Source organism: Sphingobacterium sp. UME9 (genome assembly GCF_014170215.1).
Taxonomy (GTDB): domain Bacteria; phylum Bacteroidota; class Bacteroidia; order Sphingobacteriales; family Sphingobacteriaceae; genus Sphingobacterium; species Sphingobacterium paramultivorum.
In genome coordinates this window covers 634,388-1,095,760 of record NZ_LZZP01000013.1, presented here as the reverse complement: position 1 = coordinate 1,095,760, position 461,373 = coordinate 634,388, and the positions used below count along the sequence as shown (strand labels likewise).

The 461,373-nt window shown below is 40.2% G+C and carries 365 protein-coding genes, 1 tRNA gene, 3 pseudogenes and 1 riboswitch (2 of these 370 only partly in view); of the genes and pseudogenes, 145 read left to right on the top strand and 224 right to left on the bottom strand.

Translation table 11 applies throughout. The features are described from left to right. The 3 genes from A9970_RS23620 to A9970_RS23610 all read left to right on the top strand — a co-directional run. Nucleotides 1–154, top strand: partial view of an SDR family NAD(P)-dependent oxidoreductase gene (locus tag A9970_RS23620; RefSeq protein ID WP_182983963.1) — the 3' portion only. It extends 689 nt beyond the left edge of the window; the window shows 154 of its 843 coding nt (coding positions 690–843); the start codon falls outside the window, past its left edge; its stop codon occupies nt 152–154. 70 nt (nt 155–224) lie between these two features. Continuing rightward, entirely contained in the window at nt 225–1,160 is a 936-nt protein-coding gene (locus tag A9970_RS23615) for an AraC family transcriptional regulator (protein WP_182983962.1), read from the top strand. Nucleotides 1,161–1,255: 95 nt separating this feature from the next. Beyond that, on the top strand, nt 1,256–2,095 hold the full coding sequence (locus A9970_RS23610) for a cold-shock protein (protein ID WP_182983961.1): 840 nt from the start codon (nt 1,256–1,258) through the stop codon (nt 2,093–2,095). 167 nt (nt 2,096–2,262) lie between these two features. Here A9970_RS23610 and A9970_RS23605 read toward each other — a convergent pair whose 3' ends face one another. Next, nucleotides 2,263–3,012: an SDR family oxidoreductase gene (locus tag A9970_RS23605; RefSeq protein WP_182983960.1), complete on the bottom strand. Its 750-nt coding sequence runs from the start codon at nt 3,010–3,012 to the stop codon at nt 2,263–2,265. A gap of 77 nt (nt 3,013–3,089) precedes the next feature. Between A9970_RS23605 and A9970_RS23600 the strand changes: the two genes are divergently transcribed. Beyond that, nucleotides 3,090–3,431, top strand: coding sequence for a helix-turn-helix domain-containing protein (locus tag A9970_RS23600; RefSeq protein WP_182983959.1), 342 nt, complete (start codon nt 3,090–3,092; stop codon nt 3,429–3,431). Nucleotides 3,432–3,442: 11 nt separating this feature from the next. On the opposite strand, the gene A9970_RS23595 is transcribed toward A9970_RS23600, so the two are convergent. Both A9970_RS23595 and A9970_RS23590 read right to left on the bottom strand, forming a co-directional pair. After that, nucleotides 3,443–5,218, bottom strand: coding sequence for an alpha-L-fucosidase (locus A9970_RS23595; RefSeq protein ID WP_220801686.1), 1,776 nt, complete (start codon nt 5,216–5,218; stop codon nt 3,443–3,445). A 1-nt stretch (nt 5,219) separates the two neighbouring features. Beyond that, entirely contained in the window at nt 5,220–6,503 is a 1,284-nt protein-coding gene (locus A9970_RS23590; RefSeq protein ID WP_182983958.1) for a Gfo/Idh/MocA family protein, read from the bottom strand. Nucleotides 6,504–6,850: 347 nt separating this feature from the next. Between A9970_RS23590 and A9970_RS23585 the strand changes: the two genes are divergently transcribed. Further along, on the top strand, nt 6,851–7,720 hold the full coding sequence (locus tag A9970_RS23585) for a DMT family transporter (protein WP_153845773.1): 870 nt from the start codon (nt 6,851–6,853) through the stop codon (nt 7,718–7,720). A 91-nt stretch (nt 7,721–7,811) separates the two neighbouring features. Here A9970_RS23585 and A9970_RS23580 read toward each other — a convergent pair whose 3' ends face one another. Continuing rightward, on the bottom strand, nt 7,812–9,494 hold the full coding sequence (locus tag A9970_RS23580; RefSeq protein ID WP_182983957.1) for an FAD-binding dehydrogenase: 1,683 nt from the start codon (nt 9,492–9,494) through the stop codon (nt 7,812–7,814). A gap of 339 nt (nt 9,495–9,833) precedes the next feature. On the opposite strand from A9970_RS23580, the gene A9970_RS23575 reads away from it, so the two are divergent. Further along, nucleotides 9,834–10,817, top strand: a complete 984-nt coding sequence (locus A9970_RS23575) for an aldo/keto reductase (protein ID WP_182983956.1) — start codon at nt 9,834–9,836, stop codon at nt 10,815–10,817. A gap of 401 nt (nt 10,818–11,218) precedes the next feature. Here A9970_RS23575 and A9970_RS23570 read toward each other — a convergent pair whose 3' ends face one another. From A9970_RS23570 to A9970_RS23560, 3 genes are all read right to left on the bottom strand, one after another. After that, nucleotides 11,219–11,977: a Gfo/Idh/MocA family protein gene (locus A9970_RS23570; RefSeq protein WP_259655464.1), complete on the bottom strand. Its 759-nt coding sequence runs from the start codon at nt 11,975–11,977 to the stop codon at nt 11,219–11,221. Between the two features lie 92 nt (nt 11,978–12,069). After that, nucleotides 12,070–12,552, bottom strand: coding sequence for a YdeI/OmpD-associated family protein (locus A9970_RS23565; RefSeq protein WP_182983955.1), 483 nt, complete (start codon nt 12,550–12,552; stop codon nt 12,070–12,072). Between the two features lie 19 nt (nt 12,553–12,571). Then, the gene (locus A9970_RS23560; RefSeq protein ID WP_182984322.1) at nt 12,572–13,528 is read right to left on the bottom strand and encodes an aldo/keto reductase; all 957 of its coding nucleotides are present in this window, start codon (nt 13,526–13,528) and stop codon (nt 12,572–12,574) included. A 309-nt stretch (nt 13,529–13,837) separates the two neighbouring features. Between A9970_RS23560 and A9970_RS23555 the strand changes: the two genes are divergently transcribed. The 3 genes from A9970_RS23555 to A9970_RS23545 all read left to right on the top strand — a co-directional run bounded on the left by A9970_RS23555 (nt 13,838) and on the right by A9970_RS23545 (nt 18,237). Beyond that, nucleotides 13,838–14,878 (top strand): sensor histidine kinase, encoded by a 1,041-nt coding sequence (locus tag A9970_RS23555; protein ID WP_182331166.1) that lies wholly within the window; start codon nt 13,838–13,840, stop codon nt 14,876–14,878. Further along, nucleotides 14,868–15,557 carry a LytTR family DNA-binding domain-containing protein gene (locus A9970_RS23550; protein ID WP_182983954.1) on the top strand — a complete coding sequence of 230 codons (690 nt, stop codon included), beginning with the start codon at nt 14,868–14,870 and terminating at the stop codon, nt 15,555–15,557. Before A9970_RS23555 ends, A9970_RS23550 begins: the two co-directional genes overlap by 11 nt. A gap of 148 nt (nt 15,558–15,705) precedes the next feature. Continuing rightward, the gene (locus A9970_RS23545) at nt 15,706–18,237 is read left to right on the top strand and encodes an outer membrane beta-barrel family protein (RefSeq protein WP_182983953.1); all 2,532 of its coding nucleotides are present in this window, start codon (nt 15,706–15,708) and stop codon (nt 18,235–18,237) included. 77 nt (nt 18,238–18,314) lie between these two features. Here the strand turns inward: A9970_RS23545 and A9970_RS23540 are convergent, their stop codons facing one another. The 3 genes from A9970_RS23540 to A9970_RS23530 all read right to left on the bottom strand — a co-directional run bounded on the left by A9970_RS23540 (nt 18,315) and on the right by A9970_RS23530 (nt 20,196). Next, nucleotides 18,315–19,025: an HAD family hydrolase gene (locus A9970_RS23540; protein WP_153845765.1), complete on the bottom strand. Its 711-nt coding sequence runs from the start codon at nt 19,023–19,025 to the stop codon at nt 18,315–18,317. Nucleotides 19,026–19,124: 99 nt separating this feature from the next. Then, nucleotides 19,125–19,574 carry a hypothetical protein gene (locus A9970_RS23535; protein WP_182983952.1) on the bottom strand — a complete coding sequence of 150 codons (450 nt, stop codon included), beginning with the start codon at nt 19,572–19,574 and terminating at the stop codon, nt 19,125–19,127. 52 nt (nt 19,575–19,626) lie between these two features. Then, nucleotides 19,627–20,196 carry a Crp/Fnr family transcriptional regulator gene (locus tag A9970_RS23530; RefSeq protein WP_259655463.1) on the bottom strand — a complete coding sequence of 190 codons (570 nt, stop codon included), beginning with the start codon at nt 20,194–20,196 and terminating at the stop codon, nt 19,627–19,629. 141 nt (nt 20,197–20,337) lie between these two features. Here A9970_RS23530 and A9970_RS23525 point away from each other — a divergent pair, with 141 nt between their 5' ends. Together A9970_RS23525 and A9970_RS23520 are read left to right on the top strand one after the other, a co-directional pair. Then, nucleotides 20,338–21,594: a hypothetical protein gene (locus A9970_RS23525; RefSeq protein ID WP_182983951.1), complete on the top strand. Its 1,257-nt coding sequence runs from the start codon at nt 20,338–20,340 to the stop codon at nt 21,592–21,594. A 65-nt stretch (nt 21,595–21,659) separates the two neighbouring features. After that, complete coding sequence (locus tag A9970_RS23520; protein ID WP_182983950.1) at nt 21,660–22,511, top strand: AraC family transcriptional regulator; 852 nt, start codon at nt 21,660–21,662, stop codon at nt 22,509–22,511. Between the two features lie 52 nt (nt 22,512–22,563). On the opposite strand, the gene A9970_RS23515 is transcribed toward A9970_RS23520, so the two are convergent. The 3 genes from A9970_RS23515 to A9970_RS23505 form a co-directional block, all read right to left on the bottom strand. Continuing rightward, the gene (locus A9970_RS23515; protein ID WP_220801685.1) at nt 22,564–24,156 is read right to left on the bottom strand and encodes a glycoside hydrolase family 16 protein; all 1,593 of its coding nucleotides are present in this window, start codon (nt 24,154–24,156) and stop codon (nt 22,564–22,566) included. Between the two features lie 278 nt (nt 24,157–24,434). Continuing rightward, nucleotides 24,435–25,268, bottom strand: coding sequence for a universal stress protein (locus tag A9970_RS23510; protein ID WP_153845756.1), 834 nt, complete (start codon nt 25,266–25,268; stop codon nt 24,435–24,437). 81 nt (nt 25,269–25,349) lie between these two features. Continuing rightward, complete coding sequence (locus A9970_RS23505; RefSeq protein WP_182331158.1) at nt 25,350–26,750, bottom strand: inorganic phosphate transporter; 1,401 nt, start codon at nt 26,748–26,750, stop codon at nt 25,350–25,352. 473 nt (nt 26,751–27,223) lie between these two features. On the opposite strand from A9970_RS23505, the gene A9970_RS23500 reads away from it, so the two are divergent. Then, entirely contained in the window at nt 27,224–28,336 is a 1,113-nt protein-coding gene (locus A9970_RS23500; RefSeq protein ID WP_220801684.1) for a S9 family peptidase, read from the top strand. Nucleotides 28,337–28,444: 108 nt separating this feature from the next. Here A9970_RS23500 and A9970_RS23495 read toward each other — a convergent pair whose 3' ends face one another. The 5 genes from A9970_RS23495 to A9970_RS23475 form a co-directional block, all read right to left on the bottom strand. Next, a complete protein-coding gene (locus A9970_RS23495; protein ID WP_182983949.1) occupies nt 28,445–29,110 on the bottom strand; it encodes a hypothetical protein in 666 nt (221 codons plus the stop codon). 168 nt (nt 29,111–29,278) lie between these two features. Then, nucleotides 29,279–30,274 (bottom strand): hypothetical protein, encoded by a 996-nt coding sequence (locus tag A9970_RS23490; protein ID WP_182983948.1) that lies wholly within the window; start codon nt 30,272–30,274, stop codon nt 29,279–29,281. An 18-nt stretch (nt 30,275–30,292) separates the two neighbouring features. After that, nucleotides 30,293–30,967, bottom strand: a complete 675-nt coding sequence (locus A9970_RS23485) for a hypothetical protein (protein ID WP_182983947.1) — start codon at nt 30,965–30,967, stop codon at nt 30,293–30,295. Next, nucleotides 30,964–31,302, bottom strand: a complete 339-nt coding sequence (locus A9970_RS23480; protein ID WP_120332513.1) for a PadR family transcriptional regulator — start codon at nt 31,300–31,302, stop codon at nt 30,964–30,966. The genes A9970_RS23485 and A9970_RS23480 overlap by 4 nt, the downstream gene beginning before the upstream one ends. A gap of 366 nt (nt 31,303–31,668) precedes the next feature. Then, complete coding sequence (locus A9970_RS23475; protein WP_153847111.1) at nt 31,669–32,436, bottom strand: pentapeptide repeat-containing protein; 768 nt, start codon at nt 32,434–32,436, stop codon at nt 31,669–31,671. 600 nt (nt 32,437–33,036) lie between these two features. Here A9970_RS23475 and A9970_RS23470 point away from each other — a divergent pair. After that, nucleotides 33,037–34,083: a hypothetical protein gene (locus tag A9970_RS23470; protein WP_182983946.1), complete on the top strand. Its 1,047-nt coding sequence runs from the start codon at nt 33,037–33,039 to the stop codon at nt 34,081–34,083. 341 nt (nt 34,084–34,424) lie between these two features. Here the strand turns inward: A9970_RS23470 and A9970_RS23465 are convergent, their stop codons facing one another. The 6 genes from A9970_RS23465 to A9970_RS23440 form a co-directional block, all read right to left on the bottom strand. Beyond that, nucleotides 34,425–37,268, bottom strand: a complete 2,844-nt coding sequence (locus tag A9970_RS23465; protein WP_182983945.1) for a hypothetical protein — start codon at nt 37,266–37,268, stop codon at nt 34,425–34,427. A gap of 4 nt (nt 37,269–37,272) precedes the next feature. Further along, nucleotides 37,273–39,789, bottom strand: coding sequence for a beta-galactosidase GalB (gene galB / locus A9970_RS23460; protein WP_182983944.1), 2,517 nt, complete (start codon nt 39,787–39,789; stop codon nt 37,273–37,275). A 64-nt stretch (nt 39,790–39,853) separates the two neighbouring features. Continuing rightward, on the bottom strand, nt 39,854–42,013 hold the full coding sequence (locus A9970_RS23455) for a glycoside hydrolase family 3 C-terminal domain-containing protein (RefSeq protein ID WP_182984319.1): 2,160 nt from the start codon (nt 42,011–42,013) through the stop codon (nt 39,854–39,856). A gap of 139 nt (nt 42,014–42,152) precedes the next feature. After that, nucleotides 42,153–44,444 (bottom strand): glycosyl hydrolase family 95 catalytic domain-containing protein, encoded by a 2,292-nt coding sequence (locus A9970_RS23450; RefSeq protein ID WP_182983943.1) that lies wholly within the window; start codon nt 44,442–44,444, stop codon nt 42,153–42,155. Between the two features lie 48 nt (nt 44,445–44,492). After that, nucleotides 44,493–46,808: a GH92 family glycosyl hydrolase gene (locus tag A9970_RS23445; protein WP_182983942.1), complete on the bottom strand. Its 2,316-nt coding sequence runs from the start codon at nt 46,806–46,808 to the stop codon at nt 44,493–44,495. Nucleotides 46,809–46,935: 127 nt separating this feature from the next. Then, the gene (locus tag A9970_RS23440; protein WP_145327884.1) at nt 46,936–48,288 is read right to left on the bottom strand and encodes a MutS-related protein; all 1,353 of its coding nucleotides are present in this window, start codon (nt 48,286–48,288) and stop codon (nt 46,936–46,938) included. Between the two features lie 678 nt (nt 48,289–48,966). Here A9970_RS23440 and A9970_RS23435 point away from each other — a divergent pair. Together A9970_RS23435 and A9970_RS23430 are read left to right on the top strand one after the other, a co-directional pair. Continuing rightward, on the top strand, nt 48,967–49,542 hold the full coding sequence (locus A9970_RS23435) for a Crp/Fnr family transcriptional regulator (protein ID WP_088162307.1): 576 nt from the start codon (nt 48,967–48,969) through the stop codon (nt 49,540–49,542). 132 nt (nt 49,543–49,674) lie between these two features. Continuing rightward, nucleotides 49,675–50,373 (top strand): type 1 glutamine amidotransferase domain-containing protein, encoded by a 699-nt coding sequence (locus A9970_RS23430; RefSeq protein ID WP_145327885.1) that lies wholly within the window; start codon nt 49,675–49,677, stop codon nt 50,371–50,373. Nucleotides 50,374–50,617: 244 nt separating this feature from the next. On the opposite strand, the gene A9970_RS23425 is transcribed toward A9970_RS23430, so the two are convergent. From A9970_RS23425 to A9970_RS23400, 7 genes are all read right to left on the bottom strand, one after another. Next, complete coding sequence (locus tag A9970_RS23425; RefSeq protein WP_208734201.1) at nt 50,618–53,116, bottom strand: sugar-binding domain-containing protein; 2,499 nt, start codon at nt 53,114–53,116, stop codon at nt 50,618–50,620. A 27-nt stretch (nt 53,117–53,143) separates the two neighbouring features. Then, the gene (locus tag A9970_RS28785) at nt 53,144–53,869 is read right to left on the bottom strand and encodes a family 43 glycosylhydrolase (protein ID WP_259655462.1); all 726 of its coding nucleotides are present in this window, start codon (nt 53,867–53,869) and stop codon (nt 53,144–53,146) included. Next, nucleotides 53,860–55,056, bottom strand: a complete 1,197-nt coding sequence (locus A9970_RS28780; RefSeq protein ID WP_259655461.1) for a glycoside hydrolase family 43 protein — start codon at nt 55,054–55,056, stop codon at nt 53,860–53,862. The genes A9970_RS28785 and A9970_RS28780 overlap by 10 nt, the downstream gene beginning before the upstream one ends. A 112-nt stretch (nt 55,057–55,168) precedes the next feature. Further along, complete coding sequence (locus tag A9970_RS23415) at nt 55,169–55,846, bottom strand: DUF3823 domain-containing protein (protein ID WP_145327887.1); 678 nt, start codon at nt 55,844–55,846, stop codon at nt 55,169–55,171. Between the two features lie 12 nt (nt 55,847–55,858). After that, the gene (locus A9970_RS23410; RefSeq protein ID WP_145327888.1) at nt 55,859–57,709 is read right to left on the bottom strand and encodes a RagB/SusD family nutrient uptake outer membrane protein; all 1,851 of its coding nucleotides are present in this window, start codon (nt 57,707–57,709) and stop codon (nt 55,859–55,861) included. Nucleotide 57,710: 1 nt separating this feature from the next. Continuing rightward, nucleotides 57,711–60,833, bottom strand: coding sequence for a TonB-dependent receptor (locus A9970_RS23405; protein ID WP_182983941.1), 3,123 nt, complete (start codon nt 60,831–60,833; stop codon nt 57,711–57,713). 327 nt (nt 60,834–61,160) lie between these two features. After that, nucleotides 61,161–65,267 (bottom strand): two-component regulator propeller domain-containing protein, encoded by a 4,107-nt coding sequence (locus A9970_RS23400; protein ID WP_182983940.1) that lies wholly within the window; start codon nt 65,265–65,267, stop codon nt 61,161–61,163. Nucleotides 65,268–65,529: 262 nt separating this feature from the next. On the opposite strand from A9970_RS23400, the gene A9970_RS23395 reads away from it, so the two are divergent. Next, nucleotides 65,530–67,821, top strand: a complete 2,292-nt coding sequence (locus A9970_RS23395; protein ID WP_182983939.1) for a family 20 glycosylhydrolase — start codon at nt 65,530–65,532, stop codon at nt 67,819–67,821. Nucleotides 67,822–67,907: 86 nt separating this feature from the next. On the opposite strand, the gene A9970_RS23390 is transcribed toward A9970_RS23395, so the two are convergent. After that, nucleotides 67,908–70,352, bottom strand: a complete 2,445-nt coding sequence (locus A9970_RS23390; RefSeq protein WP_182983938.1) for a PIG-L family deacetylase — start codon at nt 70,350–70,352, stop codon at nt 67,908–67,910. A 151-nt stretch (nt 70,353–70,503) separates the two neighbouring features. Further along, nucleotides 70,504–71,535: a sulfite exporter TauE/SafE family protein gene (locus A9970_RS23385; protein ID WP_075993526.1), complete on the bottom strand. Its 1,032-nt coding sequence runs from the start codon at nt 71,533–71,535 to the stop codon at nt 70,504–70,506. A gap of 261 nt (nt 71,536–71,796) precedes the next feature. Here A9970_RS23385 and A9970_RS23380 point away from each other — a divergent pair, with 261 nt between their 5' ends. Next, entirely contained in the window at nt 71,797–72,036 is a 240-nt protein-coding gene (locus tag A9970_RS23380; RefSeq protein WP_182983937.1) for a hypothetical protein, read from the top strand. Nucleotides 72,037–72,049: 13 nt separating this feature from the next. On the opposite strand, the gene A9970_RS23375 is transcribed toward A9970_RS23380, so the two are convergent. Then, the gene (locus tag A9970_RS23375; RefSeq protein WP_088162316.1) at nt 72,050–72,763 is read right to left on the bottom strand and encodes a LytTR family DNA-binding domain-containing protein; all 714 of its coding nucleotides are present in this window, start codon (nt 72,761–72,763) and stop codon (nt 72,050–72,052) included. After that, nucleotides 72,760–73,821, bottom strand: coding sequence for a sensor histidine kinase (locus tag A9970_RS23370; protein ID WP_182983936.1), 1,062 nt, complete (start codon nt 73,819–73,821; stop codon nt 72,760–72,762). Before A9970_RS23370 ends, A9970_RS23375 begins: the two co-directional genes overlap by 4 nt. A gap of 233 nt (nt 73,822–74,054) precedes the next feature. On the opposite strand from A9970_RS23370, the gene A9970_RS23365 reads away from it, so the two are divergent. Further along, nucleotides 74,055–75,032 carry a hypothetical protein gene (locus tag A9970_RS23365; RefSeq protein WP_182983935.1) on the top strand — a complete coding sequence of 326 codons (978 nt, stop codon included), beginning with the start codon at nt 74,055–74,057 and terminating at the stop codon, nt 75,030–75,032. Here the strand turns inward: A9970_RS23365 and A9970_RS23360 are convergent. From A9970_RS23360 to A9970_RS23320, 9 genes are all read right to left on the bottom strand, one after another. Next, a complete protein-coding gene (locus A9970_RS23360; protein WP_120332463.1) occupies nt 75,016–75,702 on the bottom strand; it encodes a class I SAM-dependent methyltransferase in 687 nt (228 codons plus the stop codon). The genes A9970_RS23365 and A9970_RS23360 overlap by 17 nt on opposite strands. 194 nt (nt 75,703–75,896) lie before the next feature. After that, nucleotides 75,897–78,635: a DNA ligase D gene (ligD, locus tag A9970_RS23355; protein WP_182983934.1), complete on the bottom strand. Its 2,739-nt coding sequence runs from the start codon at nt 78,633–78,635 to the stop codon at nt 75,897–75,899. 225 nt (nt 78,636–78,860) lie between these two features. Next, a complete protein-coding gene (locus tag A9970_RS23350) occupies nt 78,861–80,072 on the bottom strand; it encodes a GTP-binding protein (RefSeq protein WP_182983933.1) in 1,212 nt (403 codons plus the stop codon). Between the two features lie 127 nt (nt 80,073–80,199). Beyond that, the gene (locus tag A9970_RS23345) at nt 80,200–80,778 is read right to left on the bottom strand and encodes an RbsD/FucU domain-containing protein (RefSeq protein WP_182983932.1); all 579 of its coding nucleotides are present in this window, start codon (nt 80,776–80,778) and stop codon (nt 80,200–80,202) included. Next, nucleotides 80,775–83,144 (bottom strand): GH116 family glycosyl hydrolase, encoded by a 2,370-nt coding sequence (locus A9970_RS23340; RefSeq protein WP_182983931.1) that lies wholly within the window; start codon nt 83,142–83,144, stop codon nt 80,775–80,777. The genes A9970_RS23345 and A9970_RS23340 overlap by 4 nt, the downstream gene beginning before the upstream one ends. Further along, entirely contained in the window at nt 83,075–83,488 is a 414-nt protein-coding gene (locus A9970_RS23335; protein WP_182983930.1) for a hypothetical protein, read from the bottom strand. Before A9970_RS23335 ends, A9970_RS23340 begins: the two co-directional genes overlap by 70 nt. A 217-nt stretch (nt 83,489–83,705) precedes the next feature. Then, complete coding sequence (locus A9970_RS23330; protein WP_172840716.1) at nt 83,706–84,302, bottom strand: outer membrane beta-barrel protein; 597 nt, start codon at nt 84,300–84,302, stop codon at nt 83,706–83,708. A gap of 25 nt (nt 84,303–84,327) precedes the next feature. Next, the gene (locus A9970_RS23325; protein WP_075993534.1) at nt 84,328–84,945 is read right to left on the bottom strand and encodes a hypothetical protein; all 618 of its coding nucleotides are present in this window, start codon (nt 84,943–84,945) and stop codon (nt 84,328–84,330) included. A gap of 194 nt (nt 84,946–85,139) precedes the next feature. Beyond that, a complete protein-coding gene (locus tag A9970_RS23320) occupies nt 85,140–85,589 on the bottom strand; it encodes a protein-disulfide reductase DsbD N-terminal domain-containing protein (RefSeq protein WP_075993535.1) in 450 nt (149 codons plus the stop codon). 347 nt (nt 85,590–85,936) lie between these two features. Here A9970_RS23320 and A9970_RS23315 point away from each other — a divergent pair, with 347 nt between their 5' ends. Together A9970_RS23315 and A9970_RS23310 are read left to right on the top strand one after the other, a co-directional pair. Beyond that, nucleotides 85,937–86,461: a ClbS/DfsB family four-helix bundle protein gene (locus A9970_RS23315; RefSeq protein ID WP_286734704.1), complete on the top strand. Its 525-nt coding sequence runs from the start codon at nt 85,937–85,939 to the stop codon at nt 86,459–86,461. A gap of 53 nt (nt 86,462–86,514) precedes the next feature. Then, the gene (locus tag A9970_RS23310; RefSeq protein ID WP_112376008.1) at nt 86,515–86,667 is read left to right on the top strand and encodes a lmo0937 family membrane protein; all 153 of its coding nucleotides are present in this window, start codon (nt 86,515–86,517) and stop codon (nt 86,665–86,667) included. A 91-nt stretch (nt 86,668–86,758) separates the two neighbouring features. Here the strand turns inward: A9970_RS23310 and A9970_RS23305 are convergent, their stop codons facing one another. Next, nucleotides 86,759–87,265, bottom strand: coding sequence for a pyridoxamine 5'-phosphate oxidase family protein (locus A9970_RS23305; protein WP_182983929.1), 507 nt, complete (start codon nt 87,263–87,265; stop codon nt 86,759–86,761). A gap of 182 nt (nt 87,266–87,447) precedes the next feature. Here A9970_RS23305 and A9970_RS23300 point away from each other — a divergent pair, with 182 nt between their 5' ends. Together A9970_RS23300 and A9970_RS23295 are read left to right on the top strand one after the other, a co-directional pair. Beyond that, nucleotides 87,448–88,701 (top strand): putative DNA modification/repair radical SAM protein, encoded by a 1,254-nt coding sequence (locus A9970_RS23300; protein WP_182983928.1) that lies wholly within the window; start codon nt 87,448–87,450, stop codon nt 88,699–88,701. Continuing rightward, nucleotides 88,701–89,459 carry a TIGR03915 family putative DNA repair protein gene (locus A9970_RS23295; protein ID WP_145327900.1) on the top strand — a complete coding sequence of 253 codons (759 nt, stop codon included), beginning with the start codon at nt 88,701–88,703 and terminating at the stop codon, nt 89,457–89,459. Before A9970_RS23300 ends, A9970_RS23295 begins: the two co-directional genes overlap by 1 nt. 33 nt (nt 89,460–89,492) lie before the next feature. Here the strand turns inward: A9970_RS23295 and A9970_RS23290 are convergent, their stop codons facing one another. The 10 genes from A9970_RS23290 to A9970_RS23245 all read right to left on the bottom strand — a co-directional run bounded on the left by A9970_RS23290 (nt 89,493) and on the right by A9970_RS23245 (nt 100,664). Further along, the gene (locus A9970_RS23290) at nt 89,493–89,666 is read right to left on the bottom strand and encodes a hypothetical protein (RefSeq protein ID WP_167512259.1); all 174 of its coding nucleotides are present in this window, start codon (nt 89,664–89,666) and stop codon (nt 89,493–89,495) included. A gap of 507 nt (nt 89,667–90,173) precedes the next feature. After that, nucleotides 90,174–91,925, bottom strand: a complete 1,752-nt coding sequence (locus tag A9970_RS23285; RefSeq protein WP_182983927.1) for a RagB/SusD family nutrient uptake outer membrane protein — start codon at nt 91,923–91,925, stop codon at nt 90,174–90,176. 2 nt (nt 91,926–91,927) lie between these two features. Next, the gene (locus tag A9970_RS23280; protein WP_182983926.1) at nt 91,928–95,161 is read right to left on the bottom strand and encodes a SusC/RagA family TonB-linked outer membrane protein; all 3,234 of its coding nucleotides are present in this window, start codon (nt 95,159–95,161) and stop codon (nt 91,928–91,930) included. A 178-nt stretch (nt 95,162–95,339) separates the two neighbouring features. Further along, a complete protein-coding gene (locus A9970_RS23275; protein WP_182983925.1) occupies nt 95,340–96,545 on the bottom strand; it encodes a FecR family protein in 1,206 nt (401 codons plus the stop codon). A gap of 143 nt (nt 96,546–96,688) precedes the next feature. Beyond that, nucleotides 96,689–97,255 carry an RNA polymerase sigma factor gene (locus A9970_RS23270; protein ID WP_159727858.1) on the bottom strand — a complete coding sequence of 189 codons (567 nt, stop codon included), beginning with the start codon at nt 97,253–97,255 and terminating at the stop codon, nt 96,689–96,691. Nucleotides 97,256–97,504: 249 nt separating this feature from the next. Continuing rightward, nucleotides 97,505–98,371 (bottom strand): helix-turn-helix domain-containing protein, encoded by an 867-nt coding sequence (locus tag A9970_RS23265; RefSeq protein WP_182983924.1) that lies wholly within the window; start codon nt 98,369–98,371, stop codon nt 97,505–97,507. A 40-nt stretch (nt 98,372–98,411) separates the two neighbouring features. Continuing rightward, nucleotides 98,412–98,798, bottom strand: a complete 387-nt coding sequence (locus A9970_RS23260; protein WP_153846218.1) for a hypothetical protein — start codon at nt 98,796–98,798, stop codon at nt 98,412–98,414. 9 nt (nt 98,799–98,807) lie between these two features. Beyond that, entirely contained in the window at nt 98,808–99,299 is a 492-nt protein-coding gene (locus A9970_RS23255) for a cytochrome c family protein (RefSeq protein ID WP_182983923.1), read from the bottom strand. 49 nt (nt 99,300–99,348) lie between these two features. Next, nucleotides 99,349–100,203, bottom strand: coding sequence for a FixH family protein (locus tag A9970_RS23250; RefSeq protein WP_182983922.1), 855 nt, complete (start codon nt 100,201–100,203; stop codon nt 99,349–99,351). An 83-nt stretch (nt 100,204–100,286) separates the two neighbouring features. Further along, nucleotides 100,287–100,664 carry a hypothetical protein gene (locus A9970_RS23245; RefSeq protein WP_182983921.1) on the bottom strand — a complete coding sequence of 126 codons (378 nt, stop codon included), beginning with the start codon at nt 100,662–100,664 and terminating at the stop codon, nt 100,287–100,289. A gap of 134 nt (nt 100,665–100,798) precedes the next feature. Between A9970_RS23245 and A9970_RS23240 the strand changes: the two genes are divergently transcribed. Together A9970_RS23240 and A9970_RS23235 are read left to right on the top strand one after the other, a co-directional pair. Then, nucleotides 100,799–101,503: a hypothetical protein gene (locus A9970_RS23240; protein ID WP_182983920.1), complete on the top strand. Its 705-nt coding sequence runs from the start codon at nt 100,799–100,801 to the stop codon at nt 101,501–101,503. Nucleotides 101,504–101,724: 221 nt separating this feature from the next. Next, entirely contained in the window at nt 101,725–102,411 is a 687-nt protein-coding gene (locus A9970_RS23235; RefSeq protein ID WP_182983919.1) for a class I SAM-dependent methyltransferase, read from the top strand. 167 nt (nt 102,412–102,578) lie between these two features. Here A9970_RS23235 and A9970_RS28965 read toward each other — a convergent pair whose 3' ends face one another. The 3 genes from A9970_RS28965 to A9970_RS23220 all read right to left on the bottom strand — a co-directional run bounded on the left by A9970_RS28965 (nt 102,579) and on the right by A9970_RS23220 (nt 104,625). Further along, complete coding sequence (locus tag A9970_RS28965) at nt 102,579–103,472, bottom strand: sensor histidine kinase KdpD (RefSeq protein ID WP_182983918.1); 894 nt, start codon at nt 103,470–103,472, stop codon at nt 102,579–102,581. Between the two features lie 365 nt (nt 103,473–103,837). After that, nucleotides 103,838–104,227, bottom strand: a complete 390-nt coding sequence (locus tag A9970_RS23225; protein WP_259655460.1) for a hypothetical protein — start codon at nt 104,225–104,227, stop codon at nt 103,838–103,840. Between the two features lie 41 nt (nt 104,228–104,268). Beyond that, nucleotides 104,269–104,625, bottom strand: a complete 357-nt coding sequence (locus A9970_RS23220; RefSeq protein WP_182983917.1) for a PKD domain-containing protein — start codon at nt 104,623–104,625, stop codon at nt 104,269–104,271. A gap of 181 nt (nt 104,626–104,806) precedes the next feature. Between A9970_RS23220 and A9970_RS23215 the strand changes: the two genes are divergently transcribed. The 3 genes from A9970_RS23215 to A9970_RS23205 are packed head-to-tail and all read left to right on the top strand — an operon-like array spanning nt 104,807 to nt 108,194. After that, a complete protein-coding gene (locus A9970_RS23215) occupies nt 104,807–105,901 on the top strand; it encodes a zinc-binding dehydrogenase (protein WP_153846226.1) in 1,095 nt (364 codons plus the stop codon). Continuing rightward, nucleotides 105,901–107,184, top strand: coding sequence for an MFS transporter (locus A9970_RS23210; protein ID WP_259655459.1), 1,284 nt, complete (start codon nt 105,901–105,903; stop codon nt 107,182–107,184). Before A9970_RS23215 ends, A9970_RS23210 begins: the two co-directional genes overlap by 1 nt. After that, on the top strand, nt 107,181–108,194 hold the full coding sequence (locus A9970_RS23205; RefSeq protein WP_182983916.1) for a metallophosphoesterase: 1,014 nt from the start codon (nt 107,181–107,183) through the stop codon (nt 108,192–108,194). Before A9970_RS23210 ends, A9970_RS23205 begins: the two co-directional genes overlap by 4 nt. A 121-nt stretch (nt 108,195–108,315) precedes the next feature. Here A9970_RS23205 and A9970_RS23200 read toward each other — a convergent pair whose 3' ends face one another. Together A9970_RS23200 and A9970_RS23195 are read right to left on the bottom strand one after the other, a co-directional pair. Continuing rightward, a complete protein-coding gene (locus A9970_RS23200) occupies nt 108,316–110,754 on the bottom strand; it encodes a mechanosensitive ion channel family protein (protein WP_182983915.1) in 2,439 nt (812 codons plus the stop codon). Nucleotides 110,755–110,921: 167 nt separating this feature from the next. Further along, nucleotides 110,922–111,938, bottom strand: coding sequence for a zinc-binding alcohol dehydrogenase family protein (locus A9970_RS23195; protein ID WP_182983914.1), 1,017 nt, complete (start codon nt 111,936–111,938; stop codon nt 110,922–110,924). A gap of 510 nt (nt 111,939–112,448) precedes the next feature. Between A9970_RS23195 and A9970_RS23190 the strand changes: the two genes are divergently transcribed. Continuing rightward, nucleotides 112,449–113,312, top strand: coding sequence for an AraC family transcriptional regulator (locus tag A9970_RS23190; RefSeq protein ID WP_182983913.1), 864 nt, complete (start codon nt 112,449–112,451; stop codon nt 113,310–113,312). Nucleotides 113,313–113,323: 11 nt separating this feature from the next. Here the strand turns inward: A9970_RS23190 and A9970_RS23185 are convergent, their stop codons facing one another. Continuing rightward, on the bottom strand, nt 113,324–114,958 hold the full coding sequence (locus A9970_RS23185; protein ID WP_182983912.1) for an alpha-L-fucosidase: 1,635 nt from the start codon (nt 114,956–114,958) through the stop codon (nt 113,324–113,326). 428 nt (nt 114,959–115,386) lie between these two features. On the opposite strand from A9970_RS23185, the gene A9970_RS23180 reads away from it, so the two are divergent. Continuing rightward, nucleotides 115,387–115,599 (top strand): hypothetical protein, encoded by a 213-nt coding sequence (locus A9970_RS23180; RefSeq protein ID WP_182983911.1) that lies wholly within the window; start codon nt 115,387–115,389, stop codon nt 115,597–115,599. A 276-nt stretch (nt 115,600–115,875) separates the two neighbouring features. Continuing rightward, nucleotides 115,876–116,403, top strand: coding sequence for a hypothetical protein (locus A9970_RS23175; RefSeq protein ID WP_182983910.1), 528 nt, complete (start codon nt 115,876–115,878; stop codon nt 116,401–116,403). 160 nt (nt 116,404–116,563) lie between these two features. On the opposite strand, the gene A9970_RS23170 is transcribed toward A9970_RS23175, so the two are convergent. Then, nucleotides 116,564–117,487 carry a hypothetical protein gene (locus tag A9970_RS23170; RefSeq protein WP_182983909.1) on the bottom strand — a complete coding sequence of 308 codons (924 nt, stop codon included), beginning with the start codon at nt 117,485–117,487 and terminating at the stop codon, nt 116,564–116,566. A 235-nt stretch (nt 117,488–117,722) separates the two neighbouring features. On the opposite strand from A9970_RS23170, the gene A9970_RS23165 reads away from it, so the two are divergent. After that, complete coding sequence (locus A9970_RS23165) at nt 117,723–118,202, top strand: hypothetical protein (protein ID WP_182983908.1); 480 nt, start codon at nt 117,723–117,725, stop codon at nt 118,200–118,202. Between the two features lie 75 nt (nt 118,203–118,277). Here A9970_RS23165 and A9970_RS23160 read toward each other — a convergent pair whose 3' ends face one another. Further along, on the bottom strand, nt 118,278–121,679 hold the full coding sequence (locus A9970_RS23160; RefSeq protein WP_182983907.1) for a family 43 glycosylhydrolase: 3,402 nt from the start codon (nt 121,677–121,679) through the stop codon (nt 118,278–118,280). A 254-nt stretch (nt 121,680–121,933) separates the two neighbouring features. Between A9970_RS23160 and A9970_RS23155 the strand changes: the two genes are divergently transcribed. From A9970_RS23155 to A9970_RS23145, 3 genes are all read left to right on the top strand, one after another. Further along, nucleotides 121,934–124,663 carry a DUF5695 domain-containing protein gene (locus A9970_RS23155; protein ID WP_220801683.1) on the top strand — a complete coding sequence of 910 codons (2,730 nt, stop codon included), beginning with the start codon at nt 121,934–121,936 and terminating at the stop codon, nt 124,661–124,663. A gap of 405 nt (nt 124,664–125,068) precedes the next feature. Further along, on the top strand, nt 125,069–128,113 hold the full coding sequence (locus A9970_RS23150) for a SusC/RagA family TonB-linked outer membrane protein (RefSeq protein ID WP_182983906.1): 3,045 nt from the start codon (nt 125,069–125,071) through the stop codon (nt 128,111–128,113). A 21-nt stretch (nt 128,114–128,134) separates the two neighbouring features. Next, entirely contained in the window at nt 128,135–129,676 is a 1,542-nt protein-coding gene (locus tag A9970_RS23145; RefSeq protein WP_182983905.1) for a hypothetical protein, read from the top strand. Nucleotides 129,677–129,783: 107 nt separating this feature from the next. Here the strand turns inward: A9970_RS23145 and A9970_RS23140 are convergent, their stop codons facing one another. From A9970_RS23140 to A9970_RS23120, 5 genes are all read right to left on the bottom strand, one after another. Continuing rightward, entirely contained in the window at nt 129,784–130,440 is a 657-nt protein-coding gene (locus A9970_RS23140) for a response regulator transcription factor (protein ID WP_182983904.1), read from the bottom strand. A gap of 84 nt (nt 130,441–130,524) precedes the next feature. Then, entirely contained in the window at nt 130,525–131,352 is an 828-nt protein-coding gene (locus A9970_RS23135) for a protein-glutamate O-methyltransferase CheR (protein WP_075993579.1), read from the bottom strand. Further along, nucleotides 131,349–131,723 carry a response regulator gene (locus tag A9970_RS23130; RefSeq protein ID WP_088162353.1) on the bottom strand — a complete coding sequence of 125 codons (375 nt, stop codon included), beginning with the start codon at nt 131,721–131,723 and terminating at the stop codon, nt 131,349–131,351. Before A9970_RS23130 ends, A9970_RS23135 begins: the two co-directional genes overlap by 4 nt. A 20-nt stretch (nt 131,724–131,743) precedes the next feature. Further along, complete coding sequence (locus A9970_RS23125; protein WP_182983903.1) at nt 131,744–135,364, bottom strand: response regulator; 3,621 nt, start codon at nt 135,362–135,364, stop codon at nt 131,744–131,746. A gap of 137 nt (nt 135,365–135,501) precedes the next feature. Continuing rightward, nucleotides 135,502–137,217 (bottom strand): FAD/NAD(P)-binding protein, encoded by a 1,716-nt coding sequence (locus A9970_RS23120; protein WP_182983902.1) that lies wholly within the window; start codon nt 137,215–137,217, stop codon nt 135,502–135,504. A gap of 207 nt (nt 137,218–137,424) precedes the next feature. On the opposite strand from A9970_RS23120, the gene A9970_RS23115 reads away from it, so the two are divergent. Continuing rightward, nucleotides 137,425–137,892, top strand: a complete 468-nt coding sequence (locus tag A9970_RS23115) for a PA2169 family four-helix-bundle protein (protein ID WP_182983901.1) — start codon at nt 137,425–137,427, stop codon at nt 137,890–137,892. An 89-nt stretch (nt 137,893–137,981) separates the two neighbouring features. Here A9970_RS23115 and A9970_RS23110 read toward each other — a convergent pair whose 3' ends face one another. Continuing rightward, nucleotides 137,982–138,230, bottom strand: coding sequence for a hypothetical protein (locus tag A9970_RS23110; RefSeq protein WP_182983900.1), 249 nt, complete (start codon nt 138,228–138,230; stop codon nt 137,982–137,984). Nucleotides 138,231–138,565: 335 nt separating this feature from the next. Between A9970_RS23110 and A9970_RS23105 the strand changes: the two genes are divergently transcribed. After that, on the top strand, nt 138,566–139,438 hold the full coding sequence (locus tag A9970_RS23105; protein ID WP_182983899.1) for an AraC family transcriptional regulator: 873 nt from the start codon (nt 138,566–138,568) through the stop codon (nt 139,436–139,438). Nucleotides 139,439–139,487: 49 nt separating this feature from the next. Here the strand turns inward: A9970_RS23105 and A9970_RS23100 are convergent, their stop codons facing one another. The 11 genes from A9970_RS23100 to A9970_RS23050 all read right to left on the bottom strand — a co-directional run bounded on the left by A9970_RS23100 (nt 139,488) and on the right by A9970_RS23050 (nt 155,766). Beyond that, nucleotides 139,488–140,978 carry a tetratricopeptide repeat protein gene (locus A9970_RS23100; protein ID WP_182983898.1) on the bottom strand — a complete coding sequence of 497 codons (1,491 nt, stop codon included), beginning with the start codon at nt 140,976–140,978 and terminating at the stop codon, nt 139,488–139,490. 443 nt (nt 140,979–141,421) lie between these two features. Then, a complete protein-coding gene (locus A9970_RS23095) occupies nt 141,422–141,769 on the bottom strand; it encodes a hypothetical protein (RefSeq protein WP_182983897.1) in 348 nt (115 codons plus the stop codon). Nucleotides 141,770–142,355: 586 nt separating this feature from the next. Then, nucleotides 142,356–142,523: a hypothetical protein gene (locus A9970_RS23090; RefSeq protein ID WP_159727922.1), complete on the bottom strand. Its 168-nt coding sequence runs from the start codon at nt 142,521–142,523 to the stop codon at nt 142,356–142,358. A gap of 50 nt (nt 142,524–142,573) precedes the next feature. Further along, the gene (locus tag A9970_RS23085) at nt 142,574–144,139 is read right to left on the bottom strand and encodes a fimbrillin family protein (RefSeq protein WP_182983896.1); all 1,566 of its coding nucleotides are present in this window, start codon (nt 144,137–144,139) and stop codon (nt 142,574–142,576) included. A gap of 445 nt (nt 144,140–144,584) precedes the next feature. After that, complete coding sequence (locus tag A9970_RS23080) at nt 144,585–145,463, bottom strand: SMP-30/gluconolactonase/LRE family protein (protein ID WP_182983895.1); 879 nt, start codon at nt 145,461–145,463, stop codon at nt 144,585–144,587. Nucleotides 145,464–145,548: 85 nt separating this feature from the next. Continuing rightward, nucleotides 145,549–146,340: an SDR family NAD(P)-dependent oxidoreductase gene (locus tag A9970_RS23075; RefSeq protein WP_182983894.1), complete on the bottom strand. Its 792-nt coding sequence runs from the start codon at nt 146,338–146,340 to the stop codon at nt 145,549–145,551. A gap of 12 nt (nt 146,341–146,352) precedes the next feature. Next, entirely contained in the window at nt 146,353–147,519 is a 1,167-nt protein-coding gene (locus A9970_RS23070; protein WP_182983893.1) for a mandelate racemase/muconate lactonizing enzyme family protein, read from the bottom strand. A 12-nt stretch (nt 147,520–147,531) separates the two neighbouring features. Then, a complete protein-coding gene (locus A9970_RS23065; protein WP_182983892.1) occupies nt 147,532–150,438 on the bottom strand; it encodes a glycoside hydrolase family 2 TIM barrel-domain containing protein in 2,907 nt (968 codons plus the stop codon). Next, the gene (locus A9970_RS23060) at nt 150,425–151,132 is read right to left on the bottom strand and encodes an RraA family protein (RefSeq protein WP_200845572.1); all 708 of its coding nucleotides are present in this window, start codon (nt 151,130–151,132) and stop codon (nt 150,425–150,427) included. The genes A9970_RS23065 and A9970_RS23060 overlap by 14 nt, the downstream gene beginning before the upstream one ends. A gap of 22 nt (nt 151,133–151,154) precedes the next feature. Next, nucleotides 151,155–152,786, bottom strand: a complete 1,632-nt coding sequence (locus tag A9970_RS23055; RefSeq protein WP_182983891.1) for a sodium:solute symporter family transporter — start codon at nt 152,784–152,786, stop codon at nt 151,155–151,157. A 10-nt stretch (nt 152,787–152,796) separates the two neighbouring features. After that, on the bottom strand, nt 152,797–155,766 hold the full coding sequence (locus A9970_RS23050) for a glycoside hydrolase family 2 TIM barrel-domain containing protein (protein WP_182983890.1): 2,970 nt from the start codon (nt 155,764–155,766) through the stop codon (nt 152,797–152,799). Nucleotides 155,767–155,982: 216 nt separating this feature from the next. Between A9970_RS23050 and A9970_RS23045 the strand changes: the two genes are divergently transcribed. Next, the gene (locus A9970_RS23045) at nt 155,983–156,861 is read left to right on the top strand and encodes an AraC family transcriptional regulator (RefSeq protein ID WP_182983889.1); all 879 of its coding nucleotides are present in this window, start codon (nt 155,983–155,985) and stop codon (nt 156,859–156,861) included. Nucleotides 156,862–156,968: 107 nt separating this feature from the next. On the opposite strand, the gene A9970_RS23040 is transcribed toward A9970_RS23045, so the two are convergent. The 5 genes from A9970_RS23040 to A9970_RS23020 form a co-directional block, all read right to left on the bottom strand. Next, nucleotides 156,969–157,520, bottom strand: coding sequence for a DUF5018-related domain-containing protein (locus tag A9970_RS23040; protein ID WP_182983888.1), 552 nt, complete (start codon nt 157,518–157,520; stop codon nt 156,969–156,971). Nucleotides 157,521–157,552: 32 nt separating this feature from the next. After that, nucleotides 157,553–159,421, bottom strand: a complete 1,869-nt coding sequence (locus tag A9970_RS23035; RefSeq protein WP_182983887.1) for a RagB/SusD family nutrient uptake outer membrane protein — start codon at nt 159,419–159,421, stop codon at nt 157,553–157,555. A gap of 15 nt (nt 159,422–159,436) precedes the next feature. Next, nucleotides 159,437–162,622, bottom strand: coding sequence for a SusC/RagA family TonB-linked outer membrane protein (locus A9970_RS23030; protein WP_220801682.1), 3,186 nt, complete (start codon nt 162,620–162,622; stop codon nt 159,437–159,439). A 252-nt stretch (nt 162,623–162,874) separates the two neighbouring features. Further along, complete coding sequence (locus A9970_RS23025; protein WP_259655457.1) at nt 162,875–163,786, bottom strand: S9 family peptidase; 912 nt, start codon at nt 163,784–163,786, stop codon at nt 162,875–162,877. A 47-nt stretch (nt 163,787–163,833) separates the two neighbouring features. Continuing rightward, nucleotides 163,834–166,740, bottom strand: a complete 2,907-nt coding sequence (locus A9970_RS23020) for a glycoside hydrolase family 2 TIM barrel-domain containing protein (protein WP_220801681.1) — start codon at nt 166,738–166,740, stop codon at nt 163,834–163,836. 294 nt (nt 166,741–167,034) lie between these two features. Here A9970_RS23020 and A9970_RS23015 point away from each other — a divergent pair, with 294 nt between their 5' ends. Continuing rightward, nucleotides 167,035–167,400, top strand: a complete 366-nt coding sequence (locus tag A9970_RS23015; RefSeq protein ID WP_182983886.1) for a lipocalin family protein — start codon at nt 167,035–167,037, stop codon at nt 167,398–167,400. Between the two features lie 186 nt (nt 167,401–167,586). Here the strand turns inward: A9970_RS23015 and A9970_RS23010 are convergent, their stop codons facing one another. The 3 genes from A9970_RS23010 to A9970_RS23000 form a co-directional block, all read right to left on the bottom strand. Next, entirely contained in the window at nt 167,587–169,836 is a 2,250-nt protein-coding gene (locus tag A9970_RS23010; protein ID WP_182983885.1) for an alpha-L-fucosidase, read from the bottom strand. Nucleotides 169,837–170,165: 329 nt separating this feature from the next. Continuing rightward, nucleotides 170,166–170,852 carry a hypothetical protein gene (locus tag A9970_RS23005; protein WP_182983884.1) on the bottom strand — a complete coding sequence of 229 codons (687 nt, stop codon included), beginning with the start codon at nt 170,850–170,852 and terminating at the stop codon, nt 170,166–170,168. Between the two features lie 199 nt (nt 170,853–171,051). Next, nucleotides 171,052–171,936 carry an NAD(P)-dependent oxidoreductase gene (locus A9970_RS23000; protein ID WP_182983883.1) on the bottom strand — a complete coding sequence of 295 codons (885 nt, stop codon included), beginning with the start codon at nt 171,934–171,936 and terminating at the stop codon, nt 171,052–171,054. Nucleotides 171,937–172,080: 144 nt separating this feature from the next. Between A9970_RS23000 and A9970_RS22995 the strand changes: the two genes are divergently transcribed. The 6 genes from A9970_RS22995 (at nt 172,081) to A9970_RS22970 (ending at nt 180,676) form a co-directional block, all read left to right on the top strand. After that, entirely contained in the window at nt 172,081–172,443 is a 363-nt protein-coding gene (locus A9970_RS22995) for a helix-turn-helix domain-containing protein (protein ID WP_182983882.1), read from the top strand. Between the two features lie 307 nt (nt 172,444–172,750). Continuing rightward, nucleotides 172,751–173,314, top strand: a complete 564-nt coding sequence (locus A9970_RS22990) for an RNA polymerase sigma factor (RefSeq protein ID WP_182983881.1) — start codon at nt 172,751–172,753, stop codon at nt 173,312–173,314. 71 nt (nt 173,315–173,385) lie between these two features. Beyond that, complete coding sequence (locus A9970_RS22985; protein ID WP_182983880.1) at nt 173,386–174,720, top strand: FecR family protein; 1,335 nt, start codon at nt 173,386–173,388, stop codon at nt 174,718–174,720. A gap of 26 nt (nt 174,721–174,746) precedes the next feature. Next, complete coding sequence (locus A9970_RS22980; protein ID WP_182983879.1) at nt 174,747–177,728, top strand: SusC/RagA family TonB-linked outer membrane protein; 2,982 nt, start codon at nt 174,747–174,749, stop codon at nt 177,726–177,728. A 54-nt stretch (nt 177,729–177,782) separates the two neighbouring features. Then, nucleotides 177,783–179,426: a RagB/SusD family nutrient uptake outer membrane protein gene (locus A9970_RS22975; protein ID WP_182983878.1), complete on the top strand. Its 1,644-nt coding sequence runs from the start codon at nt 177,783–177,785 to the stop codon at nt 179,424–179,426. A gap of 41 nt (nt 179,427–179,467) precedes the next feature. Next, nucleotides 179,468–180,676 carry an FN3 domain-containing metallophosphoesterase family protein gene (locus A9970_RS22970; RefSeq protein WP_182983877.1) on the top strand — a complete coding sequence of 403 codons (1,209 nt, stop codon included), beginning with the start codon at nt 179,468–179,470 and terminating at the stop codon, nt 180,674–180,676. Here the strand turns inward: A9970_RS22970 and A9970_RS22965 are convergent. From A9970_RS22965 to A9970_RS22945, 5 genes are all read right to left on the bottom strand, one after another. Further along, nucleotides 180,666–180,878: a hypothetical protein gene (locus A9970_RS22965; protein WP_182983876.1), complete on the bottom strand. Its 213-nt coding sequence runs from the start codon at nt 180,876–180,878 to the stop codon at nt 180,666–180,668. The two genes, A9970_RS22970 and A9970_RS22965, sit on opposite strands and share 11 nt — an antisense overlap. 119 nt (nt 180,879–180,997) lie before the next feature. Then, a complete protein-coding gene (locus A9970_RS22960) occupies nt 180,998–182,485 on the bottom strand; it encodes a tetratricopeptide repeat protein (protein ID WP_182983875.1) in 1,488 nt (495 codons plus the stop codon). A 236-nt stretch (nt 182,486–182,721) separates the two neighbouring features. Continuing rightward, the gene (locus tag A9970_RS22955; protein WP_182983874.1) at nt 182,722–184,275 is read right to left on the bottom strand and encodes a hypothetical protein; all 1,554 of its coding nucleotides are present in this window, start codon (nt 184,273–184,275) and stop codon (nt 182,722–182,724) included. Nucleotides 184,276–184,308: 33 nt separating this feature from the next. Next, nucleotides 184,309–184,497 (bottom strand): hypothetical protein, encoded by a 189-nt coding sequence (locus tag A9970_RS22950; RefSeq protein ID WP_182983873.1) that lies wholly within the window; start codon nt 184,495–184,497, stop codon nt 184,309–184,311. A gap of 373 nt (nt 184,498–184,870) precedes the next feature. Then, on the bottom strand, nt 184,871–187,282 hold the full coding sequence (locus A9970_RS22945) for a TonB-dependent receptor (RefSeq protein WP_182983872.1): 2,412 nt from the start codon (nt 187,280–187,282) through the stop codon (nt 184,871–184,873). 602 nt (nt 187,283–187,884) lie between these two features. Here A9970_RS22945 and A9970_RS22940 point away from each other — a divergent pair. The 6 genes from A9970_RS22940 (at nt 187,885) to A9970_RS22915 (ending at nt 197,234) form a co-directional block, all read left to right on the top strand. Beyond that, the gene (locus tag A9970_RS22940; RefSeq protein ID WP_153847832.1) at nt 187,885–188,067 is read left to right on the top strand and encodes a hypothetical protein; all 183 of its coding nucleotides are present in this window, start codon (nt 187,885–187,887) and stop codon (nt 188,065–188,067) included. Between the two features lie 45 nt (nt 188,068–188,112). Next, a complete protein-coding gene (locus tag A9970_RS22935; RefSeq protein WP_182983871.1) occupies nt 188,113–188,844 on the top strand; it encodes a PRC-barrel domain-containing protein in 732 nt (243 codons plus the stop codon). 228 nt (nt 188,845–189,072) lie between these two features. After that, on the top strand, nt 189,073–189,231 hold the full coding sequence (locus tag A9970_RS22930) for a hypothetical protein (RefSeq protein WP_182983870.1): 159 nt from the start codon (nt 189,073–189,075) through the stop codon (nt 189,229–189,231). A 93-nt stretch (nt 189,232–189,324) separates the two neighbouring features. Further along, nucleotides 189,325–194,631: a translocation/assembly module TamB gene (locus A9970_RS22925; RefSeq protein ID WP_182983869.1), complete on the top strand. Its 5,307-nt coding sequence runs from the start codon at nt 189,325–189,327 to the stop codon at nt 194,629–194,631. Further along, a complete protein-coding gene (locus tag A9970_RS22920) occupies nt 194,597–196,927 on the top strand; it encodes a BamA/TamA family outer membrane protein (RefSeq protein WP_182983868.1) in 2,331 nt (776 codons plus the stop codon). The genes A9970_RS22925 and A9970_RS22920 overlap by 35 nt, the downstream gene beginning before the upstream one ends. Before the next feature lie 43 nt (nt 196,928–196,970). Next, on the top strand, nt 196,971–197,234 hold the full coding sequence (locus tag A9970_RS22915; RefSeq protein ID WP_220801680.1) for a SemiSWEET transporter: 264 nt from the start codon (nt 196,971–196,973) through the stop codon (nt 197,232–197,234). 52 nt (nt 197,235–197,286) lie between these two features. Here the strand turns inward: A9970_RS22915 and A9970_RS22910 are convergent, their stop codons facing one another. After that, entirely contained in the window at nt 197,287–197,472 is a 186-nt protein-coding gene (locus A9970_RS22910) for a CsbD family protein (RefSeq protein ID WP_046675215.1), read from the bottom strand. A gap of 98 nt (nt 197,473–197,570) precedes the next feature. Next, the gene (locus A9970_RS22905) at nt 197,571–198,554 is read right to left on the bottom strand and encodes a YihY/virulence factor BrkB family protein (RefSeq protein ID WP_182983867.1); all 984 of its coding nucleotides are present in this window, start codon (nt 198,552–198,554) and stop codon (nt 197,571–197,573) included. A 239-nt stretch (nt 198,555–198,793) separates the two neighbouring features. Between A9970_RS22905 and A9970_RS22900 the strand changes: the two genes are divergently transcribed. After that, nucleotides 198,794–199,249, top strand: a complete 456-nt coding sequence (locus A9970_RS22900) for a PA2169 family four-helix-bundle protein (RefSeq protein ID WP_182983866.1) — start codon at nt 198,794–198,796, stop codon at nt 199,247–199,249. 567 nt (nt 199,250–199,816) lie between these two features. On the opposite strand, the gene A9970_RS22895 is transcribed toward A9970_RS22900, so the two are convergent. The 8 genes from A9970_RS22895 to A9970_RS22860 all read right to left on the bottom strand — a co-directional run bounded on the left by A9970_RS22895 (nt 199,817) and on the right by A9970_RS22860 (nt 205,324). Then, the gene (locus tag A9970_RS22895) at nt 199,817–200,449 is read right to left on the bottom strand and encodes a CHAP domain-containing protein (RefSeq protein ID WP_248932135.1); all 633 of its coding nucleotides are present in this window, start codon (nt 200,447–200,449) and stop codon (nt 199,817–199,819) included. Further along, nucleotides 200,368–200,754 carry a hypothetical protein gene (locus A9970_RS22890; protein WP_182983865.1) on the bottom strand — a complete coding sequence of 129 codons (387 nt, stop codon included), beginning with the start codon at nt 200,752–200,754 and terminating at the stop codon, nt 200,368–200,370. The genes A9970_RS22895 and A9970_RS22890 overlap by 82 nt, the downstream gene beginning before the upstream one ends. 88 nt (nt 200,755–200,842) lie before the next feature. Next, nucleotides 200,843–201,484, bottom strand: a complete 642-nt coding sequence (locus A9970_RS22885) for a DUF6266 family protein (RefSeq protein ID WP_075993616.1) — start codon at nt 201,482–201,484, stop codon at nt 200,843–200,845. Nucleotides 201,485–202,076: 592 nt separating this feature from the next. Beyond that, nucleotides 202,077–202,370, bottom strand: a complete 294-nt coding sequence (locus A9970_RS22880; RefSeq protein ID WP_220801679.1) for a helix-turn-helix domain-containing protein — start codon at nt 202,368–202,370, stop codon at nt 202,077–202,079. 34 nt (nt 202,371–202,404) lie between these two features. Then, nucleotides 202,405–203,148 carry a LytTR family DNA-binding domain-containing protein gene (locus A9970_RS22875; protein WP_153847823.1) on the bottom strand — a complete coding sequence of 248 codons (744 nt, stop codon included), beginning with the start codon at nt 203,146–203,148 and terminating at the stop codon, nt 202,405–202,407. Then, nucleotides 203,145–204,176 carry a hypothetical protein gene (locus A9970_RS22870; protein WP_182983863.1) on the bottom strand — a complete coding sequence of 344 codons (1,032 nt, stop codon included), beginning with the start codon at nt 204,174–204,176 and terminating at the stop codon, nt 203,145–203,147. The genes A9970_RS22875 and A9970_RS22870 overlap by 4 nt, the downstream gene beginning before the upstream one ends. A gap of 46 nt (nt 204,177–204,222) precedes the next feature. Continuing rightward, nucleotides 204,223–205,107: a hypothetical protein gene (locus tag A9970_RS22865; protein WP_182983862.1), complete on the bottom strand. Its 885-nt coding sequence runs from the start codon at nt 205,105–205,107 to the stop codon at nt 204,223–204,225. A 76-nt stretch (nt 205,108–205,183) separates the two neighbouring features. Continuing rightward, complete coding sequence (locus tag A9970_RS22860; protein ID WP_157626165.1) at nt 205,184–205,324, bottom strand: hypothetical protein; 141 nt, start codon at nt 205,322–205,324, stop codon at nt 205,184–205,186. 316 nt (nt 205,325–205,640) lie between these two features. Here A9970_RS22860 and A9970_RS22855 point away from each other — a divergent pair, with 316 nt between their 5' ends. The 4 genes from A9970_RS22855 to A9970_RS22840 all read left to right on the top strand — a co-directional run bounded on the left by A9970_RS22855 (nt 205,641) and on the right by A9970_RS22840 (nt 208,763). Further along, nucleotides 205,641–206,633 carry an AraC family transcriptional regulator gene (locus A9970_RS22855; protein WP_182983861.1) on the top strand — a complete coding sequence of 331 codons (993 nt, stop codon included), beginning with the start codon at nt 205,641–205,643 and terminating at the stop codon, nt 206,631–206,633. 21 nt (nt 206,634–206,654) lie between these two features. Further along, the gene (locus A9970_RS22850; RefSeq protein ID WP_182983860.1) at nt 206,655–207,527 is read left to right on the top strand and encodes a hypothetical protein; all 873 of its coding nucleotides are present in this window, start codon (nt 206,655–206,657) and stop codon (nt 207,525–207,527) included. Between the two features lie 95 nt (nt 207,528–207,622). After that, nucleotides 207,623–208,294 carry a DoxX family protein gene (locus A9970_RS22845; protein WP_182983859.1) on the top strand — a complete coding sequence of 224 codons (672 nt, stop codon included), beginning with the start codon at nt 207,623–207,625 and terminating at the stop codon, nt 208,292–208,294. 163 nt (nt 208,295–208,457) lie between these two features. After that, entirely contained in the window at nt 208,458–208,763 is a 306-nt protein-coding gene (locus A9970_RS22840) for a hypothetical protein (RefSeq protein WP_075993625.1), read from the top strand. A gap of 57 nt (nt 208,764–208,820) precedes the next feature. Here A9970_RS22840 and A9970_RS22835 read toward each other — a convergent pair whose 3' ends face one another. The 4 genes from A9970_RS22835 to A9970_RS22820 form a co-directional block, all read right to left on the bottom strand. After that, entirely contained in the window at nt 208,821–210,194 is a 1,374-nt protein-coding gene (locus tag A9970_RS22835) for a RagB/SusD family nutrient uptake outer membrane protein (protein ID WP_182983858.1), read from the bottom strand. Between the two features lie 10 nt (nt 210,195–210,204). Further along, nucleotides 210,205–213,429, bottom strand: coding sequence for a SusC/RagA family TonB-linked outer membrane protein (locus A9970_RS22830; RefSeq protein WP_182983857.1), 3,225 nt, complete (start codon nt 213,427–213,429; stop codon nt 210,205–210,207). Between the two features lie 6 nt (nt 213,430–213,435). After that, nucleotides 213,436–214,665: a TlpA disulfide reductase family protein gene (locus A9970_RS22825; protein ID WP_182983856.1), complete on the bottom strand. Its 1,230-nt coding sequence runs from the start codon at nt 214,663–214,665 to the stop codon at nt 213,436–213,438. Nucleotides 214,666–214,765: 100 nt separating this feature from the next. Then, the gene (locus A9970_RS22820) at nt 214,766–215,119 is read right to left on the bottom strand and encodes a hypothetical protein (protein ID WP_182983855.1); all 354 of its coding nucleotides are present in this window, start codon (nt 215,117–215,119) and stop codon (nt 214,766–214,768) included. A 552-nt stretch (nt 215,120–215,671) separates the two neighbouring features. On the opposite strand from A9970_RS22820, the gene A9970_RS22815 reads away from it, so the two are divergent. Beyond that, a complete protein-coding gene (locus A9970_RS22815; RefSeq protein WP_182983854.1) occupies nt 215,672–215,899 on the top strand; it encodes a helix-turn-helix domain-containing protein in 228 nt (75 codons plus the stop codon). Nucleotides 215,900–215,901: 2 nt separating this feature from the next. On the opposite strand, the gene A9970_RS22810 is transcribed toward A9970_RS22815, so the two are convergent. Next, nucleotides 215,902–216,771: a HEPN domain-containing protein gene (locus A9970_RS22810; protein ID WP_182983853.1), complete on the bottom strand. Its 870-nt coding sequence runs from the start codon at nt 216,769–216,771 to the stop codon at nt 215,902–215,904. Between the two features lie 202 nt (nt 216,772–216,973). On the opposite strand from A9970_RS22810, the gene A9970_RS22805 reads away from it, so the two are divergent. The 5 genes from A9970_RS22805 to A9970_RS22785 all read left to right on the top strand — a co-directional run bounded on the left by A9970_RS22805 (nt 216,974) and on the right by A9970_RS22785 (nt 221,936). After that, entirely contained in the window at nt 216,974–218,986 is a 2,013-nt protein-coding gene (locus tag A9970_RS22805) for a PHP domain-containing protein (RefSeq protein ID WP_182983852.1), read from the top strand. Continuing rightward, a complete protein-coding gene (locus A9970_RS22800) occupies nt 218,967–219,269 on the top strand; it encodes a hypothetical protein (protein WP_182983851.1) in 303 nt (100 codons plus the stop codon). The genes A9970_RS22805 and A9970_RS22800 overlap by 20 nt, the downstream gene beginning before the upstream one ends. Nucleotides 219,270–219,377: 108 nt before the next feature. Next, nucleotides 219,378–219,707 (top strand): type II toxin-antitoxin system RelE/ParE family toxin, encoded by a 330-nt coding sequence (locus A9970_RS22795; protein ID WP_182983850.1) that lies wholly within the window; start codon nt 219,378–219,380, stop codon nt 219,705–219,707. A 19-nt stretch (nt 219,708–219,726) separates the two neighbouring features. Continuing rightward, a complete protein-coding gene (locus A9970_RS22790; RefSeq protein WP_182983849.1) occupies nt 219,727–220,824 on the top strand; it encodes an ImmA/IrrE family metallo-endopeptidase in 1,098 nt (365 codons plus the stop codon). 11 nt (nt 220,825–220,835) lie between these two features. Next, on the top strand, nt 220,836–221,936 hold the full coding sequence (locus tag A9970_RS22785; RefSeq protein ID WP_182983848.1) for a beta family protein: 1,101 nt from the start codon (nt 220,836–220,838) through the stop codon (nt 221,934–221,936). Here the strand turns inward: A9970_RS22785 and A9970_RS22780 are convergent. Beyond that, nucleotides 221,933–222,703: a sce7726 family protein gene (locus tag A9970_RS22780; protein ID WP_182983847.1), complete on the bottom strand. Its 771-nt coding sequence runs from the start codon at nt 222,701–222,703 to the stop codon at nt 221,933–221,935. The two genes, A9970_RS22785 and A9970_RS22780, sit on opposite strands and share 4 nt — an antisense overlap. Nucleotides 222,704–223,014: 311 nt before the next feature. Between A9970_RS22780 and A9970_RS22775 the strand changes: the two genes are divergently transcribed. The 3 genes from A9970_RS22775 (at nt 223,015) to A9970_RS22765 (ending at nt 225,069) form a co-directional block, all read left to right on the top strand. After that, a complete protein-coding gene (locus A9970_RS22775) occupies nt 223,015–224,019 on the top strand; it encodes a YaaC family protein (protein ID WP_182983846.1) in 1,005 nt (334 codons plus the stop codon). Nucleotides 224,020–224,103: 84 nt separating this feature from the next. After that, complete coding sequence (locus A9970_RS22770; protein ID WP_182983845.1) at nt 224,104–224,808, top strand: hypothetical protein; 705 nt, start codon at nt 224,104–224,106, stop codon at nt 224,806–224,808. Between the two features lie 114 nt (nt 224,809–224,922). Further along, nucleotides 224,923–225,069 carry a hypothetical protein gene (locus A9970_RS22765; protein WP_182983844.1) on the top strand — a complete coding sequence of 49 codons (147 nt, stop codon included), beginning with the start codon at nt 224,923–224,925 and terminating at the stop codon, nt 225,067–225,069. 149 nt (nt 225,070–225,218) lie between these two features. Here A9970_RS22765 and A9970_RS22760 read toward each other — a convergent pair whose 3' ends face one another. From A9970_RS22760 to A9970_RS22735, 6 genes are all read right to left on the bottom strand, one after another. Beyond that, on the bottom strand, nt 225,219–226,292 hold the full coding sequence (locus A9970_RS22760; RefSeq protein ID WP_182983843.1) for an SGNH/GDSL hydrolase family protein: 1,074 nt from the start codon (nt 226,290–226,292) through the stop codon (nt 225,219–225,221). A 65-nt stretch (nt 226,293–226,357) separates the two neighbouring features. Continuing rightward, a complete protein-coding gene (locus A9970_RS22755) occupies nt 226,358–227,239 on the bottom strand; it encodes an endonuclease/exonuclease/phosphatase family protein (protein WP_159728084.1) in 882 nt (293 codons plus the stop codon). Nucleotides 227,240–227,250: 11 nt separating this feature from the next. Continuing rightward, complete coding sequence (locus A9970_RS22750) at nt 227,251–229,002, bottom strand: RagB/SusD family nutrient uptake outer membrane protein (protein ID WP_182983842.1); 1,752 nt, start codon at nt 229,000–229,002, stop codon at nt 227,251–227,253. A 34-nt stretch (nt 229,003–229,036) separates the two neighbouring features. Next, nucleotides 229,037–232,576, bottom strand: coding sequence for a TonB-dependent receptor (locus A9970_RS22745; RefSeq protein ID WP_182983841.1), 3,540 nt, complete (start codon nt 232,574–232,576; stop codon nt 229,037–229,039). A 177-nt stretch (nt 232,577–232,753) separates the two neighbouring features. Then, the gene (locus A9970_RS22740) at nt 232,754–233,962 is read right to left on the bottom strand and encodes a FecR family protein (RefSeq protein WP_182983840.1); all 1,209 of its coding nucleotides are present in this window, start codon (nt 233,960–233,962) and stop codon (nt 232,754–232,756) included. A 54-nt stretch (nt 233,963–234,016) separates the two neighbouring features. Continuing rightward, nucleotides 234,017–234,601, bottom strand: coding sequence for an RNA polymerase sigma factor (locus A9970_RS22735; protein WP_182983839.1), 585 nt, complete (start codon nt 234,599–234,601; stop codon nt 234,017–234,019). A gap of 303 nt (nt 234,602–234,904) precedes the next feature. On the opposite strand from A9970_RS22735, the gene A9970_RS22730 reads away from it, so the two are divergent. Continuing rightward, the gene (locus tag A9970_RS22730; RefSeq protein WP_182983838.1) at nt 234,905–235,291 is read left to right on the top strand and encodes a hypothetical protein; all 387 of its coding nucleotides are present in this window, start codon (nt 234,905–234,907) and stop codon (nt 235,289–235,291) included. 115 nt (nt 235,292–235,406) lie between these two features. On the opposite strand, the gene A9970_RS22725 is transcribed toward A9970_RS22730, so the two are convergent. Further along, a complete protein-coding gene (locus tag A9970_RS22725) occupies nt 235,407–235,937 on the bottom strand; it encodes a cysteine hydrolase family protein (protein ID WP_182983837.1) in 531 nt (176 codons plus the stop codon). A gap of 257 nt (nt 235,938–236,194) precedes the next feature. Next, a complete protein-coding gene (locus tag A9970_RS22720; protein ID WP_182983836.1) occupies nt 236,195–237,976 on the bottom strand; it encodes a right-handed parallel beta-helix repeat-containing protein in 1,782 nt (593 codons plus the stop codon). Nucleotides 237,977–238,185: 209 nt separating this feature from the next. Between A9970_RS22720 and A9970_RS22715 the strand changes: the two genes are divergently transcribed. Further along, nucleotides 238,186–238,734 carry a hypothetical protein gene (locus A9970_RS22715; protein ID WP_182983835.1) on the top strand — a complete coding sequence of 183 codons (549 nt, stop codon included), beginning with the start codon at nt 238,186–238,188 and terminating at the stop codon, nt 238,732–238,734. A 173-nt stretch (nt 238,735–238,907) separates the two neighbouring features. On the opposite strand, the gene A9970_RS22710 is transcribed toward A9970_RS22715, so the two are convergent. The 10 genes and pseudogenes from A9970_RS22710 to A9970_RS22665 all read right to left on the bottom strand — a co-directional run bounded on the left by A9970_RS22710 (nt 238,908) and on the right by A9970_RS22665 (nt 258,956). Further along, a complete protein-coding gene (locus A9970_RS22710) occupies nt 238,908–239,417 on the bottom strand; it encodes a hypothetical protein (RefSeq protein WP_182983834.1) in 510 nt (169 codons plus the stop codon). Between the two features lie 4 nt (nt 239,418–239,421). Then, on the bottom strand, nt 239,422–242,892 hold the full coding sequence (locus A9970_RS22705) for a DUF6443 domain-containing protein (RefSeq protein ID WP_182983833.1): 3,471 nt from the start codon (nt 242,890–242,892) through the stop codon (nt 239,422–239,424). Nucleotides 242,893–242,927: 35 nt separating this feature from the next. Further along, entirely contained in the window at nt 242,928–246,809 is a 3,882-nt protein-coding gene (locus A9970_RS22700) for a DUF5977 domain-containing protein (protein ID WP_182983832.1), read from the bottom strand. Nucleotides 246,810–247,011: 202 nt separating this feature from the next. Next, nucleotides 247,012–248,085: a hypothetical protein gene (locus A9970_RS22695; protein WP_182983831.1), complete on the bottom strand. Its 1,074-nt coding sequence runs from the start codon at nt 248,083–248,085 to the stop codon at nt 247,012–247,014. Nucleotides 248,086–248,374: 289 nt separating this feature from the next. After that, a pseudogene (locus A9970_RS22690) lies at nt 248,375–249,556 on the bottom strand (IS256 family transposase); the annotation flags it as partial. A 275-nt stretch (nt 249,557–249,831) separates the two neighbouring features. After that, the gene (locus tag A9970_RS22685; protein ID WP_182983829.1) at nt 249,832–250,257 is read right to left on the bottom strand and encodes a hypothetical protein; all 426 of its coding nucleotides are present in this window, start codon (nt 250,255–250,257) and stop codon (nt 249,832–249,834) included. Nucleotides 250,258–250,260: 3 nt separating this feature from the next. Then, complete coding sequence (locus A9970_RS22680; protein WP_182983828.1) at nt 250,261–253,815, bottom strand: DUF6443 domain-containing protein; 3,555 nt, start codon at nt 253,813–253,815, stop codon at nt 250,261–250,263. Between the two features lie 180 nt (nt 253,816–253,995). Then, nucleotides 253,996–257,247 (bottom strand): DUF5977 domain-containing protein, encoded by a 3,252-nt coding sequence (locus A9970_RS22675; RefSeq protein WP_182983827.1) that lies wholly within the window; start codon nt 257,245–257,247, stop codon nt 253,996–253,998. Between the two features lie 167 nt (nt 257,248–257,414). Further along, entirely contained in the window at nt 257,415–257,828 is a 414-nt protein-coding gene (locus A9970_RS22670; RefSeq protein WP_182983826.1) for a hypothetical protein, read from the bottom strand. Nucleotides 257,829–257,912: 84 nt separating this feature from the next. Next, nucleotides 257,913–258,956 carry a tail fiber protein gene (locus A9970_RS22665; RefSeq protein ID WP_182983825.1) on the bottom strand — a complete coding sequence of 348 codons (1,044 nt, stop codon included), beginning with the start codon at nt 258,954–258,956 and terminating at the stop codon, nt 257,913–257,915. A 620-nt stretch (nt 258,957–259,576) separates the two neighbouring features. Between A9970_RS22665 and A9970_RS22660 the strand changes: the two genes are divergently transcribed. The 6 genes and pseudogenes from A9970_RS22660 to A9970_RS22635 form a co-directional block, all read left to right on the top strand. Next, entirely contained in the window at nt 259,577–261,010 is a 1,434-nt protein-coding gene (locus tag A9970_RS22660) for a redoxin family protein (protein WP_182983824.1), read from the top strand. A gap of 1,025 nt (nt 261,011–262,035) precedes the next feature. Continuing rightward, nucleotides 262,036–262,602 carry a fasciclin domain-containing protein gene (locus tag A9970_RS22655; protein WP_075993667.1) on the top strand — a complete coding sequence of 189 codons (567 nt, stop codon included), beginning with the start codon at nt 262,036–262,038 and terminating at the stop codon, nt 262,600–262,602. A gap of 297 nt (nt 262,603–262,899) precedes the next feature. Further along, the gene (locus tag A9970_RS22650) at nt 262,900–263,241 is read left to right on the top strand and encodes a cupin domain-containing protein (protein ID WP_182983823.1); all 342 of its coding nucleotides are present in this window, start codon (nt 262,900–262,902) and stop codon (nt 263,239–263,241) included. Then, nucleotides 263,219–263,755 carry a hypothetical protein gene (locus tag A9970_RS22645; RefSeq protein WP_182983822.1) on the top strand — a complete coding sequence of 179 codons (537 nt, stop codon included), beginning with the start codon at nt 263,219–263,221 and terminating at the stop codon, nt 263,753–263,755. The genes A9970_RS22650 and A9970_RS22645 overlap by 23 nt, the downstream gene beginning before the upstream one ends. A gap of 43 nt (nt 263,756–263,798) precedes the next feature. After that, nucleotides 263,799–264,176: a hypothetical protein gene (locus A9970_RS22640; RefSeq protein WP_182983821.1), complete on the top strand. Its 378-nt coding sequence runs from the start codon at nt 263,799–263,801 to the stop codon at nt 264,174–264,176. 170 nt (nt 264,177–264,346) lie between these two features. Further along, nucleotides 264,347–264,934, top strand: a pseudogene (locus A9970_RS22635) (KilA-N domain-containing protein); the annotation flags it as partial. A gap of 64 nt (nt 264,935–264,998) precedes the next feature. Here the strand turns inward: A9970_RS22635 and A9970_RS22630 are convergent. Continuing rightward, nucleotides 264,999–265,646, bottom strand: coding sequence for an Imm19 family immunity protein (locus tag A9970_RS22630; RefSeq protein WP_182983820.1), 648 nt, complete (start codon nt 265,644–265,646; stop codon nt 264,999–265,001). Between the two features lie 393 nt (nt 265,647–266,039). Here A9970_RS22630 and A9970_RS22625 point away from each other — a divergent pair, with 393 nt between their 5' ends. The 9 genes from A9970_RS22625 (at nt 266,040) to A9970_RS22585 (ending at nt 278,965) form a co-directional block, all read left to right on the top strand. Then, a complete protein-coding gene (locus A9970_RS22625; RefSeq protein ID WP_182983819.1) occupies nt 266,040–266,501 on the top strand; it encodes a VOC family protein in 462 nt (153 codons plus the stop codon). Nucleotides 266,502–266,699: 198 nt separating this feature from the next. Further along, on the top strand, nt 266,700–267,749 hold the full coding sequence (locus tag A9970_RS22620) for a hypothetical protein (protein ID WP_182983818.1): 1,050 nt from the start codon (nt 266,700–266,702) through the stop codon (nt 267,747–267,749). 699 nt (nt 267,750–268,448) lie between these two features. Then, entirely contained in the window at nt 268,449–268,988 is a 540-nt protein-coding gene (locus A9970_RS22615) for a sigma-70 family RNA polymerase sigma factor (protein ID WP_182983817.1), read from the top strand. Nucleotides 268,989–269,059: 71 nt separating this feature from the next. Continuing rightward, nucleotides 269,060–270,247 (top strand): FecR family protein, encoded by a 1,188-nt coding sequence (locus A9970_RS22610; protein ID WP_182983816.1) that lies wholly within the window; start codon nt 269,060–269,062, stop codon nt 270,245–270,247. A 198-nt stretch (nt 270,248–270,445) separates the two neighbouring features. Further along, on the top strand, nt 270,446–273,763 hold the full coding sequence (locus A9970_RS22605) for a TonB-dependent receptor (protein WP_182983815.1): 3,318 nt from the start codon (nt 270,446–270,448) through the stop codon (nt 273,761–273,763). Between the two features lie 31 nt (nt 273,764–273,794). After that, nucleotides 273,795–275,267, top strand: a complete 1,473-nt coding sequence (locus tag A9970_RS22600) for a RagB/SusD family nutrient uptake outer membrane protein (RefSeq protein WP_182983814.1) — start codon at nt 273,795–273,797, stop codon at nt 275,265–275,267. Nucleotides 275,268–275,293: 26 nt separating this feature from the next. Next, nucleotides 275,294–276,793 carry a DUF4832 domain-containing protein gene (locus A9970_RS22595; protein WP_182983813.1) on the top strand — a complete coding sequence of 500 codons (1,500 nt, stop codon included), beginning with the start codon at nt 275,294–275,296 and terminating at the stop codon, nt 276,791–276,793. A gap of 34 nt (nt 276,794–276,827) precedes the next feature. Further along, nucleotides 276,828–278,468, top strand: coding sequence for a DUF4832 domain-containing protein (locus tag A9970_RS22590; RefSeq protein ID WP_182983812.1), 1,641 nt, complete (start codon nt 276,828–276,830; stop codon nt 278,466–278,468). Nucleotides 278,469–278,725: 257 nt separating this feature from the next. Further along, nucleotides 278,726–278,965: a VOC family protein gene (locus tag A9970_RS22585; RefSeq protein ID WP_310889304.1), complete on the top strand. Its 240-nt coding sequence runs from the start codon at nt 278,726–278,728 to the stop codon at nt 278,963–278,965. Here A9970_RS22585 and A9970_RS22580 read toward each other — a convergent pair. The 4 genes from A9970_RS22580 to A9970_RS22565 are packed head-to-tail and all read right to left on the bottom strand — an operon-like array spanning nt 278,916 to nt 282,871. Beyond that, the gene (locus A9970_RS22580; RefSeq protein WP_182983810.1) at nt 278,916–279,950 is read right to left on the bottom strand and encodes a PQQ-binding-like beta-propeller repeat protein; all 1,035 of its coding nucleotides are present in this window, start codon (nt 279,948–279,950) and stop codon (nt 278,916–278,918) included. The genes A9970_RS22585 and A9970_RS22580 overlap by 50 nt on opposite strands. 5 nt (nt 279,951–279,955) lie before the next feature. Continuing rightward, on the bottom strand, nt 279,956–281,035 hold the full coding sequence (locus tag A9970_RS22575; RefSeq protein ID WP_182983809.1) for an alpha/beta fold hydrolase: 1,080 nt from the start codon (nt 281,033–281,035) through the stop codon (nt 279,956–279,958). A gap of 15 nt (nt 281,036–281,050) precedes the next feature. Further along, nucleotides 281,051–282,136, bottom strand: coding sequence for an alpha/beta hydrolase (locus A9970_RS22570; protein ID WP_182983808.1), 1,086 nt, complete (start codon nt 282,134–282,136; stop codon nt 281,051–281,053). A gap of 12 nt (nt 282,137–282,148) precedes the next feature. Beyond that, nucleotides 282,149–282,871 carry a carboxymuconolactone decarboxylase family protein gene (locus A9970_RS22565; RefSeq protein WP_259655456.1) on the bottom strand — a complete coding sequence of 241 codons (723 nt, stop codon included), beginning with the start codon at nt 282,869–282,871 and terminating at the stop codon, nt 282,149–282,151. Between the two features lie 374 nt (nt 282,872–283,245). On the opposite strand from A9970_RS22565, the gene A9970_RS22560 reads away from it, so the two are divergent. After that, nucleotides 283,246–283,587 carry a cupin domain-containing protein gene (locus A9970_RS22560; RefSeq protein WP_182983806.1) on the top strand — a complete coding sequence of 114 codons (342 nt, stop codon included), beginning with the start codon at nt 283,246–283,248 and terminating at the stop codon, nt 283,585–283,587. 748 nt (nt 283,588–284,335) lie between these two features. Here the strand turns inward: A9970_RS22560 and epsC are convergent. From epsC to A9970_RS22530, 6 genes are all read right to left on the bottom strand, one after another. Continuing rightward, nucleotides 284,336–285,145: a serine O-acetyltransferase EpsC gene (gene epsC / locus A9970_RS22555; RefSeq protein WP_182983805.1), complete on the bottom strand. Its 810-nt coding sequence runs from the start codon at nt 285,143–285,145 to the stop codon at nt 284,336–284,338. A 78-nt stretch (nt 285,146–285,223) separates the two neighbouring features. Then, complete coding sequence (locus A9970_RS22550; protein WP_182983804.1) at nt 285,224–286,942, bottom strand: family 2A encapsulin nanocompartment cargo protein cysteine desulfurase; 1,719 nt, start codon at nt 286,940–286,942, stop codon at nt 285,224–285,226. Nucleotides 286,943–286,965: 23 nt separating this feature from the next. Next, nucleotides 286,966–287,889, bottom strand: coding sequence for a family 2A encapsulin nanocompartment shell protein (locus A9970_RS22545; protein WP_182983803.1), 924 nt, complete (start codon nt 287,887–287,889; stop codon nt 286,966–286,968). 188 nt (nt 287,890–288,077) lie between these two features. Continuing rightward, the gene (locus A9970_RS22540; protein ID WP_182983802.1) at nt 288,078–288,341 is read right to left on the bottom strand and encodes a 5-oxoprolinase; all 264 of its coding nucleotides are present in this window, start codon (nt 288,339–288,341) and stop codon (nt 288,078–288,080) included. 32 nt (nt 288,342–288,373) lie between these two features. Beyond that, nucleotides 288,374–288,467: riboswitch (SAM-I-IV-variant riboswitch) on the bottom strand. A gap of 447 nt (nt 288,468–288,914) precedes the next feature. After that, entirely contained in the window at nt 288,915–290,147 is a 1,233-nt protein-coding gene (locus A9970_RS22535) for a DUF4374 domain-containing protein (protein WP_182983801.1), read from the bottom strand. Nucleotides 290,148–290,200: 53 nt separating this feature from the next. Continuing rightward, nucleotides 290,201–292,630 carry a TonB-dependent receptor gene (locus A9970_RS22530; protein ID WP_182983800.1) on the bottom strand — a complete coding sequence of 810 codons (2,430 nt, stop codon included), beginning with the start codon at nt 292,628–292,630 and terminating at the stop codon, nt 290,201–290,203. Between the two features lie 140 nt (nt 292,631–292,770). Here A9970_RS22530 and A9970_RS22525 point away from each other — a divergent pair, with 140 nt between their 5' ends. Both A9970_RS22525 and A9970_RS22520 read left to right on the top strand, forming a co-directional pair. Then, nucleotides 292,771–293,781, top strand: a complete 1,011-nt coding sequence (locus A9970_RS22525; RefSeq protein WP_182983799.1) for an AraC family transcriptional regulator — start codon at nt 292,771–292,773, stop codon at nt 293,779–293,781. Between the two features lie 57 nt (nt 293,782–293,838). Then, nucleotides 293,839–296,151 (top strand): TonB-dependent receptor, encoded by a 2,313-nt coding sequence (locus tag A9970_RS22520; RefSeq protein WP_182983798.1) that lies wholly within the window; start codon nt 293,839–293,841, stop codon nt 296,149–296,151. A gap of 83 nt (nt 296,152–296,234) precedes the next feature. Here the strand turns inward: A9970_RS22520 and A9970_RS22515 are convergent, their stop codons facing one another. The 6 genes from A9970_RS22515 to A9970_RS22490 all read right to left on the bottom strand — a co-directional run bounded on the left by A9970_RS22515 (nt 296,235) and on the right by A9970_RS22490 (nt 302,195). Next, the gene (locus A9970_RS22515) at nt 296,235–297,179 is read right to left on the bottom strand and encodes a siderophore ABC transporter substrate-binding protein (protein ID WP_182983797.1); all 945 of its coding nucleotides are present in this window, start codon (nt 297,177–297,179) and stop codon (nt 296,235–296,237) included. A 6-nt stretch (nt 297,180–297,185) separates the two neighbouring features. Continuing rightward, the gene (locus tag A9970_RS22510; RefSeq protein ID WP_182983796.1) at nt 297,186–297,968 is read right to left on the bottom strand and encodes an ABC transporter ATP-binding protein; all 783 of its coding nucleotides are present in this window, start codon (nt 297,966–297,968) and stop codon (nt 297,186–297,188) included. Further along, complete coding sequence (locus A9970_RS22505; protein WP_182983795.1) at nt 297,941–298,894, bottom strand: iron chelate uptake ABC transporter family permease subunit; 954 nt, start codon at nt 298,892–298,894, stop codon at nt 297,941–297,943. Before A9970_RS22505 ends, A9970_RS22510 begins: the two co-directional genes overlap by 28 nt. Continuing rightward, nucleotides 298,891–299,871 carry an ABC transporter permease gene (locus A9970_RS22500; RefSeq protein WP_259655455.1) on the bottom strand — a complete coding sequence of 327 codons (981 nt, stop codon included), beginning with the start codon at nt 299,869–299,871 and terminating at the stop codon, nt 298,891–298,893. The genes A9970_RS22505 and A9970_RS22500 overlap by 4 nt, the downstream gene beginning before the upstream one ends. A 94-nt stretch (nt 299,872–299,965) precedes the next feature. Continuing rightward, nucleotides 299,966–301,015, bottom strand: coding sequence for a YncE family protein (locus tag A9970_RS22495; RefSeq protein WP_182983794.1), 1,050 nt, complete (start codon nt 301,013–301,015; stop codon nt 299,966–299,968). A 28-nt stretch (nt 301,016–301,043) separates the two neighbouring features. Continuing rightward, entirely contained in the window at nt 301,044–302,195 is a 1,152-nt protein-coding gene (locus A9970_RS22490; RefSeq protein ID WP_182983793.1) for an alpha/beta hydrolase, read from the bottom strand. A gap of 154 nt (nt 302,196–302,349) precedes the next feature. On the opposite strand from A9970_RS22490, the gene A9970_RS22485 reads away from it, so the two are divergent. The 3 genes from A9970_RS22485 to A9970_RS22475 all read left to right on the top strand — a co-directional run bounded on the left by A9970_RS22485 (nt 302,350) and on the right by A9970_RS22475 (nt 307,142). Then, nucleotides 302,350–304,743 carry a TonB-dependent receptor gene (locus A9970_RS22485; protein WP_182983792.1) on the top strand — a complete coding sequence of 798 codons (2,394 nt, stop codon included), beginning with the start codon at nt 302,350–302,352 and terminating at the stop codon, nt 304,741–304,743. 5 nt (nt 304,744–304,748) lie between these two features. Continuing rightward, nucleotides 304,749–306,014: a hypothetical protein gene (locus A9970_RS22480; protein WP_182983791.1), complete on the top strand. Its 1,266-nt coding sequence runs from the start codon at nt 304,749–304,751 to the stop codon at nt 306,012–306,014. Between the two features lie 78 nt (nt 306,015–306,092). Then, a complete protein-coding gene (locus A9970_RS22475) occupies nt 306,093–307,142 on the top strand; it encodes a YncE family protein (RefSeq protein WP_182983790.1) in 1,050 nt (349 codons plus the stop codon). Between the two features lie 112 nt (nt 307,143–307,254). Here A9970_RS22475 and A9970_RS22470 read toward each other — a convergent pair whose 3' ends face one another. The 4 genes from A9970_RS22470 to A9970_RS22455 form a co-directional block, all read right to left on the bottom strand. Next, entirely contained in the window at nt 307,255–308,817 is a 1,563-nt protein-coding gene (locus tag A9970_RS22470) for a serine hydrolase (protein WP_182983789.1), read from the bottom strand. 71 nt (nt 308,818–308,888) lie between these two features. Then, on the bottom strand, nt 308,889–309,695 hold the full coding sequence (locus A9970_RS22465) for an AraC family transcriptional regulator (protein WP_182983788.1): 807 nt from the start codon (nt 309,693–309,695) through the stop codon (nt 308,889–308,891). Nucleotides 309,696–309,799: 104 nt separating this feature from the next. Next, nucleotides 309,800–310,291, bottom strand: a complete 492-nt coding sequence (locus A9970_RS22460) for a DinB family protein (RefSeq protein WP_182983787.1) — start codon at nt 310,289–310,291, stop codon at nt 309,800–309,802. 10 nt (nt 310,292–310,301) lie between these two features. Continuing rightward, the gene (locus A9970_RS22455; protein WP_182983786.1) at nt 310,302–310,667 is read right to left on the bottom strand and encodes a hypothetical protein; all 366 of its coding nucleotides are present in this window, start codon (nt 310,665–310,667) and stop codon (nt 310,302–310,304) included. 432 nt (nt 310,668–311,099) lie between these two features. Between A9970_RS22455 and A9970_RS22450 the strand changes: the two genes are divergently transcribed. Both A9970_RS22450 and A9970_RS22445 read left to right on the top strand, forming a co-directional pair. Further along, nucleotides 311,100–311,666 (top strand): GNAT family N-acetyltransferase, encoded by a 567-nt coding sequence (locus A9970_RS22450; RefSeq protein ID WP_182983785.1) that lies wholly within the window; start codon nt 311,100–311,102, stop codon nt 311,664–311,666. A 43-nt stretch (nt 311,667–311,709) separates the two neighbouring features. After that, nucleotides 311,710–312,516 carry a DUF6896 domain-containing protein gene (locus tag A9970_RS22445; protein ID WP_182983784.1) on the top strand — a complete coding sequence of 269 codons (807 nt, stop codon included), beginning with the start codon at nt 311,710–311,712 and terminating at the stop codon, nt 312,514–312,516. Nucleotides 312,517–312,912: 396 nt separating this feature from the next. Here the strand turns inward: A9970_RS22445 and A9970_RS22440 are convergent, their stop codons facing one another. From A9970_RS22440 to A9970_RS22430, 3 genes are all read right to left on the bottom strand, one after another. Next, nucleotides 312,913–313,350 carry a membrane lipoprotein lipid attachment site-containing protein gene (locus A9970_RS22440; protein WP_182983783.1) on the bottom strand — a complete coding sequence of 146 codons (438 nt, stop codon included), beginning with the start codon at nt 313,348–313,350 and terminating at the stop codon, nt 312,913–312,915. 216 nt (nt 313,351–313,566) lie between these two features. Next, nucleotides 313,567–313,929, bottom strand: coding sequence for a hypothetical protein (locus A9970_RS22435; protein ID WP_182983782.1), 363 nt, complete (start codon nt 313,927–313,929; stop codon nt 313,567–313,569). Nucleotides 313,930–314,285: 356 nt separating this feature from the next. Next, a complete protein-coding gene (locus A9970_RS22430) occupies nt 314,286–314,735 on the bottom strand; it encodes a hypothetical protein (protein ID WP_182983781.1) in 450 nt (149 codons plus the stop codon). 142 nt (nt 314,736–314,877) lie between these two features. Here A9970_RS22430 and A9970_RS22425 point away from each other — a divergent pair. The 7 genes and pseudogenes from A9970_RS22425 to A9970_RS22395 form a co-directional block, all read left to right on the top strand. Further along, a pseudogene (locus tag A9970_RS22425) lies at nt 314,878–314,973 on the top strand (transposase); the annotation flags it as partial. Nucleotides 314,974–315,096: 123 nt separating this feature from the next. Continuing rightward, complete coding sequence (locus A9970_RS22420; protein ID WP_182983780.1) at nt 315,097–315,639, top strand: sigma-70 family RNA polymerase sigma factor; 543 nt, start codon at nt 315,097–315,099, stop codon at nt 315,637–315,639. Between the two features lie 58 nt (nt 315,640–315,697). Further along, on the top strand, nt 315,698–316,822 hold the full coding sequence (locus A9970_RS22415) for a FecR family protein (RefSeq protein ID WP_182983779.1): 1,125 nt from the start codon (nt 315,698–315,700) through the stop codon (nt 316,820–316,822). Nucleotides 316,823–317,032: 210 nt separating this feature from the next. Beyond that, nucleotides 317,033–320,359, top strand: a complete 3,327-nt coding sequence (locus tag A9970_RS22410) for a SusC/RagA family TonB-linked outer membrane protein (RefSeq protein ID WP_220801678.1) — start codon at nt 317,033–317,035, stop codon at nt 320,357–320,359. Nucleotides 320,360–320,366: 7 nt separating this feature from the next. After that, on the top strand, nt 320,367–322,223 hold the full coding sequence (locus A9970_RS22405) for a RagB/SusD family nutrient uptake outer membrane protein (RefSeq protein ID WP_182983777.1): 1,857 nt from the start codon (nt 320,367–320,369) through the stop codon (nt 322,221–322,223). A 171-nt stretch (nt 322,224–322,394) separates the two neighbouring features. Next, nucleotides 322,395–323,861: a discoidin domain-containing protein gene (locus A9970_RS28960; RefSeq protein ID WP_182983776.1), complete on the top strand. Its 1,467-nt coding sequence runs from the start codon at nt 322,395–322,397 to the stop codon at nt 323,859–323,861. A gap of 39 nt (nt 323,862–323,900) precedes the next feature. Then, the gene (locus tag A9970_RS22395; RefSeq protein ID WP_182983775.1) at nt 323,901–324,227 is read left to right on the top strand and encodes a hypothetical protein; all 327 of its coding nucleotides are present in this window, start codon (nt 323,901–323,903) and stop codon (nt 324,225–324,227) included. A 28-nt stretch (nt 324,228–324,255) separates the two neighbouring features. Here the strand turns inward: A9970_RS22395 and A9970_RS22390 are convergent, their stop codons facing one another. Continuing rightward, a complete protein-coding gene (locus A9970_RS22390; RefSeq protein WP_182983774.1) occupies nt 324,256–324,819 on the bottom strand; it encodes a hypothetical protein in 564 nt (187 codons plus the stop codon). A 178-nt stretch (nt 324,820–324,997) separates the two neighbouring features. Between A9970_RS22390 and A9970_RS22385 the strand changes: the two genes are divergently transcribed. Beyond that, complete coding sequence (locus A9970_RS22385; protein ID WP_182983773.1) at nt 324,998–325,693, top strand: hypothetical protein; 696 nt, start codon at nt 324,998–325,000, stop codon at nt 325,691–325,693. 304 nt (nt 325,694–325,997) lie between these two features. Here A9970_RS22385 and A9970_RS29095 read toward each other — a convergent pair whose 3' ends face one another. The 4 genes from A9970_RS29095 to A9970_RS22360 all read right to left on the bottom strand — a co-directional run bounded on the left by A9970_RS29095 (nt 325,998) and on the right by A9970_RS22360 (nt 328,021). Then, nucleotides 325,998–326,258, bottom strand: a complete 261-nt coding sequence (locus tag A9970_RS29095) for a sigma factor (RefSeq protein WP_182983772.1) — start codon at nt 326,256–326,258, stop codon at nt 325,998–326,000. A gap of 136 nt (nt 326,259–326,394) precedes the next feature. After that, nucleotides 326,395–326,760 carry a hypothetical protein gene (locus A9970_RS22375; RefSeq protein WP_182983771.1) on the bottom strand — a complete coding sequence of 122 codons (366 nt, stop codon included), beginning with the start codon at nt 326,758–326,760 and terminating at the stop codon, nt 326,395–326,397. 151 nt (nt 326,761–326,911) lie between these two features. Further along, nucleotides 326,912–327,418, bottom strand: coding sequence for a DUF4304 domain-containing protein (locus A9970_RS22370; RefSeq protein ID WP_182983770.1), 507 nt, complete (start codon nt 327,416–327,418; stop codon nt 326,912–326,914). 123 nt (nt 327,419–327,541) lie between these two features. After that, nucleotides 327,542–328,021: a hypothetical protein gene (locus A9970_RS22360; RefSeq protein WP_182983769.1), complete on the bottom strand. Its 480-nt coding sequence runs from the start codon at nt 328,019–328,021 to the stop codon at nt 327,542–327,544. A gap of 166 nt (nt 328,022–328,187) precedes the next feature. Between A9970_RS22360 and A9970_RS22355 the strand changes: the two genes are divergently transcribed. Beyond that, a complete protein-coding gene (locus A9970_RS22355; protein WP_182983768.1) occupies nt 328,188–328,907 on the top strand; it encodes a hypothetical protein in 720 nt (239 codons plus the stop codon). 410 nt (nt 328,908–329,317) lie between these two features. After that, on the top strand, nt 329,318–330,007 hold the full coding sequence (locus A9970_RS22350) for a GNAT family N-acetyltransferase (RefSeq protein WP_182983767.1): 690 nt from the start codon (nt 329,318–329,320) through the stop codon (nt 330,005–330,007). A gap of 273 nt (nt 330,008–330,280) precedes the next feature. On the opposite strand, the gene A9970_RS22345 is transcribed toward A9970_RS22350, so the two are convergent. From A9970_RS22345 to A9970_RS22310, 8 genes are all read right to left on the bottom strand, one after another. Continuing rightward, on the bottom strand, nt 330,281–331,180 hold the full coding sequence (locus A9970_RS22345) for a helix-turn-helix domain-containing protein (protein ID WP_182983766.1): 900 nt from the start codon (nt 331,178–331,180) through the stop codon (nt 330,281–330,283). 1 nt (nt 331,181) lies between these two features. Continuing rightward, entirely contained in the window at nt 331,182–331,643 is a 462-nt protein-coding gene (locus tag A9970_RS22340; protein WP_182983765.1) for a TetR/AcrR family transcriptional regulator, read from the bottom strand. Between the two features lie 31 nt (nt 331,644–331,674). Beyond that, nucleotides 331,675–333,108 carry an efflux transporter outer membrane subunit gene (locus tag A9970_RS22335; RefSeq protein WP_182983764.1) on the bottom strand — a complete coding sequence of 478 codons (1,434 nt, stop codon included), beginning with the start codon at nt 333,106–333,108 and terminating at the stop codon, nt 331,675–331,677. A 32-nt stretch (nt 333,109–333,140) separates the two neighbouring features. After that, nucleotides 333,141–336,308, bottom strand: coding sequence for an efflux RND transporter permease subunit (locus A9970_RS22330; protein ID WP_182983763.1), 3,168 nt, complete (start codon nt 336,306–336,308; stop codon nt 333,141–333,143). Between the two features lie 50 nt (nt 336,309–336,358). Continuing rightward, nucleotides 336,359–337,462 carry an efflux RND transporter periplasmic adaptor subunit gene (locus tag A9970_RS22325; RefSeq protein ID WP_182983762.1) on the bottom strand — a complete coding sequence of 368 codons (1,104 nt, stop codon included), beginning with the start codon at nt 337,460–337,462 and terminating at the stop codon, nt 336,359–336,361. Nucleotides 337,463–337,744: 282 nt separating this feature from the next. Beyond that, on the bottom strand, nt 337,745–338,368 hold the full coding sequence (locus tag A9970_RS22320; protein WP_182983761.1) for a TetR/AcrR family transcriptional regulator: 624 nt from the start codon (nt 338,366–338,368) through the stop codon (nt 337,745–337,747). A 522-nt stretch (nt 338,369–338,890) separates the two neighbouring features. Beyond that, nucleotides 338,891–340,627 (bottom strand): IPT/TIG domain-containing protein, encoded by a 1,737-nt coding sequence (locus A9970_RS22315; protein WP_182983760.1) that lies wholly within the window; start codon nt 340,625–340,627, stop codon nt 338,891–338,893. Nucleotides 340,628–340,643: 16 nt separating this feature from the next. Next, nucleotides 340,644–342,383: an IPT/TIG domain-containing protein gene (locus A9970_RS22310; RefSeq protein WP_182983759.1), complete on the bottom strand. Its 1,740-nt coding sequence runs from the start codon at nt 342,381–342,383 to the stop codon at nt 340,644–340,646. Nucleotides 342,384–342,780: 397 nt separating this feature from the next. Here A9970_RS22310 and A9970_RS22305 point away from each other — a divergent pair, with 397 nt between their 5' ends. Further along, nucleotides 342,781–343,218 carry a hypothetical protein gene (locus tag A9970_RS22305; RefSeq protein WP_182983758.1) on the top strand — a complete coding sequence of 146 codons (438 nt, stop codon included), beginning with the start codon at nt 342,781–342,783 and terminating at the stop codon, nt 343,216–343,218. 173 nt (nt 343,219–343,391) lie between these two features. On the opposite strand, the gene A9970_RS22300 is transcribed toward A9970_RS22305, so the two are convergent. Both A9970_RS22300 and A9970_RS22295 read right to left on the bottom strand, forming a co-directional pair. After that, nucleotides 343,392–343,961, bottom strand: a complete 570-nt coding sequence (locus A9970_RS22300) for a Crp/Fnr family transcriptional regulator (protein ID WP_182983757.1) — start codon at nt 343,959–343,961, stop codon at nt 343,392–343,394. Continuing rightward, nucleotides 343,961–344,986: an aldehyde reductase gene (locus A9970_RS22295; protein WP_182983756.1), complete on the bottom strand. Its 1,026-nt coding sequence runs from the start codon at nt 344,984–344,986 to the stop codon at nt 343,961–343,963. Before A9970_RS22295 ends, A9970_RS22300 begins: the two co-directional genes overlap by 1 nt. Nucleotides 344,987–345,128: 142 nt before the next feature. Here A9970_RS22295 and A9970_RS22290 point away from each other — a divergent pair, with 142 nt between their 5' ends. The 3 genes from A9970_RS22290 (at nt 345,129) to A9970_RS22280 (ending at nt 348,809) form a co-directional block, all read left to right on the top strand. Further along, nucleotides 345,129–345,503: a hypothetical protein gene (locus A9970_RS22290; protein WP_182983755.1), complete on the top strand. Its 375-nt coding sequence runs from the start codon at nt 345,129–345,131 to the stop codon at nt 345,501–345,503. A 73-nt stretch (nt 345,504–345,576) separates the two neighbouring features. Then, nucleotides 345,577–347,718 (top strand): TonB-dependent siderophore receptor, encoded by a 2,142-nt coding sequence (locus tag A9970_RS22285; protein WP_182983754.1) that lies wholly within the window; start codon nt 345,577–345,579, stop codon nt 347,716–347,718. 2 nt (nt 347,719–347,720) lie between these two features. Further along, nucleotides 347,721–348,809, top strand: a complete 1,089-nt coding sequence (locus A9970_RS22280) for a PepSY domain-containing protein (protein ID WP_182983753.1) — start codon at nt 347,721–347,723, stop codon at nt 348,807–348,809. A gap of 283 nt (nt 348,810–349,092) precedes the next feature. Here A9970_RS22280 and A9970_RS22275 read toward each other — a convergent pair whose 3' ends face one another. The 6 genes from A9970_RS22275 to A9970_RS22250 form a co-directional block, all read right to left on the bottom strand. Beyond that, nucleotides 349,093–349,404: a hypothetical protein gene (locus A9970_RS22275; protein WP_159728153.1), complete on the bottom strand. Its 312-nt coding sequence runs from the start codon at nt 349,402–349,404 to the stop codon at nt 349,093–349,095. A 188-nt stretch (nt 349,405–349,592) separates the two neighbouring features. Then, on the bottom strand, nt 349,593–350,705 hold the full coding sequence (locus A9970_RS22270) for a glycoside hydrolase 100 family protein (protein ID WP_153846426.1): 1,113 nt from the start codon (nt 350,703–350,705) through the stop codon (nt 349,593–349,595). Between the two features lie 11 nt (nt 350,706–350,716). Beyond that, nucleotides 350,717–351,859 carry a glycosyltransferase family 4 protein gene (locus A9970_RS22265; RefSeq protein WP_182983752.1) on the bottom strand — a complete coding sequence of 381 codons (1,143 nt, stop codon included), beginning with the start codon at nt 351,857–351,859 and terminating at the stop codon, nt 350,717–350,719. Beyond that, a complete protein-coding gene (locus A9970_RS22260; RefSeq protein ID WP_182983751.1) occupies nt 351,856–352,530 on the bottom strand; it encodes a PIG-L deacetylase family protein in 675 nt (224 codons plus the stop codon). The genes A9970_RS22265 and A9970_RS22260 overlap by 4 nt, the downstream gene beginning before the upstream one ends. Before the next feature lie 703 nt (nt 352,531–353,233). Further along, entirely contained in the window at nt 353,234–353,605 is a 372-nt protein-coding gene (locus A9970_RS22255) for a response regulator (RefSeq protein WP_075993718.1), read from the bottom strand. 110 nt (nt 353,606–353,715) lie between these two features. After that, entirely contained in the window at nt 353,716–354,300 is a 585-nt protein-coding gene (locus A9970_RS22250) for a ferritin-like domain-containing protein (protein WP_153846429.1), read from the bottom strand. Between the two features lie 378 nt (nt 354,301–354,678). On the opposite strand from A9970_RS22250, the gene A9970_RS22245 reads away from it, so the two are divergent. Continuing rightward, a complete protein-coding gene (locus A9970_RS22245) occupies nt 354,679–355,854 on the top strand; it encodes a GAF domain-containing sensor histidine kinase (RefSeq protein WP_182983750.1) in 1,176 nt (391 codons plus the stop codon). A 198-nt stretch (nt 355,855–356,052) separates the two neighbouring features. Here A9970_RS22245 and A9970_RS28765 read toward each other — a convergent pair whose 3' ends face one another. From A9970_RS28765 to A9970_RS22235, 3 genes are all read right to left on the bottom strand, one after another. Beyond that, nucleotides 356,053–356,175 (bottom strand): hypothetical protein, encoded by a 123-nt coding sequence (locus A9970_RS28765; protein ID WP_259655454.1) that lies wholly within the window; start codon nt 356,173–356,175, stop codon nt 356,053–356,055. Between the two features lie 281 nt (nt 356,176–356,456). After that, nucleotides 356,457–358,679, bottom strand: a complete 2,223-nt coding sequence (locus A9970_RS22240) for a glycosyltransferase (RefSeq protein ID WP_182983749.1) — start codon at nt 358,677–358,679, stop codon at nt 356,457–356,459. 307 nt (nt 358,680–358,986) lie between these two features. Then, nucleotides 358,987–359,295, bottom strand: a complete 309-nt coding sequence (locus tag A9970_RS22235) for a hypothetical protein (protein ID WP_182983748.1) — start codon at nt 359,293–359,295, stop codon at nt 358,987–358,989. A 28-nt stretch (nt 359,296–359,323) separates the two neighbouring features. Here A9970_RS22235 and A9970_RS22230 point away from each other — a divergent pair, with 28 nt between their 5' ends. Next, nucleotides 359,324–360,010, top strand: coding sequence for a hypothetical protein (locus A9970_RS22230; RefSeq protein WP_182983747.1), 687 nt, complete (start codon nt 359,324–359,326; stop codon nt 360,008–360,010). A 1-nt stretch (nt 360,011) separates the two neighbouring features. On the opposite strand, the gene A9970_RS22225 is transcribed toward A9970_RS22230, so the two are convergent. The 3 genes from A9970_RS22225 to A9970_RS22215 all read right to left on the bottom strand — a co-directional run bounded on the left by A9970_RS22225 (nt 360,012) and on the right by A9970_RS22215 (nt 362,532). Further along, complete coding sequence (locus A9970_RS22225) at nt 360,012–361,043, bottom strand: hypothetical protein (protein WP_182983746.1); 1,032 nt, start codon at nt 361,041–361,043, stop codon at nt 360,012–360,014. A gap of 226 nt (nt 361,044–361,269) precedes the next feature. After that, nucleotides 361,270–361,875: an N-acetyltransferase gene (locus A9970_RS22220; RefSeq protein ID WP_182983745.1), complete on the bottom strand. Its 606-nt coding sequence runs from the start codon at nt 361,873–361,875 to the stop codon at nt 361,270–361,272. A gap of 90 nt (nt 361,876–361,965) precedes the next feature. Further along, nucleotides 361,966–362,532 (bottom strand): Crp/Fnr family transcriptional regulator, encoded by a 567-nt coding sequence (locus A9970_RS22215; RefSeq protein ID WP_182330967.1) that lies wholly within the window; start codon nt 362,530–362,532, stop codon nt 361,966–361,968. Between the two features lie 470 nt (nt 362,533–363,002). Here A9970_RS22215 and A9970_RS22210 point away from each other — a divergent pair, with 470 nt between their 5' ends. After that, a complete protein-coding gene (locus A9970_RS22210) occupies nt 363,003–363,410 on the top strand; it encodes a DUF5367 domain-containing protein (protein WP_182983744.1) in 408 nt (135 codons plus the stop codon). A gap of 145 nt (nt 363,411–363,555) precedes the next feature. Here A9970_RS22210 and A9970_RS22205 read toward each other — a convergent pair whose 3' ends face one another. After that, on the bottom strand, nt 363,556–364,449 hold the full coding sequence (locus A9970_RS22205; protein ID WP_182983743.1) for an AraC family transcriptional regulator: 894 nt from the start codon (nt 364,447–364,449) through the stop codon (nt 363,556–363,558). A gap of 149 nt (nt 364,450–364,598) precedes the next feature. On the opposite strand from A9970_RS22205, the gene A9970_RS22200 reads away from it, so the two are divergent. Both A9970_RS22200 and A9970_RS22195 read left to right on the top strand, forming a co-directional pair. After that, nucleotides 364,599–367,652: a SusC/RagA family TonB-linked outer membrane protein gene (locus A9970_RS22200; protein WP_182983742.1), complete on the top strand. Its 3,054-nt coding sequence runs from the start codon at nt 364,599–364,601 to the stop codon at nt 367,650–367,652. A gap of 10 nt (nt 367,653–367,662) precedes the next feature. After that, the gene (locus A9970_RS22195) at nt 367,663–369,174 is read left to right on the top strand and encodes a SusD/RagB family nutrient-binding outer membrane lipoprotein (protein ID WP_182983741.1); all 1,512 of its coding nucleotides are present in this window, start codon (nt 367,663–367,665) and stop codon (nt 369,172–369,174) included. Between the two features lie 443 nt (nt 369,175–369,617). On the opposite strand, the gene A9970_RS22190 is transcribed toward A9970_RS22195, so the two are convergent. The 5 genes from A9970_RS22190 to A9970_RS22170 all read right to left on the bottom strand — a co-directional run bounded on the left by A9970_RS22190 (nt 369,618) and on the right by A9970_RS22170 (nt 373,858). Next, complete coding sequence (locus tag A9970_RS22190) at nt 369,618–370,319, bottom strand: lycopene cyclase domain-containing protein (RefSeq protein WP_182983740.1); 702 nt, start codon at nt 370,317–370,319, stop codon at nt 369,618–369,620. Beyond that, nucleotides 370,316–370,774: a sterol desaturase family protein gene (locus A9970_RS22185; RefSeq protein ID WP_182983739.1), complete on the bottom strand. Its 459-nt coding sequence runs from the start codon at nt 370,772–370,774 to the stop codon at nt 370,316–370,318. The genes A9970_RS22190 and A9970_RS22185 overlap by 4 nt, the downstream gene beginning before the upstream one ends. Nucleotides 370,775–370,783: 9 nt before the next feature. Beyond that, nucleotides 370,784–371,620 (bottom strand): phytoene/squalene synthase family protein, encoded by an 837-nt coding sequence (locus tag A9970_RS22180; RefSeq protein WP_182983738.1) that lies wholly within the window; start codon nt 371,618–371,620, stop codon nt 370,784–370,786. A 4-nt stretch (nt 371,621–371,624) separates the two neighbouring features. Continuing rightward, complete coding sequence (locus A9970_RS22175; protein ID WP_182983737.1) at nt 371,625–373,103, bottom strand: NAD(P)/FAD-dependent oxidoreductase; 1,479 nt, start codon at nt 373,101–373,103, stop codon at nt 371,625–371,627. Nucleotides 373,104–373,216: 113 nt separating this feature from the next. Continuing rightward, nucleotides 373,217–373,858: a MarR family winged helix-turn-helix transcriptional regulator gene (locus tag A9970_RS22170; protein ID WP_182330958.1), complete on the bottom strand. Its 642-nt coding sequence runs from the start codon at nt 373,856–373,858 to the stop codon at nt 373,217–373,219. Nucleotides 373,859–374,139: 281 nt separating this feature from the next. Here A9970_RS22170 and A9970_RS22165 point away from each other — a divergent pair, with 281 nt between their 5' ends. Beyond that, entirely contained in the window at nt 374,140–376,602 is a 2,463-nt protein-coding gene (locus A9970_RS22165; protein WP_182983736.1) for an outer membrane beta-barrel protein, read from the top strand. Nucleotides 376,603–376,803: 201 nt separating this feature from the next. After that, entirely contained in the window at nt 376,804–377,313 is a 510-nt protein-coding gene (locus A9970_RS22160) for an STM3941 family protein (protein ID WP_182983735.1), read from the top strand. 51 nt (nt 377,314–377,364) lie between these two features. On the opposite strand, the gene A9970_RS22155 is transcribed toward A9970_RS22160, so the two are convergent. Next, nucleotides 377,365–377,820: a hypothetical protein gene (locus tag A9970_RS22155; RefSeq protein ID WP_182983734.1), complete on the bottom strand. Its 456-nt coding sequence runs from the start codon at nt 377,818–377,820 to the stop codon at nt 377,365–377,367. A gap of 225 nt (nt 377,821–378,045) precedes the next feature. Beyond that, the gene (locus tag A9970_RS22150; protein WP_182983733.1) at nt 378,046–380,394 is read right to left on the bottom strand and encodes a TonB-dependent receptor; all 2,349 of its coding nucleotides are present in this window, start codon (nt 380,392–380,394) and stop codon (nt 378,046–378,048) included. 414 nt (nt 380,395–380,808) lie between these two features. Between A9970_RS22150 and A9970_RS22145 the strand changes: the two genes are divergently transcribed. After that, on the top strand, nt 380,809–381,447 hold the full coding sequence (locus tag A9970_RS22145; RefSeq protein WP_182983732.1) for an isochorismatase family protein: 639 nt from the start codon (nt 380,809–380,811) through the stop codon (nt 381,445–381,447). Between the two features lie 169 nt (nt 381,448–381,616). On the opposite strand, the gene A9970_RS22140 is transcribed toward A9970_RS22145, so the two are convergent. Next, nucleotides 381,617–382,837, bottom strand: a complete 1,221-nt coding sequence (locus A9970_RS22140; protein WP_182983731.1) for a TCR/Tet family MFS transporter — start codon at nt 382,835–382,837, stop codon at nt 381,617–381,619. Between the two features lie 124 nt (nt 382,838–382,961). Next, nucleotides 382,962–383,834: an AraC family transcriptional regulator gene (locus A9970_RS22135; RefSeq protein WP_182983730.1), complete on the bottom strand. Its 873-nt coding sequence runs from the start codon at nt 383,832–383,834 to the stop codon at nt 382,962–382,964. A gap of 209 nt (nt 383,835–384,043) precedes the next feature. Here A9970_RS22135 and A9970_RS22130 point away from each other — a divergent pair, with 209 nt between their 5' ends. Next, nucleotides 384,044–384,223 (top strand): lmo0937 family membrane protein, encoded by a 180-nt coding sequence (locus A9970_RS22130; RefSeq protein WP_075993737.1) that lies wholly within the window; start codon nt 384,044–384,046, stop codon nt 384,221–384,223. 38 nt (nt 384,224–384,261) lie between these two features. Continuing rightward, nucleotides 384,262–385,458 (top strand): GAF domain-containing sensor histidine kinase, encoded by a 1,197-nt coding sequence (locus A9970_RS22125; RefSeq protein ID WP_182983729.1) that lies wholly within the window; start codon nt 384,262–384,264, stop codon nt 385,456–385,458. A 93-nt stretch (nt 385,459–385,551) separates the two neighbouring features. On the opposite strand, the gene A9970_RS22120 is transcribed toward A9970_RS22125, so the two are convergent. Together A9970_RS22120 and surE are read right to left on the bottom strand one after the other, a co-directional pair. Continuing rightward, a complete protein-coding gene (locus tag A9970_RS22120; RefSeq protein WP_182983728.1) occupies nt 385,552–386,580 on the bottom strand; it encodes an aldo/keto reductase in 1,029 nt (342 codons plus the stop codon). Nucleotides 386,581–386,604: 24 nt separating this feature from the next. Further along, complete coding sequence (gene surE, locus A9970_RS22115; RefSeq protein WP_182983727.1) at nt 386,605–387,339, bottom strand: 5'/3'-nucleotidase SurE; 735 nt, start codon at nt 387,337–387,339, stop codon at nt 386,605–386,607. 51 nt (nt 387,340–387,390) lie between these two features. On the opposite strand from surE, the gene A9970_RS22110 reads away from it, so the two are divergent. Together A9970_RS22110 and A9970_RS22105 are read left to right on the top strand one after the other, a co-directional pair. Next, complete coding sequence (locus tag A9970_RS22110) at nt 387,391–388,299, top strand: diacylglycerol kinase family protein (protein WP_182983726.1); 909 nt, start codon at nt 387,391–387,393, stop codon at nt 388,297–388,299. Between the two features lie 97 nt (nt 388,300–388,396). After that, nucleotides 388,397–388,627 carry a hypothetical protein gene (locus A9970_RS22105; RefSeq protein ID WP_182983725.1) on the top strand — a complete coding sequence of 77 codons (231 nt, stop codon included), beginning with the start codon at nt 388,397–388,399 and terminating at the stop codon, nt 388,625–388,627. 117 nt (nt 388,628–388,744) lie between these two features. On the opposite strand, the gene A9970_RS22100 is transcribed toward A9970_RS22105, so the two are convergent. Continuing rightward, complete coding sequence (locus A9970_RS22100) at nt 388,745–390,763, bottom strand: recombinase (protein WP_182983724.1); 2,019 nt, start codon at nt 390,761–390,763, stop codon at nt 388,745–388,747. A gap of 195 nt (nt 390,764–390,958) precedes the next feature. Here A9970_RS22100 and A9970_RS22095 point away from each other — a divergent pair, with 195 nt between their 5' ends. The 3 genes from A9970_RS22095 (at nt 390,959) to A9970_RS22085 (ending at nt 392,475) form a co-directional block, all read left to right on the top strand. Then, nucleotides 390,959–391,162: an ArsR family transcriptional regulator gene (locus A9970_RS22095; protein ID WP_182983723.1), complete on the top strand. Its 204-nt coding sequence runs from the start codon at nt 390,959–390,961 to the stop codon at nt 391,160–391,162. A 5-nt stretch (nt 391,163–391,167) separates the two neighbouring features. After that, complete coding sequence (locus tag A9970_RS22090) at nt 391,168–391,530, top strand: VOC family protein (protein WP_182983722.1); 363 nt, start codon at nt 391,168–391,170, stop codon at nt 391,528–391,530. A 144-nt stretch (nt 391,531–391,674) separates the two neighbouring features. Further along, the gene (locus tag A9970_RS22085; RefSeq protein ID WP_182983721.1) at nt 391,675–392,475 is read left to right on the top strand and encodes a DUF1080 domain-containing protein; all 801 of its coding nucleotides are present in this window, start codon (nt 391,675–391,677) and stop codon (nt 392,473–392,475) included. Here the strand turns inward: A9970_RS22085 and A9970_RS22080 are convergent, their stop codons facing one another. The 4 genes from A9970_RS22080 to A9970_RS22065 all read right to left on the bottom strand — a co-directional run bounded on the left by A9970_RS22080 (nt 392,476) and on the right by A9970_RS22065 (nt 396,008). Beyond that, nucleotides 392,476–392,646: a hypothetical protein gene (locus A9970_RS22080; RefSeq protein ID WP_182983720.1), complete on the bottom strand. Its 171-nt coding sequence runs from the start codon at nt 392,644–392,646 to the stop codon at nt 392,476–392,478. A 258-nt stretch (nt 392,647–392,904) separates the two neighbouring features. Further along, on the bottom strand, nt 392,905–394,569 hold the full coding sequence (locus A9970_RS22075) for a hypothetical protein (RefSeq protein WP_182983719.1): 1,665 nt from the start codon (nt 394,567–394,569) through the stop codon (nt 392,905–392,907). Nucleotides 394,570–394,601: 32 nt separating this feature from the next. Then, nucleotides 394,602–394,763 (bottom strand): hypothetical protein, encoded by a 162-nt coding sequence (locus A9970_RS22070; protein WP_182983718.1) that lies wholly within the window; start codon nt 394,761–394,763, stop codon nt 394,602–394,604. Nucleotides 394,764–395,165: 402 nt separating this feature from the next. After that, complete coding sequence (locus tag A9970_RS22065) at nt 395,166–396,008, bottom strand: hypothetical protein (protein ID WP_182983717.1); 843 nt, start codon at nt 396,006–396,008, stop codon at nt 395,166–395,168. An 845-nt stretch (nt 396,009–396,853) separates the two neighbouring features. Between A9970_RS22065 and A9970_RS22060 the strand changes: the two genes are divergently transcribed. Together A9970_RS22060 and A9970_RS22055 are read left to right on the top strand one after the other, a co-directional pair. Continuing rightward, nucleotides 396,854–397,228, top strand: coding sequence for a nuclear transport factor 2 family protein (locus A9970_RS22060; protein ID WP_182983716.1), 375 nt, complete (start codon nt 396,854–396,856; stop codon nt 397,226–397,228). Nucleotides 397,229–397,332: 104 nt separating this feature from the next. Next, nucleotides 397,333–398,382: a DKNYY domain-containing protein gene (locus A9970_RS22055; RefSeq protein WP_182983715.1), complete on the top strand. Its 1,050-nt coding sequence runs from the start codon at nt 397,333–397,335 to the stop codon at nt 398,380–398,382. Between the two features lie 105 nt (nt 398,383–398,487). Here A9970_RS22055 and A9970_RS22050 read toward each other — a convergent pair whose 3' ends face one another. Continuing rightward, nucleotides 398,488–399,417 carry a ketopantoate reductase family protein gene (locus A9970_RS22050; protein ID WP_182983714.1) on the bottom strand — a complete coding sequence of 310 codons (930 nt, stop codon included), beginning with the start codon at nt 399,415–399,417 and terminating at the stop codon, nt 398,488–398,490. 248 nt (nt 399,418–399,665) lie between these two features. Between A9970_RS22050 and A9970_RS22045 the strand changes: the two genes are divergently transcribed. Then, the gene (locus tag A9970_RS22045; protein ID WP_182983713.1) at nt 399,666–400,847 is read left to right on the top strand and encodes an MFS transporter; all 1,182 of its coding nucleotides are present in this window, start codon (nt 399,666–399,668) and stop codon (nt 400,845–400,847) included. 98 nt (nt 400,848–400,945) lie between these two features. On the opposite strand, the gene A9970_RS22040 is transcribed toward A9970_RS22045, so the two are convergent. Together A9970_RS22040 and A9970_RS22035 are read right to left on the bottom strand one after the other, a co-directional pair. Continuing rightward, nucleotides 400,946–401,329, bottom strand: coding sequence for a YidH family protein (locus A9970_RS22040; protein ID WP_182983712.1), 384 nt, complete (start codon nt 401,327–401,329; stop codon nt 400,946–400,948). Nucleotides 401,330–401,539: 210 nt separating this feature from the next. Further along, entirely contained in the window at nt 401,540–402,751 is a 1,212-nt protein-coding gene (locus A9970_RS22035) for an enolase C-terminal domain-like protein (RefSeq protein ID WP_182983711.1), read from the bottom strand. A gap of 336 nt (nt 402,752–403,087) precedes the next feature. Here A9970_RS22035 and A9970_RS22030 point away from each other — a divergent pair, with 336 nt between their 5' ends. After that, nucleotides 403,088–403,936 carry an NAD(P)-dependent oxidoreductase gene (locus A9970_RS22030; protein WP_182983710.1) on the top strand — a complete coding sequence of 283 codons (849 nt, stop codon included), beginning with the start codon at nt 403,088–403,090 and terminating at the stop codon, nt 403,934–403,936. 29 nt (nt 403,937–403,965) lie between these two features. Here the strand turns inward: A9970_RS22030 and A9970_RS22025 are convergent, their stop codons facing one another. The 5 genes from A9970_RS22025 to A9970_RS22005 all read right to left on the bottom strand — a co-directional run bounded on the left by A9970_RS22025 (nt 403,966) and on the right by A9970_RS22005 (nt 408,603). Next, nucleotides 403,966–404,397 carry a hypothetical protein gene (locus A9970_RS22025; protein WP_182983709.1) on the bottom strand — a complete coding sequence of 144 codons (432 nt, stop codon included), beginning with the start codon at nt 404,395–404,397 and terminating at the stop codon, nt 403,966–403,968. Between the two features lie 215 nt (nt 404,398–404,612). Continuing rightward, a complete protein-coding gene (locus tag A9970_RS22020) occupies nt 404,613–405,269 on the bottom strand; it encodes a CPBP family intramembrane glutamic endopeptidase (RefSeq protein ID WP_182983708.1) in 657 nt (218 codons plus the stop codon). Nucleotides 405,270–405,305: 36 nt separating this feature from the next. Beyond that, nucleotides 405,306–406,001 (bottom strand): VIT family protein, encoded by a 696-nt coding sequence (locus A9970_RS22015; protein ID WP_182983707.1) that lies wholly within the window; start codon nt 405,999–406,001, stop codon nt 405,306–405,308. A 186-nt stretch (nt 406,002–406,187) separates the two neighbouring features. After that, entirely contained in the window at nt 406,188–407,285 is a 1,098-nt protein-coding gene (locus A9970_RS22010; protein ID WP_182983706.1) for an AhpC/TSA family protein, read from the bottom strand. Nucleotides 407,286–407,304: 19 nt separating this feature from the next. Further along, nucleotides 407,305–408,603 (bottom strand): hypothetical protein, encoded by a 1,299-nt coding sequence (locus A9970_RS22005; RefSeq protein ID WP_182983705.1) that lies wholly within the window; start codon nt 408,601–408,603, stop codon nt 407,305–407,307. A 125-nt stretch (nt 408,604–408,728) separates the two neighbouring features. Between A9970_RS22005 and A9970_RS22000 the strand changes: the two genes are divergently transcribed. Next, nucleotides 408,729–410,135, top strand: coding sequence for a hypothetical protein (locus A9970_RS22000; protein ID WP_182983704.1), 1,407 nt, complete (start codon nt 408,729–408,731; stop codon nt 410,133–410,135). Nucleotides 410,136–410,284: 149 nt separating this feature from the next. Here the strand turns inward: A9970_RS22000 and A9970_RS21995 are convergent, their stop codons facing one another. Further along, nucleotides 410,285–412,696 carry an outer membrane beta-barrel family protein gene (locus A9970_RS21995; protein WP_182983703.1) on the bottom strand — a complete coding sequence of 804 codons (2,412 nt, stop codon included), beginning with the start codon at nt 412,694–412,696 and terminating at the stop codon, nt 410,285–410,287. A gap of 3 nt (nt 412,697–412,699) precedes the next feature. Beyond that, on the bottom strand, nt 412,700–413,128 hold the full coding sequence (locus A9970_RS21990) for a PepSY-like domain-containing protein (protein WP_182983702.1): 429 nt from the start codon (nt 413,126–413,128) through the stop codon (nt 412,700–412,702). Nucleotides 413,129–413,544: 416 nt separating this feature from the next. Here A9970_RS21990 and A9970_RS21985 point away from each other — a divergent pair, with 416 nt between their 5' ends. From A9970_RS21985 to A9970_RS21945, 9 genes are all read left to right on the top strand, one after another. Further along, the gene (locus A9970_RS21985) at nt 413,545–414,576 is read left to right on the top strand and encodes a fatty acid desaturase (RefSeq protein ID WP_153846506.1); all 1,032 of its coding nucleotides are present in this window, start codon (nt 413,545–413,547) and stop codon (nt 414,574–414,576) included. 138 nt (nt 414,577–414,714) lie between these two features. Next, complete coding sequence (locus A9970_RS21980) at nt 414,715–415,278, top strand: RNA polymerase sigma-70 factor (RefSeq protein WP_228280135.1); 564 nt, start codon at nt 414,715–414,717, stop codon at nt 415,276–415,278. 21 nt (nt 415,279–415,299) lie between these two features. Continuing rightward, entirely contained in the window at nt 415,300–415,899 is a 600-nt protein-coding gene (locus A9970_RS21975) for a hypothetical protein (protein WP_153846481.1), read from the top strand. Nucleotides 415,900–415,908: 9 nt separating this feature from the next. Continuing rightward, nucleotides 415,909–417,111 (top strand): hypothetical protein, encoded by a 1,203-nt coding sequence (locus A9970_RS21970; RefSeq protein WP_153846482.1) that lies wholly within the window; start codon nt 415,909–415,911, stop codon nt 417,109–417,111. Nucleotides 417,112–417,243: 132 nt separating this feature from the next. Next, nucleotides 417,244–419,667 carry a TonB-dependent receptor gene (locus A9970_RS21965; protein ID WP_182983701.1) on the top strand — a complete coding sequence of 808 codons (2,424 nt, stop codon included), beginning with the start codon at nt 417,244–417,246 and terminating at the stop codon, nt 419,665–419,667. Nucleotides 419,668–419,690: 23 nt separating this feature from the next. Then, on the top strand, nt 419,691–420,914 hold the full coding sequence (locus tag A9970_RS21960; RefSeq protein WP_182330930.1) for a DUF4374 domain-containing protein: 1,224 nt from the start codon (nt 419,691–419,693) through the stop codon (nt 420,912–420,914). A gap of 120 nt (nt 420,915–421,034) precedes the next feature. Next, a complete protein-coding gene (locus tag A9970_RS21955; protein WP_182983700.1) occupies nt 421,035–421,733 on the top strand; it encodes a DUF4198 domain-containing protein in 699 nt (232 codons plus the stop codon). Nucleotides 421,734–421,740: 7 nt separating this feature from the next. After that, complete coding sequence (locus A9970_RS21950; RefSeq protein WP_182983699.1) at nt 421,741–423,096, top strand: PepSY domain-containing protein; 1,356 nt, start codon at nt 421,741–421,743, stop codon at nt 423,094–423,096. A 72-nt stretch (nt 423,097–423,168) separates the two neighbouring features. After that, on the top strand, nt 423,169–425,526 hold the full coding sequence (locus tag A9970_RS21945; protein WP_182983698.1) for an outer membrane beta-barrel family protein: 2,358 nt from the start codon (nt 423,169–423,171) through the stop codon (nt 425,524–425,526). Nucleotides 425,527–425,870: 344 nt separating this feature from the next. Here the strand turns inward: A9970_RS21945 and A9970_RS21940 are convergent, their stop codons facing one another. After that, nucleotides 425,871–426,218, bottom strand: a complete 348-nt coding sequence (locus A9970_RS21940; RefSeq protein WP_075993765.1) for a helix-turn-helix domain-containing protein — start codon at nt 426,216–426,218, stop codon at nt 425,871–425,873. Between the two features lie 103 nt (nt 426,219–426,321). Here A9970_RS21940 and A9970_RS21935 point away from each other — a divergent pair, with 103 nt between their 5' ends. Further along, on the top strand, nt 426,322–427,209 hold the full coding sequence (locus A9970_RS21935) for an NmrA family NAD(P)-binding protein (protein WP_182983697.1): 888 nt from the start codon (nt 426,322–426,324) through the stop codon (nt 427,207–427,209). A 196-nt stretch (nt 427,210–427,405) separates the two neighbouring features. Here A9970_RS21935 and A9970_RS21930 read toward each other — a convergent pair whose 3' ends face one another. Then, entirely contained in the window at nt 427,406–430,219 is a 2,814-nt protein-coding gene (locus A9970_RS21930) for a PAS domain S-box protein (RefSeq protein ID WP_182983696.1), read from the bottom strand. Nucleotides 430,220–430,645: 426 nt separating this feature from the next. Here A9970_RS21930 and A9970_RS21925 point away from each other — a divergent pair, with 426 nt between their 5' ends. Both A9970_RS21925 and A9970_RS21920 read left to right on the top strand, forming a co-directional pair. Further along, nucleotides 430,646–431,368 carry a ferritin-like domain-containing protein gene (locus tag A9970_RS21925; RefSeq protein WP_075993770.1) on the top strand — a complete coding sequence of 241 codons (723 nt, stop codon included), beginning with the start codon at nt 430,646–430,648 and terminating at the stop codon, nt 431,366–431,368. Nucleotides 431,369–431,389: 21 nt separating this feature from the next. Further along, nucleotides 431,390–432,223 carry a ferritin-like domain-containing protein gene (locus A9970_RS21920; protein ID WP_153846491.1) on the top strand — a complete coding sequence of 278 codons (834 nt, stop codon included), beginning with the start codon at nt 431,390–431,392 and terminating at the stop codon, nt 432,221–432,223. A 63-nt stretch (nt 432,224–432,286) separates the two neighbouring features. Here A9970_RS21920 and A9970_RS21915 read toward each other — a convergent pair whose 3' ends face one another. The 3 genes from A9970_RS21915 to A9970_RS21905 form a co-directional block, all read right to left on the bottom strand. Beyond that, nucleotides 432,287–433,123 (bottom strand): anti-sigma factor domain-containing protein, encoded by an 837-nt coding sequence (locus A9970_RS21915; RefSeq protein WP_182983695.1) that lies wholly within the window; start codon nt 433,121–433,123, stop codon nt 432,287–432,289. Nucleotides 433,124–433,125: 2 nt separating this feature from the next. Continuing rightward, complete coding sequence (locus A9970_RS21910; RefSeq protein WP_159728261.1) at nt 433,126–433,692, bottom strand: RNA polymerase sigma factor; 567 nt, start codon at nt 433,690–433,692, stop codon at nt 433,126–433,128. Between the two features lie 296 nt (nt 433,693–433,988). Continuing rightward, nucleotides 433,989–434,309, bottom strand: coding sequence for a hypothetical protein (locus A9970_RS21905; RefSeq protein WP_182983694.1), 321 nt, complete (start codon nt 434,307–434,309; stop codon nt 433,989–433,991). A 436-nt stretch (nt 434,310–434,745) separates the two neighbouring features. Between A9970_RS21905 and A9970_RS21900 the strand changes: the two genes are divergently transcribed. The 4 genes from A9970_RS21900 (at nt 434,746) to A9970_RS21885 (ending at nt 437,849) form a co-directional block, all read left to right on the top strand. Beyond that, a complete protein-coding gene (locus A9970_RS21900) occupies nt 434,746–435,735 on the top strand; it encodes a preprotein translocase subunit SecD (RefSeq protein WP_182983693.1) in 990 nt (329 codons plus the stop codon). A 162-nt stretch (nt 435,736–435,897) separates the two neighbouring features. Then, complete coding sequence (locus tag A9970_RS21895) at nt 435,898–436,341, top strand: hypothetical protein (protein ID WP_220801677.1); 444 nt, start codon at nt 435,898–435,900, stop codon at nt 436,339–436,341. A 173-nt stretch (nt 436,342–436,514) separates the two neighbouring features. Next, nucleotides 436,515–437,573 (top strand): hypothetical protein, encoded by a 1,059-nt coding sequence (locus A9970_RS21890; RefSeq protein WP_182983692.1) that lies wholly within the window; start codon nt 436,515–436,517, stop codon nt 437,571–437,573. Nucleotides 437,574–437,767: 194 nt separating this feature from the next. Further along, nucleotides 437,768–437,849, top strand: a tRNA-Leu gene (locus A9970_RS21885). A 64-nt stretch (nt 437,850–437,913) separates the two neighbouring features. Here the strand turns inward: A9970_RS21885 and A9970_RS21880 are convergent. Together A9970_RS21880 and A9970_RS21875 are read right to left on the bottom strand one after the other, a co-directional pair. Beyond that, nucleotides 437,914–438,297, bottom strand: a complete 384-nt coding sequence (locus A9970_RS21880; RefSeq protein ID WP_145330466.1) for a hypothetical protein — start codon at nt 438,295–438,297, stop codon at nt 437,914–437,916. 241 nt (nt 438,298–438,538) lie between these two features. Continuing rightward, on the bottom strand, nt 438,539–439,507 hold the full coding sequence (locus A9970_RS21875; protein ID WP_075993778.1) for an ROK family protein: 969 nt from the start codon (nt 439,505–439,507) through the stop codon (nt 438,539–438,541). 257 nt (nt 439,508–439,764) lie between these two features. Between A9970_RS21875 and A9970_RS21870 the strand changes: the two genes are divergently transcribed. Further along, nucleotides 439,765–441,057, top strand: a complete 1,293-nt coding sequence (locus A9970_RS21870; RefSeq protein WP_182983691.1) for a TIGR00341 family protein — start codon at nt 439,765–439,767, stop codon at nt 441,055–441,057. Nucleotides 441,058–441,153: 96 nt separating this feature from the next. Here A9970_RS21870 and A9970_RS21865 read toward each other — a convergent pair whose 3' ends face one another. The 8 genes from A9970_RS21865 to A9970_RS21830 all read right to left on the bottom strand — a co-directional run bounded on the left by A9970_RS21865 (nt 441,154) and on the right by A9970_RS21830 (nt 448,761). Next, complete coding sequence (locus A9970_RS21865) at nt 441,154–442,278, bottom strand: ABC transporter permease (RefSeq protein WP_182983690.1); 1,125 nt, start codon at nt 442,276–442,278, stop codon at nt 441,154–441,156. Further along, nucleotides 442,278–443,381, bottom strand: coding sequence for an ABC transporter permease (locus tag A9970_RS21860; protein WP_182983689.1), 1,104 nt, complete (start codon nt 443,379–443,381; stop codon nt 442,278–442,280). The genes A9970_RS21865 and A9970_RS21860 overlap by 1 nt, the downstream gene beginning before the upstream one ends. 1 nt (nt 443,382) lies before the next feature. Beyond that, the gene (locus A9970_RS21855) at nt 443,383–444,126 is read right to left on the bottom strand and encodes an ABC transporter ATP-binding protein (RefSeq protein WP_088163713.1); all 744 of its coding nucleotides are present in this window, start codon (nt 444,124–444,126) and stop codon (nt 443,383–443,385) included. After that, a complete protein-coding gene (locus tag A9970_RS21850; protein ID WP_182983688.1) occupies nt 444,116–445,066 on the bottom strand; it encodes an ABC transporter ATP-binding protein in 951 nt (316 codons plus the stop codon). The genes A9970_RS21855 and A9970_RS21850 overlap by 11 nt, the downstream gene beginning before the upstream one ends. 6 nt (nt 445,067–445,072) lie before the next feature. Continuing rightward, complete coding sequence (locus A9970_RS21845; protein ID WP_182983687.1) at nt 445,073–446,008, bottom strand: HlyD family secretion protein; 936 nt, start codon at nt 446,006–446,008, stop codon at nt 445,073–445,075. 16 nt (nt 446,009–446,024) lie between these two features. Next, a complete protein-coding gene (locus A9970_RS21840) occupies nt 446,025–447,323 on the bottom strand; it encodes a TolC family protein (protein WP_220801676.1) in 1,299 nt (432 codons plus the stop codon). Between the two features lie 64 nt (nt 447,324–447,387). Further along, nucleotides 447,388–448,008 (bottom strand): TetR/AcrR family transcriptional regulator, encoded by a 621-nt coding sequence (locus tag A9970_RS21835; RefSeq protein ID WP_182983686.1) that lies wholly within the window; start codon nt 448,006–448,008, stop codon nt 447,388–447,390. A gap of 261 nt (nt 448,009–448,269) precedes the next feature. Then, a complete protein-coding gene (locus A9970_RS21830; protein WP_153846500.1) occupies nt 448,270–448,761 on the bottom strand; it encodes a hypothetical protein in 492 nt (163 codons plus the stop codon). A gap of 168 nt (nt 448,762–448,929) precedes the next feature. Between A9970_RS21830 and folE the strand changes: the two genes are divergently transcribed. Together folE and A9970_RS21820 are read left to right on the top strand one after the other, a co-directional pair. Next, complete coding sequence (gene folE, locus A9970_RS21825; protein WP_182983685.1) at nt 448,930–449,601, top strand: GTP cyclohydrolase I FolE; 672 nt, start codon at nt 448,930–448,932, stop codon at nt 449,599–449,601. Between the two features lie 66 nt (nt 449,602–449,667). Next, nucleotides 449,668–450,678 (top strand): GTP-binding protein, encoded by a 1,011-nt coding sequence (locus tag A9970_RS21820; RefSeq protein ID WP_153846502.1) that lies wholly within the window; start codon nt 449,668–449,670, stop codon nt 450,676–450,678. 91 nt (nt 450,679–450,769) lie between these two features. Here A9970_RS21820 and A9970_RS21815 read toward each other — a convergent pair whose 3' ends face one another. Both A9970_RS21815 and A9970_RS21810 read right to left on the bottom strand, forming a co-directional pair. Next, entirely contained in the window at nt 450,770–452,257 is a 1,488-nt protein-coding gene (locus A9970_RS21815) for a SusD/RagB family nutrient-binding outer membrane lipoprotein (RefSeq protein ID WP_182983684.1), read from the bottom strand. Nucleotides 452,258–452,280: 23 nt separating this feature from the next. Further along, nucleotides 452,281–455,448 (bottom strand): SusC/RagA family TonB-linked outer membrane protein, encoded by a 3,168-nt coding sequence (locus A9970_RS21810; protein WP_182983683.1) that lies wholly within the window; start codon nt 455,446–455,448, stop codon nt 452,281–452,283. Nucleotides 455,449–455,905: 457 nt separating this feature from the next. Between A9970_RS21810 and A9970_RS21805 the strand changes: the two genes are divergently transcribed. The 3 genes from A9970_RS21805 (at nt 455,906) to A9970_RS21790 (ending at nt 460,258) form a co-directional block, all read left to right on the top strand. Then, complete coding sequence (locus A9970_RS21805) at nt 455,906–457,945, top strand: M13 family metallopeptidase (RefSeq protein ID WP_120336360.1); 2,040 nt, start codon at nt 455,906–455,908, stop codon at nt 457,943–457,945. A 217-nt stretch (nt 457,946–458,162) separates the two neighbouring features. Then, nucleotides 458,163–459,971 (top strand): glycoside hydrolase family 2 protein, encoded by a 1,809-nt coding sequence (locus A9970_RS21795; RefSeq protein WP_182983682.1) that lies wholly within the window; start codon nt 458,163–458,165, stop codon nt 459,969–459,971. Between the two features lie 110 nt (nt 459,972–460,081). After that, on the top strand, nt 460,082–460,258 hold the full coding sequence (locus A9970_RS21790; RefSeq protein WP_167450483.1) for a DUF6496 domain-containing protein: 177 nt from the start codon (nt 460,082–460,084) through the stop codon (nt 460,256–460,258). A 58-nt stretch (nt 460,259–460,316) separates the two neighbouring features. Here A9970_RS21790 and A9970_RS21785 read toward each other — a convergent pair whose 3' ends face one another. Both A9970_RS21785 and A9970_RS21780 read right to left on the bottom strand, forming a co-directional pair. Next, nucleotides 460,317–460,724: a hypothetical protein gene (locus tag A9970_RS21785; RefSeq protein ID WP_159731536.1), complete on the bottom strand. Its 408-nt coding sequence runs from the start codon at nt 460,722–460,724 to the stop codon at nt 460,317–460,319. A 135-nt stretch (nt 460,725–460,859) separates the two neighbouring features. Continuing rightward, nucleotides 460,860–461,373, bottom strand: partial view of a YoaK family protein gene (locus tag A9970_RS21780; RefSeq protein ID WP_182983681.1) — the 3' portion only. 221 nt of this gene lie beyond the right edge of the window; 514 of the gene's 735 nt are visible here — the last part of the coding sequence; the start codon falls outside the window, past its right edge — the gene reads right to left on this strand; it ends in the stop codon at nt 460,860–460,862.

Below are 461,373 nucleotides of genomic sequence, written 5' to 3'. Positions count from 1 at the left end.
AATCTTCAGTATTGTTGACACAGAAAATCCTCCCTTGCGGTTTAATCTAGGAAATGGGAACCTATCTTGGGTAAGTAGTGTATATGCCGAAAGGATTGCCACATGGAAAGAATGGGATACTGTTTCAGCCCAAGCTCAAGGCGTTTCCAAGTAATCCCTATGTCAATAATTCATTCTCGTTTACATTATCGACTATTGTAAACGAGAATTATGTAAATTCAAAAATGAAAAAAGAACAAAAAGCTCTCCCAAAGATGGAATCCCTATCGGATATTCACCGTGCTTTTGGCCTTCCAACACCGGCCCACCCCTTGGTCAGCATGGTGAATGGCAGCACTCATCAGGTTATGCTCAACAATATTCCTCAACCGCATGTATTGAATTTTTACAAAATATCCTACAAACCGAGTGTTAAAGGAAAACTCATCTATGGACAAGGTTACTATGACTTTGACGAAGGTGGACTTCTGTTTGCCGCTCCAAATCAAATTATAGGAAACCACGGCACAAATGAAGGCGAGGTATGCTCACAATATACCCTTTTGATACATCCTGATTTCTTTTGGGGATATCCCCTAGCAAAAAAAATAAAACAATACGGCTTTTTTTCTTATACCACAAATGAAGCCTTACATTTATCCGAAAAAGAAAAAGACCGAATTATTTCCATCTTCCGACACATCGATGAAGAATTAACTAGCCGAATCGATGACTTTAGTCAAGATGTGATTATTTCCCACATTGAATTACTTTTAAATTATGCCAACCGATTTTATAAAAGACAATTTATCACCCGAAAAGCGATTAACACGAACTTAATAGCCAAACTTGAGGAAATATTGGAAGCATATTTCTCTAACAATATTTCTACTAAACAAGGCATTCCAACGGTACAGTATCTTGCTGAACGCCTACACATTTCGGCCAGTTATTTAAGCGATATGCTCCGTTTGCAGACCGGTGAAAATACGCAACATTTCATCCATGATAAAATAATTGACAAAGCAAAAGAGAAATTATCCATCACAAACCTATCTGTAAGCGAAGTTGCTTACGACTTGGGCTTTGGTCATCCCCAATCATTTAACAAGTTATTCAAAGCGAAGACAAATATGTCTCCTTTGGCCTTCCGAAAATCTTTTCCCCAACCAAATAAGTAGGTAAATACGAGAAAAATAGGTGATATAGCACAAATAATTGCAAATATTTCATTTTCAATACCTAATAAAGGCATTTATTCCTTACCTTTATCCTATTGAAACAAAACTCAACCCCAGCCATGTTTATCGGCGCAGTCAAATGGTTCGACAATAACAAAGGATTTGGTACTCTTGCGTTACCTTCCGGAGAAGAACTCTTTGTGCATATACGCAGGTTTAAAGTTCCTCCAGAACATATTATTCAACCTGGAGAAGTTATTGTTGGCGACAAGAAACCCGACCCTAAAAGGAGCGGTTATCTCGCTCAGAACTGCAGGATTCTCAAAAGGCCCGAAGATTGGAAATTCGTCATCTCGCTCCTCGACAAAGAACACACCGTACTCCTCCCCGACAGCCACGGTCGAGAACAAAAGCATAACTTAACCTCATTAACAGCAAGACAACTTTTAAGAACCCAGCCCAGAGAACATATTGTGGTCATGCTGACCGCTAATTTTGATGTTCATTTTGATAGCTCAATTTTCATTTCCTATGCCGAATTGATCGATAAAAGCATTACTGGTGTTTTTGAGAAAGAAACCGCTTACGAGATACTTTCCAAAGTGTTCGAATACTTTGGGAAACATGTCTCGCATCAAATCCTATTTCGCGTATGGAAGGAAAGCATGTTTAAGTATCTTGGCTATCCGGCAGAAGGCGACTACGAAATTCCTGAGCTTGTATTTAATCTGAATGCCACAGAAATCAATTGTGAGGATCTTGCCAGAATTAGCACCTACAGTTATGGAAAATCCTTTTGTACTGATTTTGTAAATGCACTATTTGACGATCTAGAAACAATGGATAAGCAAGATATCGAGCCGCTGCTTCCATATATCGAGTTCTTAGAGAATGAGGCGTCTATCGAAAAAATACAGACGTTGCTGCAAGAATAGCTTAAACTATTTAATCTCGTAAAATTAGCATGCAATCCGCCCTAATATAAATAAGCGAGATCAGACAAAGAATCTGAACTATTGATTATCCTTCGTATGATAATAATTGAATATCTACGAAGGATAAGTTCTTCACCTAAAATTCTCTTAGTGCGCTATGCAGGTAATTAAGAATGATTGATACCCATTCCACCGTCCAAAACAAAATCAGCGCCAGTGATGTAAGATGCATGATCACCACTCAGATAAACAACCATTTTAGCGACATCCTCAGCTGTACCTATCTTTTTGAGTGGAGATTCTGCTGCCAACTTATTCCAAATATTTTCGACAGTCTGCTGGTCATAATTCTTGTTAAGAACATCCGTCCTAGTCGGACCCGGACTCACGGTGTTTACACGAATTTTACGGTCTGCAAGCTCCATTGCTGCTGTTTTGGCAAAGGAATTAACGGCCGCTTTACTCGCTTGATAAATCGAACTCGCTGGCATATTTAAGGTAGCTACATTAGAAGAAAGAATAACGACAGACGCACCATCGCGAAGAAGTGGAATAAACCTGCTCAATGTAAAATATGAGCCTTTTAAATTGATATCCATTACTGCATCAAAATTCGCTTCTGATGCTTCATCAATAAAACCTCCTTCACCTGTAATACCGGCGTTGATAAATAGTACATCTATATATCCAAACCGATCTTTTATTTCTTGAGCAAGTTTTTCAATATCCTGTAGTATAGCCTGATCCGCCACGTAGGCTGTTGCTCCTATCCGCTCAGCGGCTTGATCAATAGCTTGTTTTCTTCTTCCTGTAATAATAACTTGTGCCCCATTTTCCCTAAACTCCTTTGATGTTGCAAAACCAATTCCACTATTCCCTCCTGTAACTAAGACGACTTTGTTTTCTAAATTTTTCATTGTTCTATTTTTTGACAAATATATCGGGTATTTGATATACATTTGATACCAGTATAATGGAGTATACCAAAATTACCATGGAAAGAAATCAAGTAGAAGAACTAAGGGCATTACAAGACACCCTGTATTTTATAGGTGGAAAATGGCGTATTCCCATTATCAATTCATTATGCAACGGTAATAAACGGTTTCGAGAAATTGAACGAAGTATCCCTGGGATCACCACTCGTATGCTGTCCAAAGAATTGAAAGATATGGAACTCAACAAACTCGTTAATAGAAAAGTCTATCCGGAAAGCCCTGTGTTAATTGAATACCTACCGACTGCCTATTGCCGGACATTTGGTAATATCATCCAAGAAATGATTAACTGGGGCCGAGAGCACAGAAAGGTGATTATTGAAGAATCTGTAGAATAGACTTTTGAGCTCTATTCTACAGATTTAAATCGAAGTGCAGTAAGACTGAGTTTATCACCATCCCCCTCCACTAAAGAAACAGTAATTTTGTAGCGCCCCGGAGCCTTAAATTTCATCCATCCCCAAGGGTACCAATTATACACAGAAGAGGCCGCTTGCTGATTCTGCACGATCTCCCCAGCCGAGTTTTCGATCTTCCACACCACTCTCCCCTGCCCCGTATAATTGAGATCAATTTGATAATAGCCTGGCTTAACAATGTCTATAGCGTACGTTAGTTTACTTTCATCAGCCCATTGCCCTACTTGAACCACATGCTTCCATTCACCGAATTTTTCCATCCAGGATTTTCCAGTTTTATTACATCCTTCAACTTCAGCAAAATCAACAGGCACAATTGTCTCCATCGCCGGATCAACACCTAACATTTTATCAATAACGGGCATTCCCTGCATAACTACCTCAATCACGGAAACCAATGGATCGGGAGCTACACCTGGCGTATTGATTTTTAACCATTTTCCATCGAACGTGTAATTCAAGGACTTTTTGCCGTTGGAAGTTAAAAGGCTAATCGACTTTATCCCTTTTGTTAGGCCCGGAACAAACAACTTTCCATTGGCCGGCCAATGATAGACCAACAACGAAATCTTACGCCCCTGTACAGTAGCATCTCCCCAGGGTAAGGCATGCCCCCAAGGTGACGCTTGCGCCCCATAAACGGTTTCAGGATATTTCCGGATCCAGGCACCCGCACCGCGCAACGCTAAACTCGCTGGTTCTGGAATAGTCCCGTCTGGCTTGGGGCCAACATTTAACATATAAGTCCCACCTCGACCAACCGTCGACAATGTACGCAATAGGATCTCGCGAGCACTCTTCCAATTATTGTCGTACCAAGCATACCCCCAAGAATCGTTGGTTACATCCACTGCTTCCCAAAGACCTGGAACATTCTGCCGCGGTACTTCCATATCTCCTAAAGTAGAATAATCCCCGAGCCCATGCCCAACTCGCCCTGACACATACGCCCCAGGTTGATTTTTATGAACCAATTCGACAAGTTTTTGTGCGTATTTCTTATCCATCCCACCTGGAGTATCGAACCAGACCAGTTCTATCGGTCCATACTCAGTTGTAATCTGATTCACCTCAGGATAACATTTCTCCCAAAAATAATCATCAAATGTTTTCGGCTGACCAGCTGCATTCACCTTGGGGCCTCCATTTCCGCCAGGATAGGTCCAATCCTGATTTTGCGAATAATAGAACCCAAAACCAATTCCCCCCTCTTTACATGCTTTTGCGAGCTCAGTCATTGGATCACGCTTAAAATCAGTAGCCTCAACAATATTAAAAGAATTCACCTTAGAATGAAACATCGAAAATCCATCGTGATGTTTACTTGTAATCACGATGTAACGCATTCCAGCATCTTTTGCAAGCTGCACAATAGCTTTAGCATCAAAATGATCTGGACGGAAAGAACCCGCAGCGGCCATATAGTCCGCAACAGGGATATTGGCCATACTCTTGTTCATGAGCCACTCCCCTATGCCATAAAACGTTTTTCCCTTCCAGGTATTTGCTAGCTGCGAATAGATTCCCCAATGGATAAACATCGCATATTTGCCTTCACGGAACAGTTTCCCTCTATTTTGGGCGATCGGTTTATTTCCCCCCTCACCATTCCACATTTGTTCCATCTGTTGCGCTGAAACCTGGTTCACAACCAACCCCGCCAGTGCTAGACAAAACAATATCTTTTTAATACCTATTTTTAACATCTTAGACTTTGGGCAGGTTATAACCATTATGATAAATTTTCGCCAGGTACTGGTCGGCATCCTTATCATTGAAACTGCGCTTTTGTTTGTCCCAGAACAATTTCTTTTTGGCCCGATAAGCAATATTTCCCATTTGTGAGAATATCGCGATATGTGCCCCAGCTTCTATCGGAGCATGTAAACCCTCCACAGATTTCTTTCTAACTGCTTCTACAAAATTAACCATATGCTTGTCCAATCCATTATCCTGTGAACGTTGAAAAGAGACAGCATCCATTCGCCCTTTCTCCGGGATAACTTCCCAACCCTCACGATTGACGACCAAGGTACCATTATTGCCAATGAAAGCAACTCCGTGAGTCTTTTCGTAAGGCCCCAAATCTATCCCTGTTGCCTGCTCCCATTGAACATTAAATCCATCAAACTCATATACCGTTGTTAAACTATCTGGAGTTTCAGCGGCATCGTCAGGATAAGCAAATTTACCGCCAGCAGCCATAACCGAAACAGGATCTGATACTTTCATTCCAATTAGCGCATAATCCAACATATGTACACCCCAATCGGTCATCAAACCACCCGCATAATCCCAATACCATCTAAAATTGAAGTGAAAACGATTGGGATTAAACGCACGTTTTGGTGCTGGCCCCAACCATTTATCATAATGTACTCCCGCGGGAACAGGAGCGTCTGCCTGAACCGGAATACTCTTCATCCAACCTTGATAAGCCCAAGCCTTAACAAGACGTATTTTCCCCAATTTTCCGCTATGAACAAAATCCATCGCATCTCTGAAATGTTGTTGGCTACGTTGCCACTGCCCAACCTGTACAACGCGCTTATGCCTTTTAGCAGCTGCAACCATAATTTCGCATTCCCGAATGGAGTTTCCAATCGGTTTTTCGACATATACATCTTTTCCGGCCGCAACAGCATCAACCATTTGCATACAATGCCAATGATCAGGTGTAGCGACAATAACAACATCAACGTCATTTGCTTTTAGGAGGTCTTTATAATCGATGTAAGTCTTCACATTAATATTGCGTTTCTTTAATTCCTCAGCTCGATTCCCCAAAACATTTTCATCGACATCACATAATGCCGTACACTGCACTCCTGGTACCTTCAAGATGGCGTTCAGATTGGACCAGCCCATTCCGTTTGTACCGATCAGCCCTACACGAACCGTATCAGCTTGAAAACCGAATACTTTCGTCTGTGCAAAAAGTGCTGATGCAGCCAATAGACTCGTATTTCGTATAAATTCTTTTCTCTTCATTGTTTAGTTTGGTTTATATTGATATTGTGTATTCATTACTAGGAAGACGATTATCTTGGGATCCCCCCTAGCGAGATTACTAATATAACATTTAGTCTTTAGGATGAAGAATATTAATCCAAACAAAATAGCTGAAATATAACACTTTGAATGCTGTAGATAATTTCTATATTTGTTAAAAACAAGCATAAAACCATGGGCCGAAGAACTTGTCTTTCTCCTCCAGCAAAATAATATAGTGCAATGTCAAACGAATAATGGCGTCCGATTAGGAGCAAATTCGGATGATATAAGGATTAACTATTTATTTAGCTTTTAAATTTCCCTTTTGGGAAAGACATTTTTTTATGAAAAAATCATATTTAGTACTTCATACCGCAGTACTGCTCGCAGGCTTCACCGGTGTTTTCGGCAAGCTAATTACCCTCAATCAAATACCACTCGTCTGGTTTCGGGTTTTACTCTCAACAATCATCTTATTCCTCGTTCTCAAATTATTCAAAATTGAGCGTTTAAAATCCACTAAAGATGTGTTTAAAATTGCGAAGGTCGGCCTATTAATCACCATCCACTGGATATTTTTTTATGGTAGCATCAAGTTTTCCAACATTTCCATTGGCGTGGTTTGCTATTGCCTAACCAGTTTTTTTACCGCTGTATTAGAGCCAATCATCAACAAGAAAAGATTTAGCGCAGCGCAGCTCATGTTAAGTATGCTGACATTGATCGGAATCAGTTTAATCTTTCATTTTGATAGCTCTTATCAACTTGGGATTATTTTGGGTGTAATTTCAACTATTTTTGCGGCTTTATATACCATTTACAACGAGCGACTAGTCAAACAATATGATAGTAAATTGCTCAATTTTTATCAGATGCTTAGTGGCACCATTGTATTGGGACTCGGACTGCCCATTTTCTATTATCTATTTCCCACCGAACGTTTTATACCGAGCTTTTCTGATGGGGTCTATTTAATCTTGCTGGCTTTATTTTGTACGGTTGGCCTCTATGTTCTTTTTGCTGAATCACTCAAGAAGCTATCTGCATTTACGGTCAATTTGAGTTTCAATCTCGAGCCCATCTATTCGATTATCATTGCTTTTTTATTCTTCAACGAAGGCAAACAAGTCAATGCTTCCTTCTATGTTGGACTCGCTCTTGTGCTCGTTTCTGTTCTTCTCCAAACGATGCGCTCTATCAGAAAAAAAACTTAATAGTCCCTTATTCCATAGGCAAAAATCGCATTGATTGCCTATGGAACCTTTATTTTAACATTAAGAAAAGAATTAATTTTCATCACATTTCTTAGGCAGATGGTGCCTTTGGCAGACTCGCAATATGTTGTCCGGCTTTCATGCCGGAGAAAATACATCCCCCCAAAAATGTACCTTCCAGTGCCCGATAGCCGTGCATCCCGCCACCACCAAATCCAGCCACCTCACCCACAGCATACAAGCCCTTTATCACCTCGTCATCCTTTGTTAGCACTTGTGCTTGGAGATTCGTTTTAAGACCACCTAAGGTTTTCCGGGTCAGTACATGGAGACGTACCGCAATAAGCGGTCCATTTTCCTGCGCCAGGATTTTATGAAGGGCTGCCACTCGGCCTAATTTATCACCAAGGTAATTCCGTGTATTCCGGATGTAATTTACTTGCGTGTCCTTTGAAAACTTATTATCTACTTCCCGGTCACGCGCTTCAATTTGCGATTTAATTGCTTCATAATCCAATAGATCCTCCCCTGCCAAACGATTCATACGAGCTACCAGATCCTTTAGATTGTCCGAAACAATAAAATCAGATCCTTTTTCCTTAAAAGCCTCAACGGGCCCGGGCGCATTTTTCCCAAAAATGCGCTTCAAAAATAAGCTGTAATCCTTGTTGGTAATATCTGGATTCTGTTCTGAACCCGAAAGAGCAAACTCTTTTTTGATAATCTTCTGCGTCAAAATAAACCAGGAATAAGAAAAGCCTGTCTCTTGCAGGTGCTTGAGTGTACCCAAGGTATCAAATCCAGGCAAATAAGGAGCAGGAAGTCTGTTGCCGCGGGCATCAAACCACAATGAAGAGGGCCCAGGCAAGATACGGATGCCGTGGTTAGGCCATATTGGATTCCAATTTTCAATCCCTTCCGTATAATGCCACATGCGATCGCGGTTTATCATATGAGCCCCAACCTCTTCCGCAATTCCAATCATTTTTCCATCGACATAGGCGGGAACACCTGAAATCATTTGTGCCGGCGCTTTCCCTAATCGTTCAGGCCAATTTTCGCGTACCAATTGATGATTTGCACCGATTCCTCCCGAAGCAATAACGACCTGATCTGCATAATATTCAAACGCCGCAAGAATAGTTCTGTTGGTTGCAATACCCCTTGCTTTGTTATCATCTTCCAAAACATCGCCCGCAATTCCAATGACCGTGCCATCTTGCGTTAGCAATTTTGTCACGCGATGTCGAAAACGAAACTGCAGAAGACCTTTTTCCTGCGCAGCATAAGCTTTATCCACAAAAGGTTTCACAACTCCGGTTCCGGTCCCCCAACTGACATGAAATCTAGGCACAGAATTACCATGCCCCGAGGCCGAACCATCACCGCGCTCTGCCCAACCGACCATAAACATCAACTTTATGCCAAGCTTAGCAATGTAGGCCGACTTTTCTTCCGTTGCAAATTTCAAGTAGGCCTCAGCCCATTGTCGTGGCCAATAATCCTCCTCGCGGTCAAATCCGGCAGTCCCCATCCAATCCTGTCGGGCTAGTTCATAAGAATCCTTGATACCCATGAGACGTTGTTGCGGCGAATTGATAAGAAAAAGTCCCCCGAAGGACCAATAGGCCTGCCCCCCTAGATTTTCTTCCGTTTCCTGATCTACAAGAAGCACTTTCTTACCAGCATTGGTGACTTCCATTGCTGTCGTAAGTCCTGCCAAGCCAGCTCCAATGATAATCACGTCAGGTTTAAATTGTTCTACTTTTTGCATCGTTATCCTTTTGCTCAACTGCTTATTCCAATAAAAATGGTATTGATCGCCTTCGAAAAGACTTACTGCATGACATAAATTTACTAGTTTATACAGGAATGAGCAAGAAAAACTTAGCTATAACTGTTCAAGCTTTCCCTAAAAAAACACCTAATGATATATCATAAAAATAATAGAATAACCTAATTTAAATTATTTTAATAATAAAAATAAGGGTTATAACTTTGTGCTATCAATCATTAAAATAATAGTAAGCGCCATTTCGAACAGATTTATTTGGTAAAAAAGGCGCATTAGCGTAATAAATAATTTTAATAGGAAACATAAAAAAATAAAAAAATGGAATACAGAAAATTAGGAAAAACAGATTTAGAATTATCAGCAATTACTTATGGAGCTTTCGCCATTGGTGGCAACATGTGGGGCGGAAATGAAAAGAAAGATTCTATTGATTCTGTAAAAGCATCGATCGACAATGGTGTCACTACATTGGATACAGCCCCTTTTTATGGATTTGGTTTAAGTGAAGAAATGATCGGTGCGGCAATTCAAGGTTACGATCGGACCAAAATACAGCTATTGACGAAATTTGGTTTGGTATGGGACGGTAGTAACCAAGGAAAAGGTGAATTTTTCTTTGATGCAGAAGAAGCTGGTAAAACTATTCCAGTTTATAAATATTCGTCAAAAACTAGTGTAATTCATGAAGTAGAGAATAGCCTAAAACGCTTACGCACGGACTACATCGATCTACTTCAGATTCACTGGCCAGATAGCACGACCCCGATTTCGGAAACGATGGAAGCCTTGGATCTTCTTTTACAACAAGGTAAGATCCGTGCCGCCGGCGTCAGCAATTATAGTGTCGATCAAGTTTCAGAAGCACGGAAGAACCTCAACATTGCGAGTAATCAAGTTGGTTACAGTATGTTGAACCGAGGTATCGAACAGGACCTTGTTCCTTACGCAAAGGAAAATGATCTAGGGATCATTGTATATAGCCCTATGGAGCGCGGTTTATTAACCGGTAAATATTTTAACACAGGTAAATTAAAAGAAAGCGATCACCGCAATGGTTATTTCCAACAATTTGATCTGGCCAAGGTAAAGACCTTCTTGGATACCATCAGTCCAATTGCCACTAACAAAGGTGTAACGCTTTCTCAATTGGTATTACGCTGGACCAGTCTACAGCCTGCGATCACTGTGGTTTTAGCAGGTGCCCGAAATGCAGAGCAGGCCATAGCAAATGCTCAAGCCATCGATATCACGCTTACCGTCGAAGAACTATCATTTATCGATCTTGCATTGGCGAAAATTTAATATTCAGACCTGAAAATATTTATTCAATTGCCAGTACTTCCTACGGGCGTACTGGCATTAAGAACATTACAAGGGTATGTCCTCAAATAAAATACTGCACATAGGTTACCACAGTCATCACATGGTATGATCTAGCTTATGGTAAGAGCGACGAAAACATTATTGCCTTATTGTCGAAAAGTCATCGATAATCTTCATTAATACAACAGCCTCCTCAATCGGAGATGGATTAGGCCCGATGCCGCTGAAATAATCTACTGTGCGCGAAATCATTGGCAATTGAATATTTTCAGGATGATCAAATAGGAATTCCTTCTCGCCATCTCTTGTTTTGATAACAACTGAATTTCCAAAAATAGAAAAAGTAATATGCCCGAGGCTTCCTACAATTTCAACCTTATCTACTTGGTTTTCTTTGGCAACATTAAAACTCCAAGTTCCATTAAAGACAAGCTGATAAAGACAAGCTGATTTTCAAACAAAATGGTCCCTGTTGTCTGATCAGCTACAGCACTTTCTTTATCTTGAATCAAGCTAAAACCATGATATGAAACCGGCATTCCAAAAAAATAGATCATCAAATCCAATTGATGTGGGGCTAAATCAAAGAAATAACCTCCCCCCGAAACGGCAGGGTCAGTACGCCAATCTCCGGCACCTTTAGTCACCAAGTCGGGGGTTCTGCTTTGCCATAAACGCAATTGGACTGTCCTTAATTCGCCAATTTCACCACTTTCAACAAGTTCTTTAACTTTTAGAAACAAAGGCAATTGCCGCCTATAATGTGCAACAACCAACTTTCCGTCACTTTCTTTTACTTCCTGCAATAATGTTTCTGCTTCTATCGCATTTAACGTAACGGGCTTTTCAACATAAACAGATTTCCCCCTACGCAGGGCAGATACTGCATACGCGAGATGAGATGACGGTGGCGTTGCAACATAAATTGCATTGAGATCGATATTATCGAGCAAATCGTCCGCATCTGAATACCACAAGGGGACTTGATGTCGAGTAGCATAATCAGCAGCTTTCACCGCATCTCTTCGCATTACAGCCAATAGCTGACTATTATTTATCCGATTAAACGCTGGTCCGCTTTTTTTTTCCGTGACATCACCACAGCCGATGATACCCCATACAATTTTAGGATTATCCATAAGTATATTCAAATTATCGTTAAAATTCTGACCAATAATCCCGATATCTGGCCAGAATTACAGTACACACATCGAAGTACTGGTCTGATTTCTTAGGGCTTTTCACGGCCCACAAATCGGTTTTTACCCAAAAGAAAACCCATTGCTTTTTCAATATTTTTTCTTCGACTGTCCGCCGTTTTTAAGGAAGAAATATAGCGGATGATTTCCTTTTGCTTTGATGGAGACAATCCATCGAATACCTGCAGAGCTTCCTTATTTAGTGCAAATGCTGCTTCGAGTTCGGGGTGGGGTAAAATAGTCCGGTCTTCAGGATCAAAAGCGATTGTTACGGCTAAGGTCTCCCCGATTCGTTTCGGCGAATTCGACAATATAACCGTGTTAATGTACAGTCTCCACTCCCCCTTAAACCGCAGCAACGTCTGAACATAATCCTTTTCATTCACTTTTCCTTTCACAGGAATATATCCTTTGTTTGTTCCTGCATCCTTGAATAGGTTTTCCAGAATATCCGTAGGAACATAAACAAAAGGATTGATACCAATAATTTCCAATTGTGCTTCGAAGGCAAACATGATATGATCAATTAGGTGACTAATTATGCTTCAGAATAGTATCTATATCCGTCAATTCATCCGCCGTAAAGTCCAGCCTGTCCAGGGCCTTGAGCGAATCAACCAGCTGTTCACTATTTCTTGCCCCCACCAAAACTGAGCTTACGCGTTCATCTTTCAACAACCATGCAATTGCCATTTGCGCCAATGTTTGACCTCTTTGTATCGCAAGATTATTCAACCGGTCGATCTTCTCCATTAATTCTGCAGTGATCATTTCACTTTTCAAAAAATGCTCTTTCGAAGCGCGTGAATCTGCCGGAATACCCCCGAGGTATTTGTTGGTCAGCAGTCCCTGCGCCAAAGGAGAGAAAGCGATCGCTCCGATTCCTTCTGCCTGCAGCACATCCAAAAGTCCCTCCTCAGGTGTCCGCACCAGCATCGAATACTTAGGCTGATGAATAAGGCATGGTGTCCCCATTGCACGCAATAACGCTGCAGCTTTCTGAGCAAGATCAGGAGGATAATTGGACAAACCTACATAGCAGGCCTTTCCTTGATGAACAATATCTCGCAATGCTGCCATTGTCTCTTCCAACGGTGTATTCGGATCCGGTCGATGATGGTAAAATATATCCACATAATCGAGCTTCATCCGTTTTAAGCTCTGATGTAAGCTGGCCATCAAATATTTACGACTTCCCCAATCACCATAAGGACCTGGCCACATGGTATATCCTGCTTTGGTAGAAATAAGTAGTTCATCACGATAGCCCACAAAATCGGCATGCAATATATTCCCAAAGTTTTCTTCTGCACTTCCTGGGGGCGGTCCATAATTATTGGCAAGGTCAAAATGGGTAATCCCACGATCGAAAGCCGTAATTAAAGTGTTCCGAAATACAGCTTGAATATCAGTTTCACCAAAATTTTGCCAAAGCCCCAATGAGATGGCAGGTAAGAAAACACCGCTCTTCCCGCAGCGTCTATAGGGCATATGTTGATATCGATTTGGATTGAATGTCACGTTACAAAGTTTATACCTGCAAAATACAAAACTATTTCCAACAGTGCAGCGTATTTCCCGATTTCGCCTTCTTACACAAACCTCCTTTTAACATCATATCATTTAACAACAGGTCATGTTTTAACACCCTATCGATTAACAACAGATCATGTTAACCTTAGGAAAACAGGCTTCAATGAATAATTCTTTTTGCATAGAAACGTATTTATATTGCATATAAAAAGCAATTTATCTAAGTTTGATGATATCCAAAAATTAAGGCAATTAATTAGACATAACATGATCAGCAGGTTTTTCAGAAAATTTTATTTACATATTGTCATCTGGACTATACTACTGCTGTTACCCTTTATAACTTACCTCTACCAACCCGATAAAATCGCGGATTTCAAAGCATATTCAGCATTATCGCATTTAGTAAATATCGTATTCCTGGCTGCTAATTTTTACTTGCATTGCTATGTTGTTGCACCTACCTATTTTTTCGGTCGCAGAAAGATTTTTGTGCTATTAATCGCACTTGGATTTGCCACATACGTGGTGCTCAACTACATCATAGTCTATTTCAATCCAGATGGAGAACTTGCCCATTTGACCAAAGAGAATATTCTTTTTGTGCGCTTGGTGATTGGCCCCGGTATCATTTATTCCCTTTGTATGATTACTTCATCCATGATCTTTCTCTATGATGAACAAGCCCGACAAAAGGAGCTCAACAAACAGATCGCGCTTGAAAAAACAACGGCAGAACTAACGATGTTAAAACTTCAGATCAGCCCGCATTTCCTATTCAATACACTTAATAATATCCGTTGGCTCATTCGTAAACAATCACCAGATTCAGAAGACACTATTGTTAAGTTATCCGAAATGCTACGCTATATACTTTACGAAGTAGACGGCCCCAAAGTCGAACTTTTTAAAGAGATCGACCATATGCGCAATTTTATTGCCTTACAGACCCTTCGTCTTCCTATTAAAGGAAATGTAGCACTTGATATTGAAAATACGGTCAAAAACAGAATGATCCCCCCATTACTCTTCATACATTTTGTGGAAAATGCATTCAAGTATGGTGTGGATAGCAAAACAGCTCCACAGATACAGTTTCAATTTCAGGAAACTCCAGGTGGCATTATCTTTATATCCCGCAATAGAATCTTACAACATACAGAACCACGTCCAAACGAAGGGATAGGACTGACCAATGTACGCAGACGATTACAATTATTGTATCCCAATCGACATGACCTCAAAATCAGAAAAACCGACGTTGGAGATTTCGAAGTAACCCTCAAACTGATGACCGATGAAGATTAAATGTATACTTATTGATGATGAACCCTTCGCGCTCAATATCCTCGAAGACGACTTGTTAAATTTTGAGCAAATCGAAGTAACAGGTAAATTTAATGCGACGGCCGAAGCGGAAGAGTATTTAAGAGATCACGCTATCGATCTGATTTTTCTGGATATTGAAATGCCCGATCAATTGGGCACGCAGTTTATTCGCGAACTCGCTCCCCGCCCCCTAGTTATCTTCACCACGGCCTATCACCAATATGCTGTCGAAGGTTTCGAACTAAATGCCATTGATTATCTGCTTAAGCCCATTTCAAAAGAACGACTCGCTGCTGCAGTCCGGAAAGTGGAAGAGGGCATGCTGCTCCGTGCAAAGCAGCTCCCCGAACAGGATCATATTATCGTCAATGTCGAATACAAAAAGACGAAAATTTTTCTTCACGAAATCAGTTACATAGAAGGTTTGAAAGACTATGTTAAAATATACCTGGTAGACCGTGAATCACCGCTTCTTACACGTAGCAATTTACGTGGAATGGAAAAAATATTACCGATCGCAGACTTTTTACGTATACATAATTCCTTTATTGTCAATAAAAATCGTATTGGGCAGGTGTCTCAAAACAAACTTACTTTACCCGAAGCCGCCCTCCCTATTGGTAAAAAATATATCAAAAATATCGAACAGTTTATATAATGTACCGAATCGTATCGTTATAATTATCCATTCGTCTACACATTCGCCACTTCGGTCTACAGATGATTGCATAGCTAAAAAATCCTTTTCAAATTTGTGTACTATCATACAGCCTAATCCGCATAGACGATAGTATAGCAAAGAAACAATGAAAAGAATTATAGCAATAGCGCTAATGGCAACTGCGGTTGCTTCTGTACACGCTCAAGCCCCTGCAGGCGGCCGTCCTGCTTTCACCATGTCTGAAGGCCAGATATCGGGTCAGATTGTAGACGGTGAGGGGAAACCTATTTCGCAAGCTTCCGTGAATTTATTGAAGGTCGTCAAAGACCAAACTACAGGTAAAGAAAGGGAAATTCTCGTAAAAAGTACCAGTTCATCGGAAAATGGAAAATTCAATTTCCCTGGTATTTCACCAAAAGAAAAATGGAAGCTAAAAATTAGCTCTGTCGGGTATACGTCAATCGATCTTGCTGTAGACTATAGCGATAGCAAAACAGCAGCTAAAGATCTTGGTGCGATCAAACTGGACAATGACACGCGTAAACTCGATGAAGTCACTGTTACGGGCCGCAAAGCACTACTCGAAATGGACATCGACAAAAAAGTCTTCAATGTAGAGAAAAATATCGTTGCAGCTGGAGGTACCGCCATCGATGTACTCCGAAATATGCCTTCTGTACAAGTAGATATCGACGGAAACGTAAAACTGAGAAATGCAGCCCCTACAATTTTTGTCGATGGAAAACCTACAACACTCACCCCCGACCAGATTCCTGCCGATGTGATCGATAAAATCGAAATTATCACAAATCCTTCCGCCAAATATGATGCTTCGGGAAGTATGGCCGGTATCCTCAACATTATTCTGAAGAAAAATAAGAAAGCTGGATACAATGGTATGGTCACCTTAGGTGGAGACCGCTTTGGTGGAACCAACTTTATGGGTAGTTTAAATCTGCGTCAAAATAAATTCAACATCTCACTGACGGGAATGAATATGCGCATGCGGACCAACACCGAGGGCGACAGCCACCGTACCAGTACAATTAATGGCATAGAATCAACAGTAGATCAAGATATTGAAGGCAAAACAAAAGGTATGATTACCTTTGGCCGACTCGGCGTAGATTACGACTTAAGTCCCAAAACAACGCTATCTGTAGCCGGCGTATTGGTTCAGGGTAAATTTAAGCCGAATGAGAACTCGTCGATCTCAACCACCTCTGGCAATAGCAAATCACTCAGCGATCGGATTTCCGAATCTGAAAGAAGCTTTAAACCACGTGGGTTGCAGGCAGGTCTTGTTCAAAAATTCAAAACTGAAGGCGAAGAATTATCTGTCGATTTCAATTATTTTGGCGGTAACAACACATCCAATGGTTTATACACCACCAATTACCGCAATGCAAGCGGGGAAATCAGCGGAACTCAAATCCAAAAAAACATCGGTTCCGGTGACAATAAGTTCATGACTGTGCAGGCAGATTATGTCAAACCATTCAAAAATGGCATGAAACTCGAAACTGGTGTGCGTGCACAGATCAATAAACTCAAAAATCTCAACAATAATTCCTTAAAAGCAGTAGGCGAAGATGATTTTGAGAATATCACCGCAGCTTCAGCGAACTATAACAATAAAAACAGCGTCTATGCAGCCTATGCCTCACTTGGAGGAAACCTCAAGGACTGGGTATCCTATAAAGTTGGGCTGCGCGCAGAAAGCTCAACTTACGACGGTGAACTTTTGAATACAAACGAAAAGTTCCACAACAAGTATCCCTTGAGCTTATTTCCTTCTTTGTTCTTGAGCAAAAAGCTAACCGAAAAAGACCAAATACAGATGAGCGTAACCCGTCGCGTCAACCGCCCGAACTTCTTTCAGCTCATCCCATTTGTTGATTACACGGACAGCTTGAATATTACACGCGGTAACCCTGACCTTGTTCCTGAATTCACAACATCCGGCGAACTTTCCTACAGCCGTACACATGGAAAAGGTACATTTTTGGCAACGGTATACTATAAACGCACAAACAATCTAATTACACGTTACCTGACACAGGAAGTCAATCCAGTCACAAACAAAATGGATTTCATTAACACCTATATCAATGCCAATTCCAGCAAGAATTATGGGGCAGAATTCACTTATACCAATAATCTCAAAAAATGGTGGGATCTGACTGCAGACCTTAACTTCTATAATTCCAAAATTGAGGTGGATGAGAAAACGCCTTCGGAAGGTATGTGGACAGTATTTGGAAAATTGAACAATACATTCAACTTACAGAAAAACTGGAATCTACAGCTAGCGTTTGAATATCAAGGCAAAACAAATATGCCAGTTACGCAGGGACAAACATTCGGTCCACCAATGAACCAGGCGCAAAGCTCTTCACAAGGCTATATCAAACCATTCTATGGTATCGACTTTGCCATTAAGAAAAGCTTCTTGAAAAATCAGGCTGCCTCAGCAACATTGGCCATCAACGATATCTTCAGAACACGTGGCAATACCATTGTTTCATCGGGTGAAGGATTCTCTCAAACCTATTATCGACTGTCGAATCCACAATTGATCAAATTGAACCTTTCTTACCGTTTTGGAAAAATGGATATGAATATGTTTAAGAAAAACAAAAACCAGAATTCAATGGAAGGCATACAAATGCAATAACATGTGGATCATATCACAATCAAAAGCGGGTATTTCTTGTAGGAAATACCCGCTTTTTTATTAAACAGCGTCAAAGACTAGACGACTGTATTGGATATATTCTTCTTTTCAAGTATTTCAACAATTTCCAGTAGATCATCAATCACATAATCGGGATTTGCCGATCTGAGTTGAGCCGCATCATGTGCACCTGTTGTTATGCCAATACTCAAAGCGCAACCCGCTTGTTGCCCCTCCTGTATATCGATGATAGAATCACCAATTTTAACGACGAAACCCGGATCCGTAATTTCAAATTTTTGCATGGCCAGATGAATCATATCTGGATAAGGTCTGTTTCGAGGTACATCAGAAGCAGTAATTAATGCATCTACATCTTTGCCAACTTTCCAATTAAGCTTCTCCAAAAGTGACTCGGCTGTCTTACGATCATAGCCCGTATTGAGCACACGCAAGATACCCCGCTCTTTCAAGATCGCAAAAAGTTCTTCCGCATTCGCATTAGGGTAAATTTCCTCGACTTCATAAGCATGTTCCAAGTCTTTCAAAAACAAAGTAAACATCCGTTGAGCCAATTCATCATCATCAACATCCAAACTATTTTTGAGTACAGTCTTAATTGCCTGTAGCTTCTCCTTCCCTGCAGCATGGGCCAATACCTCTGTTAATGTCAGTTCGTATCCCCCAACCGTATTTATAGCATTTCTAAGTGTTTTATAAACAATATTATTTTCGTTTACTGTCGTACCTGCCATATCAAATACGACCATATTGATGGCTTCTTTCATTCTATTCAATCTAAAAGTTTAGCAAAAATAAAAAAATGTTAAATAAAACTAAACAAAACCATGTTAATTTATTGCTATGATTTGGTTAAGAAAACTACTTTAACACACCACAAAATAATAGGTCCAGGCGATCAGCAAGATTTGAAACGGAATACGAAACCACAAATAGTTTGGACCCGCGCCATCAAAAGTAGCCGTCTCATAATTGATACGCCTTAAGTTTGCCCGAATATTTGTAGGTAATACCAGTAGAAAAAAGACAATTAAAAGGATTCCTGTTATGCGACTCACCTGCGGGACAAATAACCCAATTGCAGCTATGAATTCCATTAAACCGGTTCCATAGATCATTTCTTTTTTACATGGAACAAAATCGGGCAGCATCAACATCATTCCTTGGGTATAAAGTAGGTGTCCCAATGCAGTGAACAACAGCATCACCGCCAATCCAACTTTACCCGCTAAAAGAATATCCATCTCCCCCTTCAACAGCAATAGGATGAGATTGGATATAATGCAAACGACAATTAAAACAAAAAATGGTTTCATCTTTTTTATAACAAAAATAGGTGCCCTTCCTTTTGTTATCAATGAACATTTGTTAATAAATTTCTTTCCTGATCCGGCTTAACGATTGCGGTCTAATACCAATATAAGAAGCCAGATATTTTAAGGGAATGTTCCGAATAAGTTCGGGTTGCTCACGCATCAAATTGATATACCTGGTTTTTGCCGAATCTTCAAGTAGCGTCAGTTCCCGTTTCATTTTTTTTAGAAAAATGTCCTCAACCGCTTTCCGACCAATGAGGTTACCAACCGTTGTTGTTTGATATACCGCATGGAGATCCTCAAACGATATCCGCCATAAAATACAATCTGTTATTGCCTCGAGATGATACGATGAAGGCTGCTGCGTCAAGAAGGAATCGTACCCACTTACAAAAGAGTTTTCGAAAGCAAATCCAAAAGTAAAATCATAGTCCAGTTTTGGGATATTGAAACGTACAATTCCTTTTTCAATAAAAGATAAATACTGTTCAGTTTTTCCGATTTCCAAAATCAATGACTTTTTTGGAAACTCCCTCTTAACAAGCTTAGCGGAAAATACTTCCCAGTCCGTATCATTCATGACAACGAGCGATTCAAAATATTCTTTGATCTTGTCCATCATTCCTATTTTTTAAGAGCAAGATAAAAACTTCTGTTCAAATACATCGTAATGATTATTTACTATTTAATCGATTATTTATTTCAATAAACATACGACCTATTTTATCAAAAAATATTAACTTAAATACTATAAACTTTAATCATGAATATTCTTAACGAAAACGGCCCAGAACGGTGGCCTGCCTTTAGAAAATTAGGTTTTCGATTTTCCTTTATTTTCATTTTGTCGTTTATTCTTGTTTTTAATAACGGCACTTATCCTTTATATGGATATATCAGCACCCCTCTTACCCATTTTATGCAAAGGTTGACTCCCTGGTTTGCAGAAAATATATTGGGCTATTCTTACGACCACAGCATCTTCATCAACGGAAGTGGAGATACCTCCTATGCCTGGGTATCCCTATTGATCCTACTCCTACTGGCATTAGTTGGGGCAGCTTTATGGTCCATATTGGATCGAAGAAGAGCCAGCTACACAATCCTTTTCTATTGGTTAACCACAGCAATACGTTATTATCTTGCTTTTATGCTTATTAACTATGGACTGTACAAAGTCTTCTATATGCAAATGCAACCGCCGAGGTTAACACAACTCCTACAGCCATTGGGCGAGTATTCTCCTATGGGGCTGGCATGGACCTATATCGGTTACTCTCAAGGCTACAATATACTTATTGGTTCAGTAGAAATATTATCGGGCTTATTGCTTTTCAGAAAAACGGTAGTTGCTGGTGCACTTATTACAGTTGCGACCAGTATCAATATTATGGCCGTCAACTATTTTTATGACGTCCCCGTTAAAATGGTCTCTACAGCACTCCTGCTACTTTCCATATTTCTACTGCTTCCCTACTTAAAAGCATTGTTCGCAATTTTTATTTCAGGAAAACCTGTACAGTTACTCCCGATCCAACAACCCCTATTCAACAAAAGCTGGAAAAGAAAAAGTTTGTTTATCGCCAAATTGGTGGTGTTACTGCTCTTTATGGTGCAACAGGGCATGGGCATATTAAGTACAAAAAAAATGATAGCTGAGTACCAAACGAAGTCACCACTATATGGAATCTACCGTATTGAACAAGCGGGAACACAAGGCAAATCAATCCCCGAAAATTGGCGACTTATTGTTTTCGAAATTGATAACAACAAGGTCTTAATACGCAACACAGACTATACCCCACAAAGGGAGAGCGTTGTTATTGATGCAGCGGGAAAAAAAATTACCCTAAACAATTATCAATTTGATTATCAGATCAACCCTGACGGAAATATTCTTCTGACAAAAACCTTTGATGACCATATAGCGCACATTAAACTTATTAAACAAGACGTGCAAGCCTTCGAATTAATACAGCGCAAGTTTCATTGGGTACAGGAATATCCCTATAATCGTTAAATAAGAATCGTAAAAATTCAATAAAACAAATCGTACACTTAATACCTCCCCAGACCAAAATAACTATGTTTAATGCTGCAAACATAACAACATGCGACAACGAGGTAGAGCATCTCGGTTTTTTATATCGCATGCGGAATATCAGGGTACACACCTACCATATGCTCAAAAGTAAAGAAGTGGTGACCCTTATCTTAATACATTCGAGCGGAGGTAGGCGTGAGATTGATCAGGGGCAACATAATATAATGGGTTATCAAATTCATCTAATGTTCCCCGGTCAGTCAAGTTCTTTCTATTTTTTCAAAGAAACCGCTGTTTATCATTTTAGAATTCCCTCGCAAAATTTTGAAAAATTATGTCATTCGCTTTCAATCAACATAAAACTCCTTAAAGATTATCCGATACTTCAGGTCACGCCATATGAATTTGAAACGCTCCGCTATGAATTCGATAAGATCCGTAATGAACTCTATCGCTATCAGCCACCATTATCACTCATTTTAGCACGTTTGGCAACTAGCTTACTAGAGATTAACCACTCCTTAATCAAACACATCGATAATTTAGCACCATACGCTTATCCAGCCATCCTGAATCGCTTTCTTGAATTAGTAGAACTTCATTATAAACAAGAACACCATGTCGCTTATTACGCAAATTTACTGAATATAACTACAAAAAATCTTTGGATGCAAACACAGCAATACATGGAGACTAGCCCCCTCAAACTGATTCATAATCGTTTATTAAAGGAAGCTATGCACCTGCTGAGTTTGGGGGCCAATCCAATCAAGACTACACTGATTGAATTGGGTTTTGAGGACTCCGCTACTTTCTCTCATTTCTTCAAAAAACAGACAAATATGTCACCTTCAGCCTATCAAAAGAAACATTTACCGCATAAAAAAACATAAAAAAGGCTCCTACGTGATATACATGGAGCCAATATTTATTAAGAAAACCGCATTATAACGATCTTTTCTTCAACGTGATATTATCCAAAGATGCGTTTCCCTGTCCTACATTGGTAAATCCGATCCGAACAATTTTTTTATTCGGATTGATCTCCTTGCCAGTAACAAAATCAAGCTCCTGCTTTCCCCCTTTTTTTCCTAAATCAGGTATTAACGTCTTTAAATTCGACAACTTTCCTGTTACGACAGCGACATCATCGACTTCCACTTGGACTTTGTCTCCTTTACTCCAATAAACAAGTTTGAAGTCTTGTTGGGGATCCAAATAAACATATTGCTCTATTTTTTGACCCGGTGCAAGTACCACCGCTTTGCTCCCCTTTTCGCCGCGCCCTTCTTCGATGACCGCTGCTCCTTCCCAAGGTGCAAGGCCTGACTTACTCTCAAAATCTGGATTAGGCAATTCATTACCATCTTTTAAAGGCCAGTTATACGCCCGAATATAATCGACCTCCATATTGACTCCGCCTTCAGATCCATAGGCTCCAAGAAATACGTTCAAAAAGTGGTTGGGTGAATAAATCTGATTTTTATTCGTATACGCTTTGATCAGGTCTCCATTGATATAATGTTTAATACTTGTAGGTGTCCACAATACCCCATGTGTTACCCATTGTCCAACATGTTCATACCCCTCTGCAATATGTGTAGCAAGATTACGTTGAAATACCCCTTTTTGATCAACATGTCCATGTATCACAAACTGAGCCGTAATATATTCGAAAACGTCGATTTCAAAAAGCTGTCCCTTGGGGCGAATGCCTTTAATTCCGTCGACTTCGGATCCTTCTTGAAGATAATAACGAATGTCTGGTCCAGGTGAATCAAACCAAAAAGCGGTATTTGTTCCCTTGGGATTCCCCTGTCTGTTGCGCCTTACCTTAACTTCAAAGTACCCACCTTTGCTGTTGTCCAGTAAATTTTCATTGGACTTCCAATCGTAGGTTTGGATGGATGAAATCTTCTGGTTGCCACCCGCTGTAAAAATCCGTTTGGGAATAGTATCGTTGACATACAGATTGATCGCTGATCCATTTAAAGTATAAGCGGGTTGTGGCAAACGATCATGCAACATTTCATCCTTGGATTTTGCATTCAGATAGTTCAAGGATGAAAAATAGTTGGTCGTCCATTTATTCCGATTAAGTAATTGATCGTTAAATTCATCCTGCCAATAGACTTCCATACCAACAGGAACTGCTCTTGAACTTGGATTCTTTTGCTCTTCATCGAGTTCAGTATCATCCAGCTGCCATCTCTTACTCGTATACACTTTTCCATTCGCCAAGGATTTTCCTGTAGCAGATTCTATCCAGATATAATAGGTCGTTTCAGGCTCTACCTCCTGAATATAATAACGTTTGACACCTTCTGCCAATACCGCATTGGCTGTCTGCGGTTTCTTATTCGTTTTTGCCCAAAAGACTTTCGCTCCGGACATGCTCGGCTGATTATCCTTCATGTCTACACGGATCCAACTCCGGGTACCCAATAGCTGTAATGGTACATTTGACCTTGTCGTTTGAGCCGATAGCCCTAGCGCTGACATTACCTGAATACCTGCAAGAAATAGATATTTTTTCACAATTTTCTTATTTTATAAACGAACAAACTATAGTCAATATGCTTACGAACAGACTATAACCTTACGATAATAACGAGAATTATCAGCATTGGCAACTCTGATCAAAACGCAACCGTTTGTTCAATTTAGCGATTCCGAAAATTGGGACTTAAATAATGGATCTCACAACTCGAACTTTCCGTGCTAACGCGTTCTGGAGCATTGGTAAAGTCAAGAAAAAAGCCGCTTGGAAAATCCAAAACGGCTTGATATATAGCGTAAAAAAGTTTCCATTCAGATTATTCATGCAAAACCAAAATCGCTTTAACTGATCGGTTCAAAACTTCATTCACCGTACTACTTGCAAATAAACGGTAAATCATATTATGGTTGCGTTTGACCAAACACAGAATATCGGTCTGATTGTTTTCAACAAAATCAACGATCGCATGTGATGGGCGTGTATCATCCTCATCCACATAATTAAAGTTGATATCTACGTTAGGAAGCAACTGACGCATTTTTTTCTCCCCATTGCGCACTAGCTTTTCGTCCAAATCCCTTTCTGAGACGTGTAGAATTTCCAACTTCTTGGGGTCCGAAAGTTTTAAAATACGATTGAGTGCCTTGACATCACGAACAGACAATTTTGTTGTTTTATAATCCGTTGCCAATGTAATGACCGGAATAGCGGACAGATTACTTTCAGGAGGTACAATCAAGGTCGGAATACGCAATTTTGTCACAGCCATACTCGCATTACTACCGACAATTTCTTTAATGCCTGTCGCCCCGGTAATTCCCATCACCAAAAAAGAAACATCTGTATATTCAACATACTTTGTGACTACATTACGCAGATAACCTACTTCAACAACGGTTCTCACTTTGAGGTCATTGTATTTATTTTCCTGGACCACCTGATCAGTCCATTCTTGCAAAGCAGCACGTTTTCTAGCGTAATAATCTTCTATAAAGATCGCGTTATAAGTACTGTTGTTGATCCCTTCTGTCGGGTGTATGGCATGTACAACAGCAACTTCCATATTCAAACGAGAAGCCAAAGACAAGGCGTAACGCAAAGCATGACTTGCATTGATTGAAAAATCGGAGGCAACAAGAATTTGTTTCATTTTTTAAGTTTTTAATATTAACCTGTCAATAGCCATGTGTACAAATGCAATGGATGACAAAAACATTTAGATAACAATCAACTAAATAAAAAGATGGAAGAATACAAATAGTAATAATGCCAAGCCAATTGACACGGGTAAAGTAAGTACCCAAGCAAGACCGATGCTTTTGAGTGTCCCTTTATTCAGATTGCTCTTTCCTCCGGAAGCGACCATTGAACCTGCAATACCACTTGAAAGCACATGCGTTGTACTAACAGGCAAACCCAATACGGTACTGATACCAATTGTCGAAGCGGCAACAATCTCGCTTGAGGCCCCTTGAGCATAACTCAAATGTTCATTTCCTATTTTTTCACCAATCGTTACTACAATACGTTTCCAACCGATCATTGTCCCAAGACCTAAGGCGATTGAAATAGTTAAGATCACCCAGATCGGTGCAAAGTCCGTAAGATGTTTCAACTCGCTCAACTTACGATTGAGCTCCAGTCGATTTTCAGTATTGATATCGATCTGTTTATTGCTCTCTAATGCAGCAATGGATTTGACTAAACCTTCAACCTCTTTTCTAAATTTAAAAGTCCCGGCTTTATCCGTTACACTTTTATCCATCAAATGCAGCTTGACTTGCTCAATCTCCTGATTGACTTGCACAAACATCGTTCCCTGAGCGACATTACTGGAAGCAATTGTCTGTAACACGATTTCCGTTTGATCGAGCGTTTTAATGACAGCCGCATCTGGTACGGAATGGTTTATTGCAAAACGAGCAGGCAGAAATGCAATTAAGATCAACATAAACAGTCCTACTCCTTTTTGTCCATCGTTGCTACCGTGAAAAAAACTGACCAATGTACAGGTCAGTATAAGAATACCGCGTACTAACAAGGGAGGTCTGTCATCTTCCCCTTGTGGGATGTGAAAAAGTGCTTTATAACGGACGACATGCTTTAAAAAGAGCATCAATAACACCGCTAGACCAAAACCAATCAAAGGTGAGAGAATCAAAGAAAGACCAATTTCCTCGGCCTTATGCCAATTGACACCACTGCCACCATAATACCAGGTGAAGCCTATACCCGCCCCGATAAGGGCACCAATCAAGGTATGTGAACTCGAACAAGGAATACCAAAATACCAAGTCCCCAAATTCCAGATAATAGCCGCTAATAATACAGAAAGGACCAAACAAGCGCCTACCGAAACCGGTAGTGCCATTAAAGTATCTAGAGGCACCAATTTAAGTATTCCCATAGCCACTGCGATCCCACCTGCAAAAACACCTAGAAAATTCCAAAAGCCAGACCAAGGAATGGCTACAATTGGTTTAAGTGCTTTGGTATAAATTACCGTTGCAACGGCATTCGCGGTATCATGAAATCCATTGACAAATTCAAAGGCCACAACGGCAAATAAACAAAGGGCAAAAACAATAAGAAGTCCAGTACTAAGATCGGTTTCCCCTAAGAGAGGAATCATGTTGCAGAAAATTTGCATATTATTCTTTCATAAGATTTATGGTTGTCCTTGCTGAGTTTTTCTAACTTGCTGAGTTTTCCTTAAGGAAAACTACCACAGGAACAATCGCTTCATTCAGCTCAAAAATAATTTTCAGATGTTAACTTTTGATAAAGGATATATTACGTTATACAACACGAAAGAAAAACTTAAAACACTGTTAACGAATCTTATTCCGTCGCTATTTTATTTCCGACAAAATCTTTTAATTTGCAGGGAGCTAACACGGACTTTATAGGGACCTCATTCGGACTTCATTCGGATGAAAGCGAATAAAGACCGAATAAGTTCCGTATAAATAACGTTTATAAAACGGATCAAAAGTAAATTTGATCGCTAGTTTTTACCCACAAAATATAGACAAACCAAAATCCCGTATAAGACCAACCGTAAAGTAAGAGCCATATTAGACCTTTTGTAAACTTTTTTCAGGAATGGACATAGCGTATCTGCGAAATACCACGCAGAGGATTCGAGAGAATTTTAGTCCGCCATTTACAGCGAAAACAGTACGATTTACCGATTCAAATCTACAGTCCACCGAAAAACACAAGCTTTTTAGAATTAAACCCATTACTTTAGACAAAAGTAAATTTAACACCGAATTAATTATGCCTAAAACTTATTCATTAAACTGTTCCTTGACGAACTATTCTCCCTTACAGAGGATTACATTTAGTACGCTACCTTTTCTCATCGCCATTTATTGCGTTCTTTTTGCACAGCATACAAAAGCGCAATCTTTAGACTGGTCTACAAAAGATATTGTATTTAAGAGTGAGGGTATTAACTTGGCAGGAACCATACTTCAGCCTAAGCGTGCCCATGCTGCCATTGTCCTCATACATGGTTCTGGACAAGAGAAAAGAATAATGGAGTTTGCCTCATATTTAGCCAAAAACGGTATTGCCGTATTTACTTATGACAAGCGCGGAGTAGGAAAATCTGAAGGGACCTATGCTGGCCCTGAGGTCGGTACCAATAATATCGATTCTGCCAACCTCAACCTCCTCGCTAAAGATGCACAAGCAGCAGTAAAAGTATTCCATCAACAATTAGGGAAAACGAACATTCCTGTGGGGCTATTGGGATTCAGTCAAGCGGGATGGATCATTCCCTTAGCGACTAACCAAAATCCTTTGGTCGACTTTTTTGTATTGTACAGTGGAGCAGTTATCCCTGCCCGTGAGCAGCTCCGCTTCCAGTTCTTTACAAATGGAAAAAAAGATTTTTGGGATAAACATACGGAAGCCGAGGCCCGACAACATGTAGCGAATGATCCAGATCGCTATCAATTTACAAATACCGATCCGATGACATCACTTAAAACGATAACAACTCCAGGACTCTGGCTTTTTGGATCCAAAGATATCCAAATACCTGTAGGCTTATCGATTGAACATATCAATGCACTGAAAGCACAAGGAAAGCCCTTCGAATATTGCTTATTTCCTTTATTAGATCACAATACAAGCCTTTCGGCATCGCGTGAACCAAGTGCTATTGCATTGAATTGGATTAAAAATCAACGTAAAAAAAAGTCATAAAAAACGTCTTTTGACAACGGCTCATTAGCATAAAATCAAGCATTAAAAAGGCCTAAGTTTTTTACTTAGGCCTTTTTAATGCTTGATTTAAATGTTTAACTCGCTAGATTAATGCAAATCCGTACGAAGTACTTTACTTTTGTTCAATGCTCGATTGGAATAGATGACATACACGGTGCCAACAATAGTTGGCATAATCCAAACCAGCGTTGAGCCAAGCTGAATCCCAGCAACTAAAAATGCTGTCACCGACGCAATCAATGCGCCTACCATACGGCCCAAATGACTGACCAGCCAGGCATTTTTCTTTTCTTTGAAACTTTTAAACAGCTGAAAATCCCGAATACTCATAAATGCACCAAAACCACCAAAAAAGACATATAAAACAGAATTTGCCACCTGTTGTACCAATCCAATTAAACCAAGACATAACATACCGACCGATACAAGTAGCATCGTGGCGGAAATCAGTTTGTCTTTCCAATCGGCCTGTTGTTTAATTTTACTGCGTAAAGTCAATGCGCGATTACCTGCTAGAATGAGATAGATGGTAAAGATACCGATCAAAAATAAAAATGTGTTTTCGTGGCCCGGCATCCTCGCAATAACGAGTGAAATTAAAGAACTAATCACCATCGCATAGGAAAATATAATCCCCATTTTCTTGTGCCCTGCTCCCCCCTTTTTTACAGCCACACTTATCAGGCCGGTAATCAATCCTATCCCACCAAAAAATGCGTGAACGTAGATCAATGTCTTAATTGTTTCTTCCATAGTTCTTCTTTAATAATTGTTTATAGCTAATAATGGTATTGAGGCAAAAAGGCTAATGGTTATACCCTGTTTAAAATAGATAGACAAAAAACAACGCTATAATGCCGTTTGCGACAATAGCCCAAATGTAAAAAATATCCTTTAATTATCTATATGTTTAAATAAAAATCACTCTTTTTCCTCACGGACGAGAAAATCATAAGAGTACCAGAATTTCAGGTGCCCATGGGAATTAAGGCTTCCTAGACTATAGCTAATGGGATAATCAAAGCTATTCTGTTGCAGTTCAAGTTCATTTTTATAATCAATGACAAGTTTTTTAATTTCATCCAGACCTGTCGCGCGTCTAATAAAACTTGTTTGACGTCCACCACGCAGATAAACCAATACGTCGGAACCTTTTAATACCGTTTCGTCAGTTTTCGTCAGAAATTGATTGTACAGCAATTTTTCCAATACATTTTTAAGATCACCACGCGGAAAATCACTTTCTCCCATCATGATCGAGTGTGTACCGTAGTTGACTGATGAAACATAGTAGGGATTATATCCTGTATTTTTTAACTTCCCAAGTGCATCCTTATTAAAAGCCTTTTCATAGTCTTTCAGATCCGCATGGAGACTAAATGTAATATGTTCTCGACGCAACAACAGGCTATTAGCTCTTTTTATCGTGGTGGAATCATGGTGACGGACCAATTTGAGTACACTATCTACGTCAGGGCTATTATTAAGATGGTAACGTATTGCCCTATAATCGAAAAATGCCCCTACCGACGATTGCTTCAAAACAGCCGGTTCCCCCTTGCTTTTCTTCGCGAAAGCTCGCACAGCATCAAATCCAGGAATGACATGAATAGGAGATAAAGTTGGCTGTGTAGAAGAAATTGTGCTTTTGAAAGGTTTATAATAATTACGAAAGGAAGTTAGTTTTAGTTGCGGTGTGGTATCTTTTAATCCCCAAACTGTCCCCAAATAGAAGTTTTTATCTGTGGTACCATCCACGTAAATCTGGCTAACCGAAAACCCGACGGAACGCCCTTCAAATTGATACCTTTTAGCCATTGTTCCACCACCGACCTCCGTAGAGTCAAAGTCAATATCTTCTTTGTCACAGCTGGACAAAAAACAAATGCTTAGTAACAACAGGAAAAGATATTTCATAATTTAAAAAATTAATCGTCAGCTCTGGTGCAGCACTTCGATCTCATCTACCCGTCGGACAATGGCCTTTAGATTCTTCTCAAAGATATACAAAATTCCTAATCCTACATACATAAAAATAAGAATAACAACACGATACAAAGTCAAAGGAACATAATTAACGATCCATTCCGAAGAAACCAACCCGATGATCAAAACCATAATCGGTATCATTAGACTAAGATAATTGCGATAAACGCAGTATTTACTCCCTCTAGGTCGATGCCGCAATAAGTATACTGGAATATAAAAAACAAGTGTACCGATCATCCCTAATTTTAATCCCGTCCAAAAAGCATCTGCATCGAGCGGCACAAAATAATAGAACAATGTGAAATAGACGATATAAATTGCACTATGCCAATGCTTGACGAATTGTAAAAAATCAGCAGGAAATTTATTGATCTGTTTATGTTGCAGATTCAATTCATAGCTAGCAGCAATGTTTCCAAAACCTGCCGCTCCAAAACTGGCATAAGCGAGATCAATGGCTCGATTGAAATATATACTGGCATCTGAAGACATGAGTTCTTCTACCTTACAAGCAAAGTGATCCAAAATTTCAAGTTGAACATCAACATAACGATATCCTTTAGAACGAATAAAATCCATCAGAATACCTAATTCCGCTTTGGTCAATTTCTTTTCTTTCATGATACAATTGGTTTAGTGTTCAAGATAACCTGTAACTTCTCCACAAAGGTCAACGCATCTTTCATTTTACTTACCTGAGCTTTTTTTCCCTTCACTGTCAGGGAGTAATATTTTCTTGCTCTTCCATCGACTACTTCTATTGCTGTATCCAGGAGTCCTTCCGCTTCTAGCTTATGTAATGCAGGATAGAGCGCTCCCTCAGTCAGGATAAACTCTCCTTCGGTTAAGAGTTTTACTTGTTGAGTCATTTCATAGCCATACATTCTTTTCGTTCCAGACAATAGCTTTAGAATAATCGTTTGTAAAGTGCCTTTTAATAACTTCGTATCTTTCATTCGTTCATCTTAAACAATTAATTAAATATACCTAATTTTCTTATATATACAAAAATATAAGAAAACTATGATACAGCAGGTTGCATTTTAACCGCCGCCATTAGATATGGCCCTTGCACTGCCTTTTGACTGGACTGCTTCTGCCCTACTTTTGCAATTAACCGATCAAATTCCTATGAATCGCCTAGTGTTTACCTCGTGAACCAGGTAGACACTAGGTCTCAGGTAGGTGTTTACTAGGAACAATAGCGAACAATGGCAATGACCGGAGCGAACAATGGCAACGACAGGGATAAAGCTAAAAAGCCGCTAGAGCTGGGAACTCTAAACGGCTTTGCATTAACAATTATATATAGAATGATATGATTATCCCGCTTTCAGGAGATCAATAATAAGGCGATCTCTATTTTCATTCAATGAGGGATAAAATTGATTTAAATCAACCAATATGATTGGCATCCCCTTATTTTCGGGTTTATACAATACATTATCTACCAAGTCCCGACAGAAAACTAACGATTCATTATCCGTGAATACTTCTCTTGACCTTTTGAGGAAACTATTAAAAAAACGTCTTGGATTATTGATAATTTTAAGATGTTCTTGATTTGGAAAAACCGTGCTGGAGAGATCTAGCCCTCGAGAAAATATAACGTCCTTCAATTCCGCATGACCAAAATTTACTAAGGGAGTCTTTAATGGTTTGGCTTTTTTGAGAATAAAAAGATTGGTAGAGTATAAATCTTCTGTAAAAGGAATTCCATAAAACCATGAAGAACTGATCTTTCCTTTAAAAACCACATGAACCAAATTCGTCCCGTCGAAAGTTGTTTTGTCAAATGTATTGTAAAGGAAGGAAGACTTTTCAATTTTTAAATTTCCAATAATTGCTTTCGAAAAATCATTCGCTTCGAATGTACTTTCCATCCAAAGCCCAGATTCCTGAAAAACAACAGACTGAAAGTTACAGTCTACAAAGGTACAGCGAATGAACTTACAATCACGAAACATGGAGTTCATGAAACTTTTCCCTTTTATCGTACAATCGATAAATGAACAATTTTTTAAAACTTTGTGATTGAATTCAAAACTTTCAATCTCACTTTGTTGGAATATTTTATTAGTCAGTGCCATGCTAAAAATGATTAATAGGCTAAAATTTCATAGTAGTTGCATTGCAAATGGATCTTTAACGGCCAAAATCTCCATTTATACAATGATGACAACGGGAAAGACAAAACGTCCTAAAGAAATTTTGACTTTTTTTATTTTTTTTATCCTAGCCTAAAAACAGCCAAGACCTATAAGATCTCATAGCAAACTGACTATGGGAATACGCTAGTCAGCGATTCTTATAACTGGCCAATAGACACAAAAAAAGCCGCAAGAACGGGGAGTCCTTTACGGCTTACTACCTATGAAAAACATTCACCTTAAGTATAAGGCACTATCTACTATGACAATTAAAATTAAAATGGCACACATAAATCTACTGCACAATGAATTAGCGAATTAAAATCGGTTCATTCTCTACTTCAAAAAAGCTCCAATCTATGTTCTTGGCATTTCTTGGAACCAAATATAAAGTGCTCGGTCAGAGATTCAACCCACCGTTTACAATCCGCCAAAAATGATTTACGATTCGTCTGTTGTACTATTTTAATCGGGCGGTTAATCAGCCCTTTACTGCTAAAAGAAAAAAAAGTATATTGGTGAACACAATTAAAACTGTTTATGAAATTGATAAAAAATATTTTGGTGGTGCTCGTACCGCTTACCTTATGCAGTGGCACAGCCTTTTCCCAAACCAAAAAGGAGCTTAAAAAAAAATATGAAAACAGCAGTATAGATGAAGAACTCAAGAAGAAGATGGCTACGGAATATGTCTTTCCCGATAGTCTCATCTTACCCCCTTTACACTATACCAATTCCTATTATGTATTGGACTCTGCCGTCAATGATTTCCATTCTATTTCCATTGATATTATTGTACAAGATGACATCCCAGACCACTATTCATTTTACATTTCACCCTTTAATATATCCCTAAACAATATGCCTTTATATTGTGGTATTCAATCTGCCGGTGGCGGTATCAGTGTTAAGACTGGTAAAGAAGAAGATATCAAATTTAATGGCATCTTTTCGCGTTGGTTTGAACGGACAAAAAAGGCTTTAAAAACTAGAGGATATTATGCTAGTTCAGATGCGGAGGGTGATTTTATCAGTGTGCGCAATACCGTAGGCTGGCACAAAGGTTCTTATCGCATCACACTAAAAAAAGAAGGCTATATCGCCGGCAAAGCCGTTCCAGATGCTATTAACCCCAAAGAAACCTATTTCAGCTGGGGCGATTATGAACATTCCTGGGTCACCATGTATGTCGAAGATTTAAGCACAAAAAAAGTGGTCAATGTAGGGTCCCTAGCCTTCCCGGGTAAAAAGATCCAGATGAAAAAGCACATCACATCGTTCTTGGAGCAATACAAGTATTTTATTGATTTCGCCCAAAGACCGCGGGACCTCGAAGGGTTGAATGTCATCCGATACGATAAATTGCCTAAAGTAACCGTTGTTCAAAAAAATCTACGCATCAATGGTAAATTGGTCAAGCTTGAAAAAGTGCCGACTTACCATAATCGTACACATAATCCCGAACAAAGTAAAGTAGCCGGTGAAATCCCTATTCTATCCAAGGATAGTTATAATGCTGCAACTGGTGAACTTACACTCGAAACGGGCGTGTTTGTAAAATGGCCGGAGAAAAAAGACGTTAAGTAAAAAGAACCTTTTTAATTAAGTCCAAAACTGACAATAAACGAGTTTTCTTCTTTTGCGATCCTATCTGACTTATTCTTAAAAGGCTCTCCAATGGAAGCGCCATTCTTCGCAACAGCACAAAAAATTGCTCCATATTGAATAACGTATAGCATGGCTTATCCCATTGCGTAAACGACGACAAACCTGATCCGAAAAGACACATGTGGTGAACTCTTGTCAATCAGATAAAGTCGCACACAAAATAACACGTAAGTCAAGTCAAAAAAAAAGTCTTCTCATCATCGTGATGAGAAGACTCTTTAAAAAATTGAAGTCTTGATCCGAAACGTTCGCCGAACGGCTTACTTAATGACGAACCAAGTTTGACTTTTTGCCGGTATATTGACCTCAAAGATCGCTTCCGAGGCTGCATTCAATGGCATTGTCCTACTGTTTTGATCTTGCTCAACCACTTGTACATTTCCTATCAGGCCGGTATAGTACAAGTTGACCTTAACTTTTCGTTTTATCGCTTCGTCCAATGGATTATAGATCATTAGTAATCCTTTTTCTTTTCCAGCCGGGTTCACGTGCAAAATAGCATCATAATCCATCCCGTCAGGACGTCTCACATGGATAATATCACTGTCCAAAACTTCGCGGTGTTTCTTGTAAAAATTCACCCATTTGGCCACTACGTTTTTCGTCTCTGGGGAGTCATAAAGCTGTGGTCCACGATAACAAGCCTGTACACCTGCACCAAACAAGTTGGCTAGCCGTTGCTCGTAATGTGGCAAGTGATCCTTCAAAGGCTCGATCGTTGCCTCTTTGCCCCCACCTTGATATTCTACTAAAGGAACAAACATCCAGCCCATAGACGGCGCCTTTGCCCAGGTACCATCAAAAATATTCTGTCTTTCCACAATCTCCTGTTGTGCCCTCGGTAAGGACCAGTTTGCCTCACGGTAGCCCATCCCGACTTTGTTGCCGCCATTCAAGAAATACATATCTGGAATATTAAGGTAGATTCCCTTTTCACGGCACCATTTGTAAAAATCAGTGATCCGTTTAAACTGATTCCATTGCGAGTCTTTTTCATTATGATGCCCGGGGTGATCGGTGGAATAGCACCAATCTCCAGGATAAGATCCATCGTGCTCAAATACGCCCAATCCCGAACTTTCATACAGGTTATACAGCTTTTTGAAGTAAGCCTGGCCCCATTCACTCTCTATACAAGGTGAACTTCCAAAGCGAGGATGCATGCCTTCAGGTAGCACAACGTCATTTTTAGCATCAATATGCCGACTGGCCAGGAGCGAATAACCTCCAAGTTCAATTCCTTTGCTATGCGCATAGTCAGCAAGCTCTTTCATACGCTTGAGATTTTCAGGAGAATCATCTTCGGCATTGAATCCAGACCAAAAGGTCATAATCACCATTTCAAAACCAACCTCCGCTGCTTGATCAATTGCCCTTTTTACCGACTCGTTGTCCGAACTCCGTACATGCATCAATATCGGATTTTCAGTTGCCCATGGCGCCATGGAGCGCAGCATTTTTCGATATCCAAGGCTCTTACGTTCGCGTTCCCAGCTATCGTTCAACAGCTCCCAAACCCGATAGCTTGCAAATTTCCCACCGGCAGCAACCTGTTGTTCAGGTCCCATTTTAGGAGCAACTTCCAACAGACAGGGTGTCTCCCGGTCGTAGTGGACCTGTGTCGTATATAGCGGGTCTTTTTTCCACTCCAGACTCGAGGAATAAACGACTTCCTCGCTCATACCGCCAAATGTATAATCTGTTTCCACCGTGATATTAGGGTATAACCAACGGCTTCTATGATCCACCGAACTTTCGGGCTCAAATACGGCCAATTGCTCACTCTTAAAGCTATTAACCACAATTTCCCGGTCCGACTGATTCTGCACGGTAATCCACTTACTAAAGATCGGCATGTCATCATAAAGATCATAATGAACCTGTACCGTAACGTTTTTCATATAAGCAAGTTTACTGGACAGATCGCCTGCAAATTGGGATGGAAAATCACCGTATGCCCAAAAGCCTTCTATTTTGGAGCGACCTTCCTTTGTTGAAGCCTTACCATCCTTATTCCCGCCGTTTGGATCCATTTTTCCGACACGGACCAGTTGTATCTTGTCACCCGACTTTAGTGGAAGATGACCAACAGTACGCCATTGCTGTCCGTCCAAAGAGGTTTGTGCTACTAATTCTTTATCTGCTATTTCATATCTAAACCATAGCTGATCTACTTTACCAACTTCGAAAGTTCCGTTATCGCGTTTGCCATCAAAAAAAACAACCTTGTCTTCGCTTGCTCTCCAATAAAGTCTGGGATTACTATTCGTTAGGCTTAGTCCAAAACCCAATCCCCAATCGTTGGATTGATCAGTACCTTTATTCATCTTGGCTACGAGTACCTTTACCTCTTGAGGAACTGTTCTTTCAGCGAACACAGCAGCATTTTCAAGTGCCATAATTTCGCCCACTTTTCCTTCATTGACAAAGGAATTACGCTCATGTGATTTTGAAACCATCAACTTCCATCCGGAATTTAGCTGCTGAAATTTATCTTCCAACAGCAATGCCCTGTTTTGGTCACTTTTGCTCTTTGCGGCAAGCGCATCGATCGCCTGCTGATCCAATGTATAGGTAAATGTCAGCTCTTTGCCCGGCACCGGCCAAGGCATATCTTTAGGCATCCAGTTTGGTCTCTTTTTCCAGCCAAAACGGGGTTTTGTATCTTCAATTTTATAGTCATGGAATTTAAAAGCCATGGGATCTGCCTTTAAACCCGGGATCCATTCTTTCAGTAAATAATTATGTACTTTCTGTCCTTCCAATCCGCCGACATCAAAGGTAAACCCATCGATTGTTACGCTGGCTTCAGGTCGAATCGACCGTAGAAATGCTGTATTTCCAGTCAATTCATCCAAACCAATACTGGCTACATTTGGAAAAGTCGTAAATGTACGGCTGACCAAACCATTAGAAAAGACCAAATGACCTTCTTTCGTCTTGAAAAGTCCTGCTTTCGCCTGGGGAGTTCCTATTAGCCAGTCTCCAGACAGGCTATTGCTTTCTTTGCTAAATAGCGGCAGCTGCTGACTATAGCTCTGCTTTGCCTGGCCCAATACGCCCAATAGACACAGGATATAGAGTTGTTTTTTAAAGTAATTCATCTTTTTATTTTGCCAATACCTGTACAGTAGCCACTTTCAAACCCTTACTCGATGCGTTGATTCGGATTGCACCCTGCGCTCCTCTTTTTGCTTTTACGATGACCAATGCCATTCCATTATACGCTTTACGCGAATGACTTTGGAACGAGGTAAAATCAATTGCATTTCCATTATCCGTGGATACAATTTCACCTGCACCTTCGACCGAAAAATCAATCAACGCCTCCGATTGAGGCACCAAGGTTCCCTTTTTATCAGTCACTTTTACCGACACAAAAACAAGTTCAGAGCGTCCGCCATCGATCGTCGCACGATCTGCTTCCATCTGAAGTTTTTCGGCCTTTCCTGCGGTTTGGATTTCTGCTTTGGACCATTCTTTGCCGTCTTTGTAAGCAATTACCTTAACCGTTCCCGGTTCGTAACGCACACTATCCCATTGCAATCGAAAATCCTGTCCCGGAACCTTCTTCTTACGTCCTTGACTTTTTCCATTGACAAAAAGTTCTGCTTCTGTACCGGAGGTATACACATGTACCGGTGTAATCTCCCCTTTTCTGCTTGTCCATGTCCAATGTGGTAGGATATGCGTCACTGGTAAGTCTGGTCGCCAATGGGATTGATAGAGGTAAAACCGATCTTTTGGAAAACCTGCAAGGTCTATAATACCGAAATAGCTGCTCCTTGAAGGTGGATTTTTCTTCTTCAATTCTTCCAATGCGGCTTCCAATTCAGCACGTTTCGCAGGATCCGTTCTAAAATTCAACAAATTGGTCTCCGCCGAATTATAAGGTGTCGGTTCGCCCAGATAATCAAAACCTGTCCAAACGTATTCTCCCAGCAAGTTTGGATACTGAGCCAATATCCGGAACTGTGCATCCGGTGAACAGCCCCATCCCGGAGCAGCACGATCGTAAGAGGTGACCTGCCAGCCATCGTAATCGGTTCCAAAAAAATATTCTCCGCGGGAGGAAACACAGGAAGAAGTTTCACTACCCAAAGTCGGCATATTCTGATAACGCGTATCTTTATCCCAACGCCCCTGTTGACTGAAGAAATAATTCACGCCCATGATATCCAAAGCGGTTGCAGCGCCCGATTCACGGCCGCCATCCGGGTCATTATAACCATTGGAAACTGGTCGTGTTGGATCTGCCCGACGAATAATATCGGCTAGATGCCTAGTCATGTTGACATCCTGTTGTTCAAGCACCTCATTACCAATGGACCATATAAATACCGACGGATGATTTCGGTCGCGGTGTACCATGGCCAGCAGATCGCGTTCATGCCACTCATCGTACAATTTATTATAATCTTTTGCGCGCTTACCTGTACGCCAAGCGTCAAAAGCTTCATCCCAAATTAAAATCCCCATTTTATCAGCCAACTCCAATAATTCTGGTGCTGGTGGGTTGTGCGAAGTGCGCAGGGAATTCATACCCATGGCCTGTAACATTTTGAGCTGACGCTCCAAGGCACTTTTATTAAAGGCAGCCCCTAATGATCCCAAATCATGATGGTTACACACCCCTTTTATATCTACACGACGGCCGTTTAGCTTGAAGCCTTCATTTGCTGTGAATGCGATAGTCCGTACACCAAAAGGACTGTAATACGTATCCCTTGTTTGGCCATCAACGATGACTTCGATCTTTTCTACATAACGATTTGGCGATAGAATATCCCATCGTTTCGGTTGATTGATACGCGTTTCAAGATTCAGTTTGCCACTTGCATTGGCATGAAGGTCTACAAATCCACTGGCGGTGGCCACCTGTTTTCCAGGTTTATCTTGTGCATCCAACTCGAAATAAGTCGCTTTGACCTCAGCATGTACTGGAAAAAAACGAAAGTTATCCAGTGTGACTTCATTCTTCACCGTTGCATATTGATCATTGACAACAGGTGTAGTAATAGCGGTTCCCCAATGTGCAACATGCACGGCCGAAGTACGTACCATCCATACGTGACGATAGATTCCAGCTCCGCTATACCACCTTGATTCCCAATTTTCGGTATCCAAACGTACTGCCAGAACATTCTCAGCATCTTTTTTTAGGTAAGGTGTCAAGTCCATACGAAAGGAACTATACCCATAAGGCCAAGTGCCCACATAGCGGCCATTTAACCAAATTTTAGCATTCGCCATCGCTCCATCAAAATCCAGATAAACACGCTCTGCAACTTGAAGGTTTTCGACTTTAAAATGTTTTCTGTACCAGCCTATTCCTTTATAAGGCAGCTTTCCGGATTCACTGGCCAACTCAATACGGAATGGCCCTTCGATAGCCCAATCATGCGGTAGATCCAAGCTACGCCAAGTATCATCATTACATTCGGTCTTATGCAAATCATTAGGTTCAGCCAATTGATTGCCATCAGCCTGCAAACCAAAGCGGGAAAACTTCCAGTCCCGATCAAAGAGCGCTACACGCGCATTTCCCATGCGTGTAATTTCCTGCTGTTGTCCAAATAAGGAGAAGGATAACATGGCGAGGAACATTCCGAAAATTACTTTCATTTATTCTTATTTATTCATTGATTATTTAACAGTAAGGTCCATACAAACCTTCTTCTATTTTGCCTTAATATGGTCGATACGCTGTTCCTTGCATTGTAATTTCGGTCTCGACACCTACAGATTTCCCCGGCTGACCACCACCAACATATATTTTGACTACGCCACCTTTTTGTATCAACTCGCCTTTTTCGCTCACCAAAGCCAGATCTTCTGGTGTCAAGGTGAAGGTTATTTTCTGCGACTGACCCTTTTTGAAAAATACGCGCTTAAAACCTTTTAAAGCACTATTAGGCACTTTATAGTTGCCTTCTTTTGGATGAACAACATATAATTGAACGACCTCATCACCGTCGCGCTGACCGTTATTTGTCACCTGTACAGTTACCTGAACGTCAGTACCCGTTTCGACGATTGTAGGGGTCTGCAATTGCTTATATTCAAAGTTCGTATAGCTTAGTCCATAACCAAATGGATAACGCACCTCCCCCCTAAAATAACGATAGGTGCGGTTTGCCATGGAGTAATCCTCAAAATCAGGCAAGTCTGCATCACTTTTATACGTTGTCAAAGGCATACGTCCTGCCGGATTATAGCGACCAAATAGCACATCCGTTATAGCATCGCCAGCCGCCTGTCCACCATACCATGCCTGCAATAGCGCATCTACATGCTGTGATTCCCAATCGAAGCTCATCACTGATCCCGACATATTGACCAATACAAGTGGTTTCCCTGTTTTTTTCAGTTCTTTTAAAAGTGCCGTCTGCACTTCAGGAGAAGCCATCGTCGATCGGTCTCCATTCACAAAGGCACCATACCCCGCTGCACCAGCGTCACCAGCTTCACCTTCGTAGTCTGCCGTTATACCGCCAACGAAAACAATAACATCTGCTACCGCAGCCTTTTTGACAATTTCTTCAAATGAAGGACCGCCATCAATTTTTTTCATGATTTCTGTTCCCGGAAGATAGTCTATAGCGATTTGCTTTCCATAACGCTTTTGTAAACTGCTCAGCGGTGTGACAATTTCCGAAGGCGTACCAAAATAATTTGCTAACTGCGCATGTCCATTATCGGCATTGGGGCCGATCAAAGCAATTCTTTTTATTTTATTGGGATCAAGGGGCAGCATGTTATGCTCATTTTTCAACAGTACCAAAGACTCCTGCGCCATTTTATAGGCATGTGCCTTATGCGATTTACTTTCAATAACTTCACGACCAATCTTTGCGTAAGGTACCAGTTCCTGTGGATCGAACATTCCCAATTGAAACCATATCTGCAAAAGTCGGGCTAGTGAAACATCAATTTCCTTTTCGGATAATGCCCCTTGTTTTACTCCCTGTTCCAACAATTGATAGAGATTACCACATTCGAGATCTGTTCCGGCCAAAACTGCAGCACTGACGGCCGCTGTATTATCCGGATGTGTGTTATGTCCGCTGGCAAAATCATTGATACCCCCACAATCCGAAGTTACATAGCCTTTAAAGCCCCATTGATGGCGTAAAATAGTATTGAGCAACACATTATTGCCGCAACAGGGCATTCCATCCAAGCGGTTGTAGGCACACATGATCCCATGTACCTTGGCCTTGGTCACCAATTGCCGAAATGCAGGGAGATAGGTATCCCAAAGGTCATAAGCTGAGACTTCTGCATTAAAAGAATGTCGATTATGCTCGGGTCCACTGTGCACAGCGTAATGCTTAGCTGCCGCAACTGCCTTCAAATACTGTGGATCATCACCTTCCAACCCGCGCACGATAGCTGTTCCGATCTGCCCTGTCAAATAAGGGTCTTCACCATACGTCTCCTGTCCTCTTCCCCAGCGTGGATCACGAAAAATATTGATATTGGGGGTCCAATAGGTCAGTCCACGATAGCGTTTACCTGTTTTTCCAGCTTTGAGATCTTCATTGAATAATGCGCGACCTTCTGTTGCCGTATAATCCCCCATCTGTTTGACCGCAGCCGTATTGAAAGTAGCCGCCATGCCTATAGCCTGCGGATACACAGTTACTTTTTCTTCTGTCCGTGCAACACCATGCAGCGCCTCATTCCACCAATCGTATGCAGGGATGCCCAATCGTGGAATGCCCTTAAACTCGTGCTTCATCATTTGCACTTTTTCCGATAGGCTCAGTCGCGCAATCAGATCCTGAATACGTTCCTCCCGACTTCTTTTTACATCAAGAAAAGCGTAACTTTTGCTTTGCGCCATTGTCACTTGCTTTCCCCCGGCAATAATTAACAAAAAAAGAACATTCAGTCTCAAAAAACAACGGTTAAATTTCATTTTATAGTTTTATTTTCTCAGGTATACCTTTCTAATTTCTCAAACAGCAACAGTTCACCACTGCTTACTGGACAGCAACTTGCAAGTAAATACGATCTCCTTTTTTCGTTGCTACACGCAGGCGATCGCCCTCAAAAGGCTGCATTATTTTTCCATTTTTGCGCCAGGAAATTTTATGTCCGGGCCAAGGATTGTCAAGAATCAAATTTCGTCCTTGTTCACTTAAGATCTCTACATAAGTAACAACCCCATTGTCGAGTTTTGATGACACGAGGAAGGCGCCGTCCACACGTAGGTTGCCAAATTGCCCATGCTGTTGTTTGGGCCATACAGGAAATAATTTTAGCACCTGCTGATGGACACCACACAACATCTGATTAATGGTTGTCGGTACAGTACTACAATTTTCTATACCATGCGGGTTGTTCCGTTGAAATCCATTGGGATAAGTATGTTGGCTATATCGATGCAAATGATATAGTATACTATCGGCACTGTAGCCTACACGAACCGCTGCAGGAAAAAAACTATTGGTGCCATTGTTATCTGTCCAACGTCCCATTTTTTCGATCGTGTTACGTGCAATAGTAATCCAACGCTGATCACTTTCCAGATCAATCTGCATGGCCGGGAAAATATGCTGTATGCCCAGTGTATTATCATTCCACCATGCGGGTCCCTTTTCGGTATAACGGAAGACTGATTGCCCCTCTTTTTCCTGAACCGGAAAAGTAGCGAGATTCGCCTTTACCTGTGTCCAATTCACCGCCAACTGACGGTCCACATCCAAATAGGCACTCAAATCGGCAGCCAGCTGCAATGTCTGCCTTACCAGTCCAAGACTTAGAATTGGATTACTATCCCCGACCGTCCCTTCGTGAATTGCATCGTTAAAAATCACATAACGACCATTTTCATCTTTCTTGACATAGTTGGTCCAAAACACAGCTGCACCACGCACATAAGGGTATATTTTCCGTGCATAATTGCGATCATAAGTCGTATAAAATGCTGTAGCCATATTGGTGACACCATAGGACACATTGCTTTTCTGACCAAAGAACAAACCTTTATGCTCCACCTGTCCACCTTGGATATATCCACCAAATACGCTTTCCATGATTGCATTTTGACGGGTTGTTTCCATCCCTTTCGGGCCTATTCCCACCGGATATAGCAATCCCTCTGAAATCCCTGTTATTTCTTTCGAATAGAACTTACCCCGTTCCATAAAGTCGAGTAAAGGTTGCTCATACGAACCTGCTGCAGCAAGATGATTGGAAGAATAAAGCCCATAGTAAGGTGCCATATAGTTATAATTCAAATGATAATCACCATTCCAATTGGGAATCTCCCGCGTAATCCATGTTCCAAAGATGGGTGGGGCAAATTGCGGATCGCGACTACAGGATCCCATCACATAGTGAGACAGGTAATATTGTTTTTCGATCACTTTATCAGGAATTTCAACATAAGACTCCGACCAAAAATCTGCCCACCACTTTTTATGTTCGCGTTCGAGCAGTTTTACATTTTTCAGATCTAAACCATCCACGGTCTTAAGCACCTTTTCCACACAATTCTTACTTTTGAAATTGGAAGATAAGGCACATACATAGGTTAGTGACTCGCCTGCATGTAAGTTGAAATCAGGTTGCTGCTGTGTGATTATTTTTCCAGCAGCAGCAGCCTTTGTCGGAATATCTACCAGCTCCTCAAAGCCTCTACTGATGAATATCGTTCCATTTCCTCTCGTCCCCTGCTGAGTGACAGCTGGGAACAGTGATTCCGCTGGTGGATTATTTTTAAATTGGTCTTCGGCTGGGAGAAGCAGATTAATCTGCCCGTTGATTTGTTGCTTTCCTTTGTTTTGAAATTGTAAAATCAAGCAGTCATCTTTCTCGGAAACAAATGATCTGATCTCCAGCAGCGTATCTCCTGCCTGAAAGGTTGAGGTTGCAATAGCTGTATAAAGATCCACATCAACCTGATAACTAGCTTTCTTTAACATTGGAATAGCCACTTCTACTTTACCTAATACGGCAGGATAAGACTCGTTAAATCCAGATTTTAACCGCCAAAAGTCATTTCTCGCCAGGTAATAGGTCTGCCTATCAGGTGTACCCGCAATTGCTACTCCTGTACTGCCATTACCCAATAAAGGGGCATCCACGGCTACTTGGGATGGTATCTGTGTTGCTAGTCGATCGAATTTGGCTACATATTGTGATACAATAGCTTTGCTCCTATCCAACATACCTGACGGTATCGGACTTCGTTGAGCCAGACTTTGCCCAAAGGAGCAAAAGCCAAGAAAACAGGTAAAAAAAACGAGCTTAAGATTTGGCGATTTCATGATCATGCTTTACTTAAAAGACGACTTAGGCTAACGAATCCCTAGTACTTATTTGCTTTCAACAATTTTACTGAGCCCCCACTGTTTATTCGGTTCGTGCCCCATAAACAATACCAAGGTTCCGCCTCGCATAATTTCATTGTGATCTATAAAACAGTTATTATAAGGGACGCCATTAAGTTCAGCTTTTTGGATGTAACGATTTTCAGGCGAGTTATTTTCTGTTTTGATTACAAACTGTGTCCTAGGATAATATTTGGGATCAAGTTTAAAGGTGATCGTATCAAACACAGGACTTGTAATCTCATAGCGTGTCTCGCCTGGGCAAATAGGATGTATTCCAGATGCTGCTAATACGTACCATGCTGACATTTGCCCAACATCTTCATTACCTATCAGACCATAAACTGAATTATGATACGCGCGTGAACAGATTTCACGCGTCCATTTTTGTGTGAGCCATGGCGCTCCTAAACGATTAAATAGAAATGGCAAATGGTGTACCGGTTCATTGGCATGGTTATAATAATTATTCCACATCATATCTTGCGGAGCGAGTTCAAAAAAACTATTGAGATCCGCGATGGTTTTTTGCTTACCACCCAAAAGGCCTGCAAGTCCATCCACATCATGAGGGACAAACCATCCCTGCTGATAAGGGTTGCTCTCAACACAGCCATAATTTTGGGTTAAGCGCCCCGTTTCTGGCCATTTACTCCATGTACCATCCTGTTCTTTCGGTCGAAACCAACCAACTGTCGGATCAAAGAGATTTCTATAGCTTTGCGCACGATGAGCATATAAATCCACATCAGCCGTTTTATTTAATCGTTTCGCTAATTGAGACATGCACCATTCTGTATAAGCATATTCCAATGTCGTCGAAATTTCTCCTGTAGTTCCTTTTTCTCCATTTCCAAATTTTTCAACCGTTTGTCGCACATATTTATAAGCCTTTTCTATATCAAAGTTGGATATCCCTTTCATATAGGCGTCCGTAATAACTGATACGGCAGGGTTTCCGATCATACAGCCACTATACGCGTTCAAAAATTCCCAACGTTCTAAATAATCCTGTTTACTTTCTTCGGCCAATGTCACCAAAGAATTGATCATATCATTTACGATAGTCGGATTAATAATCGTTTGCAAAGGAAACTGACTTCGAAAAACATCCCAGCCGCTAAATACTGTTCGCTTGGTAAAATCTTTCGTTTGGTGAATATGTCCGTCACCGCCAACGTATTTTCCATCTACATCCGAGAAATCTCGCGGATCGATCATCGAATGATACAAAGCCGTGTAAAAAACAGTTTTCTCGTCTTCTGTCCCACCGTGAACCTCGATTTTCCCTAATGCATCATCCCATCGTTTCTGCGTTTGCTCCAATACATTGTTAAAGTTCCAATCTTTGATTTCTGTTTCAAGGTTATTTTTGGCTCCCTCCATACTGACAAATGAAATTCCAGCTTTCATCAATACCTGCTCATTTGCTTGTGTAGGGAATTCGGTATAAAACCCCAAATGTTTACCTTCCATAATGCCGATATTTTTTGTGACGACAGATTTGAAAACCATCTCTTGATAACTGGCACTTGTAACATCTTCCAATTTCCGTTTTTGCCCCTCTGGAAGGGCACAACTCCATACCCCCGTATCGGTAAAAGGCTTACTAAATTGGGTATAAAAATAGACCGTATAATTTGCCTTTCCATCACCATTTCCCCAACCTCCACCTTCGGGCGTGCACTTCATCCATCCTTGGATGGTATGGTTGTCCACCACTTTCACATATTGTTCCGTAGATGTACCACCTACTCGCCGCGCTAAGTCGATCTGAATCCGCGACTTTTTATGTTTGGGAAAAGTAAACCGAAGCATACCGCTATGCGGTGTAGCGGTAATTTCAGCTTTTATATGATAATCTGAAAGCACCACGCCATAGTAACCGGCACCTGCTTTCTCATCTTTTTTGGAAAAACGAGAGCGGTAGCCTTTTTCCGGATGTTCGGCACTGCCTGCCGAAGTTTTCAGCTCTCCTGTGGTCGGCATGACTAAAAAATTACCTAGATCACCGTACCAGCCTATACCACTCATTTGTGTAAAGGCAAATCCTTCGATGGAGGTATGCTCGTAGTTATATCCAGAACCATTATCTCCACCGGTAATCGTGTTGGGGCTAATCTGTGTTAAGCCAAATGGAGTTGCTGCTCCTGGAAAAGTTTTACCGAATCCGTGTCCTCCCGTTTCGGCTTTTTCACCACTGGTAACCGCACCGATAAACGGATTGACATATTTAGATTGCGAGTAGCAGTTAAAATAGATAAAAAATAGAACAACACTAAATTGAATACGGGATATCATAAAAAATGGTTTAGATTACTTTGTCAAGTCTACGGAATCCGATAAGATACAGACAATTGGTTATGTTCGACCAAAAGTTTGCCAAAGACTATAAAACTGGAACAATATAATCAATATCACAATAATCTCATTCTTTTTGTCTTCCCAAATCAAATTTCCTTAAAATCTCAAATACCCGTTCTTTACGCAATAACCACATGCCTAACTTTTCTTCGGCAACACCATCCAAAAGTCGGTACGTAAAGACAATCCCCTCCTGTTCATCCAACTGAACCTCTAAATATTTCATCGCAATACCATCTTTATACAGTATGGGGCAAATTTCTGTAATATGTGAGGACAATAAGAATACACTGTTCTTATATCCTTTCAAACAGTTAACTAATTCCTGGGTTGCTTCACTAGCATCACTATGGTTTGTCCCCTTGAATAGCTCATCCATGAGAATAAACATTTGCTTACCGGATGCCAGTAACTCCGCCAAATGTTTAACCCGTAATACTTCGTTAAAAAAGTGACTTGCACCTGCATTTATATTATCACCTAAATTTATGGTCGCCGATATTCCATCAAAAAGCACTGTTTTCATCGCATCTGCTGGAACCGGAAAACCAAGATGTGCCAGATAAACACAGCTTCCAATTGTCTTCAACAAGGTAGATTTTCCTGTCATATTTGCTCCAGTCAAATACCAAAGGTTATTTTCTTTATTGATTTCGACATCATTTTTAATGGCATCTTCGATAAATAAATTATAAGCTCCACGTATGGTGATCATATCCTCTCCCCCTGTCTTTTCCTCAATCTGAGGAAATACAAGATTCTTTCCTTTGATACTTTTTGCTACACTGAACAAGGCATCCAAATGATACAAAACATCGAAAATCTCACGTATTGCATTTCGTTTTATATTTCTAAAAAGATAATCGTATTTGATCATCAGCTCTTTAGAAAATTTGTTATTCAGCAACTGTATAAATTCATCCCGATCGATATCTTCCAAAACATAATCTATGTGTTTACTATACTCTTTGAGAATAGCTAAAGTATGACCTTCTGATTTTACATATTCTAATAAAATAGCAAGACCATCCGTAATCTTTGCTATTTCGTGAATAGATCGCTTTACAAGTATCTCGCGTTTTTTAAAATCCAAAGAAAAAAAATTCGTTGACACCATTTCCAAGTAATAAGTAGTCCGAGAAGGTGAATAGGGTTCCTGTGGCAGAGACAAATATTGCTCAAGATCCTGCATCATATACTTATCCAATAGATCCGAAATCTCAACTTTTTGCATAAAAAGAATTAAATGCTGTCTGCTTTCTATTTCCAATTTAGAGGAAAGAGGTTTAAGAAAATAACTATACAACATATCCCGCCCACCTACCGTAACTGTACAATCGAAAAAATCAATCATATCCTTATACCTGTTGTTGGTAACATTTAAATCTGCTAAAGTCTGTTTGTCAACAATAGACATAATTTATTTCCTGTGGCTCTTTCCCTAAACTTACTCAAAGTCATTATAATTAGCAACACTGTAGCAGAATCGTTATACAGCGAAATAAATTTCCATAATCATGAGATTACTAGCGATTATTCTAGAATATTAAAACTGAAATATTTAACCAATGAGCCAATCAGGCAAGATATAGGTTCTTAAGCATTTAAATTTAGTTAAACATATCCAAGGAACAACGGAAGGGTAAAAAACAAAAAAAACACCCGAAAGCATGGGGTACTCCGGGTGTTTTAGCCATATTATTAACCTATTTTATGAAAAGTGCCCTTGAATGGGCAACACTAAAATAGAAAATAACTTTGTATAAACAAAATAAAATCAAAAAAAAATCATTTTTTCTAAATCACTAAACCGGTTAAACATGGAAATTTAGCAGCGCGGCTAAAGTATTTCAAGGTCCTTTTTTGTTTGGGCAAAAGTTAAAATCTAATTGATATTATCTTAATATATTACAGGGAGATTACAGGGAGTTAACAGGGGGGTAGCAGGGGTATATCCCTATTACCCCCCTGTTATACCCCTGTAAAAGTAGTGTTATTCCCTTCTTAATTTTGAATCTGAGGGGAACTTGATGCAGGCCTTCGCTATCATTGTGAGATTTTGTTTAATTTTAAATCGATCAAGTAACTGTTAGCTATGACCGAACGTGAAATTCTGAGACAACATATCGACAAGACCGTCCAGTTAAACGACGAACAATTCGACTACTTCTTTTCTTTTTTTAAACCGATCTCCTTTAAAAAGAAACAAATGATTATCCGTCAAGGAGACCTTGTGGAACAAGAGTATTTTGTGCTAAATGGCTGTCTAAAGACCTATTTCACCAATGATGAACAAAAGATGCATATCTTACAGTTCGCCACAAAAACCTGGTGGGCTTCCGATTATAATGCATTGCATAATCAAGGCCCGGCTACGGTCAATTTAGATTGTGTCAGCGATGCAGACACTCTTTGCTTATCGAACGAGGACCGTGAAAAAGTATGTAAGGAAATTCACGAAGTTGAAACCTTTTTTAGATGGCGTTCCAATAAAGGATATATTGGGCTACAAAAAAGAATAATGTCACTGCTGAACAACGATGCCCGAAGCCGCTACGAGGAACTCATGCAGCAATATCCAGAACTCTATAATCTCGTTCCCAAACATTTGATTGCAGCATATCTGGGTGTTTCCCGCGAAACACTGAGCAGGCTATACCAAGCAAAATAATGTGATCTATATCACAAAAGCAAAACCATTCGCTAAATTGTGATGTATATCACATAGGGCTCTGGCAATTTATCCCCTACTTTGTACTATCGTTTTAAACATATAATTTTTTAACAGACTTGGTTATTTAATATGAAAAAAGACAAATTAAAAGTATTGGTTGTATTGACATCACATGACCAATTGGGAGATACAGGAGAAAAAACAGGTTTTTGGATAGAAGAATTTGCTGCACCTTACTACGTTCTGCAAGATTCAGGAATCGATGTGACAATTGCATCGCCTAAAGGTGGTCAGCCACCGATAGACCCTAAAAGTGCACTCCCGGATTTTCAAACCGAAGCAACCAAACGTTTTGATGCCGATAAGGAGCTTCAAGTAAAATTGGCAAATAGCATTCCTTTGCATCATATCAATGAGCAGGATTATGATGCTGTTTTCTATCCTGGGGGCCATGGACCTTTGTGGGATTTAACCAACGATAAGACATCCATTGCATTGATCGAATCATTTTGGGCCCACAACAAACCTGTCGCTGCCGTATGCCATGCCCCAGCTGTATTTCGCTATGTCAAGGATAGTAATGGTCAGCCACTAGTCAAAGGCAAAAAAGTTACCGGATTTTCAAATAGCGAGGAAGAAGCGGTTCAACTAACGGATGTTGTTCCCTTTTTAGTGGAAGATGAACTCGTAAAATTGGGTGGTCAGTACAGCAAAGGGGAAGATTGGCATAGTTATGTAGTCAAAGATGGTCATCTCATTACCGGGCAAAACCCTGGGTCTTCGGAAGAAACTGCTAAAGCTTTGTTTACTCTATTGAGCAAGATATAATAAACAATTAGCTAAAAATCAACAAGGTTATTTCCTTTCAAGGAAATAACCTTGTTGATTTTTATATAGGTAGCAGCAAAGTACAAACTGGCTTTGGCCGATTTATATTTTTTGTGAGCAATATATAAAACCGTAATTTTTCCAATAGTGGAATGGACATCCTATAAGATTTTGGCATAAAAAAAGCACCGGAGTTTTCCGGTGCTTTTTTAGTTCAGAAGTTCAATAAAGACAAGTGTGTTAATTATTTTATGCTATAGGTTACGTTTGCCATTGTCAACCAAGGCGAGGTAAATCGTATATTAATTGTATCGCCCGATTTGCCCAAAGCCTGAACATACACGATCATTTTTCCATGATAAACGCGCTGTTTATTATCGGTATAGTCGCCCATATCTGCATTGTTCCCCGCTTCCATACCCAGTAATCGCGCATGTCCAGCAATATCACAGGTGATTTCATCTTCCGAAAGGACCACAGGAAGTCCCTTGTTATCCACCACTTGCAAGGCAACCTGCAAAATGCCACCGCCTTCAATCGCTTTCCCTCCTATCACCGTCGCCTGAATCGCCGCCGGACGTTCACTGGATTCGATAGTGTGCCGAACTACTTCTTTTTTATTCGTGTCCAGACCAACAACCTCTAGTTTACCAGCTGCATAGGGAATATCCCAAAAGATGATACCTGTCTTCTCATCGTAATTTTTCTCTTCGCCAACAACCTTACCATTGAGCTCCAATCGCGCCTGAGGGCTATTGGTGTAACAGACCACCCTGATTTGCTGTCCCTCCTGATAGTTCCAAATTGGCCAGGCATCCATGGAGGGCGCTTCATTTTTCCGTTGTCCTTGCTCGGATTCCAACGCAGACCAAACATCGGTAGTCGTTGCTGCGCCCTTCAATGGATAGGTTCCCAAATAAGCCATTGGTTTATCGGACCACAGCGATTGGCGGTAATAACCCCTCGGTTTAATAAAACCTGCGAAATCCAGCAGTCCCGAATAAAATCCACGTGAAGGCCAACGCCCCGACTCTCCGAGATAGTCAATACCCGTCCACAAGAACTGGCCAAATATATGCTTGTTGTCACGTACGGCAAGCCATGCCGGAAGATCGTGCCGATTCTCACTTCCGAAAATCACGCGTGCTGGATAGCGCTGATGATCCAGTTGATAACGACTTTCGGTATAATTGTACCCTGCAATGTCGAGTGCCCCCGGATAGGCCGTTTCGTTGGACATAGCCACACCTGCAAGCCCTGCTGTAACAGCTCTGCTTTTATCATATTTTTTCACAACCGCAACCAAGCGTTTCGCTATATCACCCAATCGCATCGCATCTGGTGCATCCTTTTTGTATCCGCCATACGAAGCCTGTGTAAAACCACCCTCCTTCTTCTCGCCGTTAAGGACAGGATGTGAATAAGGGTCATTTGGATAATCCACTTCATTCCCTATACTCCAGGCGAAAATCGAGAGGTGATTGCGATCCCGTTTGACCATATCTGCAAGATCTTGCTCTCCCCAGCTTTCAAAAAAGTCATACGATCCCTCAAAACCGGGCGTTCCGACATTCCAGCCCTGCAGCCATTTCCGTTTTGGAAATTCCCATTCATCAAATGCCTCATCCATAACCAACAGCCCCAACTCGTCACATAAGGTGTAAAGCGAGGATGCTTGCGGATTATGACTGGTTCGAATGGCATTGACACCCAAAGATTTTAATGTCTGCAGCCGCCGACGCCATACCTCGGTATACATTTCAGCACCCAGCACACCGGCATCGTGATGTAGGCACACGCCTTTGACTTTCATCCATTCGCCGTTTAAAGCAAAACCCTTGTTTGGATCAAATGTAAAAGTTCGGAAGCCCGTTTTGATTGCCGACTGATCAATTTGCTTTCCATTTTGCAATACGCTTGTCCGCAAGGTATATTGATTGGGTTGATCCAAGCTCCACAATTTAGGGTTTGCAACCGTCAATTGCTGCTGTATCGTCGCTTTAGCAGCAGCATCAACCTTCACTTTCTCCGATTTATTAGCGACAACTTTCCCTGCGGCGTCAATCAACTCCTGCACAACGGTAACCGCACTGCCGTTGGACGTACTATTGACAACGGTCACTTCGGTATTTAACATTCCTTTCCCTTGCTTTAGCTCGGGATAGGCATATACTCCCCATTGATCGATATGCAAGGGATTGGCCTTTACAAGCCAAACGTCACGATAAATGCCCGATCCCGTGTACCATCTTGAATCGGCACTTTTACTGTGGTCGACCTTAACAGCGATGGTATTTTCTTTTCCAAACTCAATATATGACGTGATATCATAAGAAAAGGATATATAGCCGTTGGGGCGTTTTCCAACAGATTTGCCATTGACAAACACCTCGCTTCGGTTGTATACGCCCTCAAAATAGATAAATATTTTTTTGCCCTGATCTTCCATAGGTATCAGGAGCTGTTTTTGATACCAGCCAATACCACCCGGTAAATAGCCTGTCGCGCTGGCTAAACTTGGACTGAGCGGGTATTTTACGCCCCAATCATGGGGCAAACGGACCTGCTGCCAGGCTCCACGCTTCGTTTCTGCGCTGACCTGCCCCTCGATATCACCCAAATGGAAACGCCAGTCTGAATTGATCGCTTCGGCTTCACCAAATCCAGCCTGTGCGTATAGGCCACTGATGCCCATACCAATAGAAACAGCTAAGACGGATAGTTTTTTTATGAGATTCTTCATTTTACTTTTTGCATTTGGTTCAAGTGATTAAAGCGTTGGAACAACAGGCAACACATGGCCCTGATCATCAAAATACAAACGATCCATGCATACCTCCCGGTTAAATCCTGCTGCGTCGCCCATATCAATACCTTTGGGATAATTGAATCGATGGTAAACAATATACCATTCGTCTTTACCGGGAATCTGCAAAATCGAATTATGCCCAGTGCCATAGATCCCTTTCGCAGGATCTTTTTGTAAGACTAAATTATTAGCCGGAACTGTGATCGGTCCATCTGGGGAAGTTGCAGTTCCATAGCGTACCCGATAATTTTCACTCCGGGTATCATCTTCTGACCAAAAGAAATAATAGCGTCCTTTACGGTAGACAACATAGGCACCTTCGCGGAATGTCTTATCCGGAGTGAGTACCTTTACTGTATTTTTTTTGATGGAAACCATATCTTTGTTGAGTTCAGCAACAGCCAGATAGCCATTTCCCCAATACAGATAGCTTTTTCCCGATTTCGGATCGTTAAACACCGCCGGATCAATCTCCTGCCCGCCATTGACACCCTCAGGCTTAAAATCGATCAGCGGTTTTCCCGCGTCCTTAAAAGGCCCGGTAGGTAAATCAGCCACCGCAACACCGATCTTTTGCGCTGCTGTAAAATAATAATAGTACTTATAATCGTTCTTGACTTTCTTTTCCGTTATTGTAGGTGCCCATGCATTGCGAGGTCCCCAGGCAACATCTTTTTTCAGGTCCAAAATCCCCCTTCATCTTTCCACTGATTGAGATCGGAAGACGAAAAGGTCTTGAAATAATAGCCCCCCCAGCCATCAAAACCATCACTCGTTGGATAGATATAGTATTTTTTTGTTTTATTGGAATAGAGTACATCTGGATCGGCATAAAAGCCATCCAAAACGGGATTCTTTCTGAATGCGAATTCTATATCTTTGGGTTTCCCCCATTTGGAGGTCAAGTCCAAAAGTTCTTGTCTTGAAATAGGAATAATGGTCCCATGACGTGGATGGAAATCCATGTCAATTTGATGGTCGATTACTTTAAAACGATCAAGGTCTTCGGAGGTGCAGAATTGGTATTTCCCTTTACCATAGACATCATACATAAGGATATATTTATCGGACTGATTGAGTTTAAAGACACTGGATCCTTCCACAGCATCATTGGTTTGCTGTTTATAACCCGGCTGTTCAATCCATTTTCCCGAAGTCAGAGAATCGGTTATCGCCAGCTTAATGCCATTTCCATGTCCTTCAGTTTTGTAAAAAAGGTAGAACAAGCCATTCTTTGCAATAATATCGCCATCGATACAGGATTTACCATTTTTTGGAAGAAACAGCACTTTAGGTTCGCTTTCAAAATCTGTAAACTCCTTATTAGCATAGGCATAGTAGATGATATCCGGACCATTTCCGTGCTGCATGGACCAGTACACCATGTATTTACCGACCGAAGGGTCATATATAGTTTGTGGTGCCCATACTCTTTTCAACGCTTCCTGACCTTTGAAACGCTGCTGGATATCGATTGCCTGATGAGACCAATGCACAAGGTCTTCGGATTTTAGCAGGATCAAACCCCGATTGGAATCCCAGCCTTTGGAGGAGGTCATGTCGGTGAGCACCATATAAAATGTTTTCCCATCTTCGCCACGGAGGATATGGGGATCCCGTACACCACCAGTCTTGCTGATCGCCTTCGAATCCAGGATAGGCTGGTTTTCATTTAAGGCTCTGTAGGTATAGCCATCTGTGCTGATCGCAAAACAAACCGCTTCATCTGCGACAGCATTACCTTTGAAATAGGCAAATAAATAACCTGCAAAATCTTTGTCCGTAGGTCCGTTGCGATAAGCCTGAGCAAAAACACCGCATGTAGCATGTATTAAAAATAAGGTAACTAAGATTGAAATTTTGTTTTTTTTCATGAAGGTTTAGTAGAATAAATAAGCATTAGACCATTTTTTTTTGCATCTTTAAAAAGCCACGGAATATGATCCCGTGGCTTCGTAATCCGGCAATTTTACTTGCCATCAGCACCTATTTTAAAGCTATTTTTTGAACTGCCGTATAGTAGTACTCTCCGGATACCGTAGCTTTCACCCCTATTCGGGCAAACACATAATCGAGGTTTTTCAGGTTGTCCGGCAATTCACCAACGATACTTGTCGGTTGACCAAAAGCAACATTAGCCAAATTGGCATCCACACGTAGCTCGCGTTGTACCTGATCTGTTAAAACAGATTTACCGAGGTAAAGTCGCACAAACTCCAAATTTGCCATACCTACTATTCTATTAACCGTAAAGTTAGCAGTAATACTGTTATTATTTTTTTGAAAAGACTCGTTTGTCACCGTGAAATAGGGTGTTACAGGCACATCAATTGTCGTATTGCCCTTTACTTGCACCAAAACCGTATCGGTTGCCTGTTGTAGCCATGGTGAATCTCCTTTCCGCACCAATTTGTATTCGCCATCAAAAAGACTAACAGAAAAAGAGCCGTCCTGATCAAAATATACGGGTATTGCTGAGCGAAGCGGATACCCATCCTGCCATAATTCCAATTGAGGCCCATTATTCCGAACGCCAATCGCCTTTCCTTCATAAACAACGCGTCCCGAAAGCGTTGATTTTGGGGCTTCAAAATTATCATATTTACAACCTACAACGAGTAAGCTTGCAAAAGCTACCAATAAGCTTAAAAATTTTATTTTCATCGTACAACTAGATTAATGGAATGGATTTCTAACTATTTTAGGATTTTTATTAATGACATCCTGACTAATGGACGCATAATAATTGGCCATACGGAAAAAGCGTGCCTTTCTGAAACGCGCAGGTCTTACCCGTTCATAGATATACTTACCGTCATCGGCATGCCCTGGACGCACGACACGATAAGCATATAGTCCATATACAACAGCGTTGGGATCATTTTCCGATCCGTCCCACACCAAATGTGCAATACGCCATCTTTTAAGATCATAGTAACGATGATCTTCGAAAGCAAGTTCGACACGACGTTCGTTCCGGATAATATCCATCGTTAGGTTACTAACGCTATTGGCCGGAAATCCTGCTCTTTCGCGTAATTTATTGACGTAAGTTCTTGCGTCCACGGTCTGTCCCAGCTCAAATGCAGCTTCTGACGCGTTGAGATAAATTTCACCAAGACGAAACCACGGCCACCAGTTAGCAGCTGATGTACCGCGAGTACTGGCTGCCGGCGCATCACTGACAAATTTACGGATATAGAAGCCGGTGTTGCTGACGTCCTGTGCGTCATAAAGCGGTCCATCAAAGCCGGTCCACAAACCACCACTCGCATAATTCTGTCCCAGTTGTGGCGCTGCTGTAAACTGGTAAGCTCCATTCGTCCCCCAAGTTGCCACTCCAGCTTGAATACTCACAGCACGTCCCCGAAAGGAAGTTCCCGGATAAATCACAGTCCCAAACAAACGAGCATCTTTATTCGCAAAAATATCGTTGATATTTTGGTAGGCTACGTAATTTCCTGCGCCGTTTTTATCATGTAGTGTGCCTTTGCTACCGTCTAGATAATCAAAACTTTCTACAAGACTCAATGAAGGAGAAATCGTCGATGATGACTCATTGTCTTCGGTCAGACTTCTGACGATATTGTCATAAGCAAAGCGGTGAACTTTTAAACTCGTTACAAAATCCTTGGCAAAGATGACTTCAGCACCAGTTTTCTTATTGAGCATATCATAAAAATTGGCACCCTTATCGGCATTCTCATTATAAAGTGCATAGGGGCCATTCATAATTTCCTTGGAAGCAGCTAGCGACTTGGTATAATACCCCGTCGCCATATTGGCGGGAATCCCCACTTCTCCTCCGGCAGTCGTTATCGGTGAGGCCATTAGATTATTATATTTCGCGATGGACGCCGCATAAAGCATTGCCCGACTTTCCAAAGCTAATGCTGTATACTTGTTGGCTCTAGTCTTACTGGCATTATAGACGGTAAGATCTTCCTTGATCTCTTCCAATTCTTTGTAAATAAAATCGTAGACTTCATACTCCTTGGCACGTGCCACCTGCAATGGTGTTGGATCACCGCTAAAGTCATAGATGAGCTGGGTTGTAACGATCGGAACCCCACCCATGCGTTTGACGAGCTCAAAATAAACGAAAGCGCGGATGAAGCGTATTTCGGCTTTGTACTGCTTGCGTTGTGCATCAGACAATTGTGTACTGAACTGATCGATATTTTCGAGGGAAAGATTCAGATCCCGAATCAATCCATAATCCCAATAGCGACCGTAATCGTCACCAAACTGATAATCATTACGCCAGTTTTGATCGCGATGTCCCGACCACATGGCATCATCCAATTCAGTCATTCCTCCTGTATTGAAAACACCATGTAGCGTTGGCATTCTATCGTAATAATTGGCGACGAGTGAAGTCAACAGTTTTGGGTCATTCCAAAGCTGTGCATCGGTAATCAATGATTTTGAATCCCGGTCAAACCAATCGTCGTGATTGCAGCTGCTCAACGAGGACAAGGTCAATAAAGCAACTCCTATATATGTAAGTTTAAATCGTAGTTTCATGTTAAAAAGTCATATTAAATCCAACCATAAATACCCTTTGCTGTGGATATACTACTGCTGCTCTCGCTTCGATCTCGGGATCAATCTGGTAGTCTTTGACATTGTCAAAAGAAATCAAGTTTGAGGCATTGATATAGAACCGTATTTTTTCGGCCTTTATCTTTTGAATCCATGCTTTTGGCAGATTGTATCCAACCTCCAGGTTGCGGACACGCAGGTAACGTACATTGGTCAACCAAAAATCACTATTTCGACTATTGGGACCCGAGTTGCCGTTACGAATCGCAGGGTAGCGTCCCGGAATCCATTCGCTGTTTGGATCATAAGGGTCTTTGCGATGCCATCTATCTTCAAGTAGATAAGCTGGAGAATTACCCCCACCATGGAAAGCATTACGTAATTCATAATCCTGAAACCAGGATTGCACCGCACCACCGGCCAGATCAATATTTAAGTTGATGCCTTTCCAGTCAAGTCCTATCCGACCACCGAAGCTCATCATCGGTGCCCAACCCGTCGGATAACCGATCGGACGCTGATCCATATCATTGATAACCCCATCGCCGTTTACATCTTTATAAATCAGATCACCAGGAAGTTGCGTCCTATTGTTCTGACCATCATTATTGATCGGATGGTTGCGGATCTCTTCTTCCGACTGAAATCGTCCAACTACTTGGTATCCCCACCATACTCCGCCCCAGCGGTCTTCAATCGAGTTACGGTATTCATTCCACGAATTACTGAAACGAGGCTTATAGGTTTCTAGGTCACGATAACGTGAAAAAGTCATATTCCCACTGACAACATAGTTAAGCTCACCGACCTTATCGGTATAGGTAATGATACCTTCGGCTCCATAATAGCCGTTCTTACCGAGGTTTTCATTGGGAAGATCATAACCGATTTCGGCTGGTAATAGGACATCGTAACGTTTGCCAGGATATCCAGTACGGATAATTTTAAAGATATCGGCCGTCAATGTCAGCTTATTTTTCAGCAGTGTCGCATCGATACCCATGTTATAATTGGTGTTTTTAACCCAGGAGAGGTTGCGAACTGGTAAACCTCTAGGCTGTACCCCGGGCACATAGGCTCCGTCTAAGACAGCACTTCCAGCCGCCCAATTATACCCGGCAAGGTAATCGTGCATTCCCACGCCCTCTTCAAGTCCTGTTTGTCCGATCGAACCACGGATTTTAAGGTCACTCACCACAGATTTTAAGGATTTAAAGAACCCTTCATCCGAAATACGCCAACCTACCGATGCTCCTGGAAACAATCCCCAGCGTTTACCTTCATAATATTTAAAGGAACCATCATAACGGCCCAGTACCTCCAGAAGATACTTGCCCTTGTAGTTGTAGTTGATACGGCCAATATATCCAGCCCGAGCCTCGTAAGCCCATTCATCGGCCAAACTATTGAGCTCCGACAGTCTTAACAACGGAATATAATTGTTTGAAGGATTTGCGCCCAATGCCTTATACGTCCGGTCCCAATCTGAACGCTCATAGCCTAACATTCCCGCGAAAGTATGATCGCCGATCTGCTTGTTATAATCGATCTGGAACTGTGCAAAGCGGGAAACAATCTCCCTCGTGGTATCGTAACGCCAGCCAGCATCACTTCCACCAGTACGCTTATAGGCATTATTTTCGTACCGATATACATCATAGGTATATTGGAAGCCTTCAAATTTATTGTTGGTATAGTTGTAAGAAACAGTTCCTTTTGCCGACAAACCAAAATTTGTCTTATAGGCCGCAAAGAGATTCACATTTCCAGCAAGGTATTTATTGTCTTTATAGCCGGCAATATCGCGACTAAAGAGAGCCGGGTTATAGGGAAAATCATTGGTATGATTGATATATTCCGGATTGTCATTTGCGTAGGGACCTACAGTCGGCCTATTTTTCATAATAGCCAAAATAGACGAGAAGTATCCATCCCCACCTGGTAAGCCAACATCCTGTGTGCCCTCATGTCTTCCTGAAATCTGCGTCCCGACAGTAAGTCCTTTGAGTACCTCAGCTTCCATATTGGCCTGGAAATTGGTTCGCTTATAATTGAAATCCTTGATCATTGCATCCTGATTGAGGTGGCCCAATGACAGGAAGTAATTGGATTTTTCATTTCCACCGGTAACATTGGCATTGATGTATCGCTGTGGAATATTCTTACGGATCACCATGTCATAATAATCATAGCCTTGGTAGCCGGGCTCTGTCCCTGCCTGCCATTTCGCCAACTCCTCGGGCGTATATACCGTCTTCGGGTCGCGGTTTTCATTCTGTGCGGCCTCAACCAATCCACGTGTGTATTGTTTAGCGTTTGCCATGGTCGGAAAACGTGTCAAATTTTGCCAGCCTTGGTAGCCATTAATATTGATTTTTGCACTTTCTCCTTTTGCGCCTTTTTTGGTGGTAATCAATACAACACCTCTGGAAGCACGGAATCCATATACTGCTGCGGCGGCATCTTTCAAAATAGAGATACTCTCAATATCTTCTAGATTCAGTGAATTAAAGATATCTGCGCCGGAGCCATTCTGTGTACCAACCCAATCAGTACCTTCCTGACCTCCATAAGCAACACCATCAATTACATATAAAGGCGAGCCCATATTCCGGATTTCGATCGCTGCACCACGACCGGGACGCGCGTCTTTGGCACGCACTGAGATCCCCTGCACCTTTCCTGCCAAAGCCCCAGCAGTCGTCGTCGATGACGACCGTACAATATCCTCTGATTTAATATTGCTTACCGCCCCTGTAATATTACGTTTGGACTGTTTACCATAACCAACAACGACGACATCCTCCAATACATTTTCATCTGCCTCGAGCTGGATTTTTAAATTTGTTGTTCCATCCAATGGAACTCGACGAGTCTTATACCCAACAAATGACACGACGAGCGTTCCTTTGTTAGCATTCAGCTCAAATTTCCCCGATTTGTCTGTTGAGGTTCCCTTCCCCCCTTCCAGGAGGAGTACACTCGCACCAACGATAGGCTCGTTTGCTTTGTTGAAAACTTGTCCCGTAACCTTCTCCTGCGCATACAGCAATGTTGGCATCACGCTCAACATGGTGTAAAAAGAAGCAATCTTTAAGTTTTTCATAAATTTCAATACGAATTAAACAGTAAATAATACAATCTAGCCGGACAAGACAATATGATGGTAAACTACGGTCTACTTTGGTTATTTCTTTTGCATCGTTGCCACCCCTACCTAGATTTATAATTGGATTAATACCTCAAACTTAGCCGATTTTGCAGCATTCTATCGTACACAAATCCGTCAAAAAACATATATTTTTTAGTCAAAAACAGTTTTTTAAATATATTTAAGGCATATTTTATGTTTTTTTTCAAACTGATCTACGAAAAAACTATGCCCCTAGCTATGTTTAAATAGTAGGGGCATACTTATCTGATGTGGATTGTTTTAATACACTACGCGAGCTTTATTGTCGGATCGTTGATATTCGGAAGGTAGCTGGCCAAACTCCTCTTTAAAACATTGCCGAAAATAAATCGCACTATTGATTCCGACCATAAATGACACTTCAGTCACGTTATACTTCCCGGTCCGAAGTAGATCTGCCGCCTTATGGATACGTATCTTACGTACGAGCTGATTGATATTTTTCCCTGTGATGCCTTTCAATTTCCGATAAAGGGTAGACTGACTCATATTCATGCGATCAGCGAGGGTAGCAGCATCCAATACCTCATCCTGCATATGCTGTTCGACGATCTGCATAAAATCCTGAACAAATTCATTTTCACGCCAGAGTTCCTCCGTAGGCTTTTGTTCTAGTTCTATATTGGTAGTTGAAAAAGATGATTTTGTATTTAAACTTTCCAAAATCAGTTCATTGATCTGTTTCTGTCGGCTCAATAGATTGTCAATACGTTTGAAAAGTAAAGCTGCTGTAACTGGTTTGATCAGGTAGGAGTCTATCCCCAGATCATAGCCCCGTTGTCGGTCTGCATCGGTGTTTTTTGCTGTCAATAGCAACAGTGGGATATGACTTGTGCTACGTTCCTGTTTCAATTGCTGTACAAGCTGAAAACCATCCATATCGGGCATCATAATATCACTGATCACCAAATCGGGCACTCTAGCCATCGCCATTTGATAGCCTACAGTTCCATTTTCGGCGAGCACTACATCATACTGTCTTTGCAAGGTACTTCCCAGATATTCACGAAGTTCCAGATCATCCTCAACCAATAGCACTAGCGGACGTTGCGAAGAAACAGGCAGCTCGCCATTCTCAACAGGTAATCGATCGGTTTTCAATTTTACTGTAAAGGTGGTACCAAGACCAAATGTACTATTCACATCAATCTTTCCATGATGGATCGCCACAAGTTCTTTCACCAAGGCCAGACCAATACCCGTACCCTGAGTACCTGTACCCGCAACCTGATAATACTTTTCAAAAATCCTACCGATATCTTCTTTGTCAATACCTACTCCTGTATCTTCTACGGACAACACCGCCCAATGGTCCAAATCCGATTCTTCGTAATGCAAGCTTAGTTTAATATAACCTGACTCGGTATATTTATAGGCATTCGACAATAAATTATCGACGATCAATTGTACGATTTCAGCATCAAATAGCGTACGTGAATCCCTCACAGGGAGTTCAGACAACACCCGAAGACCAGGTTTGTGATTCAATGTTTTATATTTATGGGCAAGATCTGCGAGCATTTCTCCCAAAGACCCAGCTTCGGGTACAAAGGGTTTAAACTGCGATTCTACCTTCCTAAATTCCAACAACTGGTTGACCAATGTGAAGAGTCTATTAGCGCTTTTCTGTACCGTCTGAACCAGTTCGCGATGTTTTTCAGTAAGCTGCTGCTCTTGGGACAGGTCGTCAAGGGGGCCTAGAATCAACGTCAAAGGTGTCCGTAGCTCGTGCGTTATATGCGTATAGAAATTTAGGCGCTCTGCATGTAACTGTTCGTCCTGCACATGTTGCCGCTCTTTCAGTTTTAGTTCGGATTCGGCTTTCATTTTTTTGAAATAGAAAGAAATGATAATATATCCAATTAGCAGCACAAGGAGCAGATACACGATCTTGGCGGATAAACTGAGATAAAAAGGTGGCGCAATGTTGATCAATAGATGCTGGTAGTCCTGCGACCATTGCCCATTTTTCATCCGGGTACGAATCAGCAACTCATGTTCACCGTAGGGTATATTACGAAAATCGAGGTTGGTCTCGTTTCCCAGAAAAATCCAGTCATTATTAAGCCCTTGCAATTTATAGCCAAACTCGACCAAACCGTCTAGAGCAAAGTCCATAACAGCAAGTTCGATACGAAAGCTATTTTCATCATAATTGAGTTCAATCGCCTTTGTCGGCGAGGGATATTTATCGACCTGCGTACCGGACTCTCCGGATCGAAAAACAATAAATCGGCTAATACTTAGGGGCGAGGTTGGTAAATTGGACGGGATTGTGGCTGGGTTGAAATAACACATTCCTTCCTGCATCCCAAAATACAGTCGACCTTCACTGTCTTTTCCTACACTTGCATTGATAAAACCTCCCAAAGGCAAACCGAAAGACTGGTCATATTGTAGAAAACGTCTTTCTTTCGGGACATAGCGTAACATCCCCGATTTGGTCGAACACCAAATATTTCCGGTCTGATCTTCTGCGAGTCCATTGACAAAAAGCCATGCATTCCCTCCCGGAGGCATCAATAGAGACAGATCACCAATCTTCTTACCCGCTTCCTGTACAGCCAGTCCTTGATTTGTAGCCACCCAGATATTGTTATTTCTATCCCGCAACAAATGATTAATCGTGTTATTTTGCAAGCCATTACCCTTGTCCATTTTTCGAAGCAGTTTATGCTGAGGATCGTAAACATAGAGTCCTTGCCCATAAGTTCCGACCCACATGTTGTGTTGGCCATCTTCCATCAACGTTCGGGGCGCATAATCGCCAAGCATTGGTTTGTTGATCAAAAGCTTCTGGACATGCCCCTTTCCTTCATCGTATATAAATACCCCTTGATGTGCTGCAAACCAGATCTGTCCCAAATGGTCCTCATAAATCGCGCGTACCTCCGTCACAGGCTCACCTAAATCAATGGTTTTCCAAACGGACGATCCAGCATATTGAACGGCAATTCCACCTTTACGTAATCCGAGCCAAACATGTTGATGCTGATCCTTAAAAGCTGTTAGCAGGAAATCGTCTGCCCCACCATTCTTTTTGGTAATCTGTCTCAATAAACGCCCTTCCGCATTCATTTCGACTAGACCTGAACCTTCAGTCGCCAAACGTATTGTCCGATTTTCACCCACCAATACATTGCTCACTGTTGCCAGTCGATCCGGCAGCATATTGTCTGATGGAAAGACACTAAAGAAGGGGGCAATATGACTCACAACTCCCAAGCCACCACCATATAACGCTAGCCAAACGTTTCCAAACCGATCGGGAGTAATATGCTGAACCATCGTATTATTGCCTTTCCCCAGATCAAAACGCTCTACATGCTGTACGGCTTCAATACGCTTATCATAACCATAGCTCGGCTGCAATAAAAAGAGTTGCGACGATTCGGCCCCTATCCACAACGTATGGCCAATTTCCTTAATCGCATATACAAAAGGTTCATTTCCATTTTTTGCCAATCCTGCCAAAGAAATCTGCTGTAGTTTACCGGAAGCTGGATGATACACAGCCAGCCCCTTTCGGGTCCCTATCCACATATTGCCGGCTTGATCACAAAACAAAACTTTAATTTCATTATCTGGTAATTGTCCGGAGGTATTGTGATTAGTTAGTCTTTTCAAAGAATGGCTAATGGGATCCATTATTGTTAAACCTTCGTTAACATGCCCGATGTAAAGCATTCTTTTTTGATCTTCGGCCAGAGACCAAATGCTATTTTCGGGAAGACCCGGAAAATTCTTTTTATTGAAATGACTAAATTCTCCCGTTACCGGATCAAAATGCTGCACCCCTTGATGGTAGGTCGCTAACCACAATTTCCCATCCTTGCCTTCAATCATATCCGTAATATCATTCGTGGCTATGGATTTTGGATTAGCTGCATCATGTGTATAATAACTGAATCTATTTGTGCCTAGGTCAAGCACATTCAGCCCATTGGACCTTGTTCCGATATACACTTTCCTGTCTGCATACAGCAACGTATTAATTTCATTGCTATTGATCGATTGACCGTCCTGCTTATCGGCGGCATAATACGATTTAAAAGACTTACCCGCATAACGGTTCAGCCCTAGCTCTGTGGCTACCCACATAAATCCTTCATCGTCATGCACGATATCCAGTACCTGCTGATTGCTTAAGCCATCTTGAAGGGAAAAAAAATGGGCATTGTTGGGCTGTCCATAAACATAGGCCAACTGCCAAAGAAAAACAATAATAATGAGAAAATTTTTCATAGCTCCGCCACCACCAAATAAGTTAACAACACCAACCTGTTCTCTTGAATGGGATCCTTTGCCGACTATCATTCGCCCCAATCCATTTGCAACTTTTTGCAAAATTATTGAGCACCACAACAACTATACAATGAAAATATTCAGGATATAAACACAACATAGGCCCATTCAAATAAAGGTTATTTTCAAGTTAAAGATAAGAATAAATATATAAATGTCAAACAAACATTTATAATAGTACCAAGAGGAATATTGCGCACAATCTCACGGAATATTGATCAACTAAAATTACCTGCCAATACCTGAAATATTGGTATATTGCAACAAAATCTAATAACACTTGTGAATCACAAAAAACACGTTCATGAATAAAATCTTCTCAACCTTACTCCTATCCTGTGCCCTGTACCTGCCGACACTAAATTTTGCGCAACAAAAAAATGCACTTCCTCAACTCATTCCATTTCCGCAGCAATTGGAGGCTAAGCCAGGCCTTTTTCAGCTAAAGGGTCAAGAATTGGGTTACTATATTGATCCAGCCCTATCTTCTAAATCATTATCGGGATGGATCGACCATTCCCTATTCGGGAAACTGAACAAAAAAAACGTAAAGAAAGCCAGCGCTACGTTGCAATTGATTAAAAATCAAGGGCTCTCAAATGAGGGGTATGAATTGATCATAGATCAAAAAGGTGTCCAGATCATCGCCGCATCTGAAAAGGGTGCATTTTATGGATTACAGACAATCCAGCAATTATATTTACTCTCAGGAACAACAGCTAAGCTTGCTCTTCCCTATGTAACGGTCAAAGACGAGCCAGCTTTCCAATGGCGAGGTGTCGAACTCGATGTAGCCCGTCATTTTTTTCCAAAAGATTATATTTATAAATTTATCGATCTACTTGCAACCTACAAGTTCAACAAATTTCATCTGCACCTGACAGACGATCAAGGTTGGCGCATAGAAATCAAAAAATACCCCAAACTAACCGAACAAGGGGCTTGGCGGACGTATAACAATCAGGATTCTGCCTGCTTTGTGAAAGCCAAGGAAAATCCCGATTTTAATCTGCCTAAGGAATTGATCCGCACAACAAACGGAAAGGAAGAATATGGCGGTTTTTATACACAACAGGATATCAGGGACATTGTAGCTTATGCGGGCAGCCGACAAATAGAAATCATTCCGGAAATAGATATGCCAGGGCATATGATGGTGGCTACAAAGGCCTATCCCGAACTCCTATTGGACAGTCAGTCCGCGAGCTGGGGAAAACAATTTTCTGTACCGATCAGCCCCTGGAAAGAAAGCAGTTATACTTTTGTTGAGAATGTACTAAGCGAAATCATTGAGCTATTCCCATCACACTATATTCACATTGGTGCCGACGAGGTGGAAAAAGACTCCTGGTCAAAATCAGCGGCTGCGCAGGCTTTTATGAAAGAAAAGCAAATACCTAACTTACATGATCTGCAAGGTTATTTCGTCAAAAGAGTGAACAATTTTATCCGTTCAAAAAATAAACAGAGTATCGGCTGGGATGAAATACTGGACGGCAGTTCCGATACCAGCATGATGGTCATGTACTGGCGTGGCTGGGTAAAAAACGCACCTATGGAAGCTGTTAACCGTGGTCACAGGGTCGTTATGACACCTACAAATCCGCTTTATTTTGATTACCTTCCAAATAGCAGCAGCCTAGATGCCGTGTACAATATGAGCGTGGTCCCTTCGGATGTATCCAGCCAAAAAGCACATTTGATCCAAGGTGCACAAGCCAATATCTGGACAGAAATGATCCCCTCAACCGCGCGGTTAGAGTTTATGATCCTCCCACGTTTAAGTGCTTTATCGGAACGCGTATGGACCAACAAATCCCTGTATGATAGCTATAGAAATCGAGTGATTGCACACTTTGGACTCTGGAACAAAATGGGTTTACGGTATCGTATGCCAGACCTCAACGGTTTCGCCGAAACACAGGTAATTGTCGACGGACAATCTACACTAAAAGTCTCGAATGAACTTCCCCAAAATCCAATACATTATACTACTGATGGTAGTCTTCCAACAAAGCAAAGCGCAGTGCTGAACGGCTCTCTTGTCGTTAAAAAAGAAGGCCCTATTCGTTTTGCGACAATCTCGCCTTCGGGTGCAAAAAGTGAGCTCTATCAGGTTGATTTTAAAAATGATACTTGGAAAAAGGGCATAAAAGTTGATGAAAGCACTGTGGTTCCGGGTCTTACGGCGACATTTTTCAATGGAACTTTTACCAATACTTCTGCCATTTCGGGTCCCGAAGTGCGTCAGGAAGTGATTAGCAATGTAGCGCTAAGCGATACCATCAAAATGCCTTCTTTTGGGGCAGAAATAAGAGGATACCTCTACGTCAAAGAAAAAGGAATCTATAATTTCTATTTTACTTGTGATGATGGTGGTGTCCTGCGGATACATGATCAGCTTGTCGTTGATAATGACGGACAGCATGCACCGATTATGAAAAGCGGACAGATTGCGCTAGAAGCAGGCTACCACCCAATTGCTGTAGATTTCCTTGAAGCTGGAGGAGGTTTCACTTTAAAACTTCAGTACAATGTCAATGATTCAAAAGTGATCGATATTCCCAAAGCGTCTTTTTTCCATAAAAAGGATTAGAAAAAATCGACATAAAATAGCAGTTATACCATCCCCAGTGCAGTCAATACGCACTGGGGATTTTTTTTACCCGACAAGATTCTGGTCTAACGCGAAGCTAGGGATAACATATTCGCAAAAAGCCGATATGCCCCTGCTACTCCTGCTGGCAGTTGTCTAAACAGCGACAGGCTGTTATAGATATAATAACCTTTTCCTTTTTTGTGCAGTAGCAATAACCCATCTTCCGTACGATTATCTCCATTTTGCCCACGCAGTATCGGTTCAAAATCCGAAGCCCATTTTTGAGGTAAAAAAAGTGCCCGGTCCTGCACCCAATTTTGAAAATCATACTGTCCGATTACATTAGGGTAGTTCAATATGCGATGGGAAGGGTTCAAAAATGATATATGGCTTTCCGTATCTGTAATTCTTTCCGGGGAAACCACTAAAGGATAAGCTCCAACCTCCGTCAAATGCAAATCATACGGCGTATTATACTGCCCTATAAATACACCGCCCTGCTCAACATAGTCACGAAAAAGCTGATGAAATCCCGTAATTAGCGGATGGCTATTGTATATTCGTATTCCCAAAACCACTGCATCAAAGCCTGAGAGATCCATTTCCCCAATTGACTCAAATGGAATAATCTCCAAATGACCAACAAGCTGGCGTAAGCTCCCTGCAAGTTCATCGTTCATCCCCGAAATATAAGCAACTTTCTGGGCCGTAATATTCACGGGTAAATTTAGCACCCGCAATATGCCCTTGGGAAAGTAAGTTACTTGATTAACATGTGGATAAACAATACTTCTGGATGTGAACGGATACCGCCCTGTAGCCGTCTCAATCTCAAAGCCGATCTCTTGAATATATTCTTGCTGCGCAGGCGAACTCAACTCAAAGCTAAGCTTCTCGGTTGCATTACCCGCTATATTGAGTTCAATTTCTTTCGGAAATACATCGAGCCCATCCGGTAGCGTAAGCTTAACCTTTATGGCTAAGGCTTCGGGGGTATTAGATTGCAGCTCTAAAGCAATTGAACGTTTGGTTGCATTAGAGAGCACCACGATATCCGACTCAAAAGTTGCTGTCACCGGAGGGGCAACTGCAACAGGACCAGCAGCATGTTTTACAGGTAGCTTAACCGCAATCGGTAAGCCAGCAAACTGCAGTTCCAAATGAACAGACAATTCAGTCCCAAATTGTGTCAATACAACATCAGCAGGCGACGCCGGCGCATAGTTATGTGCATCGCCCTCAGCACTAAGCCAAGTTGGAAAAGAAGGTAAAATCGTATCCAGAAGCTGACCATTTAAATGGATCGTCTTCGAAGGTGACAAAGTAAAGTCTTTTTGCTCTCCGTTACGAATAAATGGAACTTTCACCGTGGTCAGCTGTAGATTGGATTCCGATGGGATATGCGCATTCAGGACCATGTTAACCTCGGTCCCTGGTACCCACAGTTCCTCAATAGCCTGTACTTCCAAAGAAACACCAGCAAAGTCGAGCAGAAGACGCTCTACCTCAGCTCGCTTTTCATGGATAACATGACCATCGGGAACAATCCTCATCCAAAATAAAATCGTTCCAAGCTCCAAGACAAGTTCTGCTGTATCTGACTCACATTTTGCAATGAGGTCGTCCACCAAGCGATTAAATACGAGTGAATAAGAATCTTGAGCAGTATATTGTTTAAAAATAGCCTGCTGTTTCTCCGAACTGATCGGTGTACCTTTTAATAATTCAAAATATTCGGTGCTAGGCTGATGCCGAACCAGACTTCCCATGGCCTGAGAGCGATGTCTATTACGGCTTTCTGCAGCAATCTCACCATAATGAAAGTCCAAAGAGCCGTGTCTCACTGGAATATGCAGCGAAAAATACGCTGGCAAAGGCCTTACTTCTCCACCGATATCCTTAACACCACTGTCCTGATACACATTCCACAACAGCTGCCGAGCCTGCCAAGGCTCCAATTCGGATAGCTGTTCTATATAAGCTGATGGATCAGCGGCCAGATCAAAAGCCTTTGCCGCTAGAATTGCTGAGGCCTGATGATGTCCATGTGAGTCCGGGACATCCGGTGAAAAACGTGTTACAATTACAGTAGGTCGAAAATAACGGATGGTCCAAACCATATCGGCAAGTACACCATTTTCATCCCATCGTGCCAGCGTTTCATCGACAGATTTTGCAAATCCAAAATCCTTAGCACGTGTAAAGAACTGTTTTGTTCCCTCAATTGCACGAGCCGCAAGTGATTCCTGCACCCGAAGTACACCCAGATCCAGTCCCTTTTCTGTGCCTATAAAATTCTGTCCACCCTCACCACGCGTCACAGAAAGATAGGCCGTATCGACCAACTGGTGTTGAGCCAAAAAGGTCAACAATTTATTGTTCTCGTCGTCCGGATGAGCACCGATATATAAAACACGATCAGACATTTTAAGCCTACATAACGCACGCATCATCATTTGTTCTTTACGCGAAAAAGCCTGATCTAAATGTTGTTCGTGTGCCTGTTGTGCTAAATATTCCAATGCCATATCCTTCCTACTAAATATTTCTACGGCTCAAATATAGGAATATTTTTCAATAAACTACTAAATAGGTAGATTATATATTTTAATAAAGAATTAGTATTAATTATAATGGAGGATTAGGGTTAAAAACAAACATGTTGCTCGTAAAAAAACACTAATCTAATCGTGTCAATACACCTTCTTTATGGGCGTAAAATTCATAGCTGGCTCCTTTGCTAAACTGCATAACCTTTTCGATATGGATACTACTATGGTTTTTGCTGAGGGTAAAGTATTTTTGCCGGAGCTGAAGCGGCAGACCAGTCCAGTGAATAGATCGCTCGAATTCCAGACCGTGAGCTTTACTATATTCCAAGACAAGATTTGTTTCTCTCCAGTTCAAAGTAAGCTCGGTTTTATTTGGCGAATGAGCGAAGCTAATCAGCAAACTATCCTGATCGACAATCTTACGCGAACTACCAACCAGCAATACTGCTCCCGAAACCACCATAGCGCCATAACCGATTTTTTTAAAGAGCTGATCACTGACATAGGGCAATATAAATTTGACTGTCACTGAAGAGACTATTGTTGCTATGGCAATAGCCAAGCCCAGTCCCAAGGCTGCCTTAGAATACAAACCTAAAATAATATAAATAATAAGCTTTACGAGATGTAAAAACACTTCATTTGCGGCACGGGTGGCTATAATCTCTTCTTTGGAAAGGCCCATTCTCAGATAGAACCGGTTGAACAGCAGCCCAATCGCACCTGTAATTCCCGAAATAAAGCCGGAAAGAAAACCAATAATTGCCAAAAAAGATTTCGAATACTTATTTTCCGATGGCAAATCCGCATTTTTTGATCCAAATAATTGGGGGATATTTCCAATAAGGAAAAACGCGACAATCAACTGCAAATAAGAGGGTTCGATATATTTAATCAGATATCCCCCCAATAGTACAGCTGGAATGGAAAACGGTACAAACCATAAAAAGATTTTCCAGTTGATATGCCGTTTAAAAACGACTATTCTTGAGACTGAACTTGTAAATGTACCGATAGTCAACGAGAAAGGAATGACCGATGAAGGTAACATAAAATTCAAGAGAGGTATAAGGATAAGACTTGCCCCTCCTCCACAGATAGCGCTGATCCAAAAAGCGACTATCGTGCTTAAAAATAGGATAACTAAATTTGCAATCATATTTCAAAAACTAAAAAGCTACTTAACTGTAACACCTGACAAAGATGCCTCCCCTTTCTGTAGAAATTTAGAATTGATAGCCGCTGGTATTTATTTTTGATGTACATCATGCGTACACTGCCTGCTCAATCTTGTTTTGTATAAAAATTAAATGCTTTCGTATAATATCGATTTCCCGGTGTCACCAGGAACATAAATTTGTAAGGATACCTCAGGTGATTGGGGAATCAAATGATTTTGAACGCAAATAAATTAGTAGCGATGAAAGTTAGGCAAGTGATGATTTTTAAAAGTTCAGTGAAGACCAAAGACAAGAAAAATTTTTTGATGCAATTGGTCAAAACTCATCTTCCACAAGTACAAGATGCCACGGTTGATCTTGATGATGAGGATGCTATTTTCCGGTTCGAAACAGAAGAGTGTTGTGTCGACTATCTGACAAATTTCCTACGTAGTTATGGTATCCAAGTCGATTTTCTGGATCGCTTTGTGGTTGCCTAGGATAACTATTCGATCAAAGTAGCCCTCCTGTATATTGTTTAAAGAAAGATTCTCGATAAATCTCACCAATCGGGATTTCAAACTTATCGATGTAAACAGTATGGTTATCAAAAGAATCAATAAACGATAAATTAATCAGATAGGATTTGCTGGTACGCGCAAACAGGCTCACCGGAAGTTTCTGGTGAATTGTCTTCAAATTCATTGCAGTAATCAGTTTATTATTCCGGGTATAGATAACCACATAATCTTTGAGTGCTTCTATAAAGCGAATATCAGTAAATGCAATTTTATAGTATTTCCTATCCGATTTAATAAAAAGTGCATCCTCACTGGCCTTCTCAACCGTACTTTGGTTTTCTTTTAACGCTAGTAATTTTTTATAGGCCATTGCTTTATCGATCGCTTTGGCTAAGCGGTCTTTATTAATCGGTTTCAGCAGATAATCTATTGCATCCAATTCGTAACTTTTCAGTGCATATTGCGCATAGGCAGTCGTCAGGATAACCAGCTTGTCATTTGGAAGAGACTGTGCAAAATCGAGTCCATTGACCGTCGGCATCTCGATATCCAAAAAAAGCAAGTCCACCGGGTTTGTCTTAATACATTCCAATGCCGATATCGCATTGGAAAATGTACCGACTATCTGAATAGACGAAATTTCTTCGATTAAATTTTTCATTTCCTCCCTAGCCAGGGGTTCATCGTCTACAATAATGCAATTCATAAGGGAATAGTAAGTTTAACGCTATATAATGTCTCAGTTGTTGACACCGAAAGTTCATAATCATTTCTATACAGCAGATCCAGTCGTCTTTTGGCATTAGCCAATCCCAGTCCGCTATATTTGCTTCGGACGAATGAGTTGTCGGGATCTTTCGAATTTTCACATTCAAAACAAAGCTGCTGATCCGTCTCAGAAAAATGGATTGTGATGAAAGTATCAGCATCACCGGCGCTGAGACTATGTTTAATCGCGTTTTCAACAAAGGCCGTAAATAGATGCGGCGGTAGAAATACACCCTTTTTTTCCAATTCTATTGGGCAAGATATACATGTTTTTAGGTTATCGCGGCGTATTTCCTCCAATTTCAGGAAATTGCTTATAAAATTGATTTCGGACTTCAGAAGTGTCTTATCATCGTTATTTTCATACAGCTGATATCTTAGAAAATCTGATATCTTCATGATGACCTCGGTAGCCATAGTCGGATCTTTTCGAATTAAAGCTTTAACGTTGTTCAGCATGTTGAATAAAAAATGTGGCTGAATCTGATTTTTTAAGGAAACAAGCTCTGTGGTCAAAGCCAGGTTTTTCAGTTCAGAAATACGCTTATTGTCTTCCAACCAACGTTTAAAAAGCTTAAATGTCGTGGTGGTTAGAATAATCGGAATACAGATAAATAATGCGGCGATTAGCCCCATAGAGTCCGACTCCGGTTTTTTTATAGCGGGAATATGAATGGAATAGATGTAATTTGCAATGTACATGACTACCAGCAAACTGGCCGTTACCAGCAGTATCAATGCTAAGACATATAACTCATATTTGGCCTTAAAGAAAAACTTTGGGATCAGTACATACATATTGGCGTAAAACATGCAGACGAATACAAACCATAGGATAATAGAAAAATAAAACCGGTAACTCCCTTGAAAATGAGAACTCGAATTTGCATTTGCAAAGAGCAACAGTAAACCGATCAGAAAAACCACGTGTCGCAGTGGCCTGAATTTATTTTCTGTAAAATACCTTAAAACAATGCTATTATTGAAGTCTTGCATGCATTAGAATGATTTTAACCTAAATAACAAAAATAAAGCTTTTCTTGGCAAGAATCCGATCTCTTATACGAAGACCTGTTTTTTTTATACCAAAACTGGGAGATGATTTTTAACGTTCCTTTTCACTGTTCCCCTAAATTGGACTTTTGTATAAAAACAAGACCTGTTGGTCTAAAAAAAAAATACCACCTACAAATTTCGGCTATCCTTACAATGATTTTAATCATACATTTATGCAAAAAATACTTTTAGTGTCAGTACTATTGTTTCGTATATCCACTTCAATCGCACAGACTAAAGATAGCGTACAGCAAAAAGCGAGGGCTGTTGTTACTGACAAATTTCCCATAACACGGGTCCTCAATTTGACCTATGAATCCAATACAGGATACAGTTATTCATCAAAACTCCAAGGTCAGGATTTACCTAAAACAAAAGTAGAATCGATGTACCAAGCCGGAGGTAGTATCAACATTAATTTTTTAAAGAGCAGAACCTGGAACTTGGGTACCAATATTGGCTATCAGTTCACTTCTGTCAACTCCAATCGTCTAGACCCCATCGCACAATCCACCATACAGTCAACCCATCAATATCATTATCATTACGAATCACTTTATCTTACCCGTTATTCACGTTTATGGGGCAAAGTAGCATTTTATACCGCAACGGTTGCTGCCAATGGAAGTGAAAAAGCAATAGAACGCATTAATGGGATATTATCTGCTACTGTGGTACTAAAAGCTACGCGGGAGATTCAAATGGCGGTGGGCCTCATCGGCTTTATAGATCCGGCAGCAATTATTCCGGTTTTCCCAACCTTTGCCTACAAGCAACAATTTGCCAATGGGATGATACTTGATGTCATCTTACCTAAAGGAGCCTACCTTCGAAAAGAGGTCTTACGGAATGGCCGCGTTTCAATAGGTTCCGATTTAAATAGTACGATCTTCTACCTCTATAACTTTCAGGGCGCTGAAAAAGTATATACCTTCAGTCAGATGGAGATCAATTCGGGTCTGACTTATGAACATAACCTAGGCCGATCTTTTATTGCTACCCTTAAATCAGGACTAAAAACCATACCTCGTGCACGCGTATTTGAAAAAAACAAAACCCAGCGCGATTATGTATGGGAAGCAAGTCCCGATCCTTCGTTTTATATTAATGCAGGGCTTTCCTTCAATCCCTTTGCTAAGAAAAGGAAATAATATCTTTTTTTCGGGTTATCCACCCCATATAAATCGATGATTGAAAGAATCGAACAGGAGGTTCAAATCCGGCTTCCTCACAGAGCTCGGCTAATCGTTCTTCCGAGACATGCAACAATTCATGCTCGATTCTTCGCAATCTTTGAGCGACCTGTATTTCATCTATCCCCTTGGGCAGAAGAAGCCTCAACAACTGCAAGTTTTGTTGAATCTGCTCCTTATTGCCCGTAATATCTAATAATAACAAGGGTGCTTGCGACATCATTCTCTTAGAAATATCTTGGAGCAGAACTAATTTTTCGCCATTGTCTTCTAAAAAGTGTAATACAAGCAAAAGCGTCGCAGCACCATATTGTTTCTCTTCGTCCAAATCACTTACCACACCTTCGACAAGATGAACATTCTCGTCCGCTTCAAATTTTTCCAGGGCCTGACTAATCATCTCAGGCGACGGATCTACCCCGGTTATTGTCCAAGATTCTGCTGTGTCAACAAAACGTTCTATTTCATTTCCTGTGCCACATCCTACCACCAATAAATCCTTATTTTCAGTTTCTCGGAGGAGCTTTGGCAGCTGATCTAAAAAATAATGGTAATTAGGAATCCAGCTCTCAACAAATTGGTCATAGCCACTTGCGCGCTCATTTTCAAACAGTTCTACTTTATTCATCTAGCTAACAATAATCGTTCAATATAAAATCAGTATGCAGTTAAAAGGTATACCTTTTCTGCATTCCAAATATACATCCAAAGTCATCTATTTAAAACTATTCTAAATAGCTAATGATTATTCTTACAATCTCGTTACTTATATTTCACCGAATAGATCGGTCAATGAGTTTCTATATTCAGGTTATATCAATACTATTTTTTTGAGAGTGTATCAATTACTTTTTTCAGATCGATCCCTTTCCCCAATACAGGTTTAAAGATATCACCCAGCTCATGTATTCTTTCAATCGCATTAAACAAGGTGAAATCACTAATTTTCAACCCTTTTTTAACTTCATCCCAATGTAATGGCATGGACACTGTCGCTCCAGGCTTGGGACGTACTGAATATGCTGCAGCAATGGTAGCATGTGGTCTATTTTGAAGAAAATCAAGATACATTTTACCTTTCCGAGCACGAACAGTTCGCTCTAAGCTGGTATAGTTGGGTAGCTCCGCATGAATCAGGGTGACAATAATATGCGCAAACTCCTTGGACTGATCGTAATTATATTTATTTCCTAATGGTATATATATGTGAAGTCCCGTGGAACCACTTGTTTTACAATACGAAGGTACCCCCATATCATCTAAAAGTTGTTTGGTGAGCTGGGCGGTTTCAATAACCTGATCAAATGTATTTTTATCCGGATCCAGATCAATGATACAAAAGGTCGGATTATCCGGTTTTCTGACGGTACTACTCCAGGGATTCATTTCGATACAGCCAAGATTAGCCATATATAACAATGTAGCCTCGTCTTTTCCGACCAGATAATGCCGATCACGGCCATCGGCCTCACTTTGGTAAAGATAGGTTTCTGCCCATTCCGGTGCTGTATCGGTAACATCCTTGAAATAGAACCCTTCTTCTTTGATACCATTTGGGTATCGATTCATGCTTTGTGGTCGATCTTTAAGGTATGGTAAAATAAAAGGTGCAGCCTGCTCATAGTAATTAATTAAATCGCGCTTGGTGATTTTTTCGTCAGGCCAAAATAGTTTATCGAGGTTGGTAAATTTTAACTCATGTCCATTTACCTTCTGAACCTGGGTTTTGTCTTTGGGGTTTAGCATTGTTTTATAGTTTTTCTTATCCGAACTGCCTTCCTTACTATTCTTTCGCATCCCATCTCCCTCTTTTGATTGTTTGCCGATAATCTCATTAACGGCCTGCTCTTCTTCTAGAATCACTTTTTTGGCATTTTTATCGTTACGCATGCCGACAAATGAGGGATGTCGCATAACGCCGTCACCGGTCATTTCTGTAACGCTCACTTCGCAAACCAGGTTGGGATGTAGCCAGGTGACAGCAGCATGAGGAGGGCGGGGTCTAAATCGTGAGGATTTGTTGATATCGGGTTCGTCATCAAACGGGCTATTTTTTGTGACCAAGGGTTTGAACTGCGCCATCAGCTCTTGTTGTAATTTTGCACTGAATCCTGTTCCGACCTTTCCGGTATAAATAAGCTTTTTACCTTCATATAGGCCTACCAATAGGCTACTAAACAGTTTGCTGGAGCCTTCGTTCTTTGTAAAACCGCCAATAACAACCTCCTGACGCTTATTAGCCTTGATTTTCAACCAGTCAGCTGAACGCTCATGTATATGGTAAACGCTTTCCTTGCGTTTGGCCAAAATACCCTCAAGACCGAGTTTTTGGGCTTCATTCAAAAATCCAACGCCCGATGTATCGAAATGTTCACTCAATAAAATCAAATCGTTTTGCGGCATTACCTCCTTTAAAATCGCTTTTCTTTCCAATAGCGAAAGACCTTTTAGATCTTTTCCATCGTACCAAAGGATATCAAATACATAATATACCAAATCGCCATCCGCCTCACTTCTCCAGTTTTGTAGGGCCGCAAAATTGGCCGTTCCATTTTTTTCCAATACAACGATCTCACCATCGAGTATGGCATTGATCGCGATGCTTTTCAGGGTATCATATACTGGATAAAACTTTTCATTGAAGCTTTTGTCATTTCTGGATTTTAGTTCTATTTTGCCATTTTTCATAAAGGCCAAAGCACGATAACCGTCCCATTTCACCTCGTATACCCAGTTTTGATCATCAAAAGGCTTGTCGATCAGCGTCGCCAGCATGGGCTGCACCGTATTATAAAAGACCTGCTTCGGTAATTTCTTTAGCAAGTCGGTGATATTATACGCTTGTTTCTGCGTCTCAGCCTTTTTCTTTTTAGGCACTTCTTCCAACTGGTTGCTGATTATTTCAGCAGCATTCCTACTTTTTTTGCTTTTATTTTTTGATATGCTATTCTTTTTAACAACAGGCTGTCCATAGACTTTATCGGGCGATTTTTCCATTTCCGCTATCGTCTTTCCCGACAATACGGATTTATCCTTTGCTATGACATCCTTGCGTGTTGCATATTGATCTTCCAACTTCATCAGTAGCCATTCATTCCCCCCTCTTCCATATGCTTTTACCAAAGCAAATTCTCCCTTCAATTTTTCTCCAAACAATCTGAATTTGAGCTTTCCGCTATAAAGCTGATGTCGAAGATTCTTATCCATTTTTACAATATCATTTGTCTCAGGAGCTAAAGCTTCATAGCTCCCTTCATCCCACACGATCACTGTGCCACCCCCATACTGTCCTTTTGGTATGATACCTTCAAAATTCCGGTAATCGTAAGGATGATCTTCAACCATCATGGCCAAGCGTTTGATAGATGGGTCCATAGATGGCCCCTTGGGAACCGCCCAACTTTTGAGCACCCCGTTCATTTCCAGCCGAAAATCATAATGCAGATGCGAAGCATCATGCTTCTGCACGACGAAACGCAACTCCTTTCCGCTTGATCTTCCTCCAAAGGGTTCCGGTGTTTTTCCTGCGGAACGCTTTTCGCGATATTTTGACAAACCCATACGCCTGTTTTTAATCGTAGCTAACTTTCTATCTTAACACAACCATAACACAAAAAAAGTTTGTTTTTTTAGATGTTCGGATTGATAAAGGTTCAGTATAGTTTTCCGGGTAAGATCTGACAAATCAGCATAAAAAAGGCCAGGAAATCAACCCCTGACCTTCGAAAAATACAATATCTAACCTACATTACTTACTTTTTTAACCGATGCAGATCGCAAATAGTTTTAAATATTTTTAGGAAATTCGTCTTTCCACCAGGTAAAACGCCAGTCATAGCCTTCTTCTTCGGTCAACAGGCATTCTTCCAGCTCTGCCAGATATTTTTCTTTATCCAGATCCTGACCTATAAATACCAATTCATTTTTTCGATCTTCCCACTCCGGATGCCAACGTTTAAGAAGTTCAGCTCTGATTTCGGCATAACTGGGATACTGATAACGCTGCTCTTCGGGCATGCTACTCCACCATGAGCCTGCACTTTCCAACCTTACGCTACCGCCTGCCTGACTAAAGCTAATGGCCAAATGCGGGCGGGAGGCCAACCACAGTAGACCTTTGGCTCGTATGATATTGTGCGGGTAGCGCTCGTTGAGGTAGCGGTGCAGTCGTTGTGGATGGAAGGGCCGTTGCGATCGAAAAACAAAAGATGAAATACCGTACTCTGCTGTTTCGGGTGTATGTTCATTTTCAAGTTCCCTGATCCACCCTGCCGAAGATGAAGCTTCATCAAAATTAAAAGAGCCCGTACCCATAATTTCCCGGGGATCAACGCGTCCAAATTGTGTACGGATACGCTTTGCACCTGGATTGAGCCGCCCAATTGCAGCCTCCAAGGTACCCAAAGTTTCCTCAGATACCAGATCGGCCTTATTCAGGAGGATAACATTCGCAAACTCGATCTGATCAGTCAACAGATTTACGATCGCCCTATTATCATAATCGTCGTCCGTCAATTTCCGATCTAATAAGGTGTCGGCGCTTCCAAAATCTTTGGCAAAGTTGAAACAGTCCACAACTGTTACCATGGTGTCAATATAACTGAATGTAGACAGGTCAATCGCATTATCATTACCAACATAACTGAATGTTTGGGCAACAGGGATAGGCTCCGAAATACCAGTGCTTTCGATAAGAAGATAATCAAAACGGTTTTCTTTCGCTAGTCGCTCCACCTCCACCATCAAATCCTCTCTTAATGTACAACAAATACATCCGTTGCTCATCTCTACTAATTTTTCTTCCGTTCGTGAAAGTACATTTTCGCGCTCAACAGCCTGTGCATCGACGTTCACTTCGCTCATATCATTGACAATGACGGCCACTTTCTTACCCTCCTTATTGTGTAAAATATGATTCAATAGTGTTGTTTTTCCTGCGCCTAAAAATCCACTTAAAACGGTGACAGGCAATTTAGTTTTTTGGGAAATGCTGCTCATAGTAATTTCGTTTTCACAAATGTAAAAACAATAACAATTAAATGCAACATTGTTGCTTTATTATTGTGCGCACTAAACCAAAAGTCTTCCAAATGCCCTTAACACTTATCAATGATTAAGATAAGTTTCATTTCACCTGATCAGCAAGACGTTGCCTTAAGATACGTTCACGATCAGCATCCCAATACTTGCAGTCCAGTTCTATAAACAAGGAACTGTAGGGTAGAGTTGACTCGGTCTTCAGTACGACAACACCAAAAAGCTGTGCTACTTTATCCATTTTCGCAAATACTTCTTCGTGCATCAGCGGGGTTAATTTTATGTTCGGAAGTAATTTCTTTAGACTCTCCTGATATGCTTTTAAGCCTGGCGCGATGGTTTCATCTAAGTATCCAAGCTCCTTATCTTGGTAAAAAACAGGTCTTATATGTGTTTGCTTATCGAGTAGTCGCAATGCGGTATCCAATACCTCAGGCATCTTTCTTCCCGTATTAATAATCAGCATATTTTTGGTAGCAGGAGCGGGATAGGCCTTATCAACAATCAATATCCAATTGCGGTGACCTAACAAAGGTAATTGCTGCGAAAATAAATCCTTCCAGTCTGGTTTTAACGGCGGATCACCCAAATGACGTGGCGATGATTCACAAGCGACCATCACAGCAAACATCATGAAAAGAAGCAAATTATTTATCCATTTTTTCATAGCCATTGTATTGTTAGTGTATCTCCATTTTTTAGCATGACTTGCTTCTTAAAACTAAGGATCAGACGCCCATCGGTGCGTTTCAGCTCAACCAGTTCAATCGACCTTTCATTTTGCTTTACAATGAGTTGTTTTTTATTGAGCGATAGGTCATCCGCATCACCTAGATGAAATTCATTGAGCATCAATTGAGCATATTTCAAGGTCAGTGTACACTGACATACCCCTTTAGTTTTTCGCTTCTGGGCATATGTCCCCCATCCTTTTGCTGTTGTGAAAGGCGCCTTGAAATCTGCTTTTCCTAACTTAGGGGCAAATCCAATCTGCCCTTTCGGCCCATGATAACTAAAACCGCAGGCGCTGATAAAGGTTCCATAACTTGCCATGGCACGTGCATAATGATCGCTGCATTCAATCTCATTAAAAGGATTTCTCTTGGCAGCATGATGGCGATCGTGGATCACCCTTGTCAATGTTAAACTTTCGTCAACCATACCTTCAGCCATCATATGTGCTGCGACCTGATGTTCAAAGCCACTCATGCATTCATGGAAATAACCTAATTGCCAGGTCGTATTGTCCCCATAAGCCTTGTCTTCATTCTTTGGATTAGTGTTCATAACCATGCCCCCCTCCCCAGCCAAGGCATAAGGCCTTCCGCCAAGATGTGTTTTTATATAGGGACCAACATCCATAGTAAAGTTATATTTCCAGAGTGCTTTCAATGCAGACACAACATTCTCCTGACGATTGACCCCCGGCATGTCCACTTGTCTGCACCAGGCCTGACCATAAACCTGGTCAATATGACAGGTATTATAAGAGCCTAGCATCTTTCGCCCCTGCAGCATATCGGGACGATGAATATAATACTCTCCATTAAAGAGTTTGCTATCCATATTTTCAGATCCCTTCCTAACGTATTCCAAACACGATTTTTGAAAGGTTTTATCACCTACTTCCTTCGCCATCAATGCAGCAGCCTGTATTGCTGCGAGACATAACCCGACAATCCAGGCAATTTCACCTTCCCAGACCGCATCGAGTGTATTTTCCATTGGCGTATCGGTCATACCATCCTTGTTTTTATCCTGATCAAGAAAAAATTGAACTGCCTTCTTAAGTTTAGGCCAGTTTCGCTTAAGGAATTCGCTATCGCTGCTCATCTGATGATCGCGATAGAAGCGTAGAATAACACCAGCCTGCCCATCAATAGCTGGTCTTTTTTCATATTCAGCACGAAAGATGATGGCACCGGTATCAGACTGAAAGCCAACACCTAAATCCGTCACTTCACGTAAATTACGTTCAAGATCCGGAAATATCCTGCCCATGGACTGCCCATATTGCCAAACGTGCGTACAGGTACCGGCACATGCCCCTACTCCTTCCCAGCCCCAAAATCTTCCCGAAGCAAAACGCATGGTGTTTGCTGTGGCCAGTGTGCCTATATTGACAAAAGTGCGGTCCATAAACCAGTAAGGCAGTGTTGTATCATTCCAGGTTTGCTGCCATGCCATGGTTTCGCTCTCGAGTTTTTCACGATTGTTCAAATAATAATTGATTACTTCGGCCGCATTATTAAACCTGGCACCATACCAATAACCTGATTGCGCATCCTTGAGGTGAAGTTTCAGTTTAGGGTGTGGATTGTTAAAATACCAAGATATTGCATAAGAAATTTGGCTTGTCGCCTTCGCTTTTATTGTCCGTTTTACCGTAAAGGCACCTACTTGCAAATCCGAAAAATCGACGGTCGAATCCACCCTATCCGCCTTTACCTCCTGCGGTTTTACAGGCCATTCCTGTAACCTCGTCGTGGGTTGCGCTTCGATATCAATACAGGTAAAAGCCATTGATCCATGGTCGCCAGCTTCCATGGCTTGAGTAGGAACCTGATCGCAACTAAAAAGCAACACTTGAGTATCGGCATGTTCCGCGAGGAAAGAGCGTTTGTTTACAGTATCAAAATCTTTCCGCCCTTTATGTACACCATTTTCCATCCAGCCCGTAACCGTTACATCGACTGGCGCGCCGCCCTTGTTCTGCAATTCGATATGTATTGTGGTAAGTGGCAACGAAGAATTGTCCTGATCTAAAGGAATAAATGGCGAATAGGCGACCAACACCACATCCAATGGAAAATCGATACTGCTATAGGTTATTCGACATGTTGGATATGTTGCTTCAAATGTAACTTCATCCCAGTGGTTTTCCCTAAGCTCCTTGATAACCTGCTTTCCATCGACTAAGGTCGAAATCGCAAAGCCCTGTTCCATAGTCCGCAGGTTGTCTGCTATAGCAGGCTCAATATAAGCAGATCCATCCCTCGGCCGCACAGTGCCAATTCTTTTCCATTGTTCCATTGTACATTTTTGGGCTCTATCCCCTCACGCTCACCATCATAATCCGTATTAAATATCTGCCACAACCATAGCCGACCATCACCTCCTATATAGACCGTACCCGAATGTAAACCACCCACAGGCATTCCAATGTACCGAAGCTCATTTTTACTTTTTCGATAAGTAATTTTTTTACCCTTTTCATACAGCGAATCAAACCATTGCTCGCTGAGACTTTTTTCCTCTGGAATGTTGTGAACAGGTTTATCCCAGGCAAATACGGTATTTGACCATACAGGAAATTTGCTGACCAATACGCCCAGGCCAACTAAACTGGCTTTCTTAAAAAAACTTCTTCTATCCATTCGTTTATAATTTATTGCCGTCCCGAATTTAGCGGAAGGAACTATTGGTTTGTCTACACAAGATATTGAAATATCCTTGATATCCAGCAATAAACATCTTCACAACAAATGGTTAATCAATAAAAAAGTTAAAGCCGCCTGATGTAGCAAAATCAGAGCGGCTCAGCTTACAGCACAGGAAAGTCTGTAAAGGTTACCTACCAGTGGATCTATTCGCTTAAAACAAACGCACTTTAAATCCCAGTTGATACTGGTCAATATGCGCATCCCAGTTGTCTACAATTTTATTATTCTTTTTGAACTGTCGGTATCTAAAATACAGCGCGCCAAGGTCTATCCCTAATGCGTAACCTATCCGTGTACGACTGTTGAATGCTGGTGTTCCATCATTGAGCTTATAAGCGTCGTCATTGAGCAACATATTAAGGTCTAGACCGCCCAGGATGGAAAATTTTCTTGTAAAATTAACTTTAAGGTACACCGGAGTGTTGAGATATTTCAGCGAACGGGTCCCTTTAGACAAACCTCCGGAAAGGGAAGCTGTGTTGTCATTAACACGTATTCTGGTTAAATTATAACTAGGTTCAACTTGAATATCCATTTTGCTATTAAGCCCAAATATCAAATCTCCCCCCAATTGATATCCCATTCTATTGGCGCCAAATGCATTCCCACTTGCACGCGAAATATTACCACCAACCCGAAGTCCAAACCCCATTTGTCCGTAACATGCGGTCTTGAAACCGAACAATCCCACGATCAAAAAACAAACTAGTGTACAATGCTTCAACTTTAATCGATCTATCTTTATCATTTTTACCATAAAACACACCATTACATTAGACCAATAACTGTTTTCCTGTAATTTGCAACTTCACAAAATAGGCTATATTATTTTTCTTTATACTTTCCTTCAATATTCGCGCTTCCTTCGTAAAGTACCTGTGGGTTCGCAAGAAGGCAAGGGTCAGTGCACACCAGATACGTTCATCGACCACCTGATTTTTTCTATAATTTACTTCCAGATACATCCTTTGATTAAGGTCAACAAAACTTTTACTCCCCAAATGAAATGAGACCGCATCCACAACTATTTCCTCCAGCAGATTTTCTGGCTTTTTCGAGGGCCTTGTTGCAAAAATGCACATTTCAACTTTTTTGATTACGGACTCTCCAACCAAATGTTCCTGTAAAAAACACCTTGCTGCAGATACGCTCCTCTGACGGGTTCCTTTTACCCCTTCAAATAGATAACCTATATCCTGAAAATAAGCGGCACAATTTACGACGAATTTATCTTCGACCGTCAAGCTATACTTTTCACTCAGGATAACTACCGCATTTACAATATCACGAACCCTATCAATCGTGTGAAAACACAGTTGTGGATTGTGGTTCTCGCGGTAACTCTGCACTAAAAAAAGATCTGCCTGCTGAAGTAAGTTTGTGTAATCCATTTAAACAAAACTAAAATTCCGTAAAAAATAGATTTAACATATTATACCAAAGGGGCTATTTTTTATACCAAAGGGCTCTTAAACAAAAAAGGCCAGGTAATCATACCTCGCCTTTATCCTTAAATTTTCCTTTTTCTATCAATTATCCCAAGCACCAAATCGCTTTAGATGGTTAATTGCTGTTATTTATGACATTATTTGATCGTTACAGCAAAAGCATATTCATCGGGAGGAAGACATTGTGAAGCGTCACAAGCTTGCCATTCCACTGTACCTTTTACTGTTGCAGTTCCTTTGTTGAGCGAAACTTTTTGCTGAAAGATCACTTCATTTGTAAAGTATCCTACATCCATTTTGAAAACCTCTTCGTGTTTAATCTTTGGTTTTGGTTCAGCAGTCTTACCTACCAACGCATAGTCAGCGGCTTTACTGAAATTGAAAGATGTTGGAATTGGTCCTCCATCTTTTACATTTTGAGAGTAAATGTGCCAACCATCTTGAATGGTAGCCTTCACGTAAACCATAGCTTCCTTGTTGTTCAATTTTTTGCTGGCCACAGTCCATTTTACAGGTTTATGGATCTGAGCGAATGCGCCCGAAACGGCGAACATAACCACGGTCACTAACAATAAAATCTTTTTCATGTTTGTATCAATTTTTCAGTTTATTATTTCATCGGCAGCACATTTCATACAGTATTTTTTCTGTAAAACACCACTTAAATGCTTACAACAATATTCGCTATAAACAGAATAAAACACAATATGATCACAATAAAACAATAAATTTTATCAAAAAAAACTAATTAAACCATATTTTTTACACTTTTATAGGCTCAGTTTTTTCAATTCCAGTAATATATTCAAAAAAGGCTATCAGACTAAAACAAAGGGAATTGTCAAACATTGTCTGTTGTGAGCTTGTGAACGCGTTCTGCTCTACAACTCCATCCTGAGCGAATCAATTTTACATAATTATCTGTATCTTATGCATGATTCACATTTATGCCATGGCTATACCAACCACAAAAGACGAACTCCTTCAAGCTATCCGTACAAATTACAGTAATCTTGTCTGTGAACTTTCCGATATTCCAATCGGTCAAACTAATCTTCTTATACTCCAGGGTCATGCTAAAGGAACAGTAATGAGTATAAATAATCTAATTTCCTATTTAATTGGCTGGGGTGAGCTGGTTCTCAAATGGAATAAGAAAAGTGAAGATGACAAAGAGGTTGATTTTCCGGAGACTGGTTTTAAATGGAATGAACTAGGCAAACTGGCTCAAAAATTTTATCAGGATTATGCCGACCTCGATTTTACGACTTTGTGCGCAAAACTAGATCAAACTGTTTTAACAATTATGGAACTCCTCGAGCAAAAAACAAACATGCAGCTTTATGGTGTAACCTGGTATGGAAAATGGACCTTAGGCAGAATGATTCAATTTAACACCGCTTCACCTTATCAAAATGCAGTCGGGAGAATCCGTAAGTGGAAAAAAGAAAAAAAATAGTAAACCATAGCTGGATAAATATTGTTATTCAATAAACACATATAATCATTACTATGGGAAATCTATTATATACTATCGCTGTTATTTTGGTCCTGATATGGGCAATCAGTTTTTTTGGCGGATTTGTTGGCGGAGGGCTAATTCATATTCTTTTGGTTATCGCTATCATTGCAGTGCTTCTGCGTGTAATTAAAGGGAACGCGTGAAGACTGTAAGCAGTTTATTGATTACGATAAAAAGCTCCTCATTTTAACGCTGAGGAGCTTGTATTTGCTGTAAATTCTTCAGTTAATAAACTTAAATATTCAGATCTCCTTCTTTACCTATATCTTCCGTTTCACCTGTTAGTCTACCTTTTAGCATCTTAAACAGGTTGACAATCATATTGGAGTCTGAATCCCAATAATGAGCATCTTTAGGCGTAACACGCAACAATCGGATATTGGGATCCTCCTTACCTTTCTCAAACCATCCTTCCATCATTTTGTTCCAGTAACGATCTATCCTTTCCTGATCTCGCGAAAGACTCGCTTTACCATTTATACTTAGAAAGGTGTAGTGTTTTGGGTCCGCATAAAATAAGGAAGCTTTTGGGTTCTGTGCAATATTCTTAAAGGTATCGCTCTCAGCAGAACAAATAAACCAAATATCTCCATCTTCGTCTACTTCTTGTCTACTCATTGGAACCCCATGTGGGTACTCCGATTCAGCTGGGAATGAACAGACTGTTCCCACATCGATTTGATCTACAATTGCTTTAAGCTTATCTAAAGCTTCTTTGTTATTTAAATTATTCTCTGCCATAATATGTCGTTTATTAAGGAACAGTATCCTGTAGAAAATCGTTTATTTTTTCAGCAAATTCAGGCTATCTTGGGTAGTGAAAGGGGAAAAGTACGAATAAAAAAAGGCAAATCAAGTAATTTTACGCATCCTTAATACTAATAATATTAGTAATTTTACATCAAAATAGTAGAAAATAAATCATGTTTGGTTTTGATGATAAATTGCAAATATTAGCTGATGCCGCTAAGTATGACGTAAGTTGCAGCTCAAGCGGAAGTAAACGAAAAAATAGTGGTGGTATAGGTGATTCATCGACTAGTGGCATTTGTCATACCTACACCGAAGATGGTCGCTGCGTCTCCCTGCTAAAAATTTTAATGACCAATTATTGCATCTACGACTGTTCATTTTGTGTGAGCCGACGAAGCAATGACGTACAACGGGCAGCATTTTCGGTAAAGGAAATTGTCGAATTGACCATGAACTTCTACCGTCGTAATTATATTGAGGGTCTTTTTTTAAGTTCGGGTATTTTCAAATCTGCCGACTATACCATGGAACGCTTAATGTTGGTCGTCAAGAAACTTCGGACGGAAGAACGGTTTCATGGTTATATCCATCTAAAGGCCATTCCGGGTGCGAGTGAATCGTTACTAAAAGAAGCAGGTCTATATGTTGACCGGATGAGTGTGAACCTCGAAATTCCCACTGAGGAGGGACTCAAGCTGGTTGCTCCCGAAAAGGATCATCAATCCGTTCGCGAGCCTCTAGCGATTATTAAAAATGAAATCCTCAACCTTCGGCAGGATCGAAAAAAAGAGAAGAAAACACCCTTGTTTGTACCAGCAGGCCAAAGTACACAGCTGGTTATTGGAGCAACTCCAGAGAGCGACCTACAGATTATGCAGGCCGCCAATACATTCTATAAAGATTACGATCTCAAACGGGTTTATTATTCGGGCTATATTCCCATCAACGCGACCGATTCCAACCTTCCCCAAATTGGGACATCACCACCTCTTGTACGTGAAAACAGACTTTATCAGACGGATTGGCTACTTCGGTTTTATGGTTTTTCGCTTCATGAAATACTCAACAGCACGCATCAACATCTCGATCTAGAAATAGACCCTAAGCTTGCTTGGGCGCTACGCAACCCACAATTCTTTCCCATCGACATCAACAGCGCTACGTATGAGTGGATTATCCGAATCCCCGGTATTGGCAGGCAATCCGCAAACAAAATTGTACAGTCGCGCAAATATGGAAAATTAAAGGAATATCAACTTCGAAAAATAGGAATTGCCTATAATCGCGCCAAATATTTTATGGTTTGCCAAGATACATGCATAGCAGGAGGCTTCCATTATCCCGAAAAAATCAGAAAGTCTATTCTTGAAAGTAACCCGCGTACACTGGTCACGGCTTCCAATACACAGCTAACACTTTTCTAATGGACTATATTTTTGACGGAAGTTATTCCGGATACCTCTGTTGTGTATTTGAAGCCTTTGAACGGAAAGAATTTGATAGCATTCCCACAACAGAAAAGTCTATGGAAATTAATATTTTTTCGGAGAAGCGACAGGTTCATACTGATGTAAAAAAAGCCATGCGCATTTTAGTGGGAATGGAAAAGATACTCGGAGCACAAGAAACAAAAATTTTTTATCATAACTTTTTGTCCGATAATCAATCTGAATGGCTCAATGGATTTCGGTTGATCATCGAACTTTTTCGAAGGGGAAAATTGGATATACGCAATTATGGATACCCACCTGTACTCCGTATCCATCAGACGATCAAAAAGATCAGCCGCGAACGACACCGCATGAAAGCTTTTATCCGATTTGTCAAGTCTAACGATAATCTCTACACAGCCATCGTTGAACCCGATTTCAATGTGATTCCCCTGGTTGTAGACTTCTTTAAAAACCGATTTGCCGACCAGTGCTGGTTAATTTATGATATACGGCGAAACTATGGCTTCCATTATGATCGCAAAAATATCTTGGAGGTATCCAACAACAATACACATGAGGTTCAAGATCCATATCAGCTAGAAGTGGATCTCGATCCTCAAGAAAAAGATTATCAGCATCTCTGGAAGACTTATTTTAAGAATACCTCTATTGAATCACGCAAAAACCTGAAGCTTCACTTAAGACATGTTCCCAAACGTTACTGGAAATATCTCGTCGAAAAACAATAAGTCCCTAATTAGTGAAAATCCTATTTCATATCATTATTTTGATCCGCCAAACAGCTTGCTCACCAACCAAATGACAATAGCGACTACGACAACAACCAATAAGATGCCCGACCATACACCAGCTTTAAATATACCTTCAATTGCTGCACAGCTCGACACGAGCACCAATAAACTCGACATGAGCGCAAATGGAATTATCTTTTTCATAAATACCTGTTTTAATTATTAATTGGAAGTATGACAATACTGGCCTTGAAAATGTTTTACAGCAATGACGTTCATGTACTTTTTACATCTCACTGCGGATACGTCCGATACGTTCACTGCATTAAATACTTGAGCAGTCCGTATTTTTTTTCACAAAGTGAATGCGCTACGTTATTTACACCCTAAAAATACGGTTAACTGGCCAAGGGAAGCTTTTGGGTACAGCATTTGATTCTGTTTACCCAAATAGCAAAATAGAATTTAAACAATAATTGACTAAAGATATGGACACTATACACCAAAAAGCACAAAAAATAGGATTGGAAAAAGGTTATTATCTATTATTAATGGCTATATTGGATTTACCTGTTGATGGTAAGAAAAAATCAGAAAAGAAAAAATAAGGTTGGTTCACCAAGATATACAGCGGAAATCCAGCGCGGTCTCAATAGTATTTGATACTCCCCTATTAAGGAATAGGGGAGTATTTTATTAAGAACCCCGTTTTTAATACCCTTCGTTCTGTTTAAAATCCTTCGTCACATCCATGACACTTTGTGGAATCGGAAACAAACGCCTAAACGGTTGTGTTACCGGTTTGGCACTATAAGGCAGATCATACTTTCCGAAACGTATCATTTGTGGGCGGCGAAGCAGCTCCCAGTACGTTTCAAAAGCAATTTCACGGTAAAGATCGCCCGCATTTAAAGAGGAAATTGTCTTCCCAGGTTCACTTCCATAGAGTGACTCCCTCGTGCGTGATGAACGTAATTTATTAATATCATTGAGCGCCAAATTCACTTCTCCTTTTCTGAAATAAGCTTCAGCACGCATTGTGTAAATTGCACCAAGGCGCACCAATGGAATATCGACATTACTTGAGCCATTGCCGTCTCCGGGATCGTATTCATATTTAAAAACCCGAACACCACGATTGATTTGATCTTGCTTAAAGACAGCCTGTTTGGGATCGTCAAAATTGAGTTCTGGAGTAAATACCATCTTTGTACCAGCGCTTTTCTCCATAGACAATTGCGATACCTTAATACGTCCGTCTGCGGTCATTTCAAAAGCCCCATTTGCAGTCAGCTTTGGCCCATACTGTTGGCCTTCAATAATACCGCGGTTAAAATGAAACCACATCAGATTTGTACCCGGTACAATATCTGTCGATGGAACACTTTGCTCCCTATCATTATAAAACCAAGTACCGTCGCCATATTGATATTTTCTTGAGAAACGTGGATCATCATGATTTCCATTCCATGTGGCATAAAATTCAGGTGTGATACAGGCTGCATTGGTACCACGATTTACCGGAGTAGGCCGCTGGTTACGTTCAACGCAGACATAAGCAAAAGAATTGGATCCATTTCTGATCTTATCGATTTTCTGTGTAATTACCCAGATTAGCTCTGGGCCTTTCTCATTTTTAATGGAAAAGCTATTAAAATAGTTGCTTTCCAAACGGAATTTTGAAGAATTGATCAGCAGTGAAGAATAATAGATGACCCTATCCATATCTGTTCCATCACCAGAGGCAGCTTTCTCGGTAAATTCATAGGTATTTGCCATCCTGTTTTTAAAAACAGCGCGATTGAGATACATCTGTGTTAATAAACCATAGGCTGCTTCTTTGGTAAATCGACCATTGTGGGTGGATTGATCACCCAATGAAGCCAAATCAGGAAGTAAGCTCTCGACTTCTACAATCAGTTCATCAATAGTGGAGGCCGCCTTTTTTATTTCCAAGGGTGCCCGTTCATTCAAAGGGTCTCTATAAGGAACCTGACCATACAAATCCAGAACCGTATACATATAGAATGCCAGTAGTCCTTTGGATTCTGCAAGAAAGAGCTTTTTTTGTGGGATATTTGACTCAGTCACAGCTTTAACCGCCGTCATTGCTCGTGTGATTCCATTGGTTAACATATTCCAATTGTCGGTGACAATGGCATTATCTGGTGTCCAGGTAAATTCATGCATCGAACGCCATTTACCGCCATCCCCCCAATCGCTTCCACGGGTTGCCAAAATAGCTTCATCAGTGGTATATTGCTGGAGGGCAAAAACACCACCGTGATCAACAAAAGTTCCTTTTCCCAGACGATCATAAGCCGCGGCCAATGCGCCTTCGGGATTTGAAGCATCGTCACCAAGAACCTCATCGAGTACCTGCTCATCCAACTTTGTACAACTACCTAAAAGCAACATAAAGGATAGGCAGAGGATATATTTATTTAAAAAAATCTTTTTCATCACTAAAATTTAATCGTTGCACCAAATAAAAATGTCTTCGCCGAAGGATAGGCCGTATAATCAACCCCCAGCGACTGGTTGCCGTTACTTACACGCGGACTGTTGATTAACGGATCATATCCCGAATATTTTGTTACCGTCCATAGGTTCTGTCCCGTTACGTACAATCCAACGGATTGAACCCATTTCTTGCTGACCAAAGGTATCGTATAGCCTAAACGAACAGAATTAAGACGAATAAAATCAGACTTTTCGAGGTAAAGCGTTGAAATCTGTGGGTTATTGGAAGGACTGATATTGGGCGCATAATACTTATTGGACACGTTTCTATCCGATGCCAGATTATTAATATTCAAGGCATTCATCGCCATATTATTAAAATTATAACCGCCCAACTGTCCAATAAATGAAAAAGAAAAATCAAATGCCTTATAGTACATTTGGCTGTTCAGACCGTAGGTAAATTTAGGTAAAGCCCCTTCGATAATTCGACGCTGGTCACTATATTGGTAATTACCTTTATCATCTACTCCTTCATAATCCCATAAATAAAAGGAGCCAGCAGCATATCCGCTCTTATAAATATTGACGTTCACACCAGATTGCCCCGGTCCTGCAATAGCGCCAGAAAGAATTTCGGATACTGGCAAATCTTGGATCTTATTTTGCAGTGTAGCGCCATTGACATCCACTGTCCAGCTAAATCCTTCCTTATTGATCAACTTTGATCCGAGTAAAAACTCAAATCCTTTATTCACCAATTTACCATCGATATTGACCCAAATATCGGCCGTAGGGCTCAATACCTGCGAAGGGATATTTAATATTGCATCTGTGGTGGTTTTATTGTAGTATTCCAATGTTCCGTACATTTTACCTTTCCACAAATCAAAATCAACACCGAAGTTTGTTTGCGTGACAACCTCCCATTTTAAATTTGGATTGGGTGTACGATTGACAGATACGCCGTTGACCAGTGCAAGGTCGTCATTCATGTAATAGCCATTGCCAGCTGCCAAAGAATAGCTCGCTTTGGTGATTTTATTCTGCACTTCTTGATTACCCGTATTCCCCCAACTGGCCCTGAATTTCAAGTCATTCAGCCAATTGGTCTCTTTCAGAAAGTTTTCCTTAGCGATATTCCAGCCCAAGGCAAATGAAGGGAAATAGCCATATTTGTTATTCTTTCCGAATCGGGTCGATCCATCGGCACGCAAAGAAGCTGTCAACAGGTAACGATTGTCATAACTATAGTTTACACGTGTAAAATAGGACTGCAGTTCATTCACCTGAGAAAAACCTGTCGCTGTTGTTGGACGCCCAGCGTAGCCCGGATTATTTTCAGGAAGTACACCTTCCCCCTTATTTGCGATGCCATCAATGGTATAACCATTTCCTCCATTATCAAATTTCTGATAGGAAAATCCCGCTAAAGCTTCAATTTTATGTTTATCGATCAGTTTACTATAATTCAGGTAATGCTCAAGCAAGGTATTTTTCGAATTCTGATTATATTTCATGAATCTTCCTCGTGGATTGAGGTCGGTAATATTGGGGAAAATAGTGGTATTCCGTTCACCCATGGCGCGGTCAATTCCCAAATTGAACTTGTATAGCAGCCCATCGATAATGCGAAAAGAAATATCCAAATTACCCAATGCACGCAGTGTCCGCGTATTATCCCGATAGATATCCAACAGATACATCGGGTTGTAATGCGCATTCATATTAAAATTTGTAAAATTCCCTTTGTCATCAAATACCGAACGGGTGGGATTAGCCATCAAGGTATGTGTAATCAATTGGCCAAATGCCCCCGTATTGTCGCTTGTCGGTACACCAATATCTTTGGTTTCACTAGCCGTAAGGTTAAATCCAACCGTAAGCCTTTTATCATCCAAAAACGATTCGGAAGCATTAACACGAGCAGAAGTTCGTCTAAAATCACTGTTCTGTACAATCCCCTGCTGGTCCATTTGTGCGGCAGACACATAATAATTACCTGTACTACTTGCTTTTGAAAAGGAGAGGGAATTGTTCCTTGTTTTTGCCGTACGATAGACCACATCCTGCCAATCGGTGTTACTACCGTGATCAAAAGCCTTATCTTTTATTGCACTGCGGTATTGTTCGGCAGACATCACATCTACTTTATGAGCCACCGAAGAAAATCCCAGATACGAATCAGCCGTTAGATTAGCCTCCCCCTTCTTGCCTTTTTTTGTCGTAATAATCACCACGCCGTTAGAACCTCTCGCTCCGTAGATTGCCGCTGCTGAAGCATCTTTAAGTACCGTAATGGATTCGATATCGCTTGTATTCAGAAAATTCAGTGGATTTTTAGGTCTACTTGAACCAAAACCGATATCCTGGCCACCAGGGCTCACATTTTCATTGCTTAAGGGTACTCCATCAACAACAAATAGCGGTGTACTGCCACTGCGGATAGAACCTACCCCTCTAATCGTAACATCCACGCCACCACCTGGCTCGCCGCTGTTCCCTACTACACGCACGCCGGGAACTTTACCTTGAATTAGATTATCGGCCGAGATGACCGCACCTTGTCTGAAACTCTTTTCATCCAACTGATTGACAGAACCTGTTAGATCCTGCTTCGTCTGCTTTCCATATCCCACAACGACAACCTCATCCATTGCATTGATAACCGTATCCAATTGAACAGTCAATACATTGTTATTATTGACAGCGACATCTTTAGCCTGATAACCTACGATCGTAAACTGAAGAACAGGGTTTTGGCTTTGTACCTCAATTCGGAAGCTACCATCCGCTTGGGTACTGGTCTTATTGCCCATTCCTTTTTCTGTTACCGTTACAGCAGCAAGCCCCTTACCGTCTACTGATTTGACTATCCCTGTGATCTGCCGTTTCTGAATATTCATCCGAATGTCTTCTGTTTTCGACAAGGCAGCCGTGGTGCGATTCAATACAATATTATTATCTACGCGCTTGTAATCGATCTTGTATCGCTTACAGATGTCTTCCAATACATCGTTAAATGGTACATTTCTATAATTTACATTGACAAGCTTATCTTCCGAAAAGATGGACTCGTTAAAGAAAATATTAACACCACTTTTCTTCTGTAGATCTTTGAGAACTGTAGATAGTTTGGCATTTTTCATGGATAAACTTACCTTTTGCGCGTAAGTCATCGCTCCGACATGCATATTTGCGGCAAATAAGAGCGGCAAAGCAATAGACAATTTCATTGAAATTGGAATTTTAAAGCATACGTTTTCCTTCATCGGGAAAACGCGAGCCCGATTTTTTTTATAAATTTGCATTGGTTGATAAATTAATAATAAGCGACTTGATCTATCAATCTAGGATTTATCCAAAATCCATCAATTAGACAGGAGTGCTTCCAACACTCCTGTTTTTTTCCTGTTACATCACCTCTACCCTCCTTTCCTTCCGCTCAAAGCGGACACCCCCGGCTAGGGCGATTGTTTTCAACAGTTTATCGATATTTTCATATCGGGATATAGAACCCGAAAAGCGAACTTTTTCTAAATTGCCATGATAGCGGATTTCGACGTCATACCAGCGGCTAATTGCCTCCATCACCTCATAGATTGAAGCGTCGTCAAAGGCGAAATTCCCATTTTTCCACGCCATAAAGTAAAAAGGATCAACCACAGCTTTGGTAAATACAGCTTTCTTGATATCGTATCGTGACTGCTCATTGGGTATCAGGAACTTCTCGCCAACTTGGGCTCCCGCATAGGTCAATTTCACCTTTCCTTCAGTAAGGGTAGTAACCACCTGCTGATTATAACTGGAGATATTAAAAGCTGTCCCCAGCACCTCCAACGACTGTCCACCCGTTTTCACGATAAAAGGAACGCGTTTGCCTCCATTCATGACCTTTGTGACCTCAAAGTAAGCTTCACCTTCTAGATCAACCTCCCGAATCTGCGCCCGAAAATTGATGGGGTAGCGAATTTTCGTCATAGCATTGAGCCACACCTGTGTACCATCGGGAAGCACCAATTTGTACTCACCGCCTTTAGGCGTCACTATCGTATTATATACCAATTTATTTTCAGCTTGTCCCTGCGGAAAATGATAGGTAATTTTTCCGTCTTTGGTTTTACGAACAGTAAACGATGTGCGCACGATGGTGGTATCTCCAATGATTTTCTCAAGATCGACAGCAGTTCCATCATCAAATAGGATCTGTGCTGTCTGTCTCCCCGGTACCACAGCCGAATCTTGGCTGGCCAATCTTCTTTCGCCCGTCTGTTTGGAAGGTTGTTGTAAATAAAAATATAGTGAAGCTGCAAAAGCACATAAAAAAATAGAAGCGGCCACTTTAAGCCATAGGCGTCCCTGCCGTCCGACGTTACGGGTATCAGGAATCGCTTTAATTTTTTCACCCGCCTCTATACGGGATAAAATGTGCTGAAATTGTCGCTCTTTGTCGATAGCTGTCTCCTCGACAACATGCTCCCCCTTTTCCCACTGCTCTCCCAAAGCAGCAATAAACTTAGGGTCATTTACCAACTCCCGAATCCGTTTGATCTCCGCCGCATTACAAGAACCTCTTCTATATTTTTTGATCAGTTCGTTGTACTCCTTATTTTCATTCATGCTTTCTTTGCTCTTCTATACTAACTAATCGAACGAAAAAGAAAGATGTACCAATGGAATTGTAAAGTATTTAAAAAATAATAAAAGCGGCATCAACCCTTGGCTGTCCAGGTTACTATTACTTACGTTAAAGGTGCTTTATGTTACAAAAAAAACAGAAAAATCTTGTCCAGACGAAGACGGACAAATTTACTTGCCAGGGCCAGATGATTGCGCACCGTATTTTTGGATAGCCCCACCTGTTCGGCAATATCTTGATAACTATGATCTTCCAGCTTATTAAGACGATAGATACGCTGCTGCTGTTCAGGAAGTTCTCCGATGATTTTTTCCAATTCTTGTTGAAGCTCACGGTAGTCCAGTTGTTGTGCCAAGGCCTGTCCAGCTTCTTCCCAATCCGCATGTTGATCGAGTTCATATTGATCACGCAATACCTTTCGCCTAAATCCAGAAATAGCCATACGTTTGGCAACGCGATATAAAAAGGGATAAATTGATTCCGGAGTGTTTATTTTTTCACGATAACGATGTAACTGCACAAAGGCTTCCTGTGTAATTTCTTCTGCCTCTTCCAACTGACCCGAGAAATATAATGCGCGTGAAAAGATCTGTGGCTGATATTTTTCAAACACACGTCGAAAAGCCTGCTCATTTCCTTGCTGGAAAAGAGTGAACGTATTTATTTCAATAGGCATTTCCTTTAAACTCATCGGTTGTTTCTTATCGTAAAAAAATATGGATAAATAAACGATGTCCATTTAACTTTACTGTTAAGCGAACATAAATTTATCTCAATACTTTTTGGTAATAGAAGATAATTGGTTGAATCTTACTACTAAAATATAAAAAGGAAATGGAAAATACACTTTTATTCTTTTTGTGAAGATCCAGGAAGATGCTACAATGGAAAAATAAAGCCTTTTTCAACTACATGAAAAAGGCTTTTAGTCATATTTACATCAACAATTTTTCCTAAACTCCTCAGGACTCATTCCTTTATTTGCTTTAAAAAATGTACTGAAATATGGTACATTTTCAAAACCAAGTTCAAAGGCAATTTCTTTTACCGTTTTAAAAGTATGATAAAGCAATCGCTCGGCCTCCAATAGTATGCGTCCACGGATAATAGTACCGCAGCTCGTCGATCTTTTTTTTCGACAAATCCGATTAAGATAGTTGATCGATATATTCAATTGCGCTGCATAAAATGACGGATAACGCTGCTGCGCATAATGACTATCAACCAAAGATTCGAAACTTCGGATTTTATCGTCATCTTCCTCCTGCTTTACAGCCACATGATCGACCACGATTTGCCGTCCCAAAATCTGGAGCAGCATGGTTAAGTAGCGGCTCAATACACCGTGAGCACTCAACTTGACTGGATTATAAGCTGTTTCCATCAAACTTACTATATGTAGACAACTGATCATATCTTCTTTTGAGAGCACAAAAGCGTGCTTACATCTACTCCTTAAAAAATGAAAGAAGTTTCTTACGGCAGTGTTCTGCCTTTCCATGAAAAAAGATTCTGTAAATAAGACACTGTATCCTTCTACAGACGAACCTGCCTGAAAACTACACACACAATTTGAATTTATGCTGATTATATCATGGCCAGCTATAATCTGTACGCTGTGATCCGCTACCATAGACAGTTCACCACTCTTGATAAACAAAAGGGTATAAAAAGATCTTAGATGGAGCGTATTTTGATTTGCTTTAGCTTGTAAAAAAGCTGCTATAGGCATAATAACGATTCCCTTCGAAGCGGAATCAATATCTTCTAATTTTAGAAAATCTAGTTTCTCTTTTCGTATTACCATTTCTTCATGATTATTCTGTAAAAAAATATTTGTGGAATAATCAAATGATTGGCGGTCTAAAAATTTCAGGTAGTATACCTCCGAAGGTATCGGAGGCAAAGTCTTTCGGATAGACAGTCTTCACAGCAGGTACTATTGGAGAGCACAGCAAGATTTCCTTCACATACTGCACAAAGACCAATATTTCCATCCCCTTCATTTTGGCGAGCACATTGTTCACATCCTTTTGTTCAACCGTTTTTTCGCTAAGGAAACAGAAGCCTTTACAGCTCACTGCCGGTTCAAAACGATTGACACAGAGATTTTGCTCGATATAGGTGCGATTGCACTCAAATTCAATAAATGCCCACAACAGATTGGTTGCCTGCACACATATTGCCCAAGCCATTGTCATACAAAACCACCATCTACAGCGCTGAGACTTCATTGATCCGATCTATTTTGTTGTGCTATTACGTTCGCGCAAATATTCTAAAATGGCACGTGCATCTTCTTGCTTCAAACCCAAACTAATCATTGGCGAACCATATTCCTTACTAAGTACTTTCGCGTCGGCATCCTTCTCCAGCATGGTTGCCGGATCCAGCATCATGTTCATAATCCACTCCGGGGTACGGCGTTTGATGACAGCGTCCAGCGATGGGCCTACCAATGTGCGATCAAAACTATGGCACATTGCACATTTCGACACAAATAGTTCTACCCCCCTATTTGCAAGCTGCGCATCAAAGGGTTTGTGTTCAAAGGAGGTAATGGTTCCTACACCTTTGGATCCCTCTGTTTTATAATCGAGCATGGCCGCGGGCTCAGCTACGGAAGGTTGCTGGGCACCATCTTCTTTCTTGGCTTTTGTCCCCTCATTTCCGCTACACGCCAGTATAGCTACAAAACCGAAACAGCCCAGGGTTACGTTGATTCTCTTTTTCATTTTTATTGTTTAAGTATATTGGTAAAATAAATTCTGTTTGTATTTTGTATTAAGTGACCTGCACCAGATATTTTATATCATCCTGATTTGATTTTTTGCCCTCTTTCCATAGTTCGACAATGACCTCCCAACGACCAGGCATAGAAAAATTAACAGTGCCTTCATAGTACCCATTACCTGTACTTTCAGCAGCAAAATTTTCCGAAGACCCCGTTTCCGTAGTAGGCCTATTGGTCTTTAGTTTAATGACATAATGATCTAACACCGGAAAATGATGACCATCCATTTTATTCATTAAAAATCGGATCGGATGCTTTCCCTGCTTTACGCTATCAGGCAATAGGCAGGAAATAAATACGCGGCTATCGTCTCTGGTTCCTGAGCTCATTGTTCGCATGGTTGCTGCTGCGGTAACCGGAATCTTAATGGCAAGTGTGTCTTTTATGCGATTGTGACTACGTATAGCATGTAATTGCCAACCCTTTCCCATCTGCGGGATATCTGCCATTATAAAAACCATTGGGCCTCTATACCAGCCTTCGCCGAGCGCGACGGGATGCTCAAAGGGGCCACCATGCTTCATACGTCCCATACTCATTTCTGGATAGAAATCAAGGGATTTGTCATTGATCGGAATTCCCGAAGTATCTCTTAAACGAAGATAAATGGTATGATATTTATTGTTGAGTTTGGCATCCGCATATACGGTATAATTGGTAACATCCCAAACCGTATCCGCTATACGGACCAGATCGGACTCCTTAGGCAGGATAAAATCCGTAGCATTCTTACCGTTCTTTTCTGAATGATCGGCAGTACAGGATGAAGTTGAAAAAGCAACTGAAAACGCGAGTAGCAGTAAGATTACGCCCCCGACAGTCCCGACACGGGAATATAAATTCATATGTATTGATTTAAATCTTTTGAAAATAGACAGTACCTGCCATCAGTCAACATGCCGACAGCCCGTACAAAAAGCAAAATGATTTAAACCAAAGGTGGATGAAAAATAGTAAAGATTGGTCTATAGCTATAGTTTGCCTGATATGCTGGAAGTAAGGTCTCCGCAGCCGCTTCTTCAAAAAAAGCGATATCAAGGTTAAAACATTGCTGATTATTGATAAATACAACGTCGATTATACGAGATTCCAGGTTCTTTTGTTCCTTCTCCTCATGTTCACGCATTTTCTTCATCAAAATACATTGTCCTCTACAGGAAAGTGCTTTTTCGTTGAATCGATTGATACACTCATTCTTAGCGATATAATCTCTGTTAAATTCAAAAAAAGTCCATAGCCATACCGACGAGAAGCTCTGCAGGAGCATCAGCGGCAGTAGAATCCATATCAATTGTTTCGCTTTCATGTATCGCTAGTGCAGCAAATATACTAATTATTGACATACCAGCAACGAACTGCCTCTTTTCAAAACGCCCAAATGTTTTCTAAAACATCAAGAAGTTTTAGTACATTTAGCTCAAAATCACGTGCTTTGAGCAAATGAAGTTTAATCCTCTTTTAGTCATTAAATTATTACTGGGGCTGTTTATCTGCATCGGAATAGCTTTGACCATATTGATGATGGTTCATGACAGTAAAGTTGTGGGAGCTTATGTCGTTTCTGGACTTTTCATATTATTCCCCGGTATTATCCTGTACGGTATGACCGTTGGATTTCGAGTATCCGAGAAAACCATGACACGACAGATCGCCCAACAGGAAAGTGTAACATCTGATCATAAAGGCCTATCCTATCAAATCCCCTTGCTAAAAACAACCCAGTTTATCTCCTGGGAAATTATCGAGACCATTATCTACAGCAACTACCACAGCGACGACCAGGCGCAGTTCAGCTTTTATCTGACACAACCGGCATTTCAAATCGCGTCAGAAAAGCCAGGATGGATAGCGAAAGTTCTCTTACCCTTGATAAAAACAAGTAAAAAGGTCGTTATTTACGAAAATTGCATCAATTTTCGCGAAATCCCGAAAATGCTAGAAAAACATTTTTCCTCCATCAACCCTGTTGACATAAACGAAGTCCATGGAAAAGGAACACTACTGAGCTCAAAGACCACCTTAAGGGAAAATACGGTTCAGATCGAAGAATATTGGAAACCTAATCCAAATTTTGAGCCTGAAAAAGTCATTTATGATCGATACAACCGGACGATTGATGAACTGAAACAATCAAAAAACAGCTAAAATTTGTTTTCCTCGGCAAAATCACCCACGTCATCGTGTAATATTCAACAGGTATTGCTTATTATTTATTACTCCGTTGGTGCATTGGCTTGATGATATTTATGTTCGCAGCTGAGGCAAGCAGAATAAAAATCCAAAATAAGCTGATCGGAGATATGACATAAATTCCAGCAATTGTTGCTGATAAAATGGATAAATTTGTACCCGTTAACATTATTACGATGATTAAAAGAATAACAGCATATTGGAATGACCGTAGTAGCTCCTGGCGTAAGGAAAGGGATGAAGCTTGGTCCCGGCCGGAGACCGAACGCTGGCTTGCGTTTTTCAAGTCCATCCGTAGCCAAACTGCGGGCAATAAAGTACTTGAGGTTGGTACTGCTACCGGATATTTTGCCAACATTATGACTCTTGCGGGTTTTGAGGTTACCGCCGTTGACCTCTCCCCGCAGATGATTGAATATGCAAAACTCGTCAGCCAAGAGCTAGAACTTCGCGTAGACTATCGGGTCATGGATGCACAAGTACTACAATTTGAAGCCAACACCTTTGACTTCGTCTTCACCAGGTTGATGACGTGGACCATCCCCGATCTTGAAACATGCTACCGCGAGATGGAACGTGTACTCAAGCCGGGCGGAAAACTGATCAACCTGGATGCCGATTTTGGGAAAACGGTCTTTAGTACCGAAAGGCACGATGAATGCCCATCGGGCGCTATCGATCAGATCAATGACATCAAATCGGCATTGGACATCAGTGCACATCAACGTCCTGCCAAAGACGTCGAACTATTGGAAGCAGTTGGATTTGGTTCTATTGAAGTCGATATGGATGCCCAAAATCGTATTCTTGAACTCCCTTTCGAAACTGAAGGACTTTTTATGCTAGAGGCTATCAAAAAGTAAAATTTGTTCAACACCTTTGATGTGTTTTTCGTCTGGAAAAACCGCAAAATAATTGGTTTACGGATCTTTCATACCAACCAATCTTTCATAAAAAACTAAGTTTGTCATTTAAATTTTCATAAAAAAAGCCCGATCTATATCGGGCTTTTACAGTAGATTGATTGTTATCAAGAGACAGCCTGATAAGCCTTCCGCGGAAACGAGATCCGAACAGAAACGCCTGTACCATGCTGATTCTCGAACTGCATTTTTCCATCAATCCGTTTGATCAAATCCTTACAGAGGGAGATACCCAACCCTGCACCATTTTTGCTCTCAGATTTTTTACGGTCCCAGCTATTGACAAAATTTAGATTATGGAGGACTTCCGACGTAAGTTCTTCCCCTTCGTTGCTGACGATAAGTTCCCACCGATCGCTCGGATCATCTATCAGTTGCAGCACAATGCTACCGCCGACTCGTCCATATTTAATGGCGTTGCTAATCACATTTCTAAGCACAAAAGCGAGAATTCCTTTATGTGTATCCGCCCAAAAATCCGGATTTACCGAATTTATGATCTGTATATTGAAACGCTGGATTTCTAGCGCATAGATCCCCAATACCGCATCAATTTGATCGCGAATATTACAGTTCTCGGTATTTTCAAGTTTATCCCGGAGTTGTGACTCTGTCCATAGTAAGACCTCTTCCAACATCGTACGCGATCTGGCCACCTGTCCTTTTAGATTTAAAAAGATGAGTTTAAGCTCCTCCTTATCAACTAGAGAAATATCATCAATCGCCAACAAAATTTCGACCGATGCAAATGGTGCTCTGAGATCATGTGAGGCAATCGATAAAACTTTAGTCTTGAAACTCTCGGCAATTTTTAATTCCTCATTATAATGGTGAATACGAATTGCCTGTTCACTGAGGATACTGTTTGCGGTCGTCAATTTGAGCTGCTCGACCTTTAACAACCGATTTTTTCGGATTAAAAAGTAGATCAGTACGCCTATCAGCGTTTTACTGATGACTATTCCAACAATAAGTAAGGTAATAATAGTTTGGCTTTGCACAATTTTTAGGTAATAAATTAACAATAATGACTAATGGAATACCAAAGCTAAACAATCACATGCTAATTAAAAAATTTACCTTAAAAAAAATTACACTTACCTCGATTCTTTCTTAACTCATTCAAAAAAAGGCTAGATCAATATTGACCTAGCCTTTACAAAAAACTATCCTCTAATAGACGTATACCTTATATACCTTTGGTTTAATGAACAATAGCTCAGTAAAATAGTTTTAAGTATTTTATTTTTGTTTATTCGCCAAATAAACCTATCTATTTTTAAATCCATTTCGGCGATGCTGCACTTTCAGCAAAGATTTCCTAAATTTCCAAAGCCTGCCTAAAGTCTACTGAATATGCTCAAAATTATTTGCAATTGGGTATGGCTGTCATCACATCCAGTGACATATCCATCGCTTTCTTGGCCCACTTTTTCAGATTGTCCAAATCAGCTGCTTTTAACGCCTTATTTCCAAAAATTACCGCATTAAGTGAATAATTTTTGGCATTCGCACAATTGCAATCTGGAATTATACTGTAGGCAGAAGCTTCTTTTGCTTTGCCTACGGCGTCCTTAAGCAAAACTTTGGCATCATCCAGTGATCCAGCCTGATAGGCCTTTTTAAAGCTCATAAAGGCCATTTCGGCATAGGTAGATGCCATACCGCAGCCTGTATTTACCTTTTTGTTCTCCTGGGCTATTACCGAAAAAAACATACTCAGCAAGGTCATCGTAAAAAAATATTTCTTTTTCATAATAAGGGTATAATTATAGGGTTAAATCTAACTTAAAAACGCTATTTTATCGTTACTGTTTCTTTAATATCGAAAGAGCAATGTCCATTGTTCAATCCTACCTTAGCAATGGCTGTATACGTCCCCGCTTTTGTGTAGGTATGACTCGCATCTCGTCCTGTAAAATCTTGCACCGTGCCATCACCAAAGTCCCATCGAACCGCATTGTCCACTGTCTCCTTGCCTGCATACGTAATGTTAAAATCAATCTTTGATGCATTTGAGTCTGAAGCCTTGTGCTCGACATCAATTAGAATAGATTGACCGAAACAATCCACCACGCTCTTCTCAACTTTATCACCGCAGGAAGAGACTGCTATCAGCCCCAAAAACAGGAGGCTCTTTTTTACAAGTTCCATAGAATAATCTGATTACACTTTTTTTGACAAGATAACAAGATATCCGTCACAACGTTTTCACTTTGTCCATTTTTTTGCCTTGAAAAAAAATGATACATAATTCACAAAAACTTAATCATTTAAAAATACAGTATAAATAAACTTTGTTTAGTATTACAAAACTTATGTATTTTTATATAAAATGAAAAACCTAGCAACATATTACGTATTTGATCGCGCCAATACAGCGCTCTCCAAAGTGATTAAACCTATTCCACCTTTGCAGGATGGTGAAATTTTGGTCAACATACGTTATACCACACTCTGTGGCAGTGATCTTCATACCTATTGTGGGCTGCGCAACGAACCACGTCCTACAATTTTAGGTCATGAGATTGTAGGCGTTATCGCCGCGATTTCTCCTGATCATAGCGGACTTGATACACGAGGCAATCAGCTACATATTGGCGACCTGATTACCTGGACTGTTTTTTCCAGCGATCCGAATAGTGTCAACTATCAGCCGGATATTCCGCAGAAAAACGATAAGATCTACAAGTATGGTCACCGTCAGATAACCGAAGCGGATGACCTTCATGGTGGATTGGCCACACATATCATCTTACGGCCACATACCTGCATACGGGTACTTCCAAAAGATATCTCCCCCGCAGTAGCCGCCACCATCAACTGTGCTGTTGCCACTTCGGCCGGAGCCCTTCGCCTGGCAGGAACCATTACGAAAAAAAACATTCATGTCGCAGGCATTGGATTATTGGGTCTGGTTAGCATTGCCATGTGCAAGGAAATGGGTGCCAAAAGTATCATAGCTTCTGACATTAATCCTGCACGTTTAGAACTTGCCAAGAAATTTGGTGCGACTGCTACAATAGATCTGCGTGAAACCACATCCAGCACAGCATTACAAGCTACAGTAATAGATCGATTTATCGACATGAGCGGCTCGCCAGAGGCTATGGAACTCGGCATCGAAACTTTGGCGCTCCATGGAAATGCTGTTTTCGTAGGTGCTGTATTTAAGCAGCGCGCTACTGGGATAGACGCCGAAAAAGTGATTCGAAAGATGCTCACGATTAAGGGGCTGCACAATTACAACTATACCGATTTCTCCGCGGCTGTAGATTTTATCATCGAAAACTGGCAAAAGTATCCCTTCGAATCATTGATCGAACGCGACTTTCCACTGGCCGAAGTCAATGAAGCGATAAGCTATGCATTAACGCACAAACCAATACGAGCAGGTTTATTCATCAACCCCTCAACGGAGCAGCTTTAATGGAAAGAAAATTTAGAAAAGACCAGTGGAAAATGTTGTTTGTAACCATGTTTTGCTACTTATTCTTTTACACAGGGCGACACAATTTTGGATGGGCAGCAAGGGGTATTGCCAAAGAGCTAGACATCAGTTTTCAGCAAGTAGGCTGGATCAGTTTTGCAATGTTAATGGGCTATGCGATAGGCCAGCTCATCAATGGAAATCTCGCAGATCGATGGAGTCCCAAGATTATGATTGTCGCTGGCGGGGGGCTATCTATTCTCTGTAATCTCGCCATCAGTTTTGCTAGCTCCTATATTGCTATTTTGGTCCTTTGGACATTGAACGGTTATTTCCAGTCCATGGCCTGGGGCTCTGGAGGTAAGCTTATTTCCAACTGGTGGAACAGTTCCGAACGTGGCAAGGCCTTTGGCTTTTATACCATGGCTGCCGGAAGCTCTTCTGTTTTGACCTTTTTGATGGCCTTGTTACTCGTCCAACAGGAACAAAGCTGGCGTACACTATTTCGTTATCCCATCTTATTTCTTGCCGGGGCATTAATGGTCTTTCTATTTGTAGCATATAGCGATCCCAAACGAAAAGGATATACTTCTGCTGAAGAAAAAGAAGGAATAGCGAAGCAGGAAGACGCACAGGAAAAGGTTTCAGCATCGGAAAAACAAGACAACTGGAAGCAGTCCTATCTACACGTATTTCGGCATCGCAACTTTATGATCGCTTCGCTCGCCATTGGATTTCAAAGTATGGCACGCTACGGTTTAATCTTTTGGGTACCGATCCACTTTTTAGGGAACAACTATAAAGAATCCTCAGACAACATGTGGCTTACACTGCTCATCCCGATTGGAATGGCTCTCGGAGCCCTTTCTTTTGGGTACATTTCAGACCTCATCTTTAACAAAAACAGGGGTAAATCTATTGCCGCAGGTATGATGATCAGCTGCATTATTGCCCTTCTCATTTATTGGGTGCCTATTCACAATCACCTTCTGATGGGTATACTCATGTTTACCTCAGGTTTCTTTGTATACGGTCCACAAGCCAATTTCTGGACCTTGAGTCCAGACCTATTGGGAGCCCGGCTCGTCGGGACAGGCATTGGTGTAATGAATATGTTTGCGTATGTATTTGCTGCTGTCGGTGAACCTTTGTTTGGCAAGCTGATCGATTACACGGGCAATACTGCCAATATATTTCTTTTCGTTGCGCTAATATGTGCGATATGTGCAACAATCATTAGTTTTGTCCAAAGCCCAAAATCAATATCAATTAAAAAACCATGATAAACCGAAAAAAATTCCTAAAAATTGGCAGCCTGGGTATTTCGGGACTTTTAGTTCCCGCCGCATTCAGCTTTGCAAAAACACGTACAGACCTAGACTCTGCAGCATCTGAGAACTTGGAAGCGAGACAGCAAAACCTAAAATTCGGTATTATTGCCGACCTGCATTATGACCTTATGCATGATGGTGAACGTCGCGCTCAACTTTTTATCGATGCAATGAACCATGAACAACCCGACTTCATTATTTCCTTAGGCGATTTCTGTGTCCCAAAATCCGCCAACAAAAAACTGATGGCTATATGGGCACAGTTTAAGGGTAAAAAACACTACGTACTGGGCAACCACGATACCGACGGCGGATTTACCAAACAGCAGGCTTTGGCTTTCTGGGATGCAACATCCCCCTATTATTCTTTTGATGATAAAGGTTTCCACTTTGTAGTGCTGGACGGCAATGAAAAAGATCCCGAAAATAAGATTGAAGGCTATCCACGTACCATTGGAAAAGAACAGCTTAGTTGGTTAAAACAGGATCTCCAACAGACAAAACTTAGAACGATTATTTTTTGCCATCAAGGGCTCGATAATACCATGGGCGGCTTAGATAATGGCATGCAGGTACGCTATTTACTTGAACAAATCAACAAGGAAGCGGGTTTCAACAAAGTCATTCTCGTATTGACAGGACACCATCACCTCAATTATCACAATGAGATAAACGGCATCCACTACGTACAGATCAATAGCTCTTCGTACTATTGGGCCGGCGAAACCTTTGAGAGCAAAGCTTTTGATGAGACGTTCTATAAAAAACATGGCATCTTAAAACGCACGTTGGTTTATCAGGATCCCATTTGGGCAACGGTATCGATTGGTAAGAAAGATATTACGATTCAGGGAACGGAAACCGTTATGGCAGGCATTCCACTCAACCAAACCGGAATTGATGTTTACAAAGACGTTTATCCCATTACTTCGAAAGTCGACTCCCGTAAACTAATGTACTGATTCGACGATCAGCGAATACCGTGATAAAACAACCCTCTGATTGCAAAAAAAGAAGCCGATTTCTAAAAGAAACGCGGCTTCTTTGTAATTCTTTTATCCGACATCTTCGAAAAGAGCAATCTTAATGATTGGTTTCTACTTTTGTTACGCTATCGGTCTGATCGAGGACTACTTGTTGAATCGGCAAAGCCATATCGATACCTTCATCAGCAAAAGCTGTATAAATCTTTGTTAATAATCCGCTCTTGACGCCACCACTATCTTTGGATATTCGGATCCAAAAATAAAGTTCTACCACCACGGCCTGCGAGGTCACCTGTACAAACTGTACAGCAGTTCCGCTTGAAGAAAGAATCTGCCCGTCTTCTTCCAATATTTTTTTGAGCAGCTGAGTTACCCGTTCAAGATCTACCCCATATTTTACCTCAAGTCGAATACTGAGACGTTTTTTTGCACCACCCTGGCTCCAGTTCATCACATGTGCATTGAGCAGATCCCCATTCGGCATAATCAGATCGGCTCCTTCAGCTGTGGCAATGACGCTGCTGCGAAATCCGATAGACTTCACTTTGCCAGATTTTCCACCAATCTCGATAAGGTCATCCACATTCACTGGCTTTTCAAAAGCTATGATCAAACCACTCACAAGATTATTGACCAAAGTCTGCAAGCCGAAGCCTATCCCCACCCCCAATGCTCCGATGATAATACCGATCTGCTGGACGGGAATCCCTAGTGCCGAAAAGGCCAGAAAAAATCCGATCACAATAATCGTGATCCGAACAAGCAAAATCCAGCTTCCCAGTCTAAATTTGTTCTGAGCTACCCCTTCCTTTTTCTCCCATTGGGAATCCGCCGCAAAATAGGAAACGATCTTCGAAAGCACCGTTGCACAGACCATAATCAATAGAAATACCACAAGATTATATACGGAGAACTGGTAGCTTCCTAAGGGGTGTTCGGTTTCCAAAAAATCTTTCAGAGGATCTGCGAGAAATCTGAATTCGTAGAAATTTCGGCCAAAGAGCACAAACCATCCCACAATCAATACCGCATAGAAAAAAGCCGGAGCTCTTTTACCCACTCGATTATAATTGATAAAAAATAGTCTTCTTTCCTGTTTCTCGTAGACAGAAGAAGCCAATTGCAATCCATCATTTACCAAACGAATCACCCACAAAAACAAAATAAAGACCACAGCATTTGTCAATCCCGCTATCAAGAGCACTTTACTGAGGTTAAAACGCCCGAAAAGATTCATTATAATGGATGCAAATTCCAGGAAAACCATAAATGCGATCGGAAAAAGTATCCAGCGTTCTTTGATCTCATCACGACGTTTCTTATTCAAGAGTGCCAGCAGACCAACCAGGCAAGTAAGGATAGCAATGACAAGAATCAGCCAGCGCTCCGATCGCGAAGGCTGAAGCACAAGGTTATCCAATCCGGCTAAAATAAAAAGGGTCAAAATGGAAAGCCAAATCGCCATCCAATACCCCGTTATTGCTGGTCTAAAAACGAGGGATAAAAAGATCGAAGCAACAGTCAATATGGTGATCGTAAACACAAAAGGCGGCGCAGGAAATATAAATTGCATGACGCACAATCCGATGATTATCCCGCTCAGAAGCGGTCGGCGCAACAACAGACTTGACTGAACCAGATTTTTATCGTTGATCCGCCTTCGCAGTACATATACATAGGAAACTACCACCAAGGTTGCCAGAAAAAAGAAAAGCAGTTTTCCCAAATGCGCTCTTAAATAATAGAAATAGAGCCATTTTGCTTTCACGAATGAGAAGAACAGGATTTCATGCTGAGGGCGCTCAAAGTTACTCGGAATCCATATATTGACAAAATTACGTGCTATCGTTCGGTTTGAAAGCTGGTTCTGGTAGTATCGCACTTCCTCCATATCCGATTCCAGCCGTGCCAGCTCGATATTAATTTTATTCTGCAATTCGTGAACACTGTTGATCCGCTCTGCTAATTTCAACGTAATGGGTGAAATCTCCCTTGCGATCACCCGAATCCTGCCCATATAACGGGCAAGATTAGCAGAATCCTTAGAGATGACAAAAAGTGCGGGGTCATTGCTCAATGAGTCGAGATCTAACTGATAATTTGTGAGCCTGTCCTGATAACGGTCCATATCGCGTTTTAAGCTCCTTACCTCTATTGAAAGCGCGTTCAAAATGTTGAAGGTCACTGTAAGATTGCGCGATGATTGGGCAGACCCCTTGTTTTCAAAGACACCATCTTTTGCAATATCGTGTAAGACGATCAACTCCTTCAGCCCTTGGTCCACGCTCAACGAATCGAAACCTTTGTGCAGAAAGGAACGCGATTGGCTCGCCAATAACTTAATATCCTCCAATACCCGATTTTGGCGGATTGCAGCACGGTCCATTTCCAAATCCCGGATACTCCTTTTAGCCGATTCTTTAAAAAATCGTTCCGTCTTGGCGACAAATCCCTGTTGAAGAGAATCTTGCGGATTACCAAATAGCACCTTTGAAAACAGTATGATGAAGAAACACGCTAAAAATTTCCTACTCATTGCCATTGAAGTTTATTTTTTTCCTTTAGGTATTTAAATTGTACTATGAACACCTAAATGTACATATATTGCTTTAATATTGTTTCATTATCCTTCATTTAACAGCAAGATATTTTATAGTTATCTCCCCCTCAATTCGATCTTTCACAAAGCCATAGCCGTTTCGGTCAAAACGCTATCAGTAGCCTAAAAACACGTCCGGGATCATTTAACCATGATTCCAAGGCCAATTGCGCATCTTCCACCCGAAAAACACCCGTTATCAGTTCTTCGATCGGGCAGGTTTTCATTTTCAAGTAATTCATTACAGCAGCAAAATCCCTTGCCGTAGCATTGCGCGACCCTCTGATATCAAGCTCTTTTTTGACAAAAAATTGTGTATCAAAAGGAATCGCTTCCTTTGCATACCCGATATACAGCACTCTGCCTGTATATGCAGCGGCAGCAATGGCCGCCAGGTATGTTTCCTTTCGACCAACGGCTTCGATAACAACATCAGCTCCCATGGACTGAGTCAACACATCCAACCTCGCATGCAGATCTTCCGTAGCGCTATTAATCGTATACTTTGCACCTAATTTTTTCGCTAGTTCGAGCTTTTCAGTACTCACATCGACAGCAATGACTGTAGCTCCCTGTAATGCTGACCGAATGATTGCCCCCACCCCAATCATACCACATCCAAATACCAATACAATATCGCTGTCTGTTACCGATGCTCGGTCAACGGCGTGGAAGCCCACACTCATAGGTTCCACAAGAGCCAATTCTTTGGATGAAAGTTGTCCCCCAGCGATGATCTTTTCAACAGGTAAGACAAGATATTCGGTCATGGCGCCATCGCGCTGCACCCCCATGGTCTCGTTGTAACGGCAAGCGTTGGGCCTATTATTTTTACATGCGGTACAAACACCACAGTTGGAATACGGGTTTACTGTAACTTTTGTACCAACCTTAAGATCAGTTGTCACATTAGTCCCCAATTCCACGACCGTTGCCCCAATTTCATGCCCTGGTATGACCGGCAAATTGACCAATGGATTCAACCCCCGAAAGGTATTCAGATCCGAACCGCAGAATCCAACATAGTCTACCTTTACGAGGACATGTCCATCTTTAACAGTCGGCTGCGGAATATCCATGATTTCCGCACTTCCTTCTTTCACTATTTTTATTGCTTTCATTTATAAATGGCATCAAGATTTAAATAACAATTGCGTTGATTATTAATTGGATCAAAGCTCCTGTCGGAATCGATGAGATTTCCTGTTTTGGAATCTTTACTAGTATCGTATAGTCAAAAATAATTATATAGAATGGAGAAAGGAACTACATTAGCGATAAAAACTAACACGATATCGATCCATCCCCATTATATATCACAAAACCTCTCTTTCAAAAAACCAAATAAGGGAAGGTTATTAACGATCAGATAAATTGCTTTATGCTAAAAAAATATTGCTCAGATAAGTTCAGCTACTAGTAAGTTGTTATGAAACCATAGCCTTCACAAAAAACAAAACTCTCGGAATAATTCCACAAAAAAACATACAACGATCTCTTAGAGATGCGTTGCTTGCGCAAAAAAACACATTATCGACAACTGTAGGTAAAAAGTGCTATTTTTTTAGAGAAAACGAGTATTATTGTATCTGAGATTAATATAGTATCTAACTATTTTTCCGCTTCGCATAATGATAAATAACGAAAAGAATAAACTCGATTTTACACTATTGAATATTGGCTATGCGGAACATCTGGCAGATTGGAACTTTCAAGATATTAAGAGTCCTTTTGCCAGAATACATTATGTATGTGAAGGTGAAGCATCTATTATTTTAAAGGATGAAATCATTAAACTTCGTCCCGGCCATCTCTATCTTACACCAGCCTATATCCATCATAGCTATGCCTGTTCAGCTAAACTCTCGCTTTATTACATCCATATTTATGAAAATCCCGAAATAAGGTCAAGTATTTTTGATCGTTACACTTTTCCGAAGGAGATCAAATCTGATCAGCTATTGGAGACAGTCATCCAGCATCTCTATGCCTCGAATCCAGGTCGTGAGTTAAAAATTTACGATCCAAAGGGCTACGATAATTCATCAGAATTAATGAAAAACATGGCACTTCAGACGGCTTCGCCTTTCGCCAGAGCCTCCGAAAACCAAGCGATCATTCATTTGTTGATGAGCCGATTTCTAACGGAAGCGACCAACAAAATACCACAAGTAGAAAAACGACTTCTGCGTGTGCTCGATTACATAGACGAAAATATCAATCATACGATTTCAATCGAACAACTTGCCAATCTGATTTTTATCTCCAAAGATCATCTGATCCGACTTTTCAAAAAACACATGAATGCCACACCGGTACATTACATCAATCAAAAAAAAATAGAAAAAGCACAGTTGATGATGTTAATCGATGAAGACAATATCCAACAGCTGTGCTTTAAATTGGGCTTTGAAAATATATCTTATTTCAACAGACTCTTTAAAAAAATAACGGGCGAAACACCTACGATTTATAAACGTCGAATAAGCAGATAAAGATGAATACATTAGGTAATTTTTAGTACCATGGCGATATTGTTTTGAACGAAGCTATCCGGTATAGATACATGAAGGGCATTGTCGAATTGCTGAAAGGAAATCCGATCATCACTCCCGAGGAGCTGTATCCGGTTCACCATTCTCGAACGATTTGCCAAACGGCCCAATGACTTAATTTTAATTTGCTCTTCGGTAGGTATCCCCATAATAAAGGCATACAAGATATTTCCCTTTGTCGTAAAACGGATATCATCGCTGGTAAAAGCTTTTCCCTTTCCTTCGTTAAAGCCCTGTACACTTAATGAAGGAGCCTCCTCCTGTGCGGGTCCCTCGCCAAAGATAAACCATGGTCTCGTTCCAATAATAGCTTCATTATGTACAGCCATCCAATTTCCAATCCCCTGTACCACTTCCCTTGCTTTATAATCGATAGAGCCATCACCGCGCAAAGGCACGCTTAACAGTAAATTACCATTTTTACTGACCACATCGATCAGCATTTGAATGACAGTTTTGGCCGATTTATATTGATTATTATCATAAATCCGGCGGTCATAATGCCAGGAACCTATGCAAGTACAGGTCTGCCAGGGCTGTGGTTCAATCGTATTGCTTTGCCCCCGTTCTATATCCCATACTAAGCACTTCCGTTGTTGTTCATTCAGGATTTTGCCATTGATCACCACATCAACTTTACCCTTATTCGCCCGCATACTTTTATTATAAAAATCGGCCGCGATCTCCAGTCCAACATTACTTATTGGATAAAGTGGAAGCACAGTATCGTCAAAATAAACGATATCAGGACTATAATTATTGATCAATTCCAACGTGCGCGCTTTGAAATTTTCACAGTATGCTTTACGAGGTACACTCACGCCAGAGGCGACATCCCAATGCCACTGCCGATGAACCGTATGATCGTCTTTGCTATCCGAACTAGGCCCATGATCCTGAGCATAGAGTTCCTGAGGATCGTAATCCGCCCACCATTTTCCTCTCCCATCTTTTCTTGTTAGCTTGCCGTCATAGGGAACTCCGGCGAGCTTTCCCTTTTTATCGCTTCGTTGCGCCGTTTCGTACCATGTCCAGGCATGTGCTGCGTGAACACTCACCCCAAATTTAAGGCCTCGGTTTTTAGCAGCTCGCTCCCAGCCCCCGACAATATCTTTTTTAGGACCGAGATTTACACTATTCCATTTATGGTGACTGCTACGATAAAGGTCCAAATTATCGTGATGGTTGGCTAGGGCCATAAAATATTGGGCACCCGCATTTTTATAAAGCTCCATCAGCTCCTCTGGATTCCAATTTTCGGCTTTCCACTGATGAATGACATCCTTGAAACCAAAAACGGAAGGATGTCCATATTTTTCGACGTGATAGGTATACTGATCTGATCCCTCTTGGTACATGCCGCGCGCATACCAATCGCCCCTTTCGGGCTGACACTGCGGTCCCCAATGTGCCCATATACCAAATTTGGCATCCCTAAACCAATCAGGTACCTGATAGTTTTCAAGTGAGCGCCAATCGGGATGAAAAGGAGCTTTTCCCAGATAGGCATCCGCAGCGCTAAACTTGCCTAAGAAAAGAGTCGGAATAGTTGCCCCGAGAAACTTAATTGCTGTTCTTCTGTCCATTATACGATGATCTTCGTTCAGATTACCCTGCCACAAACGTGCTTGACAAAGGCTTCAGGTTTATAATTTGTTATCTTCTTGAATACCAAAAATACCTGTATTGGGCCAGTAAAGAAACTACATAATCGATAAATACTAATACAATATCGACACAAGGCCTCTTTTTGCGGAGCTAGGAGGATAAGCGACATAAATCTGTCATCAACGCCTGCAGGTCTATAAAATCTCTCCGGTCATATTAGATAAATAAACAGGGAATCTACGCGAAAACCGATTAACTCAGAAAATCAAAAAAAATATAATCTTTTGAAGAAATATTAAAAATATTTCACATCTTTGAATTGATTTATGCAATCGATTGAATTAGCCATTTAACGCATATTCGGATAGTTTATCCGACCTATTTTTTAAAGAAAAAACCAAACTTAATGGAATATTTTTCGCTCTTGAAACACCATTCCGATGACATCATCAAATTCATCGCTAATTGCGGTATATTTTCCTTACTTCTCAAAAATGGTAAGGTGATCCATTTTATACCGGACGACCCGGATCATTTTACCGAATGGCTCCATAGGAAAGGTATCAAAAATATTAAAAAATCACAATCCGTCGCTATTGAGGAGGAAATAGCCGTATAAGCGAATAACGAATATTCACAATTCTGGGCAAAAAGAAGGTTCTTATCGACTGATAATAGTACAATATCGACCAATAAAGCCTTCGAGGTTATTTTCATTTGTAAATAAAGTAGAGATCCGTTAGACTTGCACTTAAATAAATATGCACGCATCATAAGTAATTGCGTCATCGCTTTTGATTTTTAGATTCTAATCTTACCGCCACATGAAGCTGTCTAAAGAAAATCTAGTTAATATAGCTTTCATTTTGCAGCAATTGATCCTGCCGTTAAACTTGTGGCGAATATTGAACAGTACAAAGAGATCAAACTACGGTTATTAAACGTCCCCCATACCCTATGCTGCGGCATCGCGCTTTTGTCTTCTGTGGAATATGTGAAGGACTTTTTCCAGATTCCCGTCTTTGAGCGGTATATCCGCCATATTCTTTTCAACGAAATCGGCCCCACACTACAGCATTATGCCCATATTGAGCAAGCAGCATGGGAAGAGTTTGGTAAGGCAGTGATCGACCGCTTTAAAAATCCCTTTCTCGCCCACCGCTGGAATGCCATTGCTTTACAGTATACCACCAAGATGAAAATGCGTGTGTTTCCGCTACTCGCACCATGGTATTCTTTTCAGGGCAAACCACCAGTGGGTTTGGCCATTGGTGTTGCGGCTTATCTGCTGGTCATTCGTGAAGCCGCCAGTGGAAGGCTTGTTTTTCAGGACGACCTCCAACCGAAGCTGGGCCAGTATATCGAGGGTTTAAAGTCGACACACGCCTTACTCTCCGATAAGGATATATGGGGCCGTCATTAGTGGATTACCCCGAGTTTTCTAACCTGGTACAGGAATTAGTTGAATTTATCGAGGCCAACAGTATCGAGCAAGCGATTGAAAAATATCTAAAGATCAACTCACGCTAGGAACCAAAATTGGATATGTGACCAGTCATTTCAGTGATGGAAGCGGATCAATCTCATTCCAGTGTATGAATGGCCAGTATTAAACTTCGCATATCCTGCTGAATAGAACGTATGGTCGCCTGCAATTCATTGTGCATATTGGCCAGATCATGTAGTTCCTCGGCTGCAAAAGTTCCACCATTCTTAAAATAAAGCTGCTTCAGGGGACTATCCGGTTCATCGTCCAAACCATATTGCAGCCAGCGCTGCCGCATTGTTTCTATCAATGACGAGTTTTCAGCGTTACTAAATTTTTTCTCGGATAAAATCCCCCAAACTGAGCTTGGGTAGATCTGCGCCTTATTATTTTGATACCAAATACTTTCAAGCATATTACGTTGCAGCTGCATCTTGACCTTTTTGCCTTTTGGGTTCAGTGTCATAAATCCCAATACCGCCGTACCGACCCCGCCAGCGATGCTCAACCCATTGTTGAGACCATCATTTTTGACCGTGGTTGCAGTAACCGCTGTCACCGCTCCCAGAAGTATAGAAGCCACCGTCAAACGGGTCTGCGTTTTCGCATTCAGTTCGTCTATATATCCTGCGAGCTTATCGATACGCTCACCGTTACAGTCCAACTCTGCTGCAATGGCATTCAGTTCTGTCTCAAACAGCATGTACCTTTCGGTCATCTTTTGCCTTGCTGCCAATTTCAGCGTAGCATTACTCGCAGTCCCCAAATACTGGATAATGGGTTCTGCCAGATTGAGGTATTTGATCAGCACAAAATCATGGTAAGAAAAAATTTTCCTTATCTGAATACTGTCCGAGGCAGTGATTTCCTGTATTGGAATTGATGTATAGGCCACATTTGGCGCACAGTAGTTTGTTGTCAACGTATGTACCTGAACATTGTTTATCAAGGTCGAACAGGCTGTCAACAGCAATACGGACAAAAAGAGAAAGGATCTGATCGTTAGAAGAATTATTTTCATTACCTGAGGTTATGCCTTATTTTTTACAACAATAACCTTTTCAGAATGTTTTCCCTCCCCCTTATTTACTTTTTTGTTTTCCAAAAAGCAGGCTTTTTATTTTTTTGAAAATCGACACAACAGGTAGATCACTCCATATTTTTTTAATATATTTAAAATGAAAACAGGAACCCATTGTAGACAGATACAATGAGGGTGCAAAATATACGAGCCTAGCAACATCAAAAGACCATTTATGAACAAAACCCTTTTTCGGAACCTATTTATTGTATTATCCTTCGTTGTGATACTCTTGCCCATTTACCCATCTATTCGGTCGTATTTCAGCAAAACATGTATTACCGAAAAATATGGAGTCAATTACAACGGGCAACGCAAAAAGCTGGGGCTGTATCCCCTTCCAGCTAGCTGGGGCAGAAGGAATCTCGATTCTTGCATCATCTGGTATAATCCGAGCGGTAATATAGGGCATCGCTGGAAAAACATCTATTTTAAAGGCTGCAGTATCAAAAAAGAACTCGATCTTTTCTCTTTCGGATATAATGCCGAAAAAAGGCAATATACCAAGGTATTGGAAGTGACGACAGATTATGATTTACAGGAGAAAGTGTTGGATATCCGCTATAAAGTGCTGACCGCATCATACAGTAAACAGATCGAAAAAAAAGAAGCTGACTCATTGATCAGAACGCTGCCGCCAGCTGACTCCAAGTAATCCTTCATCAGTAGATTGTCGATAAAAGACGACATTGAACGATGTTCAATGCCGTCTTTTATCGACACATTATTTTTATCTCCAGATACGAAGTTTTTCAAATTCGCCATAACCTAACTGGTTGTTACCGGCAATCTGATAAAGTCCGACGCGGAGTCTTTTGCCGTTCAGATCGGGGCGTAGAAACGGTGTTCCGGGAAGATCCTTCCAGTCCATGCCATCTCCCGAGCAACGCAAAAAGAAATAATCACCGATCTTTTGAACCTGAAGGTAGGGCGAAAAATTTAGGCCCGTTCCTGTATTCTCTTCCTGAAAAATCTGTGAGCCGATGCTCCGCGAAACATTGCCTAGGTTCCATCCCGTCAAAATACAATTGGTGATGTAGGCATCCTTACTATCCATGCGTTGAATCATGATACCAGCTTCGTTTGATGTACGTGCCTTAAGGGACAGACCTACCACATCCCTTACCTTAACCTCTAGCGTGAAATCGCCGTCCAGCTCTTTATAAACAAAGGGAGCCAGAAGGTCCGCATCACCCCATTTTGTATTTTTGGACTGGATTTTCCAGGTTCCATTCAGGTAGGAAAGCGCTGTCTGTGTACTGTCGGCTCTTTCACTATATTGATAACCATCCCAGAAAGGAATTTTCTGATCCTTGGCCGAATAGCTTTCATCGTGTGCTGACTGTACCAATTGCGGCCTTTTCGCCGAAATCGCCTCCACTACCGGTTTACTGACATGGCCAAAGGCATCCTTTGCAAGAACTTCGATGGATTTTCCAGGTTCGAATGATTTAAAGAGATGGTAGGACTGTTGCTTCCAGCCTGAACTTTCGCCTTCAGAACGGAATAGATACCACATTCCTGGCTTTTTTTCGACCTGTACAAATACCTGATCGGCATTGATCCGGTGCGGCGGAGAAAGTACCTCCGGAACATACCCGTCCAGGCCGTTCGCCAAGCCCGCCTTCCACTGACTGAACTTCGCGGTTACCTCATCCGATGCTAAGGTGTCCGAATAGGCGCGAAAGAAATGAAATGGATAAGCCAGTTCGATGCTAGTCTCATTTACCCGCAGCAGTTTGTCAGAAAACACCCGCTTTTCAGCCTTCCCATTGCGATAAAACCGCTTTTTCCCTTTATCATATACAAACACAGCATGCTGCCAGGCAGTGCCGTCGTACCAGTCAAAACCCAGCGTATACTGCTGCTGCCGGAGAATGTCCGTTAGCGCCGCACTTTCAAAAGCATTACCTTTCAATGCCAGTCTATTTCCCGCTACCATGACCTCCGCATCGTCAACCGTCACTAAGGTATCCATTGCTGTTCCCTGGTTCCGCAGGGTGCTGAGCTTTCCGAGATTTAAATCGTCAGTTTGCAGCGCAAAGAAATCCGATTTCGGGACTTCATTGGCCAAACTGGCCACTTCCTGCTCATCCAAGCTCGTATTATATACCTGCAAACTGGATACATAGCCTGAAAAATGTTGATCCAGCACATCCGAAGCCCCTAGGACAAAAACATCTCCGGGCCTGACAAACAGCATCCTATTTTCCTTGCGTTGCAGCTTTCCGTCCACATAAATAGACTCCTGATAGCCGTCAAAAGAAAATACAATATGATGCCATACATTTGCGCCCGGAACCGATGCATACCCCAAATCAGGCCAGGAGCCATGCGTGATGGCCCCACGTCCGGGATCTGTACCATAACCAAAAATTGCTTTGCTGAGATCCTGCTGCCCCGACGACCAGGCAACCACCTGTTCAAACCTGGCGATGTCCGGATTATTGACCCATAGCGCAATACTATAAGAACTATTTGCAGCCAACGATAGCGGCACAGCGAAGGTCGAGCGCAATGCGGTAGCTCCATCAAAGAAGAATGCCTTTTTACCCTGATAATTTTTAACGGCCAAGGCATCTTCCGTACTGAACATCCCCCCGAGTAGCCCTTTATTCTGAATACCTTTTGCCTGTTGCCCCTCCTGGTAATTGGCCGCATCGATATGGATTAAATTACCCAATGCTATTTCCTTGACGGGCATCGTTTGTGCTGCAGACCACAGTGTTTGTTGTGGAAGCTGCTGTGCATACACTTTCATGTTCCAAACGCCACGAGGAAGTCCATTCACTTGCGTGTTCAATACATGTAATCTAACATATCTTGCCATAGCTTTGCCATGTTCAACAATAGGACTTGCCCAACGGTCATTATTCGAGCGATCTACAAAGCTTTTCCAGACAAGACCATCCACAGAGGTTTCGAGTCGGTATTGATAGGCATAAGTTGAGTATTCAAACTGAATGGATATGGTCTGTATATCCAGCTTCTTTCCCAGGTCAATAGCTACCCAGGCCGGTCCTTGATTATTTTTGGCCCGCCATAGCGTTCCATTGTTGTTGTCCACTAAGAACGAAGGCCTAAAATCTACATTGTAGTAAGAGGAGGTCTCCACCGTTTTCCCAAAAGCCAAATCGACTGGCTCTGCCGCTGGTGGCAGTAAATCCGGTACACCAGCATGCGTGGGCCGCACCTGCTCAATATCGCCGTCAGGCGTAAAGAATAGCTCGTCCATGGCAACCTGACGATGGAATCCGCCCCCAGCATGTGGATTGTTATGCCTGTGATAGACGATGAAATAACGATTATCCTGTTCAAGAATACTATGGTGTCCCGGACCGTGAATACTGCCATCCTCGTTTGTAATCAATATTGGATTGGTCGATGGGTATTCAAAAGGTCCCATAGAACCGATTTTACTTTTAACATATTGCACGCGATAAGTACCATCTTCACAATGCCCCGAGGAGTACATCAGGTAATAGATGCCCTTACGCTTAAACATATAGGGCGCCTCAAAAAAGTCCTTTGCCACCGTATTGGGGATCAATGCTGTCTTTTCGAACGTTTTCATATCCCTGTTGAGTATTCCCACCGCACATCCATGATCGGGGTAGATTCCCCAGGTTCCCCAAAATAGATAAATACGGCCATCATCATCCCGAAAGGTTTGCCCGTCCAGAGTAATTACGCCTGGAATCATATAATTAGGGATCATCGATTTGCCTTCGGCTACCAAAGGTTCCCAGGGTCCCGTTGGGCTGTCGGCCACTGCCCCAAAAATTTCTACAGGCTGACTATAATAGAGGTAATATCGCCCGTCGTATCCCTGCGTCATATCAGGAGCCCAGTACCAGTGTGTATTGGGCCAGTTCATGGGTTGAATGGTCCAGTTCTTAAAATCCTTGGATGTCCATACCTGTGACGGTCCAGCTCCCCAGCCATTACCATCGGTAGTCGCATAGATATAATACGTATCTGCAATTTTCTTGATGCTCGGGTCCGCAAAATACCCGGGCAGCAGTGGATTCAATACATTAGGCTGTTGGTACGGTTTCAACGGCTGGGCCACCAGCCCTGTAAGTGACATAACCAGTACAACCAAAATAGCGAAAGAAAAATGATGTTTCATGATAACACAAAGTTTACAGGTACATAAGAAACGATATCGCCATTCAACTGACTTTATAACAAATAAAATCCACGATAAATGTCTATTTAACATTAAATTTATAACTTCGATCATCGCATTACAAATTTTGAGGGCTAATAGGTTAAAAATGGGCTATTGAAGGTTAAAATCTACCCATAAATCGAGAATGCAATCCTTCATCTTTGTAAGAACAATGATCTTCGGCGTATTAAATGAGCAATAACATGTCTAAAATGAATCTTAAAAAAAGCTATTGGATCCTATTTGCGCTCGTATGCACACAGTTGCCAAGCAGCGTATATAGCCAACAGGACGAACACCCCGTATGGAAAGCAGTCAAAGCACAGCAAGCCACATTAGGCGTAGAAGAGGGCGCCAAAAGCTTTACCCTCAAAAACCTCCATGTAGCTATCCTCAATGCATCGCAGACGCTATCTTCTTTTCGCCCCAACGGTGGCGAAAAAGATTTTGACTATACACCTGTTGAGCTCCTGAGCAAAAGAGACCGCAATAAGTTTTTTCATATCGGTGATATCAATATCAGTTTGCGCCGTCAGGGTGATACCCCCTGGACTTCCTACTCTTCGGCGGCAGACCGTAAACATGTCATCCCAATAAATCCGGCAAAAAACGATCTTGCAAGCGCAGATATCAGCCCTACGCTCAACAATATTCCGTTGAAGGTTGTACGCAGCTGGCAAGAGGACGGAGGCGATCTGATCCTGAGTTTTGAGATTTCAAATCCCAACGGTTATCCCATCGAAATCGGCGCGCTGGGTATACCACTTCCCTTCAACAACAACATGGATTGGAAAAATCTCGATCAGGCACATGCACAGAATGTCTTTTTCGATCCTTATATCGGCCAAGATGCGGGTTATCTACAGGTCAACCGCCTACATGGAAATGGACCGAGCCTACTGGTATTACCCTATAAAAATGCAGGCTTTGAAGCCTACAATCCGCTCAATACAGACCCTACTCCCCGAAGTATTACCTTTGAGGGATTTCATGAATGGATGATCCACAGTAAGGCCTATGCCGAGACTGATTGGAAAGGTGTAGAACAATGGAATACACCGACTTCTACCCTCTTGAAGTCACATGAATCAAAGACCTTTGCCTTAAAATTTGTCCTCGCACCAAGTATCCGGCAAATTGAATCGGAGTTATTGAAAAACAATAGGCCTGTTGCTGTTGGACTTCCCGGATATGTTGTCCCCATGGACAATCCCGCCAAACTTTTTGTTAAGCACAACAAAGCGGTCAAAAGTGTCAGTGTCTATCCCGAAGGTGCATTGACCCTGACAAAAAAGGGAAGCACAGCTCAGCAATGGACCGAATACGAAGTGAAGGGCAACCGTTGGGGACGCGCGCGGCTTACCATCAACTACAGGGATGGCATTACACAGACGATCCACTATAAAGTAATCAAATCCGAAAAAGAAGTTGTACAGGATCTGGGCCATTTCCTCACCACCAAGCAGTGGTATGAAAATGACAAGGATCTCTTTGGCCGTTCGCCATCTGTCATATCCTATGACTATGAAGAACAGCAGCCCATCACCCAAAATAGGAGCGCCTGGTTTGCAGGCCTCAGCGATGAAGCCGGAGCAGCAAGCTGGCTTGCCGCCCTCATGAAACAAGTACTGCAGCCCGATCAACAGGAAATAGCCAAATTAAAACGTTTTGTCAATGAGACCCTCTATGGCCATATCCAGCATAAAGAAGGCGACAAGAAATATGGAGTTGTCAAAAGCCTTTTTTATTATGAACCAGACTCAATGCCGGCCGGTACCTACCGTTCGGATATCAACTGGAAAACCTGGTCTGCCTGGCCCAAAAAGGAAGCCGATGACATTGGACGATCCTACAATTATCCACATGTTGCGGCAGCACACTGGGTGATGTACAGGCTCGCCCGCAACTACAACAATCTGGTCAATGAGGAAACCTGGGACAAATACCTCGAACGGGCTTACCTGACCAGTATCGCCATGGTCGAAAAAGCACCTTACTACGCGCAGTTCGGTCAAATGGAAGGCAGTATTTTCCTTATCGTCCTCAATGATCTCCGTAAGGAAGGATTAACAACGATGGCCGACAAACTTGAAGCCGCCATGCGCAAGCGAGCAGAGCATTGGAAAACCCTCAATTATCCATTCGGGAGCGAGATGCCATGGGATTCTACCGGTCAGGAAGAGGTATACCTTTGGTCGCGCTTTTTCGGCTTCGACGAAAAGGCTCAAGTGACGCTCAATGCCATCATTGCTTACATGCCTACCGTGCCGCACTGGGGTTACAATGGCAGTGCACGCCGTTATTGGGATTTTGTCTACGGCGGCAAGCTCTCCCGTATCGAGCGTCAGCTGCATCATTATGGTTCGGCCCTCAATGCCATTCCCGTCCTTACAGCCTACCGCGACCATCCAGACGACTTCTACCTGCTCCGTATCGGACATGCAGGTATGATGGGTGCATTGGCCAATGTCACAGCCGATGGCTTTGGCCCGGGAGCATTCCACTCCTACCCATCCACACTGGCCAATGACGGCATCTCGGGCGATTATGGAACCGGCTTTTACGGGTATGCCGTCAATTCGGGGACCTATATTGTCGAACATCCCGAATTTGGCTGGCTGGCTTTCAGCGGTAATCTAAAAACCGAAAAACAACAGGTCAAGGTTGCCCTGACTACAGCTTCCAAAGGACGTGTCTTCCTGGCAAAAGAAAATCTTTGGTTGACCACAGATGCCGGAGAAATTGCCGAATTGCACTACGATCAAAAAGACCGCAGCGTCACCCTCATCTTTAATAATGAGGCAAAACAAAATAGCGCGAATATTCTGCTCAATGTAAATCCCGAAAGCCATTATGAGGTGGAAGGAATAAACAAAGATCCGTTGAATCGCTATGTAATACCCTTATCAACAAAAACGGTAAAATTGAAAAAGCTGAAGTAGAAAAGAATCCAGACAACGGCCTACTAAAACATGGGCTATATCTTCGCTAGCATCCATGCTAGAAACACAAGCGATCATAAGACGCCAAAAAGCGGGCTTTCATTTAGATGGAAGCCCGCTTTGGCTTCGTAGCAGCAGCGCAGTTCAATTAATTTAAAAAATAATCCACCAAACTGATAGACTTTATTTATTATTCCTTATATTTGCTTATCATATTCAATCAACTAAACTTTTTTAACATTTAAGATCCCTTATGAAAAATCAACAATTCCACATTGCATCCATGCGAATGTGTTGCTAACACAAAACTACAGTGCTCTGCTGTAGAAACATTCCCCTAGAAATCCTGCAAGTAATCAATTGGCGTTGGCACTTGTTTAATTTTTAACTATTAATCCAAATTTTATGAAAAACATTGGAGTACGGCTGTATTCTATCTATTTTCTATTGTTCTTTTTTTGGGTACAACCCACTTATTCACAGAACAAGCCCAAACCTATCGTAAACGCTACCCTTGAGGGCCATATCATTGACGCTTCTACAAAACAGCCTATAGAAGATGTCACTGTGCAATTGGATGCTGTTACCCACTCTGTGAAAACCGATCGGGAGGGTAGATTTCAATTTGTTACTGGACAGAAGCTCCCCTTTAAGGTTAGGCTGACGCATCTCAACTACAAGTCACTCTCCCTTGTTATCGACAAAAGTCCCATTGTTATTGAGCTTAGCCCAGCAAGCAAAGACCTGGAAGAAGTCGTGGTAACAGGTGTTGCACAAGGCACAAGCCGCAAAAAGCTATCCTTTGCATTGACCAAAGTAGACCAGGAGCTGATCGGTACCGTTCCTGCTCTCGATGCTTCCACGAGTTTACGCGGAAAAGTCGCCGGCCTTCGTATCGACCAGTCGGGTGGCAATGCCGGAGCATCGGTATATCTCCGTGGATCAAAGTCGGTAACTGGAGAAATCGAGCCTTTGATCGTGGTGGATGGCTTCGTCACAGCCCTCCGTCTTTCAGATCTTAATCCCAACGATATTGAGAGCATCGAAGTTGTCAAAGGAGCTGCAGCTTCGGCCTTATATGGAACCCGCGGCGAGGGCGGGGTCATTCAGGTGTTGACAAAAAACGGTAAAAAGGAAGGAAAACTGAATATCAGTATAGATAACGAACTTGGTTACTCGAGTCTGTTATTACTTCCACCCCTATCCTATCAGCATCATTTCAAGGTCAATCCAGACGGATCTTTCCTGTTGGTCAATGGAGCCCGGGTGATCGACTACAAGGAAAATGGTTTTTCGGTCAATCTGCATCCCTATAAAGACTATGTGGACAATACCAAAAATCTATTGGGCCGGACCAGCTATTTTACCAATTCCATCTCGGCCGCAGCAAGTGGTGAAAAATATAACATCTATTTATCCGCACAAAACCAACATAAAGGCGGTGTTTCACCAGTGGTCGATGCAGACAAAAGACAGAACATTCTGTTCAATCTTGGTTACCGCGTTTCACCCAAAATTACAGCCGATCTAACCACACAGTATAGCTTCTTCAATACACCTTCGAGTGCTGTATCCAGCCGTTCGGATGGACTGCTTTATTCGACTTTACTTGTCGAGCCTTTTATCGATCTCAGTGAAAAGAATGAATCGGGAAAATATGTCTACCTACCCAAAGGGAGCAATCTTTCCGGTCAGCAATGGACCAATCCTTTCTATCGACTGAGCAATGAGGAATACGCCTATCAGACCGAGAATCTGCTGCTGGGTGGAAAACTAAAATATGCAATTACCGAACACCTGAGTGCCGAAGGAGCCCTTTCCTTACAGACAAAACAATATAATACCGAAGAATACTACCCTAAAGGTTATCAGACCATTGTCCCGGATGTCAGTCTGAATAATGGGAACTATGCTTTAAGAACCTCCAAAAGCACCAGCAAAAATGGTCAGCTACAATTAAATTACAACCGCAGGACTGGCAATCTGGATTGGGGGCTTACCGCCAAATATGTGTATGAATTTGCATCGCAGACAGGTTTCAATGCTTCCGGTCGAAATCTTACGGCCCCAGTCAAAAGCCTGGATGTGACGGAACCGAGCACGAGGGTCATTTCATCCAATTGGGAAAAAACAGTTAACCATGGCTATTTCCTCAACGCCAAGTTTGCCTGGGCAGATAAACTATTTGTCGACGCCCTCGGCCGGCTCGATCAGAGTTCACGGTTTGGCCGCGATGTCGGTACAGCCTTTTTCCCCCGCATTTCCGCCGCCTACCGATTGACGCAGGATATCAAGCTCGATCCATTGACAGAGTTTAAGCTGCGGGTGGCATATGGAAAAGCGGGAAGCCTTCCTCCTTTTGGAGCCAAAGACAGCCGCGTCAGCATCACCAATACAGGGGGTGTCAGTTATACACAAAATGACAATACCGATCTGAAGCGGGCAGTTACCGCGGAAACGGAACTTGGTTTTGATGCCGTTTTATTTAAGCGACTGAATGTGCAGTTCAACTATGCTTTTTCAAATAGTACCAACGATTTTATTTCTGTCCCAGCCTTTACACCGATTTCGGGCTCAGCAAGCATCTACGACAATCTAGGCGCTGTAAAATCAAATTCTCTCGAACTGGAGGTCAATGGAAAAGTGGTCGAGCATAAAAAGTTTAGCTGGTCATCAGGCCTTACTTTCAGCCGCGTCCGTAGCCGAATTACCTCGCTGGGCGATGTTCCAGAGTTTACATACAACGGTTATCGAAAAGCTGTCGGCGCCAGTACCACCGCAATTTATGGGTACAGTATCCACTCGGATCTCGCGCAGTTGCAAACCAATGCCGACGGTTTTGTCATCAATGCCGGTAACGGTACCAAACGGGTTGAAGACTATGTGGTAAATGACTTTGGTGTTGTGGTCGAAAAAGCAGCTTTGGGTACGGCAAATGAAGCTCCCGTATTTTATGTCAATGCTGCAACTGGCAATGCCAAAATTATCGGCGATGCCAATCCAGATTTTTTACTGGGCTTTACCAACACCTTTAATTATGGGCGTTTTTCACTTTACAGCGTGCTGGATTGGCAACAAGGGGGACAGAAATTCAATGAAACCGCACAATATCTGACCTATGTCTACCGCTCGGAATTTTCTGACCGGAGTGCCGCCGCAGGCAAACCGCTAAACTTTACCACCCAGGTATTCAACGCCTCACAAGTGACAGATTATTGGATCGAAAAAACGACCTATTTGGCCCTTCGCGAGCTTTCGTTATCCTATAAACTCCCAACAGAAAAACTAGGTCTTTCCAAGGTTCTGAAAAATGCCAATCTATCCCTTATCGGCAGAAACCTCTTTATCTGGACAAACTATAAGGGAGTTAATGTTGATGGAATCGGACAGGATGGATTCAACTACCCTACCTACCGTATTATTTCAGGGAAACTCACCTTCAATTTTTAACCTAATCAGACAAAGTAAAACATGAAGAAGATATTTTTTGGTTTAGCCGTTCTTTTCTCACTAGGCTCATGCGAATCAATCGGATTCGATGACCCCTCGACATTGACGAATGCCGAAGCCATAGAAAAGATAAAAAGTTTGGGTTATGTACTCACAACAAGCAGTGTGCAAACCGCCTTTAATACCACGACCAATAACGCTGGTGGCTCCCATTTTAGTCTTTGGGCAGACCAGTCAACCAATACCAACGGCAGCCAGTCCTGGTGGGATTTTGCGAACGAACCGCGGTTACGTTTGAACAACAATTCCGCTTACCGCGGTAATGCAGCCGTTCGTGAAGTGTATTCCAATTTCTATCAGTCCAATCTGGATGCCACCAAAGTGATCGACCTGATCGAGAATCAAAAGTTGACCATCTATGATGACAAGGGTGCCGACCGGACCAAAGACTGTCTTATTGGTGCCTACTATGCAAAAGGTGTCTCCCAAGGTTACCTGGGCGCAATATTCGACCGCGGACTGATTGTCGATGATGTCAACCTTAAACTCAAGGAGTTTCCCAATTCCTATAAAGAGCTGATCGAGAATGGCATCAAACATCTTGATAAGACCTTGCAGCTTATTGCCGAAACACCCAACCTGAATTTCGATTTTTTAAAGGGTGTCACCATTTCCAAAGGCGATCTCGTATTGCTGATCAATTCGCTTTCTGCTCGGATCCTTTCCTCCGTAGCACGGGATAAGGCCGAAGCAGAAAATCTGGGTTCCCCTTATTGGAACAGAGTTCTTGCCTATGCCAACAAAGGCTTTACCACCGATTACACCATCACCACTACCGTGGGTGGCTACTACAATGCCTTGGTCGATGTACTCGAACGCCCGTACGGAACAGCCTCTTATGTTCCTGCAGATATCAAAATCGCTTATTTGGCGGATAAAACAAAAAAAACGCCCACAGCCTACCCCACAAACAACAGCGTTATCTTGGGTCCTATTGAATCTGACGACAAACGTTTCTACCAATATTTTACTTACACAAGTAACTTCGGTATTTTGCTTGAAGCCAGAGGAAGGGGGCTTTTCAGCAATTACATGCGTTCCCGGTGGATGTATCCCAAATTGTCTACCCTCAATGTTGCCGGCGCTGTCAATCCTTACTTTTTGGCCGAAGAAACACGTTTACTGCGGGCAGAAGCAAAATACTGGTTGAAAGATTACGATGGTGCTGCCGCTGAGCTGAATGCTTCGACAGCCTCCCGCAAACAAAAAGGTGGTCTTCCCGATGTGATCGCCAGTGCAAATGCCCTACGCGATGCTATTCATTATGAATATGCGATAGAGATAGATGGGGCAGGTGGTACTTTTGTACCCTTCACCTTTATGCGGAGAAATGATCTGCTACAGGGCGGCACGCCGACCCAGTTTCCGATACCACAGATCCAACTGGAACTCATCGGAGAACCTGTCTACACCTTCGGTGGGAATGAGTCTGCCGGTGAAAAAGGGAAATTTGGTGAGCTTGGTACAGCCCGCGACAATGGCTGGAAGCCAGCTTCAAAATAATCAAACAGAACAACCATTCTGTCGAACTAACCCCGTTTATATATAAGCCATTGTTTTCGCGCTGCTGTGTGCAGCGCGAAAACAATGGCTATTTTTTACGGCTCTATTTAGCTCAGCAGCTTTTGCTGAAACGCAAAACGGATCAGATCGGCCGTGTTTTTGCTTTTTGTCTTATCCATCAGATTCTGACGGTGCCCTTCGACAGTCCGTTTGCTCAAAAAGATTTTATCCGCAATTTCCACAGCAGTGAAACCCTGCGCAATGAGTTCTAGTACGGCAAATTCCCTTTCTGTGATTTCATACTGTGACAGTCGTGAAGTGGCATCAACAGAAACGCTGCTCTCGACATCAAAGTTTTCCATAAACCGTAGACCGAAATTGGTCATCAGATATTTATGCCCCTGAGATAAACGTAACAATCCAAATAAGATTTCATCATAGTCCCCTCCTTTAGATAGATACCCGTCTGCACCACTCCGAAAAGCTTCGGCTACATCAACCGGATCTTCAATCATGGAAAGCACAGCAAACCTAAGATCAGGATATATTTTTTTGGCCATTCGGATGAAACTTACACCATCCATGCCCTGCATATTCAGGTCCGTTAAAACCAGATCTGGCAATGCATTTTGTTCAAGATAGATTAATGCATCCTCTGCACTGTCTACTTCCCCTACCACCGAAAGCTTGTCGTGGGTATCAATGATCAAGCGTATCCCATTTCGCACAAGTCGATGGTCATCAACTAAAAGAATTTTAGTCATTTTTCCTCCAATCCTACCAAGATAATCTATTTTTTTAATTAAGTTATTTTTTAAAATTAGTTCACGTAAAAATCCCATCCAGTTCTACTTGACCTTTCGCCATATCTTTTCATTACCCACCTGATTATAGTGGGGTGCCAGCGCAGAAAAGCGCAGTGTCTCCTGACTGCCTAAGGCAAGGTAGCCGAATGTTTCGAGGCTTTCATCAAAAAGGGACAATACCCTGGCCTGCAGCTCTGTGTCAAAATAGATCAGCACATTGCGACATAAAATCAGCTGAAAAGCATTAAAAGAAGCATCACTCACCAAGTTGTGAGATGCAAAAACAATACGTTCCCGCAACGTGGAATTGAGTTTTACCCAGTTATAGTTCGCGGTATAGTACGATGAAAAATCAGCTTTACCGCCCGAAAGCTGATAATTTTCAACATAAGATTTTAGATTTGCCATCGGGATGACAGCCTTCTTTGCCTGCTCGAGCACCGAGGGGTTGATATCGGTGCCATAGATCAATGATTTGTGCAATAGATTTTCTTCTTGCAATAAAATTGCCAGCGAGTACGCTTCCTCGCCTGTTGCACAGCCCGCTATCCAGATGCGGATAAAGGGCGAAGTACGCAATTTTGGAAGGATTTCATGGCGAAGATTTGCGAAAAAGCTTGGATCACGAAACATTTCTGTTACGTTCACGGTCATCTTTTCGACAAATCGCTGCATGTATTCTGGATCGTGGACAACACGATAACGTAGCTCGGCGAAACTCGCAAAATTATCCAGCAGGCAAAGCTGGTTGATCCGCCGCGATAAGGATGCTTTCGTATAGTGGGTAAAGTCGTAACCATAGAGACGCTCCACATCCTCCATCAGGATCATGACCTGCTCTTGGCTGACAATTTTTTTCCCTGTGGTCATCCTGCTATTTCTCTTATCATCTGCACAAGCAGTTCAATGTCGATCGGTTTCGAGATATAGCCATTTGCCCCTGCAGACAGACATTTTTCACGATCGCCAGTCATAGCCTGTGCCGTCACGGCGATAATAGGCAATTCACTTGCATTCCATGAATCACGGATCAGCTTGGTGGCTTCATAGCCGTCTATCTCGGGCATCATCATATCCATGAGCACAACACCTATGCCGCCATGATCCCGTAACTGAGCAAGTCCTTCTTCTGCAGACAGACTGCCTATCGCCTGAAAACCTCTTGACTTCAAAGCCAATTTCAACGCAAATATATTGTTCTGATCATCGTCGATGATCAATATGGTTTTGTTTTTATCCATGCTCCTTATTTATTGCGTTATTATTCATACAGCCATACGCGCAAGAGAGACAATAGCTGATCGATATCCACCGGTTTGGATATATAATCAGACGCTCCTGCGGCAATACATTTTTCCCTATCCCCCATCATTGATTTGGCTGTAACAGCAATAATGGGCATGTTTTCGTATCGCTGATCTTTTCGTATCGAAGCAATCGTTTCGTAACCATCCATTTCGGGCATCATCATGTCCATCAGGATCACCGCCACATCCGGATTATCTTCCAGCTGTTTCAGCGCATCTTTTCCGTCCGTTGCCGGCACCACGGTCATCTGATATTTTTCGAGCGCTTTGGTTAGCGAGAAAATATTTCGGATGTCGTCATCTGCTACAAGTACCTTTTTTCCTTTCAGAACATCCTGCAAAAAGCCAAGTCCACCCGGCGATTTGGTAGAAGGACCATTATTTTCCTCTACGAGATGTAGAAATAAACCCACTTCGTCCAAAATACGCTGATAAGAATTAGCCGTTTTTACAATGATAGAATCCGCATACCGTTTTAATTTCATTTCCTCTACCTGCGAGAGGTTCTTACCGGTAAATACAATAATCGGCAAATTTTCAAGGCCTTGGTTTCGTTTCACAGCCTCCAATGTCTCGTAGCCAACACGGTCCGGAACCCCCATATCAAGGATCACACAGTCGGCAGTGTCTGAGCTCAGCGCCACAATGCTATCTTCTACATTGCTCTTGATCTCCGAGGCAATGTCAAAACTTTCAAGAAAGAGCGACAGCGCCGCTGCATGTTTGGGATTTTCTTCAACGATCAATACTTTTTTGGGATGCCGCGTGAGGGCATCTTCTATTTTACGAAACATATCGCCCATCTGCTCCAATGCCATCGGTTTATTGATAAAGTCTATGGCGCCCTGAAGCAGGCTTTCTCTTTTAACCTGTAAAGAAGACATAATATGCACAGGTATATGTCGAGTCTTGGGGTTTTCCTTGATCTCAGCCATAACCTGCCAGCCATCTTTGAGCGGAAGCTGAATATCCAATAGGACCGCCAGCGGCATATAACGTGCCACCATCTCCGCTGCGATATCACCACGGACGACCACGATACCTTTGTAGTTTTGCTGACGCGTATATTTGAGCAGGATCTTTGCGAACTCAATATCATCTTCAACAATCAAGATAAAGCGGTCGCCTGCGACGATGCTATCGCGATCATCCGGAATATCGGCTGGGATAGGAATCTCAGGCATCCTTTCCACGGCCTGCACTGCCACTTGTGAATCTTGTTCCACTACAGCGGGCTCCACCGTTTCAACGTCTGTTTCTCCGATCGTTGGTCGCTGCAAATCCGCAGCAAATACGGATGGCATGTTGCCCGAAATCTGCTCCGGAAGGATCAGCCGGAATACACTGCCTTTGTTTTCTTCACTATCCAACAAGATTTCGCCTCCGAGCAGACGCGCCAGTTCACGGCTGATCGAGAGCCCCAGTCCAGTGCCCCCAAATTTGCGGCGCGTCGAACCATCAGCCTGTTGAAAAGCTTCAAAAATCAGATGCTGCTTGTCTTTTGGTATTCCTATTCCCGTATCGCGCACTTCAAATACGATACGGTGTCTCTGCGACTGTTCGCGGTCAATATGCAAGGTAACTTTACCCGAAGCTGTAAATTTGATGGCATTCGACAATAGATTACGTAAAATCTGATCCAGGCGCTGCTTGTCTGTTTCGAGCTGAATCGGCAAACCCTTCGCGGCGCTCATTTCTAATCCGAGCTGTTTATCCGCGGCGATTGGTCCGAACATAGCCGTCAGTCCATTCAGTATATCGGTAAAATATACAGGCTGTACATCCAGATCCATTTTTCCGGACTCTATTTTGGAAAGATCCAGAATCTCATCTATCAAGGTCAGCAGGCTCTTTCCCGAACTTTGGATCACAGCTGCCGATTCCATCTGTTCTTCATTGAGGTTGCCGTCCGAATTTTCGGCCATCAAACGGGAAAGTAACAGAATTGAATTGAGCGGTGTACGCAGTTCATGCGACATATTGGCCAAAAACTCAGACTTATAGCGTGTACTTTGTTCCAGCTCCGCCGCCTTTTTCTGAATTTCCTGATTGCGTTCGGCGATTTCAACATTTTTATCTTCCAACAGTTTTGAGCGCTCCTCCAATTCACGGTTAGACTGCACCAGTTCTTCTTGCTGCACGCGGAGTTCCTCCTCCGATGCCTGCAATTTATGGGTATGCATTTCGAGGCTCGAATTGAGGGATTCCAATTCGGTATGCTGTGCCTGCAGCTCTTCAGTCTGCGCCTGGGTTTCTTCCAATAGATTCTGCACCACCAGTCTGGCCTGCGCCGCCGCAAGTGTAGTACCTACCTTTTGCACTGCATCCCTAAAAAATGCCAGCTGTATGGAAGAAAAAGGCTGTAATGCCCCCAGCTCCATCACACCGATACATTGGTTACCCTCAAAAATAGGCAAGATAAAAAGGTTGTTCACCTGCACCTTTCCGATAGCAAAACTGATAACATAGCTGCTATTTTCGAGGTTTTCGAATAACTTTTCTTTCCCGTCTTTAAAGACCTGACCGACCATGCCCGCTCCTGGAGCGAAACGTTTATGGTCGAGATCTTCGAGTCCATAGGATCCCCTTAAGACAAGTTCCTCCTGTTCCATCAGGTAAATGGCACCATTGACACAGTTGCCATATTTTGTCAGATGCCCCAGTGTAACGGCTGTGAGCTCTTCCCGCTGTTTATTACCCATCAAGAGGTTGCTCAGCTGGGTTAGTCCGGCTTGGTGCCAGTTGTTATTATTGAGTTCATCAAAAGATGTTTTGAGCGACCTAGCCATTTCATTGAGGGATCCCGTCAAGCTGCCCAAATCATCCTGTTCGCCATCCTGAATCTGCATCTCATAATTGCCGGCAGCAATCTCCCGTGCTATACGCTGGGTAATGCTCAATCTGCGTTGGATCTCTTCATCTTTGCGCTTTAGGTCATTCTGCAACTCCTCGCGCTTAAAGAAATCTGCCCGAAGGCGGAAGTAAAAAAACAGCGTAATCAGCAACGAAACTGCGGCAGCCAATAAAACAAATATGGATGTGTAGCCCGAAGACCGTGTAAGCTCATCCGAGCGTCGATTGAGCAACGATTCTTCTTTATCTATGATTTTGCTGATCAGCAAACGGCAACTGTCCATATAGGTTTTGCCTTCTTCGAGCTGGGCAACAGAGACCATACCACCTCGTTTTTTGATGTTCACCAAATTCTCTAATCGATCCAGTCGAGACTTAACAAGTGTTGACAGGGTATCAATCACCTGCTGCTGAGCTGGATTATCAGCCGTAAGATCATGCGCGCGGCTCAGCGATTGAGGCAAGGACTGAAGACCATTTTTGTAGGGATCGAGAAACTTTTCCATCCCCGTCAGCAAGTACCCACGCTGGCCCGTTTCTGCATTCTGCAGATCCTGCAGAATTTTATTGACACGGCTCATGACACGGCGGCTGTGATCAACCATCGTACTATTGTGGATCTGCTTACGGATACTGACATAAGAAGCCGTTGAACTCGCTAACAGGATCAACAGTGAAATTCCAAAACCTACCTGCAGGTTTCTTAAAATAGTTTTAGGCATGCTTTTCAACAATTGAGTTAAGACAATGCCAACTGATGGTCTAGATGGCCGCCAAATATAGCAATAGGGAGCCTAAATTAAATCCCGCGTCACCCGGCCCCAACCATCTTACCGTATTTTAACAAAAACTTACGTATTTATCCCCCCGAAGCAATTCTATTGGCGATGATTTCGGAGGTTGCTGCACAAAAATCGAGCCCCGAATAATCCGGATTATAGCCGCCCATATAAGGTACAGCCATCATGAAAAGACGTTGACTGGCGTTGCCGCTGTGGTCTACAAGCCGGAAGCTGTCGTCTATCTTTACACCGGGTACCTGCAAAAAAATGGCACCATCCGGAGCCACAAACATATGGTCGTTGCCTGCCAGCATTTGTTCTTTGGCCTGTTCCACTGAACGAAATCGCAGGTAAGCTGGACTGACATTGCCATTGTCGACTAAACTCTTGAAAGGAAATTCTTCAAAGTTCAAGGGTCGCTGTCCTACACAATCCACAAATGTCTTATAATGGGTTTTTACTTCTATCCCAGATTCATCGGTATAAAAATAGTTAGCGCCGCGGTCGCTCGCAGGTTCAATCCGACTGTCCGTACCAACATTGACCACTTCCAGCCGACCAGCATCGTGTAGTGCGAGGAGCTCACGACTGGAACTCTGCGGCACAAAAGCGATGACAATGGAAATCAACGGCATCAGTACTTTTTTTAACCGCAGCATATCTTCGGCAGACATATATTTGGCCGGGTAATTCAGGGTAAAGCTCAAGGCAAAAAGCACTTCTTTCCAATAGATAGACTGACGCCTTCTGATAGATTTCAGCGCTTGTTCGTGCTCCTGGCGAAATCCCTCGAAGGCATCTTTCTGTTCCCTTAAACTGAGTACTGCTTCTACAAAGTCTTCCAGGCTGAGCTTTTCCACGATCGCATAAAAATCGGGATCCTTTTCTTTAAACTGCGCTTTAAAATTACGATCGAACAGAAAATCCAACGACACGAAACCCTCATTTTCAAGTCTGTTAAGCATGAGTTCCTCTTCGGAGATCAAGAGCTTGTTGGCTAGGAAAGGTTCTTCCTGATGGAATCGGATCGCAGGCAGAAGACCACTGCGGGTATGCATCAATAACTTAAAATTTTCACTTCCCGGGTCGATCTGATACCTTAACTCACCTCTCTCCAGCGCCTCAAAAGACCCATTGTGGCGTGCCAGTGTACGGATAGCATCGATTGCCGTGAGCGAAGCGCCACGCAAGCCTACTGCATGATCTGTTTTTAAGGCGAGCTTTGACGGCGGATAGGGTGATTCAAAATAATGTTCTACATTGCCCTCATACCTGGTTGGCCATTTATGTCCGGTACAGATGATAACCTTGTCTACAATATAGGTATCAGTGCTGCCCACCATGATTTTAACCTGCGTCTGGCTTTCAAGATCAATGATATCACTGACCTGGCTGCCGAGATGAATCTGTGTTTCTATCCCCTTTTCATCCGCCATCCGTTTCAATAGCATAAACTGCTCCGAAAGGTAGCGGCCAAGGAGCAACCGTGGTACCACTTTGTAGCGATTAAAATCGTCAACATCGATTCCATAGCTTCGGAGCGTGGTCTCCGATAAGGATTGAACATAATCCTCAATCGTCGAAACCAGTGCGGGAATTTCATGATCCGAGACATTAGTTAGATGCTCAGGTGCAGCACCTTCGTAGCTATAAGGCATCCCTGCCCCCAATTGCTTGCGGGACTCGAAAATAGATACTTTGAGACCGGCTATATTCTTTTCGACCAATCTCTTGTACATAAACAGGCCACTGGGTCCACCCCCGATAATGGCTACATGAATGTTTTGTTGCATAGTTTTCGTTGCGCTGCCTAAAGGACAGTATTCGGTTCTAAGAACAAGGGTAAATTGCAGAAAGTTTTAGGCCTATTTATTTCAGGACAATAAAAAACGGGATAAATACGGGCCACGATTTAAATACCTGAATCTCGGATTCTGCAAACGATCATCTGGTACCTGCTGTTTTTTCAATAAACAAAAATGATTACAAATAATAATATTATGGAAAACAACATTAATAATCCAGAAATCATCAACGACATTATCAAGATCAACAACGACCGCATCGAGGGTTATAAAAAAGCAATTGATCTGGCGACAAGTCATGGTTTAGATAAACTTATACCAACATTTCAAAAATTCATTGGACAGTCAGAAGAGTTTATCGCCGAGTTGACTCCTTATGTTGAACTTGAAGGCAAAGAGGCAACGGACAGCACCATGCTGAGCGGCAAACTTTTCCGCGCCTGGATGGGCATAAAAGTGAATATTACGGGAGACGACGAAAGAAGCCTGCTCGAAACCTGTGAACAAGGGGAAGATGCATTCAAATCAACTTATCAAACAGCTTTGGCTGAAGGCTCTCAAGAACTTTCGCAAAATGTTCATAGCTTGATCAATACACAGCTTAGCAAACAGCTTGAAGCGCATAATATCATCAAAATGCTGCGCGATAGCAAAACCATCTAACATTGAAATAGTAGTTTTTCTTTTTCATGAAAAATACCGAAGTGTATATTGCTTCGGTATTTTTTTTATGTCTCGACTTCATCATCGACTCATCTTAGCCAAGAATGTAGCGCCGCTTTTGCTGATTGCTTCCATTTCTCCCGACCAGAGATTGTTGTCGTAACAATAAGCATGATCAAAAATATCATTTCACTTAAATACATCATCCTATGATCGCCATGCTTCCATACGGTAACCATAAGCGGAAAAAGGAAATCTGAAAAATCATATGGTATAGCAGAATTGACACCACCGAAAGTTACATATAAGAGTATAAAGACATAAAAAATAATTGCCATACACTGTATGAAAAATCGGTTCACCAGCTGAAAAAATATTAATAGCAGCTGAACCATTAGGATACCCCCTCGGAATGTATGGATTGTTAAAGTAGGCCCACATCGTAAACAATACACATACAATGAGCCCCATCAAGATCGTATTATTAAGAAATTTTGACATCGTACAATGCTCAATTCGGTAAACGGTTAAAAAAAGTAATATTTTACATGATTTTAAGTCTTTAATACATGGCTTTTTTGGTTAATAATGCGTCTTTTGAGATACAATTATAAATCAATCGGAAAGCTGGACATCGGTTGTCCTGTTTTTCAGTTAAATATGTAGCGCATTTATGAGACCGGCTTATACGAAAGCACTTTCGAATTTAGGGAACAGGATTTTTGAAATTCGACGAGAAAATTGCGACAAATACCTCTCCGAATATCATTTTCACAGTGAATGCCAACTCACCTACATCTTTAGGGGCAATGGCCAACGCTGCGTAGGAGATCATCTAGAAGACTTTGAAAGCGACGAGCTGACATTTACCGGCCCGGGCTTGCCACATGTTTGGTATAATGCGCATGGTGATACCAGCCACGAACCTAGCGCACAGTCTATCACCTTACATTTCGATCCAGAAGCCCTACTTTCTTTTTGCCCCTTATTAGTTGAAACGGCCCCGCTGCATGACTTCCTGGAAAGATCGCGACAGGGGATGTTATTTTATGGACAAACAAAAGATGCACTCAAAAAAATACTACGAAAAATGGTCAGCGCCTCCGATATGCAAAAAACAGCCTATCTATTTGAGTGCTTAGCTACCCTTCTTCACACAGAAGAATATGCTATACTATCCGATAAATCCTATAGCAATGGATCACCGCGAAAGGATGGAGAAATTATTTTTAGCATATACAATTATGTTTTTGAAAATTTCAACAATGAAATTTCCTTAGAAGAAGCAGCTAAATTGGCGAACTTGACCAAGCCATCCTTTTGTCGCTTTTTTAAAGCACATACACGAAAAACATTCTCAAAATTCGTCAATGAAGTGAGGATCAATGAAGCTTGCAGGCTGTTGGTTCAGGATGAAAACCAGATAACAAATATTGCCTATGCATGTGGATTCAACTCCCTTCCCAACTTCAACAAATTCTTTAAATCGATTAAAGGGATTACGCCTTCCGATTATAAAAGTAAGCTTTTGATGAATAAAGATTAGCGAGTAGTGGCCCCCTTGTAAAAAAAGAGCTGTTAACACAGCTCTTTTTTTAATCCTCAGGTGCCAATGGGATAGCCTGCGTTCCAGCGAGCTCACGCATCCAGTTATTGAAATCCACATCCGATGGTATGTCGAACTTTTTGCGTAGTCTATTTTTACGGACCTGCACCGCCCTGATCGTCACAAAGGTGTATTCCGAAATATTTTTTGTCGAGAAGTTGAGAAATGCCATGGCACAAAACTCTAATTCTGTACTTCGCAGATTAGCGTCAAATGATTTGAGCGCCTGGATAAACTGTGGATACAATTCAGTAAATAAGATCAAAAATTCAGGATTGTTGCTTTTGGCCAGGTCTATCAATGTATTGAATTTATTTTCCCCGATCTGTTCGGTCAGTTCCTTATTGATTGTTTCGGTTTCCTGCAATGCCTCTTCTTTCTGTACCAATATCTTCTTGTTGTGCTTCGACCGCCAAACAAAAAACGAAACAGCAACAAGCAACAACAATAAGGCGTTAAGTGCAATTGTTCCTGCCCTTGACACCTTGGTATTCGATTCCTCATCTTTGAGTTTCAAAATCTGGTTGAGCACTTGATCGATTACCTGTCTATTTTCGCTTTCCAGCGAATCATTGAGCCGGCTGAAGGCCATTTCATATTGATTGGCTTTAGCATTATCTAGGTTGGTTCTTCGATAAAAATCAGCTAAAGATCGATACGAGTTTTGCATGCCTATTCTGCTACCGGCTGCCCGCCTTCTTACCAAGCCCTCCTCATAAAAAGCTGCAGCCTTTTTTAAGTTTCCTCGATTTTCCTCCAAGATAGCTAAAGCATCATACGTATTCAGAACAACGGGAATTTTATATTTCTTTATGAGTTCAATTGATTTGTCGAGGTATAGTTGTGCTTTTGCCAAATCGCCTTTCTGCGCATATAATTTTCCGAGGTTTTCATAAACAATTTGATAACGCATGGACGCATCCTTTTCAGCAAATACCTTCAAGTTATCCAATTGTAGTTCCGTATATTTTTGCATCGAATCCAGTTGCTCTAGGCGCTGAAAAACGACACTTAAATTTTCGTAGTTATATTGACGGGATTTTACTTGCTTTTCACCGGTCAGCTTTTTGATGAGCTCTTGCTGCAAGTGAAACTCCCGAAGCGCCTGTTGATTGAGCAGAAGCCCACCATAAGCCCGGCCGCGTAATCGATGGACTTCGGATTGCATAAAAATTTCATTCTTATAATAGTCCGTAGTCTCAATACGATCCAGCTGTTTCAGTCCTTCCTTAAATAAGCCTGCAGTCACAAGTCCTTCTGCTACATAAGAGCCCGATTTTGCTTTTCCTTCGTCATAGTCAGCAGCATTAGCGATATTAAGGGCTTTTATTGCCGTTTCGATATAGGTTACCAAATTCCCTTTACTGGCAAATTCCATCGATTTTGCTAAAAGTGAATCCACCTCCTGCTTAACGCGATCCGCTGCAACTGTTTTGAACGTGAGTAAACATAAAATAAAAAGTAAAAATTGCTTCTTCATGGTAGTACTAGGTCATTATTTAGGCATCTCTCGATTGTCTCCCTTGTCAGGTTCTTTAGATCTTCCCATAGCGCGTGCAAAGCTAGCTATTTTGAGAAATTAAACCACGATTAAATCAATACAAAATCAATATAATTTCCAATACTCTTCCGTTCATATTCTTAAAAGAAAGACAGTTATCCTTCTGACCAAGGCACTATTGCCATCACATTTTATAAATAAGCTGTAATAAATGGCAAACTCATTGGTTGGAGAAATGCAATAAACAATCGTATTGAATTACAATAATTTATTAAAAACGAAGATAAACAATTGTCAAACAACTGGTGAAAACATAGCTATCACATAAGTATCACACATTTAATAAAAATACCGACCACCCGATTGTTTTTTGGATATACTCGAGTATATACATCGAGAGCAAAGTACAAAAGCAATTTATTTTAGATCGTTTCAACAGTATATTCTTGTTTAGCTAGAGGGCTTCGGTGAATCTGATCGCGCATCCAGTTGTTAAAATCTATATCGGAGGCAATGTTAAGCTTTTTGCGCAATCTATTTTTGCGTATCTGGACAGCCCGCACCGTTACAAAGGTATATTGAGCAATGTTTTTGGTCGAAAAATTCAGAAAGGTCATAGCACAGAATTCCAGTTCACTACTGCGGATTTTTGGGTTTATTGTCTTTAATGAGGCGATAAACCCGGGATAGATTTCATTAAAAAAAGCCAAAAACTCTGCATCATTGTTCTTCGCTAAAGCAATTAGATCAGTAAAGTTATTCCTTTCCATTGTATATCGTATTTCAGTAAGTTTTGTTCTTATATTCCGTCCCTGAACCAAATTAACTCCCTCCAAAACTGACAACTATTTTCGATCAGCTGAGGGAAGAGCAAATAAACTCGACGGGGCTCCATCTTCCCCATCGAGTAAATCCAAATATATTATCACAGACCTTCACGCAAATTGGTCCGAGCGATAATTCATTATTTTCATCATCAGGAAACATTTATCCAGCGTATTTTCAGCTATGAGTTTATCTGCCAATCTCTTTTCCGAAATACCCTTCCTGATTATGGCGACAAATATTTGGATTAAAAGAAAGAAACAAAAAAAACAGCCTTTCACATTGCTATCACACTTAACAATAAACTGAAAAACAACAAGTTAAAACAACAACATCTAAATAAATGGTCAATTTATCACGCAATTTAGTATGCACCCAACCGCTGGATTTTCCACCGTTGTAAGCCGAACGTTGGTTTCGCGCATCGTTGTGTACAACTCCCCCTCCAAAAAAAACTCGGCTGAGATCTTTTAAATCCCTGCCGAGTATATTTACTTCAAGTTAGCTTCTGTCATCTGAGACAGCACTACCTTACCAATTAATGGTTCGATTATCGTCACCCGCATTGTCCCATGACTCCTGCGGATCGGTACTATGGATCGTATCAGGAGCTGAACCCGCAGCGATACCTTGTTCCAACTCTACTGTCGTTGTTTCAACACGTGGACTTATATAAACCTTCTTTTCTATATTTTTCATGATTTGATCTTTTTTTATTGGTACTCCAATGAATATATTATACTGTCAGATTAGGGACAGGCAATCTTTTTTCTACCGCTACCGGCGCCAAGCATTGTTGTTTTTCCTTGTACTACCTGAGTAATTTTCACCGTATTTGAAGTCGAACTCCAAGGCACAATATTAAATGTACCAGCTGTTAAAACCAATGGATACAGTTCGCCACCATTACTTTTACTACCATACATACTTACCTGACCATCACGAGCAATGACAACACGAATAATTGGATGAGTTGCTGTACCAACCATGTTATAAATCTGAGGAATATTAGCCCCACCTTCGGCGTTCGCTCCATTATAAATACTTCCATCAGCAAATTGAACATTCCGCGGTGCGATGGCGATGCCAGCTTCAAACTGAATCTCCTGGGTCGCCAGTTTTATTCCATTGACCTCCATATTAAAGGAATTGTCCATCTGCTGAATATCAAATACAAAACCATAGTCAGCACCTGGAGCTGTCAACGTTTGCTCAACGGTATTACCACTTGGAACTACTACACCATTTACAATGGCACCATTTCCTGATGCCAGATAATTCCAGTTCAGATTGGCACCCCCCGTTACAACTTGTGTACAGGTTTTAAAGTTCAAATTGAGGTTATAACGTTGCCCCGGAACAATATTTAAACCTGCTACCGATACATTATTCTTCGTTTCACCATCGATTGTGATGGATCCAAAATTAAAAACACCATTTGTTGCACTTGGATGAATCAATACTGTTGGTGTACTGGACACAGTACGTAACCCGGCAGCTCCCAATCCCGGAAATACAACATTGGCTGTAGCTGTTGATCCATTGTAGGTAATTGTACCATCTGCCAATTTTAGATTGGCATTTGGATGTGTTGGGTTAATAGTTGTCGCCGCCAGGTTTGTAATGGCACCAGTCATTTCTGTCGCCATGCTCAGATTGGTCGTTACTTCGCTGTATTGATGCTTTAAGACAACATCAAGATTATTGTCACCAGCTTGAACAGTAAGATCCTTCTTAAAGTACATCAGGTCAGCACTGATATTATCCAGACTGGCTGTTGTCAAATCTGTTTGTGCCGTCACCGCAGGTACCGTAGAGGTACTGTTCACCGAATAGGCTACGAAAGTGTAGGCTTGTCCAGCATCCAGCGTGATGTCGCTCGTGTTGTCTACTGTGTTTGTATAGGTCTTTTCAGTCACATAATCACCGCTGCTATTGTAAACAACGATTTTGTATTTGACGTTATCGCCAAGTGGAGTACGCTCCTCGGTTGCCGCAGCGCGATTTCCGGACGAGGCCCGCAATAGGTTGCCACTTGTTGCGGACGACTCGTTCGTCAACGTTGCTTCAAAAGAACTTGTCTTTGTAAGCGGTACTACAATGGTCTGATTGGATGCTGTCGAGCTACTGCCGTTGCTCGCTTTCTTTGTTGTGACGACAGGATTTTCTACCCCGAGTAAATGAATGCTTACATTCGCTTTGCCACTCTGGGCTACACTGTCTTTACTTTCCTTACATGCGAATAAAGAACCGCAGATAAGTGCCGAAAAGGCTAAAGTTTTCCAACCGCTTGTTGTTCGAAATTGTGAAATCATTTTGGAAATGGTTAATTAAATATTAATGTATTTTTTATGATTTTAGAATGAAATACTTCGATTCGATTACATGTCAACAACGCCAGGTTCTTTCATGCTTCAAAACGTTGCCACAAAGATTAACATTCGAGCAAAAAAATAAAGAAAAAGCAGCTATCACATCGCTATCACACTTTGTTTTGCGAAACACAAATCACTAATTACCAATAACATAAATCAATATAAAGCAAGTTAACTTTAGGTTATATTGAACACGAGAAAAAATCAGATTATTAATAAGGAGGGTAAATATTATCCATTTATTACCGAAACCACAGCATTGTTTTTCTGATAGCATAAGATAAATGGGGTATAAAAACTAAAAGGCCAATCCTTTTGGACTGGCCTTTTCAAGCTGTTATTAAACTTATCGTCTTTTGAAGTTTTTCGTTCAGGTTGGTTCGGTTCAGCGCTGACCTGAAAGGTTCACGTGAAATACCTTTCCGCTATCGGGATAGCGCTGCAGTTCTGCCGCTGTGAGTCCTTCCCTAGCTGTACTAATAAACAGGTCGGCACCTGTAGCGCCGCCAAAACAACAGGAAGTCACATGCGGCGCATTCACCCTTATTTTATCCAACAATTCGCCTGTTTCAATATGCCATTTGCAAACGGCAAAACCACCCCAATGGGCTACCCAAAGATGCCCATCGGGTCCCATACACATACCATCAGGCATGCCCAGCTCATTGGGTACGCGTACCAATGTGCTGTAGTGCTGCCCCCCTGCTGTCATCGATTCACCTGTGTTATGCCTAGCATAACGACGGATTTCGCAGGTATAGGTATCGATAAAGTAAAAATAAGGACTATCGCTGGGCCACACAATACCGTTGGGAATCGTTACTGCCGGAATAATTGTATCCAAAACTCCGTTGCAGAAACGCATAAGTTTCCCCTGATCGGGCAAAGCTTGCATGTGCATCGTGCCGAACCAAAAATTACCCTCGGGATCTATTCCACCATCATTGGTACGGACTTGTCCACCCCTTGAATCTAACTCGGCTACGATCGTCAAATCTTGCGTTTCCTTTGTCCAAATGGCCAACCCTTGCTGCATGGCCACAAGAAATTTACCCGATCCATCTGGCCAGGGTACAATCTTGCTCACATAACCTGGCAATTCCCAGTAAGCCGACTTCTTGCTTTCCAACTGATAGGTATGAATACGCTTGTGCAAAATATCCACCCAATACAAACTGTTATCGCGCTGGCTCCATACCATGCCTTCCCCCAGCAGACATTCGGTATGCAATAACACTGCTGCTTCTTTTAAATTATTCTTCATCACCATTTTGCTTCGCCTGACCTGATCGGCAATTTCTTCTTGAGATTAATATTCTAGTATTAAATAGGCAAGCTCACGTTGGGGTTTAATCCTCTTGCATCAGTGCACTTCTTCCACCATCAATTAAATAGGTACTTCCACTTGCAAAGGAAGCGTAGGTACTGGAAAGAAAAACACACCAGCCACCGATCTCTTCAGTTGTACCTAATTTTTTGACTGGATGTCTATCGACCGTCTTTTGTCTTTCGGCATCGGCATCCGGAAAACTGTCAAACCATTTTTGATTGCCGGGTGTATCGATAAACCCAGGGGCAAGTCCGACCGTACGGACCGCTGGGCCCCATTCGATAGCCATGGCCCTCACGAGTGAAAGGAGCGCCCCTTTGGTTACATTATAAGGAAAGCAGCCAGGTATGGAGGCATAAGCATGGTTGGAGGCCATGACAATAATCACCCCCGGCGAAGCTTGGGCCAACAGTGGTTTTAATGCCCGTGCCAGCAACCAATGTGATGCCAGGTTTAAGCTATTATTGTGATTCCAATCTCCTAGCGTACACTCATCCAAGCCTTTGAACATATTCTGACCTGCATTCGAAAGCAGTACATCCAAACGGCCATGCTCCTGTTGAAGGAGCATGGCCAATTCCTGAATAGCAGCCTCATTGGACACATCAGCAGCATAATAAAATGTTCGCTGCCGATAAGGTTCCATTGCTGCAAAAAATGAAGCCACTGCCTCATCATCGACCGCCAATTCGGCACAGGCTATAACGGTCGCACCTGCTGATGCAAATTGCAGACTCGCTCCCAGCCCAATGCCCGAAATTCCACCTGTGATCAGGACAACCTTACCCGTTAAATCAATTGTAAATGCCATCTATTCCTAAAATTACACATAAAAACCTGGTCGTGGTTCCAATACTCCAGGATGTTTGAGCATTTCTTCTTCGATCAAATCCACACCCAATCCTGGTCTTTCGCTCAAGACCAAGTGCCCATTTTTCACCATATCCTTAATCGGATAGTCAATGACTTCATCGCGCCAGGGCACATCATTGAACATAAATTCCTGCCGAAAGAAATTGGGCACCGAAGCACAGACATGCGCACTGGCCAATGTGGAAAGTGGTCCGTTGGGGTTATGTGGTGCCAATAACACGTTGTATGCTTCCATCATCGTTGCCATACGCTTCATTTCGGAAGGCCCACCACAACGCGTAATATCAGGCATCATAATATCACAGATATTTTTTTCCAATACCGGTCGGATCCCATGACGGGTATAATGTCTTTCGCCCACGCAGATCGACACATTGGACGGAATGCGCTCCCGCATGGCACGCAGGTTGTCTGCATTTTCCGGTCCCGCAGGTTCCTCATACCAGGTAATATTCAGTTCAGAAAGACGTTGCGCCATCTGTACAGCGACACGATAATTGAGCATGGCATGTGTTTCGATCATGATATCAAAATTGGGTCCAACTCCATCACGAACCGCTTTACTCACCTCAAACGCCAGGTCCTGCTGTTCGGCAGTCAAAGTCAGGTTTGCGGCCAAATCTTCCCCATACAGATAGTTTGTATGGGCAAATGGGTCAAACTTTAAGCCTGTAAAACCGGCTTCTTTGACCGCTTGCGCTTGTCGGGCATAATCTTCGGGATTATGTCCACCACCGGTAAACCAATAATTGGCATACAACAGGATCTCTTTACGGAAAGCACCGCCCAACAATTCATAACAAGGTACACCAAGCACCTTGCCTTTCAAATCCAATAGTGCCATGTCAATACCTGAAATAGCACACATGCTTGCACCATAAGGTCCAATCCAATTGAGATCGCGGTAGAGTTTGGTCCAGATAAAATCTGTTTTCATCGGATCCAGACCAATGATGCGCTGCCCAACATGCTTAGCGGCCTCATATACAATGGGACTGCCGGGCCAGTTGGTTGCTTCACCCACACCTGTATGCCCCGTATCGGTATAAATCTTGACTAAAGTCCAATTATATTTTACGCCTTCAACCAGCCAGACTTTAACATCTATAATCTTCATTGTTCTACTATTTTAATTTATCTTAAGAATAATCTGTCCACTTAACTTATCGCCTTTTTTTAGCTTTTTGCGCCCATAACTGTGCGGCGATCCATAAAAAGGTTCCGAGCCATTATTCGAATAATCGGCTATCAACCATTGTATCTGCTGATCCTGTTTCCAGGCCCGTGCATGCTGCTTGCCATTCGACAGCACCTTTACCGTTGCCGCAGGGCTACGCAAGCTAGCCCAGTAAATATTTCCTTTGGTCGACCTAAAGTCGTTCGAGCCCAATATATTGGCATCGTCTTTCCAATCTTTTGCCTGTGGCTTACCATGCTCTTCTACTTCATACAGCGGCACGGCATGCAATACGGCCTCGCCCTCATTGCGTCCGATATGATTGGCGGGATAAGTGGAAAATGTACCCTTTCGCGACCAAGCCAATTTATCGTAGGATAAAGGCAATTCAAGCATCAGACCGGCCTGATAAAGATCCATTTCCTGACCCTGCTGATAGACCATTTCATACTCCACCCGCAAAAGACCATTTTTAAGGAAAACAAATTTTTGTTTTCCGGTACCATTCTGATACCGCAGGTCCATCCGAACACATATACTGTCGCCTGTCTGACTGGCTTCTGTAGCATCCGCAAATAAGGTATACTGCTCGTACTGCTTCAATGGCGCAATGTTATTTTGATACGTCTCTCCCGCAACATTTGGCTTACCACCATCTTCCGCATTTGCTTCGATGAGCGCTACGGCCGGCCCCTTCGTCAGAATCAGCTCACCATCTTTGCGCACAGTAAGCAATTTGCCATAGGTTCGGCTAAATGTATAATCCACATTTCCCTGCTTTACATAAATATACGCCGAATCTTGTTTGAGCTGTAGTTCCGTAGCCGAAAACTTTTCCTGATTTTTGGCAACTTTCTCAAAGAGTTCATTTTCAACCTCATTTTGCTGATTGTCCATGGCAATAATCCGCAATGAGCCATATTCAGCTTGGATCGGTAAAATGACCTCGCCACTCGTCCGCGGTCCAATCGCTGCCCTAAAAGGAACTTCCTTACCATCTACAATGGCGACGAGTTTGAGCTGGTCAAGGGAAAGAAAATCGTATCTGTTTTCAATAGAGACCACCACTTTACCTTTCTTCAATTGCGGTGTACCGATCCTGATCGGTGAATAAGCCTTTTTCATTCCAAAATACTCCGGTTTCGGTCTGCGCCATCCATCAATCGGCCCCCAAGGTCCATACCCCACAATACGTCCATCGGGCAGATGAAAGGTATCATCGATACCGCTCCATATTGCACCACCCAAATTGCCCGAATGCTTGTAGATGGAATCCACAAAAGTAACCAGAGGTGCATTGTAAGCCTCACGGATACCAGGGTCGGTCAGCAACTCACGCCTGTTATACGTCGACAAATGGGCGTATTCACCGAATAAAGTCGGTCTACTCATGGTATCAGTCGCCGCAGGACCATTGATACCCGGATAATGGTAATTGGCAATATCCGCTTTACTTCCGCCATTATTAAATCCACCCCAGGTCTGATCATGGAAACTGGTGGGCCGCGTTGGATCCAAGGCCTTCACACGTGTATTGACCTCGGCCCACAGCGGGCTCCAATGCGATTCATTGCCCAGAGACCAAAATAACACCGAAGGATGATTGCGGTTGCTCAATACATTATCGATGTTTGCGCCCAGCATAACGGGCAAGAAACGCTTATCCTTGTAATCCCATTTGCGCCAGATTGGTGAAGCATGGTGCTGAATCCAGCTCAAAGCCGCCTCACTCTCCACGTACATTCCCAACTCGTCTGCCGCATTCAAAAATTCTTCTGATGGCGGGTAGTGCGACGTACGGATATAATTGACATTGGCCTGTTTAAATAAAACAACGTCCTGCCGATCTATTGCCGGATCAGCAGCCCGGCCATTCAGCGGATGTACAGCATGCCTATTAACTCCTCTCAATTTGACGGGTTTACCGTTTACCATCAGCTGATTTTTGAGGACTTCAATTTCACGAAATCCGACTTTTTGTTTATTGGTCTGTATCGCCTTACCATCCACAATCAATGCCGTCTCCAACACATAGAGATAAGGCGTCTCGGCCGACCATTGCTTCGGTTTTTTTACCGCTAATAGACTTTCGATCTGTTTATGACTCCCTACTCCAAGCTGAATCTTGTCGGAGAATTTTTGAAGCACTGTTTTGCCCTCGGCATCTCGGAGCACATAGCGCAATTTGACCTGCTGCTGCTGATCCGAGCTATTTTGCACCAGCCCCGCAAGTTTAAGTGTTGCATGGACATATTTTGAATCGAAATCTGTTGCAATCGCTGCATCCGAAATATGTACTTTAGGCACTGTAAACAAAGTTGCTTTCCGCAAAATTCCACCCACGGTATGCACCGCATACTGAGACACACAAGATAATATATCACTGATGGTATTTGCCTGAACTTCTACAGTCAGTTTATTTTTTCCTTTGTTGACTTTCCCCGTTAAGTCGACCTGAAAAGCGACAAATCCACCTTCATGTTCACCGACTACCTGATCGTTTACTTTGACAAGCGCATGTGAACTGACCCCGTCAAAGCGAATGTATACTGGATTGCCCTCCCAATCGTCGGGCATATCAAATGAACGCTCATACACTGCCGTTTCCCCCGCAGCGACATGCTGGTCTTGCATTTCCCATTCTCCCGGTACCTGAATGGTCACGGGCTTCGTATTGGCCACTTTGAAGTTCCACTGTCCATTCAACAGAATCCGACTGGTTTTACTTGTGGCCAACTGATCGGGCAGGGGCGTCAAAAATGGTCCAGCCTGTTGTGCCGACAGATTTCCAAAGGACGAACAGGCCAAAAACAGCGCCAGCCAGCTGCCTTTGGACAATTTGAATTTACATAATTCCATATTTTTCAAATGCTTCTTTGGCACCCATGCCTTCCATAACCTTGTTCAATACTACTTTTTCAGCTCTGGCTTTTTCAAATGCTCGAGCGAAAACCTCCTGTTCATGTTCGCGCGGTACCACGCAGACACCATCAATATCGCCGATCAGCATATCGCCATCCTTGATCAGGACATTTCCAAAATGGATTGGCACACGCCAGTCAATAACCTTTCCTCTCGGCGCCTGATCCTGCGCATAACAGCCCATGGAGAAACAAGGAAACTCGAGTGCCAAAATCCCTACGGTATCTCTCGAGTAGCCATTGACAATCGCCCCATGTGCACCCAATGTTTTGGCCCGTGCACTCATAATCTCACCCCAAAGCGCATAGTCCGGCGAAGAGCCGCTGCAAATGTAAACCTCGCCCGGGCGCAGATCATCCAGGGCCTCAAGCATAAATCCAAATGATTTAGCCAATACAGGATTCTTCGACTGCTGTTCAGCATTTCCGCAAACATCGGCCTCCAATACCGTCATCGCCCTACCAATTAAAAACAAATCTGATTTTAACGGTCTTATACTCGGTGGCAGAAATTGATGGAACAATCCCATTTTGTCCATCACATCCCCAATGACAGCTGTAAAAAGTTCCTTACGGATCAGCTCAAAGAGCTCCTCATCATTTGCCCATTCCACCAGATAGTTTTCTTTCATTTTTTATATCAATTAAATCATGTTACCATAAAAAGACATACAGGGCTACCAATATCCCTAGGATGAATAAACTCACTAATTTGAAACCACTGGAGGTCACAAAAAGATTTCTATTCACGATTACTGTATCATTACGATAGTTTCGATTGCCCAGCAGGCTGACCGATATCATCGTTGCTACCGTACATATAAACACCACAAGAATGCGATTCATAAAGGGGCTTTGATCTAACCAGAAATTTTTAAAGAGCAAAGAATAGGCAAATGTAGAGATGGCACCAGCAAATGCTGCGTTAGGTGTTGTCCATGTTGTAAAGATACCCATCAGAAAAATCGCCAATACTCCTGGTGTGATAAAACCTGTAAATTCCTGAATAAACTGAAAGCCCTGATCCAGATGCTGCAATAGCGGAGCCAAGGAAGCACCAATGACCAACGCGATCAGTACAGTTACTTTGCCCAGCTTCACCAAGGCTGTATCGCTCACGGCATCGCTTTTTATATTCTTATAAATATCCAAAGACACGATGGTTGCTATACTATTGACCTTTCCAGCCAGTGAGGCCACGATAGCAGCCGTTAAAGCAGCAAAAGCCAATCCTTTGAAGCCCGTCGGTAAAATCGAGAGTAGCAGCGGATAAGCTTTATCGGGCTTCACGGTACTACCTTCAAGCATCCCTTGTGCAAAACTGAGATTCGAACCTTCTTTATATAAATAGTAAGCAGCAATGCCGGGCAACACCACAATCAAGGGCATAAACAGCTTCATAACGGCTGCAAACAACATCCCATTTTGGGCTGTTTTTAGATTTTTGGCTCCAAGTGCACGCTGGGTAATATATTGATTGCATCCCCAATACGATAGATTGATCACCCACATGCCGCCCAATAGAACCGACCATCCGGGCAGATCCATATAAGCATCGGTACCATCGGGTTTTATCAGCTGTCCTTTTTCGATAAAAAGATGAAAATGCTGTGGCACTTCCGTTTTCAAGATAAGGAGTCCATCTAGCCAATGTCCCATGCCCTTTGTATGCGCCACGAGATCGAGGGCGATATAAGTCGTCGTGAGCCCGCCTATAATCAACAAGACCACCTGGATTACGTCGGTGTAGCCAATCACTTTCATCCCCCCTAAGGCGATAATCAAGGCCAATGCCGCTAACAACCAAACCGCTACAACCATGGGAATCCCCGCAATCGACTGAATGGCCAAACCACCCAGATAAAGTATCGAGGTCAAATTGACAAACACATAGACCAAAACCCAGAATACCGCCATCACCATACTCACCCGCGGATCGAAACGCTTGCGCAGAAACCCAGGCATGGTAAAAATCTTATTCTTCAGATAAATGGGTAAAAACACCACCGCCACAATAATTAGTCCGATAGCAGCCATCCATTCATAGGATGCAATGGCCAGCCCCAGTGCAAAACCCGACCCCGACATCCCTATAAATTGCTCGGCAGAGATATTCGAAGCAATAATAGAAGCCCCAATGGCCCACCAGCTTAAGGAACCTTCCGCTAGAAAATAATCGTGCGTTAGTGAACCGGAACTGTGTTTGCGTCGATAAATGTAATAGCCATAACCACCGACAACAATAAAATACAGCAGATAAATGATTTGATCAATCCAAGCCAACATAGCGATATCATTAGAATTTTAATGTGATAGATCCCTGACAGGGTGAAGCTTCCAAGGTCTTACAATAATTGCCCCAGGCAATTTCAGGATAATCCCATTTGTTGTTTACATACAAAACCAGTTGCTCATTTTCCAGGCGATCCATACGGCAAGCATTGTCTGCTTGCTGCGAAACCACATGCATCAGATTCTTCGTGCCACTGCCCAAAGAGTAATAGTATATATTCTCTTTCATTCCCTTCGCCTGCTGTGTTAGTGGATGCTGACTCCGCGCTCCTTTATCGGCCCAATAGTAATAGTTGTGCGTGTCCATGTACCACGACTGTTTGGGCTCCTGACCGTACGACGTCTTATCGACATAAGACAAGCTTGCTGTTCCTTCATTACCCGCAAATGATTCTTGGGGATAATCGTTCCAATAACCATTTCTGCTCCAGGTAACACGATCAAGTTCATTGCTGAGATAATACTTTAGCCCAATTTCACGCAGGTAGCCATTGGGTTCACCCTGGGTATGATATAACGTTTTCATTTCTCCTTTACCATCGATAGTCAGATCAAACTGAATGGATAAACTGCCATTTTTTCCCACAATCGATACCAGGGCCAAATTGTCTTTGATGCGTACATCCAATTTGTTCAATTGCCAATTTTTATCTTCGAGCAGGTATTTGCTTGCACTTTTGCGTACTTCTGCACCGGTCAGGTGGTTGAGGTTGATGTCCATATTTAAGAAAGGACCTTTTTGGATCACCACTTTACCATCGATCAGCGCGTTTTCGATGAAGCCTGTTGTTTTTGAAATCGGAAAGGTGAAATTCCTTCCCGTGATCAGGTAACGATTAGGCTCTTCAACAAGCTGGATTCCTCCATTTTGAGTCGATTCAGGTATTCTGACCTTATGCTCACCCAAGAAATAACGATAGCTATCCAGCAGCATCCCTCTGTTATCCACAAAGCGCAAAGCCAGTTGCCCGCCCTGTTGCCAGGCTAAACCGGGTAGTTGAATATATCCTTTCTGATGCGGTGCGATATCGGGTAATCCTAAGGTATAGGTCTTCCCGTCATACGTGTATTGCAGTTTAATTTCCTGGAGCGAAGTATGATCAAATCGATTGTATACCGGGATCGTCAGCGGCTGAAAGCAGGCAAAATCAGGTATAATCTTTCCTTTCAACGTGACCAATACAGGAGACTGCGCTTTTTTTGTTGACCAAAATTCAGGTTTCTTGCGCCGCCAAACATCGACAATCCCCCATTCACCGTAGCCTACTGCCTGCCCCTGAAAATCTTCGGGTTTGGCTGTATGGGCAAATTCCTTCCAAAAAGCAGTTCCTTTCTTGAGCTGTTGTGGAATCATAAATACTTCGTCCACGTAGCCCCATATTGCACCGCCAAGCCCCCCCTGCTTCGGAAACAGGCCGCTCCACATCATGTCCATGGAGATCCCCCAAAATTCGCGAATATTCGGATCATCCTGTAAGGTTTTATACGTATAACAGGCTGGATGAGCCCATTCATCAAATAAAGCTGGGATGCCATGTCCCTCAAAGTTACGCGTGGTCTTGCCATACTGTGTCAAGTTACCATACACGTCCTGATAGTGCATGCTGAGGATTTCATAAATCTTAGGTTCGGTGGTTTGCGAGCCCGGATAACTCCAGATAATGGGTCTTGTCCGATCCATTCGCTTCACCAAATCGTGGCTCTGCTTAAAGTTGTCGCCATAGATCGACTCATTGCCGATTGACCAGAAAAGTACAGCTGGATGGCTTTTAAAGGTATTGACCATCTCACGCGATTGGCTCAGGTATTGGTCCGTTTTTTTCGGATCATTTTGTGAGGCGCCGGGCGCATAATTTTTTTGTCTGTAAGTATCCACAAAACAGATTGCGGTTTCCACCTCCACATAGATACCATATTTATTACAGTATTCGACAAAACGCTCCGTCGGTGGATAATGCGAAGTACGAATAAAATTGATATTTGCTTCTTTAAACAATTGAACGTCTAGGCTATCGTAATAGGCCGAAGCACTGCGTCCTAAGATCGGGTGCATATCGTGCCGATTGGCTCCACGTAGCTTGACCGGTTTGCCGTTTACCATAAGCTGGTCTTTAACCACTTTTACTTCGCGGAACCCGACCGATTTATGAAAGGCATACGTAGACCTCCCCTGCTCTTTCACTTCCACATCCAACCGATAAAGATTTGGATGTTCGGCATCCCATTTTATCGGTGCAGCTACACGGAACACATGGCTGTTGGCCCCCGCTAAAATTGGTTTTTCAGGATTATCCAGGACAATACTTTTGCCGTTCGGGTCAGTCAATGTATACTTAATCGTAGCCTCCTTGGCCACAAAACCACCAAAATCCAATTTTAGCTGCGCGTCCTTATAAGACGCATCAAAGGCTGTTTCGAGGTTAAAGTCGGTCACAGGATGTGTTGCAGTTGCAAATAGGGTGACATCCCGCAAGATTCCACCTATCGGATGGTGTGCATAGCCCGATGCATACGAAATATCATCCAGTTGATCCTGTACCTCCAGTTCGATTTCATTCTGCTTTCCGAAAATCACATAAGGTGTAATATCTACTTCCCAACGCGTAAATCCACCATGATGGCTCGTAACCGCTTTACCATTGATGCTAAGTTTGGCGAAGCTGTACACACCGTCAAAGCGGATGATTGTCTTTTTGCCTTTATAGGGGCTGGGTACCAAAAATTTACGGCTATAAAAAAACGAATTGTCGTGTTGAATACCATAGCCCTGCATGACAGCTTCCCCGGGAACCTGAATATTTTCCCAGGCCGAACTGCGATCAAATTTGAAGTTCCATTGGCCATTTAAGGATTGTACAGGAGCTTTCAGACCGGTCACTTTGGCCGGCAACTGATAAGCTGTCTGCTGCGCCATTGCCCAACTCCCCATTACCCCCCACAAGGCCAACAACACCAGTTTTTTTAGTTTTTTCATATCATAATAGGTTGTAATTCCACCCGATTAGAACGCAATACCACATTGTTACATTCTTTGTCAAAGATAGGTCCTCTCACACGGCAATACTACAACTGGTTATACAAAAACTAAAACTATTTACACCCTAATAACAAGCAATAAAATATTATTAAGTGAATATTGTTTGATATAACAGTAAATACCGTATTTTTGCATTAACCAATTTAGCTATGTATGAACAAATTATCCAAACCTCAATTTATTGAGCTTACTCCACCCAGCGAAAAGACAATCCATGTCAAATTGGTCGATCAGGAATTTTTGAGTAATCCGCTGCACTTTCACGAGCTCTGTGAATTGGTGCTGATCGTAGAAAGTTTCGGCAAGCGCATTGTGGGCAACAATGTAGCGACCTTTACAGAAGGAGACCTGGTCTTGATGGGCCCCAATATCCCACATATCTGGCGCAACGATGATTTATTTCTGCAGCAGGACAATGATTTGCGTGCCCGGGCCATCGTTGTCTATTTTCCGGCCGATTTCTTACTTCGCCTAACCGACGAACATCAAACCATCCAGGCCATGCAGCAATTTATCCGCAAGGCTCAACGTGGACTTCGTTTTTATGGCGAAACACTCGATAGGGCACAGCGCTTAATGGAAAAACTCAGTGATAAAGAAGGATTTCCAAAAATCATCGAATTCCTCAACCTTATTCAGTTGCTACAGGAAACCGATGAATTTGAAAGTTTGGCTTCCGACGGTTATCGCCCCACTTTCAGTGAGCAGGAGACCCAGCGCATCAATAAGGTTTACCTCTATGTGATGAGCAACTTTAAGGAGGAGGTTAATCTACAAGTTGCCAGCGACATGCTGAATATGACGCCCAACGCCTTCTGCCGTTTTTTTAAACGCCATACCCAAAAACCCTTTTCTCGCTTTGTCAATGAGATGCGTATCGGTCATGCCTGTAAACTGCTGATGGACCGGACACTTAGCATATCAGAAATTTGCTACGAATGTGGCTATCAGAACCTGACCAACTTCAATAAGTTTTTTAAATCCATTATGAACAAAACACCACGGGAGTTTCGTAAAGAGATGGATCTGTAAGCTGTGTCAAATTGATCAGAATGATGTGGGGCTATACCTCCTATCAAAAAGAAAGGCTGTACAAAAGTACAGCCCACTCCTACCAATTTACTGAAACTAACACCTATTTAAAAACCCTTTATTGTTTTCAACGTATAATCTTGAGCGTCGCCATTCGCTGCTGTCACCCGATACATTCTATCCTGTGAAAAATCGCCTGGTTTACCCAGTACTGGAGCTCCATTGAGCGGCGAAACCACCGAAACGTCCGACACAGTGATCGTAACCCACAGATTAGCAAGTTGATCTTTTTGAATTCGTTTTTTAAACTCGTCAAATAACATCTGCTTGGTGACGGATCCCGAAGGCCCCGCCTTCTTAACTGAGTTGATATCGTACGAAATCGTAGACGTATATCCTTTTTGTCCATTCGTATCAAAAGCTACCGCCGTATTCTTAAAAACGACCTCACAGACCCGGTCAAGCTCAATCTCCTGCATGGGAGTTCCTTTCTGTATGGTATCATTATAGAGAAAGCGGTATGAATAACTTACGGCAGTCAATTTGTTGTCTGGCGAGTTTGGCAGCTCCTCATAGCCCTTTTTTAAACAGCTTCCCATCGCAATGAGCGACAGCGCGCCGAGCAGAATACGCCCTATTTTGTGATTTATTCTATGCATAATCAATTTCATTATATCTGTATACCAAAGTTTTATTCCCATCCCGGATTTTGCTTCACGCCCGATTTCAAGCGGAATGTTTCGTTGATTGGCATCAAGTACCTTTTGGCAGAGAATCGAGCTTCCCCAACGACGTTATTGTCTTCAAAAAAAGAATAGGATTTACCATCTCTCGAAATTCGAATACCCCGTAAGGCGCCCTGTAATTCGGGAATAACAAATCCCGATCCTACATAAGCTCCATCACGCAGACCACCCGATGTGCGCATGCCCCAGCGTAACAGGGACCAATACCGATCGTTATTTTCGTAAACCATCTCCACATTGCGTTCTCTTTTATAGGCTTCAAAAAGTGAGTTCCCCCAATTGTTGCCCGAAAGTGTATTTAAATATTGATTGACGCTACTTTCAGAAAAACCACCATGACGTACCATGGTCGGCAGCATGTATTTTTTTGCATTAGCGAAGTCCCCTTTCATGAGATAAGCTTCAGCCATATTGAGATAAGCCTCACCATAACGGAGCACCGAAAACACATAGTCTAATTTTTGGTCAGATGGTGAAGGTAGGCTCACAATGTTATCGTAAAAATACTTCACCATGGCATAGCCCGTACTGGAATTATAATTTTCGGTATTTCCAGACTGGTATCCATATTCCTGTACCGAACCTTCATTAATCTTGCTATTGGCATTGCTCACATTTCCATCCCTTCTAAAAAACACACGTACCTGATTGTTGAAATACATACAGCTATCATAGAGTATCGTTGCATAAAAGCGTTGGTCTCTTTTCTTGGTGTTGGAGAAATACATTTTCTCGTCCACATTTTTACCTGTCGTGACATAACTGGCGTTATTCCATGATTTCAATTGTCCATCTACATCTGAGACCAGATAGTCATCGACCAGGTCCTGCGTTGGCCACGAACCGCCATCCATGCCCCAAAAGTTCATCGTGACATTGATTGGAAAGTTAGCTTTGGCATAAGCCGAAAACTTACCCGTGGACCAAAGCCCCTGATATTGCATAGGCACATCATAGAGGGAGGTATTTGTTTTGTTACGCTCACGGGTGAGGATAAACTCGGTGGCCGTAACTGCAGTTTCATAGGATCGAAACATGTTGTAGTAAGGACTGAGTTGCGTTCCACCATTACTGAGCCCCAATGCCTCACCCGACTGAATCACTTTATCATAATACCCGCTATTTGCAGCCCCTCCATCCACATACGCAGCAGCCTGCAACCCTATGCGCATGATCATAGCATTTGCAGCTTTGGCAGTAGCCCGTCCCCTTTCGGCAGTTGCCGGAAGAGCCGCTGCAGCTTTTTGAAGATCGGCCAGCATAAAATCGTAAGTTTCCTTGGCTGAACTTCTCGGAATCTGAAGATCATCATCCAGTGTCAACACTTTGTCAATCAGTTGCAGTCCACCATATAGTTTGGCATACACAAAGTAGTGCGCAGCCCTTAAAAAATATAACTCCCCTAAACTCCTGTTCTTAAATTCACTCGAAAAAGTCGTGCTTGTTTCAATATTGGCAATTGCCGAATTGATACGCCATAAAAGTGAATAATTTAACCAGCCATAATTATCTGATTTTAGCATGAGCTCGGCTCTTTCTTTTGTCCAAAAGGCACCGTTCAGCGTACCCACCATCACATTTTTAGTGGTCCCTTCCGATCTTGCCGAATAAGGATGCGCATATCCCGACATCCAGGCATCGGTACCCAATACATCGGCATATACCTGATAAATATAGGCTGTTGTCAAATTTTCACTATTCCAGGTCTGCTCACCAGTAATTTTATCGTATGGTGTTGTTTCCAAAAACTTTTTACAGGAAGAGAAGAACATCACCGTCAAGCCCAGCATCCCTATTATCAAACGTTTTTTCATAATTTTCTTAGTTAATTAAAATCCCAATAAAAATCCCGCGGAGTAGGTTCGCATCATTGGATATGCGTAACCATCAAAAGTGTTGGATTCGGGATCACCATATTTGACTGATGGACCAAATGCCAACAGGTTTACACCCGAGACAAAAAAGGTCAAGTTGTTCATCCATTGCTGCGACTTCATGATCGAATATTTAAAATCATACGATAGGGTTAAGGATTTCAATCGAACATAATAGGTATTGCGGGCCCAGAAGTCTGAGGACGAATAGTTATTGTTATTGTTCAAACTAGCGTTGCCGGGCCTTGGCATCGTCGCATTCGGATTGGATGGCGACCAATTGTCGTTCTGAAACTGAAAGTCCAGGCGTCGTTCGCCTTCGGAGCCCATGGCCACATTGGAGAAGTAATTTTGTTTCATCCCTGTTCCCTGAATGGTAGATTGTACACTGAAACCTTTGTAACTTGCGCCCAAATCTACCCCATAAACGAATGTCGGGCTCGAATTATGTCCATAACGCACCTGATCCTGCCCATCAATCTTACCGTCACCATTGACATCCTGGTACCAGAGATCTCCAAGTCTGAGGTCTGTTGAAGTTTCGCGTTTGGGATTATTCAGAATATCCTGTGGGTTCGTATAGAACTGTGCTCCCACATAACCAGTACCCACGTAACCATAGTAATTACCTTGCTGACGAATCCGCGGATTAGCCAAGGTGACACTGTCCTCGTTGGTTTTAAAGGCAAACGATTTATAATAGGTAAAGTTAAAACCGGCATTAAAATCGACATTGCCAATCCTGTCCTTGTATTTGATAAAACCATCAAGTCCTTCTTTCCGGTCTTCGGCATTGGTCACCACCAATGGAAGTGTATACCCGATGGGTTCTGTATAGCGATAGGAATTATCGGCGGCGAGATAGCCTTTGGTTTTTTCAAAGAAATAGTCCAACGCACCATCGACTTTATTTCCAAATAGTGCAAAATCGGCGCCTATATTGTATTTCGATCGGGTATACCAGGTCATGTTGATACTTGGCTGCGCACCAGGGGTAACCGTATTGACCAACTTCCCATCCACCACATACCCATTTGTATTGTAGTTGTACGTTGCGAGATAAGCATATGCCCAGTGATCCGCATCATTGAGACCAATTTGCCCGTAAGAGCCCCTAAGTTTCAAATAAGTCAAGACATTTTTAGCCTTTATATCTTTGAAAAAATTTTCCTCAGACAGCGCCCAACCAGCGGAGAATGAAGGAAAGAAGCCCCATCTTTTGGTTGATATAAAATTGTCTGAACCGTCATAACGTCCGGCAAAGTCAAAAATATAACGCTGTTTATAATCGTAATGAAACTTGCCCACATAACCCATCCATGCCTGTTTGCCTTCGGTATTGCTCGCTGTGATCAACTCTGCATCACCTTTTTGGATCTGTTTGATCGCGGTGGTGTAGAACCCACGGGAACCAGCATTTAAGGCATTGCTATAATACTGACGCATGTTTTGAACCAGGGTTGCTTCCACATTGTGGCCATCGCCAAATGTCCGCCGATAATCGGCTCTGAAATTGACGTCGAAGTTTTGGGTCATATACGAAGAGCGTCCGACACTAATGTTTGTAGGATCTTCTTTTGTTGCATTTCCCTGTTCATCGTAATAGGTAGCCGTCTCTACCCAGTCTACACGGTCCTGAGATTCAATGTTAAAATTCCCATTAAATCCGAGGCTCAACCCTTCAACCCATGGCACGTTCCAGTTGAGCGCACCCGATAGTTGATTATACACCGTCTTTAACTTGATATAACCAGGGCTCAGTAATGCCAATGCCGGGTTATCAAACTGATTGGATATTTGTCCGCTGGATGTAAAGGGTTTCTCAAATGGATTACGATCGCGCAGCCTACTATAGATCGTATAGGCACTTGCTGGTGGATAATCCTCATTTCGGATGTATCCATTGACATTAAAATCGAGTTTCAGTCCGATTTTATCGAAGTTGCTCGACACATTGCTCCGATAGGTATACCGGTGATAATTCAGTGATTTGGCTTTATAAATACCCTCTTGACTAAAGGCGTTGAGACTACCAAAGAAACGTAGCTTTTCGCTACCGCCATTCAGTGAAAGCGTATGGTCCTGTTGCGGCACAAACCTGCGGGTCAGTTCTTTTTCCCAGTTGGTGTAGTTACCGGGATTATTTTTAATATCCTCCATTTCTTCAGCGGTCTTGAACGAGTTGATTCCCATTCCCAAGGCCTGATTAAGGTTGTTTATCGCTGTAGCATATTGATAGGCATCCATGCGTTTGGTTTGGTATGAAGGCGTATTAAAGCCAAAGTTTGCCTGGTAGTTGACATTGAGTTTACCCGAATCACCCTGTTTGGTGGTAATCAGCACAACCCCATTTCCGGCATTCATGCCATACACCGCAGTTGAAGCCGCATCTTTCAAGATCGTCATCGATTTGATATCCGCCTTATTGAGGCTAAAAAATTGCTGCTGTGTAGAGATAAATCCATCAATTACATAAAGCGGTGTCCCATTGCCACGAATAGAAATGCTGGCGCCATTTTGACCCGGTTCGGCCGAGCCTTGCTGCACAATCACTCCCGGAATTCTTCCCTGCAAAGCTGAGCCCATGTCCCCAAAGGGCAAGTTTTCAATTGTTTTCGCATCAAAAGAAGCTATGGCAGTAGAGTTTTTCTTCACATTGGTCGTACCAAAACCAACCACAACGACCTGATCCAATGCGATATCATTATCGTCCAACACAATTTCTACGTTCTTTTGCGTGCCGTGAACAGGAATTTCCTGATTTCTATAATTTACATGGCGAACAATCAAGGTCGAACGGTCAGCCACACGAATGGAAAAATGGCCCTCATCGTCAGTTTTCGTTCCGATTTTACTATCCTCTTTAGACAATATCGTTACGCCAGTCAGTCGTTCACCTTTTTTATTCCGCACGGTTCCCTCGATCAGGACCGGTTCCGCCTTTTGTGCTTTGCTGTTCTGTCCGCCTTTGTAAGACCATTGGATGGTAAACATCTTTTCACTTTCGGGCCCTCCCTTGGCAAATGAATCCTGTCCATGGCAAATAGACATAACAAGTATCCCTACGCCCATTCCCGCCTTCAACAGGTCAAAATTGCCCATACGATCCCTAGGCTTTTTATTGGTCAACAGTTCTTTCATAAATAATAATAAGTTAGTTTATAATTCAGCATCGGTAAACGACGGCACCATGGATTCGCTTCGGTTTACAGCGCTATTATTAACCAAAATTATTACAGATAGAATGGAGAAACTAAAACTTGAAAATCAATTATTAAAACTATTTTACCCCACTTAAAATTCAGGTATTCAATAAAATAAAAAACAAAAAACCACATCAAGCCTTGTTGATGTGGTTTTTTGTTTAGCCAAAGATAGCAATGACTTTTGTCCCTATTTGCTGCTTGCTTTTAGTATAAAATCGATAATCGGACTAGGGTCTACCAGACAATGCGGATGATGGCCGACCTCGGGTTTATGGATGATCTCAATACGACCACCTGCGCGACGAATCTCCTCCGCAAATGGCAAGGTATTTTCGGCGATAGGCACCACATCGTCCTTATCGCCGACAACATGCAGCAATGGTATTTTGAAACCCGCAATGATTTTGGCTTTATCAATGGGTGCATCCGCAAATGCCCAAGCCTGTGTTTCGGTCAATCCATAGTCTTTCTTAAAAATCTCCCAATCCGGTTTACTTCCTTTTCCTGTAGTTTTGCCACCGGGCCAACTTTTAAAATCCAGTACGGGCGCATCGGCATAGATCGCATTTACCCGATCAGGATAACGTAGGCACCAATTGTAGATATAGACACCACCCCTGCTCATTCCCTCCATAGCCGATTTTTTGCTGAGCCCACCTTTCTGTAACTTTCGGTAAAATCCATCCCAGATTGTTAGCGCTTCCTCATTGCCAAAAAGCTCGGCGACATCACAGTATACCACATGGTAGCCGTGCTCGAGCAGACCAATGTCTACCTGCGGTTCGTGCCCCCAAAAGCGGGCCCGCCATACCCAGGGATGCCCTACCGCTGTCACTTTTGGACGGATAATCTTGGCCTCACGTCCCTGAAATAAAAAACTATAGCCCTCAAATTCGTGGAAATCTAAGTTTGAGGCACCCAATTTCATATTTTGGGCCAGGTTAAAATCGCCCATTCCATTTTTCCCTGAGGTGATCCCCTCGGTACTCGATTTGTGCTGCCCGATACTTGGCCCGGCGATAGTCGATAATAAGACAAATAAGCCGTACTGTAGGGTACGGCTTAGGTAAGAAATTTTATATTTCACTGCTTTTTTCATGCTTGTTTTAGGTTCCTAAAAAGTTCAATACCATTGATTTCCTAAATTTAATTAAAATTGAGCGTTATCGATCCACTCACTTGATCATTTCTTTTAAGCGGCCTATAATCCAATTCGGCATGCGAACTCAAAAAACCTTCTCTACCGGCATTAATATAATCAGCGACCAGGAGTTTATTGGCGTCGGTATGGACATCCCGCCAGGTCCGGAGATGTTGCTGCCCATTACTTAAAACATTGATTTTTCGTCCGTCGCCCGCAACTAAGCTTGCCGATCTGATATTCTGCTTGGTTGCCCTGAACAGATTTGTCCCGGCCGTGGTCTGATCTTCGGACCAGTCCCAAGTTGGTCTTTCGGAAGGTCCTGCCGAAACAGAAATCGGCCGCTGCGGATTGAAAGCCTTTGCCCTTCCTTGCAAGGCACCCAGATGCTGCTGCGGATAATAGCTCCAATAGCCCACACGATCCCAGCTAAGTTCATCCAATTCTTTTGGAATGTCAAAGACCAGTCCGATCTGTCTTGGATTGACATCCTGTAGCAATTTAAAATTATAGGTAACAGTGAAGGTACCATCATTGGAAACAGTATAGTTCAATTTCCCTTCGGCCTGGGCATAAGTGCCAGTCACTTCAATCACGACCTTATCTGCAGAAGATTCTTTCAGCAGAATGGATTGAGCTACCCAGTTTGAGCAAAGGGGATTGTAAGGCTCAAAATTCTGATCGTCACCCAACATCTGAATGCCACGACCTTCCGAGTTGAGTGGAAGCAACATCAAATTGGCCCCCGACTGGATAAGCGTTGTTCCCTTAGCATTTGACACCGTAACTTTACCGTTCGACTTATCAAAGACAAAGCTGTTTTGTTTGGTAGACACCGTAATATTAGCTGTAGATGCTTTGGTCACTAACGTAGTCTTTAGCGATTTGTGTGCCTGTAAGGCTTGAGGTTTTACGGTAAACAGATATTCATTGACCACAAAACCTAATGGCGAAATGACCTTCATATACAACTGACTATTTGGTTCGTCGATGCCATGGAGGTCGAGTTCGAAAGTACCCGTTTTACGCGGTTCGATTTGCGTCTGCGCAGTGCCCTCCCTATTACCCCATTTCCATACGATCTGACAGGCCGCTGTATTTGTAAAATTATACCTGTTTTCTAGCTCAAATTTCAGTTTCCCGTGGGCATCACGGTTTGCTACCTGGGTTATACGGACAGTGCTATAAGCCTTTTTCACATTCCAATATTCGGGTTTCTCGCGGCGCCAGCCATCCAATGGACCCCAGGTGCCATAGCCGACCACTTTATGGTCGGAAAGGAAAAACGTATCGTCTATCCCCGCCCATATCGCACCACCCAGCACTGCTTTACTGTTGTACATAGCGGTCCACATCCGATCCAAAAGCGGACCCCACATATCTCGGATGCCAGGGTCGGCAGAAAGCTCAAAGCGGTTGTAAGAATTGACATGGATATATTCATCAAAGGTAATTGGTCTTTTGAGATCCCGGTATTTATCGGGGCCTGTCGGTCCGGGATAATGGTGGTTGGTAATTTCCAGTTCACCATCATCCGCATCAGGTCCCCATTGGCTGAAAATACGTGGCCGCGTGGGATCCATCTGTTTGACCACCTGACCCGCCCGCTTAAAATACTCTTTGTATTTGAGCGATTCATTTCCGAGCGACCAGATAATCACCGAAGGATGGCTTTTATCCCGATTAACCATTTCAACATGCTGATTAACCAGCAGGGCTTCCATTTTATCGGCCGGCACATCGGTCTGATGGGCCCAGCAGAAAGGGGCTTCCACTTCGACAAACATACCCAGTTCATCGCAAGCATCCAAAAAACGCTCATCGGGCGGATAGTGTGAGGTACGGATATAATTAACATTTGCGGCACGGAATAATTCGACATCCTTTTTCCAGATATCGTCCGTCAACGACCGGCCACGGAGTGGCATCACCTCATGGCGGTTGACGCCATGCAATTTGACCGCTTTGCCATTGACCAAAAGCTGGTTACCCTCCACTTTCAATTCACGGAAACCGATTTTTCGGATCGTACGATGCAGCAACTTGTCGCCATCCATCAGTTCGGCCTGCAGGGTATACAGGTAAGGATCTTCGGACGTCCATTGCTTTGGCTGGTTGACCGGTATAGCAAATTTGAAACTTTTGCTTTCTTTGACCAACAAAGGGGCGATTGTTTGTATTTCATTTCCGATCGGTACGACCTGGGTATCTTTATTCCATAGCGTAAATTTTACGCGGAGATTTTGTTGTTTTTGATTCGACTGATTGGCTACTTCGAGTTCTGTATGCAGTATTGCATTACGAAAGGCCTCATCAAAATCAGTTGATGCATGAAAGGAAGATATATTGGTCGATGCCACTGCAAATACGAATATATCACGGCTGATTCCACCTAGATTATGGGCTGCATATTTGGATGCACTGGCCAAAGAATCCGCCAAAGTCTCGCTTCGTACCGCTATGGCGATATCATTGGCCCTATCCCAGCGGACAAGATCTGAGATATCAAATTCAAAAGGCGTAAAACCACCAAGATGATACCCCACCCGCTTTCCGTTCACATAAATCGTACTTTCGCTAAATACGCCATTGCATCTTATTTTGATACGTTTACAGCGATAGCTCTCCGGAAGCGTAAATGTACGCGCATAACCGGCCTGTTGCCCCGCTGGAACCTGCTTCCCCTGCATAATCCATTGTCCGGGGACCTGTATATTTTGCGTATTGCCACGGTTGAGGTTTGTCCAGAAGTCTGGTTTAGGGGATGCATCAAAATTCCAGCTTCCATTGAGATCAACTTTAGTCTGGATGATATCTTTGGGTAAAGCGGTCAGTGTCGGAATGCTGTAATCCTGCCCTCGCGATAGGAAGCAATTGAAGATCAAGACCAGCACGATAAATGGTAATTTCATCAGGTTAATTTTTGAAAATAAAATCATAAAAATCGAAGGTATAAGAAATACGTATCAAAAAATTAAACTATACACACCGTTTGCACAACTATTTATACCGAATCCCTCCCTTTTATACCCAATCCTTTCCCGTTTATACAGAATCCCTTCCCACATTATTTGCTATTGAAAAACGGAGGGGATTTATGACCCTAGATTTATCCTAAATTTAATTTTAATAAGACAAACAGTACTCCAACATGCGCTGATATTTCCTAAATTTAAGCTATACTTTACACCACAATCAAACACAACATGAAAACATTCGTAACACTTATTTTGGTCCTCTGTTCCTTTGCAGGTTATAGCCAGGCATCTAAAGACCTTATTGGTAAATGGCAGCTGGTCAAGATTACAAAAAACGGAGCTGAAAAATCCATTAAGGAGCAGTTCAAATCAGATCAGGTCTATCAGGTTTTTGAAGAAGACGGAAAATTTGAAGGTATTATTGCCGAAGAAAGCATTAACGGAAAATGGAAGCTTTCAAAGGACGATAAGATATTGACTGTGACAGTAAAACTGATCCCTGTCAAATTTAATTTAGAGTACATTGATGCGAGCAAACGTATCATTTATCATAAACAATTGGGCACCCTCGAATACAAAAAAGTGCAAGAATAACAGCCTAAAATAATTCCTATTGGAAGCAATGAATTTTAAAGCCCGGCATGGATCTCCATCGCCGGGCTTTTGTCTGCTTTATCCTGAGCAATCATCCATTCAGCTACAGCTGTCCGGGTATGATAGCTATTTTTTAGCGCCACAAATCAACGCATAACCCTAGTTCCAAGGTAATTGACTCAACTATTATGGCGTAAAAAAATCAAGCTCTGCTATGGCCAGTGACTGCGATTCCCCGGCAATTACTGTCGATTCTACCTTTACAAAACGTGCTTTTTTAGCATTTTTTAAGTGATAGGTGCGTGTCGAGGGATCATTAATTAAATTGCCAAACTCAAAGCTTCCTGCATCTTCCCAATGCGTGCCATCCAGGCTTACAGAAAGCTTACCTGACTGCATCATGCCTTCGGCATTTTTACGCTGTGGAGTGTAGCTGAATGCGGCAATTGAATACTCGGTTCCTAGATCGACAACCAGCTCCTGCACCGGGCCAGTTGCTTTCGATTGCCAGTATGAATCAACGCGCTCGTCAAAAGCTTCACGCCCATTCTTTCCATCTAAGGAGCTGCTTGCAGCAACTAGATTCCAGCGTTGTTTAGGAATTCCCATTTCTTTCTGTGTTATGGCACCTTTAGCGCCATCCTTGTCAATTGCGATCGCTTTAATGAGTTTACCTTTACTTTCAAATGCACCGCTGTACTTCAGAGAGGCAGCGGAAGGCGCTGTACCATCTTCGGTATAATAGATTTCAAAAGCATTATTGAGATTTTTGAGAATATCCTCATGGTGTGGTTTCCAACCAAATTCGCTTTTTGCGGGATAAATGCTGACTTTACCTTCTGTATCCCGAGCGATATCCAATTGCGGTGGTCGTGTTGGAACATAGTAGGCACCGAGACTAGCCAGCACCGGTGTTGCACGACTAGCCAACACGCGTAATCGAATGCGATCTGTTTCTTGTGCCGGGAAGCGCAAAATGCGTTTGTACCCTACATTGGTGGCTGTCGCAACCTGATGCCATTTTCCGTCTTGCCAGATGTCAAGCGCATGCTGTTCAATACGTTCACCACTGCTGTGCACCGCCTCCTGAATCACCAAGCGATTCAATTTAACTGGTTGTGGCAAAGAGACAATCAGCTCACCTGTCTCGGCAGGAAATGTCTTATTCGTTTTATCATTATTGTCCAACAAAGATTTGTCCAGATTACTTCCGGTCAGCAAATTGTTTTTATAGCCCAATTCAATACGTTCGCCTACAGCGTGTAGCACGTTTACATCTTCATCAGAGAAGCGCCCCTCTCGGTTAGGCGGAATATTTAAAAGGAATGTTGAATTACCACCAACAGCACGTTCGTAAATATCGAATACGTCGTCCGCCGATCGCACTTTTTGATACACATCATCGCGGTAAAACCAGCCCTCCCGTATAGAAGTATTGGTTTCGGCCTGCTGGTAATGGAGAAATTTTGCGCTATACAGCTTTTCCCTGCTGCCCAGATCCTCATCCGTCAGATCTTGAAAACCTTCCATCTGAACAGGATCTGCATCAAATGGGATCACATTCCATTCTGTGCTACGTGTCTTACCGGCCTCATTACCACACCAGCGAATATCTTCCTTACCGAAAATGACAGCTTTCGGCGCCAAATTTGAAATTAAATCCCGCCAGGCGGCATAGTTATATTTCTGTCCACCTTTTGTTTTTGGATGCGCGCCATCAAACCACACCTCATGGATCGGGCCATACTCTGTCAGTAATTCAAAAAGCTGATTCAGAAAATAGGCATTATAATCGTCTACTTTGTAGCGGAAAGTTCGCTTATCCTTAAAGGGCCTTCCCGACGCCTTTTCCGGTATAGTCCGCTCCGTATAAACACTTTGATTCCCATAGAGTCCTTTCTCATTTTCAATCTGATAAAGATCCGCCGGAGAAAGATAAACCCCCAATTTGAGTCCATATTTTTTACAGGATTGTGAAAGATCTCTTAAAATATCGCCCTGTCCCTGCTGAAATCCTGTCGACATTATACCGTGCTTTGTATAGCGACTTTGCCAAAGAACGAAGCCATCATGATGTTTGGCCGTAAAGATCACCTTCTTCATCCCGGCAGATTTCATCGCAGCACACCATTGGTCGGTATCGAGATCTTTTAGGTCAAATATTTTTGGATCTTCTGTTCCGCTGCCCCATTCCATTTTGGTAAATGTATTGGGACCAAAGTGAATAAATGCAATGAATTCATCCTTTAAGGCTTCATACTGCTTGTCCGTCGGTATAATATGGACTGCCTTGGCAATAATGTCTTTCTTACTATCCTTTGCTTCGATAGCGTAGGTATTTTTAAATACCAGTGCATCGGATTTCATTTGTTTCTGCGCATAGATGGGTGTAAAAAAACTACTTACACATAGCACAAACATCAATTTCCTTTTCATAATTCGTTATTTATTCTAAAAAGCTTGCTTTAAACTGGGCAAATATCTTTCGGAAACCAATAGATCAAAACAGACCAATTTCGCGAAAAATAGCGGATGTTTAATTTAAGTAAACTTTTGTTTACACACATACAGATTGGTGTAAAAATAGCATATTTTAAAAAGAGCAAAAAGAAGATTATCGACCAATCATTGCACATTATCGACTTGCTGAATACCGTCTTAGGCTTTATCCTAAAACAGTATTTTGCTATCAGAAAGATATTATAAACCCAAAACTTTCAAATACTATAGCAAAGAAACAGTCGGGCAAAATTTATAACGGATCCCTATTCAATGGCCATGGCAGTTTCAATCTCGTTGGAACGGCGCCAGTGTGCATCCTGAAATTTATACTCCATCGATTCTCTGTCGCTAAGCTCATAATTGTCCAATCGCTCTTCCAGATCAAAATAATAGATTATTCCCCCGTCATCTTTCACCAGCGCCATCTGCACCAGAGGATTCAACAATTGCTTACTTTTGAGCAGCCCCCACTTTACATCAGGTGCTGCCTTTGATTTGAGGTAATCGCCCATTACCGCAATATAATTCAGTTTATATTTTTCAAAATTCTTCCTGTCTGCTACAAAGGCATAAATCTTATCGATTTCAGCGGCTGTAACTATCTCGGATTCAATTCCAGCTGCTTGCAGGAGCTTTTTTTTCAGTACGGGGACAAAGGTATTTAAATGATCCATTTTTTCTCTGTTATTGAAATAGAAACGGTTCAGCGTGCCTTCTATGGGAAATATTTCCTTCTGGATCCAGCTTTCCATCAATACGCTATCTTTGGTTAAGATCGCTTTGCTGAATGGGTTGAGCGGCATGATAATAAAGGTCTCCTTATATTTATAGACCTGAGCATTGTTAAATGCTATCGATTTCAGGAACGATCCCCCCTCTTTTGAGGACATATCATTGGCCGTGGCCCAGTCGACCATCTTATAACTTGGCAATTGTGCAAATGATTTCATGGTCAGTAAACTGAAAATGCAGAAAAGAAGTCCAAACGCTTTCATAAAAAATAATACAATTTAAAATAGGGATTACTGAAATTTAATACTAAAAATAGTTTATTTCGAAGACTTTTATACGATCCTTTTCCGAAAATCATTGCAATGACAAAGGCCAGATCTACACGCCCCGGCCCTTAAAAAAATTGTATTATTGCCGCTATGCCTGTTGCCGTAAGGTTTTGATCACTGCTGCAAATTCTTCCTGTCCATAACCTGCAAGCTCGGCCCTTTTCAGCCAGTTTGCTGCAAACTCCGGGAACTCGGTGTTGATACCGCTTAATTTTGCTGTCGCCAGAATCCGCTCGGTCGCTTCTACTGAAATGGACAGTGGACTCTGCGAGATGCTAAAATCACCGCTAGCGATCACCTTCCCTTCATGTTTGAGAAATTCGCCCATTCCCGGAGCGATCTCCGCAATGATATTACCGTATTCCTTTACATCAAAATTCTCCGATTCGGCAATAAGTGCACCATGCAGAAAACCCGCTGCAGCACCATAGATGTACGAGAGCGTAGCGGTGTCCATGGCCGCAGCAGCCCCGATATTCTCCCCAAGGTATTTGAGATTGCCACCCAAAATCGTCAATCGAAGCAACAGTTCCTGATATTTATCGGTATTGCCAGCAAACAAGATGGTGGTATCGGGCTGCGCCATCTGTTCGGGAGCTACCTGTATGGCCCCATCGATATAGGCTGCATTTCTTTTCCGGAACCAAGTCTCGCTCAAACGCGCTTCCTGTGCGGTACCCGTGGTCAACTGCACAATGGTTTTGCCCGATAGTACATCATCATTTTCGAGCGAGGAAAAAAGCTCCTTCGATACGCTGTAATTATGGACGATCACGATACTCACAGGGCTTGCCGCAATGGTTTCGCGTACTGTTTCAGCACGTTTGGCGCCTAGCTTTACGAGCGGATCTGCTTTTGCCTGAGTCCGGTTGAATACTGTTACCTGAAAACCTTGCTGTATATAAAGCGTTGCTATTTTAATGCCCATAGGGCCCAATCCGATAATGCTGATTTGATTTTTTGATGTTTCCATGTATCTCATTGAATTTGTTTTACAAGACAAATATGGATACATCCGCGTATTGTCACAATAAGGGAAAAAGTATTCATCCAGGGAAAAATTATTCCCTACCAAAGGCTAAAATTCAGTAGATTTATTTCAAAAAAAAATAAGGTTATGTATAGCAGAAAGATTCCCGAAGACCTCGACTGTGGTATTGTGGTGACGATGAAAATACTGGGCGGAAAATGGAAAGCCTGTATCTTGGATGGTATCTATAAGGGGATAAAACGTCCGAGCGAGCTGCATCGCGCAATCGGCGATGCAAGCCCGAGGGTTATCAATATGCAGATCCGCGAACTGGAAATGATGGGTGTCATCAGCAAAAAGATTTACCCCGGGCTTCCGCTTAAGGTCGAATACAACCTGACCGAATTGGGCAACAGCATATTGCCTGTCATCGCCGTTATCGACCGATGGGGCATTGAGAACAATCATCTGATCGAAAATTTAGGCGAGCTTAGAATCCCTCTCCGATGATAAGTATTATTTAGATAACCATCCGATCCACCAAAAAACAGTTTTCCGGCTGCATAGCGGATACCCGATTCAACAGTACCTACTTTTTTTGCAGATCCGGAGTTGAGGTGACGAGAAGAAAAACCGAACGCGGAGCTGTTTTTTACATTCAGAAAACAAGCTTAACACCCTAAAAATTAAAACATTAATTATCGCCAAAAAAATAGGACAAACGTTTGCACATTCTTTTTTTTGAAAAAGCTCTGTAATTTCACATAGATTTGGTAAAACACTAAATTCCGTAAACCAATAAGTTGTTGAAAAGAAAATGCAGGCAAATGTTCTACATGCTTTATCCAATGGTGACCACGAAGTCTTCAGTGAAATATTTGAGGCTAACTGGGAGAAAGTGTTCCATTATTTTCTACGAAAAACAAAAGATATTGAAGAATCTAAAGATCTTACCCAACAGGTCTTTGTAAAATTGTGGCACTATCGAGAACAGATTTCATTTACCTATTCCTTAGATGAGCAACTTTTCAAAAAAGCGCGTCAACTCTTTATCGATTGGCTCAGAAAAGAAGCCATTAGACGTGCAGCCATTTCGAACGAGGACAATTTGGCTCAGGTAGCCGACCCCAGTACAGATAGCAATAAATTAGACCTCAAACATGACCTCAAACAGATCGTTTCGGCCCTCCCACCAAGACGAAGACTAATTTTCGAACTAAAATACATCCACGGCTATAGCTATCAGGAGATAGCCGACCAACTCCACATTTCAGTGAAAACTGTAGACAATCAACTCTCCAAGGCGAATGCACAGTTAAGAAAAAAGCTCCTCAGTGCGATCGTTTTCGCCATCAGCGTTCAAGTGATCTATGCCTCGTAATTTTTTTTTGAGGGGGATAGGGAATTTACAATTGCGGATCGTACATCACTTTAGTGAACAGCCTTTGAAGCATGGACAATTATAAACTGATCAAAAAATTTTTAGCAAACCAATGTGACTCCGAAGAAGCCCAACGCGCTATTGACCTTCTCGAAAAAGACGGCCAACTCTGCGATACCTTTCTGACAAAAGAGGAATGGGATCTCCCGGCTGAAGCCAAGCACGAAACTGCCCCGCTTAAACAGGAGATCTGGCGCAACATCCAGCATGAAACTGTCCCTGCTCAAAGGAAGATTACTGCCTGGCGCCCTTGGTTAATTGCAGCCTGTATTGCATTTATAGCTGTTATATCTGCGATTTTAATATTCCGGCTTGCAGAAAATGATCATCATCAGGGTCAACAAGTGGCCATGCTCGATCAGCGTATACTAACAAATTCAACAGATCACATTCAGAAATATAAATTCCCGGACAATAGTCTCATCAGCCTATATCCAGGAGCAACCCTTTCATTCTTTGCAAATTTTCAGCAAGAACGCTCAATTACGTTAACTGGTAAAGCCAATTTTAAAGTTGCAAAAGATGCAGCCCATCCCTTTAAGGTCATTTGTGGCACAATTTCAACCACTGCATTAGGAACCGAATTTTTGATAGATCAACAGGGGCAGAAAATCAACGTACGGTTATTTGAAGGCAAAGTCGTTATTAAAAGCATTCATAATTTGATGCCTTTACCAGACACCTATCTTAACGCAGGTGAACAATTCTGGGTTGACGCCTATACCGGAAAATTTTCAGTGCAAAGCAGCGCTAACGACGCCACCGGTTTTGGACCAGCCAAAACAACACATTTCACCGATGTAAAACCAGCCACGCTGCAATTCAGAAATCAGTCTTTAGCAGAAGTTGTAGACCAGCTATCCATACGATTTCATGCTCCAATAGACGTTGCACACAAGGATATGGCAAATAAATTCTTTACCGGCAACTTTTCTGAACAGGATCAACTGTATGATATCTTGAACCTTATTGCCCGGGCAACAAACATGAAATTGAAAAGGGACAAAAATCGTCTGTCTCTAAGCAGTATGCAGCAGGATGCTTTACAAGAAAACCCAAAAATCCTAGGTCCAGGTGCCAGTGAGGACAGTTCCAATCCTCGTACGGAAGGCTATCGCGAAAGTGTTTTTGCGCAAGTCCCATTACAGGAAGTCATCCAATCGTTGCAGCTGCTCTATCGTGTTCCTATTGATATTGTAGGCGTCAACCTGACGGACTATTACTTTACGGGAAGCGTATCTGCTAATGATTCAATAGAAGATATACTACTATACCTATGTAAAATGAACAACCTGAATCTCAAATCCGTACAGGAACGGTATCAGATCGGGCCAAATAAAAAGTAAAACCAATAATTATATAACATAAACGCATGAAAAATGGAGTAAAATTGCTTCTCTATTGGGGAGCCTATGTTTTGATCTGTCTCTTATTTATAGAAACAGGTTATGGACAGTCGCGATCATTAGTGACAGGAACCGTGGTCAATGAGGCCAATAAACCGCTGGCCGGTGTTACCGTAAACGCAGATGAAAACGGAAATCAAGCCCAACGGCAGACTACCGCAACAGATGCCAATGGTATGTTTCGGTTTACCGACCTCAAAGTCGGTATTCCCTACAACCTTTCGTTTACGTATTTAGGCTACCATCCACAGGAACTGCCCGAGTTTATCGTAAAATCAGGCGACAACAATTCGGTATTAATCCGGATAAAAATCTCCGAAGCCACCAACCTCAGTGAAGTAGTTGTAGTTGGCTATGGCACACAAAAGAAACAAAATATCACAGGTTCAATAGCCACCGTCAAGGCCGAAGATCTGACCGATGTTGCCTCGCCCAATGTCGGCAGCCTTTTGCAAGGCAAGGTTGCCGGTTTGGAAGTTTCCAACAGCAGCGGGCAACCTGGAGCCATGCCCAAGGTCAAAGTAAGGGGAATAAGTTCGATCAGTGCATCTCAAGTGCCTATATGGGTTGTTGATGGCGTCATTCAACATGATGTTCCCAACCTAAACCCGCAAGATATCGAATCAATTTCGGTCCTTAAAGATGCCGCATCCGCCGCATTATACGGATCCAGAGGAGCCAATGGTGTTATTGTTGTAACCACCAAAGCAGCCAAAGCCGGTATCACTACCGTCAATTTCTCTGGAAAAACGGGAATCTCGGTATTTAATACCGGGCAATTTAATGTCATGAACAGCCAGCAGCTCTATGATTTTTGGTCGGCCTTTCCAAATACCAAAGATATTCCAAGCTGGTTTAATAGCTCCCTTACTGGTGTCAATACCGACTGGATTGCCATGGGTACACAACATGGCGTTGTACAGGATTATAACCTATCCGTGTCTGGTGGCACCGACAAAACAAGAGTTTATGCAGCCGGAAACTATTTTCAGGAAAAAGGTACTGTAAAAGGCATGGTATACGATCGATTTACCGGCAGATTGAACCTCGACCAAAAACTGGGCGACAAAATCACCTTTAGCCCAAAGCTTTTTGCCAGTTATACGAAGACAGACAACCGTCAGCATGATATCAATGCATTATTTACCTATCTGCCCTGGGACAGACCATACGACGACAAAGGCAATGTGATCAATGCCCAAGCGGCAGGTTCGGGATGGCGAGGCCGCGATCTTTCCAATTACTATTACGACCTGCAATGGAATTATACGCAAGGAAACCGTTATAATGCCATGGTCAACCTTGATTTTAGTTATAAAATTTTGCCATTTCTGGAATTTAAATCCACCAATAATTTGACCTATCTCGTCGATAAAGGACTTATCTACACAGATCCCCAATCGATATCAGGCCTGGCCGATAATGGGCGTATCAAAAATAGCAATGCCTACCGGACCACACGATTCAGCAACCAAATGCTAACCTTCAATAAAACCTTTGGACTGCATAGCCTAAATGCCTTGGCTGCTTACGAGTACAATGACTATAAATACGACGATAATTCGGCTACAGGTATAGGCATTGTTTCGGGCATTACCGTGCTTTCTGGTGCCTCAAAAGCGTCGGGAGTAACCGGCACGGCCAATCATTATGCCTTTCAGTCTATGTTGATGAATGCCAATTATAGCTACGATGATCGATACGTCCTTCAGGCCTCATTTCGGAGAGATGGTTCATCGCGCTTCGGTTCCAATACAAAGTATGGTAATTTCTTTTCTTTTAGCGGGGCATGGAATATCCACCGCGAAGCATTTTTCGACTCATCGACAATCAACTTCCTGCGTTTAAAAGCCGCCTATGGCGGTGTCGGAAATACGCCCGAAACGCTGTATCCGCAATATGAACTATTTTCGGTCAATGCACAATACAACGGTACACCTACCGTATTCCCATCTGCTTTAGGCAATAAAAACCTCACCTGGGAAAAATCATACTCCACCAATATCGGTGTAGAGACTGGCCTTTTCGACCGATTGAACCTGACTTTAGAACTGTACCGCAAAAATACCTCAGACCTCTTGCATTTTGTACCACTACCCGATGTGTCGGGCTACAAAGGCTATTGGGACAATATCGGCCGCGTCATGAACAAAGGAGCCGAATTGACAATCGATGCGAAGCTTGTTCGCGGGGCAGCTTTCAGCTGGGACCTTGGCTTTAATTTAGGCATCAACCGCAACAAGGTGATGGAACTCTATGGCGGAAGCCGGCAGATCAATGGCAACCAGGTCATCGAAGAAGGCAACGATATCAATACCTGGTATATGCGCAAGTGGATGGGCGTCAATGCCGAAAACGGTACACCACAATGGGAAATTATAGACAATAAAACAGGCGAAAAATCATTGACCGGAAACTATGCCGCAGCATCACTACAGAAAGTTGGCCGGGCCACACCAGATTATTTCGGAGGTATCAGTACGAAGATGAACTATAACCATTTTTACCTAACCGCCAACATGGCATTTACCAAAGGAATTCAAGTCTACAATGCCGGACGCGAACTATTTGACAGTGATGGCGCCTATGCGACCTACAATCAAATGGACCTAAAATCAGGCTGGTCGCGCTGGACAGCAGACCATACAAATGCAACACATCCACAGGCACTTTTTGGTGGAAATAACCGTTCCAACGGAACTTCCTCCAGATACCTCGAAGATGGATCATACCTCCGTCTTAGAAACGTAACATTGGGCTACAAATGGACCGGAAAAATGCTCGAACGCCTTAAGGTTAAAGGAATCAACACTAATATTTCCATCGACAATATATTTACCATCACCAACTATTCGGGTATAGATCCCGAAGCAGCTGCAAGCGGTGGTACGACATCCCCCTATCCACTTCCAAAGAGAATAATGTTTGGTTTAGACATCCAATTTTAATCAAAAAATCAAAGTGTTCAATTTGTTTTCTCTATAACTAATAAAAATTTAAAGATGAAAAGAGTATTTCAATCCATAGCCATTTTACTCACGTTGGCAGCAGCGTCCTGTAATATCGACAAGAAACCCTATGATGCGCTCACACCCGAAGATATCGCAAAAAATCGTACCAGCCTTGAGGCCAACACCCAGGGAAATTATGCCACGCTTAAAACCATGGCCTTGGGCTGGCACCGTATTATGGAATTCCCGGGCGACAATGTTTCGCTCAGTGGTGTGACAACCTCCAATCTGATTTATCTATACAACTACCAACGTATACCCACAAACAGCTTTGCAGGCTCTTTCTGGCAAAACTCCTATTTTGTCATTGCATCAACCAATAGGCTGATTGAAAGTGTGAAAGAAGGCGAATCGCCAATCAGCGATCAATTGCTGGGTGAAAACTATTATTTGAGGGCTCTACTCCATTTCTCGCTTTGCAACGTATTTGGCAAGCCCTATAGCCATGGAGCCCAAAATTTAGGTATTCCGATCAAGATCGATTCCGACCCGTTTAACCATCCCACACGTGCTACCGTAGGTGAGGTCTACAAACAGGTAATCGCCGATCTGCAAAAAGGAGAAAGCCTGATGAGCACATATAAGTCCAATGCATATGCCTCCAAAGAAGCCGTATGGGCCTTATTGTCGCGAATCTATCTGTATATGGAGGACAATGAAAAAGCCATTACCTACGCCGATAAAGTCATTTCGTCCGGCCGGTACAGTTTGTTACCTACTGCAGATCTACCCAATTACCCGGTAACAAAACCCGAGAATAACAAAGAAACCATCTTTGCCATCAAATTTATACCCGATCGCGATTTGGCAGACAATGGCTGGAGCAATATCGGATCGATTTACTCGACCATCAGCGGTGTAGGCTATGGCGAAATGTACGCCTCAGACAGCTACCTTAAGTTGGTACAACGGTTTCCACAGGATGTCCGAAATAAGTTTATATCCCCACTCTATCTGAACAATAGCAAACAATGGGCCATCTATGCCAACAGTACCGGACAATATGTGAAGGTTGCCGTGCAACTTGAAAACGGAAACTATTACTATACAGACGCAAACAATCAAAAAAAGGAAGTGGAAAAAGAAGCGACTACCAGTGGATTTCCCGCCTATTTCCTTCGTTTATCCGATGGCAGCAAACAAAGTGTTCGCATCGAAGCCGAAGTTGATGTGCGCAATGGATACCCCAAGTATTTTATTGTTAAATGTTCAAGACAAGAAGGTCAGGCCCAATTATGGTCACCTATTATCTCACGTCTGGCCGAGATCTACTTAAATCGTGCCGAGGCGCATGCAAAACTCGGTCATAATGAAGCCGCTTTAAGTGACCTCAATCTAATCCGTAAACGTGCTGGAATACCTGATGCCGGATTATTTCGTTTAGACAATCTGCCCCAAGGCCAGAGTTTACTCGATGTCATCTTGGATGAACGCAGACTAGAGCTCGCCTGGGAAGGTCATCGCAAATTTGATATTTTCAGAAACAAGAAAAACTTGGATCATCATTATCCAGGTGTACATCTTTCTGGAAATAGCGCCATTGCTGAAGTTCCCTGGAATTCAAATCTAATTGTCGAATACATTCCCGAGTCGCAGATACTGATACAAAATGGCTTACAGCAAAACCCCAATTAGATATTGACTAGAATAACTCAAATAGCAAAAACATAAATCAAATGAAAAAACACAATTTAAATACAGACCGCAGAAACTTCCTAAAAGGAGGGCTTATGGTCGGTGGACTTGGGGTGTTAAATCCCCTCAGCCTATTTGCAAGTTCAAATAAAGAAAATAATGCCGCATTTGAATTGGTGGTGGGCCCCTATCTGCAGTCCGATTTTGGAAATAAAATGACCGTGCTCTGGATAACCAATAAAGACGCCGCGAGCTGGGTAGAATATGGTGTAGATGCCAATCAATTGACCGAAAAAGCATTTGAAGAAAGCTCCATGGGTTTTAAAACCGCTGGAAGGATAAACCGTGTTGTACTACACAACCTTATCCCCGGTCAAAAGTACTATTACAGAATTGTCTCCAAAGAAATCGAAGACTTTCAACCTTATAAGCTGACCTATGGTAAAGAAATAAAAGGGCAAACCGAGCAGTTTACAAACCTAGACAGTGCCCAGAAAGAGGTTTCATTTGTGATGCTTAACGATACCCACGATAGGCCAGAGAGCATTCCGCATCTCTTGGGTCTTGACAAGGGTAATCAGCGCGATTTTATTTTCTTTAACGGAGATGTTTTCAATTACCAGACCGATGAAGCTCAGATCGTTTCCAATATGTTGCAACCTGTGGTGAACCTCTTTGCCAAGAGCGTTCCGTTTGTTTACGTGAGGGGAAATCACGAAACCCGCGGCAAATTCGCGCGTGAGTTTCCACAATACTTCCATGAAGTCGGTTATGAAGCCTTTACTTTAGGACCTGCGCGTTTTGTAATTTTAGACACCGGCGAAGACAAAGAAGATGAACACCCTGTCTATGCAGGCATTGTGGACTTCGACCAATACCGCGTGCAACAGGCCGCCCTATTGGAGAAGGAAATCAATAGCCCAGCATTTAAAAAGGCTACTTTCCGTATCGTTATGATGCATATCCCCCCGCGGTATGCGGGCGATTGGCATGGCTCGGCCCATTGCCGGGATTTATTCGAGCCATTGATGAATAAAGGAAAAGTCGATCTTGTCCTGAGCGGGCATACCCACCAATATCGTGTCCATCCGCCAGCAAAAGGCTTGAATAGCTATCCGATCATTATCGGTGGCGGACCGAAAGATGGCAACCGTACCTTGACTAGAGTCCATGTAACTCAACGTCAGATACAAGTCAGCATGATTGACGATTCCGGCAAGGAGGTTGGCGCTTACACTGTTAACAAATAATAGTACCTTGAAAATCAAGAGCGCTTAACGTGTTAAGCGCTCTTGATTGATTATTGACACCAAAATGCACAAACATACCATAGCCACGTTTAATCATCAATTGCTGGGCTTTTGAAGGTTTGGTGGCCGGTAACAGTTCTTGAGCTGTACTTGAAAAACAGCCCATAACAACTAAAAGTGCCCATAGGGTATACGCTTTCATGATGCTAGATTAATTTTATAATAAATGATCAATTCGCTAAAAATAAAAGCTTCCACACACATTCAATACCTCATTTATCGCATTTATTGGATGTATATTAGCATTTGCCAATCTTACTCCTAATCGATCACCTCTGGCTGATCGATCTTATCCACCAGCTCACGCATCCAATTATTGAAATCCACCTCCGAAGGGATATCGAACTTCTTACGCAGCCTATTTTTACGGACCTGCACCGCCCGTATTGTCACAAAGGTATATTCCGAAATATTTTTTGTCGAAAAGTTGAGAAAGGCCATTGCGCAAAACTCCAATTCGGTGCTTCTAAGATTTGCGTCAATTGTTTTTAATGCTTGAATAAACTTGGGGTACAAATCGGAAAACAAGATCAAAAATTCGGGATTATTACTTTTGGCCAGGTCGACCAGGTTATTGAATTTATTCTCTCCAATCTGTTCGGTCAGCACTCTATTTGTATTCTCTGTTTCCTGTAAGGCCCCTTCTTTCTCGGCCAGGACCTTTCGGTTGTGTCTAGAGCGTCTTATAAAAAACGTAATTGCGATAACGAGCAACACGAAGGCCATGATTGAAAAGGCTACTGATTTTGAAACCTTTGTAGCAGACTCCACATCTTTTGATTTCAAGATCTGGTTGAGCACAATATCCAATACTTGTTTATTTTCGTTCTCTAGCGAATCATTGAGCTGATTATAATGAATATTATATTCGCTGGCTTTATTGGCGCCCAACTTGTAGTATTGATAATACTCCGCTAGAAACTTGTATTGGTTTCGCATGGCATTTCTATCGCCAACTGCCTGCATGTTGGCCAGGCTTTTATAAAAATAGGGCAATGCTTCTCTAATATTCCCCTTCTCTTGTTCCAAATTGCCCAAAAAGGTGAATGTATTGAAATATATGGGAATTTTATTCTGCTCAATCAATGCCAGCGACTTTTCGAGGTAAAATTTTGCTTTTACAAAATCCCCTTTCTTGGTATACAATGTCCCAAGATCATCATAAACGCCTAAACTGATCATCGCTGAATCCTTTCCATGAAATTTGGGCAATAGATCCAATTGAAATCGGCTATATTTCAATACAGAATCCGGCTGCCCCAGCCAATCATATGCTGTACTTAAATTCCCGTATGCATGCAAATATGATTTTGATTGTATTTCACCCTTCAAGCTACCGGTAGATGCTATTTGGAGATGAAATTCTCGAATCGCTTGGCGCAATAACCTTAGTCCCAAATACACCCGTCCTTTTAAGCGATGCGTTTCGGATTGTAAGGAATTCTCTTTCTTGTAATAATCTGTCGTTTGAATCTGTTGGAGGTGGTTAAATGCCTCCTTAAACAATCCAATATTCGAAAGTGCGTCTGCTGCCCAAAAATGAGCTTTTGCTTTCCCTTCATCATAGCCATATTCAAGGGCCAAATCAAGAGCTTTCATAGCTGATTCCAGTTGGGGAGCCATTTTTGCTGCCACATGAAGCTCTTTGGTTTGGTTTAAGATGGAATCAATCTCTTTTTCTTTGCTACCATTGGCGATTGTTTTCAGTGCAAATAACAATAAAATCAAAGAGAGAATTCGTTTTTTCATGGGATAGATTGTCTATTAAGATTTTTTTTTCATAAGTATCATCTGAGCCCAACTAAAGCCAGCATGACAGGTTATGCAAACATAAGAATTTTGACAGAAAGGTCTTTCTGCAGGAGACAAAAAAGACTAGTCTCACGACTAGTCTTTGATTTTACGAAACAACAAATTTTAAGTATGATCTAAAATTAAGTGTTATTTAGAATAATTCCAAATAAATTTTAAATAAATATGATACCCTACTTTTTAACGCATCGGATCTGTACCGCTTCAGTACTGCTCGCAACTCTCCATCCAATACCATAACCAATATCTTTTGCTGCTCCGGTCATGTGCAGTGTTTTGTAGCCTCCCGCTGTTGCTGTCACCAGATAAGCCCCTTCACTGCCGATCACCCTGCCAATATTATCGTTCGGGTAATAACCACGGTACGCAAAAAACAGATATTTATCGCGTTCAGATACAGGGAAATTGACCGGTTCATCGGTTTTTACGCCAAAGAACATACCGCGCGTAGTCGCTGAGGTACCGTTATAATAATCAACATACCTTGCTGGATTCCAGACAGCCACAAGATTGGGATTATCCTGTCCCTTTCCGGCCTGCTGTTTAGGAGCTGTGCGGTCTATGAGTGTCTGCACTTCCACCTCTGTTGGCAGTCGCCATGTTCCGGCAGGCAATACCAAAGCACAAGGATCGCCATTACCACCATTGGTGCCATCGGCATGTTGATTGGTTCCATCCAATCGTTTTGGCAATAAACGGTCTGGAAACCAATAATCGCCCTGACTATTCACTTCGCTTCCAAAACTGTATACCCCAGTAGACGGATTACGTTCAAGGTTACCACCTGACCAGATTTCATTACCGATATTAAACGTCGGAAGTTTCTTAGGACCCAGATTTAATTCCAGTGTATACTGTACGCCCTGTTTCAACGATAAGCCCGTTAATTCTACATTTCCCGCGATACTGTTGATGGTAACAGGATCCAGTCTAACTTTTCCTACTGTTGTGGTTCCAACGGCTATCATGGTGGGGTTGCTTGTCCACACCTGTGCACTGGCCAGGGTCGGAAAAGTTAACGATTTAGTGCTGGAAGCACCGGCGAAAGTAACCACACCGCTGACCTCATCAAAGGTGTAATTCGCAAAATTCGGTTCTATTGTTCCGCCGCCAATGGCCGATATTGTACGGCCACTACCCGCATCAAATTTGACGGTCACCTGCGTGAGCTTATGTTTAAGCACAATATCCAGGACATTGCTCCCCGAGGTTATCGTCTGATTTATTTCTTGCCATAAGGGGTCTTTGTCGGCACCTGTTGCGCTCGGATTTCCATAGGAAGACACGATAAATTTATAGGCGCCGGGCTCAAGCTCAAACTTATTGCTTGCGCCGCCCGTACAGTTTACCGTTGTAAGCAGTGTCGAATTTCCCTGTTTGTATACCCGTACAGTATAATCGCCATTAAAAGCGGTGATGGCACCGACGCCCGTTGCGGCCTTTGCCGAAGCGCGCAGTCCTGAGGCAGACAAATCGCTGACTTCGCTCAGGGTCGCCCGCACAACCAGATCATCGTTAAAAGGAACTGAAAAACTTTGTACTGAACTTGCCGCCGCCGTATTTGACGTGGAGGCCTTTGCAACTGTACTGCTGCCATCATCAAGGCCAATACCATTCATTTTTAAAGTAATAGATGCCTTGTCTGCTGCCGTATTATCTTCTTTGCCTTTCTGACAAGAAGTAACCAATAGGAACCCGATAACAGAAAAACACAGGAGTGTTTTCATAGAATACTTTTTCATAGCTAGATCATTTACGTGTTAGTCCCAATAATTGTTGTCTACGCTATGGGATTGCGTATCCGTTTCTTCCCATTGCTGTTTGGTTGCTGGATTGACAGAGCCCGCGGCTATACCATGTTCCAATTCAATTTTCCAGACGCTGAGGCGAGGTGCCACATAATCCGCACGACCTTTGTCGTTGGCCAATTTTTCTTTGTTAGTTTTCATTTTCTATTTTTTTTGAATGTTCCAAGCAATTTGAAATTTTACTATTGAGATGATTCGAAAAAAAAGGACACAAAGCACTAATAATTAAGAAATTAAATACGGCAAATACTCTTTTCAATTCAGTAGATACCCTAAAGTAGAGATTATTTGGAGACGGCGGTGGGTGTTGAGGTCAGCTTTCTTTTTTCTGTAGCGAAGCAACTACAAAACAGCTCAAAATAAACACTTTAGCACCTTACCCCAGTGAAATTGAAGTTAAACTGACAGGGTAAGCGGCATTCGGTTGCCCCTAAAATAGATAGGTCTCTGCTTTGTAAGCAGAGACCTATGCTGAAGTTCCGAAGGAGAACCCCTATTTTATCTATATTCCCGATTACAATCGGTAAGAAACCGTCGCCACAAAGTTTCTGCGCTGCTGTGGATTCACAGACCAGTAGCCGATGTAATACTGTTTGTTGTTTATGTTATTGAGGTTGAAATTGACCCTGAATTTGTTAAACGAGTAGTATATGCTGCCATTTAAAAGCGCATAGCTCGGGAGCTCAAATACACCGGTTACGCTATTGTCGATGACCTTGTATTTGCCAGCATAGTTACCACCAAGACCAAAGCCCAGATTTTTGAGTTTACCCTGCTGAATCTGGTACGATCCCCAGAGATTTCCCAGTGTACTCGGTCCTTGTCCTCCCGGAGCACGTCCTTTTTCGTTGTAGAAATCATTTCCGTTTCCGGCAATGATGGCAATATGGTTGTAACTGAATCCAGCTTTGACCGAAAAACCGGCGTATGGTATTGCTTCGACATCAAAATCAAATCCCTTACTCTCGACCTTTCCACCCTGTATGGAACCTGTGGGTGTGCTGTACACCCGATTGGCAACCCTAATATCATACAGGGCCAATGTTGTCCACAATCTATCCTTGATCAGGCTCGCCTTGGTGCCGAGCTCCCATTGGTTGGCCCGCTCCGGCCTGAAGGATTGTACCCCGGTCTTGACATTATTGGCATCGTATACGATACTTGGCGCAACATTGTAGAATGCATTCATGTAATTGGCAAAGAGCGAAACACGATCTTTTACTACCTGGTAAACCAAGCCCAATTTGGGCGAAAGTGCCCATTGGCTATAATTGTCGTCCGCATTGGAAACCTCCCCTTTTGAATCAAAGTAATCGGCACGCAAACTCGCCATCAGCGAAAGGCGGTCGGTCAGATCCAATAAGTCTGAGGCATATACACTGAACGAACTGTTTTTGATATGCGAAGGATCGCCAGCTTCGGTATTTGCCAGCAGCTGGTCGATCGCCTGACTGGTGAGCGGAACCGGCGTCAGCTCCTTGCCGTCGCCATCCAGTGGCCCCTTGATCAGTCCCTGCGGATTTACCCGCCTTCCCAGTCCCCAGCCCGAACCATGGTCCTTCACATCGCGGGCAAAATAGTCGACCCCGACCAAGAGCCTATTTCTCAGACCGGCCAGCTTAAAGTCGCCGTTAAAATTCTGCTGTATATCAAAGGTTCGGGTCTTCTGGTTTTCATTGTGAAAGTACTGATCAAAATAACTACCGCCAGGTTGATTTCCCCAGATATAGCTGTAGATCCCATCAGACTTCACATTGCCCATGGAGACCACAGTCTGTGAATTCCATTGCTCATTGATCTTGTACAGCACCTCGCCCTGTACATTGGACCGTGGATTTTTAATGGCCAGATCGTTGCTTGTAAAGGAAAGTTTGGGGTTGAGGTTGAGTTCGGCAATATTTTTAAAGGTCAGCGGAGCCACACGGTCAGAATGGAAGAAAACCGGTGCTACAGCCCGTTTCATATCGAGCAGCTCGGCCATCAGGTTGACCGTTAGCCTGTCATTGACCTTATAGGTCAGTGAAGGCGCAAAGTAGAACGAGTTTTTAAAACCCGCATCCTGAAAACTATGCTCGCGGTGGAAGGCCGAATTGATCCGGAGTGCTATCGTCTTATTTTTATTTAGCGGTGAGTTGAGATCTAAGGTTGCACGATGCAGGTCGTTGCTACCATAGTTGTAGGCCACTTCACCGCCGAAATCAAAATAAGGTTTTTTGGTGATGGTATTGATCACACCGCCATAACCGTAAAAACTAGCGCCAAAAAGCGTTCCCGAAGGCCCTTTAAGCACCTGTATTTCCTCTACACCGGCCGGATCCAGGATACCGCTCGACAAACCCGGAAGCCCGTTGACCAGGTTGCTTTGCGCCTCAAAGCCTCGCAGCGAAAAATAAGCACCACCATCGCCGCCCCGTCCTGTCGATTCCCAGGTACGGCTTATACCCGATACATTGCGCAGCAAAGCATCGTCAAAATTGGTAATGGCCTGCTGTTTCATTACTTCATGAGAGACTGTGCTGTACACCTGTGGGTTTTCGAGATTGCTCAGCGGCATTTTGGCGACAGAGCTTACCGTACGGTTGGATTTGAATGCAGATACGAGTACCTCCTGCAACTGCGCATAGTTTTCATTGAGGACAAAATCAAGCACGGTTGGCTTATTGCCTTCAACGGTTACTGTTTTTTCAATTGAGTTTAAACCCGTAAAACTGGTGACGAGCTGATAGCTGCCCGGTTTTAGGCGTTCAAATTTGTAGTGACCATTTTTATCTGTCTGTGTCTGTCTGTTCGTTCCCTTAATGGTTAGGTTGACAGATTCCGCTGGATTGCCATCCAAAGTCGTAATCTTTCCAAAGATACTGGATGTCTGTGCATTGGCGACACCGGTAAGCGATAACATCGCTACAGCAATATGTATAGATTTCATTCCATAAAAAATTTATGGAGCCGAATATAGGCTAATTTTAGATCTAACTGAAATTAATTAGACTAATTATAAATAATAATTTACTTAACTGCTAACCTGTAGGTTAAATAATACGATGCTCAACTCGCTTTACTGGCCTATTGATTGGCTATCGGAAAATTCCACGCTTAATCCACTATCCCAAGAAACGGCAACAAAAAGCATTTTTGCATGAAATAATTAACCATATAGGTATAAATTATTTTTAGCATACCGTAATGGTATATCACAGGATTTCGTCCCGCCAACTATGGCTCGATCGGTCGAGGTTCAAAAAGGTCAGCCCTTGTGGACCAACCTTTAGCACATATGATCAACTAAAGTTCTTTTTGAACCAATTACTGTAGGAATCTTTTTACAAACCACCTCAGTTTCCAGCATCCAAAAAGCAGTACTGCTATGAATCCGGTTAGCCAGAGCTGCGGGATGGATAAAGTGCTGCGACGATCTGATTTTGACTTTTGTACCGTTTTCCAGCTGATATTCTTTACCCGGCAATCCTGCCCAACACAAAATTTTTCAAACGAAGCCCTATAGCGGTTGTTCTTTTTAAAAAAGTATATATGGCACATTTAGAAGTAAAACCGAGAAACGGAGCCCCCTGGTGGCTATGGCTGCTGCTTTCACTTATCGCGCTGGGCTTGGTCCTGTATTTTATAAACCGTTACAACAGTGACGCTAGGTTAGATAAACCCACTCCCGATACAAGCATTAACACAACAGCGCCGCAAAGAGATACCCTTTAGACCTCCGTTACATATAAGAATTGATCACCAAAAAAAATTGAAGACATGGCATTAGAAGAAAAAAAATATAATCATTTAATTGAACTCGGTGGAAGCGAGTACGAAATTGTCGACGGCGAACCTGATATCCGGGGCTGGAAAGTAAAGAATGAGGCCGGTCAACTGCTCGGCAAGGTAGATGATCTGCTCTTTGACCCTGAAAGCCAACAGGTCCGTTACATTATAATCGATCTCCATGACTCCGAATTTGTTATTGACGAAGATAAGAAAGTATTGGCCCCCATTGGACTGGCGTCGCTTTACGATGGCACACAGATTCAGGCCAGCAATGAGGAAGCTTACGCCACTCCGCCTGTCGAACCGATCGACCATAGCGTGATCCTAACTATAGACGAAATCCCAACAGAGGAACCCGCAACGGATTATCTGTATAATCCCGCCGATGATGGCGAAGTTGTGGTCATAGCTGTCAGTGAAGATCAGTTAATCCGCTTACCTGCTTACCGACCAGATGAAGTCGATCCGCAAACTGAGCTATCCGTCCGTCATGTGTTTGAAGGTACCGGCGACGTTGGCTTTATCGTGAGCGACATCAGCTATCACCCGACTGAGTTCTATGATCATTATCACTTTAGTGAAGATACGTTCTACAGCGGCGGGAAAAAGACGGAAAGTCTTCCTACAGATCAGAGGCAGCGCACCCGTAGAGTGGCTGCCCGATATGAGCAAGGTACCGGACATGAGCCGGGTACGCTTGACAATAACAGTGAACTATAGGACAATCAGGTATAACTATTACATCAGGTATAGATAACAGCACTTATCTATACCTGATGTCTATTTATAGCTGTTTTATCGCGCCGTATTTCCTGAATTGACTCGTTAAAATACCCAAACCGCCAGTATTTTATAACCTATCTCACAAAATAACTACTGAAATCCCTTTAACGTCCTATAAACTGCATTAAAATTGCAGGATTTGTAGAAAATCAATACAAATCGGTTATGAAAGCAACATATAAAAACATCCACGCAAAGAATAGACAAACCATCAGGAGATATTATGAAAAATATAGCTGGTATAAACTTGACCGGGAAGAGCTGACACAGGAATTACTTATTCGCGGCGGTTTTCTAGCAATTCTTACCTGGCTGCTGTGGTAAGCTAAACATACATCGGCGGAGATATCAATTCACAATATCCAAACCATTTGCAGTTCTGTGTTGTCCTATCTGTAAACTTAAATCAACAACACATTGAACAGATTTGCCCGGATTGCTTTAAAAACAATATTGTGGATTATCGGAGGAATAATTACGCTTTTTATTCTTATCGTTTTCCTATTACGCCTACCCAAAATACAGAATTATATTGCTGGAAAAGTAACGCATTATGTCGAAGGAAAGATCGGCACCCCTGTCAAAATTGGTTATATCAATATCGATTTTCCTAAAAAATTGGTTCTGGAAGATATCTATCTCGAAGATCAAAGTAAGGATACCTTAGTTGCTGGTAAAAGCATTGCGGTCGATATCAATATGCTGAAACTATTAAAGAATACTGTTGAAATCCAAAGCCTGGAAGCCGATGGTATTACCACCAAAATACGTCGTTCTTTGCCCGACAGTGCCTTTAACTTTGATTATATTGTTAAGGCCTTTGCCTCTGAAAAGGAAAGCGAACCAACTGCCGACACAACTTCAGCCCTTCTTTTTAACCTCGATAAGGTTAAGTTTTCAAAAATACATGTGGTCTATGCCGATGAGGTTATCGGTACAAGTGCCGATGTGTATCTGGGCAGCATAAATACCAATATTAAAAAATTTGACTTGACCAAGAACATGGCCTTTGACTTACCAAAAATTAAAGTCGACGGGTTAAATGCAACGGTAAAACAATGGAAACCAACAACTGATGGATCCGGCCCTTCGGTTGAAGATTTTGGTATCACCGATAAAACTGCACAGAGCACATCCCTCCTTCCTGATGTAGGCATCCAGGTAGCCGAGCTCACTAATGTGCTGGTTCGTTATGAAGATGAATCGAGTGCACTTAAATCTCAATTTATCCTGAAAAACTTCTATGCCGCTATCAATAAGATCGATCTCAACAAAGAATTTGTCGACATCCAAAAGCTCGATCTCGATGGTTCGGATAATAATGTCCTGCTGGGAAAAATCCAAAAGTCTTCGGTCTCAGCAGCAAAAACTAGCGAAGTTGAAGCCGACAGCAGCAGCGCCACAAAGATGAACTGGGTCGTTTCGGCAAAAGACATTAACATCAATAATACCAGTATCCGATTTAAAGACGACAACCAGCCCCGCATCAAGGGATTCGACTATTTTAACATCCAAATGCCGGGTCTCAAAACCAGGTTGACTGATCTCTACTACAGCGCCGATTCCATCAGTGGATCATTGAAAGAGCTTATCGCTGCCGACCATTCCGGTTTTGTCATCAAGCAGCTGAAGGCTGATTTTAACTATAGCAATACCGGTGCGGAAATTAAAAATCTATATGCCGAAACTCCCCGCACCCTGATTCGAGATTACGTTAAGCTAAGTTATCCTTCTCTGGATATCATCGGCAAAAAGCCAGAACTGATCACGGTCAATGCCAACATCACAAAGAGTTATATTGATATGCGCGATATCCTATTTCTCGCGCCCTTCCTGGACACCATGCAGGTAATGAAGCCGCTGTTGGACAAGAAATTCTATATTGACACCCGCGTAACTGGCCGTGTCGATGATCTGCATATACCGAATATCGATTTTAGGACACTTTCTAATACCCGACTGATTGCTAGTCTTCATTTAAAAGGACTTCCCGACATGAATAAATTGTCGGTAGACCTCAACCTGAAAAAACTTACCACAGGCCGTTCGGATATCGAAAAGCTGGTTTCCAGGTCTATGCTGCCTCAAAATATTGAGCTGCCCAATGCCATCGGACTGAGCGGTACTTTTAAAGGTGGAATGGCATCTTTTAACACAAAACTGGCTTTAGTTACCGAAAAAGGGACCGCAAAATTAGATGGAAGGGTTGCTATGGCCAAGCGCGATACCAGCTATGAGGCATCGGTGAGTGTGCGCGATCTGGACATCGGCAAAATCATGAAGCTGGACAGTACGTTGGGGATTCTTTCTTTTGAAGGAAAAATCAAGGGCAGAGGCACAGATCCCAAAAAACTTATTGCCAGTTTTGATGGCAAAGTGAACCGCATGGACGCCATGGGCTACCGCTATCATGATATCGATATGGATCTCTCGGCAGACAAAGGCGCCATTAAAGCATCTGTCATCAGTCCCGACCCAAATATCAAGCTGAAATTGGATGCCACTGCGCAGATGGATGCGACCTATCCAAAAGTAGCCTTTGAAATGAACGTCGACAGCATCAACCTACAAAAGTTAAAGCTGATGCATGAAGCTGTCAGCTACCGCGGTAAGCTGAGCGGTAACTTCAGCACTGCAGATCCAGACTTTTTGAATGGCGAAGCACATATTACCAATTCGTTGATCCGATATAACACTGATCGTTATGCAATGGATACTGTCTCCCTCTTGGCCAAGGCCGATACAAGCAGTAATCAGTTGGTATTGCGGTCCGATTTTCTGAATGCCCACCTGGTCGGCAAGTACAAAATTTTAGAACTGCAAAGTGCCGTACAGGATCTCCTGCAGCTATATTATAAACCCGAGAAGCCGGTTAAGATTCCGCCCTACTCGCCGCAGGTCATCGAATTTTCAGCACAACTTACCCGCAATAAACTCATTCAGGACTTTCTTCCTGAGCTGACGGAAATGAAAGCCATTACCCTGGATGGTCTCTTTAACAGTACATCGAAAAACCTATCGGCCAAATTAGATGCACCACGCGTGGTCTATGGTGGTACCGAGATCAACAATGTTACCCTAGATATTAACAGCCTGGACAGTGCCCTTTACTATTCGGCCTTAATCAACAAAGTTAAAGTCAGCAGCATTGAACTCACCAACACCGTTTTTAGTGGAAAGGTCGCGCAAAATACGGTTAATATGGGGTTGTGGATCAAGGATAAGCATGATAAAGAACAATATCATCTGGGAGCCGATATGCAAGCCAAAGATGGTGTATTTGTATTCAGCTTACTACAGGACGGCTTAATGCTCAACTACGATAAGTGGGATGTGGCGCCCAACAACACCTTAAAATTTGGTAGCGCCGGCCTATTGGCTAATAATTTTGTCCTCAGCAACAAGGGACAGGAACTGCGCATCGCTTCTCAGGACAGCATCCTGAACTCACCAATTGATGTGGCTTTTAAAAACTTCCGCATCGAGACCCTGAGCAAGATGGTTATGAGTGATAGTCTGGATCTTGGCGGCGGCATAAACGGACAAACGACGCTATCTAGACTGGAAAGCAGTCCGGTTTTTATTGCAGATATGACCGTAGATAAGTTTTACTTCGGAAAAGATACCGTGGGCAACGTCAATATCAAAGTCAATAATGAACGCGAAAACACCTACAATGCCCATGTGAGCATTACCGAAAATGGTAACAACCTCGTCCTGAGCGGTGATTTTATCAATCCGCCGCAAGGCGACGCAACGCTCGACTTCACACTGGATATCGCGCCACTGACGATGAAGACGGTACAGGCATTCAGCATGGGAAATCTGAAGGATGCCAAGGGCAACCTGGAGGGCCAGCTAAAAATAGCAGGATCGCCTTCAAAACCACAGATTAGGGGTGACCTTAATTTCAGGGAAGCCGAGTTCAATGTGGCCATGCTCAATGCCCTATTCAAAGCAAAGGATGAACAGATCCGTTTTGATCAAAATGGAATATCGTTTCCCAAATTTGAACTCGAAGACAGCAGAGGCAATATTGCCCAGGTCAGCGGTTCTGTCAATACCCAAACCTATACCGATTTTGACTTTGACCTCAACATCGTCATGGACAATTTTGAAGTACTAAATTCTACTCAGGCAGACAATGATCTATTTTATGGAAAAATGTTTCTTGGCACCGATCTGCAGATCGGCGGAAATCTTAACAAACCCGTTGTAGACGGTACAATCAAGGTCCTAGACAATACCGATTTCACGATGGTGATGCCAAACAATGATCCCGGTATGGCCGATCGGAAGGGCGTGGTCGAATTTGTGGATAAACGGGATACGGCTACCGCAAATGCGCTTGCCAGATTAGATTCTATGACTGTAACAAAGCTTACAGGAATAGACGTCGATCTGAACCTGCAGACTGATAAGGACGCCAAATTTAAGATTCTGCTCGACGCAGGATCACAAGATGCCCTAAACATTCAAGGCGAGGCTGAATTAAATGCAGGTGTAGATGCCAGTGGTAAAATAACCATGTCAGGAACTTTTACTGTGGAGCAAGGGAGCTATTCATTCAGTTTTGGACCTGTGAGCAGAGACTTCAAATTTCAGAAAGGGAGTACAATTACCTGGAATGGCGATCCATTGGACGCGCAGCTCAATATTACGGCAGTGTACACCTTGAAAGCACCAACCCTGGAACTGGTTGCGCCACAGCTTGGTACGCAGAACGCAAACTTGTATAAGCAAAAGATACCTTTCGACGTGCTGCTTAAAATTTCAGACCAACTGTTTCAGCCACAGTTGAATTTTGATATCGACCTGAATGCTAATAATGCCATCGTATCACAGGACGTCATCAGTAAGGTAGACAATGCACTGACCACCTTACGTGATAATCCTTCCGATCTCAACAAGCAAGTCTTTTCACTGATTGTGTTGGGGCGGTTTATGTCGGCCAATCCATTTGAAAGCCTTTCCGGTGGCGGAGGTACAGAGGCACTGGTACGAAATAGTGTCAGTTCGTTTTTGAGTTCGCAGCTCAATCGCCTTGCCTCCGATTTAATTACGGGAGTTGAACTTGATTTCAACCTGACATCAGAAGACGATTACAGCACTGGAACGGCCCAGACGCGCACCGACCTGAATATCGGCGTCTCCAAAATGCTGCTCAACGACCGGCTGAAAGTCAATATCGGATCTAACTTTGAAGTAGAAGGAAATTCACGACCAGGAGAAACTGCCAATAATATTGCCGGCGATATACAACTGGATTATCAGCTTTCACAAGACGGACGGTACTTTGCCCGGTTCTACCGCAAAAACCAATATCAGGTCACTTTACAGGGGCAATTTGTTGAAACCGGAATCGGCTTTATCATCACGATGGACTACAACCGATTTAAGGAAATCTTTATGCGTTCCAAAAAGCTCAAGGAATATTATAATACCGGCAGCAAGAAGTTTAGAAAACGTTTTGATGTCGATCGTATGGAGCAGGATTCGGCTTATCGAGACAGTGTACGCACAGTGATCCGCGACAGCCTGATGCTCCATAGTCCCGAATACCGTAAACGGATAGAGGATCAGGAAAAAGAGCAGCAGCACCGCCAGCAGGTGGACAGCACAGCAAACAGCGCACGGAAAAATAGTGCGCCGAAGCACTTAGACACGATCAAAACCACAGCAATTAAAAATGAAGACGAGGAAAGGAATTACCATGCAAATTAAATTAAAATCGATTATTGGCCTGCTTGCCTTTAGCGGGCTGATTGCTTCCTGTTCGTCGACTAAAAACCTGCCCGAAGGTGAGAGCCTGTACGTGAAGGGGAATGTCAACATCGCATCCGATACCATTTCAAAGAAAAACAAAGAAAAGCTGGCGGCCTACCTAGCTGAATCGCTACGTCCGAAGCCCAACAAGCGCGTTTTGGGGTTGCCCTACAAGCTGTATTTTAACAATATGGCCGGCGACACCGCCAATAGCAATTTTCTGAAACGTTTTCTTAAAAAAATAGGTGAAGAACCCGTACTGCTGAGTGAGGTGAACAGGGAGTACAATGAGAATCTGCTGCGCAACCGGCTTGAGAATATCGGTTTTTTCAATGCGGAAGTTACTTCGGATACAATCGTCGAAAATAAAAAAGCTACGGTAGACTATACCGCCAAGCCCAATTTGATCTACCGGATCAGATCCGTCACTTTTGATGTCGACAGCAACTCGCAGCTGGGACGCGATATCCGCGCAACTTCTAACCGCAGCCTGTTGCAGGTGGGCAAAAATTATAGTCTTGACGTCGTTCTCAATGAACGCGACCGCATCGACAACGTCCTTAAAAATAAGGGCTATTATTATTTCAGCCCAGACTATATTCTGGTGCAGGTCGACAGCACCATCGGGGATCATAAAGTCAACCTCTATGTGACCGTAAAAAAGGAAACGCCCGAACAGGCAAGAACTGCGTCCAAAATCAATAAGATCTATATTTTCCCAAACTATACCGAAACCGGAGCTGGCTACCAGCAGTCACCGCGGCATGCCGAACTATTTGACAGCAGTTATTATTTTATTGACCCAAATCATACCTTCCGCAAACCAGTAATTGCCAATCACATATTTTTCAAGGAGGACGATCTGTATAACCGCGACGCCCACAACAGGACCATCAGCCACTTGGTGAATCTGAACAGCTGGAAATTTGTTAAAAATAACTTTGTGGACAGCAAGGAAGTGCCAAACGCACTCGATGTATACTATTACCTCACTCCCCTGCCGAAGAAATCTATCCGTGTAGAACTGCTGGGAAAAATGGCTTCCGTCTACAACGGTACGGAAGTGAATGTTAACTGGACCTTACGTAACGCTTTTAAAGGAGCCGAGAAGCTCAATATCAACGTATTTGGGGGCTACGAATTGCAGACGGGTGGCAATGCCGATCTGAACTCAAGCTATTTCCGCTACGGTACCGAGGCAACCTTGACATTTCCGAGGATACTGACACCATTTGGCACCATCAATCCTTCCCGTCAATATATTCCGAATACGTATATCAAGGCAAGGTACGAATTTCTGAACCGGCGCAAAGCCTATACGCTCAATTCGATGGCGCTGAGCTACGGTTATACCTGGCAAGAGAACGAGGAGAAACAGCATGATCTGGCGCTGATGGAAATCACCTATGTACAGCCGAGAGGTATTTCGGAAAGCTACAAGATGCAGATGGATACCATTCCGGCACTGCGGCATGTAATCGATCCCCAATTCACAATTGGGCCCAATTATAATTTCACCTTTCAGAACACCATGAAGAGGCACCTGCAGAATACCTTTTATTTTAAGGGCAATTTGGACCTGTCGGGCAATATTCTGGGATTGATCAAAGGGGCGGATTTTAACAAGGGAAAAACGTTTAAACTCTTTGACGCCTACTTCTCGCAGTATATCAAAGCCAGTGTGGATGGCAGGCATTATTTCAAGCTCAGCGAAAATTCACAGATCGCATCACGGGTGAGTATAGGGATGAGCTACTCGTATGGCAATTCGCGTTCCCTACCCTATCTTAAGCAATATTATGTGGGCGGACCAAATAGTATCCGTGCGTTTGGCGCACGTGCGATCGGACCCGGCACAGTAGCTCCGGAAAGGTTGGGCAATGGACTTTTCTATGCCGATCAGACAGGCGATATCAAGTTGGAGCTGAATACCGAATACCGGGCAAAAATTGCTGGTCCTGTCCATTGGGCCGCCTTTATCGATGCTGGGAATGTATGGCTGCAGCGGGACGATGAGACCAAACCCGGCGGTAAATTCAGCAAGGATTTCCTGCAGGAACTAGCCGTCGGCGGCGGCTTGGGATTACGGTTTGATTTTACCTTTCTGATCCTGCGTACCGATTTTTCCATCCCGTTCCGTATCCCCTATTTACCGAAGGGCGAGCGTTGGGTATTTAAGGATATCGACTTTGGAAGTTCAAGATGGCGAAAAGATAATCTGATGTTTAATCTAGCGATCGGCTATCCATTTTGATCTAGTCATGTCAACGTAATGATCACATAAAACCGAAGTCCTTATGATCAATGAAAACTTTCTGGGTATTATTGCAGGTATCCTTACATCTATTTCTATGCTGCCGCAGCTCATCAAAGTGCTAAAGGAAAAGAATGTGGATGACCTTTCTCCGGTTATGCTACTAACATTAATCATAGGACTTTCCCTATGGGTATGGTACGGCATAATGAAAACCGAATTACCGATTATCTATTCAAATAGCTTTGCTGTTCTCGTGAACCTTTGCCTGTTGATCAGTTATCTGATTTATAGAAAAAAGACCTAAAAAAAAGGCGGATAACATTGCTGCTATCCGCCTTTAACACGAAAACACTATTCTACAAACCGTTCAACCAACTATTCACCTCATCTTGTGTTTTACCTGTTTTCTTTTGAAGTTTACCTACCAACTCATCTTCCTTGCCTTCTGCATATAGTAAATCATCATCTGTAAGATCCGCATATTGCTGTTTTACCTTACCTTTAATTTCGTTCCAACGACCTTTCCATGTTAATTCGCTCATAATAATTTTCCTTTCGTTTTTTATTAATAGAACAGCCTGCAGCTGGAATCGTTTAAAAAAAAATGTTATCAAATGTTAAAAAAATATTCACGGTGATTTTACTCCGTTTTATCAATGGTAGTTTCCTCTGGATCGAGTGGTGCCGGTGGAATTTCATCCACATTCCGCTCTATTTCCTGCGTTTCCACATGTACCGCAAACTCAGAAGGTTCGATGGGTATCGCCATTTCCGTTGCGTACTCTCGGGTAAAAATAGCACCAAAATAAAGGATTGCAGCGGTATAGTATACCCAAAGCAAAATAAGCACAAAAGAACCTGCTGCTCCATAAGTATCCTGCGTTGCCGAACGTTCTAAATAGATTCCAATCAAGTAACGGCCAATCACAAAAAGAATGGCTGTAAATAGAGCTCCGGCTCGAACAGTCTTCCATTGAATATTGACGTCAGGCAAAGTTTTAAAAATGACGCTGAAGAGGATCACAATGACTACAAAGGAAATAACAAAATTGATCAGGTTCAACAGTACAACGGTAATATCCGGAAAGTAGCGCTGCAGCTGCCCTGTAAGTGCCAGAATGATACCGTTGATAATCAGGGTCACCACCAAGAGAAACCCCAGCCCAATAACAAGCGACGAGGAGAGCAGGCGGTCCTGGATCATCTTGAGCCAGCCTTTTTTGGGTTTGGGGCGCACATGCCATATTTTATTGATTGAATTCTGCATATCGCCAAACACCGTCGTTGCACCGATGATCAGGGTCCCCACACTGATCACCAATGCCATATTGGATTTGCCGGATAACTGGAGGTTTTGAATGACCTCTTCAATCTGTTTGGCGGCACTATTGCCTACCAGGCCGTTAAGCTCGGCAAAAACCTTTCCCTGAATAGCATCGGCACCATAAAATATACCTGCCAGCGCGATCATCAAAACCAATATTGGGCCGATCGAAAAAACGGTATAATACGATAATGAAGCACTATATTTCATGGAGTCTTCATTCATAAAACCTGATACGGTATTTTTCAGTATCGTCCAATACGTTTGCAGCTTGCTTTTATTTTCCTTTTTTACATTCATCGTCGTTATTGTTTTTAAGAAAGAAACTCCTTAAAAAGACATAAAGTTTGTTTTTTAAGAAAATTAGGCTTTTACGATGCGCTATAACCATAGGCTCCAAATGCGTCTTTAGCCCAATTAATCAAATCTAAATATCCTAGAAATCAAGTTGTAAGACAAAGATTATTATCATAAAAGAAATAAAGCTAAACTATTGATTAATCTAAGTTGTTCCTCCTAAAAACAACTATTTAGAGCATATGAAAAGTAATCAGAATGACCCCAATATTTTAAATGACCTCATTAAAATCAATAATGACCGCATCGAAGGATACGAGCTGGCTATTGATCTGGCCAACGAGCAGGGCGAAGGTGCCCGGGAAGCTGTGTTCAGAAAGATGATCGGGCAGTCTGAAAAGTTTATTGCCGAACTCAGTCCACTGGTTGAGCTTGCTGGCCAATACGCGACTGACCGGACAAAATTAAGCGGCGAGCTTTTTCGGCTGTGGATGGTGATCAAATCAAAATTATCGGGAGGTAATATGCAAGATTTATTGGAGCATTGTGAGCGCGGCGAGGCAGCGTTCCGAGAGGTTTACAACAAGGCGCTGGCAGAGGAAAATAAGCTCTCCATAGGAGCCAAAAACCTGATCCAGATTCAGCTGAGCCAGCAGCGTGAAGCCCACGAAAATATTAAAATTCTGTGCGGGATCTAGATTTTTTTTGCATCAATGAGTCAATGCAAAAATAGTAAGAAAAAAATAGGCTAGGGAACCAATACCTAGCCTATATAAATACAATAATCTAACTTGCCTAAGTTATCCAAAAAACCACTGTCAGCGCAAGAATGTTTTAAAAAAATTTCGAAACTTCCAAGCAATAGCAACAGTTACCAAAAAAAATCCGATGAGCCAAAGATCAAGGACTCCCCATGCGCTCCTTTTCTCTGTGTTAAGCTTATGCTGCGTCTGCAGGAAGCTATCGCTGCTGTTAATGGAAAGCTTATTTTTGGTACCTGTATTTACCTTTGATTCCAGCATCGCCAGTTGACCCCTATGTCCAATCAGACCACTATCGGGGTGAAAGCTGAAATTGCTGTCCGTCCAAAAAAGCCAATACCGCGATTGACTGTCTTTCAGTCTACTATACAGAACATCCGCTTGCTGATTATAATTTGACCGAATTCGTTCTTCGCGATGATCTTCCTTCTTCCCGCTTTGATAAAGTTTACAGGAAGAGAAAAATAAGAAGACTATAAAAAAAAGTAACCGCTTATATATACCTTACCATATCCCCTCCACGCAGTCCAGCCAATTTGAAAACGCATAAATTGTAGTCAAGGGACGCCGCTTGCACAACACACGATTATCCACATTTCCCTCCACAGTCAGGATCCAATTACCCTCCTTTTTGCGCACAATCCCTACATGGTTGATACGCTGGAGACTGGAGCTATAGATCGCAAAGAGATCTGCCTGGCGGACAGTCCCCTGGTTGATCTGCTGGGCCGTATAACGACGCGCCAACGGAAAAAGTGCCGGACTCCAGGCATTGCGCGGAACAGCAAGGCCCGCCTGGCCATAACACCAGGAGACAAAAGCCGCACACCAGGCATGGCCCTTTCCAAGACCAGTATACGCTAGGTATTCCTCGACCCGCTTGCCATCGTTATTGCCTGTGGCTTCCTGCACACCAATTTCTTGTACCGCAATATCGACAATGCGTTCGCGTACCCCCGAACTGCCGTAGCGTTTCACTGATGGGTCATCCACCTGCTCCAGCCCAGAGCTGGTATTTGGGAGCTCAGCATAACTGCCTGACTGCTCCTTATCGGCTATAGCAGCATTGCCAGTACGGCTAAGAAAGAGAACAGCGACAGAAAGAAAACCGAAAAATAAATAATGCATTGTTGCCATGATGTCAATTGATTAAAGTGAACACTAAATTGCTGACGAAAGAGCTTAAAAGGCTGCCAGAGGATCTCCTGTAACCAAAAGCAGCAGTAGATGATCAATAGTGCCGCCAGTACGGCAAAGAACAATACCGAAAGTATACCGATATCCAGTACCCCTGCCGTGGGCTCTATCGCTTGCAACAGAAAGCCTGCAGCAATAAAAAATACCATAAGACATAACAGACTGATGCCCAGTACCCATCTCCCTGTCAAAGGCCAATAGATATCCTCGATATCTGCGACCAATTGTTTTTGTACTATTTTCATTTTTTGTTTTTAAATTTTACCTAATCGAATCAATTCGTTTCAAAAAAAGAGCTGCTCCCGAAAGAGCAGTCTCCATAAATTCACACAGCTAGGTGAGCACAAATTCACCTAAATACTGGCTGCTTGATGTCATCACTCCGTCCCGATGGATGTTAAATGTCCAGCCGACTATTGTCTTACCGGTATAGCTGTCTGGCAGCGTAATATCCATTGCGGCATCAAGTCGTGTTGCACCTTCAAATGCAAAAAAGAGGTTTTCTATTACGTCGTACAGAATCACAAGGACCTGATCATCATCAAACGCATTGAAGCGGTTTCCGATCGGATCCCAGGTTAAAGACAATACCTTCGGAAAAGATTCAACTGTCTGCAACCCTACCAGAGCGGCCAAACCACCGCTTGCGATTTTCACGACACTATAGTCGATCGTAAAATTGGGATAAGCCCCTTTAAACGCATTATTGATAAATTGTTGGAAAGCTACATTGTAGCCCGTTTTGTTTCTTTGTTTGCTGTCCGAAAAACCCAGCATCAGGATATCTTTAATGGATTTGAGAAAACTGGTTGTCATCCCAAATTTCATGCGCTGTGCCAGCTGATCTTCCGATGCTGCCTTTGAACTTTTCTTTGGCAGTGACCGTACATAGTCTATACCCCGCCACGACGAACCTACGATGTTGCCGACCTTACCTTGGTAGGCCCCGTGAATTCCTTTTATAAATCTTGCCATACTATTATTTTTTTAAAATATTTAACCATCATGTGGCGCTGCAGGCAGCCACGATATCGATATCATGACACTAAGGTAAAGTGGTTTAGAGGCGCTGTTGGCCTTATGGCGCCATCTTGCGCCATTTGGCTGAAAATGCCATTTTTAGCGACATAAAAACCGAGCTATATGTTGGAAAATACTGTATTTTTCGAGTGGTTTCGATACAGACTCACCCGCTTCTGGATTAGTCATTCTTTGCCAGTTTGAGGCTATTTTTAGGCCGTTCAAAGGCCGCTGCATTGTCAATATGACAAGGTCTAAGCAGATAATCAGCAAAGAATCACCAAAGAATAAGCAGAGAAATGGCAAAGAAATACCAAAGAATAGGCAAATGAATAGCAAAGGATATGCAGAGAAAGACCAAAGGATAAGCAATGAAGTAGCCTAGTGTAGGTAAGCTATCAGTAAGGAAATAGCAGGTCGGTATACTAGCAATACCAAATCAATACGCCACAAAAAGTAAAGAATTGGCCATAAATCAGCAATGAAAAAAGAGAATAAAAAAAAGGCCAACCTTTTCATAAAAGATCAGCCTACTAAACACTAGGGCTCAAATTAGTCCCTTAGTGATACTCCGCTTGATCGCATCTTGCAGATCCTCTTCGCGGTAATAATGTTTGTTACCCAGGTAAATGGGCTTAAGGACACCCGATTTTACCCAGCGGTTGTAGGTTCGTTCGGAGATACCTAATCTTGACACCACGGCCATGCGGGTCATCAATTCATCAATGTTCCACTTTGTCATTTGTCCAGACTCCGAAGAGAGGTGGTGTGCTGATAGTTTTGCATTGATTTCTCGCAACAATTGTACGATTTCATCCAATTGTGACATAAAATATTCCATTGGTCGATACCATGAAATGAGGGCAGCCTACCCTTTACTTATTATTTTGTTTATATACTTCATATTGGTGTTTAAAATTCTCTTTATAAGATCTCGTCATTAAAATAGGAAAAGTATTTCTTGGTTTCATCAAGTATAATTCATCTGTGCGTACTAGATCAACCTTCGCTAAATTAACCAAGGTATTACGTCGTGGACGCGCAAACTTAGCGACCGGAAGCTCGGATTGTAATGCTCTAAGGTTTCCACCACATCGATAGGCCTCTTCTGCCATGAAAATATCTATTTTGTTATCGTCGACAAAAGCATAGTAAATTTGATCAACTTCTATTTCTATCATTTTGTTTTCGAGACTTTTCATCCTTAGGCTTTTTACATCACGCGTTTTCACATCCAATCTTTTGTCGACCATCTCGACTACATCTTCCATTTTCGCCTTTAAGGCGTTAAAACTAATCTTTTTACTGAAATAAGTATAGATACCGGCCTCATTGGCTTTAAAGACATAATCTGTATGCGCAGAACAAGCCACCATCAATGGCGGATTAGGGATCAATTTAGCCAGTTTGATTCCATCGATATCGGCATCGCCAAGGTCCATATCCAGTATCAAAATATCCACTTCATTTTCTTTCAAATATTCAATGGCTTGCACGGGTTTATTCACGATCGCGATATCCTCATTGATAAAAGGAAGCTCTTTTAAGGACATCAGCACATATACCAACGAACTGGGTTCATCGTCCACGATCAATACCCTATAATTTAGCTTATTCATTTGTTTTCAAAAAATTTTAGTTTAATATGTATAGAAAAGATCCCATTTTGTTGCTGTGTCTCCAGTGTGGTCTGATAATCTACTTGTTCCAGTTTCGCGCGCAATAATCCAAAGCCAGTTTCAGTACTGACTTTATCACTTTTTGGTGCCCAATGGTTTGTGCAACACAAAGACATTTCTACCCCGTTGCCAAGGAGCGTAAATACGATTGGATAATCTGCCGATATAAGGGCATGTTTTAGACAGTTTTCCAACGGGAAGAATAATATGCCTGTTGGTATTGCCGGGTAAGTAGGCTTTCCTATTGTAGGCTCATAGCGAACGGCTCTTTCTCCATAGTAATCCTGTAGTAGTCGAACGAAACAATTGAGCTCGTCAAGCTCTTCCTCAAAAGGTTTGAGTTCACCATTTTTCTCGATTTCCAGCAAATAAGCCAAAAACTGGATGATATCTCTTTTGGTACGTTTATCGGATGGTTCCTCATCCATCAACATCTTACCAAAGCTCGTCAGGAATATCGCTGTCAGGAAATGCGAGGTGTATCGAATGCCCAATGCCCTTTCCCTAAATTGTTCCAAGTCCTTATTCAGCTCATTTCTCTCCTTTTTTAACAGTGATGCTTTATAACGAAAGAAAACTCCTGCCGCCAATAAATTAGCGACCAGATATCCACTGATAATCCTAAAATAAAACTTTGGCAGGTTAGCGGACTGCACATGACGGGAGAAACGGATATTAACCTTCGGAAGTATTGTATAAATTAAGGTATGGATACAGGGAATAACAGTCAGGGAAATAAGGACATACAGCACAACGCTGACTATTCTTCGTTTATTCCCTTCTTTCCAGATATATAAGTATAGTACAGTAATTACATAACTGTATAACGTATACAAAGATGCGGCGATTACAATCTGGATGAAGGGAATAGCTTCTTCACTCCATAACAAATTTGCCAACCCTACTAAAGTCAACATAAAAGCAAAAACAAGCATATTCTGATACGCCAAATGAAGTATGTTTCGCATGGTAACCCGTCAGTTTACTTAACAAGTTTAAGTTAAAAAAATATTTTTATTCAAATTGGTAACAAAAATATTTTCTGTTAAATATTCCTTTCCTTTCTTCGAGTTGAATATGAATATTTTCTGCTAGTTTCAAACTAAAGTTAGGCGTTATATATGATTTGATTTTATAACAATTGAGAACATGTAGATATGCCCAGCATTCCCAACGCCAGGGTTCATCCTTGATTTGATTGGCTAAGAATTGAAACAGCAATTGCATACTGCGCAATAGATAATCTTCTCTACTTTCGTGGCTCAATCGAAAAATCTCTTCCCCCATAAAAAGGTAATAGCGGCCGTCTTTGACGGAATGGGCTAGTGGGACAATCGGCATTTGAAGTAAAAAACTCAGTACAGCAATACCTTTGCGTACATAGATAGAGCTTTCCAAAAAACTAACTTTCAGTTTTCTCTCCAGCGTATCTTTAGTTCCACTATTTCCATCGGCAAATATCAGCAAGTGTCTCCCCGCACGCATCGTCGTCCTGGCCTTCAATAGTACACTTGGATCGTCGCTCATCAAAAAGCGGTGTGATGTCCCCTTTTCATGACATAGATCACGAAGTGCTGACATTTCTTCCTGATGCTTTGCAAATACTTTTCTATCCATTAAAATATCGAACTGGATGTTATTTTCAGCTAGTATTTGGGGGATATAGGCATGCATCCCCAAGTGATATAGTACCAAAATGCTCGGTTCGGCTTCCGGGAGCGATTCTATAGCGTCAGTATTCCAAATCAGATTAGAATGCAAGGGTTTGGGCAAATGATAATTGCACCATTGTTGGTAAATAAATTGGTGTTGCTCCCATTTCAATCGGGGCATGTAGCGGTGCAGATGCGCCGAAAATAGCGCATAGCTCCAGCTGTGGTTGTCTTCTGAATATATCATTTAAGGCGATTTATTGAAGGGAGGAAGAAAACATCCCTGTTTTCGTTCCTCCCTCAAGGGTATTTGGCTGCGCGAATTAGAAAGTTAAGATGGGACAACTTTCCTCATCTTTGATCTCACCGGAAATAAAAGATTGCAGCTCATCCCATTGTAAAATAGGCTGCGCTTCCATTGCCTGATCTATGCCATTGAATACCTGATCTTTCAAGATTTTCATTTCATACTATCTTTGATTTACAATTGGTCCTTCAAAGGATTGTACCTTCCCTTTGTCGAACACTTGACTACTCCATATCGGATCCGACGGTGGCAAATATGTTAGAACAAATAAATCCTTTCAAAAAAAATTGTACATATACCGGTTAATGTCACTTACAATTCAAATACAGCTTAGATCTGTCATCCACAATCAAAAAATGTCATCTGAAATTTAATTCCGTCAACTGCATTAAAAAACAAGTCATGTACAATTATATTTGGCTCCCTCCAATTAAACTTCATAAAATCATCTTTTAACTATTTATATAATCGAGATGAAAAGAACTTACAAATTTTCTTTAGATGAGGGTTTTAGCGCAGTCAACCAACCTCAGCAAACATTGAGTTACCCCATCCGCAATGCAGAGCAAATGCATTGGCAATCTACCGACAACCAGATTAGCGAGCAGATCTTCGATGGGCGGTATGCTTACCTCTATTATTACGAGTATTGGACCAACGAGGCAATGGATCTCCAGGTGGAGATCACCATGAACGACCTGCATCTCATCTATCCCCAGTTAAGCACAGGGCATATTTACGGCAAACGTATGGATCAATCTTTTACCTTCGAACTATCAGAAGCAAAAGGTGCATATTTTTACCTCGCTAAAGGCATTTACAACCTACACCTGCCAGTAGGCCACCACATTTTGATTGGCTTTATTGTCGATGCGGGCATGTTCAGACCACCTGTCCTACAGCAATTCTCTTTTATCAGACATCTTATACAAGCCAAGAAGGAACAGTCTGCGGCAACACTTAAAAGTGCAGACTTTAGGGTCGGCCCGCTAACCATCAAATATCTGCGCATTCTATTTAGCAAGCTTAACCCCAATACGCTAAATAACGAGCATATCCTGCTCAGATACTTAATTTTCCTGGTTCATCTCAGCCGCTTTAAGCTCATCGAGGTAGAGGATCCGATCCTTCCTCTCCCACAGAAAGCGAAAGAACTACTCGAAGTGATCGTCTTTCATGAAGGCGCGAAGACGCGCATCCATGAAATTGCCCAGGTCCTAGGTGTCGATCCAGCGAGTCTAAGCCGCCAATACCATCAATTTTACGGTATCAGCATGCAGGACGAACGCAATATGCGCTTGCTGGCCTTCGTACAAGTTACCATCGTGGAGCATGATAAACTGGGGGCTACCGCAGATGAGACCGGATTTAGTGGTCCGAGTGAACTGAACCGCTTTATAAAGAAGTTGACCGGCAAAACTGCATTACAGTTTAAGGCCGAAATTGAAAAAAATCTCAAACGCTAAAAATAACCGATAAACTTAAACATGAAATTTAACAACAACAAAAAACTAGGCACTAAAATCACCCAAGCCATTCTTCAAGATACTTATGAGGCCGTACCGCAACTGATGACCTTGTTGGCTCCGGAAGGATGGCGAGAAAGTTCCTTCCATCAGGAGCTTATGGTCTGCCGCTATGAGTTCTACCATGAATTTCTCCATGTGGATGATTATCCGTCCACAGAGATCGACTGTAGGCGATCGGAAACGGATCAGGAAATCAGCTCCGAATCAGCGCTCAGTTTTGATGAATACCTCTACCTCACCTTTCCTCCAATTGGCAATGATCATCTGGAGCTCTTCTATATCCTATCCAGCATATTGATTGAAATTACCTTTACTTCTGCTCTCTACCGAGACCATGAGTTCGATGCTTACTATTTTGACGAAGTGCAATGTGAAGGCCTCATGATCCAGTTGGCTTATGTCAATAATCAGGTTGACAAAGAATGGGCTAATATCGCTTTCACGGCCATTCCGCCACCCTATCTAGATGAGATGGACGTACATCACTGTCTGGAACTTTTGTTCACAATTCTAAAAAAACATGGCTTTAAGCTGGATTATTGGCATGGTGAATTACTCTACATTGTAGAGTTGCAAGATATGTATTGGGCTATCCTGTATGGGGATCTAGACTACGAAGAAAAAAATAGTCGGCGCCAGCAGATTAAATCCGATATCAGCGAAATCCTTGAGCGTTATGATAGCACCTACATTGATCCGCTTAACCTGTCATCAATTGTAGACCTACTCAACCGGCGCTGGGTATGCCCTTTTGTATTGGCCTACCTCCATGTTTATCATGAGTTTCCTAAAGGCTACCCCTATCTGCTTACAGATTATGAAGGCTGCTAAGAAGCCGAACAAACTTGGCATATCGCTCGATCAAATTTGGCCTAACACTAGGGCGGTTTAAGAAGGTAATTTAGTGTTGTAAACTTAATAAACAGATGAACAATACAAATAGACAGATCAGCCATCAAGATTTTCAAATTGGAAAGATCCTTTCGTTGGTGAAAGCGGGAATCCAATTATTGTCGCTATTTACAATGCTCGTCGTTCGCTTTTGCTTAGTTCATTGGAAAGAAATCGCGGTGACTTTTTATGGCTCACTGATGATGGGCCTCTGGATTTTCGTCGCTTACAACAAGCTTACAGGTTTTGACCAAAATATGGAAGGCATGCTTCGTCAGCCATTCCCAAGACCTTTTGCCATGTTCTTGGCATACGCTATACCAGGTAGTGAGCTTATTGCCGCACTATTGATCGGCTATCATCGCACCCGGTTATTTGGGCTGGGATTATCAGCACTATTAATGATGGCGTTTACAGTCTATGTCGGATTGGCCATATTACATGTATGGAGTGACAAGCTACCCTGTAATTGCGGTCTGATCATTCAGATTGGCTGGAAAAAACATTTTGTATTCAACCTCTTTCTACTAATGATCAGCAGCTGGGCCTTTGTACTCCAATGGTGGATATTAAAATCTAAACTTCATATTGACAAGCAAAATAATATAGATCGTTATAAAATCACCAACTCGATCCCATTAATGAGAAATCGAAAAAGGGAAACCCTGCATAGGTTGAAATGTAAGCATAAGCATACGAAAGAATAGCACCAAAAGCCACAGCGGATCTCTGATGCAAGGCTATCGGAGAGAAGGGCACGTCTGCCAAAAGACATGGATTACCCTGTATTCCTGCTGAGGGCTACGGACAGAAAAAATTGGCAGCTACAGGCGGTTAAAAACAACTTATTTACCATTTAAAGTTAAGGTTATGAACCTCATTAAATTTATCAAAACAAATGTGATGCCTATTCTAGGATTAGCCATTGCAGCCGGATTATCAACTTGGTCGTTGACATCTGCAAACACCACTAAATATGCCGCTCCAATGGACTGGTATGAAAAACAACCTGATGGATCATACCAGTTACTTTCTGGGGGTCCTACAGATGAGCCATCCAATGGATGTCAGGAAGCTATTACTGATCTTTGTGCCAAGGGTTTTGCACCTGGTACAGCACCATCGGAAATAAATGATTCTACACCAGCTGTCGATCGTTATCATGTAGAGCCCTAATACTTTTGGTTAGCAATGAAGCCCCGTAAAAGAATTTTCTTTCACGGGGTTTTCTATTTATTTTGCGGTTACTTCCAACGGAAATGGCCATGTCCAGCGCGGATCATTGGGAGGCAAAACGTATTTCTTTCCATTTACCGTTCTTTCCAAAGTGATATTGGCACCTTCGATATTTAACCGTCGCAGATCTGACCAACGAATTCCACGAAAAATCAATTCTTTTCTACGCTCATCTAAAATCACTTTCAAGGCTTCTGCCTGAGAAAGATTTTCAACAGGCACATATTTCCCTTTTTCCCAGCGCTTCTCCATTAAATGATTTAAATCATCAAGTCCAGGTGTGACCTTGCCATTCCTCACGCGGCATTCTGCCCGATTTAAAAACACCTCATCCACAGCAAGGCCAGAGAAATAATTACTTCGGGTCGAGAAGTAATTATAGGTTCCCCTAAATCGATATCCAGTCGGCCTTTTTTCAAAAAACAATTTCTTGCGCAAATCACTCTCGGCATAACTGTTATAAAGCTGATCGGGAATTAAAGCACTTAAAAATGTCGTTGGATAATATTGAAAAGGAGCAGCAAGCATACCAGTCCAGTAGATCACCTCCGATTTGATGATGCCCGATTGATTTTTGCCTGTCAATGGTTCAGTTAGTGCCATATTGATCAGGTTATAATCCAAGAGGAAATCTGTAATAGCCAAGCAGGAGTCAGCATATTTTTCTGCTTCCATATAGTCCTGCATGGTTAAATACACTCGAGACAATAAAGCATAGCCTGCCTGTTTGGACGGTCTTGTCGGGAAATCATTATTTTCCTTCAGGTATTGCACACTTTCCTTCAGATCGCCTACGATTCGGCTGTAAGTTTCCGATACAGTAGACTTCACCAAATCTTCATTGATATCCTCTGTCATCCGCAGGGGAATTGATTTTTCATCATTAGCGGCCCCTTTACGATAAGGCGGTGCAAAAACCTGCGCTAACTGATAAAATAAATGGGCGCGATGGAATAAAGCCTGAGCTTTAAGATAATTTAAATCAGCTTGCGAAGCATTTATCTTATCTAAATGATTGAGTACCGAATTTGCCACCAATATCGCGCGGTAAGGGTATCTCCAATCTAATACCTCCACTCCCGCATAAGGCTGTATACTCCAGGTATAATAGTTTTGCATTTGAGGGCGTAGGTTTGCATTGAAATCTGCATCCAGCAAGAAAAAATTATCTGCGCCTGACTCCCCCAGTTGTGGAGTCACCCCCTGGCCGTCGGTGCCGTTAATATAGTCATCTCTGTCCAACAGAGCTTGGAAATGCTTCAATGTGGTCGGGATGATCAATGAATCTTTAGGTTTTTCATTTAGAAACTCTTCCTTGCTGCATCCACTGAACAGTAGGCTTATTATCAACAGTTTTATAATTGATTTCATGTGTTAAAAATTAAAGTGAAAGGTTTAGACCAAACGCGACCTGTCTCGCTTCTCTTGGATTATTGTTATAGTAAGGATCAATGCCGCGGTGATTCGCTTTCCATAGCATTCCCAGATTGCTGAAATATAGAAAGGCTCTTACGTTTTTCAATTTTCCGAGTTTAGGAATGGAATAGCCAATATTGATGTCATCAAAACGGATGTGATCGCCACGTTGCACGAGTGCTTCTGAGTATTTATAAAAATTGTCCCGATTCACATTAGCCGGATACACAAGAGAAGGAATAGCTGTGTACATTTCATCCCCAGTTTCTTGCCACCTAGCCGCATAGTCGGCATGCCCGTACCAATCACCGGCAAACATATTGGTATAATTGACCGAATTTGTCCTGAAATAATAACCGAATTTGAAGCTGATACTAAAAGAAAGATCAAATTGTTTATAGGTCAATCTATTCCTTACCGCGCCGAAATGTGTCGGCTGGGCAGTGCCAAAGAAAACAAGATCTTCCAAGGGCGTCTGGTTATACAAAGCATTGTAGTCCTTCGAAAGATTTCCTGCCAATAAACCCTGTGGATCGCCATTGGCCGGGTCAAGTCCCTCCCATTTCAAAGCGAACACACTGTATAGCGGTCTGCCCTCCAGCGGATTTGCTAAGGTGATCGGTAGGTATTGCTGGCTTGTGCTCGCTACCGGCAATAAGTACTTTGTTATTTTGGAACTTGTATGACTATACATCCATACGGTTTCCCAGCTCAGTGCGCCTTTAATATTCTGCGTGTTGATCTGAATATCAATGCCGCGTCCCTTCATATCAGCCACATTCATGTAGACACTTGACACACCGTAGGTAGGATCTACTGGAGTACTGGCAAGTAGATCGACCGCTTTTTTAGTGTACCAATCGATCGTTCCCTTAATACGCTTATTCAAAAACTCAAAATCAATCCCCGCATTCCACTGCTTCACTCTTTCCCAGGAGAGCTTACTATTGGCAATATTATTTAGATAAGCTGTTGGGAAAGGATGCGTAGTACCGCTTGTATTTAATGTAATGGTCGATATCGCATTGGCATTGCGTGCAATATTTCCGCTGACACCATAGGTACCTCTAAGTTTAAAGCGGGAAAACAGTTTGTCCAATCCGATATCTTCCTTTGCCATATCCCAGGCCGCACCTAATGACCATAATGGTGTCCCCTTGTCATTTGTATTGAGGCCGAAGAGATTCGCTTCATCCTTTCGTAAACTGGCGTATACATCATACCGATTTTTGTAGCGATAAGATAAATTGCCAAAGTAAGACAAGAAGTTGTCTACAGCGCCATCCTTATAATCATTAAATGCGATTCGCCTCGTTGCCGTTGTTGTCCGCCGTGGAAAATAAGTCAACAGATCCACTTGATTAGCTATGGCGCCATTTTCGGCATTATAGCCTATATTTTGGTAGTTTTCATTTTGAGTCCCAATTGTACGGATCTCAAATCCGGCCATCGCATCCAGTCGATGTTCCTGCTTCCAGTTTTTTGAATAATTGAGCTGCCCTCTCCCTTGATGGCTGCGGGTGCTGCTATAATTTTGCCAGATAATGCCACCCAATGGAAATGGATATGTGACCAGACCTGTGGTACGATTGATCTGCGCAAGATCATTGATATTGTTTCGCGCATAATACGATTCCTCGGAAAATAGATCCCGACCATTGCCGGACTGATGCTGATATTGGTATTGGAGCGAAGCCTGCAATCCATCGAGAACTTTATAGTCCGCCGAGACAGCGAAAAGTAAATCCTGCTTGTCTGTGGAATGCGTCTCGCGATTTATTTCGTCTAAGGGACGATATGTCCAGTCCAACAAGCGGCCATTACCGACAGTGTCCAAAAATCCTTTTCTATAATTCAGATACACGGGCAACGCATTCCCATTGTCATCAGCCAAGCGTGCATACGGTGATAAGGTATACGTACCAGAGGGTGCTGTTCCCATCCCATCATTATTTCCATTCTTGTTGTTTGTACGGATATAACTGATTGTCGTTTCAAATCCGAGCCGATCCGTTACTTTGAAGCGATTGTTGGAACGCAGTGTAAATCGCTGATTGGATGTACCAACCAATTGACTACGCCCTTGATCCAAACCAGTCGAAATGTAATACTGCATCCTATCATTTGCACCACTGACATTCACAGCATTCTGACTATTTAGTGTGCCCTGATAAAAATATTTCCGAAGATCTTCTTTCACATCCTGACCAGCCAGTTGTGCTAACTGCGCATCAAGATCAGGCGCGTTGGCAATCATCAGTTCCACCGCATCTGGCACTACAGCAATTCTATTGCCTAAGGTTGTCGGATTTTTATAAGCATCATATCGGCCATTGTCAAAAAGAAACTTTTCCAAAGCGATGCGATCTGCCGAAGACATTATTTTGCGGTGATCAAGGTCGGGCTTTCCCTTATAGGACAAGTTACTATTCCAGGAGACTGTGGTCGCTCCTATTTTTCCTTTTTTGCTGGTCAGTACAATGACACCGTTACCAGCACGTGCACCCCAAATGGAGGCTGCAGCTGCATCTTTAAGAACAGATACGGAGGCAATATCATTGGGATTGATATTTTCCAGATCACCTTCATACGGAAAGTTGTCCAGTACGATCAAAGGTTTGGCTTCGGCATTGATGGTGCTACGGCCACGGATCAGAAAAGCATCCTGCGCTGCCGCATCCCCATGATTGACCAATAATCCCGGAGAGAGGTTCTCGATACGTTCGATTATGTTTGCACCGACATTCCGATTGATCAGCTCTGTTCCGATCACATCGACACTGCCCACTGCCCTTTCTTTTGAAATACGCTGGTACCCCGTGTTGATCAGCACCTCCTGCAGCATATTGTCTGCTTTAGCTAATCCAATTTCTATCGTGCTGGATAAATGCAAGTCAAATGCTATTGTTTTAGGCAGGTACCCTATCCGCGATAAGGTCAGGCTTCCTTTCGGAACGTTTATTTTAATTTCGAATTTGCCCTTATTATCGGTAGACGCTTTTATCGATGATCCACCGACAAGTGTAACGGTAGCACCATCTATAGGTGTGTTTGTGGAGGAGTCACGCACTATTCCTTTCAATTGACCAAGATTATTTTGACTATAGCCAAAATTGACTGATAATAAGGATATGATGAGGAGAACAAAGTATACTTTGATCCCACTATGTAATTGTAGTATAGGGTTCATTATAGGTTATCTTATGTTAGGCTTAATTTCAGCTATATTGTTATCCGCAAGGATGAGCATGTCTATTTTTCTTTTCTTTTTCGAAGCAATAAGACCATAAGGTCTTAGGGCAAGATTGAGCTTATCAAGATTAAATTGGAGGTCTTTATAGTAAGGCAACGACACTTTACCAGTAAATCCCGACTCATCTATAAAAAGAGGCTGGTCAACCTTCCATCGTACTGAAAAATTGAGCAGCTTAACAAAGTCTTGAAAGTCCTGTGGATGGCCAGAATTGGTGATGCTCTCTTTAATATTACTTCCTTTCAATTTGCCAATAATAATACAGTCTTTGACTACTAACTTACGCTCCATTTTGACATCAAATTGAAGCGATAGATCATTTAAAACTTTTCTTACCCAGAATGATCTGGTGGTATCCTTGCTGATCAATTGGTAGCAGAACATGGCCTCCATACCGGGAAGTTTATCTATCTCCAATAGCTTTTTATTGATGACGATAGTTTTGTTGTTGGGTTGTTGCAAGGTCCGCATAAACATGGAAATCGGATCAGCATTGGTGTAATTGACAAAGATTTTGTTTTGTGAAATCACCTGGGAGATAATACTGCCGAGCCCTGTTTGTCCACTACTGAATGTTGAAACGGCGAAGCTATTAACCTTAGCGGTATCGATAAAATCTGCAAGATAGCGACTGGTAGAGAAATCGAGGCGATCATTTTTAGTCGCAAGCTTAAACGAATCGTCTTTCAAAGCGCGCCGAATATTTTCACCTGTTGCATTAGATCCTTCAGTAATAGCGATGATTTTGCCATTTTTGATCCATACCTGATGCGGGATCATTTTATGGGGAAAATATTGTTTCAGGTATTCTGTTTTTGTACCCGAGAATAGTTTAATTCCCTGTTTTTTCAGGAAAGCATTTACACGATTGCGATCTTCATAACTTGTCGCAAAAACAGCTAAATCATCTTTAAAAATTGGCTGTAGGCTATCCAGCTTGTGAATAGACTTGATACAGGGACTGCACCATGTTGCCCAAAAATCAATGATGATCAATTTCTTGTCTCGAAACTGATTAAGTTTAAATGGATCACTTTTAGATGGAGCATTAACAATGTCTATTGGCAAATCCCAAACTGACTCTGGGATACTATCTCCCACTTTCAGCGGTTTGATTAATTGCCCATCGGCCCCGCTTTCCTTGCGGGGCGTCTGAGCTGATAAACTAAACATAGAAACTAATGTGAATAGGATTACTAAAACAGTAATCTTTAGTATTTTAATTTGCAGCAATGTGCTACTATTGGGTTGTAGTTTTAATCTTTTCATCATTTTAGAAATTGGGGTTGGATGGGGATACCCGTTGAAAGAAATCAGAGATTTCCTTAGTTAACTGTAACTCTTCTTTGCTCACTTTTAAAAATTCCGAAACACCAATTTTCGATAAATCTACATTGCTCACATGTGCTATTAGATAAGCAGCAAGAGCTCTCAATAGGTCTAAGGAGAATCCAGAGAGCGCCTCTGAATTTACTTTTGGTTGAAGTTCAATGATATTGTTTGTAATCAGACCAATTGAATATTGCTTCCAAAAAGCTTCGATGTCTTTTAACGGGTCATAATCAGCTCCATGAACGTCATAAAGCGTCCTTTCTAAAGCGAGAATGTAATTGCATTTGGGTTTCATTTTTTAAGTTTTTAGGGCATAACTTTAAGCAAAATGATCCCATTACGTTAAATTAACGCATATGATGGTCCCTTTGAAAAAAGTTACGCGTGGTAAATAAAATGGTGTCTCAAATGCGGTTATAAAACAATTACGCGGAGATTAATAGAAACGATACCGCACCAGTTTAAGAAGTTCAGACCTTTTGTAGACTGATTTATTCCTTTCCAAATATGAATTCGACAAGGAATAATTACCTAACAACTATTCTGGAGGACATTTTTTAAGATCCAAAGGATTCTTAAATGCTATTGTCCCTATATACAAATAGAAGAGAAACCTCCCTTGCTCAAAGGTTGAGCGTGAGAAACTACGCGACCCTATTATCAAATTAATAAGGGAGGTCCTCTCTACGAATTTTTTGTATTTTTTAAAGTTTATAATTCTCATTCATCTTTGGTCTTCAGTTTCTCACGCTGGCACCAATGAATGACTAAACAAAGATAAAAAATAGATTAAAACCAAACAAATTTGTTTGGCAAAATATTTCTTATTATCCTTTGATTAGCTTATATGGATGATAAGGAAATAAAATTCAGAAGATTATTAGGGGCACGTATTCAAGAAGTGAGACAAGAAAAAGAGCTAACGCAGCCTCAACTGGCTGCATTGATTGGCTTTAAAGATTATCAAGCAATAGGTAGAATTGAAAATGGCCGAGTCACACCATCAATCTATATTATTCACCAAATCTCGAAAGCTCTGGAAGTGAAGATTGACGATCTATGTAATTTTAAATAACCTTATAAAGAATTGATTCTGCGTTCGCATAGATCAGTAACAACGGCTTCCAACTCTTCAACTTTACTAATCAAATTTTTTAGATCGCTGGGTGCAATATAATAATCGTCCTTATAACGAGCATCGATATAAGCATCGTTTAAGATTTTAAACAATCTATTTTCTTCACTGTCCGTGGGTGGATATCTAAAGACATGATAAAGGTTATCCGATATGTGCTTGGCATATTTACGATAAGCTTTGATACGGTGAGTTTTGGGTTTATATCCGGTATAAACTAACAAGACCCCTCCATAAAATTTTTCAGCAGTCTGGTTTAAGATGAACATGACCTCATTTAATGGGTCTTCACGTTCAATCGTATCGGCGAATGCATTCCGCGTTATTTCCAAAAACCTCGAGCCACTTTTAACCCATTTATTAAAGTCTTCAACAGCAAGTTCTTTTAGCTGTTCATTAGTCAAAGGCTTACTTTCGACAAAAGAATATTCTCCGCTATCATAGAGCGTTATCCCTTCTTTGACAATATCGCTAAAAAAGTATTGTCCCCTTTCTAAACCGCTATTGATATAGGATATCGAATGTACAATCGCACTTACCTCATTTTTAAACTTCCCTGTACGGTTATCAATCTTACTCGCAACCTCAACTTCTTCACCTTTTTCATTATCAGATAGAACCACCAAAATATCATAATCACTAATATAGGTATAGGTTGTTCCTTTATCGATATACTCATCCTCTACCCACTTGCCAGTGGCGTGACTTCCAAACAAAATTACCTTAGCCGGATTAGTTATATCACAGATAATCTCTACGATTTCAGCTAATTCGTCTTGTTTATGCTGGGGTAAATGAGACAGTTGGTTCATAGGGTAAATTTACGAAAATTATGACAGAATTATCATTTGAAGAGTATAAGATACTCTAAATACTCAATTAATTCCTAATAGGTTCTTTAAGTTAAAAGAACGCATCCAATTGGTTGAAATTACTTGCAACTGAAATTTTAAAATATAATATTATATGTTATATTTATAATTAGACAGCTATTTATTAACTAATATTTTTGAATTGAAAAAGATCGACCTACATATTCATACTGTAGCTTCTATTAGCGACTCGCCCTTTGACTTTTGCCTTGATACATTAAAAGAATATGTTACCAAACTTGAATTAGATTGTATTGCTATTACAAACCATAACCTTTTTGACCTTAAGCAATTTGAATTAATAACCCAAGAATTAGGAATTAAGGTTCTTCCAGGGATAGAAATTGATCTCGAAAAAGGACATTTACTCCTTATTTCAGAAAACAAAGAATTGACAGATTTTGCAACTAAATGTAATCAGGTAAAAGGCTTGATAAATACAAAAGAAGACTATATTGATGTTGAAACACTAAATAAAATTTTTCCTGACCTCACAAAGTACCTTCTAATTCCACATTATGACAAAAGTCCAAATATAACCGCAGACACTTTGGCCAAGCTTTCTCCTCATATATTGGCTGGCGAAGTGACTAGTGCAAAAAAATTTACGACTTGCATAAAAGATAATGAAAAACTTACACCTGTCATATTTAGTGATATTAGAATCAAAAGTGGACTAAAAACATATCCAACCCGACAAACATTCATTGATTTAGAAGAAATAACTTTGGGAGGAATAAAATATTGCCTAAGTGACAAATCCAAAGTGAGTATGACAAAAAGTGATGGTAATAAGTTTTTTCAAGTTACAGATGATGGTCTCTATCTATCGACTGGTCTCAATGTTGTTCTGGGGGAACGTTCTTCTGGTAAAACACATACATTAGGCCGCATTATGGAATCACAGGAAGAAGTGAAATACATAAAGCAGTTTGCCTTATTACAAAATGACGAGGAAAAGTTTGAAAAATTACTCACAACGAGACATAGTACTGTCAATGAGAAATTTTTCAAAGAATTCAAAGACGTGGTAGATGAGGTCAAAAATATTGACCTTAGATCGAACAAATTAGATATTGAAAAATATATATCAAGTTTATTAAAATTTGCATCTGAAAGCGATAAATTCGACACTTACTCTAAAACGATACTCTTTAGTGAATCACTATTTACGGAGATTGAACTGAAATCGTTAGAAAACCTTATCAAAGCAACGGAAACTTTGATAGAAAATACCGAGTATAAAGATATTATCAGTAAGCATTTGATTATCGAGAATCTTAAAAACCTATTAAGAGATCTTATTATTAAACACATAGAGCTCCATAAAGATAATCTAAAAAAAAGGTGGCTGAATGATGTTATACAAAAAATAAAAAGTGAACTACGGCTTAAATCAACTTCTACCCCCCCTGATGATATTGACCTTTATCAAATTCTTATTGAAAATGAAAAAGTAAGAAGATTTAATTCTATCGTCGAGGAATTAAAAAAAGAAAGAGAAATAGATAGAAAGGAAATCAGAGGTTTTAAAGTCATAGCTAAAACAAAAACTTATAGTGGTGCGCAAGAAATGAAAAATAAGAGTGGTAAGATGCTTGTATTTAGTGATGCATTTTCAAGATATGATAACCCGTACAGCTTTTTAAATTCATTGAAAACAACTGGACTTCCTGAAACGGAGTATCATAAATTTTTTATTGACATTTGTTATCAAACATTGAATAAGCATAATGTCCCTGTCTCAGGAGGGGAAAGATCTGAATTCAATCTTTTACATGAGATAAATGATGCCCTTCAATATGACATGCTTCTCATCGACGAACCGGAATCTTCATTTGACAATTTATTCCTTAAAAATGAGGTTAATGAACTTCTAAAGTCAATATCCCAGCATATTCCAGTTGTAGTCGTCACACACAACAATACCGTTGGCGCATCAATACAACCCGATTATATACTTTACACAAAGAAAACTATAGTAGATCAAGAAATAAGTTACCAAGTATTCAGTGGACATCCGTCTCAAAAGACATTAAAAGATCAAAACGGAAAAGAGATAGAAAACTATGATATTTTGCTAAAGTGCCTAGAAGCTGGTAATGATGCTTATGAAGAAAGAAGAATAAAAACTTATGAAACACTTAAAAATTAATGATAACAAAGGATTCTTTCTAAGAAAAACTGTAGGAGAAGAGCCTGAATGGATATTAATAGATCAAATTGGAAAAGATGACTTAATTCAACTTCTAAATAGTGCTATAACTGAAGATTTTATCATGGATGAATACAATGAAGACATCTTACAGAACAAAGCACATCAGATAATATATAAAAATATCAACGAGAAATTTAAGGAACTGATAGCAAATAAGACAAGATTTAAAGACGAGAGTGAAAATCTTTATAGAGACGCTTTAGAAAAGTATAGTAGTTAGTAACCTACAAATTATCAACCAATAACTACTTAACTTTTTGGAGTTTATAAAATCTTATTTATATTTGTAAAAATTATTACCTTTTTTAGGTAATAAAAATTTTAAAGAATGAAGATCACTTATTCTAATAAAATTAAAAAGAAGTTCTCATCAGCTGTTGAGATCAAGAAAGCATTTGGTATAATGGCAAAAAAGGTGCAATCAAGATTAGATGATATTGAGGCATCACCCAACCTCAATGTTCTCATGCAAATACCCGCTGCCAACTGTCATGCCCTTTCCGGAAATCGGGATGGTGAATGGGCGTTAAATATTTCTCCTAATCACCGGTTGATTTTTGAAATAGACAACGATCCAATTCCGCTAACACCAACAGGTGAGATAGATAGAATAAGAGTGACTGACATTCGAATTATTGATACGGCAGACTATCATTAATTCTAATTGAAATATAGATATGAACAAGAACTTAGAATTAGAAAGAGAATTATTATCAAAACCTGGTGACACAATTTTAGAAACATTGGAATTTCTAAAAATGACGCAAGCGGAATTCGCAGAGCGAATTGGCAAGACACCAGGAAAGGTAAATGATTTAATTTCGGGCAAGGCACCCATTACGGTGAACACCGCGCTTCAGCTTGAAAAAGTACTAGGTATTGATACACAGTTCTGGTTAAATAGAGAAGCTAATTATCGCGAGAAATTGGCCCGAATAGAGCTGGAGGAATTTTTGGAACAATGTATTGATTGGCTCAAAGAGCAACCTCTAAAGGAATTACATGAATTTGGATACCTTTCCTCAAAAAAGGCTAGTGTTGAATTAACAGAAGAATGTTTGAGATTTTATGGTGTTGCCTCCCCTATTCAATGGCAACAAGTATATATAAATAATTATGTGGGCACAAACTTTAGAAAGAGCGATAAGCTGAATGCACACTTAAGTAATATGGCTGCTTGGCTGAGGATAGGAGAATTGAAATTACGAAAATTAGAATTACCAGAGTACAATAAAAATGCTTTTAAAGCTGTTTTGACAGACATTAAAGTCCTCGTAGAACAGCAGCCAGAAGATTTCGCACAACAATTAGAAATAAAATGTCAAGAGGCTGGCGTTGCAGTTATCTACTCCAAAAGTCTTTCAAAAGCACCTATCAGTGGTGCGACGAGGTGGATTGCTGGTACACCATTGATCCAAATAACTGATCGCTATAAAACCAATGATCATTTTTGGTTTACATTCTATCATGAGGCTGGTCATATTTTGCTACATGGTAAAAAGGATATATTTATTGAAGATTTTGATGAGGTAGAGAATGATAAGGATAAAGAACAAGAAGCTAATGATTTTGCTCGTGACTGGCTTCTCCCTGATTCTTTTCTAGAAGCCATTGAAGATACAATAACAGAAGGTACAATAAGAAAAGTGGCGAGAGCATATAATACTCATCCCGCCATTGTATTAGGACGTCTTCAAAATTTAAACCGGGTACCGTTTCATTTTGGAGGAAATTTGAAGGTAAAAATCAATTTAGATTATTTTATAAAACATTAAACTCATTAGCCATGGGTACACCTATTTATACGCCAGTATTTAGATATCGTCAAGAAGAGAAAAAAGTTTTGTCAAGCTTCGATTTTGGGGATAGTATATATCCATATATCGAAATATTCAAGAAACTTGAACGGAAGCATACTTCAAAGAAAAAAGCTGAACCTGAATTTCATCAAGTGTATCTTCCAATCTTAAAAGCCATTAAAAGTGAAAAAGTATTCGTAGATCTACCTATTCAGATAAAGCCTTCTAGAAGAATGAAAACAGAGGTTCTTCAATTCCTAACGAAGGTTGTCGGTAATAGAATGGAAAGAACCAACCATTTATTGGACTTGCATCCTTTGAGCAAAAAAGTAATACCTGTAATAAGTACTTACGCGCAAAGAACAGGAGAACCAAATTCTATTCTGTTACAAGAAGAAGATTTGAGAATAGTATTTGATAATCTAGCATTTAGAACTTCTTCACTAACATTTACGAATGACATGCAACAGATTGCTAAAGTAATAACCGAAAAAGACTATCTTTTCATTGATCTCGAAGAGTACTCTCTCGCAAGTGAAGACGACTTATATTCTATTGATTTTATGCTGGATTATATATCAAGTTTCAAAACATGTCCTGTCATTATTTTAAACAGTCCGATTCATCATAGTACAACCAACTCTGGATTAGATCACGGTATGAGAATTGATAAAGCGGACAATTTATTACAATCCACTTTTAGATCTTATGGAGCTATAGGCTTTGGAGATTATGTGGGTATCAAAAAGGACTTGTTGGAAGACGGTGGTGGAATCAGCCCTGGATTTATCTTTTATGATGCTGTCGAGAACTCATTCTATGGTTATAAAGGTAGAAATGGTAAGGAGGCTGATTTAGACGATTTAAGAAGTATAATAATCAGAGACGTCTTAAAGTCTGACCAAGTAACAAGGATGAACGCCTCCCCTATTCAATATATTGACAACTTAAATCCGGGCTGGAAATTGATTAAAGATATGTGGGCTGAAATAGAACCGCATAAAAGTCAAGCAAAATTTAAGCGTATAGCCATGCTACATTACTTGTATTGTATTGATAAAAAAATAAAAGCGAATATAATAACCTAATTATATATAAGAGCTGGCTCTACGTTGGTTTTAAAAAAAAACTGGAGATCTATCGGAAGAATATCAGCAGAATTCTTGACGATAAAATTCCAACGTATCTTATAACGTTCTTTTAGCGTCACTTTGAAGATTTTATTAATTTCAATATTGTCAAGATTGCTCAAAATATCATCAGTATCTATCGTACCGAAATTCTTCAACAACTCTTTTTTTGTCAGCAGATTCAACTGTTCTGATGGATCAGTACTTTTATTGAAAGTTGGCTTACGAACAATTTCGTATCCGTCTTGGTCTACCGTAATAATTCCAAAACTTTTTGGCACAATTTCCAGGCACTTGGTCAAGTGTCGCTCATGAATGACAATATTATTAAAGTCAAACGCGCTTACGTAATCGCTTGATTGTTTTGAAAGCTTGGTTAAATTATCGAGGCTTGATTTGATCTCAAAACTCGTTGTAGCATCATCTACTGTAAGGAAATCTACTCGGCTATTCTTAACTTTGATCTCATAAGCCGCTACGACATCCCTATTAGCAAAAGCTTTAAACAACTTGTACTTCAAAATAGGTTCTCCTTCATAACTATTCAACAAAAGATTGTTAATCTCTTTATGCAAATCGAGTTTACAAAATTTGTTCGTTTTCTTTTCTGGATAAACAAGATTCAAAAGATTTCGCAACTTCGGCACATAGTCCAATGTACTATAAGCTTTTGCTATTTCTTTAACAATCTTGGAATCTATATTCAATTCGCAAACTTGATTCATCTAGAAAACTTTTAAAAATTAGTTTGACCTATTAACAAAATTTAAGCCTTCATGTTTTAATCTGAAACACAAAAATAGTTTGATTTTTTCTGATGACGACTATGGGCCTAGCCGGACAAACATACATAAAAAGTTGGGAAAATTACAGCAAAAGGAGAGGAAAATCTTTCAATTCAATATCTATAACTCTATTGCTTTTTCGGCAAAATTTCGATAATTTAGAAAGAACTATTAGCCAAAATAAAAGGGTTTCTGATTAAAGACTATAAAAATATATTTTAAGCTATTCACATTAAATCATTTAAACAATTATGAATGATATTTGGCATTTCTTAAGAGAGTTTGAAAGTAAGGATATCGTTAAAAGATTTTATAAAAGAAAATTCAATTACGAGCTTAATACAGCCAAAGCCGTAGAAATAAACTGTGCCTTTACGCAAGGAAGAGAATATTTCAATTCGAGTGTAACTGCCGATCTTTCAGTTAAACCTCTTCTTCAATATTATGGTGTAGTGGCTCTTAGTCGTGGACTGGTATTAATCTTAAATAAAAGCGCGAGAGAGAACAATATTGTTCCCTCCCATGGACTAAAAATTAAAAATTGGAGTGATATTGAGAACTCTGGAAAAATTGAGAAGATTATATTAAAGATTTCAAATGGGACATTTTTTGAATTAATAAAAGCATCGGAAAATAGATCATTTTTTCGAGTAGGAAGTAGCGAAATAAATTGGAATGTCGGTTTCCCATTCCCTTCATTAGAATCTGAATTTTGTTTTGGAGAATTGGCATATTGCTTCCCTGATCTTAAAGATTCCGTAGAAGCTTGGATAAATGAGACTGTTGCTTGTCGGATGCTTAAAAATTCCCATGTAAATGGGAACGAATGGAAATTAGAGATTCATGGAGAAAATGACCCGCTTATATTGTCAAAAATATTCCCGCGAGAAAAATTTCACGACCTCGAAATTATTGAGACAAATAAAGATTGTACTGTGAAATTCGATAAGCATACATGGCCTAATTTCTGTCAAAAATGGTCAAGTACATTCATAGTTATTGGCGATCCATATGTTGTTCCCCCATTATCAGGTGATATCTACTTAAATGAATTAGCAAAAATGTATGCGACTTCTTTTATCCTCGGAACGATTTCCAGATACCATCCCTCAACTTGGAATAACATAAATAAAGGTATTAGCAACGATGCCGTTCTACCATTTCTTCTAAATTTCATGGATTTTTTACAAGAAAAATTCCCTCAGTCTACACTCGAATTTCTACAATCACTGAAAGACTATAAAGAAAATAATTAGTTTTTACTGATACTGAAATTATGTCCTCAAAATAATACATTATTGTACCGGAAAATTAAGAAAACAGCTTAACATAAGCCGGCCATGGAAGATATAAATAAATGCAAAGAACTCATTGGAAAAATATATGTGTTATATATCAAAAGTAAAATTGGGTTAGCCCAAGCCCATATAACAAGAAGTCCGAAACTCTATTTTGAGAAGTTCAATATTCAAAATGACCCTAAAATTAATATCGAAATATTAGATTATCTCGTCACGAGTGAGTCGCCAGTCTACGCAGAGCTATCAAGAAAAAGCTGGGTACTCTTTGTCCTCGAAATAACAAAAATATTATCCAGATCAAAGGGAGAAAAATTTGGAATTTGGAAGCTTTACAATAAACTTTCAAACAAAGAATTCAAAGAAAACATTTCGCTAGATTGCTTCATTGAAATTCTAAAGGTGATCGAAGATAATGATCAAGATTCAACACTTAATAAGTTAAAATTACTACGTGATAAATTTTACGCTCATACAGACAGCGAAATCAATATTATGACCCAAGATCTGTTTCCTACCTATAATGAAGTGTGGGAATTAATGGATGTCATAGAACGATTTTTAGTAGCAATCTACTCAGAATACGATGCTGGTATAGATTTACGAATTGATAGATTTCTCAATAAGTATGCAAGAGAATTTGAAAAGACGTACAAATATTTTCAAACTACAATGGATATCGCAGATACCTACCGTTTAGAAAGGCATTTCAGTAAACTTGAAATTGAAAGTTTTAGAAAAAAATAGTATCGGTATATAAAAATTGTATATTTTCCGAATTAATTAACAAGTCTAATTGTTACGGGATACCATAAAAAATGCCCCTTATCTAACTGTATTTTAGATAAAAACATTTTCTATATGGAAACAATTAAAGCAATAAAACCGGGGCCTAAGCCAAAGAAACAAGATGGCACACCCGACAGAAGACAACGGGTAACACCCGACACTAAACCCAAACATCCGGATCTGAAACCACATAAGCACAAACCGGGGGATTCGAAGTAAAAGAATAAGGGCTTCAGCTATACTTTATAGCTGAAGCCCTTATTTGTACGTCGCAATTTTAATAAATTTCCAAACCGTACAATAGTGCAGATTCCTTTGACTATGGCATTAGAGGTTCTATTCCAAAGTAAAATCTATGATGCCATTATCTAATCATTAAGAATTGTCTCTACTTTAGCACCAATTATTTTTAGCATCCTTTCAAATCCCACATCTGTCGGATGAGTACCGTCCACGGTTCCTTCCGAATCATCGCCTATTAAATGATCGGTTGGCAAGTAGTACAAGTCTTTATATCCGGCTTGCAGCAGTTTTTCATATTGTAACCTAAAATTCTTATTCTGCTCATTCAATCTTGATTTCCACTTCAAATTGTAATTGCTTATCTGCCGTGTAATACTTTCTATTAACAATATAGGTACACCCGGATGAGATTTACGAAGCCGCGCTACAAAATTAAAGGTTCTTTCTTTCACCTCCTCGGGGCTACTATTTGGTACACAATCCAAAATGAACAAATCAACAGTACCGATATCACCGAGCATATCTGCGACAGCCGGCTCCATACGGGCATTTCCGCTCACTCCCATGTTAATCACATTAGCATTTAATCTGCGTCCTAATTGAGCCGGATAAGCTAAGCCTGGACGGCTTGCTGAGGCTCCATGGACAATACTTGACCCATAAACCACCACCGTTTTATTAAAAGATTGTCTAGTGGCTAAAAAGGAAGCTTTCTCATCAATAATCACCTCGAAATCCAATAATTCTTTGTACAAAGGAAAATAAAGAAGAAATTCTTTCTCGGTGTTAGCCATATCTTCGACCACTATAGCATTACTTTCTGCTTTCTTGAGATCGGGACGGGCCACCCCGGCAAAGCGCCAGCCGTTAGCTTCCTTCACATATGCATCAAATCCCCGTGACATAATTGGGGTCGAATTATTACCCAATTCCGCATCGACTGTTTTCCATCTCAAGGATAGTTTACCGGTATTGCTCTTAAAAGTGACATACATTCCAGTAGCGTGTGTATACAATTTTTTTACGGCAGCAGGAAGTCTTTTATACTTTAATGTGTCTACACGGTGATATCTAGGGGTATTTTCAAAAGGCCTACCTTGAATCTCAAATTTAGATGCAGGAATAACTTGTTGCGCGTAGCTAGAAAATGAACTACAAATAAGGATGATAAAGAGAAGCGTACTGATCTTTTTTTTCATTGCACTTTAAATTAATGATGAACAAAAATCGTAATAAAATTCGCCCCCTATGGGGACGAATTTTATTATTTACTGAGCTTAAGCTCTATAAATGTTGGGTAATGATCAGAAATATAATGTGTATATTCATTTTTGACAATACCGCTTTTGGTAACCCGTGAGGCTGCTACTGAATTGGCCCAAATAAAATCAATACGTTTAGGATGACCGGTATTCTTTTGTTTGATATTCCCATTACCATCCTTAAAAGTCGGAACAGAACTTTCAAACTCCTTATGTAACAAACGATAGGTATCTTTAAATCCTGCTTCATGCAGTTTCCCCAATACAGAATAATCGATTGCTCCATTGTGCAAGTTACGGATGTGATCATGTTTTTGCTCACTTTGCTTCATAGCGTCCAAAACTTCCTTTCCATATTTGTCCTTATCCGATATATCCAGAGAATTAAAGTCCCCCATAATGAGTATAGGTTCGTTACTCGGGATCTCATTGGCTTGCGCCAAGATATCGGTCACTTCCTTCAATCGCTTCTCATAACTGAATGGCGAAAAATGAATGACAAAAAAGTGTATGCCTTTTATTTTTGCATAGATGTAACTATGCCACATATTTTCAGTGACCTTCTTAAAATTGACCAAAGGATACTTGGAGGTAATGGCCACAGGAAATCCATCTTCCTTAGATTGTAAAACATAGTCGTGACCGATACGCTGTCCCAATTGTTCCAGCGTCTTTTGGGTATATCCATTCATTTCTTCCAGGGCAATCACATCCGGCTTCCAGTCCTCTGCAAAGTTTACAAACCGATCTATATTGACCGAATCTTTCTTTAATCCATAAAGGACATTATACGAGACAATCTTTAATGTTTCCTGCGCATTTGCAATACACGCATTCGCAGCCACAATGATGGCAATAACAAATAAGTTTTTATAATTTTTCATTTTCTTTTTCTTTAAGTACCTGATTTATCCCAACCTTTATTCTGTTCGAGCTTGGTATTTAACTGAAGCTCTTGTGTCGGAATTGGATAGTAGTAATCTTTTTCCTCTGTCCATTTTTTTAGAATGTCCGGCAAATTGACAATACGGCCACCATTTTTTCCATTTTGCAAAACCAGTTCACCCAGTTTCTGATATTGGACACCAGGTTTTTTGGTAGGCGCAGTGCCTTCGTAAATCACCAGGTCCAATTTTCCATCTTGATCCAAATCGTATTCGCCTGCTCCAGGAAAATACATTCCATAAAATGGTTTGGCAACTTTTGCTCCTTCTTTCCAGCGTAACAGGTCATTATAGCGTAGCCCTTCTTTTACAAGCTCGATACGGCGCTCTCGGCGAATTTCCAAGATTGCCCCTGTTTGGCCACTCTTACTAACATTGGGATAAGCAGCCAAAAGATAGGGATCAGCTTTGGAATTGGCATCGGCCAACACCAAATTGGGCATATTGACACGATCCCGAAGTAATTTAATGGATCTGTCAATATCATTCTGATTGATTGTACCCAATTCGGCCTTTGCTTCGGCATAGTTAAGTAATACTTCTGCATAACGGATAATGGGCATATCATTGGTGCTTTGCCCAGCATCAAAGCCCGGTGCAAGAATATACTTAATATATTGATAACCTGTTACTGATGTTGCGAAATCAGGAACTGATGTTGTATTCGCACCAATACGCTTGTAGCCAGGTGTGCGAACTGTCTGGGATAGCCGCGGATCGCGATTCTGCGTTTCTTCGTAAAACGATAGTTTATCAAAGTTAGGCTTGTCGGTAAATCGGCTTCCATCTTTCATCAAGTAATTATTCACAAGCTCTTTAACCATACCCGGACGGCCGTACGAAGCGGACAAAATATAGAAATTCGCAGAATGGACAAAAGGAACAGATGCGCTATACTGCCGCGCCAAGATCATTTCTGCAGGATTGGCATCTTCTGCAATAAACAGCTCCTGATAGGCTTTATTTGGGTCACTTTTGTAGATACTGTAGGTATTGGACTTCATCAACTCGTCGGCGGCAGACGCACTTTGCTGAAGTATGTCTTCCCAATCGCCCAAACCATGGTATTTGCGAAATGTACCCTCAAATAAACACATGCGGGATTTAAAAGCCAAAGCGGTCCATTTGCTGATCAATTGAGCGCTTTTGGCTGTACTGCAATTGGCGATAGCAAAATCAAGATCTTCAAGTAATTTAGCAAAAACAACTTTACGTGAATCTCTAGGTTTGAACATCGCAGGATCATCCAGCTGATTTACTTTGTCATACCATGGTACGTCACCAAAGCGAACGATCTTGTCGTAATAAAAATATGCACGAAAAAATCGAGCAATACCATCATACTGCAACCGTGCTGCCTCATCTGCACATTTGTGCGAATTTTCAAGATAGAAATTTATACGGCGAAGGGATGTCCATGTCCACCCTCCTCCACTTGCTGGAGTAGTACGGGTGCCCTGAAACTCAGAAGCGAGCGTATTACGTGCTTCGTCATCGCCCTGACCCGGTGTATTGTAATGTATGGCCAGCGCATCAGGAAGATCTGCATAAAAAGCATTGGTAAAGGTCTGCAACTCGGAAGCGGTCCGAAAATAGTTTTCAGGGGCCAGCTCTGCTATGGGATATCGTTCCAGATAGTCGTTGTTGCATGAGCCAACCACAAGTCCAACAATAAGTGTAAAAATATTAAGATTTCTTTTCATGATGTTTTCATTTTAAATAATCGTCATGTATAAATTAAAACGATAACTGAGCTCCAAAAGAATAGACGCGGCCTACAGGATAACTCCGCCCCGTATTATCGCTCATTACTTGTTCGGGATCGATGTAATCGGTCTTCAACTTCGTCCAGGTATGTAGGTTTTCTCCACTGAAGAACACACGTAGCTTATTGATCTTTGCCTTTTGAGTAAGTGTGACTGGAAATGTATAACCTACAGTCAGATTACGCAGCTTTAGGTAGGCTATATCTTGCATATACATATCGTTGGCGACAGAAAGTTCAGAGTTTTGTGCTGTATAGCCGCGTAAAAAAGGGAAATAAGCATCAGGATTTTCTGGCGACCATATCTTATCCTGAAAATTAGACGGAATAAATGAATCGTATGGTCTGGCATAAACGGACCAAAAAGCTTGTGCTTCAAGATTAGGATACCAGTTTTGCTTCCCTACTCCCTGAAAAAAGACGGAAAGATCAATGCCATTCCAATTCGCTCCTAGGTTTAACCCATAGGAATAACGCGGTTGATCATTTCCGATAATGGTACGATCACCAGGATTGGAAAGCGTATTATCGCCAGCATCAATGATACCGTCGCCATTGAGATCCAAGATTTTGATATCACCTGCCTGAAGCATACGCAAGTCTGCTGTGGGAGCCTGAACACGACGCCTATTGATCTGATCTTGATTGACGATTTTCGCATACTCCTGTGCTTCTTCGGTTGTCTTGAAAAATCCGTCGTAATGATACCCCCATATTTCGCCCAATTTTTGTCCTGTATAATAATTGCTCAATAGCCCAGCATCGTTGGCAAACTTGGTAATTTCAGCCTGATAATCTGACAGCATTGCCCTAACGGAATAATTAAAAGGTTTTCCGCTTACATCAAAATGGTCCTTCCATAAAAGGGAAAGCTCAAAACCTTTGGTCTTCAGGTCGGCTGCATTCTCCTTGGGTTCCGATGCACCAAATACAGCCGGCTGGGTTTTGCCTTTACTCAGCATACCCTTTGTCTGCCGGACATAAAAATCAGATTGAAAATCGAGCTTGTTATTAAGTAAACTAAAATCAAGGCCAATGTTGCTGGTGGTAATTTTTTCCCAAGTCAATGTGGGCGCTACCGGCGCGGGACTATTGGCAACATTTAACTTTTGACCATTGACTAAATAGGAGATCTGACCTGTACCCATGGATGAAATATAAGCATAGGTATCCACCTCCTGGTTACCAAGTGAGCCGTACGAATACCTAATCTTCAGGTTATTGATCTTGTTTTTCAGTGGAGCGAAGAACTTCTCCTCGCTGATGCGCCAGCCTGTAGAAAAGGATGGAAAGAATCCAAAACGACTGTGCTTTGGAAAACGTGAGGTACCATCGTATCGACCACTTACCTCTAGCAAGTATTTGCCTTTGTAATCGTAATTGGCACGATAGAACCCTCCACGTACTGCCCATTCATCGCCACCTGCCTCAAACTGCTTCTCCCCGATCACCAAATCAAGATCATTTAAATTCTCAGACAATAGATCCTGACCAATTCCTCCAATACGCTTATAAAAACGGTCTTCTTGATTAAAACCGCCCATCACAGTAAGGTGGTGATCGCCAAAATCTTTTTGGTAAGTAGCAAAAACATTGATAAAATGCCAAGCATATTTACCCATATTTTCCCGAAGCTTATCCTGATTTAAAGCTCCGAGTGAAGACAATTCGAGCTGTCCCGGATATTTCGAATAGTACTGTTTGGTCTGTCGGTAGGAATAGTCAGAACGATATTCACGATAGGAATAGTTTCCAGTTAGGGATAGGCCTTTTCCCAATTTCAAAACCGCTTCTGTCATATTGGTAAATTCTGTACCCCGCGTATAGCCACGCATTGTGCCGCTTTCGAGCGCATTGTGCAGGCCGTACCCAATAGGATAACTATTAATACCCGAATACCCCGTAAGTGTGCCATCCGGATTTCGCGGCACGTACATCGCATGATAATGGTAGGTCGGACTATTGCTCACGTTGTTGGCAACGGTACTGAAATTATTTTCCAGTCCGGCCCAATCATAGCTGGATTTGAAAAAATGTGTGCTATTGCTGATGGTCAGCCAGCTTCGGATATCTGACGCGATATTTGCACGTAGATTATAACGTCCAAATTTATCGGGATCAATATTGAATATCCCTTGTTCAATCGCCTTGGAACCAGATATCGCATAACGTGTATTGCCAGAAGATCCAGAAAAAGAAAGATTATGCTCGTTTTTTGGTCTTGTTTTTTTGTACAAATAATTGAACCAATCGAAGTTGGCATAGTAACGATATATGTCATTGCCACTAGCATCTTTCTTAACCACAACCCAGGGTCTATCCGGATTTTCAGTCTTATCGTTAACACGTGCAAGTAATTCTTCATAATCTTCATCGGTATAACGCGTGGTCCGATACCCTAATGCGTTGTACATAGCGTCATCGTTGATCTTCGCATTCCAATAACCACTCGTGATGAAATCAGTATTTGTGGCATGGGTAGTGAAACCAATATTATTATTATATTCAATGGAGGTCTTTCCATTTTTACCCCCTTTTTTTGTTGTGACCAAAACAACACCGAAGGCACCACGCGCTCCATAAACAGCCGCTGCAGAAGCATCTTTAAGCACCGTTACGGACTCTACATCATTGGGATTAATACGATCCAAGGTACCTAGAATACCATCAATCAAAATCAATGGACCACCGCCGTTAATGGATGTATTTCCCCTCACATTGACTGAACCACTTGTACCGGGTTTTCCTGATCCAAAGACAATGTTGAGATTGGGAATATTGCCCTGAAGTGCTTGGGTAAGCTGTGTGACAGGACGATCTTCAAACTCCTTACCCGATATTTGGCTCACCGCCCCGGTTAGGTTAACTTTTTTCTGTTCACCGTAACCGACTACAACGACCTCATCCATTGCAGTAATAGCCATATCTAGGCTAACTTGAATCTCATTTTGTCCATCTACATTTACCTCCTTGGACTGATAGCCTAACATTGAACATACAAGCTGATCATTATTTGTTTTAAGGCGGATCTCAAACCTACCATTGTCGTCGGTAGTTGTTCTATTATCCGTTCCTTTCTCCGTTATAATAACATTGCTAATTGGATTGCCCTTTGAATCTACCACTTTTCCCCCTACGCGACGCTGTTGAAGGACAAGCGTATTATTGAGACCTGGAACATATCGATTCCACGGGATTCCCGCTGCTGTAGAAGCTGGCTTGCTTAATACGACATTATTGTCCATAATCTTATAGACGATCTGATAGTTTTCAAGCACATCCTTCAATGCATATTCGAAAGGTACATTTTTGTAATCGACATCGATACGCTTGGCATTGCTTAGCAGAGTAGCTTTATACAGAATATTGTAACCGCTCTGTTCTTCTAAAACCTTTAATATGGTTTCGAGTTTAGCATTTTTCTTTTGGAAATTGACTCCTTGCCCAAATGTAATTGCACTCAACTGGAGGTTAGAGGCCAGCAACAAGGGAATCGCTAATGACATTTTCATAGCAAATTCTTTTTTGGCAGAGATCCTACTTTTAGGCAAAGGATCTCCATACCGTTTTTTTTTGTACTTTTGCATACGGTTGTAATGGTTTTTAAGTCTATTAAATCTTTTTCAGCCTGGTCTTTTCGAAGACAAATTCAGGGGCGGTCGTAACGCTCCTGAACTCTTCTTTATGGGTTATCTTTTCACATAAATTTTCCTCCCTTTCAATTCAAAATGAATATCTCCGACTAGTTCGATCGTACGGAGTAGTTTGTCGATATTATCATATCTTGACACTGTGCCCGAGAAAGCAAAGCTTTCGGGATGATAATCAAAGTGGACTTCCACGTCATACCATCTACTAATAATTTCCATGACTTCGTCAATAGGTGTATTGTAAAAAGCAAATTTTCCTTCTTTCCAGGCAATGAAATAGCGCGGGTCAACAGCCGTCTTTAGAAACTTTTTGCTTGTAAATTGAAACACAGCTTGTTCAGCAGGACTTAAGTAGAGGTTGTCCTGTGGGCTATCTTGAACATTTAATTTCACCTTGCCTTCCACCAAAGTTGTCACGATCGATTTGCCATAACTTTGAAGGTTAAATGCTGTCCCTAAAACTTCCAATTTCTGATTACCTGCATGAACAATAAAGGGCACTCGTCTTCCTTGATAGACCTGTTTAGCAACCTCAAAATAAGCTTCACCCTGCAATTGTACTTTTCTTTCATCACCATTAAAACTAATTGGATAACGTAGTGTAGTAGCGGCATTCAGCCAAATCTTTGTGCCATCTGCCAATAGTAGCTTATATTCCCCACCACGCGGCGTAACGATTGTATTATACGCTGTCTGCTGATTGCTAGTCCCTGAGCTTTTCAGACGATAGGATATAATACCTTTGTCGGATTTGATAATTTCAAACGCACCATTATCTATGATCGTATCCAATTTCAATTTTTCGAGATCTATACGCTCGCCACTTTCTAAAATTATTTCGGCTTTTTGGGATCCGGGAACTACCGCAGGTAGATTGTTGACCATTGCCCGGTCATCCGGTCTATTTTCTTGTATAAAGAAGAAGATCGAAGCAGATATACCAACTAGCAACAATATAGCTGCGATACTAATATACTGTAGAATGTGAATTGATGATTTCTTTATAATTGGACTGGAAACAACTTGGTCTTTTATTCTTTCATCTTCAATGATTGTCTTAAAAAGATTATCGTGCGCAATTTGATTGTCTGGAGACTGCTCTATCTCTCCCTCGTCCATAAGCTGTTGCCACGCATTCAAAAAATCCGGATCATTGAGATAATTGGCAAAATTTTGCTTTGCACGCTCGTCTAATGTTTTTGCCAAAAATTGGCTGATAATAATCTTATATGCTTCTACTTTGGACATCCTTATCTGTTGTACTCTATAATATTATTCGTACAACTAGGATCGATGAACTAGTCAAAAGATATTTTTTATTAAAAAAAGGATTAAAAGTAAGCCATCAAGTTTCAAACGTACAAACTGGCATGCTGCTACAAGATGGTTGCGTACTGTATTTTTGGAAATACCAATTTCTTCGGAAATTTCTGCATAACTCATTTCCTCTATTTTGCTCTTATGAAATACAAGTTTTTGCTGTGGCGGTAAGCAGGATACAATCGTCTTGAGTACTTTATCTAAATCTTTATGAGCGATTGTCCGCTCTAATTCATCACTTAGTTCATCCCATTCTGCCAATTGTGATACTTGATATTTTTGTCTAGACAACTCTTTTCGAAACAAAGTGATGGCCGTTCGCTTTGCTACTAAAAATAAAAATGGAAAGATAGCTTCCGCAGAGGGGATTGAATTCCGTTTTAGAAAAAGTTGCACAAAAATCTCTTGCATAACCTCCTCCACGTCTAATTCGGAAGAACATACACGACGTACCTTGTGATACATCAAAGGCCTATAAAAATCAAAAATCTTTTTAAAAACCTTCTCGTCTCCCAATTTAAAGCGATTAAACTCATCAAGACTCAATGGAACTGCATTTAAATCCATGGTTATATTTTCCCTAGGTTACACTTGGTCTAAGCAACAAAACTTATATTAAATCTATATAAATGCAAGGTTATTTCAAAATGAAATATGAGTATCCCAAAATTTCAGTCAGTTTTCAGCAGGGCTACTACCCAACAAAGCGATCTATAGGCCATTCTTTCACAAAAGTTTATTCACAACCGACACTATATATCTGGGCAACGTAATACAGGATTACAAATAGAGATGGAGATCATCGTTAATGAGCTCTATATTTTGCCATGTTAGATTCTTTTCTGTAAATTCAAAAACCAGTAAAGTCATATGGATCATTTAGAACCTATACCATTATGGACATTGGTAGCTAACATCAAACAGGAAATTAGCTATGGTCAAGGAAAACTGCAAACCCGTTATGGCACGAAACAGTTTAGCCCGGGCACCAAGGTATATATTATCGATTGGTATGCCGGGATGTGCCAAGCTATCACCGTAATAGGCTTGTCCAGAGATACGAAAAAATTAATTACCATTGTTATACGGGCTGAATGGGTCGAAAACTTCCGTGTCAAGTTATGCTACAATCCTAAAGTATACTCAAAAATAAAGACCTACTTTGATAAGGAAGAAACTGGAATGCAACGGTATACAGAAAAATTTGTAAATGATATGTTTATCGGTATACCCCAATGGATTGAACCGCTCAGTTAGTTGACAGCGGATCAGTGAATATAATATAACAGTATCAATTCCTGTTGCTATATAATCCATAATTTAAGGATTCTCTTCTCTATATCTTAGAAGTGTTATCTTGTTTTGATATAAATTATAAAATTGCATCACACGTTTCGACTTTAATTCCCCCTTCTGTTGGCGTCATCTCTGACCATAGCCAGTTAAAATACTGAATCACTTGCCGAGCTGGGATCATAGGCCTATCGGCGGTGGTATGCCCATCAGAAACTACAGTGATAAAATAATCCCTTGTTATCGCTGACTTTATAGTGGCATCCACACAGAAATCTGTAGCACATCCGGTCACGATCAGTTCCTTCACTCCCCTACTCCTCAATATCGTCTGCAGATCAGTTTTATAAAATGAATCATTCGCTGTCTTAGAAACAAATATGTCTGCGGCACCTCTGATCAGCTCAGGTAACAAAGACCACTCTTCTGTCCCCGGCATGAAACAGTTTTCCTTTGTCCCATCATGCTGAATAAAAATGACCAGGTCTCCGTTCTTTCTGAATGCATCAGAAAGTCTGTTTATCCGATCAATAACAGCAAAGGTATCCTGCCTCAGCTCATAGGGTCTAAAACTCCCCAGTTGCATATCTATAATTAATAAGGCTCTCATTTGTAAACTAAATCTATATTATTGATAAATATACCGAATGTTCATTATTCAACATCATCCGTCTGGTATCGGACAAAAATTTAGATAAAAACATTTTTTATATAGGAACAATTCAAGCAATCAAACCAGGGGATTCGAAGTAAAAGGAAGAAGGGCTCATTTATTTTATAACTGAGCCCTTACAATCTATGTGAACCTCCCTTTCTCGTATGCTATTTGATATGAAAATGAGCGTTATTCCATTACTGCGTCAACACTTACTCCACCAAATTATTAGAAATATCCAAGCTCTCACCAGTGGTATATAACCTGTAAGTAGGATCTTCAATATTTCGGATGATATTGTCGGTAATCTTTCCAAAAATATTATTGCTGCTTTGTAGTCCGCGCTTAAGTTTTACAGTTGGAGAGCCGATCAAAACATTATCCGAAACAAGTAAATTTTCATTTGCATCGACACGTATGCCAGAACCTCCAGCGACCATAGTTACAGTATCATTCGAAATGGTATTCCCCGTACATTTTAATACATTGATGGCCGAGAGATAAATATAATAGAGCTGACAATTGCTGATCCGATTGTCTGTGATAGCTATCCTGTCAAATCCAGTTCCTGTCGATTTAAATGTGTTGATACCGTTTTTAAATCCACTTTTGATCTGGTTTCCACTCACATTGATATCTGATGATCTGCGTGCCGAAGAAGATTGAATATCGATACCTGCCTCATTGGAACCATTCCCCTCGATAATATTTCCCTGTACGGAACAGTTGTTGACCGTATATAATGAGATGCCTGTTTTCTCAACACCCAAAACAACATTGTTGGCTATAATAGTACCACGGCTACCGATGACAGAATTGGTAACACCGATCCCGTCTATCGTCGATTTTTCAACAAGATTGCCGGTACAGGTCACCTCACGGGATCCATTGATCGAAATCGCCGCCGGGCTCAACTGCCTATTTACTGTATTTTTATTTCTTCCAATCAAGGTATTTCTTACAATATTATCGCTGACAACCACCTTTTCAACAGTTTGAAGATAGATGCCCATCCCTTTTGCGTCTGTACCTGTACCATCCGAGATATTCTCAACAATATTGTTGGAAATGACAATATCGTCTATTACTTGCAATGGATCCAAATCAGTTCCGAGATGGTAAAATACAATACCGTATTCACTTTTATCTGAGATCCGATTGCCAGTGATGATATAATTGCTTCCGCCCCCCATACAATGGATACCATAGCTATTACTGCCGATAAAACTGGAATTGGTACAGGTAAATCCGATACTCCGAGCTGTGGTGGTAATTGAATAGCCAAAGGACAGGTCAAACATGCTCCGATTTTGGTAAAAACGGCAATTGTTAACAGATAGATAATTTGTCCGAATACTGAGTATACCTCCTCGTATCGCATTAAAGACCTCACAGCGGTCGAATGAAATTTCGCTACAGTCGGAGATGTACACATTGTGGTAGTAGGTTCCACTTTCACCTTGTGGAATTTCAAATTGACCGAACCCCTTTAATTTAAGCCCTTCAAATGTAACTTTTGAGGAATTAGTGAGGTTGATAAAATTCCGTCCAGCCACATACTGATACAAACCGCCGTTATTCGAATAGAATTTGATATTATTTGCCTGGTCAATCTGAATATTTTTGATTGCATAAAACCCATCAAAGTATACATTCAGTCCTTTAATAATGGCGACATTCACAAGTTTCTGAAGCTGTACGGTATTGTCAGTAATAGTGGTACTGACGCCAAAATAACGTACGTCGATCTGATCCACAAATTCGTGTATCAGCTTGTTACTTTGAACAGCAATAACACGACCACCATCGTCTGCTCCGGGATCTGGACTTACTGGAGCTAAGTAATAAATAATCGGTGCCGCTGTATCTCCATTTTCGTAATAGCCTAATAGCTCCACCCCATCGTAGGAGCCATTTTGCAATGCTGTGATTTCACTTGCAGATAATGCACGCATATCTGCCATCGTGTTCTTAACTAAAAATTGATTTGCCATATTTCTTTTCTTTTAAAGTATATTGCAAAAGTAGCCTGGCTTGCACCGCTATCTGAGGAAAAGAAGAGGTATGTAAGCGGTAGTGAGGAGATACCGAAAAGTTGGGGCTCGCCTTTCATAATACTATAAGGGAAACCGTAAGAATAACTATGTAGTGTAGCTTAGATTTGCAAAAACATTCACCAATCACAAAATTTAAAATCTGTATTATGTTTAGGAATCTATTGAAAACAAAAATGCTAGCCAATTATGTATTACTATCGATCTCACTCTTATCGCTGTATGGATGCAGTAAAGGTGAAGAACCAATTGTGGAACAACCTACCGATGAATTCAGCTACGAAGTCGAATGCACAAGCTGTGAAATCAGTTATACCGATAAATTAAACGTCACAAAAACAGTAAAGCATACAACTGGAAAATGGGAATACAAATTCGACCAGAAGATTAGTTTCGAATTAAAGCTATCAATCAAGACATCCTTAAGTTCGCAACAGACTATTAATGCCTATATCTTAAAAAATAAAGAGACGGTATTTGGAGATGTCGGCTACAACCAAACAACAATAACCTACGACACCCAAAATGCAAGAGGATCGGCAGTCTACGGTTCTTACAAAAATACAGACACGGGCAACGGTGGAAATACTGGCGGCAGCACCAAACCTACATCCTCCGTTTGCGGTGCGAAAAACAAATCGGGCGGCTACTGCAAACGCTTTGTTGTAGGTGGAGGAAGATGCTGGCAGCATAAGTAATGAACAAATTTGATTGTGTAAAAGCACAAAGGCGGTCATTATATGTCAACTAAAAAAGGTCTCATTTATAAATGATATAAATGAGCCCTTATAATTTATACGGAACTTCTTTCCTTCCACACGGTGGGTTTTAATTAAGAGTTCTTCTTTCATTAAAATTGACTATGCGCCAACTAAGTTTGTCGAAAATCCATTAATACCTGATTGGTATTGTTTAGAAATTCTTCCATATTGAAACAGTAACGTTTATATACTTCTTGTTCACTAGAATAATACGATATTTCCCCTTTGCCATTATTCAGGCCAATATAATACATAGGAGTAGGTGTCCCCCTCAAATGAAACTTAAAACATGAAAAGCACTTGTCCAACTCATCGTAATAAGAAAACATTTCATCTTCGTTGAAAAAAAACGAACGTTCATAACCGAGAGCCTCTAGTTCAGCAATGGATTTATTTTCATCATTTAAGACATCTATATTTTTAACAGCCAATAAATCTTTAGCTTCATCAAACCATTCTACAATTTCAATAATATCCCACTGCCAGTCTAGAATATATTCAACCTTGTTATCCGATTCATAACATAGTTGAATTATACCCCAAACTTCATTGGGAGGCAACTCTTCTTCATAAGGACTCTCTTTCCTTTCAAGATGAAAATACAATTTACCACAGTTCATTTCTCTATTTACTTTTTATTAATTTTTTATATTGTGAGTCAGTTATTACACCATCTTTTTTCCATCCTTTTACGATATTTCCTCTACCCCCTTTCATGTCTGAGAATGGAATAGGATAACCGTGCCAACCTCCGAAATTATCGTTTTGGAACTCATATATTTTTCCGTTTTTATAACCGTACCGCTGTTTTCCAAACGGAGATGAGCTATTCAATACTTCTGAAGCAGTTTCAAAATCTAAATCCATTTTAGTTCCAAAACCATATTTTGTATGCTTGAAATTCGGAGCATATAAAAGCTTCGCTTCTTCAACAGTCTTAACAATTTCCCGAACTTCTCTAGCTATATTTGCTTTTGTTCCAGTTTTAGCAAAAAAAGCGTTCCCATCAATAATTTTACCAGACGATATCGCTGCAAAATCTAAACCGGTGTTCAAGAGTTCTATTCCAACATCCTTTAAACTATTCAATTGAACAGGAGAATATTCCGTCTCAAAGGTTTCACTACCATTTACCTTTTTATAGCCAGCTCTTATGTTCGATCCTACAGCCCTCGCAGCAAGGTTATAGGCCCCGTGTTTAAACTCGAAAACAGCTGTAGTTAATAGCCTTGCAATTAAAAAAGGGCTATTGATATCGTCGTCATCTGAATAAAAATCGTTTGGCGCTTTTCCATCAGGATCAATAAATCGTATAGGATTATTGAAAGCGTAACTATAGGGGCCATACTTATACATCTTCTCCGCCAGCGGATCCACCACATTCCACCTTCCGATTTCAGCATCATAGAACCTAGCCCCGTAATCTAACTGCCCATTCAGCTCGTCCTGTACTTCTTTGCCATTATAAAGATAATGATTATTTGAGCTTGTCGAAATAAGTTTTGTTCTACCAAATGGATAGTAATCCTGTCTTTGTACAACAGCTGGAATTGTAGTACTTCCTTCTCTTTTTAATACCACACGAACATTCCCTAAATGATCCGTTAAATAATAGTGATAAGTGTAAGTACCGCTACTATTTAAAAGGTATCCCTCCTCTGTTGCAATACGTTCAATAGTGCCCAGCCCCGTTCCGTTCATACTATATTCAATGCCATTTAGGTAATTCCGTTCGGTCTTAATATTACTAACAGTAGACATTTTGCGTAATTTTCTCCCTTGGGCATCGTATAAATAATTAACGCTAACAGCAGTTTTAGAGGCTACCTGCGGCAATCCTAAATAATTATAACTAAAAATCAAACCTGTTCGATCCTTGGTGGCACTACCGTTTGTATTGTAAATATATCTTCCCGATACACCACCTCCGCTCACACTATCCAGACGATTGCTCTTGTTGTTATTAGCATATAAATACGTAATTGGGGCTCCTGCCTCACGTGCCATCGTCCGAATGTTACCCATATCATCGTATTCGAGCGCTTCTTTAATAACGGTGCTTCCACTGCTTTCTCCACTTTTCAGACGATCAAGTTTATCGTAGATGTAATTAAAAGTATTCACTGTCGACGTACCCTGCTGCCACAATTGCTGTGCAATATTACCATTGTATTGCGCAGCACCGCCATCTTCATACATTAATGTTTCCTTAAATTCTTTAGAGTTAATCTGCTTGGCCCATCCCCGCTCATTATAGGTATAATCTATAGCCGACAAAAATGTACCTCCATTGTCTTCGCTATGAATCTTCTTGCTGAGCGGCTGTCCTATTTCATTATAAAAAAGCTTGCTTTGAATAATTTCGGACTGAGCATTGATTTTCTTATTTGTCTGTACAAGCCGCCCGACATGATCATAGATTTTATTTGTCAAAATCGAAGTTACTGCGCCTGTTGCTGTAGCTCGATGCTCACGTTTATTTGTCAACAATTCTCCCGTAAAACTATAAGTATTAGTTTCAACATCTATTCCACCAACATGATTCTGTTGTGCCGTCTGAACTATGCGGCCATAGTCATCATAATAATTGATCGTTAGCATAGGCGATGTCCCATCGTCTCTGGTAATCTGCACCGCGGTAAGCAAACCTTTTACTCGATCACTTTTTGTAATTCCGGATGATTGTAAATTAGCTATTGCACTACCCGAAAATGTATAGTCATCATAATAATTGGTAACATATACTTTACGACCATTTGAGCAGGGAAAACTTCGGTTGGTATAATTAACTGTCCCTATTCGCTGCTCCCAAAGGTAGGCAACACCGCCAACTTTCTGTGCATTTAAAGAATCTATTGCAACTTGTCTAGAACCAATAGCCTGGTTGGTATAAATACCAGTCTCCGCTACGCGCCCCAATTGATCGTACTTGGTATAAGACCATTTTTTTGCCAATCGTTGTTCTCCATCCTGCTGGAGAACAATTTGGTCATTGTCATTATATATTGTATAAACCCAATCTTTGCCGGGAATCTTCTTTTCGATCAATCTACCTTTATCGTCATAACGATATGCATAAATCAATTCACTAAAATCACCTATTTCATTTTTAAATGATGCCCCCGTAAATCCGGGCGGCACAACATACCGCAAATTTCCCACCTCATCATAAATATAGTATGTATTGAGCGATTTTGTTTCCGTTTCCCAAGCACGTTTAAGAATCAAGCGTCCGTTCAGATCCTTGTATTCATCTACTGAGCCTATGCGAGATGTCATATTGACCGAATTCTCATCACGTAAAGTAGTCCGATAAAGTTTCCCTCCGCCATAAATTTTAGTATAGGCTGCACCATCGGCAGTAATTTCCCACAGATTCACAGTATGTACACCACTTTCTGTATTAGTACTATATTCGGTTTTTATAGTATGACCAGCACCAACCACAGGAAGAGGCTGCCAGGTCATACCGGGGCTTCCTTGCTCGACTACTCTGTTTAACGGACTCCTATCGAAGATCGTGACAGCATATGGTTTTTTCGTTTCTTTTATTCCACTATCCCAAATATTTAAATCATCATAGTAGGCCAACTGATCATCCTTGGCTGTACTCTTGAAACTACCATCCCCTTCCAACTTCTTCACATGAGGGAGATATTTGATACTCTCTCTTTCAAACCCATCATATTCGATATACTGAACAATATCTCTAAAACTGGGACTGGCCATGAGCTGAACTGTTTGACGAGGTCTGCCTAAACCATCCATATACTGAATCACCTGATTCTCTTGCCCTATTGTCCTCGAGTTACCCAATTGAGCAATAGTTACCGCATCCCGGAAAGTCTGTGTCAAAATATAATTCTGGTCTCCTGTGGGCTTGCTTACAACATTCTGAAAACCTACAATACCAATGGTCACAGTCTTATTTGACTGTACTGGAATATGAAATCCGTTTTGTAAGGTGATACTGTTAAGTGCAGTAATATTTGTTTGATTGGTATAAGCACTTAAAATAGTATCTTTTGGGATGCTTTGTCCATAGACAATACTTATCAAAGTAAATGATAATATCGTTAAAAAGTTCTTTTTCATAATCTTTTGGCTTAAATTATATTCCGTTAATGAGCTCAATTGATTACATTATAATCACTACTAGGCATCAGCTGGATGACGTTAGATTTGATGGAATGCATTTTCCAGTTCCCAGAACCATCTTTATAATAATGGCGCCTCACCAACGGTACATCGGCTAATAACACTGCTCCATTCTCTTCAAACATGGTTCCGCTTGCATAGTCAGGTGCTATATCCATATCCGGCTGGGTAGTAAGACTGTAATATATTTTTGTAGGTGTAACAGTTGCATATTCTTTTTTACCACTGTCCTTATAGAAATAGATGACAACATCGCCCCGATCCTCTTCAATATATTGCTCTTCTGCATTTTCTGGATCAACAACTGTTGTCGTTACATTTTCCCTGACCAGAGCTACATAAGGTATTAGGAAACATTGTCCATTCAAATTAGCATAACCTTGGCCATTAAGCTCAATTTCTTTTTGAGCCATTCGATTTGCTGCTTCTTTATCAACAAGAGAACTATATTTCCCTAATGGTACATCGTATGTTACCAACTCGCCACGATATCCTATTGGGCAGCCAGTTTTAACAAATGAGCCCATTTTATTATCGTTTTTAAAAATTTCAGGGACTTTTGTACAGTCTATTTTTTGACCAGCATAATTATAACAGAACCTTTTCAATACGTTTCCTTTAAAATCACGTATTAAACTAAGCCGTCCAAAAGAATCGTAATCATAATATTGGGTCATACCCCTAGCGTCCGTCATACTGGTATTTCCAATTTTCGGACTGTAAGTAAAAGTGCTTATAGCAGCATCCTCAGGATACACTCTGACTTCATCAATAAACTGGCCATCGGCAAGAACCATATTATTTTCGTAGGTCTTCTGTATATATACCATAAGACCATCCTTATAATATTTATAATCGATGATATACCTTTTAGTATTGGGCTTTTTAAATGGCACTGTGTATTTTCCTACGTAAAGACCACTGCCCACAGCTTCAAGAATAGATTTGCCGCTGCCATTTTCTTCAAATCCTTGATAGAAAAATTCATCTGATCCTGCATTTACGACTTTTGCAACAACATACTGACCTTTAAATCCATATTGAAAAGAAATCTTAGGTTGTTTTCTGCTAATTACCTCTAATGGATTACCATAGCTATCATGATTAGAGTATTCCTGTTCCAACGTATATCTTTGATCTTTCGTAAAGATTGATCCGTTAAATTTATAAGGTGAAAAATCGGATAATCCTTCAGTACTTTTGAGAATATAATCTTTACCTGCAACGACCAATCCATTTCGTAAAATATATTCAGTTAACTTGGCATCGATGACCTTACCATTTTCTTTTGTAATAACTTCTACCGGTAAAGATTTCATTCCTCTGTCCACCATAGTTTTTAATATGGATCCAACATATCCCGATTCACCACTGAAATCACTCGGATAGAAATACTGAACTTCTCTCGTTTTCCCATTGGATCCTACAGAAATTTCTTTTTTCTTATTGTTGAATGTATCATACTCATAATTCACCTGACTTTCAATTTTCCCTACAGCATCAGATTGCCGGACCAGCTGTTGTCGAATTGGATTGCTGTAAATATTATTTTCTACCGCACTATATTTTAGATAATCTCCAAACTTGAATATGTAGAGGTTTCTAACGTTATTAGCTGAAGACTCTACGAAATCATGTGAATATTTATATTCTGTTTCATGAATTGGATTTTTAGGATCGCTCTCAGCGTAAATTTTCTGTGCGATTATCTTGCCTCTTTTAAAGGCTTGATCTTTAAACGCATATTTTGAGGAATTATCATCCCTTGCCAAGCTGGTGAGCGTTATATTAGATAGCTCCGGAGCCTTGTCTTTATATCCATTATCAAGAGCGGAGAATACATACACTTTCTTTCCGTTTCCAACTTCCTTTTCTGTTACAGCAGAGTAGGTGCATAAATTGTCAACAAAAGGGGATAAGCTATTGGCATCCGCCCTAAAATAATAACGCTGTTTGTTATTGATTATCCCAAACGATTGATAATATTGTATATCATAATTTTTGGTACCACTGGATCGCCCATTTTCACCCAAATATTCATAGATTTTTTCTGATGTAGAGCTTCCGTCAAATTTTTTAATTTTCTTGATCCGTAAACCACCTGAAAGAGAATCGATATTGTTTGAGAGAACCTGGAGGTTTCTATCAATACGTTTTGAATAACTATTCAGTTCATACTCAAATTCGATATAACCTCCAGTCTGATATTCAATTTTCTTCAATGCCTCAAATTGAGCTTTTACCAAAACTGGTTCTCTTGAATTGTAATAGGTTCCGTTGAGAATTTTTCGTCCAAAAGGCAATGCTTCCGTTCCAAAAAAATCGCGTCCGTTATAATAACCAAAATGATCTTTTGAACGGAAACCATATGGAGGAAGAAGAGAATCTCCATACTGGAAGGTATATTGGTTTATTTTCTGGCTACCATTTGTCTGATATAACGTTTTAAGTTTCATCCTTTCTCTCGGAGCCTCTTTATACTCAAGTCTATGCTCTCGAACCAGATCAGTATCCTGATACACTTTAATCGAATTCAACTTATAAAAGTGATTGCGGTTAAAATAGGTTGAGGTAAACTCTTCACCCATAAAAACAAAACTTCCGACATTAAACTTCATGTCGCTATTCAACTGTGTAGATTCACTATAATCAAATACAACTTTGATCCCTCTGGAACTTACTATTTCCTTAAGCAGATAGTATCGGAACGCGATCTTGCTAACTGGTGACGTAGGATTAAAGGACCCATCCATTCCAAATGGCTCATACTGGTAAATTATTCCTCTATTCATATCCACATCGTCATCACCAATGTTGCCTTCAGCACTATGAGTCATTGTAAAATTAATATCGGGAAGAGAATAATTGAACAATAAGTAATCTTTGGTATTGAGGTTTTCGATCTTACGGATACTCCAACGACTGGGAACAGCTGTGCTGTATGGGGTTGTCGTACCGGTCACGAAATCTCTAACTCCCGAAGTCGCCGAATACTCCAAAAAAAGATCGTTTGGAAGTGACCCAAAAGTTATTCTGAATCCGTCTGAGCTGGTCAGTGTAATCGCCTTGATTATCCTACGCATAGTGTCATTTGTAGGTTCCTGTCCTGATACTGTTCTTCTCGGCATATTGATATCCTCGCCCTGCTCCACCTCGACATCAAACGTCACATCCGTATTTGATATCACGCGCCATTTCCCTGTATGATCGAAAAAGAATTTCCCCGAATATTGTCCAAATGAAAAATAAAACTCATCCGGCAAAAGATCCACAACCGGCTTAGAATCAAAAATCCTAACAGACACCCCATTAGCTGTGGCATTAAAAATAAATTTTTCGTCAGCATTGGCTGAAACTGCCTGAATATTGCTTAAGGTATTCCAAGCAGCTGTATTTAATTTACCGATATTATTAAAATAGTTGAACTCTCCGCTCAAAGGTGCCTGCGTAAGATTACTGCTTGTAATAATCTGTCCTCCGAGATTGATAGATCCTGTTTCAATTTTTGTTGAAAATCCACGAAACTCATCTGGTTTCCCCCTGATAACACGTTGAACAAATCCTTCGCTCATTTTCCAGCCAAGTCCAACGGCCGACGGCAACTCTTCCATAGGAATTCCTGAGCCACCGGTGTAGAAAAGGTTAATGGGATAATTTAATGCTCCAATATCAATCTGATCAATTGGAATATTTACATCAACTTTTCCGTAGTATAGGTTACTACCAACATTCAGCTCCCTAGAAATAAGTTTACTCGGAGCATTCGAAGCCTCTTGTCCGCCGTGATTTATCTGCGCACTCGCTTTCCATACCAAGCATGCTGAACACAATAGCAAAATATTTTTTAAATTCATAAATCATTATTAATAACATTCAAAACTGTTCTTAAATAGTTTCTCAAGAAAAGGTCACTTGAGATTCAAATATTCTTGGCTAGCAAGTTTTAGTAAATTGATCGGGTAACTGGTTCTAGTCTGAATTAGTCTCCGGTTCGTACAATAATTCAGACGGGAAGAAATCATTGGATAAAAAACGGATAATATGTTATCCGTTTTTTTAAAGCTTTGATCTGGATGAATCAGGATTTAGCTTTTGCTGAATCTCATTAATTTTATTGTCCTGCTGAATAATGTACAATGTAAGCTCTTCAATTTTTTTCAATAGCAATTTGTTCATCTCGCCTAGCTCTATTCCATTTTTCTCAGCTATCGCTGCACTAGGCATTTCTGGCAAATGGCCATACTGTTTAATATACGACGACACCTCTTTAAGCGTATTTAAATTATAGTCATGTTTAAAAACAAAATCGGGCCAGTTTTCGGCTTCTACCTTAATCTCCTGAGATCTGATTTTTCCTTTTACAGCCAATGTATAGCCCTGCGTATTAGTAGTCTTAATACCTACATTTTCGGTAAAATAATTTGAATTTTTTGCTTCAACTTTTCCCAAAAGAGAAGCAATAGGAACTTCATTACCATCCACTACCTCAAGACGAGGATTGCAAAAATCATATATTACAGACATATCTGGGTTATTTGCATCGGTTGCCAAATAACTGGAAAAACTAACACTTGTCGCCGTGCTTAAAAACTTTGCATCGTTTAGAGATTTCAATTTCTGCCCCGTTACACCATCATATATTCCCCCGATATTATAAGCTCCGACCTCGTCGACACCATGAATATATCCCACGGCAAGAAACCACTTTCCTATCTCCGGCAACGATTCATAAGATGCGACGCTATGTACGAGATTTCCTTTTAAATCTACCATGGTAGCTCCCTGCTGATTATAAATTGTAGTGATATGAAATTTACCTACATTTGGTCCTGTTGGCTTTACCCAAACGGAAAGGCGATACATTTTTTTAGGATTTATGGGAACTCCGATCTTATCAGAAAATCCCCCCACATCATCACCATCCATTCGTTTGTCCTGTACCCTCCAAGCAACAATTGGAGTACCCTGCGGCCCATCTACCCAAATTCGAGAATTATTTGTTACACCATTATACGATTGAAAGTTATCATTGTCAATCGTTCCCGCGACCCAACCATTTAGATTTAATAGATTTTGAGAATAGCTCACTAAAGAGAATAAAAAATAAAACACAAAAAAAATAGACCTCATTAAAAGAAAAATTAGATAAAAAAACAGTTCACACACTTAACTTAAAGCAAGTTAAGCAAGAAAATAAATTACTATATAAACAAATACCTGAAAAAGGATAAATAACACTGACTTAAACAAAAGTAACTATTGAATTATACAACATAAAATAATATACATTAATTTATCATTAACATTAAATTAATAAAAATTCAAACACTGTAACATAAACTGTATCAGAGGAACGCGGTCATGAAAGAAAAAGACCCATTCGGGGAGTGTAACACCAACTGTGTCATAGGATTAAAACTTAAAAACCTCTTTCGAGTTTGAGTCTACCCCCAAATCTAATATAAAGTTGGTATATGGTCAAACCCCAGTTATGCATTGGCATCGTCCATTTTTTTACGATATCCTTTATGATCAGATACATCAATTTCATTAGTGCCTGTTCGGAGTTGAAGGCTCCTTTAGACTTAATGATTTTTCGTATCTGACGGTGTATTCCCTCGATCGGATTTGTGGTGTATATAATCTTGCGAACCTGATCCTCGTACTCAAAGAAAGTAGAAAGATTGGTCCAATTATCCATCCAGGATTTGGCAGCAAGTGGATATTTCTTACCCCATTTTTCTTCGAAAGACAAGAGGTTCTCATAACCTATTTCTTCGTTCACGGCTTTATAGACTGGCTTTAAATCCTCCATAACAAGCTTTTTATCTTTCTCAGTTACATAGCGCATACTTGTTCTGATTTGGTGAACAATACACAACTGGATCTTTGTTTTTAGAAAAATAGCTTCTATGGCCTCAGGAAACCCTTTTAGACCATCAATACAAGCAATAAGGATGTCTTCAACTCCACGTTGCTTTAGATCCGTAAGAACTGAAAGCCAGAACTTAGCCCCCTCATTTTCTGAACTATAAAGACCGATCAGATCTTTTCTACCATCCATACCAACTCCCAGTATGTTATAAATAGCTCTTGATTCAACAGTTCCATTCTGGCGAACTTTAATGTGCATGCAGTCCAGGAATACAAAGGGATAAACAGCTTCAAGAGGCCTACTACGCCATTCATTTACAGCTGGAAGTACACTTTCGGTAATACGCGATATTTCAGTGGCAGAGATTTCCATTGCATACATTTCGCGTATAAACTCGCTTATCGCCCGTGTGCTCATTCCTTTGGCATACATGCTCAACACGTGTCCCTCAAGCTGTTCAGTGATGATTAATTGTCTCTTAGGTACTACTTTAGGCTCGAACGTTCCCGATCTATCACGGCCTGTTTCCAGTTCAAATGTCCCAGTGTTAAGGCCACGGACTGTCTTTTTGGTCTTGCCATTTCGCCGGTTGCTATTGCCTGAAGCTTTCTCTTCGTTCAAATGGTTTTCCAGTTCTCCATTCATCATTGATTCCAACAGATGCTTCATTAACGGCGCTAGGACGCCATCATTGGGAGACAAACTTTTACCGTCGTAAAGACCTTGCGTGGTTTCTGCCTTGAAGCGTTCAAAACGGCGAAGCCCTTTTGAGTGCCTTTAGAAAACAAACACTAACGAAAAATCGAATGGGTCTTTTTCTTTCATGACCGTGTCGTTTGAATAATTGAATATAAATAATCTTATTGAATTATTCCTCTGACACAGTTCAGGTTACAGTCTCCTTCATTGATAACGTTATAAAAAACCACAAGACTAAGAAAGCCTTTAATAAATAGTAAAGCCCGATTAAATCGGGCTTTACTGCAATATGCTGTCACTTTTCAATTCAAAAACTTTTGTAAATCCGCTTTGAGCAAATCTATTTTAGTATCAAGTTTTTTCTTCTTCACTACTTCTGCAAGTAAATCTAACTTTTGTAAAATAGTTTGTTTCAAAAAACTGTAACGTTCTTCTTCTGACTTACTAAAGAAGTTTTCATGTGTTACAATTATCGGTACTCCAATTGCCTTTTCTCTTGCTCTATATGGTTCTATTTCTTTAAGGTTTTGTCGTTCATATGGAATAGGATTAACGTAGAATTGAAATAAAATACGTTTCATATCATTTCCATAATCCTCATAACGCAACGCTTTTAAAACATCTCCTATTCCTTTATCTCCCCAGATATAAGTTCTAAATAAAACACCTTGCTCATCTCCCATATTGGTAGAGGCAAAACAACCTATTATATAATTCTCATCTCCCATTTTTTAATGCATATTTTTATTCAACGGACCTTTAAGTACTTGATTTTGAATAAATTCCCACTCATAGGCGGCTTTCCTATTCGGGAACAATATTTTTTCCATATACTTATCAGACATAAAAGATTTTGTATATCGAGACTCTGCTTTTAATGCTGAAGTAATTCCATTTTTTAGAAAAGTACCATCAGCTGAATATAATTTATAACCCCAAGTTGGTTTAAGACTCTTTAAAGAGTTTCCGTGTACTGCAGCTTGCTCAACTAAATTTGCACTCGTATTAGCAACATTTATCACCCCCAACTCCCCGCCTTCAGCCGCAAGACGCATTGCACCCGGCATAAGCGGAACTTCCTTAGCAAGGCTCCGAATAGCAAAACGGGCTGCAACCATTGGTATCCCCATACGAAGACCAGTATAGATCCCTCGAGCTAAAAAATAACCATCCCCAACACCAGAAGCTATACTAGCAAAATTCATCAAATCCACCGCCGGGTCACGTGCAGCATTGATCGTCCGATAGTATACTACTGGATCATAAGGCCTACTGCCGAAATAAGGATGGTCAGATCCCCAGTCTCGAAATGCATTAAAGGCCTGTTCTAGACCACTGACCTGACGCGGCGCGGTTACCGTAACCTCGTTAAGTCCGATGACATCCTTCTTCGGATTAAACTTATTCCAGTCACCGGAATTGAAGTTGTTATTGTTGTTCAGTGTATCAAGGCCAAACAGATCAATGTATGTTGAAGGATTGTTCAGTGCATAGGCATAGGGACTCGTATCATAATGATTCTCCGACAGTGGATCCATCACATTCCAACGGGCAATCTCGCCATCGTAAAAACGTGCGCCATAGTCATACTGTCCACCAAGCTCGCCCTGGTATTCCTTGCCATTATAAAGGTAATTATTATTCCCAGATATCAAAATTGCTTTCGGTTCACCAAAAGCATAATAATCATGTTTCTGGATCACTACTCCTGTCGTAGCCGAGCTGCGTTGTACCGTTGCACGTACATTGCCAAGATGGTCAGTCAGGTTATAGTGATAACTATATGTACCGTTGCTGTTCTGCAGATAACCCTCCGAAGTGTGGATCATATCGATGACATTGACTCCATTTACCTTATTATATTCGAAACCCTCCACATAGTCCCGCACGGTGGTAATCGCCCCCACGGTCGCAGTCTTTCGCAATTTCGTCCCGGTAGCATCATAAAGATAGGTAACACTGGTGCCCCCCAGACTTGCTCCCTTAGGTAGATTCATATAATTGTAACCATACACCATACCCTGATAGTCTTTGGTCACATTACCGTTAAGGTCATAAACGTAGTCACTAGATGTACTAATCTGCCCACTCAAGCTTTTAAGCTTATTGCCATTATAACTGTATGTGGTACCTATAGCATGTCCATTCCGCTTCAGATTAATAATATTCCCCATGTCATCATAAGAGACATCTTCGCTCATTACAGTCCCTGTGCTACTGCCGTTTTTAAGGCGGTTCAGATAATCATAACTATAAGTAAACATATTGGCCATGGTAGTAGTACCGTGCCCCCAAAGCTGCTGAGCAATATTGCTATTGAACTGGGCATTTCCCAAAAGCGCTCCAGCGCTATTCACATTATAATTGAGTCCATAGCTGAACAGTGGTGAACTTGAAGAACGAAGCCAGCCACGCTCGTTGTATTTGTAATCAATGATATTCAAATAATTAGTACCGCCGTTTTCACTGTGCTGTCTTTTTTGCCGCAGCTGTCCGATCTCATTATATTCATTCTTTACCAGTATGACTTCTGCCTGTGCATTGATTTTGTGGCGGCTGGTCAATAACCTTCCGACGTGGTCATATTCATTTGTAGCGGTAACTATAGTTGTCTTTCCCCCTACTGTATGGTTGTGGATATTACTCAGCAATTCGCCCACAAAATTGTAGGTATTGGTCTCCCTGTCCGTTCCGCCAAGATGATTCTGTGCGGCGCGCTGTACAACCTGCCCACGCTCATCGAAATAATAGACCGTCAGCAGCGGTGCTGATCCATCATCTTTATAGACCTTTGTACCGGTTTGTAACGAAGCGTTCGCCGCTAGATAACCGGATCCACTGAACTCCAGACCCGAAGTATTCGCTCCCTCAAAATAATGATCATCGTAATAATTAACCAAACGTGGGCTCAGTCCTGTAACTGGAAATGCCTGCTGGGTATAACTGGTATAATCCTTTCCACTAAAGGAACCTACAACCACTGTTCGCTCCTCCCAGTGTTTCCCGCTGGAGGACGCGTGGTTATCAGCAGCGTTCTGGGCAGCTAGCTGCGTCGTATAACTAGCTGTAAGGATCCCTGTCTCGGTCACCCTTCCAAAAGCATCATATTTGAGATATCCCCATTCACTGGGAGCTTTGCCTCGCTGGACAGCATCCTGTGTCAGGATAGGAAGATTGTTCCGGTTGTAGACAATCCATTCCCACCCCCTCCCCGGAAGTTTTTTTTCTACAAGCCGCTGCCGCTTGTCATATCTATAGGCATAAATGTAATTTTCAAAATTGGCATCCGTGGTTTGGGCAGTAAATCCTGTTGAGCGTACCGCTGGAGGAATAACATACCTAAGAGCACCCGTATTATCATAAACATAATAGGTCTCAAGTTTAATCGTCTCGCTCTGCCATACCCGCTTGAGCAGCATACGCCCTTGAAGGTCGCTATATTCCTCCACCGTTCCGCTCTTTGAGGGAAGATTGGCCACATTTGTATTCACCCAGTTTTCATCTTTGGAAACTGTTTTGTTGAGCGTACCTGCCAAATAATAGCTAGTCCCAGATGCACCACTAGCATCAACTTTCCATAGACGTACGTCGTTGCCAGCGTTAGTACTATATTCCAGTACAACAGTTCGCCCAAGGCTGTCTCGCTTTGCGGCCGGCTGCCATGCTATACCCGGTGCGCCCTGCTCGATAATACGATTTAACGCAGAATTTTCAAATACTGTCTGCTCATAAGGAGCGGCTGTCTTCATGACATAGCTGTCCCAGCCTCCGCCCACTTTATAGTAGTCTCCCTGGGTGGTGGCAGCCGCCGGCTTGTAACTGCCGTCAGCACCGAGCCGTTCTGCGTAAGGAAGAAATCTTTTGCTCTCCCGACCAGAATTGTCGTATTCGATATATTGAACCAAATCTTCCTTACTAGGACTTCCCTGCCATTGTACAGCCTGTATCAGCCTACCATGTCCATCAAAATACTGAATGGTTTGGTTCACTTGCCCAACAGATCGGTCTTTCATTTCTACCATGGTCTTGATAGCCTCGCGAGGGACAGAAGCAAGTACATAGTTTTGGTTTATACTCGGGCGGCTAATATCACTGATACTGATGGTCACAGTCTTGCCCGCTGCTTGCACCGGAATATGAAAACCGTTTCCCAGCGTAACGGTCTTGAAGGCACGAATGTTAGTCTCACCACTGTAGGCGTTCAAAGTAAGATTATCTAGTAGAGCCTGTCCTTGAGCAATTGCTATAGAACCTATAGATAGTATCGTTAAGAAAGTCTTTTTCATAATTTATCCACTGAATTGGAAAGAAAATAGGGCGTAAAGGCCTGGGTTATATTATTTGGATTTTTATTGAATAGAAAATCACTCAGATCGTATAATAAATCTATACTCCCTGTATAGCCAATCGTCTTTATCACAAAAATTAAATTAAATAAAACATTTTTTTTCATCTGTTTACAAAATTTAATTACTTGAGTAAATGTCCAATGAAGAACATGAATTACTTACATCGACATTTTTAAAACTCGCATATTGTCCGTTACTAGAATATCCGCAACTCATTGTAAAGGTTGTATTTTGATTATATCCAGACGCATAGATATCATATTTCCCTTCCTTGACTTCAATCTGATAACCCGATGTTTTTGCGGGTACATAAATTGTTTTATTAGTTCCCCCTGGGAAAAGTGGGGTAAACGTCACGCCAATTTGATCATCGGTGTCGTTGTAAATATAGAAGGTATAAGTACCCCCAATACATGTTCCGTTTTCGTTTGCGTAGGCTTGGCCATTAGCATCTATCTCATCCTGAGCTTGCTGGTCGGCATGATATTGAGAAGCAGTTGAGGAGTATTTCCCTGCAGGAACCATATATGTAACTTCACTGCCAGATGTGTAGCCAATTCCACAATCATTTTTCTTAAATTTCTGGCTCCGATCTCTGTTTAAATAAAAAGTACCATTCGTGCAGTCTGTTTTTTGCCCCCGTTCATTATAACAGAAAGTTTTTTGGATATAACCATTATGATCTTTGATCATGATCAATCTTCCAAATTCATCATAATCATAATATTCACTCATCCCCCTTTCATTAGTTCTACTTCTTATGCCAAATAAGGGATTATAGGTGGAAGTACTGATCAAAGCCTTAGGCAAGGCTTTACGTAGTTTTGCTGCCGCACTCCATATTTCTCCCGATGTAACCGATTTAGCGGCTAAGTTTGCAATCATCGTTTCTCCTAAGGCAATTTTAACATTTTCATATGTCGCATTTTTCACTTCCAAAATTGGATACTGATTATTGTATCCCCATAATGTAACTATAGTAGCCCCGTCAAAAACACTCGTCTCCAAAGGATTACCTTTAGCGTCATAGGAATTAAAAAACATATTGGTCTCTATAGGGTTGCTACCGGACTGATACTCGATGCTCTTGGGAAGAACAAGGCTGCCGGTACCAAAATTGAACAGGCTATAATTTGTCCGATTAAGACTGATCTGTAGATTGTCAGCCCTGTCTATCTTCTCAATAACCGGTATAATTATATTGCGGTTGATCATATTAGCATAGACACCCATATTGTCCCTTCCTGTGGCGACCATATCTGAAGGATAACTATAGGATGAGCTTAGGAAAGTGCCATCTGATTGTTTCTGTGTCTGTTTGGTCATTAGAAATGGCTGCGGAAATGGTTTGTACTCGTTAATGGTAGTACTGAGCCGTGTGGTTGGACTCCCTGGGTAAAAGCTTTCCTCTTTTAATTCGGAGAGGCGAACTGCCATCACTTTTTCGGTGTAAGCAGCTCCTAACATATATCTTTCTGTATTGACCAGCTCCTTATCATCTGGGTTGTAATCCCCTACCGTTATAGTCTCAAGGCCGGCTATCTGTGTACCCACGAGAGTATTGTATTTATAATCTATAGATTTTAATATCTCATTTTTGCTGTTTCTGATAACCTTTTTTGTAATCAATCCCCGTTGCTGATTATTTGAAGTAACAGCATTGAGTCCATTATAAAGTTCCATGCTATTCACACTGGCCATATCTTTTGTTGTGTATTTAAAGGGCAAATAAGTATAACGATAATACTTTACCTCATCAGGAAAAGTGGCATAATCCTGAAAATTGTATTCCTCGCTGGACTGGTCAATATGTAAAAGTGTCACTTTCGAATACCCAATTGTAATTCCATCTAAATCAATAATTTTTTTTACAGGCAGGGCGTTCTCCGTCATGGTATTTACTATCCGGTCCGTCATAAAATAATTTTTGCTTGTATAATCTGAAATGTATCCTTTCGTGACATCAAACAGGCTATGCATCAAGCCTGAACTCACTTTCTTAGCAGATAAAAGGGTAGAATAATCGTATATGTTCTTATTCAACACCTTAGTTGAATCCATTTCTGTTATAGAACTAATCCGCAGCCCACCACCACTATATTGAACACCATTTCTTATATAATCATTCAGCTCATAAGCATACTTTGTACTACCGCCGGTTGGCCAGCGAATCCCTGTTAAGATATTTGCAGTGCATTTGCTGAGATTCGCGGCCCTGTCAGCACCTTCAGATACGAAGTATTTACCAGTATTATTATTATTATAATATCCCCAATGGTCAATTTTAGTAGAATTTGGCATCGGCAAATTTTCGGTTTCATTATATTCGAAGGCTGCTAATAAATGCGTCTCCAAAGCAGGTGTCTGCTGCCTAAGCGCCTTTAATTTAAGTCGCTGTGCTGGAGTAGAATCAGCACTTTTAAAGTAATCTGTCTCAAAAAGAAATTTGGTTACAAGTGCATTGCTCTTGTCAGACACTGATATCTCTGAGATAGCGTCACCATTCTGGAGGTCTGCCCGGTTCTTGTAGAAAAACTGTATTGTCGAATGGCTGCTACTAATTTTAGAAAGCCGTATTTTTCCGTTTTGGCTATTAAGTTCAGTGACCTTACTTACCCAGTTGGGATTATATGAATATTTGATTCTATTCATTTCCCAGTACTTATATTGCAATAAATTATTAATATTACCTTTTTCATATTCAAATTGGATAACTTCACCTTTGGACGAAACAATTTTGCTCAAGTGCCATGCGCAAGCCAAAGGTGAAAATACTTTGTAACTTCCCGAAGAACTGCTGCTTGTCACCACAAACATTTCTTTCGAAGCTAACGTCTCTCCAAAATAATACTTATCCCCGGCCGGGGATACAATCACCCATCTTCGATCCGGACTGTTTATGCCATCTTCTTCTATTTTGAAACCTTGTTCTTTCATAAAATGAGCTTTATTGTCCAAATCATAAACGATTCTACCACCCAGAGACGAGTTAAAAACATCGAGGTTTAATTTGTTGCCGTACGGTTTATTTATCGCCGTTAATACTGAAAGCGAATCAGTTCCATTCAAAAGTCCGGAATTGGGCTCTTCCATATTTCGGTTCACTGTCCTTGTAATAACTGATCCAGCTACTAAAGCCCATCCAAGGCCTGCTTCACCAGCAATTTCCTGAACTTTGATTCCCGATCCACCCGTATATTTCAAGGCGATATTTAAAGAAACCGATCCTTCTCTAATCGTATATATTGGTATATTTAGATCAATTTTACCACTATACATATTCAAATCTCCACTTGCAGATTTGAGCGCTGCAATACTACTGGCAGAAGGAAATAAGGTTTCAGTCTGGGCGTGTACTGTATTTAGCATAAATACAGCTGACAAAAATAATAAAGAAATCCCTTTTAGATTCCTATATAAACCACTAAAGTTAAACAACTTGTAAACGTAAAATAATTTTTCAAAGCCTTTATGGAGCAAGCAATAAAAGAATTTGCCCATTTTCGAATGAAAATCATGAATGATCAATTTGGCACTCATAAAATAATGATGTTAATAATATTTTTATAATGGTTAATAAATGCTACACTTTCACTGATCAATTGCCTTCTATTCAAAAAATATTTTATTTTTCTGGTAATCACCTCACCCACATTCAGCGTCCAGTTTTGCCCGACCCAGCTGGGATGCTGTTCCAAAAGGACACCACCCGAGTTATACTTCAGACTAATCGGCAGTTCAATATCTCGATATCTTAATTTTGTGACCGTAATGGCTATATCCAACAGTCCTGTAAAAAAGCTTACATCGGTTTTTCCATAAAAGCCAACCGAAGCTGCATTTGGCGACTGGATAAACCGATCGCTACTCTCTTGCCCCCAACAGTGACAACATAAAAAAATGAATAGGAGACTGAGACAGCCCTTCATTACTTTTTTGAAAAATTTCATAAATTAATTATTAATATATACTTCATCTCAGAGACAATAAGCCACTGTAAATTGATTAGAAAGCGCTAAAAAAATGATAATAATCTATCTATCCAGCGACTTTATTTTATTATCTTGTTTTTGTACAGTTTTATTCAATTGAATCACCTGTAAGGTCAATTCCTCAATTTTCTTCAACAGTACTTTATTCATTTCACCTAATGAGATACCGTTAGCTTCAACCTCACTTGCTTTAGGCACATCGGGCAAATGACCGTTCTTTTGAATAAATTTTTCGGTTTCATCCAGTGTCGGGAGCTTATAATCCTCCTCAAAAACATAGTCTGCCCAACCAGCAGTTTCTACTTTGATTTCCTGGCTACGGATCTTCCCGTTGACAGCCAGGTCATAATCTCCCGGCGTCTGAGTTTTGATACCGACTTTTCCCGAAAAATAAAAATCGCCCGCACCTACAGGATTGCCCAAGAGCGCACTAATAGTTGGTTCATTGCCATTGACCTCTTCGACACGAGGTCCGTAAAAATATTGGCGATCATTAATATTGGGATCATAAAATAAATAGGATCTATGCTGGGTCGCAGTTGTATTAGAAGCAAACTTGAAATCTGTTGTTGAAACTACCTTTTTACCCGTTAGGCCGTCATAGATGCCACCGAAATTTGTCGTCGATGGATCATTCGTACCATGGACATACCCCACCACGAGATACCATTTATTTAATTCAGGGAGGTCGCCATACCAAAAATAGGGGTTATTATTAGCCACTCCAGCCAAGGTTGTTACCCCTGGAGCACAACCAAGATAGGATATTCCATCGTTTGAATTCGTCTTTTTCAACCAAACGGTATAACGATAGGTTTTTTGGTTGTTAATGATAAAATAGGACGAATCAAATCCTCCATCACCGTTTTCATCGCCACTGGGGCTTCCTTTCCATAATATAACCTGTGTACCATAAGGCCCAATTCCCCATTCACGTTGGTTTTCCGAAGTTAGTCCATTTTGAGCTAACCCTGTGATTCCTCCTGTTCCTACAACCCAGTCAGTTAGGTTTAACAAATTTTGTGCTTTCCCACCTAAAGCAGAGACACTCAGGAGAAATAGAAGTCCTGATTTTAAATTCTTCATGGCTAGTTAATAAAATGGTCAATAATATATATAAATGAAATGCTCTACTCGAATACTACCCTGGTTAATTACTTTTCAAAAATTGGTATAGCTTTCGTTTAATTGAGGCAAATATAGTATTTTTCTCCACCGTATTAAAAAAATAAATCAACCATATCTACTAAAATTAATTTCGTACAATAATAAAATAATGGAAAACTAATAAAAAAGCAGTAAAGTTAACTCCACTAGCGATTTTAACACTTTTCTTATACATTGCGACTTTGACGCCATAGATCAATCTATTCTCCTAAATGTTATTTTATCAATAGTTTTTTCTCCTGCGCATTTTAAATCATCCCGGCAAAGCGATTTGCTATATTGTGCTTGAACAATGCTACCTATATAGCAAAAGTAGACAGGATTGCGCCGCAATTTGAGGAAAAGAAGGGGTATGTAAGCGGTAGTGAAGAGATACCGAAAAGTATAGAACGAATTGTCGAATAATCTGCTTAGAACAACGTTTGAAATTAATTATATATATTCACAAGGTTTTTTAGCAAATACTAACACGAAGAACACTCATCTGGAGTGATTTACTAAAATCAAAGGCAATTTAATTGTCGCTAACTCTATTTTTCATGAAATATACCTTTTTCACATTTTTAATTGGATTTATCTTCATTAATTTGTCCCAGTCGGAGGCAAAAGATTTAGTAGTGTATTCTAGTACAGACTCGGCCACAATAGAGCTTATCGTTAATGGGGATCTTAATGAAAACCTATACTTTCTAAAAAAAAGTACCTTAGAGCAAAATGAGGATATCATTAATATTATTTCCAAAAAAACGCACCGCAATATCTTTACTGTTACGATGGAGAACAATTTACCGGCGCTGCTTTATTTAAGATACCAAAATGAAGATTATCCCATTTATATAGATAAGGATAATAGGATAGAAATAGAAGTCGAATTACGGAGTGAAAAAACAAATCCAGAACGTATTACGATAAAAGACCCCATTAACACCTACATTTTAAAAAAAAACAAACTCCTAGACGAAAAAAATCTAGATCTAAAGAGACTCTATTCACTACCTAAAGATAGTTTTCTCCTTGCAAATTCGACTATTGAACATGAAATAGAAAATCTTCGCAATGTATATTTTCCAAAGATAGCTGATAAAAAATTCAAACAACTAGATTCAAATGATTTAAAGGCTTTTATTACCATCCGAAATATTTTATACGCTGATTATCACAATTATTTTACGCATAACAATTTAAATCCCATCCTAAAACTGGATGATATTAATATCAATGAATTAAAAAAAAGTGAGATAAATCTGTTGTCGCAATATGTTGTTGATTTACTTGGAATGTATTTGGATCATAAAGTAAAAGAAAAGAATAATTGCAAAAACAAAATTTACAATGAGGAACAGATTTGCCTTTTTAATCAAAGATTAGATCTAGGACTCTCCTTGTTTAAATCTTCAAAAATTGCCAATTTCTTCTCAGCACAGACCCTGCTCTATGCACTCAAAACGGGTAATCCCACTTTTTTCGAGACTAATATCCTACGATTAAAAGAAATATTTAAACGGCCTGATTATCTATCTGTAGTAGTAGAAAAAGAGCGCGCAATGGAAGCTATCGGAAAAGGAAAAGCAGCTCCAGATATTGCTTTAAAAAGAATAAATGGTACTAATTTCGATTTGAGCAGCTTAAATGGTAAAAAAATATACATGAATATTTGGTCACAGGGCTGTAGTTCTTCTGTACAGGAACTTGCTAATATAAATAAATTGGTTGACGGAATCGAAACACGATCAAATGCAATTGTTTTAAATATTTATATTGACAATGACTTAAATGAACTAAATGGATATCTAAAAAACACAAAATTAAATGGACTCAATGTGACGTTAGAAAACGCTGAGGATTTCAAAAAAAAATATTTTATATCTACCCTACCTCGTTATATCATCATCAATGAACAAGGAATAATTGAGAGCCCATATGCACCGAGGCCAGGATCGAAAGAAGTAAGAGATTATATGCAGAAACCTTAGCCAAGACTAACACTGCCTATAAGGCAGCTATTGGGGAGTGTTACTCAAACTCATAACTTCATTTGAAAACAGAGTACAGTTATAAGGAACATAACTGAACTCTGCATTTCTATAACTTACACACTTTATGAGACAGTTTCATTTATTTTTATAACTGAGCCCTTATAATCTATACGGAAATTCTTTCCTTCCGCACGGTAGGTTTTAATTAAGAGTTCTTCTTTCATTAAAATTGACTATGCGCCGACTAAGTTTGTCGAAAACCCATCAATATCTTATTAGTATTGTTTAGAAATTCTTCCATACTGAAAAAGTAACGTTTATATACTTCTTGTTCATCACCTAACCACTGCTCTACAGATTTTCCCAGTTTCAGCCTTGTTCTGATTTGATCGTCTGTTAAATACTGTAGCATAAATAAAAACCTGATGCATGAATTTAGTAAATTGTACTATGGAAAGGAAATCATTTTGGCATCATCTTTTAAAGCATTTGTATCATTAGAATACGTATGTGGGGGACTTTGCGGTCAGGGATATGATTTTGTCCTAGAAAAAATAAATGGAAAATGGAAGGTGATAAAACGCGACTATACTTGGATAGCTTAAGCGATTAAGTAAAAACCTCACACCTAAGTCACTGAATACAAACAAGCAATAAAGAAAGCAAACTATAAGGGATATCCTATCCTCGATACGCTTCATAGAGGAGTGAAGCTAAATATAAGAAACGCTAATAAAGATTTTTATCGGATTACTTTTCGCAGAAGAATACAATAATTTAAAGGGTAGCTATATTCTAAAAAAGTATTGTAGATTTCTTCTGATACTGAACTCCAAATTTATTTGGTGAATGAATTTCAACTTCTAGAAGATTACCTATACTTACTTTTGAAGTTTAATCGGAACTTACAGAGTACACTAAGCTACGATCTGCAAATTTTATTCTTCACTGCAATCCAAGTAATCAATTTCATCGTAAATGATCATATAAAGCTTTTAAATAACAGATAAAAAATAAAGATCATGAAAATTAAATCAATCTTATGGGCGGCTGCCTCTGCAGCATTATTATTGGGAAGCACTTACATGGGCCAGGCTCAAACAAAGGAAAAAACTGTTATGGTAGGTGGTGCACCTATGTATCCTTCCAAAAACATTATTGAGAATGCAGTCAATTCTAAAGATCACACGACTCTGGTCGCTGCAGTAAAAGCTGCTGGCCTTGTAGAAATCTTACAGGGACCTGGTCCTTTTACTGTTTTGGCTCCTACCAATAACGCTTTTGCTAAAGTCCCCAAAGAGGCCCTAAATAACTTAATGCTTCCAGAAAACAAGGCTCAATTAACATCAATATTGACCTACCACGTGATTCCTGGAAAATGGAGTGCCGCGCAGATCACCAAAGCGATTAAGGATGGTAAAGGAACCTATGTAACTAAATCAGTCCAAGGTGGCAACCTTACTTTTTGGATGAAAGGGAACGATGTATATGTAAAAGACGCAAAAGGTAACAGCGCAAAAGTAACAGTTGCGGACGTCAATCAATCAAATGGGGTAATCCATGTAATAGACGCTGTATTAATGCCCTAAATAGTGTTGCCATAGAATCACCTATTTATTTTAGGACAAATTCAATGATTTTATTCACAGCAAAGAAGTGTCAATCATGATAGAACGAGTAATGTTAACATTGCTCGTTTTATTCTTTGCATCTGTAATCTCCCCTAAAAATAGCTACGATTACTAATGTATTTTTATAAATTAGAGACAATGAAACTGGGGTGCAATCCGATTTCTTTTTTGACCTAGTTTGGCATATCTTTATACTTGTGATTCCGTATTACCGTTATTCTTTTTTGAATATCACATAATTTTATTGAATGAGTAATGAAAGTAAAAAATACCGACAATGCTGAGCATTATATCTGGGGTGAAAATTGTGATGGGTGGCACTTATTAAAGTCTGATTCTTTAAGTGTGATTCAAGAGAAAATGCCGCCAGGAACAAAAGAAAGTTTACATTTTCATAGTAAGGCACAGCAATTTTTTTACATATTAAAGGGTACTGCAACTTTCGAAGTAGATAATGAATCATATGTTGTTGAAGAAAACAATGGCTTTCATATCCAAGCAAGTCAGAAACACAGAATTTTCAATAGAACTAATCAAGATTTAGAATTTCTTGTTATTTCACAGCCGAAATCTCATGGAGATCGAATTAATTTGTAATCTTTCATTAAAAATAAAGTTCGTTTGGCTTGCTAAACTCTTTTTATTTTCAACACTATTAAGCTGCTCAACACAAAAGAATCTTGATGACTTTGCTGAAATAGATCGAAACAATTGCATTAGTTTTAATCAGCAAGGCAAAGGATATACAGAAAGCGAGGTTGCACCATTGATACATGGAAAAGTAAGATTATGTTACAATAACGAAATAGTGTCTGACGCAAGAGTTTTTTTTCTTCAAAATGGAAAAGATACCATAGCTTCCCTTATGACCGACAAAAAGGGTGAATTTTTAAATAAAATATCATCAGATGGTTTTTGGGGAAAAATAATTATTGAAAGATTTGGATCAAATCTTTCAATCGATGATGTCCGAATTGATGCTAATTTTAAAGATTATTATTTGGATATAAAATTACCAAGGCAACCTGTTTATATAAATGAAACAGGGCCTAAAAAGGACCAGAAAAAGCTGAGGAAAGAAGTTGAAAAAGCAAATAGAAAACATAGATAGGTGTTGCAAATTGATTTGGGGTGTTAAAATTTCAGTACTTTTTTTGGTGATTTGCATCTTCTCCTGTTCTATCATCCAATCGAGAACGGAAAAAGTTAAGGCACTCGGCGGATATGAAGCTTCAGGCTATGTAGACGAGAACACTTCTCAGGATTCAGTAACGATTTCAGGCATTGTCACTGAAGCTAAGACAAAGCGAAAAGTACCCAATGCCGAGATACGATTTTTAGATTCTGAAGGAAATACGCTCAAAAAATTATCTTCCGACACTGATGGATCATTCAATACAAAACTGGCAAAACTCACAAAATTTGGAAGTATCGAAATTGATGGAAATAGTGCTGGTTTTCTCACTATAGCAAACATTGACTTTGGCATTTTTGTCAATAACATGGAGATTTCGGATAAACTGACCATGTAATTCCGTCGCAAATTGACCATTTAAATTGAAGTTCGAAATAACATAAAATAATATATTTAAAATCTATAGGTACATTATTTTAATGGTCAAACTTATTCGAATTCACTGATCAGTAATTTCCGAAATAATATGATCAAAGCCTCCAAAATCTCCACCTATATCAAGAACATCAAAATGATTACATATCACTTACGGATATTGCAAGACACAAAGATTCGACACATATAGATAGCATTATCCAAAATTGGATGAGAAATCGTAATACCATTGAACTCTTAGGTTTTTGGGAAAGTATATATAATCCCAATTTTAAACCCGTCGAATTCGACGGGTTTAGAAAACAAGCTGGTCTCAATAGTTTTGTGATGACCCCAAAACGTTGGATAGAAAATACCAACGCAATTGGAATAATTTCTAAAGCTGGAAGGTACGGGGGAACTTTTGCTCATAAGGACATAGCACTAGAATTCGCTTACTGGATTTCAATCGAGTTTAAACTTTATATAATAAAGGAGTTTCAACGTTTAAAAGACGATGAAAACAATCGTTTGAAATTAAATTGGGATTTAAATAGAACGCTAGCTAAGGTGAATTATCAAATCCATACAGATGCTATCAAAGAAAATCTTATTCCGCCAGAAATCACCAAACAACAGTCAAATTCCGTTTATGCCAACGAAGCCGATATTCTGAATATCGCACTATTTGGAATAACTGCCAAACAATGGCGAGATACTAAGCTAACAACAGGTCAATAGTCGATCCAACATAAATCATCATTGCCTATTTCCTGTTCGGAAAAAGGAGTTGCAATTTTGAATTTCACAATTTTTTCAAGACTTTATTTAGTTCAATTACGTTTTCTCGATATCTTGGATATTTTCGAATATTTCGAACACTATGATTTTGATTATTTACGGTACCCACTTCATCGAATTCAAAAAAGAGCTCGTCAATTAAAAGTCCGTTTAATATACACTTAGAAATATATTCCGCACTTTGTTCAAACTTTGGTATTGTTTTTAAATGGTCATGTATAATCTGCTTCGCATTATCTTTTTGATGTTGTTCAATTGCTGTCATTGGTAACATAAGCAGAAATAAATGTTCAAACTGCTGAAGTGATAAAAGTTCATCCCAAGTTAGAAACCATGCTTCAAAATGTCCCCCCAAATTCCCAAAGTAAATGTCGTTAAGAAAAAATATAATTTCATGATCTTGAAATTCAATTAAGAAAGTTATATCTTCCACTAAATTTCCTCCGATAAATTTTAAAGATTCTCCATCTTTATCTATCGAAAAAAATTGTTCTTCCCATTCAGCTAATTTTTCTTTGTCAATTCCGATAACTTCTAGTGCTTCGTCAATGTTGATCTCGTTGATGTCATCGTACCCATTGAACCATTTAATATACGTATACCAAAAGAACGTATTGTCTTCTAAGTTGTTTAGTGTAATTTGTCTATTCATATTTAGCTACTGATATTTAAAATTGGTCCGACAAGCCAATTTATTATTTTACCTCCCCTTCAGCTAATATAGTTGAAATATCTTTTGGTTAAACCCCCATAAATTTTATTATTTTATCCATCAAACTTGGGGTACTTCCGGCAGTTTGATCCCGGGCAAAAAATCCGCTTTCAAAATATCTTGTTCGAAAAATTATCATGTCTATCAGACTATCAACGAGATGCAATGCGTTAGATATGCAGTTCTATTTCTTATCCTATGCCAAGTCGACCGAGGAACAAATCTGTTAAATTTGTAAGACTGCAAATGATCAAAATCCAGATAGAATGGAACAGAGGGGTATCAAATGTAGGCTATACTGAAAAAGAAAAAATAACCAAAAAATATAAAGCTATGCAAAAGATAATTCCAAACCTTTGGTTTGACAGCAACGCACAGGAAGCCGCAGAATATTACCTATCGGTTTTCAAAGATGGAAAAATAATCAATACTACGTATTACCCGAACTCAGAAGCCGAAGGACTAGCTGATTTCCAGAAAGATTTCGCTGGGAAAGTGCTTACCGTTGAGTTTGAGATTCTGGGAATGCGCCTTATTGGGATCAATGCCGGACCGATATTCAAATTTAACGAGGCTATTTCGCTGATGATCCCCTGTAAAGATCAGGCTGAAATAGACTATTACTGGGAAGCACTTACATCGGATGGAGGACAGGAGAGCGTTTGCGGGTGGCTGAAAGACAAATACGGATTAAGTTGGCAGGTTTGTCCTGAAAATTGGGCGGACCTCAACAAAAGACCAGGCGCGTTCAAAAAAATGATGGGAATGAAAAAGATCATTATTACCGATTTCTAAACAAAGTAACGATCACTCGATTCACAGTCAGAAACCTAACCTCATTCCCCGATCATTTTTGTCTTTCGCGATAATCTGTATAAATACAAAATTGTCCTTCATTCAAAGATACTTTCCAATCTATATCAATTTTCAGGGATATTATGTGAACTAAAGTTCATATTCACCATTTTTTTGCTATGTTTAGTCAAACCTTTTATGATGAGCATACACAGTATAAATAGAGGATCAGGACATTATAGTATTTCAACAGGGTTTGAAGAGGCAGATTTAAAGGCTCTTGCAAAGGATATCAATACAAAATACATCCAGTTTTCCGATCCTTTATCGAATAAGGAAATAGATTTATTGGAAATGACTGTGTTCTCCCAAAGGCCAGATATTGCATTACGGATTTTTGGACATTATTCCACAGTTTGTGACCTAACTTTTCTGGAGCGTATCCCTTCTCTTAGAAAGATTTCAATAGATTGTTTAATTGAAGCTACTGGAATTGATATTGTCAGCCAGCTCAAAAACTTAGAAACACTAGCTGTGGGTATTTTAAATTTGGATAACTTTAACTTTTTAGAAAAAATCAATCCCCATCTAAAAGAATTATTCTTATATCAAACCAGATCTAAAAAACCACAAATTGACTATATTGAAAGATTCAAAAATCTAGAATACCTCTATATTGAAGGACATCAAAAAGGAATCAATGTAATCAATAAACTAAAGGATCTCAAAAAAATCGTCCTCCGCTCGATCTCAACTCCTAACATTGATTATCTTAAAGGTCTAAAACACCTGTGGTCCGTCGATATTAAACTTGGGGGCATAAAAAGTTTTGAGGCACTAAAAACCTTACCATCAATCAAATACCTAGAACTTTGGCAAGTACGTGGGCTTTCGGATCTATCATTCATTTCAGCGTTACCCACACTCCAAAATCTATTTATCCAATCGCTAAAACAGGTAACGATCTTCCCCGATCTATCTAACAATAAATTACTGAGACGGATTTCATTGGAGGATATGAAAGGATTATCTGACATGTCATCCTTAAAAAATGCCCCAAATCTGCAAGAATTCATTATTTGGAACGGAAATCAAGATCCCGAAAATTTTAAACCTGTATTTGAAAATGCTAATGTGGAAAGTGTGAGTGGCTTTTTAGGCAGTGATAAAAGGAATAACCGCTTCGCTGAACTAGCTGAGCAATATCACAAAAAGGCTTTGGAGTATATTGATTTTGTATACGAATAGCCTTAAAAAAATCTGCATAACATAAATTCGACCGAACTGAATAAATATGGATCATTTAGAACCTATACCATTATGGACATTAGTAGCTAACATCAAACAGGAAATTAGCTATGGTCAAGGGTAAATAGAAACCCGCTATGGCACGAAACAGTTTAGCCCGGGCACCAAAGTGTATATTATCGATTGGTATGCCGGGATGTGCCAAGCTATTACCGTAATCGGCTTGTCTAGAGATACAAAAAGATTAATTACTATTGTTATACGGGCTGAATGGGTCGAAAACTTCCGGGTCAAGTTATGCTACAATCCTAAAGTCTGTTCAAAAATAAAGACCTACTTTGATAAGGAGGAAACTGGAATGCAGCGGTATACAGAAAAATTTGTAAATGATATGTTTATCGGTATACGCCAATGGAATGAACCTCTCAGTTAGTTGACGGCGGATTAGAAATGTAGCATGCACCCTCTCGACGAAGCGATAACGCTATAAAAAGCTTGAATAATCAGATTTTATAAATCTCCAGTAACAATACTTATCTATAGAATTTAATTAGCTTGCTCATGTTCTGGATTTCCTAAGTCATTTCGGATCCATCAGGTATTTATGTTTGGATAATTGCAGATAACTTTTAACTTTGACTTAACGCACCAATTTTCTTAACATCGCTTGTGCTAAGTGCCTGAAAAACGAATTTCAATATGGGGAACTTGTCAAATAAAGAAATAAGAGACTATTTTGATCAATATTATCATCGGTTATATCTTTTTGCCAAAAGTTTAGTAAATGATCATGAGATCGCCCATGACCTGGTTCAGGATAGCTTTATGGTGCTGATGGACTCCAATCTCAAAACAGTAGACGCTGCTCCCGTAATTAAATCATTTTTGTATACCACGGTCAAAAACTTAGCTTCCAAAAATATAAGGAAACAAAAAACAGCGCAGCTTTTCTTCCTGAAGGAAAGAGCCGAAGAGTGGGAAGATGCGACAGTATTTGAAAAGCTCTTCCGGGCTGAATTTATTGCGGAACTGTATGTCGCATTGGAATCGTTGCCTCCCGGCTGCAAACAAATTTGTAAGTTAGGTTATCTTGAAGGACTTAAAAATCAAGAAATCGCCGATCTCTTAGGTGTGAGCATCAATACCGTGAAGACGCAAAAGAAAAGGGCGCTCCAGCTCTTGCGAAACAAAATATCACCTCAGGCATTTGTGCTCCTCTGCATCTACTTCTATCAATAAAAAAATTTTGCTTCTTTTTCACCCGTTTTCATTTTTAATGGTACATAGTATTAAAAAACCTAAGTTACCGTATGGATAAAAATGGTGAACAACTTTATTTTGCAGGTCTTTTGGCGAAGACTGTACAAGGATTGGCTTCTGACGAGGAAATCATGGCATTGAAAAATTTTATGGCCGATAATCCTCAGGCAGCACAGTTGCTTGTTGATCTGGATGATACCGAATTGTTGGACCAAGAGTTGGATGAGCTTCAAAAGATTGATCTGGCCGTCCGTTGGGACAGCTTGGAAGAAAGAAGAAAGTCAAATTCTATCCCTTTAAAACGCATATCGCCATTTTACATTTGGTTATCTGCGACAGCAGCGGTACTTATTATAGTGCTGTCTCTGTTGTGGAAACGTACTGTTGTATCAAATACTTCTGTTATTCCAGATCATCAGTATGGCTATAAAAATGATGTCACTCCGGGACATGATGGTGCAACATTAACCTTAGCTGACGGTCGCGTGGTTGATCTGGGTAAAGCAATAAATAGTAGTGCAGTTGATACCGCTAACATTCAGATATTTGATAGTTTCGTCGAATTTAAAGATCAAACCAATTCTGCAGACTATCGGCCCAATCGTATACATACTCCCAAAGGTGGCACATTTCAGGCAGTCCTTGCGGATGGAACCAAGATATGGTTAAACTCCAATAGCGAAATAGAGTTTCCAAGTCAATTTTCAGCTAACGAGCGTCGCATGAAGCTCATCTCGGGTGAAGCATTTTTTGAGGTGGCAAAAAACATAGAGAAACCATTTATTGTCGAAACACAAAGTTATGCCATCCATGTAACGGGTACAGCTTTTAATATCAATAATTACCAAGATCAAACTGTCAAAACATTATTGACAGAAGGTAAAGTGAAGGTAGTAGGTAAGCAGATGTCGGCAAGTTTACTTCCAGGACAAGCCGTGATCAATACGGGTGAAGCGCTACGCACAGAGACTGCAGATGTCAATGAAGCGCTTTCCTGGCGCGAAGGTTATTTCTATTTTGACGGAAAGACACTTCCGCAGATCCTGGTAGAGCTGTCTAGATGGTATGATGTTGATGTCAAATATCAGATAACCGTAGATCAAACCACTTATATGGGCGGGGCAAAACGCTCCAATACCTTAGCTACTGTCTGTAAAATGCTGACAGACATGTCGCGTTATACGTTTGAAATCAATGGGAAAGAATTAGTTGTCAAAAATAACAAAGGAGGAAAATGAAATAAACTAACCTAAATAATGAAGGTATAATGAAATCCGGAGATACGACGAATATCCCCGGAAATGAATCGGCATACCAAATGTGTAGTAACAAATAGTTAATAACCTAATCAATTCAAAATTATGTATAAAATCTGGTTAAGGCAATACCCAGACGAGCCTCGTTATGGCGTTAACCTTCGAAAAACTGTATTAGTCATGAAACTTTCTTTAGCGTTTTCACTTGCATTGACAGTAAGCGTTCATGCCAGTGCTTTAGGACAAAAAGTCAACCTTCAAAAGAAAAATATTACGCTAAAAGAGCTTCTAAACGAACTTCAAACACAAACGAAATACCGATTTATGTACAAAAAGGGTATTTTGGACAGCGTTATGCCTATCAATCTGGATATGCGAGATGCCCCTTTGTCTGAAGTATTGGAAGCTGCTTTTAAAAACCAGCCTTTTGAATACCGAATTTACGATGGATCGGTAACAATCTCGCCGCACACGAACACCCTAGTACAACAAGCAACCGTACGTGGTAAAGTGATCCAAGCAGACAATCAGCCTATGGCTGGAGTTTCGGTGAGTGTTGTTGGAAAAGGTGTTACAGTAGCCACCGACGATCAGGGAAACTACGAAATCAAAGCCAATATCGGTGACCAATTAGCATTTAAATACATCGGATTTAGGCCTTATACGACTTTGGTCAATTCAAACAGAATGGTTACAGTCACCATGGTTGCTGCCGGAGAAAGCAAGCTCGAAGAGGTCGTTGTAATCGGCTATGGAACGCAAAAAAGATCTGATCTGACTGGAGCAATGAGTTCCATCAAAGCCGAAGATCTTCCGAAAGCAGCCAGTGCATCTGTAGAACAGATGATTGCAGGAAAAGCTGCGGGGGTACAAGTACGCTCGACAGATGCCCAACCCGGCGGTGGCGTAGAGGTATTGATCAGAGGGGCTGCTTCAACAGGAGCCGGAAATGCGCCGCTCTATATTATAGATGGCTTCCCTGTGACGGGCGGGGTTGATCCGGGTACGAGTACACGTTATCAGATTGGCAACCGCAGTCCGCTCAATTCTATTAACCCCAATGATATCGAATCGATAGAAGTGTTGAAAGACGCCAGTGCAACAGCGATCTACGGTGCCAGAGCAGCCAACGGCGTAATCTTGATTACCACAAAAACCGGTAAACAGGGGCGTGCAAAGGTATCCTACGATCTGAAAACAAGCACACAGCGGGTGCAAAAACCATGGGAAATGATGAATGCCAGCCAATGGATGCGTGCCCGCAGCAATTATCTCCACGAACAATGGCTGGTGAACAATAAAATTGGCGTGTATGGGGATACTGACCCATCCGCAGTACCCGCATTTGTTGCCCCGTATACCGAAGATGAAATCAATGCTGCAGGCAATGGAACCAACTGGATCGATGAGGTTACTCGTAAAGGCAGTATTCAGGATCATAATGTAAGTATTAGCGGAGCAAACGAAAAAACAAACTATCTGATGTCCTTTAATTATTTTGGACAGGATGGTGTGGTGAAGAAAAACGATTTTAATCGATACACAGGCAGGGTCAATATCACCCAAGAAGTGAATAGCTGGCTCAAGGCCGGTGTTCGAGCTACAGGAAGCCGTATCGATATCAGCAATCCGGCGTTAGGGACTGGAGGTGCCGAAAATACAGGTGTGTTGGAGTCGGCACTTAAATTTACACCGACATTACCCGTGTATCTTCCTGACGGCAGTTATTCAATTGTACCCAATTCGACATTTTTTCCCAATCCTGTATCCTTGCTTGATATCAGCAATGTCACCGAACAAAACCGTTTGATGGTGCAAACCTTTGCTGAGCTGCAACCAATCAAAGATCTGAAGATCCGGACGCAACTGGGTTTTGATAAACAAGATGCCATCAACAATATTTATCTTCCCAAGTCAACACTTTATGGAGAGGCTGTAGGTGGGCAGGCGAATATTGGTCAGAATAACCGCTTTGACAAATTGTTCAATACTACAGTGAGTTATAGAAAAGTATTAAACGACATCCATGATCTCAGCATGTTGGTCGGTTACGAATGGCAATCCATGGGAAGTTCGGGACACAACCTGTCCAATAACAAATTTCCAACCGATGCCTTCGGTACAAGTAATATTGGTGCTGGTGAATCGGTACGCCCCAGTGTTGGATCATATAAAAGTGTCAATGAACTGGCTTCTTATTTTGGAAGGTTAAATTACAATCTCTTGGATAAATACCTGTTTACCCTGACGATGCGTGCAGATGGATCGAGCCGCTTTGGAAAGGGAAACAAATTTGGCTATTTCCCTTCCGGCGCCTTTGCCTGGAAGTTGGATAAAGAACAGTTTATGTCGGCCGCAAAATGGATTTCCAGTGCTAAACTACGTGTAAGTGCCGGGCAGACGGGCAACAGCAACATATCGGGAGCCTTTGCGTTCTATTCTTTTGGCAGCGATTATCTGTTTGGCAATTCGGTCAATACCGGAACCTATCTCTCTTCCTATGCCAACCCCGATCTGAAGTGGGAGACCACAACAGAATACAATCTGGGACTGGATTTGGGTTTATTTGACGAACGCATCAGTGTAACGACCGAATTGTTCTCAAAAACTATAGCCGACCTTTTGGGTGAAAGACAGTTGAAAACTTACCTCCCCTTGGATAAAGTTGCAGCCAACCTCGGCAAGACTTCCAGTAAGGGATTTGAGGTAACATTGAACACACAAAACCTCACCGGTGCTTTTCAGTGGACCAGTACCCTAACGCTCTCGGCCTATCGTGACCGTTGGAAAGAAAGAAGTCCTGATGTCGTACTTAAATCCTACGAGTCTGCCACAGATCCTATCCGCGTCCATTGGGGCTACCTCTTAGATGGCCTGGTACAGCCCGGCGAAGTAGTGCCACATATGCCCGGTGCGTTGCCCGGCGTGCAAAAAGTCAAAGATATCAATGGATATGATGAAAATAATCAGTTGACAGGTAAACCCGATGGCATCATCAATGATGCGGATGTAGTTAAGCTAGCCAATGCCGATCCTAAGCTTATCATGGGCTTTGGAAATACATTTCGCTACAAAGGTTTCGACCTCAATATCCATGTCTATGGTATGTTTGGCACCCGACGCAATAACGATTATATGGGGTACGTAACCGAAATGAACCCGAATATCAACCGTGGATGGAATATTCCCAATATGGTGGATCAGTTTTGGTCAAGCGAAAATACGCAAGGAAAATATCCTAATCCCTTTGTCGTGAATCCATTTCCCGGGTCGGGTCAGTTTTTGCTTCAGAAGTCCGATTTTGTCCGTGTACGGAATATCACCTTGGGATATGATCTTAACCCCTTGTTCAATAAAAAGTGGTTTAATGCCTTCAGGATCTATGTTGACGCATCAAATCCAATCGTCTTTACCAGTTTTAAGGGGATAGATCCCGAATTTACGGGAATATACCCGCCTGCTAAATCGTTCACATTGGGGCTTAACGTCGGATTTTAATCAAATTATTGACTTTAATACATTCATTCAGATGAAAAAAATATTTCTTTTATTGCTAGGGGCCTCTTTGTTCTGCTCCTGCGAAAACTTAGAACCGCAGGTATTTGATCGCTTGAGTCCTTCGAATTACCCGAAAAATGCGGAAGATGCGCGCACATTGATAACAGGTGCCTATGGAGTACTCAACCGCGGAGCTTACGGTGGATTTTCAGATATTTCCTGGCAATCGCGCTGGGTGATGAATACCGCCACCACAGATGAGTTTGTCTGTTACTGGGGTGGCGGTGTATGGGAAACCTACGCTAAATTCTTATGGAACTCCAACAGTGATCATGTTACGGCCAAAACCTATGGCCCATATATCAAAGCCATTACCAACTGTGTAAATATTGCCGCGCAGCTCGAACCCATTAGCATGAGCACCGAACTAAAAGCGCGCTATCGTGCCGAACTAAAAGGCATAACCGCTCTGTTGGCCTATACGTTATATGATTTTTACGGACCTACCGCAATCGTAACAGATCCTGCAATCACGCTCGATCCAAATACCACTTTTCAACCCGAACGACCTACCAAGGCCTGGATGCTCAATTTTATCAGATCTACGGCACGTGAGGCGGCAGACAATCTTCCTGTGACATATGCTTCGCAAGATTACGGGCGCATCAGCAAGGGGACAGCCTTAATGGTTTTACTAAAGCTGGCTATGCACGAGAAAGACTGGCAGGAAGCTGTAAAAATCTCAAAGGAGATTATGGATCTGAAGGTCTATTCGCTACAGGCATCCTATTCGAAGATTTTTGCGGTGGATAATGAAATGAATTCCGAAATCATCTTTGCCATTCCATGCCTTACAGTAAATGACCGCTACAACAATTGGCTTGCCCATGTACTTCCTTCGGAATATGTGGAGCCGAATGGGATACCAGTCCAGAAATGGGGCGGCTATAAGGTTCCTTGGGCAATGTTTGACAAGTTCAAAGCAGGAGACGATCGTTTGAAATCACTCTGGGGTAGTATCAATACGAGCAAAGGAATGGTAGACCTACGGTCGATCAATGAATCCTGGGCGCAGATGGGCGCCGTACCGTATAAATATCCTGCAGATCCGGCCTCAACGGGTGAGGCACATGGAAATGACTGGGTGGTCTATCGCTACGCGGATGTACTCCTGCTGCGTGCCGAAGCGCTCAACCACCTTACTCCATTAGGAACTGAAGCGATCGATCTAATTAATCTTGTACGCAACCGTGCAAAAACCACAGCTATTGCAGCTTCGGATTTTGCAGGAGAAAATGCGCTGAACGATTTTATCCTCGATGAGCGATTTAGAGAGTTATTTATGGAAGGACACCGTCGTGAAGACCTGATCCGACATGGAAAGTATCTTTCAGAAGCAAAAAAGCGTGGTGCCTCCTATTCAGATGAGAGCAGATTGCTATTTCCGATACCACAATGGGCTATCAATGAGAATAAGAAAGTTCAGCAGAATCCAGGTTACTAATGAATCGGTAAACAAAGGACACCAACATGAAAAGATATATCAGACACCTGATTTTGCTATGGGCGCTAACTGCGCCCATATACGATGCTCTGGGCAGCACAGAACGCGATAGCCTCAAGCATATAGCTACACAGATACCGATGGTCCCAAAAAAAGCGATTCACAATCCCGAACGCGGATATCATCTGGAATCCAATTATTTTGCACATAATTTATACAATCCTTTCCATAAAGTCGCCTTTCCGAAGGGCTGGATTGATGAACAGCTTGCCCGTTATGATGGATCCAAGGATGGCATTACTGCTTTACAGCTCTATTTTTATCTGACCGAATATGTCGGTGGAGATATCAGCAAAGAAGGCATAGCGAATATGCAGTCTATTTTTGATGAGGTCAAAAAGAAAGGGTATAAAGTGGTACTCCGCTTTGCCTATGATGTCGACTATGGGAGCACAAAGGCTAATTTTGACGATGTCTTTAGACATATAGATCAGCTGGAACCACTTATTAAAAAAAATATAGGTCTGATTGATATCTGGCAAATTGGATTTATTGGTGCATGGGGCGAAGGGCATAGTTCGCCCATGAGTACAGATGATACCAACAAGTCCAAAATGGTTCGTCGCATACTCGATATTTTTACGGGGCGGCAAACTACGATCCGTTATCCGAACCAAAAAACAAAGCTGCAGTTGGATACGGCCTATCTGAACCGCATCGGATACAATAACGATTATTTTACCGCTTCCGAACATCCAAAGGCGCCCGACAATGACTATACGGTTGGAAGTTTGGCTTATGAGCAGGTTAAAGCTGAATCGCCCTATGTACAGGTTATGGGTGAGATCCCTTATGCTGAAGCGACCGAGTGGGGGTTACATACCCTAATTTCGGTACCCAATACTCTTAAAGCGCTGAAAGAACATCATTACAGTCTATTTGATATTACACAGAATAATGAACTGAATATTGCACATTGGAAAAAAACTCCGCTTACATCCGATACGCTCCGTAAGATGGGGATCCTGTTTGATCCCAGCTATTTTAGGGAGAATAAGCAAGAAGTAGCCCGTTCGACATACGATTTTATCCGCGATCATTTGGGATATCGGCTTTATATCGAGCGTGCTAGTTCGGCAGCAAAGCGTCGTGGACGCAAGCTGACAGTGGAGCTGGCTATCAAAAACGTCGGATTTTCGACAATTCACAATCCCAGACCGGTGTATCTCGTCGTATTGGATCGCAGCCATAAAATAATAGCTCAGCAGCAGTTGGCAGTAGATCCGCGTACCTGGCAACCCTTTGATCCAAAAGGGAAATCGCAGGAAGCTTTGCTTCACCACATACGCACTACCCTATCTCTGCCGTATACTATGCCGCACGGATATATCGGTTTGTGGCTGCCTGATCCAGAGCGGAACCTGGCGGGCAATGCAGCCTATGATATCCAATTGGCCAACGATGATATGCGGGTTATTTCTGATGGTAGCGGACATGGACGAATTAATATTGTTGCAGATTTTTAGTTTCACTGAAATACAAAACCAATCAATAAAAATTATGAGAACAATAAAGTTTAACTTACAGTGCCTAGCCTTTGTGGGATTGGCTGTACTAGCTACATCCTGCTCAAAGGAAATTGTCAAGGATGGCATATCAACAGAAAAGCCGGCGATTAAAAAAATGTCGGATACCACAGCAGTACATACTTATGCAGGTCTGCAGGCAGAAGATCAATCGAGGGATCCGCTACGAAATCCGGAGCGCGGGTATCGAAGTGAATTTTTCGTTTATGCAAGCAATCGGCAAGCGGTATTTAATGGGCAAAACCATACAAGCGGGCTTGGTAATGCGATTACAGCGTATCCGTTGGGGCAGACACCTACAGGTAGCCCTGGTGATAGCCTTACGCTGTCGCAATTTTATATCTACCTAACACAAGAAGCACAAACAGATCTGAGCACGACCTCATTGTCCAATATACAGTACTATTTTGATGAACTGAAAAATGCCCACATCAAAACATTACTTCGGTTTGCCTATGATGGTTCGCCTTTGACGACAACCAAAATACCCTACACAGTCCAGCACATTCAACGGCATCTACAGCAACTCACACCTGTGTTTGCTGCAAATATGGGGCAGATCCCCGTTATACAAGCTGGATTTGTGGGGGATTGGGGCGAATGGGGAGCATCATATTATAACCATACTAATTATGCAGATGCTACTTCGGTGATCTTCAAGTCTATTCTGAATGCTGCCAACAACCAGCGTCAGGTGATGGCTAGATATCCTAGGCTCAAAAATAATGCACTTACCGGAAGTGTCAGCTGGCTTCCGTTTACGAGCAGCGATTACAGTCGGGTAGCATTCAACAACGACTTTTTTACCACGGGATTACAGGCACCGGGTTCTGATTTTCCGATCGGTTCAGCAGATTATACCCAAATAAAGAATGAGAATGCAGCGGGCTTATGGATGGATGGAGAAATCCCGTATTATTCAAACGGAACAGGGCCTTATGATTTTAACAAAGCAATGAACCCGATGACTGTTTTGCGGATTCTGAGTGAACATAGGTACACGTCGTTCAGTATGCGTGACCAACTCAACGGAGGCAGTAAAAACAATCTTCAAATCTGGCGCAACACGCAGGTATCACTGACTGATATCGTCAACTCGGGATACTCAAGTATTCCCAGAGATACCGCTTACTTTACGAATATGAGTGGTCAGCTCGTGACACGTTCCTACTATGATTTTATTCGGGATCATTTGGGCTATCGGTTTCAGGTACAACGGGCCACTTTTGAGAAAAATGTAACTCGTGGAAGTAATTTTGCGATTCAGATCAGCTTATGCAACATCGGATTTTCTAATCTGATTAATTCACGTAATCTCTATCTCGCGCTGATCGATAGCAACAACCAAGTGACGACATTTTCCCTTCAGGAAGATGCACGCTCGTGGAATGTATCAACACAGACTGCTGCGTACCTCCTTTCCAAACAGGTAACATTGCCGAGCAATCTACCCATTGGACAATATAAGTTAGGGCTCTGGCTTCCCGATTCGGATGCCGGTTTGAAGTATGATGCTGACTATGCCATTCGTTTTGCCAATAGAAATATACAGCATTGGCGCGACCCACAGTCCCAGTATTTGATTAATATACTGGGCACAATCAATCTTCAATAAACGAAAAAACTGAATTTTTAAGTTTTATGATTTCCTTTTCCAATCCTGTAATTTTAATCCGTAATCTCCAACCTAAGGATAAAATTGTACAGACAAACTTTTTTTTAAATAAAATAACAGTTACACCGCAAGGTATGACTGTTATTGTCGATACAACCTACAAATGAACGAAACACTCATATTTACTTTTTGATAAGAGAAAATATGAAATCATTGTTACTGACATTGTAGATAAGGTCTGAACAGAAAAAAAATGTATTAAAAAAGACGAGGCTATTTCGCCGATGATCCCCTGTAAAGATCAGGCTGAAATAGACCACTATTGGGAAGCACTTACATCGGATGGAAGACAGGAGAGCGTTTGCGGGTGGCTGAAAGACAAATACGGATTAAGTTGGCAGGTTTGTCCTGAAAATTGGGCGGACCTAAACAAAAGACCAAGTGCGTTCAAAAAGTTACCTGCGCAACCGCATCTCTGCTTTTACCGTCTTTTTTGACGCTCACAAGATTAGGCGGAGCCGAAAGGTCATAATCCCAAATATCATGGTGTACAGTCTGATAATGCCATACATATTTTCCGGTGGCGGCATCCAGCGCCAATACGCAGTTGCCATAGAGATTTTTACCTATACGATCAGCACCATAAAAGTCATAGGTTGGCGACCCCAGCGCCATATAGACGATGCCACGTTTGCTATCCAACGACATGCCGGCCCAGCTGTTAACTCCACCCGCATATTTGTAGGCCTCCTTGGGCCAGGTTTCATAACCGGGCTCACCGGGTTGTGGAATGGTATGGAAGATCCACTCCATTTTTCCGGTCCGACAGTTGTATGCCCTCACATGCCCCGGAGGGGTGCCATATAGATCGGGCAAACGTGATCCAACAATGATCAGGTCTTTATAAATAATACCCGGTGAGGTCATCGTAACAGTTATCTTGTTCGGATCGTCCCGAAGTCCCACATTAAGGTTCACTTTCCCTTTTTCACCGAATGTGTCGATCGCTTTACCTGTCTTCGCATCAACGGCAATCAGAAAGTTATCGGCCGAAAATAAGATCCGCTTGTCATTGCCATCTTCCCAATAGGTCACGCCACGTCCGGCTCCGCCACCGCCGCCACCGTTAAAAGGATCATATTTCCAGATCTCTTTTCCCGTAGCCGCATCGATGGCATATAAGCATCTTTTGGCCGAAGTGGTATACATGATTCCGTCAATAATGATCGGATTGGATTGGCTATTGGCCGGATTTGCGTCACTGGGCAGATCATTGACGGAAAATGTCCAAGCAAGTTTTAAAGCCGAAACATTCGACGTATCGATCTGATCTAATGGCGAGTGGCTGGTACTTTTTTCATCACCTTTGTATACCGCCCATGTTCTATCTTGGTTCCCACCGGAACCACATGCCATGAGCATCGTGAAGGAACCTACGGCTAAAGCATATTTCAGCCGATTGAATGCGATTTTCTTTCTCATAAGCATTATTTATCTAAGCCTTTTGCTGATAACCATTTTGACATGACATCCGCTACTTCAATATTGTTCAGGTCTGAAAATGGAAAATGGGTATTTCCCTTGATCCCTATTTCTGGTAGATGGACAACCGTCACGTCGCCGCCGTGTTTATTCACTACATCCCGCCACTTTCTCGCCATAGCGAGTCTGGCACGCCAGCCATCTGCGCCGGGATTATTGGCATCGTATTTTTCGGGAATAAAATCGCCATAGTAAATGACGACCGGTATTTTGGTCAATTTCATAAATTCTTCTTTTGAAACCGCCGTAGCCTGTAAAGGCCCCGCCGAACTTTCAATAGCTGCCGGCAACTCCCCTTCGGGAAATAGAAAACCCGACCCTGGTTCGTAAGATACAATTGCTCTGATATTTGCGCTCTTGATCGCGGATATCCATCCAAATCCACCAGAATGTGAATGGGTCACCAAGATCAATGGCCCCACTTTATCGGCCAGGGCTACAGTAGCATCCGTGACGACAGTCGCGTCAATCGGACCGAGACTCGGCGTCATCGATCGGAAATGTTGATTGAGCGTTTCGGCATCCCTTGAAAACTGAACACCGGGGAAATAATTAGGCCATACACCAACACGGAAGGTTCCGAACCAATCTTGTTCGTCAGGTGTGGGTGTAACCGTTGCCTCAACCGTACTGCGGCTGGCGTTGCCACGACGCGGCTGATCAAGCAGATAAACACCAAAACCTCGTCTCAGAAAGATATTCTGAAATCCTTCGCGACCGTCGGGTGTGGTTTCCCATGTTTTTGAAAACTGGCCTATACCATGCCAAAATACGAGGGGAAGTTTTTTGGCATTCACTGGTTTCTGATAAAAAACATAGGCATGGTCGCCATGAAAAGTCTGCCCTTCTGGCCCACGTTTAACAGGATCGTATGTTCCGGGTTTTGTGATGATACTACCGCCTGCAGCAAAGCTCCCCTGCTCTTCGATCATCAAGGGCTGCTTTGTTATCGAGCTCTGTGCAAAGATGCTATCACTAACAGTAAGTGATAGCATCGCCGCAAATAAGATGGATATTTTACGCATAAAATATTCTTTATATTATTTCAGATTTAGTTTATAGAATCCTTCCAGTTTACTCAAAGCCTGCGCTACGTACTCGGGTTTCCAGTAAGTTTCAATATGCGTAGCGCCTGGAATTAGAAACAATTCTTTATTTTTTGCATTGATCGCTTTATTGAAAGCATCGGCAGTCATATAAAAACTATCCGCTTTACTACCCGCCATCATCAGTAATGGCTGGTCGATCAATTCGATTTGATCGGTTGCATCCCAGCTCATCAGGTCAAGAAGACTGCTTACGGTATATACACCACCTGAGTTAGGGAATGCCCCTGAATTTGGATGTGCATGGCTGCGTTCATAATAAACTGCTCCCTCGCGATACATTTCAAAAGGCAACTTAGCAATCTGCTCGTCTGTAGCTGCCGAGCCACCACCGACATATTTAACTTTTCCACCTGCAGCTTCTTCCATACGTGCATCTGTGGCCTGACGCAGCCTTTGCTGTATCGTCGCATATTGCGAATTCATAAAGCCATTACGTCTCACCATACCCGAATTGAACATGCTCAATGTGGCCACAGCCTTGAATCTTTTATCAGTCTGTACTGCTTTCAAGGTATAACCGCCGCCGCCACAGATACCCAGCACACCTAGTTTTTCTTTATCAACACCTTTGTAGGTCTCAATAAAATCTGCCATACCATGGATATCCTCTACTCTATTTTGTGGCTTATCCACGTTACGTGGCTGCCCACCGCTTGCTCCTTGATATGCTGCATCAGCAGCGATAGTGACATAACCTGCTTCTGCCAAACGCTGTGCATATAATCCTGCAACCTGCTCCTTTACACCCCCGTTAGGATGGGCAACCACGATTGCCGGATATTGTTTCGCGGGATCATAATCTGCAGGTGTGTATACGTTGGCAGCAATGTCTAACCCATTTAATTTATATGTAACAGGATGGATATTGACCTTTCCTTTTTCATTTTTAGTGATAGCACCTTCGTAAACCAACGTAAATGGATTGGTTTCGTAAGATTTTTGAATTGACTGTGCTTTTACCATAGTTGTCATTGTTAATAAAACGGCTACTGCTAAAATTGCTTTTGTTTTTCTCATGTTCTTACTATTTTACTTACTATTGCTTAGGACTTCATCCAGTACTTTTTGTGCTGCATTTGCTTCTGTTTCACCCACCGATTTTCTGATAACAGCCACAAATTCCTGCAACTGACCGGGCGTGAGGCCTACATTTAGACATAGATTTAAATGGGACCGCAACATGGGTTCCACACCGCCGATACCACTCAGTACCGACACTGTAACCAGCTCTCTTTGCTGATAGGTGAGTACATCACGTTCAAAAATATCTGCAAATAGGTGTTCTTTCAGAAAGACCTCAATAGTCGGTGCGAATGCGGCATAACCGGTTTTCGGTCCGGTTTCCTTATTACCGCTCAGTTGCTCCAAAATTGCTTTACCGCGTTCGTATTTGCTTTTTTCACTGACAATCGGCGATGCATCAGCGCCCAACACATCGGTAATTCCTTTTGCCTTGCGCTCATCCAGTACAGCCATAAATGTCTGTACCCCTCTCAGACTACGCGGAAAGCCGGCGTAGGCATATACCTGTATCAACGCTTCTTTGATCTGGTTGATGGTAAGCCCTGCATCAAGCCCCGCATTTAACTGATCTTTCAGTTTTGATAGTTCTCCTTTACCTGCCAATCCCGAAATGCCTACGATAGCCTGTTCTTTGCTGTTCAAACTTTGCTTTTCTTTGGTTTGGGCGCTGGCAGCTGTGGTGAATACAACAGTTATCAGGACCAGCATCGATTTTATTTGTTTTAACATAACCATATCTTTTTTTGCTATTAACGATCTATTTTCGTTTCGATCAGATTTGATAATACAAAGTTCCTAATCAAAAATTGGGATAAAGTATACGTATTACGGAATTTGCTACCAATATCACTGTTTAGCCAGCATAATCATTAGAGAAGCAGCTTATTTTGTATTATTGTGGTATCAACATAAGGGAACACTTGATGAACTGTAATCTCCCCTAAAAATAGCTACGATCACTAATGTAGTTTTATAAATTAGAGACCATGAAACTGGGGTGCAATCCGATTTCTTTTTTGACCTGATTTGGCATATCTTTATACTTGTGATTCCGTATTACCATTTTTCTTTTTTGAATATCACATTATTTTATTGAATAGGTAATGAAAGTAAAAAATACCGACAATTCTGAGCATTATATTTGGGGTGAAAATTGTGATGGGTGGCACTTATTGAAGTCTGATTCTTTAAGTGTGATTCAAGAGAAAATGCCACCTGAAACAAAAGAAAGTTTACATTTTCATAGTAAGGCACAGCAATTTTTTTACATATTAAAGGGTACAGCAACTTTCGAAGTAGATAATGAATTATATGTTGTTGAAGAAAACAATGGCTTTCATATCCAAGCAAATCAGAAGCACAGAATTTTCAATAGAACTAATCAAGATTTAGAATTTCTTGTTATTTCACAGCCGAAATCTCATGGAGATCGAATTAATTTGTAATCGTTCATTAAAAATAAAGTTCGTTTGGCCTGCTAAGCTCTTTTTATTTTTAACACTATTAAGCTGCTCAACGCAAAAGAATCTTGATGACTTTGCTGAAATAGATCGAAACAATTGCAGAAGCTTTAATCAGCAAGGCAAAGGATATACAGAAAGCGAGGTTGCATCATTGATACATGGAAAAGTAAGATGTAAGTTAACAACAAATCCCTTTAGAAGTTTATTCCAAAGGGATTTACTTTTATTTATTTGTATACCCGTTCGTATTGTCATGATTTAGACTGAAGATACGATGCGCATATTTGCCATTATCTTCTTGATTCCTGCCCCGAATTAATCTGAAAACTTGAATATAATAAATTGGCTTGTCCAGAGATACAAAAAATTAATTAACATTATTACACGGGCTGAATGGATCGAAAACTTCTGGGTTAAGTTATGCTAAGACATTAAAGTCTGCTCAAAGATAAAGGCCTACTTTGATAAGAAGTTACAGGCAAGGTCTGAGCAGAAAAACAGTTTATATAAAAAAAAGACTACTAAAAAGGTAGTTTTTTTTTGAAATTGTGATTCTTTATATTTATCTTTGATTATCATAAAATTTTTTAGGTTTATAATTGGTTATTTAAGGTTTTCATTCTCCCCGTTTGAAAACCTTTTTTGTTTTAAAAAGTACATTAATCAATGGTATCCCATATCGCTTCAAATCCATATCGATGATAACATGGGATAGATTTACAAAAAAGTCTCATCGATCAACTTTTGAATGGATAAATTGGATCTGTGGTTTATGGAACACCGTTGTGTCTGGAGGTACGCTGCTTGTTATCCAGACGTTCCCCCCGATCACCGAATGATGTCCAATACGAGTATTCCCACCCAATATTGTTGCTCCCGCATAAATAATCACATGATCTTCAATAATCGGATGTCTTCGCTGACCGGCTAAAACCTTGTCAACACTAAGGGCTCCTAAAGTAACCCCCTGATACAGCTTTACGTAGTCGCCGATAACCGCTGTTTCGCCTATAACCAGACCCGTTCCATGATCGATATGAAAGTGACGCCCAATGGTCGCTCCCGGATGGATATCTATGCCTGTACGTTCATGCGCATACTCAGTCAAAATACGGGGGAACAAGGGTACCCGATCTAACCAGAGCTGATGGGCCATGCGATACATGCAAATCGCAAGAAACCCCGGATAAGTACGTATAACCTCACTTAGATTGTTGGCAGCGGGATCGCCATCCAGCATAGCCTGAGCATCTTCAAGCATCAGATGATAGATATGCGGGAGGTTTTCAAAAAAACGTTGGACAATTTCGCGATGATCACAGCTTATACAGTCTTTGCTGTTCAGCAAAAGATCATATAGCTCATTTTCCAAAATTGTAAAAGTTGCTTTAACGGCTTCTACCGTAAGCAGCTTTTTCGAATTACGCTCTGGAAACATAAGCCGAAATACATCTCTTGCCCATTCCCAGATACGAACGTTGCTCGGCATATCATGCGCAGCCTGTTGTCTGGCAAATAAAGTACTATAAAATTTTTCCATTTCTTCTTTTTTATACTGATATCCTGAAAAAGCTGGCAGCTAAACGATCCCCCTAACCGCCAGCTGCCATACTTTCAATTAGTAAAATCGTTTGTTTCGACTGACCAATCTCTCCACCGTCAACGCGAGGAGATCTATCTCCTGATGTGTATTGTAGAAGGCAAGGGAGGGTCTTACCGACGACTCATACCCTAGTCTCCTCAGGATTGGCTGTGCACAGTGATGACCTGTCCGAACGGCTATACCTACTTCATTCAACGCCTGACCGACTTCGTTGTTGCTGTATCCTGAAAGGGTAAAGGAAAGTACACTGGTTTTTTCTGTCGCTGTACCGATCAAAGTAACCCCGGCGATCTGGTTCAACGACCTGGTCGCATAATCCAATAGATCATGCTCGTAGTGATAGATGTTATCAATACCGATAGCCTGCACGTATCGGATTGCAGCCCCCAGGCCAACAGCATCGGCAATATTGCCAGTACCGGCTTCAAAACGATTGGGCACAGCATGAAATTCTGTCTTTTCAAAAGAAACATCTCGGATCATGTTTCCTCCGCTTTGGTAAGGCTGGGTATTGTTTAGGATGTCTTCTTTGCCATAGAGCACACCGATGCCTGTCGGGCCAAATATTTTATGTCCAGAAAACACAAAGAAATCGGGATCTAGATATTGGAGATCTATCGCAATATGGGAGACCGACTGGGCCCCGTCCAACAGTACTTTGGCCCCTACACGATGTGCCGAGTCAATAATGGCTTTTGCCGGTGTTATTGTACCCAGCGCATTACTGACATGAGTAAAAGAGACTAATTTCGTCCGGGAACTGAGCAGTTTGCTATACTCATCAAAAAGCAAATTCCCCTGCTCGTCAACAGGGATTACCCGGATCTTAAAACCTTTCTTTTGACTCAATTGCTGCCAGGGAACTATATTGGCATGATGTTCCAGATAGCTAATTATAATCTCATCATCTGGACCTAAATGCTGGTCTCCCCAACTATTGGCAACAAGGTTGATAGATTCGGTCGTGCCACGCGTAAATATAATCTCATTGGGTGAACTTGCATTTAGAAAGTTTTTAATGACATTTCGCGATTCTTCGTACGCATCTGTAGCACGTGCAGCAAGTTCATGTGCAGCACGGTGTATATTGGAATTTTCAGTCTGATAAAAGCGCGATATCCTATCGATAACCACTTGTGGTTTTTGAGTCGTCGCGGCATTGTCCAGCCAAACAAGTGGCCTTCCACGGACAGTTTCTTGGAGAATAGGAAAATCGCGACGAATTGACTGAACGTCAAAATGGGATTTCAACGTATCGTAAGGCAAGGTAGGCGTATTTTCAAAGGCAGCCCCTGACTTTATGAAATAGAATGAATTTGCACTATCGGCCAGTGGTATCTGGGCAGTGTGTATAAAACCACTTAATTGCTGCAATGTCCCTCTTAGTGTGTCAAGTGGATTTTCATGCGTTTCTGCAAAGGGTAATTTATTGACCTGTGGTTCTATATCAATGCCAGTAGCAAGAGGAAGAACTGGGTTGTAAATACCTGGCTGACTGCCATTCCCAGCTACAGGGATAGTAGCATTTTCCCTATGAAAACTTGGATCATGAAAACCGATTGCTGGATCTTCTAAATGGAATTCTCTCAGTTTAGGATTAGAGACCGGTTTTTCAGCATAGATTTCCTGTCGGGGAAGATCCCGAGATACGAGGTTTTCCGTTGGAATTGCCTTAAAATACTTATTTGCTTCTTCTGTTAGAAATCTTTCGAAATCAATATCTAAATGAGACATAGTAAAATTTTTTAAGGAATGATCTATTTATAATTGTAGCTGTGGTATTGTGTGATGTCAACATCGTCCAATACAGCCACAGCATCGTCTACGAGAATGACCAGTGAACAATATAAAGATATCAGGTAAGAGGCAATGGCTTTATCATTGATTCCAGTAAACTTGATGGATAGGCCCGGCGTCTGTTCACCAGGTAAGTTAGGCTGATAAAGACCGATTACTCCCTGACGTGCTTCTCCTGTGCGGATTAACAGAATTTTGGTCTTCCCATTTACAATAGGCACTTTATCACTGGGAATCAATGGGATGCCGCGCCAGGTTAAAAACTGTGAACCGAAAAGTGACACCGTAGGAGGTGGGACACCACGACGTGTACATTCGCGCCCAAAGGCCGCAATGGTGAGGGGATGAAGCAGAAAAAATCCAGGCTGCTTCCATACTTTTGTGATCAATTCGTCCAGGTCATCGGGTGTAGGAGCTCCAGATCTGGTCTTAATAATCTGTTTGGCAGCGACATTGCTCAAGATGCCGTAATCAGCATTGTTGATGAGCTCACTCTCCTGCCTTTCTTTAATTTTCTCAATTGCCAAACGTAACTGTTCACTGATCTGATTATAGGGCTTGCTGTAGAGATCAGAAACCCGCGTATGTACGTCTATCAGTGTATTGACCGCATTTAAATTATACTCCCGTGGACTTTCGTCATAATCAACAAATGTATGTGGCAAAACACTCTCATCACGTCTGGAACAGTCTACCTGAATACTGTCTTCGCCGACAACTTTGTTTAATCGAAACACGCCCGATTCCACAGGTGTCCATTGCAATAAGTGTACTAGCCATCGGGGTGAGATACTTTCAAGTTGTGGAACGGTTCTGGTGGCAATTGCCAGGTGTCGTGCAGCGACATCGCCCAAGGCGGTCTGTTGTGTTAGTTTTTCACTCATATTGTAAAAGTTTAATGAAATTTGGAATAGATTAAGAACACCTGAAAAAGAGTGCGAATTCGATAGTAGACTCTTTTTTAAAAGAAGGATAGAAAGTCTATCTTAATTTTAGAGCAGACTTTTCAGTCTGCCCCTCATTATTTAGTTTAATAAATCAATTAGAAAGGTCGTAATAAGTACTTTAATTCTTAAGCAATCGGCACAAGCCTATTGTCCTCCAATCTCACCGCAACTTGTTTTACCGATGTAAAACCGTCTTCTCTCGAAACAATACTTGATAGATCAAGGCCCTTTTTGGAAAGGGTGCTTAACAGAGCGGCTCGAAATATCGTTTTGGATGATCCCCACCCCCGGCCCGACACCGTATCATTATTAAATTGGATTAATTCGTTAATCGAATAATGAATAAGCGTTTCAGATAAGTGTTCATAAAGACTTTTTGTTGTTGCCATACAATTTAAAAATTTAAGGGTTAAACTATAAATTGTATTCAGTTTTTTGGCCGAAACCCATATTATTTAACCACCGTGGTAATCCTACTCGGTTGGTATCGCGCGATGCAATTCTGAATACTCTATAAAGTTAGTAGATTTTATTTAAATTCTCTTATCTTTTTGAAAATAATCGTTTTATTTATTTTTTATCCGCTTTTAGCCACCTACATTTCGCTCTTTAGAGTAACAAATTGCTCTTTCATTTAATTACTTCGCGTACAAGCTATCAGAGTTTAAAACAAAAAAATAGCTAAATCTAAATTAAAGATTAGGCGTACTTGTCAATGGAGTAAACAAATTGACATTGAGCAAGTTTATCTGTGACCAGCTCCTGGTTTTGAATACCCAAATAGAATTACCTCTTGGGATTTAATGCGAAGCTTTGTACCTGAATATTCGGATCATGTCCCCAAATTGGTTTTTCCATCATCATTGCTAATTTCCTCTAAAAAAAGGAAATTTTAAATTCCTTCTTAAAAAAAGAAGGTGACCTTTTGGGGCCACCTCCTTCTTAATCAACACATATAACTATTATTTTTTTAGCATACCTACACCTGTGATATCTTTAATACCGGTAAGTTTAAGTCCACGTTTAGCCGTATAATTATCCGCATCGATCACGTATAAGTAAGAGACGGAGGCTTGTCCCTCTTGCATTGGTAAGTAAGATTTACCATCTGTCGTAAAGAGCGGAAATCCATAACCTGGATCGGTGATTTTAGTGTCTACACCCGAAATCCATTTGAATTCCTTTTTAACAACATCTGCAATGGCCAGTTTCACACCACTAGCTTCGGCTTGTTTCGCGTCCCGTGGCACCATCACCAACACAAACTTATTGTCTTTAATAAAGAAACCTGCACGAATTCGCATGTTTGCAACTGCTTCAACATCCCAATAATAATCCTTATCAAAAGCATCATTTTTAATTTTCAGAAATGCAGAGTGGTTATTACTAGACTCCACATCCCCATTTGAAAAGGCATAAATATCGCCCGTAGAAACCTGTCCCAATCCAATGGTATTATAATATTGTCCAATAAAAGGCATGCGTTTGTCTTCGATTGTTTTCTCAAACTTTAGGTTCTTATCAAAAATTGCCACGAAAGCATGATCCTTATAGTCAGCTTTATCCTGAACGCCGGTTCCACCATATGCCGGAGAAAGTGGCGCATAAATTTTATCACCAAATTCAAACATCGCGTATGGCCATCCAAAATAATTCTCAACATGCTTACCGTCTACGTAGATTAGTTTTTGATCTACTTCCAAGGTCTTGTCAACACGGTTATCGGCAATATTTACCCAGTAAGCTGTACCAGGTGTGGTCAACGAACGCCCGATATTATAGGCAATAAGGTGGTCCTGAGCTTTGAAAGGTAAAAAGACATTTACTGATTTGATGTTAAATGCTCCCGTCTTTTTCAATAAATTGTCTGTACCCAACTGAAACACCTCGGCGTTACCAGGATCACCCCGATTATATTTAAATGTTACGGCCTTATTGTTCAATGCATACATTGTACCACCTGCTGTCTCATAGCCATTTCCTTTGACTGTGATTTCTCCCTCATCGAGACGGTCTGCCAGGAAAAGATATTGTTTGGATTCTTCCGCAGTTGCGGACATGCCCGCAATGACATATTTTTTTGAGCTACTATCATCTGGAGGGGTTCCTCCGCCATTAACATTGTCTTTGCTACAGGCTACCAAGCCTAATAATGAAAAGGTAGCTAACTGAATTAATAATCTATTGATTCTCATAAAACACTATTTTGATTAAACATTAATATTTCATTTTATAATTTTGACCGTACTTACATGTTAAATAGGAAATACCTGAATTTTGCATTAAATGAACGGCTTGGTTTCTGCAATTTGAAGTGATCATACAGCAATTCATCAGTCAGGTTCATGCATTCCAACGTCAGGTTATATTTTCCACCTTTAAAGCTGTAAATCATATTTGCGTTGTGATTCCATTGTGTTGGTATCGTGATTTTAGTGCTTGCGTTTCCAAGGCTCGGCCAGCCTTCATAATACTCGTGCGTATAATAAAGTTGGTATCCAAAGGTGAGAGATCCATCTGCGCCAAAAGGTTTATTAAAGGTGTAAGAGGCATCCATATTGCCAAAAAGGTAAGGCATATTGGGCAGCCTGTCCTTATAGACGATACTCACCATATCTTCTTGTCCGCCTTCATATTTGGTTTGATTGATGAGATTTTGATAGCTCATATTTACACCAACATTGAACACATTTTTATATCTATACCGTATTGTGGCCTCCGCCCCTTTGTTGTTGACATCACGTAGATTGACTGTACGGGCGCGGGTAGAATTCATACTGCGCTTGAGTTCTGTACGTATGAAATCTCTCGAATATCGATAGAGCGCCGCCACATCAAACGTCAAGAAATGAATATCATTAAAGGATGGGCTGTAGATCATCCCAAGATTCAAATTGTCGCTATTCTCAGGCCTCAAACTCACATTTTGATCCAAAGCGTCCATATTGCCGAATAACTCACCGCTTGTAGGTACACGTATTCCATGCTCGTAAGATCCTCTAATCTGTAGTTTTGGCTGAATAAAATAGGTAGTTGCGAAGCCATAACCTTGCGTCGTAAAATTATTTTGCATCCAACCATAATCCTGATGGGAAGGATTATCGACATCATTGACCACACCGAAGGCTTTACTGTGCTGTGAATATAATTTGCCAAATGCCGATACATTTCCCTTTTTGGAATAATCAAATCGGTAAGAGAGGCCTAAAACATTTTTTTGCAACGAACTCGGGCGCTTATCAAAAAAAGGATCGGCATCATTTAAAAGATTTTTGCTAACACGTCTAAAAATCGTGTAGCTGTTATTGAGTACCAACGAATGCTTCGGGTTGATTCGGTAACTCAGATTGGCGGTAAAAACCCCGTCATTGTTTCTGTAGCGGGAGTTCATGCGATCGCGCTCACCCTGACTGGTTTTAGGATTGATCACCTGCCCCAACCAATTGTACCTTCTACTTGCTGTGTCTATGGTTTGATCATGCCCCAAATTAAAATTTCCGCTGAGATTTAGATCGAGTCCTTTAAGACCCAGATTGCGTTTCAGATATTTCATGGAAGGTAAAATTGTCAAACCTTTGGATTCACGCTCACCGTATACATCTTCCATGGTAGCTCCATTTTGAAGATCCTTTGCATACTCTCCGAGGTCTATTCCGATTAAAAACTGATCTGCCCATGCCTTATTACGCACGCCAGCGCCCAATGTCAGCATCTCATTACGGTAGCGGTCATGAAAACGGCGGGTTCGCACCATTTCCAATTGTCCACTGGCATCAATTGTACTTTCGGTTTCCACCCAATAATTGTTCTTTGAATAATTCTGAAACGCGTTAACCAAAAATTGGAACCCTTTTTTTGTATTTATTGCGGCATTTACAGATGTTTTGTGCGTGTTGAACGAACCATAGGAATAGGAAGCATCAACATAGCTTGTCTTACCCGAATTTGTCACAATATTGATCGCTCCTCCCAAAGCATCTGAGCCTAACTCTACGGGTACTACCCCTTTATAGACTTCAATCCTTTCGGCGAGATTGATCGGTATATTGTTGATTCGAAAGGCATTTCCCATATTTTCCATCGGGATGCCGTCAATAAAAAACTTGACCTGATTTCCACTGAATCCATTCAACATAAATTCCATGTTGGAGCCAAGGCCTCCGCTTTCACGAACCCGAATACCAGGCACATTATTTAAAGCTGTAGCTATATTAAGGGTGGTGTTGTGTAATTTCTTTGCATCAATCACCGAAACCTGATAAGCCTGTTCCCTCGCCTGCTGCAGTTCGGTCTTTCCAGAAACATTGACTTCATCCAGCGAATTATCTGCAGCTTCCAACTGAACACGGAGATTTTGATCCTGTACTTCGCCGATTTTAAAAGCGAAGTGATAAGTTTTATAGCCCAAAGCGGTCACTTTAAGCGTATAACTACCCGATTTCAAATGTGAAAAGTAAAACTTCCCCTCATTGTCTGCGTGCTGAGATTGCCTACCCGGTCCTAAAAACACGGAAGCATTGGGAATACGCTCACCGGTTGTATTCGTTATTGTACCTCCTAGCCTAAAGGATTGCCCAAAGAGCGTATGACCTGACATACAAAGAAGAAATATCGTAAAAAATGCAAAATGAATATGCCTTAGGTATGCTATGCTGTTTTTGTGGATTGTCTTTTCCATAGAATAGTGGGAAGTATAAATTATTATTCTTATTTAGATTAATTATAAATATCTTTGACGAGCACAAAATTATTAAATAGGATATAGGAACTCATGATGAATTGTGCGAAAAAACTGATTAAAAAAAAACAATATTAACGATGAAAGTATCGATCAATAGCATGTCTCCGAAGGGAATTAATTTTGTAAGTACATTAGAAGATGCTAAGAACACGGAGCGAAATCAGTTAAAAGATTTTTGCAGATCTCAGGAGCTCGATGGTGTTATTGATCAAAATAGGCTGATTGCCACGGCAGATATTCTTGTCACACATATCCTTATTTCGGCAAAAAAGACTATTCGATTTGAAATAGTGGGAACAAGGCCATGTGTAGAAATGTGCTTTTACCTATCGACCAGTGCCAGCTATGAAGCTGCTGACTCCAGTACATTGATAACGATAGATACAGGACATCACAATCTTTTCCATTTTCCGACACTGCCTTATCAGAATTTTTGGCCACTTGGTGAGGCACAGGAACTTGTATCGATCATTATTTCGACTGATTTATTTATGCGTTATGTACCCAACGACAGTGCATTCTTTGATTTTAAAGAATATATCATGAGCGGACAGACCAATACTCTTTTTAAACAGTCAGCTCCTATTACATTACATATACATCATTTACTAAATGAGATCCTTAAAATGGAAGCTTATCCCGAACTGAGACATATGTACCTTGAGAGCAAAGTAATTGAACTTCTGAGTGAGCAATTTCGACAATATCTGGAACTACAAAATGGTACACACCCGCTATACAGAGCAATCCCCAGTGAAGAACGTGATCGCATATATCAGCTTAAATTGTACATTGATAAACATATTACGACCCTCTTCTCTCTTCGGGAACTTGCAGATCAGGCTGGAATCAGTGAGTATTACTTAAAAAAACATTTTAAGCTATGCTATGGTGTTTCAATCCACCAGTACATCCATGCTGAACGCATGAAATTGGCAAAGATATTACTACTTCGGGAAGGTATGAATATCAATGAAGTTGCGACTTTTTTAAACATCACAGAGACCACAAATTTTGTCGCTGCATTCAAAAAACATTTCGGTTTACCTCCAGGTAAATTTCAAAAACAGGGACTTCTACCACACTAAACACGTGGTAAGCATCAACCAATATATCTATTCATATTAATTCAATCAACAACCATCATGAAAACAATTGCTTTTATAGCATTTTTATTTGTATCACAGATTTCATTAGCCCAGAAGCTGACGATCCGTGGTCAAGTCAGTACATCTGACGGGAAACCTGCACCGCAAGTTTCCATCACATTAAAAAACCACAAAAAGTCTACCGTCGCTGATCAGGCTGGTCAATTTAGGTTTAATAACCTTGCTCCCGGAAACTATACAGTAATAGCGTCTTATGTGGGCTTAAAAAATCAAGAGCAAAATATAGCACTTTCGGACACCGATATGAGAATTGAATTTGTTCTTTTAGAGGATAGCCGCGCATTAGAGGAGATTATCGTCAATGGGAATTACAAGGCGACGAAAAAGGAATCGGATTATATATCCCGTATGCCATTAAAAGATATTGAGACACCCCAAGTATACAACATCGTTGGTAAGGAGATTATGGAACAGCAGATTACGACAGATTATAAGCAATCGCTACGTAATATTGCTGGAGGAGGGGTTGCTTATGGATTCGTCAATAACGGATTTGCCTATACTGTACTCCGTGGGTTTTGGACTGGTGTGCGTATGCGGAATGGCGTTGCATCCTCAAATTGGTCAGGTATTGATCCTGCCGTTGTTGAACGTTCGGAGGCTATAAAAGGGCCTGCGGGTACGCTATATGGCAACAGTACAACTTCTTTTGGTGGGCTTATCAATCTTGTTACAAAACAGCCTTTTGAAACCGCACGCACAGCTATCGATTACACCCTTGGAAGCTACAATCTCCATCGTCTTGCTGCGGATGTAAACACTCCGCTCACAAGCGATAAATCTGTACTATTTCGTTTAAATGCGGCCTATCAGTCTGAAAACACTTTTATGGACTGGGGTTTCAACAAACGCTATGTTGTGGCACCATCCTTTCTGTTTAAGATCAATGAAAAGCTGAATGTTTCGCTTAATACTGAACTGACAAATGCCAAAATGAGCATGCTTCCTTACATCGATTACAGTGCATTGGGGTTGAAAAATATTAAAGAACTGCCACTCAAGCATAACCAATCGCTTGGAAGTAACGATGCCATATTTGATGGTGGTGGGATAAATATCTTCGCTAAAGCCGATTATCAGATTTCGGACAATTGGAAGTCCACTACCATTGCTTCGTTAAATAGTAATACCATCAATGAAGGCGTCTATACACGAGCTCGTTTTTTATCGCCAACACAAGTGGAGCGAACGGCAAGTAGTTCGGCCACTGATGAAAATGTCTACCAATTTCAACAATTTTTTAATGGTGATTTCACCTTGGCAGGTCTAAAGAATAAGGTTGTCCTGGGACTCGATGTATATCACTACAGATCTGTCGACAAGGGATATCTAGGCGAAGAATATAAAGATGTTATTACCATCACTGAAGCTTACTCCCCTTTGTCGCTTGCAAAAATCAAAGCAAAACGTGAGACACTGATAAACGGTTATCAGACAATACAAAGTTCGGTCTATGCGGCCTACGCCTCCAGTGTTACCAACTTGACGGATAGATTGTCTGTACTGCTCGGGCTGCGGGTAGACCGGCTGAACAATAAGGGAACAGCCGTAATGCGTGGTGATTTCGACGGCGGATACAACCAGACTGCCATATCGCCAAAATTTGGAGCTGTCTATCAATTACTCAAAGATCAATTTAGTGTGTTTGGAAATTACACCAATGGTTTTCAGAATAATGCTCCTGTCAGGCAGCCTGACGCAACACTGTTCAACGTAAAGCCTACTTCCGGAAATCAATTGGAGTTCGGGCTGAAAACAGATTTGTTTAACAATAGGTTGAGTGCAACGGTCAGTTTCTTTGATATTGCCATCAACAATGCTGTTCGGACAAACCAACAAGGGTATACTTTCCAAGATTCGAAACAGAAAAGTAAAGGTTATGAAATCGATCTACAGGCAACGCCTTTGGCCGGATTACATCTTACAGCTGGATATGGCTACAATAAAAATACCTTCACCAACAAAGATGAAAACGGCAATGCTGTTACCAGCAGAAACTACCTGCCGGCAGACTATGGTAATCTATGGGTAACCTACAAATTTTCAACTGGTATCCTCCAAAACTTTGGTCTGGGCGGCGGAACAAATTATGTTGGTGAAATCAATAAATATACGCTTGATCCAAAAACAGATGCATATTTTCTAACCGACGGAACACTATTCTATGAGCAGTCTAAAGTAAGATTGGCTTTCAAGATAAACAACATTGGTAACCAAAAGATTTGGGGAATAAATGATAATCCTTTACCGACACGAAACTTTGCCGCATCAGTAAAATATCAATTTTAAAAGAAATTCCCGCTAAAGTTTAGCGGGAATTTCTTCTCATTGTATCCGTCAAGCATTTTCATGCAGAAAGGTATTAAAAACTGTTATTTGACCATCCGCAAGATATCGTCCGTCATTAACTTTACTGAAGTAAGTCCTCCTCCGGAAATAAACCAAACATTTGGGTCCAAATAGTATATTGCCTGATTTTGATATGCTTTCGTTTGTTTGACCAGTGGATTTTCAACATCGGCTTTATTGGCAACTTTACCAAGTACTGCCGCATTTCTGTCTACAATAAAAAGATAATCTGGATTGGCCTGAGCGATAAGCTCGTTCGACAATTTCTGACCATGTACAGATTCGTCCTTGAGATCCATTACTGGTTTAAACTGCAAGACATCATAGATAAATCCAAATCGGGATCCTTTTCCAAATGCACTAAAACGTCCATTGTTAAACAATAGAAATAACGCTTTGTGCTGATCTTTGGCGTATTTGTCGCGGGCTTTTTGAATTTGGGATTGTATTTGTTCAAGTTTTGCTTTCGCTTCATTTTCCTTTCCGGTAATACTTCCGAGCAGAAGCGTATTGTGTTCAAAAGAATTCAGATAATCTTTATTATCTGTACCGATATAGATGGTCGGAGCAATATCGCTTAATTCCTTATAAAAACGCTCCTGCCGCGTTGAGATCAAAATCAGGTCGGGATTTAAAAGACTGATCGCTTCAAAGTCAGGTTCAATTACGGATCCAACATCGGCCACCTGTGTGTCATTTTTGAGATCATCCAGATAATTGGGCATAAATTTTTTGGGTATACCAGCTGGTTTCACCTTTAGTTCGTGCAGCGTCTCCAAAGCACCGATATCCAGAACAACAATTTTATCGGGCATCTTTTTTATTTTAGACTTTCCCAGCTTATGAACAATTTCCAGCGAATCTTGCGGCACTCCGCTTTTTTTTCCTGCTGAATTACAACCTACAAAAGCAAGTAAAACAATACTCAGTATGAAAGCTATTGCTTTCTTAGTCGATACATTTACCATATCTTGTTAGAGATTAAAATAGTTACAAATTTTTTTATTGTGACGTTCGATAATATCGAATTCGATTCCAAAAATATCTTTTAGTATAGGTGATGCAATGACCGCATCGGTGCAGTCATTATAGCAGATTCGCCCCTCTTTTAATGCGATAATATAATCTGAAAATTGAGCTGCAAAATTGATCTCGTGGATTACCAGTACTACTGTTTTACCTAAATCTTCTACCAGCCGTCGAAGAGTTTTCATGACTTGTACGGAATGTTTCATATCAAGATTATTGAGCGGTTCATCTAACAGGATATAGTCAGTATCTTGGGCAATGATCATGGCAATAAATGCACGTTGTCGTTGTCCTCCACTTAACTCATCTACAAACTGATCCTGAATATCCTGCAAATCTGAAAAGGCAATCGCTTCATCTACCTTTTTCCAATCGAGTTCACTCAACCTCCCTTTACAATACGGGAAACGACCAAAAGACACCAAATCGCGAATCGTCAGTTTCAGATCAAGGTTGTTGGCCTGTCGCAAGATGGATAACTTCTTTGCGAGTTCATTAGATCCATAATCTTTTATATCCCAATCATAAAAACTGACACGTCCCCCATCTTGCTGTAAGAGGCGGCTCAAAATCCCCAGTAAGGTACTTTTTCCAGCTCCATTGGGGCCTATTAAAGAAGTTATAGCCTTAGGAGCGATAGCCCCGGACACATCGTCCAGTACAGTTCGCCTTCCATACAGCTTTTTGATGTTGTCAAAAATCAACGGATTATTTTTCGCGCTTTCCATAGTAAAAACATAAAATATATAGCACCTATAAAATTGATCACAATACTTACCGTAGTTGAAAACTTCAGCACATGCTCGATCAAAAACTGTCCAAGTATCAAACATAAGCAGGACAACATGGCACAGAAAACAAGCATCGTCCGATGTTTATGTGTCTTTAAAAGTTCATAGGTAATATTGCTTACCAAAATCCCCAGAAATGTAATCGGCCCCACCAATGCAGTAGATACCGATACCATTAAAGATATAAGCAGCAGCAGCTGTTTGATCAAACGGTTATAGTGAATACCCAGATTGATAGCTTGATCCCTTCCTAATTTGAGTACATCCAAATAGGGCATTAAACGCCAGAGGTAAATCAGAGCGATCAATAATGTCACAGCAGCAATCCCCAATAACTTGGTATTCATCTTTGAGAAAGAAACAAACATAAAATTTTGGATTACCGAGAACTCGTTTGGATCGATCAGGATATGCATAAACTGACTCAAAGACTGAAACAGTGCTCCCATGACCATACCGATGAGCAGCAGATGAAACATATTTCGCTGTTGATTATGAAACACCATTAAATACATGATCAGCGAAAAGAGTAACATGAGTGCTACGGCAAAAAAGAAATTCTTTTCTTGTGAAATAGTCTGTAGCGCACTGTCCCCCAAAAAAAATACGATCAAGGTCTGGAATAGAATAAAAATAGATTCATAGCCCATGATGGAAGGTGTCAGAATGCGGTTGCCGGTGATGGTCTGAAATATAATCGCAGAAATGCCCACGCTGGTCCCTACTAGGATCATAGTCGCCAAGCGAATGAAACGTCGGCTTAAGATATACTCCAGATTCCCTTTGAGGTCATACCCTAAAAATAGTAGTATGGTACAGATCAAGAAGCAGGTAAGAACAATCAATTTAGTCCGATTTTTCATCCACGCTTTCTTAAAATAAAAAACAAAAAGAACAAACCTCCAATCGCACCCACAGTAACACCAATTGGAATTTCGTAGGGATAAACGATAAGTCGTCCAAAAATATCGCAGAGCAATAGGAATATAGCTCCCGATAAAGCAATAATCGGCAAGGTTTTACGAATATTATCTCCCAAAAATAAACGGACTAAGTTAGGAATGATAAGGCCTACAAAAGGAATCACGCCAACGGTGATGACCGATACACTAACTACCATGGAAACAGTGAGCAGTCCGATATTGACAATACTAGTATAGGAAAGTCCCAGATTGACGGCAAAACTGCGTCCCATTCCCGCCAAAGTAAATTTTTCAGCGTAGAAATAAGCAATTGCAACAGCGGGCAGTATAAAATAGATAGCTTCATATTGCCCCTGCAATATGGCTGAAAAATCACCCAATAACCATTCCTGCACATTCTGTACAATATTATTTTTAAATGCAAAAAATGTCGATAGTGCATTGAGGATACTTCCGAACATAATCCCCACCAGAGGGATAAAGACGTTACTTTTTAATTGTATTTTACTCACAAATAGGATAAAAAGCAATGTAAAGAGAAACGTAAATCCTAATGAAGACAATAAGCGAACAAGTAGGGATGCATCTGGAATTCCGATCATGGCCATTAAAATCCCCATTTTGGCAGCATCGAGCGCTCCTGAGGTCGTTGGAGATACAAAACGATTCTGAGAAAGCTGTTGCATGATCAAGCCTGCTATACTACTGCCAATACCCACGAGTATAAGCGCCGCGGTACGCGGAATCCGGCTGATCAAGAAGACTAACATGCCATCCCGGTCATCCCATAGGGTCAAAAAATTAATATGACGAGCCCCAGTAAAAAGTGAGATCCAAGTCAGGATCAGCACAATAACAACCGCGGAAAGGGTCATTAATCCGCGGCGAGGTCTCTCCCCCATCACATTTTTATTCATTTTTATTCGTTCAACGCAGTCCATTTAATAACAAAGTCTTCGGGCTTTTCTCATCAGAGATCATCCCAAAGACTGTAAGGGAAATACCTTATTATTAATCCACAATACGTGTTACCGTATCACCATTTATATCTTTGACCGCAGCTTGGCCTTCAACCGGGCGGCCGCCTTTTGCTTTATTGACAACATAGGCTATACCCGTTTTAGAATCAACTTTTACGTTGTTCGGGTGGGAACCTGTCTGCAGATCAGCGATCACCTTAAAAGTATTTGCATCGATAATAGACGTAGTTCCTGTCTGGCGATTTGCCGAGTAAATTCTACTTTTTACAGCATCGTATGCAATACCGATAGCTCCGGCTCCTGTCGGGACGCTGTGTATCAAATTACCGCTATCATCCAATACAGTTATTGTTCCCGATTTTTGATTGGCTACAAACAGATACTTTCCGTCGCTCACTATGTTTACGGGAGCCTCACCACCAGATGGGAACGTTTTCTCCACCTTACGTGTTTTGGTATTTACTTTGGCAATCGCATTATCACTCATGACTGTTACGTAAAGCACATTGTTATTGCCGGGCGCGAACACCATCCCAGTAACAGTCTTTCCAATATTTTCTAAGGTATGTAGGTATTTGTTCGTTTTACCGTCGATGACCCAGATACTGCTCGGATCGCCCACATCGGAAACATAAATCAGGTTATTTTTTTCATCAACCAATACTTCACGCGTATGGGACTTTTCCCCACCATGAGTAATGGTTGCCAACAGCTTTCCGGAGCGGATGTCTACTGCGCTTACCGAGTTGCTACGCGTATTCGTCGTATAAACTGTCTGGGTTTTGTTGTTAATGGCTATACCAAATGGCGGATTGTCCTTTAAACTAATGCTATCGACGACGGATAGACTCGTTGGGTCTAACTTGTAGATTGCTCCCCCGGGTGTATTTCGGGATCCTGCAGCTGTCACATAGATATGACCATCATTATTGCTGATCACAGCCTCATATATACCCGTTCCTGCTGGAGCAGATTTGTCGACCTGCTGTGCCAAAACTTGAGCCGCAGGCGTAGCTAATAGTCCAAGTAAAGCCATACTAAGCAGTATTTTACGGCTAAGATTATTATTGTTTTTGTTCATAAAACAAAAGATTAGAAATGAATAAATATTAAATAATTATATATGTCTTTGTCCACCAATCGTAAAACCGAACAAAGGCACGTTGCCAATAGAGGGCTCCATGTTTTCCGTGTGGATCTATATCAGTTTTGAGCGATGCAGTATCTTGTTTAGCGAAAAACGACACAAACTTCTCCATATCCGCAGCTAGGTCTACCTTTCCCAAATATTTATCTTGACGTATCTCCCTTCGGCCAGCATAGAAATAATAAGCCTGTTGAGCCACATGCGCTTTCATATCAGTGGGCATGGCCTCGTAGCGTTCCATTAGGTCGTTGCCCATCCATAGGGAAGGAGAAAAAGCGGCTACAGTTCCAAAAATCTCAGGATAGCAAAGACCGGCATAGAGCGTAATAAGCCCTCCAGCGGAACTTCCTGCCACAGCGGTATACTTTGCTGTTGTCAACGTCCGATATTCCCGATCGATAAATGGTTTAATGACTTCGATGATATCCCGAAGGTATAACAGTCCCCGAGGAGCTTCCACGGTATCAAAAGGTTTTACCAGATATTCATCCAGTCGCTCATTGTACGAATCCGCATGATCTATCCCCACCACGATCGCCTTCACTTCCGCCGCATCGATCGTTTCATCTACTTTCCATTCTACCGGTCCTGCACGACCTATTGAAATTGCTTCGTCAAACAGTTGCTGGCCATCATGCATATAGATGACCGGATACATTTTATCGGTATTTTCATAACCCTCCGGAATATAGATCCAGAGCCGTCTCTGGACGGCAAGATTTGGCAGATAGAAAGCTGGATCAAGTAAGTGTACCTGTGGACTTGCTGTCGATTTAGGGAATTCGTCACGCCAATGATTAGCCCGGATGCGCAGGTGCTTTTTTTCGGGCACTTCGATAGAAATTGCTTCTGCGATACGACCATCACCATAAGCAAGACAGGACTTCCAGTCGCCCCGAGTTAGTTTAACCTCCAGCGTGCCGGCAGCAACATCAGCGATAACTGCTTGCAAATTCTCTCCAACACTGGGGATATTTCCGAGTTTGTATCCTGGCATAGCCCAACCATTAAAATTGCCCGTTAAATAGCATTCCGTACCGATATGATCGGGATTTGTGTTATGTACTTCAACAGTAACTTCATATTTTTTTTCATCTTTTACAGACTGCATCATCAACCTCCCTTTTACTAACTAGGCTTCCTAAAAGCTGTCGCAATTTAGACATATTCTAAATAAAATTCAAATATTATTTTTAATGAATCTAAATAAGTATATATTTGCAATCAGGGTTAATGTAAAATATTCCGAGAAATTCTTTAAAAATAACATGATAAGATCCACACTGCTTACCGGCATTTCCATATTTGCACTTCACACAACAGTCCTATTTGCTCAAGAGCATAGTACTGTGAGCGGACACATCTATGATGCAAACAAGCAGCCGGTGGTTTCAGCCACAATACGCCTTGGAGAACTAGAAACACAGAGTGATCAACAAGGCTATTTTTCATTTGCCAAATCACCTTCAGGAAAATACCAATTAAAGGTCTCTGCGTTAGGTTATGTAACTCAGGAGAAACAACTGGAGAGAAAAAATGGTCAGCAAATTACCATTGAGGTGTTATTAATTCAAACATCAACTACGCTTGATGAGGCGCAGGTGGAAGGGCATACGCACCAGCGTCAACGCTTACAACCCATTAAATCCACGTTGATTGATGCGAGGGCCGTTTCGACACAGGCTACAAGTTTAACAGAGCTAATGAATCGGGCACCAGGAATCCGTATTCGGCAGAGTGGTGGCACAGGCAGTAATCCAGATGTTTCGGTAAACGGCTTTCAGGGGAAAGCGATCAAATATTTTAAAGACGGTATCCCTTTGGATTATCTTGGCGATGGCTATTCTATTGCAACCATGCCCCTTGAAGCAATTGATCATATCGAAGTTTACAGAGGTATACTTCCAATTTATCTCGGCTCCGACGCGCTTGGGGGAGCCATCAATCTCGTCCCGCGCAAAACCAATGGAACACAGACAAATGCCTATTACGAAATAGGCTCGTTCAATAGTCATCGGCTTGGTGTGAAAAGCAGCAAGTCGAGCAAGGATAATCGTTGGTTATTTGGTGGCGAAATGTATTATAATTACGCCAAAAACAATTACAAGGCAACAGTAGAGGTACCTGACCCTCTGACGAAGAATCCTGAACTGGTCCGTTTACCTTTCTTTCATAACGGCAGCAAACATCTTTATGGGGAAGTATTCGCTCAGCTGCAAAATCGAAACTGGGCAGACGAGTTACGCATCAGCCTAATCGGTTTTGACCTCGCCCGCGAGCAACAGCATCCCGCCATGATGACCGATGCGTATGGTGCAGTTCGTTCCAAGCAATATACCTTGGCACCGAGTTTACGTTATAAGAAAGCCTTGTTGAATGACAAACTCCATTTTGATCAATTTGTATCATACAATAATCTACAGACCGAGCGCATCGATACGCTACGCGGTAGCTATGACTGGTACGGAGATTTTACACCAAAAACAACTATCGGTGAAACTCGACTACCATCCCAATCGCATATCAACGAACATCAGGTTGTATCACGCAGCAACCTTTCTTACCGCATCAATACACATACACAATTGGGACTCAATTATGTTTTCACCCAAGTGAACAGACGCGGAGCAGACCCCTACGGTCCTAAACTTGAAGAAACGGGACTCGATGTGCTACAGCTCAAATCAACTTACAAAAAGCAAGTTTTGGGACTTAGTCTTGATAACTACTGGTTTGATGAAAAGCTCCAAAACCAGTTGATGGCCAAATACTACAACTATAACGCATCGGGCATACAAAATACCTGGCTATCGGCTAACGTCGGTGAAAAAGACAAACGGACCGTCAGCGGAAACTACTGGAGTCTAGCCAATGCCATACGTTATCGTCTGAACACCACATCACTATTCCGGTTAGGGGGCGAATATACTTATCGTCTTCCTGAGCGTGAAGAACTTTTTGGCAACAATATTTTCATTGTTCCAAACTTTGAATTGAAACCTGAGCAAAGTCTAAATTTTAATCTTGGGTACCAACAAACGCTATTTTCCTCACTCGATATCGAAGCGAACGTCTTTTATCGCCGTACCAAGAATCAGATCTTATTGGTGACCATAGATGCACCAAATGCGCAATACAAAAATCAGGAAAATGTTAGGGGGTATGGTTTCGACATCGACTTAAATTACCGCTTTTGGAAAAACTACCGATTTAATACCAACGCGACATGGACCAACCTGCGCCTTTATGGCATTACATCCGAAAAAGACCAATGGATGAACGATGCCCGCTTGCGCAATACACCATACTTTTTTGCTAATGTTGGTCTACAGGGCAGCTATGAAAATTTGTTCCGGGGTTCAGACAAACTGGACCTGTTTTTCAACTACAATTTTATGCGGGAGTTTTACCTGGAAACCATTCCCAAATCATGGGAACCAAACGGATTTTTGGGGTTATCAGGTAATGCTAACATAAACTCCAACTTGATCATACCTAATCAACATTTGTTGAATGGTGGGTTTACTTACAATCCTTCCTACCGCGGTTTTACGATTGGAGCCGAAGTGCGTAATATGCTCAATAAAAATCTTTATGACTACTACCGAATCCAACGTGCCGGCAGAAGCTTTTATTTAAAACTTAGTTATCAAATACCATAAGTATCATGAATGCATTAAAACAAGTAAAAAAATTAGTATTATTTTCTGCAATCGGAATAATAACCGCGAGCTGCAGCAATAAAGACAGCGTCGTACCTGAGCCTACGCCATCAACAGAGACCACGAAATATGTATTGATAAGTATGAGCGAAAACACGCTTAACAAACCCGGGTTTGCAACGGCATTTGATGCGTTACCGAGCGGCAATATCATCAACAATGGATCAAATAGCTTACAGGGGTTTGGCTTTGGTGGCTGGCGTCCATATGGCAATTGGCTTTTAAAAATGTTTAATACGGAGTCTAATGCCTATGGGATCCAACAGCTGACTGTGGATGCATCGGGTAAAATAACGAACGGCAAATTTATTGCTGGCGACAATACAACCAATGGTACCGGAAACTTTGTAATCTTAGATGAAAATAAGGGCTTTTATTGGGATGCAGTTGCACCGCTAAAAATACAGACTTTCAATCCCAGTACAATGAGCCGGACCGGAGACATTGACCTGAATGCCATTATCAACGAAAGAGGTCAAAATGAATCGGCCATAAAATACCGGTCTATCGGGCAGAAATTCTTGGCTGTTAAGCAAGGTAAACTCTATGCCAACGTCACCTACGCCAAGACAGACGGTACCCAAAAAGGTTTTTTTGATGACTTTTTCCCGGATGTCTATATTGCAGTAATTGATATTGCTAGTAGTAAGTATGAAAAGACTATCAAAATCGAAGATACAGGATCAATCGCTTATATAAACGACAATACAATGTATGATTTTGACAGCAACGGTGATCTTTACATCGTAACGCAAGGTCGCAGTGCTACCGGTGGAAAATCTAAGATTGTCCGTATCAAGTCCGGTGAAACTGATATTGACAAAAGCTGGTCATTAAATATGGACGATATAACACCTGGTGGAAAATTTGTCTCCGTTTTTGCAAAAGACGGTAAAATTATTACTGTTATTCCCAATACCGCACTGACAGGTGGTCCTACAGGTAATATTAACTTTGAAGATGTCTGGGAATTTTACAACATTGATATTGCTACCCGCCAGCGTACGAAAATCAACGGGATCCCGCCCGTCACTAACCCCGGTGCGGCCTTTTGTGCACTCGAAATCGATGGTAGAATCTTACTTCGGGCAACCACTAAAAAGGGAGATATCAATGGTTACTATGAGCTTAAGGGTACCCAGGCAAGCGCCCTATTTAACGTCACCGCCGGTGGATCTGTTTCAGGTCTGCATAAAATTACTATTAAATAGTTAAGTACAATAATTTATAGCCCAATATTAATTCACCTGCGGGAGTACAATTCAGTACTCCCCTAAATATCACTCGATATGAAATTAAAATCATCCGTACTATTTTTTTCATTGCTCGTAGCGGGCAGTGCATTTGCGCAAGGCAGGAAAGAAAGTCCTGCACCGAAATATAAGATCGCATCCAATCAAAAAATCAATGCAAGCTTATACCAATTAGCTTTCAATACAGCTAATGACCAAATTTACGTCGTAGGTCCTAAGGGAGGATTTAAGGCTGAAAGTGACCAATATGTGTATGTATTATCAGGTCAGAATCTCGCTGTTGTCGATTCGATCAACATCGGTAAAAATACACCATTTGGCCTTGCCATCAACAATACGACACAGACCCTGTATGTAGGTCATAGCCTTCAGCAAAGTATCAGTGCCATTGATCTAAAAACAAAGAAACAAACGCTAATTCCAAGCGGTCGCGAGAAATCTAAGATCAGAGAGATCGCTGTTGATGAGAAAAACAATATGGTCTATGTTTCAGATCATGGCGATCCATCAATTTGGGTTGTGGATGGTGCGACCAACACCTATAAAAAAACCATTACAGCACCGGGTACCTCTCTTCTGGGCTTAAATGTAGACCAACAACGTGGAAGACTTTACAGTAGTGACAGCCAAACAATGGAAGGCAATATATTGGTATACGATACAAAAGATCATAAACTTGTTGGTAAATGGAAAACCTGGTCTTACTGTCCCTTGAATATCGCCGTGGACAAATCCAATAATCGTCTCTTTGTAAGCCAGTCTAATGACAACAACATTACCGTACTAGATGGCAAGACAGGCAATATTATCAATAAGATCTATCTTGGTTATGATGCCTCCCCTATCGGTTTAGTCTATGACAGCAAAAATGACCTGGTTTATGTTGCTAATAGGAACAAAAAAGAAGTAGCTATTGTCAACATGAAAGATTATCAAGTAATTGAGCGCGTTGCAACAAAAGGCTTACCGAATACACTAGTTATAAATGAAAAGGATGGCAGTGTCTATGTGACCAATAAAAGCTCTCGCAAAGCCGAAGACGGTCTAGAAAATGGCGACACGGTTCAAAAAATCACAAAAATCTAACTTGTACACCTGGTTATGCTTTCGCAAAAATTACTATTTTGCGAAAGCATATGCTATTATGCAAGCCCCTACTTAAACGATTGTAACACCTACAACATCTCCTATACCTGCTTTAATCTATTCGCTTTATATCCAGATCTTGGAAGTCGAAACTAAAATCGATCGCAGGTGATATTCCTTTCATTTTAAAAGATTGGGCTTTACCTTTTTTACCATAAGAAAATATCACAAACGCATCACAATTCATATCTTGATAATCCCATTTCACGGCAAATGTATTATTGTCATAAAAAAACATGCGACCATTTAATTTTGGTGAACGCAAACTCCTGATCCGGAGCTCACCATCCTTGTCATAAATCTCTATTCGTCCAAACCATTTATCATTATACATACCAATAAAATTCTGACGATTGTATTTGATATTGCTTACAGAATCTACCTGTGCCCAAGCTTTCTTTGTTACCGCATCTGTTGCACTGACGTTGCGAGAGAGATTTCGGGCTCTGTTGTCGATCCATTTTGCATCATCCAAGCCAAAATAACTGTCAATAATTGCCCTAGTAACAGCAAATGCCATCCCCCCGCCCCCACTTTCTGTATTGGTTAAAACAACTATCCCCAACTTCATATCTGGTACTAACATCACCTGTGATAACATTCCGGGTAAGCCACCGGTATGCATAGCAGTAAGATGACCTCTCATATCATTTAACAACCAACCTAATCCATATCCGTTAAATTGCGTGTGATATCGTTCTGAAATATAGTTGGGTAGAACCGTTTGAATCGTCCACATCTTTCCGCTGCTTGAAGAACTAAACAATGATGTATTTAATTCTGCACCATAGCGCCCTTTATTAAGCTGTGTTATCATCCATTTTGACATGTCTGATACATTGGAATATATTCCGCCGGCTGGTCCAATCATGCCAATATTGAAACGCTCTATATTTTTTAATTCGCCTGTTGCTGTAGAATGCGGTGCTGCCAGATTCTTGACATTTTGAATACTTGAATCTCCGACAAATGAAGAATTCATCTGCAAAGGAATGAAGATTCGCTTTTGAATAAACTCTTCGTAACTCATCTTACTCACCCTTGCGATAATTTCTCCTGCAATGATGTATAATAAATTGTCATAATTATATTCTGTCCGGAATGAAGAAACTGGTTTGAAATGTTGGAAAACACCAAACAGATCTCTCACTGTAAAATCAGCTCCATCGGGAATAAATGTTAAATCTCCTGCTCCAAGTCCAAGGCCGCTACGATGAGTCAATAAATCAACGATATTAAAATTATCGGTTACATACTCATTATACATTTTAAACTCGGAAATATGATCTTTTACTTTATCCTCCCATGTTATCTTTCCTTCATCTACTAATATTGCAAGCGCAGCCGCAGTGAAAGCTTTGGTGTTGGATGCAATCTGGAAGTTAGTATATTCTGTTACTTTTTCCTTCGTGCTAATTGAAGCAATACCATATCCTTTTTGGTGAATCACTTGTCCATCTTTCACAACTGCAATCGAGGCTCCGGCAACATTCAGTTTAACCAAAGCTTCTTCCATAAGCGAGTCGATCTTTTGAGAAGATAATTGGGAGTAAAGCGGAAGTGCGATCAATAACAATGCTATTAATAAGGTAAACTCAGATACTCTTTTTTTCATGATTTATATTGTCAAAATGTAGCTTAAAGTAACAATAAAAAAAAAACTAAAAATTGTAAAAATGTTACCTACTATATGAAACGCCAAATATTCTTTATTTCGATATCTACATTTTTAAAGAAGGAATTCGGACTCGATTTAGTAAGGGCCTTAAAGTCTTTTACAAAGTGGGGCTGATCATAGAATTCGTTTTTATAGGACAATTCCGTAAAATTTCTAACTCTTCCTTTGTTATTTATCGTATTCCTAAACCTAAATATTTTTCGGTAATCCATCGGCGATTTCCCAAGATGTTTATGAATAATTTTGTAAAGATGTTTTCTTGAAATATTGTTCTTTTGGGCAATGTCCGCAATTTTCATATTAGACTCAAGATCAACCAATATATTTTCGATTTTGCTCAAATCTTTGATTATAAACTTCGAGAGCCAGTAAGCTTCTAATTCATTTCGCTGAAGCTGTCTATCGGTAATATGAAAAATACGGTTCATTTCTGCTTCAAAATCTTCAAAATGAAATACAAATTCCACGGGCTGCCTTGAAGAAAACATGGTCTCCAGATTATCTACAAAACGATTGATTCCAAGCGGCTTAAAATAAATCGTTATCTCTCTAATGGGCCGTTCGTAATGTATTGTTATTGGCGTAGTATAATTATAAATCAAGCTAGCATAGATATTTTTTTTTGCTGAAGGGACAATTGAGATTTGATTTTCACTAAATGTGACGCTTGAATCTGAATTTATAGAAACGATGGAATAGTTATTCGGGAAGGTAAAATATTCTTCAACTCCTTCCGACTCATCAGCAATGAAATAGTAGCCCTCGATGTATTTTCTTAAGGTTTCATTTTCTGGTATATAAAACTGTAATTTCAATTGATCATTTTTTTAGTGATAACGAATAGTAGGTTGGTCTTCTGCGACATTGTTGGAGATACAGGAGTTAAAAAAAAGCGTCTCGACTCGGCCTTAGCATTAGTTTATTCTTTCACCTGAGATACCCATTTCGGAGCACGATCAATAGCCTGTCTAAGGTATAAATTCAATTGTGCAACATGATGCTGAATATGCCGCATATTATACAATAGAATCTCAAGGAAAGAAAAGTTTTTAGATTCGTTGATCCAACGGGCATTCATTCTGCTCGGTGTGAGTTCTCTTATATGCTTTCTAGCTTTCTGTCTACAGTGCTCCAAATACGCAAGAATTTCTGATCTGGTATATGTCCTGTCCGGTTTTTTGCCCGTCGGATCAAATTCTGAAAATGTAAACGGTTTTGGTGGCTCAAATTTATTGGGTTCTACAGATAAATAATAATCTGTCCAAAAGAGACAGTGAAAAGACAGGTACCAAAAATCTAATGCGGTGTCCCAATATTCATCGGGGCACATATGGATCGCGTTTTCGAGCATGTCTAAACTAGCTCCAAACTGGCTCCAAAGTGCGTCTTTTATCATAATTGAATCTTGCATAGTTGACTTTTTACTCGGCGCCGCGATTGTTTCTTGGAGAATTATTGTAATTCTCTATATCAGTATAAGCCTCACCTAAATCCTGTCCTAAGCGTTTTTTTAAATGGGGGTTTACAGACAAATCCAATTTACCCAAAAAACTTAGATAAATGGCATTTTGAACCCGTTTATCAACTAAAGGCAAATTCTTAGTTAAAAAAACTACCATAGCATCAAACTTATCCCCGTCATTTTTAGCTATCGCTTGCTGTATAAATCGTTTAAAACGGCCCATTTGAAAGGTAATAGAATCTCTGTGATCTTCATCTAAAAGTTCTTCTTCCAAACTCGGAAACAATTGAATCAACTCTTTAATAAACAAATCTTGGTCTTTCATAATTATTATTTTGTAACAATTTCTTTATTCCCTCCCCCCTAAGATCGAAAAATCTTGAATACTAAGATTTATATTTTTTTAAAAAGCAAACAGCTGATCTATAATGTTTTAAAATATTTAATTCGTTACCTTAAATTTAGAAACGCGAATCGAATATTTCTGTCTAATCAATACCTCTGTATAACCATCGGAGCTATCTTTCGCCTCATCATTCAAATTACGGATACATGCATCCAAACAATCAATGGCTTTCGCAAATTCCGCTTATCGGTTTGAGTCATCTTCATATCCCTGAAATATTTACTCAAAACGCTTGGCATTCGGGATAAATAACCATATTTTCTCAATAAGGCGAATAACACCACTAGGTAGTCTGTAAAACTTTCCATATTTTAGTTTTCCATAGAAAACAGATATAAAGCAATTGCCACAATGACCCTAGAAACTTTTTTTTCATCTGAATTGATTCTTGAAAGCGATACAATTCTATTGCGCCCTTTGACCATGAATGACATAGATTGCATTGAGTCCATAAGTTATAGTAAAGAATTGGGGGAATTTGGAGCAAGAGTCATGAACAGAAATAATTTAATAGATTATTTTAACTTCTGTCTTGATGCGAAAAAAGCAAAAGAGCTGTATCCGTTGATAATCGTATGTAAGGAAAATACTATTCCAATCGGAATAACGATGTTTGGAAATATTAGTTTTCAGCATAAAAGGCTGGAAATAGGCTGGACATGGATTGGCGAGAAATTTCAGGGAACAGGCGTTAACGCAAACTGCAAAAAAATTCTTCTTGATTATTGTTTTAATAATTTAGAGCTAAGAAGAATCGAATTTAAAATAGATATTAATAATCTGAAATCACAAAAGGCAATAGAAAAGATCGGAGCTGTTAAAGAGGGGCTTTTAAGAAATTACAACCTCCAATCGTATGGAGAAAGCAAAGGAACCTATGTTTATAGTATCCTTAAAGAAGAGTGGAAAAGCAAATAAACAAAAAAAATAGCCATAACTGATCGATTTAAAACGAATTGCATTGGACAGAACAACACATATAATCACTATTAAGTCAATTGACCAAATTCCGACAGTAGATGAAATTAAGTCCATTTCAAGAGAGATGGCCTTAAAGCTTATTTTTGAAGGAAAGACAAATAAACAGCGAGAACAAGTCGGAAAATATCTCGAACATGCACTTTCAGGTTTCCAAGTTTTGACCCATACGGTCGAACCAGAACTAAACATTGTAAAACTTATTACAGATCAAGAGATTGAAGACCAACAGGACTTTTTTGAACAGTGTGCGAAAGATTACAGGAAACTTGGTGAGCAATTAGTATTTATATTGGTCGACAAACTTGACTTAAACTTAAACCAGGATTTTCCACTTGATACATTTAACGAGTTAAAACGAGACGATCGACAGATAGGAACAGTTGCTGAATGGAAGTATTTCGTCCATGGTTTTCACTGTGGTTTTCAACATTTGACAACGGGACAATGTATTGAGGTTCCTCTTGCCTTCGGACTCGAGTTTGGAGATTTAGATCCATATTTTTTAATGAAGTTTATCCTGTCTTCACCAGACTATAGGCCTCTGCCAATTCCCCTATTTGGCGAATATGCGGACGGATTAAGAATAATAAAAAAAATGACCGCATTAGGAAAATTTGAAGAGATCCCTTCTAATGTCCCTGGCCACACTGGCGTTGTTGTCACAGATAGAAAAAAAGTTGAGATTAAATCCGACCTGGATTTAAAAAAAATATTCGGAAAGCATATTGAGGAAATTAAGAAGAAATCCAAATTCAACCTTTGGAAATTTCTTGGTATAAAAAGATGAGCTGGCTTCCTTTATCAAGGGGCATGATAAGCAAGGATAAGCGCTCAATAGAAAAATCGAACTGATTTCCTTATCAGATGAATTCAGCGACAAAGTCGAATGCACAAGCTGTGAAATCACTTATACCGATAAATCCAACATCACAAAAACAGTGAAGCATACAACAGGAAAATGGGAATACAAAATCGAACTGAAACTATCGATCAAGACATCCTTAAGTTCGCAACAGACAATTAATGCCTATATCTAAAAAATAAAGAGACGGTATTTGGTGACGTCGGCTAAATTTATATCATTTATAAATGAGTCCTTATAATCTATCCGGAACCTCTGGTAGTACTAATATTATTTTATTAGAATATTAGATCATTCATACCAATAGTCTAATTGAAAAAACTAATCAAATTGATGTGTTTTAAATGGATTAAATTCATTGGGTATGTCTTCAGAAATTATGGAATATAACTTCCAAAAATTCGAACTATACACATTAGTATCATAATACAAAGAGTCACCGATAAATATTTGGGTTCGACTATAACCATTCCCGGCTTCAATTACAGGCTTATTATTTTTTTTCAACCTACTTATAAATTCACCACCAGCTTTAACAGTAAACGCTATGCTATCCGAAACACCACCTATGACAAAGCTATTATCGCCCTTTTCAATTAACCGCCCGGATTGAGCGGTAGCGTGACCTGAATGATCAACATAAAGTCGAATAAAAGTATTTCCTATTCTATAATCAATTCGTGATTTTTCAAGGGCAGCCTTTTGAAAACAACCGCTAACAAAAAACACCAGTATGATTAACAAAAGAATCTTTTTCATCGTCCTGTTTGATAATTTTTATAATAATTTACTTTAGGTTTCAATCCCTGTTATCATGCCACAATAACTTTAAAATTCATCTAGAACTGACCTTTCCCGCAAAACAGGGCATTTTAAAAGTAGAGAATTTGTCTTGAATTTCTAATTAGATGTCAGATTCTCTTTGAATCTTTCATCAGTTTGGGCTTGTATTATAATATAAAAAAGCAAAGAAAGCTATTTCAATCTTAATATCAGTGTATCTATTCTAGGTTTCATTTGCACGGTATTAATAATCCTTAGCTCCAGTGATGTATCTGACAACAAATAAGATACTAGGGAATCGTACCTTTCGTAGTTTTCAAGGATATCCTCTTTGTTGTTTTTAAATTTCCTAACTTGAATATAATCAAGCATTGTAGCATTTGATGGGACATGATACACCCTCAATTTATAATCCTGTTTAGGAACATCAAACTCTGCTAGACGTTTTACCTCACTGTCAAATAGTGAGAATGTTGACATTTTATAAATGACGAAAGCAGCTGCAACAAGTACAATTGCCCATAGAATAAAACCTAACCTATTTCTTCTTTTCATAATACCTCACCCCTGCTTTAATCTACCTTTGACCCCTTGGATCATCTCCATAAGGAGCAACTAAGTTTTTTTGAACAACTACACCGCATTTTGCCCTTGAATCGTACTGTCTTCCAAGATTTCTTTGTAGTCTATCTGACCTATTCCTTATTCGAAGAATTCTATTTTTTGCACGCTATTGAACAAAAACTTTACGCTAACTTCAAAATATCTTGCCGATTTATTTTTATCCATTACCTCTACTCCGACTAACACGGTAAAACTCGGATTTCCAAATGGCATAAAAGGCGTGAAACGATAGCTATTTATTAGGACCATTTTCACTCCTATTTACATGGATCAGACACAAAAATCAACTATTGATTTTTATAAAACTTAAAGCTTCCTATTTCAGTCCTTGTTGAATCGCTTACATTAAACAAAGTAAGATTAATTGAATCACTTGTTCCAACGTCATCCAAAATCAAAGCCCCGTTTCCACTTCCAAAAACATCGCCCTTGGAATTATACATTTTCCAAAGTAAACCATAATCCTCTATTTTGTATTTTGGATTTTCATTGATGGATAACACAATTTGATTAGAATCAAAAATTTCCTTATAATGTTTACCATGCTTTATAGAATTTTTCCATGCTTTTTCGACCCATATTTCTTTAATTAACCTGCTATCATGATTTGTGGGCCGTCCGATTGATACCAGCACTTTTGATTTTGCAGATTCTTGTATAGCATGTGAAGCTTGAGGATCTACGATATTAGTCTCAAAGTCGCATCTCACAAATAAAAATGTTAGAAATAGCATCACAAAACATCTATTTATCATTTCTTCTAAATATTAAAGATCTCGGTAAATCAGTATTCACTTTTTGACGTCTTCCCAAAAAACTGGAGCATTTAAAAGTAGAGAATTTGTGCTTGAATTACTAATTTTAAAAGGTGGAAAACCAATAAAAAAATCAAGGTTTTCCGAAGCACAGATAGACTTTGCGATCAAACAGTCTGAGACGGGTACGCGTGTGGAAGAGGTCGGCAGGCTTAAAGGAAAACATGTCTAAATTCGGGGAGAGGTCAGTGGCAGATTTGTTACTATTGTTTTTTATTGCATATATTTAGCTGTTGAACAATTGGCTCATTTTATTTCTTTAACATCATCTACATATAGTTGAGTGACAACATTTGATGACATATTTAAATCTTACTTTGTACAGTTATGCACTTTTGCATATCCTTTCGTTAAGTCGGAGGAGATTGCTAAGGATATTGTACATGATGCTTATATGGTTTTCATCGACAATCCACTATTACTGGAAAAAGATCCTTTGGTGCAAAAAAGTTACCTCTACACAACCGTAAAGAATCTGTCCATGAACCACCAAAGAAAAAATCGACTGGAAGAGAAATACACCAACTCATTGGGGAATTATGACTTAGCTGATGTCGACCTTATGAAAGGTCTCATCGAATCTGAAGTAATTGGTACATTGCACAGAGAATTAGATGCACTGCCTGAAAGATGTCAACATGTTTGCCGTTTGATATACATGGAGGGTAAAAAATATGAAGAAGTTGCTTCTGAAATGCAGATTTCGATTAATACCGTTAAATCCCAAAGAATACTTGCGCTCCGGATCTTAAGAAAAAAATTAACATCATTCTTCCTTTTCACATCAATTATTACACTCATTTTGAGTTATTTAGTAATTTTTTAAAAAAAATTAAACTTTTCACCCACCCTTTTTACAGTCTCAAGTTACTTAGTTTTAAATTATGATAGAATCTGATAAAATATTATTGGCAGAATTGGTTGCGCTCAAAGCGAAGGGCACATTGCTTTCTCCACGGCAACTAGAAGACTGGAATAGATTAGTCAACAGATATCCTGAAGCAGAATCTTTAATCACCTCGCTCTTTGAAAAAGGAGAAATTCAGACCCCATTTGATATTAGACATATTGATACAGATCATGAACTCAACAAGTTTACAGCTAAACTAAACCGCAATAGATCCAATGTAAGAAATATAGTTTTCGCCCGTTATGCCGCCGCAGCTATTGTTGTATTCTTATTGGCTGGAGCATTATGGACCTGGAATCAAAAAAACAGGAAACCAGACTATATTGTTGCTGACACAAAATTTGGACAAAAAAACGATGTACTGCCCGGTGTACCTTATGCTGAACTTGCTATTGGAAATCAAAATAGGATTGAATTAAAAAACGACGCTAAATACACAGAACTCATATCAGCTGCAAAAGATAACGAAACCCACATCTTATCGGTCCCTAAAAGATCGACCTATACCATTACTTTAAGCGACGGAACTAAAGTATGGGTCAATCCGGATTCGAAATTATCCTATCTGGCACATTTCAGCAAAAATGAACGGAGAATAAAATTAGAAGGTGAAGCATTCTTCGAAGTAGCAAAAGATCCCTCCCGTCCATTTATCGTAGAAACACATGGAATGGATATTCAGGCCGTGGGAACAGCATTTAACGTAAAATCTTACGACGCCGAACCGAAGGTGCAGCTTACGGAAGGAAAAATTAAGGTAAGAAAAAATGGGCAAGAAATCGAAATTTCAGCAGGAAATGAAGTACTATCGAAACATGGCCAACTGGAAACTTCCAAGCTTGATAATCCCGAAGAAGCTACAGCCTGGAAAGATGGCTTCTTCTCCTTCGACGGTAAGAGTGTCGCACAGATTCTCGACGAACTGACCAGATGGTACGGAATAGATGTCGTTTATAACGGTACACTTAGTCAAAAACGATATGAGGGAGGAATAAATAAAAATTCATCATTGGCACAGGTCTGTAGTGCGCTTAACGACCTCACCGACTATAGCTTCAAAATAGAAGGCAACAAATTATTAATCGAAAACAAAAAATAACCAAAACATTTAAAACCAAAAAGTTATGATTTAAACTTACACAGATTACTTTTCAAAAAAAGCAGGAGTATTGGCGTACCCCTGCAAAGTCTATGAATTAAAAATTATTGCAAACCATTAATTCTCTACCAATTTATGAATAAATTTTTTTATTCAAAAGCCTTTTTATGCCCTAAAAACAAGGAAAGGCTATTGAACAACTTCATCAAGATGAAATTAACAGGATTTATACTTGCTGCATCAAGCTTAGGAGTATACGCATCCACTTCAGCTCAAGTAACTGTAAATGTAAATAATGCAAAAGTTGAAGGCGTCCTAAAGAACATCACTGGGCAAACCGGTGTACGCTTTATCTATGAGGAAGGTCTTCTGAAAAACTTGAGGACAAGTGTAGTGCTCAAAAATGCACCGCTTGAAGTCTCACTAAATAAGATCTTTTCGAATAGCAAATACAGCTATATTGTCCACGGTACTACCGTAGTCATTAAAAGCAATGGCAACAACAATGTCGTTATTGCTCAACAAGAACTAACTTTAAAGGGTGTCGTCCACGATAGTGAAGGGAAGCCACTCGCCAATGTAACAATAGCTGAAATTGGCAGCAATCGCAATACACAGACGGATTCCGACGGAAAGTTCACGCTGAGAGTCTCCAGCACCTTATCAAAAGTTCGAATCAATATTGTGGGATATGATACCCAAACAATTGCTTATTCAAATTCGCCTGTGTCGGTCGTAATGACCACAACTTCAAATCAAATGGATGAAGTTGTGGTAGTCGGTTTTGGAAAGCAAAAAAAGGAATCTGTTGTTGGGGCAATATCTTCGGTATCAGCCAAGGACCTTAAAGTACCGACGTCTACTTTAAGTAATGCTTTTGCTGGTCGTGTAGCGGGTATTATCGCCGTACAGCGTGGAGCTGAACCCGGTGCAGACGGATCGAACTTTTGGGTACGTGGGATATCGACTTTTGCAGGACCAAGCAATCCATTGATTTTTATTGATGGAATAGAATCTTCTATCACCGACATGAACAATCTTCCACCGGAAGCAATAGATAATTTCTCATTACTAAAAGACGCCTCAGCGACAGCACTATACGGTGCACGGGGTGCCAATGGTGTTTTAATGATTACAACAAAACGTGGTGGTGACTTTGATAAAGCAAGAGTAAATTTTAGAATTGAAAACACCTTTGCCTCGCCTACTCGCCCTGTCAAATTTTCTAACGCTGTAGATTACATGAATGCATTTAATTATGCATTAAGCAACAGAGGATTGGCACCACGTTTTTCGGACGAAAAAATAACGAATACCCAAAATCATCTTGATCCGATAGCTTATCCGGATGTGGACTGGTATTCTACCTTATTTAAAGATATGTCCATGAATCAATATGCCAACTTCAATGTTGCCGGTGGAGGAAAAAAAGCAGATTATTTCGTAAGTGCCAACTTCAACAACGATAATGGTTTCTTGAAGAAAGATCCATTTAACAGTTTCGACAACAATATTAAAATTAGAAAGTATAATTTGATTGCAAACGTTGGTGTGAGTTTATCAAACACAACAAAAGCAGTTATACGTGTCAATTCCAGACTGGATGACTACAATGGTTCGGCAGTGACGTCAGGAGAATTATATAGCCGCTTGTTTCTGGCTCCCCCAGCACTATTTGCACCTGTATTGCCTCCCAATGCAGGCGCTACTGACCACATCATGTTCGGGAACTTAAATGGCGGCCCCATTCCATCCGGTACGGGTAATAACATCTATTACAATCCCTATGCAAATATGGTCAGCGGATACCGTTCCTCTTTCACAGCTACGAATATGGGAGCCATTGAGCTCAACCAAGATATGAAATTCCTATTGGATGGGTTAAATATTAAGGGGCTTTTATCATTCACGAACGTTTCGAAATCTAATAATCTTAGAACTAGTTCTCCATTTTATTATGAAGTCAGTGACTTTAAGGAAACCGATGGTAAGTACGACTATACTTACCGGAATGTTACAAGAGGAACAACTGCGTTGTCAACTAGTTTAAGTTCAGAAGGAGACAGACTGATGAACATCAACTTTGTTGTTGATTATGCGAAACAGTTTAAAGAACACAAAGTGGGTGCGATGCTGGCTTATTTAAGTCGCGATTACAGCCCAAATAATCCTTCAAGCTTCGTCGCTTCCTTACCAACGAGAAATCAAGGAATTGCAGGTCGATTGACCTACGGATACAAAGACACTTATTTCTTCGAGGGAAATTTCGGATACAATGGATCCGAAGCCTTTGCAGAAGGAAAGCGCTTTGGATTTTTCCCTTCATTGGCAGCCGGATATATGATCTCAAATGAACGTTTTTGGGAACCATTAAAAGCAACGATAAACAGTTTGAAATTCCGTGGATCATGGGGTATCGTCGGAAATGCCAGCGTCTATAACAGCAGCGGTGCTGCAGTTAGGTTTCCTTACCTAGAGGAGGTTAACCTCAACGGTGCCAGTTATACCTTCGGAAACAACTGGCAGACGACACAGTCTGGCGCTGTTATTTCCAAGCTAGGCTATCCCGGCGCAACTTGGGAAAAAGGAACAAAAATAAATGCCGGTTTGGATCTATCCATGTTTAACGATAAGCTATCGTTAACAGCAGACTGGTTTACCGAAACAAGAAGTAATATTTTTATGCAGCGTCAGGTCGTACCTGCCGAAGTCGGAGTTGTTGGGCTAACCCCATATGCTAATATCGGTAAGGTAAAAAGCAGTGGTGTAGATGGTAACTTAAGTTACCAACAACAATTGACACCAGATCTATATGTTAATCTTCGCGGTACTTTCACATACTCCAAAAATAAACTGCTAGACAGGGATGAACCTGCTCAATTATTCTCCTATCAATCCGCTATAGGAAGGCCATTAAACGTAGAGTATGGTTACACAGCAATTGGATATTACCAGGATGATGCTGATATCGCCAATAGTCCCGAAAATACGCTGAGTAAAGATCTTAAACCAGGAGACATCAAGTATATGGATCTAAACAATGATGGCAAAATTGATGCATTCGACAAATCCTATATCGGCAATCCTACGGTACCCCAGATTGTTTATGGATTTGGAGCGTCGGCAAAATATAAAAAGGTGGATTTCTCCTTATTTTTCCAAGGTACAGCAAAAGTAAGTTTGTTTGTATCGGGAATACATCCTTTCAGCCCTGAAAGCTCAGCCTTACTGCAATACATTGCAGACGATTACTGGACCGAAAGCAATACCCCTGCTATGTACCCTCGTATGATTACCAATGTCGCTTACCATAGTAACTTTGAAACCTCTACCCATTGGATGCGCGATGCGAGTTTTATACGTTTAAAAAATGCGGAGATTGGTTTTACACACAAATTTGCGCGGATTTTTGTCGCGGGCCAAAATCTGTTAACCTTCTCCAAATTTAAATACTGGGATGTCGAATTAGGTGGTGGAAATGGTTTGAGATATCCAAACAACCGTATTGTCTCAGTTGGTGCCCAATTTAACTTTTAATGGAATTATGAAAAAGAAATTTTTAATCTATATAACCGCGTTCACATTAACACTAGGATCTTGTAAGTACATGGACATTGTCCCTGATGCCACACCTAATATGAATGATGCATTTAAAAACGAATCCACAGCGGAAGGATTTTTATATACCTGTTATTCCTTTATCCCACGCTATAATGATGCAAGAACTAATTTTTCATGGATCATGTCCAATGAAACCGCAGCATCTTATCATTGGGGATCACAATATTTCACCTTTTTACAGATACAACAAGCGCAGTATAGCGCCGACAATCCTGTATTGGATATATGGCAAAACTGTTATAAGGGAATCAGACAATGTTATCTTTTCCTTGATAACGTAGATAAAACTAAGCCTATTACCATTTCTGCAGAAGAACTGGAGGCAAAGAAAAAGGTCTGGCGTGCCGAAGCCAAATACTTGATTGCATACTTTCATTATGTACTGTTACAAAACTATGGTCCTATTGTTTTAGTGGACAAGCTTATACCTACAGATGCAACGGGAACAGAATTTTTTAAACCCAGAAGTCCGTACGACGAATGTGTGACCTTTATTGCTAATAAATTTGATGAAGCTTCGGCAGACCTGCCCAATACCATTGTAAATAATGGAGATCTAGGCCGGGTGACCAGGATAGCCGCTCAGTCGTTGAAATCACGCATGTTTCTGTATGCTGCAAGTCCATTGTTTAATGGCAATGTTGATTACGCTAACTTTAAAAACCCCGATGGCAAACAGCTCACAGCGCAATCATATGACAAAGAAAAATGGAAAAAAGCTTTAGACGAAACTAAAAAAGCTATAGATCAAGCAGAGGGTGCAGGGTATAAATTATATGAATATAATAAAACGGCAGTAACCGATCCATTTAAAAAAGCTGTACTCAATACACGCTGGCAAATGGTCGATCCATGGAACTCCGAACTAATATGGGGCTATTCAGGCTATAAAGAAGACAATAATGCACAGTATTCTTTTCAAACGCTTGCTGTTCCTCGTGGATGGCGTTCGGGAAGTCCTGTCGGAGGTGTTGGAGCTACATTGGATGCCGTAGAGCTTTTCTATTCTAAAAACGGTGTTCCAACGGATAAGGATCCTACGTATAACTATTCGAATAGATTTACCATCGCCAATGGTGATTCTACCATACAATTTCACCGCAACCGCGAGCCACGTTTCTATGCCTACATCGGGTTTGACCGAGGAGAATATGAAATCAATGATCAGACCCGTATCCTTAAATTGAGAGCCGGAGAATTAAACGGTACCACCTTAACGAACGGTACGCCGAATTTAAATGTGGACCATCTCTATACGGGATATGCTATCAAAAAGGGAATTCATCCGAGCACAAACGTTGCTACTAACGCATTTACAGTGACTGCATACCCCTTTCCGATTATCCGTTTAGGGGAGCTGTATTTAAACTATGCTGAGGCTTATGCCAATTACTATGGGACATTGGATGCAACAGCGCTAGGCTATCTCAATAAAATCAGAACACGCGCCGGAATTCCTGGCCTCGAAGTTTCCTATGGAGGTCTACCGACAGGAGCAGTTTTGATTGAAGCAATCCATCGAGAAAGGTTAATTGAATTTATGTTTGAAGGCCACTCCTTATACGATAGGAAACGGTGGAAGACGGCTGTTTCTGACTATTCGGCCGACCGACAAGGGATGAAAGGGCTTACTTCAGTGGGGAAGACAGCTACAGACTTTTACAAACCTATAACATTGAGTGGCCGCCCCCTAATCTTCGAAGCGAAACAATATTTGGTTCCAATCAATGTAAATTACATCAAAATCAATCCAAATCTGGTACAAAACCCAGGTTGGTAATCTTTAAACACCGGGGGTAGTCAAAAGGCTACCCCTCCTTAAACCACTAAAACTTTTTATTATGAGAAATTTAATTTTTAACATCCAAAAGATGTTCTGGTTTTCTATGCTCTTATTTTTGGGGCATGTTCCAAACCAATTTCCCTTACCAATGTAGAGCCAACAGATCTAGTGGCAGATACAATTTTAGCTTCCGATTACGCCTACAATCTAAACGTTATCTATTTTGTACCGAACAACATTACGCCAAACGCCGACTATGAACAACGATTAAGCAAAATCATGATCGAAGGACAGAATTTTTACAAACAGTGGATGAACTATTGGGGATTTGGTGAAACAACTTTCGGCCTTCTGAAAAATAGCTCCAATACGAAAATTAAAATCCACACGATACATGGACCAGGAAATTCAAGTGATTATTCGACAGATGCACCAATAAAAGCACTGGTAGATGCTTATTTTCAACAGAATCCACAAGAAAAAACAAGTGATCATTATCTAATCATCACAGCTTCCAATAAAAAGTATGACCAAGGCGAAACCGACGATCATCCTATCCCATATTATGGCGTTGGTCGATGGTGCTATGCGGTAGATTATCCAGGTTTAAAATATGAAAATCTTGGAACTCCTGGACTCGTCGGGGATAAAGCGACAATTTATATTGGTGGCTTGCTCCATGAAATGGGGCATGGAATTAATTTGCCGCACAATGGTCCTAGTGCATCGCAAAAAAACAATCCACAATTTGGAATGACGCTAATGGGCAGTGGAAACTATACCTATGGCAAATCACCAACTTTCCTGAGCTTCTACGATGCTGCAACATTAAACAATTGCCAGGTATTCAGTAAAGTAAACAAAACATTTTATGGTGCTGTGACAACAACAATCAATTCCATTCTAGCGAAAGTGGAAAATAATGAAATCGTCGTATCCGGTACCTACACATCCTCAGTACCTGCAAAACATATCACCTTTAGGAATATCCTAGACACCGACGCTGCAGGTTATCAATCCGTTACCTTCACGACATTGCCCAATGGCAACAATAGCTTTAGTGTGCGCATGCCAGTTTCGGAATTTAACGTTAAAGGAAACATGAAATATACCTTGCAGATATTCTTTCATCATGAAAATGGAACCAATACCTGGAACAACTATGCCTATAAATTTGTAAATGATCAACCAATAGTAGATTTTGGAGATCGCGACCTACTTTCACGTACAGGCTGGTCCATTGTGGGAGTTTCATCTGAACAGAGCGGCTATGCTGCAGCCAATGTTTTAGATGGCAACAAAAATTCTTACTGGCACACGTCTTGGTCAAATGCGACCCCACATCCCCATTTTATTGCTGTAAAAACGGGCGCAAATGCTGTGACGGCAGCGGGTTTAGCAATAGACACAAGACTTGATAATACTGGAAATGGCGGAAAAATTAAAGATTTTAAAATTGAAATCAGTAACGACGGAGCCAATTGGACTCAGGCGTATACAGGCACAATGGTTATCAATGGAAGACAGTATTTCACCTTTGACAGCCCAAAAACTTTCCAATATTTTAAAATAACGTCTTTCAATGATTATGAAGGCAAAACATTCGCAACCTTAGCCGAAGTCAATTTGTATTAATTGCTATCATAGTATCTCTCATAAATTAAAACACCGGTCATGCCTAAATTCGATAACCTAGCGCAATATATTTTGAATAAAAAGTATATCAGAATGAAAGAAAATTCGGATTTAGGCATTCGGATTTTCTATTTAAAACGTAAACCTATATTAATACTGGATGAGATCGAAAACAAATTATGCTTTTATAGTAACAGGCCGCAAACATGGCAAAACACTAAAACTATCACAGAAGCAGCATTTGAAATTGAATGGACTAACTGTAGATATCTCAAAGAATATGAATGGCGTGGACTGAAAATTGAGGAACGAAACGTATCCGTAATTGAAAAATTGATCGATGAATTTTACTTTACTACGGCATAAAAATCTTTAAAAAATAACAGATAAATATTTAGCTCATACTAATAATACCTAATTCATCTTTGAGATCCATCTTTTGCTTCCATTCGTCTTCCTCGTTACAATTTGTATTTTCTAAATCCCCCCCTTTTATTGCTGCCTTAAGCGTTATGTATTCATATATAGGAAAGTTACCTACTTCCCATCTTTTCTTATAGCCAACAAAGCCAAATTCTGCTAGCATTTTCTCCAGTGATTGATAAATTGCATCGAACAATTTTTCTGTTTCAATATCTTCTTGAATCAGCACCTCTTTATACGATACATTAGAAGGTGACATTTGTTCAATTTTGATATTGATGCATGAATCAATTGAATCCATACTTATAGTCCAATTATAATTAACAAAATCGTCCTCCCAGAGTACATTGGTAGAATGAGGAAAATACTTTGTATCTTTTTCTCTTACGATTTCATAGATAAAGAAAAACTTATTTAATAGCTCCTGGAATATATCGCCATAAGCTGAGCTATGCCCTATTTTAAATCGCTTTGTATTGGATGAAATCTCGGATACAAGATAGCCTAAGGTTTCGATTTTAAATTTGATCTCCATTTATTTACAATAGTAATTGTTCACAGCGAATTTTTCTTCAGTTTCGAAATAAATATCGTCATAAATATACTGCGCAAGTACCCTGCGCACCTTTAGTGTATATTTGTTTAGTTTTAGCTGTTTTATATCCAGCTAAAATACCTAACAACAGTAAAACGAGGATTAACAATTATAGTATATGACACTTGAAGAATTAACACTTGAAATTTATGCGGAAAGGGTATTGACGTATTTTGAGAGTAAACACTTGGTTGTCTGGGCCGTCAATGCGTTAACCTTGGGATATGAGAGTGATAACCTTTATATATTAGCTGGTTTGGATAACGCATCTACGGAAGAACGCGAAATCTATTTTTGGAAATCAATTGCTGATCTAAAATTAAATATAGAGAAAAGCGAAGAGGATTTAATGGGAAACTATGCCTTAACAATCGCAAAAAAAGCGATCAGAAAAGAGGTCAGTATAGAATATGCTTTCAGCCAAATGCAGAAAATTGTATGTGCGAGCGGATACAACTACAGGTATATCGCCTTTTATGAAATTGACGAGGATCTGGACTATTTGAACTATAACAACTCAACCATTTACAATCCAGGGCTTACGCTTGAGAATTTAAAAGAATTCATCTTGGAGGAAATGAAAATCTTCGTCGAAATGGAAGGCTTAAATATCTCCCGCGAACAACGTGACAAATGCTATTGCGAGACCTGTAAAAACCTTACTAGCCCAGTAACGAAAAATAAATTTCAACTTAAAAAACCATTTAGATATACAGTTATGGCTTGTGAGATATGTGGTTCGGAAAAGCTTAAATACAACAGTAGCCATGATGTTAAGCGGAAAATAATAGAACAGTCAAAAAAGAATACCTAGAATTGATCATTGGATTTGGATATGGAAATTTCTTTTGGCAAATGATTTCCCGATTGGTTTTAGATAACCTTCGGAAATTAAAATTTCCAGGTCAAGTTGATAGACTATTTTACAAAGAAAATTAGCCCGATCTTTTTATAAAAAGATCGGGCTAATTTAATATTAAAAGATTTTGATTTATTGGACCTTTTTAATCAAAGGGAAAATAGTGCTTTCAACATGCGCTTTTTCGATCAGACGACGTAATTCCGTTACTTTTTTGGGATTATCGGCAGCAATGTTATTTTGCTCTTTTGGATCTTGCTTAAGATCTTACAGACCTAAAAAGATAAGTTTTGATGTTTTCAATTTCCATTAACTTATCTTCCAATAGCCACAATTTCATGAAAATTTCCGAAATAATATCCTCAACTGGAACTGGTGACTTAATATTTGCATGGCCAAAGTCATATAAATCGGGGTAATTTTTTTTAAATAAAGTTTTAAATGCAAGCTGGTCTCGATCGAATACAATTGCATACCGCAATTTAGTCCATAAAAAGGGATCTTGATTCAACTTTTGCATTTAAATAAAAATATGAAATGGTCTATGGGAAATAAAGATATCAATTTTTGCAACAATATAAGAATGTCATTATCCAAATTCTCCGATCTCTTTAATGCTTAATTTGGCCCATAGCGTTAAAATTGGTTCGACAAATTTATAGCAGGGCCGGCTCATATTGGATGTCATGTATGCCATCAAAAAGACCATAAGATACCTTAGCTGTAATAACACGGATTTCATTAAACTTGTTCTTTACTTTAAGATTTAAATAAATCTGAAGAGGATCATGAAGCTTCGTAAGGGCGAACATATAGCCAAAAGTAGTGCTATATAGTTTCGCAAAATTACCGATAGACATTGACGGTAGTACCTGATAGGATATTAACTCGAATTTATGCTGCTCTAAATCAAAATCTATATATTCATCAACTGCAATCCGAATCATTTTCTTCCGTAAAAAAATGCAATAGATGGCCAAGATATATAATAAAATAAAGACAAAAATGATCGAAGTTCCCATATTTTAAATTAGATTTCCGAGACGAAAGATAATACTTTTCCATGAATAGAATGGTACCTGACTGATGCCATGCTCAGGGCAGATGTCTGATACCTATTACCCTGACTCCTGAACTGATAAGATCTTTATGACCTGATTTGTATTTCGACTTTTATGCTTTATTGAAACCGAAAACTGATGAAATTTTAGCAACCCACATTTTAACATTTTTACGATTGGTTAAATGGAAATAATTCTTAACCACAAGAGGAATCATATTTAAATTGGCCCCCCCCTGAATATACTCCGATAAATCAGATGCTGTATTTATCTTTTCTAAAACTGACAAGGCTCTATCCTCAATAATGACTTTTAATTGACTAACTCTTTCGTGCTCTGACATAGAGCTGTTTAAACTTAATACGCTGTTAATAGAAATTTGCTCATTATAATCTGACGATCCTAGGCGTTTAAAAACGTGCATGTTAAGATCGTTCAATTCAAGATTGTTAATAATAAATCCATAGTCAATATAATAGGTATTAGCGTAATTTGATTGATATACTGAGATTACTTTATTTACTTCAGGGCTTTTTAATATCCAAGTATTTTTATTTCTAACAAACTTGTGTGGTAAAAGAATTTGATCTATTGCTTGCTTAAATTTAATCTTATTCATAATTAATAAAACGCTAAAACCGTATTAAAACTTTCCCCAAAATATTTTTTCAAAACAGCCCTATATCTTTCTAATTGACCAATTCCTTTACTGATCTGATTAGGATTAAAAGATATTTGAGACTTACTGGGCTAGTGATTGAATAACAGTAGCTGAATACCAATTTCCATTGCAATTCCTAAAATCTTCAACTTCGTAATATTTTGCAAGATCCTGTTCCTTTATATTTTTAAGAAATCCCAAATAGTATACATGTGTATTTAAGTAGCCTTCATTTTGCCCAACCTTAAATAGCATATTATCTGAGTTAAAAAAAAGAATTTCATCAATAGATAATTGGCTAAAGTAATTTTTCAAACTGTTGAAATCTCTTTCACTCAATCTCTTTTTAAAATCTTCATCCATATTTGCATACCGGTCCTTGTATTTATTTGTAAAATAAGACTTTGGTATATTAGAATTATTAAAGAATTGCTGTGGATTATTAGCTATAATTCTTTGAATATATTCAATTGACTTATTATTTTGATAAAAACCACACTGTTGTTTTGTGCAGCTTGTTATCATAATAACCAGCATAACATAAATAATATTTAATTTCATTGTACCATCTTCTTCTACAAAAGTTCATTAAAATCCGTCACTTTAGCTATATCTGGGTTATGTGGTACCAAGATAAAAAATGGAGATGGAAATTATAATTAATGAGCTATTTATTTTGCCTTTTTACATCCTGTTTTGTAAATTCAAAAACCAGTAAAGCCATATCATGAAGCTAGTTGTGAAAATATTTCAGGTCTGTATTGTTACATTACTTTTGTTGGGATATCAAAACGGCGCATTGGCAAAAGCTATTGCAATACCATTGGCAACAGATTCATTAATCGTATTGCATTTTCAGACAAATGATTCGCTGGTATACAGTCGGGAGGATTTTGACACTATCTTAAGTAATCATCCTGAATTTCTATTTGAAGAGACATTTGATCCTACATTGAGCTATCAACTCCAACGCGATATGGAGTTCAGTAGTGAGGCTGGACAGGATAATTATTGTATGCTCTATTCCTATTTCCTAATGCAGGTAAATGGTGAGCAGAAATATGCCGCACAGCGCAAAAGGTTATTTCAGCTATTTTCAAAAATAAATGAATTATTTGCATTAATTGAACAAGGAGGTACGTACTTTGGACATCAGCATAAAAGGCTCCTGGCGGAAGTAGAATATGCGATTTACCTAATGCCAAAAGATAAGAGCGAGCTTCGAAAAAAGTATGCTATCGATAAACAAAAACAACTGTATATTCAGGGGCTAAGACAGCTTGTCGCTGATGAAACAGCGAATAATAACGGTATTGAACCTCAGCGGAAATTAAGTCAAATCAAACGGCTTAACAAAGTAATAGATGACATAAATCAGCTCATTACGGATAATTTATCGCTGAGGAGAGCGCAATATTTTCAAAGCAATTATTATGAATATTACTGAACAACAGATGCATATTGTCTGTTAACCATAGCGTAGATTTTGCAAATGGGAAATAAACTAAACATTGTTGTCACAGATAGAGAGAAAGTTGAGATTAAATCCCACCTGATTTAGAAAAAATATTCGGAAAGCATATTGAGAAAATTAAGAAAAAATCCAAATTCAACCTTTGGAAATTTATTGATCTAAAGAAATAGGCATATTTCCTTTATCAAAGGGCATGATGGGCAAGGATGAGCGCCCCTAGGGTAGACTTACATGTTAACATTTTTTTAGAAAGAACCCAGCAATACGCTCGCTGCCAGCGAAATAGAATTTATTGATCTCTATGAATCACTTAATGATCAAACATTTTGTTAAATTTATTAAAGCCGCTGTCGATAGGCTTTAAGTATCTTTTTACTTTTAAAATGGAAACAGAAAAATTAGATAACCCCGCTTGGTATTCATTGATTGAGACACATCATTTTTTTGCGTCTAACCACAGTCAAAACGCAAAATTTTATCATCCTCAATATTGTACTTTTGGTGGGTTTATAAACCAGAAGAAAGTTGACATCGAAATTGACCAGTACGCATTATTAGCAGATAGTTTTTATGTTGTTGGAGAAAAACCAATTTTAAGCAGCAAAGTCGAATTAAAAAATGAATTAGTTTGTAATCAGATGCTACTTAACCAAGCTCCTGAAGTAGATATGTCTGAGCAAATAATTGAACTTAAAACTGTTGGACAGAAGATAGATTTATTTGAACTTGTTAACTTGGTCCAACCGGGATATTTTAAGGCTAACACACCGGAACTAGGACGTTATTTTGGAATCTATAAGAATAGCAAATTGATCGCTGTGACAGGAGAAAGGATGAAAATGAATAATTATACCGAGATAAGTGCTGTTGTTACGGACCCTTATCATACTGGTAAAGGTTATGCTAAACAATTAATCGCACATACAAGCAGTAAAATATTTAATGAAAATAAAGTTCCATACCTACATGTTGCAGAAACAAATATTGGAGCTATTAAATTGTATGAAAAACTTGGTTTTTATACAAGGAGAAAGATCAGTTTTTGGAATCTTATCAAAAAAGGAAGTATATAAAATCCGATATTAAATTGAAATCTTGAACTCGATTTGCGTTGAAACTATGCTGATATCTATCACGTATCTAAAAATGGAATAAAATTGATTGCATATCAGGATACCGAACAATATAAACTGATGAGATATTTTATGAATAACCATGAACGAAGGCTATCAGAATTGGGATTCACTTTTTAATCTCATTAGGATAACAGATTCAAACCTAAATATTTTAAATAATCTTTGTTTTGAAGGATTTCATTTCTTAAATGCATCTTTTGATCTTGATTGTTAAAGACTTTGATTGCGATAGGTCATAGGCGACTGCCCTAGATGTAACTTAAAGAATTTACTGAAAGTACCATAATCTGAAAAATTTAGTTCCTGCATTACATCTTTCACGGACATACTTGATACATTCATCAAAATAACTGCTTCAGAAATAGCAATTTCTTCTAATATGGCTTTGGGGCCGAGTCCTGTAACATCTTTGACGATACGAGTTAGATGCTTTCTAGAGATAAATAACCTATCTGCGTAATATTGTACAGAGCGATTTGTTTTAAAATGCAATGAAGCTAAATTCAAAAAATCCATTACCATTCGATTTTTACGCTCAAATCCGTCACTAGAGCGCGCCAGATTACCGTTAATTTTTGAACTGATTTCATAAAACAGAAGCATCAGTGTCATTTTAATAATTTCCGAACGGAACATAGCTTCCGAATCCATTGTATTCTGTCGTTCCAAATTCATAAAATATTCAAAAATACGGCTTGAGTCCCTGGTATCAAGCCGTAAAATTGTATCGTTTTCCCGACCAATCTTTTCCATAGAATATGCTTTGTAAACGGGTAAACCTACCTTTTGAAAGAGATCAAATTCTGTAAAAAGTGTGTGCATCTCAATGTCATCCGAACAATCGATTACTTGCATAACCACCATAGGTGACAAAAAGAAAAGTGTATTTGCTTCAAGGGTATATTCGACAAAGTTGAGGGATACTTTTACACGACCATTTTTCACTAAACACATCCCCAAATGGTCAAAACGTACTGGCGTCTGACGTAAATAATTTACGACCTCAGCTTTCGTCGACTTAGAGACTAGAAGTCCCGAATAATAGCAATTACCTAGGATCTTCTCATTTAAATAGTCTTTAAAAGTGAGTTTTGCTATCTTATTTACCATATCAGATCTCATTTGTGATGTTTTGCTTGAAAAATGCGATGTCAGCTTCGGAATAAAAACACTGTGCTAGCATCTCATGCAAAAGATCATTTTCATTTTGAACGACAGCTTTTTTTAAGGGTTCAAAGCGTCTGGTAAAACCCTTTTTTGTGGCATAATAAATATGCAGAATAGGATTATTGTCAATAAATTTCTTTCTGTGTGATATAATCTTATATAACACATGCTCTTTATTCCTTTCCTGTCGGATCTTCAATGCTAATGAACGGTAACATGCGCTGAGTTCATGATAAACAGTCAGCTCCATGATACCTCCCATACTTCCAAAATACCGAAAGAATTTTGTTTTCGAAATATTTAACGATGTTAAAATAGCATCCAATTTAAGGTTTTGAAATCCACTGTCAATCAACAGTGGCTTCAAATCTTCAATTGCTTGCCTTATAAAACCATTGTCTTCCATCTTTACTACCTGTTACTTTCAATTTACGCTCCTAATTAGCACCGCCACCTAAAGCTTTGTAAAGAACTACTTCGGTATACAGTCTTTTACTTTTCACTTGCATCTGATCAAGTTCGGCTTGTAATTTACTCTGTTGTGCAGTTAATACCTCAAGGTAGGTAGCCATATCATTCTTAAACAATACTTTGGCCTGTTTAACGAGTTGTTGATTGCGCGCTACAAGCTGATCATTATATCGTTGTTGATCTTGAAGTGATGCGATTTGCTCCAACGTATTTGACACCTCACCTACAGCCTGCAAAATCGTTTCTTTAAATTGCAGCTCTGCCTGTTCAGATCTTATGATCGCTTGGTTATGGGCAGTTTTTAATTGACGCCCCTGCAATAGCGGTTGCGTCAATGAACCAGACAGCATACCAAATAAGGAGCCAGGAACAGTAAACCAATTGCTTGCGGTAAATGAGTTGAGACCGCCCTGCGCTGTAATACGTAAGGCGGGGTACATATTCGCTCGGGTCACTTTGATATCAGAAACAGTCTGTAAAAATGTATATTCAGCCTGTTTGATATCTGGTCTACGGCTCAACATATCGGCAGGAACACCTGTCGCAAAAACGTCCCGCTCCACTAAACTCAAAAGATCTCCTCTTGAAATACCGTCTTTAGGAAATTGTCCAACAAGAGCTTGCAATGCATTTTCTTGTATCGCAATGTTCTCTTCAATGACGCGTATGGACTTCAAGAGATTATCACGGCTATTTTCCATCTGCTGAACAGCGAGGGAGGTACTCAGACCAAGACGTTGCTGAACTTGAGTAATCTGGAGCGTACTGTCTACAATAGCCAGATTCTGTTGAGAAATTAGCTTTTGCTGATCAAATAAAAGCAAATTGTAATAGCCCTGTGCTATTCCAGCGATCAATCCAGTACGTACCGCAATGGTCGCTTCCTTCTGGGCGAGGTAGCTCGCGAGAGCGCCGGCATTCTGGTTTTTAATCTTACCCCATATATCCGCTTCCCAAGATAAGGTGAGTGTAGATGAATAGTCTTCCATATAGGATTTGCCCATAAACTGACTTGCCATCATACCATTCATGCTATTGTTGGATGGTCTATTGATGGAGGCCGCTCCAACGGACAGATCTACGACAGGAAGATAGCCCCATTTCATCTTTTTCATCGTCTCTTGTGCCGATTCTATTTGCTTTACGGCTACAAGCAAATTATTATTATGTAGCAGTCCACTGTCTATTAGTGCAATCAACTTTTCATCTTTAAAAAAATCACGGTAGGAAAGCGCGGCAAGATCCGCAGCTGTATCGACTTCAACCGATTCATTTTTTGTTAAAAATTGTTGGGGCAGTTGCTCTTTCTGCAAGGTTGGAATCTCTTTATTTGTTTTACAGCCTAAAAGCAGTAACAAACTACATATAATACCCAAACATATATTATTTTTTGATCTCATTTTTTAATTCTTATGCTTCTGTAGTATTTCTTCTAATGCTGCCCTTCCAATTCATGTTGCTCATATTCCCAATCTTCTGGGTCTATCGGTTTTCCACTGAGGCGTTCCTGCAGGTATTGGAATACCACAAATAGAATTGGCGTAAAGAAAACTCCGAGGACAGTCCCGGCCAACATCCCAAATACAGCTGCATAACCAATAGAATGGTTACCTATAGCTGAAGGACCAACCGCAACCAGCAGCGGCAACAAACCTGCAATAAAGGCCAATGAAGTCATCAAAATAGGACGCAAACGTGCTTTCGCACCTTCAATAGCTGCTGCTGCCAATGGTTTTCCTACTTTCCGCCGCTGCAATGCAAACTCAACAATCAAAATCGCATTTTTAGCCAGCAAGCCGATTAACATGACCAAAGCCACTTGTACATAGATATTATTGGAAAGCCCACCCAAGGAGATTCCCCAGAATACACCCAGCAATCCCACGGGAATCGCCAGCAACACTGCAAAAGGCAAAATGTAACTCTCATATTGTGCTGATAAGAGAAAATAAACGAAAATAATACACAATCCAAAGATCGCAGCTGTTTGGCCAGATGCGCCACGCTCTTCACGGGCCATTCCTTTCCAATCTACTGTAAACCCCTGCGGAAGTGAAGATTTACCTACTTCTTCGATGGCCGCCATCGCTTGTCCTGTACTAAATCCGGGTGCTGCCATAATGGTCAGATTAATCGCGTTAAAGAGATTAAAGTGTTCGACATTCTCCGGCCCGGAAACAGGTTTTAGCTCTACAACACTTTTGAGTGGTACCATCTGCCCTAATTTATTTTTAATGCTGATTGTTTCAATCGACTTGGGATCAGCACGGAAGCCCGGTTCTGCCTGCAGCACCACACGATAATATTTACCAAAACGATTGAAATCAGACGCTTGCATACTTCCGTAATAGGCCTGCATAGCGGTCAATACATCGCTCACATTGAGACTAAGCTGTTTGACCAATCCCTCATTTACTTTCATTTCATATTGAGGGAAAGAAGCATTAAATGTCGTAAAGGCGAAAGCTATCTCCGGCCTTTGCATCAGATTTCCAACAAATGCATTGGAAACATCATTGAAGGCTTGCAGAGTACCCGAATTCCGATCCTGTAACACGACTTCAAGTCCAGAAGTATTCCCGAACCCTGGTACGGTCGGCATCCCTGCCACTAAAAATGTGGTCTCATCCTGTTGGGACAATATTCCCTGAAACTGACCAATTAGCAGATTGATATCTTTTACGTCTCCGCGCTCTTTCAATGGTTTCAAACGAAGCATGATCGCTCCCGCTGAGGATGATGTACTGAAACTCATCATATTGAGCCCTGATATATTGATGATACTTTCAATGGCAGGATGATCTTTTAACAGATTTTCAGCCTGTTTAAGATGCTTTCCGGTCCGATCCAACGATGCTCCGGGAGGGTCATTAGCCAATACCATTAAAAAGCTTTGATCTTCATCTGGTATAAAGCCTGTCGGCGTGGATCGGAATGCATATACAAACAATCCGATGAATAATGCTAGTCCTGCAAAAGCCACAGACTTTTTCTTGACCAAAAATATAATGGACTTCGCATAACGATTGGTCAATTTGTCAAAGCCTGCATTAAACGCTGTAAAAAAGCGTTGCTTAAAGGATACTTTTTCCTGCTCGTGATGGTCATGTTGTTTAAGTAAAATTGCGCAAAGAGCCGGGCTCAACGTGAGAGCATTTACCGCAGAGATCAAGATTGCCATTGCTAAAGTCAATGCAAATTGTTGATAGAATACTCCGGTGGGACCATCCATAAACGCCACGGGTATAAATACGGCAGACATCACCAAAGTAATCGATATAATAGCTCCGGTAATCTCACTCATGGCGGACATTGTTGCAGAGCGCGGGTTTAGCTTCTTTTTCTCCATTTTAGCATGGACGGCTTCCACCACGACTATTGCATCATCTACCACAATACCAATGGCAAGCACCAGTGCAAACAATGTCAGCAGGTTGATCGAGAAGCCAAATACCTGCATAAAGAAAAATGTCCCCACAATAGAAACCGGAACCGCAATGGCAGGAATAAGCGTCGAGCGAAAATCCTGTAAAAAGATAAACACGACAATAAACACCAAAATAAAGGCTTCCAACAAGGTGCTCAAAACTTGTTTGATAGATTGATCCAAAGATTCTTTAGAGCTATACGGGATCTTGTATTTCACTCCTGGAGGAAAGGATGCGGATAATTCTTTCAAACGATTATTCATCGCGATTTCGACTGCATTTGCATTGGATCCCGCTGTCTGAAAAACTGCTACCATAATCGCCGGCTTATTGTCAAAGCTGGTTGTAACGGTATTCGTGTAGGAGCCAAATTCGACACGAGCAACATCCTTTAATAGTAAAGAAGATCCGTTGTTGTTTGCTCTCAAAATGATATTCTCATATTGTTCAGGCTCGGTATATTTGCCCTGATAGCGAATCGTGTATTCGATGGATTCCTTAGAACTTTCTCCAAATTTACCCGGAGCGGCATCTTTATTTTGAGATTGTATGGCTGCCGCAATCTCCTCTGGCGTAATATTATATGTAGACATACGTTGCGGATCCATCCATACACGCATCGAATAATCCTTATTTCCAAATACCTGTGCATCTCCAACTCCAGTGATGCGTTTTAACTCAGGAACAATATTTATTTTGGCATAGTTCTCCAAAAACAGCTCATTTGCGTTACCTCCGTCTGCATATAAGGTCAACATAGCGACGATGCTATTCTGGCGCTTCATAGTGGTTACACCGATCTGGTTCACTTCGGAAGGCAGCATACTAGTCGCCTGAGAGACTCTATTCTGCACATTGACAGAAGCCTGATCCGGATCGGTTCCTAACTTGAATACCACATTGATCATCAAACTACCGTCATTACTAGCGGTCGATGAAAGGTAATCCATATTTTCCACTCCGTTAATTGCATTTTCTAAGGGAGGGGCTACTGATTTAGCGATAACTTCAGCGCTAGCACCTGGGTAATTTGCTGTCACCGTTACGGTGGGCGGCGCAATTTCAGGAAATTTGGTAATGGGTAATGATGTCATTGCCACCACGCCCAGAATAACCAATAATATTGATATTACGGTCGCTAGTACCGGCCGTTTAATTATTTTTTTTAACATAATAAATTGATAAATAAGACTCAGAATATCGTATAACTACGACAGACAACTTACTTTTTAGGCGTAACGATCGCTCCAGGCCTAACAAAACCTAAACCACCTGTAATAATGCGATCTCCAGCTTGCACCCCAGATAGCACATAGTAATCTTCAGTGGTCTTCCCTCCAACTTGTATATCGACCTGACTAGCTCTATTGTCTTTATCCAGCTTATACACATATATTTTGTCTTGCACTGCAACAGTAGCCTTTATAGGAACAAGTAGTACATTATCAAGTGCCGTAGTCATTTCGATGCGGCCTGTATTTCCCGCTCTTAATTCCCTTTTAGGATTATTAAATCGGGCACGAATAGCTATAGATCCTGTATTTTTATCAAATTGTCCGGTCACAGCATCGATAATACCTTTTTGGGAATATTTGTTACCATTAGACAGCGTGAGTTCCACAGAGTCTTTTCGCTGATTTCCCTCCTGTTTTGTCTGATAATTGGCAAAATCGCTTTCACTCATACTGAAGTATGTGTAGACCTGATTGATATCTGTCAATAATGTCAGCGGTTCTACTGATGAAGCGCTGACCAAGCTCCCTAAACGATAGGGAATCCGACCGATATATCCGGACACAGAAGCTTTAACGAGGCAAAAGTCGAGGTTGATCTTCGCCGCATTCATTGTAGCTTTGGCCTGTTCTAAGCTCGCTAAAGATGCTTCAAATGATGCTTTAGCCTGCGTCACTTGTAGATCAGAGACAATTTTGTTGTCTACCAATTCAACTTTTCTATCAAGATCAATTTTAATGTTTTTAAGATTGGCTTCAGCGACACGAACTGCAGCTTTCGCTGTGTTATATTGCTCAACAAAAGGCCGGTCATCAATTTTAAAGAGCAGTTGACCAGTTTGGACGTAAGCTCCCTCATCAACAAATATTTTATTTAAATAACCTGAAATTTGAGGTCTTACCTCAACGTTTGTAATTCCCTCAACTGACGCTGCATAGGTATTTTTTGCTTCACCGCTTCCAGTTTGAATTTGCTGCACCGAAACTTCGGGAGCAGCGGAATTTGTCGCCGGAGTTCCTTTACTCTGGCATGAAAAAAAACTGACGAGTACTCCTAATCCTACAACAGTGTTCAGACCGCTCTTTAAATTCATATATTTTCCTTTATTTTTGATGCGTACAAATATAGAGGCCATATTTGCGTCTAAAAAGACAGGAAGATCCATCAACTTGGTAAAAAGACGTAAATATTCATTATGACTTAAATTAGATAATGAGTATCGCAGTAAAAAAAAGGGACAATCACCTTGTTGATGAAGTCCCTTTCGTTGTCCTTATAATAATAACTAAAATTAATGCATTATTTATAAAATGAATAGTCAAAAAGAAGCTATTAATTAGTAAAAAGACGGATTAATGGTAGCTTATGTAACATCTTATGTCAAATCACAGCCCAAATAATATGATAACCCATTGATAACAAATAGATTGACATCTTTCATCACTAACTTACAATCGTTTTCATTTTTAAGTTCTTGTATTTCCAGGCATTGAAGTGCATTATTTATTGTACCTAACACAAAATTGTAAAGTATATTGCTACTTTCACTTGTAGAAAAACTACCTTCTATTTTGCCTTTATCGATCAGATCAACAAAAAAACTCTTAAACATAGCGACTATCTCACGTGCTTTATTCACGATTGGCTCACTGACGTCAATCACTAAGGTTTGAAAAAGCAATCTCACACCATTAGCCGAAGCGCATGAATAATCAATACAGCGATTAATAAAAGATTTTAACTTTTCCTTGTAATCAGCATGGAGTTTTATTGCTGCAAATATCTCCAAGATATCTTTTTGTATATTTTCCAAAATCTGAACAAGTAGGTTTTCTTTATTTTGGAAATAATAAGATACCATTGACGTATTCATTGGTACAACACCTGCGATATCCCTTATACTCGTGTTATGAAATCCATTGATCGAAAACATTTCTTTAGCGACCTGTAAGACAAACTCCCTTCTGTTGTCCATGTTGCAATTTAATTTGTTCTTCATACCTCTTCTCAATTTTATAAATGTATCTGCACACCTTTAGTTTTTAAATCTATTTTTTTGAAAGCAGATTTAAAATCACGAATGACTCCAAAACTTATAAAAAAGACTCCTTTTAAATAATTAACGTAAAAACTTACCGAGAGCTCAACTTTTTACCGCTACTCAGAATTCCAAAACCCTTAATCTAATCGTCAATAATTTCAAAATAAGCGCTGATAGAACTGATTTAAACCCCTACACCAAAAGATTTATTAGTTTCAATTGACATTTCATCTTTAAAGATAGCAATTGAAGTTGTAAAACAGGAACTAGAAAATTTTAAAGTAAGACTGGAAAAGATAAATCGGAAAAACAATGCAAATATTGAAAGAATCTACGAACTGTTGATAAGAATTCATGAAAACTATCAATAAGAAAACGGAAAGGATATAAATTTTGTAAACGCTATCTATATCCTTTCTCTCAAAATTACGCGTCCTATCCGTCATCTGAAGCAATCAAGGTTCGAACGATCCCTGCTCGCTACTGAACTTCAAAAAGATCTTTATATTTCGTGGTTTTGTTGTGCATCGTCATGATAATTTCGCCTTTTCCTCTAGGTGCAAACGCAGGTACCATAAATCGAAGCTCTTCTGAGCTCCGGAAGATGCTCGTCGCGTATGCACCGCCTAGGGTCAGTTCAATTTGACTGAGTCCTCTCCCTTTAATCGTTACGATATCACCGGGATACCCTTTTAAAGGACTAATATTATTAACCTCAAAATTATTGATATATAGTTGCTGTTTTTTTGGCGCATAATAGTTCTCATTAAAATTATAATTTACACTATAGCCGATCTGAATTTCTGTACTGCCAATGATATAACCGGGCAAGGAAAATTGTATTTTACCATCTTGAGCAACTGGAAACTCGTAAATTCCATTTCCGATGACTGAATAAGCATGACCATCTATAAAATTGCCTGTAATCGTAAACGGCTCGCCAACAAATCTTGTCAAATCTGCAGGTGTATTCCACTTCAGATTTCTGACCTCCACTTGCTCAACGGAGCTGACCGAATAATAAGGACTATTGTATCCAAAATTGTAAATACCATCTGGGACATCACGTACGGTAAAAGTCTCTAGACTCCCGTTACTACTATCAAAATAATGTGCGATGCCATGTTTACCCAGAAAATAAGTAGCCTTTTCAGGCTTCATCAGATAGGTGTACATATCAATTCCATCTACCATCATTAAGGAAGGGGAATGGATCACTTTTTTTGCAAAATGAATATTGCTACCGAGAGGTTTGATCAATTCGATGGAATCTTTGAAAACAACAGAGTCTTTCCCATTATGGTAGCCCAATTGGAATTTACCACCTTTGAGACTTTCAATGTCATAGAGATTAACCTGATGATAGCATTCAACTTTTTTTCCATTGATCAGCATATAAAATGGCGCTGACATGGGCATTCTGTCCCATTTGATGGCAGCCCCGCGTATCGGTATAGGCTCATTTAGATAAAATTTAGTTTTTTCAGGTGGATTGGCTACACCTAAAACCTGAATGTTCGCTACTGCCCTACTATTTGTATAGCCTGATTTATCATTGACACGTAAGAAAAAAGACACCTGATTTCCATGATAGAAATTGTCTGATTTTGGGAAGATAAAGTTAAGACTTTTTCGGTCGCTACCGATTTGATATGGCATGACTTGCTCACTCTGATATTGGCTCTGGTAATATAACTTTATATTTTCGGAGAGAAACTGAAAATCGCCAGTAACGGTTACTTTATTATTATTTGGCACAAGTTTATCTTCCAAAAGATTAATCTTGATCCCGTCCACTTCAAACGTGTTGGGCTTTCCCCGGTAGAAACCATTTTTTGTTTTAACATAAAATGAATACCGATAGCGATCTCCTAACTCAAAATTACTACTGTGCTGGTATTTCAATGTAATATCCCCGACGGTAGCCTTGCTTCCCATGCTGGCAACAATTTCTTTCTCATCGTTTGCCGTTGTGATCTTTTGGATCAGAAATCCATAATCCTCTACAGGCATCCCATTTAATCGGGCTATATTTCCATTTAACGTTACCGTTTTATCTTCTAAATTACTGAACGTAGTGGTTTCCAATTGAACGGGGCTGTAATCCACAGGCACGACGACTTCTTTCTTTTTGCATCCAACCAAAATGCTGAAACAGCCGATAGGTAGCCAAAGGAAAAAAAATGCAACTATATGTATAGATCTGGTCTTTCTCATAACTTATCTTATGCGATTAAAGTATTTCAAGGTAATCATCGGCGAAAATCACGTTTTCGATGACATAATTAAAAAATCTTGCGTTCACTCGGTATTTACCTTTTGCTAGATCTGTGGGGACTATAAACTGAATTTTATCGTTTTGGGATGTCGTATGTGGGATCTCCTTATCAGCGATTCGCACCTTATATCCGTTCATTCCATGTCCCTCAATAGTGATCAGAGTTCCCGCCGTCGCACGTAATGGATAGACCGAATTGATTACAGTAGCCTTGACCTTCAGGGGAAAGGCATTGGAATAGTAGGTTTTTCGCTGTCCCATCTCGCTGGAATAAACTACCTGCGCCTGGAAATTTCCAGCTTTGATTGCAGGTATTTCAAACATGATCTCACCATCGGTATTACAGGTTGAATAATAGCTTTCTTGAACCGGGCCAATAAACAACCCATAGGACCGTCCTTTTATAAATGTGCCCTTCAACTTTATTTTATCTCCCGGATAACATTCCTCGAGACTACTTGAGTTGACATGTACACTCTTTACTTTAATTTTGTTATTGCTTTTATAGCTGAAGAAACTATTCTTCATTTCCAGTGAGTATTCACCGTCTGGAAGATCGCCTATTGTTAATTCCCCTTTTTTTAATGTATTGTCTCGCAGGATATAATAAGCTTCTTTATTTCCGACGGTGGAGTAACCATAAAAATCAAATCTGCCGGGATCTGGCCCTGATATGTCAAATTTAGTCCCCGGATGTACGTATTCCGGAATCACTTTGAATTCATTTGGATCGGCTTCAATAAGCTGTAAAGGCTTTGGAAAGGTGATCGTGTCGCGCCCATTCGTATATCCTATTGGGAAACTCTTACCTTTCTGACTCTTCACAAAGTCATAAATCCGCAAGTAGCTGGAGTGCTTCATGAAAACATTTCCAATAAAAACCTGCAGTCTGGCATTTTCATTATATTCTCTAACAGAAGAAGGTAACTGCAGATATTCATCGACATAAAAAGCATAAGTCGAAGGCGCAGCTAAGGTCGCTAGAATAAAGCCCTGAGCGACGATAGCCGTTAATAGTGGCCCATTTTTATCCTTGCTAATTAATCTAAAGGTTGCATAATTACCTTGCTCTATTCCTTCTGGCACTTTAAAACGTATGCTTTTACCCGAGCTGGTAACTTCAAAAGGTACTTTCTGATCCTCGGAGGCTGCATAACCATAATATAAACCGTAGTTCTTATCAGCATTTCCAAACTCGCCTTCAACAGTAATGATCTCTCCTACAGCTAATATCAGGTCTTCTTTAGCCTTTACTTTAAGGCTACTGACCAAAAACCTCGCTGGTTGAGTGGAATAAAGCCCTTTCTCCGTCCGCACAAAATACCTGTAATTATAGTAAATACCCTCTTCGTAATTCTCAGGGTCGGGAACTTTAAACGTGATGCGACCTGATTTTAAACTTGTGGTAATGGCATATTCCTTTTTTACCGAAGTTTCGCCAACATATCTCTCAATTAAGAAGCCATGCGATTGAATAGCGTCGCTATTATTCAAATATCTGACCTCGGCAGCCAAAATCAGATTATTACCAGCGTTACTCTCCGGTGTCAAAAGGACAACCTCAGTAGGATTGCTATCGGGGGGAACTACGGTTTCCTCCTTTACACAGGAAGCTGTTAAAAAGATAAGACTACTACAGAGGAAAACTATATTATACCTCCTAGTAATTTGTTTAATTACAGTAATAAAATTCATTAGATTATATAGGCTAAATCTCGTCAGCAAAATACCGATAATTATATGATATAAAAAAATTAATTGAATAAAAAATAATATTGTCATTGAGGATAATCACATCCGATCTAAAGATCTCTAAAACCGCTATCTTGGATGCGCATTTTCCTCAAAATTATGTCCCAGTATCATTTTTTTATACCCATACACCATTGACTTATGTGTCATATGATCTCGTTAGACCCGCTGATTTTTAGGAGGCAGACATTAAATTTGTAATAATTACCAGATTTGTTATAATTGTTATAGATTGTGTAAGTGATATGTACCCAAATGTAATGTACAGCATTAGAGTAGGCCATTCAATAGACACAGTATGTAGAACTTCTACTTATCGTCAAAATTAAACAATATGAAAATGAAATACTTCACGCTGTTACTACTAATAATTCTGCCATTATTATCTTGGGCACAGGATAGTGAAATAATCAATATCGCCAGAAAAGTTTATCAACAACCACAATTCCAAGAGGTGTATAGAGATTATCTTATCCCAAAAGTAATATTGAATAAAGCCCTCCCCCTTACCCTAAATCGGAAAATGGAAATAAAAAATGACCCAAACAATTTATGGAAAGAAACCAAAGATAATAGAAAATACTATATTGTCACATTTCCCATTAACCTAGACATTGACACAGGATTTACAATGGATTATGGTGCACAAGTATATATTTGGAAAGATAACAAAAAACCCTTTATCATCTTTCTAGGTCAAAATGGTATGGGATATCCACCAAATTGGGGAGCAACAGTTAATGACGACTCAGCGAATCTTTATGATGGTAAAGAATAATGTTGTAGAAAGCCAGCACAACCAACTTTTCGCTTCGGAAAGTAAAATTAAGCCTGCCGCCACAGCCGCCAACACACATTCCATCAGAAATTACTAAACAACAATCCAATTTCGTTTATGCGAGTGAAGCCGATCTGATGAATGTCGCACTATTTGAAATGATTTAATCGCATTTATGCAAGCTCTTTCCTTATTCTGCTCAAAGACTGCGGAGTTATTTTTAGATAAGAGGCGATATACTGCTGTGGAACCTGTTGAACAATCTCAGGGTAACGTCTCAATAATTCCAGGTATTTGGTTTTCGCATCGCCATAGTTCAGAAAATCATTATCTTTTATTTTTTGCAACAGCGAAGCCTCACTAAGGGTTTTAAAATATACGTATAGATTTGGAATAGTCTGAAAATAACGTTCAAAAACTGAAAAAGCTACCGTATATATTTTACTGGCAATAACTGCCTGAGTAGCCTCCTTTGCCGGCAGCTTAGTGTAGTAACTTTCAAGATTTGCAAAAAATTGCCGCTCTTTGATAAAATGCTTTGTGACATCATTGCCTGATGCGTCTACACCCAGCAAACGTAATACACCGCTTTCAACAAAGAGAATCTCAGAGGCTACTTCATGGAGCTCCTCGATATAGCTACCTGCTTTTACCTGACGTAATTTAAAACTTGCGCCAAGCAGATCAATGTCACTTGCCGCAAGTATTCCTCCAAAAGCAAGTGCAGCCTTGAGTTTTTCCATTATTTTACGATTTGTAGTTCCAAAAGACTTTTAGCGCAAGCAATTATAGCTTTCGTAACAGGAATGGGCTGCCATCCCAATTCTTTCTGCGCTTTACTGAGGTCTGTTTTCCTCCTGACCATCTCCAATAAAACGGGTTTGAGCTCTGGGCGAAACTGCGCCAACATTCTTGTTATAAAGTTAGGAAATTCCGTTGTAGGAATTTTCCGCTCCGGAAAATTTTCCTTGAGGATACGCGCCACTGACTTAAGGGTAGAATAGCCTGCTGCAGCGATATACCTATTGCCCGCTGCTTTTGGACTTTCCATCGCCAAAATAAGTAAATCAGCTACAGAGCGAACATCGACAAGATCAAAACCGATCTTGGGTAAAGCAGGATAACTACAGTTCATCAAAGCGACAACGATCTCTGCAGAAGTACCATAATCCTTTTCGATCACCGGCCCCAAAATAGCCCCGGGACATACTGTAACCAATTGGAGCGGACCAGCTTCTTGTCCAATAAAATCCCAGGCTACTTTTTCGGCGATGGTTTTACTTTTATAGTAAGGCGTCAGATCGCCCTTACCGCTTATATCTGTCCAATCGTTTTCAGTAAAAATTTTGTTTGGATCTTTCTCTTGCTGCCCATAGGCTACAGCAGCTAATGAAGAGGTCATCACGACTCGCTTAACGTTGTTCTCCACGGCGGCTCTCAAAATATTTAGGACACCGTTTTTTGCCGGTATTATTAATTCATCCTCATTCTTGGGTAGTCTTGCCGGGAAAGGTGATGCAACATGTTGGATAAAGTCTACTCCCTTTGCAAGATCGTTCCAGACATGGGGATCGCTTAAATCTGCAACTGCAAAGTGCAGCTTATCCAAATGATCGGTATGCTGCCCAATTATCCCTTTTATCGACGAGATGCGATCTTTGGTACGTAGTGTACCTATCACCTCATAACCCTTATCGAGCAATTGAATAGCCGTATGTGAACCTAAAAAACCGGTAACTCCGGTCAGTAATACTTGTTTGCTTTTCATATCCTTTTATTTATAAAGTTCGGATGATCTGAACAAGCTACAATTACCATTTGTTAAGAAATACGAACTGTCCGGTAAAGCAATAATTGACTTCCAAAAAATTAAATTGTATTTCAGAAACAATTTATCTAAGTTTGGCCAAATGAAAAAAATGCTCCTATACTTCTTGACAATTTCCTTGCTCGTCCAAGCTAGTTGGGGCTATGTTGTCATAGGTGCATTTTATGTCAACAAAGATTACATTGCGAAGTATCTTTGTGAAAACCGCGATAAACCACAATTGCACTGTAATGGAAATTGTGTATTAATGAAAAAAATCAGGAAGGCACAGGAGAAAGAAAAGCAGAATCCTACAGCGAAGCTTAAGGCTGAAGTGTATGATTTCATTAATTCGTATGCACTATTTTCCTTCATTCCAGCTTCCGTTGAAATAAAATCGATTCCACTGGGACCGGTTTTTACAAAATATCACAGTATAGACTCAAATCGTTTATTTCGCCCCCCTATTGCTGCCTAATTACTTTTCCTACAATGGCACTATCGGCCATTGAATTATTCTTAGAAAAAATCATCAAAGGCAACATAAATTCATGAAATACTCATTTTCCGTATTGCTTGCATTGTCATGCAGTATAGTATATGCACAACATTCTTTACCAGATTCATCATCTAGGCTACGCGACAGCATCAGGCTTGACGAAGCTCTTGTCACTTCCAAATATTACAGAAAATACAAATTGGATGCTGCATCCAACACTTTAAAGCTACAGGTTCCCCTACTCCAACTTCCACAAAATATTCAGGAAATAGACCATAGTATCATTACCGACCAGCAGGCAATTAATATCAACGAAGCCATTAGCAGGAATGTCAGTGGTGTCATGCGCAACAATACCGCCGATTTTTATGGTCCCTTTCTATTTATGCGCGGGGCTGGGATCAATACCTTACGCAATGGTGTTGACATGTCCATGATCTATTACGGGCCTATGCCGGAAGACGCCAATATGATCGATCGATTGGAATTTATCAAGGGTCCCTCGGGCTTTATGAATGCAATCGGTGATCCCGCCGGATCTTTTAACCTCGTCACCAAGAAACCAACAGGTATCACATCCAACCAAGTTTTCTTTCAGACAGGAAGCTGGGATCTCTACCGTCTTGGCACTGATCTGGACGGCAGTTTCGATAAGGATAAAAAGTGGCGCTATAGATTAAATGCAGTAGGACAAAAATCGCGTTCATTTCAACGCTTTGCATTTAATGACAAGGTCGTGGTCAATCCGAGCCTGACATACAGTATAGACTCCACATCCTCCCTAACGGCGGAATATAGTCTTCAAAAACAATCATTCCTGCAATATCTACTCACGGTATTCTCTCCCTATGGATTCGCATCCCTCCCACGTGATTTCAGTATTGCTGACCCACAGAAGGATCCTGTACAGGCAGTGGAACACAGCGCATTTTTAACGTATACAAAAAAACTAAGCAGAAACTGGAACCTGACAGCGAAAACTGCTTACGCCAATAGCCACATGGATGGCAACTATTTTTTTGTATCTGCCTATGATAAAAACCGACCGTCCGAAATCAAAAGACGTGTTACTTATGAAAGATTTACGACCGATGTTGCATCCCTCCAGATCTTTGTGAACGGTCTATTAAAAACAGGTGAGCTCGATCATCACATTTTGGCCAGCTTGGACGGAAATCGAAAGTCGTTACTTGGCTATTCAGGATATAATGACAAAAATGCCAACCAAACGCTATATCCGCTAGATGTTAATAACCCCGTGTATGGTACACCATTCGATGACAACAAAAAGTCAGGTTCACTCGAAAGCATTGCGACAAACAAACAGCAGATAAAATATTTGGCTTTTTACCTACAGGATGAGCTTAGTTTCTTACAAGATCGACTACATTTAACCTTGGCGGCGCGTCTAACACAATCGACAAGCCATATCGATATCCCTGCAGAATCCAGTGTTTCGGATCTCGTCCTTACACCACGCCTCGGTGTAAATTATACACTCAGCACAAACGCCTCAATTTATGCATTATATGACCATACCTTTACGCCACAGAGTGGCTTGAGTGCTGATGGGAGAACATTCGATCCACTACGGGGGAAAAATTATGAAATTGGTTTAAAAAAAGACTGGTGGGATGGCAAATGGAACAGTACCCTATCCCTTTACCATATTACCCGCGACAATATCTTGGTGACAGACCCTTCGACAAACCTGCAATCACAAATTGGGCAGACCAAGTCCCAAGGAATTGAGTTTGACCTCAAAGGTGAAATTGTCAAGGGGTTGAATGCTGTCATTAATTATGCGTATACTGATAGTTATATTTCCGCCGATGCCAATCCAGCACTGATAGGTAAAGCTACCCCCTATCGCGTACGGCATATACAAAACACGTGGCTAAATTATCGGCTTCCTTTTGAGAAACTGGCTGGACTGAGTGTTTCGACAGGCTACCAATATCAAGCTGGTAGAGCTGGCCGATATCCGCAGGATGAAATTCCTTCCATTGCAGCGCTCTTTCGCCTAGATGCCGGTCTAGGTTGGACAAACGGCAAAATAGCAATCAATGGTCTTATCAATAACCTGACCAACCGATTCAATTATGGGAGTGCCTGGACAAGGCCAATAGGTCTCTACGCCTATGTGCCCTATGCCCCGCGCGAGTTCCGGTTGAATGTATCTTATACTTTCTAGCCATGAAGACGATGACCAAGTGGGCATTCCGCTGGCATGGATGGCTGGGACTAAGTTCGGGGCTATTCTTTCTAATCTTGGGGATTACAGGGTCATTGCTGCTATTCCGGCACGATCTTGACAGGGCACTCAATCCAGACATCTATCATAGGCCCGACAGCGGGCTTATGATCTCTGCAGACAGCGCCTATAGAATCGTCGCAGAAGCTTTTCCGGGTTTGGAAAAAATTGTCTTGCACGACTTTCCGCTATCATCGGAAGAACCCTATGAATTTATGCTTTATCGAAAGACTAAAAGTCCCTACAATAATCATTTGAGTTTTGCTTTTGTAGACTCACATCAGGGCATAATCCTGCGCCAAGGCAACTACGAGGAGCTTGGCGGTTCATTTTTTAGATGGATATATGCCATGCATTACAGCTTTTTACTCGGTCGCATCGGACAGGCTATCTGCGCCATTGTCGGCATATTCCTCTTATTGACGATAGTTTCGGGCCTGGTTGTCTATCGGAAATATATAAGGAAAGTTATTTTATTTCAGGTACCGCTGTACAAGCAGGGACGACGATTATACTCCTCCTTGCATCGGGTAGTGGGGGTTTGGTCGGCCTTGATCAATATAGTTTTGCTGGTAACAGGTGTATGGATGAATATCCCCGTTTTTCAGCCCCTTTTTTCTGACCACCAAACCATGGTGCAGCAACAGGGTTCGTTTAAGGCAAAACCAAATTTAGATAAACTGCTAAACTACTGCAAAGTAGCTGCTCCGGGATTTGACCCCATTGCGATAAATATTCCAAAGGATAACAAATCCCCTATTTTGGTCCGTGGCCACCTGCCAAGTACCACATTCTTTTTGTTTAGTGGAAAGGCGAGCAATTTTGCTTTCGATCCTGTTCATGCAAACTTTATAGGGCAACTGGATATTGAAAAGGCAGATTTTTCGAAAAAAATTTCCTGGGCAATTTATCAATTGCATATTGGCGGATTTGGTGGTTACCTCGTAAAGTTTATCTATGCTTTAATCGGGTTGACACCAGCATTACTTGCTATGACAGGCACCTATCTATGGTATAAACGAAATTGGTAAATTACGCTTTATTAATAATAATCAATCAATTCATCATTTTTTGAAAAACGAGTTTTTTTCCTCGCGGCCAACTATAGCGACCATCATTAAACCATTTTTTATATTCGATAAAAACTAGCCTGACTTTTTCGGGCCAGTTACGGATCTCAATTTTTGCTTCCTTATCATACAACGCGGGAGCGGGAGAATAATAATGTATAAAACTTAGATTTAGAAGAAAACCTGATAGCGTAAAAGGTGCTATTGAGCTCCTAGGTAATTGGGTGAATAGATATCTCTTGTGCTAATCATCCACTTGCTTTTCCCCGATCACAACATCGCCACGAATAGATCTTAAATAACCTTCAAAGGCGATATTCAATCCTTCAATAATCAGCTTATCATGTGCACCGACATCGCCAATTAACTTTTTGTCATCATAAGCATCACCAACAATTGCCAAAACGCAGCTCGTGCTTTGTTGTGGAAAAAGGCCAACACCTATTATTTCCTCACCAAATTTTACAAACCATGTTTCTTCATTATGGTCGTCGGTAGTATTGGGTATATGTATCGCCTGCTGCAGGTCTTCACACTTAATGAGATCAAAATTCATTTGCTTTGTTTATGTTATATATAAGACAGCGTTGAACAGAATATTGTTTTTTAGGAAACGATGACTTCCAAAAATGGGAAATAAAAATGTTGAAATTTCGATATTAAGTTTAACAGTCAAAATGGAAATTTGCGCTGTAAAATTTAAACGTGCATCTACTTTATTTGGAGTAACGGTGAATAGAACATTTACAAAAAAGGCACCGTCCGACTTTCAACGCATTTGGCAGCATATAGATATAAAGCTGCACTCCAGGTCTGCCAATCCTGTCCACTAGGTATTGCATCTTGACTTTTGATCCACTCGTTGAAACCGTATTCTAATCTAAAATCTACAGCCTTCTTAACAAGCACTGTGAGTGAGAGTAATTTTACCTCTGCTAGATCAAATCGCTGTGCTTTCACTAAGGCGGCAATATAGAAACCACAGACAAAAGGCCATATTCCACCATTGTGATAATCGCCAGGTTGATTGTACTGGTTATATCGTTCATGCCATTCGCGATCTCCCGGATAAATAAATGGAAAAAAATTAGGGGGCAGATCTATAGCTAACTGTCCTTCTTTCTGCATAGACTTGCAGGAGGATTCCACCCAATCTATGATGGCGTCTGCCTTTTGGGAAGATGCTATCCCGCTAAGTATGGCAAGGCTATTGCCCAGCAGATCGAACTTTCCGCTATGGTATAATTTATATGTCCATAGGGCATAATACTGATCTTCATTAGCAAATAGAATATTCACTCCATTTGCGAGCCTATCAGCACGCTCCTGATAACCTAATAATTGAAGAGCATTGTGATATATGGCATTAACATACAACCCATACCCCAATACCCACTGTTCGTCCCGCCAGTCGCTGGTGGGTTGCTGGGCAACAACCCCGTCATCCGTAGGACTCTGGTACGTCATCCAACGTAGCGACTTGTTAACGGCACGCCCTAGAAAATTTGTATTTCCTGTCATTTTGCGGTATATTCCTACAGCCATGAGAAACAACGGTGTTGTATCACTTGCCCCCAAATTGTTAGGATCATAGACAATGGATGGTATATGGCCATGTACTGTTTGAGTGATTGCTAAAACTTCCAAAACACTCTTTATACTATCATAAAGCTGCATATTATGAGTACTAGCAATGCCAAGGATTGAAAATAAAAGATCCCGGGTATAGGGTTCCGGATACCCCCAGCCCGCCGTGCGCGGAAGGTGATGGAATGGCCCACTACTATTATTTAACAATACTCCTTCAGCAGCTAGCTTTGCAGCATTGATCTCCTCAAATTGTTTTTCGGTAAGCATTGCTCCTCTAATTAGTTGATCTTGAAATATTTTTCCATGATTTTAACAAATCGCTTGGCTACTACCCTGTAGTCGAATCGTTCTTCAACTCTTTTTCGCCCAGCTGCTCCCATTGTAGTACGAAGGGACGAATCTCGCATCAATCTAGACAAACAATCTGCAATATCATTAACGTCCGCCCTGTAATCTACGGTACGAGGTATATCAAAATGGATAATATGATTGTCCTCATAACCGGATTCAGTACCTAGTACAACGTTGTCAACGACAATTTCTTTGGCTACCCCTGCTAAAAGAGCCGTTTCTCCATGAACGAGTGTATCAAGCATGCCCATCGCACGGATACCAACAACAGGTTTACCGCATGCCCCTGCCTCAACCTGGGGCATACCAAAGCCCTCCAATCTGGAAGGAGCTGCGTAGATATCGCAAGCACCGATTAGATAGGGCATAAAATCGCGCGAAACGGTATTTGTTGCATATATTACTTTTTTACTAATCCCTAATCGTTCGGCGAGGTCGTGATCAGATTGATTTTGAAAAGAGGTGCGCGGCTGTGGCCATACTTTACAAACATATTTCCATGGAAGCACATCCCTGTCGATTAAGGCAAGTGCCTCCATAACTTCATTTGCGCCTTTAGAAGCTGCATCTCCACCAATAGTCAGAATCATAATCTCGTCTAGTGACACGCCAAGCTGTTTTCGTACCGCAACGATTTTGGGATCGTAATACGCATGTGGGACAAAAGAATCCGTAGGACAACCTACAGGAAGCACCTCTATCTTATCTCCTGAAATGCCGTCCCTAACATACATTTGTTTAACCCAATTAGAAGTAACCAAAATAAGTGGTAATTCGTTAAGTATTTCATTATAATTCGCAATATATCCATCGGCTACAAGCCATGGTACAGCTATTCTTCCAAAAAGTTGCGGATGCACGACGATCGACGGAACATGCCCCCAATATCCAATACCAACGACAACATCTGGCTTGAACCAATCATAATACCATTCTTTCTCCTGACAAGATTGCCAATGCGCCGCATGAACATCAACACCTATTGCCTGCAATCCCTTATAAAGTAGATCGCCCTGTGTGGACAAGCCCCCCGGAGATGGTGGGTAATCGTATAATAATAAGACTCTCATACCAATACTCCTCCTTTAGACAACCAAACCATAGCCTTTCCGGTATCTGTAAATGACCAAAACGCTTCTGTACTCGGGGTTGTAATCACCTCCCAGCCCTCCTTTGGATAACCGTATATTCTATTCATAATATCATATTTGGTATCATAAATTGCAAGATTGAGCTGATTTTTTATCGGAGCCATTTTATGTGGCCGCGGATAAAACTGACGATTGCCATCGTGATAGGCAAATGTCCAAAGTTCCTTGCTTTTTATCTTTCGGTTTTTCCAGAGCTTTATCACGGCTTCGCTAACTTCAACATGTCGTCTGTGATAAGTATACTCGCCTGAAGGATTATGTGTGATCACGAGGTCATAAACAATAGGTGGCAACAGTGCGAGAATAGTCTGTTGAAGTTCGGATTCGTGCAACGGCACCTGTCGGACCCCATCATCAAGACATCCCATTGCACCATTTGCTCGTAGCACTCTAAGTGCAGCGTCGAATTTTAAAGCACGGTCGGTATCATCCCCCCGACATACACTTATTACATACACCTGCCAATCAAAATGTTCGAGAATTGTACCGCCTGCCCAAAGTGTCTCATCGTCGGGATGCGCAACGATTACAGCTATTCTTTTTTTTGCCGAGGCTGTATCGGCAACAATGGATGGAGTAACATTTTTCATCTCTTTTATCCTTTAATTTTCTTAGGCTGATGTATCAGCTAGAATCTAGCATATTGTCATCGGATGAACCTTCCTCCACTATCACACTATAATCCGTATATATTTCTGCTAATTTGTATCTCATATCAGCTATCGTTCTTTAGTTACTATTTTTTCTTCAACTCTCTTAAAAGATGTGCTAAATAATCTGTTTGTACTTTTTGAATCTTCAGTAGTTTTTTGCTTTGCTAAATGAGTAGGTGGTCCATCTATTCACTCAGGAACTTGATCTTCAATTGTATACCTGTCTCCATCGCTTAAAATTTACTAAATAATAGTATTATCGATTCATAATAAAGTTCTGATTTATACCCCACTACACGTTATACATTTAGACAAATTTGTTATATAATTGGTAGATTTTCCGATATAATACTAAAGTTCTTCGAGATTTTTTCGCTTTCTTAATAGGAGTTTTTCCCCTAATTCAATGGATTTATAAAGTATTCCCAATTTGTCGAGTTCAGACTTTACCATCATTTTGCAACGACGGCTTACCATATTTTGAATGATTATTTTCCTGTCTGCATATCCATTGGGATTAAAGTCATCATATGTTAAACGAAGCTTGCTTATAATTTGTTTTTAAATAATTGTTTGCTACTCATTTGATTTACGATGCAAGGATCACGGAATTTTAAACGGTTTGAGACCAAATACGATATTAAGATTCACTTTCATAAACAAATCTCCGTATATAGTTTTCCAAGTCGATAAGATCAAAAGGTTTAGCTAAAAATCCATCGGCTCCACATTCCACTGAAATACTCCGTCCATCGATATGACCTGAAATCATAATTACGGGCAGCTTATCATGTTTAGATGAACTCCTGAGGTCTCGCAGTACTTGGTCTCCGTTACGTGCAGACATATGAATATCCAAAAAAAGAATATCAGCATCTATACTGTCCAACACGTCTATCAAAACTAAGCTATTCGCTACCGTTATAACTATCGTATCTTGATCCTCCAATACTATAGAAAATGCATTCAGTATTTCTATATCATCATCACACACCACAATTTTCTTCTTCATCTTGAGTTTTTTAAATTCTATTGATCAGAGATGCATTTTCAGAGATCATCATTTATAAAAAATGGATCTTACAGACGTAAGATCCATCCATTTTTTTTGTTTAGTAACTCTTATTTAGCTTTTGTATTGAGGTTGGTATCCGCTAAGGCAGTTAAATCAGAATCACATTTTTTTTCTTCTGAAAGGGTCTCACGCAAAAGCTGAATGGCCTCATTGTACTTCAAGACTTTAGCAAATGCCGCGAGGGTACCATATGTGGCAATTTCGTAATGCTCAATCTTTTGGGCAGCAGCGATAATACCTGCATCTCTAACGGTTCCTTCTTCGGTCTCCTCGATAATATGTTCACCTTCTTCGATCAACCCTGCCATTGCAGCACATCGCTCTGCTTTAGGCTTCAGCTCCAAAATCTCAAAACACTGTTCCAAACGTTTCACATGATCTTCGGTTTCGAAAAGGTGTTTGGAAATCGCTTTTTTTAATTTCTCCGCGGTAGCGTTTTTTTCCATTTTGGGCAATGCTTTTATCAAAGCTTTTTCCGCCCAATAAATATCTTTAAGCCCGTCTTCAAATAGCTCGGCCAAATCTTTTGCAGCATCGGATCCTGAACGCTTTTTCGTGTGGTCTGTGGATTGTTTCGTCATCGTTCCATTTCCAGTATTTTCACTTGCGTTACTTTTAGTTGTTGTTTCCATTTTTTAAAGTTTATTGCCCTAGAGCTTTTAAATTAGAACATCCATCGAACAGTGTTAGTTCTATTATCAGAGCTATCACCTGTATTTCACGTGTATATTCCGACGAAGACGTATAAAAACATTTTTTTGTATTGAAAATCAAGGTCTTTTTAACCGGAATAATAAGTATCTCCAATTGGGATCCACCCCTCTCTGATACAATTAGATTCTAAAAAACGATTAAATTTTGCTTATATTTAGACATAAAGTCCGCTAACACAAGATTCGAACAGAAAATCAAACATCTTATTCTCCAATTTGTAATTATATAGTCATTCCTTACAAAGTGATATATTTTAGTCGTTGATATTGACTTCGATTTCACCAACAGTAACAGATATGAAAGAAAATAATGATACCATCTCCCATTTGCTCATGCGGATCGAAGATATTCCTGCAGTAAAGAATATATTGAACACCATATGTCTATATACAGGAATGGATCTAGGGCTGGTAACCTCTCACAATGGCCATCAATGGATAGCCTGTGCTGTACGGGATTCGCTCGGAGTCGGAGTAACAGCGGGGCAGCAGCTCGAATTACATTACACCTTAGGAGATGAGGCAAATGATAAACATGCTCCTATCATTATCCCCGATATCGACTACTGTGAAAATGAAGATTGGAAAAGAAAATTGCATGCAAAAGGTTTTAAAAGTTATATTGCATTCCCGATCGTTGACAATGATGGATTGTTCTTTGGAACCCTCTGCACGATAGATTATAAAGCCGTATCAATTGATAGAGAACGGATAGCACCACTATTTGAACTTCTAGCTGAACTGATCAGTTTTCATTTGGGTTCGATCGCCAAAATAAAAAATACCCAAGCCCTGTTAGGTGAAGAATTACAATACTCTGAACGCAGGGATACGCTATTATCCGTGTTGGGGCATGACCTAAAAAATCCATTGAGTGCTGTCATTACCTTATCGCAATATCTCGCCGACAAACTCGAGAATGCAAAACATAAACAAACGGCCAAGCTTATTTATGATTCGTCCTATAGAATGAAAGGTCTAATAGATAACATGCTTGATTTTGCCCGGAGTAAGCTCGGCACGGGAATACATCTGAACAAAAATCTGGTCGAATTAGATAAAGTGATCCTTCAGGCCCTTCGTGAGATCCAAACAAGTGCACCCCACAGAAAAGTACAGACAAATCTCGGAGCAAAACATCCAGTAACATGCGATCATGAGCGTATGGCACAGGTGTTTTCAAATCTCATAGGAAATTCATTTCGGCATGGTTTGGCAGAAAATACAATCGTTATAAAGTCCTCTATTGAAAGTGACAGATTTATCTTCCAGATAGAAAATGATGGCCATCAGATAGCAGCGCCTATATTCAATAACCTATTTAAGCCATTTGTTGGACGAAAAAACCAGAAAGAAGGTGGACTGGGATTGGGCCTTTATATTTCCAAACAGATAATCACGGCTCACAGCGGTGATATCCATGTCAAATGCTTTAATGAAAAGGTGGTTTTTACCCTTTGGATACCAATATGATAGATGCTTTGATCATTTTTTTATAGGATTTATGCTCGACAATTATGCATCATAAAGATATAATATACGATACTCAAATTCAGTTTTGTTAAAGAAAAAAGCGAGCAAAAGCCTGGTCTAATAATCCAGCCTTTGTACCCGCTCCAAATTAATCTGCCTTTGTGCAAGTGCAAACAAATAAGCTATCTTTTCAATTGCCTATTTCTTTTTTTTACGGAAAACATTATCCGTTAAGTCTTTAGAGACAGAATCTTTTTCTTTTTGATAAGAAGATTGCGTTTTCTCTTTTGTGCTTTTTTCCTTTTTAATGTCTTTACTCATGATGTATGGATTTTATAGTGCGTATTATCCTTTTCCCTTTTCAATGTTTATACTTGATCGGGAAGAATAAAAGTAAACTAAAACGTGTTCTCTCTTTGAGGTACGCTAGCAGCTAGTTGTTGAACTAAAAATTTCCGGAAAATATATTGTGGAGAATTTAAAGATAAAACAAGTGTATTTATCATATTGGACCTACGAAATGGGGTTATATGAAATAGTAGATCATAGTATTAAATATACAAATAATAATTGACAATGAAGCAACTACTGTTCAAAATAAACTAACTCATAGGTTCGTGCGTATGATCCTCCATTTTAAGTCTTGCCATTAGATAGCTTATGGTGGATTCTGCGCCTTGATTGATATTGATAGCATGCTCTTCCAGTCCATCAAAACAGCCTCCGGTAACAGGATTATAAACAATCTGTCTAATATGATTCCGTCCCAAAAACCAGTCGAATACTATTCGGATGGTCTTCTTATATTGCTCATCTTTTGTAAACTTATAGAATCTATCTAGTGCAATAATAGTATAAGCAACATCAATGGGCTGCTCTCCGCCCCTGGGATCAGTTCTCAGCTGGCCACGATGTGCCCAGCCTTTGTTGGAAATCACATGAATCTCTTCGTCGACAATAATCCTGCTCAATAAGAAATCAAAGGATTGATAGGCGATATCTCTATATCTGTTGTCCCTAGTTGTCTCATAGGCGATCAACATGGCTTCTGGAATAACACTATTGCCATAAGTCATATAAGATTCATACCATTGCCAATCTGAAGAGCTCTCATGTTCAAACATAGCTGCTAGACGATCTGCCAGGACTTCTATGATAGCCTTATAATTTTTGCCCTTCATAAAACTTAGGCCCTTAATGGTAAAGGCCATCGATCTTGTCGAATAGTAAACTAATGCATGCTTGGATGCCCGCTCCAAAAGCTCTATTGCAAGTTTTACTATCCTTTCAGGCAAAAGATTAGCCATGCCCACCACTTCACCCAAAGCCCAGACAGCTCGGCCGTTGGCATCTTCAAGATTCTCCTGTTTATTTTGTATTGTAAAATTGCCGCTCCTGTCTACATAATTCAGAAATGTACCATCTTCTTGCATACAATAACCTATAAAATCCAGGTATTTCTGGATCAGAGCAATGGTTTCATATGATTCATATATTTTATAGTGATGTAACATCGCTATAAGTGCTCTTGCATTGTCATCCAACGCATAACCGCTTGCAAGGTCGGGCGTAGAGATATCCGCAAATTGAACAAATCCACGTTCTTCAGACATCCGAAAAATATGATCCAGGTTGACGGGGGGAACTGAGTATATCATTTCCCTCTTTTTATCTATAAGTAACTCAAAAAGATAAACATGAGCTATAGCAACGTTCTGCCAGGAGGTTTTAACCATCTTTTGAAGATTCACACGATGAATCTTGCCTAATTTAAGTTCATCATCCAAAATTTGATTGACCGCAGCCGCAAGCTGCTCAGAAGCTTCAAAATCAATTATAGTCCCCATATCTTCCTTTAAAACCTCTTTTACGTGAGGGATTGGCGTCGACACAATGGGACAGCCAGAGCTCAGCGCATAAGAAAATGTTCCACTAACCGCCTGTAAAGGGTCTTTTGACGTAAAAAGATACACATCGGTGATCGACAGATAGGACAATAAATTTTCTGTTGAGAGAAATTCATTAACAAAACGGACATGATCTGAAATGTTATATCGGTCTATTATTGTCTCAAGTTTGTTTCTATACGTCTCTCCTTCATATCGTAAAAGATTGGGGTGTGTCATCCCCAAAATAAGGAACATTACATTTGGATTTTGTTCGATAATAGCGGGTAGCGCATAAAGTGTAGTCTCTATACTCTTACTGGGTCCAAGTAAACCAAATGTACTGAGGATTTTCTTGTCCACGAGACTGTATCGCTCAAGAATGGCGTGTTTATCCGTCGCTGGAGCTAAATGCGTGCCATGCGCTATTACGGTTATTTTACCGGTAGGAATTTTGTAAGTACTCGTAAGGATATCGGCGGATCCCTGTGTCATCACGATGATTTGCGAACAATTATAAGCAATGGCATATACATGTTCGAGCAGCATGCGGTCTGGTGCTGGCAACACCGTATGGAAAGTCACGACAATAGCAAGCTGTGCTGAATTAAGATCCTTGAGAAAAGTTATGAACTCAGTTTCTTGACCAACGAAAAGGCCAAACTCATGTTCGATACAGATCAATTTAATATCCTGATCAAACAAAATGTTTTCAAGAATGGTGTCGAAAGAGAGCGGGTTTGTTATATCTAGTTTCCCTAGTGGACCATCTTCTTGAGACGTATTGTCATCTACTATCGGTATAGGAATTAGTCGATAAGACTCTTCAAATTTACTCGCGATAGCCTTCATTAGATCTGTTGTGTAAGTTGCAATACCGCAGGCGCGTGGAGGATAAGTGGATAGGAACGCTATTCCTCTTTTTGTTGCTGAAATCATTGTTGGATTTTTAAGTGAAGTCCTTGCATACGATCTTCTTGTATCTTTGACAAGGTGCTGCACGTAGGGAGGTTTATAAATATACAAAAATAAATTGAAAGAAAATTTTTATTATGAGGGTAACAAGAGTAATATATATCCGATAATTTAACGCTGCCAAAATTTAATAAGCAGGAAACAGTCTGCTGGAGCTGTTCGCCTAACTATTTTTTTAATAAATCGGCAGTCCTTACGATCGATGATAAGTTGATTATAACATCCAACAATGAAGACATCTTATTTACAGGTTATTGAACTTCGAAGTCTATCATTCACCTGATGCTTTTAAGGCTTTTATCTTTTCTACCAGCAACTTTAATACTGGTTTCCTCGCGATTAAATTAAAACTCCAGATATCATCCGTGATGAAAACGTAATGTCCCTCAAAACTGTAGATATAATCGCCCCCTTCCAGTCCAATTAACCAGGCTTCTTTCTTAAGGTCAGGGTAAGTTCTCAAAACCTTCCAGCAATATTCTTTAATTTCCGCCTCGTCCTGAAAATCATCGAGCAAGCGTAAAATACTGCGCTTTTCGCTCAGCTCATATAGGGATAACATTTCATCGATCTCATTCATAAAAGTATGTAATCCAAGAGCAATTTACATGCAATTTGCTAATTCCCAACAAAATATCCATATATTTATTATTGAAGGCTATGGTTTTTTATTAGAAATTCACCTTACTCAACTTACGATGAAGAGCTATCAATTTCGTTTTAATAACCGCAGCAAAACCTCTGCCATTCTTGTTTGGTTTTTTACGGTTTTATTGGCTATTACACTAACAACTACCTTTTTTCTTGTACGCCCTGCACATGATCTCTCGAGCTGGCTGTTACTGATATTATTTCCGTTCCTCTTAATAGCTATTTATAAGCTATTTAAAACGGCCTCCGAACGACAATCGACAGAAATAGTAACGCTGAATAAGGCCGGATTTACCAGTGCCTGTTTTGGTTCGGTTTTATTTTCCAACATAAGTGCAATCAACATTCCTGCCCGTGAAATATCGTTGTTGGGCGGAGAAAACTATGATTACTACAAAAAAAACGACGTAGATACCCCTAACATCGTGATTTCGATTACGACCGACAGGGGCGATATATTTTGTTGGAGCTTAAATGAGTGGGGTGGCTTTTATAACTCAAAAGAGGACTTTTCTGTTTGCTTTGACTTTTTGACTGCCTTAACCGATCAACTGGTTCAATGTTGTCAATCAGACGAGTCGCCTAAAAGTTATTTAAAAATTCTCGATGAAAATGGAATATGGAAAAGAAGCAATGGTTATTGAGTTAGTAAAAACTATAAATTGCGTTTAGAATGCGATCTTCAAAATAATGAGCCTTGGCAGCATCCGACTTTCGCTGTATGGAAACCAAAAAGCCTTTTTCATCATAACTCATTCCCAGTTCACTTACTTTTCGTCCGTTCCAACTATCTTCCATTAGTTTCAGGTTTCGGTTTTGGTCGTAGACATACTTTTCGGTTTTGGGATCAAGGGAAGAAGGTGCATCAGTGAGCTGTACCAAAAGTCCGTCTTTGAATTGATACAATTCAGATGGTGTTTTCTCGACAGCACAGCCATTATGTAGAAACAACACTACTGGATGCCCTTTCAAATAGTAATACGTCTTTTTTTGATAACACGTATCTGGACTGCCGCTATTTTTACTAAAATTGAAATATTCGGTACGTTCTTCTGCCTCGAATTCGTTTTCGGTATAGTAACGATATTGCATAGAAGAAAAATCATTATTCGCTGTCATTTTCTTCCAAAGACTTTCGTCAGGTAAGGCGCCCTCTAAAATCATGTTGTCCACTCTGGGAAATTGCTTTCCCTGCCAATCATTGTTTTGTGGCATATTTGGCATCTGAGCATTCAATGTGAAGGTTCGGATGATATCAATTTTATTATTCTTATTGTATTGGAAGCTACTCACTTTTACGATGCCATTGGAATAATCTATCCTTGCTTTTTTATCGATGAGTCCGTTTAAATTATAAAAATATCTGGTATAAAAAGCGGTATCAGGTTTTTCGTTATTATATCGTATGCTCGTCATATTTATCACCATACCGTCGGTGTTAAAACTGTAAATATATTTCGTCCCAATCTTCTCTTCGCTCTGAAGCAGCATACGCTTTACCTTATTGCTTTTCATAAAAGCAGTATTGAATGAAAAAACAGTTTTTGTAAAATAATCATCGTCCTCCAAAGGTGCAACGTTATAGAATGGGAGTACCTGAGCCTTTCCTACAGCCACAATACCAATAAGCAATATGAGGGTTAAGAAGTAGCTAAGATTATGTTGCGTGTATATCATACTTTTAATGAAAGAAGAATTTTGGTTCCAGTGGACTGTTGAAATCGAATAGTTAAGTCCAATTTTCCTTACTTAAGAACTCGATGTTGATATTTAAATGTACTTAAAAACTCTTTGCTCTTTAAAAAAAATTCTAAAAATAAGCTATAAAGACCTCTTTAAATTCGAAAATTCAAGTTATCAAGGTAGATTCCTCATTTAATATAACAACATATATGTTGTTACATTAGAAGGTCTTGGCCTTCTTTGAAGTTAAACAATGCTTTACCATAAACGTAATTTTAATTTCAGATAAATCGACTTCATCAATGATTTCAAAACCTCTTTTTTTATAGATGTTTACATTCAAAGGATTTGCAGTTTCGAGATAAACATCTCTTCCTGAATTTTCGGCATCTGCTAAAACTGGATCCAATAAGGCTTTAGCCAAACCCTTCCCCTGCCCCGATGGCATTACACCAATACATGCCAAGTATAAATATGGATTTTGATTAGAGATATGAGCATCCTTCAGCTTTAAAAGCTTAAGTGATCGCCAAACTGTTGGAAGTCCCATATTAAATAAGAATTTTAAATTCCTGAAAATTACTGCTAACGATAACCTCTCTCTCTTTTCAGATTGCCAAAGTGCTGCAGCATCTCCAGTCGGTCCGATAAATACCTCACCTTTAGCCAATGTTTCTTCAACCAGATAATCAGCCAAAAAATAAATCTTTTTTTCAAAGTTTTTCTGACCGATCATCCACCTAAAACAAGGGTCGTTTACAAATGAACTACAAATAATATCTACCAAACGGTCAGAATCTTTTTTATCGGCTTTCTTATTTTTCATAATTACAAAAAACAGAAATTATAGTCCCAATAAACATGACAATTGTCAATAAAATTGGAAGACAAAAAATAGAATTAAACCGCTAATATTTTAAATCTTACTGCGAATCCGGCTTAATGTTTCGACCTTCACTCCAATATAGGATGCAATATAACGGGTACTCACTGTAGCGATCAATTGTGGGTAATGGTCCATCAAAAATTGATACCGCTCTAGGGCAGTTGTATGCTGGATAAATCTCAGACGTTCGTCTAAAAGAAGAGCATAAGCAATAATCAGCTGCCTCTCCAACTCCAATAGAAGATTATTTTCTTTTTTTAACTTATCAAAATCAGAAACAGAAATACGATAAACCTTCACTGGGCCAAGTGCTTTGATATAATCGGTACTTGCTACCTTGAATACGGCTGTTCTAAAGTCTGCAACGATATCCCCAGGGAAAGTGAAACTCGTAACAACCTCTTCACCATCCCTTATATAATAGTTCACCAAAATCCCCGATTCCACCACATAATAATACAGGTTTCGTTGTCCAGGGGAAAGCAGCAATGAGTTCTTGGGGAATTCGACCAATTCAACAAAATCAGCCATCTGATCGTCAATAGCGGCCTTTAGATCTTTCAATACGGAGGTTGCGAAATTTTTGTAGAGCATCATCTAAAATTATGAAATAAACTAACACCATAACTCAACCTTCTCCATCTTCGATTTTCTCCTTAGAGCAATCCAAATTCTAGAAGAGGAGAAAAGTTTAAAAGTCAAAAGATATTAAAAGGCAATTAAGTTCTCTTTCATAGATCTAATTTACTTAATAAATCTATCAAATAGCGAAGAAGAATAAATGGCCCCTTCATCGCAGTAATCCTGTACTTTAATTTGTATATTGGGCCTTGATAAAAATCTCAAAAAATGGACAATACCTATTCGTAACTTGGGCATTATCCACCATAATGTTATTGATCTAGCTTCAATCTTTATAATCTTCCATATATGTGAGATGAAAGTCGTCCAATTCAGCTAAATGATAGTGTGTAGGTCTACTAATAGTTCTCGATGAGTATGAACGTATGTAAGTGAGTTTAGATGGCGGGGATTACTGAATACTACTTTTATTCAAAATTTCAAAAATGAAAAAAACGTTTATTTTACCTGTTCTTGCTATCGGATTTTTAATTTGGTTTTTGGCAACGTTAGCTTTTCGATTTGCGGGACAATTCTTTTTTATTACCGATTCACCAGTCGTACTTACTAGTTTATATGCAGCAGTAAGCCCTGCATTGATTTTGATTACAGTCTTAACTTTTAAAAAATTTAGACTTTCAGGTTTCGAAAATATAGTGGCTGGTGTACTATTGGTATTGCCAGGAATGATTCTCGATACATTCGCTATTCAATTTTTTGAACAGATCTTTCCCAATATGCCGTCAAGCCGAGCTGCAACATTTGGTTCTTGGCTCATGTGGGCTTATAGCGTTGTGTTATTAACATCAGTCGTTACAGGACTGCGACAAAACAGGATGCTTGGCCGTGACTGAAGAACAGACCTTCGCTATGGTAATAAATACCGTTTAGCACCCTCTTTTCAGCATGCCTATTTCAATATGTTTTATAGTTATATCGTGTTCCCAACAGCATACACTGCCAAAGATCAATAGAATATTACCTGAGCTTATTGATTTTTCAAATAAGACCCATCTCTATAATCGCAGCCAATTCATCACATCCCATGACCAATAGATAACGCAAACTATTAGGAACATAACCAAAGAATTTTTTGAACGCTGCAGTAAAATGGCTAGCGTGCTTATAACCAAGTTTATTTCCAATAACGCTGATCGTTAATCTGTGATCTTTTAATAGATGTTGTGCTCGCTGCATTTTACACTTCAACACAAAATTGAATATGGTTATTCCATAATAGCTTTTAAAGTGCTGTTTAAGATATTGAACATTGGTCCCAACTTCTTTTGCAAGTTTATGTATGGTATAGGTCTCATGAAGGTTTGTTTCAATAAGCAATTTCACCTGGCTAATTTTCTCAATATCTGATTCGCGTAGTTCCAGTTTATTGGATGGAATACCGGGCTGCACAGCATCCATTAGGGTTGAGAGAATAAACAGTGATTTGGACTTATAAAATGCAGGTAATAACAAACTGCTTCCATTCATTCGTATTAGATCCTTAGCTTTTACATACGTTATAAGCGACGTCTCCTCTGAAATTTTCTCCGCATTTAGTATTGCATCATTGATCGCAGCTATATGCTGCTCGGAAATATCCATTTGCTTAAGATAAGAGTCTCGATATAGCAGTATGAGACAGCGCGAATTGCTATGTTTGGATGTGATGCTGACTGTATTCGCATGCAATCGCAGCAACATACTACTGCCCTCTTTCAAAACAATTTTCTTCGGCCCCGTTGACAAGCTGCAGCCCTCTTCAATAGCTATAATAACAAGATAGCTCTTATCTTCCGGGACAATGTTATGGTCTGTGTATGGATAGACCATCCTTACTTTATAATCCGGATGATCGTATTTAAATGCTTTTTTTTCTGCTTGAAGTAACTCCATCGAATAGAAATTTCCAATAGTATAAGTCTTATTTCCGATTGCGTTATTCGGTAAATTATCTTAGCAAGTATCTTCGTAAGCTATTTATTTAGACTTAATATAATCAAAGGTATTGAAATCATACTACTTATTCAATTAAACATTAAAAAATGTTAAAAAGCTACTTATTAATCCTATTTCTATTCTTCACCTCGCAGTTTTATGAAGAGGTGGCCGCACAGACTAATTTTACCATAGAGGGGCGTATCCTGGATTTAAAAACCGAAGAGCCTATTAGTGGCGTTTCAATCCGTGTGAAAGAAAGTATCAAATCAAGTTCTGTGATGACAGGTTCACAGGGCAGTTTTCGTATCCGCCTTCATCAGGGACAGACATTAGTGATCTCACATCTCAATTATACGCCACAGGAAATTCAGGTTCGTAGTGGACAATCCAATCTTGTCATCCGACTAGCTGAAGACCCGCACATGTTATCCGAAGTAAACGTAACTGGTGCATTGGGGATAAAAAGGCAAGCACGAGAACTCGGTACTTCGGCACAATCTGTGGACAATCAAGAATTGAATCTTGGTAAGGTCGTAAATCCTCTTTTGGCGCTATCGAGTAAAGTTGCCGGACTAAGGATCAATGCAACAGACTTAACAACAGGAAAAACTGACCCGGGGATTCAAATTAGATTAAGAGGAACACGTTCTTTAAACCGATCAAAAAATGATCCCATATATGTTGTGGATGGTGTACCATTGCCCGATATTACCCGAATAAATCCCAATGATATCCAAGACATTACTGTACTGAAGGGAGCTAATGCTGCTGCATTATATGGATCTGAAGGTGTCAATGGTGCAATTATGATCACCACAAAATCGGGTCGGGCAGAAAGAGGGCAGATCAACTATAGCAATAGTACACTGTTTTCCAAGGTTTTCCTGCTACCCCCTGCTCAACAGAATTTTGGTCAAGGACAAAATGGTGTGTACAGTCCTGTAGCAAATGAATCTTGGGGAGATCGTTTTAATGGTGAGGTCCGAGATTTTGGGTTACCCATCAATGGTGTACAACCAACGAAGGTATATAGTGCTCCAGATAAAGATAACCGATTGGATTTTTTCGATACGGGCGTAACAGTACAAAACGATCTATCATTCTCTTCTGGCGATGACAAGGGATCATATTATGTTTCTTTGCAGGATGTTCGTATCAAAGGTGTGATTCCTGGCGACAAATCAAGTCGTACTGGAGTACGATTTAATGGGTCGCGTCGATTTAACAAGTTGAATACCTCTTTCAATACAAATTACGTTTTTTTCAAGAACAATACGACAAGTGATGGCCCATGGTTATCTGTTTATACACAACCCGCCAATATCGACTATAAAGATGCACGAAACTGGCAGGATCCAAGTTCTCCAAATCATCCTTTAAACTGGTATAATCCAGTTGCCGGCACTAGAAATCCCATTTTCATGGCCGACAATAACAGAAATACGTCTGATCAGCATACATTAAATTCAAAACTGGAGTTTAATTATGAATTTACAGATTGGTTAGATGCGACTTTCCGTACGGGACTATATTTCCAATCAGAACCTGGTCGTGTGACGAACAGAAAATTGGTTTCTAATATAGCAACAAGAAATATAAATGGTAGCGTAAATGATACACATAGAGGCTTTACCCGTTTCAACAATGATTTGATCCTGAATTTTCATAAGAACTTTGGTGATTTCTCTACCAAGTTTTTGGTCGGACAAAATGTTCGAATGGATGATACGAAATCTATCAATATCAGTGCTACAAATCTATTATTTGAAGATATATTCAATCAGGGCTCTCGCACTGGCGAATTGGCCGGTGGTTCAACAATTACAAAATACCGTTCGCTCGCGACTTACGGAGAATTTACGGCTGGATATAAAAACTATCTTTTTCTAACGTTTACAGGGAGAAATGATCAGGTATCGGTGCTTGATCCAGGAAACAACAGCTATTTTTCTCCAGGTGTAAGTTCCTCTTTTGTATTTACAGATGCGATCGCGAGCCTGCAGAAGAGCAGGGTATTGAGCTACGGTCGTATTTTTGCTTCTTTTAATAAGACAGGAAACGTAACCTTAGATCCTTATCGTCTGAACCTGAGTTATAGCCAAACCGCGGGTTTTCCATTTGGTAGTTTGGTCGGATTTACTCCTTCCCTATCTGAGCCAAACCGATCGATAAAGCCCGAATTTGTTAAATCATTTGAGGTAGGTACCCAGCTCGGATTTTTTAACGACCGTTTGCGGACGGATATTGTTTATGCTTATTCGGACTCGGATGGACAAATATTTGATGCTGGTATCTCACGTGCAACGGGCTTCAATTCAACGATCGTAAATGCTGGACAGATCATCAATAAGACCTATGAAATCATGATCAATGGAACTGCAATTAAAAGCAAAGATTTGAACTTACAGTTTGGCCTTAATTTCAGTTATACTGACACAAAAGCCAAAAATCTATATGCCGGCGACGAGTTTAACATCTTTCGACAAGCTTACGCTATCAAAGGCCTACAATATCCAACACTTCGCATGACTGACTTTTTAAGAGAAGACGGGAAAATCGTTTTGGATCCAAACGGGAATGTAATCCCTTCGGAAGAAGAAAAGGTAATGGGAACGATGGTACCGCCCTATCTTTTTGGATTTAACACCAAATTCAACTATAAATCCTTTACAATGGGTTTTCAGATTGATGCGAGACTGGGAAGTTGGATGTATTCGGAGGTAATCCCGAGGATGTTTGCTGCCGGAACACATCCGGAAACTGCAAAATACGATAGGCAGCCTTTTATTATGCCTAATTCTATGGTACGCCTGGCCGACGGATCAATTGTCGAAAATAATGAGGTATATTCTAAGGGAGATAAAGCGTGGTGGACGGCATACGGAAATATACAATCTGTCACCGCCGCTAAAGGAGATTACCTAAAGCTTAGGGAACTCTATATCGGCTATGATTTGCCGCAATCGTGGCTATCCCATCAACGGATGATCAAAAAAGCAAGCATTGGTTTTGTGGGAAATAACCTTTTCATCGTCAGGCATTCTTCCAATACAATCGGCGACCCAGAGGCACTTTATAATCAAACAGATGGCTACAACAGCTTCAGACAGATTCCGACATCAAGATCAATGGGTTTTAATGTCAACATTACTTTTTAATACTACGGAGATGAAATACACTATCATAAAATCAGCCTTATTTGCGATTACTTTACTTACAGCGAGCTCCTGTAAAGACTTTCTTGATGTAAATGATAATCCGAATGCGCCAATAAAGGAAAATTTAAGCCTAAATGCCAAGCTTCCTGCCGCCTTGGTCGTATCTGCCGTAAATGAATCTGTCCAACTGAATCAGATCGGTGGTTTGTGGGGAGGTTACTGGGGAACTTCAAATGAAGGAGTGAGTGCTTTTACGGCATTAAAGACCTATAATGGTCCTGCGATAAGGGATACAAGAGACGGCATACCTGTCTGGGAATCCAATTATAACAACCTACTGTATTACAAAGAAATTTTGGATCAGGCCAATGTCGAAGATGCAAGATTTTATGCGGGGATCTGTAAGATCATGATGGCTCACCACTTCTTTACACTTGTTGACTTTTACAATAATGTTCCCTTCAGTGATGCTTTAAACGGCTCTGTTAACCTGCATCCGAAATATGAATCAGGAAAAGATGTTTATGCCAAGTCCGTTGATCTAATTACCGAAGGTATTGCAGATATCAAGGTTGCCTCTCTGTTGCCCACAACAGACGACGTTCTTTTCAAAGGCGATAAAAGCAAATGGACCAAATTTGGTAACACGCTCAAATTAAGAGCCTTGCTAAAACAATCGGAAGTTGCTAGTCAAGAATCCTATATTAAACAGGAAATATCGAAAATTATCGAAGAAGGTTCAGGATTTCTTTCTGAAAATGCAGCTGTCAATCCGGGATATCTCAACACTGCAGCAAAGATGAATCCTTTTTACGAGACCTTCTATCGGAACAATGCAGGTGTGGCAGTAGCAAATTATGCCAATATCAGACCAACACAATTTTTGATCAACACGTACAAAGCCTATAACGACCCGCGCTTACAGCAAAACTATACGCAGGTCAGCGGGGAGTTTAAAGGTGTCCTTTTTGGAAATAACACCATAGCTGAGGAGTTTGCAGCGGTTAATACTTCAGCCTTAAAGGGGCCGCTGGAGAATGGTAATCAGCCCGCTGGGATTATAAAATCATTTAGTCAGTCAACCATTCTCATTTCCTTAGCGGAAACTGCTTTTTTAGAAGCAGAGGCCATCGAGCGGAAATGGATGAGTGGCAACGCGAGTGAATCCTACCAAAAGGGAATTCAAGCCTCATTTAATTATCTGTTCAACCAAAATAATTACAATGCGCAATCCTATATAAACCAGAAAAGTGTCATTTATACGGAAGCGAGTAACAAAATTCAACAGATCATAACCCAGAAATGGCTTGCATTGCACAACATCAACAATATCCAGGCATGGAACGATTATAGACGTCTGGGTTATCCTGCAATACCAAATTCACTGTCATCGCCAAGTTCAGGAGCGTATCCATTGCGCTTTATGTATCCGGAGACAGAAATCAATACCAACAACGCCAACGTGCAAGCACAAGGAGAAAATGGAGTCCTGCTGGCAAGGGTATGGTGGGATACAAAATAGTATTGTTTATCAATATAGAAATTTAGATTAGAGAGCTAATGTTATCAATTGTGGGTAGCATTATTTGTCAGACGGGGTCCATTGAATGGGCCCCGTTCTTTTTATGACAAATTGCACTTTCACCTCCTAGACTTCCAAAATAACCGTCAAGATTTCTCCATATCTAATGCTCATTTTTTTACAATTACATTTAGTGAATCAGGTAGTTATAATACCCCTACAAGTTATAATGAGACAGGTCGACCTGCTTTTGCGATGGATAGCAATTTAACTTTTATTTTGGCCTTGGATTTTGGCTGGTGACGCCAGAAAATAAATTTGTACACTCCGCTAATGTCAGCACATTTTTCTGGGGTGGCACATTCAATACACATTATTGGGTCGATCCACAGGAAAATATGATCGGTCTTATTTTCACACAGGAATATATGGTTAACTCTTCTTTATTGATTGGATTCATGCGACTTACTTTGAAATTTTTTAAAAAAGTAAAGAACCCACAAAAACTGGGTGTATCCGTACACCGCATCTTCAACCGGAATCGTAAGTACCCTGATCCCCATAAATTCCATGGGATTGTAATTGACTATCGGAGACTCCAAGCCTGTTCCGGTGAGTATACCATTGACAGGTAAAAAGCCCAACATAAGCAAGGTGAAGACTACAGAGGCCTGCGTAATCCATTGTATCCGAAATGCAAAGTGAAAAAGCATCAATGTCGCGATAGTCACAGTAGCGGTAACAACTGTATATATTCTGTCGGCATATCGAAGTGCCACCACAGCACATATAATGACACTCACAAAGACGACAATATTATTAAAGGCGGATAGCGATTGTAATCTAAAAAATTTATCAATGCAGAAATAGGTGAAAATACAAGAAAAAGGGATGAAGATAAAGAATAACCATTCTTCCAATGGTAATCCTGCAATAACCAGGCCTAGGGTGTATCTTGTGTCAAACCACCATACTCCCTTACTGGTAAACCAGACATCCCAAGCTATAAAAAATACAGCAACAAGTGCTGCTGCCTTTAAAAATGGGACAAATTCACGATCGAATCGAAGCCGCTTGTCGAAGGATGCGACAAAACAGATTATGACCGTAAAAAATAAGATAAGCGAGTAAGTATATGGCATCATATTTTTTCATTGTTAGTATACATTTTAAAGTATTTCATCGGAACATATAAAAAGCCAAAACATTCGCCCTCCTCTTTACCTAAATGTTTATGATGTTGTTTATGGGCACGACGAAGCGCCAAAAAGTAACGGTTATTTGTTTTACTCAACCATTTGAAGCGTTGATGGATAAATATATCATGCACAAAGAAATACGCCATACCATAGAGCATAATCCCTAATCCAATATAAAACAGATAATTGTAACCCCTTAACGAACCGAAATACATCAACGCGATGGTGGGAAGAGCAAAAATGATAAAAAAGTAATCATTCTTTTCCAAAAAGCCCTCATTACTATGATCGTGATGATCGCGATGTAATATCCAGAGAAAGCCGTGCATAATGTACTTATGAATAAGCCAGGTTGCGCCCTCCATAGCGATAAAAGTGACCAATACTGTAATAAAATTCATAGCTCGAGATTATAAGTAAGCAGCTTTGTAACGCAGATAACTTTTGAAAGCAACATAGGCTTTCTGTACATTTGGTATCCTAATCCTACTTTCCAAAATTTCCTTTGAGGATTTTTTCCGAATCTTTGCAAACAGGGAAAGGTAATATCTGTAAGCTAGATAAACGCCAAATTTTGCCGATGCAGGCAATTTTTTAATTCCCAAAAGCGCTTCCTTAAATTCGCTGTGTATCTCATCTTCAATCTGGCTTTTGAGTGCATTATCGAAGACTGCCATATCCAGATTCGGAAAATAGGTGCGACCAAGAACATGGTAGTCGTCTTTAAGATCCCGCAAGAAATTTATTTTCTGGAATGCAGAGCCCAGTTTCATGGCGTAAGGTTTTAACTCCTCATAGCGCTGTCTATTACCTTCCGTAAAAACCTGTAAACACATCAGTCCAACCACTTCCGCCGAACCATAAATATATTCTTTATAGCGTTCAGAATTATAGTCGACTTTATTCAGGTCCATTTCCATGCTATGTAGAAATTGACGGATTAGCTCGATGTCAATAGCATACTTATGTACCGTCTCCTGAAAAGATTGTAATATCGGATTTAATGAGATACCTTCCTCTAGCGCACAGTTTGTCTCGAGGTATAACCGCGCCAACAGTCGCTGCTTATCATAACCATGAAAACTGTCCACTATTTCATCAGCCAATCGTACATAGCCATAAATCGCATAAATACTAGCCCTAATGCTGGGTTTGAGTGCCAAAATACCGAGCGAGAAACTTGTACTATACTTTTCAGTTGTTTTTTTGCTTACTTCATAAGCGAGTTCATCAAATAGCTTTTTCATGGTCTTATGTTTTACGATATAATTCAATGGCTTCTTTGGCAACAATTTTCCCTGATAAAATGGAGGGAGGCACCCCAGGGCCGGGAACCGTTAGCTGACCTGAATAAAAAAGATTATGGACTTTCTTATTTCTGATCTTGGGTTTCCATACCGCTGTCTGTTTCAATGTATTTGCTAGTCCATAAGCATTTCCAGCGTAAGCATTATAATCGCTGATAAAGTCGCTTACACAGTAACTTCTCTTGTATGCAATCTGTTCATATAGGTTTTTTGTACCGGTATGCTTTTCCAAACGCTTTAACATCTTAATTAGATATTTTTCACGTGTTTCATCATCGTCCGAGATAGCGGTCGCCAAGGGCATTAATAAGAAGAGATTCTCACTGTCTGCAGGAGCAACATGAGAATCCGTTTTGGATGGACAACATACATAGAACAGCGGATTTTCAGGCCACTTTTTTTCACCATAGATACAGTCAATATGATCGTCCAACGGATGCTCAAAGAAAAGTGTGTGGTGTGTTAGATTTGGAATGGACGATTTCATCCCCAGATAATATATCAAACTTGAGGGGGCAAAGGTCCTGCTCTTCCAATAATCATCATCGTAGTTTCTCAACTCCTTGGCAAGTAGTGTTTCGATATGGTGATAATCGGCCGATGCAACCACGAGATCAAATGGATGATTCACACCATTAACAACTAATGAAGTGATATTATTCTTTTCAATCTTGAACCCATCAACATTATGATCAAAATGGAAAGTGACACCTTGTCTCTTCGCTACTTGTTGCATCGCCAGTACTAACTGAAAAAAGCCCCCTTTCGGATAATGGGTACCCAGTGCATAACCGCCGTAGTTCATCAGGCTATATAATGCCGGAATATCCTTGGGTGAAGCTCCCAAAAATATAACCGGAAATTCCATCAATGTCCGCAATCTTTGGTCCTTAAAATATTTGGCAACATAGGATCGAAAATTGGAAAGCAAATCTAGCTTCAAAGCGCTAAGTGCAATTTTTGGAGAAAGGAATTCACTCCAATTGTGACAGGGCTTATTGACAAAATCACGCATGCCGACTTCATACTTAAATTTTGCAGCTTCCATAAATCGATCCAACTGCGTACCCGCCCCGGGTTCGATCTGTTCAAATAATTGTTTTAACTCCTGATAGGATTCAGGTACTCGAATCTGTCCGGAGTTAAATATCATTTCAAATTGTGGATTGAGTGATACAAGCTCAAAAAAATCAGCTGTACTGCATCCAAAATCAGAAAAAAAGGACTCAATAATATCAGGCATCCAGTACCAGCTCGGTCCCATATCAAATTTAAACCCTTCTGTCGTACTAAACTGCCTCGCTCTTCCACCGGGCTGCGTATGTTTCTCAAAAACATGCACATCGTATCCTGCCTGCGCAAGATAGGCCGCCGCTGAAAGACCCGAAAAACCTGCACCAATAACTGCTACCTTCTTTTTCATTTCTGTTTTTTTAGCTGAACTTGAGTAATACCCCCAATAGATTTACTGACACTGCAATATGGTAATGTACACATTGTAGTGCTTTTGTTATTTCTATCCCACTACGGTATGGACTATAACTTCACTTGCTCCAGCAATTTTTCCGGTGAAATATTTCTATCATAGATTAATTGATGAAATTTGCTCAATTTATCCAATAAACTTATCAGTGTTATTTTTTCGCTATAGGTCAAATCACCTGAAACAATCTGTGTAGCATGACGTATTTTCCCCATTTGTCGATCCAATGCCGATAAGCCATCTTCCGTGATATAAAGCACCTTACTTCTCCGGTCCAGTTTTGAATCTTGTTGACCGATCCATCTTTGTTTGATCAAACGGTTTATAATAGCCATGCCGGCTGGCTTTTCATGAATATTCCTTCTGATCAACTCCATTTTTGTCATCTCGCCAAAGGATCGTAGGGTAATAAGGTATATAAACTCTTCTTGTGTGGAAAAATCAGATTCCCAAATAGCAGCCTTTGAATAACTTTTTGCAAACCTATTCATATGCACTATTAATGTGCTGATTACACTCTCTGGACTACGCCCATTTTCCTTACCGTCCCAATTAGGCTCGACTAGAACATCGGTTTCCTTTGTTACTATCCAACGTTTAAATCCATCAGCGTCAGTGCTGTAGATTCCATCTACGTTTTCCTGTTCAAATTCTTCAACTAATACAATGATTTCTTTTAAAAGCTGATATTTCATACACTTTATTTAGAACATAAATATACTATATTTGTTTTAATTATTTTAAAAAAGAATATTTTTAGAATAAAATTAAACCAAAAGAAATCTCTATTTGAGTGGTAATTTTGACAAACTGCATCCCATATCGGGCTGTGCTTTGAGAATAAGAAGACCTAGGTGGCAAATTTATAATCATGTTTATTATAAATCGTGCAACATTTTTTCTATGAGTTCGACTAACCTATAGTCATTAACTACAAACAATTGTCATCAGGCTTTAATACAAGCAACTTAAATATATGAATATCTTAAAAAAAATTGCCCTAGTTCTCCCAAATCTCTTGTTTTTTGCTATCTCTCATGCTTCATGTAACACGACTAAGATTTCTCTTATTGATTCAACCTTTATTCTTACGGGCAAAGTAATCGATTCTATTACCACAGATCCCGTTCATTTAGTTTCAATATACCTGATGGATCATCAAAGTAGCAGCACCCCTGTCAAAACAGTGGTGACAAATGAAAGCGGAGACTTCCAATTAACCTATAGTCAGCGCTCATTTTACCTAAAAATCAACCACCTTGGCTTTCAGCCTCAGATAAAAAGAATCGAGACGCCGAGCGGGAGCAATATAGATATCGGTACTATAAGGCTTCATAAGATTGACAATAAACTTGAGGAGGTTGCGGTTTCTTCCAAGAGACCTACCTTGGAGCTAATTACCGGTGGGTATAGATTTAATGCGGAAAACAATATATTAGGCAATAGTACAAATATAGCAGAACTGCTCAAGCAGGTACCGGGATTAACCGTTGATGAAATGGAAGGCAAATTACAATTGCTCGGAAAGGGGGCTACTGTATTGATAAATGGTCGAAAAGTCAATTTGGGTGGTCAGGATTTATTGAACTACCTGAAATCTCTACCGAGCAACGAGGTCTTGTCTGTTAATGTGCTTACCAGTCCAGGCGCAGCATATGATTCCGCAGGAGACGGAGGTGTGTTAGATATCAGACTTAAGAAAAATTCCAATCTGGGCTTCTTTGGGTCGGCAAGTACAAGTGTTTCTACCCTTTGGGGAACGGACCAATCGCTTAATTTAAATCTCAAAAAAAGTAAGTTTGAAATTTCATTGGGTTATAATTTTTCATATGGTGAAAATTTGCATAAACGAAACGATCTTATAAAAAACTATTTCTTACCTGATTCTAGTTATCTCTATAGACAAGAGCAGGTTAGTGAAAGATCCCAAAGGACACATTCCATGAAAATCAATACACTTTATAATATAGATTCAACAAGTACACTCTCTTTTAATTATTGGTACGCCAGCTTTTATGGTAAATTTCCAAATGAACGAGACGCCACGATCTATAATCGGAAAGATGAATTTCAAAGGCAGCTTAAACAGCGGGACTTCATGTTTTTAGACAATAATTTCCATATCGTCGATTTGATCTACGACAAAGATTTTAAAAAGAAAAACAAGCTTTCGATCGGCATGAATTACGCTAAATACTCGAATGAGAATAACACTTCATTCTGGAGAAAGGCATATGATTTTTCTAACACGGAAATAAATTCCTCAGAAAATGATAGCAGAAATTTTATTATTAAGAGACCATATGAAATCTGGACCTTCAATACAGATTACAAAACTAACATTGGAAGGAGTATAGATCTAAAATTTGGTGTAAAATATGCCCGTGCAAATACAGAAAGCTTCTTTAAGAATCTAACCACAGATGGAAATATCGTCGGAGGAGAAGCAAATATTGAAGATAGGGTTCAATATAACGAAAATATACTTGCTGCTTATTCTTCTCTGAGTGGTAAATATAAACACTTCTCCTTCGATGTAGGCTTGCGACTAGAATCATTCGATTATAAATTACGATCCCTTTCAACTGACGAACAGATTAAAAACAACTATCTTAATCTATTTCCCAACTTTAATGTACGATATGATTTCGAGGACCTTAAAAACAGCATTACTTTATCGGGGAACAGAAGAATCGAACGACCAGGTTATAACATGCTCAATCCATTTGCGGTGACCAATAATCCCATCTATTTTACCAACGGCAACACACAGTTGAAGCCATATTTTGCAAATAGACTAGATCTGCAATATTCACATAAGTGGAATACCAACCACTCACTGATCTTTTCTTTATATGGAAACTCCTCGAAGAATATGTTTACCTATATCTCAAGATATAATGAGGAGGTTGGAAGTCCAGAGTTTAACTATTATAATGATTATAATCTAAACCAAATTGGAGGTTATGTCATGTCGCAAAACAAATTTGGAAGCAGCGTGAATGTCAGTACATATTTATCGGCCCAACGACCGACTTTCAGATCGAATAATACAGAAGATATTTTGTTACCTGGGATTGTCAACTTTAGTGGGTCGATCAACACCTTTATTAATATTCTGCCAAAGACTACTGTTCAAATATTCGGCTTTTATGCTTCGAAAAGAAATAGTTTTCAAATGCAATATCGGGCAACAGGATATATCACGACGGGTTTACAACAAAAAGTGCTTCGGGACAAGCTAAATATATCCCTGACGATTGAGGATATTTTCAACTTACAAAAAGCACCTATTTCCATTTTAGGCAATGTGATTAGCATTGAAACAGTGAATAAATTGAAGTCACGCTATGCAAAATTGAGTTTCAGTTACAATTTCGGAAAGACCTTCTCCGCAAAACAGACCAAAAAGCTGGAAAAAGATTCGAGGATAGATTAATCCATCAATACGTTAATCGTCAAAGATGATTCGTGGAAGCATAGCGCTGGATATAATTAAGTTTAGAAAATAGCTTAAATACAGATAGACCTCAAAATACTGCGAATTTAAAACGAATCCATACGAATTGAAATTCGCATGAAAATCTGAAAAGCGTTGTTTTAACTTAGTCCGATAAACATGTGAAAGAGAACGTTAATTATGAATGAGACTATCATAGAATTCGATAACAAAAAACGTCTGAAATTAGCGCTATTTGGCTTGCTGTTGACGATAGCGGCTTTGGCATTTGCTTACTATATTTTCTTTGTCGCTGAAAAAATAAGAATTTTCCCTGGAGCATTGATGTTGACCTTAGGGGGCTTAGGATGTTATTGTCTAATTGGCGGAGTAAAAAGTCTATTTGTTAAAGATCGGACTGGCCTAATATTGAACGCAAATGGCATTCGATATAATGGTACGCCAGTAGGAATAAAGGCTGGGACTGTAAAATGGACTGCTATTCAATCTGTCTCGACAGGAATGGCCCATGGCGTCCATTTTGTTTTTTTGAAGCTACACCATCCCGAAAATTATATGCAGCAGTTCTCTCCACAAGTACAACAACATGTACTCGAAAATGGAATAGCCGTTTCGGCAGATCAACTGTCGCTTAATTTCAATACACTCAAAAAATTGATAGAAGAGTATTATGAGCGGTATAAGCGATAATAAGAGGGAAAAGACTGGCCGAGAAACGAAATTTCATAGTCGGTTTAAAGATTATTTTTTGAATTTCATTCCAGTTCCAATACTTAAGACAAGAAAACTACTCAACCATAAAAAATAACCTGGTCCAAGTGATGTTATGGGTGATTCGGAGCCGGATTCGCTAATCATAATTTTGTCCATTTGCAGGAATACAAGTGCGATCACGCAGGGAACGAGACTTATAAAAACAGCTTGTTTCCTGTTCCGATTTAAGAAAAGACAAACAGAAAACAGATAGATCGGATTGGCACACCAAAATAAGAATGGTATGATTGCTCCGCCCAGAGGGCCCATCCATCCCATTAAAAAGATGCCCAAACTCCCAACCTCTTCAGGTTGGGTTCCTCCTCGATCGACAAAAAACGCAGGCATAGTCAAGGAGCTAATCAACAATATTATGCTCAAAAGAATTGCTCCCTTTTCAAGCGGAGACAAAAAATTAAGCGAATTATTGATTTTCTCAAACATATTTCATTATCCTTTTTGGGAGCTGTAATTGTTTTTAGATTAAAAATCCCTTGATATCAAAAAAAAAACAAATCTATATTTCTAAGATATTATTTTTTTTATCCTATTCAAAGCTCTTTTTCAACGCGCTAAATCGCAAAGCAGGTGACAAGAAATATGGTCACAAACAAGCCCCTATAAAATCTTACAGGGGCTTGTTTCTATTAATCGTATCAAATTGTTGTATTACAAATCCAGTTGAATACCTAAATTCGCTATTGTTCCACTTCCTTTTACATAATAACGGCCTTCATTTGTAGCTCCCCTCACCTCCGCGTGCAGTGGAAAGTAATCATTATTAAGGATATTATTAACTGAAAAAATGAACGCCAGATTCTTTAATTTGTAGCGTGTTTGGAAATCCATCAGACCATAGCCCGAAATCGGATATTTGCCATAATTATATTCAGAAGGTTGAAACACATCGCGTTTCCCCAAATGTAAATACTGCAGATAGACATTCCACCGATCTGTCAATTTGAAATCTGCATTGATATTTACTTTAAAAGGTGAAATAATGGAGTTGTCCAATTTATCCTTATATTTTCCCTCATTTTTCAAATCTTGCCTACCATCCATATACCCGAGTATAGTACCAAACTTCAACCAGTCAACAGGGGTTACATCCACTACAAATTCCAAACCATAAATACGTTGAGGCACTTGAATCAGTTCATAATTACCTGGCGTTGAAGTTTCTGCGAAAGTACTACCCTTTTTGGAAGAGCTATAGTACCCTGTCAATTGGTAACTTAACATAGCATAGGTTCCATTTAGCCCCAACTCAAAATTATTGACAACTACAGGCTTCGGATCAATTTGACTCAAAGGCACTCCATTCCGTAATACAAGTCCTACATCGCCGATAGAATACCCTTGTGAAAATGATACAAAGGGCTGCAGGTATTTTAATTTATTGTACCTTCCTGCCAAGTTGAATACAAATGCGTTTGAGTTGCTCTTATCTCCAGGAGTGACTTTCCCTGCTTTTGTTAGATCTCCTACCTTGAAATCCAAGTTTTCGTATCGCACACCACCTTTTAAGATCCAATATTCAGCCAGGTTAAACTTACTTTGAAGGTATAGGGCGCCACTTTTCATATTCATGTCGGGTGTCACTAATCCATCGTCCAACGTTTTTTGAACCGTGTGATCCTTTAAAAGATCTACTCCATAAATTAAAGTTACCTTATTGCTGTTGGATAGATTAAAGGGCGTACTAAAATTTAGTCTGGCTCCCTTATGATCAGAATATGTTTGGTTGTAGCTTTCAAATACCGTGTTCATATCTTCATAATACAGACTCATATTTGCTGAGGTTCTACCAAAGTTACCATCATACTTTACATGAAAAGCTTTATTGTAAGGTGTCCCACCATTAATCACTGTATCTGAAGGTATACCTATAGCAGGTTTACTGCCAAACTCCCCCTTAGTACCGACATATTTACTATCCTGAACACTTCTATAATAGTTACCCATAAGTTCAACACGATGATTATCGTTAATCTGATAACCAATCTTCGCTAAGGCATTATAACTTTTTGTCTCGCCCAGGCCATAAAATGGACTTACAATGGTACCATCGGAGCTACGTACGACACCTGTTCGCGCAATCTTTCCTTGCACAACATAATCAAACTTGTCTTTCGATCCAGAAAATACTTGTGCCAAATTATACCCATATGTTTCATCTGGTCTGACCAAACTTAGGGAATTATTTAAAGAGGTTGAAGAATGAAAACTCCTGTCTGTCTTTGGCTTCTTTGTTATGTAATTAATTATACCACCGGCGGCGCCATTTCCATACATTGCAGAAGCACCATTGATGACCTCAATATGGTCAATTGCGCTAGCGTCTATCGTCTTCATATCTCTTCCGCCATTTCTTAAAGGAGTAGATTGAGGAATTCCATCAATAAGTACCAAAAAATTCCGACCACGTATTTTAGCAATAAAATTGTTTTGGCTTTCCTCACTGGGAGAGATACTTGGCACTTTCTGCATTAAAATATTGGGTAGGTTGTCATTTATCAGACGCTGATCTTCTAAGGTCTTACCTCCGATATAGGTAATTGATGATGGCACTTCGTCAATACTTTCAGCCAGTCGGCTCGCCGTTACGACAACTTCATTCAAATGATTACTTGTTTGCTCCATGACAAAGTCTGGGAGCTCGAGGGTTTCCCTTTCCAGTGCGATCTGCGATTTGATTTCTTGAAAACCAATATGCTTTACGGTGATGGAGTGAATTCCTTTAGGAATCTTTGAAAAAATAAAATTCCCTTCATTATCAGTCTTGGCGCTATTTATCCCGTCAATATTGATATACACATTGGACAAACCTTTCCCTTCTGAATTTTTCACCTTGCCCTTAATTGTCCCCGATTCTTGATCATTACCATTTTTCTTAACAGCAATCGGTCTTTCCCTGGAAAAACTTATTGCTGGAATTATGGAAAAACTTAAAACCAATAGACTGCTCGCCAATGTTGTTTTTGGGGTAATAAACCAAGATCTTGTTGTTGTTTTCACGTGTTGAAGGTATTTAAAAAATCACTCGTCCTGTCCGCATATTGATATCTGTTTATTTCCAAACCTTTCTATCTGGGAAAGCCTGTTCTGAAAAAGAGATAATTACTATTTAGACTAATTATTATTAACGGCAAATATAGTAAAGTTAGGAAATACTTAAAGCTAAAAATTTAGAATAATAAGCGATCAAATATCTCGAGCGATTATTCTTTTAGAATGCAATAATGATAATAGCAGAAATGAACCTTAATGTACATTATGTTTTACGCTTGTTGTACTCCATTTTTTGCTGCTTCAACAGCCCCTAACTTTATCAAACAAAAGAAAACAGGTTCCTCTAGGTTATATTTCATGACATACCGGAACCATTGTCATTATTAAAAAATTAGTATTAACATTTTAAATCTTAAAATCATGGCACTTACAACAAGGATCAACGCGGACGATGTAGCATTTTTACTGATCGATCACCAAAGTGGACTATTCCAGACCGTAAAAGATATTGAAGTACCTACATTAAGAAGTAATGTAGTCGCTCTTTCACAGGTCGCCGCTATTGAAAACATTCCTGTTATTACAACTGCTTCAGAACCAAAGGGGCCGAATGGTCCATTGATGCCAGAAATCCACGAAAATGCATCACATGCACAATATGTCGGACGTACGGGTGAGGTAAATGCCTGGGATACTCCAGCATTTGTTGAAGCTGTCAAAGCAACTGGTAAGAAAAAATTGGTTATTGCGGGTGTATTAACAAGTGTTTGTGTGGCGTTTCCTGCCATTTCAGCAATTTCTGAAGGTTATGAAGTTTTTGCTGTCATTGACGCTTCAGGTGATATGAGCCCATTATCGACACAAGTAACAATTTCTCGATTACAGTTGGCAGGCGTTATCCCCATTACGACCACAGCTGTAATTAGCGAAATATTAAAAAGTTGGAAACATACTGACGCTGCGAAATATGCACATGCACTTTCCTTGGTGATGCCTAATTATCAAGCTTTAATAGAAAGCTATTATAAAGCACAGGAAGTCGCACTAGAAAGCAAATAAGTATTTTTATTTTGTATAACCATCTGCGCGATCGCTTTTACATAAGTTCATCCCGTAGATTACCTTCCGCTTTCCTTGAAAAAATAAAGGACAAATGGGCTGTAGCAAAACAGGTGTATCCTCCATCGTCTAAACCTTTAACATCGTCAGCATGTTTCTAGCCCGTTGCTTAATGGTTATTATTTCGTTGAAAAACAAAATATATAATGATTCCACTCATGCAAATTAAAATGGATCCCAGAAAAAATGGCACTCCCGAAAATTGAAATAGCGCTTTATCCTGTGTAAAATAGTAGAATGAATTTGTCATTATAGGAGGTCCAATAATAGATGTTGCACTTACCAAACTTGCCAACGCTCCCTGAAGTTCACCTTGTTCATTTGAAGGAATACTCTTGCTAATAATGGATTGCAGTGCGGGTCCACAGATTCCGCCTAAGGAATATGGGATAAGGAAAACAAACATCATCCATCCTTCACTAGCAAATGCGAATAGCATAAGACCGATCGCATAAAAGAGTAATCCAAAATATACACTTTTCTCGTCGCCTAATTTAGGGTTTACCCATCTTATTAGAAACCCTTGTACTAATCCAAGCAATAATCCGAGCAACCCCAGTGATAAGCCAACCGTCCGTTCTGTCCAACTAAACTTATACATGGTAAAGAAATGCCAATTACTCTGCACGGCGTGAAGAGCGATATAGACCAAAATCAAGGCAACAACAAGGCGCGCTATTTTCGATTGTTTTTTCAGAAAATTAAATGTTCCAATGGGATTCGCACGTTTCCAATCAAATGGTCGTCGTTTATCCTTATCTAAACTTTCCGGCAGAAAAAACAGCCCATAAAGAAAATTCACTAGGCATAATAAAGCGGCGGCATAAAAGGGTACTCGAGCTCCGTAATATCCAAGTAAACCACCGATTATCGGGCCCAAGATAAACCCCAAGCCAAAAGCTGCGCCTATTAAACCAAAATTTTTGGTTCTATCTTCATCCGTGGATATATCAGCGATGTATGCACTAGCGGTTGAAATACTAGCCCCAGTTAGCCCAGCAATGATTCTTCCCAAAAAGAGCCAACTGATAGATGGCGCCAATGCTAATAATATATAGTCGATGGCAAATCCAAAAAGAGAAATTAAGATAATTGGGCGTCTACCATATTTATCACTGAGATTGCCCACTATAGGCGCACATATAAATTGCGTAATAGCATATGCAAAGCCGAGCCATCCTCCATATTTTGCTGCTTCGCTAAGGTCTCCATGAATAAGTTCTGCAATGAGTTTAGGAACAACTGGAAGTATAATGCCCCAACCTGTAATATCAATCAACAGGGTAATAAATATAAACCCGATAGCTGTTTTTTTTCCTGTATTTTTCATGCTGTAAAATTAAACAGACGAGAAAAGGAGCTATTGACAATTTAATGGTGTTTACGTACCATTTGAAAGCTAAGTCTACTTGAAAATCTGTAAATGCCTTCGATAGTTAAACGAATACCATCTATCACTCGTTTCGATAAGTTGTTGGTGACAAACCAACAATTCGTTTGAAGTATCTGCAAAAGACGCTTGTTTCTTCAAAATGAAGTTCATTACTGATTTCTTTGATTGATAAATTAGAAGATTTTAATAATGTTTTAGCATGTAGAATTGTGATATGATCAATCCATTGTAATGCCGATCTTCCAGTTTTCTGTTTGAGGAAAGTTGAAAGATATTGAGGTGTTAAATGTAGTTTTTCAGCGTAAAATACAACACTTCTTTGTTGCCCGGCATACTTTGAAACAAGCAGATAAAATTCATCGATAATCTCATGCGTACGGCTTTTTACCAAATTTTTGTTATTTGGTAATTTAGAATAGACTTCAGAAATCATACTAACTAGCACCATGACGAGATGCCGTAGCATTTGTGTCTTATTGGGACTTGCTTTTTTATGGTAGAAGTTTTGTATAAGGGTCAATAATTCATTTTGGAGTTTAATTTCTTCCGATTGAAGTCTAATAATTGGCTGCCATCTTATTTGATTGTTCATTACAAACTCCCGTAGAACAGGAAATTCTGTAATGAAATCCAATGAAAGACCGATTGTTATAATTTCAGCATCTTCACTCAATGATTTCGTGTCGATCATCAATTGTGGCTGCAAAATAGCAATGTCCCCTTTATTTACTTCATATTCTAAGAAATGGATTTGAGATTTCATAGATCCCTGTACCATAAAACCTAATAATAATCCATCAAATATGCGGCTATGACTTGTATACTTCTTCCCAGGGCCATGTCGTTGATTAAGAATAACTATGCCTTCCGTCTTTTTTGAAAGGTCAAGATTATACAATTGATAGACATTATCCAAAGTTATTAATAGAGCCATGTTCAAATGTCGTTAAAAAAACAGCATAACATGTGTTTTTCATCACTTTTACCATTTTCCCAAGGGAATCAACGTCCTAAGTCGTAGAAATTGAAAAAAAGCCGTTATACTAATGTAAAACGGCTTTTTTTTGTAAGTTTTCTTATCAAGTTACAAAATTATGAAACGATTCTATTTAGATATTGTTCTTCAATAAAGAATAATATTATATGGAAGACCTATTATATTCGGTAGCTATTAGCGTAATGATTGTTTGGGCGGTTACTTTTGTGGGCGGATTCATAACAGAAGATTTTATTCATATTCTTTTAATTATTGCAGCCATAGCATTTATATTTCGCGCAATAAAGGGTATTAGTAATTCTAAGGTGCACCAACCTCAACAGTAAGTCAAAGCTATTAGTAAACAAATAGACCGGCAGTAAAAATGATAATCCCAAACCAATTAAATCAAAATCAATGGTACGATAGGCATACGAAGAAGAGCGACTTCGACTCCTGTCAAAGAATTTTGGAGGCTTTATGTGGCCACACGAAAATGAGGTATGGCATGATACGCAGGAAAATTGGCCGTAAATGGGGGAATTGGTGCGTTTATGACTATCATTCTCAGAAGATCGTCAATAAAAACAGTGAAAACTACGTTAAAATATATCAGGAAATAAGGAAAGGTTTCTCACCTATTTACATTGACGATAGCGAGCAATGCTCTGTCGACGAATGGACACAAGTTCTTCATGAATTCGGTTTAAAAAGCTATATCTCTTATCCGATTATTAACAAAAATAATTCTATTGTTGGACATTTGAGTTTCATGAATGCGGAACCCGTACACTTCGACCCAATTAAATTGGAGACGTTGCTCCCTGTTTGCAGTGATTTGATTGCAATAGATTTTAAAACTGCAATTGAACGTAGAAATACGAGAAGAAAATTAGAACAGGAACTTAGTTATTCCAAAAACAGAGAACTCGTTTTGTCGTCCTTGGCCCATGACTTAAATAATCCCGTCAGCATCGTAAAAGTGATATCGCAATATCTTGGCGCAAACATTAAAGATGAAAGCCAAAAAAACTTAATAAAGAAAATAGAGGAGGCTTCATCACGGGTAAAAGGTGTGATAGATGACATTTTAGATTTCAGTAGTATCCGTCTTCAAGACAGGCTAATTAGAATTAATGATCATTACCGCATGGATTCATTGATTAAGCAAATCTTATCGGAATTTGAAGTATTACACAATAGAGCACTAATCGCCAACATCAACCTTCCAGTTGATATACCCTGTGATCATCAGAAAATGGGGCGGGCTTTCGCTAATTTAATTGGAAATGCTATAAAACATGGTAATCCTCATGAAAATATCGAAATAAATGCATGCATTCAAAAAGAAAATTTCATTTTTAGTGTTACAAATGAAGTCGCCTATCCTCAATATTCAGATCTTACAGATCTATTTAAGCCTTTCGTAAAAGGAGTCAATAGTAATGGGCTCGGATTAGGATTATTTATTGTGAGTGAAATAGTAAAAATTCATAAGGGAAAAATAGTCGTAAATTTAAAGGACAATAAAATTACTTTTAACCTGATGATCCCCATAGATTCAGCTACAGTTGTTCAATAATAAAGTATAGACAATGATTTCAGCGAGAATTAGTTTTCGCTGAGATACTTTATTCAACAGAAAAAGGGTGTGCTAATCACACCCTTAGTCTTATCAGGTATGTTGGGTATTGGGTACCGGTGCGTGTTCTTCAATAAGTTTATCATGTTTTAACTCTCTCCAAAAGTCGGCGGGAATTTTGGCCTTAAAGGAATCTGCATTTTGCACGGCCTGCTCAGCGGTATGTGCTCCGGGTATAACACCGGACACTGCTTCGGGAGCCGCTGCAAATTGCAATGCTGCTGTACGGAGATCCACAGCGTGATTTTCCGCGACCTGTTGCAGAGCATTTAGCTTTTCTTTAACACCGGCAGGAAACTTCCCATCATAGAGATAACGGTCTTTACCCGATAAAAATCCAGCACATAATGGAGCTCCTACAATAATGGAAATATCTCTTTCAGCAACTTTCGGGAAAACCTGATTCAGTTCATCGTCATGTTTTATCAATGAATACTGGCAGGCCGAAAGAAAAATATCTGGATCGGCAACTTCCAATGTCTGTAAGATAGGAGTAACGGTATTAACTCCCAGTCCCCAACCTTTAATAACTCCTTCTTCTCGCATCTTAGTCAATTCGGGCATTGCTCCATGAATAGCTTGCTCAAAATAATGTGTATAGCTGTCTTTCATATCTCCATTGTCAGGTGAAAGGTCATGAATAAATACCATATCAATGGAAGATAATCCCAAGCGCTGCAGACTATCTTCAATACTTCTTCTCACTCCTGCAGCACTATAATCATATTGGTAAGCAAAATTTAATTTTCCTTTCCATAACGATTGTTCCATTTTAAAATCCTCCTGCGGCAACATTAATCGGCCTACTTTTGTTGACAACGTAAAACTTTCTCTAGGCTGATCTTTTAAAAATAAGCCCATCCTACGTTCACTGATACCCAAACCATACCATGGCGAGGTATCAAACAATCTTATCCCTGCATTCCAGGCGGCTTCGACTGCCTTTAAGCATTCGACATCTGAGTTGTGCTGAAATCCATTTCCCAATGCCACTCCGCCAAATCCAGCTTTGTTGGTGGGACGGAATCTTTTCTTTTGTATTAAATTTTCGGCTGTTACCATCTTATATTGTTTTAGTACTCCCTATTATTTATGTTCGCTCGTCTGCCTTGCCGCAAGTTCATCATGTGCTGTAAGATCAAGACGTAAAGGTGTAATAGAGACCAAATTGTGTTCTACTGCCCAGCGATCAGTCCCCTTTTCAGCTGGTTCTAATGGCACCACTGTGATCCAATAGTTTTTCCTTCCCATGGGATCCTGTCCAGGAACCACACTGCCATCATATAAACGTACTGATTGTCTTGTCCAGGAAAGCCCTTCGGGTTTGGGTGGAAAATTCACATTATAAAGAGCAGGGCCCTTATTTTTCAGTAATATCTTGAGTACCTCTATTGTCCACCGAGATAGCCCTTCAAAATCAGGTTCTGTCTTTCCAACAGGTGTACTCAATGCAATACCAGTAATCCCGAGCAATGTGGCCTGCTTCGCCGCAGCCAATGTTCCTGAGTGCCACATTGAATTGCCTAGGTTTGGGCCCATATTAATACCTGAAAGCACAACCTGCGTATCTGGAAACATATGTAAACCCAAGGCCACACAATCTGCCGGCGTGCCATTGACCCTAAAGGCCTCAATATCTGCAAAAGTAACAGGCGCACGCCGATAGCTTAGGGGGCGTGAATGCGTAATAGCATGCCCCATTGACGACTGCTCAACATCGGGGGCAACAATCTTAACCGTTCCAAACTCTTTCGCCGTCTGTGCCAGTGCCGCAATCCCCGGTGAATAGATACCATCGTCATTGGTGATAAGTATATTCATAGCTGTCCTTTTCTATGAAAACCAATCTCAAGCATGCTTTGTTCTGCTGTTATGAAAGAACATGGCAAAAACATAAGGTTAGTACACAATCCTGCTGCTGGGGATGACTCGAATGGAGACAAAGACGAACTATGTCAATTGATTGAAGATCTTGGCCACAATTGCACTGTAGTAACAAAAAAAGATGCTGTCAAAAAGATCGACCCACAGACAGATATCATCGCCTTGGCCGGCGGTGATGGTACCATAAGAATGACCGTTATGGGTCTACTGGAAAAAAAGCTAAGATTTAAGAGGCCGATCGCCATATTACCACAAGGCACGGCAAACAATATTGCTATTTCTCTTGGTATTCCGCTAGACTGTGAAAAAGCTATTGGTCTATGGAGAAACTCTCTACTTAAAAAATTCGATGTAGGGATCGTCATAGGATTAGAAAGAAAGCCCCTATATTTTATTGAATCTATCGGTTTTGGGGTATTTCCTATACTAATGAAAAAAATGGATAAAAAAAACACGGAAGATCTTAGTGCAGAAGATGAAATCAAAACTGCACTAAGACAGCTCCGCAAGCTGGTGGAAACATTCCCCGCTACCACACTGAGACTTACAGTGGCTGGAAATAACTATGAAAAAGAGTGCATACTAGTTGAGATCATGAATATACCAAGCATCGGACCGAGGCTAGTGCTTGCTGCTGATGCTGATCCTGGAGATGGACAGTTTGATATCATCATTGTCACTGTCGATCAACGTCAGGAACTTATAAGCTATATCGATGGACTATTGAATGGAACCGACGTCGAATTTAAAATAATACCTATCCGGGCTAGTCGATTGTCGATGGAATGGGAAGGCAAAGAAATACACATCGATGATGAGCGCAAGAGTTACTTCGGCCAACAATTGAAGCTTACCTTGCTGGAAGGTATAGTTGAAATTATCACAGGCAATAAATAAGATACGATTTCAGCCAACGATAATGGTTCGAAAAATGTTCTCTTTAAAAAAACGAGTTAAAATGAACGGATCAAAAAACATAAACCATAAACTAGGCATGGTGCTCCTTCTCATGATTGCTATCCCAAATCCAGATCCACGTGAGCCAAGCCCAAACTTGTCCGAGTCACAGGAAGAGGAAGCTTCTAAAGAAGAAGAAGAGGGCCCTAACACCAATCTATCTGGTCTCAAAGACGATCGCACCCATAACGAGGAGGAAGCACAAGCCGAACAGAAAGAAAAAGATGACGAAGATAAGCCTGACCTTTCTGGTGACATCAATGTTTAGATCATAGCAAAATCATCTTATATCTTTACGTTTGGGCACATACCTCTCGGCATCGAAACATCGCAGTCAACAATAATATTAAGTGAAACATCGCAGTCAACAATAATATTAAGTCCCTTAACCTTTTCGAGGTGGGAAGAAAAACAGTTTTGGATTTATTTTAAAATAGATCCAAACAGCCTTTCCCATTTTAATCAATTCTTTCGACGATAGATTTCGCGAGCGGAAGGCTAACATCAAGGATAGCGAAAAGCTGACCACAAAATTAAAGAACCCTATAATTCCAATCCCTAAAATGCCCCAAACCCATATGTCGGTAGAGAGCTCCATCCCATGACCAAATAAGCCCAAGGCCAAATTTCCACTGGCAAATGTAATATGCCTAATGTCAAGATTTAAACCTAAAAAAAGTCCGATGGAAGCTGTTGAACCCATAAAGATCCCGAACCACACGTTAGACACGATTCCTGCCCATTTTTTTTCATAAAACGAAGCTATTTTGTTTGTTTTTGCTTGTCCAAATATCTTTTTCAACATGGGGTGTTCCTGAATACGATAATATACGGAGTTATGCTTGTCCCTATTTGAAATACTGCCGGCAATAATTCCGGAAAGAAATAAAAAAACACCTGCAATAGAGGCATGCAAGACCAAGGGCGTCTTTATCGGATTGAGGTCATTGACCAGATGTAACCACTTGGCACTCGCGATATTGACCTGAAACAATTGTTGAATCACCCAAACAAGAAAAAGACTCATCGGAAAAGCCATCAAAACATTACCAACAAAAGCAATAAACTGAGACCGAAATAATCGCGCAAATAATTCAGCAAATATCCAATATCGATGCTTGTTAGTCGCCTGTTCGGCAATCCCCTGCTCAATTGCGTTGACCAATGCTGAAGCTGTCATTGCAGGTTGTTTGGTGGCTAAGGTAGCACCAAAGAGATAAATTAACGTAAAGCCAATAGCATAATTCAGGCTATATAAAAATGCATGACCAAACTCACTGCTGTGTACGTTACCTAATAATAATTTAACGATACACATTACGCCCACAATGAGGCCGCCACCACAGGCAGAACGGAACATTTTCCAATATTCCTGCCGACTTGAAGTAATATAATGTTCTCCAGTCTGTGCAGTATGATGAGTAATCTCGTACGCTAAAAGCTGTGTACTCTGCCCTACCAATTTGCGAATATTGCTTTTTCGGGAATTGTAACCAATAAGGGTCATTGCTAGTGCAATCGTCTTTTCCTTTTTTTCTTCCGGATTATCAATCACTAAAAAAAGTAAGATTTCTCGGATCCTTTCAAGTTGCTGCCGCATGCGCAAAAGTGATTGATTAACCTTTATGGAAATTCCGAAACGATGTGAATTATCGAAGGCAGTTTCAATATACGATTCGCACTGCTTATGAAGTACCAAAATTTGTTTATAAGACAGATCATCCGAGGAGATAAACTTATCATCCGATTGCAAAATACGGTCATTCAATTCGGTGAATTCCCGCATAATGGCTATAAATGGACTATCAAAATTTTGAAACTCAGGTACCATCTTGTTTACATCCGTTTCCATTGCACGCCCCGTAATACGTTGAACCAACAGTTCCAATCCATACAATATTTCGATCATTCCAAAACCAGTTTCGTCATCATAAATTGTTTCGAATCTACATAAACGAAACAGTTCATCGACCTGCTCTTGCGAAATCGTAACAATCCAATCAGCATCACGAGGTTTATAAAAAACCTGATTTAATATATATTGCAAAGTAGACTTGGGTGGCTGAAAAGGTAAGTATCGCTCGGTGATCCTTTTTTTAAGTTCGTAAAAAAAATCCGCATAGCTGATAATTCCTGTATCTGAAATCAACTGATCAAAATCTTTACTAGCCAGAATTCTTTTTAAATAAAGCTGAAAGCATTCCAGCTCCTCGGGTGCGGCATTGAGATAGTCCAGTAAAAATTGAATATCGATCTGATAAAGCAGATTGGTATGCTTGGGACGAATGATATCCACTAGTAGAACCAAAAAATCGACACTTACATCAGCAGAGTCTTCTAATTGAGTTTTATATCGTATAAACAAACTGCTTACCTGCTGCTCTCTATCCTGTTCTTTTTTCATAAATTATAAAATCCCTGATTTAGATACCAAATTTAGGTACATTTTGTTTTTTTAATCTAAAAGAATAACACGCCACATTGTGTCAAATAGCCACTTGAATAGATGATTTTGATCATTTTGCTTCCCTTTGCATTTTCATAATTTTATAGCTAAGAAACTATAAATCAAAAATTAAGCCCAACATAACAGACAAAAATGAAAAACTACGATAAAGTGAAGTCCGCAAAATTATGTTACGAACATATCGGCGGAAAACTCGGCCAGCTCTTATTGGAGGTGTTAATAACAAAAGGTTGGCTAGCAAAAACAGATCCCAGCGATAGACACCTCTATATTACTGAACTTGGAGAATCCCAATTGACAGCATTCGGCATTGACCTATCACAAATCAAATCGTAACCATCATGAACTTACTCTTAGATTACGACAATTTCTTTCTACCAGCACAGGACCTGGAGAGCGCCAAGGAATTTTATGGAAATCAACTTGGTCTTGAAACTAAATTCGATTTTTCGGATAAGGGAATGATTGCGTTCAAAATAGGCAACAATGAACCTGCAATCATTCTTAGTGCAGTACAACATAACAAACCGACTATTTGGTTTACCGTTGCCGATGTGAAAGCTACATGTGAATATTTAAAGGAAAAAGGAGTTGTATTTTTAAGCGAGCCCTTTGAGATCATGACGGGGTCAGCGGTTGAATTTAATGATCCATTCGGAAATAAACTCGGAATAACAGATTATTCCAAATCAAATAAAGTTTAATGAGTATTGTTTAAATTGTCTTATTATGATCTAGCCAGCGCTTAACGGCAATGAGCTACGGCTGTCCACGATATTTCTTAGACTGTAAAGTTTAATGGAATATATCGTATCTTGCTATCCAATTTTAAACCAAATATCACTTCAATGCGAAGAATTATCTATTCAATAGTAGCTACCGGTCTTATTTTTACAGGATGCGCAGGAATGAAAGGTCAGGGCGATAATAATGGCTGGAAATCCTTGTTTAACGGAAAGGACATCAATGATTGGTTTGTCAAAATTCATCATCATGATGTTGGTGTGAACTACGGAAATACTTTTAGAGTTGAAGATGGAATGATTAAGGTCAGATATGATCAGTATGATGATTTTAATGATCAATTTGGCCATTTGTATTATAAAACACCCTTTTCTTATTATCATTTAAAATTTGAATATCGATTTGTAGGCGAGCTCCATAAAGGTGCCCCCTCCTATACACTTCGTAATAGCGGCGTTATGTTTCATTCGCAGGATCCCAGAACAATGTTGAAAGAACAGGATTGGCCCATTTCTGTCGAAATGCAACTTTTGGGAGGACTGAGCGATGGTCAGCCCCGCCCAACAGGCAATATGTGTTCTCCTGGAACCAATGTGGTCTATCAGGGCAAAATAGCTTCCTCACATTGTTTAAATTCTACTTCGAAGACCTATGATGGTGATCAATGGGTTAAAGGGGAGTTGATTGTATTAGGAGATTCGTTAATCAAACATATCATTAACGGAGATACCGTACTAGAATATTCAAGACCTCAGATTGGAGGTGGAACAGCCAATGGATATGACCCCAAAATTAAGATCGATGGTAAGTTGCTCAGCAGTGGATTTATTGCATTACAGAGTGAAGGTCAACCTGTAGATTTTAAAAATATATGGATTAAGGAACTACCTAAACCAAAGAAGTGATCACTTTTTACGCAAATATTTCCTTAGCCAGATGATGACTGTCCTCCTATCCTGTACATTATATTTCGCCATGGCTTCTTCAAGCCACAACTCGCCATTAACAATTGCGTTGATCACATCCGTCTTCACTTCTTTTGTAAATCGGGGTCTAACTTTATTATTTTCGTTCATTAAATTGGTTTTTATAACTGGCTATTCAGAAAGCTCATATTGCGTTAAGGTCAGTTGAAGATTGAAAACTTCAAGGTTTCCATAAATTTCAAACACAAAGAACTAACACAATCTCGCTTTTTTAATTAACGATATGGGAACATAACAGGTCACTATGATTATAAAAAGCAACCTGTAAAACAGGTCGCTTTTATCGCTATTTAAACGAAATCCAAAATTCTAATTAAATAGCTCATTAATCATCATAAGAACGCGATGTTAATTTCTTACACAACGCACATTTTTCATCTGTGTCTCGATCAAGTCTATGCCAATGACAGATATGTTAAGTAGATTTGCTGTCAGATCCGCACTATTGTTCCCGAAGATTCCTTTTTCACCGTGGTAATACCACGCACCCAAACCAAGTAGTCCTCCAATTTTAATACCCGAGGAACCGGTCCAGATTTCTGCGCGAGTTCCGAAATTGCCCAGGTTGATCTGTACAAGACCATTCACCACAGCGAAAGAGGTACTGCCCCCATTGAAGTTGAAGTGAAGTTTGTTATTTGGATATGGTGCGCCTGTTCCACTTGCGTTATATTCAAAATAACCTCTACCGTTACTTGTCCCGTATGTCGGACTCTGACCACCGATTCCCAAAAAGCCGGTCAGCTTCCGAAAATCACTTTCACTAGCTTGGCGCCACACACCTTTAGGGTACACTTCGTTACAAGGATCACTATTGACGCCAAATCGATCAGGCACTAGCCCTTTGAATGAAAAGTAAGTATTTCTGGCATTTGAATGTGCATAGGTATGGTGAAAACGATATGGATTATGCCCTGCCTGATAGTAAATATTCTGTCTCGCCCATCTTACTCCGTCCACAGTTAAAGGTGATTCTAACAAATTGACCAATAGACGATGGCTGTTTCCTAATACCGGTGTAATATTGAAAGTAAAATTCGCTGGAGTCGATGAGAATTGGCGCGTTGAATTATCATCTATTTTCAATGCCAAATTTGAGACATTTACTTTTATCCCACCAGATACCGCTGCAGGGTCTGCAGTATACACATAAGCGATTTTTGCATCTTGGTAAGACGGGTCAATATCCGCAAAACTTGAAAAGGCTATTTCTTGATCAGCAGAAATTAGGTTAGAAAGTGTACCGTTACCAACATCAATTGTGGCAGTTTTTATTCCTGCGATCTCTACCTTAGCGCCGGTCATATTAGCGAACATCCCCATCGAGTTCAGTTCTACCGCCAAACGGGCAAATTTATGTTTAAATAAAATGTTGATCGGAACATTTACATTTGCTCCTCCCGTGGGCACAGCAACCTCACCCGCTGCATACAACACATCTTTTCCAGCTGGAAGCGCAATCGTTGTATTGCCCGTATTGATGTTAGGGATATCTTCACCATTATTGTAAGATAAAGCTACCCATTTGTAGGTTTGGCCTTGCGTCACATCAATTGCTCCTTGACTCCCTGTTGTAAATTGCGTAGAAGATACCAGTTGGCTGCCGTCTTGTGAAAACAAGAATAAACGATAAGTAATGCCATTGTCCATCGCGGCGGCACGTGCCCCATGTGCAGATGTTGCTGCAGCCTTAGTGGTAAACTGGGCCGCCTTAAATGGAACATTATTATCAATTTCAATCAATGCATCAAATTCTGGAAACTCCAATAGTTTTGGACCATTCAAACTGGTCGAATTTGTACTGGCTTTACCTTTGACAGATGCTGTCTGCTGCGTCTCATCTATACCCGATACTTTGAGAACCAGCTTCGTTCCATCCAGTTTTGTTCCTTCTTCAGTCTGATCAATACGACCATCTTCCTTAGAACATCCAAAGAATGTAACCGTACTTCCCAACAATAGGGCAATAGATGTAACGGTCCAACTTAAACGCTTTAAACGTGATATTTTCATAAAATTGTTAATTTAAATAAATAGATGTTAGTTTATAAATCGCCGTTACCTTCGCCTCCAGAACCATTTCCCCAATCGCCAACACCAGGATTTGGACTTCCTGTACCGCCCGAACCTGCAGCAATCCCTTGTTCCAGCTCAATTGTTTGCACCTCCATAATAGGTGCTTCGTAGGTTTTCTTTTCTTTTTTCATTTTTTTGAAATTTGGTTTAATTACATCGATACTTAATTGAATTAAGCCTAAAAATGACCTAAACAACATCGTCGATAATATTTACGCAAACTTATATATGAAAAAGAAAAATATTTAAAAACAAAGACTACATTTTGACCACAAACGTGACTACAATTTGACCACACAAAACATAAAAACCTAACAAACAAACAGATAATAACATCAAAAATCGATATGATTCGACACAAACCAAGTCCAAAACAATAAAATAAAACCCTAAAAAACAGACAAATAAACAACAAAGGAAAAATAAAGAAACACAAAATCAAGCAAATTAACCCAAACAAACAACATGTTAGCGCTAGCGGAAAGCAACAAAAAATATATCCTAAAAAATGGATAACAGCGTATCATCTCGGTCTAAACCAGACTTTGTAAATAGGCCTCGAGATCCACTTCTTTTTCTAATTTCAACTTTTGCTTTATTCGATACTTCGTCACACGAACACTTTTGGGTTCAATATGAAATGCAGTCGCAATATCAAGTGTACTGTGCTGGAGGTACATATATGCGCAATGCTTTAATTCGAGTGCAGTGATCTTGTTTTCAGACAACAGTCTTAGTTTTAGAAAAAAATCAGGGTTGATGGCTTGAAATTCGCGAATAGGTTGTCCCGTCACTTCATCAAATCGCAGTTCATCTTTTATCATCCGTTCAAATACCCCCACATTTTCATTGCCTTCTGTTTCTACAAGTACGACCTTCAAATGATCAAGTAGTTTATTTTTACGTTCGATCTGTAATGCATCAAATAGCGCTGCCTTTTGCATCTGTTCATTCTGTGATTGTAGTACTTGTATTTGAGAAAGCAATTTCATTCGATCATCTTTTTGATAGCCGAGTTCACCATTCAGACGGTTTTCTAAATCTTCATTCCGCATTCTTAGTTTTATACATTCATCTGTCTGCGCTTTATGTTTTATTCTGAAGAAAAAACTTAACGTAAGAATCATAAGAAATAGGATGACACTCATACTTCCCCAAAATATACTATGATATTGTCGATGTTTAAGGTCTCTCTCAATTGTGTTCAACACTTCAACAATTTCAGTTCCCTGTCCATTTTGACTTAATTGAATATCCTTAGTCCCGCTCCCTAACAATCCTTTCGTTCTCCATTGATAAGTCACATGCAATAACGGCGTAACATATGCTTTACCTAAATATGTTCTTTCCAACGAATAAAAGAGCTTTTTTTTCATCTTTATGGCATATACTGGAATATATCCAGACCTTGTAATATCTCTAGAAATTTTTTGATTAAAAAATAAACCCTTTACCATGATAAGACCTTTCATTATTAAGTTTCTTGATTTCAAATAAGATTCGCATAAACAGCTTTTGATCCATGTAAACGACCGATAAATGGTGTACAACAACAAATTGAGTATGTATATCGTGTTACTTTTCGGTAGGCACCTTTCATTGGCGGTTGATTTATGGCTGAAATCTTTCTCTAACAAATAAGCCAAAAATTCAAAACTTAATCAAGGGTTAAAAGGCTTCAATTTGACCACAAAAACATACCAAAACGACAACAAATCGACTACAACAAGCTACAAATTCGTAACTCAGAATATAAAACAATCAATTGCAACATGACACACGCGCTGTACAAGAACATCGTTAATTAAAATATTTTCGGTCCTTACTTCAATAGCACTCTCCCATTTTCTCAAAATTTCGAAGACAGAAATAATGCCATAACCTATCACTCTTGTAGCTAAACAACTACAACTATATCCTCTAAAATCATTCGACTCGAGCTCGTAACTGTTCCTGTCATATTGCGTCTATTATCAGGATGTTGTTTCTTTTTTGATAGCGTGAGGACTAGTAAAAATAGTGTGATTCAAAAGCTTTTTTAGCAAAAAGAAATAGTAAATCAGAAGAAATAGTCGTGAACTAGCTCGATTTTTTACGGTAATTAAATTTACTGTTCTGCTAGCAGGTGTCTCAAAAAAATTAAAACCGAAACAGAACGACAATGATTTACTATTTTTAAAGTAATAAGCACACAAAAAAAAAATAACAATCTGATAGGGATATGGATAAAATCACGAAAAAAGAAATTGCAGAAGCAGAGAACCAACTTTTCTTGGCGCAGCTCGCCAGTAATGTAGACGGTCTTAATCTCCTCCTATATGACGACCTTGTTGCTGTAGCACCTGATGGTCAAATGTTAACGAAAGAAATGGATCTAAATGCACACCGATCAAAGGCTATGATTATTGAAAATGCTTCAACAGAAATTAATGAGATCAGAATAATTGGGGATACCGCGCTTTCCGTTACTACGATGACGGCAAAAGGCAAGGTAATGGGAACACCATTAGAAGGAAAATTTAGATATTTTAGGGTATGGAAACGCATTGACAACACGCTAAAAGTCATTGGTGCCAGTTTTATGCAATTGCCTTAATAAGGGAACGGAAAACTGAAAATTCGGTTTTCTAATTTTGTCGTTGTAAATTTATATAGATGGGTATAATAAATAATAAATCTAGGATTATATGCAAGGCAAAAATGAAAAAATATACTTTTTTTCTGGCTTGTATTTTACTTTGCTTTTTTATTTCTTGTCGAAATATTGGCAAACCGATTGATAAACAAAAATCTGGTTCTTACTTCATCGATTCAAAAGGGCAGATAGCTTATTGTCAGAATGGAAATTGGTTTAGCTTGGGCATTTCACAAATGCAGGCTGATGCAAAATCATTTGAAGTGTTGTCAGAAGATATAGCTAAAGACAAAAATGCGGTATATTTTCGTGGCACGACTCAAAAACTTGTGGATAAGAATTCCTTTTACGTCGATAATCAGATTCCAAAAGATCGTTTTCATGTCTATTATATCGATCAGGCCCTAGGCTTTAATATCATCCAGGGAGCAGATCCAAAAACATATGAGCTCGTAAAGGATCATATAAACTGGGCACGCGACAAGGACCATTACTTCTACAGTAATGACATGATAAAGGCAGATCGGAAAACCTTTTCGTTCGTCAATGACTATTTTTTAATGGATAAAGATTCAGTTTATGTCTCTCCGAATATAGGTACCTTTAAAGCAGTTGTTGCTAACTCCGGAAACATTGAAGCCATAAACAAATATTACATGAGAATTGGCAATACTATTTATTACCCACCATTTCAGCAGGGATCAGATGTAATAACGAGGTCTTTTAAGACCATTGATAAAATTCGTGTACTTGATCAGGATCATATTAGTGTTGACAACAAAACAATCCTATTCAGGGGAAAAAGCTTCAGATATGAACAGGTAGATGCTCCTTCCTTTGCGTTATTCCCGATTGATGAAAAGAATGATGTGTATGGAAGCAACTCCTATTCAAAAGACAAGAATAATGTGTATTATAATCAGGAAATAATTCCAGATGCCGATATTAAAACGTTTATACCTTTAGGTCACGATTTCGGAAAAGATGCAAAAAATGTCTTTTATCAAAAACAGCTGCTTGAAGGAGTAGATGCAAATAGTTTTAAGAAGGACGGTGATTTTTATAAAGACAATCGGGGCAATAAATTCAGCGGCCTTACAGGAAATAAAATCTAATCAGCATTCTTTTGACTGCTAAAACCTACTTTTTGTATTCAAAAAAAGCTCGTCAAGGGGAACTGATCGATTTAAATTTCCACCTCGCAAACTATTTTAATACAACTAGTCAGATTTTACGCGCAATACATCAAACATTCGCTGATATTCAGGTGTCTCGAGATTATATTTTTTAGATTCACGAATAACGTAAGCTGTCAAAGATGCCAACTCTGTTTTCGGTCGTTTATTAAGATAATCCGTATGCATGGATGAAGTCGCATCGTAAGGCATTTGTTCCATTTTGTCCAAGGTCCTATGTACAATATGATCAGCAATAACAATTCCTTTTTCCTGAGCTAATGTTGTAACCTCCTGAATAAGTTTAATAGCCGCAACTTTCTTCTTTGGATCTTCCATTATCTGACCAATAGAACAATCAAAATAAGAAGTAGCTGTGGCCATAGCGGAAATAAAAATAAATTTGTCCCATATTATTTTCTCAATTTCACCGGAATAATTCACATGGATATCAGCCTGTTGCACAAGATGATATAACCTATCCAGTCTTTCATCATGTTCTCCATTCAATCCGAAACTCATTGTACCCCATTTTCCTGTCACTTCAATTACTCCGGCAGCCTTTAACCGGGACACAATATAGGCGCAACCATCCACAACCAAATTATTCGGATAATATCTGTTGATACGTTCTTTACTGTCCACTCCATTCTGTAAGGGTATGAATACTGTATCTGCGCTCACACACGGTCCTAATAAGGCCATAGTATCTTCAAGATCATAAGATTTAGTACAAAGAAAAATGTAATCCATTTTTGTGAAGTTTTCAGCCTCACTGGAAGCCTTATAGGGCTTCGCTGTAAAACTTCCCTTTTCTAATAACAGCTTTAAACCATGTTGGTTAATCTCCTCAAGATGGTTACCTCGCGCCAAAAAATTGACATGAATATCAGTGTTTTCATACTTGCGCGCTAACATACCGCCAAAATATCCGCCCACTCCCCCCAGGCCCACAATTAATATATGCTGTTCCATTAGTTTTTTTATTTCGTATTCCTTATCTGTATTCAACCCTTAAATAAATCTAAAGTGAATATAAAGGAACTTTTGACAACACACAACTTATCAATGTCAGGCGGAGATCAACTATTCAGGAACAACTTTTCTTTTACCATTACTTACAAATTTGTTAGTAACACACAAATAGCCGCTTTACACCCAGAAGCAAGTATTTGCCTTTACATTTGCTCGTATAATTAATCATGTACAATAGGTTTTTATTTATGAAAAAATACGCATACATCGGAGCTTTGGGTTTTCTCGCAGTAATCACAACCGAGTTTGGCATTATTGGCATCTTGCCCCAAATAGCCGATCATTATCATATCAGTATCGACAAAGCAGGTTATTTATTAAGTGCTTTTGCCTTGATCATTGCCATAACTGGGCCATTTATGACATTGTTGGCTTCGGGATTCGACCGCAAGAAAGTCATGTTAACTGCCATCGCTATTTTCTTAATCACGGCTATTGTCTCTTCATTATCTCCTCCTTTTTGGTTATTACTTATTGTAAGAATTCTTCCCGCCTTTCTCCAACCTGTCTATATTGCGACAGCATTATCTGTCGCCATTTTAAAAGGGGGGAAGCAAAACGAAAATGAACTTATGAGCATTGTTTTTAGCGGTGTTGCAATCGCCATGGTTACAACAGTTCCCTTCGCTACCTACATTGCCAGTCTCTACTCCTGGACATATTCTTTCACGATACAGGCTATTGTCAGTATTATAGCACTGCTGGCAATCTATTTTGCCATTCCTCCTTTGCCTGTAAAAGAAAAAAAATCCTACGGCAGTCAGATGAAAATATTAACCAAACCCATTTTTATGGTCAGTACCGCAATGAATTTCTTTATGGTATCAGCTTGGTTTTCTACCTATAGTTACTTCGCCGAATATTTAAACAAAGCAAAGAATATGGACAGTACCATGGTTAGTTATATGCTATTTGTATTTGGTATTATTGGAGTCATCGCAAACTGGGTGGCAGGGAAAATGCTCAACCGAAATATTACGTTTACCACAGCATTTTTCTTATCGGGTACACTTATTATTCCTTTATTACTGTATTTTTCAGATGGCAATATGTTCGCTACGGTCTGTACGATTGCCTTATGGGGATTTCTTTATTCTCCTAGCTTCTTAAACGCATCTACCTATATGATTTCTTCCGCTCCTGAGGCGCTAGAATTTGCCAATAGTCTAGCGACTTCATTTGGCAATCTCGGGGTAACTTTGGGGACTACCGTAGGTGGCTGGATTATCGTTTCGAAAGGTGTAGAATTTTCGCCCTGGCTTACGATGGGTTTTGGTTTTCTCGCCTTTCTGATGATCGCCCTACGACAGTTTTTAGAAAAACGTGGCACAACAAATCAAATCACCGTGGTACAGTGTACACAGCAATAATAAATTTTGTCAATATTGTAAGTAAGCCAATGCACGACAATTTAGATCTAGTTAGCCTGGATAATCATTCCAGCGCGAACTGGATCTAATGCATCTCCTTAAAGACCGTCGACAAGATACCAGCTCAAAATAATACCTATAACAAAAATCAATATGGCCACAATTGTAATGCTATTTGAAGTTTGAGCGAAGTTCTCCTCTTCAATTTGTTTGTTTGTTTTACGATATTTAAAAAAGGCGACAATAACCGTCAATGCACCAATAACCACAATAGAAACACCAACAACACCAGAATGTTCATGCTGGGAGCCTGCAACTACATCTTTTTTTAAAATGAGCTCAATCTGACGAATAAATAGTGAAAACTTAACAACCACAAAACCGAAGCCCATAATGCCCAGGCTTGTCCGGATCCAAGCAAGGAAAGTTCGTTCATTCGCAAGATGGTCATTTATCTTCTGTGGCACAGTATTATTAGACATTTGAAATAAATTTTGATCAACAAAAAATTAAAGGAATTTTAAAAAGTATTTCATAGCCCTAAACAATACTTTATCGCCGTGAATATGCTTCAGCACATTTATTTCACGGGTTAGTAAAGATGTTAAGAATAAGAAATTCCATTGTTCGCTCCTCTATGAACGTTGCAAAACTTTGAAAGGTTTGAAAAATAAATTCAAAGCTTCTTTCTTTCAAATCTTTTTTAGCAATGGGATACCGAACCCTGCAGATGAGGAAGGAATAAGTTTCCCATTTTTGACGAGATATCCCGACAAATCCACATCATCAGAAGTACTTGTAACTCCTTCAATGGTTACGGTATTTCCGAGCCCTCCGGCTAAATGCGCTGTATAGAAGCTCTTGAGAAGCGATCCCCAGGCATGGGGAGATGCTTGCGCTCCAAGTTGTATTAACTTTGGCATTAAATTCCTCCAATTCGTAAATCCAAGGCCTTCAATATCCGTAAGGTGAACATCCAGCAGTTTCTTTTCAAATAAGGTTCTCAGCAAGTTCTGATCAGGATCTGCTTCGCCATCCGCCAGCAAAGTATTTATGCCTTCCGATTTTAAAAAGCCGCTAAGCTTTTGATAATCCATCACCGTTTCATGAAAAGGTTCTTCTATCCAAAAGAGATTTACCATTGGGATACCTTTTAAATACTGAATAAATTGGTCTGATGTAAAACCGTTATTTCCATCAACTAAAATTCTGCAGTCAGGAAATGCGTCTGCCACTGCTTTTGTAACCTCAATATCCCGTTGAAGTCCTTTGGAAAAAGGCATCCATTTATGCCCCCTTCCAATTTTTAACTTAAATTGCCTGTACCCCACTCCATAATCATATTGGCATTCCTCAAGAATACGGTCAATTCCTGATGGCCTATCCGCTGGTTCTAAGTCATCGAAATAGATCATACCACTATAATAATCTGTTATGATCGGATCTTTTCGACCAAGTATTTCATAAACAGGTTTATTTAAAATGACTCCTGCGAGATCATGAAGAGCCATATCAAAGGGAATATGTGTCTGCAGCAGTGTACCGACTTTGGGAGAAAAAAGATCTGACATTTTCTTGCCTATCAATTCTCCCGAAATTTTTTCAGCTTCACGTCTTGAGCCACGGAGTGAGGCCCAGCCCATTGCTCCCTGATCTGTCCTTATAACACATATTTCCACATCAGGTCCATAACCATGTAGGTCGAGACGGGCATTTTTCCCCACAAGCCTCGGATAATTCATCTTTACGGTAGAAAATCTGATATCTTTTATCTTGTGATAGGGCAGTACCTTGTTTGCTGGTTCAGCATCAGAGGAAAATAAAATTTCATTTGCGTAACCTTTATACAACGTAGCTGAGGCAATGCCAAAATTCAGGGCCTGAATAAATGTTCTTCTTTTCATAGTTGATCTATTTCGATTATCCGAAACCGTCAGGATAGACTTGTTTCTAGTTTTTTCCTTTACACCAGCGTAGGCATAACTACCCACGTAGCCAAAGCTTTATAATTAGTTTATAAATATCCATATGAAAGATACTGCATACGCGTTTGTATTTATTGACAGGGCGTATCAATTCCTGTACAATTTGTATCATTTTTTTCATAAATGTCTCTGTCGTGTACAATTACCGTATGACTATCTTTACTGCTTCGAGCGGCCTTATTACCTCATAACAATACCGCAGAAAAAAATTGCATATAAATACCCATGTCTTAAATTTTCCTTTATTTTGTATACATGCGCATATTGGTAACAGGATCTTCGGGAAAATTAGGAAGTGTAACAGTTCGGAATCTACGTCGGGCCGGACACGATGTTACGGGAGTTGATTTATTAGAAAGCGATACCACTGATTATTTTTTAGATGTGCAGCGAACTGAGGCAGTTATTGAATTCACAAGTGGTTATGAAGCCATTATCCATACTGCAGCGCTGCATGGTAGACATATGGATTTGAATTATAGGCGGCAAAGTTTTATAGATACCAATATAACAGGAACATTAAATCTATTAAATGCCTGTGTAAAGAACGGAATAAAGCGTTTTCTTTTTACCTCTACAACCTCCATATATGGCAATGCACTTGTTGATGCGGAAAAAGCGGTGTGGGTTACAGAGGAACTTATAGCCCAACCCCGTGATATTTATGACATTACCAAACAGGCTTGTGAAGAGCTCTGTAGAGACTTTTTCGAAAAAGAACAGCTAATGACCAGCGTCTATCGCGTTGGCCGATTTCTTCCAGAGCCCGATAACCTTATGCTAAATCATCGTTTGTATCGGGGATTAGATGAAAGAGATGGAGCTGAGGCTCTTCGACTAGGTGTTGAGACCAACTTTACGTCGTTTCAGATTTTTAATGTTTCTAGCGGTTCGCCTTTTGAAATTGAGGATTTAATTGAACTAAAATCTAACCCTTCCCATATCATCGCTAAGCGTATCCCAAATGCCGTTGAAATATACCGACAGAGAGGCTGGAGCTTTCCAACATCAATAGATAGAGTCTACCGAAGTGATAAAGCAATGCAATTACTTGGTTACACTCCGCAGTATACTTTCGAATTTCTTCTCAATCAACTTCCATAAAACAGCAAGACGGCACATTAGTTATTGATCTACACCGATAAAAATGCCTTCATTTTATTTATTGCTTGCAAGGAAATATCTAAATCTTTATTGAGCACGATTTGTCCACTTGATTTTTCCCGAATAATTAAATTAGCATATTGTGTTCTAAATAATGAAAAAAGTGGCCTTTCCTTTAGCGGTAGATACTTTTCAACAATAGAAACTGCGTAACTATCGAAAACATATTCTTTTTTTCCAATGCTTATCCCGTCACTGAATAGCGTACAGCGGTTTTGCCGATAGGTGGAAACAAGTAAGGCGGGTAAAAGAACAAATCCAAAGAGAGCAAAGGCCCCAAAAGAAATAACCGTACTTGTACCTGAGATAATTCCCAAAAGATTATAGATTGATCCGAAAATAATAAAGGGTGCCAAGACACCATAAAAAATGAGTGTACGCTGTGATAGATTGATTTTCATACTAATGATAAAAATTTGATTTAATACACCAAAATAGTTAAAAGCAAAAGGAATCTCCCACATAATATAATTATCGCTTTGATCTCCTTAATATTCGTCCACTATCAATAAATAAGGGTAATACTTTTGCCATATTTAGTCGGCTGTTTTTCTATCGTCAGATTCTTGTCTGAGCTTACAAAGCATTTGAAACAAGTCTCAAAAAACAACAAAATCTATATAAGATTTCCAAATTTCCCAGTATAGATTAGGATAAGGGTAATCATATCGAATAGCGCATGTGAAATGATTGAAACCCAAAGATTATTATTCCCTTTTTTATATAAAATACTCCAGTACAATCCTCCCAAACAAGCAGCAATAACAGCAAATATATCTTGCTGCAGATGATAGAGACCGAAAAGAATACTGGTTATCACCATAGGCAACCAATGTCCCATTCCCTTAAACAATCTTTTTTCGAGTATATTCTGGATATAGCCCCGAAACACAACTTCCTCATAAAATCCACCAATAATCCAAGCTGCAAAAATTGTCATGATCAATCTTTCTATACTACTCCTGATAAAATTATACTCCGTATAATCCGGAACATTAAATAGATGTTTGATAACTGGAATATATATTATCTGCATAAATATTACCCAGGCTAATGCAGAGAGAATTCCTAAAAGAATAGCACGCGAAGAAAGGTTTTTCTTATCTAATCCCAAATCCCTCAATGTCCTGCCTTTTCTTCTTAAAACAAGAAAAATTGCTAGAAAACAAATCACTGCATAGGAATAAAAAGGTAATGGCACAGCATGCGGAAATACGACAAGAAATAGGATGAACCCGATATCCTGAATTATTGAAAATGCTTTCCTTTTCATAGCTTCAGTTATGAAGTGCGTATTATTTTCAAAAATTTAAGCAACTGTAACACCAAAGAAGTGTCCTATTAACGCAGTCACTCCCATTGCTATTGTTCCCCAGAAACATATTCTGCCTATTGCAATTCCTACACTCGAGCCTCCAGTCTTGGCCGCAATCGCACCGAGAACCATTAAAAAAATAATCGTAAAACCATACTGCAGATAGACCATCTGCTTAATTGGTGCAAGCAATGAAACCATAAATGGAAGTAGCGCTCCAAGGGCAAATGAGCCTAGAGATGCCAGTGCAGCTTGTAAAGGTTTAGCTTGTGTAATCTCATTTATACCCAATTCGTCATGTGCATGGGCGCCCAATGCATCATGTGCAGTTAGTTCACGTGCAACCTGTAAGGCGGTTTCTTGACTGACGCCTCTTCTTTCATAAACTTTGGCTAACTCCTGTAGCTCGATTTCAGGCATTTCTTCAAGTTCCTTTTTCTCACGTAGCAGATCGGCCTTTTCGGTATCTTCCTGTGAGCTTACGGAAACATATTCTCCTGCTGCCATAGACATTGCTCCCGCAATCATGCCCGCTAACGCTGCCAAGACAATGGTATTGCGTTCAGGGCTTGCCGCTGCAACTCCAATCACAATACTCGTCGTCGATAATAAGCCATCGTTGGCACCTAACACAGCAGCGCGAAGCCACCCAACCCGGTTGACATAGTGTTTTTCTAATGGATGGTGCATATCAGTATGTGTTTGTGAAAGATACTTAAATTTAGCAATTATATTTATTTAAAGCCCCACTGATATCACTGTAAGTCAACAACCTATCAAATTACCTACAGTACCATCCTGATTTTTTCACGATTGTGGTTATCCTTTTTAACCATTACCTTTCAACATTTCGCAAACTTTATTCTACTCAGGAGCTTAAAGAGAAGGTACTAGGTTGTCTTTTAACACACGTTCAAGGTCAACTCCAGATCCTCCAGTTTCAAGGATAATCCCATTTCGGTCAATGATATAAACTTTTGGTAAACCCTGTACCCGATAGGTGATGGCCGTTTTACTGTGTAGTGCTTGCTGATCGCCAACATTAATCCAGGATATGTTATCTTCAACGGCAGCTTTTTTCCAGATCTCCCTATTCGTATCTAGATTAAAGGATATAATCTCTAATCCTAGTTTTTTATATTTAGCATACAGCATCGGTAGCTTTTTGTTACTTTGTCTGCATGGAACACACCAGGCAGCCCAAAAATCGAGCACAACAATCTTTCCTCTAAAATCAACTAGTTTTAGATCATTATTATTAAGGTCTTGTGCAATAAAGGATGGTGCCAGGTCCCCCTTTCTAAGTTCTTTTGCTTGAATAAATTCATTTAAAAAGCGTCCAGTCCTACTATTTTTAATATTCTCCGGAAATCTACCATAAGCTAACTGTAAGGAATCTCTTGTTAATGATGTTCTTAGGAAATAGAGTTCCTGCATAAGCGGATAAGAAGGTTTTTTATTAAAAATATTATCGATTCTTAATTGTCTTATGGACCAATAATAGTGATCCGATGCAATTCTCAACTCGGTCTGTTTGACTGAATCAGTTTCAACTTCTATCTCCTTATCAAGTGCAGCGGCTTTTTTCCACATGGGATCCAGCTGTTTATTGATCGGAATGGCCTCAGCTTGTGATCTAGAATTCAGCACTTCGATATTTGAAAAATTCAGGCTATCGCCCAAAATCTTCATCCGTGCAGGCTCTATCCAGATCACGGTCCTCAAATTGGGTTTTGCAGTAAGTATATATAAGGTTGGTTCCAGTAAAGTTCCTTTTATCGTACATTTTCCATCCTTAAGCACACCTGAATAAGACTGACTGTCATTCTGAAAACTGCTCAGTTCAAACTTTGAACCATTAGAAAATCCTGAAAGATCAAATTGAATTTCGAAAAGCTTTCCTTTTTTTTGCTGAGCTAGGCAAGCAAGAGGTAAGAAAAATAAAAAAAGAAATATTTTTTTTCCTATCATCATATGCGTATTAGTTTCCTTATCAAAAAATAATATCCTTCATCTCCGATCCACTTAAACGAGTATTTCTAACAAAACCCGCCCCCTTAAAACGATATTGAAGACCGACTATTTCAGTTGGTGCATTTTTAATCGTAGTTGCATATACATGTTTATCATTAATCCAAAATCTAATCTGCTGATTTTTACAGACTATTTTAAGCTTAGTCCATTCGGAAAGATCACAACCAAATCCACTGAGGTCATCTTGTTTACTATCCGTATAAAAACCACCAGCTGTGAGGGCTATGTCACCGATACAGGCTGTATTTACTAAAGGTATAATAAATATATCGTTTTTAGACTGTAAGAGTACTTCCACACGTTGGCAAATATTGCCACTATTGACTATCCCTGTTTTTATGTCTGTTTCAAAACTAAAATTATTGGTCATAACTCCTGTCATATTCTTTTGATTGTAAAATCTAACCGGTGGAGCTTCAGGGAGGAGATCGACCTTATAACTTTTCAGCAGCTCCTGCGTAACGGCAATTTCATGTGGCAATGTGATTTCAGTTTTTTTGAAATATAACGGTTCTTTTCCCCACGCTGCTTCTACCAATCCTAACCAGCCATCTGTTTTAATCTGTATATCATGTTCTCGAACAATTTTGTCCCCAATAATCAGCTTGGCCCTGAAGTAACCTGGATAGTAATAAATAGCGGAGTGATGTTTGTCGTTTCTATCCACCTGCGTCTTGCGGCTAGTGTCCCAGCTTTGTGCAATGAATACCGAATCGTCTTCACTTGCTGCCGAAGCATCATAATCAAATACAACTGAATTGGGTAACCCCTGTGTCAGCATTGTCTTGGACGAAAAGTGGAAAGCGCTACCATCAAAATGCTTCTTTTTTTGGACAAACCTATTCCCAAAAAGTAGGACCACGACAAGGACAATGACAGATGAAATACCTATAATAAATACAGAACCATACTTTTTTTGTACGCTCACTTGTGGCTCAAAAGTGGATTTACTAAATACCTGATTCTGCGATATCTCTTTCTGTACATAAGCATTTCGGAAAGCCCGCCAGTCTTCATAACCAAGATACTGTGCCAATGTATTTAATGTCGTCAGGGCAGGTTTACTTTGGTAATCAATCCTACCAAAAATCCGCTTCAATGTAGAAATGCTAAGTATAACCCCCGTTTTTTCCTGAATCTTTTCCGAAAGTTTTTCAAAATCGGCGGTACTCCAATTGGAAGTTTCACCCCATTCAAGTTTATTTTCAATGGAATTCTTAAGATGCTGAAATAATTCAGGATGGCTCGACTTAATCATAATTTATTACATATCAGAATTTTAAAAACAAACAATCATCTTGAACAAACTTGAATAAACTTGATGCAAGGTTGAACGCGTTAAAATAATGCCTACACGCTAAATTTATCAAAAACTTTATTAACATGAAAAAAACATTCTTGATACTAGTCTTAATATTGGTCGCTTTATTCCAAAGTGACGCTCAAGAAAAGAAAATTAAGACATCAGCAGGCACAAACATTACACTAAGCGCAGAAAAATGGGTCTTTCAGAATGGAAAAGTCGATTTTCTGAATTTTAAGGGCCGTAGAGCAATAAAAATCGCTCCAGCATCTGGTCCGGTAATGATTAAAGACTTAATTTTCAAAGATGGAACCATCGAGTATGATGTGATACCTGCGAAAACAGAATTTGCAAGCGCCATTTATTTCCATCGAAAAGATGAAAGAGAACAGGAGATTGTCTATCTGCGAGTACCTAAAATGACCGACCCTTTTGCCAATGAAGGTATTCAGTACTGTCCCATCTTACACGGTGTCAACATGTGGGACATGTATCCCCAATATCAGGCTTCTGCAACAGCCAAAGCAGATGAATGGAATCATATTAAACTCGTCATTTCGGGAATGCAAATGCAGGTTTTTGTCAACAATAGCCTCAGATTGACAGTACCAAAACTTGAGGGGCGCGAACATAGCGGAAACATTGCATTTGACGGCGACTCCTACATCAGCAATATCGAGATCACACCCAACGAAACGGAAGAATTACCACAGGCTGAAGGTGTAGACCTGACCCGCCATGAAGCAAATTATATCCGAAATTGGTCTATAACCCAGCCCACGACTTTGGAGGAAGGAAGGGAGCCAACTGCTTTTCGTGACCTACCTAAAGACGAAGCCTTTACAGAAAAAATAGCCGCTGAGCGATATGGATTGATAAACCTGACAAGACGCTTTGGTGCTGCAGAAAAACGAAGGATAGTTTGGCTAAAAGCCGTTATTACCGTGAAAGAGCCTACTTTCGTCAATCTCCAGCTCGGATTCTCGGATGAAATATGGCTTTATCTAAATGATCAGATCACCTACACTGACAAAAATATCTTCCGTCAGAATATGAAAAAATATCCTGACGGAAGAATATCTGTACAGAATGGAAATGCTCGATTAAAGCTTAAAAAAGGTAAAAACCAATTACTCGTAGGAGTATCCAATGATTTTTATGGCTGGGGATTAATGGCCCGTTTGGAAAATATGGAAAATATTACCGCTATAGAACCATATCAGGAAAGAAAACATTCCATCGAACATATCGATAGCTATTTGGGTACCTATGCGGATGAGACAGCTCCCACATTTAAGCTAACCTTTGTAGAAAAGGATGGTATGTTAAGTGTAGAGGCCCCTAATCAAGAAAATGTAGCACTCGATTATCTCGGAAATAACCTATTTAAAATGGGGCTCGGCATAGAATTGCAATTTACGCCCGACTTTCAACAGGTGGTGAGAAAAGAGAATGGATTTGAGATGAGATTTATTAGAAAACGATAAAATAAAATCACTTCATAGAACAGTATACACCTTGCCTCAACCGCTCAGTCCAATTTCAATTAGGACTGAGCTGCTTGATTCTCCTATCATCTATCTCGCGGCAACTTTCGCACCCGTGTTTGTGTTTTTCTTTCAGAACGTTACGCTCTTTAAAATTTATAATTATATCCTAGTCTCAGCACCTGCGTTTCGTAATAATCATGGCTTGTATAATTAAAACCAATACCATCTATTTTTCGCTTAATAACCATCGTATTTAATAAATCCGTAGCATTAAAGAAAAGCTCGCCTTTTCCTTTTTGAACGGATTTTTTTAGTCCTGCATCTATTGAAAACCTCGATTGGATTTTTCCCTGCGGTATAATATCCGGTGCCAAATAGATTGCTGTAATCTGCCCATCCCATCCTTTTGCAAAACGAAACATATTGTTAAACTTCAAGTTACCTGAAAGTGCAGTCTGCCTATCTGCTGAAAAAGTATTGGGTTCGGGATAAAGATTTTCTACTGTAAAGGCATTGATTTGGTTTCGATAGAGATTACCATTAATATTAAAGGAGTAATTTGAAGATACTTTTTGATTCAAGATTGTTTCAATCCCCGTATTGAAGCTCTTTCCTGCATTTTGGAATACAGCATAAATTAATTTACTGTCCGGAACAGTACTCGATATCCGTGTAATAGTTCCATCAGCGAAACGGTGATACATTGCGGCGTAAAAGTAACCCTTGCTCCAGGTGTTCTTATATCCCAGTTCGACAGAATTGGTGAACTGAGGACGCAAGCCTGGATTTCCAACCTTGATAATTTCAGCATCATCATACTTTGGAAAAATACGAATGTCAACTTCATTAGGTCGGTCCACCCGCCGATTATAAAAAGCCGAAAGCTTGTTATTGTCGTTAAGTTTGTAGGCCAATCTCACATTGGGAAAGGGTTGCGTATAATTGTACCCATCGCTTTTATAGGTGTTATGATTTGGATTTACATCATATTGAATTTTCACATATTCTAGACGCAAGCCTAATTCAGCCTCCCATTTCTCATTTTCGAAGACATAATTCCCATACACTGCTGGTATTAGTTCCTTGTAATTTGCCCAGCCGCCAGCATCCATATCAAGAACCGAGTTGGCGCCCGGTTTAAACTCCATATTAGTTGGAATATTCCGGTTTCTCACCTTTATTCCGGTTTCAATACGTCCATATTTCAGCGGTTTGATATAATCTACATTAACATCATAAACCTGTTCGTCAGATAGCAGCTTAAAAGAGTCTGTTCCCTTCGAAGAAGGTAGATAATTGTCATAGAAGTACTTTTCGTCTTCTCGATGAAATGTATAATTAAAACCAACATTGAGCAAATGCCCAGCATCTTTAAATTTGTGCTGATAAGAAGTGGTCGCCATGGCTGTTGTCTTCAATTCATCTTCCAAAAATTGCCAAAGACGCAAGCGTGTTGAAATATCAGCATTGAAAAAAGGTTGATCGCCCCGGTCAATAATCTTCTCACTTCCATACATCCCCGAAATAGTCAGATTATTCTGTTCGTCAATATGCCAATCTATCCCCGCTTTCGTCGTTAGAAAATTCGTATTCCGATTTCGTTTCAGCTGTGAGTTAATAATTGTACCATCTTCATATTTACGAGTTACAAATTCATTCTTGTTCAGTGTCTGTGTATAGAGATTATCGGCCTGTATGAAAATATTGACCTTATCTTTTCTGTAATTTAATGATACACTGGGATTGATTTTAGGTGTTAAAGTATATTGTGGTCTTATGGTTGGTAGATTTTCCTTCCGTATCCATAATGAGCCCAATCCGGAACTGAAACCTACTTTACCATTAAATCCATTTTGATTACTTTTCTTCATAATGATATTAATAATACCTGCATTTCCGTTGGCATCATACTTCGAAGAAGGATTATTGATGATCTCTATTTTATCTATCGCTGATGACGGAATATTATCCAACCCAGATTGGCTACCAAAACCTGTCAAGGCGGTTTGTTTTCCATCAATCAGCACGGTGACTTTGTCATTGCCTCTCAGTTGAACTTTGCCATCCTGAACTGTAATTCCGGGCAAATTTTGCATAGTCTGCAAAACAGAACCGCCGGTCTGACTTATATTATCGGCAACGGAATAGATTTTCTTATCCAGTTTATTACTTACATGACCTGCCTGAGCAGTCACGGTAACCCCTTCTAATGCGATGGAACGCTCCTCCAACTCGATCGTTGGGATATCCAAAAACTCCGAAAGACTACCAACAAATAGGGATTGCTTCTTATCCTCAAACCCTGTAAATGAAATGTTTAATTGGTAATTTCCTGGCTTAATTTTGGAAATGGTAAACCGGCCTTCATCGTTTGTCATCGTTCCGGCGATAAAAGCGCCGTCTTTATCAGATTTGACCACAACATTAACGTATTGAATAGCCAATTTATCCGTCTTATTTTTTATAATACCTGAAAGTGTAACAGACGATACCTGTGCAGAAACAACCGAAGAAACTATGACTAAAATAAAAATAAAAAATAACCGTAATTGAACCATAATCTAATCCCTAACCTCCTTTAGAAATTTACCCTTATCATCAAAAATTAAGTCCCTACCATCGACTTCAGCCTCATAGCTAACATTATTTCTAGCATCAGTAATTTTAGCTGCTTCTTTGATATTTTTATGTGGATAGTTTTTGATTACATAAGCTTTAGCGTCTGCAGGAAGCTCTCCGGCAGGAATTCCAACCTCGGTTTCAATGATATGTCCTGCGGCATTTATAAGAACGGAATTATTAATTTTCCCATCCTTAAATCCAGCTTCATAATTTCCCTTTTCTTTTTCCCATTTTACAGACTTTACATTCGGGTATTTCTGTTGAAACGCCAGCTTAATTACTGATGGAACTTTCTTTTCCGAGACTTCTTGAGCTTTGGCCAATGATACGCTTACCATCAGGGCCAAAATAAAAATTAATCTTTTCATGTTCTTTTTATTAATGATTCCATAAAATTCAAAAACAATTTAGAAGAAATTTAGAACTCAATACCAACCAGGACAATGGAAATTGTGGAGCTAATGAATAGCTATCATCTTCGGAGATTACTCGGTACTTATTCGGTGCTTGTTCGGAACTTCTTCGGAACTTCTTCGGTGCTTCTTCGGTTGGAAGCGAATAAATAGCGATTAAATTCCGAGGAAACAGCGTCGATTGTATGAGTGAATATCGAAAACAATATAAGATTAAACTTGTCGACTATGGGATTCGGTTTCCTTACAGTATTTTATTTTTCTAGAATAGCCTGAGACATCTTAAGAATATGTTAAACTTTTCGTATTAACACTTTTTAACCATGTAATATGGTAACTTTAGCAAAAATTATAATTTACATCAACCACAAATGCCCTTTTTAGACCATGTTCTGCAAGTTCCTACCTACGGATGGAAAGACAACGATGGAAACCTCGTAAAGCCAAGCAAAAAAGAAATTTTCAGCGAATTCTTCAAACGCCTCAATATTTTTAAAGATAAAAGAAATTGGTTACCCTTTTTTAGCTGGCTAAAAGTAGCTTGCCTCATCCCCTTTTTTATCATCTTTTTGGTGTACCACTTCAGTTGGTGGACTGTCTTGGCAGCATTTGTCTACAGTATGATCGTTATGGGGACTCATGGTACGATATGGCACCATCGATTTGCAACACACGGCGCATTTAAATTCCGGAACGGATTCTGGCGTTTTTTCACACAGAATCTGACTATTAATGTAATTCCAGAAGAAATATATGTGATTTCACATCATGTTCATCACGCAAAATCTGACACCCCTGGTGATCCTTATAATGCACAGGCTGGTTTTCTATACTGTTTTTTAGCCGATGTAAATCATCAGCCTATTGCTAAGGACCTTACGGAAAATTCATATAACCGTGTCAAATTACTGATGCGACATACAGGTGTAACCGCCAATAGTTATGCACAATATCGAAAATGGGGGTCGTACGTAAATCCTTCTCATGCTATTGGATCCTGGATACTAAACTGGGCTTTTTGGTATGCCATTTTCTATTTGATCGGTGGCCACGCACTTGCCTGTACACTCTTTGGTGCGGCCGGTTTCTGGGCAATCGGTGTACGGACATTCAACTATGAAGGCCATGCAAAAGGTGAAGACAAGCAACGTGAAGGTATTGATTTCAATGAGAAAGACAAATCGATAAATCAGTTATGGCCCGGCATTGTAGCAGGTGAATGGCACAACAACCATCATTTATATCCTAAGAGTGCGCGGAGTGGTTTTAAACCTTATCAGATTGATCTCGCTTGGTGTTATATCAAAATGATGCATAAACTCGGCGCAGTCAGTAGTTATCGTGATGACAAGAAAAGATTTGACGAACAATATCGTATCCCCTACCTAAAATCTAAGGAATAATCAATCTCTCTTATTATAATTTTAACCTGTTACCGGCTTCAGCTATATAGCACAGGAACAACTAAGTCAACGTAGCGCGATATTAGATTACCGCATTTTATTTGGAACAAGTCTAAATAGAGTGTATATTTGGGTGCTTTGAAAACCTCCGTACGTAAAATAGAGATCAACAAACAACAATTTGAAGAGTTCTTTCAACTGTATTGGAAGAGAATGTTTTCATTTGCGCTTAAAAGTGTAGAAAATGAAGATGATGCAAAAGAAATTGTTCAAGATGTCTTCAAATCTCTGTGGGAAAGAAGATATCAGCTAGAACTTCAGGATGCGGAGCGTTATCTATTGCGTTCGGTTAAATTAAAATCACTAGAATTTCTCCGGAATAAAGGAAATAAAGAGAGACATCATGAGCTGATCTTAAATAGCAAAGCAGCATCTTACGAAGACAATTATATTTATTACAAAGAACTCAAAAATCACTTGGATCAAGCTGTTGATTCTTTGCCCAAACAATGCAAAAATGTCTATAAACTGAGTCGCGACGAAGGGTTAACGAACAAAGAGATTGCAACAAATCTACTTATTTCAGAGCGAGCAGTTGAATATCATATCAGTAAAGCATTGTCAGTTATCAAAATAAGACTTAAAAAGTATTGCAATATCAATATTGCGAGATTCCTATTAATTACTTTTTTGTACTTTTGAATATACGTGGATTATCAAAAGATGGAAATCAACCAAGAAATACTTAAAAAATATGCTTCAGGTGAATGCTCTGAAGCTGAAAAGCATGCGGTTGAAAAATGGTTGGATAATAATTCATGGGATAGTATTGCGGAAAATAACCATGTCGATGAACTAGTTGGATCTGACATGTGGAATAAAATTAATGCCGATGTATATCAATATAGAAAATTCCATTGGGCCAAAATTACTGCCGCCGCCGCAGTTCTTGTAATCGGTTTTTCTGTTTTCTATCTATCTCCCCCTGCTCTGGATAATCATACCTTTACCAATACATCGATTGAGAATAGCAGGCTCTTTACCGAAGATCATTATGATTTACAGTTAAGTAAAAATAGCACGGCCAATATTGATCTGGTTAATAAAAAACTAACCTTCAGCGGAGACTTTATGATCACGCCCAAACGGGACTTTGAGCTTGTGGATAGTAACCATAATATTCTTGTATTTAAGGCTGGGCGAGAATACTTTGTTTCCGATTCTCCGGATTTTGGTAAAATCGTTGCTTTTCAAAAAAGCGATTTGGCATTCCTCCCGTCCAATATGCAGATTAAAATTAGAGAACAATTTCAAAGCATTTAATAGACAAACATGAAGCGATTAGTATTGTTGTCTTTCCTTGCAACTTTTATTTTTTCCTGTCAACAAATTTCCAAAAAAAACATAGATCCTGATTTTGTTTTTTGCTTGTTTAACAAAGATGAAAGCCCAACCAGTTTGTTTTTCTCCGAAAGTTTGGAGGACACCCGACAACCTACGCTACAAATTCCTTTGTCCAGCTCACGAATTCAGGAACGGGAATATATCTATAAAAATGGCTTCTTTTATCGGTTGTCAAGCCAAACCAGTGTATTTACGAAACACCGATTACAGGGGGCGTCCTTGGTCCTTATTGACAGTATACAATTAAAAAATCGCGACTTTGAAACCATCACCTGGAAAGATGACAACAATTTAATTGCGCTATGCCGAGAGGATCTTATTGCAAAAAAAGCGCAGGCCCGACTCTATCAGATTAATGTTGCAGAGATGAAAATTATTAAGGAAGATACCATCACACTTCCCTTTGCAACAAAAGAATATAACGCACTACACCTCGGACTTGTTGATATTGAAAACAATAACCTTTGGCTGGCCTATTCCTTCTTCAAATCACACGGGAAATATGGACATACCACATCTGATACGACCTATTACGCCACAATAAATTATCCTAGCTTTACACTGCAACAAATTCAGAAAGAAACTCGTTCGACCTATCCCGGTGGCTTCAACATCATACAATCCTATAGTTTTAAAGACGAATTAGGGGACTATTATTTTATGACCAATCCTGGCATAGCACTGGGCAATAATTTAAAGCTTCCAACAGCAATTTTTAGAAAGAAGAAAGGGCAGCAGCTCGTCGATCAGCACTTTATGATCAATGTTTCCAAGTCAATTGGTAATCATGCCTATGGAATCTGGTATGTGGGCAACGGAAAGGCGATTGTTCGCAATGAACAGAAGAATTTATACACCGATTTTTCCAATTATCACGCAGTTTATCAGTTCGAATATAGACTGGTGGATTTAAAATCTGGTTCCATCGAAAGAATTCCGCTCCCATTGGATAAAGGTACCCAAAAAGAGAATGTCTGGAGTGACAAAAAGGATGTTTATATAGCGATAGATGATGCAAATGATGAGCATCGTGTATGGAAGTATAATTTGCAGACAAAAGAAATCTCCAAGGGGATCCAACTCCCCAATAGTACAAACTTTATTGTACGTATGGATTATTTGAAAAAATAATCCATAGTTTCTTCAAAAAAAACAAAGCTCATAATCAACTATTTGCATATTTTTTAAAAAAATAGCTGAAATCAACATTCGGTAAGCGATCGGTATAGGCAACCTTCTTGTATATACTTAATCTAAATAAAAATGTTGAAGTCAACATCTACTTTTGTACTCTTATTAATTTTTACCGTATTTACACAGGCCCAGACCTCCCAAAAGAACGTTATTTCAGGTTTTGTCAAAGATAATTTTGGAAGACCAATCCCAGGTGCAACAATACTTCTAAAAGATCAGGTCAATGGTACATCATCCGATGTAGACGGATATTATAAGCTACATACGAATATCCCAAACAAGGCCATCATACGTGTCACTGCGGTGGGATATAACTACGAAGAGCGACCTCTAAACGGGAAAAATATTCAGGACTTTCAACTTATCGAGGATCGCAATTATATCGACGAGGTAACCGTAACAGCGCATAGGAAAACCGAAAATGAACAAAAAGTCGCCGAAATAAAACGATCGGGCTTTAATGTCAGTGTCATTGACATGAATAAACATGCCAACGAAGCTGCCAATTTAACACAGGTTTTAAAGCGTGCCACAGGAGTTACTATTCGTGAAGATGGTGGATTGGGCTCCAACTTTGTATTCCGTATCAACGGGCTCGATGCAAAGATCTACATTGATGGTGTTCCCATGGAAAACTTTGGGTCATCGATGTCCTTAAATAATATTCCTGTCAATCTGATTGATCGCGTCGAAGTTTATAAAGGTGTTGTTCCTGCTTTTTTGGGTTCCGATGCGCTCGGAGGTGCTGTCAATATTATTACAAAGCGTCGAGCAAGACCTTATCTGGATCTGAGTTATTCCTACGGCTCATTCAATACACATCAGGCGGCCGTCGTGGGTACATTTACCAATCCCAAAAACAAACTATCCTTCCGGATGAATGCATTTTACAATCATTCCGACAATGATTATAACATGTATACCAACGAAAAGTACAACGTTCTTATCGAGAACACCGTCGACAACAAGTATGTCACCATCCCCAAAGCCAAGCGTTTTAACGATGCTTACACTTCAGCCATGGGACAATTGGAGGTCGGTTTTCGCGATGTATCCTGGGCTGATCAGTTCTATGCAGGTCTGACCTATTCACAAAATCACAAAGAAAACCAGCTTGGGGCCTCACTTAGCAAAGTGTTTGGCGGAGCATGGTCTGAAAGCAAATACCTGATGCCAACCCTGAGCTACAAAAAAAGCAATTTTCTTATCAATCGCCTATACGCAGATATTTTTACAAGCTATAGCTACGATACCCGCTACGTGCGGGATACAGCTATGTACAATTACGATTGGTCTGGAAACTGGATCTCGAATTACAATGCCGCAACCCCGAATCCCCAAAAAGATACAAAGTATAATTTGTCAAATTATCTCGCGCGCGTAAATCTAAACTATGACTTTGATGAAGCGCGTAATCAGAGTTTAAACTTCAACTACAATTTCAATAGCAACGATCAGAAACAATATGAACTGATCGGCAATTATGACCGGTCAGGTTTGCCATCCTACTTGGGCCGACATATTTTGGGTTTGTCATGGCAAAACCAATGGTTTGACAAGCGCCTATCAAATGTTTTAGCAGTAAAATATTACCGCATGAATGCCTCAAAAGATATTGACGAACGCACCTTTGATGCAAACAACAATTTGATCAGCGGTGGGATAATCAGTCAAAAAAAGCAAGGGAATTACTATAGCATGAGTTTAGCCTCACGGTATAGGATAACCAAGGATGGCGGTTGGAAACTATCTTATGAAAGAGCATACAACTTACCTTCTATGACGGCTCTTTATGGTGACGGTATCAATACAACATCCAACTGGGATTTAAAGCCCGAACGGAGTGACAATATCAACACTGGGTTTTACTACAATACGTATATTAACCATAATCACTTTCTGAATGTCGATTTAACAGGTTTCTATCGCTTGGCAGATAACTATATAACCAGCCGTGCGGTCATGCAGAATGGAAATGCCTATTTTCAAAGCTATAACGAACCTGGAGTAAAGCTCTACGGCTTTGAGGCCGAAGTCAAATATGGCTTTAAAGATCTTTTAGCAGTTACCCTAAATGGTTCTTACGATAAAGCTACTTACAACAAAAAATACACAGACGATTCAGACAATAAACAAATTAGCCTCACTTATGGCAAACAACTCATTAATCGCCCTTGGATCTATGGAAACGCTGATATAAGCCTGATCCAGAATAACTGGTTTCAGCAAGGAAGCAGAGTGCAACTCTCCTACTTATATCAATACACGCACTGGTTTTATCTGACAGAATCGTACTTGGGATCACTTGAATCTAAAGATCTCATCCCTTCCCAAAATATCCATTCTGCGGTACTTAGTTACGCTTGGGACCGCAACAAATACAATATATCCTTTGAGGCTAGAAATCTAACAGATGAACGAGCATACGACAATTTTCGACTGCAACGACCTGGACGTGCATTCTACGTCAAGCTGAGATTATCCATTATGTAAAAAACAAATAAATATATATTTTTATGAAAATCAATAAATTCGCCATCGCAATATTTGCTGCGACTGTGTTATTTTCTTCCTGCAAGAAATCACCTGACACCACTTCACCTGATGAAACTACGCCGACTTCAAATAGCTTATATAGTGTATGGGTGACGACCGCAGCCGGTTCATCTTACCTGCTCACTGCAGATAATTTGATGAAAGATACCCTACTCACTCCGAACAACAATCAAGGAATCGATATTACCTCCCACCTACCAGCAGCATTCTATGCTATTTACGCTTATGCCTATGAGGGTAAATATTACCTGTCAAATGATGGAACTAGATTTAGTCAATTTGAAGTAGTCAATAGTAAATCTTGGAAAGAAACGAACAATTACGCTTTCCCTGGAAATTTCTATCTGGGAAAAGTCCTAAAAGATATTAGTACAAAAGATGAAATGGTCATGACTAAAACAGCTGGTACGACCAATAAAGTGAAAAATGTACTGGAACAACCGATTTATTTTATGAACATCAACAATATGACAATCAATAAAACAATTGGTATAGAAATTCCAATGATCACTTTTAATCCCAAAACTCCGGAAGGAAAAGATCATAATCCATATATCGTACCGACGAGCTTCACACAAAGAGGCGACAAATTATTTGTCGGACACAAATACAGAAGCAATGAAACTCGTAAAGATATCATAGACACGGCCTACATGTATGTGTGTGATTATCCGAGTTTAGCGAATGGGAAAATTATAAAAGATGGCAGAGGAGGCTTTGCTGCGGGACACTGGGAAGTACAGACACTTACTTTTACAGATGATAACAATGATTTATATATCGTAACCAAAAAGACTGATGCTGCTACCTATGGTTTACTGCGTATCAAGGCAGGCCAGACTACGTTCGATCCAGATTACTTCTTCGACTTGAAAGACTATAACGTTTTCAGCAACAACATTTCACAAGTTCAAAAACTAGGCGATGGCAAGGTTTACATCAGTCCATTTGTGGTCGATCCAGCAAATAAAAAGATTGTTGCAGATCTTCGGATTTTAGTTGGTGGTGGAGAATCTAAAACAACGATGAACTTTATGGAAAATGGCAAATTGTACGATGTATTCAAGACAGATGAGTCTAAATGGTATGTGTATGAATACGATCCAGCAAAAAATTCGGTAAAACGCGGTGCCGAGATCGATCCGGGAATTACACAAGTTTATCACTTGAATAAGCTTAAATAAAACACCTCTAAGTTAAAGAAATACCTAGTCGATGACACTTTCAAAACTCGAGTACTCGATGATGAAACGTGTAAAATCGAATCTAGGTATTTCTAAAATATAACTCCTAGTTTAAATCAAATGAAAACAATACTCATTAACCTTTTCACATTTTTTATTGTGCTGTCAGCTTCGGCACATGCTGTCTTTATTGAAACTTCACTGCAAGGGAACAAAGGAAAGATCCATACGGTAAAGGTCGTTTATGGTGAACCCGATGAACATGAACTTATCTCAAAATGGTGGTGGTATAAAGACGGTACGCAGATTACGTTGACATTGATCAAACCTGATGGAAGCACAGCCGCCTTGATAACAACGGCTCAAGGAGATCACTTATTGGCCTCATTCACTCCTGACCAAGAGGGCGTATACCACATTACCCTAAAAAAAGATACAGATCGCAAAGAAGGAGCCAAAACACAGTATCAGATCAATGCGATAGCGACGATCCAAGTCGGAAATTCCACTATTGGAAATACAGCAACCACAATCGATAATGAATTGTTTGTCTTTACGAACAACATAGTTTCTAAAAATAAAAAAGAGCTGTCGTTGACTTTATTCGAAAAAGGTAAACCTGCAGCAAATACAGCTGTTCAGATCATTGCACCCAGCGGATGGATTAAATGGCTGCAGACAAATGACCAGGGTATAATCAAATTCACGCCAGAATGGACTGGTAAATACTTTGCGGAAGTATCGAAAAGGGAAAAAGCTACAGGACAAGACTTTGAAGAGTATAGCCGCGCAAGCTCAATGAGCTTTGCCGTAAACTAATGTGGACATGGCTGTAAGAAAGAAGAAAAATAATTCGCTGTTCAGGCAGATCAATAATTGGTTGCACCTTTGGCTGGGATTAATTTCAGGTAGTATTGTATTTGTTATCTGCTTGATGGCCTGCCTTTGGGTTTTCAACCATGAGATTATCGATCTTGTTATCCCGAAAAAAGAAAGGCAATATATCCTTGCTTCCAGCCAGTCCTTGATTTCGCCGTCAAGGATCGTGCGAATAGCGGACTCACTCTATCCTAATGCTGTAGTAAGGGGCATTACCTATACCCGGGATCACCCCATTTCCCTTACTCTCAAAAAAAAGGAGCAAGAGGACAAAGGCAAAGAAGCTAGTTCAAAAGCAAACGCACAGGTGCATCTATTACACCCATATACAGGCCAATACCTAGGTTTGCAAACAGAAGACAATTCCAAGGAAGCGCAGTTAAGAGAAAAATTGAACAGCTTTTTTGCATGGACGCTGAGTGGACACCGTTTTCTATGGCTTCCCAGAGAAATTGGACGCCCTATTGTAAACTATGCGACCTTGGTCTTCAGTATTACCTTAATCACAGGATTGATCTGGTGGTATCCAAAAAAATGGACAAAATCAACTCGGGAAAAAAGCTTTCGGATCAAATGGAAAGCTGGTTGGAAAAGAATTAATTTGGATCTGCATAATGTGGTTGGCTTTTATTCTTTTATTTTGATTCTATTATTGGCTATAACTGGAATGTATTATGGTATCGAGTGGTTTAACAGAGCCTTATATTGGTCAACAAACTGGGGAACGCCACTAGCCGAAAGAACTTCTGTCCAATCCGATTCAACAAAAATTGGTCAAATAACCCTTTTTTCGACAGCTTTTGATCGCGAGATTGAGACGATTTTAACCCAATACAAAGATCCACACTACTTGACAATCACCTATCCAGACAAGGAAAAAAAGGACGCTACGATTTCGGTCTATATTCGTAATGACATGGATCGACAGTATAACAATCGCTATTATTCATTCGATCAGTATACCGGGGCATTTCTACCCAATAACATTTCCTTGTTCAACAAGGATTTTGAAGAATTAAGTGCAGGTGAAAAATTCAGAAGACTCAATTACGATATTCATGTAGGGTCAATTTGGGGATTCCCCACAAAAATGCTGGCATTTGTACTCACCTTTATTGCAGGTACACTTCCTATTACAGGCTTTATTATATGGTACAATCGCAAATGGGGAAAGAAAAAAGGCAGCAATAAATTGGGCAGGGAATCGTATAGCAGGGAAGAAATGAACGTATCAAATACGGACATACAAACAACAATACGAAAACCACCGATCCGTTTCCGTCCAAAATCCACAAACCTTTAGGTTTTCGAATCACTACTATTTAATTTATGCTTAAACGGTTCTTTCTCGAAGAGGACAAAGGACACGATTATTATGACGAAATCTACATTATTATCTATATTACTTTCAGGCGCTGCTACTGGACTTATCGCACAAACGAAATTATCTGGAAAAATATTTGACAAAGATGGGCATCCCATCAAAGGTGCCACAGCCAGTCTTTTACATTTAGCTGATTCTTCCCTGATCACGCAGGCAGATGCAGGAAAGGATGGTTCATTTCTCCTACATGCGCCTAAAAATGGAAATTATCTTATACGCTATAGCTCAATCGGCTACATAACAGCACATAGTCGAGCATATCAGTTAGCTGGAGCCGAACACTCAGCACCGCCCATTTTTTTACAACCAGTTGAACATCTGATGGAAACCGTACATGTTGTTGGAAAGCAAGCTAGTGTGCGCCAGTATGCCGATAAAATGGTAGTTGATGTCGAAGGAAGTGTATTAGCTGAAGGCAACAATGTCCTCGAATTATTGGAGAAAACACCGGGGCTTGTTTCGGACGGGAAAGGAAATTTTTCAATTCAGGGTCGCGCAGGTGCTAACGTACGCATTAATGGTCGTGATATGTATGTGTCCGGGGAACAGCTTGCCAGTATTTTACGCGGACTGCAAGCATCCGAAGTATCGAAATTGGAACTGATCAGTAATCCTTCGGCACGTGAAGATGCCGCGGGAACTGCCGGCATAATTAATATTGTGACCAAGCGAAATGCAAAGGCCGGCTTTGGGGGTGATGCCTTTATCCGAGCTGGACAGGGCCGACAATTTTATGGTGGTTTGGGCGGTGGATTACACTACAAGGTGAATGGGCTAGATATGTACTTGCAGGGAAATAAGAGCTATGATCGGAGTAATAGTCATAATCTTACAGAAAGAAGTTTTTTTAACCAGGGTAATTTAACCTCTTTTCAGAGACAACACGAACGTAAGAAATTAGATGATGCCAGTTTTCATAGTGTTCGTGCTGGGGCAAAATATGAATTTTCGGATGGCGGAATTTTGGATGGAAGTGTACATTGGATGAGGGGCAATTATAAACCCTATGCATCTATCGAGATGGATACATGGGATTATCCAGCCAATATTCAGACAGCGCATGCAATCAGTAACAACCGTTTTGACGAGTCGTTTAAAAACTGGACATTTAATATCAATTATATTAATAAATATGAAGGAGAAGATCACTTTTTAAAATTCAACTTTGACTTTGCTCCACACGGAAACGATTATAATAACCGGTTCGAAACCGATCAGTTTAATTTGCAAACAAACACGCAATCTTCAACAGGGAGAACAAATATTCAGGACTTGAGCAATACGACCTATTCCGGAAGGCTTGACTACAGTAAACCGTTAACAGATTCAAGCAAAATTGAGCTCGGCTGGAAAGGAACGTATTTCTTTATCAACAACGATGTCATAAATACGCTATTGGATAATGGCAAATGGATACAGGACGATGCAACCTCAAACCGCTTTCAATACACGCAGCATATTGAAGCCCTATATGCCATCTACTCTGGCAAATACAAACGAATAGAATATCAGGCCGGCCTGCGGGGAGAATATACATTTATAAACGCCAATCAGGTCACGTTGAACAAAAAAAATGACCAGCGCTATTTTGATCTGTTTCCAAGTGGATCATTGCTATATCATCTAAATGAGAAAAATACACTAAGAACATCCTTTAGCAGCCGTATTGAAAGACCGGGTGATCATGACATCAACGTATTTCGAATTTACGAAGATGCCTATAGCTACAATGAGGGAAATCCTGACCTGAAACCCGAAAAAAGCTATATTACGGAAATCGGTCATGGCTATAGGAACAAATTGTTCACCACATTAGGTATTTCATACGGACGTGACATGATCAATTGGATTGTCCGCCAAGGCGATAAAGTTGGTGAAAACTTGTCGAGACCAGAGAACATTGGACGCTATATGAACTATAGCGCAAGTGTAATGTATAACCAAACGTTACGATCATGGTGGACAGCAAGTCACTATGTCAATGCATTTTACAACAACTACTCTGGAGAAATTGGAAATGTAAACCTAGATTCTAAAGGCTCAAGCTGGACAGCGAACAGCCGGCATACGCTGCAATTTAAATATGGATTTCGCAGCGAAATTGCATTTTATTATCGATCGGGAATTACTACAGGACCTTCCCGAACGGATAAAAGGTATGGTATAGATGTCGCCGCGGAAAAAAAAATGTTTGGAGATCGTGGCATGATCAAGCTGACCGCAAATGGTCTGCTCAGAAATGCGAACCCGCAGTTGGTTAGTGAATATGGAGACCTCAAGGTATTTTATGCTGATTTCCCGGATAACAGGAAAGTCTTATTGTCACTGAGCTACCGATTTGGAGACTAAAGAAGGTGGAACTGCAATTTTGTCATATTAAGTAGACTGGCATAAAAAATGTAATACTATAGATTCATAATTTAGGTTTATAATTGGTTAGTTAAAACGCTTGAATTTCCCCGATTCAAGCGTTTTTTGTTCCTAAAAATTAGCTTACAGGGTCTAAGAGACCTTCATCGTTATTCGCCATTGCCACCGGTCTACCTTGTATCTTCCAAACAGGGAAATAATAAAACCTGAAAAATGGAAACACATGACAAAAATCACATTATATTAAACCTATATCCTGGCGAAAAGCATCTGCATTTGTCAAACAATCTTATCTTTAATAGAGATAGGAAAACGGTAAATGATTATTGATTTTCAAGTGCCCAATTGGCCATTGCCTGAATAACAGGAAATAAACCTACCCCTGCCGGACTTAATCGGTAGATCACAAAAGGTGGGACAACAGGTTTTGCCTCCCTTAAGATCAATCCATCCGCTTCCAATTGTTTTAAACTCTGAATGAGCATTTTTTCTGTAATTGCAGGGATACATTTTTTAAGTTCACTATATCTCTTACAATCCGTAGACAGATGATAGATAATAATTGGTTTCCAATATCCGCCGATCTTATCCATTGTGAAAGTTACAGGGCATAATTCCGCTGCAATTTTTTTGTTTTCCTGAATCGTCGATGTCTCCTTAATTGCTGTCATGATTGTCTTGTTTTTGCGTTCAGCATACTTACTATAGGGTAAGTACTTCCTTAAAAGAAAGTACAAATGTACTTTTGTATTATCACATATAAAAAATTAAACGATGAAAATTACAATAACAGGTTCTTTAGGAAATATAGGCAGACATTTAGTCGATATTCTTATCAAACAAGGTCATGAGGTAAGTGTAATCAGCAGTTCTCCTGAAAGAGCGAGCGAAATTGAACATTTGGGCGCTAAAGCGCTTATTGGTTCTATCTTTGATGTTCCTTTTTTAACAGCGAGTTTTTCAGGTGCAGATGCTGCTTTTCTGATGACTCCTCCCAATTTAGGTGGCCAACATATTGTTGAGAATACCGCAAATGCAGGAAAAGCCTACGCGACAGCCATAAAGTCGGCTGGCTTAAAAAAAATAGTGATGTTAAGCAGCGTTGGTGCTGATTTTGATGCTGGAACAGGACCAATTCGCGGTTTGCACCAAATTGAAGAGATATACAAAACACTACGCGATGTTCATATCACCTTTTTGCGTGCCGGATATTTCTACACGAATTTTTATAACGATATTCCATTAATCAAAAACGCAGGTATTGAAGGATCAAACTTCCCTGCAGAAATAAAAATTCCATTGGTTGATCCCTTAGATATTGCTACTGCCGCAGCCGATGCGCTCCAAAATTCAGAAGTTGGACATCACGTGCGTTATATTGTTAGCGATTATGTTTCAGGAGCAGAAATTGCCCACACATTGGGAGCTGCTATTGGTAATCCAAACCTGCCATGGATTGAATTTACCGACGAACAAGCTTTGGACGGTATGTTAAAGGCGGGACTTCCAACAGAAATTGCATCACTCTATGTAGAGATGGGGCAGGCAATCCGTGCAGGAAAATTACAACAAGATTTTGAAATTCAGGGTCAGCCTATCTATGGTAAGATCCAATTAAATCATTTTGCCATTGATTTTGCTAAACGATTCCAAAAACTATAGATCAATAAAAAAGAGTATTTTAAGTTGTAATAACTAATAAGATCGGCCCTTTTTATTAAATTTAATAGAGATGAGCACGATATTCAATCGGACTCATCCCTATTAAACTAAACATCCTGCGCAGCTCTCTGAATAGGTTATGAAAAGCTTGAACTTCCTTCGTATCATACCATTAAAATTAGCCATGTGCCTAAAGTTAAACGGAAATACTCTTTATTAAAACAGAATACAGGTCTTCAGGCTTGACAGGTTTGATTAACCAACAACTTATAGCCAGAGAGTGACAAAGCAGCTCTATGTTTTGCTCTTCAGCACTAAAAATGGGAATGATGTTGTGCTCAAAATTGTTATTAAATTTTTTTTCGCGAATATTCTTTATTGTTTCGATACCACTGATAATAGGCAATTGATTGTCGATCAAGATAGCGTCAAAACAGCGTCCCCCTTTTAACATCTGTAATACTTCAAATCCAGTTTTTGCCTGTACGCTATCAATATTCTTTAAAGATAACATCCGAGCCAAGGCACTTCGTTCAGATTCTTCCTCGGCAACAACGAGTACATCCTTTATTTTTTTCAATTCCTCCCACTCATTTATTTCCCAGATAGAACGCGCACGAATGTTGAAAAAGAAACGGCTGCCTACACCAAAAGTACTTTCCAACTTCAATTCACTGTCCATCATTTTAAGCAGTTTATTCGATATCGTCAGTCCTAAACCAGTTCCGCCATAACGTTTAGTCATCGAGTTATCTTCTTGCGTAAATGCATCAAATATCCGCTCCAATTTATCCTCTTTGATACCTATGCCTGTGTCTTTGACACTAAAACACAGAACAGCCTGGTCTGTATCATGTGATTCTACTGTAATGCTTAGTTCAATGGCTCCTTTCTCGGTAAATTTTGTGGCGTTGCTCAATAAATTCATCAATACCTGCTTGATGCGGAGGGCGTCAACCCAGATATAATGTGGTACATCGGCAGCGATATTCAGATAAAACGCTAGATTTTTGGTTTTGATCTGCAAATTAAGAAAGTTCGTCAGCTGAATTACCAGGTCGTAGAGATCGGTCTGTTCAATCTCCAGTTCTAATTTGCCGGCTTCAATTTTAGAGAAGTCTAGAATGTCATTTACGATGCCAAGCAATAAATTAGCGGATTGATCAACGATCGTAAGGTATTCCCTTTGCGTATCCTCAAGTGCTGTTCCAAGCAATAGATCGGTAAAGCCGACAATTCCATTCAGCGGTGTACGAAGTTCATGGCTCATATTTGCCAAAAATTGTGATTTTGCTGCATTTGCCTGCTCGGCTACTAATTTTGCCTTTTCCAGCTCCTCGCGTTGATGAATAATCCGGCTAATATCTGTCGCAATCGCAAGATAACCGATGACATTGTCGTTAATATCCCTAATAAGAGTAACTGCTAAGGAAACATGTAATTGAGATCCATCTTTTCGACAATAGATCCACTCTTGCTGTTCAGCACCGTGCAGTTCTGCCATATCTACAAAGAAACGAAGTTTATCTACCGAACGTCCCAATTCGACCTCCAGGTCTTTCGTCCTCAACACGAGCTCCTCTTCTAAATGAAAGTGTGCAAGACCAAATTTACCAATCACTTCTTCACTACGATATCCCAAAAGGTTTTCGGCCCCTGTATTAAACAATGTAATTACACCAGCGTTGTCGGTCGCTATAATACCGACAGCAGAGGTTGCATCCAACACTTCTGCAAGTAGTTTTTTTGAATTTGAAGACTCAGCTTCGATACGTTTACGCTTATCAATATCCTGAAAGGTACCGTATAAACGGACACAATGACCATTTTCAAAATCAGCATTTCCCAATGCACGTATCCACAGTTCATGACCAGCGAAGGTGACAATCTCTAGTTCCAGGTCCCAAGCTTCTCCCGTAGCGAGTGCCTGTTCAATTGCAGTCCGTATTTTATTTCTACTTGCTCCCGCTTTATAGAACTGTAACGCAGTTGTCAGCTCTGGTTCATAGTCTTCGGGTACCTCATGAATTTCTCTCGTAATTTCGGACCAAACAATCTTCCCATCAGCAGGCGTATATTCCCAACCCCCAATTCTAGCCACCCTTCCAGTCCGCATCAATGTCGCCTGTGCATGCTTAAGCTTCTTTTCTAGAAAATGTTGTTCTGTAATATCTACTGCATTACCAATCACATAAGGTATTTTGTTCTCACTGGCCTGCAGAATATTGTTAAACATCCAGATACGCATGTCACCCGAACGAGTCATGGTACGCATTTCTCCTTTGATTGTTCCATGCCGAACAATCGCGTCCAGGTAGTCCTGTAAATTCTTGTGCCCCTCCAATGGAACAATATCAAAAAGAGATAAAGTCTGAATCTCATCTCTCGTATAGCCTAAGATCCTAGCTCCAGCATCGTTGACGGTGATGAAATTCCCTTTCAGATCATGGGTACACATAAGCCCCTGAGAATTATCGAAAAATGCTTTCAGCTTTTGTTCACTTTCCCTGTACTTTTCTTTCTCCTTTCTGTTGACAATAAGCGCGACAACTTCATCCCGGAGAAGGGTTAGAATTTCTTTTTGATGCTGGTCGAGTTGCCTTGGAACACGATCGATAACACATAGCGCACCTAAGGCATAGCCATTGGGATCGATTAATGGTAAACCGGCATAATAACGGATATTTGGTTCTCGGGTAACAAGCTCATTGGATTTGAAACGTTCGTCTTTTTCAGCATCTTCAACTTCCATCAGTTGATCTTCTTCCAGCGTATACTGGCAGAAAGATACATCCCGTATGGTTTCTTCGGTATCCAAACCAACGCGTGACTTAAACCACTGCCTGTCTTTATCCACCAATGAGATCAATGAGATAGGTGTACCGCATACAAGCGATGCAATTTTTGTAATGCGATCGAATTCTTCCTCTGTTGCAGTATTTAAAATTTCGTACTCATGCAACACACGTATTCGATCGGATTCATTTTTAGGCGACAATTTAGCATTCATACAAGAGCCTGTATTCGTTATTAGTTTTCTCCGCTAAGTCTTTATAGGTCTTAACTTATAGCTTACTTTAAAGTTGCTAATTATATTCAACCAATCTTCAATGATTGACGTGAATCATCCCAATTTCCCACCGATATAGGTCAGTCTTTAACTTACCAGAGTCTACATTAAAAGTTAGAAAACCAGCGATAATAGCATGATAAAATATAAACATGAACATCCCGATATTAAAAAAGTTTTAAATAAAAAAATAAACTATAAAACTAAAAGTGCACAAACAATGAGCTAGAGCGTTTCTTTTTGCTTGATTTTTCAATGTGAGGAAATATATTTTAAAAAAAATGAACTTGTGAAATCCAAGCCTTCCAAAAAGTCGTAAATGGGTATAAGTACAGAGAAAAAATTATAAACTAAAAGACTTTTGTTATGGAAAAGATAACCTCCCACAACGAAACACTATTGAACTCCAATAGTGACATGGACAAAAGAGATCTCAGACGAAGAGACTTTTTAAAATATGCAGGAGCCAGCGCAGCGACATTAGCCATACTCGGTATGTCGAGCTGTAAAAAAGACCACGATGATGGCATGGATAATGGCGGTAAAGGCATGTATTTTGGCAGCGGCGACATCGCTATCCTAAATTATGCCTATGCACTTGAACAACTTGAAGCTGCATTCTACATCCAGTTAGTCAATAATCCCTATAGCGGTATGACGGATATGGAAAAATCTTTTTTCACCGACATCCGTGATCATGAAATCGCTCACCGTGAGTTCTTCAAAGTGGCCTTGGGTGCAAAAGCCATTTCAAGTCTCGAATTTAACCTAGCTGGCGTCAATTTCAGTAGCCGTGAAACAGTACTGGCAACAGCAAAAACATTTGAAGACCTTGGTGTTTCGGCCTACAATGGTGCTGGTTGGCTAATCAAAGATGTCAATTATTTACTATTGGCAGGTAAGATTGTTTCTGTCGAAGCACGACATGCCGCTTGGGTCAGGGATATGATCGACAACGGCAGTTTTGCCAATCAAGAAGTAGTGGATTCAAATGGTCTTGATCTCGCAAAGAGTCCAAGCGTGGTGCTTAGTGCCGCTGCACCATTTATTAAGTCCAAGATTGATGTTAGTGATCTACCAACCTATTAATTCACCCAAAATCTGATTATCATGAATCTCTTAAACGTTTTTGAACAAATAAATGCTGTAGATCCTGAATTCAGCGATCGCATCAGCCCTCGCCGTGAAGCAATCAAAAGTTTGGCTTCAATGAGTAAAAAAGTAACCTTGGCTGCCCTGCCCTTTCTGATAGGCGAACTCTTTAAAAAAGCATACGGTGCCACCGCGCCCACAGATGTAAATGGTGTACTCAACTATGCCTTGACATTGGAATATCTCGAAGCAGAGTATTACACAATGGGTGTTGCCAAGGCTGGTCTTATCCCCACAGGTAAACCACTTGGTGCGATAACCACCATTCGTGACCATGAAGTTGCACATGTGAATTTTCTTAAACAGGTATTGGGCAGTAAAGCTGTTTCAAAACCAACCTTTGATTTTACTGCTGGTGGCACTTTTGGCAATGTTTTCAGTGACTATGATACATTTTTAGCTGTCGCACAAGCATTTGAAGACACTGGTGTAAGAGCTTATAAAGGCCAGGCGGGAATTTTACTTGGCAATCGAGTTGTACTGACTGCTGCGCTGCAGATCCATTCGGTTGAGGCAAGACATGCCTCCCATATCCGTCAAATGCGCCGTGCCCGCGGAGGTGGAGCCGCTAATCAAAAACCTTGGATTACGGGAAGCAATGACAGTGGTATAGGAGCAGTTGTCGATCCGGTTTATGCAGGCGAAAATAATGTGACACAAGCGGGAGTGGATATTACGACTTTGCCAGGCGCCTCGGGGAAAATTTCGACCAATGCGGCAACTCAGTCATTCGACGAACCTTTAACTGCAGAAGCTGTACTTAATATTGCAGGTTTATTTATAAAATCCTAACAAAAGACGTAGTTTACCTGTTTTTAGCATGTCCTGATCGGTTTATCCCATCAGGGCATTTTTTTATATACTCCCCATCACACATAATGCACTGAGCGTTGGCGCATCTTTGCCGCCTTCATCTTCCAGTGTAATGGCAAAAGCCTGGGCTTGGGGAATATCGAGCATCTTACTTGCAGTGTCTCCTTTTGAGTCCAATGGAAAAACACCTGCATTAACAGGTTTACCGTCAACCATCGCCCACAACTGATATTGCTTTCCTTTAGGTGCAACAGGCATATGTTCGATACTCAGATAAACTGCCTTTGATGCCTGATCCCAAAATACCAAGGCACGGTAATCGGGTTTATGCTCAACCCCTTTAAGAGGGATCGTTTTTATCGTTGGATTTTGAACCAGAGTCCATTTATCCTGTAAGGTTGCGAGTTTTTCTTGTTCAGCATCAAGTAAGGACGTTGTCTGATTTAACTTATTTGCCGTATCCTGTTTACGTTGATATAAGAAAATATTGGCACCAATACTAACCGCTAACAATAGACTCGCGGCAACCGTCCATGTGTAAGATCGAGCACCGAGCGTTTTCTTGTCGGCATCGATAGCAATTACTTCGTTATGGACTGTCGAGGCGGGCGCGAGTACTTCGTTGACTTCCTGATCTTCGCTTGGCACTAGATTTTCCGCGATGAGTTTATTCCATATATCTTGTTTGAACTGCATAGGCATCTCCATCGCTTGGCTATCAGCCAACTCTTCGAGTGCAATTTCTGCTTCGATGATGGCTTGTTCCACTTCGACATTATTTTTTCGAATACAATTCAAGATGCTCACTTCCTCTTCAGAAGCCAGCCCCAAAACGTACGATTCAATAATCCCCGACGATATGTATGCTCTAATATCCAAAACTAACGGTACTCCTTTAATAATTGTTGTAACTGTATAAATGCCGCTCTGGTACGGGTTTTTACCGTTCCCAGCGGAACATCAAGTTGTTCGGCTATTTCTTGTTGTGTATATCCTTCATAGTAGGCCATTTCAATCAAGATACGCCATTCAGGCTTCAATTTATCTAAAATATTTCTGAATCCAATAAAATCTGCTTTCGTATGTAGTTCGCCCTGACTTTGATCTTGTTCTTCCTCTCTATTTACGATATTTGAAAGCGGTTGGTTTTTCTGTTCATTTACGATCGCTTTTGATTTTCGATGATCGAGGGCGGTATTACGGGCAATATTGATCATCCAGGTATAAAGACGGCCTTTTTCAGCATCGAAAACATCGATGTGTCGCCAAATTTTGACAAATACGTCTTGTATGACTTCTTCCGCATGCTCAGTTGAGGCCACTATACGACAAACCACACCAAAGAGCGCATTGGCATAGTGATCGTAAAGATAACTAAAAGCCTGCTGATTCTTCTTTTTCAACAAAAGAATCAATGTTTCTTCAGAAAGGTTATGTAATGGACTCAAATTTCACGTTTATAATGATCTAAAGATGGATATTAAAAATCAGAAAAAAAAGCAACTAAAATAAAATAAGTTAAAGTACCTATAAAACAGGTTAAAATACCTACTATACCATAGCATATATGCGGATGGCATTTGTTATTAGTATTTTACATTACTCAATTCCTGTTTTTGGTTACTTAATTCCACTAATAGTCCCACTAGAACGGATCAATTTAACTTAATTAGGCCAGATAATCAGCTTGTAGTTTTCATTTTCCGCTAATCTGGTAGCCACAGTTAGATTTACTAAAATTTATCTAATAGCTTAATTTACAAGAAGAATTCCCCTTAGAAATTGGATTTATCAACAGCATATCACATGTCGCCAGATAAAATTCATCAATTAACTGGATAATCAAATCATCTCTTTCGTTATTAACAGCTAGTCCCACCCAATTTTTGGAGGGAAGATATTTACTCCGAGTCCATTGAACAGGCTGTTCTAGTTGTTTTTCTGAACGTAACCATTCTAATCCACTATCATTGAAATATATCTTTTCATTTGACAAATCCATCACGATGAAAGGTCTTTTCTTAAAATAGAAAATACTCATATCAAGATCTGCAATTACATTCATTCGAATATGTTTTTTGAGATGCATATATGCATTTATACGGGTTAGTGTTGACATCTATTTATCTTATTGGCTATAAAATCATCATAAATTTCCATGAACATTCAAAGCAGGCGAAGTGTTCATCAGACGAGAATCAAAGATATTCGAACCAGCGGTCTAAGTGGGGGTATATTTTGTTCTAATAGGTGGAAAAAAATGTTAATATAAGTTGAAAATACGACGGATAAAACCACTAATTTACCAAGCGAAAGGATATGTGTTAGTTTGCCCCCTTACAGTTTTCGGCGAATCGTAAAATGCCTGCACGGATTGTAAATACCACCATTGAACCAGTGTTGCAATGGTTTAAATTTGATAAACAACAAAAGATATGCGGAAAGAAAGTAAAAGCACGTCATTCATTAAAAAAATTCTAGGCTTAATTAGTCTTATCCTTATGGTAACAAATAGTAAAGCACAGCAAGTCACGCACTATTTTCCAAGCGGAAAAGATAAGGCAAAGACAATCAGTGGACAGTATGGTGGTAATAGCGGAATTTGTCTTTTTGAAGATGGCAAATTTCTGTTATATGGTTATGCTACATCTGTTTTCGGGTCCTATGTTTTTGAAAAAGATTACCTGCTTTTCTATCCGGATGAAGCCCCTTTATTTCAACTGTATGGGCGTCACAATGCTAACTTCAAAGACAGTACTCGTTTCAATCTGGCAGGTTTTGAAAGCGGGAAAACCTATGTACAATTTGATAATGACAGTACACATCGGGTTTTCAATGACAAGGCAAACTGTTTCAGTCCTCCTTTTGTTCATCAGGAATCCAAACCGGTTCAATCGCTTAAGTTTATTGTACAAAATCAGTATATGGAAGATGACAGCACTTATCGAGTCTTTCAGTATACCAATGAAGGAAAATTCAATGATTTTATAGCTGCTTATAACAAGCCCCAACGTGCACGTCAAAATTTCAGCGCTTACCTATATTTGGCTGAAGGTAATAAATTAGCCATCAGGCTCTCCAATTATGGTGGAGAAAGAGGTTTTTTAAGAGAAAATCAAGACGGTTCAAATCAAGAGCATTGGAACGAAATATTGACCATGAAGAAGGATTATGATCAGTCAAACTATATCGACCCCACAGAAATATTTAGCAATGCACATTACACAATATTTTACCCTGACCTCGGACAGTACATTTTAGATCCTGTCACCAAAAGATATATCAGCAAGTTTGCATCAGACAATGAAGCTTTTTTTGCAGGAAATCCTGAGCAAGACGATCGGTATTTAAATAAGTACATCCGGCAGGGTCTGTCCTTTCTGCAAGATGAAAGATTCGATAAATCAAAACTAGCTAAGACCAGCTTATTCTTTACGAGCTGTGACGAACCTGAAAAATCATATCATTATGAAAATGGATCACAGCAATAATTGCCCAAAAGCCACAGCAATGATCCAAATAGGATTTTAGCACTATTAAGCGTAACAAACAGTGGTATAAACGGCAATTAATACTAGCGTGACCTCTTAAATATGGCTTAATTTTGGTAGTAATAACCGGATAACATATACACTAGTTTTATTTCGGCAAAGATGATGAATTATATAACGATTATTATTGGACTAGGAATTTGCTCACTAGCAAGTTGTGCAACGAAAAAGGAAAGTATTGCAAATAAAAAAGAGACAGAAAGTGTATCCTTAGCTGAGGGACAAAGAAAATCATTGCGAGAATATCCGATCAAGATCAAATTTAAAGGTATTTCAGAAGATAGCCGTTGCCCTGAAGGCGTCAACTGTATCTGGTCTGGAGTTGCAGTAGCAGAAATTGAGATCGCAGAAAAAGCAACCAAACCCACGATCATAAAGCTCGCTACAATAGATTTACAGGATAGAGGCTATCAAAGAACTGCCAATACCAACGGATATACCATTTCATTACAAGATATCGCCCCTTATCCGAACAAGGAACAAGGGACACAAACGCTACGGGGTAACTACAAAATCTCTGTTATCGTACAAAAAACTGTAAAATAAGCCCGCAGCGGTCCGCCAGCAATCGTCCTATGGCAATAGTCATTGAAGAATGACCCAATTCTATTGAAGAATGACTCAATTCTTAAAAATACCAATACATATATTTTAATTATATGCATGGATACTTATTGGTTCATTCCTTGAAAAATAATACCTTTGCCAAAACCTCATTTATGAAAAAGTTTTTTAAATTTATTAAGATCACATTTTTTTCTATACTGGCCATTATTGGGTTATTATTCCTCTATTTTTTCATTTCCAATCGGATATTTATAGGAAATACCAATGCGGAAAATATAGCGTATCTCAAGCTCCATAAAACGGAGATTAAGGATCGTATTGTAGATTCTCTATTCGACAATAGCTTCTATAACTCGGATATTTTTTTACTTGGGGAAATTCATGGCTACGCAGACAATCAAAAGTTGGACAAAGAGCTGCTATTCTATTTGAACAAAAAACTCGGTGTTAAATATTACATTGCTGAGATGGATAGTACAAATGCCAATAAACTAAACAGCTTTTTATCCAAGCCCCTAATAGATAACGCCCTACTCAAAGATGTGGTTAGCTCCATTCGCAAACGTATTCCGCAACAGTCTAGTTTAGAGCTATATCAAAAATGGGGTGAAATTTATGATTATAACCGCAACCTTGCCGATTCGGCAAAAATCACTGTTATTGGCATAGACAAAAGCTTTACAGCGGATAAATCTGACGTGTCCAGGGATTCAGCTATGCTATTAAATTTGGAAAATTATATTAAAAATCACCATATCGATGGTCAAAAATTATATGGATTATTTGGTTTCTTTCATGTTTTACAAAAAGGAAAGGATGCAACCAACGATCCTTTTGCTACACGCCTGAAAAATAAAGGATATAAGGTCTCTAGCTTTGTTAGTTATACCATTGCTAGTGAAATGTATCTCCCAAAGAATCCTCAATTTCCAACCCCTGCAGATGAAAAAGTAGATTGGGTAAATGCAGATGGCCCACTTATGCTCGTGAAAGGCATTCAGGATCTAAAAGAATTAAGTCGGCCAAATAGTATATCATTGTTTAAACTCAATGCAGCACATTCACCGTATGCTACTTCTCAAAATTTAATAACTGTAAAATCACGGCTTTTCGGCGAGAATATCATACCCGCTGAGAAGACTCATACAACTGATTTTTTTCAATATGTATTTTTGTTGCGAAATTCAAAGGCCTTAACAAAACTTGATTAGGACAGCAAGCATTTCATCGAAAAATCGGGTAAACAAGCCGTCTGCAGATCATATGATCAAAGAGACAAGTATCCTAATGAAAAATATTCCATTCATAAACAGGATGATCCGTATTTAAAAGAAGGAATCTAGCTTATCGACTTGCAAGATATCACTTTGGTTTTTATATTTGCGACATCATAAGAAATCCTAATGCGGAAGTGGCGTAATTGGTAGCCGCACCAGACTTAGGATCTGGCGCCGCGAGGCGTGGGGGTTCGAGTCCCTTCTTCCGCACAAAAATCTCCCGAGCTCATAAGTTCGGGAGTTTTTTTTAGAAATTAGTTCTTTGCTACACGATTTAAACCGACCAGTCAAATGGTTTTGTACAAGGATCACATTCAAATTTTAAAACCTTGCCTAGACTTTTGGCTTTTTTCCCTTTTTTCACAAATACATACGCTAAATCTACATATTCTTCCACTTCCACTCCGCTTTCGTCTCTACCTTTTACGATAACAGAATAATATTTTCCGTCAGGATATTGCTTGAAAAATACTTCGTTTACAGTAATCTTTTTCGGTGCTTGATTGTCGCAGCAGCTACACCATAAAATAACAATGGGTTCTTTCTTAAGATATGCAACTGCGGTTTCCGCTTGTTTTTGTGTTAGGGCCTGGAGTTGGTCTGCTTTTGAGAATAACGCAGTGCATAGCAACAAAAGAAGAAAAACGGTCTTTTTCATACAAATAGTTTTAAGTTTAAAAGAATTCATCAGCAAAGACTATGCCTGTAGATGCACGAAAAATAACATCAGCTTTCCTTAGGAATGAAATAGTCGGTTATTTCTTTGCCAATTCTGGGCAGCGTATTGGATTTACCCTAACAGAAAGGCCTTATAAATTAACAACTTAAAAAACCTGTTCTCAAGATACAAACTGTATCCCTAATAGATGGCGTTAGTATCTTGAGAACAAATTAATATTTTATTTTTCCCAAACCAATGCACTTGCGCCAAGAATAGCAGCATCAGCTTCTTCCAATTCACTAAAGACAAGTTTCACTTTATTCCTAAACAAAGGAAAAAGATTTCTTTCCATGTGCAGCTTCGCAGGTTTTAAGATAAAATCACCGGCTTTAATTACCCCACCAAATAAGAGAATTGCTTCAGGAGATGAAAACATCACAAAATTGGCCAAGGCCTCACCCAGCTTCTGTCCCGTATATCTAAATACTTCGATGGCTATCGCATCCCCTTTCAAAGCACATTCATGAACAGTCTTGGAATTTATAGCATCTTCTGGATACTGATTTAGCATCGACTCAGGAAATTCAGCTCTCATTTTCTTTGCCGTGATCGTTATTCCTGTCGCGGATGCATAAGCTTCTAAACTTCCTTCAGAACCTGTGCTCCAATGCTTCCTTCCTCCAGGTTTAACAATGGTATGGCCTAATTCTCCAGCAAATCCGTCATGACCATAGATAAGCTTTCCGCCGGCGACGATACCGCTGCCGACACCTGTCCCTAGGGTAATCATAATAAAATCTTTCATTCCCCGCGCTGCACCAAAAAGCATTTCACCATAGGCTGCAGCATTGGCATCGTTGGTTATGGTACAGGGAATGTTAAACTTAGCGGTCATTAAGTCACTGAATCGAATGACACCCTTCCAAGGAAGATTTGGCGCATGGTCTATGGTTCCAGTATAATAATTCGCATCCGGAGCACCAACGCCAATTCCATCAAAGCTATCTTTACCTCCAAAATTTTCAATTAAAGGAGATGCTTTTTCATACAACGCATCGATAAAATCCTCTACTGTCTCATAATCATCTGTTTTTATGCTTCCCTTTTCAAGTACTTCACCGCGATGATTGACCACGCCAAATTTCGTATTGGTCCCTCCGATATCTATTCCCAACGCTACGCGTCTTGATAAATCTATTAACGACATTTCTATTTCTTGTTTCTTAGTTCTAAAATTACTAAAAGATAATATTTTATGAGCAGTCGGCAAAATCTTCTTGCCATTTTATATCTGTAGGGAACGCTATTTATGATCACGAGCAATCCGATCAAAGTTGGATGTATCCGGCATCGCTACTTTATTTTATCGCCTACACACACCAAATTACCAAAGGCGGCATAGTTTTAGCACGTTAAGAATAGTTTAGGCCCTATATTTATATTTTTTAGTACAACAATAAATTTATGAATAAAATATTACGATTTTTTGATCTACACCAAGGTGAAGAAAAAAAGGAAGCTGTTCTGGAAAATGTTGTCAGCAATATTTCTTTTCGCGGAGCTAATGCCTGGATTCTAGCCTGCGCGATTGTAGTGGCGTCTGTTGGATTGAACGTAAATTCTACTGCCGTCATTATAGGAGCCATGCTGATATCTCCGTTAATGGGACCAATAGTAGGAGCTGGATTTGCCTTAGGGACTTTTGACTTTCCGTTATTAAAAAAATCGTTAAAAAATCTACTGATCGCCACATTGATCAGTTTGGTCGTGTCGTTTATCTATTTTCTTTTAAGCCCCTTCAAAGAGGCACAATCTGAGTTACTAGCACGCACATCACCCAATATCTACGATGTCATGATTGCAATCTTCGGTGGTCTGGTCGGTGTCATTGCTATTACAAGAGTGGATAAGGGCAATCCAATTCCTGGAGTAGCAATTGCAACAGCCCTGATGCCTCCGCTCTGTACCGCGGGCTATGGGCTCGCAATAGGCAATTTCAGCTATTTCGCTGGCGCATTATTCCTATATATAATAAACTGTGTTTTTATCTGCATTTCGACCTTTGTGATTGTCAAATATTTACGGTACCCCAAAACACATTATGTCGATCAGCAACGGGAAAAAAGAATTACACAAAGTATTACCATCATCACAATTATACTTGTATTGCCGAGCGTATATTTTGCCTACAATCTACTGCAAGAAAAAAAATACACAAACAAAGTAAATCAGTTCGTTCAACAGGAATTGAGCAATAAAGGTTATACGGTTATTTATGAAAAACTGGAGATGAATGGTAATCCAAAGAAATTAGAACTGGCTTTCTTATCAAAAAAATTCAGCAAAAAAGAAGTTGAGTCTCTACAACACAGCATGGAAACATTTGGGATTACCAATACCTCGCTGGTTATTCATCAGGACAGTTTAGACCTAAAATCGAGTATTCTTAGCGAAATCGATAAGCGTACCGCTGCTGTAAGTGAAAAAGACCTTACCATAAGAGCTCTCAATAATGAACTTACCAAATACCAATTGGCCAATCCACAGCTCGATCGGGATATCTTGGTATTGTTCCCCGAACTAAGCTCCTATAGCATTGGTATACAACAGCATTACAGCAAAAAGGATAGCTTAGCCGACCTTGTCGCATTTATTTATTCTACCAAAACTCCACTACCTCAAACACAACAGGAAAAGCTACAACAATGGCTACAAAATCATTTTCCGAAAGATAGTGTAGAAATTATACGTAAATAGACTTGAGTCAGCTCGTTCTATGCCGACGATCTGACGGTTTAAACAAGCGTAAGAGCTATGTTCAATTAGCAAAGAACGAATGACTACGCCATGTTTTCACACGGTCTTTCTATAATTATAGATGGCTAAACCATTCAACAAAAAAGCAAATCCAATAAGATAAACAAGCTCTTTCTTCACTTCCTGAAATCCACTACCTTTTAAGACAATTAGCCGTACAACACTGATAAAATGGGTAACTGGTGTGCATTGCGAAATCGCTCTTGCCCAAGCCGGCATACTATCTGTGCTGGTAAAAAAGCCACTCATCAGCATAAAAACCATCATAAAGAAATATGCGATGAACATGGCCTGCAATTGTGTGTCTGCAAGGGTAGAAATAAACAATCCCAACCCCAATAGTGCAATGAGGTATACTGCAGCAAAGAGATATAAAAGCAGTAAACTTCCCTGCGGAAAAATACCATAAACAATATACATTACAATCATACCAACGGTAAAAACAATCATGCCCACAATCCAAAATGGAATTAGTTTCCCTAGGATAAACTGCCATTTTTTGATGGGCGTCACATTGATCTGCTCGATTGTTCCGATTTCCTTCTCTTTGACAATATTGAGCGCTGTAATAAATCCGCCAATCATCGTAAGCAACAAAACCAAAATACCCGGCACCATATAGTATTTGTATTCAGCCTTGGGATTATACCAATTGGAATTCGCTATTTTGATGGTTGCGACCTGCTCTGAAATACCTGTTTTAGCGGCTTTGATATTTACATCCAAACCGCCGTTAAAATCAGTAATTACACTGGTTAAATAAGCTCCACCCAAGGACGATTTTGTACCATTGATGGCATCCACTGCGATATTGACTTGTTGCGTACCTTCCCGCACCAGATTGCGCTCAAAACCTGTCGGTATCTCCAATACAAGATCAGCGTCTCCCTTTTCGATCATTTCCAATCCAACTTTATAAGATAGTGGACTACTTACGATTTTAAAGTATCCTGAAGATGCAATTTTATTGATTAAGGTTCTTGAATAAGAACTGTGGTCGTTGTCAACATAAGCAATATTGATATTCTTCACTTCAAAATTGGCTGCAAATGGCATGATGATCAGTTGAACTGTCGGCATGACAAACATCATGGCCAAGATAATCTTGTCTCTGAATATCTGCCTAAACTCTTTCTGTAATATGAATCTTAATACCTCCATTACAACCTGATTTTAAATCTTTTCAATGCAATTGACAACAATACAACTGACATCCCCACGAGAATCAATGTTTCTTTCCAAACATAACTAAAGCCCATTCCTTTGAGCATGACAGATTTAATGATTGCATAGTAATAGCGGGATGGCACGATATGCGAAATAACCTGAAATATCCAGGGCATATTTTCCAAAGGAAACATAAAGCCAGTCAATAATAAGGTCGGCAGCATCATGCCCATCATCGCTATTAACATGGCCGTTTGCTGGGAATCGGTGACATTAGAAATCAACAAGCCTAAAGAAAGACAGGTGATAATAAATAAAATACTCTCCGCGAAAATCAATACCAGACTTCCCCTGATCTCAACATCAAGTACAAACACCGAAAGTAGAAGAATAATGATAAAATTGACGAGTGAAAGCACGAGATATGGAATCGCTTTGGCGATGAGAACCATAATGGGTTTGAAAGGCGATACCAATAGAATTTCCATAGTCCCCAGCTCTTTTTCGCGCACAACTGCCACGGAGGTTAGGGCTGTGCTCACGATCATAAAAATCAATGCGATCACTCCAGGGATAAAATTAAGGGAACCGTTCTGCTCTTCATTATACAATTGTCGCAGTTGGGGCACAATCTGATAGGATAGCGCTGTTCCGGGATTTAGGTCCTGCTGGTATGCCTTGATTATAGCCGTCAGATAATTGGTGACTATTGTGGCAGTATTCGGGTCGGAAGCATCAGCTAATAGCTGAATTTGAGCACCATCCTTTCGATATAGATCCTCCCCGAAATTTGCAGGAAAGATTATTGCACATTTGATGCTTCCATCTTTAAATCGGCTTTCTACATCTTTATAATTTACAATTTCGTCTTTCACCTGAAAATATGAACTTGTTTTAATACGGTTTACGATTTCACTGGAGTTGACATCACGCGCATTATCCTGAATCGCAATTCCAATATTTTTAACTTCGCTACTCAATGCATAGCCAAAAAGGAGAATCTGAACGACGGGAAACCCAAAAAGGATAAGCAGTGTTCTACGATCCCTAAAAACATGATAAAACTCCTTGCGAATAAAAGCGAATAGCTGTTTCATATCAATCTCCCGATCTTTTAGCTCCACGTGCCAGTTGATAAAATACGTCGTCCATGGAATGGGTTTCGAACCGCTGTTTTAGATTTGTGGGACTGTCCATTGCTTCGACTTTCCCATCTACCATAATACTGATACGGTTGCAGTATTCGGCTTCATCCATATAGTGTGTTGTCACAAACACCGTTATGTTATTGGCAGCAGCCTCATAAATCATATCCCAAAACTGCCGTCGGGTAATCGGGTCCACGCCCCCTGTTGGTTCGTCCAAAAAAACAATCTTAGGTCGATGGAAAATCGCTACGGAGAATGCCAACTTCTGTTTCCAGCCCAAAGGTAATTCCCCCACGAGTTTTTTTGCTTCTTTCTCTAAACCTAAGGTGTGGACCAAATCACTGCTTCGCGACTTTATGTCTGCCCTTGAAACACCATAAACACCTCCATAAAACTCAATATTTTCCAAAATAGTGAGGTTATCGTACAACGAGAACTTCTGACTCATATAACCGATATTCTTTTTGATCTGCTCCTGTTCTTTATATACATTGAAGCCAGCGACAGTTGCTTCACCCGATGTCGGGTAGGACAAACCACAAAGAATACGCATGGCCGTGGTCTTCCCCGCACCATTGGCCCCAAGAAAACCAAAAATTTCGCCTTGGTCAACATCGAACGTAATTTTATCTACGGCCTTAAAATCTCCAAATTGCTTGGTCAGGTCCTTACAGACTATTGCCTTATTCTCCATCTGTGACTTGTTTGAATTCGTCCATACCATTTTGATCCTGCATCAGGCGGATAAAACTATCTTCGATCGTTGCTGTTATTTTTTCAACCACAAGATGTTGTGGGTTATATTTATTTGCCAGGGCAATAATGCCTTCCCTACCATCCACTTCTGATTTTGGGGTAAGGTGCAAATATTCGCCAAATGCATAACAGCTTTCTACCGCCTGATCCGAACGGAGGTCCTGGAGCAGTTTATATATATTGTCCGCTTTAACCGCATATAGTGGCTTTGGAAAACTTTTTATAATACCTGACGGTTCATCGATTGACATAATCTTTCCGCCCTGCATTAATGCAATACGATCACACAGTCGAGCTTCATCCATATAGGGTGTGGATACCACGATCGTGATCTGCTGTTCCTTGAGTTTGGTCAACATTTCCCAAAATTCCTTTCTGGATACAACATCTACACCTGTTGTCGGTTCATCCAGAAAAAGCACGTCGGGCTTATGGATCAGCGCACAGCATAAGGCCAGCTTTTGCTTCATTCCGCCAGACAATTTCCCTGCTCTACGATCGTTGAAGGGTTGTATCTGATCATAAATATCTTTGATAAGTGGATAATTTTCCTGAATGGTTGTACCAAAAACTGTCGCAAAGAAAGTAAGATTCTCCTTTACCGTCAGGTCCTGGTATAATGAAAAACGTCCTGGCATATACCCTACCCGATTGCGTATCTGTTGATATTCTCTGACAACATCAAATCCCTCTACAGCAGCAGTACCGCTATCCGCAAGCAGTAAAGTGGTTAGTATTCGGAAAATTGATGTTTTACCGGCGCCATCAGGCCCTATAAGCCCAAACAACTCACCTTTTTTCACCTCAAAAGAAACATCATCTACGGCTCTAACATTACCGTAGGTTTTGACCATATTTTCTACACTGACAGCGATCATAATAACTTACTTTGACCAAAGGACCTCACCATACATCCCTATTTTTAAATAACCATCATTTTTCACACTTACTTTGATCGCATAAACAAGATTAGCGCGCTCATCTTTAGTCTGAATTGTCTTTGGTGAAAACTCAGATTTATCTGAAATCCATGTAATTGTTGCGGGATATTCCTTATAATGCTCCTTGCCATCATCAATGCGCACAGTCACCCGCTGTCCGACTTTTATCTGTGGCAACTGAATTCCGGTAATATAAGCCCTCAAATAAAGCTTCGTCGTGTTGGCAATTTTATATAAAGGCTTACCTACGACCTGCAACTCACCCTGTAGTGCATAGTTTACCAAAACTGTCCCACTAATAGGATTAATCACCTGTCCCTTATTGATCTGTTCCTGAATCTGTGCAGCAGATTTCTCTAAGGGATTTTTCTCGCTTAGGATACTCCGATTTTGGGTATTTGTATTGTATGTATTGAGGGTGAGTTGTTGCTTGGTCACGGCTATTTGTTTCCGCAATTGATCGATTGCCGCATTGATGTCATCGAGCTGTTTACGTGTTGCCGCATCTGATTTTACCAGATTTTCCGTCCGGGTCCTTTCGTACAGCTGTTGTTTTAATTGCGCTTCCTGAACGACCAGTTGGCGCCGCACCAGTTCAACCTGATCCCTGGGATTCACCGTCTTTTGAGCTAAAGCTTCGATACTTGCCTGCACTTGTTCTTTTTGCAATTCAGCAGTACGGACATCTATTTTTCCGACAGTATCACCAGGTTTCAATTGCTTTCCTTCTTCAACAGCATATTGCATCAATATCCCGTTTTGCTGCGCAGAGACAATCACTTCATCAGCCTCAAAGTTCCCGGAAGCGTCATATTCATTATGTTGCTTACAACCACTAAGCAAAGAGAGCGTAGTAATAAATACAATTAATCTTTTCATTTTTTGATGTTTACAGTTAATTCCCGGCTATAAATTTTAAATTATAGATCGCTTGTAACAATTGGATCTCGTGCAATATTTTGAGCTGCTTGGCCAAGTGTTCTGCATTTAATTTTTGAATATACTCGTGGGTCGTGATCACTCCATTGCTCAACTGCGCCTCAGCAGATTGAGTTACCGATGTCCGCAAGGCAATCGCAGCATCATCCTGTCGAATCAAGATGGTATATTTATTGACCTGCTCATCCTCTTGGCTCAGGTCAACTTTGGCATTCAGCAAAAATGTCTCCTTATCGGCATCAATAGACTGACGATTGAGCTGAAGGATATTTCGTTTGTTGGACAGCGAATAAAAGCTACTTAGCGACCAAGAAAAACGCAGCCCTGTAACGTACCAGGGACCAAATTTATTTTCAATGATATTGAGGGTTGGCCTTCCGTATGCCCCTTGAAAAAAGCCACTTACCTGTGGAAGATAATCGGATTTCAATTGTTTCTCCTGTTGGTCAACGATGTTTTTTTGTAAATCAAAAGCTTTTAATTCAGGTCTGTTAATGGCGGAAAGCGTATACTGAGCAGTAGGCAATTCCAATTGCATGGATTCGGGTAGCTTCTTTCCTATAAACAGCGAAAGCATATTTAAATATGCTGTACGATTAGATGTATATTCTGTGGTCTGCATTTCTATATTCAATACTTCAGCTTTCAGCTCTTCCACATTACTCCGAAATGCCACCCCATTATCAAAAGCAGCCTCAGCTTTTTGTACCTGAGTCTGTAAGTTAGCCTTGTTTAACTCGTTCTGCTTCAATTGGGCATCAATTAATAAAATAGCAAAATAAAGACTATTGATACGTTGATTGATCCCATAGAGACTGGATACTAAGGTCTGCTCCTCCAGTGCCGTATTTGCAGCGATTAAATCCTTCTGTATTTTTGTATTGCCAGCATCGTAAATGAGCTGACTAATTTCACCCTGTATTTTATACTGATCTTTGCTGATAGAAGGTAGGGAAATACCTGGCAATGAACCCACAGCATCCGCAAAGCTGACTGTTTGGGATTGATAAGTTGCCTGACCTGAGAAGTTGATTTGGGGGAGAAACCTTTTATTGGCATTTTGGATAGTATACTCACCTGTTTTGGTTATCAGATCCATTTTTTTAATTGCTGGATAATTTGCTTTGGCAAGAGAATAACAACGCTCCAGAGTGAGCGCTTCTCCTTGTGCAGTTGCCCTATTTGCAAAATGCAACAGGATCAATAAAAGAATAACATGCGTTAAATAACAATACTTCATAACTGCGTTGTTCATATATCGTGGCATTATTTTTTAATCTTTAGATTTAATCATTTGATTAAGTTTGGGACAAAAAAAATTATTTTGCTTTAATCATCGCTCCTATCCATATCGGTATAAGCTTCTTACGCTCAATCATAAGTGCATTAAACTGTTCGATATCGAGATCTTGTACCCCCATAATCAAAGGCTTTGCGATAAAAGGAAACACAACCATCCCCAATAAATTCATTAAAAAGTGTAAAGGATGTGGCTCCATAATAAAGCCCTGTGTTACGGCTTCACGATGCTGTTTAAAAAAAACAGAATTGTTTAGCAATTGTTTGATTGGCAACTTTTCGAGGAGTTCCTGAGGATTGTTTCTGATTTCCGAAATCAAAAAAGTAGGTACCTCCGGTTCTCTAATGATAAAATCGATATATCTATTTGCTATCAATTCAACTTTATTTTCAAGATTGGTCGCTTCATCATTAAGGATGACCGCCATACTCTGTACAAAAGCCGAAAAGGTTTCAAACATAATAATTTCAAAAAGCTTCTCTTTGCTCCGAAAATAATAATTGAGCAAAGCAAGATTGATCCCTGCTTCTTCGGCAATATCCCTTGTCCTGGTTGCTGAAAAACCTTTTTTATAGAATACCACCCTCGCCGCTTCCTTAATTTTCGTTTCCGTCGACAGATCTATTTTCTTCTCTTTCATCCCGATTAAACTTCATTGTATTATGCAAAGATAGAAAAAAGAATTAAAAACAAACAATTGTTTTAATCAAATGATTAAAACAAAAATATAAACGTATTAAACTGATAATCAATATAAATAAATCACAAAAAAAGGAATCCGTTCCTCAACATGCAGGCAATAAAGCAAGCAAATGATAGGTACTAGCAAACAGTCAGGACAAATTATTTGCAGCTTTTATTCTTTGGTGGGCCTGGCGGAGTCGTTAGCTTTTGATAATCCCTACTGTTTTAGAAGAGCTGCATCTCTTATAAAGATTTCAACCCTGCTCCGATCTTTCTCATTTAATTTAACATAACCTTTTACAATAACAGGATTCTCTTTTAACCACACTTTATTGTTGTCGCTCAGCGTAACCTCCACCATTGGTGGAATACCATTCTGTCCGCAAAACATACATTGCTGCACTGGCAAAACCGACAAAAGGAACCTATTATGGCGAAGACCGGCCTTTAACGGTACCATATAGCCTTGTAACTCTACACTTGTTCCATCCAGTTTCACCAGCTTACTCGGAAAATAGGGGGTGTAAACCGTCTTGCCATTAACCTTGTTAACTTTATAGAGCATAGTGTCAAAGGTTTTCCAAACCTCATTCATCAAAGGCTTATGATCGACCAAATGTTGTGATTCCGTTACCCCTTGAGAAAAGACTGGATTAGTTTTACTTCCTGCAATAACAAACAAAAAAACTAGAATAAATTGCTTAAACATAACGTATTAAAGATTTGTCTATCAAATATAGTTAAAAAACACAAAAGCAACCATATTGCATTTACTGTTTTTTAACTATATTTATAACACGAATAGCGCTATGAAATGACAACTCCATTTGACAATAGGCAACAGGTATAATCAGCACGATTTGATAAAAATTAATATATGAACACATTATTAAAAAAAGATGCGGCATCCAATCCGGAAGATTTAGGAGACCAACACATGATGACTTCAATGGATACTCCCTTACGCTCCGATGCATTTGATCGGACAGACGAAGAAAAAATCAACAAGATATCTCAACTTTTTAAGGGCATTATGTATGAACTTGGCCTCGACCTCCAAGATGACAGTCTGAGCGGAACGCCCTATCGTGTAGCAAAAATGTATATCAACGAATTGTTTTATGGCCTTAATCCGGTTAACAAGCCCAAGCTGTCCACCTTCGAAAATCGCTATGGCTACAATAAGCTATTGATAGAAAAAGACATACGGGTAAATTCAGCCTGTGAACATCATTTTTTACCAATCGTAGGGCGGGCACATATAGGCTATATCCCCAAAGACCGCGTAATAGGACTATCAAAAATAAACCGCATTGTAGACTATTATGCGCATCGCCCACAGGTGCAGGAACGTCTTACTTTACAGATTTACAATGAGCTCAGATCCACCTTAGCAACAGATGATATTATTGTTGTGATTGATGCCGATCATCTCTGTGTCTCCGCTCGGGGTGTCAAAGACACCAGCAGTAGTACAACAACACTGGAATACAGCGGTATATTCTTATCAGAAAGTAAACGAAACGAATTTTTCAATTTATTGAAATAAGATCTGCCTTTCCCCAACTTTCGTTGGGATAATAACAGAAGCAGATTAAATGTATAATCATCGCAAATGAATACAGCTCATGCTCGTCCAGTAACCATTTTAACTGGCTTTTTAGGTGCAGGAAAGACGACTTTTCTAAATGCCCTAATGAAATCCTATCCGAAAAAACGTTTTGCTATCATTGAAAATGAGATAGGACAACTAAATATAGATAGCTCCTTGCTCAATGAAAACTATGGACAACTGGTAGCACTCCAAGAGGGATGTCTCTGTTGTACGCTGAACGATGAACTTTACACCGCACTCGAATCGCTCTATCAAAAACAGGATAGCTTTGATGAACTCGTTATTGAATGTACAGGTCTTGCTATACCCGATGCTATAACAGAACCCTTTACAATGCATCCAATGTTTAAGAACTACTTCCCATTAAAAAAAATTATTTGTTTGGTTGATGCTGCACTTATTGAAGATCAGATCAAGGAAAGGGATGAAGTGTTACGGCAAATCACGGCCGCCGACGTCATTATCATCAACAAAACCGAAGCGGTACATTCGGCATATTTGAGCTATTTAAGCAACTACTTAGCACATGTAAACCCACTTGCGAAAACTCTCCAGTCAACAGTAACGGAGGGATTTCCTTTCGAAATAATTGAAGGAATAAAGTACACAAAAAAAATAGAAGCTTTTTCTTTTCTGAAGAATGTTAATCTAAGCAGTTCAATGATACTTGGCAAATCAAGTCTGACAAAACAACATCTGAGTGATATTGCAACGCGCGTCTATACTTTTGCTGAAGAATTTAATTTCGTAAACCTTTTTCTCGGCTTGAGCAAACTTGTCGGCAAGTATCCAAACAAAATTTACCGAATGAAGGGAATTGGTTATAAAAAAGATGAAGAAAATAAAATTATTATACAGACAGTCGGTTCACGTGTCGATATGGATTACGGTAACAAGTGGAAACAGGATGAAAGAAAAATGAATACACTGGTATTTATTGGAAAAGAGCTGGATAGTCTCTCCATACAAGATCTCCTGATACGTATGTTGACCATCAAAGCGAAGCAATAAACGATTTATAGAAACAATTGTCTACGTAAAAAGACCTCTCGGACACAAATCCAAGAGGTCTTTCCATGGCTAATTATCCTTGTTTTTTGTTTTATTTAATAAGCCAAATAATGTCATTTTGGGTATCTGATCCATTAAACTGACGTTGCAAAGCTTCTTTCAAGTAAGTTTCGTTGGTACTGTATTCGGTCTTAGGGTATGCCCACCGTTTCGGTATCTGGTTATTATTGGCATTCGAAGGTCCTATATCAAAAACTGGCACTCCTGTCCGGCGCTGCTCAAAAAACGCCTGTTTTCCTGAGTTTTCAAAAAATGCCACATACTTTTGTGTTAAGATCTGCTTTAACCCTTCCGCATTGTTCCCTTTGTAAGGATTTGCCTGTAAGAATAAATTGATTTTGTCTTGAGAAACTCCGTAGAACAACATCGACTGACTTATCCCCGACTGAAATCTTACCGCAGCATCTCCGCTAGCCCAACCGCGATTGATACCTTCTGCCAGGGCAAATTGCACTTCGGAGGCACCAAATTGAATAGACGGAACCCCAGACGGCGAAGCGAGCCAATAATCGAAATTGATCATAGAGAGCTGTCCATCCGCCGCTTGTTTTAGCAAGGTACTCTGTAGGTCGCCTGTTTTCCCTCCATTGTATGCGTCGAAAGGGCGCGCAGGATCAGAAGGCAACGCCGAAGCCGGTAGTGCCTGAATCGATAATCTTGGATCCTGTAAAGTCTTTAAAATATTCAGATAGGTTGCTCCCAATGTGTTTCGCACATCCTTTTTTATAATCACACCGTCTGTTGGCCACAGCGGATAGGTGTTAATATTATTGTAAAGGAGTTGAAAATTATCCCGATTTTCAAGAATCAGTGGGTATTTGGTTGGATTCGCCAAAACTTCAGCAAAGCGTTCCTTCACCCGCAATGCGGGACTATCATCGGCACGTTTGCTGAGGCTAATTAAAACACGTAGCTTAAATGAGTTGACCAGTTTCTGCCACTGCTCAGGCTTGCCATTGTAAAAGAAATCGCCATCTAATGTATTGCCTTTTTCTTTTAGATTTGCCAGTTCATTATTCGCCTCCTCAAGCCAGCTAAGCACTTGCTGGTATACCTCCAACTGGGTATTGTATTTGGGCGCAAAATTGCCCGCTGATTCACCTTGCAGAGCCTCTGTCAATGGAATATCACCAAACATTTCCGTCGTTCGGGCAAAGAAATAAGCCTTGAAAAATTTGGCCATGGTCATATAAGCAGCACTCAATTCAGGAGTTTTTGCAGCTTCGATTTCCATACGGTACACATCACGCAATATACCATAGGGCGTTTCGAAAGAGCCTGTAGTCCATCCATAAGGCTGCCCCGCATAATAGGCCTCATTTTGTGTCATGTACTGATTATGTCGATGATCTTCACTCCATGGCGCATCATAAGAACGCATGAGTATTCCCGTAAACAAAAGTTTTGGAGCAGGATTATATACAGCCGCAGGGTCTTTTTGTAGATCCGTTATCTTTTTACAGGAACTGAAAGAGCACCCGAACAGGAGAAGAATGAGAGTGGATTTAAAGTACTTCATTTTTAAAAATTTTGACTAAGTTTTTAGAAGGTTGCATTAAGATTTAGACCAAAGCTCTTTACTGATGGTGTCTGGTAGTCTGAGCTAGCACTGGTGAATTGGTCCAAATCCATATTTTGGGTACCTTTTCCAGTGAAATACAGCAAATTCCTACCGACCACTGAAACACTTGCACTGCGGAAGAATCTGGAATTTTTCAACAAGTTGGCAGGTACATTATAACTGAAAACGATCTCCCGCAATTTGACAAAGGTTCGGCTTTTGGCCGTAATTGGTCCCGACTGATAGTAATTAGTGGCCCAATTTTGCCACAACACAGAAATATCATTTGGGGCAAATTCCCTTGTATCGGAGATTATCTTACCATCCTGATCTGTATTGAGCTGCCCCTTGACTATTTTTAAACCATTGGTCATGACAGTTCCTTTATAATCTTTGACATCCCTATTTTCCCAGTCCTTTAGACGATATTCATTTGCTGATTCGGGATGTGTTCCTGATCCCCATTGTTTGGCATCCTGCACATTTTTTATTAAACCACCAAAGCGGCCATCCACAAGAAAACTAAAACTGAAATCACGGTATCGGAAACTATTGCTGATACTGGCCGTAAATTTATTATCGCTATAACCTATTCTGCTCACATAAGGATTGTAAGCTGGTAAACCGTTTGTACCCACAATTGGCATTCCTTTTTCATCACGCTGAAAATCATTCACGTAATATCCGTCCCATCGCTCACCAACACGAACATTCCCAGAACGCGTTTGATGCCCATCGATGTCATGTAGCCAGGCATGATTTGTTGATGCATTGACCATTACATTCCAGCTAAAATCTTTCTGTTGAATCAAAGTCCCATCGATACTCAGCTCGATACCTTTACGCAATAAAGTCAACCCATTGGTTTGTCTGGCTCTTACACCCGAAGTAACCGACGTAGCCAATTCAATAATCCTGGGACCTTCCAGGTTTCTAAAAAAAGCAAAATCGAAACCCAGACGGTTGTTAAATAAACGAGTTTCCAAACCTATTTCCGCCGTCTTCACACGCTCTGCCACGAGATCCGGGTTAGGTAATACATCAGTATATGTTACGCCGGTCATTGAATTGGCCCAACGACCATAATTACTGTATGCCGGCAAAAGTTTATAAATATCGTACTGGGCCGATTCATTGACGAAATCACTCGCAACGTTAGCATATGCTCCACGGATTTTTAATGCGGAAATAACCTTGGGCAAAGTGACCATCTGTGAAATCACAGCGCTTAGTGAAGCCGATGGGTAGAAGTAGGTGTTATTCTTTACCGGCATCGTCGAAGATTTATCAAATCGCCCCGTTAGATTTAAGAATAACATGCTTTTATAGTCTATATCCATGAATCCATAAACACTTCCGACCTGACGCAGAGCACGATCGTTAGTAGACACCGTGGGCATGATCGAATTGCTTAAGTCATAAACACCGGGCACAGTCAATCCACGATCTGTACGTGCAAACAGCGATTTGACACTGACGGTTCTTAAATTACCAAATACTGAGCCTGAGAAGCCTATGTCCTCGGCGATACGATTTTGGTATTTTAAGGAGACCTCTGTATTATTTTCCCAAAAAGTATCATAGGTTTCCTGATAACCTCCAACACGGCTTCCACCGATATTATAATTATATAAGTTGGCAGAAATTGGAATTTTAATCGTTCTATTCCTATTCCAGGTACTAGCACTTGTACGTGCATTTAATGACAATTTATCATTAAGCTTGTAATTAGCCGACACGTAACCGTAGATATCATCCTTATCATAAGTCCTCAAATTTTCATAAGCCGTCATCCAAGGATTGTCATAAATGGTGTATTCACGATTGTACTGCTGTACATTTTCTTTCCCAGGCTGCCAATAGTTGCGAAGATCATCAATATCATAATCTGCCGCTCCCCACAATGTAAGAATGTATATAGGACTATTTGGTCCATAAGCAATATTTGGATAATTTGGTGAATACTGCTTATTGTAATTTATGCTCGCATCGAAACGGAGCTTACTACCAGCGTTAATGCCTCCGGTAAGATTTATATTGGTGCTTCCCAATTTAGTGTTAGGCGTAGTTCCCCGTTGAAACATCTGAGACGCAGATAAGCGTAGATCACCATGATCATTTTTGGTCGATATAGCAATATTGTTTGTACTCAAAAGACCATTCTGAAGAAATTTCTTCAAATTATCTTTTCCTCTGGCCTCCCAAGGTAAGGGAATAAGCTGTCCTGTTTTTGGATCTATCGGGCTGTTATATTGCGGAATAAGCTGTCCTTCAAATCGGGGTCCCCAAATATTGTAATCGTTGTCATTGATTCCACCCCCACGACCATCTTTAAAAGCATATTGATAATTTGAACCCGGGCCATATTCGGTTTGAATTTTTGGTATCGCATTATACCCCGTCTGCAATTGTGTACTTGAGTTAAATTCAACCTGGAAACCTTTATCCTGTGATTTTGCTCGTTTTGTCGTTATCACAATCGCTCCATTTTGACCTCTGTTCCCATATAATGCCGCAGCATTTGCACCTTTTAAGACAGAATAGGATTCGATATCATCCGGACTAAGATTCCATGAATCGGTATTAATCGGCATGCCATCGACCACAATAAGAATATTGCTCCGACCACGTAACGTGATACCCGGGTCTCCAAATAAGTTTGTACTCGGTGTAATTGTTAAGCCAGACACGCGTCCAGCTAAACCAGAAATAGCATTTGGTTCCCGAGCTTTAACCATGTCTTTGCCTTTTATTTCCTGCACTGAATAGCCAATAGCCTGCTTTTCTTTTTTGATACCAAGCGCAGTTACAACCACCTCATTGAGGGATTGTTGGTTCGGTATAAGCGAAATAACGGATGAAGGTTGATTACCAACAATGAAAACCTTGGGAAGATACCCAATGTAGCCAATTCTTAGCGTATCACCGATATGTGCGTCGATCACAAACTTACCGGAATGATCCGATGAAACAAGCTTAGCTAAATGAGAATTACGAATTGTTGCGCCATGAATAGCGCCTTGACTCAATGAATCGACCAGTCTCCCCTGGAACGATCGGGTCTGGCTAAACCCCTGTGTAGCCAGCATGGCCAATGACAATGTTAGGCCAGTAACTTTAGGTGAAATTGAATAGGATAGTTTGAACATAATCGCTTACTTATAGATGAAAATGTAAGCAATATTAAACATCGTTTATTAATACTAAACTAAATTCATATTAAGTTTAGTATTTCCATATTAAGTTTAGTATTTCTTTTTGTCCTAAAATAGCTTAGCTAAGTCAGATAGCGGAGCGTTCAACAACACATCAAAGGACGTTCTTTAAAAAGCATATCCATGTTATTCGTTAGCAAACGAATAACATGCTACTCTACCCCATTAGTTTAATAAAATGACAGATAATGATCAAATTTACTTGTTGCTGAATTAGAATTTTCCGTCATTTGTGTAAATGATTTTTTCAGCTTAAAAAAAATCACCGCTAATTATTGACATGGCTGCTACAAATCGAATTACCCGGAGCAAATAACATAAGCTATTTTGCCCGTAATTTGTGCGTACTCCCAGATTGAATTATTGAAAATCATACAACATTAAAACAACAATGAAAAAATTAACACTCGCCCTAATTTTCTTGGCTGGAGTTTACACACAGCATGCGGAAGCACAGACAGCAGGTACAGGATCCGACAAAGGACTTGATCTGAGCTTAATGGACAAATCTGTACGTCCACAGGATGACTTTTACAACTACGTAAGCGGAACCTGGATGAAAACGGCTAAAATTCCTTCCGACAAACCCACTTGGGGAAGCTTCAATAAATTGGCAGAAGATACGGACAACAATTCGATGAAAATTCTGAACTCACTTTTAAAAGATAAATTTCCTGAAGGAAGTGAGGGCAAAAAAATACAGGACCTGTATGCTTCTTACATGAACTTACAGAAAAGAAATGCAGACGGTATTAAGCCGATTCAGGGAAATTTAAACAAAATCGACGCGATTAAAAACCTAAAAGATCTTCAGAATTATTTAACTTCCGTAACGAAAGAAGGTGAGAATAATTTCTATGGCTGGGGGGTCTACGCTGATTTAAAAGATTCCAAAATGAACGCGGTCTACTTAGGAGATGCCTCCTTAGGACTAGGAAGAGATTATTATCAAAAAGAAAATGAAAAAAATACCGAAGCTATTGCCGAGTATCAAAAATATGTAGCTTCCATGTTAACCGAATTAGGCTATAAAAATGCTGATGCTGCCGCAAAAGGAATCGTTGACTACGAAAAAAGCATCGCGAAGACCTACTTGACCAATGAACAAAGCCGTGATAATACGTTACAGTACAATCCGCAGACCATGGCAGAGTTAACCGCCTTGGTTAAAAATGTAAATCTACCTGAGTACCTTAAAAAAGTAGGTGTCAATACAGAAAAAGTAATCATTGGGGAATTAGGTTATTACAAGAACTTCGATAAATTGGTCAGTGCACAAAACCTTCCTGTTATTAAAGATTACTTAAAATTCCATATGATCAACGGTAGTGCCTCTTATTTAAGCGAAAAATTAGGAGACATGCGATTTGCTTTTTATGGTAAGTATTTAAGAGGTCAACAAGAACAAAGAGCATTAAATAAAAGAGGATTTGAACTGATCAATTCCACATTAGGTGAAGCTTTCGGAAAATTATATGTCGAAAAATATTTTCCAGCTGAGGCTAAAGCACAAATGGTCGAATTGATCGACTATTTAAAGAAAAGTTTTGCAGTGCATATCAACGATTTGAGCTGGATGTCTTCGGCTACAAAAGGAAAAGCGCTTGAAAAACTAAACAAATTCACTGTAAAAGTTGCCTATCCGGACAAATGGAAAGATTATTCTAAATTGAATATTCTATCTGAAAATAAAGGCGGTAATCTGTATGCTAACCTCCAAAATATCACCACATGGCGATATGAAAAGGATCTGGCTAAAATTGGTAAGGCTGTTGACAAATCAGAATGGGGAATGACTCCACAAACAGTAAATGCCTATTACAATCCCGTAAACAATGAGATCGTGTTTCCGGCCGCTATTCTTCAACCGCCATTTTTCAACCCACAAGCTGACGCAGCTGTCAATTTCGGTGGTATAGGTGCCGTAATTGGCCACGAAATGAGCCACGGATTTGACGACTCGGGCGCACAATTTGATGCGGACGGAAACTTGGTAGACTGGTGGACACCAGAAGATAAAGCCAATTTTGAAAAAGCAACAAAAACACTCGCAGCTCAATACGATAAATATGAACCTGTAAAAGGCACTTTCGTCAACGGAACATTTACAAACGGTGAAAATATCGCGGATTTAGGAGGTGTAAACATTGCTTACGATGCACTTCAACTATATTTAAAAGATAAGGGAAACCCAGGTGAAATAAGTGGATACACGCAAGATCAACGCTTTTTCCTAAGTTGGGCAACTGTATGGAGAACCCTATCCAGTGAAAAATATATGGTCAACCAAGTTAAAACTGATCCACACTCTCCAGGATATTTCAGAAGTTTTGGTCCATTGATCAATGTTGACGCTTTTTACAAAGCTTTTGATGTTAAACAAGGAGACAAACTATACAAGTCACCGGAAGAAAGAATTAAAATTTGGTAATAAGCATTATACAGGAGCTGCCTCAAAAAAGGCAGCTCCTGTAGTTTTGTTTAATCCAACATCTATTTCTTTTGGGAACCAACCAACCAACCAACCAACCAACCAACCAACCAACCAAGCCCAATATCGAAAGCGGCACTAGTAACATTTCGTTTATAATTCACTAAATCATTTTAGTATACTTATATTCATATTCTGAAAAACCAAGAAGTATACCATGATAAAAACCAAAACCTCAATTTTTGTGCTGGCACTATCGCTCTTCGGTTGGCTTAATGCTTTGGCACAACAGCCACAGCTTTCAACCCCATGGACAGCAATAGCCAAGCAAACAGAAATTCCACTCTCCGAATATCCACGTCCCCAAATGGAAAGGAATGAATGGCTATGTCTCAACGGTAAATGGGATTATATAGGTGGAAAGGATGCTCCGAATGCGCTGAATCCTGCTGCCCCCATTTCCTTTGACCGCAGCCGAGAAAGCATTCTTGTCCCCTATTGTCCAGAGTCCTATTTATCCGGAATACAACGCAAACAAGAAATTAATCTGTGGTACCGTAAAAATTTCGAGCTACCTAATCATTGGAAAGGGAAAGATATTATACTCCATTTTGGTGCAGTGGATCACGATGCGACCATATTTGTAAATGGAAGAAAAGCCGGTACTCATTCAGGTGGCTACGACTCCTTTTGGATCAACATCACTGAGTTTTTAAAGGCCGGTCCAAATAACATTGTCGTTGCAGCGCATGACAAGAACGACGGTAAGTATCCTTCAGGCAAAAATGGACCTCGAGGCGACTATACCTTTTCTTCTGGCATATGGCAAACTGTGTGGATGGAACCAGTAGGCAAAAACCATATACAGGGAATCAAATTGCTGCCTCAAGTAGCAGAAAAACAACTAAAAATACAGGTCACTAGCACAGCGAAGGCAAAAGTTACGGCCATCGTTTCTTCAGAGGGAAAAGAAATTTCAAAAACGGTAATTCAGTCGGGCATGGAATTTAATATCCCGGTAGAAAATCCAAAACTTTGGTCTCCTGACTCCCCTTTTTTATACGATTTAAAATTAAGTATACATGGGAATAATGGAGAAATCATCGACGAGGTGAAGAGCTATTTTGGTATGCGTGATATTAAACTTGGTAAGGTAAACGGAATTGTAAGGCCGCTATTGAATGACAAATTTGTGATGCAGCTCGGTCTCCTGGATCAGGGATACTGGCCCGATGGTATTCTAACAGCACCTACGGAAGAAGCGCTCAAATATGACATCGAGTTTACCAAAAAAGCTGGTTATAACCTCATTCGTAAGCATATGAAAACCGAACCCCAACGGTTCTATTATTGGGCAGATAAAATGGGACTGCTCGTGTGGCAAGATATGCCCTGCCTTTGGTATCCCGATGAAGATACTACGATTTATCGAAAAGCATTTCGTGATGAATACAAAGCCATCATTGACGACCACTACAACTCGCCATCCATTATCGCCTGGGTTCCTTTTAACGAAAACTGGGGCGCTTTCGATGTACGCAATATTACCGACTGGACCAAACAATATGACCCTTCACGTTTAGTGAACGGTAATTCGGGATTTAACAACAATCCATCTTACCAAAAAGCTTATGGTGATCCCGGAAATGGAGATTTTGTTGACACCCATATCTATGTTGGCCCCAAGGGTGCCTCAGAGCCTGATTCGAAACGGGCAGCTTCCCTTGGAGAGTTTGGTGGCGTAGGCTTATTTGTCCGCGGTCACATGTGGCCTGTCGAAAACAATGCCTATGCCTACGAACCCACTATAGAGGCACTCACAGACCGTTATATATTCCTAATGGATAATGTCGAGCAATTGCTCCGATACAAAGGACTCAGTGTTGCTATTTATACGCAAACTACAGACGTGGAACACGAAGTCAATGGACTATTGACTTACGACCGTAAAATACAAAAAATGGTTCTTGAAAGAATAAAAGCCGCTAACCAAGCCGTGATTAAAGCTGGAAATGAATTGAATTAGTAGATAAAGATGTTCGCTATTTCGCTCTCAAAGAATTTTCAAACGATTCAACTGAAACAGCTGTTCTTTTTGCAGAAGTGTTTAATAACAGATCAAGGTGTAACACTATTATGGCAAAATATTCAGAAAAAGCATCTGAGAAAGTTGAAAAGACGATGCACGAAATGAAAGAGGGAAAATTAAAATCTGGTAGCGGAAAAAAGGTAACATCACGAAAACAGGCGATTGCCATTGGCCTCTCCGAAGCCAAAAAAGAAGGTGCCAAAGTACCAAAAAAAAAATCCTAGCAAGTAAACTTGCTAGGATTTTCTCTTTAGCCCAAATTATGCTTTTTCATGCGGCAATCTACAGTAGGGATTTTTTCTTGTCTGTACCATCATAAGGATCTGACAAAACATTTTGACTATCCTCTACATCTATAAAATTTTGATTTACATCTACAGGTGTATAAATATGAACACTGCTTCCATTTCTCTTTTTGAGATAATATTGAATCTTTGTTGTATCAATATTGGTCACATCTGAAGCTGTCCACAACATTTTATGACCTGCACCATCAATCGTTATTACTGTATCATTGCCACGAGCGATGATACGCTGCAGTCCCAATTCTCCTTTTCGATCACCTTCTCTTGTCAACAAATGTGTGTTCCCATCTTTATCAATCATCCTGATCTGTTGATTATTGTTGCATCCAACTAAAAGGATGAAACTAAACAGAAGAAATGGAAGGGTCGTTCGTATTATTTTCATATCGTTCGTGGTATAACTCAATATAGTTTAACGACGAGATACAAAGATGCTGCCAAAATACAGATAAGACTAATTTTTCAAACAGGATATTGGAATAGTTCATGTTATTAAGCTAAAATATGAATTTAATCGAACCTATTCATCCGGTCTTAAGCTTCGCTTCAAATGATAAAACTTAAGTAGAATATGGTCATACCATAAGGCAAACAAAAGCATAGTAGCGGGTAACAATAATGTTTTCAATTTAAAATATTGAAACATAAAACCACCAATAATTCCCCCGATAAAAAAACCACCAATAATCATCAACTTAAGAAAAATACTTTTGTGTAATTTCACTTTCTCAGCCATTTCTCTATAAAAAAGCAACTGTGAAAGTTCAATACCAAGATCAGTAAACAATCCGGTCAAATGCGTCGTTCTGACAACTGATTGTGACACCTTCGTTACCAGGGCATTTTGAAGTCCCATAGCAAAAAGAAGGGCAAATGAAATTATTTCTGGAAACGTTGGCCCTGCTTTAACGAAAGCTGGGAGCAGTCCTACGTTAATTAAGATAATAGACTCGATACAAATTGGAATGATATAGGCATTATGTGATTTCTTTTTTGAGGCTAATTCTACAATAAAACCTGAAACGGATGCTCCC

Coding starts and splice junctions, on each gene's coding strand:
- A9970_RS23615 (WP_182983962.1), top strand. CDS start 225: ATGAAAAAAGAACAAAAAGCTCTCCCAAAGATGGAATCCCTATCGGAT.
- A9970_RS23605 (WP_182983960.1), bottom strand. CDS start 3,012: ATGAAAAATTTAGAAAACAAAGTCGTCTTAGTTACAGGAGGGAATAGT.
- A9970_RS23600 (WP_182983959.1), top strand. CDS start 3,090: ATGGAAAGAAATCAAGTAGAAGAACTAAGGGCATTACAAGACACCCTG.
- A9970_RS23595 (WP_220801686.1), bottom strand. CDS start 5,218: ATGTTAAAAATAGGTATTAAAAAGATATTGTTTTGTCTAGCACTGGCG.
- A9970_RS23590 (WP_182983958.1), bottom strand. CDS start 6,503: ATGAAGAGAAAAGAATTTATACGAAATACGAGTCTATTGGCTGCATCA.
- A9970_RS23585 (WP_153845773.1), top strand. CDS start 6,851: ATGAAAAAATCATATTTAGTACTTCATACCGCAGTACTGCTCGCAGGC.
- A9970_RS23580 (WP_182983957.1), bottom strand. CDS start 9,494: ATGCAAAAAGTAGAACAATTTAAACCTGACGTGATTATCATTGGAGCT.
- A9970_RS23575 (WP_182983956.1), top strand. CDS start 9,834: ATGGAATACAGAAAATTAGGAAAAACAGATTTAGAATTATCAGCAATT.
- A9970_RS23570 (WP_259655464.1), bottom strand. CDS start 11,977: ATGGATAATCCTAAAATTGTATGGGGTATCATCGGCTGTGGTGATGTC.
- A9970_RS23565 (WP_182983955.1), bottom strand. CDS start 12,552: ATGTTTGCCTTCGAAGCACAATTGGAAATTATTGGTATCAATCCTTTT.
- A9970_RS23560 (WP_182984322.1), bottom strand. CDS start 13,528: ATGCCCTATAGACGCTGCGGGAAGAGCGGTGTTTTCTTACCTGCCATC.
- A9970_RS23555 (WP_182331166.1), top strand. CDS start 13,838: ATGATCAGCAGGTTTTTCAGAAAATTTTATTTACATATTGTCATCTGG.
- A9970_RS23550 (WP_182983954.1), top strand. CDS start 14,868: ATGAAGATTAAATGTATACTTATTGATGATGAACCCTTCGCGCTCAAT.
- A9970_RS23545 (WP_182983953.1), top strand. CDS start 15,706: ATGAAAAGAATTATAGCAATAGCGCTAATGGCAACTGCGGTTGCTTCT.
- A9970_RS23540 (WP_153845765.1), bottom strand. CDS start 19,025: ATGAAAGAAGCCATCAATATGGTCGTATTTGATATGGCAGGTACGACA.
- A9970_RS23535 (WP_182983952.1), bottom strand. CDS start 19,574: ATGAAACCATTTTTTGTTTTAATTGTCGTTTGCATTATATCCAATCTC.
- A9970_RS23530 (WP_259655463.1), bottom strand. CDS start 20,196: ATGATGGACAAGATCAAAGAATATTTTGAATCGCTCGTTGTCATGAAT.
- A9970_RS23525 (WP_182983951.1), top strand. CDS start 20,338: ATGAATATTCTTAACGAAAACGGCCCAGAACGGTGGCCTGCCTTTAGA.
- A9970_RS23520 (WP_182983950.1), top strand. CDS start 21,660: ATGTTTAATGCTGCAAACATAACAACATGCGACAACGAGGTAGAGCAT.
- A9970_RS23510 (WP_153845756.1), bottom strand. CDS start 25,268: ATGAAACAAATTCTTGTTGCCTCCGATTTTTCAATCAATGCAAGTCAT.
- A9970_RS23505 (WP_182331158.1), bottom strand. CDS start 26,750: ATGATTCCTCTCTTAGGGGAAACCGATCTTAGTACTGGACTTCTTATT.
- A9970_RS23500 (WP_220801684.1), top strand. CDS start 27,224: ATGGACATAGCGTATCTGCGAAATACCACGCAGAGGATTCGAGAGAAT.
- A9970_RS23495 (WP_182983949.1), bottom strand. CDS start 29,110: ATGGAAGAAACAATTAAGACATTGATCTACGTTCACGCATTTTTTGGT.
- A9970_RS23490 (WP_182983948.1), bottom strand. CDS start 30,274: ATGAAATATCTTTTCCTGTTGTTACTAAGCATTTGTTTTTTGTCCAGC.
- A9970_RS23485 (WP_182983947.1), bottom strand. CDS start 30,967: ATGAAAGAAAAGAAATTGACCAAAGCGGAATTAGGTATTCTGATGGAT.
- A9970_RS23480 (WP_120332513.1), bottom strand. CDS start 31,302: ATGAAAGATACGAAGTTATTAAAAGGCACTTTACAAACGATTATTCTA.
- A9970_RS23475 (WP_153847111.1), bottom strand. CDS start 32,436: ATGGCACTGACTAATAAAATATTCCAACAAAGTGAGATTGAAAGTTTT.
- A9970_RS23470 (WP_182983946.1), top strand. CDS start 33,037: ATGAAATTGATAAAAAATATTTTGGTGGTGCTCGTACCGCTTACCTTA.
- A9970_RS23465 (WP_182983945.1), bottom strand. CDS start 37,268: ATGAATTACTTTAAAAAACAACTCTATATCCTGTGTCTATTGGGCGTA.
- galB (WP_182983944.1), bottom strand. CDS start 39,789: ATGAAAGTAATTTTCGGAATGTTCCTCGCCATGTTATCCTTCTCCTTA.
- A9970_RS23455 (WP_182984319.1), bottom strand. CDS start 42,013: ATGGCGCAAAGCAAAAGTTACGCTTTTCTTGATGTAAAAAGAAGTCGG.
- A9970_RS23450 (WP_182983943.1), bottom strand. CDS start 44,444: ATGAAATCGCCAAATCTTAAGCTCGTTTTTTTTACCTGTTTTCTTGGC.
- A9970_RS23445 (WP_182983942.1), bottom strand. CDS start 46,808: ATGATATCCCGTATTCAATTTAGTGTTGTTCTATTTTTTATCTATTTT.
- A9970_RS23440 (WP_145327884.1), bottom strand. CDS start 48,288: ATGTCTATTGTTGACAAACAGACTTTAGCAGATTTAAATGTTACCAAC.
- A9970_RS23435 (WP_088162307.1), top strand. CDS start 48,967: ATGACCGAACGTGAAATTCTGAGACAACATATCGACAAGACCGTCCAG.
- A9970_RS23430 (WP_145327885.1), top strand. CDS start 49,675: ATGAAAAAAGACAAATTAAAAGTATTGGTTGTATTGACATCACATGAC.
- A9970_RS23425 (WP_208734201.1), bottom strand. CDS start 53,116: ATGAAGAATCTCATAAAAAAACTATCCGTCTTAGCTGTTTCTATTGGT.
- A9970_RS28780 (WP_259655461.1), bottom strand. CDS start 55,056: ATGAAAAAAAACAAAATTTCAATCTTAGTTACCTTATTTTTAATACAT.
- A9970_RS23415 (WP_145327887.1), bottom strand. CDS start 55,846: ATGAAAATAAAATTTTTAAGCTTATTGGTAGCTTTTGCAAGCTTACTC.
- A9970_RS23410 (WP_145327888.1), bottom strand. CDS start 57,709: ATGAAACTACGATTTAAACTTACATATATAGGAGTTGCTTTATTGACC.
- A9970_RS23405 (WP_182983941.1), bottom strand. CDS start 60,833: ATGAAAAACTTAAAGATTGCTTCTTTTTACACCATGTTGAGCGTGATG.
- A9970_RS23395 (WP_182983939.1), top strand. CDS start 65,530: ATGAATAAAATCTTCTCAACCTTACTCCTATCCTGTGCCCTGTACCTG.
- A9970_RS23390 (WP_182983938.1), bottom strand. CDS start 70,352: ATGGCATTGGAATATTTAGCACAACAGGCACACGAACAACATTTAGAT.
- A9970_RS23385 (WP_075993526.1), bottom strand. CDS start 71,535: ATGATTGCAAATTTAGTTATCCTATTTTTAAGCACGATAGTCGCTTTT.
- A9970_RS23380 (WP_182983937.1), top strand. CDS start 71,797: ATGAAAGTTAGGCAAGTGATGATTTTTAAAAGTTCAGTGAAGACCAAA.
- A9970_RS23375 (WP_088162316.1), bottom strand. CDS start 72,763: ATGAATTGCATTATTGTAGACGATGAACCCCTGGCTAGGGAGGAAATG.
- A9970_RS23370 (WP_182983936.1), bottom strand. CDS start 73,821: ATGCAAGACTTCAATAATAGCATTGTTTTAAGGTATTTTACAGAAAAT.
- A9970_RS23365 (WP_182983935.1), top strand. CDS start 74,055: ATGCAAAAAATACTTTTAGTGTCAGTACTATTGTTTCGTATATCCACT.
- A9970_RS23360 (WP_120332463.1), bottom strand. CDS start 75,702: ATGAATAAAGTAGAACTGTTTGAAAATGAGCGCGCAAGTGGCTATGAC.
- ligD (WP_182983934.1), bottom strand. CDS start 78,635: ATGGGTTTGTCAAAATATCGCGAAAAGCGTTCCGCAGGAAAAACACCG.
- A9970_RS23350 (WP_182983933.1), bottom strand. CDS start 80,072: ATGAGCAGCATTTCCCAAAAAACTAAATTGCCTGTCACCGTTTTAAGT.
- A9970_RS23345 (WP_182983932.1), bottom strand. CDS start 80,778: ATGAAAAAATGGATAAATAATTTGCTTCTTTTCATGATGTTTGCTGTG.
- A9970_RS23340 (WP_182983931.1), bottom strand. CDS start 83,144: ATGGAACAATGGAAAAGAATTGGCACTGTGCGGCCGAGGGATGGATCT.
- A9970_RS23335 (WP_182983930.1), bottom strand. CDS start 83,488: ATGGATAGAAGAAGTTTTTTTAAGAAAGCCAGTTTAGTTGGCCTGGGC.
- A9970_RS23330 (WP_172840716.1), bottom strand. CDS start 84,302: ATGATAAAGATAGATCGATTAAAGTTGAAGCATTGTACACTAGTTTGT.
- A9970_RS23325 (WP_075993534.1), bottom strand. CDS start 84,945: ATGGATTACACAAACTTACTTCAGCAGGCAGATCTTTTTTTAGTGCAG.
- A9970_RS23320 (WP_075993535.1), bottom strand. CDS start 85,589: ATGAAAAAGATTTTATTGTTAGTGACCGTGGTTATGTTCGCCGTTTCG.
- A9970_RS23315 (WP_286734704.1), top strand. CDS start 85,937: ATGATTCACATTTATGCCATGGCTATACCAACCACAAAAGACGAACTC.
- A9970_RS23310 (WP_112376008.1), top strand. CDS start 86,515: ATGGGAAATCTATTATATACTATCGCTGTTATTTTGGTCCTGATATGG.
- A9970_RS23305 (WP_182983929.1), bottom strand. CDS start 87,265: ATGGCAGAGAATAATTTAAATAACAAAGAAGCTTTAGATAAGCTTAAA.
- A9970_RS23300 (WP_182983928.1), top strand. CDS start 87,448: ATGTTTGGTTTTGATGATAAATTGCAAATATTAGCTGATGCCGCTAAG.
- A9970_RS23295 (WP_145327900.1), top strand. CDS start 88,701: ATGGACTATATTTTTGACGGAAGTTATTCCGGATACCTCTGTTGTGTA.
- A9970_RS23290 (WP_167512259.1), bottom strand. CDS start 89,666: ATGAAAAAGATAATTCCATTTGCGCTCATGTCGAGTTTATTGGTGCTC.
- A9970_RS23285 (WP_182983927.1), bottom strand. CDS start 91,925: ATGAAAAAGATTTTTTTAAATAAATATATCCTCTGCCTATCCTTTATG.
- A9970_RS23280 (WP_182983926.1), bottom strand. CDS start 95,161: ATGAAATTGTCTATTGCTTTGCCGCTCTTATTTGCCGCAAATATGCAT.
- A9970_RS23275 (WP_182983925.1), bottom strand. CDS start 96,545: ATGAATGAAAATAAGGAGTACAACGAACTGATCAAAAAATATAGAAGA.
- A9970_RS23270 (WP_159727858.1), bottom strand. CDS start 97,255: ATGAGTTTAAAGGAAATGCCTATTGAAATAAATACGTTCACTCTTTTC.
- A9970_RS23265 (WP_182983924.1), bottom strand. CDS start 98,371: ATGGTAATACGAAAAGAGAAACTAGATTTTCTAAAATTAGAAGATATT.
- A9970_RS23260 (WP_153846218.1), bottom strand. CDS start 98,798: ATGAAGTCTCAGCGCTGTAGATGGTGGTTTTGTATGACAATGGCTTGG.
- A9970_RS23255 (WP_182983923.1), bottom strand. CDS start 99,299: ATGAAAAAGAGAATCAACGTAACCCTGGGCTGTTTCGGTTTTGTAGCT.
- A9970_RS23250 (WP_182983922.1), bottom strand. CDS start 100,203: ATGAATTTATATTCCCGTGTCGGGACTGTCGGGGGCGTAATCTTACTG.
- A9970_RS23245 (WP_182983921.1), bottom strand. CDS start 100,664: ATGAAAGCGAAACAATTGATATGGATTCTACTGCCGCTGATGCTCCTG.
- A9970_RS23240 (WP_182983920.1), top strand. CDS start 100,799: ATGAAGTTTAATCCTCTTTTAGTCATTAAATTATTACTGGGGCTGTTT.
- A9970_RS23235 (WP_182983919.1), top strand. CDS start 101,725: ATGATTAAAAGAATAACAGCATATTGGAATGACCGTAGTAGCTCCTGG.
- A9970_RS23225 (WP_259655460.1), bottom strand. CDS start 104,227: ATGAAAAAGAAATATTTTTTTACGATGACCTTGCTGAGTATGTTTTTT.
- A9970_RS23220 (WP_182983917.1), bottom strand. CDS start 104,625: ATGGAACTTGTAAAAAAGAGCCTCCTGTTTTTGGGGCTGATAGCAGTC.
- A9970_RS23215 (WP_153846226.1), top strand. CDS start 104,807: ATGAAAAACCTAGCAACATATTACGTATTTGATCGCGCCAATACAGCG.
- A9970_RS23210 (WP_259655459.1), top strand. CDS start 105,901: ATGGAAAGAAAATTTAGAAAAGACCAGTGGAAAATGTTGTTTGTAACC.
- A9970_RS23205 (WP_182983916.1), top strand. CDS start 107,181: ATGATAAACCGAAAAAAATTCCTAAAAATTGGCAGCCTGGGTATTTCG.
- A9970_RS23200 (WP_182983915.1), bottom strand. CDS start 110,754: ATGAGTAGGAAATTTTTAGCGTGTTTCTTCATCATACTGTTTTCAAAG.
- A9970_RS23195 (WP_182983914.1), bottom strand. CDS start 111,938: ATGAAAGCAATAAAAATAGTGAAAGAAGGAAGTGCGGAAATCATGGAT.
- A9970_RS23190 (WP_182983913.1), top strand. CDS start 112,449: ATGATAAATAACGAAAAGAATAAACTCGATTTTACACTATTGAATATT.
- A9970_RS23185 (WP_182983912.1), bottom strand. CDS start 114,958: ATGGACAGAAGAACAGCAATTAAGTTTCTCGGGGCAACTATTCCGACT.
- A9970_RS23180 (WP_182983911.1), top strand. CDS start 115,387: ATGGAATATTTTTCGCTCTTGAAACACCATTCCGATGACATCATCAAA.
- A9970_RS23170 (WP_182983909.1), bottom strand. CDS start 117,487: ATGAAAATAATTCTTCTAACGATCAGATCCTTTCTCTTTTTGTCCGTA.
- A9970_RS23165 (WP_182983908.1), top strand. CDS start 117,723: ATGAACAAAACCCTTTTTCGGAACCTATTTATTGTATTATCCTTCGTT.
- A9970_RS23160 (WP_182983907.1), bottom strand. CDS start 121,679: ATGAAACATCATTTTTCTTTCGCTATTTTGGTTGTACTGGTTATGTCA.
- A9970_RS23155 (WP_220801683.1), top strand. CDS start 121,934: ATGAATCTTAAAAAAAGCTATTGGATCCTATTTGCGCTCGTATGCACA.
- A9970_RS23150 (WP_182983906.1), top strand. CDS start 125,069: ATGAAAAACATTGGAGTACGGCTGTATTCTATCTATTTTCTATTGTTC.
- A9970_RS23145 (WP_182983905.1), top strand. CDS start 128,135: ATGAAGAAGATATTTTTTGGTTTAGCCGTTCTTTTCTCACTAGGCTCA.
- A9970_RS23140 (WP_182983904.1), bottom strand. CDS start 130,440: ATGACTAAAATTCTTTTAGTTGATGACCATCGACTTGTGCGAAATGGG.
- A9970_RS23135 (WP_075993579.1), bottom strand. CDS start 131,352: ATGACCACAGGGAAAAAAATTGTCAGCCAAGAGCAGGTCATGATCCTG.
- A9970_RS23130 (WP_088162353.1), bottom strand. CDS start 131,723: ATGGATAAAAACAAAACCATATTGATCATCGACGATGATCAGAACAAT.
- A9970_RS23125 (WP_182983903.1), bottom strand. CDS start 135,364: ATGCCTAAAACTATTTTAAGAAACCTGCAGGTAGGTTTTGGAATTTCA.
- A9970_RS23120 (WP_182983902.1), bottom strand. CDS start 137,217: ATGCAACAAAACATTCATGTAGCCATTATCGGGGGTGGACCCAGTGGC.
- A9970_RS23115 (WP_182983901.1), top strand. CDS start 137,425: ATGGAAAACAACATTAATAATCCAGAAATCATCAACGACATTATCAAG.
- A9970_RS23110 (WP_182983900.1), bottom strand. CDS start 138,230: ATGGCAATTATTTTTTATGTCTTTATACTCTTATATGTAACTTTCGGT.
- A9970_RS23105 (WP_182983899.1), top strand. CDS start 138,566: ATGAGACCGGCTTATACGAAAGCACTTTCGAATTTAGGGAACAGGATT.
- A9970_RS23100 (WP_182983898.1), bottom strand. CDS start 140,978: ATGAAGAAGCAATTTTTACTTTTTATTTTATGTTTACTCACGTTCAAA.
- A9970_RS23095 (WP_182983897.1), bottom strand. CDS start 141,769: ATGGAAAGGAATAACTTTACTGATCTAATTGCTTTAGCGAAGAACAAT.
- A9970_RS23090 (WP_159727922.1), bottom strand. CDS start 142,523: ATGAAAAATATAGAAAAGAAGGTTTATATAAGTCCACGTGTTGAAACA.
- A9970_RS23085 (WP_182983896.1), bottom strand. CDS start 144,139: ATGATTTCACAATTTCGAACAACAAGCGGTTGGAAAACTTTAGCCTTT.
- A9970_RS23080 (WP_182983895.1), bottom strand. CDS start 145,463: ATGAAGAATAATTTAAAAGAAGCAGCAGTGTTATTGCATACCGAATGT.
- A9970_RS23075 (WP_182983894.1), bottom strand. CDS start 146,340: ATGGCATTTACAATTGATTTAACGGGTAAGGTTGTCCTGATCACAGGT.
- A9970_RS23070 (WP_182983893.1), bottom strand. CDS start 147,519: ATGAAGATTATAGATGTTAAAGTCTGGCTGGTTGAAGGCGTAAAATAT.
- A9970_RS23065 (WP_182983892.1), bottom strand. CDS start 150,438: ATGGAATTATGTAAATTCAAATTGTCCAAAGGCAGCTGGCTGGCGCTG.
- A9970_RS23060 (WP_200845572.1), bottom strand. CDS start 151,132: ATGAAAGAAAACTATCTGGTGGAATGGGCAAATGATGAGGAGCTCTTT.
- A9970_RS23055 (WP_182983891.1), bottom strand. CDS start 152,786: ATGTTGGCTTGGATTGATCAAATCATTTATCTGCTGTATTTTATTGTT.
- A9970_RS23050 (WP_182983890.1), bottom strand. CDS start 155,766: ATGAAAAAACTAAAAAAACTGGTGTTGTTGGCCTTGTGGGGGGTAATG.
- A9970_RS23045 (WP_182983889.1), top strand. CDS start 155,983: ATGAACAAATTATCCAAACCTCAATTTATTGAGCTTACTCCACCCAGC.
- A9970_RS23040 (WP_182983888.1), bottom strand. CDS start 157,520: ATGCATAGAATAAATCACAAAATAGGGCGTATTCTGCTCGGCGCGCTG.
- A9970_RS23035 (WP_182983887.1), bottom strand. CDS start 159,421: ATGAAAAAACGTTTGATAATAGGGATGCTGGGCTTGACGGTGATGTTC.
- A9970_RS23030 (WP_220801682.1), bottom strand. CDS start 162,622: ATGAAAGAACTGTTGACCAATAAAAAGCCTAGGGATCGTATGGGCAAT.
- A9970_RS23025 (WP_259655457.1), bottom strand. CDS start 163,786: ATGAAAAAAGCAGTGAAATATAAAATTTCTTACCTAAGCCGTACCCTA.
- A9970_RS23020 (WP_220801681.1), bottom strand. CDS start 166,740: ATGAAATTACCATTTATCGTGCTGGTCTTGATCTTCAATTGCTTCCTA.
- A9970_RS23015 (WP_182983886.1), top strand. CDS start 167,035: ATGAAAACATTCGTAACACTTATTTTGGTCCTCTGTTCCTTTGCAGGT.
- A9970_RS23010 (WP_182983885.1), bottom strand. CDS start 169,836: ATGAAAAGGAAATTGATGTTTGTGCTATGTGTAAGTAGTTTTTTTACA.
- A9970_RS23005 (WP_182983884.1), bottom strand. CDS start 170,852: ATGAAATCATTTGCACAATTGCCAAGTTATAAGATGGTCGACTGGGCC.
- A9970_RS23000 (WP_182983883.1), bottom strand. CDS start 171,936: ATGGAAACATCAAAAAATCAAATCAGCATTATCGGATTGGGCCCTATG.
- A9970_RS22995 (WP_182983882.1), top strand. CDS start 172,081: ATGTATAGCAGAAAGATTCCCGAAGACCTCGACTGTGGTATTGTGGTG.
- A9970_RS22990 (WP_182983881.1), top strand. CDS start 172,751: ATGCAGGCAAATGTTCTACATGCTTTATCCAATGGTGACCACGAAGTC.
- A9970_RS22985 (WP_182983880.1), top strand. CDS start 173,386: ATGGACAATTATAAACTGATCAAAAAATTTTTAGCAAACCAATGTGAC.
- A9970_RS22980 (WP_182983879.1), top strand. CDS start 174,747: ATGAAAAATGGAGTAAAATTGCTTCTCTATTGGGGAGCCTATGTTTTG.
- A9970_RS22975 (WP_182983878.1), top strand. CDS start 177,783: ATGAAAAGAGTATTTCAATCCATAGCCATTTTACTCACGTTGGCAGCA.
- A9970_RS22970 (WP_182983877.1), top strand. CDS start 179,468: ATGAAAAAACACAATTTAAATACAGACCGCAGAAACTTCCTAAAAGGA.
- A9970_RS22965 (WP_182983876.1), bottom strand. CDS start 180,878: ATGAAAGCGTATACCCTATGGGCACTTTTAGTTGTTATGGGCTGTTTT.
- A9970_RS22960 (WP_182983875.1), bottom strand. CDS start 182,485: ATGAAAAAACGAATTCTCTCTTTGATTTTATTGTTATTTGCACTGAAA.
- A9970_RS22955 (WP_182983874.1), bottom strand. CDS start 184,275: ATGAAAACACTCCTGTGTTTTTCTGTTATCGGGTTCCTATTGGTTACT.
- A9970_RS22950 (WP_182983873.1), bottom strand. CDS start 184,497: ATGAAAACTAACAAAGAAAAATTGGCCAACGACAAAGGTCGTGCGGAT.
- A9970_RS22945 (WP_182983872.1), bottom strand. CDS start 187,282: ATGAAATCTATACATATTGCTGTAGCGATGTTATCGCTTACCGGTGTC.
- A9970_RS22940 (WP_153847832.1), top strand. CDS start 187,885: ATGGCACATTTAGAAGTAAAACCGAGAAACGGAGCCCCCTGGTGGCTA.
- A9970_RS22935 (WP_182983871.1), top strand. CDS start 188,113: ATGGCATTAGAAGAAAAAAAATATAATCATTTAATTGAACTCGGTGGA.
- A9970_RS22930 (WP_182983870.1), top strand. CDS start 189,073: ATGAAAGCAACATATAAAAACATCCACGCAAAGAATAGACAAACCATC.
- A9970_RS22920 (WP_182983868.1), top strand. CDS start 194,597: ATGAAGACGAGGAAAGGAATTACCATGCAAATTAAATTAAAATCGATT.
- A9970_RS22915 (WP_220801680.1), top strand. CDS start 196,971: ATGATCAATGAAAACTTTCTGGGTATTATTGCAGGTATCCTTACATCT.
- A9970_RS22910 (WP_046675215.1), bottom strand. CDS start 197,472: ATGAGCGAATTAACATGGAAAGGTCGTTGGAACGAAATTAAAGGTAAG.
- A9970_RS22905 (WP_182983867.1), bottom strand. CDS start 198,554: ATGAATGTAAAAAAGGAAAATAAAAGCAAGCTGCAAACGTATTGGACG.
- A9970_RS22900 (WP_182983866.1), top strand. CDS start 198,794: ATGAAAAGTAATCAGAATGACCCCAATATTTTAAATGACCTCATTAAA.
- A9970_RS22895 (WP_248932135.1), bottom strand. CDS start 200,449: ATGGCAACAATGCATTATTTATTTTTCGGTTTTCTTTCTGTCGCTGTT.
- A9970_RS22890 (WP_182983865.1), bottom strand. CDS start 200,754: ATGAAAATAGTACAAAAACAATTGGTCGCAGATATCGAGGATATCTAT.
- A9970_RS22885 (WP_075993616.1), bottom strand. CDS start 201,484: ATGGCAAGATTTATAAAAGGAATTCACGGGGCCTACCAAGGTAAGGTC.
- A9970_RS22880 (WP_220801679.1), bottom strand. CDS start 202,370: ATGGAATATTTTATGTCACAATTGGATGAAATCGTACAATTGTTGCGA.
- A9970_RS22875 (WP_153847823.1), bottom strand. CDS start 203,148: ATGAATAAGCTAAATTATAGGGTATTGATCGTGGACGATGAACCCAGT.
- A9970_RS22870 (WP_182983863.1), bottom strand. CDS start 204,176: ATGCGAAACATACTTCATTTGGCGTATCAGAATATGCTTGTTTTTGCT.
- A9970_RS22865 (WP_182983862.1), bottom strand. CDS start 205,107: ATGATATATTCAGAAGACAACCACAGCTGGAGCTATGCGCTATTTTCG.
- A9970_RS22860 (WP_157626165.1), bottom strand. CDS start 205,324: ATGAAAATCTTGAAAGATCAGGTATTCAATGGCATAGATCAGGCAATG.
- A9970_RS22855 (WP_182983861.1), top strand. CDS start 205,641: ATGAAAAGAACTTACAAATTTTCTTTAGATGAGGGTTTTAGCGCAGTC.
- A9970_RS22850 (WP_182983860.1), top strand. CDS start 206,655: ATGAAATTTAACAACAACAAAAAACTAGGCACTAAAATCACCCAAGCC.
- A9970_RS22845 (WP_182983859.1), top strand. CDS start 207,623: ATGAACAATACAAATAGACAGATCAGCCATCAAGATTTTCAAATTGGA.
- A9970_RS22840 (WP_075993625.1), top strand. CDS start 208,458: ATGAACCTCATTAAATTTATCAAAACAAATGTGATGCCTATTCTAGGA.
- A9970_RS22835 (WP_182983858.1), bottom strand. CDS start 210,194: ATGAAATCAATTATAAAACTGTTGATAATAAGCCTACTGTTCAGTGGA.
- A9970_RS22830 (WP_182983857.1), bottom strand. CDS start 213,429: ATGAACCCTATACTACAATTACATAGTGGGATCAAAGTATACTTTGTT.
- A9970_RS22825 (WP_182983856.1), bottom strand. CDS start 214,665: ATGTTTAGTTTATCAGCTCAGACGCCCCGCAAGGAAAGCGGGGCCGAT.
- A9970_RS22820 (WP_182983855.1), bottom strand. CDS start 215,119: ATGAAACCCAAATGCAATTACATTCTCGCTTTAGAAAGGACGCTTTAT.
- A9970_RS22815 (WP_182983854.1), top strand. CDS start 215,672: ATGGATGATAAGGAAATAAAATTCAGAAGATTATTAGGGGCACGTATT.
- A9970_RS22810 (WP_182983853.1), bottom strand. CDS start 216,771: ATGAACCAACTGTCTCATTTACCCCAGCATAAACAAGACGAATTAGCT.
- A9970_RS22800 (WP_182983851.1), top strand. CDS start 218,967: ATGAAACACTTAAAAATTAATGATAACAAAGGATTCTTTCTAAGAAAA.
- A9970_RS22795 (WP_182983850.1), top strand. CDS start 219,378: ATGAAGATCACTTATTCTAATAAAATTAAAAAGAAGTTCTCATCAGCT.
- A9970_RS22790 (WP_182983849.1), top strand. CDS start 219,727: ATGAACAAGAACTTAGAATTAGAAAGAGAATTATTATCAAAACCTGGT.
- A9970_RS22785 (WP_182983848.1), top strand. CDS start 220,836: ATGGGTACACCTATTTATACGCCAGTATTTAGATATCGTCAAGAAGAG.
- A9970_RS22780 (WP_182983847.1), bottom strand. CDS start 222,703: ATGAATCAAGTTTGCGAATTGAATATAGATTCCAAGATTGTTAAAGAA.
- A9970_RS22775 (WP_182983846.1), top strand. CDS start 223,015: ATGAATGATATTTGGCATTTCTTAAGAGAGTTTGAAAGTAAGGATATC.
- A9970_RS22770 (WP_182983845.1), top strand. CDS start 224,104: ATGGAAGATATAAATAAATGCAAAGAACTCATTGGAAAAATATATGTG.
- A9970_RS22765 (WP_182983844.1), top strand. CDS start 224,923: ATGGAAACAATTAAAGCAATAAAACCGGGGCCTAAGCCAAAGAAACAA.
- A9970_RS22760 (WP_182983843.1), bottom strand. CDS start 226,292: ATGAAAAAAAAGATCAGTACGCTTCTCTTTATCATCCTTATTTGTAGT.
- A9970_RS22755 (WP_159728084.1), bottom strand. CDS start 227,239: ATGAAAAATTATAAAAACTTATTTGTTATTGCCATCATTGTGGCTGCG.
- A9970_RS22750 (WP_182983842.1), bottom strand. CDS start 229,002: ATGAAAAGAAATCTTAATATTTTTACACTTATTGTTGGACTTGTGGTT.
- A9970_RS22745 (WP_182983841.1), bottom strand. CDS start 232,576: ATGAAAATGTCATTAGCGATTCCCTTGTTGCTGGCCTCTAACCTCCAG.
- A9970_RS22740 (WP_182983840.1), bottom strand. CDS start 233,962: ATGTCCAAAGTAGAAGCATATAAGATTATTATCAGCCAATTTTTGGCA.
- A9970_RS22735 (WP_182983839.1), bottom strand. CDS start 234,601: ATGGATTTAAATGCAGTTCCATTGAGTCTTGATGAGTTTAATCGCTTT.
- A9970_RS22730 (WP_182983838.1), top strand. CDS start 234,905: ATGGATCATTTAGAACCTATACCATTATGGACATTGGTAGCTAACATC.
- A9970_RS22725 (WP_182983837.1), bottom strand. CDS start 235,937: ATGAGAGCCTTATTAATTATAGATATGCAACTGGGGAGTTTTAGACCC.
- A9970_RS22720 (WP_182983836.1), bottom strand. CDS start 237,976: ATGGCAAATCAATTTTTAGTTAAGAACACGATGGCAGATATGCGTGCA.
- A9970_RS22715 (WP_182983835.1), top strand. CDS start 238,186: ATGTTTAGGAATCTATTGAAAACAAAAATGCTAGCCAATTATGTATTA.
- A9970_RS22710 (WP_182983834.1), bottom strand. CDS start 239,417: ATGAACTGTGGTAAATTGTATTTTCATCTTGAAAGGAAAGAGAGTCCT.
- A9970_RS22705 (WP_182983833.1), bottom strand. CDS start 242,892: ATGAAAAAGAACTTTTTAACGATATTATCATTTACTTTGATAAGTATT.
- A9970_RS22700 (WP_182983832.1), bottom strand. CDS start 246,809: ATGAATTTAAAAAATATTTTGCTATTGTGTTCAGCATGCTTGGTATGG.
- A9970_RS22695 (WP_182983831.1), bottom strand. CDS start 248,085: ATGAGGTCTATTTTTTTTGTGTTTTATTTTTTATTCTCTTTAGTGAGC.
- A9970_RS22685 (WP_182983829.1), bottom strand. CDS start 250,257: ATGGGAGATGAGAATTATATAATAGGTTGTTTTGCCTCTACCAATATG.
- A9970_RS22680 (WP_182983828.1), bottom strand. CDS start 253,815: ATGAAAAAGACTTTCTTAACGATACTATCTATAGGTTCTATAGCAATT.
- A9970_RS22675 (WP_182983827.1), bottom strand. CDS start 257,247: ATGCTAAATACAGTACACGCCCAGACTGAAACCTTATTTCCTTCTGCC.
- A9970_RS22670 (WP_182983826.1), bottom strand. CDS start 257,828: ATGAAATTTTTCAAAAAAGTAATGAAGGGCTGTCTCAGTCTCCTATTC.
- A9970_RS22665 (WP_182983825.1), bottom strand. CDS start 258,956: ATGAAGAATTTAAAATCAGGACTTCTATTTCTCCTGAGTGTCTCTGCT.
- A9970_RS22660 (WP_182983824.1), top strand. CDS start 259,577: ATGAAATATACCTTTTTCACATTTTTAATTGGATTTATCTTCATTAAT.
- A9970_RS22655 (WP_075993667.1), top strand. CDS start 262,036: ATGAAAATTAAATCAATCTTATGGGCGGCTGCCTCTGCAGCATTATTA.
- A9970_RS22650 (WP_182983823.1), top strand. CDS start 262,900: ATGAAAGTAAAAAATACCGACAATGCTGAGCATTATATCTGGGGTGAA.
- A9970_RS22645 (WP_182983822.1), top strand. CDS start 263,219: ATGGAGATCGAATTAATTTGTAATCTTTCATTAAAAATAAAGTTCGTT.
- A9970_RS22630 (WP_182983820.1), bottom strand. CDS start 265,646: ATGAATAGACAAATTACACTAAACAACTTAGAAGACAATACGTTCTTT.
- A9970_RS22625 (WP_182983819.1), top strand. CDS start 266,040: ATGCAAAAGATAATTCCAAACCTTTGGTTTGACAGCAACGCACAGGAA.
- A9970_RS22620 (WP_182983818.1), top strand. CDS start 266,700: ATGATGAGCATACACAGTATAAATAGAGGATCAGGACATTATAGTATT.
- A9970_RS22615 (WP_182983817.1), top strand. CDS start 268,449: ATGGGGAACTTGTCAAATAAAGAAATAAGAGACTATTTTGATCAATAT.
- A9970_RS22610 (WP_182983816.1), top strand. CDS start 269,060: ATGGATAAAAATGGTGAACAACTTTATTTTGCAGGTCTTTTGGCGAAG.
- A9970_RS22605 (WP_182983815.1), top strand. CDS start 270,446: ATGAAACTTTCTTTAGCGTTTTCACTTGCATTGACAGTAAGCGTTCAT.
- A9970_RS22600 (WP_182983814.1), top strand. CDS start 273,795: ATGAAAAAAATATTTCTTTTATTGCTAGGGGCCTCTTTGTTCTGCTCC.
- A9970_RS22595 (WP_182983813.1), top strand. CDS start 275,294: ATGAAAAGATATATCAGACACCTGATTTTGCTATGGGCGCTAACTGCG.
- A9970_RS22590 (WP_182983812.1), top strand. CDS start 276,828: ATGAGAACAATAAAGTTTAACTTACAGTGCCTAGCCTTTGTGGGATTG.
- A9970_RS22580 (WP_182983810.1), bottom strand. CDS start 279,950: ATGAGAAAGAAAATCGCATTCAATCGGCTGAAATATGCTTTAGCCGTA.
- A9970_RS22575 (WP_182983809.1), bottom strand. CDS start 281,035: ATGCGTAAAATATCCATCTTATTTGCGGCGATGCTATCACTTACTGTT.
- A9970_RS22570 (WP_182983808.1), bottom strand. CDS start 282,136: ATGAGAAAAACAAAAGCAATTTTAGCAGTAGCCGTTTTATTAACAATG.
- A9970_RS22565 (WP_259655456.1), bottom strand. CDS start 282,871: ATGTTAAAACAAATAAAATCGATGCTGGTCCTGATAACTGTTGTATTC.
- A9970_RS22560 (WP_182983806.1), top strand. CDS start 283,246: ATGAAAGTAAAAAATACCGACAATTCTGAGCATTATATTTGGGGTGAA.
- epsC (WP_182983805.1), bottom strand. CDS start 285,145: ATGGAAAAATTTTATAGTACTTTATTTGCCAGACAACAGGCTGCGCAT.
- A9970_RS22550 (WP_182983804.1), bottom strand. CDS start 286,942: ATGTCTCATTTAGATATTGATTTCGAAAGATTTCTAACAGAAGAAGCA.
- A9970_RS22545 (WP_182983803.1), bottom strand. CDS start 287,889: ATGAGTGAAAAACTAACACAACAGACCGCCTTGGGCGATGTCGCTGCA.
- A9970_RS22540 (WP_182983802.1), bottom strand. CDS start 288,341: ATGGCAACAACAAAAAGTCTTTATGAACACTTATCTGAAACGCTTATT.
- A9970_RS22535 (WP_182983801.1), bottom strand. CDS start 290,147: ATGAGAATCAATAGATTATTAATTCAGTTAGCTACCTTTTCATTATTA.
- A9970_RS22530 (WP_182983800.1), bottom strand. CDS start 292,630: ATGGAAAAGACAATCCACAAAAACAGCATAGCATACCTAAGGCATATT.
- A9970_RS22525 (WP_182983799.1), top strand. CDS start 292,771: ATGAAAGTATCGATCAATAGCATGTCTCCGAAGGGAATTAATTTTGTA.
- A9970_RS22520 (WP_182983798.1), top strand. CDS start 293,839: ATGAAAACAATTGCTTTTATAGCATTTTTATTTGTATCACAGATTTCA.
- A9970_RS22515 (WP_182983797.1), bottom strand. CDS start 297,179: ATGGTAAATGTATCGACTAAGAAAGCAATAGCTTTCATACTGAGTATT.
- A9970_RS22510 (WP_182983796.1), bottom strand. CDS start 297,968: ATGGAAAGCGCGAAAAATAATCCGTTGATTTTTGACAACATCAAAAAG.
- A9970_RS22505 (WP_182983795.1), bottom strand. CDS start 298,894: ATGAAAAATCGGACTAAATTGATTGTTCTTACCTGCTTCTTGATCTGT.
- A9970_RS22500 (WP_259655455.1), bottom strand. CDS start 299,871: ATGAATAAAAATGTGATGGGGGAGAGACCTCGCCGCGGATTAATGACC.
- A9970_RS22495 (WP_182983794.1), bottom strand. CDS start 301,015: ATGAACAAAAACAATAATAATCTTAGCCGTAAAATACTGCTTAGTATG.
- A9970_RS22490 (WP_182983793.1), bottom strand. CDS start 302,195: ATGATGCAGTCTGTAAAAGATGAAAAAAAATATGAAGTTACTGTTGAA.
- A9970_RS22485 (WP_182983792.1), top strand. CDS start 302,350: ATGATAAGATCCACACTGCTTACCGGCATTTCCATATTTGCACTTCAC.
- A9970_RS22480 (WP_182983791.1), top strand. CDS start 304,749: ATGAATGCATTAAAACAAGTAAAAAAATTAGTATTATTTTCTGCAATC.
- A9970_RS22475 (WP_182983790.1), top strand. CDS start 306,093: ATGAAATTAAAATCATCCGTACTATTTTTTTCATTGCTCGTAGCGGGC.
- A9970_RS22470 (WP_182983789.1), bottom strand. CDS start 308,817: ATGAAAAAAAGAGTATCTGAGTTTACCTTATTAATAGCATTGTTATTG.
- A9970_RS22460 (WP_182983787.1), bottom strand. CDS start 310,291: ATGCAAGATTCAATTATGATAAAAGACGCACTTTGGAGCCAGTTTGGA.
- A9970_RS22455 (WP_182983786.1), bottom strand. CDS start 310,667: ATGAAAGACCAAGATTTGTTTATTAAAGAGTTGATTCAATTGTTTCCG.
- A9970_RS22450 (WP_182983785.1), top strand. CDS start 311,100: ATGACCCTAGAAACTTTTTTTTCATCTGAATTGATTCTTGAAAGCGAT.
- A9970_RS22440 (WP_182983783.1), bottom strand. CDS start 313,350: ATGAAAAAGATTCTTTTGTTAATCATACTGGTGTTTTTTGTTAGCGGT.
- A9970_RS22435 (WP_182983782.1), bottom strand. CDS start 313,929: ATGAAAAGAAGAAATAGGTTAGGTTTTATTCTATGGGCAATTGTACTT.
- A9970_RS22415 (WP_182983779.1), top strand. CDS start 315,698: ATGATAGAATCTGATAAAATATTATTGGCAGAATTGGTTGCGCTCAAA.
- A9970_RS22410 (WP_220801678.1), top strand. CDS start 317,033: ATGAAATTAACAGGATTTATACTTGCTGCATCAAGCTTAGGAGTATAC.
- A9970_RS22405 (WP_182983777.1), top strand. CDS start 320,367: ATGAAAAAGAAATTTTTAATCTATATAACCGCGTTCACATTAACACTA.
- A9970_RS22395 (WP_182983775.1), top strand. CDS start 323,901: ATGCCTAAATTCGATAACCTAGCGCAATATATTTTGAATAAAAAGTAT.
- A9970_RS22390 (WP_182983774.1), bottom strand. CDS start 324,819: ATGGAGATCAAATTTAAAATCGAAACCTTAGGCTATCTTGTATCCGAG.
- A9970_RS22385 (WP_182983773.1), top strand. CDS start 324,998: ATGACACTTGAAGAATTAACACTTGAAATTTATGCGGAAAGGGTATTG.
- A9970_RS29095 (WP_182983772.1), bottom strand. CDS start 326,258: ATGCAAAAGTTGAATCAAGATCCCTTTTTATGGACTAAATTGCGGTAT.
- A9970_RS22375 (WP_182983771.1), bottom strand. CDS start 326,760: ATGGGAACTTCGATCATTTTTGTCTTTATTTTATTATATATCTTGGCC.
- A9970_RS22370 (WP_182983770.1), bottom strand. CDS start 327,418: ATGAATAAGATTAAATTTAAGCAAGCAATAGATCAAATTCTTTTACCA.
- A9970_RS22360 (WP_182983769.1), bottom strand. CDS start 328,021: ATGAAATTAAATATTATTTATGTTATGCTGGTTATTATGATAACAAGC.
- A9970_RS22355 (WP_182983768.1), top strand. CDS start 328,188: ATGAAGCTAGTTGTGAAAATATTTCAGGTCTGTATTGTTACATTACTT.
- A9970_RS22350 (WP_182983767.1), top strand. CDS start 329,318: ATGGAAACAGAAAAATTAGATAACCCCGCTTGGTATTCATTGATTGAG.
- A9970_RS22345 (WP_182983766.1), bottom strand. CDS start 331,180: ATGGTAAATAAGATAGCAAAACTCACTTTTAAAGACTATTTAAATGAG.
- A9970_RS22340 (WP_182983765.1), bottom strand. CDS start 331,643: ATGGAAGACAATGGTTTTATAAGGCAAGCAATTGAAGATTTGAAGCCA.
- A9970_RS22335 (WP_182983764.1), bottom strand. CDS start 333,108: ATGAGATCAAAAAATAATATATGTTTGGGTATTATATGTAGTTTGTTA.
- A9970_RS22330 (WP_182983763.1), bottom strand. CDS start 336,308: ATGTTAAAAAAAATAATTAAACGGCCGGTACTAGCGACCGTAATATCA.
- A9970_RS22325 (WP_182983762.1), bottom strand. CDS start 337,462: ATGAATTTAAAGAGCGGTCTGAACACTGTTGTAGGATTAGGAGTACTC.
- A9970_RS22320 (WP_182983761.1), bottom strand. CDS start 338,368: ATGAAGAACAAATTAAATTGCAACATGGACAACAGAAGGGAGTTTGTC.
- A9970_RS22315 (WP_182983760.1), bottom strand. CDS start 340,627: ATGAGAAAGACCAGATCTATACATATAGTTGCATTTTTTTTCCTTTGG.
- A9970_RS22310 (WP_182983759.1), bottom strand. CDS start 342,383: ATGAATTTTATTACTGTAATTAAACAAATTACTAGGAGGTATAATATA.
- A9970_RS22305 (WP_182983758.1), top strand. CDS start 342,781: ATGAAATACTTCACGCTGTTACTACTAATAATTCTGCCATTATTATCT.
- A9970_RS22300 (WP_182983757.1), bottom strand. CDS start 343,961: ATGGAAAAACTCAAGGCTGCACTTGCTTTTGGAGGAATACTTGCGGCA.
- A9970_RS22295 (WP_182983756.1), bottom strand. CDS start 344,986: ATGAAAAGCAAACAAGTATTACTGACCGGAGTTACCGGTTTTTTAGGT.
- A9970_RS22290 (WP_182983755.1), top strand. CDS start 345,129: ATGAAAAAAATGCTCCTATACTTCTTGACAATTTCCTTGCTCGTCCAA.
- A9970_RS22285 (WP_182983754.1), top strand. CDS start 345,577: ATGAAATACTCATTTTCCGTATTGCTTGCATTGTCATGCAGTATAGTA.
- A9970_RS22280 (WP_182983753.1), top strand. CDS start 347,721: ATGAAGACGATGACCAAGTGGGCATTCCGCTGGCATGGATGGCTGGGA.
- A9970_RS22275 (WP_159728153.1), bottom strand. CDS start 349,404: ATGAATTTTGATCTCATTAAGTGTGAAGACCTGCAGCAGGCGATACAT.
- A9970_RS22270 (WP_153846426.1), bottom strand. CDS start 350,705: ATGCTTACCGAAAAACAATTTGAGGAGATCAATGCTGCAAAGCTAGCT.
- A9970_RS22265 (WP_182983752.1), bottom strand. CDS start 351,859: ATGAGAGTCTTATTATTATACGATTACCCACCATCTCCGGGGGGCTTG.
- A9970_RS22260 (WP_182983751.1), bottom strand. CDS start 352,530: ATGAAAAATGTTACTCCATCCATTGTTGCCGATACAGCCTCGGCAAAA.
- A9970_RS22255 (WP_075993718.1), bottom strand. CDS start 353,605: ATGAAGAAGAAAATTGTGGTGTGTGATGATGATATAGAAATACTGAAT.
- A9970_RS22250 (WP_153846429.1), bottom strand. CDS start 354,300: ATGGAAACAACAACTAAAAGTAACGCAAGTGAAAATACTGGAAATGGA.
- A9970_RS22245 (WP_182983750.1), top strand. CDS start 354,679: ATGAAAGAAAATAATGATACCATCTCCCATTTGCTCATGCGGATCGAA.
- A9970_RS28765 (WP_259655454.1), bottom strand. CDS start 356,175: ATGAGTAAAGACATTAAAAAGGAAAAAAGCACAAAAGAGAAAACGCAA.
- A9970_RS22240 (WP_182983749.1), bottom strand. CDS start 358,679: ATGATTTCAGCAACAAAAAGAGGAATAGCGTTCCTATCCACTTATCCT.
- A9970_RS22235 (WP_182983748.1), bottom strand. CDS start 359,295: ATGAATGAGATCGATGAAATGTTATCCCTATATGAGCTGAGCGAAAAG.
- A9970_RS22230 (WP_182983747.1), top strand. CDS start 359,324: ATGCAATTTGCTAATTCCCAACAAAATATCCATATATTTATTATTGAA.
- A9970_RS22225 (WP_182983746.1), bottom strand. CDS start 361,043: ATGATATACACGCAACATAATCTTAGCTACTTCTTAACCCTCATATTG.
- A9970_RS22220 (WP_182983745.1), bottom strand. CDS start 361,875: ATGAAAAATAAGAAAGCCGATAAAAAAGATTCTGACCGTTTGGTAGAT.
- A9970_RS22215 (WP_182330967.1), bottom strand. CDS start 362,532: ATGATGCTCTACAAAAATTTCGCAACCTCCGTATTGAAAGATCTAAAG.
- A9970_RS22210 (WP_182983744.1), top strand. CDS start 363,003: ATGAAAAAAACGTTTATTTTACCTGTTCTTGCTATCGGATTTTTAATT.
- A9970_RS22205 (WP_182983743.1), bottom strand. CDS start 364,449: ATGGAGTTACTTCAAGCAGAAAAAAAAGCATTTAAATACGATCATCCG.
- A9970_RS22200 (WP_182983742.1), top strand. CDS start 364,599: ATGTTAAAAAGCTACTTATTAATCCTATTTCTATTCTTCACCTCGCAG.
- A9970_RS22195 (WP_182983741.1), top strand. CDS start 367,663: ATGAAATACACTATCATAAAATCAGCCTTATTTGCGATTACTTTACTT.
- A9970_RS22190 (WP_182983740.1), bottom strand. CDS start 370,319: ATGATGCCATATACTTACTCGCTTATCTTATTTTTTACGGTCATAATC.
- A9970_RS22185 (WP_182983739.1), bottom strand. CDS start 370,774: ATGAATTTTATTACAGTATTGGTCACTTTTATCGCTATGGAGGGCGCA.
- A9970_RS22180 (WP_182983738.1), bottom strand. CDS start 371,620: ATGAAAAAGCTATTTGATGAACTCGCTTATGAAGTAAGCAAAAAAACA.
- A9970_RS22175 (WP_182983737.1), bottom strand. CDS start 373,103: ATGAAAAAGAAGGTAGCAGTTATTGGTGCAGGTTTTTCGGGTCTTTCA.
- A9970_RS22170 (WP_182330958.1), bottom strand. CDS start 373,858: ATGAAATATCAGCTTTTAAAAGAAATCATTGTATTAGTTGAAGAATTT.
- A9970_RS22165 (WP_182983736.1), top strand. CDS start 374,140: ATGAATATCTTAAAAAAAATTGCCCTAGTTCTCCCAAATCTCTTGTTT.
- A9970_RS22160 (WP_182983735.1), top strand. CDS start 376,804: ATGAATGAGACTATCATAGAATTCGATAACAAAAAACGTCTGAAATTA.
- A9970_RS22155 (WP_182983734.1), bottom strand. CDS start 377,820: ATGTTTGAGAAAATCAATAATTCGCTTAATTTTTTGTCTCCGCTTGAA.
- A9970_RS22145 (WP_182983732.1), top strand. CDS start 380,809: ATGGCACTTACAACAAGGATCAACGCGGACGATGTAGCATTTTTACTG.
- A9970_RS22140 (WP_182983731.1), bottom strand. CDS start 382,837: ATGAAAAATACAGGAAAAAAAACAGCTATCGGGTTTATATTTATTACC.
- A9970_RS22135 (WP_182983730.1), bottom strand. CDS start 383,834: ATGGCTCTATTAATAACTTTGGATAATGTCTATCAATTGTATAATCTT.
- A9970_RS22130 (WP_075993737.1), top strand. CDS start 384,044: ATGGAAGACCTATTATATTCGGTAGCTATTAGCGTAATGATTGTTTGG.
- A9970_RS22125 (WP_182983729.1), top strand. CDS start 384,262: ATGATAATCCCAAACCAATTAAATCAAAATCAATGGTACGATAGGCAT.
- A9970_RS22120 (WP_182983728.1), bottom strand. CDS start 386,580: ATGGTAACAGCCGAAAATTTAATACAAAAGAAAAGATTCCGTCCCACC.
- surE (WP_182983727.1), bottom strand. CDS start 387,339: ATGAATATACTTATCACCAATGACGATGGTATCTATTCACCGGGGATT.
- A9970_RS22110 (WP_182983726.1), top strand. CDS start 387,391: ATGAAAGAACATGGCAAAAACATAAGGTTAGTACACAATCCTGCTGCT.
- A9970_RS22105 (WP_182983725.1), top strand. CDS start 388,397: ATGGTGCTCCTTCTCATGATTGCTATCCCAAATCCAGATCCACGTGAG.
- A9970_RS22100 (WP_182983724.1), bottom strand. CDS start 390,763: ATGAAAAAAGAACAGGATAGAGAGCAGCAGGTAAGCAGTTTGTTTATA.
- A9970_RS22095 (WP_182983723.1), top strand. CDS start 390,959: ATGAAAAACTACGATAAAGTGAAGTCCGCAAAATTATGTTACGAACAT.
- A9970_RS22090 (WP_182983722.1), top strand. CDS start 391,168: ATGAACTTACTCTTAGATTACGACAATTTCTTTCTACCAGCACAGGAC.
- A9970_RS22085 (WP_182983721.1), top strand. CDS start 391,675: ATGCGAAGAATTATCTATTCAATAGTAGCTACCGGTCTTATTTTTACA.
- A9970_RS22080 (WP_182983720.1), bottom strand. CDS start 392,646: ATGAACGAAAATAATAAAGTTAGACCCCGATTTACAAAAGAAGTGAAG.
- A9970_RS22075 (WP_182983719.1), bottom strand. CDS start 394,569: ATGAAAATATCACGTTTAAAGCGTTTAAGTTGGACCGTTACATCTATT.
- A9970_RS22070 (WP_182983718.1), bottom strand. CDS start 394,763: ATGAAAAAAGAAAAGAAAACCTACGAAGCACCTATTATGGAGGTGCAA.
- A9970_RS22065 (WP_182983717.1), bottom strand. CDS start 396,008: ATGAAAAAAAAGCTCTTTTATTCGTTGGAAAGAACATATTTAGGTAAA.
- A9970_RS22060 (WP_182983716.1), top strand. CDS start 396,854: ATGGATAAAATCACGAAAAAAGAAATTGCAGAAGCAGAGAACCAACTT.
- A9970_RS22055 (WP_182983715.1), top strand. CDS start 397,333: ATGAAAAAATATACTTTTTTTCTGGCTTGTATTTTACTTTGCTTTTTT.
- A9970_RS22050 (WP_182983714.1), bottom strand. CDS start 399,417: ATGGAACAGCATATATTAATTGTGGGCCTGGGGGGAGTGGGCGGATAT.
- A9970_RS22045 (WP_182983713.1), top strand. CDS start 399,666: ATGAAAAAATACGCATACATCGGAGCTTTGGGTTTTCTCGCAGTAATC.
- A9970_RS22040 (WP_182983712.1), bottom strand. CDS start 401,329: ATGTCTAATAATACTGTGCCACAGAAGATAAATGACCATCTTGCGAAT.
- A9970_RS22035 (WP_182983711.1), bottom strand. CDS start 402,751: ATGAAAAGAAGAACATTTATTCAGGCCCTGAATTTTGGCATTGCCTCA.
- A9970_RS22030 (WP_182983710.1), top strand. CDS start 403,088: ATGCGCATATTGGTAACAGGATCTTCGGGAAAATTAGGAAGTGTAACA.
- A9970_RS22025 (WP_182983709.1), bottom strand. CDS start 404,397: ATGAAAATCAATCTATCACAGCGTACACTCATTTTTTATGGTGTCTTG.
- A9970_RS22020 (WP_182983708.1), bottom strand. CDS start 405,269: ATGAAAAGGAAAGCATTTTCAATAATTCAGGATATCGGGTTCATCCTA.
- A9970_RS22015 (WP_182983707.1), bottom strand. CDS start 406,001: ATGCACCATCCATTAGAAAAACACTATGTCAACCGGGTTGGGTGGCTT.
- A9970_RS22010 (WP_182983706.1), bottom strand. CDS start 407,285: ATGATGATAGGAAAAAAAATATTTCTTTTTTTATTTTTCTTACCTCTT.
- A9970_RS22005 (WP_182983705.1), bottom strand. CDS start 408,603: ATGATTAAGTCGAGCCATCCTGAATTATTTCAGCATCTTAAGAATTCC.
- A9970_RS22000 (WP_182983704.1), top strand. CDS start 408,729: ATGAAAAAAACATTCTTGATACTAGTCTTAATATTGGTCGCTTTATTC.
- A9970_RS21995 (WP_182983703.1), bottom strand. CDS start 412,696: ATGGTTCAATTACGGTTATTTTTTATTTTTATTTTAGTCATAGTTTCT.
- A9970_RS21990 (WP_182983702.1), bottom strand. CDS start 413,128: ATGAAAAGATTAATTTTTATTTTGGCCCTGATGGTAAGCGTATCATTG.
- A9970_RS21985 (WP_153846506.1), top strand. CDS start 413,545: ATGCCCTTTTTAGACCATGTTCTGCAAGTTCCTACCTACGGATGGAAA.
- A9970_RS21975 (WP_153846481.1), top strand. CDS start 415,300: ATGGAAATCAACCAAGAAATACTTAAAAAATATGCTTCAGGTGAATGC.
- A9970_RS21970 (WP_153846482.1), top strand. CDS start 415,909: ATGAAGCGATTAGTATTGTTGTCTTTCCTTGCAACTTTTATTTTTTCC.
- A9970_RS21965 (WP_182983701.1), top strand. CDS start 417,244: ATGTTGAAGTCAACATCTACTTTTGTACTCTTATTAATTTTTACCGTA.
- A9970_RS21960 (WP_182330930.1), top strand. CDS start 419,691: ATGAAAATCAATAAATTCGCCATCGCAATATTTGCTGCGACTGTGTTA.
- A9970_RS21955 (WP_182983700.1), top strand. CDS start 421,035: ATGAAAACAATACTCATTAACCTTTTCACATTTTTTATTGTGCTGTCA.
- A9970_RS21950 (WP_182983699.1), top strand. CDS start 421,741: ATGGCTGTAAGAAAGAAGAAAAATAATTCGCTGTTCAGGCAGATCAAT.
- A9970_RS21945 (WP_182983698.1), top strand. CDS start 423,169: ATGACGAAATCTACATTATTATCTATATTACTTTCAGGCGCTGCTACT.
- A9970_RS21940 (WP_075993765.1), bottom strand. CDS start 426,218: ATGACAGCAATTAAGGAGACATCGACGATTCAGGAAAACAAAAAAATT.
- A9970_RS21935 (WP_182983697.1), top strand. CDS start 426,322: ATGAAAATTACAATAACAGGTTCTTTAGGAAATATAGGCAGACATTTA.
- A9970_RS21930 (WP_182983696.1), bottom strand. CDS start 430,219: ATGAATGCTAAATTGTCGCCTAAAAATGAATCCGATCGAATACGTGTG.
- A9970_RS21925 (WP_075993770.1), top strand. CDS start 430,646: ATGGAAAAGATAACCTCCCACAACGAAACACTATTGAACTCCAATAGT.
- A9970_RS21920 (WP_153846491.1), top strand. CDS start 431,390: ATGAATCTCTTAAACGTTTTTGAACAAATAAATGCTGTAGATCCTGAA.
- A9970_RS21905 (WP_182983694.1), bottom strand. CDS start 434,309: ATGAATGTAATTGCAGATCTTGATATGAGTATTTTCTATTTTAAGAAA.
- A9970_RS21900 (WP_182983693.1), top strand. CDS start 434,746: ATGGTAACAAATAGTAAAGCACAGCAAGTCACGCACTATTTTCCAAGC.
- A9970_RS21895 (WP_220801677.1), top strand. CDS start 435,898: ATGATGAATTATATAACGATTATTATTGGACTAGGAATTTGCTCACTA.
- A9970_RS21890 (WP_182983692.1), top strand. CDS start 436,515: ATGAAAAAGTTTTTTAAATTTATTAAGATCACATTTTTTTCTATACTG.
- A9970_RS21880 (WP_145330466.1), bottom strand. CDS start 438,297: ATGAAAAAGACCGTTTTTCTTCTTTTGTTGCTATGCACTGCGTTATTC.
- A9970_RS21875 (WP_075993778.1), bottom strand. CDS start 439,507: ATGTCGTTAATAGATTTATCAAGACGCGTAGCGTTGGGAATAGATATC.
- A9970_RS21870 (WP_182983691.1), top strand. CDS start 439,765: ATGAATAAAATATTACGATTTTTTGATCTACACCAAGGTGAAGAAAAA.
- A9970_RS21865 (WP_182983690.1), bottom strand. CDS start 442,278: ATGGAGGTATTAAGATTCATATTACAGAAAGAGTTTAGGCAGATATTC.
- A9970_RS21860 (WP_182983689.1), bottom strand. CDS start 443,381: ATGAAACAGCTATTCGCTTTTATTCGCAAGGAGTTTTATCATGTTTTT.
- A9970_RS21855 (WP_088163713.1), bottom strand. CDS start 444,126: ATGGAGAATAAGGCAATAGTCTGTAAGGACCTGACCAAGCAATTTGGA.
- A9970_RS21850 (WP_182983688.1), bottom strand. CDS start 445,066: ATGATCGCTGTCAGTGTAGAAAATATGGTCAAAACCTACGGTAATGTT.
- A9970_RS21845 (WP_182983687.1), bottom strand. CDS start 446,008: ATGAAAAGATTAATTGTATTTATTACTACGCTCTCTTTGCTTAGTGGT.
- A9970_RS21840 (WP_220801676.1), bottom strand. CDS start 447,323: ATGAACAACGCAGTTATGAAGTATTGTTATTTAACGCATGTTATTCTT.
- A9970_RS21835 (WP_182983686.1), bottom strand. CDS start 448,008: ATGAAAGAGAAGAAAATAGATCTGTCGACGGAAACGAAAATTAAGGAA.
- A9970_RS21830 (WP_153846500.1), bottom strand. CDS start 448,761: ATGTTTAAGCAATTTATTCTAGTTTTTTTGTTTGTTATTGCAGGAAGT.
- folE (WP_182983685.1), top strand. CDS start 448,930: ATGAACACATTATTAAAAAAAGATGCGGCATCCAATCCGGAAGATTTA.
- A9970_RS21820 (WP_153846502.1), top strand. CDS start 449,668: ATGAATACAGCTCATGCTCGTCCAGTAACCATTTTAACTGGCTTTTTA.
- A9970_RS21815 (WP_182983684.1), bottom strand. CDS start 452,257: ATGAAGTACTTTAAATCCACTCTCATTCTTCTCCTGTTCGGGTGCTCT.
- A9970_RS21810 (WP_182983683.1), bottom strand. CDS start 455,448: ATGTTCAAACTATCCTATTCAATTTCACCTAAAGTTACTGGCCTAACA.
- A9970_RS21805 (WP_120336360.1), top strand. CDS start 455,906: ATGAAAAAATTAACACTCGCCCTAATTTTCTTGGCTGGAGTTTACACA.
- A9970_RS21795 (WP_182983682.1), top strand. CDS start 458,163: ATGATAAAAACCAAAACCTCAATTTTTGTGCTGGCACTATCGCTCTTC.
- A9970_RS21790 (WP_167450483.1), top strand. CDS start 460,082: ATGGCAAAATATTCAGAAAAAGCATCTGAGAAAGTTGAAAAGACGATG.
- A9970_RS21785 (WP_159731536.1), bottom strand. CDS start 460,724: ATGAAAATAATACGAACGACCCTTCCATTTCTTCTGTTTAGTTTCATC.